Here is a 461373-nt window from a genome sequence, read left to right as displayed (position 1 = left end):
CGTGCTCCTGAACGGAAAAGTCGGCCATGGTTTCCACTCGAGTCTGCTCGCCAATGGTGCGCATGAATTGCAGCAGCGGATGGGCATCCGGAGTGAGAAATAACAGGGAAAAACGGCGATCGGTGGCGCGGTTGCGACGTTCGATCAGACCGCGCTCCTGCATTTTGTCCAGCAAGCGCACCAGCGTGACCGACTCGATTTCAAGCAAGTCGGCCAGACCCTTCTGGTGAATGCCTTCATGCGTGGACAGTTTGGCCAGAACTTGCCATTGAGAGCGCGTGAGACCGGCTGCGCGGGCCCATTGTTCGAAGCGTTTACGCATCAAACGGGCAACGTCATGGAGGACAAAGCCGAGGATGGATTGGGTCATCGTCAACGCACCTGAAGTGAATGAGCATGCTCATGGTGATCAGGCTTATAGGTTTTCTGCTGATCCTTTTCAAGGAAAAATGGGCATTAAAGTTAAGAATGTTCATATTCAGCGATTTATTTGGCTGATAATCCGTTTTGTTGAGCAGTGTTCGGAGTATTTCTGGGTTCTAGATAGGTTTTTATGAGTATGAACATAAATCATTAAAATGTTTACTTATGGTTGCCATCACAGCATTGTACCGCTACCGTTAGCGTTGATTGCATTGCAAACAAAAGCCCAAAAACACAACAACAATGAGGCAAACCGATGACGACCCCTGGCTGGTGGGCCATGGCGCTTTCCGAGGCTGTGAATGATCAAAAGCCATTGGCCGTGGCCTTTGGTGGCGAGGAACTGGTCCTGTTCCGCAACGCAGCCGGGCAGGCTTTTGCTCTGGAAGACCGTTGTCCACATCGGCGGGTGCCGTTGGCTCTGGGACGAGTTGTCGAGTCTGGTTTGCAATGTGGTTACCACGGCTGGACCTTCGATGGTGCCAGTGGCGGTTGTACAAAAATTCCCAACCTTAATGATGATGAGCGCGTACCGCCACGCTATGCCGTGCGGGCCTTTCAGGTGAGCGAAGCCAATGGCTTCGTCCATGTGTGGTTGGGTGAGGGCGCATCGCAAGGGGAGCTCCCCAGCAGCGATTACCGGCCAAGCGGTCGCGAATTTACCGGTTCCACCGTCGTCAACATGAGTCACGACCAGTATCTGGCGGCGATGCTCGACGGCCCGGAATGCTTGCTCGGCTTTACCCATGTGCGCCTCACCGATTTCTTCCTTGGCGATCTACGCAGAGAGCAGGGCCGCGTGGTTCTGGAGCGCGGTGCGGTATGGTCCACACAATTTCTGCCATCGCAGTTTGTGGTGGACTACCCCTTGATTGTGCGCACCGCAGTACCCCTGAGCGGCGGCAGTATTCGGGTGGATTTGCTCAACGAAGAAGAAATGCCGCTCGTTACCCTGATGATCGCAACCGGGGCCAACCGCCGTGGCACCACCAGCCTGTGCTGGCGAGGATTCGTGACTGAGCACGTGCCGGCCAAGGCACCGTTGCGTTGGCGTATTGCCCGTGCATTCAGCAGGTCGCCGTTCCGGGTGAACCACTTGATTGACGGCGTAGCCGTCGCGGCCCTGCTGCAAGCCCCATCCCGCGACCTGCGTGCCTTTCGCCGACCGCATCTGATTCCCGCAAGCGCGATCGTCTGAGCACAGGAGAACTCACCATGCATTCCGTGCCTTCCTCTACCGATACTCCGTCGCGCAAAGTGCGGGGTGACTGGACACCGATCAACTATGACCTGCGTGACACCTGGTTTCCGGTCTCCCATAGTCGCGACCTCAGTGCCCAGCCAATTCGTCGAATCATTCATGCCCAACCCTATTACCTGTGGCGGGAAAACGGGCAGCCGAGAGCAGCTGAATTCCATCCCTATCGTCTGCGTGAAAATACGTGCGTGCTGACGGCATTCACTGGCGGCAGCGGGTTTTATCCGCTGGTCGAGCGTTACGGCTACATTTGGGTCTGGTACGGCAACCCGGATGCCGCCGATACATTGCTGCTGCCGCATATCCCGTTCCTGCCGCAAGACGGCAGTCTTCCTGGCTACACCCAGCGCACCGTGCGATTCGATGCGACCTCTGCGCTCTCTGTAGAAAACCTGATTGACCTGACCCACGCCGATTTCCTGCATGCCAATACCATCGGCGACGGCATCAGCGAGTCGGACGAGGTCGAGGTGCAATGGACCTCTGAAACGGTGACCCGCACCCGTACAGTCGCACAAAAATCAGTGGCGCCGATCATGCGTTGGGTCGGCGGGGTGCGCGCCAAGTACCAGGATTTTCGCGCGGTGCTGCACATCCATTTGCGCAGTAATGTGTGCATCTCCTACCCGCGATTTCGTCCCGGTTATGACGTTCCTAACTTGCAACCGTTCTTGCCGGTGGGCAAGCATCGCTCGCGCTGTGACGTCACGTTCAATACCACCGCTGCACCGTCACCGTTTCGCTACGTGATGCCGCGCATCAACTACATCATCCAGCCCCAGGACAACTCGGTGGTGCGTCCGCAAAATCAGCGCTATTTCGAGACCGATGAGCGACGTGACCTGCATTCGCGTTTCGATACCCCAGGTACTCGTTATCGCTACCAGATGGAACAACTGGTCGAACGCCAGCGCGCCGGTCAGTTCGCCTACGGCAGCGATGCTGAACCCGGACGCGATATCAGCACGTTGTTGGGCATGAAAGACTGACCCCATCACGCAAGGAGTACGGCTATGGATCTGGGCATTGGCGGGCGCATGGCGGTGGTATGCGCGTCTTCACGAGGGCTTGGCAAAGCCTGTGCGCTGGCATTGGCGCAGGAGGGTTGCGAGATACTGATCAACGGCCGCAATGCCGAGACCCTGGCGCAAACCGCGCAGGACATTTTTCTCGGCACTGGCCGGCTGCCCCGCACGGTGGTGGCGGATCTGTCCACCTCTGCCGGGCGTGCGACATTGTTGGCCGCGTGCCCGGTAGTCGACATTCTGGTGACCAACAACGGCGGCCCAGAGCCGGGTCGTCTGGAGGATTGGGATCACGCGGCCTGGATGGCGGCCATTGAGGCCAACATGCTCTCAGGCATTCTGCTTATCCAGGCTGTGATCGGCGGTATGCGGGCGCGAGGTTTCGGCCGCATCGTCAATATCACCTCGGCGATGGTCAAGTCACCGCGTTTGCCGTTGGGTTTGTCCACCGCTGCACGTGCCGGGCTGACCGCTTTTTGCAAAGCTCTGTCGGTCGAAGTGGCACGGGACAATGTAACGATCAACAATCTGCTGCCGGAGCGCATTGAGACGGACCGTCTGCGCTTTATGACCGAGCAGCTGGCGGGGCTTCGCCAGCTCAGTTTTGAGCAAGCACGGGTGGAAATGCTCAAGCCGATAGCGGCGCGACGATTTGGCCAGCCGAGCGAATTGGCAGCCGCCTGCGCATTTCTCTGTTCGGCGCAAGCCGGCTATATCACCGGGCAAAATTTGCAGATCGACGGCGGCAGTTATGCTGGATTGATTTAGCTTCCCCGGCGTTCCTTCCAGTCGGCGGGCAGCACTTCGCTGGCGTCGAAATCCAACTCCACTTCAACCCCATTGGGGTCCTGCATGAACAGCTGCCACGTGCGATCGGCGCCGGGAGCACGGATCACCTTGAATCGCACGCCGTGCTCATCCAGGTGCGTCCACATTTTCTGCAAGCCCTGGGCATGAAACGCCATATGGTCGAGCACGCCACGTCGCGGCTCCGGCATTTGTGATACGCCCACCACATGCAGTACGGGCTGTTGCCGGGCGTACAGCCAGAAGCCGGGAACCGGGAAGGGCGGGCGTGGCCCGTCGACCAGACCCAGTACCTCCACGTAGAAATCCCGTGTCGCCTCCAGTTGGTTGGTGACGATGGTGAAGTGGTCCATGCGCAGGATCATCGCAACGCCCCTGATCGGCTTTTAGTGATATTTAGACGAATTGTTATTTGCTGTTCATATTCCTGCTTATGATTCTATATTCGGAATAATAATCTATCTATGGAATTTATCATTGATCGCTTAGGGTAACGCCATGGATTCGTTCTGCAGCTCTGCTGCAAAACGCTAAGCGCAGAAGAAGACAGGTGCTGAATGAGCCAGGCAATCCTCGAAGGAATTCGCGTCATCAGTCTGTGTTCCGGCATTGCCGGCTCTGCCGCTGGCATGCATCTTTGCGAAGCGGGTGCCGAAGTGGTGATGATCGAGCCACCCGCCAACCCCGCCAGAGAGAAACAGGCGCTGTTTGCTGTGCTTAACCGTGGCAAGCGCAGTGTCATCCTCAGTCTGGAAAATCCCCAAGATCGTCAGCAACTAAACTCTCTGCTCGCGAGCGCCGATGTGCTGCTACACGACTTCACACCTTCGGTAGCGCAGGCCCATGGTCTGGCCGACGCGCAACTCGCTGCAGACTTTCCTCGCTTGATTATCTCGGCAATTAGCGGCTGGCCCCAACGGCATGCACTGGCGAATGCCATCCCCTGGGAAACTTTGATCCTGGCGCGCCTTGGCCTGTTGGACGAGCAACCGGCGCATCGCCCCGGCCCGGTATTCGTGCGCATGCCCTTTGCCAATTGGCTGGCCAGCTGGTTGTGCGTGGTTGGGGTGATGGCGCGGTTGCTTGCACGCGAACGTGACGGCTGCGGCGGTATCGCTCATACGAGTTTGGCTCAGGCAGCCTTGGTGCCAATGACCATGCATTGGAACCGCGCGCAAACGCCGACGCAGGCCTTTGCCAAAGGCCTGGATAAACACATTCCTATTCCGTTGCACCAATGCGCTGATGGCCGCTGGTTGCATGTGCATTATTCGCCGGACAAATCCCCGTGGATGGCCGCGGCACTCAGTGAGCTCGGCGAAACCGAAGTGGCTCGCTTGAACGCGCTGTGGCCATCGAGCCATGTGGCGCCAAACTTCGGCGCCAACAAGGCGATCATTGCCACACGGCCGGCACAGGACTGGGTCGAGCATTTCTGGCAGCACGACGTGGCCGCGCAAATTGCCGCTCCCTTTGGCGATATCTACTTCGACGAGCAAGCACGCCTGAATGGTTATGTGGTTGAAGTCGACGATGTGCAATTGGGCAAGACCCTGCAACCAGGCCCTGCCTGGCAGGTGCAGCCACCCGCACGAGTTGGCGGTAGCGCACCTCTGGCAGGTGAGGGGAACGCCGGACTGTCAGGCGCCGATGCTGTGATCCCTTCGCAAGTGCCCAGGTCGAGCCCGGCGCCCTTGCCTCCGCTGCACGGTCTGAAAGTACTGGATCTGGGCGCCTACCTGGCCGGGCCGTTTGCTTGCATGCTTCTGGCGGACCTCGGCGCCGAAGTCATTAAAGTCGAAGCGCCCAAAGGCGATGCCATGCGCCGCCTGGAGCGGATTTTCAGCGGCACCCAGCGTGGCAAGTTGGGGGTAGCGCTGCAGTTGGGCGATCAGCAAACCGAGCCCGCCGTAGAAACGTTGGCCCGTTGGGCCGATGTTGTTCACCACAACATGCGGCTGCCGGCCGCACGCAAACTCAAGGTCGACTACGAGAGCCTCAAAGTGCTCAACCCGCAGCTGGTGTATTGCCATGTCAGTGCCTACGGACCGACCGGACCGCGCGCGGATTGGCCGGGTTTTGACCAATTGATGCAGGCTTCCTGCGGCTGGGAGAGGGAGCAGGGCGGGGAGGGGCAGGCGCCGATGTGGCTGCGTTTTGGCGTGGGCGATTTCTTTGCCGGTTTATCCTCGCTCTATGCCTTGCTGCTGGGATTGTACGAGCGCAACCGCAGTGGCGTCGGGCAAATGGTCAGCTCGTCATTGTTGGGCGCTACGTTGCTATCGATGAGCGAAGCGGTGGTGCTTGAAGACGGCAGCCTGACCCCAATCGAACATATGGATGCGCAACAGACTGGTGTGAGTGACGCACACCGTTTGTATCTATGTAGCGATGCCTGGCTGGTGGTGGCAGCGCTGCAACCGGATGAGGTGCAGCGTTTCAAGGCGCTCATGGGTGATCAGCCCGAAACCTGGTTTGCAGGTCTTACCCGGCAAGCGGCGCTCGCAGCATTGGCTGAAGTGCAAGTTCCTGCGCAGGCCGTCCTGGAGGCGCAGATGGATGCCTTTCTCGACAGCCCCGAACACGCCGCCGCGGGTCTGCACGCGCATTACTCACATGCTGTTTACGGCGACTTGCAACAGATCGGCGCGTTCTGGGATTTCGGCAACTTGCCGTTATCGCTGCAGCGCCCACCGCCCGCCCTCGGCCAACATACCCGGCAAGTTCTGGAAGGCCTCGGCTTTACCGGCAGCGAGCTCGAACGATTGGCCTCGGCTGGCCTGGTGGCGCTGTAACGGTGGGCCTATTGGCCGGCAGCATTTTTCGACAAGCACAAGGAATACCCATGTACGAGTTGGATTTCAGCGGTAAAACCGTGCTGGTAGTCGGCGGGTCCAGTGGCATCGGCAATGGCATTGCGCAGAACTTTCGCCAGCGCGGTGCCGAAGTGCATGTCTGGGGTACGCGTGCCTCGGCGGCGGCCTATCACGACTCACCCGACTCTAACCTTGAAGGCTTGCATTACGCGCAGGTCGACGTCGCGGATGCAGCGTTGATCGAAGCGGTCTGTGTGCCATTCACCCGTCTGGATGTGTTGGTGCAAGCGCAAGGCACGGTGCTCTACGACCGTCAGGAATTCCTCGCTGAGGGCTTCAAGCGCGTGCTCGACATCAACCTCACCAGCCTGATGGTCTGCGCGCAGAAATTTCACCCGCTGCTGATGGAAGCCAAGGGTTCGATGATCACGGTCAGTTCGGCAGCAGCGTTCCATTCTACCCGTGGCAACCCTGCCTACAACGCCTCGAAAACCGGCGCTTTCGGGCTGACTCGCACCTTGGCCGAAGCCTGGGCTCGTGATGGTATCCGGGTGAATGGCATTGCCCCGGGGCTGGTGGAAACCAAGCTGACACGGGTGACCACCAGCAACCCGAAACGCCTGGAAGGTGCGCTGCGCGCCATTCCTCAAGGGCGCCTCGGCACGCCTCAGGACATGGCTAATGTGGCTCTGTTTCTCGCCTCGCCGCTGGCCAGCTATGTGCTCGGCCAAACCCTATTGGTCGACGGCGGCATGCTGCTGGCCTGATCGCTATTTGCTAGGAGAAACACCATGGCCTGGGACTTTCAGACCGACCCCGAGATTCAAGTGGAACTGGATTGGATCGAGCAGTTCGTGCGTGAGGAAGTCGAGCCTCTCGACCACGTGTTGGGCAGCCCGTGGAATATCCACGACCCGCTGTTCAAGCAACTGGTCAAACCGTTGCAAGCGCAGGTGAAGGCGCGCAACTTGTGGGCTTGTCACCTGGGCCCGGAACTGGGCGGGGCAGGGTATGGCCAGGTGCGCCTTGCGTTGATCAATGAAATTCTCGGCCGCTCGCTGTTCGGACCGATTGTGTTTGGTTGTCAGGCACCGGACTCCGGTAACGGTGAAATCCTCGCCCATTACGGCACGCCGGCGCAGAAGCAGCGCTACCTGCAACCCTTGCTCGACGGCGATATCGTGTCCTGCTTCGCCATGACCGAACCCCAAGGCGGCGCGGACCCTGCGGTGTTCACCACCGAAGCGGTGCGTGAGGGTGATGACTGGCTGCTGAGCGGCGAAAAATGGTTTGCCTCCAATGCCCGCTACGCCGCGTTCTATATCGTGATGGCGGTCACCGATAAAAACGTGTCGGTGTATGAAGGCATGTCGATGTTTATTGTTGCCGCCGATGCTCCGGGGGTGAGCATTATCCGCAACGTCGGTATCGCCGATGACCCGGCCGCAACCCATGCCTACCTGTCGTTCGACAAGGTGCGAGTGCCTGCTGGCGACATGCTCGGCGCGCCCGGTCAGGCGTTTGTCGTGGCCCAGGTACGACTGGGTGGCGGCCGCGTGCACCATGCGATGCGGGTGATTGGCCAAGCGCAGAAAGCCCTGGATGCACTCTGTGAACGATCCCTGTCGCGTAGTACCCAGGGCAGCCGCCTGGCGGACAAGCAGATGGTCCAGGAAAAAATTGCCGACTCGTGGATCGAGCTCGAACAATTTCGTTTGCTGGTCATGCGCACGGCATGGCGCATCGACCAGTATCAGGACTACAAACGGGTACGCAAAGACATCGCTGCGGTGAAAGCCGCCATGCCCAAGGTGCTGCATGACATCGCCGCGCGCGCCCTGCATGTACATGGCTCGTTAGGGGTAAGCGAAGAAATGCCGTTTACCGGGTACATCGTCCGCTCCTTCCAGATGGGGCTGGCCGACGGGCCCACCGAAGTGCACAAAATCACGGTCGCCAAACAACTGCTACGCGATTATCAACCCTGCGACGAACTGTTCCCCGATTACCACCGGCCCACCGCGGCGGCCCGAGCCCGGGAAAAATACGCCGATGCATTGGCCAGTCTGGGCGAGTACGACGCATGAACGACTGGCAGGATCTGGTCGAACTCGAGCGCCTGGCTCTATGGATGGACTCAAAGGGTCTGGAAAGTGGCTCCATCGAGGCCCCACTGCGATTAACCGGAGGCACTCAGAATCTGTTGCTGCGCTTTCGGCGTGGCACGCGCGAATTCGTATTGCGTCGGCCTTCCAGGGAGTTGCGCGAAGTCGGCAGTAAAACCATTGCCCGTGAAGCACGGTTGCTCAAAGCGTTGGCCGGATCGCCGGTGCCCCATGCCGGCCTGATAGCCGACTGCGCCGACCAAGACGTTCTGGGCGCCAGTTTCTATTTGATGGAACCAGTACAGGGCTTCAATCCCAACTGCGCGGCAGGTTTGCCGACGCCGCACGCGCAGCAGCCAGCAATGCGCCGACGTATGGGGCTGGCCATGGTGGACGCGTTATTGCGTCTGGGAGAAATCGACTATCAGGCGGTGGGCCTGGGGGATTTTGGGCGGCCCGAAGGTTTTCATCAACGCCAGGTCTCACGTTGGCTGGCGCAACTGGACAGCGTCAAAGACTACCCCGGTTGGCCGGGCGCGAGCGGTCTGCCGGGACTTGCCCGGTTGGCCAACTGGTTGAGCGAGCATTACCCGACGCAGTTCCAGACCGGTATCCAGCATGGTGACTTTCACTTGTCCAACGTCATGTTTCGCCACGACAGCGCGGAACTGGCCGCAGTTGTCGATTGGGAGCTGGCGACCATCGGCGATCCGTTGCTCGACCTTGCCTGGCTGGTAGTCACCTGGCCCGGTGCTGATGGTCGTGGTGCCGGCACCATTGAAGTTCGCCCCTGGGAAGGCTTTTGCAGCAGCGACGAACTGGTCGCCCATTACCGCGCCGGCAGCTCGCGCTCGTTGGCGGACTTCACCTGGTACCTGGTGTTGGCCGGCTTCAAGCTCGGCATCTTTCTCGAAGTCAGTTACGCCCGTGCGTGTGCGGGCAAAGCCTCGATGGTCTCGGGTGAAAAACACCACGCCTCAGCGTTGCGTCTGTTCGCTACGGCGTTGCAGCGCATCGATCAAACAGTCTGATATCAGAGGAACAGCCCATGCAGCTGGCCGGTAAACGCATCATCGTCACGGGGGGCGCCAGGGGTATTGGCGCGGCAGTGGTCAAAGCATTTGTGGAGGAGGGAGCCTATGTCGTCAGCCTCGACCTGGGCGAAGCCGCCTCGATGACGGGGGACGGTGGCGGGTGGGCGCATACACGAGTCTGCGATATCGCTGACAGCCAATCCGTGGACGCCGCTTTCGCCTGGGCCAACGAACGGCTCAATGGTCTGGATGTGCTGGTACATGCTGCGGGTATCGCGCCGAATGCCAGTGCCGACAGCATCACGCTGGACGAGTGGGAAAAAGTCTTTGCGGTGAATACCCGTGGCACATTCCTGACCAACCGCGCGGCCTATGAGCTGCTGAAGGGCAGCGGTGGGCGGATCATCAACTTCGCCTCTGGGGCAGGCGTCATCGGACAGCCCGGCAAAGCCCATTACGCGGCCAGCAAGGGGGCCGTGCTGGCGTGGACGCGCACGGTGGCGCGGGAGTGGGGCCCATTGGGCATTACCGTCAACGCTATCGCCCCGGCGATGTGGACGCCGATGTACGAGGCGACTCGCGCGAGCATGAGCGCCGAACAACTGCAGCAGCACGATGCGTACATGGCAGGGCAAGTGCCCATCGGCGGACAACTGGGTGAACCGGCCCGGGATCTGGCGCCAGTGCTGGTATTTCTTGCCGGAGAAGGTTCTCGATTTGTCACCGGGCAGACGCTGATGATTGACGGCGGGATGCTGATGCTCAGTTGAGTTGAAGGTGGGGCGCCTGGCGCCTCGCCTAGCGGCTGCGGATCAGCTGCAAAAATTCCTGACGGGTGTTGTACGACTCGCGGAAGGCGCCAAGCATCACTGAAGTACTCATCACCGAGTTCTGCTTCTCCACACCTCGCATCATCATGCACATGTGTTTCGCCTCGATCACCACGGCCACCCCGGCGGCATTGGTGACCTGGGCGATTGCATCGGCAATCTGCCGGGTGAGGTTTTCCTGGATCTGCAGGCGGCGGGCAAACATGTCGATAATTCGCGCGACCTTCGACAATCCGAGCACTTTGCCTGTCGGTATGTAGGCAACATGAGCCTTGCCAATAAATGGCAAGAGATGATGTTCACACAGCGAATACAATTCGATTTCACGAACGATGACCATCTCATCGTTATCCGACTCGAACAGTGCTCCGTTGACGATCTCTTCCAGCGTTTGCCGGTAGCCATGGCAAAGATAACGCATGGCTTTCGCTGCACGTTCCGGAGTCTTGAGCAGGCCTTCACGCTGTGGGTCTTCACCGACGTGCTGGAGAATTTCCCGATAATTTTTCGTCATTTCTTCGTTCATCGATCGACCTTATTGTTAGTGATGTAAGGGGAGCAGCTAAGCCAGCGGCCTGCTCAAACCGGTCAGCACCATGCTGGTAAACAGACTCGTCAGACTTTCCAGAGGAGGCCGCGCATCCTGCGGGTAACCGGCTACCACGCCATCGAGCAATGCTTGCATGCCCAGCGCCATCGGTGCGCGCTGGCCGGCCGGCAATCCACAACGGCTGAGGATGTTTTCCAGGTCCCGGGTGCGGGTGTCGCGCAGTTGCTCGACGCGTTCGCGCTGCTCCAGGCTGAGGCTGCGAAATTCCATGCGCGTCAGCGTGTGGCGCTGATCGTGCAAGCTGTTGAACTGCAGGTGCACACGTACAAAACGTTGCAGTTGCAGCCGACCCTCAGCATGACGCGCGACCTTGGTTTGCAGTAACGCCAGAAGATCGCTTTCATGCGTCTCGATCAGTTCGAACAGCAGCGCCTGCTTGCTTTCAATGTGGTTGTACAGCGATCCCGGCTGCAAATGCATTGCGGCTGCCAATTGGCGCAGGCTGACACTTTCGAATCCATGCTCGGCAAATAATCTGAGCGCCGTGTGGTACAGCAATTCGTGGGTTCCGACATCGCCATCCGGCTGCCCATGCCAGCGCGGCTGAGGGCCGGCGGCCGTTGCGGGGCGGGCGCCAATCATGGACGTTCCAGCAACAGGGCGACGCCCTGGCCGCCGCCAATGCATAAGGTCGCCAGGCCTTTTTTCGCGTCGCGCTTGAACATTTCGTGCAGCAGCGTGACCAGCACACGACAACCCGAAGCGCCAATCGGGTGACCGAGGGCAATGGCGCCGCCGTTGACGTTCACTTTGTCAAAATCCCAACCCAGCTCTTTACCCACCGCCAACGACTGGGCAGCGAACGCTTCGTTGGCCTCGATGAGATCGAGTTCAGCCAGGCTCCAACCGGCTTTTGCCAGACACTTGCGACTTGCCGACACCGGCCCGATGCCCATGATCGCCGGGTCTACGCCAGTACACGCACCCGCCTTGATCTTTGCCAGAACGGGCAAGCCCAACTCCCTGGCCTTGTCTTCGCTCATCAACAGCACTGCAGCGGCGCCGTCATTGATTGTCGAGGCGTTGCCGGCGGTGACGCTGCCGTCTTTTCTGAAGGCTGGTTTGAGCCCGGCCAGGCTGACAGCAGTGGTTTGCGCGCGAGGTTGCTCATCCACGGCAAACAGCAGCGGCTCGCCTTTGCGCTGCGCAATCGGCACCGGGGTGATCTCCGCGACAAAACGGCCGGCCTCAATGGCTGCGCTGGCAAGTTGCTGCGAACGCAGGGCATAAGCGTCCTGCTGCTTACGGGTCAGGCTGTGAGCGTCGACCAGATTTTCCGCAGTGATGCCCATGTGGTAGTCGTGGAAGGCGTCGATCAGGCCGTCCTGCAGCAGCGAGTCGGCCAGTTGCGCGTTACCCATGCGCAAGCCGGTGCGCGCTTTGGCCAGCGTGTAGGGAGCCAAGCTCATGTTTTCCATGCCGCCGGCAATCACCACCTCGGCATCGCCACAGCGAATCGCCTGAGCCGCCAGCATCACGGATTTCAACCCGGAGCCGCAGAGCTTGTTCAGGGTCATGGCCGATACGCTATGGGGCAGGCCTGCTTTCAGCGCCACTTGGCGTGCCGGGTTTTGCCCACACCCGGCCGTGAGCACCTGGCCGAAAATCAACTCATCGACCAGGTCGACGTCAATCCCGGTTTTTTTCAGCAACGCCTGGACCACCACGCTGCCCAATTCCACGGCACTGGTGGTGGCCAATGCGCCTTGGAAGGTACCGATGGCGGTGCGGGTGGCGGCGACTATCACGACTTCATGCATGCTGTGCTCCAGTTTTCGGTGGATACGGCGTGGTGCCTTTTCAGGCAACCGACGCCTGCCACACTCGGGCTTACAGTTGGGTAACGGCTATTTTGCTGCCGGCCTGACTGGCATCGTGGAACTGCGCGTTCGAGCCATCGCGCCACCGTTCAAGCAATTGCGCCTGACGCTGTTGGGCGTGAACGAGGTAGCGCTCCTTGACCGGGCCATAACCGCGCACGCTGTCTGGCAGCTGTGCCAGGTCCTGGGCCAGGGTCAGGTTGTCGGCGGTCAAATCCATCAAGACTTCGTCGAGGACACGTTCATAATTGGCCAGCCAGTCACGTTCCACCTTGCGTTCGTGAGTGTGGCCAAACGGATCGGCCCAGGTGTTGCGCAGGAACCGGAACCTAGCCAGCAGCTTGAAGCCTTGCAGCATCCACGGGCCGAAGCTGCGCTTTTTCGGCTCACGGCCGCTGCCGTTATCATTCAGCAGCGGTGGCGCCAGGTGGAAACGCAGGCGGTAGTCGCCCTCGAAGCCAGCCTGGATTTTTTCCAGGAACTGGCCATCGGTAAACAGGCGTGCCACTTCGTATTCATCCTTGATGGCCAGCACTTTGAAGTAATAACGGGCGACGCTTGCCGACAGTTTGCCCGGTTGCCCGAGCAGCGCCGTTTCCGCTTTCATGAATTGCTCGACTCGTTGCCGGTAACGTTGGGCATAAGCCTTATTCTGGTACGCCGTGAGAAATGCCATGCGTCGTGCCAGTGTTTCTTCCAGGCTTTGCGACAGCAAGCGATCTGTGTTCTGCACTTTACCTGCTTCCAGTTTGCGCAAGACCCGTGGCAAGTCTTCGGCACTGCGCCGGCCCCAGGCAAAGGCGGCGAGGTTGAAGGGCACCGCAGTGCCATTCAGTTCGATAGCCTGCAGCAGCGCGGCTTCGCCCACCGGTAACCAGCCTTTCTGGTAGGCGTAGCCGAGCATGAAGGTGTTGGTGGCAATCGAATCGCCCGTCAATGCCGTGGCGATTTTGCTCGCGTCGACAAAGTCCGCCTGGGCATGGCCAACCGCTTCGGCGATTTGTGCCGACATGTTGTGGGTGTGGAATTTCGGGTCCGGGTGCTTCAGCAAATCTCCGCTTTCCGCCTGTTGGGCGAAGGTCCGCACGAATGCGCTGGTGATGGTTTCTTCACTGTTGATCAGCGCATGGGTAACGCCTTGACGCAGCTTGGACAAGGTTTCGGTATTGGCACTGACCACCAGATCGCAGCCTAACAGCAAGGCTGCTTCACCTTCGGCAATACGGGGTGCGAACAATTGATCCTGGTGCGCGGCAATGCGGATGTGCGACCACACCGCGCCGCCTTTTTGCGCCATGCCGGCCATGTCCAGATTGAGCGTGCCTTTGCCTTCGATAAACGCTGCCATTCCTAGCAAGGCGCCGATGGTCACCACGCCGGTGCCACCCACGCCGGTCACCAGAATGCTGTAGGGCTCATCCAGCGTAACGGTTGATGGCGTGGGCAATGCCCATAATTCATCCGCTTTGGCTGCCAGCGCTTTGGGTTTGCGCAACGAGCCCCCTTCGACCGTGACGAAACTCGGGCAAAAGCCGTTAAGGCAGGTGAAATCTTTGTTGCACGAGGACTGGTCGATTTCCCGTTTGCGGCCGAACTCGGTTTCCACCGCCACCACCGACATGCAGTTGGATTTGCTGCTGCAATCGCCACAGCCTTCACACACCGCTTCGTTGATCACAACCCGGCGTGCCGGGTCCGGGAACTTGCCGCGCTTGCGACGCCGACGTTTTTCCGCAGCGCAGGTCTGGTCATAGATGATTGCGGATACGCCTTGGAACTGGCGCAGCTGTTCCTGCACTTCGTCCATCTGGTCGCGACGCAGCACCGGCACGCCGTCTGCCAGTTCATGGATGTGCTGATATTTCTCGACATCTTCGCTGACCACCACCACACGCTGCACGCCTTCGGCAACGAGTTGCCGGCTGATTTGCGCCACGCTGAGGCTGCCGTCCACCGGTTGGCCGCCGGTCATGGCCACGGCGTCGTTGTAGAGAATCTTGTAGGTGATCTGCACCTTGGCCGCGATGGCAGCCCGAATCGCGAGAATGCCGGAGTGGAAATAGGTTCCGTCACCGAGGTTGGCGAACACATGTTGAGTAGTGGTGAACGGTGCCTGGCCGATCCACGTCACGCCTTCGCCGCCCATCTGACTGAAAGTCTGGGTTTGCGGGTAGATCCAGGCGGCCATGTAATGGCAGCCAATGCCCGCCAGTGCGCGACTGCCCTGCGGGACTTTGGTCGATGTATTATGCGGGCAACCGGAACAGTAGTGGGGCACGCGTTCCATCAGGTTACTGAATTGGTCTTTGCTAGCCAGTTGCGCATCCAGCACGGCCAGGCGCACTTGCAGCGGGCCACTTTGGTGCAGACGCAGAATACGCTTGGCCAGCGCACGGGCGATCATCGCCGGGGTCAGGTCGTTGATGGCTGGTAGCAACCAACCCGTGTGCGGCAGGCTCCACTCACCCTTGTCGTCAAACTTGCCGACGATGCGCGGGCGTACGTCCTCGCGCCAGTTGTAGAGTTCTTCTTTCAACTGGTATTCGATCATGTGGCGTTTTTCTTCCACCACCACGATTTCTTCCAGGCCCTCGGCAAACTGCCGGACGCCTTCAGCCTCCAGCGGCCAAACCATGCCGACCTTGTAGACCCGCAGGCCAATCTGCTGGGCGAGTGATTCGTCGATGCCGAGGATTTTCAGTGCCTGGCAAACGTCGAGGTACGATTTGCCTGACGTGATGATGCCGATGCGCGCTTTCGCTGAGTCCATCACGACACGGTCGAGGCGGTTGGCCCGGGCATAGGCGAGGGCAGCATATAGCTTGTGTTCCAGCAGGCGCTGTTCCTGTGCCAGGGGCGGGTCTGGCCAACGGATATTCAAGCCACCTTCGGGCAGCGGGATATCGGGAATGATCGGTTGTACGCGATGAATGTCGATGTCGACGACGGCCGCGCTCTCTACGGTGTCGGCCACCGCTTTGAGGGCGACCCAGCAGCCGGAATAGCGCGACATGGCCCAGCCATGCATGCCGTAGTCGAGGTATTCCTGCACCCCCGATGGCGCCAGCACCGGCATCATCACCGCTTTGAAAATGTGCTCGGTCTGGTGCGGTAGTGAGGAGGAGCGCGCGCCATGGTCATCTCCGGCAATGGCCAGCACACCGCCAAATTGCGAGGTGCCGGCGGCGTTGGCGTGGCGGAACACATCGCCGCAGCGGTCGACGCCCGGCCCCTTGCCGTACCACATGCCAAACACGCCATCGTAGGTGGCGCCTTCGAAGAGATTGACCTGTTGCGTACCCCAGATTGAGGTAGCAGCGAGGTCTTCGTTCATGCCTGGATGGAACACCGTGTGGTGTTCCTTGAGGTAGTCGCGCGCCTTCCACAATGCCTGGTCAAAACCACCCAGCGGCGAGCCACGGTATCCGGAAATAAACCCGGCGGTGTTCAGACCATTGGCCAGATCGCGTTGGCGCTGCATCAGTGGCAGACGCACCAGCGCCTGAATGCCGGTGAGCAAGATTTTTCCAGTGTGCTGGACGTATTTGTCATCCAGAGATGGGGGCACACTCATGTTCATCCTCCAGGCTTTATTGTCATGGCGGCGCCAGGAGAGCGGCGTTGCCTAGTTATTGGCTGGAGTCTAGGGAGCGGTTTTGCCATCGTAAAATCACAAAAACAATGGGGCGGTATCGGTTATTCAAATACCGGTATGCACACTGTTCTTCACGCTGTTGTAGATAAAGCCGGTTACCGGTCTGGTGTCATTTTCACCTTGTTTCTGGCTTGATATCCCCACAGAAAATATCCACGTTGCCATCGGCCGGTGTGGTCCTTACCACTAAGTAATATCCACCAGAAAGCAGCTCTGACAGCGCCACTGGCGCACTTCGTGAATAGGTCCAGCCGCGCGTTGCAGAAATGCGATTGGTATTGATCCGGTCATTCATTGCATAGGCGACAGACCCGGGCCGCTCGCAGCTGCCTTTGTTGATAAACGTGTAGAGATTCAAGGGCCGAAGAGTGCCGCTTGGAACTCCACTGACGACAAAGGAAAACGCTGTCTCATTGCCCTGAACGGCCAGCGTTGTATTGGCGATCTGACCGCCGTTGCGTGGTGTAGCGTTCAAGGGAACAGTCACTGTCTGGCTTGATGAATTCGTACAGCCGACGATTATCGCAGCGGCTAGGAGTGCCGCTGTCTGGGTTCCCGATTTCATGGTCACCTCCTGTACTCAAAAAAGCACAATCCAGGGCCTTTGAGTATAGGTCGGGAGTATTTGACCAATACCAAAATGCATTTCAGCAATACTCCCAATCGTTGTCTCAAACCTCCCCGTCCCGTCTACTTCAGTCCATACCGAAAGCCCACGGATCAGCGCTCATTGGCGCGGTCCAGACGGCCCAACGCTTCGGCTGCCAACAACAATAAAAAAGTAATGGGAGTGTTGATGATCGACGCAAAGCTAAAGCCGTTAAGCCTGGCTGTCTGGTTCAGCGTGACCGGGTGTGCCTTGACTGTTGGCGCTGTGCAGGCCGCCGAGTTTGATACCGGCAATCCGGACTGGACCGCGCGCTGGGACAACACCGTGCGTTACAACCTGGGCATACGGGCCGAGGGGCGCGACTCCGCGTTGGCCAATAACGCCAGCTACGACGAGTCCGACGCCAAGTTTGATCGGGGCGATGTGGTGACCAATCGGGTCGATGTGATGAGCGAAATGGAGGTCGCGTACAAGCAGTACAACGGTTTTCGCATCAGCGGCGCGGGCTGGTACGACCAGGCTTACGAAAACACCGACGTCGAAACCAGCCCCGGCAATGTCTACTACCCCGGTGCGTTTCCCGGTACGAGCACGCCGAGCTACAACAACGGTAAATACTCCAGCTTCACCAAGCGCTATCACCGTGGCCCTAGCGGCGAGTTACTGGACGCCTTTGCGTTTACCCGCTTCGATCTCGGCGAGATTCCGGTCAGCGTGCGTGCCGGCCGGCATACCGTGTACTGGGGCAACGGCCTGCTGATTGCCGGGCATGCGGTGTCCTACTCGCAAGCACCGTTGGATGGGCGCAAAGCGGTAAGCAACCCAGGAACCGAGACCCGTGAAATCTTCCTGCCGTTGACGCAGATTTCAACCCAGGCTCAGGTCACCGACAAGTTGTCGCTGGCAGCGCAATACTTCTTCGAATGGGACACCACGCGCGCACCTGAAGGCGGTACCTATCTGGCTTCCGCCGACGTCGCCCTGGAAGGGCCGGACCGTTTGCCGTTGTTCAGCGGTGTTTCGCGGCCGTTGATTGACCCGGTCAAACCCAAGGACAGGGGCAACTGGGGCGTGATGGGCACCTATAGCTTCGACTTCCTGCATTCGGAGGTCAGCGCGTTCTATCGCGAATTCGATGACTACAACCCGTGGGGCCTGCAAGTGGCACCGACTTTCGCCCGTTACGTGTACGCCGAGAACGTCAAGCTCTATGGCCTGGGTTACTCCGCAGGTCCGGTGCTGGGTGGCGGCTCCCTTGGCGTAGACCTGTCGTATCGCCAGAACACCTCGTTGGTCTCCAGCAACATCAGCACTGCCGACAACCAGGGCGCTCGCGGTGACACCTGGCACATGGTGGTCAACGGCCTGTGGTTGCTGCCGCGCACTGATTACTTCGACACCGGCAGCCTGATCACCGAAATGGCGTTCAGTCATGTGCAACGGGTGACCAAGCACGAGGAACTGTTCAAAGGCGAGGGCTATGGCGGCTGCCCGGAGGGGCAGGACAAGCACTACGGCTGCGCCACCAAAAATTATGTCGGCCTGGCCGTGAGCTTTGCACCGCAATGGCTGGGGGTGTTCCCCGGCTGGAACATTTCCACCCCGATGAGCGTGGATTACGGCGTCAGCGGCAATGCCGCAACGGGCGGGGGCAACGAAGGCAAATACACCTGGAAAGCCGGGGTCAAGGGCACCTACGACGAGCGTACTGACGTGACCCTGTCGTACATCGGGTACGGCAGCGAACGCAAATATGGCGATATTGCCGGTGTCGGCAAAACAGTCGTCGGGGGAACCGGCGACGTTGGCCTGACCGACCGCAATTGGGTCTCGCTGACGGTCAGTACCGCGTTCTGAACCGCCCTGAACTGCACTGCAGTGATCACCGGACTCGGCGATCACCCATCTGAATGGAGAACGTAATGACGGTCAATTCTTATGCGATAGGCCTGGTGGCCATTGCTCTGACGGGGGCGACAGTCGCTGATGACACCTCTACCGCAGCCGATCTGGGCGGCAGACTCACGCCGTTCGGGGCGATTGTCGCGGGCAATGCCGCTGGCACCATTCCGGCCTACGACGGTGGTTTAAAAGTCCCGGCCGGGCTGGTCCCAGGCGACGGCAACTGGCCCAACCCGTTTGCCGATGAAAAGCCACGCTTGCGCATTACCGCAGCCAACGCCGATCAGTACGCCGACCAACTGGCAGCCGGACAACTGCAATTGCTCAAGCAGAACCCCGACACCTATTACCTTGAGGTGTACCCCACCCACCGGACAGCAACCTTTCCGGCGAATTTTCTTGCTGCCACCCAGCGCAATGCTGGCCGCAAGGACTGCAAGACCGAGAACGACGGTCTGTCGATCAGCGAAGGCTGCCGGGGCGGTCTGCCGTTCCCACTGCCGCGAGATGGCCGGGAACTGATGTGGAACTACATCCTGAACTACCAGGGTGTGAATGGCTGGGACTGGAACCACAGTGCCTATGTCGTCAATGAGGGTCATGCGACGTTGACCAATACCAACCGGTCCACCGGCGAAAAACCCTTCTACCAGATGGACGTTCCCGGGCGTGATCCGAAAATCGCCCAACGTATATGGTCGCGCATCGTTGCGCCGGCCCGTACGGCCGGGCAGGCATCCGGGTATTGGGATTACCTCGACCCGGTCGCTGACTCTCGATATGCCTGGAGCTACAGCACCGGCCAGCGCCGCGTGCGCAAGGCTCCGGAATTCAACTACGACACCCCCAACTCGGCGTTCGGCGGGGTCGCGTTCTACGACGAAATCTTCCTGTTCTCCGGAAAGATGGACCGTTTCGACTGGAAGCTGGTGGGCAAGAAGGAAATGTTCATTCCCTACAGCAACTACACGCTGAAGTGGGGTTGCGACATGGACAAGAAACTCATGCCCAAACACATCAACCCCGCCTGTGAACGCTGGGAGCTGCACCGTGTCTGGGTGGTGGAAGCGACCCGCAAGGACGGCGTCCGCCACGCGCAGAAAAAACGTCGCTACTACATCGACGAGGACACCTTTGGTGCTGCGGTCTACGACGCCTGGGACGACAGCGGCGCACTGTTCCGTACCGGCTCGCAATACAACATCGAGGCCTATGGCATTCCCAATAACCCGCAACAGGATTCCTACTCGTTGTACGACTTCACCCGTGACCAGTACGGCATGTTCGGCAACGGCCCGACGCGCTACCGCCAGGAACCGGTCGCCGAGCGTGAAGCCAATCCGCAGACCATCGCCGGTGGCCAGACCCGCTGACCTCATGCTCCTTTTCGGCGCTCGTCACGGGCGCCGATTTTTTTATCCGTCCCGAGACCCTTTTATGAGCGAGATTGTGCAACGTTTAGACGGCAAGGTCTGCGTGATCACCGGCGCCGGCAGTGGCATCGGCCGCGCCTCGGCACTGCGTTTTGCCCGGGAGGGCGCCACGGTAGTGGTCACCGACCTTTTCGCCGAATCGGCGCAGGCCGTGGCAGCTGAAATAGGCGCCAAGGCAATGGCCATGCAAGTGGATGTTGGTGAGGAAGACGCCTTGCGGCAGATGGTCGAGCAGACCGTCGAGACCTTCGGTCGTATCGACGTATTGTTCAATAACGCCGTGTACAGAAACCCGGCCACAACCCGCGATATCGACTTCATCAACTTCAACACCGAGCTGTTCCACAACTGCATGCGGGTCAACGTGTTGGGCGGCGTGCTGGCGTGCAAATACGCCTTGCCGCACATGCTCGCCCAGGGCAGCGGTTCGATTCTGTTCACCTCGTCCACCAGCTCGATTGCCGGCGAAATTTCTCAGTTCAGCTACGGCGCCTCCAAGGCCGCGCTCAACTGGTACGTGCAAAGCATTGCCGCCACCTTTGGCAAACGCGGCATTCGTTGCAACGGCATCCTGCCGGGAGTGATTCGCACGCCAGCCATGGAAAGTTGGGCCAACGAGGCGATGAAGTCGGCCTTTCTCGACCTGCAAAACGTACCGCAACTGGGCGAGCCGGAAGACATCGCCGCCATGGCCGCTTTCCTCGCCAGCGACGACGCCGCCTACGTCAACGGCACGCTGATGCGCGTGGACGGCGGCATGAGTTGCGGCACGCCGATGGTGCCGGTGGTGCGCAATTTCCTGTTGCCCCAGGCCTCGGTCTGATCCCGATCCATTCACTGCACTGGAGCCCGTTTTATGGCACTCGAACAGGAACGCTTCATCCTCGACATGCTGGCCGCCTGGGGCGATGGCCGCGACGGCAGCCGCCCCGATATCGAACGCATTATGGCCACCTTCGCCGACGACGCCATCTGGCAACTGTGGGTGCCCGGTGGTCCTGTGATCCGGGGGCGCGACGCGTTACGCCGGGAGATAGAGCGACAGATGAGTTATGTCACGCATAACCGTTGCACCACGCGCCACATCGTCTCTTCGGAGCGCGTGGTGATGACCGAACGCGACGATTACTGCGTCAACAACGGCGTCCCCATGCCGCACTCGATGGTGGCGGTGTATGAGCTGGACGAACACGGACTGATCTGTGCCTGGCGCGAGTACCTGGACACCGCCGACCTAGCGAAGAAAAAGGGCGTGCCGCTGGAGCAGGTAGGCGGGCCGAACGCTGGTAGCACCAGCACCCATTGAGAGCGGCGCTGGACATCAGCGCCTGAGGAAGACCCCGTATGCCAACAACAATAAATGCGACTGTTGATCCAGTCGAAGAAAAGCTGCGCACCTTTGTCGAAGGGCTGCTGGGCGGGAACATCACGGCCATGCAACGCCTGCTGCGCTGGCGCCCGGCGTGGAACCTTGAACTGCAACGCGATGGCGAAACCCTTCAACTGCATATCCGTGGCGAGCGCGGCGGTGATGTCAGTCCATTCCCGGAGCTGCGCCGGGAGGCGGATATTCTCACCTTGCTTGGTCAGCAAGGCGTGCCGGTGCCGCGTATCTACGGCTTCTGCGAAGACCCGCAAGCGATCGTCATGGAGTTGGTGCCGGGTAGTCGTGACGTCAGCACGGCGAACAGCAATGCCGAACGCCATGCCGTCGCACGCCAATGGGTCGACGCCATGGCGCGCATGCACCAACTGCCGTTGCAACCCTTCATTGCGCAGGGCATTCATCTGCCGATCAGTGCCGAGGACATTACCCTCGCAGGTTTGGAAGCCTATTACCCGCTGTATGCGCGCAATAAAACCAGGCCTCAGCCTCTGGCCGAATTCGCCCTCGGCTGGTTGCGCCGCAATGTGCCACAGCACCGTACCCAGCCTGCTTTCGTTCAGTACGACTCGGGGCAGTACCTGTTCGAGAACGGACAGGTGCAGGGTCTCTACGATTTTGAATTCGCCATGATTGGTGATCCGTTGGCTGACCTGGCTTCGGCGCGGATGCGCGACAATTACGAGCCGCTCGGAGACAGTTTCGCGGACCTGTATCGCTACTATCAGCAAGTGACCGGCGAGCCGGCGGACCCTGATGTCGTACGTTACCACACCGCACTGTTCGCCACCGTCAGCACGATGCAATTCTCGGCATCGGTGGCCACGCCACAACCAGGCGACCCGCACGACATCTACACCGAGTTTGATATCGCGTTGCGCCGGGTAGTGGTGCATGCGCTGGCCGAAGCCATGGGTGTGCCGCTGCAAACGCCAACACTGGAGATTGTCAGCAGCGGCCCGAATGCGCAGTTGCTGACCATGCTCGGCGATGCCCTGGCGCAGGTGGAAGTCGGCAGTGACTTCCAGAAAACCAACCTGCGCGCAGTGAGCAAATTGGTTGAGTACCTGGGCCGTGGCGATGCCATGGAATTGCGTTTGCGCGAGCTGGAACAACAGGAGGCGCAAGTCCTGCTCGACCGCACTTTCAGTGACTACAGCGAGATTGATGCAGCGCTGGAAGCCTTGGTCAAAAGCGCCGGGCCCGAATACGACGAACCCTTGCTGCGCCTGTTCATGGCGCAAATCGAACGACGTGTTCTGGTCTACGGCAGCACCGCCATTGGCGCCTCCGCCAGCCACATCGACCTGCCACCCGTCGCCTGACAGGGTGAAACCTTTCTCGCCCGGTGGCTGGTCGCCGGGCCTTCGTTTTCGGAGTGCTTATGTCTGTTTCTGATGATGCCTTCCTGCATCGCTATGGTCCGTGGGCGGTGATTGCCGGTGGCTCCCATGGAGTGGGCGCGGCGTTTGCCCGTACCCTCGCCGAGCGTGGCCTCAACTGCGTGCTGGTGGCGCGCCGTGGCGGCACCCTGGCGCAATTGAAAGGCGAATTGGAGCAACGTTACGCCATCGAAGTGCTGGTGGTGATCCAGGACCTTTCTCAACCCGATGCCTGTGAGCGTTTGCTCGCAGCTGTCGGTGATCGGCAAGTTGGTCTTTTTATCTACAACGCGGGTGGCGATCCTTACATCACACGCTTTCTCGATACCTCGGCCGAGGACTGGGGCGCCTTGCTGCGCCTCAATTGCTTGACCGTGATGCAATGCAGCCACGCCTTTGGCGCTGCGATGCTGGAGCGCGGGCAGGGCGGCTTGCTGTTGGTCGGTTCCCAGGCAGCCTTGGGGGGAATTCGCAAACTGGCGATGTACACCGCAACCAAGGGCTTTGCCCTGAACCTCGGCGAATCGTTATGGGCGGAGTGGAAAGACCTTGGCGTCGATGTGCTCAACCTGCTCATCGGCACCGTCGACACACCCACCATGCGCGATGCCATGGTCAAACTGAACATTGCCGACGCCCTGACCATGACCTTGCCCAAGGCTGAAGACCTGGCGCTTCTGGCGCTTGAGCAACTGAGTAATGGCCCAACGCTGATTCACCCCGAAGACACCCTTGCCCAAGTCGCGAATGCACCTGGCCCGGCACGCCGTGCTCATGTGCTGAGCAAGAGCGCGGAAGCGGCTGTGTTTATCGGCAACGACTGAGGTCACACACCATGAAAGGCTTTGATAACGCAGAATTCAAGCTCGGTTGGCGAGTATTGATTCTGGCGCTGGTCGGCGTCGCCACCAGTTCCAGCTCGTTGCTGCTGTACAGCTTCAGCTCCATGGTGATTCCGCTGGAACAGGCCATGGGATGGGGCAGGGCGGAGTTGCAGGCGGCAATCACCGCATTGTCGCTGGGCACCATCGTCGCGTCGCAATTGGCCGGCTGGCTCAACTTGCGCTACGGCTTGCGCCGGGTCACGTTGCTGTCGCTGCTGGCGTTGTCCCTGAGTGTCTTCACCCTGACCTGTATCAATGGCTCGATCTGGACCCTCTACCTTGGCTTTTTCCTGGTGCCGCTAGCCGGGCTGGGTACGTTGCAGGTGACCTGGTCGCACCTGGTGAACTTGTGGTTCGAGGACAACCGTGGTCTGGCGCTGGCGATCATCCTCAGTGGCTCCGGACTGGCGGCCATCATGCTGCCGTTGATCACCGCCTGGACGATCAGCCGGTGGAATTGGCAGGCGGGATTCCTCGCGCTGGGCGTGTTGCCGGTACTGCTGGCGTTGCCGTTGGCCTTACGCTGGTTGTTGCCGACTGCCGATGTCAGCGCCCACTCGGCGCAACGCCCCGCCGCCAGTGAACAAACCGGTGGGCTGCTACTGCGCGAGGCGCTGCGCTCATGGCGGTTCTGGGTGTGCAACCTGTCGATGACGTTGGTGGTGTCGTGTGTGGTGGGCATGGTCACCAACATCGTGCCGTTGCTGCAGGACCGTGGACTGAGCGCCCTTCAGGCCAGCCAGATTTTCGCCAGCTTCGGCGTGTCGCTGATTCTTGGCAGGCTGCTGGTGGGTTACCTGATTGACCGGTTGTGGGCGCCCGGTGTTGCCTCTGTGGCGCTGCTGATGCCGGCATTTGCCTGCGGCATTTTTGCCTATGGGGATTCCAGTATTGCGATGTACACCCTCGCCACGTTGTTGGTAGGCGTGGGTGCCGGCGCCGAGTTCGATATCGCTGCCTTCCTCATTGCCCGTTACTTCGGCATGCGCGACTACGGCCGTTTGTTCGGCGCGCACCTGGGCTTGATTACCGCAGGTGCGGCGATCTCGCCGTTACTGTTCGCCGGGCTGTTCAAGCTCACCGGTGGCTACTCGGCCATGCTGCTGTTCAGTTTTATCTGCTTTGTGGTCGGCCCCTTGCTACTCCTGACGTTGGGTGGGTATCCGCGATATCAGTCCGAGCCGTTGGCGGCCAATTGAGTAGGCTGCCGAAGTAAATATGGACAAATAATAGATTAATGTTCAATTATTACTTCAAGTGCAGCCTGACAATAAAACAAACAAGGAGAATGCCATGCGTGCAGCAATCATTTCCGAGCGCAATGCGCCGCCGGTAGTGGGCGAGTTTCGTGATCCGCAGCCGCAAGACGGCTCGGTGCTGATCGATGTCGATACCGCTGGCCTTGGGGGCTGGGATGTACTCGGCGCCTACCGTCTGGGTGTTGAATATCCCTGTGTCATTCGCGGCGAAGGCGTTGGCCGTGCGCCGGATGGCCGCCGGGTGTATTTCGGCGAGCGCTCGGTGTTGCCGTTTGGTGCGTGGGCAGAGCGTACCCTGGTGCCGCAAGCCGAAGTATGGAATGTGCCAGACGACGTGGACGATAAAACCGCGATCAGCATGGGCATCGCCGCGACCGGCGCCATCGTGCCCCTGGAAAAAGCCGCGATTCAGAAGGGTGAGAAGGTGCTGATCCTGGGCGCCACCGGCACTCTGGGTCAGATCGCCCTGCAACTGGCGCGCGGTCTGGGTGCGGGCAAGGTGGTCGGTGCTGCGCGGTCCGGTGAAGCGCTGGGCCGGTTGAAATCGCGAGGTCTTGCCGATGAAGTGGTGACCTTGGGTGGCAGCGATGATGTCGCTGCGCTCAAAGACGCGGCCGATGGTGGATTTGATGTGGTGCTCGATCTCGTGTGCGGTCAACCGATGTTGACGTCCCTGAAAGCGACCAATTGGGGTGCCCGGATCATGACCATTGGCACGGGGGCCGGTCGTCAGCTCAATCTGGATATTGCCGATCTGTTGTTTCGCAACTTGTCGTGCATCGGCACTGGCCAGCGTCCGCCCGCAGACCGTGAACAGATCTGGCTGCGTCTGCTGAAGATCGCCAAAGAGCAGCAGATTCAGGTGGATTACCTGGATTTCACACTCGATCAGGCGGCGCAAGCCTGGGCCGCGCAGGTCAATGGGCCGCACGCCAAAATTACCGCCACGATTCGTCGTTAAGGCCTGTATCGCTGATCGACCTGTGGCGAGGGAGCAAGCTCCCTCGCCACAGGTTCAGTGTCAGCGCTGGCGCTGGTGGCGAAATTCCTCGGGTGTGACACCGAGCTCTTTACGGAATGCGGCACTGAAAGCGGCGGCGTTGTTGAAGCCAGCCTGATAGGCCACCTGTTTGATCAGCAATCGTGGGTCAGCCAATAACGCCACGGCTTTTTGCAAGCGAGTTTGCGCCGCGTACTGGCGCAAGGTCATGCCGGTGGTGTTTTTGCAGCGACTGGACAGGGTCCGCAACGGCAGCTCGCAGGCCCGCGCCAGATGACCCAGAGAGCGGCCTTCGTCACTGGCGCTGTCGAGCAGTTCACGCAGGATGTTGAGTTGCCGGGGGCTGAGTTTTTCAGCGTTGAATGAATCACTGCTCGCTTCGTCGGGCGCGTCGATAAATTCGCGGCGCAGGTCCAGGGCAATGCTGGTGAGCAGGCACTCGGTGTGCAGTTCGCTGGCGAAGCCGGGGTTGGCCACTTCTTCGGCCAGCCGTTGCAACGAGGCGTGCAAGTAGCCGCTTTGCAGATTGAGCATGGCTGCGCTGACGTTGTCCTGCCAGTTCCAGCGATAGCTGCCCAGGACGCCGAGTGAGGAGGGGTCGAATAGACACACAAGGGCCTTTTGCTCTCCGGCATCGTGACGCAGGTGGAACTCGGTGCCGTGGGGAATGAACAATAGCTTGCCCAGGGGTTGGAATTGGGGCGCACCGTGGCTGGAAAAACCGCCGCAGTTAGGCTTGATCTGCGAGCTGGCAGGTAGCATCAAGCGCAACAGGCAACTGTCGCCGGTTTCTATCAAGGCAGTGCCAGTGTTGGACCATTGCGCGTGTTCAACCCGGATGTCGAAGCCTTGCCTGGCCAATGAAGCTTCTGTCAGGAAATTACCTGACGCTTCACAGTCGTACTCGCTGTAGTGGATCGCGTTCATTTTTCAACCTTCAGCCATTTTTATTATTGGCGCTGAAATTCGAAGGATAACGATACGTCAGGGCAGCTACCCGGTCTCGAGTGTAACCAGCCCGTAGACCGAGCTGTTTCATATATTCAGGCGGCAGGTATCAGAAAATCAGATGACGAAAGGCAAAGATATTTCCATGCGTCAACTTCGCTATTTCGTTGCCGCCGCCGACGCCGGCCAGTTTTCCCAGGCGGCGCTGAAGGCGCATGTATCGCAGTCGGCGATTACTGCGGCGGTGTTGCATCTGGAACAGTCCATGGGCGTCAGCTTGTTCGACCGCTTGCCCCATGGCGTGGCGCTGACCGCTGAAGGCAACAAGTTTTCCCAGCATGCGCGGCACATTCTCGACACGCTGCAGGACGCTCTCAGTGAACCGCTGTTTCTCGGCCACGCCATGCAAGGAACCGTGCGTGTGGGTGCCTCCTACACGGTGCTCGGCTACTTTCTGCCAGCGCTGCTGGCACGCTTCAAACGTAGCTACCCTCAGGTAGAGATCGACCTGATCGACATGGACCGCCAGAGCATTGAAGCAGCCCTGAGCAATGGCGACCTCGACTTGGGCCTGGCGATTGTCTCCAACACGCCTAACTTGCACGGTTTTGCTCACCATGTGCTGATTCGTTCGCGCCGCCAACTCTGGCTGGCAAGTCAGCACCCATTGATGTCTGCCACATCGATCAATCTCGAAGACGTCGCCGAGCATGCCTACATCCTGGCCACGGTCGATGAGGGGGAGACCTCCACCATGCGCTATTGGGAATCCCGCGGACTGGCACCCAAGGTGGCTTTTCGCACCTCTTCCATGGAGGCGTTGCGCGGGCTGGTGGGGCATGGTTTCGGTGTGACCATTCTCTCGGACATGCTCTACCGGGCCTGGTCCCTGGAAGGCAAAAAGATTGAAATCCGCCCGTTGGTGGACGTGATTCCACCTATGGAACTGGGGCTGATCTGGCTGCCAGATAACTGTTTGTCGGCGCCGGCCCAGGCATTCCGGCAGTTTCTGATCATGGCCTGCGCCTCTTGATCCCGCTACTGGCGCACGCTGTTGTCAGGCGGCCAGGTGCCGTTGTTCATCAAGCTGTCGAAGGTTTCGGTCATTTCCCGCGCCGGGTTCGGATAGTCGTGGCGCACCCACCACAACCACAGCCCCACCAAGGCACCGACGAAACAGCGCACGGCGGCCTCGCCACGCAGTTGATCGATTTGGTACAGACCCTGTTTCCGGTAGTGTTCCCGGACCTGGATGATCAAGATGTTTTCCAGGTGCGCGAGAATCACGTTCTGTCCCGGGCCGCTGAAGAACGCCGTCGTCAGTGCCGCATGACGTTCGGTGGCGCTGAACAGCCAGGCCGAAACATCCAGCAGGACACGGCGGTCGCCATCGACTTCGGTGACCTTGGTCTAGGGAACGCCAATGGCTTCGTACCCGGCGACGATCAGGTCCTCCTTGTCGCGAAAGTGCGCGTAGAAGGTGGAGCGCGCGACCCCTGTACTGTCCAGTATTTGCTGGACCGTAATTCCCTCGTAGCCCTTCTCCAGCGCCAGGCGATACATGTGGTCCAGCAACAATTCCCGGGTGCGTTGGGAACGCAAGGCGTGGCGTTGACTGGCGTGATTTTTATCGGCTGTTTGCACGGAAGCAAGGTGAGACATTCTGAACCTCGGCAGCGCTTTTTATTGGTTTCATGACGGCGGGTACAAGAGCTTCTCGGCGGTGATCAGCACACAATGACAGAGGATGTTTTGCACCAGTAGGGTTGGTTTTAGAACATTTTAAGTGAAAGTGTTAATTAATTCCGTTTGTGCCGTACAGATTTGCGCTTCTGTTCGTTGTGGCTTTGTTCCTGCGGCCTTACCGTTTCTCCAGTCCGATAGAGACCTGGAGAACAATAATGAATAACGCTCCTGAAACGCCTGCACCTGTTCCTGCGCACATTCCCAAGCACCTTGTCCGCGATTTCGATCTATGGGCAGAGCTCACCGCCCAGGGTGAAAATGCTTACACCTGGGCCGCCGAACTGCACCAGACGACCCCACCGATTTTCTGGATTCCACGTCTGGGCTTTTTACCCGGCACTTGGGTACCTCGGCGTGCCGAGGACCTGCGGCGCATTTTGCAAGACCCTCAGACCTTCAGCAGTGTCGGCTTGACACCCTACGCGATGTTGCTCGGGGAAAGCTGGCGCCTGGCGCCACTGGAAATCGTTCCACCTGAACACGCCAAATATCGCGCATTGCTCAACCCGCTGTTCACACCGAAAAAGGTTGACGCGCTGGAGCAGAACATTCGCCAGTTGGCCAACCAGCTGATTGACGAGGTGCAAGCCGACGGTCGTTGCGATTTCAACGAAGCGTTCGCCAAACCGTTTCCCACGTTGATCTTCTTGACCCTGATGGGCTGGCCGCTGGAAGACCGGCCATTGTTCCAGCACTGGACGCAGACGCTGATCAAAAGCGTCGACCTGCAAACGGTGACCGACAACGCGGGGGCGATCACCGCCTGGATCCGCAACCACATCGCCGAGCGTCGTGCCGATCCCGGTGATGACTTCTACCAGCTATCTGCTGAACAGTCAGATCGACGGTCGGCCGCTGACGGACGATGAAATGCTCGGCATCAACTCCGACTGCGTAGGTCATGCCCGCTGCAACAACGTCGCGCCCGCGCTCTATCCACTCGATGACAACGGCTACATCGCCAGCAGCGGCTTCAGTGTGCCGATTGGGCAAGAGGGGCTGGCAAAACGCGGTGCCCGTGCCTGCCCGGAACGGGTCATCGAGGTTCGCGATACATCCGACGAACACCGGTGAGTACCGCCCTGGAGATGGAAGGCTTACAGCAACCAGCGAAAGAAGAACCACAATGAGCAAAACCTACGACTACATCATTATCGGTGCGGGGTCATCCGGCTGCATCCTGGCCAATCGCTTGTCTGCCGACTCGACCGTTTCGGTGCTGCTGATCGAGAGCGGACCGGATCACACCAGCCCGTTGATTGCCATGCCCCGTGGCATTGGCAAACTGCTCTGCCCTGGCAATCCGCATGTGTGGAGCTACAAGGCCGCACGCGGCGAGGGTATGACCGACGAGCAATGGCTCAAGGGCAAAACAATCGGCGGCTCCAGTTCGGTCAACGGAATGGTCTATGTGCGCGGAGCGCCAGCCGACTATGACCATTGGGAAGCGCAAGGCTGCGCGGGCTGGGGCTGGAAAGACATGGGCCGGCAGTTTGTCGTCCTCGAAGACCACCAGTTGGGCAAGAGCCAATGGCGCGGAGTCGGTGGCCCGCTCAAAGTCACCGTGCACCCGTCGGGCCACGCCCTGTGCGATGCCGTCATCAACGCGGCCGGTGAGCTGGGTGTGGCGCGTACTGAAGACACTAATCATATCGACTCGGTCACCCAGGGTGGCTTTGGCTATCAGCCGCAAACCACTTGGAAAGGCCAGCGATTCAGCGCAGCTAAAGCCTTTCTCGACCCGGTGCGTACACGCCCGAACTTGACTGTTATGACCAGCACGGATGTGCAACGCATCGAGTTCAGCAATCACCGTGCCTGTGCCGTGCTGGTCAACAACAATGCCGGCAAGGGACGCTTCGACGTGCGGCGCGAGGTGTTGTTGTGCGCCGGTGCCATTGAATCGCCGAAGCTCTTGCAACTGTCTGGCATCGGCCCGGCCGCATTGTTGAACTCGCTGGGTATCAGTGTGCTGCACGACGCCCCCGAGGTCGGGCGCAACCTGCGTGAGCACGTGTACATGGCCATGTAGTACCGGGTCACCCGTGGCAGCTTCAATCACTGCTTCCATGGGATTGGGTTACTCGGTGCAGTGGCCCAATACTTTTTGCGCAAGAAGGGACCGATGACCCATGCCGCCCACGAGGCCGGTGGTTTCTTCAAGACGCGCCCGGAGCTGGATCTTCCGGACGCGCAAATCGGCGTCAGCCTCTATTCCATGGACGGCGACGGCAACAAAGTCGAAATCGACAAGCAGCCCGGCCTGACCATCGGTGGCTATTTCCTGCGTCCGCAGAGCCAGGGTGAGGTGCGCATTCAATCGGCGGACGCCACGGTTCCACCCCGGATCAACGCCAATTACTTGAGCGCCGAGATCGATCGTACCTCCGCGATTGCCTTGTTTCGCTGGTTCCGCCGTCTGGCTGCACAGCCGGTGCTCAAGCCATTCATTGTCGGCGAGCTGACACCGGGGCCGAAGGTAGAAAGCGACGCGCAAATTCTTGCCGCGTTCCGCCGCTTCGGCCAGACCGCCTATCACGTTTCGGGGACCTGTCGCATGGGTGCCGACAGCGCGTCGGTGCTCGACCCCGAACTGCGAGTGCGTGGCGTCGAGGGGCTGCGTGTGGTCGACACCTCGGTGATGCCGTGCCTGGTTTCTGGCAACACCAATGCCTCAGCCATGGCCATGGCCATGGCCATTGCCATTGCCATGCGCGCTGCAGAAATTATCACCGGCAAAGTCTCAGGAGATCCAACACCATGAGAGTTCCCTTTACCCAGCTGGACAAGCTGTACATCGATGGTGCGTGGGTGGGTGTCAACGGTCCGCGCGAAGCGGTGCTCAACCCGGCCACCGAAGCGGTCATCGGTCATGCACCGAGCGGTGATCTGCACAGCGCCGACGCGGCCATTGCCGCTGCTCGCAACGCCTTTGATAACGGCCCTTGGCCGTGGTTGAGCATGGCCGAACGAGTCGGGTACATGCGGCGGATGCACGCCGCTTTGGTGGCCAAAAGGGAGCAGCTTGCCGCGCTGATCATTGCTGAAGTCGGTTGCTCGCAAGGCGTGACTTACGCCATGCAGGTGGACATGCCGCTGGGCCATGTGCTGACCGCGATCGAGCAGTCTCTGGACAGTGACAGCCTGCAGATTCCGGTGCAGGCCAATCCCAATCCCTTCAACCCGACCGGGCCGATGATCCTCGGCAGCGGCACGGTGGAGCGTGAGGCGATTGGGGTGGTGGCCGGTATCACCGGCTACAACTTTTCGTTTCTGCTCAATCTGGCCAAGGTGTTTCCAGCCTTGCTGGCCGGCAACACCCTGGTGCTCAAGCCTTCGCCATTTACCCCGTACTCGGCGCTGTTGTTCGGTCAGATCGCTGAAGAAATCGGCCTGCCCAAGGGCGTACTCAACATTGTCACCGGCGGTATTGAAGTGGGCAGCCTGCTGAGCAGCGACCCGCGGGTGGACATGGTCTCGTTCACCGGTTCGGAAACGGTGGGCATGAGCATCATGAGTCAAGCGGCGCCGACCCTGAAGCGCGTGCATCTGGAACTGGGTGGCAAATCGGCATTGATCGTGCGCGCCGATGCCGACATTCAGGCCACCGTCTTGGGGGCCGTCGCCGGGCTGGCGGTCAACGCGGGGCAGGGCTGTGCGTTGCTTACGCGCTTCGTGGTGCATCACTCGGTACGTGAGCAATTCGTGCAATGCGCCAAAGCCATTTCCGGGCAGTGGAAGGTCGGTGATCCGGCGGACCCCAGCGTGATGATGGGCCCGCTGATCCGCGAGTCCCAGCGCGCCAAGGTCGAGCATTTCATCGCCAGCGGCCGCGACGCCGGGGCCACGCTGGTGTGTGGTGGGGGGCGGCCTGCGTACCTGAGCCAGGGCTTTTTCAGCGACATCACCCTGTTCGATGACGTGCGCAACGACATGCTGATTGCCCAAGAGGAAATCTTCGGGCCGGTGGGGGGGGTGATCGGTTTCGACAGCGATGACGGAGCCGTGGCCATCGCCAATGATTCGCGCTTTGGCCTCAACGCTGCCGTGGCCTCGGCCGATGCCGCCACCGCCTACGCCCTGGCCAGACGCGTTCGTGCGGGCAGCGTGTACATCAATGGCGGCAGCGGCAGCCTGCCTTATGCGCCGATTGGCGGCTTCAAACGTTCAGGCCTGGGTCGCGAATTCGGGCCGAACTGGCTTAAAGAGTTCACCCAGGAAAAATCCATCATTTACCCCATCGGGCGCTAGCCATGACGCCCTGCGGCCGGGGTGCAGCCAAAACGACTGACAATAAAAACAAAAGGTGGTTTGCATGAAAAAGATGAGTAAACAGGGGCGCATGCGAGCCCAGCGGGCGATGGTACTGCTGGCGGTCGGGGAAATGGCGTTGGGTTACGGTGGCGCGGTGCTGGCGGCGCCGATCGAACTGTCCAACCCGGACTTTCACCTGCGTTGGGACAACACCCTGCGCTACAACCTGGGGATGCGCATGGAGGACCAGGACCGGCGCATCATGAACAACCCCAACTACGATGAATCCGACGGCAAGTTCGACAAGGGCGACATCGTCACCAACCGCATCGACTTGCTCACCGAACTCGATTTTGCCTACCGCAAGGACTGGGGAGCGCGGCTCAGCGCTGCCGGCTGGTATGACCAGGCGTACCACGATAACGATGTGCGCAGTCATGTTGCCGGCTTCCAGACCAGCTACGACAACGATCACTACAGCTCTGAAGTGAAGCGCTACGTCGAAGGGCCGTCGGGGGAAATTCTCGATGCCTTTGTCTGGAAGAACCTGCGCCTGGGCGATGCTTCGGTGAACGTCAAGATCGGCCGCCATACCAATTACTGGGGCGAGGGATTGCTATTCGGCGCCCATGCGATTTCCTATTCGCAAGCACCACTTGATGGGGCCAAGGCGGTGACCAGTCCCGGTATCGAAACCAAGGAAGTGTTCTTGCCCATCGGGCAGATTTCCGTCAAGGCCCAGGCCACCGACAACCTGACCCTGGCCGCGCAGTATTTCTACGAATGGGATTACACCCGTATCCCGTACGGCGGCACCTACTTCGGCGCGGCGGACCCGTTTTTCGAAGGCCCGGACCGCTTGCCGGTAGCCCCGGGTTTTTCCTTTAACCGGGAGAAATCGAAATACGGTCGCGACTCCGCCAACTGGGGTCTGATGGCCAAGTACGACGTTGAAGCAATTCAATCGACGTTGGGCGCGTATTACCGCCAGTTCGATGACTACCAACCCTGGCTGGCGCCAGAAGTCTCGGCCGCTACCGGCAGCTACCGTCTGGTGTACCCACGCAGCGTCAAACTGGTCGGCTTGAGTTTGTCGACTGTGCTCGACACGGTGTCGATCGGAAGCGAGATTTCGTATCGCAAGGGCGGTGCGTTGAATGCGGTCGGCGTCGATCCTTCTGACAACGAAGGGCCGCGTGGCGATACGTTCCACTTCGTCGCCAACGCCGTGTATGGCGTGCCGCGTAACTTTATCGCCAACAACGCCACGCTGATCGGCGAGTTCGCCTACAGCCACCTGCGCAAAGTAACCGAGCACGAAGAACTTTACCTGGGTGAGAACAGCAGCAACTGTGTCGATCCACGAGTCGGCACGCCCGGTTCAGGGGACAAACGCGACGGCTGTTCGACCCGAGATTACGCGGCCATCGCGGTCAATTACACACCGCAATACCTGTCGGTATTTCCATCTTGGGACATGACCGTGCCGCTGACCGTCAATTATGGCCTGTCGGGCAACGCCGCCAGCGCCGGCGGTGGTAACGAAGGCGCGTTGACCTGGTCTGCCGGCGTGCAGCTGACGTATGCCCAGCGTTACGAATTTGGCTTGCGTTACTCCGACACCGACGCCCAATCGAAGCACATTCCCGGGGACACCGTCGGGGGTAACGGCGCCGTAGGCGGAACCGACCGTGGCTGGCTGGCCTTTACCTTCAAAACCTCCATCTAAAAAAGCCAAGAAGCGGAGTACCTGTTTATGAAAGGACAATTTCCATGGGCGGTGGCGCTGTTGAGCATTGCCACCGCCAGCCTGGCTGCGGCACCGGCCGACCAGGTTGCACAAATCGGTAAAACCCTGACGCCATTCGGTGCGATTATCGCGGGCAATGCCGATGGCAGCATTCCTCCGTACACGGGTGGCCTGACGCAGAGTCCGCCTGGCTTCAAGCCCGACAGCGGCTTCTGGGCCGACCCCTTCAAGGATGAAAAACCGCTGCTGCGGATCAACTCGAAAAACATGGAGCAGTACGCCGACCGCTTGAGCGGCGGGCAAAAAATGCTGCTGAGTAAATTTCCCGGCTACTACCTGGATATTTACCCGACCCACCGCACCGCGGCGTACCCGCAAGCGTTGCTCGATGCCTCGCAGCGCAACGCCAGCAACTGCCGCACGACCAAGGACAACCTCGCGGTCGATCCGGCGTGCCGAGGAGGGCTGCCGTTCCCGCTGCCGCAAAACGGCAATGAAGTCATCTGGAATCAGCAACTGCGCTACAAGGGCACGGGTTACACCACCACGGCATCGTCCAACAGTTGGGTAGTAGATTCCCAGGGTTCGGTGACCAAGACCGCCGAGTCCGCGACCATGGAAGAGGCGCCGTACTACCAGACTCAACAGGCCGATCGCGATCCGCAGTTGTACTACCGCGCCTGGGCACTGGACAGTTACCCCGCTCGCAGCGCCGGGCAACTGATCATCCTCGCCGACTACCTCGACCCGCAAAGCCAGCCACGGCGTGCCTGGAGCTACACCCCAGGGATGCGCCGCATCAAGTTGGCGCCGGAGTTCGCCTACGACACGCCGGTGCCCAACCAGGGCGGTGTGAACCTGTTCGACGAATTGCAGATGTTCTCCGGTAGCCAGGACCGTTTCGACTACAAACTGGTGGGCCGCAAGGAGATGTACATTCCGTACAACGCCTACAAGTTCTACTTCAGTTGCGGCCAGGAAGAACAGTTCAAGCCGCATCATGCCAACCCGGCTTGCGAGCGCTGGGAACTGCACCGGGTGTGGGTGGTGGAAGCGACTCTGAAACCGGGCAAACGCCACGTCTACAGCAAGCGCACCTACTACCTCGACGAAGACACCTTTGGTGCCGGCCTTTATGACGCCTGGGACCAGGGCGGGGTGCTGTATCGCGCGCTGTTCCAGAGCGGCGTGCAGCTGTACGACAAAAACCTGCCGTACACGGTGAAAAACGTCAGTTATGACTTCAACAAAGGCATGTGGTCATTGCTCAACGATGGCCTCAAGGGCGGGTATCGGGTGCACGATGCGCCGCTATCGGAGCGCGACATGAAACCTGAGTCGATTGTTTCCCAGGAGACCCAACGCTGATTTCATCGAGTGGACACGCATTTGCGGCCTGAGAGGGCCACTTTTTTTTGTGCGGATTTTATAAAAAGGTAGCCCTGCGACTCATATTTAAATGAACACATATTAGAAATGTGTTTATATTATTGGAGGCGCAGTTATCCCTTAAATTGATCCGAATGCCCTGCGAGCGGGTCGTTCGGTCTGCTGGCTAATTACAACAAGGAGAACGCCATGCTGATTGATGTCCACGCCCACTTGCTGACTGAGGGCATGCTGAACCGCCACGAGTTCTGGGGGCCATTCATGAAAGTGCAGGGGCTGACCGTGGGGCATTTTTCCCTCGGCACCAAGCAACCGGCCAAAGCCGCGACGGATGCCGAAGCGCAGGCCAATATCCTCGCGCGTATGAGCCACGCCAGCCGTCGCAAGCTAATGGCCGAGCGGGGTGTCGACAAACTGGTGATGTCCACGCCGTCTCACTGTTTTATGTATTGGGCGGGTGATTTCGCCAATGAATACGCGCGCATTTGCAACGACGAGTTGTCGGCATTTTGCCGGGCTGATCCCGACCACTTCGATTTCTGGTGCCACGCCAACCTTGCGGACCCGCAAAACGCTGCGAAGGAAATTGAACGCGCGGTGACTCAGTTGGGCGCCAAGGGTGTGTGCGTCGGCGGGGCCAACTTCAATGGTCTGGAGGCTCACGACGAACGCCTGTTCCCCGTCTGGGAAAAACTCACCCAGCTGGATGTACCGATCATGGTGCATGGCTTCAACCAGTCGATTTACTGGGGCGAAAAACACACCGACGACAAGTTCGAAACCACCTCCATCGTCGGTGACTGCGTCGATGAAACGCTGTTCTTCTGGTACCTGATCTGCGGCGGCGCACTGGATGTTTTCCCGACGTTGAAAACCTACATCACCCACGCCGGTGGCATGGCGGTATTCCAGTTGGGACGCCTGAGCGAACTGAACCGGGCCATGGCACCGGACTCGCGCAACCAGCGACCGTTGATGGATTACCTGCAGAACTTTTACTTCGACCTTGACGTTCATGCGCCCGGCTTGCGCCGCGGTGTCGCCGAGGTGGTCGGCGCGGAGCGTCTGTTGTACGGCACCAACTTTGGTGGTGCGTATGACCATGGCGATCTGACCGAAGGCATCGGCTTGTCCGCTGAAGACCGCGAGCGGATTCGCAGCGGTAACGCGATCGAACTGCTCAAGCTGAAGGTGCCGGCCAACGCTGGTCGGGTGCTGACGCCGTGACGGCTAGCCCGCTGGGGCGGCCATACCCGCAGTGTAGCGGGCGCCTGCCTCGGCAACTGGGCGAGGTCAATGCGACGTGGCTCACGCAGTTATTACAGCCGCGCTACCCAGGCATCGAGGTCTTGGCGTTGACCGTGGTCGAGGTCCGTAACGGCCACACCACCAAACTCCGCGCCAGACTCGAGTTGAACGAGGTCGGCCAGCGTGCGGGCATTCCGCCGCATGTGTGCCTGAAGTCGAACTGATCCGAGGGTTTCGAGAGCGGCGATATCTGTGAGCTGGAAGCGCGCTTTTATGGCCCGACGCGGCGCTGCCAGCCCTCTATTTCACCGACTGGGACGCCAATGGCGGTGCTCGTGGTGTGGTGGTGATGGAAGACCTCGGCCTGGCCGTCGGGCATTTCGGTCACAGCACCGATCGCCTCGGTATGGACGGGGTCGCCCGGGGGCTGGAGTCACTTGTGACGCTGCACGCGGCAACCTGGAACAGTCGGCAATTGCAGAGGCAAAGCTGGCTGCCACAGTCGATGGACAACCCGGTGGACAGCGACGGCCTGCTGCGCATGTACAACTACATCAAGGTCAATCTGCGCAAACCGGAATACCAGCAACTGTTGCCGACATGGATGTACGAGAAACCGGAGTTGTTCAGCCATGCCTTTGACGAACTGGCTGCCTTCGAACTGGAGCAGACGTCACCCGGCTGTATGATCCATGGGACTCCCATCAGGGCAACAGCTTTTTACGCAGCGACGGCCAGTGGGTCTGGATGGATTGGCAACTCGCCCGATACGGCCGGCCATGGCGCGACGTTACGTACTTCATGCTGGGTGCGCTGACCGTGGCGGAGCGTCGCGCCGATGCATGGCGCCTGTTAGAGGTGTACCGGGATAAACTGACCAGCCTCGGTGCCGAAGGCGTGCTGGGCCAGGACGCCGCCTGGGAGCAGTTGCGGCGTTGGCCGGTCTGGGGCATGCAGACCTGGATGTCGAACATGGATGACTGGGGACAGACCGGGTTACCGATGGTGGAGCGGTTTTTTGCCGCCGCCAAAGATTTCGATACCGTGCGTTTGCTCACCCACGGGCGCAAGCAGCGCCGCACGTCGACCCTGGGGCAGGGCGCCCGGCCGTTGACGCCAGCCTATCAGCACCTGTTGGAGGATGAGCAAGGCCAGCGCGTGTCGCTCAGGTCGTGATCCGAGCCAGCACCCGCGCGGGTTTCCACTGTGCCAATCCAATCCCCAGCAAAATCAATCCGCCACCCACGGCGTGGTACAGGTGCAAGGTTTCCCCAAGCAGCACAATCGCCAATACCGCGGTAAACAACGGCACTAGGTTCATCAAAACCGCGGTTTTCTCTCCGCCAAGGGTCTGCAGGCCGCGCATCCACAAACCGGGGGCCAACGCCGAGGCGAACAGGCCGGCGAACAGCACCAGCGGAATGTTCCTGGCGGTCAGGGCAATCGACGGTGCCAGTAAAAAGGGCGGCACCAGCAGCAAGGTGCCGCAGGCTATCTGTACATAAAGGCTTTCCCAGGTCGGCAGGGGAATCTGCCAGCGCTTCACCAGCACGCAGTACAGCGCGTACGACAGCGACGCCAGCAACATCAGCAGTTCGCCTTGGCCAACGCCATGCTGCCACAGCGAAGACAAGTCGCCGGCGGTCAGCAACCAGATCAGTCCGGCAAATGAAATCAGCGCGCCGACCAGCAGTGTCGCGGTCGGTCGCGTATTGAGCACCGGAAAGGCCAGGAGCACGGTCAGCAGCGGCATGGTCGCCAGAATCAGGCCCATGGAGGTGGCACTGATCGTGTGCGCTGCGAAGTAGGCTAACGATTGGTACAGCGACATGCCGAGCAGCCCCAGCACCCCGAGCTTTGGCAGGTGCGGCCGAATCTGCCGACGCAAGCGCCAGACCCTGGGCAACAACACCGGCGATAACACCAGCAACGCGATCAGCCAGCGATAGAAGGAAATGGCTGCCGGGTCGATCACCCCGACCGACAGGCGATTGACCACCGTACTGGCAGCCCAGATCAGTGTGGCGAGGACAGGTATCAGCAGATTCATCGAGGACGCGCCAACGTTGAGGGCGCGCAGAGCGCACCAGGACTGCTGCCGCGTTCACGGCAGTCAGTGAATGCTCGCGTTATTCGCTGGCAGCGTTTCGTGCCGCGATGGCCACGGCGAAATCCCGCTTGAGGGTCGGGAAGTAAGCAATCTGGCCGCCCATACCGCCGGCAATGTCGATCGAGGCCGCGCTGATAAAACTGGCATATTCGCTGGCTAGGAAAAGTGCCATGCCCGCCACGTCTTCTGGCTTGCCGTAGCGCCCGAGCGGCACGACTTTCATCACCATGGCATCGAACTCCTCACGACTGACACCCGGCCCCATTTCCTTGTAGTGACGGTCCCATTGGCCGGTGTCGATCCAGCCCATGTTCAGGCTGTTGACCAGGATGTTGTCCTTGGGCAGCGACATGCCCAAAGAGCGGGAGAGGGCGATGCACGATGCGCGGTTGATCACCGAAGGAATGCCGTCGGGCGTAGGAATCGCGCCGGCGAGGGCATTGATTTCGATGATTCGCCCCCAGCGCTGTTCGCGCATGAACGGCACCACGGCCTGGACGAAACGGAAGTGGCCCATCTGCAGAATGTTGGCGTGTTCGAGGATGACCTCGGGTGTCAGGGTATCGAGATTGCCGCCACGACCTTGACCGGCGTTGTTCACCAGCACATCGACACCGCCCCAGGCGTGTGCAACTTCCGCCACGAAAGCTTTGACACCATCACTGTCGGTGACGTCGACCGCACGGGCTATGACCGCCTGGGCATGCTGCGAGAGCTCCTCTCCGGCTTCGCGGACGGCTGACTCGCTGCGGGCGCAAATCGCTACGCGCGCCCCTTCCGCCGCGAACGCCCGGGCGATGGCCAGGCCGATGCCCCGGGACGCGCCCGTAATGATTACGCGCTTGCCACTCAAATCAATGTTCATGCTGGCTCCTGTTGTTTTTTTTCTGCCGGTTCAACTGCCGTTTTTCATGCCGGACACGCCGAATTCAAGGGGTGTGTCGGAGCTATTGAAAGCCCAAAGGTGAAAAGCGTCAAAGATTATTTGAACGTTTATGTATTTTGTGTGCAGTATTTAGCCTGGCATCGCCCCTGGCCGAAACTTCCCTCCAGGGAAACGGGTTAGAAATTCTGTATATAGAATTGAAATCTTTATGTGGAATTGTTGGCTCTGATCCGTTACGGTGGCTTTCAGCTGAGGAGGAAAGTGGTCCTGGAGCGTGCCAGGCCTCTTGAGCGGACTGTCCAGGCGAGACTTGCAACGATCCTGTAGGGTTTGCAGATCGTTGCAATGACTGCTTGAACGCACATAACGACTGAACAATAAAAATAAAAGGTAGTGTGTATGAAACAGAAGACCAAGCAGGGTCGGCGGGTGCTGACTCAAGGTGCGCTGACACTGTTGATGGTTGGCAGTGCACAGGGTTTGATGGCGGCCTCGTTCGACATGTCGAACCCAGACTACCGCGTGCGTTGGGACAATACGGTCCGTTACAACCTGGGTATGCGGACCGACAGTCAAGACCACCGCATCATGAATACGCCGAACTACGACGAGTCGGACGGGAAGTTCGATAAAGGCGATATTGTTACAAATCGTCTCGATCTGTTCAGTGAATTCGACTTTTCCTACCTGAACGACTGGGGTGCACGACTCAGTGCTGCCGCCTGGTTTGACCAGGCGTACCACGACGATACGGTGAGCAGTAACATCCCGGGTTACGCCACCAGCTATCACAACAACAAGTACAGCAGTGAAGTCGATCGCTACATGAACGGGCCTTCGGGCGAGATTCTCGATGCGTTCGTCTGGCGCAACTTCAACATCGGCGACACGCCGGTCAACGTGAAAGTCGGTCGCCATACCAACTACTGGGGTGAAGGCCTGCTCTTTGGCGCGCACGCCGTGTCTTACTCTCAAGCTCCGAGCGATGGCGTTAAAGCCTCCACCAGCCCGGGTATCGAAACCAAGGAAGTGTTCCTGCCTGTCGGGCAAGTGTCGGCCAAGGCGCAAGTTACCGACCGACTCTCGGTAGCTGCTCAATACTTCTATGAGTGGGAGCCAACCCGTATCCCTTTTGGTGGCACCTATTTCGGCGGCGCCGACCCACTGTTCGAAGGTCCGGACCAGCTGCCGCTGGCCGCCAACGGCGCCACCCTGCAGCGTCAGGATTCGCGCTTCGGTCGTGACGGCAAGAACTGGGGTGTGATGGGCAAACTCAACGTCGAAGAAATCGAATCGACCTTCGGCGCCTACTACCGTCAGTTCGACGACTACCAGCCTTGGCTGGCTCCGCAGGTCAAAGCGGCATTGGGTTCCTATCGCGTGGTTTACCCACGTGGCGTGAAGCTCGCGGGCCTCAGCTTCGCCCGGGTCTTCAATACCGTGGCGGTGGGTTCCGAGCTGTCCTACCGCATGGGCGGCGCGTTGAACGCCACCGGTGTCAGCGCTCTGGATGATGAAGGTCCTCGCGGTGACACGATCCACTTTATTGCCAACGCCGTTTACGGCGTGCCACGTAACTTCATTTCGGATAACGCCACGCTGGTCGGTGAATTCGCCTACAGCCATTTGCAACGCGTGACGGAACATGAAGAACTGTACAAGGGCGTCGGTACGGCGGCCTGCACCAATGGCAGAACCCCGGGCATTCCAGATTCGGGCAGCGAGTCCGATGGCTGTTCGTCGAAGAACTACTACGCCGTTGCCGTGAACTACACGCCACAGTACATTTCGATCTTTCCGTCCTGGGACCTGGATGTTCCGTTGACCGTTAACTACGGTCTGCATGGCAACGCGCCCACGGCGGGTGGCGGGAACGAAGGCGCGCTGTCTTACTCGATCGGGCTGAAAGCTACCTACGCTCAACTCTATGAGTTCGGGCTGCGTTACGCCGACACCAAGGCACAACCCAAGAATCTGGCGAACGGCACCGTGGCCGGTAACGGCCCAGTGGGTGGTACCGACCGCGGGTGGCTGGCGTTTACCTTCAAGACCTCCTTCTGACAAATACAACAAGAATCGGAGAATGTGTTCATGAAACGACAACTTGCCCTATCCATTGCCCTGATGAGCATGGCCACCTACACCCTGGCAGCCGGTGACGCTTCGGAGCTGGGTAAAACGCTTACCCCGTTCGGGGCGATCAAGGCGGGGAACGCCGAGGGCACCATTCCGGCCTATGACGGCGGACTGACCAAGGCACCGGCCGGCTTCGTACCGGACAGCGGGTTCTGGGTCGACCCGTTCAAGGATGAAAAACCACTGTTTCGCATTGATGCGAAAAACGTCGACCAGTACGCGGACAAACTCAGTGAAGGGCAAAAGACCCTGATCAAGAAGTACCCGACCTATTACATCGACATTTACCCGAGCCACCGTACGACGGCCTATCCCCAGGCCGTACTCGATGCCACCGTGCGTAATGGCAGCAGCTGCCAGATCCAGAAAGACGGCCTGGCGGTCGATCCGTCCTGCCGTGGCGGCTTGCCGTTCCCGATCCCGAAGACCGGCAACGAAGTGATGTGGAACCAACAGGTGCGCTACAAGATAGGCACCGGCTACTCGACCACGTCTTCGTCCAATAGCTGGGTAGTCGACGCCAACGGCTCGATCACCAAGACCGCCGAACAGGCGACGTTCGAAGAAACTCCGTACTACCAGGTGACTCAAACGGATCGCGATCCGCTGATGTATGCACGGGTGTTCTCACGCAATGACTATCCGGCCCGGCGCTCCGGTGAAGTGGTGGTGCTCACTGACTTCCTCGATCCGTTGGCAAAGGCCCGTCGTTCGTTCAGTTATTCCCCAGGCCAGCGCCGGGTAAAACTGGCACCGGAATTTGCATTCGATACACCCGTGGCCAGCCAGGGCGGTGTGACGTTGTTCGACGAACTGCAAATGTTCTCCGGCAGCCAGGACCGCTTTGACTACAAGCTGGTTGGTCGCAAGGAAATGTACATCCCCTACAACGCTTACAAATTCTACTTTGGCGTCGGTAAGCAGGAAGATCAGTTCATGCCGCACCACGCCAACCCGGCGAACGAGCGTTGGGAGCTGCACCGGGTGTGGGTCGTGGAAGCGACGTTGAAGCCGGGCATGCGCCACGTCTACAGCAAACGCACTTACTACCTGGATGAAGATACTTTCGGCATCGGCCTGTATGACGCCTGGGACAAGAGCGGCGCGCTGTATCGCTCGATCTTCCTCAGCGGCGTCCAGCTCTACGACAAAAACATTCCCTACAACGTGAAAAACGTCGTGTATGACTTCAACAAAGGCATGTACGCGCTGCTCAACGATGGTTTGAAAGGCGGCTACAAGTTCATCGACAAACCACTCTCCGAGCGTGACATGAATCCTGAAGCCATTGTGGCTCGGGTCACCCAGCGCTGATGTGATTTCACCTGTCCTGCCTGCCGGTTTGCGCATCAAGCCGGGCAGGCAGAACAGGTGGGTTTGCCACGCGGGATGGTTAAGGAATAAAAATAATGACTAGCCCTTGCCCTGCTTCTTTTCTTCTTTCTACTTCGCGCCTGCTCCTGGCTGTCGCGTTGACGGTCGGCGCGAGCTCATTGCTGACGACGCCTGCCTACAGCGCCGTCGCGTTGTCGGCCGATTCGCTCGACGTGCCGGCGCAGCGGGTCGATGAACACCTGCCCGCACCTTTGCTGTCGGTCGCCACGGCAGGCAACACGATGATCGGCGTCGGCCTGCACGGGTTGATCCAGCGCTCCACCGATGAAGGCCGCACCTGGCAACAGGTCGCTAGCCCGGTGTCTAGCGATCTGGTGCAAGTACGGTTTCGCGGCGAGCGTGATGGCTGGATCGTCGGTCACGATGCGGTGGTCATGCACACCACCGATGGCGGTGACAGCTGGCAAGTGCAACTCGACGGGCGCCGCCTGTTGACCTTGCTTAACGCTTACTACGGCCCTCGCGCTGAACAAGGCGATGAAGTCGCCGCCCAGATGCTCAAGGAAGTAGCGATGGCCGCCAGTACCTCGGCGACGCCGGACGTATTGGCCGCACCCTTTCTCGATGTGATGTTCGATGAGCACGGCAACGGATTTGCAGTGGGTGCCTTCGGCATGTTGTTGCACAGCACGGATGACGGCCAGAACTGGCAGCCGTGGACCGAGCGCAGTGACAACGATCGGCGCATGCACCTGTATGGCCTGGCGGAACATGCGGGCATTTTTTACATCGGCGGTGAGCAGGGTCTGCTGCTGCGGCTGGATGGTCAGCAACAACGTTTCGTGAAAATCGATACGCCCTACACCGGCACTTACTTTGGCGTCCGCGCCTTCGACGGTCTGCTGCTGGCGTACGGACTGCGCGGCAACCTGTTTGCCAGCCGTGATGACGGCCAGCAATGGCAGCCTGTGGCAACCAATCTCAATAGCAGCCTGGTCAGCATTGTCGAGCAGGGTGATGCCTTGATCGTCGTGAGCCAGGGTGGGCAACTGGTCAGTGTTGACCGGCAGAGTTTGCAGGTCACCCCGCTGGCAGATGCGCGGGTAGGCGAGGTGTATGCAGCCAGTGCCACCAAACAGGCTGGGAGCCTGCTTGTCACGCGCTTCAGCGGCGCCAAGGTCATCGATATCGCCCAGGCCAACTAAAGCCCTCGGCACGATTCCCCTACGAGAAAGAAAAAATGGTCGAGCAAAAATTCAACAGCGGGATGCCAGTGATTGCCAACCTGGAGGACTTTGACAAAAACTCCGGTGGCTGGTTTGAACGGGTCATATTCCGTCATCGCATGGTGGTTGTCGTTGCCTGCTTGCTCGCCACCGTGGTGTTGGGCTTCTTTGCTACAAGGCTTCAGGTGAATGCCAGCTTCGAGAAAATGATTCCCAGCTCCAGCCCGTACATCAAGAATTACCTGGCCTATAAAAACCAGTTGCCAGGCCTGGGTAACAGCATTCGCGTCGTGGTGGAAAACAAATCCGGTGATATCTACGACGCCGACTATCTGCTGGCGCTGCAAAAGGTCAACGACACCCTGTACCTGATTCCGGGAATCGACCGTTCCTGGATGAAATCGCTGTGGATGCCCATCGTTCGCTGGAAAGAAGTGACGGAGGAGGGCATTGATGGCGGTGCGGTCATGCCATCGGATTACGACGGCAGCGACAAGTCGATCAAGGCCTTGCGCCGCAACATCATGCGCTCCGGGATCATTGGCAACCTGGTGGCTAACGACGGCCAGTCGAGCATGATCGTCGCGCCGCTGCTCGATACCAATCCGCAGACCGGACAACCCCTGGATTACGGTGATTTTTCCAAGCAACTGGAAGCGCAGATTCGCTCGCTGGAAAGTGACAAGGTTGGCATCCACATTGTCGGTTTCAGCAAGCTGGTGGGCGACCTGATCGACGGCCTGTATTCGGTCATGCTGTTCTTTGGCGCATCGGTGCTGATCGCCGGATTGTTCGTCTATTTCTATACCCGCTGCCTGCGCAGCACGTTGCTGCTGGTGAGCGTGGCGGTGGCGGGGGTGGTGTGGCTGCTGGGTTTGATGCAAATCCTCGGCTACGAGCTGGACCCTTACTCGATCCTGGTGCCGTTCCTGATTTTTGCCATCGGGATTTCCCATGGCACGCAAAAAATGAACGGCATTCTTCAGGACATTGGCCGTGGCACCCATAAATACATCGCTGCACGCTATACCTTCCGCCGTTTGTTTCTCACAGGCCTGACTGCGCTCCTGACCAATATCGTTGGTTTTGCCGTGCTGGTGATCATTGATATTCCGGTGATTCGCGACCTGGCCCTGACCACCAGCATCGGTGTCGCCGTGCTGATTTTCACCAAACTGCTGCTGATTCCGGTGGCGCTGTCGTACCTGGGCGTCAGTAAGAAAGCCGCGCGTATCGCCATCGCCAAAGATCAGGCCGGCGCAGAAAACCGGGGTTTTCTCGGGCGTCTGTGGAGCGGCCTGGATCGCTTCACGGAACGGCCGATGGCCACGGCGGTGATTGCCGTATCGCTGGTGGTGACGCTGATTGGCAGCGTGGTGATGATGCATCTCAAGGTGGGCGACCTCGATCCCGGTGCGCCGGAGTTGCGTGCGGATTCGCGCTATAACCGCGATAACGCCTACATCACTAGTCACTACGGACTTTCCAGTGACCAGTTCGTGGTCATCATGAAGACCAATGAAGACAGTTGCCGTCTATACCAGTCGTTGCAAAGCATGGACAAACTGGCCTGGCGGCTGCGCCAGACGCCCGGTGTACAGACGACCCAGTCGCTGGCCGAAACCGTGCGGATGATCAGCTCCGGCATGGCGGAAGGCAGCCCGAAATGGCTGAGCATAAGCCGTGACCAGGCGATCACCAACTCGGCGGTGGACGCGGCGATGATTTCTGCTCCGGGGATCACCAACCAGCAGTGCTCGGTCACTCCATTGATCGCCTATCTGGCCGATCACAAAGCCGACACCCTGAGCCGGGTATTGAAGGTCTCTGAAGAATTCGCCAAGGAAAACAACACGGTCGCTGGCGCTGAACAGCCTGTGGAGTTCCTCCTGGCTGCGGGTAACGCCGGGATCGAAGCTGCCACTAACATTGAGGTAGAGAAGGGCATCATCACCATGTACCTGGCCGTGTATGGCGCTACGGCCTTGCTCTGCCTGCTGACCTTCCGCAGTTGGCGCGCAACCCTGGTGGCGCTGATTCCTTTGCTGATGACCACGATCATCTGCAAGGCGCTGATGGTCTGGTTGGGGATCGGCCTGAAAGTAGCCACCTTGCCAGTGATCGCCGTGGGTGTCGGTGTCGGCGTGGACTACGCGCTGTATCTACTCAGTGTGCAACTGGCGGTGCAGGAACGTGGCGGTAGCCTGGCGGTTGCGTATCGCCGCTCGCTGGACTTCACCGGTCGTGTCGTTGCCCTCGTTGGCCTGACCATGGCCGCCGGGGTGATTACCTGGGCCTGGTCGCCGATCAAGTTCCAGGCGGACATGGGCATTCTGCTGACCTTCATGTTCCTGTGGAACATGCTCGGTGCGCTGGTGCTGATCCCGGCACTCTCGCATTACCTGCTCAACCCGAAAGGCAACTCCAAGGCCGGCGTGACCCTCGATCTGGAGGACGCGCGCGCGCAACAGGAACCGCGCAAACCCGCGGCCAGCGCACCTACACCCCTATTGACCGAGCTCGCCTTACCCCGGCGTGTCCGCTGACTAATAGCCGGGCACAGACCTGGCTGGCAACTGCAAGGAGAGAACAATGTTCGAGTTATTGATGAGTGCCGACATGATGGTTCCGGACCCGGACGGCATGACGGAAATGTTGGTCGACAAGCTCGGCATCTACAAACACGAACGCTGGCGCCAGGCGTTCGATAATCACCCGTACATTGCGCATTTCCTGCGGGTACACAAATCCCTCGCGGTGTCGCCTACGCGCATCGAACCGCAGTGGCACCTGGATCGGCCGAACCCCGGTGATCCGTTGTTCCATGACTTTCTGGAAAGCCTGAAAGATTTCCAGGGGCATCATCGGCCGATGATCACGCACTCCATCGTGCTGGCCCTGCACGGGGACAAGTTCGACGCGCTGGTAGACAAACTGATGCGTCGTCGCTTGCCGTTCCGCATGGCGCAGCGCACCCCGGAAATGCCGTTCGACCGTTTGTGGCTGGGTGCTACTCCCGAGCAACCGTATTACCAACCCACTGTGGATGGCGGTTTGTGCATTGAGATCATGCCCACCGAGCCTTTGCAGATGCCGCCGGAAACCTATCAGTTGCCACCGATGCAGCCGCGTGATCTCAAGCCCGGCGACATGGTCCGCGTCACCGCCCGTGGCTTCCTGGTACGCGACCTCGATGAAACCCTGCGTAAGGTCTCGACCAACCTCGACTGGGAACCGAGCGGGCCGGTCGAGAGCATCGGCAGCGAAGGTTACCGCCGTGCGCGTATGGGTTTCACCGTGCCGAACAGTGCCACCCTCGATGTGCTCGAGGCGACCTACTGGAACACCGACGCCGGCCACTACGTCAATAACTGGGGGCCGGGTCCGTACTACATCCGCATCGGTGTCAACGATCTGGCTGCCAAGGCCGAGGATCTGCGGTCACGCGGCACGCGGTTCCAGTGGATCGAATCCTCAGAGGCCGTCGGCGGCCGTGCGTTGATCAAGATCGACCCACAAGAACTCAATGGCCAGGTCTTCGAGTTCGAGGAGTGCCCTGTATGAGCACAGCGCAAAAACCGCAGTCTCCCGTGCTGATCAACGATGCGGTGCGCCTTGAGCGTGATGCCATGGTGGGTTGGGTGGTACTGACCCGGCCCCGGCAGATCAACGCCATCAACGACGATATTCGTCAGGGCGTGCCGCAAGCACTGGCGCTGTTGCAGCAAGACCCGGACATTCGCGTGATCGTGATTCGCGGGGAAGGTGAGCGAGGCTTTTGTGCGGGTGCTGATATCAAGGAGCGCCGTGGCCCGGAATCGAGCCTGCAAGTGCGGCAGCGCATGGAACAGGTGCGCTGGATCGAAGCGCTGGATGGCATCAGCAAACCGGTGATCGCTGCCATTCATGGTTATTGCATGGGCGGTGGGTTGGAACTGGTGCTGGCGTGTGACATCCGCTTCGCCGCGCCCGATGCCGTGTTCGCCCTGCCGGAAACCGGCCTGGGGCTGATTCCCGGCGGCGGTGGTACGCAACGGCTTTCCCGAGTGGTTGCACCGGGCCAGGCGTTGGACATGTTGCTCACTGGAGACCGGGTGGGCGCCGAACAAGCGCAGCGCATTGGCCTGGTCAGTCGCTTGGCCAGTGACAATGCCAGCCTGGTGGACGAAGTGCGAGCCTTTGCTCAGCGCATCGCCAGCAAACCACCCACCGCGTCGGCTTTTGTCAAACAAGCGGCTCGGGCGGCACTGGACATGGACCTCAAGCGTGGCCTGGATCTGGAGCTTGATCTGTTCGCCTTGCTGGCCCCGACCAAGGATGCCCGAGAGGCAGCCCAGGCGTTCAGCGAGCGGCGCGAACCGCGGTTTACCGGCGAGTAAAGCGCCACCCAAAACAATAAGGAATAGAACATGAGCACAGGAAAACTGGCAGGGCGAGTGGCCATTATTACCGGCTCCGGTGGCGGCCTGGGCGCTGAGTGCGCACGGGTGCTGGCGTCGCATGGTGCAAGTATTGCGGTGGTCGATATCAATTTCGAGGGGGCCACAGCCGTGGCCCAATCACTCCTCGCCGAGGGTCATCAAGCCTTGGCAATCGCCACTGACGTGTCCTCGGAAGACGCCGTGCGGGCGATGGTTGCTCAGGTTAAACAGCATTTTGGCCGTATCGACATTCTGCACAACAACGCGGCGATCCTGAACGCCGAGCAACGTCAGCTGGACCGCGATTTTGTCAACCTCGACATGCAGGCCTGGGACCGGGCCATCGCCGTCAACCTGCGCGGCGCAGTGCTGTGCACCAAACATGTGATTCCGGTCATGCTGGAGAGCGGCAAGGGCTCGATTATCTTCGCCACTTCGGGTCTGGGCATGCAGGGCGATATGTCCCTGACCGGCTACGCCACCTCCAAGGCGGGGCTGATGATGCTGCCGCGCATGGTCGCCTCGCAATACGGCAAACAAGGCATTCGCGGCAACGCCGTGCAGATCGGCCTGGCGCCTTCGGAACACGCCATGCCTGAACCCTTGCTCGACATCCTGCGCGACAACCACTGCACTGCCGAGCTGGGCACGCCTCGGCAGATTGCCGATGTGGTGGCGTTCCTGGCCAGTGACGAATCCTCCTTCGTCACCGGCACCACGCTGGTCGCCGACGGCGGTTTCAGCAGCCACACCCCCTCCCTGGTGGCGATGCGCGCGCTGTTTGCGCAGATGGGTCGCACCGGCATGTAACCCTTGCCCGGCGCACCCTGTGCGGTGCGCCGCGGTTGATCTTTGCCGCCATAGCCGCCGCGTGCCGCTGTGGTTGAACTTCGACTTGGAATTAATTGATGAACCAGAACCAAAATGCGAGCACTACGGATTTTGATGTGATCATCGTCGGCGGTGGCACCAATGGCCTTTCGGCTGGCTGCTACCTGGGCCTGGAAGGCAAGAAGGTGCTGGTTCTGGAGGCATTGGACAAGGTCGGCGGGATGGCCTCCTCGGGTTACCTGATACCCGAAGCGCCGCAGCATCTGGTTCATCCCTGTGCCCTGGACATGATGTCGATGCGCGTGCATTCCCATGTACCAGCGGAACTGGGACTTGATCGACACGGTTTCAAATCGATAGAGCTTGCGCCGGGGTATGTGTACTTGCACCCGGATGGGCAATCGCTGATCTTCTGGCGCGATCGCGAGAAAACCGCCGCCGAGATCCGCCGGTTCAGCAGCAAGGATGCCGAGGCGTTTCTGCAGTTCATGAAAGTCATCGACATGTTCCTCGATATCGCGCTGCCGATGATGCGTGTCGACCCGGCCAAAACGAACCTCGGCGTGAAGCTGAAAATGCTTGGCACCGCGATCAAACACAAAGCCTTGAAACCCGAATTGATGGCGCTGATGACGGGCTCTGCATTGCAGGCGGCGCGTGAGCGCTTCGAACACCCGCTGACCATTTCCGCAATGTGCGCACTCACTGGCCTGGCGGGGGACATCAGCGCCGATGGCGGTGGCATCTATTACGCCTTGCTTGGTTTCCTCCATCGTTTTGGCGTGGGCCGGGTATTGGGTGGCATGCAGCAGTTGAGCAATGCCATGCAGGCTCGACTGGAAGAGCTGGGCGGGCAAGTGCTGGTGTCGGCCAGCGTCAGTGAAATCGTTGCCAGGGACGGTCTGATCAAAGGCGTGAAACTGGCGGATGGTCGTCAGTTCACCGCACGGGCAGTCATTGCTGGCTGCCACCCCAAGCCGGCGCTGGATATGGTTACCCCCGGCGAGATTCCCAAACACCTGTTGACCCGCATCGCCATGGCGCCGGCCAACGGCAAAGGCTCGGGGCCACTAAAGATAGATGTTGCCTTGCGTGGGCAGATTTCTGTGCCACGTTTCGCTGCCATTCGCGGCGATGGCGTGGATTTGCGTAAAACCGTCATGCTGATCGGCACCGAAGAAGCCGTGCTGGAAAACTTCGCCGCCTGCGCCCGTGGCGAAGTACCGAAATTGCCCTATATCACCGTCGCCGCTCCGAGTTCGGCTGACCCTTCACAAGCGCCAGCCGGGCAGGATGTGTTGTACATCTATCCGCCGGTGATGCCGGTAAATCCCAATGAAGGTTGGGACGCGCTGCGTGAGCGGGTGGCTGATCAGGTACAGGAACAGCTGTATGACTACATCGATGGGATCGAGGGGCAGGTGATTGGCCGACACATCGAGGCGGCTCCGGATTTTACTGCGCGCTTGAACACGGTGAATGGCTGCGTGGTGCATATCGACACCACCTCGATGCGCTCGAGCACCATGCGCCCGGCGTACGGTTTGGGCGGCGATACCTTGCCTGTGGCGGGGTTGTATCTGGGCAGTGCCGGTATTCATCCGGGCGGCGGGGTCAATGGCATGGCCGGGCGCTTGGCGGCCAAGCGGGTGAGCAAGTATTTGCGTAAAAAGGCTGACTGAAGCGGGTCGCTGATTCCAAGCCCAACAGAGAACCCACTGTGGGAGCGAGCAGGCTCGCTCCCACAGGGAAAGCTTATTGGGCGAGAGTGTGTGAACGGTGCTTAAACGCCGTCGACGTTTTTTTCTGCCCCCAGCGAAATACTCGCCAGCACAAAATCCGCCGAGTACTGCCGCCACGTGGCCATGCCTTGCTCCGAGTCCGTATCCAGCCCGGCAAGCGCCGACATCGAATAGCGGTTGGTAAACCAGCCAGTAGTCACCAGCGAAGCGCTGGCCAACAACAGGCGCGGGTTGATGTCTGCGCGAAAATCACCACTGGCCGCCCCCCGCAACAGAATCGCATCGAGCTTGGCAATCAGCTTCGGTGCCATTTCCAGAAAGTGGTTACGCGGCGTTTCGTGGGTGTCATGGTAGCGAATGCCTTCCAGCGCCAGGCTGCCGAGGAAGGGGTCCAGACGGTACTGGTCGAAAAAATGGTTGAGCACGGCGCGCATCGCCACTGGCGGTGAAAGCTCTTCGACATTGAGATTGACCAGCTCGGACATGATGTTGTCCGAGGATTCATCCAGTACCGCTACAAACAGGCCTTCCTTGGAGTTGTAGTAGTGGTAGACCAGCTGCTTGGTGACGCCGGCTTCCCGGGCAATTTCTTCCACTCGCGCACCAGCCAGGCCTTTTCTGGCGAACTCCACGCGCGCTGCCGCGAGCAGGCGATTCATCGTATTGCGTTTGCCCTGTTCGCCACCTTCTCCTGCCTTTACCGCCACCTCGTCCTCCTCATGCCAGTTTTGGCCAGGTTATTCACACCTTGAAGCATTTCCCCGGGGGCCTTCGTTTGACCCCGAGTCAAACGAAGCGGACTACCGGGGCAGACACAACCACATACCATGGGTTGGCAGCCGGGTAATCTTGGTGTGCAAGAAGAATAAAAACAAGACAGGAGCTCCTGATGAGCAACGAAAGCGCAGCACTGGACCTGGCAACCGCATACTCCGCTGTGTCGGAAATGTATCGCGGCACCGACCTGGATATTCACGCGGTGTGCCGCGAGCAACGGTTGAAATCGCCCATCTATGAAGGCGACTTCATCACCCAGTTTGGCGTGCCGACCAATGCCGGCACCCAGCAGGGCACTCGCCCGACCTTCGCCTTGTTCAAATACCAGGATGTAATGACTGTTCTGCGCGACGGTGCGACCTATACCAGCGGTTTTATTGCCGAAGGTCTTGGAGCGTTTTTCGATGGTTTGATCATTCTTGCCATGGACGGTGACGAGCACCGCAAGGTGCGCGCCTTGCTGCAACCGGCCTTTATGCCGGAGACCGTGAACAAGTGGCGCCCCCAGATCGATCAAGTGATTCGCGAGGAGTACATCCAGCCGATGTTGCCGGCGAAGAAGGCCGACTTGATGAAGTTTGGCCTCGAGCTGCCGATTCGCGTCATGTACGCTTTGATGGGCTTCCCCTCGGATGAGCCCTCCAAGTACAAGCAATACGCTGCGTGGGCCTTGGCCATTGTCGGCGGCAACCAGATTGACCCGAGCAAAATGGTTGAAGCGCGACGTCAGGCCGGCATCGCCGTCAAAGGTCTGTACGACGCGCTTGCCGAGGTGGTGGTGCAACGTCGTGCAGAGGGCAGCCAAGGCGATGATGTAGTCGGGCGTTTGCTGCGCGCGGAGTACGAAGGGCGCACGCTGGATGACCACGAGGTGATCACCTTCACTCGCTCGCTGTTGCCAGCCGCGGGCGAAACCACCACGCGCATGTTCGGCTCGGTGATGACCTTGCTGCTCACCACGCCCGGGTTACTGGACCGAGTCAAGGCCGACCGCTCGCTGATCGGCAAGCTGATGGACGAAACCACGCGCTTTGAACCAGTGGCCACCTTCAAGGTGCGCGAAACCGCCAGGGAAGTGGAATTTCACGGCGTGAAAATCCCCAAGGGTTCGTTCGTCCAATGCATGGTGGTGTCCGCCAACCGCGACGAAGACTCCTTTGAAAACCCCGATGTATTCGACATTGATCGCAAGCCAAAACCCTCCTTTGGTTTCGGCTTCGGCCCGCACATGTGCATCGGTCAGTTCGTTGCCAAGGTGGAGATCAGCTGCGCGGTCAACGCGATCCTCGATCTGTTCCCAAACTTGCGCCTCGACCCGAGCGAGCCTGTGCCGCTGATAGGCGGTGCGCAACTGCGCGGCGTGTCCAAGCTCCCGGTGATCTGGGACTGAACCAGGCTGAAAATCCGTTTCCAGGCCTCAACAAAAACAACAGAGGGCATTATGAGAACGTTTAAAACCATTCCAGAACGCGGTGATTTCGGCTTCCAACAATTGGTTGGGCCGCACCAGGTCACAGGCGCGTCGATGTCATCGGAACGCGGCTTCTTCGGCCTGCACCTGAGCAAGAGTTCGCCGTTCGGATCTGTGCGCGATGAGCAAGGCAATATCTATTCCTTCGTCCGCTCGCTGATGGCGCCCAACGGCACACCGAACCCGACCAAGTTCTTTTACCTGAACAATCACGTCGATAACGTCAACCTGCGCATGGACCACGAAAAAATGGCCCGCCAGGCGCTGACACCGCTGCCGGTGCACAGCCTGGAAGGCGATGTCGCGCGCTGGGCCAGCCAACCGGGTGAAGCCGGCAACGGCTGGGAAATCACTGCTAGCAGCGAACGGCTGACCTGGAAAGAAGAAGGCCTGTTTCACCTCGAAGGGCGTCTGCTCGGTCCGGGACTGCAGTGGTATTTACCCGGCGTGGAATGGGGCACCTTCTACGTTTCGCAGTTGTGGGACATCGCCGGTGTCTGTGAGGGGCGTCCGGTCAAGGGCGCCATGGCACTGGACCAGTTCTACATGGCCGAAGGCGGCGCCATTCACTTCAAGAAAGACCTGGTGGTGAACAACAACAAGCATGTGATCTGGTGGTCCTTTGTCACCGTTTATAAAGACGGCACCTGGGATACCGGCTCTTTCATGGTCGGTCACGACCATTTGGGCTACGCCATTTTCAACAATGAGAAAGGCGAGGTTCGGGTCACCACCGATATCGAAGGACAAACCGAACACAAGGACGGCAGCTACTTCCTGAAGTCCGCGAAAATCGTGCTGGAAGGCAAGGAAGAGTGGGAGTTTTTGCCTGATGAGAAGGGCGAGATGATCGACTTCGTCGGCGGCTTCCCGATCACGGCGCAGCAGGAAGGGCGCTGGCGTCGGGTTGGCGATACCCGCGAGCCTTCGCACTGGCTGGGCTGGGGCGAATCGGACCGGCGTAACGGCTCGGCCCGCAACGTTCCAGGCAAGGACCTGTAATCAGCCGGGTGCGCCGGGTTGCGATCATTATCCGGCGCATACGCTGCATCAGTAGCCTCTCTAATAACAACAATGAGGAATCACGATGAAATTCCGTGACAAAGTCGTGCTGGTCACTGGTGCCGGCCGAGGCATGGGCCGCGCCATTGCCCTGGCCTATGCCCGAGAAGGCGCCAAGGTGGTGGTGTCGGCACGCACCGCTCGATACGGTGAAGAAACGATCGCACAGATCAAGGCCCTGGGTGCGCAAGCCTGCCTGGTCGGTGGCGACATCGCCGACCGCGAGGCGATCAAGTCAATGGTGCAAGGTGGTGTAGAGCACTTTGGTGGCCTGGACATCGTGGTGCATTGCGCCGCCGATACTAGTCACGGGCTGATCGCCGAAATGGCCGATGACACTTTTGATCACATCGTTCGCAGCAATATTCAATCGTTGTTCTGGTTGGCCAAGGACTGCGCACCTTATCTGTCGAAAGCCGCCGACAAAGGCCGGCTGATTTTCATCTCGTCCGGCGAAGCCAACCGCAAATACACCCCTCGACTGATTGCCTATGGTTCCAGCAAAGCCTTCATGAATGCCTTCGCCCGTGGCCTGGCGGTGGAATTCGGCGCCATGAATATTCTGGTCAACGTCGTCGAGCCCGGACTGATCGGCACTGACCACATGCTCGAAACCCTTGGCAATGAACTGCCGCATAAACTCGCTGCACATTTCCCGGTAGGGCGTCTGGGCGAGTCCGCCGACATTGCCAACGCCGTACTGTTTCTGACCTCCAACGAGGCTTCCTATATCACTGGCACCTCGTTGCTGGTGGATGGCGGCGCCACCATGATCGCGTTGCCCAAGGTCGAAGAAATCCTCAAGGGCCATTAATCAAGTCGCACGTCCGCGATGGGAGTCAGGTCATGACATCGGATACACGCAGTAGCAACACCACGGCCCACGCTGGCAATGATTTTACCGAGTTCAAGCGCGGCTGGCGCGTGGTTGTGTTAGGCCTGTTTGGCATCTGCACCAGCATTACCGCTGCGTTGCTGTACGCCTTCGGCACCCTGGTGATTCCGCTGGAACAGGCGTTCGGCTGGAGCCGGGGCGACTTGCAAGCCTCCATCACCTTTCTCTTCGCCGGGGTGGCGATTTCCACGCAACTGGTCGGCTGGCTGTACCGTCGCTTCGGCCTGCGCCGGGTGGCGATTGTTTCGATCGTGCTGCAGATCGTCGGTTACTTTGCGATCACGCGGATTCAGGGTTCGATCGGCTGGTTGTACCTGGCGTTTTTCAGCATGCCGATCATCTGTGCCGGCACCATTGCGATCACCTGGACGCAATTGGTCAACCTTTGGTTCGAGCGTAACCGTGGACTGGCGCTGGCCGTGATTTTGTGTGGCACCGGGCTGATGGCAATGATTCTGCCACCCCTGTTGTCGCGGCTGATTGCCGCCTACGGTTGGCAAGCCGGGTTTATTGCATTGGGCGCAATGCCTTTGCTGTTTACGCTGCCCTTGTCATTGATGTGGCTGCGCATGCCGGCGCTGCTCGCCAGTCCTGACGCGACAACGCAGAAGGAACTTCCGGAGCTGTCCGGCATGTCCTTCAAACAAGCATTGCGCTCAGGCATGTACTGGGGCTTTAACGTCGCGTTGATATTGTCGGTGTCGTTGACCGTCGGCATGGTCACCAACATGGTGCCGATGCTGCAAAGCAAGGGCCTGAGTGCGCAGCAAGCCAGCCAGATCTTCAGCACCTTTGGTATTTCCATCATCGGCGGGCGTTTGTTGGTGGGTTATCTGCTGGACCGCTATTCACCTTCGGTGGTGGCCGCCGTGAGCCTGGCGCTACCCGCATTGGGCTGCGCGATCTTTCTCTTTGGCGGGGCGCAGAACACACCGTTGCTGGTGCTGGCGACCCTGTGCATCGGCGCCAGTGCCGGAGCTGAGTTCGATCTGGCGGCATTCCTGATGGCGCGCTATTTCGGCTTGAAGGACTACGCGCGGATATTTGGTCTGCACCTGTGCCTGATCACCATTGTTTCCGGTCTGGTGCCCATGCTGTTCGGCCATCTTTATGACCTGTACGGCAGCTATTCCGCCGTGCTGGTGTGCTGTTTCTGCTGCGCCATTATCGGCCCGACCATTCTGCTGTGGTTGAGGATGGAGCTAAGTTTCCTCGCCCGTCAGCAAAACCTCCAGCTACGACCACATGCCTGAACCCACTTGAGGATGAACGTGAAATGAGCATGGACAAACACACCATCGAGCACTTTCTGCACGGGCAGATCGACTGCTGGAACCGAGGCGATAAAGAGGGCTTTTTCGCTCACTATCGCAGCGTCTCGCCCAACGGCTTGAGTATCGAATACGTCGGCAAGCCGCAGGCTGATGCATGGCAGGTGCTGGAAGGCATGTGGGCGCAGCAGCAAACCAGGGTTCGCGTCGAGGTGCGCCAGTGCATCGTCAATGGCAATGAAGCGGCGTGCCATCACCTGAACGCCTTTCGTGAGCAGGAAGGTGGCATCGAAACGATCGAGTTGTATCGGTTCGAAGATGGAAAGTTGTCCGTACGTTACTTCATCAACCAGTAATCGTTGCGCACAGCCTCGTCAGAAAGGCTGTGCGCGTCGGCGCCTAGACGCCATCGGTGGAATGGGACAACTGCTGCCATTGCTCGATTTCCGCGAGCATCCTGTTGAGCTTGTCGCTGACCTGCTGATAAGCGTCGGAGCCCGCCAGATAACGCAACGGTGGATGTTCGCTGTTGGCCAGGTGCACCAGCGCATCGCCCAGTTTCGCCGGGTTGCCGGTTTGCTGATGGTTGTAGGCGGCCGAAGCGCTTTTGACCTTGGCGGTGAATGCAGCGTAATCCTCCAGCCCGCGGGTACCGAAGACCGCGGAGCTGGGGTCGAGAAAGTCCGTACGGAAAACCCCGGGCTCCACCAGCGTGACCTTGATGCCGAACTGCGTCACTTCCTGGGCCAGGGATTCGGAAAAACCTTCCACGGCAAACTTGGATGCGCAGTACAACGCCGCACCGCCCATCCCGACCATGCCCCCCATTGAAGACACGTTGAACACCCGGCCGCTGCGTTGCTGACGCATGACAGGCAGCACGGCGCGGCAGACGTTGAACACACCAAACACATTGGTCGCGAATTGCTGGGCGGCGTCGCTGGCGAAATTGTCTTCAAACGGCGCCAGTTGGCCATAACCGGCGTTGTTGACCAGCACATCGATTCGTCCAAAACGCGCGACGGCAGTCTCTACGGCGGCAAGCGCCTGGGCTTCGTCGGTCACATCCAGGGCCACTGCCATAACGCGCTCACCGTACTCGGCGAAGACGTTTTCAAGCGGTTCGATACGCCGGCCGCTGACCACCACACGGTCACCGTCGGCCAACGCGGCTTTGGCGATCGCAGCACCCAAGCCTCGGGCCGCACCGGTAATAAACCAGACTTTGTTCATTGCATCGCTCCAGTCGTTGTGCAAAAAAAATGCCGCGTCAGCTTTGAGGCGGGCGCGGCAGCGGGCGTGAAAGATCAGTGCGACGCTCAGTCGCGGTTGGCCGCTTCCCAAGCTTTCAGATCGAACCCGTCAGTGGCGGCTTCGACTGCCGTCAGCTTGGGCGCGCGAGCGAGAATCTTGCGCGCCGCCATGTGATCGCCCATGCGATTACAGGACTCCACGGCCACCAGACGGTCATTGCGGAAGCACAGCACGGACGCTTGATGTTCTTCGACTGAACCGAGCACGACGGTACTGTCATAGCCATGGGAGAGTCCGGCGATCTGCAGTTTCAAGTTGCCTTGGTCGGTCCAGAACCAGGGGAGGGCGCTATAAGGCGCTGGTTTGCCCATCAAGCGTGCAGCCACTGCGCGGCCCTGGTCGATGGCGTTCTGCACCGACTCGAGGCGGGTGTGTAACTCATTGTTTTGCAGGCATGGGAAGCTGGCGACATCCCCCACTGCGGAAATTTGCGGGTCAGAGGTCAGCAGACTGGCGTCCACCTTGATGCCGTTCTCGATGTCCAGACCGGCTTCAGTCGCCAGTTGTGCATTGGGGATCACACCGATACCAAACACCACCAGGTCAGCTGGGAGCGCACGTCCATCACCGGTTTGCACCGCGCACACATTGCCGTTGTCGCCGTCGATGCGGCTCAAGCCTTGGCGAAAGTCAAAATGCACACCCCAGGCTTCATGTGCCTGGCCAAACAGCTCGGACATCTCCCGCGAAACGGCGCGGGCCATGGGACGCTCGCCCAGCTCCAGTACGTGCACGTTAGCCCCTAGGGCAGCGGCCACTGCCGCGAACTCGAGGCCGATAAACCCGGCACCAATCACCACCACGTTGCGCGCTTCTTTAGCCAGCGGCGCCAGCGAGTCGGCATCGGCTTTGGTTTTGATACCGAACACTTGCGGCAGCTCTGCGCCAGGAACCGGCAGGGGGCGGTTGTGCGCGCCGGTCGCCAGCACCAAATGGTCGTAACTGACGGCAGCACCCGAGGCCAATATCACGCGTCGGTTCAGGCGGTCGATCGCGGTTGCCTGGTCATGCAGCAGTTCAATGCGCTGGGTGGTGTAGAAATCCGCAGGACGAAACAGCAGATTGGTCGCCTGAATCTTGCCGAGCAGATAGGCCTTGGACAATGGCGGGCGCTGGTAGGGCAGGCCTGGCTCATCGCCGATCAGGGTGATGCGCCCGTCAAAGCCTTCCTGACGCAGGGAGGCAGCGACCTGAAATCCGGCCTGGCCAGCACCGACGATAACGACTGAGGCGAGGGTCATGGGAGCTCCTTCAAGCGCATTCAGAATTGCGACGACGGCAGGTGCAGAACCATGCCGTCCATGTCTTCGCTGATGATCATTTGACAGCTCAAGCGGCTGCTGTCACGGCGCTCGAAAGCGTACTCGAGCATGTCGTTCTCCATGCCTTCCGCCGCTTGCACTTTGCCCAGCCAGGCATCGTCAATGTAGGTGTGGCAGGTGGCACAACTGCATGCACCACCGCAGTCCGCAGAAATACCCGGCACCGAGGCGAAGGTCGCGGCTTGCATCACTGATTGGCCGATGTCGCCTTTGACCTGATGGGCGGTGCCGTTGTGTTCAATAAACGTCAATGTGGGCATGTTCTGCTCCGATCTTGTTGGGTGGGGCTCAGGATTGTCTGGGAATGGTTTGCGCATTGAAGCGCGGCACACGCCCCAGGGTCAGTAGCAACAGCGGACCGATCAGGCAGCAAGCGGCGCTGTACACCAGCATCGCGCTATACGAACCGGTGCGCGCCAGCATGTACGCGAAGAGCAGCGGGGCCAGCGCCGAGGCCACGGTATTCAGGCCCTGATGCACGCCGAACAGGCGGCCGTATTCGCGCAGGCCGAAGTAGCGGGCAATCAGGAATGCGGCAATATCGAACTCCGCCCCGGCGCCGAAACCAACCAGCACCGCCGCCAGCATGAGCGGGGCAAATTCGGTGGTTGGGCTCAGGTAGATGAAACAACCGACGGCGGGTAGCACCAGGCTTAGTGCAGACACGGCTGGCGGCCACAGGCGATCGAGCAAATAACCAATCAGCATTCGGCCGAAGATCAGCGAAATACCGAAACAGCTGAAGATGGTGGCCGCGTCCCCAGCGGACAGACCTCGGGATTGCAGCATGGGCACGGTGCTGGTGACCATGCCGACAATCGAAGAAATCACCAGGCTGAGCGCCAGGTTGCAGGTCCAGAATTTCAGCGAGCCCATACCTTCACGAAAAGACATGCCGGGCAATTGCTCCAGCACATGGCCGTCGTCACGGTGACCTGCAACAGTGGGTAGCTTGAACCACAGCAGAATCAGCGGCAGCAGAACCAAAAGGTTGAGCAGCGCGAGAATCACGAAGGCCGCACGCCAGTCCCATTGCTCTATGCCCCAAGCCATCAGGCGGGGGATGGTGGCGGCGGTGACGCCGGTCCCGGACAGACCAATGGCTAGCGCCAGGCCGCGATTGCTGTCGAACCAAAGGCTGATCAGTTGGGTCCAGGTCACCGCCAGCGCGCCCATGCCGACGATGGGCAGTAGCGCAAAGGCGATGTACATCGACCATATCGATTGGGTCAGTTGCGTGGTCGCCAGGTAGCCGAGTGATAACAGCAGCAGGGAAATAACCGTAACGCGCTTCATGCCGTAGCGCAGGTTGAACCAACCCACCAACTGCAATGACACCACCGCGCCGCCAAACAGAAAGGTGATGCAGGCTTGCAGTTCACTTTTGCTCCAGCCAAAGGCATCGCCGAGCGGCACGACCAGTGTGCCGAAGCCATAGAGCAGGGCGGCGTTGATGCTGATGGCCACTCCGGCGACCGACAAAATCAGGATTTTCCAGCTTTGGCGGAACTCGCGCAGATCGATTGCCGCTTCGTTTCTAGACGGGTGCATGAAGTTGGCTTCCTTATAGGTTTTGTTGAGCCAAGCACTGCTACAAGTGGTGATGTGGACCACCGCCAGCAGATTCTTTGAACAGAATCTGGTTTTTTAATCAGAATAAAATCAGAAATTCGGATTTGTCCAGCGCAGCTATCTGACTAACGGACAAACGAATTTCATGCGTTGCACCCACTGTTGAATCACTCTGAAGCCAGCCGTGTTCAACATCCTGCTGCGATTCACCCGTTTTGATGCCAAGGCAGTGATTAGCGACAGCGGATGAGTCTCAGCATATCCCCGTTAAAAATTAATTGCACATAAAATAAATAAGTGTTCATAATTTGCAGAGGCTGAACCTGATAAAGGAGAAAAAAATGAGTTCAGAAAAAGCGCAATTCAAAGCGGTGGCCGACCGAAGCCGCTGCTGTGGTTATGGTTTGTGTGCTGCGATTTGTCCCAGCCTGTACAAGCTTGATGCCGATGGCATGGTGTACCTCGACGATGCCCGTGTGCCGCCGGAGTTGGAGGAGGAGGCTCGTGAGGGTGCAGCCGCCTGCCCTGCGGAGGCCATCTGGCTTGAGCCCATCACCCCGGATGACGAAGCTGTTTGATGGCGTGAGCGTCAGCCGCAACGTGATAACCACTGAGGTGAGGATGTGCTTATGGGACGATTACCAAACAAGGTCGCGCTGATTACCGGTACTGGCGGCGGCCAGGGCAGGGCGGCGGCGCTGCGTTTTGCCCGCGAAGGGGCGATTGTGGTCGGTTGCGATTTCAATGCCGAAGGCCACGAGGAGACGGCAGCCTTGATGCGAGCCGAGGGGTTTACCCTGTATGGCTCGGCACCCGTGGACCTGGGCGATCACAAACAGGCCAAGGCCTGGATCGATGCCTCCGTGGCTGAACACGGGCGCATCGACATTCTCTACAACAACGCTTCCGCCGCACGATTCGGGCTGGTCAGCGAGCTGTCGATCGAAGATTGGCAGTACACCATGCGCAACGAAATCGACCTGCTGTTCTATACCACCAAATATGCCTGGCACCACTTGGCCGAACAGCGCGGAGTGATCATCAACGTATCGTCCACCGCCGCGTGGGGTGGCTCGAAAGTCGCCGGCATTTCCGCGCATTCCGCTGCCAAGGGCGCTGTGGTGTCCTTCACTCGCCAGTTGGCGGTAGAAGGCGCGCCGTTCGGTATCCGTGCGGTCAGTTTGAGCCCGGGATTTGTCGCGACGCCGGGCACCCGGCCGTTTCTGGAAGACCCAAAAATGCGCGCGATGCTGCTGGATGGGGTATTGATGGATCGCCCCGGCGAACCCGAGGAAGTGGTGGCGATGGCGGTCTTTGTCGCCTCGGATGAAGCTTCATTCATTACCGGTTCGGACTTCGTCATCGACGGCGGGTTACTCGCGATCTAGCACGCGCGGCGCCCTGGCAAGGGCTACCGGCACCCTTTCATCTCGAACAATAACAAGGTGAATAACGTGGACATCATCGGTATCGGTTACATGGGCTTTGAGTCCCCCAATCTCGACGCGTGGCGCGAGTACGGCCCGCAGGTGATGGGTTTTGGCATCGGCAAGAACCCCGAGAGTGACCCCGATTCGCTGTACTTCAAAATCGATGATCGCCGCCATCGCTTCGCTTTCCATCCAGGCAAGGTTGACCGAATTGTCTACATCGGTTGGGAAGCGGTGGGGCGCATGGCGTTCGAGGACGGTATCAAGAAGCTGGCGGCCGCCAATATCGACTTCACCCGCGGTGACGCTGAACTGTGCGAAAAGCGTGGCGTGCGTGAATTAGTGCGTTTTCGTGACCCGGTGGGGTATCAGCACGAATTGTTTTACGGGCAAAAATGGATGCCGCGCTCGTTCCAGCCGGGCCGTCCGCACAGTGGTTTCCTTGCCGACGAACGAGGTGCGGGTCATGTGGTGCTGATCACTCCGGACTACACGCCAGAACTGGAGGACTTCCTGCTTAACGTCATGGGTTTCAGTTGGTATGGCGCCGGTGCGGGCAAAGGACGAACCGGATTCTTCCGCTCCAAACTCAACCATCACACCAGTCATGACATCGCGTATGGCCACGGGCCGGGTCGCATGGGCGTGCAGCATGTCGGGTTGTTTGTACGCAACGTGCGTGATGTCGGTGAGACCTACGACATCGTGCGTCAGCGTGAACTGCCGATGATGATGACCCTCGGCCAACATGCTCAGGACCCCCATCTGTCGTTTTACCATTTCAATCCGTCCGGGTTTGCCTTCGAGACCATTGCTGAAATCGAGCCATGGCAAGGCGATCCCTACGAGCTGAATCCGGAAAAACTCAGCCTGTGGGGCCACGAAATGGTCGGGCCAATTCTCGGCGCCAGCGTCAAGACACCGGAAGAAGTGCTCGACGCCGAGTACCTGCCGACGTACCTGGCCAAGCGCTGACATGCGTCTGGCGCGGGTCGAAGTTGCAGGGCAAGCGTTCTGGGCGTTGCTGGATGCGCAAACTGACCGCCTGCGGCGTATTGATGCGCCGTTCACCCACTGGGCCGGGCTAGGGGCGGATCTTGCGTCAGACGCCCTGGACCTGAGTGGCGATTGGTTGCCGTTGTCGGCTGCGCGCCTGCTTGCGCCGCTGGAACCGGGCAGTCGGGTGTTTGGTGTGGGTCTCAATTACCTCAGCCACCTCAAGCGCCTCGGCAGTGATGCGCCGGCACACCCTCTGGCCTACATGAAACCTGAGTCAGCGCTGGTCGGCGCCAATGACGAGATCGAATATTCGCCGCTGACAACCCAGCTTGACTATGAGGTCGAATTGGTCGCAGTGGTGGGCCGACCGTTGCTGGATGAACCCCATGCCAGCGACTGCCTGCTGGGGTACACGGTGGGCAATGACATCAGTGCTCGAGATGCCGGTAAACAGATCGGCCGCCTGGACTTGTTGACCCAGAAAGCCATGGACCGCACTACTCCGGTAGGTCCCTGGATTGTGACGGCAGACGAATTGGGCGTAATGGGGCAACCGGCGCTGGATATACGCCTCAGCGTCAACTACGAACTGCGCCAGCAGGACAATACGCGGCAGATGATTTTTCCTCTGGATGAGTTGCTCAATTATCTGGATGCACGCATCAGTCTGCGTCCTGGCGACCTGGTGTTTACCGGTTCTACCCACGGTGTGGGCCTGGAAAGCGGGCGCTTTTTGCGGCCGGGTGATCGGGTCGAGGCTGAAATCCAAGGCGTCGGCCGACTGCGCAATACCGTCGCTCTGCCACGCCAGCTCTGCCCCGCACGTGCGGCTGGGCGACTGGGTCAGCCGCTGGGTAACTAACCCGCTGATTTTGACAGGAATAGACGCTGAGGAGTGATGATGAGCGAGGGTTCGGCGTGGGCGCCGTTTCGCAACAAAGCGTTCCGCGGCTTATGGCTGGCAGCCGCAGTGGTCAACATGGCTATCTGGATGCAGACGGTCGCCGCGGCGTGGATCATGACCACATTGACGACGTCGGCAGCCATGGTCTCTCTGGTGCAAACCGCCGTGACCCTGCCGGTATTCCTGTTTGCCTTTCCCGGTGGGGTGATTGCCGATCGGGTGGACCGTCGCAGTTGGCTGATCATTACCCAGTGCATGATGCTGTTCGCCGCACTGGTGTTGTGTGTGCTGGCGTACAGCGCGCACCTGGAAACCTGGGGCTTGTTGGCGTTTACCTTTGTGCTCGGTACTGGCAGTGCGCTGGGCATGTCGGCGTGGATGGTGACCATGGTAGGTGTACTGCCCCGCGACCAGGTGCCGGCCGCAGTGTCCTTGAACGGAATTTCCATCAACGCCACCCGCGCTTTGGGCCCCGCGTTGGCGGGTGCACTGATTGCATACTGGAACACGACCTCGGTATTTCTGGTGATCGCGCTGTGTATGTTCGCGGTGCTGCTATTCCTCTTTCGTATCGCTCCCAACCCGCCTGCCGTGGGCTTGCCACCGGAAACCCTGACCGGTGGCATGCGCAGTGGCCTGCGCTATATCCGGCATTCAGCGGTCCTGTTCAGCGCCATGAAGCAGGTTCTGGTGTTCACCACGAGTGCCAGCGCTTTGTGGGCCTTGATGCCGCTGGTGGCCAAGCAGGAATTGGGTATGGACGCCGGTGGTTATGGCTTGCTCATGGCGTTTCTTGGCGCCGGTGCAGTGTTGGCTGCGCTCAGCTTGCCGCGGCTGTATCGCGTATTGGGCATGCGTCATCTGCTGGTTTGCGGCGCCATCTCCTTTGCCCTCGCCACCCTCACTGCCGCGCTATCCAACAACCGCTATGCGGTCTGCGCGATGATGCTGCTGGCGGGGTTCGGCTGGATGGCGGTCAACGCGACCATTTCCACGGTGGTGCAAACCTATGCCGCCAATTGGGTGCGCGCACGGGTCGCATCGGTCTATGTGTTGATCCTGATGGGCGCGATGGCGGCCGGCGGTGCGATATGGGGGGCATTGGCCGAGTATCTGGGGTTGAGCCAGAGCTTGTTGCTCTCGACACTGTTGTTGCTGGTCGGCATCGCGCTGACCCGAAATGGCCATGTGGAACTGGGCCAGGAAGCAGACTTTGCCGAGGTGCAGTTGACCGACACACTCCAGCTGGCCAGTCCGGTGTCCCATTCCGATGGACCGGTATCGGTGGAGATTTTGTACCGGGTGGCTGCGCCGGACCGCGATGACTTTCTGGCCGCTGTGTACACGGTAGGCAAGGCGCGACGGCGCAACGGCGCGCAAAACTGGCGTTTGTACCGCGACATGGCGGACCCGCAACTCTACAGCGAGCGCTTTATTGTCGAGTCCTGGCTGGAATACTTGCGCCAACAGGTTCGGGTGACCCAGGCCGACCATGCCCAAGAGCGTCTCATCGAGCGTTTTCGTCGCGAAGATCTGCAAACCCGTCGTTTGATCTATCAGCCGCCAGTGAAACTAACCGATTGAAGTGATCGAATAATTCCCAGATAAAACTTTTACAACGCCAATCATTCTCAGGTTAGAATGGCGCCACTCTAAAGTTACTGGATCGGGCATGGAACTCACTGACGTCAACGACAGCAGCAAATCGGCCGGCGCAACCCTCGTCAAACCCGTTTCCAACGCCATACGCATCTTGCGTTACCTCAGTCAGGTGGGTACGCCGGAACGTTCAGTGGACATCGCCCGGCAACTGAAAATCAATCCAAGCACCTGCTTCAACATCCTGCGTACCCTGGTGCAAGAGGAGGTGGTCGATTTCAGTGCTCTTTCCAAGCGTTACACCGTGGGCCTGGGCCTGGCGCGTCTGGTCGAACAATTGGTTACCCAGGGTCATCGCGTTCAGATGGCCAAACCGCTGTTGCAGAACCTGGCTGCACGCCAGCGGGTGACCATCACCCTGTGGCGAAAAATGAGCCCTGACCGCATCGTCATTGTCAGTTCCGCTGCAAGCCCGACCGATGTGCGTATCGACATGGCCGAAGGTCAGCGTCTGCCGATTCTGATGGGCGCCAGCGGCCGGTTGTTCGCTACGCAGATCGACCTCGACGATCCGGAAGTACAGAGCAGTTTCGAGACGATTCGTTGGGCTCAACCTCTTTCGCTGGAGGTTTACCGTGAGGAAGTGAGACAGGCTGCCGAGCGTGGTTGGGCAATGGACGACGGGCATTTCTCGGGGGGGATTCTTGCGATTGCGGCGCCGGTCTTTTCACCGACCAACAGCATCGATTTCACCGTGTCAGCAGTGATGTTCCGTGGCCAACGGGACGAAGAGGGCCTTGCCGAACTGGGCAAGGCGTTGATCGAGTTCTGTAGCGAAGTGGCCGGCGTACTCTACTGAGGCGCGCCGTTACTCGCGAACCAGTAGCAGGCTGCCCCCCAGCGGGCCGCCTCCGGCTGCCACCGTACTGACGCGGTGTTCGCGGGTTTGCCGGCCTTCGGCACGGCCCCACAGTTGCAGGCAGGCTTCATGCACGTAACCCAGGCCGTGGGTGCGTCCGCCAGACAGCTGCCCGCCATTGGTATTGATGGGCAAGCTGCCCTCCAGTGCGATGCGCGTGCCACCCTCGACGAACGCACCACTTTCCCCGGTGGGGCACAGGCCCAGGGCTTCAAGCCAGATCAGGGTCAAGATCGAAAATCCGTCATACAACTGCGCAGATTCAACATCCTGCGGGGTGTAGTCGGTGCGTGCCCACATCATCTCTCCGACATCGAAGGCGGCCATTTTGGTCAGGGAGATCTGATCCCACGACCATGGCTGGTTCAACGCTGCGCCCATGGCCTCGATGCGGATCGGTTTGTTCGGCTGGTCCTGGGCGATATCGCGACGGGACAGGATGATGGCGGTGGACGCATCGCAATGCACGTCGCAGTCGAACATGCGCAGAGGCGTTGAAATCATCCGCGATGCCATGTAGTCGTCCATGCTCATCGGCGTGCGATACAGCGCCTTAGGGTTGCGCATGGCGTTCTGGCGACACGTCAGGGCTATCTGCGCCAGCTGCTCCGGTCGGGTGCCGTATTCATGGAAGTGACGCTGGGCATACAACGCCATCAGGTTGATGCCCGATTGCACATTGAACGGGGTAAACCACTGCCAGGCGTAGCTGCTGTCGCGACCCTGGGTTTTATTGGTCAGTGCGCCGGCCTGTTTGTTGACCATGCGCGCCGACGCTTCGGTGATGGTGCGAAACACCAGTACGTGCTTGCACAGGCCCGCCGCAATCGCCATGGCGCCGTTGATCACCCCGGTGAGCGGGCCGGGCCCTTCATAACCGCCACCGAACCAGTTGACGTTGAGCCCGAGGGCACTCTTCAGCGCACTGGGACCGACCGGTGAAAACGGGTCGCCATTGTTGTTGTCGCCCGGCCAGCAGGCCACGCCGTCGATGTCGCTGCGTTGCAGGCCGGCGTCCGCAATGGCTTCCAGGCAGGCATCCAGGGTCAGGCGCATCGCTGACTTGCTCGACGGTCGCCCGATCTCTGATTGACCGATACCGGTAATGGCTACGTCTTTTTCATAACGATGATCGAACATCACTGATCCTTCTCGAACAGAGGTAACCATACATCCTCGACATTGAGGAAGCTGACCCGTACCGGCATGTCGATCTGCACATCCGTGACCGGCATGCCCACCACGTTGCTCACGAACTGCAAGCCGGGTTGCTCAACCAACTCGATGATCGCCACCACATAGGGCACCTCCAGGTCGGGGGTCCAGGGCTGATAGTTGATGGTGAAGCTGAGCACTTTGCCCTTGCCGGACACCGCTTGCGGCGCCACGTCAAAGCTTGCGCAATGCGGGCAGAGCGGGGCGGGCGGGTGGAAATACCGGCTACAGGCCGCGCAGCGATGAACGAGCAGTTCGCCCTGTTGACCGCCTTGCCAGAAGGCGCGGTTGTCGGCGTTGAGTGCAGGCAGTTTTCTAGGCATCAGCGGTCCGCAGGTGAGTGTTTGACTTGAAGTCATACAGTATCATTTGTACATATTTTCTAAAAGTGTCATATATTTATCTGGACAAAGGCGCGAATCGACCGTTCGCGCCGTAAAACAACAACAAGAGGATTTCGCGATGTTCCAATCATTATTGGACAAGAGGGTAGTCGTCACCGGCGGGTTTGGTGCCCTCGGCAGCGCACTTGGCACATTTCTGCTGGCGCGAGGCGCGCGGGTTGCGTTGCTGGATCGCAACGAGGCCCCAGCTGCCTTGCTGGATACGGAAAACCTGCTGTGCCTGGGCGGTGTCGACCTGACCTCGAGCGAGTCGGCCAGCGCTGCGTTCGAGCAGGTCGCGGCGCATTTGGGTGGCATCGACGGTTTGGTCAATGTCGCGGGCGGTTTTGCCTGGGAGACCGTCGAAGGCGGCAGCCTGCTGACCTGGGATCGGCTTTACCAGATGAACGTGCGTACCGCCGTGGTCAGTTCCCAGTCTGCGTTGGCGCACCTGCTGGATTCCAAGGCCGGGCGCATCGTCAACATTGGCGCGCTGGCCTCGGTCAAAGCCGCAACCGGTATGGGGGCTTATGCCGCCTCCAAGGCCGGTGTAGCCCGGTTGACCGAGGCGTTGGCCGAGGAGCTGAAGGATCGTGGTGTAACGGTCAACGCTGTGCTGCCGAGCATCATTGACACCCCCGCCAACCGCGCCGACATGCCTGATGCCGACAGCGGCCGCTGGGTCACTCCGCAGGCGTTGGCGGCGGTAGTGGCGTTTCTGTTATCCGACGAAGCCGCAGCGGTAACCGGTGCACTGCTGCCTGTGAGTGGCCGCGTATGAGGCTGGTGACGTATACCGATGCCGAAGGTTTTGATCGCGCGGGGGCATTGCTCAATCGGGACCAGCAGGTGCTCGATCTGCAAAATGCTTACCGCCTGCGAGAAGGTCGTGACAGTGTGGCATTGAGCAGCATTCTGGCCTTGGTGGAGGCCGGTGAGCCGGCGTTGAACCTGGCCCGTGCGCTGGTCACCAAGGCACCCTCGGCGGCGGTGCTGGAGCGTGCCAGCGTGAAGCTGCGCGCACCGATCCAGCCACCTCCACAAATGCGCGACTGTTCCTGCTTCGAATTGCATCTGCGCCAGAGCTTCGCGGCGGCCCGTCGCGCGCGTGCGCTACGTACCGAAGACCCGGAAGCCACGCTGAAAGCGATGAACACTCGTGCTGACGATCGGGTCATCGAGACTTTCAACAAGCAGCCCATCTACTACAAGGGCAACCGTTTCGCGGTGATTGGCATCGACGATGAATTTCAATGGCCGAGCTACAGCCGGGCGATGGATTTCGAACTCGAGTTCGGTTGCTACATCGGTAAGCGCGGCAAGGACATCAGCCGTGAGGCCGCCCGGGCGCATATCGTCGGCTACACCATCTTCAACGACATGAGTGCCCGCGACGCCCAGGCCCTGGAAATGCCCGGCATGCTCGGCCCGGCCAAGAGCAAGGATTTTGATACGGCCAACATTATGGGGCCCTGCCTGGTGACAGCCGATGAACTGGGTGATCCCTATGACCTGAATATGGTTGCCCGGGTCAATGGCGAGGAGTGGGGGCGCGGTAATACCCGTGATATGCGCTGGAGTTTCGAAGACGTGATTGCCCACGTGTCCCGCTCGGAAACCCTGTACCCCGGTGAGTTTCTGGGCTCCGGCACGGTCGGCAACGGCTGCGGCCTGGAGCAATTACGTTATTTGAAGCCTGGCGATGTGGTTGAACTGGAGATCGACGGCATTGGTGTGCTGCGTACTCAAGCGGGCAAGCCATCGAGCAAGGATTGACGCATACGTGAATGACGGAAGAATTCACTTACAAGTAGAAAGTGAATTCTATGTACATAAATAGAGAAAGTGTCTTATATTTCGTTGCGACCACTGTCGTGACGCTCTGATCAGGAGGCAATCATGCTAACAAAAACAAGCCCAGTATTGTCTGATGGAACCAAGGTCTCGGACCTTATCTATCCATCCAGCCGTGAAGTACAAATGCGCGTGTTGTCTGACCGCGAAATCTACGAGCTGGAGATGGAAAAAATCTTCGGCAAGATCTGGGTACTCCTGGGTCACGAGTCGGAGATCCCCAATTCCGGGGACTTCATGGTCCGCGACCTGGGCTCCGACTCGGTCATTGTTGCCCGTGGCAAAGAGGGCGAGGTGTTTGTAAACCTCAATGTGTGCCCGCACCGCGGCATGCGCATCAGTACCGCTGATTGCGGCAATACACAAATTCATAAATGCATCTACCACGGCTGGGCCTTCCGCCCGAATGGCGACTTTGTCGGCTCACCCGTCGAGCGTGAATGCATGCACGGCAAAATGCTGCCCAAAGAAGAACTGGGCCTGAAAAAGGCTCGGGTCACGCTGTATGGCGGTCTGGTCTTTGCGACCTGGAATATCGATGGACCATCGTTCGACGAATTCCTGGGCGATGCCAAGTGGTATTACGACATGCTCTTCTGCCGCTCCGACAAAGGCATGGAAGTACTCGGTCCACCGCAGCGCTTTATCGTTAACGCCAACTGGAAGACGGCTGGCGAGCAATCGGCGGCCGACGGTTTCCACACACTGACCTTGCACCGCTGGTTAGGCGAAGTGGGTAACTACGCCAAGAAAGGCGAGGGCGAAACAGCCGACCTCAGCCCGGAAATGATCGGCGTCGAAATCAGCTCGCCGCACGGCCATGCGCTGCGTTGCATCGACCTGGCGCGCAAGATCAAGCGCCTCACCGGACTCGATCCGGCAGAGTTGAGTGTGCAGCAAAAGCTCGAAGCATTGCCGCCTGCCGGCATGACCGCCGACATGGTCGAACAGCTGGCACGCAACTTGACCGAAGATCAGTTGAAAGTGCTCACCAGCATGCCGCCGCAAGTCGGTGGGATGTTCCCGAATATTCTTTTCGGTTTTGTCTACATTCCGCAGCCGGATGGCACTGTCGTCGGCTCGATGACCCTGCACGCCTACGTGCCGCAAGGTCCGGACAAGCTCGAGTTCGTCAACTGGGTGTTTGCCGAGAAAGACGCTTCCCCGGAACTGCGCGACAAGATGCTCAAGCAAACCATCCAGCTGTTCGGCACGTCCGGCATGGTCGAGCAGGATGACTCCGATACCTGGCCGCACATGACGCTGGCTGCCAAGGGGGCGATGGGCCGCAAGAGCACGATGAAATACCAGGCAGTCTTTGAAACCGGAGCACCGGAAGGGTGGCCTGGCCCCGGCATCGTCAACGAAGGTTTCACCAAGGACGATACCCAGTGGCACTGGTGGTTGTACTGGCATGAGCTGATGACCGCATCGGACGAGAAATAAGCGTTCGCCAGTCCTGGTTCGACAGCGGTCCTAGCGGGCCGCAGTCGCCGGTAACAGCATTCACGAGTACAAGAATAAAAGTTAAGGAGTTACTCATGGCTCAGGTTCAACAACGCGGTGTGGAGGATATCCAGCCGGGTTCCCCAGTCGGTACCAAGCGAGTACCGGTGGGTTCGCCGATTTACAACGATGTGGTGACCTTTCTCTACGAGGAAGCCACGCTGCTCGACCAGATTCGCCTGCAGGAGTGGGCCGAACGCCTGGACACCGACCTGGTGTACACCGTGCCGCTGCGCCAGACGCGCTTGGCCGCCGAGTTGAAAACCACCATCGTGCGCAGCGTTCAGCATTACCACGATGACTACCGCTCGATCATGGGCCGAATCCTGCGCCTGTCCGGCAAAAGTGCCTGGGCGGAAGATCCTCCTTCGCGTACCCGACGTCTGGTGACTAACGTGTTTGTCGAAGAAACCGACAAGAGCGATGAGTTTGTGGTGACCAGTTACCTGCTGCTGACCCGTAGCCGTTTCAAAGATCACCATGTCGACATCATCAGTGGCGAACGGCGTGATGTGCTGCGTCTGAGTGAGGCGGGATTCAAGCTGGCGCGGCGCGAAGTCATCATCGACCAAGCGGTGCTTGGAACGCCAAATCTGGCCGTCTTCCTCTAGGCATTATCGGCGGTCTGGTTCGAATCCGGATCGCCGGGCCTTGCGGATGATGGTCGCGCGGCTTTTGATATGGGAGCCGTGTGACTATTGGTGCTGCCTAAGCCACTCCTGGTCCTGGGCGCACAATTTGAACTGTTCATTGCTGAAGTCCAGCGTCGAACCCTTCATGCGCAGTGCCTGTTCCGCGCGTTCGGGTTGTTGGCTGTAGCAGCGGCCGGTGTTCAGGGCATGAATCTGCTCGTCGAGGTTGTACGCGCGCCCCATCGAAATCAGGGTGCAGCGGCGAAGTAAAAGAGCCGCTTCGGCGGCTTCTTCATTGAGGGCATTCAGTGCCCAGCGTGCCATGCCTTCGCGAAGATTGATGCCGCAATAGGGTGAGGGTCCTTCGATCATGGTGCCGTCTACTTCCCAGGTCAGGTCTTCATTGCCATCGCGTACCAACGTAGAGCGGGTGCGGTTGTCGATGCGCTGGCCCACGCTAATGTCATAGCGGCGCTGGCGGGAGCCACGTGCGGCAGCAGCAATGGCGAGCCCCGCGAGATCGAGCAAGTGGGTGCATTGATGACTGGCGTCGGTCTGCCGGGTGACTGAATGGGCTATCCGGTCCAGCTTCATCCCCCGCAATTGCTGTAATTGATTGCAAGCCTGCGGGCACAGGGAATAGGGATAGCGCAGCGCTTCACCGCCAATGGCGATGACTTCACCTGCGCGGTAGCTGACCCACACCCGGAAGTGGTGGAAGTCGTCTTCCAGAGCGGCGCGAACTTCGCCCGTGCCATTGGCATGCTGAGCAATGATGTCTACGCGGCGACGAAATGCAGTCATCCTCAATATCCTTGTTTCAATGCTGTTCAGGCTGACGAAATAAGCTATATTTGAACACTATAACCAAAAATGTTCACTAAAAAACAAGAAGTGGAGTGACTATGGCACTGCTAAATGAACAGGTTGCGCTGATTACTGGCGCAGGTGGCGGAATCGGCCGCGGCATTGCGCTGAACTTTGCCAAAGAGGGCGCTGCCGTGGTGGTCGCCGAGCTGGATGTCACCAGTGGCGAGGCCGTAGTCGCCGAACTCAAAGCGCTGGGTGCCCAAGCGGTGTTCATCAAGACTGACGTGTGCAGCAAGGCCGATATCGAAGCCGCCGTGCAATTAGCCGTTGATCAATTTGGTGGCCTGGACATCCTGGTTAACAATGCCTTTGCACCCACCCCTAATGTCCTTCTGGAAGAAAAAACCGACGCGATGCTGGAGCAAACCCTCGGCTCTACAGTGTGGGCGGCCTGGTGGGCGATGAAAGCCGCACTGCCGCATATGAAAGCGCGGGGCGGTGGCAAGATCATCAACTTCTATTCAATCGATATCGAGATCGGCGCCTGGCTGCACGGCGATTACAACACGGCCAAGGCAGCGATCGTCGGGCTGACTCGCAGCGCCGCCTCTGAATGGGGGCGGTTCAACATTCGAACCAATGCCATCGCACCTACCGCGATGGGCGCCACCTTCCACAAACTTGCCGCAGAAAACCCGGGCTTTGCCGAAATGTCCGCTTCAATGCGTCCGCTGGGCCGCTGTGGCGAGCCTGAAGCCGACATTGGCCCGGTGGTGGTATTCCTCGCGTCGGAGATGTCGCGCTTTATCACCGGCGAGACCATTCACGTCGACGGTGGCCTGCACCTACCCGGTTACAACTCCCGCCCCAAAGGCATTCCCGTGCGCGAGTATTGATTTCACACGATTAATGCAGGAGCGAGCTTGCTCGCGATGGACGTTAACGATAACGCGCACGTTCTTGTAAAACGCGTTGTCCTTGAGTTCATCGCAAGCAAGCTCACTCATACAAAGGCGACACCAGGCCCAAGAGAAGCGAAAGCTCGCTTCAAAGCGGGCTTTCGGCGTTGGATGGCCGACACATGCCAGGTAGTACTGTTACTTTTTGGACACCACGATCGATGTGGTTTCCAGATCCCAGGTGGCGTCGGTTTTACCTTCATCGCGCAGCAGATACTTCAACACCCGGCCCTGCGGGTTTTTCGGCAAGCTGCTGCGAAACTCGATGTAGCGCGGCAAGGCATAGTAGGGCACCGAGTCGGTGGCCCAATGGAACAGTTGCTCCGGCTCAAGCGTCACGCCTTCATGCAGCACGGCAGTCACCTTCACATCATCCTCGCCTTTATCTGAAGGCACGGCATGCACCGCCACTTCGGCCAGTGCCGGGTGAGAAGCAAAGGCTGCTTCCATTTCAAAGCTGGAAATGTTCTCCCCCCTGCGACGCATGTAGTCCTTCTTGCGGTCGACAAAGTAGAAGAAGCCAACATCATCGAATTTGCCAACGTCGCCGGTGTGGAACCACATATTGCGCATCAGCTTCTGGGTATCCTCCGGACGACGCCAGTAGCCCTGGAACATGATGTCGGGACGGAGCGGGCGCACCACGATTTCGCCAGGGGAGTTGGGCGGCACTTCCTGATCGAGGTCGTCGACGATCCTTACGTCAAAATCTGCAATACGTTTACCCGACGAGCCGGGCGCGGCGTATTCCCCGGCAGCCAGCGAAGTGATAACGCAGGCTTCGGTCAGGCCATAGCCGTTGCCGCCTACCAGCTTGGTGCCGAAGCGCTCGCGCCAGATCTTTTTGGTTTCTTCGGTATAAGGGTTGCCACGGGCGGTATGGATCTGCCCGACGCAGCGCAGCATCGCTTCGTTGTCTGGCGCCTGGGCGAGGAGGCCGCCCATGCCACCCAGGATCGAGGCAATGGTCGCGCCCGAGCGCTCCACTTCCGGCCAGAAATTCGAGACCGAGAATCGCGCAAGAATGGCGGCGCGCGCGCCCACCAGAATGCTGGCAATGATCGATACACACAGCGCATTCATGTGAAACAGCGGCAGCGGCGTGATGGTGACGTCGTCGGCACTGGCCGGACCGGCACGTAGTTGCAGGCGCGCCAGATTGCACATGAAGTTGTAGCTGATCATGCAGCCCTTGGAAGGGCCCGTGGTGCCCGAGGTGTAAATCAGGCAGGCAAGGTCTGAAGGTCGCGGTTTATTGGCGAGTGGGGTGGCGTCATGGCCACGCCATTCATCCAGTGGCGCAATACGAATCGGGCAATCAGGAACTGCCTCGAGGGTGCCACGGTGAAGAATGTGGTGTACGTCCTGCAGTTGTTCGGCGAGTGGTGTGATGCGCAGCAGGTAGGCCGCTTCGCAGATCACCACCGAGGTGCCGGTATCGGCGATCTGATGGCGGAGGAACTCGCCCTTGAGCGCGGTGTTGATCGGCACACTCACGGCGCAGAGCTTGTTGATGGCCAGCCAGGTGGTTACGGCATCGATGTTGTTATCCAGCATCGTCAGCACGGTTTCACCGGCCTTGACGCCCAGGGTGGCAAGTGCGTTGGCCATCTTGGTGGAAAGTGAGTCAACCTGAGCATATGTGTATAACTCACCGCTGAAATCCAGCAATATTTTGTCTGGATGCCTTGCTACCGCACGATCTAACGCATCAATGACAGTGTCTCGTTCTCCCACTGTCCAGGTGTCTGGATTTCCACTGCTACCCATCAGTTTTCTCCTTTTAGGCACCCATAACCGGTCGGGCTGCCTGATTTTATTTTGAAGAGAGAATCCAATTCTAAATACAAACTCATCAAATGTCTTTAGCAATAAGTTGAACATATAGTGTTATTTATGCACAGATCCTGTGGTAACGTTGCACAATCTTTACTCTTCATGAGCCCGTCACGCCATGCCAAAAGTCGCATCCAAGAAAGCAGAGGCGCCTGCGCCGGCTCCCAAATCCAAAAAAAATGCGCCATCTGAAGCAGGGGCAAGCCCGGCTAAACCCGTAGAGCGACGTGCTGCTGCCAACTCAGTGGCAGGCACCAAGGTCAAGCCGAATCGCCGTTCGGAAGAAACCATTGCCAACATCCTTAAAGCCACTGAAGAAGTCGTGCTGATGTCTGGCGCGGATCGTATTTCGATTCTGGATGTGTGCCAGGTAGCGGGCGTTTCCCGTGGCACCTTTTATCGCTATTTCGCCTCGCAGGAGGACTTGTTGGACACCTTTTCGCGCCACAAGCGCGAAAGCTTTCACAGCTTGCTGTCCCAGGAACTCGGTCACATCAGTGATCCGGAAGCGCGCTTGAATGCGCTATTTGCCTATCTTGATAACTATCTAGAGCAAAGTCGGGCTCGTCGTCTTCTTGTGGTTGCGCCCGACTACGCGCTGGGCTTCTTCCGACGGATTTTCCACGATTCGATCGTGCGCTTTCAGGATGGCCTGGGCATCGTTTTCGACGACTGGGACGAACGCCTCGGGGTGCGTCTTGACCGTGAGCTGATCTGCGAAATGATCATTCGTTACGTGTTGAGCGAAATCCTCGTGCCAGAAGCCGCAGGGCGTCGATTGTTCCCGGTCCGGGTGAAAAAACTCCTGGGCGCGCTGATCATGGGTTCTACCTCGCGCACCCGCCGCTGACCTTAAAGAACTACCCATCGCGCTAACCAAAGCCCCCGTTTATCGGGGGCTTTGCGTTTTCGTACGCGAATTTTCTGCCACCTGCATTCCATTCTTTTTCAAGGCTGACTCGTAGTTTTTAACCTCGCAAAGCATTTTTCGACTCGGGTCGAGGGCTCTGGGTCAGGCCTCTCCGCGCGCCAATAAAATAAATTGAACAGTATTTTGATTTATGATCAATTTAATCTTAAGCTCTGGTCTTAGCAGTGAGCCGTCGGCTTCCCCTTTTCGCGGCAATTTGATCCAGGCCGCGTGAAGGCACCGCGCAAATAACCAACAAAAAGTGCCAACTTCGAGGTACCTAAACATGCTTATCGATCTTCACGCCCACGCACCGCACCCTGGCTATTACAACCAGCACCCTCACTGGGGGCCGTTCTTCGAGCAGCACGCCGATGGCGATATCAAGCTGCGTGTAGGTGACTGGATTCTCGGTCTTGGGTCGCCAGAGCGTAAGGCTGCCGTGCGCTCCGGCAAGGGTCCCAAGCTTGAAGAGTATTTTGCGCGCTGGGCTGATCCGAAAGTACGCTTGGCTGGCATGGACGCAGCGGGACAGAATTTGCAGGTCGTTTCCGTCCCATCCCACTGCTACATGTACTGGACCGAAGCCGAATTCGCCGTACCTTTCGCCCGCACCGTCAACGAGACACTCGCGGAATACTGCTCCGCGGCCCCTGATCGCTTGATGTTCTGGGCTCACGTGCCTTTGAATGCGCCAGAAGCGGCGGCGGCTGAATTGCGTTACGCCTGCACCGTACTGGGCGCTAAAGGTCTGGTTGCTGGCGGCGCCAACTTCGGCGGCCTGGAGTTCGATTCGCCGGAACTCGACGTGGTGTGGAAAACCCTCTGTGACCTGGATCTGCCGATGTTTATTCACGGCTACAACCAGTCGGTCACCTGGGGCAAGAACGCCAACGACGACCGCTACGAAACTACCGCGATCGTGGGTATGCAGTACGACGAAAGCCGTTGTTTCTGGAACCTGATTTGCGGCGGCGTGCTGGATCGCTTCCCCGACCTTAAGGTGTACATCACCCATGGCGGCGGCTATGTCCCGTACCAACTCGGTCGTCTGGCCAAGACCAACGAGAACCTCGACGTCAAATACAACAAAAAGCCGCTGCTCGAGTACATGAAAAACTTCTACTTCGACGTTGAGCTGCATGAAGTACCGATGCGCCAAGCCTTGGTCGATATCATCGGTGCAGACCATGTGCTGTACGGCAGCAACTTCGGCGGTAGCGATGCCGTGCGTCACGACCTGACCCATGGCCTGAAGTTGTCCGACGCCGACTTGCGCAAGATTCGCTATGAAAACGCATGCCGCTTGCTGCACATCGATCCTGCCAAGTTGGGCAAGGTAGGTGCCTGATGAAACTGGCGCGATGTGAGTATTTTGAAACGGGCGTTTTTTGGGCGGTGGTCGATGTCGCCCAAGATCAGGTGACACCGATTTCCGGCAATTTCAAGGATTGGGCGCCCGGCGTGGCTGCCGGACGCGGCATCAGTTCGTTGCGTTTCGCCGGGCCTGCGCTGCCACTCTCCAAAGTGCGCCTGCTGCCACCGATAGAACCCGTCAACCGGGTGGTCGTGGCAGGCGCCAATTACGCCAAGCATTTGGTGGAGTTTGGATTGAGTGCGCCGTCCCAGCCAGTCGCCTTTCTCAAGGCTTATGGCGCGCTGATTGGCGCCAATGACCCGATCCGCTTTCCACCGTTGACTGAGGAGCTCGATCACGAAGTTGAATTGGTGGCGGTCATCGGTACTGACGAGATTGACCTGGAAAACCCGCTCGCTTGCGTGCTCGGTTACACCGTTGGCAATGACGTCAGCGCGCGAGACCTGCAGCGTAGCGGGCCGGCGGGTATTGGCATGGATCTGTTCGCGGCCAAAAGCCAGGATCAGACCACCGGGCTGGGTCCCTGGATCGTCACGAAGGATGAATTTCCGCAAGGGTCACCAACGCTGCGCCTGACCTTGAAAGTAAATGGTGAAACGCGCCAGGACGGCTCCACCGGCGAAATGACCTGGGGTGTTGATCATCTGATCCGCTTTGTCCAGCAGCGCTCGAGTTTTGCCTGTGGCGATGTGTTGTTCACGGGTTCGCCGGCGGGAGTGGGGATGGGCACCGGTCTGTTCCTCAAGGAAGGCGATGTGGTCGAAGCCAGCGTCGAAGGCATTGGCACGTTGCGCAATGTGGTCAGTAAAAAGAACCGCGCCTAATCGAGAGCCAAACATGAACGCCAATAAAGAAAAAGTAGTCGTCGTCGGTGCGGGTCTGATGGGCACCGGTATTGCGCATGCGTTCGCCAGCTCTGGTTTCAGTACGCTGTTGGTCGATACCAATGCCACCTCCCTGACAAACGCCAGGACGAGCATCGAAAAAATCCTTGCCGATGGCGTGCGCCTGGGCAAAGTCAGCGAAGAAAAAGCCCAGCAATCGTTGGCCAATCTACTGACCTGCAGCGACTTGACTGAAGCAGCGAGTGGCGCCAATTGGCTGGTTGAGACGGTCTCCGAGCAGTTGGCAGTGAAGAAAGCGGTGCTCACGCAAGCGGCGCCACTGCTGGCACCGGACGCGATTATCGCGACCAATACGTCGGCCCTCAGCGTGACCGAAATTGCGGCGTCAGTGGAGTGTGCAGATCGCGTGATCGGCATGCACTTCTTCAACCCTGTGCACAAAATGAAACTGGTGGAGCTCGTGCGGGGGTTGGCTACCAGTGATGAAGTGGTGAATCGCACTCGCAACCTGTGCGATCAGATCGGCAAAACCTCCATCATCGTCAATGAATCGCCCGGACTGACCACCAGCCGCATGTCCGCACTATTGGGCAACGAGGCGATGTGGATGCTGCAGGAAGGCACCGCGACCGCCGAAGACATCGACACGGCACTACGTCTGGGTTTCAACCATCCGATGGGCCCGTTGGAACTGGGTGACCTGACCGGTTGGGATACGCGGCTGTCTGTTCTGCGTTATCTGCACCAGACCTTGGGCGAAAAATTTCGGCCCTGCCCACTGATCATCAAAATGGTCGCTGCCGGACGATTTGGGCGCAAGTCGGGGCAGGGGGTTTACCGCTACGAAGACGGTAAACAAGTACCGGGTTCAGGGCTCAAGGCGAGTGCGTTATGAAAGACATCGTCATAGTTGATGCGGTACGCACGCCAATCGGCAAGTTCCGTGGCAGCCTGGCCGGCGTGCGCGCCGATCACCTCGGGTCGCTGGTGCTCAGTCACTTGCTGGAACGGGTCGATGTGTCGCCGACGTTGGTCGACGATGTGATATTTGGCAATGTCACGCAAATTGGCGAACAGTCCGCCAACATTGCCCGCACGGCCTTGCTCGGCGCCGGTTGGCCGGTCAGCGTGCCGGGGCTGACCATCGACCGTAAATGTGGTTCGGGCGAAGTGGCCGTGCATTTGGCCGTTGGTGCTATCGCGGCGGGTTCCGCTGATATCGTGGTGGCGGGTGGCGCGGAAAACATGAGCCGCGTGCCCATGGGCAGTAACCGTGAAATCCACGGCGAGGCGTTTGGCTGGATGGCAGCGCAACGCTATGAACTGACCAGTCAGGGCGAGGCTGCTGAGCGTATCGCCGACAAGTGGGCGCTCAGTCGCGATGCGCTAGATGATTTCGCTTTTGCCAGCCATCAGCGCGCTGCCGCGGCGTCCGATGCCGGTTATTTCGATAATGAAATAGTGCCGGTTGCGGTCGAGGAGCTACGTGAGCAGGTGCTGACGGAGCCAGCTGTTGTGTTGCGCCACGATGAAACCATTCGTCGTGATACTTCGCGGGAAAAGCTGTCGACGCTTAAAACCAGTTTTCGTCCGGATACCGGCCGCATCACTGCTGGTAACTCGTCACAGATCTCCGACGGAGCAGCGGCATTGCTGTTGATGAGTGCCGAAACCGCGAAAAAACTCGGGCTCAGGGCTCGAGCGCGGATTGTGGCGTTCACAACCGTCGGTTCCGATCCGACATTAATGCTCACCGGCCCGATTGCTGCCACTCAAAAGGTGTTGAGCCAGGCTGGGCTGAACATCAACGACATCGACTTGTTCGAGGTCAATGAAGCGTTTGCCTCGGTGCCGCTAGCCTGGATGCAGGAGACAGGTGTGCCGCACGACAAGTTGAACGTCAATGGTGGCGCCATTGCCCTCGGTCATCCATTGGGCGCCAGTGGTGCACGATTGATGACCACGTTGTTGAACGAGCTTGAACGCCGAGGCGGGCGTTTTGGCTTGCAAGCCATTTGCTGCGCCGGCGGTATGGGCACGGCGACCATCATCGAACGGCTCGATTGAGATGGCACGCCTACCGCTGATCCCGCTGGATGCCATGCCGTCTGCGTTGCAAGACGCGGTAGAGCGGGGCCAGCGCAGTCGCATGCTCAGTTCAACGACGCCGGTGCAGGTCTGGGCTCACCGACCCAAGGTAGCCCTGGCCTGGCTGGGTTTGATGGAGAGCCTGCACAGCGACAGCCTGCTTGATGAGCGTTTGCGCGAGTTGGTGCGGCTGAAAATCGCCAGCATCACCACTTGCCAGGCCTGCCAACTGGCGCGCAAGTCCGACGCAGTGACGGAAGAGGATATTGCGTGCATGGCCACAGACAGTGAGTCCTTCACGCCAGTCGAACGTGCCGCGTTGCGTTATGCCGAATTGTTTGCCAGCGATTACCTGGAGATCGACGACACGCATTTCTTGCGACTCGGGGAGTTTTTCTCTGACGCCCAGGTGGCAGAGCTGGGGCTGTACTGCGCCCTGATGTTGGCGGGTGGCCGCATGACACTGGTGCAGCAGGCCTACTGACACGTCTCGCAGCACAAATAGTTGATCGAAATATTAATAAGTGTCCAATACATATCTAGTCAGGCCTATTATCAGTCGGAAGGTATGGCCTTCAGCAGCTGCCTGACAAAAAATAATGACAAAAATAGCGGAGACGATCATGTCCACACCGGCACAGAACGACCTGACGAAGGCTTTCACCGATGTAGCCAGTAATTATCGCGGTACCAGCGATATCGACCTGCACGCGACCTACCGCGATATGCGCGCCAATTCGCCTGTGCTGCAAGGCAACTTCATGGCGAGTCTGGGCGTGCCGTCGATTGCCGGCCTGGATGCCAGCCGGCCGACCTTCACACTGTTCAAATACGACGATGTCATGGCGGTCATGCGTGACGCCGGCACCTTTACCAGCGGTTTTATCGCCGAGGGGCTGGGGGCGTTTTTCGATGGTTTGATCCTTACCGCAATGGACGGGGATGCTCACAAGAACATCCGTAACCTGCTGCAACCGGTATTCATGCCCGAGACGGTGAATCGCTGGAAGGAAACCAAGATCGATCGGGTGATTCGCGAGGAGTATCTCAAGCCGATGGTGCCGGCCAAGGGCGCCGACCTGATGGACTTTGCCCTGTATTTTCCGATCCGGGTGATTTACTCGTTGATCGGCTTTCCCGAGGATCGTCCCGAGCAGATCGAGCAGTACGCGGCCTGGGCGCTGGCCATCCTGGCGGGCCCGCAAGTCGATCCGGAAAAAGCCGCCGCGGCCCGCGGCGCCGCCATGCAGGCCGCTCAGGCTCTATACGATGTGGTGAAAGTGGTGGTGTCCGAGCGTCGCGCTGAGGGCGCATCGGGCGATGACCTGATCAGCCGGCTGATCAACGCGGAGTATCAAGGACGGTCGCTGGACGATCATGAAATCGCCACTTTTGTACGCTCACTGCTCCCGGCTGCCAGCGAAACCACGACTCGCACCTTCGGTACCTTGATGTCGTTGCTGCTGCAAAATCCGGATGTGCTGGAGCGGGTGCGTAATGACCGAAGCCTTGTAAACAAGGCCATCGACGAAGCGGTGCGCTTCGAGCCTGTGGCCACTTTCAAGGTGCGTCAGGCCGCCAAGGACCTGGAGATTCGCGGTGTAGCCATCCCCAAAGGGGCAATGGTGCAATGCATCGTGACCTCAGCCAATCGCGACGAAGATGCATTCGAAAACGCCGATAAATTCGACATCGACCGCAAGCCCAAACCTTCGTTTGGTTTTGGCTTTGGCCCACACATGTGTATCGGTCAATTCGTGGCCAAAACCGAGATCAACTGCGCACTGAATGCGATCCTCGATCTGATGCCCAACATCCGTCTCGACCCTGACAAACCCGGGCCGCAGATCGTCGGCGCACAGCTGCGCGGTCCGCACTATCTGCACGTGCTGTGGGAGTGATGGGGGGATGCATTTGATTTAATATGAACACATTCAAAAAATGTGTTTAATTAAGTCGAGATGTGCACTATGATTCAGGCACAACAACAAGCCCGAATGCGAAGGGGAAAACAATGAAAGTTGAAGATCTGATTCTTGTCAGTGTCGATGACCACGCGATCGAGCCGCCGAATGCTTTTGCTCGCCACATGCCTGCCCGCTTCAAGGGTCGTGAGCCGCATGTGGTCAAAAAGGGTGATCGTGATGTGTGGGTCTTCGAGGAACAGGCCACTGGCTACATGGGCCTCAATTCCGTGGTCGGTCGACCAAAAGAGGAATACGGCATGGAGCCGCTGGGCTACGAGCAAATGCGCCGTGGCACCTGGAACATCAAGGACCGCGTCGACGACATGAACGCCAACGGCGTGCTCGGTTCATTGTGCTTCCCCACCTTCCCGGGCTTTGCCGGGCAACGTTTCCAGGTACACGCTGATCGCGACGTGTCGATGGCGGCCATCCAGGCCTACAACGACTGGCATTTGCACGACTGGTGCAACGCTGCGCCAGGCCGCTTCATTCCGCTGATGATCGTGCCGTGGTGGGACATGAAAGCCGCTGCTGCCGAAGTCGAGCGTCTGGCCAAACAGGGCGTGCACGCGCTTTCGCTGTCGGACAACCCGGCCATTCATGGCTACCCGTCGATCCACAGTGATTACTGGGACCCGCTGTGGAAAGCCTGCAGCGATAACAAGGTGGTGATCTGCTGTCATATCGGTACCGGCGTGAAAGCTCAACACGCTTCGGATTTGTCGCCTATCGACGCCTGGATCACCTCCATGCCGATTTCCATCGCCAACTCCGCCGCTGACTGGATCTGGGCGCCGATGTGGAAGAAATTCCCGGATCTGCGCATGGCGCTTTCCGAAGGCGGCATCGGCTGGATTCCTTATTTGCTGGAGCGTGCTGACTTCACCCACCGTCACCATAACGCGTGGACCAATTCCAACTTCGACGGGAAGATGCCTAGCGACATCTTCAACAAGCACTTCATCACCTGCTTCATCGAAGATAATTTTGGCCTGAAGAACCTCGATTACTTGAACGCCGAGATGGTCACGTGGGAAAGCGATTACCCGCACTCCGACTGCACCTGGCCGAACTCGCCGGAGACCGCTTGGGAAGGGTTGCAGCACCTGCCCAAGGAGATGATCGACAAGGTCACTCACCTGAACGCCATGCGTGAGTTTTCCTTTGATCCGTTCTCCATCCATGGTCGGGAAAACTGCACGGTCGGCGCGCTACGGGCTCAGGCCACGCACGTCAGCATCGAGCCAGCCCTGGGCTTGGGTGGTGCCGATCACGGTCGCCACGACAACAAGCCGGTGACCTCCGGCGACATCAATGCGATGTTCGCCGAGGCTGACGCGCAAACCGCGTTGTAAGTTGCCGCTGTTCCTACAGTCGCCGGCCAACGGCGACTGTGGAGCGGTTGCCGTTCTGTGGTCGCTTCGTTCGAAGCGATTGCGCCTGTGTTCAGCGTTAGAGAGCGCATATGGCCATCAGTCAATTTTCCTACAGCAATATTCCTCCCGAGGCGGAAGCGCTTCGCACCGAAGTGCGGGCGTTCATTCTCGACACACTGGCCGATTACCCACCTACCTTGAGTGCGCAGTCCTGGATGGGCTTCGACGCGGAATTCAGCAAGAAACTCGGCGCGCGAGGCTGGGTCGGCATGGCCTTGCCCACAGCCTACGGCGGTGGCGAGGCGGGTCCTTTTGCACGCTACGTGATCATTGAAGAATTGCTGGCCTCCGGTGCGCCGGTATCGGCCCACTGGATCGCCGACCGGCAAAGCGGGCCGCTGATCAATCGCTTCGGTACCGAGCAACAAAAACAGCACTACCTGCCAGCCATTTGCCGGGGTGAAAGTTACTTCTGCATCGGCATGAGCGAGCCCAATTCCGGCTCGGACCTGGCTTCGATCAAAAGCACTGCTGTGCGTGATGGCGATAGCTGGCTAGTCAATGGCCAGAAGGTCTGGACCACCAACGCGCACCATTCGCAGTACATGATTGCCCTGGTGCGTACCAGTGAGAAACAAGCGGCCCGGCATGAGGGCATGTCGCAATTCATCGTCGACCTTAGCCTGCCCGGCATCACCATCCGCCCGATTCGCGACCTGGCCGGTGGCGAGCACTTCAACGAAGTGTTTTTCGACAATGTGCGGCTGCCCGCCGATGCCTTGATTGGCACTGAGGGCAAGGGTTGGGATCAGGTGACCGCTGAACTGGCCTTCGAACGCAGCGGCCCTGAACGTTTCCTCAGTTGCATGGCGTTGTTGAAAACACTGATCGACGCAGTGGGCAAGACCCCTGACGCACTACAAGCGCGGGAGATCGGACGGCTGTCGGCCAAGCTGCTGACGCTGCGCAATATGTCGTTGTCGGTCACGGCACAGTTGGCGGCGGGTGAACATCCAGCCTGGGCGGCCTCCTGTGTGAAAGACCTTGGCAATGCTTTTGAGCAGGAAATCCCCGAGGTAGCCCAGCTGTTGCTGGAAACCGAGCCACGGCAGGACGGCGGCAGCGAGCATGCACGCGTGCTGGCCTACCTGACACAGATGGCGCCCTCATTCTCACTGCGCGGGGGCACTCGCGAAATTCTGCGCGGCATCATTGCCCGCGGCCTGGGGTTGCGATAATGCGCGAGATATTCGAAGCGACGATTGAACGCCTGTTTGCCGATCTGGCGACGCCGGCTTACGTGATGGGCTGTGAAGGCGGCGAATGGCCGGCCGAGTTGTGGGCCGCGCTGGACGAGTCGGGCTTCACCCTGGCGGGTGTATCCGAAGCGCTGGGCGGCGCTGAAGCCAGTTGGGCCGATATGTATGTGTTGGTCCGTGCCGCCGGGCGCTTTTCAGTGCCCGCGCCACTGGGTGAGGCCTTGCTCGGCAACTGGCTGCTGAGCAAGGCCGGCCTGGAGGGAAGGGCGGGTGCAATCAGCGTGGCCGCCAATTCCGATCTGGTGCTTGATGGCGAGCGCGTTTATGGCACCGCCTGCTCGGTCCCTTGGGGGCGCAACGTTGAAGCGGTCGTCGCCATCGCCAATAGCCCAGCCGGTGTTGCGCATGTGGTGCTGCTGCCGCGTAGCGCTGCAAGCGAACTGACGTTGAGTCTGAATGTGGCGGGCGAACCGCGCGATGATTTGGGTTTCACTAGTGCCAAGGTATTGGCGCAAGCACCGTTGCCCAGCGGGCTCGACGCCAATGTCCTGGAATTGGGCGGCGCGATGCTGCGCGCGGCGCAGTCCGCCGGGGCGTTGCACGCGCTACTGGACATGACCGCCAACTATGCCAGTGAACGCAAGCAGTTCGGCAAGGCAATCGGTTCTTTTCAAGCCATTCAACAACAGCTCGCAGTATTCGCTGAGCAGGCTGCCGCCGCCGGCATCGCGGCCGAGGCGGCCTTCACGGAATCCAGTGCGGGGCTCGCCGCGCTGACCATTGCCGCGGCAAAAATCAGCACCGCAGAAGCCGCAAGCGTCGGCGCCAGCATCGCCCATTCAGTGCATGGTGCCATTGGCTTTACCGAGGAATATCCGCTGCATCTGCTCACCCGTCGGTTGTGGGCGTGGCGCAGTGAATTCGGCTCGGCCTCCCTTTGGAGTCAGCGTCTAGGCACTCAGATATGCCTGGGCGGCAGTGATGGATACTGGCCGTTGCTCACCAGCCATGGCCAACAACCCTTAACCCGTCTCGCGAGTAATCCGGTATGAGCCCGTTTCTTCAGATTGAGCGTGAGGGCGGCATCGTCACCGTGCGCATGAACCATCCCGATACCCGCAATGCCCTGACGACGCGTGAGCAGATTCAGGAGTTTGTCGATCTCTGCGCCGAGCTGCGCCGTGATATGTCGGTGCGGGTCATGGTGCTCACTGGCAATGGCAGCGCTTTTTGTGCCGGTGGCAACGTCAAGGACATGCACGAGCGCGGCGGCATTTTCGCCGGCTCGCCGTATGAACTGCGCAATACCTACCGTGATGGTATTCAGCGTATTCCCCTGGCGATTTATGAGCTTGATATCCCAGTGATCGCCGCAGTTAACGGCCCGGCAATGGGTGCCGGCCTCGATCTTGCCTGTATGTGCGATATCCGGCTGGCGGCGCCCAAGGCGATCTTCGCCGAGAGTTTCGTGCGCCTGGGCATTGTTCCTGGTGACGGCGGCGCCTGGCTGTTGCCGCGCATCATTGGTATCCCGAAAGCCAGTTTGATGGCGTTTACCGGTGACGCTATCGATGCAGCCAAGGCGCTGGAATGGGGCCTGGTCGAGCAAGTCTGCACCCACGAAACGCTGCAATCGGAAGCGCAGGCGCTCGCGCGGCGAATCGCCAGTAATCCCGGTCATGCGTTGCGCCTGTGCAAGCGTCTGCTGCGCGAAGGCCAACATATGCGCCTCGATTCGCTGCTGGAATTGTCGGCGGCGTATCAGGCGCTGGCACATCACACCGAAGACCATCAGGAAGCGGTAGCGGCTTTTGTCGACAAGCGTGATCCCAATTACCAGGACCGCTGATTACCCATCGCCCAATACAAGAATCGATCTGGAGTAAGCAAAATGCGTGGCGTATTTCGAGAAGACCACAACATGTTCCGTGATCAGGCCCGCCGTTTCGTCGACCGCGAAATTGTGCCCTACCTGCATGAGTGGGAAAAGAACGGCATCGTTCCCAAGGAAGTCTGGCTCAAGGCCGGTGAGAACGGCTTGTTATGCTCCACGGTGCCCGAAGAATACGGTGGCCCCGGAGGCGACTTCGGTCACTCGGCGGTGATGATCGAAGAGCTGGCGCGAGCCAACGCCACCGCCGTAGGTTTCACCACTCACTCGGAAATCGTCACCCCTTACATCGTTGCCTATGGCAGCGAAGAGCAAAAGCAGCAATGGCTGCCGCGCATGGTCAGCGGTGAATTGATTGGCGTGATTGCCATGAGCGAACCAGGCATTGGTAGCGACCTGCGAGCCATGCGTACTTCGGCGCGGCGTGATGGTGACGACTACATCGTCAACGGTCAGAAGACTTTCATCACTAACGGCGGTAATGCTGGCCTTGTGGTCACTGCCACCAAGATTGACCCTTCGGCCAAAGAACTGACCCTGATCTGCGTTGAGGAAGACCGAGCCGGCTTCGCCAAGGGGCGTCTGCTGGAAAAGATTGGCCTGAAAGGGCAAGACACCGCCGAATTGTTTTTTGATGAAGTCCGGGTGCCCGTCGGCAATCGATTGGGTGAGGAGGGCATGGGATTCAAATACCTGACTCATCAATTGGCTTGGGAACGCCTGATCATCGCGATTCGTGCCGCGCAATCCATCGACACGCTGCTGGAAGAAACCATCGGCTACACCCGGGAGCGCAAGGTCTTCGGAAAACCGGTACTCGACTTCCAGAACACCCGCTTCAAACTCGCTGAAGCCAAGGCCCAGGCCACCATGTTGCGGGTGTTCGTCGACGACTGCCTGGCCAAAGTGATGCGCGGTGAACTGACGCCGGAAATCGCGGCAATGGCCAAACTGCTGGGATCGGAAATGCAGGGCAAGCTGCTTGACGAATTCCTGCAATTACATGGCGGCTACGGCTTCATGAGTGAATACAAGATCAGCCGCGCCTGGGTCGACGCCCGGGTCGCGCGCATCTATGGCGGCACCTCGGAAATCATGAAAGAAATCATCGGCCGTACTCTTTGAAGCACACCTGCATGAGGCAAACTGATGAGTAACTCCCTTTACGACATTTCGCTGAAGCAGATCGATGGAAGCGTCCGCACCCTTGGCGACTATCGGGGCAAAGTTCTGCTGGTGGTCAACGTCGCTTCAAAATGCGGGCTTACCCCGCAATACGAGGGTTTGGAAAAACTGTACCAAGACAAAAAATCCCAAGGCCTGGAAATACTGGGTTTCCCCGCCAACAACTTCAAGGAACAAGAACCGGGTAGCGATGTGGAAATCGTTGAGTTCTGTTCAGTGAACTATGACATTCACTTTCCGTTGTTCTCGAAAATATCGGTTGTCGGCGCGGACCAGCATCCTCTCTACGCCGAGCTGACTGCCGCACAACTCGAAACGACGGGTGAGGGCCCTTTTCGGGAGCGTCTGCAGGGTTATGGAATCGAGTCAGACAACACAACGGACGTACTCTGGAACTTCGAAAAGTTTCTGATTGATCGGCAGGGCACGGTCGTTGCTCGTTTTGCTCCGGACATTGCGGCTGATGATCCTCGTTTGCTTGAAGCAATCGAAGCTCAATTAGTCCAAGAGGCGTGAAGTGGTGCTGACAGTCGATACGGTTAGCGCGCTTCGTGCGCTCGTGGCGCGTGCACGAGGTGAAAACAAGAAAGTCGCGCTGGTGCCGACAATGGGCAACTTGCATGACGGTCATATCGCCCTGATTCATTGCGCAAAGCAGCGAGCCGACTTTGTGGTCGCCAGCATCTTCGTCAATCCACTCCAGTTCGGGGCGAATGAGGATCTCGCCAACTATCCTCGGACCCCCGACGCCGATCGCGAAAGACTGGTCAACGCCGGGTGTGATGCGCTGTTTGCCCCTGCTGTCGAACAGATCTATCCAGATGGAATGCTCAATCAGGCCATCGTCAGTGTGCCGAACGTGTCTGATGGTCTTTGCGGTGCAGCACGCCCTGGTCACTTTGACGGGATGGCCACTGTCGTTGCCAAGTTGCTGAACATCGTTCAGCCAGACGTGGCGGTTTTCGGGGAAAAGGACTATCAGCAGCTGGCAGTCATCCGCTCGATGGTCAGGGATCTCAATATGGTGACTGACGTTGTCGGTGCACCGACGATCCGGGCCGCGGACGGCTTGGCATTATCGTCGCGCAACGGCTATCTGAGTGACCATGAGCGTTCGGTAGCCCCCGTCCTTTACGCTTGTTTGAAGCAAATGGCGGCGAGTATCCAGATTGAGAGGCGGGTGGATGAGCGCCAGTTGATTGAATGTCATCAACGTATAAGCGACGCCGGTTTTCAGCTGGAATACTTTGAAGTCAGGAATGCCCAGGATTTAAAACCTCTGACAAGCACCGATACTCACTTTGTGATTCTGGTGGCGGCGCGCATCGGCAAAACGCGGCTCATTGACAATCTGACAGTGGAATTTCGGACATCAAAAAGATCACCAGAGGAACAACACCAATGAGCCTTTATCGAGCGTTCACTGTTCTTGGCCTGTGCCTTGTCTCTCTTGTCGGCATGGCTCAACAAGCGCCAGTGGATGCCTATGGTGCCGACACCCAGCGTGCCAACGCCTTGCTGGTAAAAGCTGTCGCCGAATACAAAGCCAAGGGCGACACCGCTATGGCCGAGTTCAGCCGGCAGGGAGCCTATGTCGATGGTGAGCTGTACATCTACGTGGTCGATACCTCCGGTGTGATGCTTGCCAGCGGTGGGCCTTCGGTTTCACTGGTCGGAAAACCGGTGGTCAGTGTGCTGGACGACGACCTCAAGGCTGCATTACAACAAGCCATTTCGCAGCCAGAAGACGGCATCGTGCGTAGCGCCGAATACCGCTGGTGGAACTGGCAACACGGCAAGGTCGAGCGTAAGCGCGTGTTCTATCAACGAGTGAAAGATCGGGTGATCTCCGTGGGTTACTACATGCCACGGTCCAGCCCCGAGCAGGCACAACAGCTGCTGCGCCAGATTTCCGAGCAAGTTGCCAGCAACGCGAAAACCACCGTCGAGCTCATTAATCAGCACGATAAGCAGCTTACCCAGGATGATCTTTACGCCTTTGTGGTGGACCTGAAAACCAAGCGGTTCGTCGCTCACGGCTTTTCGCCCCGGCTGATCGGCACCGACTTCAAGTCATTGCGCTCAACCGACGGCAAGCCGATTGGCGAGGACATACTCAAGCAGATGAACGCGCATGAAGCAGGCGAGATCACCTATCAATGGCGCAACCCTATGACCGGGCAGAACGAATACAAGAGGACTTTTCTGCAGCGGGTTAATGGATACGTCGTGGCCGTGGGCTGCTATGCAATCAAATGATCAAGGCAGGAACAACAGGAACCCACTGTCAGGAGCGTACGCATGACTGATTTGGTATTGCTGCATGGCGGAAACCATGGGTCCTGGTGTTGGGAACACTTTGTGGAAGCGTTAAACCAGCAACCCGGATGCTTCGACCGCGTGATCACTCTGGATATGCCAGGGTGCGGCAAGAAGCGCGGTCGGGATGTTGCGTCCCTGCGGCTAGACGACGTGGTCAACGAACTTAATGAAGACCTGCATGCACTCGGCGTGAACCAGGCCGTGTTGCTTGGGCATTCCATCGCGGGGGGCGTGCTGCCAATGATGGTGGTGGCCGCTCCGCAACTATATTCGCAGCTGGTTTACCTGGCCTGCGCATTGCCCAGTGAAGGCCAGTCGATTCTGGAGTTGCTTGGCACTACGCTGCATGGCGAAAGCCCGGAACATGTCGGTTGGCCGCTGGACCCAGTGCAAACAACTCCTCAAGCGCTGGCCGTGGCCATGTTCGGTCAGGACTTGAGTGAGCAAACCCTGAGTTGGTTGTTAAGCGAAGTGAGTCAGGACACGACGCCACTCTGTGTGGCGACAGACTCCATCAGTCGTGAGGGGTATCAAGGATCGATCCCGGCGACTTACATCATCACCCTGCGCGACAACATTTTGCCCATCGACTGGCAGCGCCGTTTTGCGCAACGTGCCGGTGCTGGCGTGGTGATCGAAATCGATACGGCGCACGAGCCGTTCGTATCACACCCCCAGCTGCTGGCGGATGTCGTACGGGGTATAGAGCGGCATGAGTGATGGGCAATATCGGTGTTTTAAGCCGGAGCGACGGCACGGCAAATCAACGCAACGGGTTGATCCTGTCCATCATCGTATTCAACTTTGTCTCGTACGTGTGCAGTGGCTTGCCGCTCGCGGTGTTGCCGGGCTACGTCCTCAATGACCTGGGCCTGACCTCGGTTTTCGCGGGTGTGGTGATCAGCTCGCAGTACCTGGCGACGCTCCTGGCCCGCCCCTTGGCCGGTGGCGTGGCTGATCGCCTGGGTGCCAAATACGCGGTTGTGTGCGGGTTCAGTGGCTTGATGTTGAGCGGCGCCCTGACGGCGCTCGCCATTATCCTGCCCACCCAACCCTGGTTGACCCTGACGCTATTACTGCTGGGGAGGCTGGTGTTGGGGGCGTCCACGGCCATGATCTCCACGCCCTGCTGCACCTGGGCCATCGGGTTATGTGGTGCCCCTCGGGCGGCACAGGTCATGTCGTGGAACGGAATAGCGGCTTACGGCGGCACGGCTGTTGGCGCGCCACTGGGTGTGCTGCTGCGCAATTCGATGGGTATCGCCAGTGTGGGACTGTGCACCGTGTTGCTTGGCTTGGCGTTCCTGCTTTTGGCTCTGGGCAAGCGCCCAGCGCCATTGGTTGCAGGCGCCCGGCTGGCTTTTTATCGAGTCCTGTTCGCGGTCATGCCCAACGGCCTGGTCCTGGTTTGCAGCTCGGTAGGATTTGGCGGGCTTACGGCCTTCGTCGCACTGTATTTCGATAGTCTCGGCTGGGACCACGCCGCTTATTGCTTAAGTGGTTTCGGCGCAGGCTTCATCGTTGCCCGATTGTCGTCGCCGGGAATACTGCAGCGATTCAGAGGGTACAAAGTGGTGGGCGGCTGCCTGCTTGTGCAGACGTTGGGCATGCTGCTGATATGGCTCGCGCCTTCGCCTGCGCTGGCAATTGCCGGCGGCGCGCTGACCGGCATAGGGGTGTCATGGGTCTACCCGGGGCTTGGGGTGGAGACATTGGCCAGCACTCCGGCCGTGAACCGTAACTCGGCGCTCAGTGCCCTTTCATTATTCTTCGATATTGCAGTGGGGATGGCCGGTCCGGTGATGGGCCTGGTTGCGTCAGGTTTTGGTTTTGCTGCGATATTTCTCTGTGCAGCACTGATGTCGATGGGCGGGTTTCTGGTAGTGCTCTGCCTATGGCGGAAGGGCCGTATACGCGATTAGTGTTAGTTGTTTAATAGCATACCTCTGTTTCACATAACTGACGTGCAAGTAAGCTCTCCGACGATCTGTCAGCGGGAAAATAACAGAACCAGCTATACCGCTATTGGCCGATTGCTGCGTGTCATGTCGGGTCGGAATCGACCCGAACCGAGCTCTCAGCGATATATACATAACTACAAGGAGTTCAGCGTTATAAGAATTCGACTTATGAGGACGGCAGAGTCTCTGCGGCTGCGTAGTCTGGAAAGGACATCATCGACTCGATCGCTGGGTGCTCGTAGGTTGAGGACAATACGGCGCTGAGTCGATCGCCCAACAGATTCCAGGCGCGTTTCTTCTCTTCGGCATAGTCGTGATGCAGGTAGTGGCGTCTCACCCGAGAGCCGGCCAGCACATGGTTTTGACAGCGATCGATGACGTCCAGGCTGACACTCAAGGCCTGCATCATGGTCGCTCCCGTTCGGCGCAGGTCATGCGGTGTCCAGTCACCGTTCTGGCCGTTGGCAAGGACCAGCGTATCGTCATGACGCCGCCTGGAGAGGGCCTTGCGGTTTTTGAACCGCGCCTGGCGATCGCCGACCTGTTTACTCACCACTTTTACGTCCACATGCCCATCATCCAGCTTGTTCGGGAAGCACCATTGGGAATGTCCCGTTAGGGTCTTCAGTTCCTGAAAGAAATGCAGGGCGAAGGGGGAGAGGAATACATGGTGGTCCTGTTTCTTGCCGCGAGTGCCTTTGACGTTTTCACTGGGGAGGAACCACGTCTGCTGGTCCAGATCGACATTTTTCCATTCGGCCTGGAGCAACTCGCCAATCCGGCACAGGGTGCCCAGGCTGATCCAAAGCGCGAGTTGGGTTTCCTTCTTCAGTGGTCGAATGCCTTCATATTTTTGCCCGGCGGGGAGGCCGTTGTAATCGGTGGTCATTTGCTGGAAGCGGTTGTGCAGTTCCAACAGCTCAGCCGGCGAAAGGATCCGGCTTCGTTCGGCCTCGTAATCGGCAGGGATCAGGGGGGTGATGTCGACCAGCTCCGTTGGATCGCCCTCGACCAGCAACGCCCGCCAAGGTTGGCGCTTTCTGGCCCAGCTGAACATCTGGCTGAGGTCGGCGAAGAAGCTGATCGCTTGCCGGTGAGCGCCGCGGTTGACCACGGTGCGGATCAGCGCCCGAATATCGTGTTCGGAAACATTGTTCACCGCGGTCTTGCCGAGTGCCGGGAATAGGTCCTTGTTAAAGCGCCGTTGCAACTCGGCATTGCCGTCTTTACGCGCGACGCCATCCAACAGCCAGGCCTTGGCCAGATCCTGGACGGTCAGTGTCTGCACCTTCGTCGACTTTTCTTGTGCGGCTTTTGCGTTCGTCGCGGCATGAGCCTGTGCCTTGGCGGTTTTCTTTTGCTCGTTGGGATTGATCTGCTCATCGATGAGCGCTCGGGCCTGGTTGCGGGCCTTGCGGATGTCCGTCAGGGATTTGCGCGGCCAGGACCCGCAGGAGTACTCTTTGTTCTGGTCGCCCCAGCGATAACGATAGAAAAAGCTGACTGACACACCGTCTTTACGGACTGAGATTCGACCGGCGAGATTGCCATCCTCCCGGAGGATGCGGCCGGCATCATCGGCGGTCAGCGACTCGAGTTCTTTGATGGTGATTTTGGCCATAAAATGAGTTCCCCCTACTTTTCCCCCCACAAAAACGTCGGCTCTTGATGGACGTTACTGGACTCTCGTAGAGCAGAACACCGCTGGAGCTCAAGTAAATACTAGCTTAGAAAAATCCAGAGTAAAATTTTGGAAGCTTTCAAGAAGTATGAAAAAGGAGATGGGGTGCTAGGGGTCGAGTGTTCGAATCACTCCGTCCCGACCATATAATTCAAGGGGTTGCGAGATTTTATCTCGCGACCCCTTTTTATTTCCTGGCGTTTTTACCCCCACGAAACGACCGGCTCTGAGTGGAATTCTCACTGCTTTCCGAGTGAGCTGAAATCACATCGAAATGGCCGAACACCATGACCATTCACCGGAGCCCGATTCACTTGAGCTCGCGTCGGATGACGTTGGCCGAGAAATTTTGCCGCGACTCGAGGAAAGCGAAGTCAGTTAAACGACGGCAATCTGATACTGTTTTTTATGTTGGATCTGAGCCTTTTATAAGTTAACCGGTGCTCTATAGAGTGCGCGTCCGACGCACTAGTGGACAGTGATCGGCCGCCCACTATTTCGGGCTCTCTGAAGACCGGACGACCTCGAGAGTCTTCAGGAATCACCATGAATACTCGTCCGAGCTTTCACAGCAAGACCTTCCCCGAGTCGCAACGTGACATTCTCGGTATGATCGCGACCGATCATCATCTAGGCGACATACTCTGCGCCATCTGCCAGATGCTTGATGATCAGGCCCCCGAAACTTTCTGCTCGATACTGCTCACTGATGCCGAGGGCAAACGCTTGCTGAGCGGCGCGGCTCCCGGCCTGCCGGTCGAATACAGTGACGCGATTCATGGAATGGCCATTGGTCCGCACGAAGGAACCTGTGGCACCGCAGCGTTCCGGCGCGAGTTGGTGGTCACCGAAGACATGGCCCGGGATCCAAATTGGGAACGTTTCCGCAGCCTGGCGCTGGGGCATAACAGTTGCTGGCAATACGCGCGGGCAGGTCCGGATTGGCATTGAGCGGACGGTCAAAATAAATCAGATCGTTCCGACCCGATACATCGCCTGAGCAAAAGCATGGGGACCATCCAACAAGCGTAGGCGGCATTGCGGGGAACCGCCATGTTCGTCGTCCGTCTCGGTACCTGTCGCAGATGATTACACCGCAGTCTGGGCCTTGGGCGTCGTGATCGGCGCGCCGCGGGTTGCTATTGAGGACAGTCGTCAGGTCAGCCCGCTGAGCCTTTAGATACTCGACCGACAATTGTGTCCGGCCCCAGTCCTGAAATTCAGACGATAAGATAAAATTTCAGACCCCAACGCAGAACTCCATTTCCCCAGGCAAGGCACTCCCTGCGCCTTTCTCACACAATCGGCTCTAACGCTATCGCGTTGCATAACAGAAACAGGTGCGATGAGCGACTTTGGAACTTGCATTAACGATATTAGCTTGATGCAGGAGGGGCTAGGCATCGTCGATTTCTCGTCTTTAGCAGGATATTAAGAATAATAAAAACGCGCACCTGGAAAGTTTTGCGTTGCTTCTATTACTTAAAAATAACAAATGGAGCGCTATATAAATGAGTGGAAAAACAATAACTGCAAGTTCGGTGTTTCTTAGTATCACCCTGAGTGTCCAGGCGCATGCTGACTTCCTGAGTGATAGCAAAGCCACCTTGGGAATGAGAAACTTCTACTTCAATAACGACAACCGCGATGGCGTTGCCGCCCCTTCTAAAACCGAAGAATGGGCGCAGGGTTTCATGCTGGACTTCAAATCGGGCTATACCGACGGCATGGTTGGCTTTGGTGTCGATGGCCTGGGGTTGCTGGGGGTTAACCTGGACAGCGGCAAAGGACGGCATGTCGGCAGCAGCATGATGCCTTCTGACAGTGACAACCGTGCCGTCGACGAGTGGAGCAGGCTGGGGCTGACCGGAAAAGTCAAAATGTCGAAAACTGAACTTCGCTACGGCACCTTGATTCCGAAACTCCCCATTCTGGTCGCCAACGATGGGCGCGTGCTTCCGCAAACCTTCGAGGGCGTTCAAATCACCTCGAGCGAGCTCAATCGCCTGACCTTGACTGGAGGTCGGATTGAACATGCAACAGGACGTGGTTCGAGCGATCAGACGGGGCTGGCCGTTACTGGTGGTACGCGTGAAAGCAATCAGTTTGACTTCGCCGGGGGCGATTGGAAAGTCACCAAGGATCTGACAGCTCAGTACTACTACGCCGGCCTCGATAACTACTATACGCAGCATTTTTTGGGATTGATTCACACCCTTGCCATCTCGGACAATCAGTCCCTCAAAACCGACCTGCGCTACTTCAAAACTGACTCGTCAGGTGCAAATAGCTCCGGTACGTCAGGCTACAGAATGAGTGGCTACACCAAAAACGGTGATGGAGAAATCGATAACCGTACCTGGAGTGCCGCGTTGATTTACACACTGGGTGGCCACGCAATTACTGCGGGGTACCAAAGTGTGTCGGATGGCAGCAACTTCACTCAACTCAGTCAAGGTAGCCTGCCAAACAAGGGCGCCGGTGGAGCAAGCCTGTATCTGTATACAGACCGCTTTATCCAAACTTTCACCCGCGCAGGCGAGCGCACAGCTTTCGGTCAGTATGCTTACGACTTCGCCGCTCTGGGCGTCCCTGGCCTAAAAGGCTCGGTCATGTACCTCTCTGGCGATAACATTAAAACGACGTCAGGCGCCAACCAAAAGGAATGGGAAAGAGACATTAGCCTGGACTACGTCCTTCAGTCGGGAGCGCTAAAAGGCGTCGGGTTCGGCTGGCGTAACGGCAAGTCCAACAGCGAAGCATCTCGTAACGTAGATCAGAATCGTATTTTTGTGACCTATAGCATTCCGCTTCTCTAACTATTGTCAGAGCGGTTAATTCCCAGCTTTGTTTTTGTTTACAGAGCTAATGATGGATTCAGTCGTCTTGTTCCACTTGAAGAGCTTGGCAAGCGCTGCGGGCGCTGAGACCTGGAACTGATGGCTGACCTCTTTGGGCGTTAATCCCTCCGCCAATAACAGCAGAATTTTGGCCCGCAGCCCAAGACGTTGCCCCAGCCAGCCCATCCGCGATCAGCCTTGTAGTGTGGCATGGTCAAATCGCATTAAAACGAATGGGGCGGCGGGTTTGTCTACACCCTCTTAGAAGCCTTCCAGCACGACCTTACCCTTCGCCTTGCCGCTTTCCAGCAGAGCATGGGCGCGACGAAGATTTTCTGCGCTGATGCGCCCGTAGTTGTCGCCAACGGTGGTGCGCAAGTCACCCGCATCAATGCGCCGCGAAACTTCGTTGAGGATGTTGTGCTGCTCCTGCATGTCCTCTGTCTCGTAAAGCGAGCGGGTGTACATCAGCTCCCAGTGCAACGACAGGCTCTTGCGCTTGAGCGGTACGGCGTCCAGCGTGGCCGGGTCATCGATCAGGCCCAGCCTGCCCTGAGGTTTCAGTGACTCGATGATTTGCTCGAAGTGCCGATCGGTCTGGGTCAGGCTTGCGACATAGCTGACTTGTGCGATACCGATGCGCTTGAGCTCCTCGCTGAGTGGCTTGGTATGGTCGATGACATGATGCGCACCAAGCTCGGTGACCCAGGCCTGGGTTTCAGGGCGCGAAGCCGTACCAATGATCGTCAACCCGGTTAACTGACGCGCCAGCTGAGTCAGGATTGAACCCACCCCCCCTGCAGCGCCGATGATCAGCAGCGTTTCGCCCCGGTCGGTGGTATCGCGTGCAACACCGAGGCGAGCAAAAAGTAATTCCCATGCGGTCAAGGAAGTCAGTGGCAATGCCGCAGCCTGGCTGAATTCCAGTGACTGGGGCATTGAACCGACGATACGCTCATCCACCAGTTGCAGCTCACTGTTGCTGCCCGGGCGGATCAGCGATCCGGCGTACCAGACCCTGTCACCGGGCTTGAATAGCGTCACGTCGCTGCCCACCGACTTGACCACGCCGGCAGCATCCCAACCGAGGATACGCGGCTGGCTCTCGTCCTCGTGCGGTACATAGCCCTGCCGCACCTTGGTATCGACAGGATTGACCGATACGGCTTTTACCTCTACGAGCAAGTCGCGCGGCCCCGGCACTGGCTCGGGAATATCGATCTCCACCAAGGCGTCGGGATGTTCAATAGGCAGGCATTTGAAATGTGCAATGGCTTTCATTCGATGCTCCTCAGGAGATGCGATACATCTTCGTGATGGTGAGCTTTTCAGCAGCACGTTCGATGAAAGGGAGCGCTGACTGAAAATGCGGTGTCGCTTCGTGAGCAGTCTGCGCCGCTTCGTCCCGCCACTGCTCGATCATGTGGAAAGTGCGAGCTTGCTCGGCATCACGATGGAGGTCGTACTGGATACAGTCCGCTTCCCCTCGGCTTGGGCCTTGCAGGTTCTGCAACGTTTGCTCGAGCTCTGTTTCGAAGCCGGCCTTGGCGACCAAAGTGGCAATCAGTGTTAGAGCGGTAGTCATCAAACCTCCTGTCTGCGTGCGATATAAAGGGGAAACGCATTGGCTGGCACGGGTGTATCGAAGATGTCCATGCCGGCCATGCGGCCAAAAACCTGAATCCGGGTGAGAGCGCGACAACAATCTTGCCCGCTTGGGCATTCGACCAAGTTGATAGCCCTAAGGCCATGCGAGCGCCCTCGCTCCGGCGGGATCACCTGTAGCGTTCAAGCCAATGGGCATAGGGAGCGGGCAGGGTCCAGGCAGCACGCTCTACACCCAGCGCCTGGGCGGCTGAATAGGACCAGTTGGGATTGCCCAGGTGCGCCCGGCCAATCATCGCCAGGTCCAGTTGACCACTCTTCACCGCTTCTTCGGCGACGCTCGGCGTGCCGAAGCCCCATGCCGAGGCCACCGCAATCCCCGCCTCGCGCCGAACCCGCTGGGTAACTTCGCCCATGAAGCCGGGGGCCCAAGGAACGTTGGATTCAGGGATGGTGAACCCGATACTGACGCTGAGCAAGTCCAATCCACCGTCCTTGAAGCGACGCGTCAGTTCGATAGCCTCTGACAAGGTCTGTTCATCCCGGCCGTCGTATTCGATGACACCCAGACGAGCGGTCAGCGGCAAGTGCTCTGGCCATACTTCGCGAACCGCCGCCAGTGTTTCCAGCAGAAAGCGGCTACGGTTATCGAAGTTTCCGCCGTAGACGTCGTCACGAAGATTGGAGTGATCAGAGAGGAATGACTGGGCCAGATAGCCATGGGCGAAATGCAGCTCCAACCACTCGAAGCCAGCCTCACGTGCACGGCGAGCGGCTGAGACAAAATCCTCGCGCACCCGGGCGATATCCTCCAGCGTCATGGCTTTCGGCTGCTTGGCAAGATGAGCGCCAAAGGCAACAGCCGACGGGGCGATGGTCTGCCAGCCACGAGCATCATCCTCGCCGATATGATCGTCACCTTCCCAAGGACGGTTCGCACTGGCCTTGCGCCCCGCGTGGGCAATCTGGATACCTGGCACTGCGCCGGCAGCCTTGATCGATTGCACCACCGGCACGAAGGCACGGGCGAGCTCATCATTCCAGATACCAGCGCAGCCAGGCGTGATCCGTCCTTCGGGTGACACGGCGGTCGCCTCGACAACCACCAGTCCCGCCCCGCCACGCGCGAGGGTGGCATAGTGCACAGTGTGCCAATCGTTGATCAGCCCATCATTAGCCGAGTACATGCACATGGGGGGAATCGCGATCCGGTTGCGAAGGGAGACATCCTTGAGCGTGAAAGGTTGGAACAGTGCAGACATCAGGTTTTTTCTCCGAGGGATACTATTACTGTTGTTCGATAATATTCGAACTATTGGCCTAGAGCAAACCCGTGTATGATTCGCCCATGCGCCCCTTCAAACACCTTCCTCTCAGCGAATTCGTTCTTGAGCGTCTGTTTTACGCCTTGAGCGACCCTGTACGCCTAGAAATTGTCCGGCGCCTCGCCGAGCTGGGAGAGGCCAGCTGTGGCGAGCTGGACGGTGGCCGCGCGAAGTCCACCATGTCCCATCATTTTCGGGTGCTGCGAGATGCCGGCCTGGTTCAAACCCAGACCATCGGCACGACCCACATGAACTCGTTGCGTAGGGAAGACTTGAGTCACCGTTTTCCGGGCCTGCTAGAAACGATCCTGTCCCAGCACGACTAAGCCTGTCGCTCAATGACGACTTTGCCAATGGCACGGCCTGACTCAAGGCGATCATGTGCCGCGCTGACACCCGCAGCAGTGAAGTCATGGCGCTCATCGATCAGTGGTTTAACCAGGCCGCGATCAACCAGGGCGGCCAGTCTTTGCAGGATATCGCCATGGTGCTTGCGGTCTTCGTCATGAATGATCGAAATAGCCATGAATACCAGGTCTAGTCTCAATGCTTTAAAGTGCATTTCGGTCAGATCGTAGGTGTCGTAACCGATGATCGAGACTACATGGCCCTTAAGCTTCGCGGCTTTCAGTGAGTTCTGTAAGACCTCGCCGCCCAAGGTATCGAAGACCGTATCGAATCCTTTTCCTTCGGTGATTCGCTGGTTGTATTCCTGTGGCGTCTCGCTGTTATAGAAAATAATCTCATCGGCGCCCAGCCGACGGGCAATTTCCGCTTTTTCCGGCGTTGAAACCGTCGTCGAAACCTTGGCCCCCAGGACCTTGGCCAATTGAATGCCTATGTGCCCAACACCACCGGTGCCACCATGCACCAAGACGTTGTCATTGGGTTTGATCGAGGCTCGGTCGATCAGCGCCTCCCAGGCCGTAATTGCCACGAGCGGCAAGCTGGCTGCTTCGCCAAAAGAGAGCGACTTGGGTTTTAGAGCAAGCATCTCGGCATCGGCCTCCATCTGATCTGCCAGCGCACCGGGAATCCCCACGATGCCGCCGAAACAGCCATAGACTTCATCGCCTACGTTAAAGCGGGTCACACCAGCACCAACGGAGCTGACCACCCCTGAAACATCGATGTGAAGAATTGCCGGAAAAGTCAGACCGGCCGTACCTTCGCTGCCCCGACGAATTTTCGTGTCCACTGGATTCACGCTTGTCGCCCGCACGTCGATAATCACATGACCTGGGCGGGCAACGGGGTTTTCCGTATTAATTTCTACAAAAAGGTCTGAGTTACCATGCTGATTTATCACAATGGCTTTCAAGGCTTAAACTCCGAGGAACAATAGGCCAACAAATTTATCATCAGTAATATGGGATAAATACGCTAGAATTATTGAATCTTTCGGTCCTTTTGGTTGGTAATAAATGCTGGATTCCATTGATGAATTGCGGTTGTTTATTGCTGTTTTCGAGGAGGGTTCCATCCGCGCAGCGTCCGAACGAATGGGGATAACTGCCGCAGGCGCAAGCAAGCGTCTTCTGGCCCTTGAAGACAGCGTTGGTCGGAGACTTTTTAACCGCACCACCCGCAAGCTAAGTCCCACTTCGGACGGTGAGAAGCTATATCAACACGCACTAAGCATCCTGGAAAGCGTCGAAAAAGCGGAGCGAGGATTTTTCCAGAAGACCGAAATTACCGGTCATCTACGCATAACCGCTTCCGCGACATTTGCCCAAGGTTATTTATCGAGCGTCGTGAGCAGTTATCTCAAACGCTACCCTGGCGTTATCGTTGATTTACACCCGACAGATCAACTGGTTGATTTGGCCGCCCATGGTACCGACCTTGCGATTCGGCACGGAGTAATGGCCGATTCATCCCTGATCGCGCAGAGGATTTCTGCGTCCCGACGTCTGATTTGCGCCGCCCCCCAATATTGGGAAAAACAGGGTATGCCTACCTCTCCAAAAGACTTAACCACGCTGGACGGCCTCATCGTCGGAAAAGATTCCAGTTGGACCATGTCCCGAGGAGGCGTTAAAAAAACATGCAAAATACGCAACCGTTTTTCATCCAGTTTGGGGGAAGTGGTTCGCCAGATGGCAATAGATGGGCATGGAGTAGCGCTGCTGATGGACTGGCATATACGAGATGATCTTGATTCAGGAAAGCTGGTGGAGGCATTTTCCGATTGGGCCATTGAGCCGCCGGTGGGAATCTATGCGGTATACCCTTCGAGAGAAAACATCGCTCCGACTGTTCTCAGTTTTGTTGCTCATCTCAAAGAGTGGGTCGCGGCCCACCCCGTTTAAACTGAGCGCTGATGGGCGACAATCCACCTTTTGAAGCGCTTTCGTTAAGGGAAAGCTTTGGGCGCCGCCGGTAAACGGTCCTCAGGTAGCCTGGACCTAGATCTTTTCTTGCAGCGCTTTGAAAAAGGCATCGATATTTTCGTCGTGACGTTTGTAATAGGTCCAAGGGCCTATCCGCTGCGAGGTTACCAGGTGCGCGCGCTGCAGGGTTGTGAGGTAAAGCGATGTAGTGGACTGCGAAAGGCCCGTGCGCTCCTGGATGATGCTGACGCACACGCCTACTGTTTCCGGGTCGACTTCCTGCTCGGGAAAGTTCGTCCTGGGATCCTTGAGCCAATTGAGGATGTCAAGGCGCGTCGGGTTCGCCAAGGCTTTCAGGGCTTCGTTGATGTCAATGTTCATAAAATTGGCGATACCTGTTTTTCGCGATATTGCGATATCTTCGTCGTTCGCACGGAGAATTGGAAGGCACCCAAAGTGGCCTCTGCGTCCGTTTGTTGCCAGGCAAGATGTTCCCCTTCCTCGGTCAGCAAGCGTAAGCCGCGCCCTGGAGTCCGGGACGCGGCGCGGATTGCTCAGGGGCGATAGCTCGGATAGTCGGTGTAGCCCTTGTCAGTACCGCCATACATGCTTGTCGGGTCGACCGGATTGAGCGGCCAGTCGTTGGCGATACGGGCGGGCAGGTCGGGGTTGGCGATGAAAGGACGACCAAACGCGATCAGATCCCCCCAACCCGCCTGGATGACACGATTTCCGCGTTCAGCGGTGTACCTGCCGGCATAGAGAATCTTACCGCTGAAGATACTGCGAATATCTTCCCGGAACGCTTCAGGTAGATCGGGTGCGTTCTCCCAGTCGGCCTCGGCGAGCGACAGGTAGGCGATACCCACTTCCTCGAGAATCTTCACCGCTTCGACATAGGTTTGATGGGGATCTTTCTCGACCAGGCCGAGGTAGACGCGATCTTCATCGGTGGTCGCGAAGAGCGGGGCGAAGCGAACGCCCATACGCTCCTTGCCAACGACGCCAGCAACTGCCTGGGTGATTTCGCGCAGGAAGCGCAGTCGATTTTGCAACGAGCCACCATATTCATCATCACGCTGGTTTGTGTGGGCGGAAATGAACTGGTTCACCAGGTAGCCGTTCGCGCAGTGCAGTTCCACCCCATCGAACCCAGCGTCCAGGGCATTGCGGGCCGCCTGGGCATAGAGCTGGACCAGTTCTTTCACCTCTGCGGTGGAAAGAGCGCGCGGGGTCGATGGATCGGCCAGTGCACCCGTGCCAGGGCCGGTCTCGATGAATACCTTGACGTTGTCCGCCTTTATGGTTGACGGCGCGACCGGCGCTTCACCGCCGGGCTGCAAGGACATGTGCGACACGCGGCCGACATGCCAAAGTTGAGCGAAGATCACACCCCCTTCGGCGTGAACGGCGTCGGTGATTTTGCGCCAGCCTTCAATCTGCTCGGCGCTGTGAATGCCGGGAGTCCAGGCATAACCCTGTCCACGAGGCTCGATCTGGGTGCCTTCGGTCACCATGAATCCCGCGCCAGTACGCTGGCGGTAATACGTGGCCATGAGATCGTTCGGAATGTTGCCAGGCTGGGAGCTACGCGAACGGGTAAGTGGTGGCAAAACGATTCGATTCTTGAGGGTGTAGGGCCCCAGCTGTGCGGTTTTGAAGAGCGCGGACTGTGTCATTTCATTTACCTGCATATATAGAAATGTCGATGTATTACGCTAAATGGATGCGGATCCACGGGATCAGAGCAAACCGTAAGGCGCTTCGTTGAGGTGTTCACCCACATCTTCTGCATTTGGCGCTTCCTGAGATACGGGGGGTGGCTTCGAACTCAGACTATTTGTGATATCGAGATATGTCAATATCTAGTTTTTTCTTTCTCAATTTGGTCAGCTATCGCAGGTTGCTCAGATAGAGATACTGATCAATGCTGCGCAAAAGATGATGTGTTGGGATGCGATCTTCCATCCGGATATCCACCGTATTTGCGCTGCTGGTTCAGAACTTCGATGTAGTAGTCGCCCTAGGCGCGGGCCTGGAGTCCGACGCGCCAGTACTGGTCAAGCTGCACGTCGGTGCCGAGGTAGGTATGTCCTTTTCTACCGGTCGGGGACCATGCACCTCGGGGTGCATTTGAAAGTGTCCCTTGGAAGGCATACGATCGAGGATGAGGCAGTTTACAGGCAAGCTACAGCGCCGCCACGGTGACACCACGCCGAATGCGGTCAGCAGACCGGGAGGCGTTACTTGAAGTGCACAACTGATATGCCCGCTAGCGTCATCACAAAACTCACCTACCTGGTCAAGCACGATGCGAAGCCCTATGTGCATACCGAGGCTCTGACCGGTAACAGTGAACCGCACTACTTTGCTGAGCAGGAGGAGCGCGAGGTCACGATACACAACGGTCGTCCGTTGGCAGACAGCCTTTCTCTGGACAAGCAGGGGTTTGAACTCCATCGGCGGGATACGGTGGTCGACGATCTCTACGACGATACCTCAGTGGAAAGCGTCTACTATGACGAGGTCAGGGCCTTGATCAAGGAGTTGACGGGCGCGAGCCGGGTCGTCATCTTCGACCACACCAGGCGCAGCGACGCCGAGCGGCGGGATATTCGCGGGCCAGCCAGCCGTGTGCATAATGACTACACAGACCGCTCGGGACCTGAGCGTATTCGCGACGTGCTGGGCCAGGATCAGGCCGCCGCACTGGTGTCGGTGGCCCAGATTAACCTCTGGCGCCCGATGAGCGGGCCCGTCAAGCGCTCACCGCTGGCGGTGCTGGATGCCTCGACGCTCGACCCCAATGACCTGCTGGCCACCGATTTGGTCTATCCGGATCGTATCGGTGAGATCTACCACCTGGCCTACAATCCGCAACAGCGCTGGTACTATTTTCCGGACATGCGCCGTGACGAAGTCTTGCTGATCAAGGGGTATGACTCACGTCACGACGGCCGTGCCCGCTTCACGCCCCATACCGCCTTCAAGGACCCCAATACGCCGCCGGGATCCCCGCCGCGTGAGAGTATCGAAGTTCGCACCCTGGCCTTCTTTGATTAGGTTTTTGCCGCTTGGCGCGGGCCTCCCGCCGCGCGGTGTTTGCCCCCGTGCTTTCCTGGCGACCACCTGCTTTGGTTGGTAGGGATGTATTGATGTGCGCGGATAGCTGATCCACCCGTGATATGGCCCAACGTTAAAGATTCAACGATACCTGAAGTTTAGTAAAACATAACAGATCATGGTTGCTGTCAGGCCGACCAATATGTACTCGACGCGGGGTAGGAATATAACCAAACCACCTAGAGAAAACACGATCAAGGTGTTTTGTAGTATGTATTTCCTTATTTTAGGTACCGCTATGAAGTAGCCATATTGCTTGCCTAAGAAAAATAAGGCCATGCCGATGATTGACGTAATCTGGAAATCGCGCATCGCAATGTCATTCAGGATCGCATGCCTGATCAAATTTGCCAGGAGTGCTAGCCCCAGAAATAGAAAAAGGTGCGAGTAAATCAGGGAGTGTCCAGTCATACTACTTTCATTTTTGCTCAGCAGGTAAAAACTATCAAAATAGATCCACCAGATACTGCAAATCATGATAAAACCGGTGATTGCCGCCGTCACATTATAACGATCCCATTGAATGTCAGATAATCCTCCAGAAAGGCTAATCACTGACTCACCCAATAAGATGAGGGTGAGTAAGCCTACGCGTTCAACCAAGTGTTCTGTATGTGCTGGCAATGGCTTTAGTTTAATCCAGAAAAATACAGGGAGCAGAATGTCAAGAGTAACCCCAATGTAAGCGACAAGGTAACGCACGGGCGGGTCAAATAGAATGGATGAAAGACTAACAACTGCGCTAACTAACAGTGCGAAGCCAAGCCTAAAGGAGAGTTCGCTACGGGAGTCGACTTTACTTATGGACGAAATGTACATAATACTGATAATGGCACGTATACCAAAATAGCAGGCAATAACAAGCGGGTAGTTTTCTTCCAAGTCTTCCCCGATCCGTGCAGATAGCACAATGAGCAGCAACATTATAAATAATGTTGCCAAGCGGTGAGGGTTACTGTCTGTATCAAACCTATTGGAGTAAATCGTGTGGCTAGACCAGACCCACCACAATGGAATAAAAAGCAGTAGGAATCTCCATAATTGATTATTTTCAAAGTGGCCTTGATGAACATGTCCGAGAGTATGCGTAACCTGGCCAATTGTAACAACAAAGGTCAGGTCAAAAAACAACTCTAACCATGTGGCGTGTCGATTTTTTTCATAATACTTCAAAGATTTCATTCGCTGCTGGCTCCGTGTGTACCTCTTTAATGTAGAAGGAAACTAACGGATAAGCGAACGGGTGGACGGGTATAGGCGTCAACCTTGGGGGGCGGTCGCAAAAACTGAGTGCAACACCTGACCTAGTCCACCACCACGTCTGTTAGTACGGTCAATACGGAATCCAGCGTGCCATCGGGCCGATAGCAACATTGCGCACGGGCGGACCTTAGCGGGCAACTGGGCTGCTGTTCCGCCAACCATTCATTCAGCGCCTCGACCAGGACACGGGCCTCGACTATGGAATCTTCCGAGCTGTCAAAAATTAACATCGCCATTTTTTATGTCCTCGGTTCGCTGGGCTGATATTTTCGTGCCGCTGCTTTATGAGCGATGCTTATCGCTGGCAGCACCGTGGAATCTTCAATCTCTCGTATTGAAATATTATCGAATGCACACCTGGTGCGCTGCGCAATGGGGCACGTTCGCCCTTGGCTACGGTGTGGGTGATGCCAAGCGATTTCACTATCTAGCGATTTCGTCAACTCACTAACGAAAGCTCAATCATCTGACTCATTTCGGTAAACTCTGGAGCCCCGTCATAGCGAAGCCCGTCAATGTAAAACGCCGGGGTGCCATTCACGCCGCTCCGCACGCCGCCATTAAAATCGGATTTTATTTTGGATATGTAAGTGCCGTCTTGCATAGCAAGATAGAGTTCTTCGCTGGAGAGGCCGTGTTTTAGAGCGATGGCCCTAAACAGCGGTAGGCCCAATCGATCTTGGTTTTCATACAATTCGTCGTGAGCCTCCCAGAAGAACCCTCGACTCCCGGCATACTCAGCGGTGACAGCCGCAGCCATCGCATGCGGGTGAGCGGTGGTCAGTGGAAAGTTACGGAACACGAATTGCAGATCATCACGAAAATGCTGCTGTAGCTTTTTGACGACCCAATATGCTAAACCGCAATAGGGACATTCATAGTCGCCAAATTCCACCAAGGTGACCTTGGCATGCGCACTTCCCTGGCGATGGTCGTTGGCACTTACCGGCACTTTGAGAGTGGCCATGTGATCACCTGTTAATTTTTGGTTAGCGTGCTTTGTGGCGAATTCGCCAGAGCATCCAGCGCGTCCAGAATGCCGTCCGCCCCAGGGTTGATTGCCATTGGTGAGATGTAGCTCCAGGCGATCACTCCCTCCTTGTCAATCACGAACAGTGCCCGCTTACAAACTCCCAAGGGGGAGTCGTACGCTCCATACTGTCGCGCCACAGCACCTTTGGGCTCGAAATCGGCCAGCAGGCTGAAGTGAAAATTCCGGTCTTTGGCGAAGGCCTGATGACACCAGGCGCTGTCAACCGAAATACCCAGTAGCGTCGCACCGTATTCTCTGAATGTGGGTAGCAACTGGTTGTACAAGGTCAGCTGGTCACCACAAACCGCACTCCAGTCAGCGGGATAAAACGCCAGTATCACGGGATTTCCCTTTAGCTCGCGCAGCGATAGCTGCTGATCAGGGGTCGCGTACAGGGTGAAGTCGGGCGCGACAGTGCCGGCTGACAGCGGCCCCTGAGCCAGGTCGTCATTCGTTTTTTTTGCATCATCCAATTCTGAGGTGTTCATTGCTTGAGCCCTGATAGAAAGGTGGTTGGGGTCTACTCAGGGGGATACGACTTGGCCGGCGGGATAACTCCATCCACCATCAAGGGATTTATAACGGCAACGATGCCTCGATCTCAGCCTGAGCCTGAGTGTTTTCGGCAGTGAGACGATCACGTTCCGCTTCAAGAAGCACGACGACGTCCGCCGTGCTTTCGCGGTATTTGATTGAGGGCCAGGAGGGTAGAGCGGCGACAGGATTCGCTCTGGCTCACCAATGACTATAGTCGCTGTTGTCGCTTGCCGTAGTCGCTGAACGCGTTTTCGGTTTCCTCAGCAAGGCCTCAGACGTCGTTCGTCGGTATCCTGAGTCGCCCATAGCGTGTTTTGATGAGATCCGACTATCTTGATTGGATGGCATCGTCTGTCGTGACTACCATTCCCCGCAACATCATCGTCTTCCTGATCAAGCTCAGCGTAATGCGGATCTCATGTCCCAGCTTCTTGAGCATCGTTTACAGGGAAGTAGATCCATCTGAATGAGTTCGTGTTATCCACCTTTTGGAGACAACTCATCATGGCAACTCTCTGTGAAATATGTAACGCAAGACCAGCGGTCGCGCGGGTGACCGTATCGCAAAATGGCCAAGCCAGAACAATGTCCGTTTGCGACCACGATTACCGCCAACTCTTACGCCATCAAAGCATGTTGAATCCATTCGACTCTCTGTTGGGCGGGGGAGTCTCTCGCTTTTTCGACAGTATGGGTGGAGCAATGGAGCAGGGGGCGGATGACTTCAGGCTCTCTGCGCAAGTGCCTCGAGAATCTGTCGATGCAACCGATGCATTCAGTTCCCAGACGCTCGAAATCCTGCAGCGCGCAGGAGAGAAAGCCCATGAGCTGAACCGCAGCGATCTCGATACTGAGCATCTGTTGTACGTGCTGGCGGATACCGATGTTGGTGCGGCTTTGCTCAAGGAGCTGAAGCTTTCTCCGGATGATATCAAAGGCTACATCGATCAACATGCGCAGAGGGGCACTGCTCAGGTTTCGGTCGATCAGATGACCATTTCTCCGCGCTTGAAGAAAGCGTTCAATTTTTCATTCCAGGCATCTCGTGATTTAGGACATTCGTACGTTGGCCCCGAACATTTGTTGATCGGGCTTGCCTCTGTACCAGAAAGTATTGCCGGGACATTGCTTAAAAAATACGGCGTAACGCCTGAAGCCTTGCGGCAGAAGGTGGTCAAGGTGGTGGGTAAGGGGGCTGAGGATGGGCGAGTCGACACCCCGACGGGAACACCGACACTCGACAAGTTCGGTCGCGACCTGACGTCATTGGCTCGTGAGGGCAAACTGGATCCCGTACTGGGGCGTGCGCAGGAAATCGAAAATACCATTGAGGTGCTGGCGCGGCGTAGAAAGAACAATCCGGTTCTTATCGGCGAACCCGGCGTTGGTAAAACAGCCATCGTTGAAGGGCTTGCACAACGAATAGTAAAGGGCGATGTCCCTGAGATTTTGCGCGATAGACGACTCGTTGAAGTCAATCTGAACTCAATGGTTGCGGGCTCTAAATATCGTGGTGAATTTGAGGAGCGAGCCAAGCAACTGCTTGATGAAGTCGCCGCAAAAAGCTCGGAGCTTATTCTGTTCATCGATGAGTTACACACGATCGTTGGCGCGGGGCAGGGTGGTGAGGAGGGCGGCCTGGATATTGCCAACGTACTGAAACCCGCATTAGCACGCGGGGAGCTTAGTTTGATCGGTGCGACGACACTCAATGAGTATCAAAAGCACATCGAAAAAGACGCAGCGCTTGAACGACGTTTTCAGCCTGTGCTGATAGCCGAGCCCACCGTCGAACAGACCATCATTATCTTGCGTGGGCTGCGCGATAAGCTTGAGGCTCACCATCAGGTCACATTCGCCGATGAAGCATTTGTGGCGGCAGCTGAGCTGTCGGATCGTTACATCACCTCGCGTTTTTTGCCGGATAAAGCCATTGACCTGATCGATCAGGCGGCGGCCCGTGTTCGAATCAGTTCCTCCTCAAGGCCTGCCAGCATCCAGGAGCTGGAAGCCGAAATCACGCAACTTAAACGTGAACAGGACTATGCCTCTTCCCGTAAACGTTTTGATGAATCCAAAGGCTTCGAAGAACACATCGGTCAAAAACAAGCGCAACTGGAAGAGGAAACAGAAGCCTGGCAGCGCAAGACAGGTTCCGAAACCCTTGAGGTGACCCTGGAGTCAATTGCCCAGGTGCTGTCCCGTCTCACCGGTATTCCTGTGACCGAGCTTACGCAGGAAGAGCGTCAAAAGCTGTTGAATATGGAAGACACTTTGCGTGATCGGCTGGTCGGGCAGGAAGATGCTGTTCTCGCGGTCAGCGATGCCGTTCGTTTGTCTCGAGCCGGCCTTGGCCAAGCGAACAGACCTATTGCCACGTTTCTCTTTCTTGGCCCTACGGGCGTTGGCAAAACCGAACTTGCCAAAGCGTTGGCGGAAACGGTGTTTGGTGACGAGCAATCGATCATTCGTATTGATATGTCGGAGTACATGGAGCGGCATGCGGTTGCTCGTTTGATCGGCGCGCCACCCGGCTATGTGGGATATGACGAAGGCGGTCAGTTGACAGAGCGTGTCCGCCGCAAGCCCTACAGTGTGATTCTGCTCGACGAGATCGAGAAAGCGCATCCCGATGTGAGCAACGTATTGCTGCAGGTATTCGACGATGGGCGTCTAACGGACGGTAAGGGACGTGTCGTGGACTTCAGCAATACGATCATCATTGCCACCAGCAACTTGGGCTCTCCCATTATCATGGAGAATCTTGAGCGCCCCGAAGATGAACGCCTTACGGATAAAGCGTTACGCGATGAATTAATGGGCGTCCTGAAAGGGCATTTTCGTCCCGAATTCCTTAACCGTATTGATGACATCATCGTGTTCCATGCCCTTACCCGTGACAACATCCGATCGATTGTGAGCATTCAGCTTGATCGGGTCATTCGAACCGCAGCTGCACAGAACATCACAGTGAAAATTGATGGCTCACTCATCGATCATCTGGCGGATGTTGGTTATCAGCCTGAGTTTGGCGCGCGCGAGTTGAAACGTCAGATTCGCCAGACCGTCGAAACGAGGCTTGCGAAGGAAATGCTCGCTGACAAGCTGAAAGCCGGCGACAGTGTTGAGTTGAGTTACGACAAAGGGCGTAGCGAAGTGATCTTCAATAAGATGGCGGTGGATGTGCCCAAGGCCTCCGAAGAGAGTAGTCCACCCGAACCACCCGATGATCTGGCACCTATTGCGGCGACCGGGACTTAGCCTCAATACACTCACGATGCCTGGCAACAGGTCTGCTGATCATGACGTGCAATGATGTATTGGACGTCACGTTCACTGGCCTGATCCGCTTCTCATCTGAGTAGAGTTAAACCATTGATGGTTGTTCAAGCGGTTGGTCGCCAGTTTTCTGATGGGTAAACGAATTCAGGGCGGGATAGCAGCAAAGGCGTAGCAGATGACGTAGATAAACATCAGCGTGATACGCCCCGAAAGCTTTCCCATTTCTCTCACCATGAACTGGTTGCGATGCTCGGTGAAGCTCATCACGTGCGCTATGACGAAACCATGGCGTCGCGCCTATTGGCTTTGGCTCACAAGCTCAACAACGAATACGCTGGGAGCGTGGGCAACATCGTGGAAGTGAGTACCGGCCGCCGTGAGTTTGAGAAACCCCTTTTTGCATTCGAAGGGATGCCCCCAGGACCGTCGAAATCCTGCCCTGCTATGGCTGATCCAAGCCTGCGCTGAAGTGGCCGCCGCCGACATAAGCGTAAAAAATATTTTTCAGGCCGCGTTCGGAATCAACTTAAACCCTGAGAGCATCTCGATGCGGTGACTTATGAAGGTGGCGACGTCTCTGTCGCCGCGTACGCTGGAAAAGACAACATCGACTCGTTTGGCGTGTGCTCGTAGGTCGAGGACAACACAGCACTGAGTCGATCGCCCAACAGGTTCCAGGCGCGTTTCTTCTCTTCGGCATAGTCGTGGTGCAGGTAGTGGCGTCTCACCCGCGAGCCAGCCAGCACATGGTTTTGGCAACGGTCGATGACATCCAGGCTGACCCCCAAAGCCTGCATCATGGTCGCACCGGTACGGCGCAGGTCATGGGGCGTCCAGTCACCGTTCTGGCCGTCGGCAAGGACCAGCGTATCGTCATGACGCCGCCTGGAAAGGGCCTTGCGGTTTTTGAACCGGGCCTGGCGATCGCCGACCTGTTTACTCACCACTTTCACGTCCACATGCCCATCATCTTGTTTGCTGGGAAAACACCACTGTGAATCTCCCGTCAGGGTCTTGAGTTCCTGAAAGAAATGCAGGGCAAAGGGGGAGAGGAAGACATGATGGTCCTGTTTCTTGCCGCGGGTGCCTTTGACGTTTTCACTGGGGAGGAACCATGTCTGTCGCTCCAGATCGACATTTTTCCATTCGGCCTGGAGCAATTCACCAATCCGGCACAGCGTGCCCAGGCTGATCCAAAGCGCGAGCTGCGTTTCCTTCTTTAATGGACGAATACCGCCGTACTTTTGGCCGGCGGGGAGGGCGTTGTAATCGGCGGTCATTTGCTGGAAGCGGTTGTGCAGTTCCAACAGCTCCGGTGGGGAAAGGATGCGGCTTCTTTCGGCTTCGTAGTCGGCAGGGATCAAGGGGGAGATGTCGACCAGCTCAGTTGGATCACCCTCGATCAATAAAGCCCGCCAGGGCTGACGCTTTCTGGCCCAGCTGAACATCTGAGTGAGGTCGGCGAAGAAACTTATGGCTTGCCGGTGAGCACCGCGGCTGACCACGGTGCGGATCAGCGCCCGAACATCGTGTTCGGAGACGCTGCTCACTGCGGTCTTGCCAAGTGCTGGCAAAAGGTCCTTGTTAAAGCGTCGTTGCAACTCGGCATTGCCGTCTTTACGCGCGACGCCATCCAAGAGCCAGGCCTTGGCCAGATCTTGGACGGTCAGCGTTTGTACCTTCGTCGTTTTTACTTGTTCGGCCTCTACGTATGCCTGTGCTTTGGCGGTTTTCTTTTGCTCGTTGGGATTGATCTGCTCATCAATGAGCGCCCTGGCCTGGTTACGCGCCTTGCGGATGTCGGTCAGGGATTTGCGCGGCCAGGTTCCGCAGGCGTACTCTTTGTTCTGGTCGCCCCAGCGATAACGATAGAAAAAACTGACCGACACACCGTCCTTGCGGACTGAGATTCGACCGGCCAGATTGCCATCCTCTCGGAGGATTCGGCCGGCATCGTTGGGAGTCAGCGACTCGAGTTCTTTGATGGTGATTTTGGCCATGAAACGGGCTCCCCCTACTTTTACCCCCACAAAAACGTCGGCTCTTGATGGACGTTCCTGGACTCTCGTAGAGCAGAACACCGCTGGAGCTCAAGTAAATACTAGCTTAGAAAAATCCACAGTAAAATTTTGGAAGCTTTCAAGAAGTATGAAAAAGGAGATGGGGTGCTAGGGGTCGAGTGTTCGAATCACTCCGTCCCGACCATTTTTCCTGAGTAAAATCAGACATTTAAGCCGATCAGCTAGATCGGCTTTTTTGTGTCTGCGCAAAACCCGCGCAAAACTATCCGGTGATTTCGCTGATGTTCAGGTCCGGAATCACCTCTGACCAGATGATTTCTTCGTGGTCGCGCTGGCCGTCCTTTCCGGCTTTCTTGTACAGGTGCAGCGACAGCGCTCGCACTTCGTGGAAGCCAGGCATCTCTTCTTCCTTCCATCCCGCGTAGCAGTTCGCTGCCTCCCTGGCCTCCTTGAATGCTCGCGTCAAATACCGTTCCTCAGCCTTCGTCCAGTGGTCCTTGGTCTGCTCCTGTTTCTGTTTCTTTCGCTCTGGCTTGCGGTGGACCAGGTACGGCGATGCGATATTGTTGCGGCATCGGCTTATGACCGCCTGTAACTCTGGTGTCACGCGAAAGCGAATCCACGCCGCGGCACTGGCCTTTGCGGTTTTCTTCTGCACCAGATAGAGAAACCCATCACGTACGCCGTCAAATCGCATGTCGAGGATGTCGGTGCGGCGCTGAGCAGTGATCAGGGCCAGGTCGATTGCGTTCTGAAGCCAGACTGGCGCCTTCTCCCTGATGGCCTTCAGGCCTTCCACCGTGTGACGTTTGCGCTGCTTCTTCTCAATGCGGTTGATGGTGCTGGCTGCCGGGTTATCCGGGCATAGCCCCTTTGCTGCGGCGTGGTTGAAAATGTCGATCAGCAGGGCTCGGCACCGGTTCGCCGTGCGCGGGGTGAGGGCGTCCAGCATCTCCGCGATCATTCGAATCGTGATCTGGTCTACGGCCTTGCCCTCGAACTGCTTGCGAACCGCCTAAAGTGCACCGCGTACGGGCCCAGGGGTTCCCTTGGCCAGCTCTCGAGGTGGCAGGACATCGCGCTCGTAGGTGTCGAGGAAACCGGCAAATGTTTCTGAGGTGCAACACTGCGCCGACCAGATCGGCGCCGTGCATAAACTCAAGATTCAATTGCTTTGCTGCGTCGATCGCCTTGATGCGGTCGGTGCCAAACTGGAACCACTTCCCGTCGGTAGGCCGCCGGTAGCGATAGGTCGAGCGGCCCGCGTCATAGTACAGATTCTGCGCAAGAGTCCCTTGTTCGCAGGGCTGCGCGGCCGTGGCACCATCATGCAGCTCATTTCAATACCATAGCGACGAGGTCGTTGCCCTGCGAGCGGCTGAATGCTGCCCAGTCAACGTGCCAGAGTCTTCCGATCTGCTCCCCAGGCACATCGCCATTGCGGATGTGGTTGCGGATGGCCTGTGGGCATTGCGGTGTACCGTTTTCGCCCCAGCGCCGGCGCTGAAACTCGCTAATCTTTATCAGTTCTCGCTTCATTGAATACCTCTGGCCGGTTCGGGCGGCGTTGCTCCATGCCGCGTGGCGGCAGAAGGTGGGGAGGGGGGGAGGCTGTTGCCTCAAACAATTCGATTTGCGGCACCGTGGTATCGCGGAGAGCTACTGCGCCGGCGATTCGCAATTGAGCGGTACCGAAGATTTCGGCGTCCTGCTCAATACCGATGAACTGGCGCCCTAGCTGCACGCAGGCCACGCCAGTAGTGCCGCTGCCCATTGTGCTATCCAGCACCACTTGCCCGGGGTTGCTGTAGGTGCTGATCAGGAAAGCCATCCACGCAACCGGCTTCTGTGTCGGATGGAAGCTCCCAGACTGCTTGTCGCTCGAGAAGAACTGCACCGATCGTGGGTACCGCTCTGTCGAGTCGTATTCGGTGAGCGCCAATGCTTTGCCATAGCACTCCGAGTTGACCGTCTTGCGCTTGCTCGTCTTCCGCTCATGTCCGGCCGACATCTGCGGGTTGTACACGGGCTGCTGGCGGTAGAAGACCTGGGCGCTTTCGTGTTCCCGAAGGGGTTGCTTCTTGGCGTTCAGGAAGCCGGTGGCGTTGCCTTTCTCCCAGATCCATTCGTAACGATAGTGCTTCGGGTTACTTGCGACCACCATCGAGGCGAACGGCTGGGCCGCACATAGCACGATGGCGGCCTCCGGCTTGGCGATTCGCAAGAACTCACGCCAGAGCGGCTCGAAGGGGATAATCACGTCCCAGACTCATTGGGTTGTGCCGTAGGGCAGATCGGCCAGCACCATATCGACACTGGCATCTGGCAGCTGCCTCATTACCTCAAGACAGTCGCCTAGGTGCAGGCTGATTTCAGGCATAGGAATTCCTCGCCCACCGTTCACCGGCAGACTTGTAGATGGATTGTGAAATCGGATGAAGGGTGAAAGGGAGGCTGAGCAGGCGAACTAAGGTCTATTGGTTCGCCTCGCCAGTCGCGTAACTCGCAGCTCCCCTTCTGAAGTGGTTGGTGGGGCGAACCCTAACGCCCGGGTCCCCTTGTAAAGGAGCCATAGCAAGTAGAGCGAGGCAGCTACCGGCAGGAGAACCATCAGCGATCCCCCTGCCTAAGCCCTAAATGTATTCGTTTGGGGGTGATCAGCTTTTCGGCGACGGGCGCGCTCCAGGGTAGGCCCGGCATGGCCAAGCTGACGCGAGTCGCGCAGGGAGGTACTGTCAGTGCGGAGCGCTGATCTACTCTTGTTGTCATTCGGAAGGTTTGAGTCCGGCAATTGCCTTGGCTAACCATGGTTTTTATGGGGATGCCGGCACCTCATTCCGAAAGTAATGGCGAAGTAATTCAAGTCGAAAGGGGAGAAATTATGACTGTGGATGCGATGATGCTTGGCGTATACAGAATCCCTGAAATTAAGGTTGACTCCGGCACTGACTGGCTAGGCTTGGCTGGCATTATTTTGACCGCGTTTATCGTCGTTTTAGGTACATGGACTACAGTAAAAAACTTCAAAATTACTACCGATTCGCAAGAGAAAATTTCAAAAGATAGTGCGGATAAACAGTTGGAGCGCAGTAAGGCAGAAAATGTAGCCAAGAATAGGCAGGAATGGATAAATGGTTTGCGGTTAACGATTTCAAACTTTATTGCATCCTGCTTTGAGGTTCGATCACTACACGTGCTTAATCAGCGTCGCACAAAATTGAATCCTGAGACGTTTGATGATCTTATGGCAGTAGAGCATCGTGATCGAGAGTTAAGGGCAAAGATAGTATCGGCAAATGGCGAGGCAAGAAGGTATCTTTCCTTAATTGAGCTGTATATAAACCCGGAAGAATCTGACTCTCAATATTTAGTCCGCATATCTCAAGAAATTTGTAATCGTGCCGCCGATGAAGGTTTTATGCTTTCCGGAAAATGTGATGATCTTGTAAAAATATCTCAGGGCATATTAAAAAGTGAATGGGAACGAGTGAAAAAAATGGTTTAGCGCTAATTGCTAAAGAAACCGGCTATGGCCCGGTCGAGATTGGCATATTCTCGGACGAACTCGAGCACGGCGGGTGTTTTTTGCCGGTTTTGGCGACGGTGACAACCAGATCGCAGAGGTCATCGTCGTTATCCAGTACCTGGTGCAGCATGTAGGCGCTGGTCCGCCCGCCGGAGAAGATCACGACGGTCGTCCCTGAGGTTCTATATGGCGACATGGGACCCTCGCCGGCTGGCGTGATTTGAGTTTGTGGGCTTTGCTTTAGTTTCTGGCAGTGACTGCCAACACTTACATTTGGGAGGCTGCTATGGGCGGCACAGGTGACGGAGGTGGTTCGCACGTTTGGCCATGGAGTAATACAAGGCCGGTTCCTTTCCCTCTTTCAGGCGTTCCTACGACAATCAAAGATCTGATTGGTAGGAAGTGTCGGGTTGTGCGAGCTGGTGATGCGGTAACCGAGAAGATAGAACCGGGAAGAATCACCATTTTCCTCAATGAAAGTGGGTGCATTATTGATTTGTACCTTGATCCAGACAATTCCGTTATCTCGACAGTAGCGAATGGCGGCGGGGGAGTTGACTCTGGTGGTTGATGATTCGTAATCAATCCGGGTTTAAGAGGGTAAAGCGATGGCTATAGATAGGCCGCCAGGATTCTTTCTCTCACATGCCAGCGGAAAGCAGGCACTTGTGCGCTTTAAGTGGGGCGTGGATAGCGATCCTGTGCCCGTCGGCGTTCGGGTTGTGGCGCAACTAGATCCAAGTGGTGAAAGCCTGATAGGAGAATCAGACGGCCCACTCCAGAGCATTGACGATGCCAGAATGTGCGGGATTGAGCTGGCCACCAATTGGTATGACCGAGGTAATGGCTAAGTCTCTGTTCAATAGGTGAGGCCGGGTCAAGCGAAGATGTAGAGATGCGCCGCCTGGCGCGCACTTTCGCCGTGCGGCAGGCACGCCAGCTCCTGCCGCGCCGCTTCAATCTCTCCTGTGTGGCGTCCGCGCTCGCTGTCGATGCACACTTCCGATCCGCTGGGCGGCGAATCGTCCGTGCTCCGCGCGAACCTCGCTCAACCAAGACGCCGCCATAGCCCGTTGGGGCTTTCGAATTGTGGGGTCAAGGTTATCTCCGGGTAGGCGTCGCCCTCCGTGACCGGATGCGACTTATTGGTAATTTTGGGGAATGGTCTTTTATTGTGCAGACGGTTTGCTCAATAAGATGGGAGCGCAACGTGATGAACGGTAATGCCAGTCCGACTTATGATTATCTATTGGACAAAATTGTTAAGTTAGTAGGGATATTTGGACTGTTAATTGGTTTTGCATACCTCGTGGGGCTTTCTCAAAACTATTTTTTTTACTCCGGTCTACAGGCGTCATGGGTCGTTAGCGCAATTGAGCCTCAAGGCTTAGTTAAGGATGGCTTGCCCTGGACGGGAGGTATGACATTGACAAGCATTTTTTTGTCTTTTTTAATGACTGATAATAAAATGGTTCCCGATGCAAGGAAGTGGGTTACTTATTTTTTAATTGTGGGGACGATATTGGTACTTGGTGCCGGAGTGTTGTTAAAAAAGAAGTAATGGATTCAATTTTGTTCGAGTTTTCACTAAGGGCTCTCGGAACAGTTTTTCCTAGTACGTTTTTATCGCTAGCATTGGTTCAATATTTTGAAGGCGGTGGCGAAAGGCTGGTGGGTGCTTCGACATTGTTATTCATATTATGGTCGCTTATATTTCTTCCTTATGATGAGTCGGGTTCAAGTTTGCAAAAGTTAAGGCTGTGTTCGGAAAGAACGCCATTGGTGGTTGATAGTGCAGGGGTCGTTAAAGGGGTGCTAATAGGTACTATTTCTGATAGGTATGTAGTTCTAGAGAGCTTTGAAACTAATCGAATTGTAATGACTGATATGAAGTCTGGCGTTAAAATTAGGCCTTCCATCGGGAAGTGTGAAATTATCTCAGGCTGATGCTTATAACGCCCAACGGCCGCCCCCCCGTGGCCTGATGCAATTGGCAATTTGAGTTGTGTTGGGGTATTACGAATGCCCGGCAAGGGGCCGGCACAAGGAGGTCGATATGGCTATTGATTACAGCGATGGGGCATACATTCTTTACGGGAAGGAGCCGGAAAAGCCGCGAGTAGGCTGGGCACAAAATGGCTTTGCTTACTCAGACAATGGAACGTGGAAGTTTCTCCTGGATGTCGAAGAGGTCTACGGTCCTGGCGGGGACATTGTGGGCTGGGTGGAGGCTGGCGTTGCAACTACGAACGACGGCCAGTTCCTCTTCATTATCGAGTCCGATGCGTGATCGCTATACGGGCTCGACGATTTCGTCTTCTGGCTCGCCCGGGTCGCCTGCAGGTGTTTGAGGCTGGCCGCTCTTAGAATGCGCGACACCTTTTCGCTCACTACATAAGGTGTCGTGACACTCCGCAGCATCCAGGCCTGGGCTTCGAAGTCGGCAGCGATCAGGTTGATCAGCAGCCGCTGGTGAATGTCCTGCTGGTTGTTTATGCCGTGCGCCTTCATTACTCGCTTCAGGTCAGGCTTGAACACACCGGCAACTTCGATATGAAACCTCTCGACGCCCAGTGCGGCATTTTTGGCCGCTTCCTTCTCGCGTTTCTTGCGCTGCTTTATGGCTTCCGCCGTCGGCTCCTGCTGCTGTACCTCGGCCATGCCCCACCTCTTCTATCCCGCTGGCCGGCAATGCCAGCCAGGTTTGTCGTTTACGTTGTTGAACTCGAGCTATGCGGCGCATGAGGTTCTGCCTTGGCGTGCTTTCGGGTAGTCGATGCCGTGGGCCGCAATGATTCGCTCGAAGGCTTTATTGCTGATGGCCAGCTTTCCGCAGCACTGGCGCCGGGAGATTCCAAGCTCCATGAAGGCCCTGATCCGCTCGGCATACTTCGCGTCTCTGGCATCTGCTTGCTCCTTGCGCAGCGCGTCATTCGCACCGCCCCGGGTTGGACGCTGGAATGTGATGTCATGCTCTTTGGCGATGTTGTAGGTAGCCTTCCTGCTGATGCCGACGGCTGCCGCAACTTCCACTTGGGTATGCGTGCTGCTCAACCCGCGAACTTGATCGACCAACTTTTCGCGCGCCTGGTGGCGGGCATCGAATGCAGTGGGTGGTGGGGGAGGCGCTTCAACCCGGCGCCGAACAAATGGCTTCGGAGCCGGCGGCATCTGGTTGCTGTAGCTGATCGGCTTGGGCTTGTAGTTGTAGGGCTCGGCTTGTTCGATCTTGCCGCCAGCGGCCAGGTACTGCTCGACCTGGGCCGCTAGTTCGTTCGACTTAGGCCGAAGCTGCTCGACCAGACTGAGGTGGTTGCTGATCATGCGGCCTTACTCCGCAGCTTCGCCTCATAGCCGTCAACCAGGAGCTTGAACTGACAAAGGTCTTCTTCGAGCTTTTCGATGTAGTCGTCATCGCGCTGGAACTCTTTCCACCAGAGCTGGCGACCAACCACCTTCAGGTCCGGGCAGTACATCCCGATGTGCCACCATTTGCGCCCGGTGATCCACATGCAGCCTTGGACTTGGTCCATGATTTCGCTCGCATCATTGTCGATGTGGAACGAGCGGAGCTTTTCCGGTGCGAGGAAGCACTTGTATTCTGCGCCGCCATCTTCGCCGATGAAGACGTCGGCACTGGCTCCGAACACACCATCATCAGTCTTGACCAGCCCCACCTGAGTAACCATCAGGCCAGTCTGGATTTCGTGCTCCATCCTCGCCTCAGGTTCCAGTTCGTGCTCCCGGCGCATTTGCCAGGTTTCAAAGCCGTTATCCAGCGGCTTGCCACCGATCCGCTCAACGGCAAGGCGGAATGCGTAATCCAAAGCCTTCTGTAGGCTCGCCCTTGTTTGGGCCTGACTTCAGGCGAGCTCGGGTGTCGCCGAACATACTGGCGGTGATCACCCCGGCCCGCTCCTGGTGCCAAGCCTCTGAGCCCTGGGCGCAATTTACGATAATCATGCTGACACCTCCTCAAATTCGACCTCTTCGTCTGTGCCTGTATCGCCGGCTGTTTCGGCGTCAGCCACTGGCTCAGGTTTCGTTTCGGCGGACTTCAGTGCTACACCGCGAGCTCCAACAGTCGCAAGGAAGCGGACGCCAACCTGTACCGGGCATTGCGCGCGGAAAGCGTAGCTCGATGGCGGGCCTGGCTGTTCTGGGCCGGCGTCCGAATAGGCGGGGCCAAGCACTTCACCAATACCCCGACCCGTTCGGGGTTTTCTTCGTCTGGGGATTGAAAAGACGAAGCCCCGAGGTTGGCCCTTCGGGGCTTCTATTTTCTCCCGCATCCCTTAATACATGGAGAACGTGGGCGGGATGATATCAACGCCGCCTCAATGCAACACCACAGGTATGGACTACAGATTTACGCTATCAGGTTTGTGTTGAGCACCCTTTCCTTGGCAACAAGCACTGCTCTTTGGTGCTCTCCGGTACAGCGCCCAGGGCTTCCAGTGGCTGGCACCATAGTGTCAAAATGACACCTCAATAACAAACCGCATGGATGGCGCTATGACCGAAGTAGAATCTCAAAAACTCGCAACTGTGATGTACGTCGCTGCTTTCGGCCGGGCGCCGGATAAGGATGGACTTGCCTACTGGTCGGGCCAGCTAACAAATGGTCTCTCATTTGATGACTTGGTAACCAGCTTTCTCACCAGCAAAGAGGGTAAGTCGCTCTACGGAGACGAGGTATCGGATACTGACTTTTTCACCAATTTTTACAGCACGGTCCTTAACCGCAGCCCCGATGCTGCAGGCACCACATATTGGCAGGATCGATTTGCAGATTTGGGCAATCGAAAAGACCTGATCAAGGAAATGATCTTTTCAATCCAGGATGGAAAGGGCGACGATCATCAGTTGCTGCAAAATAAGGTCGACGCGGGATTTAATTTTGCGAAGTCTTTGTCTGGTAATGATTTGACATACGCAAAGTCGTTGCTGGCATTTGTCACCAGCGATACCAGTTCGGTGGCTACTGCCAGCTTGATCAACAATTATTGGGATCATCCTTCATCACCAGTTACACCAACTACTCCGAAAGTTTTAGATTTTATGGGGAAAAATCTAGAGGTTAGTTTTAATTATTTGAAGGCGTCCTTTGATCATCAGGCCTTCACGGTTGGAGATGATGTTGAACTAACAGATTTTACCAAAATGGATATTGATGTTAGTGCTGGAAATTTTGTATTAACGTTTCCTGACTCTGACTTCTCTTACGCAGGTGGCGTGACGTTGACATTTTCTGATGTGAACAAGGAGTTGGCGTCGTTTAAAGATGTTGTGCTAAATTCCTCCACTTTTACCAATACGGATCCGTCCAAGTCATTTGGTAAAAGTAATATTGTAGTAAGTGATGATGTTGTTACGATTGATATGTCTGGTGTTCAAGTCATCGCCGGACAGTCAATTGATTTCAGTATTTTGGGATAGTTTTAATCTTATAAGAAAGCCCGCCAAGTGCGGGCTTTTTTTCGCCTGGAGAAAAGTATGCCAATCACCGCGCAGCAGTTGCTGCAGATCCTCCCGAACGCCGGCGCCAAAGCCGGCGTTTTTGTTCCTGTCCTCAACACGGCCATGGGCCGATTCCAGATTGTCGGCTCCAAACGAGTGGCCGCGTTCATTGCCCAGATCGGGCATGAGTCCGGCCAGCTGGTTTACGTCCGGGAGATGTGGGGGCCGACTCCGGCCCAGGCCAAGTACGAAGGCCGCAAGGATCTGGGCAACTCCGTCCCGGGCGACGGCTTCAAGTATCGCGGCCGGGGCCTGATCCAAATCACGGGCCGGGCGAACTATGCGGAGTGCGGCGAGGTCCTGGCCCTCGACCTGATCAATCAGCCAGAGCTGTTGGAGCAGCCGAAGAACGCCTGCTTGTCGGCCGCATGGTTCTGGGCAACCAGTGGACTGAACACCTTGGCTGATGCTGGCGACTTCGAAAAAATCACTCGGCGGATCAATGGCGGGCTCAATGGCCAGGCGGATCGGCTGAAGCTGTGGACGAAGGCGACAGAGGTGCTGGTATGAAACTTCTACTCCGAATCCTTCCTTATATCTCGGCGGTGCTGCTAGTGGCCGCTGCGCTGTTCGGTACATATCGCCACGGAGTGACCGTAATGGATGACAAGTGGGAGGCGAAGTGGGTAGCGCGAGATGAGGCTGATGCTGCAGCTTCGCTCAGAGCGGGATCTTTTTGAAAGTGGCTCTGTACTGTGGGGGAACCGCTTGAGTGCTGGCCTCAAGCGGCGCGCGGTCTGGTTTTTGTTTTTACATAATCATATTGTGAGTGCTAATAGTTCCTATGTTACCGGTCAATTGTATGAAAAAGTCGGTACTGTCAAATTGTGCCGTATTTGATCCGGTATTTTGGAATAGGTAGGTGCCGGCTGCACTGCCTGTCTGTACCGTAATCAAATAAGCTTGGGCGGTATTGTTTAAAACGACGGACAGCCCTGCGGCCATGGTGGACAAATAGTTTCCAGTGTCGGCATTTCCAATGATATAAGAGCCTACGGAGGCTGCATTGACTCCGGTTTTGAAGTAATCCGTTCCGCTGGCATTGAAGTTGCTCACCACGTCAATTTGCGTATTGTTTGACATGTTTGGGCCAGTGGCGATCAAGGTTTCCGAGCCAGAATCGGTAGAGCTCAGTACTATATGGTCAACTGCTGCGCCGCCCGTAATGAAGGCGGACGAAGAGGAGTTACCTAGCAAATTCAATGTTTGACCGCCGCTGCCCAGGTTGATCATGGTGTCACCTGTACTCTTAGTGTAGTTCAGGGTAACGCCCGCACCATTCACATTCGTAAACGTTGCGGTACCTGTACTCCCCGCCACATTGATCGTTTCGATATTACTTATTTTGGTGCTCAGGTCTATGGTTTGTGTTGTGGTGGCACCGATATTAAGCACATCATTATCGAGCCCGCCATCTAGCGAGGTTAGAGAGGTTACAATCTGGTTAGCAGTAAAGTTAAACGTATCACTCCCGGTTCCGCCCACCACTGTTTTTGTGGAATTTGTGGCGGTGAAGTTGTTACTGCCATTTGCCAGGTTGTATTTTTCTATATTGTTCAGACCGGTAAACGTGCCTGCGGTGGACAGGTTGAAGGTCTCGGTACCGGCCGCGTTGATGTTGCCAGTGAATTGCGAAAGCTGTTCAGCTTTCAGGGTGACCGAGGCATTATTGACAATGGTCAAGTTTTCAAAGCCTGTGATCGTTGCCAAACTTACATCCGGTGTTGCAGAAAAGAAGGCCAGACTATCGGTACCGGTGCTGCCACCTGTATAAGTGCCCTTAATGCTGACGCCATTGATGGCCAAGGAATTGTTGCCATCGCCGAGCGCCACAGAAGAGGTCACGGTGCCGTTTACGGTGACGTTGTCATTACCCGCACCGCCGCTGTAGTCGGCGCCCGCCGTTGCAGAGTTCATATTTACGGTATTGGTACCGGTGGCACTGCCTTTGACGGTCGCCCTGCCGGCTAGTGCCGAGGAGCTCCAAGTAAAGCCGCCGAGGGTAATGTTACTGGCATCCACCAAGGTCAGTGCGGTGCTCGAAGCGCTCAGGGTAAGGCCTGCGTTCCCGCTGATGTTAATGGTTTGGATCGAGTTGCCCAGCCAGGTAAGCGTGTCGTTGAAAGCGCCGGTGGGTGTCACTTGATTGTCATTGACACTGATATTGACCGTTTCAACTCCGGAAGCTGCAATACCCACAGAGGCAAAGGCCACACCGACGGTGCTGGCGTCGTTCAGCGAGAGATTGACAGTATCATTCACGCCACCTGCAAAATCTGCATTGGAGAGGGTCATCGCCGTGCCAGAGCTGGTCAGCGTCACATGGCCATTATTGGTAAGATTGAGCAGTGTCAGGCCATTCGGCCCGTTGCCCACAGTCACATTGCTGTAATTGCCCAAGGCTTGGAGATCGATGGTCTGATTGGTCACGCTGGTGAGGCGCAATTGTTCGATGTTCGTCACATTGCTGGCAAAGGTATTGCTGCCTGAAACGGAAGCCGCATAACTTGCCGACAGGACAATGGTGTCTGTACCGCTGCCACCATTGATCGTAATCGGCAACAAGGCGGTGTTGGGAATAAAGGTATCGTCGCCCGTACCGCCGTTGATGTTGGCAAATCCAGCCGAAGTGTTATAGGTGATGGTGTTGGTGCCGTCGGCCAGGTTCAATACCTTGATATTGCTAAGGGTGCCACCTGTAGTGCCATTATTGATGGTGACCGTGCCAGCAGTGGTCAAGGTTAGGATATCTGCGTCTGCCGCATTGCCGGTGAGGGTAGATCCATCGAGGTTGGCGATGCTGGATTTGAACAGATCATTGACCCCTGGAATACCATTATATGTACCGCCTGCAGATACCTGAATGGTGCTGACAACCGGCCCGCTGCTCGGAGTCGAACCACCGACGATGTCGACTATGACAGGTCCCAGCCCTGATAGTGCCGTTGTGAGGCCGTCCGGGGTCAGCGCCCCGCTAAGCCAGTTGCTGGCTAAGGCGAACGCTCTATCGGTGGTATAGGCTGCGATCTGTTCGGCGGTAGTCAGGTGCGCTGTGAACTGAGTTGCCGCCAGCGTCTTGTTGGTTACTGCCACACTGTCGCCATTCTGCGCGCCGTTAAAGATGGCAATGACGATGTTGCCGAGGTTGAAAGTACCGTTGTCCAGGCGCGAGCTCCAGTATTGCAGCCCATCAGCCTCGGCGGCACGACCGAATAGATTTTGGTAGATCTGATTAACGATGGCTGTGCTGTTTTCTTCAGCGAAGGTCTTTTTGTACTCGGGCGAAGCGCTGAATGCGTTGGCGATGGCTGCTGTGTTCTCGCCGTTTTGATTGCCTTGGTTGATCCAATAAGCCAATCCGCCTGGGTCTGCCGGGCGATTGAAGTAGCTGATGTAGAGTTTTTGAATCTCGTCGGAAAACGCCATCGCAAGGTCCTATCAGGGATGATTGTGGGAGTGCTAGATTCAGGTATTCGTTAGCTATAAGCAATAAAGATACCTTAACTCGACTGTATCGACCCCCGTTGCTCATTCTCGAGACAATCTGTACGTACGATTGTGGTTATCCTGCTAACGCGCTCCCTCTCCATCCCATTGTCGGCACTGATTAGCTTGCTTATTTATAGATGCCGTCATCACCACCAGCGTCATCTTGATGAATTCCTCGTTCCGATTAATTACTTCCGGGGCTCCGCGTACATCGTCTGCGACCAAGGACTGATCGCGTTGGCTGCGTGTCAGGCGTACGTGCGGGGCGTGTCCCGCTGAAGTTGAAGGGCTACAATCGACCCAAAGCTGCCGGTGGTGAAGTGCAGAAATCGGCCACAAACTGATGGTCGTGATAGGCCACTTACGGATAGTTCAAATCATGTAGACAGCCCAAATGGTCAAACATGAGTCACTGTTCCGTGTTCCGTGTTCCGTGTTCCGTGTTCCGTGTTCCGTCAGTTCGGGAGGTGTTTAAGGTGGGTTTCGTCACTTCACCCGAAGTAAGTGACGTGGCGGCCAGCAATCCAGGCTGACCTATACCGACCGGTCGTAGCCAGCAGATATTCCCAGCGAACAGCTAAGATGGATATGTCTCATTGCTTCGTCCCGCAGCCGATTCAGTCCGACAGTGAAGCCGCATCAAGCTCTGCGAACAAGAATGCCGATAAAGACGGTTCTGGTAAATTCCAGGTTCCAGGATATTGAAAAATTGAGCGCAGAACGCGAGCGCTCAGGTGTAATCTGCTTCTATCGATTAAGCTTGGCTACTTCTTATTTGGTGAGCACGGAGACGTGAGCCACGTCAATTTTTTATTCCCCCTTATAAGCACAGTGCACGCTCGTCTTGCTACAGTCAGTCAATTATACGTATACCTCGCAGGATCTGAACACCATTCAGAAAATTGCCGAACAGGGCGAGATCTCTGCCAAATTCAATCTGGGCATCACCCCATTCTTTAAATGGTTGTTCAAAAAATGTTAGGCTTGGTCATCGAGCTAAATATGTCACCTTGCAGAGGGTTTGCCGTGGGCACCATACAAGATCAGTCAACTAACAATACCGCCGCCAGCATAATAGTGTTCGAGGCCTCAGTGGTTTCACAAGACTGTGTTGATGCATTGCAAACCCTTGGCTTTTTAGTGACGTATCTACCTTTTACGGAAACGAACGTCATGAACCTCATGACTGCTCGACCAGATTATGTGCTTACTGTTAATTTTAATAGATATATTTCAGAGGCCTGTGAGTTACTGAAGATTCCTTATTTGGCGTGGGTTATCGATACACCTTGTTATCCAATTTATGATAAAGCTATTAATCATTCGTACAGTTTTACCTTTATTTATGATGCCGCAGTCGCGCAAAGGTTGAGAAGTAACGGCGTTTCACAGGTATATCACCTTCCAGTCGCTGCAAACTTGGAGCGAATTAACAAACTTCCATCACGAAATGAAGAGACTTCTCTCTCCAGTGATATCAGCTTTGTTGCCAATCTGACCAAGACAGAATATAGGATCTGGATAAAACCAAGTTTGTCAGAAAAAACTATGGATCGATGCGCTGGCTTGATTAAATCTCTTGAGCAACCCAGTGCGAATTTTATACTGGCCGAGCAGATTGATGATGATCTGATTAACGCGATCAAACAAGAATCAGGCTACAAATTGTCTGGTGATTACTACCTTAGCACGGCTGAAAAGTTGGCTTATCTACTAGGTCGAGAGCATTCTTGGCAGGAACGGATTAGTTTGATTGGTCGGATTGAAGAGCGTTTCTCAGCTTGCGTTTATGGTAACGCTGAGTGGCAAGATCATATAAATTGTTACGCTGGATATGCTGACCATTTCAGCCTGATGCCGAAGATATTTCGACAATCCAAGATTAATATTAATCTTAGTCGTTCGTTTGTAGAGTACGGGCTTCCCATGCGCGTATTTGATGTGCTGAGCTGTGGTGGATTCCTTGTTACCAATCATAAAAATGATATTAATAAGCTGTTTGTCGATGGAAAGGACTTGGTTGTTTTTCGGGATGCTCAAGATTTGATAGAGGTCTGTGAGTATTACCTTCAGCATGAAGGTGAGCGCAGGGCTATTGCGGAGCAAGGCTACTCGACTCTGGCAGAAAATCATACGTTCCAACAAAGAATGATAGATATGTTTACTACTGTGCAAAGTGAACTTCGTGGAGAGCCTGTCCCTTTAAGTCGTTGGTATCCTTAATTTGTCACTAAGGTGTAGCTCCGAGCATGGGCTCTCATGCGCTTAAGCCATCCAATGGTAGTATGAAACTTGCCTGTGAACAAAATCTTCACGACTACAAGGAGCATAATATGAGCCGCTATCTTGCATATTGTAGTCGTAAAGAGCTGAGCAATATGATCAGTCCGTGCGCTGAGCTGTTTCAAGGACTAATTATGTGTGCGCGTCGATCGCCTTGATGCGGTCGGTGCCGAACTGGAACCACTTCCCGTCGGTAGGCCGCCGGTAGCGATAGGTCGAGCGGCCCGCGTCATAGTACAGATTCTGCGCAAGAGTCCCTTGTTCGCAGGGCTGCGCGGCCGTGGCACCATCATGCAGCTCATTTCAATACCATAGCGACGAGGTCGTTGCCCTGCGAGCGGCTGAATGCTGCCCAGTCAACGTACCAGAGTTTTCCGATCTGCTTCCCAGGCACATCGCCATTGCGGATGGCCTGTGTGCATTGCGGTGTACCGTTTTCGCCCCAGCGCCGGCGCTGAAATTCGCTGATCTTTATAAGTTTTCGCTTCATTGAATACCTCTGCCCGGTTCGGGCGGTGTTGCTCCATGCCGCGTGGCGGCAGAAGGTCGATAGATTGATACCGTTCGTCGGAACTCGTGCACGATCGGACAGTTAGAAAGTCGACTTAGTAGCCCAACAAATAGGTTTCTATGCGCCCTCTAATTCTCGATATGCCAAATGGCCGGGAACTCGTCGATGAGCTTGATCTTGCGACCTCGCAGATGATGTCCATCCCGGTTGATCTCATCGGTAGCGCTCAGTGGCTTGAAGCCTCAAGCAGGCAGTACCAAGCCTTTAGAAAATGGCGGGAGTATCTTCATTGCATGGCTGATGGGCGAGGGCGTATCGAGACACTTAAGATCGCCTGACCGCCCTGTCCCGTGTAGTTGAGCCAGGCCTGTCGGCGAACCAGGCGAGGGTGATCATGGGGTCACCTTGCATAGCGCGAGCACCGCGTCGACACGCTCGTCCAGGTCGCTACCGTTGATCACGATATTGTCCGGCGTGAGGCCGGCGATCAGGCCTCCGTTGTGGATGGTATCGACGTCAGCTTGGCGCAGGACGAGGTAGCGCTCGGCGCTCTTGCGCAGGCCCTCGTTTTCAGCGATCAGGAACTGCTTCGGGTGAACATGCCTTGAGGAACTCCTCAACGCAGTGCAACAGGTCGGCATCTTCGATCATCCCCGCCCAGCCGTATGATCGAATAACATCGTCGCGGCAGCCTTCGGCTTTGAATGGTCGATCATGGCGTCACCCGTGCTGCTGCGATTTCATCAATGAGTGCCTGAGGCGGCTGCGCGGCATACTTCCTCTCCGACCACGACAGCGGCTCAGACTGGCGGATCATCTCGTTCAGCAGGTCGAACGCCGACCCAGCCGGTGACGGTTTGAATGCTGGCTGCTTCGGGGGAATCGTACATCACGGCATTTTCTTCAGGCATGACTTCGTCCTTGCCGCTATAGCGGCTGAAAGTTGTACAGGTAATTTGAGTTCGTACAGCTGTTGAGACCAACTGTCCGATATCGGTTCTGCTTTGTTGAACTTCTCTCGCGTGGGTCTGGTTTTGGGCTCTACTGTCCATCACAGAGAGCAAACGGGAGGGCTCTATGAGACTTCGAGGCGATGTTTTTTGGGAATGGGCAGACCCTGAACTCCACACCAGAACACACGATGAAACTCTCAATGATGGGACTTTTATTGACGTGCAGGTCAGGCTATCGCGTGCCGGAAAGACTGAAATGTTCATTGGGATTTATGCTCCCGATGGCGTGGCGTTGCATGAAGAGGCTGACGACTCACATTCACAAGAATCAATGACAAGAGTTTTGGCTTGGGGTGTCGGTCGCGCTCGTCAGTTGGCCGCTAGCGGAGGTGCCAACACTTGCCAATCAGCGACCTCGAAATAGCGGCTGACTTTGAAGGGGGAGGGGTTACTGCGGGGTGATGCGGTTAGCGCGCTTGCGGAGCTCGAACACCATGCTGCGCAGATCTACCAAGGCTTCCTGCAGGTCTTGACGTGCGGAGTCGATCGCTTCGAATGACTCGCCTTCTCCTTCTATCGCCACCTTCATCAGCTGCGATCAGAGCCAACCCGTCAGCCTGGAATTCGGCTAACACATGATCGGCGGACTTCGCCATGTACTCCGCGTGTTCAATGGCGTAGTCCTTTGGCGAGCGATCAGCACGGGTTCCGGCCAGCTCATCAATCCCCTGATCCGCTGTGCTCAGGCGCTGCTGCAGGGCCTCCTCGCGAGTCCTGATATCCTCGAAGTGCTGAGCCAGGGTGCACTCTAAGTCGCCGGCCCCGTTCGATCGTTTCGGCGCTCGGCTCTCAGGACAATTCGAACTCCTCGCGGGAGTAGGGCGTGAACCCGAGGCGCTCGGTAAATCCCGATCGCGTGACTGGATCCTGCAGGACGCGAAACAGGTTCACGATATCGCCGTCTAGATCGTTGTACACCTCGGCATACGATCGAGGCTTCTGCATCAGTACTCCGGCCGCTCCGCCGAATGACTCGACGTAGCAGGTGTGTGGCGGGAAGTGTTGAAGCACCCAAGGCGCGAGCCGGAACTTGGCGCCGTGGTAGCGGATGACTGGTGCTGTGATGGTCATAAGTAATTTCCAGGCATACGCCTGCCTCGCCGGCTGGCGTGATTCGCTGATGTGGGGTATTTGTGTTCGGCCCGGCATGGAGCCGGAAGGAGAGACAGCAGTGAGCGATGAGTTCTACAAGAGGCTATTGGGCATATCAAAGCAGAATCAACTTGTCTCGGGTGACTCGATTTACGGTATTACGACAGGGGAAGACATTCTGAATTTCTCTGAAAGGGATGCAGCAGGCAGCACTGTTGCCCACTACCGCGTGGTCGAGCAGCGAATTGGTTACTTAGGGGAAGGCGGCTCAATTACTTGGCACAGAACAGAAGTCAAATCCAAACAGGATTAAATCCAACAGGTGAAGGTGGGTCAGGCGAAGCTGTCGAGCTGCGCCGCCTGGCGCGCGCTTTCGCCGTGCAGTAGGCGCGCCAGCTCTTGCCGCGCCGCTTCGAATGACAGCCAAGAACCCGGCCACTGAGCCGGGTTTTTATTGCCTGAATTTTGCGTGGGAGAGCTGTGGCCAAGTTATCGAACGCCTAATCCGAAGCTTGACTATATAAAATGCCCGGCACATGTCCGGGCCTTTTTTGGGACGAGCAGTATCGACGGGTCTGCAATTGCAAACTTGTGCGTATCAAGAATCAGCATTCAATCCATTTGAATTCGTGCCTAATGTTCTCCTTGATTTTTACACTTGAGCCGTATTCGTTGTAGTCAGCTTTTGAATTGTGAATCAAGCCAGTGGTCTAGCTCAGACACTGAATGGCGTTCGCGCATAGGCACGTGACTGAGGCTGTCTGCGATCTTGAGTCTATTTTGGTGCGTCGTCTCATAACCTCTTGTTATTAAAAACGTTTCAATATACTCAGATACACTTATGATCTTATTGTCAGAGGTGAACACTGCACTGAAACCTGGTTTGTCTCGCGAATCGTTTTGATCTTTATATTCCAATTGGCTCACCTTTTTAAAAAGGGAATTTGGTTTCCCTTTTTAAAATATGATCCTGTTTTGCTTAGTTGACTCAAAAGTCAGCTATTTTATTTTTTAATGGGTGTCAGGCAGCGTGTCAAAAATGTAACGTTCTTTATATGACTCTTTCGAATAACGAAAAGCCAAGAGGGTCCTGCTGGAAGGCCTTTGGCTTCGTTGCGGTATTGGCGGCTGTCGTGGTCATGGCGATGATGCTGCCCAATGGGACCTGGCTGAGCTTCGCCGGAACCTGAATGGGGCGAATCAGTAATCCGCGACAGGTCGTAAGAATGCGGGCAACGTGGTTTATCCGTTGCCGGTGTCGCGGTGAGTCAGCGGGGGAAAAGGCATGATGGTTACCCTCCGACAAGAGAAAAGCGAGTTTTCTCCTGTCGGACCCTGTCGGGCATTGGAGCTGTCAGCGCTCTTCAAAGCTGTACGCTAATGAGCGCGCCCTCTGCTTTACGATATTGGCGGGATTACTTCTCGACCAGGATTTTCGGGTTGGCACTGCCCCAGACGGTGTAGAGGTCGGCCAGTAGCGCACCGTTGATCTCTTCGACTTCAGCCTGGCTGACTTCGCTTGCGCCTTGTTTGCCAAATAACACCACTTCATCACCCGCCTTGACGTCGGGCGCATCCGTGACATCAACCATCACTGTGTTCATCGAAACCTTGCCCACCACTGGCACACGATGACCATTGATCAACACCACGCCTTTATTGGTGAACACACGGCGATATCCATCGGAGTAACCGACCGTGATGTTGGCCAGCTTCGAATCACGTGTCAGGGTGAACGTGCGGTCGTAACCCACTGTGTTCCCGGCAGGGTAGCTATTGACCGAGGCCACGTGCGACTTGAACTGCATCACGCGTTGATACTCAGTACGCGAGAGGACGGTATCGCCAAACAACGCGCCGCCCGTGCGCACCATGTCCAGGCGCGACTCGGGTACTTCCAGGGTGGCGAAGGAGTTAGCTGCGTGCAGGGTTATCTTGCTGCGGTCGAGTTGCGCGACATCCATCAGCCAGGCGGCTTGCTCATTGAAGGTAGCCAGCCCTTTACGCACATCGTCCTTATCCTCCACGGCGAAGTGGGTCATGATCGCTACCACTTCGATATTTGGCAGCTTGGTGATCGCTAGCGCGTCTTGCTTACCCAGCTTGGTGGCCATTTCAACGCCGTTACGGCTCATGCCGCTTGAGTTGAGGCCGATGTGCACCTGCAATTTGCGACCATGTTTATGTGCAAGATCGGCCGCTTGGCGGGCGAAATCGAGATTACCAACCAGTTCTTCGACGTTGTACTGCAGAGCATTTTCGAGCTCCCCCAGGGAGGCGGTGCGAACACGGATCAACTGACCTTTAAATCCGCTTTCTCGAACCACTCGCGCCTCTTCATTACTGGCGACCGCCACACACGGTACACCCAGCGCAATCACCGAAGGCATCACCAACCCTATGCCATGACCATAAGCGTCGGCCTTCAGTACCGCGCAGAGTTTCGACTTGCCAGCCAGTTCGGCTTGCAGGGTTTGGATGTTGTGCTCGAGCGCGGCCTTGTTGATTTCAATCCAGGCATTACTGATTTGAGCCGTCAGCTCGGTATTGCCGTTTGTGAGTGACAGTGGTGGCGCCGCTTGGACCTGGCTTTGCAAAAAGATCAGGCCGAGAGACAACGCTAGAGCAGTACGGGTAAAGGGCATTTGAAACTCTCCATGTAATCGGTCTTTTTTTATTATTCCGGTACCGATTATTGGAAGGCTGTGTAAGTTACCGTTGTACGCTGGGTTCAAAGATGTAAAAAAATGTAAGGAATTTGTTTGCGCTCACCTAGGCCCTATGCGATGGCATCAGGCGATTTGCCGCCAAGACCATAAAGGCGCATGAAGAAATCACTCGACGCACGACCATCGCGCTGTTCAATGCAGTCATTCAGGGTACGCCCGTGGATGAAGGTCGACTGCGCGGAGACTGGCAAACCACGGTCGGCGAGCCTCGCAGCCCCCAGCCCCCTTTCCTGGCGACTGATACGACCCTCCGACGGTGGAGGTGTGGCAGAGAAGGGAATTCGCCCGCTTTTTCGCCCCGTCGAGCTAGCCACACCCCCATTTGAGTGTAGATCAGATGTCTGAAACCAAAATCAACGGCGCATTGATGGCTGACCAAGCACAAACTTCGGGAGCTGGATATTCCGGCCATGCCCGAGGGCATGGGCTATCTGGCCGGCTTGTACTGGGAGCTCAAACGCACCAGCGATCCGCTGACCTGGCAGGAAATGGACGCCTGGACGCGGATGATGCATCGGCAGATCGAGCCGGAAGAGGCCCGGGTGTTGATGAAGATGGACGGTATTCACTGCCAAGTGATGAATGAGCCCTAATAGTTATTGCGATATCGAGCCTGCGGCTTTTAGGTAATGTTTCAACATCACGTGGATCTGTTCTTCATAACCCGGCTCAGGTTCAGTGCTTAAATCAGGGCCAATCTCTTGCATAACCTGCGCGAACAGCGAAGCGTCGAGCGCATTGGAGCGTCGAAGCGTTTCAATGAGAGCTAAAATCGCATAGGTGGCAGCAACTCCATTGGCCTTGGCGTACAGGGGATTGTCTGCATACTCGAGGGGCATTTTTGACTATCTCTCAGCAAGGGGAGCCACCAAGCTACTACGGGGTAGTAGCGCGCTGCCACTGAGCATTCAGACAGGCTGGATGGGCGACCAGCCAAATGCTAAGGTCAGTATTCAATCGAGCGAAGGAGACGCATCGTGGCAGCAGTAAAGACCTACGTGTTTAAGCTGAAAGCAAAAAATGGCAGCGGCATGAGTAACGTGCTTCAGAACGGAACCGATGCCCGGGATGCGGAGAGAAAAATTCTGCAGAAGCATCCTGGTGCGACAGTCCTGGAAGTGAGAGAGCAGTGACAGGAAGCCCAGCCCCGCGCTGGGCTTTTTGCATCTGGCGGTATCCTGTCCGCGTGCAATACAGATGCTTGCCGTGCGGCGGCGATCATGAGCCTGATCCAGTCGGCGCGCATGAATGGGCATGATCCGTACGCTTATCTAAAAGATGTGCTAACGAGACGACCGACGCAACGCGCAACCTACGTACATCAACTACTACCACATTTGTGGTCAGAATCCCGTCTGATACAGGAAGCCGTGCCTTCAGGTATGGATGGGCAGCGCCAACCCGAAAAGTACAAAAAATCCACCACAGACTTTATTGAATCGGCGCCCGGTTCGGGCTAACCAAGGCCTGACCCGATGTGCAGCGCTGGCCACTAAATACTCAACGGCGAACTCCACGACGGCGTAAGTCAGCGCGATGGCGGCCGTCTGCGCGACGATGCTTCTGTGGGGATCCAGGAATGGTGGGATAAACGCCGTGAATAGCAGCAGTGCCTTGGGGTTTGAAATGGCTGATACCAGCCCTTGGCGGAACAGTGACCAACGTCGCATGATGGTAGTGCCGGTCGTATCAAGGCTGACGGGTGCAGCCCGCCACAGCCCGAAGCCCAACCAGATCAGATAGAGCCCCCCGACAACCTTCAAGGCTATGAACCAGGTGGCCGACGCCTGGATCAGTGCGCCCAATCCCAATGCGCAAAGCGAAAGCACGACTGCAAAGCCGAGCACGCCACCGGTGATAGTGAACAGCGTTTTCCGACTCCCGTGAATAGCTCCATGGGTCAGCACCAATAATGCATTGGGCCCCGGTACTACCGCGATGCCGCAGCAGGTAAACAGATAGAGCAACCAGGTCTCAAATGGCATGATCAGATCCAGTATGTGTTGATTCAGGCCAGCATCTTGCGGATGAGCTGTCATCATGAAAAGCGCATAATTCACGTCGTAGCCATTCGATTAACGAATAGAGGTAACAGCGATGCCTGCCAGTGATTTGCAGATCGATTGGCTCAAGTGCTTCGTGGCAGTGGTGGATGCAGGTTCGCTATCTGGCGCAGCCCACGAGGTAAACAGATCGCAATCCGCCGTCAGCATGCAGATGAAGAAACTGGAGGCCGCGCTTGGGCGGCAGTTGTTGAGTCGTGGCCCGAGGCACCTACAACTGACCGCTGACGGCCAGATACTGCTGAGCTACGCTCGTCGCATGCTCGCACTGCACGCTGAGACCCAAGCCGCTTTTCACGGTGAAGAGTTAACCGGACGAATCCGCCTTGGCGTCGCGGAGGACTACGCGGCAAAGTATCTCACGCCGGTTCTGAAGCGCTTTTCGCCGCGCTACGCAGGCGTGGAAATAGAACTGACCTGTGAGCAGTCGACCACGCTTATCCCGCGTGTGCGAAGCGGCGATCTTGATCTTGCGCTGGTGTCTAGGGACTCGCCTCAGAGCGGCACATTTCTCTTCAAAGAACCCATGGTTTGGGTGGGCTCACTCCAGTTCGAACTGTGGAGGCGAGACCCGGTGCCTATCGCCGTCTACGAAAGTGAAAGCCTGGCCCGGCGTTATGCAGTGAACTCACTGACCCAACAGGGACGCGAATTCAAGGTGGTATACAACAGCTCCAGCCTGGCTGGTCAGGTGGCCGCAGTTGAGGGTGGGCTCGCTATTGCCGCGATCACTCAGTGCAGCGTGCAGGCATCGCTTCACGTCTTAAGTAGCGAGCACGGCTTAGGAAACATTGAACCTATGGAAGTCTCGATTTTACGTAGCCGAGCCTCTCGCGGGTCTAAAGCGGTCAATAGCCTTCATGCTTTCATCATCAGCGCGCTAAGACCTCAGGCGTAGTCAAATGCTATCCCTGTGATTCGCGAGCTTCGTATCTCGAACGAGACGAGTGATCGTTTCGTCAGTGCGGGCAGTCAATTTGTCCGCAGGGTTGATCAGCTCACTCGGCGCGTTGCGCTACTGTGCAATCCAATACAACCACATCACGAGACGCCAGCAACGGACCCATACATTCCTTGAAGTGCTGGTGTACAGGTTCGTAGTAATGCGCATCTCTGACAATCGGTTGGACAACGTAGTCGTTACGGTCGTCCTGAGAGCGGAAGGTCACCACAATGCCTTGTGTCAGTACGCCTGGGTGAATGCGTCGGGGACGTACGATCAGCCGATCTCCGTTTTTACATCATCATATTGATATACCGAAGCACTCCAATATCGGCTGCCGTTACGTCGTTGGCGAGTCCACCCGTTTGCCAGCAGTCGTTGGGAAATCATTCGATTCATAACGCCATGACCGACTAGCAGAACCGGCCCTTCACAGGCAAGGGACTGCAGCCGTTGAGTTGCCGCGCTGGCGCGCCGCCTCGCGGCGCCGAAGGATTCGACGCCGCTCGAATAACCGCACAGCCATAAGACTCGAAAGATAAATGCCCAAGAAAACGGCGATAGTCGGGGAAATCTCCAACGACCATTAGGCAGTTGTGCTTCGCAGAAAAGCGCGTCGACGACAGCAGGCTTCAGCCCGAGCACCTCGACAGAGGTCAGCGCACGAGGCGCGCTGCTTGAAACAATCATGGTGGCGGCTGCGGCGAGTCGCAGGCTGGCGTCCGGAGCGGGATGGCGGATGATTTCGGATCGGTTGTATTGCTCGATCCAGTCTTTCATCTCGAGCATTGAGATTTTTTCGGTCGTAGCCATATTTGGCTGGCCGTGACGCATCAGGATTATTGTCTTGCTCACAGTTTGTTTTTGTCCTCGTTATTCTTAAACCAGCCATGTAGCCGATACCACGCCACAGTGTCAAAAATGGTCTGCTCCAGCACTCGAAAACTCAGGCCAAGATCTTGTTCACTCTTACGGTGGTTAAAACAGGTACGGTGCTCCTCTCGTATCAATAGGCGCAATGTCGCCATGCTCAGCAAAACAGGCTTGCCGGTAAGGCGCGCGTAGACCTCCTGCACCGCCGCCAATAGGTATAGCGCGGGCAGTGGCAGTTGCCTGATAGGGGTTTTGACGCCCGCTATACGGCCCAGGACCGGTACCAACTGGCGCATGGTTAAGTTCCGACCTGCCGCGAGATAGCGTTCTCCTCGTCGTCCATGTTTGGCCGCGGCAATCTGGGCCCATGCCACATCACGGGCGTCGACCACCGAGAAGGTGCCGGGGATCAGCCCGGGCAACTTGCCGTTGACGACATCCTTGACCAATTGTCCCGAAGAGGTCGGGCCCATATCGCCAGGTCCCCACATCCAGCCGGGCAGAACCATGCAGGCATGCATTTGAGGATGGGTTTCAAGAAACGTCAAGACGACACGGTCAGCGAGGATCTTGCTGCGGTAGTAGTCATCCGCATCGGCTTCGGACCGCAGACATGTCTCATCGATAGAGGTGCCAGGTTCCCCGTCGAGCACGGCGATCGAAGAGGTATGGATAAACCGGCGTATCCCCGCGCGGTAGGCCTGGTGAAGCAACTCTCGCGTACCGGCGACATTGATCTTTTCGAGTGCTTCCCAGTGGCGGCCACCCTTGTAGTTTTCGCGAAAGAACGCCGCCGTATGAAACACGGTATCGCAGTCTTGCAGCGCCGATGCGAACGCGTCGATATCGGCCATGTCACCCACGACCAGTTCCACACTCGGGAGGTCGTTGAACTGCTGCTCGCCTTTGTCTCTTGAACGGACGAGAGCTTTGACGGCGTAGCCACGTGCGACCAGTTCCCGCACCAGGTTGTTTCCCAGCAAGCCGGTTGCGCCAGTGACGAATGCGTTGCGCATGGGACCCGTAGTCATACATTCCATTCCAGTCGTTTCGAAGGCCTGTAGATATACCGTTGAGGCCGGTCCTGAAAAACAGCGACTACTGCATAATGGCTTTGCATATATGCAGACCCTGGAGGATGGGAGGTATGGCGTTGCAGGCAAATTGGGATGATCTTCGTCTGCTGTTGGCGGTCTCGCGGCGTGGCAGTTTTCTTCAAGCTGGCCAACTGCTAGGTATCGCGGCGTCTACCGTGTCCCGTCGCCTGACCCAACTGGAAGCTGCCCTGGGTGAGCCGCTCGTTGAGCGAGGCGTTGAAGGCTGCTGGTTGACCTCGCGGGGCCAATCCCTGGTGGAAGTCGCTCTGGCTGCGGAAGCGGGCTTGAGGCGTCAAACGGCGGCGGACCTGTCCGGGGAGCGCGCAGAGCTATATGGCAGTGTCCTGGTCAGTGCCGGTGAGGGGTTTTCTTCTTGTGTGTTGGAGGCCGCAAGTCGTTTTACTTCCCTGCATCCGCGCTGCTCCGTGGAGTTACTGGTCACCGCCGACTTTCACAAGATCGTTCGCGGTGTGGCGGATATCGCTATACGCACAGCGCATCTGGGCGAGCCATCGCTGATTTATCGACCCATAGGCAAGCTCGCCTACGGCGTCTTCGCTGATGCAGGGTACCTGAAGCGATCTCCAGAGGTGAGCCCGGCAACAGCGCTCAACATCGCCTTGCTTCCTCCGCTGGATATGTTGCCTCAAATGCGTGCCGCAAAGGCTGCGGGTCTGGACCGTGCACACATCAGCGTGAACTCGTTCGCCGTACAACTGGAGTCGGTGAGGCAAGGTATGGGCGTGGCTGTACTGCCGCGTATTCTGGCGAAGGACCTGACTGAGTTGTTCCCTGAGCTTGAACTCCCAGAGATGGAGGTCTATCTGGTAACCCGGCCTCAGGCGTTGAAACAGGCGCACATCAGATGCTTCTTTGAGATCCTGGAGCAGGTATTGCTCGAAGGCCTCTGCGTTGAAAACGTCGAAAATTAAAGGTGGCGCGCGCTCACTTGAACGCTCAACGCCCAAAACAACCAAGAGCGTATGGCTCATCCGGCGATGTACAGCCCCCGTTTACGTGCAACGGGTGCTGCCCATGTTGGCGCATCAAAGGTTTTGATTGTCGAGGCGTCGTTTAAAAGCGCCGAGCGCAGTACCAATCAGTGGGCCCGTCACCGGGTCGGTGGCAATGCTCTCGGCGCTTGATCGACTGGACAGGAGGTTAACAGTGATTGACGCTTCCTCGATGATGCGAGCCGACATCGTATCCAGGACCAGCCGCAATGCAGCTTGGGCGTGACTGGCTCTGGGTGATGAGTTGAAAAGCGCGACAGGCTTGCCCGGGAACTCTTCACTGCTCACGAGCCAATCGAGCATGTTTTTGAATGCGCCAGGAATACCTCGAGCGTACTCGGGGCAAGAAAACAACAGCCCATCCGCCTGCCCGATAATTGCACGTAACTCTGTGACTGCCTCGGGGGGATCCTCGAGCAGATCCGGGTTGAAGTGAGGCAGTTGAGCCAGGCCTTCGTAATGCACGACCAATACCCCTTCGGGGCATAGTCGCTCAGCTGCTCGTAACAAAATTGAGTTGGAGGAGGCCTGACGCAAACTTCCAGAAACAGCCAGCAGACGCACCATTTCAACACCGTTCGTGATTCGTAAGTCGGTGAAGTTTCGCACGAGCCGGACCTCATGCACCATTGCTGCGTAGCAATGCAGAAATGGCAATCTGATCCTTTGTTTTATGTTGGATCTGAGCCTTTTTTTGGCTGGTCGGTGCTCTATACAGTGCGCGACCGACACGCTAGTGGACAGTAATCGGCCGCCCACTATTCCAGGCTCTCTGAAGACCGGACGACCTTGAGAGTCTTCAGGAACTACCATGAATACTCGTCGCACGAGCTTTCACAGCAAGACACTGCGCGAATCGCAACGTGACATTCTCGGTATGATCGCGACCGATCATCTTCTAGGCGACATACTCTGCGCCATCTGCCAGATGCTTGACGATCAGGCGCCCGAAACCTTCTGCTCGATACTGCTCACGGATGCCGAGGGCAAACGCTTGCTGAGCGGTGCGGCGCCCAGCCTGCCGGTCGAATACAGTGACGCGATTCATGGAATGGCCATTGGTCCACACGAAGGAACCTGTGGCACCGCAGCGTTCCGGCGCGAGCTGGTGGTCACCGAAGACATCGCCCGTGACCCAAGCTGGGAGCGTTTTCGCGGGATAGCGCTGGGGCATAACCTGCGTTCCTGCTGGTCGGTGCCTTTGCTCTCCCATCAAGGAAGCGTGTTGGGTACATTTGCCCTGTACCAGAGTCGCGCCCATGTGCCGGACGAGGCGCAGATTCAACGACTGGCCTGCGCGGCCCAACTGGCAGTCATTGCGATCCGCCGTGAGCGTGACGGCCAGCGTCTGGAGGAAAGCGAACAACGTTTTCGTTCATTGTTCACCTACAACCCCAACCCGGTGTTCGCCCTCGATCTGGCCGGCAACATTCAGAGTGTGAATCCAGCAGGCCTGAAGCTCAAGCCGCACACCGCAACCGACTTCATCGGTCACCACTTTGCCAATCTGGTGCTCGAAGAAGACCTGCAACGGGTCAGTCGGCATTTCTCTGCAGCCAGGACCGGAGAGCCCCAGCGCTTTGAGGCACGGGTTCGCGACGAGAACGACAAGCTGTTGACCATGGACATTTCCAACCTGCCGATCATGATCAATGGCGAGATCGTAGGGGTATTTGGAGTGGCCAGGGACATCAGCGAGCAAAAGCATTACGAGCGCCAGTTGAGCTTCAACGCCTGCCACGATCGTCTGACTGGTTTGCTTAACCGTGTATCTCTTGAAGACCGCCTTGTTCTGGATTGTCACATCAGTCGTCGGCGCAAGCGTCGTCTGGCGGTGATGTGCATTGATCTCGATGGATTCAAATCCATCAACGATTCGATCGGACACTACTTTGGCGATCAGGTGCTGATTGAGGTGGCGCAGCGTATGACCCAGCAGGTTCGTCCCGGAGATACCATCGTGCGCATGGGCGGTGACGAATTTATCGTTCTGCTGCCGGACCTGCTTCGTGATGAGGACGTTGTACCGGTGGCCGAGCGATTGATGGCCAGCATTGCCAGACCCTACTGCATCCAGGGCATTGACCTGCACGTGAGTGCAAGTATCGGCATCACCCTGAGCGATGGTCACATCGAGCAGCCGATGCAGCTGATCCAGCAGGCTGACATGGCCATGTACAAAGCCAAACAGCAAGGGCGCAACAACTTTCAGTGGTACACCCGCGATCTTAATCAGCGCGTTTGCGAGCACGCGAGCCTGCGCAATGACCTGCAGAAGGCGATCGAAACTCAATCGTTAACGCTGCATTATCAACCGCAGATAGAGGCACGCACGGGGCGGGTGGTCGGGATCGAAGCGTTGCTGCGCTGGGAGCATCCGGAAAAAGGATTTATCTCTCCAGCGGTGTTTGTGCCGGTGGCAGAGGACAGTGGTCAGATCATTCCACTGAGCCTTTGGGTGCTCGATACGGCCTGCGCGCAGCTGCGCCAGCTAGGCGAGCAGGGCATCACGGGCATCTCGATGGCCGTGAATATTTCGCCGATGCATTTTCAGCGTGGCCATTTCGTCCAGTGTGTCCAAGCCACACTGGAGAAGCATGGTCTCAGTGGCGAGCAGCTGGAGCTGGAGATCACCGAGTCGCTTCTGTTGCATAACGCTGAACAGGCGATCGATACGTTGCACCGGCTCAAGGCGTTGGGGGTACGCATTGCGCTCGATGATTTCGGCACCGGTTTTTCCAGCCTCAGCTACCTCAAGCGTTTGCCGATCGACAAGATCAAGATCGACCGCTCGTTCATCCAGGAAATCGCCACCGATCATCACGATGCAGCGATCACCCAAGGCATTATTTCCATGGCCCATCACCTCAGCCTGACGGTGGTCGCCGAAGGCGTGGAAACGACGTCTCAGGTGGATTTTCTGAAGGGCAGTCGCTGCGATATTTTTCAGGGGTATCACTTTGCCAAACCGATGCCCTATACAGAAATCGAAGCTTTTCTGAGCCATCCCGCGTCCCATCCCTGACCGGCAATTCGGTCTGGTCCCAGTCCTGGAAATCAGACGCTAAGGCAAATTTTCAGACCCCAACGCAGAACTCCCTCTCCCCAGGCAAGGCGCTCCCGGCGCCTTTCTCACACACTCGGCTCTAACGCTATCGCGCTGCATAACAACAAGAGCCGCGAAAAAAATGACGAGTTTCCAACCTGCTACCGAAAGCCAGACCGGCCACATCGGCGCCCGCCAGACCCGTGTCGAGGACGCCGCATTGTTGCGTGGCCTGGGCTGCTATGCCGATGACGCTGCGATCCCTCCGGGTACGCTACATGCGGCGATCACTCGTTCACCCCACGCTCATGCACGGATCACCTCGGTGGATTTTTCCGATGCATTGCTGATGAAAGGCGTGCACGGCGTGCTGGTCGGCGAAGATGTCAAACGCTGGGCGCTGCCGTTCCCGGTGGGTGTGCGTCAGCCGATGGAGCACTGGTGCGTCGCCGTGGACAAGGTGCGCTACGTTGGAGAGCCGGTGGCCGTGGTGATCGCCGAGAGCCGCTATCTGGCCGAGGACGCCATCGAAGGGGTGCGCGTTGAATACGAGCCGCTGCCCCCGATCATCGATCCCGAACTGGCCACCGCCGAACAGGCGCCGATCCTGCACGAAGCGGTCGGCAGCAACGTGGTCAACGAACGGCGCTTTCGTTATGGCGAGCCAGAGCAAGCCTTCGAGCAGGCGCCGCACAAGGTCTCGCTCAAAGTGAAGTTTCCGCGCAGCTCCTGCACACCCATTGAATGCTATGTGGTGCTGGCTCAGTACGAGCGCGCTACCGGCATTTATGACGTGCTGGCCAATTTCCAGGGCCCCTATGCGCTGCATACGGTCATGGCCCGTGCACTGAACGTGCCCGGTAACCGCTTGCGTTTGCGCACCCCCAAAGATTCCGGCGGCAGCTTTGGCATCAAGCAAGGGGTTTTCCCTTATGTGGTGATGATGGGTCTGGCGTCACGCAAGGTTGGCGCACCGGTGAAGTGGGTCGAGGACCGTCTGGAACACTTGCAGGGGGCTTCTTCGGCGACCAATCGGGTGACCGAAATCGAAGCGGCGGTAGAAGCAGATGGCCGCATCACCGCTTTGCGTTATGACCAGATCGACGATTGTGGCGCCTACCTGAGAGCGCCCGAACCGGCAACTTTTTACCGCATGCACGGCAACCTGACGGGGGCCTACGCAATCCGCAATTTGCAAGTGCGCAACCGGGTGGTGCTGACCAACAAAACCCCTTCCGGCCTGAACCGTGGTTTCGGTGGTCCGCAGGTGTATTTCGCCCTTGAGCGGCTGCTGCAACACATCGCCGTGCAGTTGAAGCTTGATCCGTTGGACGTGATCCGCCGCAACCTGGTGCCGGCCGATGCCTTCCCTTATCGCGCGGCCGCCGGTGCGCTGCTCGACTCCGGCAATTACCAGGCAGGCATTGCCTTGGCGGTGGCTGATGGCGGTCTCGACGAGTTGCTCAAACGTCGTGATCAGGCGCGTGCCGAAGGCCGAATCTATGGCATTGGGTATGCCGCCGTCATCGAACCCTCGATTTCCAACATGGGTTACATCACCACCGCGATGACACCCGAAGAGCGGCGCAAGGCCGGCCCGAAAAACGGCGCTGTCGCAACCGCAACCATCAACGTCGGCCCATTGGGTGACGTCAGCGTGCACGTATCCTCGGCACCGCAAGGGCAGGGTCATCAAACCACCGTCGCTCAGGTCGTCGCCGAAGTGCTTGGGGTTGCGCTGGAATCCATCGTGGTCAACGTCGAACTGGACACTCAGAAAGACGCCTGGTCGATTGCCTCGGGCAACTATTCCAGTCGCTTCGCCGGCGCTGTGGCCGGTGCCGTCTACAAGGCCGCGCTGAAGATCCGTGATCGCCTCGCCGCAATTGCCGCCGAGCAATTGCAGGCCAGTCCCGAAGATATTCGTTTCGCGGGCGGCAAGATTTTTGTCGTCAATGGCGGGGCGGTGGCGCCATTCCATCGGATTGCCGGTGCGACCCACTGGTCGCCGGGGCTGCTGCCGGAAGGTGAAAGCGGTGGTTTGCGCGAAACCGCCTTTTGGAGCCCGCCGCAATTGGTGGCACCGGACGATCAGGATCAGGTGAATAGTTCGCTGTGCTACGGCTTTGTCTTCGACATCTGTGGTCTGGAAATCGACCGCATGACCGGCGAGATCCACATCGATCGCTACGTCACCTGCCATGACGCCGGCCGCCTGCTCAACCCCGCGCTGGTCGATGGCCAGATTCGTGGTGGCTTCACCCAAGGCCTCGGCGCGGCGTTGATGGAAGAGTTTGCCTATGGCGAGGACGGCAGCTTTCTCTCCGGGACCTTCGCCGATTATCTGGTGCCAACCGCGCCGGAAGTGATCGAACCGGTGATCCTGCACATGGAAACGCCATCACCGTTCACCCCACTGGGCGCCAAGGGGGTGGGCGAGGGCAACAATATGAGCACGCCGGTGTGCATCGCCAACGCGGTGGCCGACGCCCTTGGTCGCTCGGACATTCGTCTGCCACTGACACCCTCGAAAGTACGCACGCTCATCGGCATCGACGAGCCACCACGGCCCGCCGGTATGGAGCCCGATGACAACCTGGACGCAGCACCTGCCGGTGGACCGGCACTGCGGGCCAACGACTCGGTGGTGATTCCTGCTTCGCCGCAACAGGTCTTCGATACCTTGCTCGACCCGCAGACGCTGGCGGCGATTATTCCCGGTTGTCACGACCTCGTGCTTGAAGGCGAAAACCGTTACCGCGCAGACGTCACCGTGGGCGTCGGCATGATCCGTGCGCGCTTCGAGGCCAAGGTTGCCCTGAGTGATCTGGACCCGCCGCATTCATTGCGTCTGTCCGGTTCCGGCAGCAGCTCGATGGGTTCGGCTCAAGGCCAGGCCAAGGTGCGTTTCGTCGAACTGGAAAACGGCCACACACGTCTGGAATACCAATACCAGGTGGCGGTCAGCGGCAAAGTCGCCGCGGTCGGCGGCCGAATGTTGCAAGGGGCCTCGAAAGTGATCATCGGACAAATCTTTACTCGCCTGTCGCAACGGATCAGTGGCCAAGCCATCTCCACCGGCTGGTGGGCGCGATTGCGTGCCTCGCTTGGCGCGCTGTTTGGCAAGGGAGGTGCGCAATGAAACCGGCTGCTTTCGATTACGTTCGGGCGGACTCCCGTCGTCAGGTGGTTGAGTTGCTCGCCGAGTACGGCCAGGAAGCTCGCATCATCGCCGGTGGTCAATCGCTGATGGCGGTGCTCAACATGCGTCTGGCTCAACCCAAGTTGCTGATCGATATCAATCATGTGGCTGACCTGGCCTATATCGAACGGCGCAAGGATTGCCTGGCCGTAGGTGCCGGGGTACGACAGGCGCAGTTGCTGGCACGTTCGACCCTGATGGACGAAGTGCCTTTATTGGCCCTGGCGATGCCCTGGATCGGTCACTTCCAGACGCGTAATCGCGGCACCGTCTGCGGTTCGGTGGCTCACGCCGACCCCAGCGCCGAGTTGCCGCTGTGCCTGGTGACGCTGGGCGGCGAGATCGTTCTCGAGTCGAAAAAAGGCCAGCGCATCGTCAAGGCTGCCGACTTCTTCCAGGGCATTCTCACCACCGACAAGCGTGCGGATGAACTGGTCGTCGAGGTGCGTTTTCCGCTCAAGCGCGAAGGCATCACCTATCGCTTCCGCGAAATCGCCATGCGCCACGGCGACTTTGCAATTGTCTCCCTGGCTGCGGCCATCGGCACAGACCAGGTCGAACTCGGCATCGGCGGGGTCGCCGACCGTCCGCAACGTCGCAGCCTGCCACGGGGTGCGGCGCTGCCGGACGCGCTCAATCAAACCGCCTGGTCGCTCGATGCACAAGACGACGTGCAGGCCAGCGCTGCCTATCGCCGCCAACTGATTCGCGAGCTGGGTCATCAGCTGATCGAAGGAGTCTGAACATGCGTGTAACTGCCGACCAAACCTTTCCGATTCGCCTGGAACTCAATGGCCGCTCCCGCGAAGCGTTGGCTGAACCGAGGACCCAACTCTGCGACTTCCTGCGACACGACCTCGGTGCCACCGGTGTCCATGTCGGATGCGAACACGGTGTCTGCGGTGCCTGCACAGTGCTGGTGGACGGAGTCGCCATGCGTTCCTGCCTGATGCTTGCGGTACAGGGGCACGAGCGGCGTATCGAGACCGTCGAGTCGCTGGCCGATGACGACACGCTGAGCGACCTGCAACAAGCCTTTCGCCGTCATCACGCCTTGCAGTGCGGCTTTTGCACTGCGGGCATTCTCATGTCCTGCGTGGATTTCCTCGAACGGGTACCCAACCCGGACGAGACCCAGGTACGCGACATGCTTTCGGGGCATCTATGTCGCTGCACGGGCTACACCGGCATCGTCCAGGCCGTGCTCGAAGTCGCTGCCCAGCGCCAAACGAACAAAGGGGTATAACAATAATGTTCGATCTCGGACGCAGCTTCCTCGCTGCCGTTGAACGCAGACCGCATGCGGTGGCGGTCAGTGACGGTGCGTTGAAGAAAACCTATGAAGACTGGTTCGTCGATATCCAGAGCGCAGCTCGGGGCTTGCAACGTCTCGGGCTGCAACGCGGTGACCGACTGCTGGTAGCGATGCAGAACCGCTGGCAGATGGCGACTCTGCATTGGGCCTGTCAGTTTGCGGGCGTCGTCATGACCCCGTTGAACTGGCGTTCGACTGCCGATGAGCTGGGCTACTGCATCGAAGATGCGCAAATCCGCGCACTGGCTTACGACGACGCGACCGTGGCCGCTGTGGCCGGTTGCAGCGCCGCCACAAGGCTGCCACGGATCGCCGCCGGTATCCGCGCCGCCGACACCGACCTGAGTTTCGAGGAACTGTGTTCACAGACCCCGTCCGGAATCATTTTGCAGGCCGACGCCGAAGACTTTTCACTGCTGCTGTACACCTCCGGCACCACCAGCAAGCCCAAGGGCGTGCCCCGTCGGCACCGTTGCGAACGCGCCGCGGCGGTTGCCCACGTAGCGCAAAACCTCTACCGCCAGAGCGAGTGCACGCTGGGTGTCATGCCGCTTTACCACACCATGGGCGTGCGTTCGTTGCTGTCCATGGCGCTGATCGACGGGCATTTCGTCTGTGTGCCGAAGTTCGATGTGGAAGCCACGCTGCAGGCCATCGAGCGGGAAAAGGTCACCAACCTGTACCTGGTGCCGACGCTCTACCACATGCTCATCGAACACTCGGCCTTTGCCCGCGAGCGAGTAGCCAGTGTGGAGAAAATTGGCTTTGCCGGCGCACCGATGAGCGATGGCTTGATGCGTCGCGTCGAGCAGGCATTCCAGCCGCAATTGTTCGTCAATCATTACGGCAGCTCGGAGATCTACACCTTCACCATCGACCAGCAAGCCAACCGTAAACCCGGTTCGTCAGGGCGCAGTGCAATGAACCAGCGAGTGCGCGTGGTGCCGATCGATGCAGAAACGGTAGACGTGCAGGCCAAGCCGTTGGAGGAGGGCCAGATCATCGCCGACCTGGCGAGTGACGAGGCGTTCGAAGGCTACCTGAACCGCCCCGAAGCAACCGCCAAGGCGTTGCGAGACGGATGGTATTTCACCGGTGACATCGGCTACTTCGATCTGGAGGGCGATCTGTTCGTCACGGGTCGTGTCGATGACTTGATCATCACCGGCGGCGAAAACGTCAGCCCGGCGGAAATCGAGAACATGCTCTCTCTGCACCCGGCAGTAGAAGAAGTGGTGGTGGTCGGTCTGCCGGACGAGCAGTGGGGCAAGATCATTGCTGCGTTTATCAAGCTGCGCGCCGAAGTCTCGGAAGGCGACCTCGATGCCCATTGCATCGCCTCGGGCCTGGCCAAATTCAAGCGGCCACGCCGTTATCAGTTCATCGATCAGATTCCCAAATCTCCAGTCGGCAAGGTGCTGCGACGCGTGCTGCTGGCCCAATTCCAGGAACAGGCCTTGAAGGCCATCAGCTAATCATCCAGAGGACACTCACATGCAACAACAAGCGATCCAGCAATTTCTCGACACTCAGTTCGATGGCTTCCAGGTTGAAGTCGATGTGTCCCGCGAGCGCGCCGACATCATCCTCAACCGGGCACCGTTGAACGTCATATCCATGGGGCAGCGCGATCAGCTGCGCCTGGTCTTCGAAGCCCTCGATGCACACCAAGGCGTGCGCGTCATCGTGCTGCGCTCGGTGGGTGAGCACTTCTCCAGCGGCGGCGACATCAAGGGCTTCCTCGAAGCGTCGCCGGAGCACGTTTCGAAGCTGGCCTGGAACGTCGCGGCACCGGCACGTTGCGAAAAACCGGTGATCGTTGCCAACCGTGGCTACACCTTCGGTGTCGGTTTCGAACTGTCCCTGGCCTGCGATTTCCGCATTGCTTCGCAAACCACTCGCTACGCTTTGCCTGAGCAGAACCTGGGTCAGATCCCGGGTTCGGGTGGCTCCGCACGCTTGCAGAAGATCATCGGCATCACCCGCACCAAGCACATGGTGATGCGCGCCAAACGCATTACGGGCGACCAGGCCTATGCCTGGGGTATCGCTACCGAGGTCGTGCCGGATACCGAACTGGAAAGCACCGTCGATGCGTTGGTCGATGAACTGCGGCGCTTCTCGCCGCTGGCTCAACGCACGGCGAAAAAACTGATCAACGACAACGAAGATGCGCCGCTGACCGTCGCGATCGAAATGGAAGGTCACTGCTACAGCCGACTGCGCAGCTCCAAGGACTTCAAGGAAGGCGTCGAAGCGTTTCACAGCAAGCGTCCGGCAGCGTTCACCGGCGAGTAAATGCGTACCGGCGAGCAGGCCCGGGAGCATGTCGGAAACGGCGTGCGCCCCTACGGAGCAGGGCCTGCCGCCCCTTCACTGAAACTGATAGGGCGCATCAATATTCGTTAATAGAAAACCTGTTGCGGGGCTCTTAGGGTGAGATCGGCTGCACCGAAATCCGTCCAATAAATATAAAAATCGGAGTTCCACTTATGGCTTCTAGCTGGCTGGTATTAACCATCGTGGCCGCCTACATGGTGGTCTTGGCGTTGATCAGTTTTTGGGTTCGACGCTCTACACAAAGCGCGAAAAACTTCACCACCGGAGGCAAGGACTTCCCGGCGGTGCTGATCGGTTTTCTGATGATGTCCGAGTTCATTGGCACTACCGCGAGCATTGGTACGGCTCAGGCGGGTTACACCTATGGCATTTCCGCTGCCTGGAACATCGCCGCCCTGGGCGTCGGTTTCGTGATCTTCTCCATGCTGTTGGCGAAGAAGTACAAGGACCTCGGCGAGAACACCATTTCCGGGGCGCTGGCCCGCACTTACGGCGAGCCGGTACGCTTCGCCACGTCAGTGATCATGATCTGCGCGCTGTCGATCGTTGCGGTCTCAATCTATGCCAGCGGCGGGGCAGTGCTCGCGACCTTGCTGGGCATCGAGCGGACGTCCGCGATCATCATCGTTGGTATTGTTTCGGTGCTTTACGTCGGCATCGGTGGCATGCGCTCGGTGATCTATACCAACGTCTTGCACGCGCTAATGATGTACGCCGGGATCATCCTCGCCTTGGGTTTTGCCTTGAGCAAGGTTGGCGGCATGGGCGAGTTGGTGGCGCGACTGCCAGCGCCGATGTTCGAAGTCGGCAACGTCGGTTGGCCGAAGATTTTCGCCTGGCTGGTGACCGGTATCGGCGCGACGTTCGCCACCCAGTATGTGGTGCAGGCGGTGAATACCGTCAGCGACGGGCGCAAGGCCCAACACGCGAGTTTCTACTGCGCGTTGATGTTGATTCCCTACGGCTTGATCGCTGCGATGGTGGGGATGTGCAGCGCGGTGCTGTTTCCGCAGATTCCTTCGTTGCAGGCCTTTCCGCAAATCCTCGGGCACATGCACGAATGGATGGCCGGGATCGTCGTCGCAGGACTGGCCGGGGCGCTGTTAGGCACCATGGCCGCGCTAACCATGGGCATCGCCACGTTGTTGCTCAAGGACTTCTATCAGCCGTTCTTCAACCCACAACGTGATGATCGCAAGAACCTCAATTTTGCCCGGACCGCGACCATTATCGCCGGCCTGCTGCCCATCACGCTGGCGCTGTACGCCTCCGACGTGCTGGTGGTGACCTTCCTCGCCAAAGCCTTGCGCGCCTCACTCGCGGTGCTGGTGCTGATGGTGTTTTACGCGCCGACATTCGGCACGCGGCAGGGTGCGTTCATCAGCATCATCGCGTCACTGATCATCACCATCGGCTGGTTCCTGATGGGCAATCCCTACGGCATCGACAACGCCTACATCGCGCTGGCCACGCCACTCGTGATCATGACCCTGAGCCATTTACTGCGCGGTGGCAAACCTGAACACACCGACAGCGCCAAACCCATCAGTGCGAGCGCTACCGGACGCTGAACCCCAACGATTTAAACGGGCATGCCGCCGGGTGACCGGGCATGCCACCAAAACAATAATGACGAGGTAAGGCCATGCAGCCTGTGACCCTTTCCACCCCCGAAGCCGACATGGCGGGGGACTTGCCAGCAGGCGCCAGCCTGCGTGGCTGGCTCGACCACATGCAGCGCCAGCAGCGTTTGGCAATGATCCGTCCCGGCGTGGACCTGCGTTTCGGCGTTGCAGCGATTGCTAATCGTCTGGACGGCAAGAGCGCTTCACTGTTTCCCCAGCCTGGCGGCCACTCGATTGCGGTGGTTTCCGGCCTGCTGTCCGACCGGCAGTGGATGGCCGAGGCCATGGGCGTGGAGTCCGCTGAAGTGTTGGCGCGTTTCGAAACGGCCAGCCTCAATCCGCTGCCGTGGCGCGAAGTCAGCGATGCAGCTTGTCAGCAAGTGGTGCATCGCGAGATCGACCTGAACAAACTGCTGCCAATTCCCACCCACAACGAGCACGATAGCGGCCCTTACATCACCGCTGGCCTGCTGATTACCCGCAACCCACGCACCGGGGTGCAGAACGTTTCGATTCACCGCTTGCAGGTGAGCAGCCCTAATCGCCTGGGCGCACTGCTGCTACCACGCCATGCGCTGGCCTTCTTTCAGGAAGTCGAGGCGCTGGGTGAGGATCTGGACGTGGCGGTGGTAATTGGCGCTGATCCGCTGACCTTGCTGGCGTCCCAGGCCATCGTGCCGATCGATCACGACGAACTGGAAATCGCCGGCGCGCTGCATGGCCGTCCGCTGGCGGTAACGCGCTGCGTGACCCATCAGATTCGCGTGCCTGCCGACGCCGAGATCGTCATCGAGGGCCGGTTGCTGGCCAAGGCACGGGAGATGGAAGGGCCGTTCGGCGAGTTTCCGCAGTACTACGGCGAGCGCGCCGAACGCCATGTGATCGAAGTCGACGCCGTAACCCATCGTCACAACCCGATTTTTCACACCATCGTCGGCGGCGGCCTGGAGCACTTGCTGCTCGGCGGCATCCCGCGCGAAGCGACCATGCTCGCGCACTTACGCCGCAGCTTTCCGTGCGTGCGTGACGTGCACCTGAGCAAGGGTGGAGTGTGTCGTTATCACCTTTATGTGCAGATCGACAAACGCTCCGAAGGCGAGGGCAAGAACGTCATCCTCGGCGCGCTGGGCGGTCACTACGACATCAAGCATGTCACCGTGGTGGATCTGGATGTGGACATTCATGACCCTACCGAAGTCGAGTGGGCGATTGCCACCCGTTTCCAGGCCGACCGCGACCTGGTGCTGATCCACGAATCCCAGGGCTCGAAACTCGACCCGTCCACCCGTGACGGTGTCGGCTCGAAGATGGGCTACGACGCCACGGTTCCGTTGTCGGCACCGACCATGCGCTTCAAACGAATCCAGGTGCCGGGCCAACAGGAAGTCGAGCTCGACAAGGTGGCGCACGCGTCGCCGCAGGACTGGCAACGCGAGCTCCAGACGCGCGATTGAACCCGGCGGCCGCTGGTGTTCAGCGGCCTGTTCCCGATAGCTCCAACCAGCTCAAGACACGTCTTGTGTGAGGCAACCATGACCACAACAACAACTGCACCGCCAACCAGCTTCGCTACCGACACACCGCAGATTCCACCGGGCAAGGCCTTGCTGGCGGCATTTGCCTCGACATTCGGCTGGGCGCTGGATTTGTTTGACCTGTTCATTCTGCTCTACGTGGCGCCGATCATCGGCCGCATGTTCTTCCCCTCGGACACCCCGACACTGTCGCTGGCCGCGGTGTATGCCTCGTTCGCCGTGGCTTTGCTGGTGCGTCCGCTGGGCTCGGCGATCTTTGGCGCGTATGCCGACAAACACGGCCGCAAGCGTGCGTTGATGGTGTCGATGGTCGGCGTCGGTATTTCCACAGCACTGTTTGGCGCGTTGCCGACCATTCACCAGGTTGGGGTGTTGGCCCCGATACTGTTTTTGGTATTGCGGGTGATTCAGGGCGTTTTCGTTGGCGGCATCGTCGCCTCCACTCACACCATCGGCACCGAATCCATCTCGCCGCGCTATCGCGGCTTGATGTCCGGGTTGATCGGTGGCGCCGGTGCCGGCATGGGCGCGCTGTTGGCGTCAGTCACTTATCTGGTGTTGTCGGAGATCTTTCCCGGGGAGGAATTTGACGTCTGGGGCTGGCGCTTCATGTTCTTCTGCGGCCTGCTCAGTACGTTTTTCGGTCTGGTGATGTTCCGTTACCTGGAAGAAACCCCGGTCTGGCAGCAACTGCAACAAGCCCGCAAAACCAAGGGGCCGGCGGTAGTGGTCGTGTCGCCACTCAAGCGTCTGTTCGGCCGCGAGTACCGCGGCGTGATGCTGGTCAATCTGCTGATTACGTTCGGCGGCGGTGCCACGTATTACCTGGCCTGCGGTTATCTGCCGACATTGCTCAACGTGGTGGCCAACGTGCCCCATACGCAGACTTCGCAGATGCTCATGTACGGGTCGGTGGCGACAATTGTCGGAGCGTTGGCCTTCGGCTATTTGAGTGACCTGATCGGTCGCAAGAAGACCTTCATGCTGCTGGGTGTGATCAACCTGGTGGGTCTGCCGATGTTGTTCCTCGGTGTCGCCGAACCGGGTTCGCTGACCCGCACCGCGCTGTATTGCGTGGGCATCGCCTTCATGGGCGGGGCGATCATCGCGCCGATCCTGATCTTCCTCAACGAGCGCTTTGCCACCGAGCTGCGCGCCAGCGGCACCGGGTTGTCCTGGAACATCGGTTTCGCCCTTGGCGGAACCATGCCGACCTTTGTGTCCCTGTTCAGCAGCAGCCCAGCGCAGATCCCCATGGTACTGGCGATGTTCGCCGCCGGTCTGTCGGTGATCTACCTGATCGGCAGCGTGGTGATTCCGGAAACCCAAGGCAACTTCAAGTAAAGGAACACGCAATGAGCAGATTGAATGGAAAAGTCGCGATCATTACCGGTGCCGCGCAAGGCATCGGTGCCACTTATGCCCAGGCCCTGGCGGCCGAAGGCGCGAAGGTGGTGCTCTGCGATTTGAAGACGCCTGACAAAACCGCTGCCGCGATCCGCAACAAGGGCGGTACGGCCCTGGCAATCGCCTGCGACGTGACCGACGGTGCCGCGGTGCAAGCTATGGTCGAGGAAGCCGTGGCGCAGTTCAGCGGTGTGCACGTGCTGATCAACAACGCCGCGTTGTTCGCCACCCTGGAACTCAAACCGTTCGAGCAGACCAGCTCGGCGGAATGGGACCGGATCATGGCGGTCAACGTGCGCGGTTCCTTCGAGTGCGCGAAGGCGGTAATGCCGGTGATGCGCCGTCAGGGCTACGGTAAGATCGTCAACATTGCCTCCGCAACGGCTTTCAAAGGCGCGCCGATGATGGCGGCTTATGTCGCGTCGAAGGGCGCGGTGATTGCCCTGACACGTTCGATCGCGCGCGAAGTAGGCGACGCCGGCATCCGCTGCAACTGCCTGGCGCCGGGCCTGACCATGAGCGCCAACGTTCAGGCCAATGCCGCGTGGGCCGGGGATATCGTGCGCAACAACATTGCCAGCCGTTGCATCAAGCGCGAAGCGGTGCCGCAGGATCTGATTGGCGCGCTGCTGTTTCTGTCCAGCACCGACAGTGATTTCATGAGCGGCCAGACCCTTGTGGTCGACGGCGGTTCGGTGACCCATTGATTCAAGGAGGATTCATGCAAAGCCAACACTTCATCGATGGACAATGGACCGCTGTGGATCGTTGGACCGACAGTCTCGACCCGGCAAACGGAGAGCTGATCGGGTGCTTTGCCGACGGCGGCGAGGCCGAAGCTGAAGCAGCGGTGGCAGCGGCCGCCCGAGCCTTCGACGACCCGCAATGGGCGCAGAATCCACGCCTGCGTCAGCAGCTATTACTGGAGTGGGCTGCCGGCCTGAAGGCGCGTCAGGAACAACTCGCGCAGTTGCTGACCCGCGAGAACGGCAAGGCATTGGCGCAGTCCCGAGGGGAGATCGGCGGGGCGATTTCCGAGATTCTTTATTACGCCGGCCTGGCCCGGCACAACCCGGGGCACATGCTCGAAGTGGCGCCCGGTGAGTTCTCCAGCATGCTGCGCGAACCCGCCGGGGTGGCCGGGCTGATCATTCCGTGGAATGCCCCTGCGGTGCTGCTGGTGCGTGCTCTGGCGCCGGCGATCGCGGCGGGTTGCACGGTGGTGATCAAACCTGCGCCGCAAGCCGCACTGTTCAATGCGGCGATGCTCGAACCGCTGTTCGCGTTGCCAGGCCTACCGGCTGGGGCGGTCAATCTGTTCGCCGAGAGCGGGCATGCCGGCGCAGCGCATTTGGTGGCTTCGCCGCGGGTGGATGTGCTGAGCTTCACCGGCTCGACCGCTACCGGCCAGCGCATCATGCGCGACTCAGCAGCGACCATGAAAAAGCTCTCTCTGGAACTGGGCGGGAAATCTTGCTGCCTGGTCTTTGAAGATGCCGATATTGCCGCCATCGCGCCGAAACTGGCAGCGGCGGCCACCATTATCTCTGGCCAGCAATGCACTGCCGCCCGGCGCGTACTGGTGCATGCCAGCCGTTTCGCCGAAATGAAAACCGCGCTGAGCGCCGCACTTGGGCAGATCCGCCTGGGTAATGGCCTCGATCCAGCGACGAACATGGGACCGCTGATCGACTGGCAATCCCGGGACAACGTCGAGCGACGCATTGGCGAGGCACTGGACAGCTGTGACGAAGTGCTGCTGGCCGGTGGTCGCCCGAAGGGTGAACTGAGCAAAGGCGCATTTCTCGCGCCATCGCTGATCGCCCATCGCGACAGCAGTGCGTTCTTTTGTCAGGAAGAAATTTTCGGTCCGTTGCTGGTTCTGGAGTCCTTCGAAGATGAAGCCGAGGCTGTAGCGCGCGCCAACCATACCGAGTTCGGTCTGTCCGCGAGTGTCTGGACCGAGCAGGGCGCTCGCGCCTGGCGTGTCGCTCGGGCACTGCGCAACGGTACGGTGTGGCTCAACGACCACAACAAATTGTTCGCCGAGGCGGAAACCGGTGGCTACCGCAAGAGCGGCCTGGGGCGCTTGCATGGCGTCGATGCGCTGCTGGATTTCAGCGAGCTCAAACACATTTATCAGAACGTTGGTACGCTCAGTTGAGCGCGAACGCGAGGATGACTATGGAGCTGCGTCATCTGAAGTATTTCACCTGCCTCTACGAAGAGGGCTCCGTCACCCGGGCTGCGCAGCGCTTGAATATCGTGCAACCGGCGTTGTCGATGCAGATCGCCAGGCTTGAGGAAGAACTCGGGCAGACGTTGTTCGAGCGCAGCTCCAAGGGCATGGCGCCGACCGAGGCAGGAGATCAGGCTTATCGCTTGTTCATGCCGATCCTTGGCCAGCTGCTGGCGGCGCGTCAGACCCTGATCGACCGTAGCGGCCAGATTGGCGGACGCATCAGCGCCGGGTTGATCGCGTCTGCCGCCAACAACGCATTGGCCAGCACCCTGGCGCATTTCGTCGAGCATCACCCACAGGTTGAACTGCGCATCACCTCGGGCTACAGCCAGGAACTGATCGCGAAGGTCCTGACCGGCGTGCTGGATTTTGCGGTCATCAACCAAAGTTTTCAGCATGAGCACCTCATCGGCCACGACATCTTCGATGAGGAGTTACTGGTCGCCACCGGTGCAGCCAATCGCCTCAATGGAGCGTTGCCATTGCCGTTGGCCAGTTTGGCGGGGTTCAAACTGGTACTGCCCTCGCGTCGTCACGGGTTGCGCAGGGTGATCGACCAACACCTTGCCGCCCAGGGCATTGAAGTCACCCCGCAGTTGGAGGTGGACGATCTGGCGGTCATTGAGGACTTCTTGCGTCGCAGCGACTGGGTCAGCGTGCTGCCGGCAACCGTCCTGCATCGCGGATTGCACGAAGGCGCGTTGCGCGCCTATCCGCTGGCCGCGCCAGGGATCAGCCGGCGCATGGTCTGTGTGCACGACGCCCGTCGACCACTGACCCCGGCGGCAATGCTGTTCATCGAGATGATCGGCAAAACCATGACCACCGCGCTCGACACCATCCATTTCTACAAAGAAGGTCCGATAGAGGAGGGCGACCATGGGCGCTCCCAGTAATAGCCGGCCGCAGCGGCTGATCGTAGGAATTTCCGGTGCCTCCGGCGCCGTTTATGGCGTGCGTCTGCTGGAGCTGTTGCGCGACACGCCGATTGAAACCCATCTGGTGGTCAGCAAGTCGGCGCTGATTACTTTGGCCCATGAAACCGAGATGTCCTGGTCTCAGATCAAGACCCTTGCGGACATCAGCTACATCAATCAGGACATCGGCGCGGCAATTGCCAGCGGCTCGTTCAAAACCATGGGCATGATCATCGCGCCATGTTCGATACGCAGCTTGTCAGAGATTGCCAGCGGCGTGACCTCAACACTGCTGACCCGCGCCGCCGACGTGGTGCTCAAGGAGCGCCGGCGCCTGGTGCTGATGGTTCGCGAGACGCCACTGCACCGTAATCACCTGCGCAGCATGACTGAGTTAGCTGAACTCGGTGCAGTGATCGCGCCGCCAGTGCCAGCGTTCTATGCCAAGCCGACCAGCCTGGAAGACATGATCGATCACACTGTAGGAAGGGTGCTGGATATGTTCGATATCGAACTGGGTGTCGTCCGTCGCTGGCGCGAACGGCCGGAGCGCGTAGCAACGCTGGATGAGGTGGTCGATGGTTGAGTCACGTTCGGTGCATTCAGGCGGGGAAGAGCTCCAGGAATTCGCAGATCAGTTGCAAGGTCCGCTCGGTCGCTTCGGTCTGGGGAAAGTGCCGGCAGTTATCCAGCAACACACAGCGGCACGGCCCAGGCACCTGTCGCTGGATGACCACCAGTTGCTCGGGCGTGGCGTAGTGGTCTTCGCGACCCTGAATGACCAGCAGCGGCCTTTCGATATAAACCAACTGCGCTTCGAGATCGTCCAAGGAAAAGTCCGGGTGCAACCAGCTGTCGCTCCAACCGTGAAAAGCGCCGTCGACATTGGCCCCATGGTGGCGTGCCAGGCGTTCGCGCAATTGGCCCTGATGCCAAACTTCAGTGGTATGGCGAATGCCATCGAGGCTCTCGGTCTCGACAATCACGTGAGGCGCCAGGGCAATGCTGCCCAACACGCGTGGATCGTTGGCAGCGGCATAGGCAAGGACGATGGATGCGCCGTCACTGTGACCGAGCAAGACCACTTGCGGCAGTTGCAAGGCATCGAGCAATTGCCGCAGTTCACGAGGGCCGTCGCTGGTCAGGTAGTTCAGTGGACGCGGCAGGGTTACCGGGCTCGATTGCCCGTAACCTTGCCGGCTGTAAGTGACCACACCGCAACCGCTGGCCTGGGCCAGGCGCAGGGGGAAGTCTTTCCATTGGCCGGCGCTGCCGAGGCCTTCGTGCAACAGCACAAGCGTCGGTCGCGATGGGTCAGCCGCAGGCAGTTGGCGATATTCCAGGCGCAGCGGCCCAAGTTGCAAAAATTGCTGTGGCGACATGTCGAATCAACGATTGAACAAGATTGCTCGCAGGTTACCGTAAACGTAACCCTGCATGCAGCACCACGCTTCGCTTGAGGTACAGAAAACATGCGTCATCTCGATATTCAGGTGATCGACCAGGCACTGCAATGGGCTCGCACCGGGCAGACCCAGTGGCTGTGCACGGTGCTCTCCACTTATGGCTCGGCGCCGCGTGCGCCGGGTGCGATGCTGGTGGCCAATGGCACGGGCGAACACGTCGGCTCGCTGTCGGGTGGCTGCGTCGAGGAGGCGTTTCTTGAAAGCCTGACACGCGGTGAATTGCGCGAACCGGCACAGATCGTCAGTTATGGCGACAGCGTCGAGCAACGCCACCGCCTGCGATTACCCTGTGGCGGTGTGCTGATCGTACTGGTCGAGCACCGCGCCGCCAGTCTCGAATGGATCGCGCATCTGGAGAGTCTGCAAGCGGCGTTACTCGGCCAGCGACGTCTGCAGCGACATGTCGAACTGAGCAACGGTGCGTTGCGCCTGGACCCGGACACCGGACACGGCACCGAGCGGGTGCAAGTGGATGGCGAGAGGGTGCGCATCAGCATTGGCCCGGCGTTACGCCTGATTCTGGCAGGGCTCTCGCCGGTCGCGGAAGTCTGCGCCAGTTTCGCCCGCGCCATCGGCTGCGAAGTCATCGCCTGCGACCCTCGGGAAGAGATGCTGCATGTACAGCTCGAAGGCGTGGAGATGCAACGTGTGCTGCCCTCGATGTTTATCGCCGCTGGAGGTTGCCACGCAGCGACCGCGGTGGTGGCGCTGACTCACGATCCGCGAATCGATGATCTGGCGCTGATGGAAGCGGTGCACACCCCGGCGTTTTACATCGGCGCCATGGGGTCTGAGGCAACCTCGGCCAAGCGCGCCGAGCGGCTCAAACGCATTGGTGGCCTGACGGATGAACAGATTGCCCGTTTGCACATGCCCATTGGCCTCGATCTGGGCAGCAAGGCCCCGGCGGAAATCGCTCTGGCGGTGGTGGCCGATATCCTGCGCGTTTATCACGGGAAAGAACGCCATGCCTTGTAAGGCGGTTTTTCCGACGAGCATGGGGGCTGCGAAAGTCGGGATAGACGCTCGTTCACCCACGCGCGATAGTGGCCAGCCAAGTGTTGCTGAACCATTGAGCGATCGCCGGGGTCGAGAACTAGATAGACGCCGCGATGATCCTTCATTGTGGCCGATAACAATATTGCTTCAAGCGAGCAGAGGAATCTGATGTCGATTGCCCAACGGGTTTTCCACGGCAGGTTTGGCCGGGTCGCCTTGCTGAATATGGATCGTTCGCTGGTCACCCACACCCATTCCGAATGCCATGTGCTGGTCAAAGTGTCCGGCGAAGACACTTACTTCAACGTCAACGGTCGGCGGGTTCCGCTTAGCGATCGCACGGCGGTGCTAGTCAACGCCTGGGAGCCGCATTTTTACGATCCGCAGCCGGGTGCCGGTGCCACCGTAATCCTGGCGCTTTACATCGAGCCTGCCTGGTTGGCCACTGCACAGCAGTCGCTGGCGCTGAGTGGTCGGCCGGATTTTTTTGTCCAGTCGTGTATCGAGCTGTCGAGTCGCAATCGCACCTTGGCCGACATCCTGGTCGCCGAAGCGCATGGCTGCGGGATCGTGCCGAAAGAGCGTATGGAATTCATGCTGTTCGACTTCTTGATCGAACTGATCGAGGACTTTTCCAGCTGGCGGCATTTGTCGTTACTGGGGGCGCCGAACTCAGCTGAGTTCCGGGACGCGCGGGTGCGTCGTGGCACCGCCTGGTTGCTTGAGCACCTCGATGATCCGAACCCGATCGACAATGCCGCGCGGGCTTGTGGTCTGTCTCGGGCGCACTTCTTTGCGCTGTTCAAGAAAGATACCGGCATGACGCCGACCCTGTTGCTTAACGACGCGCGCATGCGCCGGGCTTTTGCCTGGCTGGAGCGTGAGCGCAGTGGAACGTTGGGCCTGTTATCGGAGAATCTCGGGTTCTCCGAACAAGGTCATTTCACACGGTTTTTCCGCCAGCACATCGGAGCTTCTCCCAGCCAGTACCGGCGTGTAGTGGATTGTTATGCGGCGGTTTGAACCGACAGGAGGGCGGGAGGATTGGGCAAGCCTCCCGCCGATGAAGTTAATCTTTCATATTGAGAGAAGGCGGCGTGTATAGGCGACGAAAGTTATAAGGTGTACTAATCGTCCAGAAAGTCATAAATCTCTTTCATGCGCTCTTCACGCATCAACTCAAGCTCTTCCTTGGTTTCGGCTACCCACTGCAGAATAAAGTCCCAGCAATCGCATTCGTGAGCGTCTGCTTCTGCTTCAAATGCTTCTTGCAGACATTTCAGTCGATATTCTTCTGGCGAAAGTCCGCAGTTCTCAGCGAGGCTGTAGTTCAGCTCGCTGAGTTCAAGCTGGATCCATAAGTTGGCGTCCAGGAATTTTTTCAGGGCGAGTTCGGCCCTAAGTTCTTTTGCGATCATGAAGGCTCTCTTGTGGCATGCAATAAGTAGCGGGTGTTCGAAGTCGGCCCAGCACTAAATCGGGCTGTGTCAATTTCCAGCCATCATCCATCCTCTAACGCCATGTCGTTCGCTCAACTCTTTCACGACTCGAGCCGCGTCCTGCTTTTGTTTATACGGGCCGATGACGACAAAGTTGTTTTCTTTACGCGCTACCGGCAACTCCAGCTGCTGAATGGCTTTTACTGCTCGATGGCGGCTGGGTGTGTTCAAAGCAATTTCGACCACCCATAGGCCGGATGAAGGCGTGGTAGATGGTTCTTTCCTGGCCTGGAAAATGTAGCCGCCGCACGTCAAGCACGGGCGTTCCAGCGTGATCAGCGAACCTGGTACGGTGCGAAAGACATGCCATTGCGGATCAAAGGTTTTTTTGCGGGCGAATACGGCCAGGAGCAGGCCGATAACAGTGATCAGACCGCTGAGAATAATCGTCCATTTATATGACTGTGCGGGCAATGAAGGCAGCGTAACTGGAGTTTCGTCTGGTTTTTCGACCAAGAACTGTGCGGCGTCAGCCTTCGTTGAATTGGGTATGTGGGATCCGTTTTTTGCAAGGGGCGTGAGTCCGTCGAAATGTTTTGTATTGAACTCCGTCGCAACTTTATTGACCGTGTCATCGAGTAGTTGTTCGAGTTTTGTCACTTTTTGCTGGATGTATGAATTGTTGACGTTATTTTGACAGTTGGGTCCCGTAGACATGTAGGTCCATAGGAGTGCAGACAGTTGCCCCAAAACGCCAGTTATCAGGAAGCCCAAGCCCAGCTTTCGCACAGAGGCCATCTCCAAAACAAGTGAATAGTGATTTATCCCATTCTTTCTAATAAACGGGGTTCTATTGTTGATCCTGGGATGGTCTAAATTCTTGAGCGCGTCAGTGTGCCCAAGAGCCAAAATTAGTTGGCTGCTTTTTTGTTGTTTTAAAGAGCATCGGGCGTGCACTTTATAGACTGTTGGTTGACGAAAAAGGCTCAGGCGATCGAAAAAAAACCATATCAGATGGGTTGCAGGGTGATACATTAAAACACTTGTATTTAAGATGAATGTCGTGGCCAAAGTGCCTGACTGTTGCAAAGCCGCGACGATTCACCGATATCAATCTGGTGCGCGCAGGCAACGTTTTTGTCGACGTCAAAATTAACGAATTGCCGAGCAACGTTCTTGCCGGATGTTCTTGATGCTTAAAAGCGAAACGTGGCCGCCGTCCAATTGGCGTTGGCCTGATACAGGGTGCCCAAGCGTTTTCCACTGCTGGTGGTTGTTCCGGGGGGCTGTGGTCATGCCTGACCGTAGAAGGCGCTCTTGGGAAACAATGGATCAAAGGTACCGGCCCTCTGATTGCCATCCTCATCACCGCTCGGGGCATCGACACGCAAACCCATACGCGCGTTCCAGGGACCCGCAAAGGTATAACCTCTGTCGCTGGAAACCGCCCAGGCATCGATGTCGGCGCTGGCTACAGGAATTACGCGATCAATGCCTGCCGGTGCGCCAGCAGAACGCCGCATGCCAATGATGGACACTGGGCTAAAAAAGGTTGAATCGAGCGATGACGCTCTGTTGATTCTTCGGACCCTTGGCTTCAACTGATCTTCGCCGGCTGGCGTGATTCGTTGAAGTGGGGTATTTGTGTTCGGCCGGCTCAAGGTGATCCGGGTATAGGAGGCAGAGTGACTATTTCCAGCGATACGCTATCCAGGCTTTCCAGTGCAGTAGAGGTGTTGGCAACTGCGGAGGGCAGCAGAGAGCATCGCGCTAAAGTGGCATTGAGTTTTTTGTCAGAGATCGACCGGGCGGAGTTTGTCGGTGATCCCGCCGAGGTTCACTGGAACTACATTGAGTCAGTCGCTGAAGCTATCGCTAACGGAACTGCCGAAAAGGGCCTGGTTGGAAGGTATATCAGTGCGATTTGGCTGGCGTTCAGTGCGCATTGTCCTATCCAGGCTCGATAGATGAGTGTGGGCCAGTCAACGCTCAACGGCGTGGCCTCGGCGGTGCGTGCCTTTGTGCAGGCCAGCTTTGATCGGGAGGCTGTGCTTCTCTCGGCGCAGTGGCCGACGGTTCGATCACCGCCGAGAAGCCGGAACAGGGGTGGCCCGTAGAGACGCTTTGTCACCACGACCAGGCACCAGCGCGCCACCGAATACCAAGACCCCGACCCGTTCGGGGTTTTATTCGTCTGGAGATGGAAAAAACGAAGCCCCGGCGATTCGTGGTCGCCAGGGCTTCTCATTCCTTCAAGCATCTCAACATGGCGGAATGTGAAAACAAGATAGCAGGCTAACTAATAAGAGTCACGATCTGTCCATTGATTTCAGTATTTTTGGATAGCTTTGATTTTTGAAGAAAGCCCGCCAAGTGCGGTTTTTTTCGCCTGAAGAAAAGAATGCGTGCGTCACCCAAGGCCAGTGGGACGCCCTGATGAGCTTCACCTGCAACCCGGGCGCGGCAAACCTTGGGTCGGCGACGCTGAAACGATTTGGCCAATCTGTTGCATCGACCGGTTGAGTCGACAGCTTAGCGTTTCACATTGAGCGGATGTCACTGCCACCTGATGCAAATGGCACGCTATGACAGTGCATCCGTTTTTGGACGAGACGTTAAATGATGAAGTCCCAGTTCGCCGCCAGAACGTTGTGCTGGTTCATCTCCGCCGCTTGCACGAAGTTGCTGGCGACCTGTTCCAGGGTCATGCCTTTTTGCATGGCGTCAACCCAGTAAGCCAGGCCTGCGCTATCGCTTTGACGGCCATAGATGCCCTGATACACCAACTCCAGGTCATGCGGGGCGTTACCGTTCAGGGTGACGGCCTGCTTATCGTGCGCTTCGTTCGAAGTGATCAGCGACAGGGCGATGCTGCCCATGCTCATGCCATTCTTGGCCTGGACCGCCCAGTAATCGAAGCCCAGATAGTCAGCCTGGCGGCCCAGAACCGATTGGTAAAGGCCTGCCAACTGGGTTTGAGGCTCGCTGGTTTGAACGCTAATGGTCGTGTCGGAGAAAGTCAGGTTTTCGGCATTCACCAGCAGCGTGTGTTGTCCTGGCTGCACTTTGGAAGTGACCAGGACATAGCCCTCGTGATTTTCCACCAGGTAGTCCGAACTGGCGCCGTTGAGCACCACGGCATCGTTGCCTTGGCCGCCGTGCAGAAGAGTCGTGCTGTTGGATAGCTCCGTGCTGCTGCCTGCGAAGTTGATGTTCAACGTGTCGTTGCCACCACCGGCGAACACCGAACTGCCACCACCGGACGATATGCTGAACTGTTGGCTGGCGGAGTCGCCGGTGAGTATCTGGCCGTTGGTGTTACCGATGATGTTGGCGGTGCCGATGATTGCTGCGAAGTCGACGGCGTTTAACACCAGCGTGCTGCCGCTGGCCACGTGTGTAGCGTCGATGACCAGCGCGGTGTGTTGGCTGTCGCTGCTGGTACCGGTTAAGGTAAGCGGGCTGGTCGGTGCGGTCTCGCCAGTGGTCGGTGTAATCGTCTCGACCAGCAGCGGTACGCTGGCAGCCAGTTTGTTGAGGAAGGAGACGCCGTTACCGGTCAGGTGACCTTGGTCGCTGGCGGCATGATTCGGCGTTGCCGCCAGGATATCCTGGATCAGATGTTCAATCGAACTACCCGCCGGCCGGCTGACACCGCCAACAGCCGTCAGGCCAAAGCCGGGTGTCAGCTGTGCCAGCAGGAGGTTGTTCGCGCCGCTGGTGGCCAGTGGAATGTCGGCCACAGCAGCGCTGCCGCTGGAGTCGGTGCGGCCGGTGCTGACAATCGGAACAATGATCTGAGTGCCACTGCCGCCGCCCGGCAGGCTGACCTGCTGCTGGGTGACGGCAACGCCGTCGATAGGGGTAATTGTGGCTGGTGACGAGGGTGGTGTCGGTACCGCCTCTACGGTCAGTGCCAGTGAGGCGCTAGCTGCTGACAGGTTTCCTGCCGGGTCGATTTGCTTGGCGGTCAGCGTATGGCTACCCAGCGACAATGTGCTGCTGGTGATGTTCCAAATGCCGGTACCGTTAGCAACCGCGGTGCCCAGTACTGTGCTGCCGTCGGTGTCGTAGAGTTTGACGGTTGCGTTGGCGGCTGCGGTCCCGGTAATCACGGGCTTGGCAACACTGGTAATGCCGTCACCCTGAATACCGCTGTCGCTGGCAGCGCTAAGTGCCGGCAGGGAGGGCGCCGACGGCGACAGATTGTTGACCGTCAGCGCAAGACCGGCGCTGACGGACGAGATGTTGCCTGCAGTGTCGGTCTGCCTGGCGGTCAGCGTATGGCTACCATTGCTCAAGGTCGTCGAAACGATACTCCAGTCGCCGTTTCCGTTGGCAACAGAGGTGCCCAGCACGGTGGTCCCATCGGTGTCGTAAAGCGTGATGCTGGCGTTGGCTTCGGCGGTGCCGGTGATGGTCGGCATTAAGATATTGGTCAGGTTGTCGCCAGGGACACCGCTGTCGCTGCTACTGGCCAATATGGGCGCAGGCGGGGCCGTCACGCTGTTGTCAATTGACACTGACACGCCACTGCTGGCTGCAGAGACATTACCCGCGGCGTCGGTCTGTTTGGCCGTCAGTGTGTGGCTGCCGGTCGCCAACGTCGCGCTCATGATACTCCAATTGCCGGCGCCGTCGGCGACGGTGGAGCCTAGCAAAGTGGCACCATCGGTGTCATACAGCTTGATCGTGGCATTGGCTTCAGCCGAGCCGACAAACACGGGTGTCTGGTTGCTGGTGATCGCATCGTTGTTTGACTTGCCGGTATCGGTGCCGGCTGTCATGACCGGCGCCGAAGGTGATGCGGGGGCGGTATGGTCTACCGTGTACGTTTGACCGGCTGTATAGCCGCTGGTGATGGCGACAGATGAACCGTTCTGAATCCCGGTGCCACTGCCGTTGAGATCCAGGCGCAGGGTACCATCGCCGCTGATTCCGCTGACTGTCAGGGTGTACGTGTCACCACTACCGGTGACTGAGGCGATGGTCGCGCTGGCGTTTCCGGTTGTAGCCAAGGTGAAATCCGAGGCGTCCACGCCAGTCACGGACTGGCTGAATTTCACCGTGTAATCCACTGAGGGGCTAGTGGCTGGCACCGTGCTGCTGGCGCCCATGGCCCGCTCGATAGCGGCGACGGTTGGCGCGTCCACCACATTGACGCTGAAAATCTGGAACGCATCGTTACCGGCGGCGTCGGTGGCTTTCAGATAGAGGTGGTAGGCTCCGGCGGCGAGATTCTGCGCGGCCACCAGCTGGTTGCCGGATAAGCTGAACTTGCCGTTGTCCGCATCGATTGTACCGTTGCCGATGGCAAAGCCGTAGCTGACGGCAGTGGCATCGGTGGCGGACAGCGTTGCCACGGTGGCGCCATTGCCAGCGTTGCTCATGGCAACCTGGGTGTTACTCAGGGCCATGGCGATTGGCCCGATAGTGTCGAGTGTATAGGCGTAGCCGCTGGAGGCGCTGGAAACGTTGCCAGCCACGTCGGTCTGTTTGGCGGTAAAGGTATGTGAGCCGTTGGCCAGTGTGCTGCTGGCGATGCTCCAGTTACCAGAGCCATCGGCCGTCGTCGAGCCAAGCAAGGTGCTGCCGTCGGTGTCGAACAGCTTGACGGCGGCGTTTGCTTCGGCGTGGCCGGTGACGGTCGGTGTACTGTCGTTGGTGATGCCGTCGCCCAAGTTGCCGCTGTCGCTTCCGTTGCTCAATGCCAAAGTGGTGGGTGCAGCCGCTATGGTGTCGATAGTTACAGATAAGCCTGTACTGAGCGGCGAAGTATCATTGCCGGAGTCTGTCTGCGTTACCTTCAGCGTGTGATTGCCATCTATCAACGTGCTGCTGGTGATGGACCAGTTGCCAGAACCATCCGCACTCGTGGTCCCCAGTAGCGTGGTTCCATCGGTATCGTACAGTTTGACAGTTGCGTTGGCCCCGGAAGTGCCGGTGAGTGTAGGGGTAGTATCGGAAGTGATGCCGTCGCCCAAGGTGCCGCTGTCGCTGCCGCTGGATAGCGCGGGCATCGGCGGGGCTGATGGCCCGGGTCTGCCACCGACCACGATAGTGGAGGCACTGAAGGTACTCGAATCGGTTCCATCCAGCCCCTGGAGCGCACTGACATCATTCCCCCCAGTGGGGTCGGAATACGAAAATTCGATGATGTCCCCGGCAGTCAGCGCGGGCGCTGAAAGAGTGAGCGTCACGGTCTTGCCGGTACCATCGACAGTCACTCCGGTAACTGAAGTGCCAGTTCCGTTGATCTGAACGTCAAAGGCGTTGGTCGGTGGTGGATTGGCGGCATCCAGGGCAACGTCAAACTGCATCGTAAAAAACTGCTCACCAATATAGCCGTATGAGCCTGAATAGGTAGGTTGCGCCATGACCATAAAATGCTTTCCCTGATTTGCAGGAAGCATAATTGCCAACTGCCTGTCGACCTTGTGACTTAGGCGATACTAGCGATAGAAGCAAATGGCCACAAGCGAGGTTCGTCACTTCGATTTAAGTGCCGATTAGAAGGGTTTCAGGGTCGCTCCATGCCGCGACTCCCAATAACTGCCCTGAAAGGTCGCAAGCGGGGCAATGGGTATGGTGGTTACAGAATAGCTTTTTAGCGCCCCTGCAAGCATGGAGTGCCAGGGGGGAGTGTTCGAATCACGCCGTCCCGACCCTATAATTCAAAGGGTTGCGAGATTTTATCTCGCGACCCTTTTTTTATTGGTCGTTTTTACCCCTGTAAAACCACCGGCTCCGGGAGGAATCCTCACCGCTTTCGTGTGAGCTGACGCCCACTTTTGCAGCGTCTAAGTGTTCTGCGGTTCACCCCGTTTCTGCCAAGCGTCAGACGGTCGTCCCATCCATTGCCAGCCCGGAAAACTCCTGCATTGCATCCAGCAACGCCTCTCGGAAATACGCCTTTGACGCCCGATCGCAGAGGAGGTGCAAGCTTGCCTGCTGCGCCGTACTTGAGTTGATCACGATCACGTTGATCCGTGCCGCAGAGGTTTGCGCCACTGTACCCGGGCCGAACGCCTGCGGACTCAAGTCGACGCCGCAGAGTTTGGCCATCACCTCGCTCAGGTGTTCGCCCGTTAGTTGAAAGCAGGCGTGGCTGTCCTGACGCGGCAGCAGATAGTTGGCCTGGTGGTCCAGTTCCCACCGGGCTTCTTCGTCGGCGATGCGTTGGCCCTGATCCTCGGGGCTGCCCAGCAGTAGGTACTCGGCCTGGGACAGGCGCGCTACCTGACTGCCATCGGCTTGAATCAGCGCACGGTTGGGCGCATCTGGCAGGACAAAGCGGCGGCTGCGCAGGTACTCGGCGCTGTGGGCGCCACGGAAACCGACCCGGGGCAGGTCGGTCAAGTCAGCCAGGCGGCACCCCGGCAACGGCGTCAGGGCTTGCCGGGTGATGCTGTGTTGTTCTCTCAGACTGGTCATGACTCAAAGCTCCTGGCGTTGGTTGTCGGGATCGAAGAAGGGTAACTGCACCACCTCGGCCTGGACCACGATGCCACCCTCGACGCGGATTGGAATGCGCTGCCCCGGCGTGCTTTGGTCGATGCCGGCGTAAGCCAGGCCGATGATCTTGCCCAGGCTTGCGGAATATTCGCAGGAGGTGACGTTGCCGCTGATCTCCAGGCCGTTAAGCACCAGATGGCCTTCCAGCGGTTGCAGGCTGCCTTTGGGCAGGCTGAAACCCACCAGTTTGCGTTTTTGTGGTTGGGCTTCGAGGATATCCACCGAGCGCCGGCCGACGAAAAATGGCTTGTTGCGACTGACCGCCCAGCCCATGTCGATTTCTGCCGGATGGGTCATGCCATCGGTGTCCTGGCTGATGATCACATGGCCTTTTTCCAGGCGCAGCAGACGTTGGGTTTCGACGCCGAAGGGACGTATGTCCTGTGCTTTTCCAGCCTCGATCAGCGCGTCCCACAGTTTCAGCCCGTGACGCGCGGGTACATGGATTTCATAACCCAGTTCGCCGACGAACCCGACTCGCAATAACCTGGCCTTGATGCCGGCAACCGTACCCAGGCGGACGCCCAGATAAGGGAACGCTTCGGCGCTCAGATCCAGATCGGTACAGACTTTCTCCAGCACCCGGCGTGAATCCGGACCGGCAACATTGACCGCGCAAATGGCCGCGGTGACGTTGGCGACGTCCACGTCCAGGCGCCATTGTGCGTTCCACTTGAGCATTTGCTGATAGATGCGGTCGACGCCGCTGGTGGTGGCGGTGACGTAGAAATGGTTCTCGGCGAAACGAGCGCATACACCGTCATCGATCACGACCCCATGTTCATTGGTCATCAGCGCATAGCGCGAGCGGCCGACCGGCTGCTTGAGGAAGGCAAAGGTGTACATGCGGTTGAGCAGTTCGGCGGCGTCCGGGCCTCGCACGTCGAGACCGCCCAGCGTCGACACATCGATAATCCCGACCTTGTTGCGCACATGCAGTGCTTCGGCCTGCATACAGGCGTCGCGATCCCTGGCAGTGCCATAGTAGGCCGGCCGCTGCCAGATCCCGGCGGGCATCATCTTCGCCCCGGCTTGTACATGTCGGGCGTGCATCGGTGTTTGCCGGTACGGATCGAACGCTCGACCGGCCACGTGCGCCAGCTTTTCCGCTACAAACGGTGGGCGTGCCGTGGTGACTCCGGTTTCGCTGATGTTGCGCTGGGTTGCCCAGGCGACCAACCGCGCGGTTGGCAGCGCCGAGTGACGTCCCTGGGAGGGGCCCATGCCCACGGTGGAGTAACGCTTGACCAGTTGCACATCGCGATAGCCAATCCGCGTGGCATTGACGATGTCCGCCACTTGCAGGTCCTCGTCGAAGTCGACGAAGTCCTTGCCCTTGGGGTGAGGGAAGATCGGCCAGTTGAAGTTGACCCGAACCTCGCTGCTCAAGGGTGCACGTTGTGCGCTGACCGTCAGCCCTAGCGCGAGCGCGGCATCAGCCCCGGCATTCATGCCATCAGCGATCACGTTGTCCAGGCGGTGACGACCATTGACCGAGCCTGCGACCGCGAGATTTTGCGGCAGGCCACTGAGGGTGAATTCGGCGCGCTGATCATCGTAGGCGAGTTTACCGCCCGCCTGACAGAGCAATTGATAGACCGGCATGTAACCGGCGGACATGCACAGCAAGTCGCAACCCAGGCGTTGTCCGCTTTCTGCGACCTGACCCTGGGCGGTGATCTTGCGCACCACGACGCCGTTGATATGACGCATGCCTTTCTCGTGCAGCGCTTCATACACGGTGCTGTTGCGCTGGCAAGGGATCTTGCGCTGAGCCAGTGCCTGCAGCATGGACTCATCGCCGGGACCATGACGCAAGTCCACCACGGCGGCGACTTCCACGCCCTGATCGTATAGGTCCAAAGCGGCGAGGTAACCGTCATCATTGCCCGTCAGCACCACCGCGCGTTTGCCCGGCTTGACCGCATACAACTTCATCAAGCGTTGCGCAGCGCTGGTCAGCATCACACCCGGCAAATCGTTGTTGCGAAACACCACCGGCTGGTCGAACGCGCCACTGCACACCAGGCATTGGCGGGCACGCACCTTGTACATGCGCTTGCCCTGGATGACCGGCAGGTAGTTGTCGGTGAACCAGGCATTGCAGGTCGCGTCGGTCAGGATCCGGATATTGGCGTGTTGCTCCACCGCAGACAGTAGCTCGCGGCGCAGGTCCGTGGCTCTTTTGCCTTCGATATCGAAACGGGCATAGGTCAACGACCCTCCGAGAATCGATTGTTGTTCGATGAGCAACACCTTCGCCCCGGCATTAGCCGCTGTCAGCGCCGCCTGCAGCCCGGCTGGCCCGGCACCGATCACGGCAATGTCGGTGAACAGATAAGCCTTGTCGTAATACTCGGGCTGGAACTTCAGGTCGAGAACACCGAGTCCGGCCTTTTTGCGAATGATCGGCTCCCAGACTTTCCACATGCCCTTGGGCTTGTAGAAGGAGCGGTAGTAAAAGCCCACCGGCATGAATTTGGAGAACTTGCCCAGGTAGGCGTCACGGTCGTTGTCCAGCGAGCCGTTGACGTTCTGCGCCGTGACCTGCAAACCGGCCGACAGCGCGTATGCATCGGCCAGCACATTAGGCTCCTGGGGCAGTTGCACCAGGCTGTTGGCGTCTTGTCCGGCCATGGTCAGCGGGCCGCGCGGGCGGTGGTATTTGAACGAGCGCGAGATCAGGAAGCGACCATTGGCCAACAGGGCGCTGGCGATGCTGTCACCTTGCAGGCCTTGATAGCGATGACCGTCGAAACTGAAATCCAGCGGCTGATCACGGTCGATCAGCAGGCCCATCGGGGCGGGTAGGCGGTTCATCCTGCGATCTCCTTGGCGGCGCTGAAGTCGACGCGGGCGGTGAAAAGTTCTTTGGGGTCGAAGGTACGAAGAATTTCATCGCTGACGGTGTGACGCTCCGCCAGAAACCAGTAGCTCGACGGCGTATGCATCCACCATTCGCGTACCACTCCGGCGAGGTTGTCGGTGTTGAACACGTAGTCCGCCCATTCGGCATCGGTGCAGCGGACGGGATCGGGCATGGGCTTGAACTCGCCGCCATAAGTGAATTCGCTGATGTTGCGTGGCCCGTTGAGCGGGCAATTGATGATTTTCATGGTCCGCTCTCCGTCAGTGGCTGGCCGCCGTAGCGCCCATTTCGTTGACTTGCTGGAAGGTCGAAAAGCGCTCGAGGCCGAAAGGCTTGATCAGATCCGGCACCTTGCCGCCGCTGGCCACCAGTTCTGCCATGGTCTTGCCGCAGATCGGTGTAGCCTTGAAACCCCAGGTGCCCCAACCGGCGTCGAGGTAGTAATTTTTCACCGGCGAAAGCCCCATGATCGGGCTGTAATCCGGTGTCATGTCGGTGATCCCGGCCCATTGGCGCATCAGCTTGGCGTTGGCCAGAAACGGGAACATTTCGATGGCGTGCGCCAGCAGGCTCTCCTTCAGATCGAGCGTGGAGCGGGTGTTGAACAGCGGATAGGGATCGGAGCCGCCGCCGAACACCACCTCGCCACGGCTGGTCTGCTGTACGTAGCAATGCAGCGCCGAAGAGCTCACCAGCGGATCAAGGAACGGTTTGAATGGCTGAGTAACCATCGCTTGCAGCGGAAAGGTCTGGATCGGCGAACGAATCCCGGCCTTGGCCATCAGCAGCGAACTGTGCCCGGCGATTGCCTGCACGGCGCAGCCGCACTTGATGGTGCCTCGATTGGTCTTGACCGCGGTGATCGCACCGTTCTCGATGATCAGGTCCTGAACTTCGGTGAGTTGATGGATCTCCACGCCGCGTTTGGCCGCCTGCTTGGCGTAACCCCAGGCGACAGCGTCGTGGCGCGCGGTGGCGCCGTCGATGTGCCAGAGGCCCGCGATGACCGGCAGGTGACCGGGGTCGAGGTTGAGGCTGGGCACCAGTTCGCGAATCTGCTGGCGGTCGATCATTTCGGTGCGGCCACCGAAGTGCTTGTTGACCTCGGCCCGCTGACGGAACGAACGCACGGTGGCATCGGTGTGGGCCAGGGTCAGTTGGCCACGCTCGGAGTACATGATGTTGAAATCGAATTCGTTGGACAGGGACTGGAACATCCGCACCGACTCGGCATAGAAACGCACGCCCTCACTGGTCAGGTAGTTGGAGCGGATCACCGCCGTGTTACGTGCGGTATTGCCACCACCCAGATAGGACTTCTCCAATACCGCGATATTGGTAATACCGTGGTACTTGGCCAAGTAATAGGCGGTGGCCAGGCCGTGGCCGCCGGCACCGATGATCACCACGTCATAGCTCGGTTTGAGTTCCCGGGGCGGCGGTAGATCGACTTCCACCGGGTACTCCGAACTCAGCCCGTACTTCAATAGATTGAACGGCATAGGGCCTCCGATTGGCTGCGTTGCGCCTGATGTTGCATCTGGGCTGCGGTTACGGTGTTTTTCATCAAAAAGGCAATAGTCATCGGGCCGACGCCACCGGGAACCGGGGTGATCGCCGCGACGTGGGGCAGGGCGCTGTCGAAATCCACGTCGCCCACCAGACGGCTGCGGCCCTGGTCGTCGATGCGGTTGATGCCGACATCAATGACCACGGCGCCGGGTTTCAGCCAGCTGGCGTCGATCAGTTTCGGCCGCCCTGCGGCGGCGATGACGATGTCGGCCTGACGGCACAAGGCCTGCGGGTCCGGGCTGCGCGAATGCAGCACGGTCACTGAGCAATCAGCCTTGAGCAGCAGGGCGGCCATGGGTTTGCCGACAATATTCGAGCGGCCGATCACCACGGCGTGTTTACCGCGCAGATCGCCGCAGGTTTGCTCCAGCAGGTACAGGCAGCCGCTGGGTGTGCAGGGGGCGAGCACCGTGCGGCCCTGGCTGAGGCCACCGACGTTTTCACTGTGAAAACCATCGACGTCCTTGGCCGGGGCGATGGCCTCCAGGGCGCGCAATTCGTCGATGTGAGCCGGCAACGGCAATTGCAGCAAAATGCCGTTGATCGAACGGTCGGCATTCAACGTGGCAATCAGGTTCAGCAGTTGTTCGGTGCTGGTGTCGCTGGACAGTCGATGCTCCACGGAGCGAATGCCCACCTCTTCGGCGCGCAGAATCTTGTTGCGCACGTAAACCTGGCTGGCCGGGTCGCTGCCCACCAGAATCACCGCCAGGGCCGGTTGAATGTCTCGCTCGAGCAGGCCGTCCACGTCCTGGCGGACCTGAAGCAGAACGCGGGCGGCGGCGGCTTTGCCGTCAATCAATCTGGGCGTGTTCATCGAAAGATCACCGTTCTGTCCTGGTTGAGGAAAACCCGGTGTTCCAGGTGGTACTTGACCGCCTTGGACAGGGCCACGGTTTCGGTGTCACGACCGGTGGCGACCAGGTCGTCCGGCAGATACACGTGATCGACGCGCTGCACTTCCTGTTCAATGATTGGCCCTTCGTCGAGGTCGCTGGTGACGTAGTGCGCCGTAGCGCCGATCAGTTTCACCCCGCGTTGGTAGGCCTGGTGATAAGGCTTGGCACCTTTGAACCCTGGCAGGAACGAGTGATGGATGTTGATCGCCCGGCCCGAGAGTTGCTTGCACAGGTCATCGGAAAGGATCTGCATGTAGCGCGCCAACACCACCAGTTCGGTGCCAGTGTCGTCGACAACTTTCATCAGCTCGGCCTCCTGCCGGGCCTTGGTGTCTTTGGTCACCGGCAGGTAGATGAAGCGGATGCCCTCGCGCTCGGCCATGGGCCGCAGGTCCAGGTGGTTGGAGACGATGGCGGTGATGGTCATGTCCATCTCGCCCTTGTGGTAGCGGTAGAGCAGATCGGTCAGGCAATGGTCGAACTTGCTGACCATCAGCAGTACACGCATCGGTTCGCGGGTGTCGTGCAGTTCCCAGGTCATGTCGAATGCCTTGGCGACGTCGCTGAAGCCTTCCTTGATCTGCTGGATATCACCCAAGTGGCCGTCGTTGAAACGGAACACGGCGCGCATGAAAAAACGGCCGCTGAAGTCGTCGTCGAATTGCGCCATCTCCCCGATGTAGCAACCGTTGTCTGCCAGGTAGGTGGTGACGGCCGCGACGATACCGGACACTGCGGGACAGGTGATCTTGATGATGAAATGGTTTTTTTCGTGTTGCATGACACGTCCTCGGGAAGATGGCGGCAGCTCATCGCATAGCGAAAAAAACAGGGGTAAACAGCAATCTCGTCCGTGAGGGGGTTTTCTTATGGGGAATAAAATATTCCTGAAGTTGGCTTTATAGGGGAATGCCCGCGCCGCGTCCAGAATTTTTGTGAAAGTTTTTTAACTGGCAGGAAAACGCCTGAGGCCGACACAGGTCGGCCTCAGGGTTGGAATCAAGCAGGGATTGGGGCGGGGATTATTCTTTGTCGTTGCCGTAATTCATGATCGACAGCAGGCGGATCGGTACTTGCACCAGTTGTTCCGGGCCATGGGGGATTTCCCCTTCGAAAGTCAGGCTGTCACCGGCTTCCATGCGGTACAGCTGATTGCCATGGCGATAGATCAGTTCGCCTTCGAGCAGGTGGAGAAACTCGGTGCCCGGATGGGAGAAGGTCGGAAACTCCTCGCTGGCGTCATCCATGCTCACCATGTAGGCCTCGAAACTCTTCTTCGGCCCGCGCGTGTGATTGAGCAGATGGTAGGTATGGCCTTTCTCGGTTCCGCGGCGAACCACCTCCATGCCTTGATCGGCCTTGACCAGCTGCGCGCTGCCGTCTTGCTGGTCGTATTCACTGAACAGCTTCGACAGCGGCAGGCCGAGCACATCGCACAGGCGGCTCAGGGTATCGAGGCTGGTGGAGACCTGGGCGTTTTCAATTTTGCTCAACATGCCCTGGCTGATGTCGGCAATTTTCGCCACATCGGACAATTTCAGATCCTGCGCCTGGCGCTGGCGTTTGATTTGCAAACCCAGGTATTGCTCAAGCTTGAGGCGCGGGGCAGTTTCGGTCGGCATAGTCTTTAGATCCTGCACACTTTCTGTTCAGTAATATTAGTTTCGCACTGAGAAAGTGCAAATCACGGCGTTCCTTTCCATCCCGGTGGGCAATATTCCCTCCGGGAAAAGAATATTCCCATATATACAGCACAAAAGCGCTGGTTACGGCACTTCGGCTTTTCATTCGCGATTCTGGCAAGGGCCTTGCATTCCTGTTGGGAAACTTACTTTCTTTTCAGGAATATCAAAGGAAAGTGACGCCCATCCCCAATGATTTGCCCTTTTTCGCCAGGAGTGACGAGCAATGTTGCCAGCAGAAACCCAGCGCATCATCGACAAGCACGGGATCAAGTATGTGCTTGCGCAGTTTGTCGATATCCATGGTTCGGCCAAAACCAAATCGGTGCCGATCTGTGGACTCAAGGCCGTGGCCGAGGACGGCGCAGGTTTTGCCGGTTTCGCCATCAGTGGCATGGGCATGGAACCCCACGGTCCGGACTTCATGGCCCGTGGCGATTTGTCCACGCTGATGCCTGTGCCCTGGCAACCGGGTTATGGCCGGATCGTGTGCATCGGTCATGTCGACGGCAAGCCGCATCCTTATGACAGCCGTTACGTGCTGCAGCAGCAGGTTCGTCGCCTGGAAGACAAGGGCTGGACGCTCAACACCGGCCTGGAGCCCGAGTTCAACCTGATGCGCCGTGACGAGCAGGGCAAACTGCAGCTGGTCGATGCCAGCGACAACCTGGACAAGCCTTGCTACGACTACAAAGGCCTCTCGCGCTCCCGGGTGTTTCTCGAACGCCTGACCGAGGCGTTGCAAGCAGTGGATTTCGAGGTTTATCAAATCGACCACGAAGACGCCAATGGCCAGTTCGAGATCAATTACACCTACAGCGACGCCATGACCTCGGCGGATCGATTCACGTTCTTTCGCATGGCCGCCGGCGAGATCGCCAATGACTTGGGCATGATCTGCTCGTTCATGCCCAAGCCTGACCCGAAACGCGCCGGCAACGGCATGCACTTTCACCTGTCGATCAGCAGCGCCGAGAACAAGAACCTGTTCTTTGATGCCAGCGATCCGAGCGGCATGGGGCTGTCGAAAATGGCCTATCACTTCGCCGCTGGCCTGCTTGCCCATGGCCCGGCGCTCTGCGCTTTCGCCGCACCGACGGTCAACTCCTACAAGCGTCTGGTGGTGGGCCACTCGTTGTCCGGCGCGACCTGGGCGCCAGCCTTTATAGCCTTCGGCGCCAACAACCGTTCGGCGATGGTGCGGGTGCCCTACGGTCGCCTGGAATTTCGCCTGCCGGACGCCGGTTGCAACCCTTATCTGGTCAGCGCGGCGATTATCGCCGCGGGCCTCGACGGCATCGACCGCCAGCTGGAAATCGACCACGTCTGCAATGAAAACCTCTACAGCCTGAGCCTTGAGCAGATCGCTGCAAAGGGCATCAAAACCCTGCCGCAATCGCTCAAGGAAGCCTGCGACGCGCTGGAGGCCGACCCGCTGTTTGCCGAAGTGATGGGGCCGCAGATCGTTGGCGAATTCATCAAGCTCAAGCGCATGGAGTGGGTGGAGTACAGCCGCCATGTGAGTGATTGGGAAATCGCACGCTACACCGAGTTTTTCTGAGTCTGTTGGGCGGCAGCTACAAGCTGCAAGCGTCAAGCCGCAAGTCAAAGCGAGTGGGCGGCGTTTCGAAAACTTTCATGTCCATGCGGTCAGCTTGCAGCTTGCAGCTTGCCGCTCCCGAACGAAGTGAGGACTGTTTTTATGTGTGGAATCGTAGGCCTTTACCTGAAAAACCCGCAGCTGGAATCCCGGCTCGGCCAGCTCTTCGAACCGATGCTGCAGGCCATGACCGATCGTGGCCCGGACAGCGCAGGCTTCGCCATTTATGGCGATGAAGTGGCCGATGGCTGGGTCAAGCTGACCTTGCAGGCGACCACCGAAGCCTTCGACTGGAAAACCCTGATGGGCGAGCTCGAAGGCCGTCTGGGCTGTTCGCTGGACTGGTTTCAGAACGCCAGCGCCGCCGTATTGAAGATCCATTCGGAAGAAGCGCCAGTCCGTCTGGCCCTTGCCGAACTGGCCCCGAGCGTTCGCATCATGAGCGCCGGGCAGAGCATCGAAATCCTCAAGGGCATGGGCTTGCCCCAGGAAATTTCCCAACGCTTCGGCCTGGCCAGCATGAAGGGCAGCCACATCATCGGCCATACCCGCATGGCCACCGAAAGCGCGGTGACCATGGAAGGCAGCCATCCGTTTTCCACCGGCGCCGACCTGTGCCTGGTGCACAACGGTTCGCTGTCCAATCACTTTCGCCTGCGCCAGGAACTCAAGCGCGAAGGCATCCATTTCGAAACCGACAACGACACGGAAGTGGCCGCCGGCTACCTGACCTGGCGCCTGCAACAAGGCGACTCGCTCAAAGAAGCGCTGGATCATTCGCTGGAGGACCTGGACGGTTTCTTCACGTTCGCCATTGGCACTCGCAATGGCTTTGCGGTGATCCGCGACCCGATTGCCTGCAAACCGGCGATTCTCGCCGAGACCGACGATTACGTCGCCATGGCCTCCGAATATCAGGCGCTGTCGAGCCTGCCGGGTATCGAACACGCCAGGATCTGGGAGCCGGCACCGGCCACCCTGTACATCTGGGAACGCGAGTCAGCTTAAGGAGCGCACACATGAAAACCATCGATCTTTCCACTGCCACCGTGCGTGACCTCAATCAGGCGCTGCATGACCAGGCCAATAACGTCGAAGACCGCGAGTGGGTGGTGACTCATTCCAACGGCAAGCACAACCTCGCGGTTGGGGTGAACCAGGCCGTGTCCATCGATATCCAGGGGCACGCCGGCTACTACTGCGCGGGCATGAACCAGAAAGCGTGTATCACCGTGCATGGCAATGCCGGTGTCGGCGTCGCGGAAAACATGATGTCGGGCATGGTGCGGATCAAGGGCAGTGCGTCCCAGGCCGCAGGCGCCACCGCCCATGGCGGGTTATTGGTGATCGAAGGCGATGCCGGTGCCCGGTGTGGCATTTCCATGAAAGGCATCGACATTGTGGTCGGCGGCAGCATCGGCCACATGAGCTGCTTCATGGGTCAGGCCGGACGCCTGGTGGTGTGTGGCGATGCGGGTGATGCCCTGGGCGATTCGCTGTACGAAACCCACATCTATGTGCGGGGTACCGTCGCTTCCCTGGGCTCGGACTGCATCGAAAAAGAGATGCGCGCCGAACACCTGGAAGAACTGCAAGTCCTGCTCAACCGCGCCGGTTTCGAGCACAAGCCGGCTGAATTCAAGCGCTATGGCTCGGCCCGTCAGTTGTACAACTTCAAAGTCGATAACGCGTCCGCGTACTGATCCACGCGAGGAGAACAGATATGAGCGACAAGACCACTCCGGTGCTGCGCGAGTCAGCCACTTTCGACCGCCTGACCATCCAGGAAATCCAGCGCGCCGCGGAAACCGGCATCTACGACATTCGCGGCGGCGGCACCAAGCGTAAATTGCCGCACTTCGACGACTTGCTGCTGCTCGGCGCCAGCGTCTCGCGCTACCCGCTCGAAGGCTATCGCGAGAAGTGTGGCACCGATGTGATCCTCGGCAACCGGTTCGCCAAGAAGCCGATTCACCTGAAGATTCCGGTGACCATCGCCGGCATGAGCTTCGGTGCTTTGTCGGCCAATGCCAAGGAAGCCTTGGGCCGTGGCGCGACCATCGCGGGCACCAGCACCACCACGGGTGACGGCGGCATGACCCCGGAAGAACGCGGCCAGTCACAGCATTTGGTTTATCAGTATTTGCCATCGCGCTATGGCATGAACCCGGACGATCTGCGCAAGGCCGACGCCATTGAAATCGTCCTGGGGCAGGGCGCCAAACCCGGTGGCGGCGGAATGTTGCTGGGCATGAAAGTCACCGAACGCGTGGCCGGAATGCGCACTTTGCCGATTGGTGTCGACCAGCGCAGCGCCTGCCGTCACCCGGACTGGACCGGGCCGGATGACCTGGCGATCAAGATTGCCGAGATCCGGGAAATCACCGATTGGGAAAAACCGATCTACGTGAAAATCGGCGCGAGCCGACCGTACTACGACGTCAAGTTGGCGGTAAAAGCCGGGGCTGACGTGATTGTGCTCGACGGCATGCAAGGCGGCACTGCAGCCACTCAGGAAGTGTTCATCGAACACGTCGGGATTCCGATTTTGTCGGCCATTCCGCAAGCGGTACAGGCTTTGCAAGAGATGGGCATGCATCGCAAGGTTCAGCTGATCGTTTCCGGGGGAATTCGCAACGGTGCCGACGTCGCCAAGGCGATGGCGCTCGGTGCGGATGCGGTGGCCATCGGGACGGCGGCGCTGATTGCCTTGGGCGATAACCATCCACGCCTGGACGAGGAACTGAAGAAAATCGGCTCGGCCGCCGGTTTCTACGATGACTGGCAGAACGGCCGCGACCCGGCCGGTATTACCACGCAGGACCCGGAACTGTCCAAGCGCCTGGACCCGGTGGAAGGTGGTCGCCGTCTGGCCAACTACCTGCGCGTCATGGTGCTGGAGGCACAGACCATGGCACGGGCCTGCGGCAAGTCGCACCTGCACAACCTCGATCCCGAGGATCTGGTGGCGTTGACGGTAGAGTCGGCGGCCATGGCGCGGGTGCCGCTGGCGGGGACCAACTGGGTTCCGGGCTCTGGGTACTGAGACGAAACCTGTGGGAGCGAGCCTGCTCGCGATAGCGGTGTATCAGTCAGCTAAAAGGCTGCTGAACCAACCCCATCGCGAGCAGGCTCGCTCCCACAAGTCCTGTTCATGACATTTATATTCGAGAGGCCGAAAAGGCCCGTGTCTCATTCTTTATTGCTCGCTGCCAGACACTTTCCATTCTTTTGCAGGAGCTTTGAACATGATCAATCGTCTTCTCGGCAAAACCCTTCTCGGTGTACTGGCGGCCGGCGCACTCGCGCCGCTCGCCCAGGCGGCCGACGCACCCACCTTGAACACCGGCAGCACCGCCTGGATGGTGACTGCCACGGTGCTGGTGCTGTTCATGTGTCTGCCGGGCCTCGCATTGTTTTACGGCGGTCTGGTGCGGGCGAAAAACATGCTCTCGCTGTTTACCCAGTGCTTCGGCATCGCCGGCCTGGTCGGCGTGCTGTGGGTGATCTATGGCTACAGCATGGTGGTCGACAGTACCGGCATGGTTGAGGGGCAGGTGACGTTCAACAGTTTCGTCGGTGGCTTGAGCCGGGCCTTTCTGGCCGGCATGACCCCGGATAGCCTGGTTGGTGACATCCCGGAAGGCGTGTTTGTCACCTTCCAGATGACCTTCGCGATCATTACCCCGGCGCTGATTGCCGGTGCATTCGCCGAGCGCATGAAATTCTCGGCGGCGCTGTGGTTCATGGCGCTGTGGTTCACCCTGGTTTATGCGCCCGTGGCCCACATGGTCTGGGGTGGTTCGGGCGCTTTGATGCATAACTGGGGCGTTCTCGATTTTGCCGGCGGCACGGCGGTGCATATCAATGCCGGCGTTGCGGCTTTGGCGGCGTGCCTGATTCTCGGCAAGCGCAAGGGCTATCAGAATGCGCCGATGCCGGCCCACAACCTGAGCCTGACCATGACCGGTGCGGCGATGCTCTGGGTGGGCTGGTTCGGCTTCAATATCGGTTCCGGCGGCGGTCTCAATGGCACTTCGGGCATTGTCATGCTCAACACCCAACTGGGTGCTTGCGCGGGGATTCTCGGCTGGATGTTCACGGAGTGGTTCAAGGTCGGCAAGCCGAGTGCCTTGGGCCTGGCCAGCGGTGCCTTGGCCGGTTTGGTCGGCATTACCCCGGCGTGTGCGTATGTGGGCGTAGGCGGCGCATTGGCCATCGGTCTGCTGTGCGGGGTGTTCTGCTACCTGAGCGTTACCGTGCTGAAACGCCGCTTCGGTTATGACGACAGCCTCGACGTGTTTGGCTTGCACGGCATCGGCGGCATGATTGGCGCGGTATTGACCGGCGTGTTCTGCGTGCCGTCCCTGGGCGGTTTGGTGGAAGGCGTGAGCATGGGCGCTCAGGTCGTGGCGCAGATCAAGGGCGTGTTGCTGACGACGGTGTACTGCTTCGCTATCAGCTGGATCATTCTCAAGGTGATCAACGCCGTCATCGGCTTGCGTGCCGATGAATCGGTGGAAGACATGGGGCTGGATCTGGCTGAACACAACGAGAGTGCCTACAACCACTGATCGTTGCGATTGAACGACACGGCCCACCTTCGAGTGGGCCGTTTTCGTGGTGTTCAGATCAACGCTGCATCGCTGATCGACTTTCGCTAGCGCGCTTGGGCGGCACGCTGCAATTGACTGGCGATCAGGGTGTTCTTCAGCAGATACGCAATGGTCATCGGCCCCACACCTCCCGGAACCGGCGTGATCGCACGGGCAACAGTGCGCGCGCTGGCGTAGTCGACATCGCCCACCAAATGATTGCCGCCTTCATCGGTGATGCGATTGATGCCGACATCGATCACCACCGCTCCGGGTTTGAGCCAGCTCGCATCGATCAGCTTTGGCCGACCCACCGCTGCAACGACGATGTCCGCCAGTCGACACAGCGCCGGGGCATCGACGCTGCGCGAGTGGACCACGCTGACCGAGCAGTTGGCCTGCAACAGCAAGGTCGCCATGGGTTTGCCGACAATGTTCGAGCGGCCGATGACCACCGCGTGCAAGCCGCTCAAGTCACCGCAGGTTTCGTGCAGCAGGCGCATGCAGCCGCTGGGTGTGCAGGGGGTCAGTACTTCGATGCCTTGCACCAGGCCGCCGACGTTTTCCCGATGGAAGCCGTCCACGTCCTTGATCGGATCAATGGCATGAATCACCGCTCCTTCGTCGATATGGACCGGCAATGGCAGCTGCACCAGGATGCCGTTCACCGTGGCATCGGCATTCAGTTGCGCAATCAGTTCCAGTACTTGCGCCTGGCTGGCGGTTTCCGGCAGACGGTATTCAAGAGAGCGGATGCCTACGTCCTTGGCCCGCAGCAGTTTGTTGCGCACGTAGACCTCGCTGGCCGGGTCTTCACCGACCAGCAGCACGGCCAGGGCGGGGTAAATCTGCTGTCCGGCCAGGATCAGAACCTCTTCTCGAACTTCGTCGAGAACCTGGGCAGAGATGGCTTTGCCGTCGATAACGCGGGCAAGAGCGGGGGTGGTGCTGAGCAAAATAGTCACCGTCGTCTTGATTGATAGGGGGGGCGAAATGATCATCGAGGCGTCGTTGCGCCCCGATGATCCATCAGAGACCTGCAGGCAAGGGCGTTCAGGCTACCAGTTGATGGCAACCGTACACCACCAGTACACCCGCGATCAGCGTGGCATAAGGCAACCAGCCGGCGCGTTTTTGACCGGCATCGGCCTGAATGTACAGGTCGCTGAGCATCGCTTCCGGGAAGCGCCCTTTGTCCTGCACGTAGTGGCGGTAGCAGAACACCGGAAGAATCAACAGCGCCAGCAACAGGCCGGTCACCAGGGTGCCGGCGCCCCAGATATCGGCTCCCAGCCCCATGCACGCCAGGTTGACGAAGCTCAGTACGCCACCAGCGGCCAGGAGCACGGTCGGGGCCTTGTACGGGCGTACCCAGTCGGGACGGTCCAGGCGATGGATCCAGCCGGCATTGAGGTTGAGGAAGTTGAAGATGATGTAGCTGACGTTGGACGCGGCCAGCACGAACACATAATCGGACATCAGCAACAGCAGCAGGTTGAACGACAAGTCGGTCCACATCGCTGCGGTAGGCGCGCCGTGTTCGTTGGTGCGGCCCAGGTATTTCGGCAGCCAGCCATCGACTGACGCCTGATACAGGGTGCGCGAGGAGCCGGACATCGAGGTCATGATTGCCAGCAGCGTGGCCAGGACCAACATGATCAGCACGATGTTGGCCACCAGCTTGCCGCCGCCGATGCTGTCCGCCATGACCTGCCCGACGCCCATGCCGCTGTAGATCGCGGGTGACAGCAGACCGCTGTAGACCGCCGGTGTGACCACCGCGCCGCTGGCATCGAGCACCGCCGGGGTCACCAGTTGCCCGAGACCGAGGCTGCCCTGGAATGCCAGGGGCACCAGGGTGAACACCAGAATGCACAGCAGGCCGGCGTAGAAGATCGCCTTGAAGGTGTCACGCTTGGGGTCCTTGAATTCCCGGGTGTAGCACACGGCGGTTTCGAAGCCGTAAGTGGACCATGCGGCCATGAACAGGCCGCCGGCCATTAACGACCAACCGGAAATGTCCCAAGGCCCGTCGATCACTTGCCCGGCCGCGTCATGGGCCAGCGGGTACAGGGGCAGGAAGTTGGCCTGGGCCGCGTCCCCGGTGAACAGCGGCACCACACCCACCAACAACAGAGGAATCAGCGAGGTCACCCCAAGCACCAGCGTCAGGCGTGCCGAGCGCAAGATGCCGCCATGCTGCACGGCGAACACCGTCAGTAAAATCAACAGGCCGATGGCGAACGTCGCGTTGACCCTTAGCGACAGACCGCTCTTGACCCAACCCAGATCGAGCAGGGTCAGTTGCCAGGTATTGATCAGCGCATCAGCGGGGAACAATGCGGTGAGGATGTAACCGGCTGCCAGCCCCGAGCCAATGGACAGTACCGGGGACCAGGCCAGCCAGTTGCACCACACCGAGACCGGTGCGATCAGTTTGCTGTAACGCACCCAGGCCACCGCGCCGTAGACGGAGGCACCGCCGGACTTGTGCGGGAACAGTCCGGCAATTTCGGCATAGGTAAAGGCCTGGATAAACCCGAACAGGATCGACACGATCCAGACAATCCAGGCCGGTTTGCCGACCGTGGCGGCGATCGCGCCGATAGAAAACAGCACCAGGGCGGGCACGCCACTGGCAACCCAGAACGCCCCGCGCCAATCGATCTTGCGCTGCAGGCTGCCCACTGAACCGGCGGCCTGCGGTACGGCCTCGAACGTAGTCGCTTCCATCTTCGTATTCCCATGTCTGAAAAAAAGCAGGACCCCGTAGTAGCGAGCCTGCTCGCGATGGACAACCAGGCACCGCGAACAGTCAGGCAACCCGCGTTATCGTTGACGTTCATCGCGAGCTGGCTCGCTCCTACAGGTGTGTATGGGCAGTCAAAAGGTTAATCAGCTGCGTACCCGGCTCTTGTCCGGGTCGTAGAAAATCGCGGCGGTGACCGTGGCGCTGATGCGCTTCTGCAGGCCATCGACTTTGCCGATCTCCAACGCTGTGCCGATATCGGCGCAGGCCACGTCGACCCGGCACAGCGCGATATTGCTGCCCAGCAGCGGTGAGCGGCAGGCACTGGTGACTACGCCGACCTGGGCCCGGCCGCGGTACACCGGGTCGCCGTGGTGGGCGCCTTCGTTACCGCTCAGCTGCAGGCCCACCAGTTTGTGAGCGGGATGGGTACTGCGCCGTAACAGGGCGTCGCGACCGATGAAGTCATCGGTTTTGCTTTTTAGCGGCACACTAAAACCGATGCCCGCTTCAAAGGGGTCGGTCTGGTCGCTGAACTCGTAGCCGGCAAAGATCAGCCCGGCTTCGATGCGCAGCATGTCCAGGGCCTCCAGGCCCAGTGGCACCAGGCCCAAGGGCTGGCCCAGAGCCCAGATCCGGTCCCAGACCCGTTCGGCATCCTCGGGCTGGCACCAGACTTCGTAGCCCAGTTCGCCGGTGTAGCCGGTGCGCGAGATCATCAGCGGGCAACCGTCGTAACCGTCCAGGCGGCCAACAAGAAAACGGAACCAGCCCAGTGTCTCCAGACTCGGCTGGTTGGGCGCGGTCCAGACCATCTGTTTGAGCAACTCTCGGCTCATCGGGCCTTGCACCGCCAGGTTATGGATCTGCTCGCTGGCGGATTTGATCCAGACCTTCATGCCGAGTTTTTGCGCCTGCTCGCGCAGCCACACCCCGGCGTAGTCTTCGCCGCAGATCCAGCGGAAATTGTCCGGGCCCAGGCGTAGCAGGGTACCGTCGTCGAGCATGCCGCCGTGTTCGTGGCACATCGCCGAGTACACCACTTGACCCACCGCCAGGCGCCGCACGTCGCGGGTCAGGCAGTACTGCAACAAGGCTTCGGCGTCCGGGCCGATGATTTCGAATTTGCGCAGGGCGGTCAGGTCCATCACCGCCACTCGTTCGCGGCAACCGAGGTATTCCTCGATCGCGCCATAGCCGTCATAGCGCAGCGGCAGCCACCAGTTGCGGTAGTCGACGAAGCTGCCGGTCAAGGCGCTGGTGCGTGAGTGGAACGCGGACTCACGGGTAAGAATCGGGTCGGCATCAGCCGTGGGTCGAGTGCTCATGGCGATGGAAAAACGCTCCTTTTCGCTATAGATGCGGACATGGATATCGGTTGGGTTCCAGCCATTGGCCGGGTCAATGTCATCCGGGCACGAAGTACTGCCGCACACCAAGTCGGTCATGGCGCGCAGCAGCACGTAGTCGCCGGGACGCGACCAGGGTTCGTCAAGGGTCATCTGCTGGTGTGCGTCGATCCCGGTATTGAAGAAAAAATTGATCGCCGGCCAGCCATTGCGGGCCTTGACCCCATGGGACGCGAGCACGCGGCTGAGGTTGTCACTGCAGTTGTCGTGCCCGAAGTAGCCATGGCTCTCGTAATAGCGCGCGGCGCAGGCCAGGGCGAAGGCGTCGTGGCGGCCGACGGTGTCGCGCACCACCTCCAGCATCGGTTGCATCTGCCGGTCGAAAAACTTTGAGAACAGTCCCGGTGCCGGGTAGGCGCTGCCGTTCAGGGTGCGGGTCACGGTCTGGTCCAGGTCCAGTTCCAGACCGCGATCCAGTGCCCGTCGATCCAGAGCGACGAAGTCCGAGCACTGGCGACCGGCGACATCCAGCACCTGCACATACTGACCTTTGCCAACGGTGTAACTGTGGGCGGTGCCGGCGCCGAGGGTGAACTCGTCGAGCAACTCGCCCAAGGGTTCGGGCAACACGGGGAGCAGCAGCGGCGAGGGATTGGCCCGAGTCACCAGCAGCCGCAGCTCGCTGGGCCGGTATTGCCGGTCAACGGCGGTCGGTCCGTCGGGGGCCGCGACGATCACCAGTAGCTCATCGCTGGCGACGAAGCTCCGGCTGAAGTCGGCAGGGCTGTCCTCGTCCCAGAGTGAGGCGGCGCTGGGCAGATGTTGGGGATCAATCGCGCGCTGGATCAGCGCCTGGCCAATGCGACGCGACTGCAAGGTCGGTTCAGCGAGCCGCGCACCGATAAACCCGCAGGCCGTCGAACCGCTCAGTGCCCAGGCCGCCAGGGCGCTACGACCGAGCCTATCCACGACCAGCAATTGGCAAGGTTGCCGGCCTTCGAGGTCGATCACTTGCAGGCTGTCGCCAGGCTGCAACGCGACAAGGGTCAGGCCACCGGCAGCCACCCGATAGCGCTCCAGGGCCGGGGCCCGGGCAAAGAGTCCGGGTTCCCGCGGGCGGGAAACACGAGGTGCGTTCATGGTGAGGCTCCCGGTCAACCGATCGACTTGACGGACATCGGCGGTTCAGCGAGGTACGCCGCCATGGAGTCGTCAAGGGCATGCAGCCAGGGCGTGTGGTGGGGGGGCGATTGGGTGCCGGTCATCAGCGATCGGTAGGACTTGTCACGGTAACCCATGATGTCGTGGGCCTTGTCGTGCTTCCAGTGCATGAAGGTGTCGTTGACCGCGGCGATATCGAAGTTCGGGTAGTCGGTGGCGTCCACCAGGTGCTGGATATAGGCCCCCTGGTATTCGAACATCTGCTGGTTGGTTTCAAGCTGCTGTTCACGGGCATGCCATTGCTGGCTATCGGCGGCTCTTTGTGCCTGGTCGGGCAGGGCGATGCGTTGCAGGATCACGTCGCGGGCGTACCAGGCCTGGGCGTCGAACATGTTGAACGAGTACCACTGGTCCTGCATGCCGAGGTAGATCAGTTGCGGGTTGGGTTCCCAGAAAATGCCTTTGTAGAGGTTCATCGGCCATAACCGATTGTCGGTCTTGAGGCGCAGTTCGTCGGGCAGGAAGGGGAAGTGATGTTGGTAGCCGGTGCAGAGGATCACCGCATCGATGTGTTTGTGGGTGCCGTCGATAAAGTACGCGCGGTTTTTTTCCAGGCGCTGCAACAGCGGTTTTTCTTCCCAGTTGGCGGGCCAGTCATAGCCCATGGGCGCGGTGCGGTAGCAGCTTGTGATGCTGCGGGCGCCGTACTTGTAGCACTGTGAACCGATGTCTTCGGCGGAATAGCTGCTGCCGATGATCAACAGATCCTTGCCCTTGAACTCCAGCGCCTCGCGGAAATCATGGGCGTGCAGGATGCGCCCGCCGAACTGCTCGAATCCGGGGAAATACGGCGTCTTCGGCGTCGAAAAGTGCCCGCAGGCGTTGATCACGTAATCGAATTGTTCCGAGGTCTGGGTATCGCTGTCGTGGTCGTGGGCGACCACCGTGAAGCGGCGAGTCTCTTCGTCAAAGGTGACCTGGCGCACCACATGGTTGAAACGGATGTAGTCGCGAACCCCGGCTTTTTCGACACGGCCCTTGATGTAGTCCCACAGCACTTCCCGTGGAGGGTAGGAGCCGATGGGGCGGCCAAAATGTTCTTCGAAGGTGTAGTCGGCGAACTCCAGGCATTCCTTCGGGCCGTTCGACCACAGGTAGCGGTACATGCTGCCATGCACCGGTTCGCCGTTCTCGTCCAGGCCGGTGCGCCAGGTGTAATTCCACATGCCACCCCAGTCTTGCTGTTTTTCATAACAGACCAGTTCCGGGATGGGCGTTCCCTGGTCCCTGGCCGATTGAAATGCCCGCAGTTGAGCCATGCCGCAAGGGCCGGCGCCGATGATTGCAACGCGTGTGGTCATGGTCGTATCTCCTGGATGTTGATCGGGAAAAGGGCTCGCTCAGCGAAAAATCACCGTCTTGTCCTGGTTGATGAACACCCGGTGTTCCAGGTGGTATTTCAGGGCTTTGGAAAGCGCTACGGTTTCGGTGTCGCGGCCGATGGCGACCAGCGCATCGGGCAGGTAGGTGTGATCGACTCGCTGGATTTCCTGCTCGATGATTGGCCCCTCGTCGAGGTCGCTGGTGACGTAGTGGGCGGTGGCGCCGATCAGCTTCACGCCACGGTCGTAGGCCTGGTGATAGGGCTTGGCACCCTTGAAACCGGGCAGGAACGAGTGATGGATGTTGATAGCCCGGCCGGACAGCTGCTGGCACAGGCTGTCGGACAGAATCTGCATGTAGCGGGCGAGCACCACCAGGTCGGTCTGAGTGTCCTCGACGATGCGCATCAACTCGGCTTCCTGGCTGGCCTTGCTGTCCTTGGTGATTGGCAGGTAGATGAAGCGAATGCCTTCGCGTTCGGCCATGGCTCGCAGGTCCAGGTGGTTGGAGACCACTGCGGTGATGTGCATGTCCATCTCGCCTTTGCGGTGGCGGTACAGCAGGTCAGTCAGGCAGTGGTCGAACTTGCTGACCATCAGCAGCACCCGGGTCGGCTGACTGCTGCAGAACAGCTGCCACCGCATGTCGAAGCCGCAGGCCAGGTCGCCCAGATGCTCGCGCAGGGCACCGATATCGCCCTTCACGCCGGTGTTGAAGCGGAACACCGCGCGCATGAAAAATTGCCCGGTGAACTCGTCGTCGAATTGCGCCAGCTCGCTGATGTAGCACTGCTGTCCGGCCAGGCAGGTGGTGATCGCGGCAACGATGCCGGACGCTGCCGGGCAATTGATCTTGAGAATGTAATGTTCGTTGGTAGTGTCCATCGAGAGTCCCCTGGAGACAGTGGTTGGAGGCTCAGCCCTTGGCTGTGCGCTTGGTTTTTTCCGGGTCGTCGAAGGGCAGGGCGTGGGTCACGGCGGCGCTTTCCTGGCTGCCGCGCACCTGCAGGGCAATGCCTGGATTCGAGCAGGCGACGCTCATGCGGGCGATGGCCATGGAGCGTTTGCTCAGGCGCGAATACATGCCGCAGGTGATCACCCCGACTTGCTGGTTGCCTTGCCACAGGGTGTCGCCGGCTTCAGCGGGGCGCACGCCTTCGAGTAACACGCCGGTGATCTTGAAACGCTCCTGACCGCGCAACCGGAAGTGCTCGTCGGCACCACGGAATTCGCGTTTGTCCGGGGAGACGGTGAAATCCAGGCCCATTTCCCACAGCGTGTCGCCAGCCTTCTGATCGGCGAAGGGGTACATCTGCGAGTTGTCGTAGGGGAAAAACATCAGCGAGCTTTCCACCCGCAACCAGTCCAGGGCGGTAAAGGCACAAGGGATGATGCCCAGGCCCGCGCCCTGTTCGAGGATCGTGTCCCACAGCGCCGGGGCATCGGCGGCCTTGCAGAAAATCTCGTAACCGCGTTCGCCGGTATAGCCGGTGCGGGAGATCATCACCGGGCGATCGAACAGGCGGGTTTGCAGGTGATGGAAGTAAGGCAGCTGACGGATCCCGGGGACGTGCTCGGCGAGAAAGTCCACCGCCAGCGGCCCTTGCAGCGACAGATCGTGCAGGTCGTCATCGAACAGCACCGCCACTTGCCGGCCCTGGGAAGAGCGCACCAGCATTTCGTGGCCGCTGCCGGCACCGTGCACCACCATGAACGCGTTGGGTCCGGTGCGGTAGACGATGCAGTCATCGACGAACTTGCCGTCCTCGTCGAGCATCGAGGCGTACACCGACTTGCCGGGGTAGAGTTTGGCGATGTCGCGGGTGGTGGCCCATTGCAGCAGGCTCTCGGCGTGAGGGCCGACGTAATGGACTTTTTTCAGCCCGGACACATCCATCAGTCCGGCCCGGGTGCGGATCGCCTGATGGTGATCGGCCAGGTCGCTGTCGTAGGTCCAGGCAGTGCCCATGCCGTTCCAGTCTTCGAGGTTCGAGCCGAGTGCGCGGTGCCGTTCGGCCAGTGCAGAAATACGCCATGAATGCGTCATGTGAAGATCCTTGTCGGTGAATGTGGGTCAGGGTTCAGGCCTGGTCGAAGCGGCTCAGCCACTCGACCAGGGTCTGTCGGTAGCGGCTCATGCCCTTGTACTCGGCGATCGGCTCGGGCAGGTCGCGCAGCACTCGGTGCAGGCGGCAGCCCCAGCCGGGCTGGGTGACCAGCTCCTGCAGGCTGATCAGGTAGGTGCGGATGCTGAACATCACCGCGTTGCTGCGTGGCAGACGGGCCATCACTTGCAGCTCGACACGCAGATGAACCTGTTGCCCGACGTTCTCGGCGGTGATGCGACCGCGGTCGGCGCCCCATTCATGGAACGTCTCGGGAGAGGAATCCAGGCGCGGGTTGATGGTCAGCGTCCAGTTCAGACGCCGCACCGGCTGCCCGGTTTGCAGGTTGAGCAGGTATTTCAGCGCGCGGTCGAAGATGCCCATCTGGTGGGCCATGGGCACCGGCGAATGCCACTGCTTGAAACTCATGCCGGCGTCGAAGGCCAGGGACCAGTCGGCCGGGCTGGTGACCAGGCCGGCGTCCATGTACAGATCGCCGTCGCGTTGATCGAGCAAGGCGAAGTCCCCCTGCACCTGTCGGCCGATGAACTCCAGCGGCTCGCAGGGCAGGCTGGTGGCATCACCGAACACAAAGTGCTGATCGATGTTCAGCAGCGTGTTGCGCCAATGCCAGTGATCACCTTCACGCTCCAGCGAGAACCACTGCGGATAATCCGTAGCCAGGTGCTCCATGAGCATCTGCAGCGCATCCCAGGCCGCCACTTGCATGTGCGGCAGCACCAGGTAGCGGCGCGGATCCTTGTCCAGCACCAGGGCGCGTTCGGCCATTTCCGAGCGGTAGTGTTCGTCGATGTCGAACCCGTGTTGGTAAACCGAGCCGGGATCCCGGGAGGTCGCCGGTTCGATGTTCACCGAATACAGGTAGCTGTCCTCGGTGAAGGGGAAAGGAAAACGCCGGATGGCGGCGGGGCTGTTGCGAAAGCTGAAATCGTCTCGATAGCTCTGCACGGGGCTTGATTGAATGGTCATGGTCGACTCCTAAAGATCCAGCGAAACGCAAGGGCCACGGCCGCGGGAGACACAGGGCATGAGAAAGTCAGCCTGCTCGGCGGGGCTCAGGAAACTGTCGCGGTGTTCGATGTCGCCGCCCACGTGGCGGGTCATGCATTGGCCGCAGACCCCGCCGCGGCACAGGTTGGGGATCTGCAGCCCGGCCGATTCCAGGGCTTCGAGCAGGCTTTGTTCGGCGCCGACCCGCAGGCGCCGGCCGCTGCGCAGCAGTTCCAGGTCGAAGGGTTGGCCCGGTTGTGCGGCATTGAAGGCTTCCCAGTGCACCCGGCCGGGCGGCCAGCCGAGTGCTTTGGCCTGTTGCCGAACCGCGTCGAGCAATGGTTGCGGGCCGCAGGTGTAAAGGTGGCTGCCCAGCGGTCGATCACGCAGGATCCGGCGCAGGTCCGGGCGGCTGGCGTAGGTGTGCAGGCGCGATCCCAGCCGCTGTTGCAACGCCTCGACATAGGCATCGCTCAGGCCCGGACGACAGAGGTAGTGCAATTCGAAGTCGGCCTTGCGTTGTTCCAGGGCCGCGATGTAGGCCATGAACGGCGTGATGCCGATGCCGCCGGCGATCAGGATGTGCAGGCTGGCGGTCGAGTGCAGGGCGAACAGATTGGCTGGTGGCGAAATCTGCAGCGTGTCCCCGACCTGGACCTGCCGATGCAGGTACTGCGAGCCGCCGCGGGAGGTCTCCTGCAGGCGTACGGCGATGCGGTAATGCTGGTTGTCCGCCGGGTCGCTGGTGAGTGAATAGGCATTGCGCAGCTTGCCCTCGGCCAGTGGCAGGTGAACCTGTACATGACTGCCGGGGGAGAACGCCGGCAGGGGGCCGGTGCACGCCTGCAGGGTGAATTCGCGCACCACTGGGGTCAGCATTCTCGCCGCGCTGACCCGCACTTCGATGACGGCGCTCATGACCGGACTCCGGCATAAGGCTGGTCGGGGTTGGTGCAAACGCCGAGGTACGCCCCCAGGCGGCGGGAAAAGTGCTCCCGGACTTCCAGCCCGACATCGCAACCGATGCAGATCAGCAGCGACTCCGGCCCGGCGGCCTGAGTCAGGCCGCAGTGCACGCAATACACCAGGCGCGCACCGGCAATCGTGTGGGTCATGTCGATCTCGTCATTTTCCAGTCCGGCGCTGCGGGCCTCGCCGTGGATGCGCCAGATAAAGGCCTCGTCGCCCATGATGTAGAGATGGCTGCCGACCGTGGCGCTGACCAGCGCCCGCTGCAGGCGCCGGGAAAAGTCGGCGTTCTCGCCATTCAGCACCAAGGGCTGTTCCAGTTCCCCGACAACGGGCGAGCAGGCGGCTGCCGATTGCATGACCACAATGTGCCGGGTGACGCTGTTACGAGGCAGCGGCTGGCGATAGCGCGGGAGGCTGTGAAGTCGGTCCGGGGCGGCGCTGTGTCTATCCGTCATGTGGGCTTTCCTGGCTGTTCCGCGCCTGTCGAAGGGCGAGAAAGGTGGCGTTGGACCGGGAATTTGTTTCCTGGTGGGGAAGATACTTTCCTATGGGGAAAATCTTCTCAATCCGGAAAAAGGGCTATGCCTTTGGAGATAAGCCTTGCGCAACGCCCGTTCGGGGCATGGAAGTTGCTGGTCTTCGCTCAGGGCTGAGTAACCGGACGGGGAGTTATCAATGGTGCGAACACGACCGCAGTGGTGGCCGCTCTGGCTGGGGCGTATTCGCCCCGAACAGGCACGCAGCGTGCGCAAACTGCTGGCCGGATTGCCCTTGTGCCAGGTGCACGGTGACGGTGCCTTGTCGGGTTTTCTGGATCGTTTCGAAGCATTGTTGCCGACCTGCAAACTGAATCTGATCCTGGGCGGCGAAGACCTGGGGCCGGCACGGCGCGGATTGCTCGAGGGCTGTCAGGACGTTGCGCGTTGCCCTTGGCGTGACTCGGCACTGCCTGATGTGGCTCAGGCCTGTGGCCCTTGCCGGCAACGGGGCGTACATCGCCTGCTGTGTGCCTTGCCGCACAGCGACGATTCGAGCAAAGGGGTGTTGTTGCTCGATACCCCACAACCGGTCCACGCAAGCTGGCGCCAATTGCTGGAAGAGGCGGCGCAGGCGGTCGGCGTCACCGTGCGCTTGCGCTGCTACACCCGTGAGCAACAGCGCAAACAGGCTACGTCCCGGCACGGCGCCCTGGCCCGTGAGCTGCACGACTCGGTGGCCCAGCAGTTGGGTTACCTGTCGTATCAGGCGCGTTGGTTGCAGTCGCAGTTGGGCGAGCCTGCGCAGGCCTTCGCCGCGTTGCAGGAACTGTGCGGCGGCTTGAGTCAGCTGCAGCGCCAGGTGCGCGAGCTGATCACCAGCGCTCGTCTGACCATGGACGGGCGATCGCTGCGCCAGGCATTGGCCGACTCTGTCGCCGAGTTCTCGCGGCGCTGCATCATCGTTTTCGAACTGGACAATCGCCTGACGGATGACGCTTTGAGCCCGGAAACCGAATTGCAGATTCTGCAGATCATTCGCGAGGCACTGGCCAACGCGGTGCGCCATTCCCATGCGCGGCATGTGCGCATCGAGTTGCGGCAAAACCAGGACGGCGATGTCTCGGTGACGGTGGAGGACGACGGCATCGGCCTGAGCCCGGCATCGGGGGAGGACAACCATTTCGGCCTGGCGATTATCCGCGAACGCGCCGCGAGCATTGGCGCCCGGCTGAGCATTGAAGCGATCCGCCCGCACGGGGTTCGCGTACACCTCGGCCTTTGCCATCACCAAGACCTGCCACAGGGGAGTTTCGATGGACTGCACGACCTTATTACTGATCGATGATCACCCGCTGTTTCGCAAGGGCCTGGCGCAGCTGTTCGGCGCCAGTGACGACTTCGAGGTGGTGGGGCAGGCCGCCAGCGGCCGCGAAGGCATCAACCTGGCGGTGAGCCTGGCACCGCAGCAGGTCTTGCTGGATCTGCACATGCCTGGCTTGAGCGGTTTGCAGGTGCTCGATGAACTGCGTCAGTTGCGCCTCGATTGCCAGGTGGTGGTGCTCACTGCGTCGATGGATCGCGCCGAGTTGTTGACGGCCCTGCGCCTGGGGGCCAGCGGTTATGTGCTCAAGGAAACCGAGCCCGATGCCTTGCTGGCCTACATGCGCAATTGTCACAAGGGCGCGATCGTCCTGGATTCGACCCTGATTGCCCTGTTGGCCGATCAGGACGAATCGTTGCACCGCCCCGCGCAGGATGCTGATCCTCTGGACACCGGCAACCTTACCGAACGCGAGGGCCAGACCCTGGCCCTGATTGTCGCCGGCATGAGCAACAAACAGATCGGTCGGGAACTGGGGATCAGCGATGGCACGGTCAAGATCTATGTGCGCAATCTGTTGCAGAAGCTCGGCCAGCACTCGCGTCTGGAGCTGGCGGCGTGGGTACACAACGGCGCGTCGGTGAGACACGAGGAGCGGCATTAGATGATGGAACGGCCAGAGGCATTTGTGCAGGCACCGTCCTTGCACCTGATGGATCGCTTTCCGGCGGCGTTGCTTGAACTGCGCGACAACGGGCAGATCGCCCACTTCAACCTGGCGTGGGTCGAGCTGATGGACAGGCCGGGTCCGGAGCGCAACCTCATCGACTATGTGCACCATGAGGACCGTTCGTTGTGGCGTCAGGCCTTGCATGAACTGCGTCGGCGTCCCGAGACTTCCTTCAGCCAGCGGTTGCGCTTTGTTCACCCCTCGGGGGAGCTGCGTTGGTTTGACGTCAGCCTCAAGCGCGAGACTCAGGGTTTTTATCTTGTGGCGGGGGACATTACCGCGCACAAACGCCGCGAAGTTGCCTTGCAGGCCAGTCAGCGCAGCAGCATGAGTTTGCTGGACAGCATGCCGGGGCTGATCTATCGCGGCCGCAACAATCGCGATTGGACCATGGAATTCGTCAGTGCCGGTTGCTTGCAACTGACCGGGTATCCACCGGAGCGGTTGGTGGACAACCATGAGTTCACCTACAACAGCCTGATCCTGGCGCAGGATGCCGATTACGTCTGGCGTGAGGTGCAATATGCCCTGTCGCGGCAAGAACCATTCGAACTCAACTACCGGATTCGTTGCGCCGATCAGTCGATCAAGCACGTCTGGGAAAAGGGCGTGGGGATCTATGCCGACACGCGTGAAGTGCTGGGTATCGAGGGGGCGATTTTCGAGCGTAATACCGGCCAGGACCTGGGGCGTTGAACGCAGGTTTGCGGTGTGGTCCTCGGCGTTTACGCGACGCAGTTTCGGGGTAACATGTGGCCCAACGCAAATTGCCAGAGGGAACGGGATGTCTTCGATCATCAAGCCGATGGGTGCTGCTGACACCAGTCAGGCAGCTGCAGCGTTGTGTGAGTTGTGGCCGAAATACTCACCGGCGGAGATTACCTCCAGGATCGACGAGATGCTTCGCCCCAATGGCTACCATCTGATCGGCTTGTGGGAAGAGGGCCTGGCGTCGGCAGTTTGCGTATTGGGCTACAGGATTCAATATTCACTGTGGCTGGGGAAGTCGCTCTACATCGTGGACATTGCGACCCTGCCTCAAAGTCGCGGCAAGGGTTACGCCTCGCGATTGGTGGCTTGGGCTGAAGAGGAAGCTGCGCGTCAGGGTTGCGCGGCAGTGCATCTTGACTCCGGAGTCGGTACGGACAGAGCGGCTGCTCATCGTCTCTACATGCAACGCCACTACCAGATTGCCTGCCATCACTTCCTGAAGCGCCTGGATTGATGCGCAGGATCGTCTGGCAGAGGCATGGCTTTGCTCCACAGCGAGTGAGACCACAGTCCAGGAGGCGGGTGCTTGAGCGGATCGCAGGCAAAGAAAAGCCCGGCACGAGGTCGGGCTTTTCTGTTTGGGGTCAAATCCTTTTGTATGCTCAATCTGCGCTCAATTCTGTGAGCGTTTCGTGAAAAGCACGTTGCCGAAATGAAAAAAGCCCGACACTTGGTCGGGCTCTTTGTAGATGGGCCAAATCCCTTTGGCTGCCTGCATTGTGCGGGGTCGATGTGACGAAAGCGTGACGGGGCGGATGTGAACAGCCCGCCGCCGGTACGGGCTTTTTGATGACGGGGTCGGGTGGGTTATCGATTGAAGCGCTCGACCAATGAGTGCTGGGTGGACGCAGTTCTGGTGAGTTCTTTGCTCAAGTCCGCGGACTGGTGCGCTTGTTCCGAGGTTTGATCGGCCAGGTGGGCGATGGTTGTGATATTGCGGCTGATTTCCTCGGCAACGGCGGTTTGCTCTTCAGTGGCGCCGGCAATCTGCGTGGTCATCTCGGTGATGTGAGCAACCGCTTCACTGATACCCACCAAGGCCTTGTCTGCCTCAAGCACCCACGTCACGCCTTCTTCGGCCTGACGCTGACCACGCTCCATGGATTGCACAGCGTTATTGGACGACGTCTGGAGCTTGGTAATCAGGTCATGGATCTGGGTGGTGGATTGCGAGGTGCGCTGTGCCAGCTGACGAACTTCATCGGCCACTACGGCGAATCCCCGGCCCATGTCGCCGGCACGTGCCGCCTCGATGGCGGCATTGAGTGCCAACAGGTTGGTCTGATCGGCGATACCTTTGATCACGTCAACGACGGTCCCGATTTCATTGCTGTCCTTGGCCAATTGCGCAACCGTCAGCCCGGTTTCACCGACGACAGTGGAGAGGCGTTCGATGGCCTCGCGGGTGTCTCGGGCCACATCGCGGCCGCGACCCGTGAGCAAATTGGCTTGTTGGGTGGCATCCGCCGTGCGCTGGACGTGGCTGGCGACTTCCTGGGTGGTCGCTGCCATCTGGTTGACGGCCGCAGACACCTGCTCGGTTTCGACGCGCTGGCGATCAAGGCCGTTTGAGCTGTCAGTGGCCAGCAGGTCAGATTGTCCAGCCAGCGCACTGAGTTGCTCGGCGGTGTCTTGCAGGCGCGTCAGGCAAGTCTTCAGTCGCGCGGCCTGACTGACGAAGGCTGTCTCCAGACGGGCTTGTGGTCCCCGCGCATTGCTGTACATCTGAGCGATCAGTGAGTCGGAGGTCGAGGGCTCAGCCATCTGTAACAGGCGCAGAGTGCCCCGAGACTGCCAGCGCGAAGCGAGCAAACCGATCGGCACGGCAATGCCTGTGGCCACGGCTATTGCCACGGGAGCGCTGAAGAACAAACCGCTCAAGGATCCCACCAAACCCATGGCGACATAGGGCAAAGAGCCCGATAGAGCGGGCAGCCAGCTGTCCTGCCGAGGGATGGCCGGCTTCCCCTGACTGATGCGCTTATAGAGGGATTCAGCACGGCGGACCTGATCAGCCGTCGGCTTGACCCGGACCGATTCAAAGCCGACTACCTGGCTGCCTTCAAATATTGGAGTGACATATGCGTTGACCCAGTAGTGATCGCCATTTCTGGAGCGATTTTTGACGATACCCATCCACGGGCGGCCTTGCTTGAGCGCACCCCACATGTGGGCAAATACGGCAGGGGGGACGTCAGGATGACGGACGATATTTTGCGGGGCACCAATCAGATCGGCTTTATCAAAACCACTGACCTCTACGAAAGCGTCATTGCAGTACGTAATGACACCTCGAACATCTGTCGTCGAAATAAGCTTCTGCTGAGGTGCGAGTGAAATCTCACGCTGTGTTACAGGCTGATTATTTCTCATTCCGACTGCTCCTTGGTTCCTTTGAGAGGCCATCGACTAGTACGAGAACAAGGTTAGTGTCTTTTTCTAAAATATTTTTTATAAAAATGAGTTGTATTCGTGATGCCGAGCTGTGTTGGGTCTGTATTGCTCGTTTGGATAGGCTATTGATTTTGATAGGGAAAAGTCACTCCCTCAGCCTCTCTTCAGCCTGGTGTTTTCGCAGGAGTGGTCTGCACATTAATGGCTTTGATTTCGTTGAAAATTTGGTGAGTTGCGGCCAGAAAGTGCAAATAGATAGTCATGCGTGAAAGAAGCCCGGCCACTGCGTCGGGTTTTTTTATGGGGGCTCCATTCCCTGACTATTCTCATTTGACCTGAAATGGCAGAGTGAATTTACATATCAAGCGCAATTGGAATTACATCAAGGCACTTCTTGAGCAAATCGAACAGGCCAATAGAAAGGGGGTTCTTCAAGAGCATGCTCTGAACGTAGCGCTTGCTCACGACATTCATGACCCGGCCAAAAAGGAGCAGGCAACCCATGTACTCCAGCTCATCGTCAAGGAAGCATTCGTGGCGAGTACCGTGGACGCCTCAGGCGTCGAGACTTTGATCTCGATCACATGGCGAGGCCATGACCTGCTGGATGATAGGAGAGCGAACGTCGCCAGGTACGAATTCAAGCACTTTCATTAAGTGTCTTCTTGCCAAGCCCCGCCATCACGCGGGTTTTTTTGTGCCTGCGATTTCCCAAATCCCTCTAAGCCTCTGGTTGACCCACTCATCAATGGCGCGCGCGCATTGCGGGTGTAGGGCCCTCAATTGGAGGCGGTTATCCAGCCACGCATTCAATTCGTAAAGGGCCACACGCACCGCGCGAGGGTAGTCCTCCAGAGCGGCAAGCAAGCGCTGCCGGGCGCCTTCAGTTGGCTCAATATCTCTGGTCTGAATGTATTGATTGATGAAGCGCTCGATGCAGCAGAACTCTGATGATGACAGATGGATCATGCTGAGATTTGTTGAGCGTGTGCCGTTAGCTGGAGCGAACATCCATGATTCCTTGCTTGTGCATGCGGAGACTTAAAGCTCGTTATTCGGGGTGTTTGTAGTGGGTTGGAAGAAAAGGCGGGGCGGATGATACTTATTTCCATGCGTCGTGTACGTATATCAACACGCCATCATCGACGAACGGCGTAATACTTTAGTCTTATTATTGAAGGTGATTTGCCGCCGTTAACGAACGGGTATTGGCTGAGGTTTTCCATCGGCTTCTGCCCAACCGGGAAGGCCTGGCACCGCGCAATGACGCGGATGAAGATCACCGGTTCTCCCTACCCAAAGTCGGACGGCTGGCGTTTTCTGGCCCAGCCGAATATCGGGGTGAGCACCGCGATCGACCACGGTGCGGATCGGTGCCCGAACATTATGTTCGGGCACACCACTGACTGACGTCTTGTCGAGTGCCGGGTAAAGGACCTTGATAAAAGGGCGTTGTAGTTCGGCATTGCCCTCCCGACAGCCAAACCTTGGCCAGAGGACGGTGGCAGGCGGTGTCAGTGTCCAATGGCCTGTTCAATAACGGGCTGTTCCCACAGGTCAGGTCGCTGCCGGTAACGTGCTTACTTCAAACTCTTGAGATAAGCGATGAGGTGCTGGCGACTCTGCGCATCGGGCTGCCCCGGGAACATCATCATGTTGCCCGGCAGCAAGCTGGCGGGGCTTGTCAGCCACTTGTCCAGGTTGGCGTCATTCCACTGCAGCTTGGCGCCTTGCAGGGCGGCGGAATAGTTGAAAGCCGGCGCCTGGGCGCTGGCGCGATTGAACACGCCGTGCAGGCTCGGCCCCATCAGGTTCTTACCCGCTTCGGGGCTGTGACAGAAACCGCATTGAGTGCTGAAAAGGGCTTGGCCCTGAGCGACGTCGCCCTGGGCTTGCGTCAGAGGGGCTGCCAGCAACAGGGCGCTGGCAACGAGCAGTTGTGTGTGGGTCATTTCGTTTCCTACAAATAGCAAAGCCCCGCCAAGACAGGCCTGGCGGGGCCTCAAGAGCAATCAGAATGAATTGGCGAGGTCGATGCCCGACTTGCCTGGTGCCAGAATGTTGTTCGGGTCCAGCGCACGTTTGATGGCATGTTCAAGTTTGCGTTTCACAGGGCCGTAGCTCTGCGCAACTCGATCCTGGAATGCTGTGTTGACGCGGTAGACGGCGTAGCCTTCCTTCTCGAATACATCGAGCAGTTCGGCAAAGCAGGCGTTAGCGCGTTTGGTCTCTTCCGGGTTGGAGCGGTCATACAACACGTCGATGACGTGGTGCATGTCGCGCCAGCCGACGATGAACTCGCCGACATAGTCCAGACCGTGCTTGTTGAGGGTCTTCTTGGCCAGCGCCTGCTGTTTGTCGCACTCGCTGCCTCGGGCCTGGCTCACCGGTGCGAACCACATCGAGCCGCCGCCGCCACGCCAGTTGTACAGGCCAAATTCCTGCAGGTTAGGCACCCCGGACATCAACTGGGCTCGGTACTTGAACGGCTGGGTGTCGCCGGCCTCTTCCTGGGTGACGATGCGCCCCTTGCCCAGTTGCTTCAGGGCTCCAGTGACGATATTCCAGTTGACGTCGACCTGCTCCTGGGTGCCGTACAGCGCGGCATAGACGTTCCAGGCGCCGAGATTCTTGTCTTTCTGAATTTGCTTGAGGATCGCGTCAGAGGTCGCACCCGGCTCGGTGGTGTAGTCGGAGCGGCGGGTGTTGCAGGTGGATGCCTCCCAGAGTACGCCTGCAATGACGACCGAGTTCGGAATGACTTGGGCGATGCGCAGCGGGCGGATGAATTCGACGATTTCGGCGATGTCCGATTCGTTCTCGAACTTGATCTCGAACGGTTTGAATACGGGCGGTTTCGGCATCAGCCAGAAACCCATTTTCGTGCAGATACCATAGTTGGCTTGGGTGAACATGCCGTCCAGCGTCGGGCCATAGCCCCACTTGAATACCTGCCAGGCATTGTCACCTTTCACTCCGCCCATGCCTGTTCGGTACACATCGCCGTTAGCCAGCACCACTTCCATGCCGCACTGCATCAGAAAGTGTTCGCCATAGGGTGTGTAACCCACGCCACGATCCATGGTGTTGCCCAGTGGTCCGGCGATCGCCGACGGTGCAGAGAACGACAGCATCAACGGCAGTTGGTGTTCCTGGATGTAGTCGTAAAGCTGCTGATAGGTCACCCCCGGCTCTACCAGGGCGGTACACAGTTCCGGGTCGACGTGGAGGATTTTGTTCATTTTCTTCAGGTCAAGTATGACTTGACCTCGCTGGCCTGGCGCGGCCGAGCCGTAACCGAAGTTACGACCCGTGGAGATGGTCCACACCGGGATTTTGTGTTCGTTGCAGATCTTCACCACCCCTTGCACCTGTTCGACGGTGGTGGCGGTGACGGCGGCAGACGGCGTGTGCTCGGCATTGTCCACGGCGATCATGATCTTGCTGTACGGGATCAGTTGATCATCTTTGGTCAGGACGTTTTCATCGCCCAGCAATTTGCGAAACTTGGCGATTGCTTGCTCGAAGTTTGCGCTGTTGACGCCGCGCGGGAGCAGGGGCTGGTTGTTTTTCTCAGTCATTTGGTTAGCTCCTTCAAGCCTCGATCGAAAACGAAACGAAATTACCGGTCAGCGGCGATGGGCGGCTGGCGATCAGTGGCGCTTGGCCTGTGTTGGCAGTGCCCAGGGCGGCGAGGGTGTAGCCCAGCGTGGCTGCCCATTGTTCAGAACCGGCAGTGCTGCGTGCGGCCGCGGCCACTTGCAGCGGCGCCTGTTGGCCATGCAGGCGGTATTCGCTGAGGCTGAAGCCCGTGCCGCAGGCGTTCAAATTCAGGCCCAGCTGCGGGGCGCAGCCACTGGCGGCCTCGGCGCTGAGCAGGTGGTGCTGCGAGGCATGGGTCGTGGCGCGGTGCTGGCCGATCCATTGCACGCGAGCGCCAGCGCTGCGCGCCAGGTCAATGATCAGTGCGGCACTGGCATCGTCGACCAGGCCGATGATGCGTTGTGGTTGACCACTGCGCAGGCGTTTATCCAGGCCGAGAATGAAGCTCAGACCGAGGTCGGTACGCTGTACCTTGACTTGCCCGCCTGCCGGGCTGGCGTTAATCCCCTGAAGGAAGGCCGACCCGGCGACTTCGCCGCTGACCAGGGCCAGGGTCGGCAGAACCGGATGGGCCTGACTGCCCATTACACGATTGGCCATGGTCAGGCCCGAGCTGCTCATGGCCACGCCGGCCAGGCCGCCCAAGGCCATGCCCTTGAGCAGTACACGACGTTCTATGTTCATGCCTGACTCCTCAAGGTTTGGCCGCGGGGGCGGAGGTTTTGGAAATGTATTCGGCCACTTGTTGCAGCGAGTTGTCGTCGATGAACGAGGCGGGGAAGGCCGGCATGGCACGGAAGCCGTGGCGTACGATCGCAGTGATGTACTGCGGTGGCAGTTGGCGGCCGGTGATTTGTGGGCCGACCTTGTTCTCGTGGCAGTGGCCACACACCTTGGCATAGACGTTTTCGCCGCCTTTCCAGACGCCGTCGCCATCGGCAGCTGCATGACCCGCCAGCACGATAAACGGCAGGGTAAAGCAGGCAACAAGGGTCCGTTTCACAGCAGGGCTGTTGAGGAGTGAGTGCATTTCGTACTCCATATTCTTATTGGTAGGTTGGTTCATGGAAGGCCGGATTCGGGTCAGAACGGATACGGCCTTGGGGCGTGTTGCAGGGTGATCCAGTGGTCGGTGGTGAACTCGTCAATGGCCCAGTCGCCGTTGAAGCGGCCAAGACCGGAGTTCTTCTCACCGCCGAAAGGTGCGTTGGGTTCGTCGTTGACCGGGATGTCGTTGACGTGGGTCATGCCGGCGTGAATGCGTTGGGCGAATTGCACGCCGCGCTCCAGGCTGGACGTGAACACAGCGCTCGACAGTCCATATTCGCTGCGATTGGCCAGTTCCAGGGCATGCTCGGAATCGCGGGCGGATTGAATCCCGACCAGAGGGCCAAAGATTTCTTCACGGGCGATCTCCATGTCGGCAGTGACCTGGCCGAACACGTGAGGCGGCAAGACGTTACCCTGGGCTTCCCCGCCAACCAGCAACGTGGCGCCTTCGGCCTTGGCGGTGGCGATCTTCTCTTGGAGGCCAGCCAGTTGCTTACTGTTGATCACGGGGCCGATCACGGTCTCGGCTTTGCTCGGGTCGCCGTAAGGCAGGGCTTTGACGCGTTCGACAAAGCGCTGGGTGAAGGTTTCCAGCAGCGGCTGCTCAACGATGATGCGGTTGATCGCCATGCAGATCTGGCCCTGGTGAAGGAACTTGCCGACCACGGCGGCGTTAACGGCTTGTTCGATGTCGGCATCGGCCAGGACCACGAACGGGCTGTTGCCACCCAACTCGAGGGCGACATGCTTGAGGTACTCGCCGCCGCTGGCGATTCGGCCGATGTTGCGTCCGACCTGGGTCGAGCCGGTGAAGGAAATGAACGCCGGTACCGGGTGCTCGACGAAGGCGTCGCCGATTTCCGCGCCGGAACCGACCACCACGCTGAGTACGCCTGCTGGCAGGCCGGCTTCCTCGAAGATGCGCGCGAGCAACAGGCCCCCGGTGACGGGGGTGTCACTGGCCGGTTTGACCACCACGGCATTACCCAACGCCAGGGCGGGTGCCAGGGAGCGGGCGGTCAGGTGCAGGGGGAAGTTCCACGGGCTGATCACACCGATCACGCCCAGCGGCGTACGGTAAACGCGGCTTTCCTTGCCCGGGATGTTGGACGCAATAATGCGGCCATGCACGCGGCTTGGCAGGCTGGCCGACTCCAGGGTGATGGCGCGGGCGGCGCCCCATTCGATTTGCGCCTTGATCCGCGTACTGCCGGACTCGCGGATGATCCAGTCGATGATTTCTTCACGACGCTCGTCGAAGATCTTCACCGCGTTGAGCAGCACCTGGCCACGCTCGGCCGGCCCCTTGGCAGCCCAATGGGCCTGGGTATCGCGTGCCTTGCGGTAGGCCTCGTCGAGGTCATCGCGATTGGCCAGTGTGATCTGCAGCAAGCTTTTCTGGGTGAAGGGGTCGAATACGTCCAGCGGACGACCGGCGCTGCCGGCGCGCCATTGTCCGGCGAGGGGCTGCAGTTCAAGGTTTTGATAGGCAAGACGAGTAACGGTCATGGAGTTTTCTCTCTTATTGGTGCGAAAGGGCATCGATCAGGGGCGCCGCCGATGATCGAAGACTTTTGCGGTTTATCGTGGCAGGAACCCGGGGATGCTCCGGCTCAGCCATGGGGCTGGAGCGAGCAGGCGGCCTGGCTCATCACCTGCGGATAACAACTATCGTGCCAAGCCTCGGCGCGATGAAAAATACTCAATAAAATCAAGTAGTTAGTCGTATTTGTGATGACCATGGCACGTTCATGGGTCGACGTTATAGTCGCCAGCGCGGAATTTTATGAAGAGGATGCTGCAGGCCGCTGAAAGCTCAACGCCCGGTTTTTTTCCGGTTTTATCTGTGCGGTTATCGGACAAATGTGGGGGCGCATGGCAGGTGGTCAGTCACTGACGGATTGACCGTGCGGGTTGTCCGGGCATACTTGAAACTTTACTTCCCTGCCGCCTGTTGACCCTATGACTCCTAATAACAATAGCCGTCCTGCCGATGAGGAATTCCTCAAGCAGATGCTCGGCAGACAAAAGCGCTATATCGTTGACCGGGCCAGCCAGTTTGGCGCCAGCGGTCTGCCTTCGGCCGAGCAATTGGCTGAAACGGTGGCTTTCGCCCCCCAGGACGGAAGCATCTGGTTATGTGGCCAGCGGGTGATGCTGCTGCAGGGCTCTGCCTTCGGCGCCATTCGCCGCGAACTGATCGATGCGCTGGGGTTCGACAAGGCGCGCGGCCAGTTGACCCGCATTGGTTGGCAGGCTGGAGCACGCGACGCCGCCCAGGTCAGCGAACAATGGCCGGAAGGTGATCACGCCAGTCTGTACAGCGCCGGCCCACGACTGCACATGCTCGAAGGCATGGTCAATGTCGAGGTGGTGCGCTTCGAGATCGACTCGGGTATCGGGCACTTCTATTCTGAATTTCTCTGGCACAACTCGCTCGAAGACGACGAACACATTGCCGCCTACGGCCTGGGGGGCGAACCGGCGTGCTGGATGGAGATCGGTTATGCGAGTGGTTATGCGTCGTCACTGCTCGGTCGCCTGGTGGTGTTTCGCGAGCTGGAATGCCGTTCGATGGGGCATAAAGCCTGTCGCATCGTCGGCAAGCCGGCCGAACAGTGGGACGATATCGACGTTGACCTGGCGTATCTGGATCCGAGTGACTTTCTCAGTCGCAGCACTTACACCTCGGGCGTTGAGACCACCGTTGCCAAACTGGAAGAGCCTGTAGACGGCAAACCGTTGGTGGGCATTTCGGCTGCGTTTGTCGCGGCAAGCCAATTGCTGCAACGTGTCGCACCGACGCAGGCGACGGTGTTGTTGATCGGTGAGTCAGGCGTCGGAAAAGAGCTATTCGCCCGAACGCTGTACCAATCGAGTTCGCGGCAGCATATGCCGCTTGTGGCGCTCAACTGCGCGGCCCTGCCGGAGAATCTGGTGGAGGCCGAATTGTTCGGTGTCGAGCGGGGGGGCTTCACTGGCGCCGAGCGTTCGCGGCCCGGGCGTTTCGAGCGAGCCCATGGTGGGACGTTGTTCCTCGACGAAATTGCGACCTTGAGCCTCAGTGCGCAGAGCAAGATTTTGCGAGCCTTGCAGGAAGGTGAGATCGAGCGGGTCGGTGGTACGGCGCCGATCCGCGTGGACGTACGGATTATCGCGGCGACTAACCTGGATCTGCGTCGCGAGGTTGAGGCCGGGCGTTTTCGTGAAGACCTGTTCTACCGACTGAATGTTTTTCCCATTCATCTGCCACCGTTGCGGGAACGTCGCGAAGATATCCCGTTGCTGATGAGTTATTTTCTGCGCCATTTCAGCTTGCGCCATGGGCGTCAGCTGGCGGGTTTCAGCACGCGGCTGGTCAACGCGCTGCTCACTTATCCGTTTCCCGGCAATATTCGTGAGCTGCAGAACCTGATCGAACGCGGTGTGATTGCCGCCAGTGACGGTGAGGTGATCGACATGGTGCATCTGGCCGAGGCTGGAGCGCCGTTGATGGCGACGGCCATCGGCCTGACCCCTCAAGGGCGCTTGTCTGCCGTGCAGCAACGCGATGAGGCGGGTAATGAAGTGCCGGCACCCGCGCAATCCATCGAAGGAGAGGGCGGGGCAGAAGCGCTTCGCGAGCCCGTTCTGGAGAGTTTGCAGGCCTTCGTCTCCGGACGCCAACGGGTGTTGAATATGTCCCTGGAAGAAATCGAGCTGCGCCTGGTGCGCCTGGCGCTCGAGCGCTCGGGGGGGAACATCACCGCGGCGGCGCAAATGCTCGGCATGAGTCGCGCGCAGGTCAGCTATCGCCTCAAGGGAAGCTAGGGCCGAAACCGGCAAGCGGGCCATGCAACGCCCCCTGATCTGATGGTCATGGGGCGTTGTCATGGCTGGCGTCGGGTCAGGCTCAGAGCGGGATCGTGAACTTCAGCCAGTAGGTCTGGCCATCGGCACGGTTGCGTACGCCGGATTCATCTTGCCATTTGGCGCTGAGAAACCAGCCATCCTTGCTCGCGTATTGAACGGCCGGGCCGACGGAGAAGGAGCTGCCGCGGTTGCCGTCAGCGGCCTCGACAGCGGCTGCGGCGGCGCAATGAGCGGCGCTGCACTGGTCATCGCTCACTTGTTTGTAGGCGTGGCCACCGATGCCCAGTACCCAGCCATTGCCCAGGCCCCAACCAAGGGTGTAGTCGGCATGAAGCTCGCGGCCGGACTGGTAGTGGGTGTCCTGGTTTTCGAAGTTGTAATCGTACATCAGGCGCATATCAGCGTTGAAACCCGCCGGGTCCATGTAGGTCATCGCATATACCGCTTGTACGGTGTAGTAGTTAGTGCCGAGGTTGACCAAGTCGTTCTTGTCATACTCGCCGCCGGTAGGCACCACGAAGTCGACACCCATGGCGGTGTGGAACTTGTCGCTGTGGTGGAACCCGATCACCGGACCCAGGTGAGCGTCGCCCAGGCCGCGCTTGCGTTCGTGCGGGCCGTCCTTGATGTTCAGCCGTATGTCATTGAGCGGTAGCAGTGCGTGGAAGCCGAGGTTGCCACCGAATACTTGCTGCTCGGTGACCCAGACAAACCGTGGCACGAGCGTCGTGACGCGCAGGTCGATGTCGGCCACTTTGTCGCCCGCGTTATCGCGCAAGGTGTCAGCCATATAGTTGCCGACGAACAGCTGCCCGTAGGTACCCGGTGGCGGCAGAACCCCCATGCCGTAGATTTCGATACCCATTGGCCAAGAGGAGACACCGCCTTCGGTAGCCTGAACCAGTGATGTGCTGCCGGCCAGGAGCAGGCCAGCGCCGAAGGCAAGGGAAGTGCAGTGAGTGAGTGTTTGACGCATGAGAAGTCCAGCCTTTTTATTGTTGTGAACGATGCGGGATATGAATTCCCGCAAGGTCGCTTCTCAACTATCGTGCCAACTCAAATGATTAATTATTTCGTTTAAAATCAATGACTTGATAATTAATCGGGGCGATTGAAATCTCTTCTTCCGACGCTGTCGGCGGTTTTTGTTAAGAGAATTCGGCTGGCCGCGGAAAGTTCGAATGTTCAGGTCTCGCTGTCGCCATGCCTGGCAGCATGGCGGAAGGCATTCGGAGTCTGGCCACTGAGGCGGCGAAAAAAGCGCGAGAAGTAGGTGGGGTCGCTGAAGCCGAGATGATCGGACAGATGGCTGATACTCATGTTTGTATAAATCAAGCTTCGTTTGGCTTCCAGCATCACACGCTGGTGAATCATTTGCAGCGCCGTTTGCCCTGTCAGTTCCCGGCACAAGGTATTGAGATGCACATTGGAGAGCCCGATGCGATGAGCAAAGGTATCGACGCAAAGGTGCTCGCGGTAATGCTGCTCTATCAACTTGATGAAGTGGCCAAGCATGTGCTGATTGCGTTCGCCAAGGTTGCGTGGTGAGGTCTTCATTTGTCGTTGTCGACTGATCCAGACCATCAGTACGCTGACCAACGAGTGCAGTTGCAGGTCACGGGACGGCGCGCTGTTCAGGTATTCGTGGTGGAGTGCGGTGAACAGGGGCGTCAGATAGCGGCGCTCGCGTCCGACCGGGTAACAACCCGTTGAGGCTAAAACAGTCAGGGGGGCGCCCATTTGCGCCTCCAGCCGGGCGACCAGGGGAGCACTCAGGGTCAGGACGTAGCCTTCGATGTTTTCTGAGAAATGGAAGCCATGCACCGTCATGGGCGGGACGACCTGAATGGCCGCTTCCAGCACATCACTGCGCTTGCCCTCGATCTCGACCACGGCCTGACCGCGCTGGACATATAGCAGCTGAAACAGGTCGGCATGGCGGTGTGGCTTGATCTCCCAATGATGCAGGCTGCTACGTTTGGGAATGGACTCACAGTGCAGCAAGTCGGACGTTGGCCACGTCTGGCTTTCTCCGTACAACTTAAATACAGGGATGTTAGTGAGACCTGTTTTCATTGTTCAACCGACCTGCCGGGAGTTAATACGAGGAAGTAGTGCGTTAATCGATAATCGAACCGAATTACTAAAAGTGCAATTTCTCGTGGGTTTTATCCCCTGTTTTTCGAAAATTTGTCAGTAAAAATGCAAGGGAAGAATAAATCTAAAACATCCGGCCGCTGTTCCGCATCGGCTGGAGTGCTTACGAGAAGCCAAAATAATGAAAACTCAGATCGCTATCATCGGTGCTGGTCCTTCCGGTCTTCTGTTGGGCCAATTGCTGCACAAGGCCGGTATCGACAATGTCATTATCGAACGTCAAACGCCTGAATACATCCTCAACCGTATTCGTGCCGGGGTGCTGGAGCAAGGCACTGTCGACATGCTGCGCGAAGCCGGTGTCCACGAACGCATGGATGCCGAAGGCCTGGTCCACGACGGCGTTGAGTTGCTGGTTTCCGGCAAGCGCGTGCGTGTTGACCTGAAGGGGCTGACTGCCGGCAAGACGGTAATGGTCTATGGCCAGACCGAGGTGACCCGGGATTTGATGGACGCTCGCACCGCCAGTGGCGCTCCAGTCATCTACTCAGCCGCGAATGTGCAACCGCACGAAATGAAGGGCGAAAGTCCCTACGTCACCTACGAAAAGGATGGCCAGACTCATCGGATCGATTGCGACTACATTGCCGGTTGCGACGGATTCCACGGGGTTGCCCGACAGAGCATTCCCGCAGAGGTGCTCACCCACTACGAGCGCGTGTATCCATTCGGTTGGCTGGGACTGCTATCCGACACCCCGCCGGTCAACCACGAGTTGATCTATGCCCACCACGACCGTGGCTTTGTGTTGTGCAGTCAGCGCTCGCTGACCCGCAGCCGTTACTACCTGCAAGTACCGCTGACCGACAAGGTCGAGGAGTGGTCCGACGAACGCTTCTGGGATGAGCTCAAGGCACGTCTGCCACAGGACGTGGCGCAAAAGCTGGTGACCGGTCCTTCGCTGGAAAAGAGCATCGCGCCGTTGCGCAGCTACGTCGTCGAGCCGATGCAGTACGGCAAGTTGTTCCTGCTCGGCGACGCCGCCCATATCGTGCCGCCAACCGGTGCCAAGGGCTTGAACCTGGCCGCCTCGGACGTGTGCTACCTGTATCGCATCCTGGTCAAGGTCTACAAGGAAGGGCGTACGGACTTGTTGGAGAAATACTCCGAATTGGCACTGCGCCGTGTCTGGAAGGGGGAGCGTTTCAGCTGGTTCATGACCAACCTGCTGCACGACTTCGGCGATCACAAGGACGCGTGGGACCAGAAGATGCAGCAAGCCGACCGTGAATATTATTTCAACTCACACGCCGGTCTGGTCAACATCGCAGAGAACTACGTGGGCCTGCCCTACGAAGACATCGAGTAATCCACTTCTACCGCGCCCACCGTCAAGTGGTGGGCGTTAAATCATAAATAAGGAGGTGGAGATGGGCCTGTTCGACTGGAAACACTGGCTGGTGCTCTTGCTCGTAGTGGCGGTGCTGTTCGGTGGTAAACGCCTGAAGAGCCTGGGATCCGACTTGGGCGAGACGATCAAGGGTTTTCGCCGCTCGATGAGCAGCGACGACGAGGCGCAGCCTCAGGTTGCAACGTCGGCGCGGGTGCAGAGCGATACCGCACAAACTCCGCTGACACAAAGTGGACAGGCACCATTGGGCCATTAATCGCTTCTCGATTTACACCCTTCGTTTACCGAGGACCGCGTTCATGTTGTTCAAGCGTTCGATACGCACACAGGTGCTGACGTCGATAGGGGCCAGCCTGTTGTTGGTCATGCTATCGGTGCCGCTCTGTGTCTACTTTTTCACTAACGTCCTGTCTGAACCGACATGGTTCACGGGAGCCCTGGCACTTCTGGCCGTTGGTGGGCTGGCGTGGTTACTGGCTATGTGGTTGTTCAACCGTGTGTTATTCGCGCCACTGGGTCATTTGCTCGAATGCATTGAGCGGTTGGATAGAAGCCATGGCGCTGAACGGGCAAACAATGCCCGGATAGACCTGGCGGGTAGCCTGCAATGGGCCGCGGATACTTTGCGTGATGTGCGCCTGGAAACTTCCATGCGCCTGGAGCAAAGTACCCGCCAGCTGGATGCGGCCAGTGGCGAGCTGAATTCGATCGCAATCGAATTGGGTCAAGGCATACAAGACCAGAGTCTGCGCCTGGATCAGGTCGCTACTGCGATGGAAGAAATGGCCAGCACCGCGCAAGAAGTTGCAAGCCATGCCACGCGAGCTGCACGCGCCGCCGACGATGCCGAAAACGCTACCCAGCAAGGCGAAAAAGCCATGGTAGGCATGGTCAACGGCATCAACGACATCCGCGATGAAATCACCAACACGGCTAAAGTCATCCATCGCCTGGCAGATGACAGTGGGCGAATCGGTGAGGTGCTTGCGGTCATCCACAGCATTGCAGAACAGACCAACCTGCTGGCGCTGAACGCCGCCATTGAAGCTGCCAGGGCCGGCGAGCAGGGGCGAGGCTTTGCCGTCGTGGCCGATGAAGTACGCAACCTGGCACAACGTACTGCCCAGTCCACGGCTGAAATCAACACCATCATCGCCACCGTGCAAAAGGGCGCAGAAAGTGCGGTACAAGCCATCGAGAGTGGGAAGCGCAGCATCGAGAGCGGCATTGATCAGGTCCAGCTTGCCGGCAAGATTCTGGGCGGCGTAACCGACGCGGTGCAGACCATCTGTGATATGAACCAGCAGATCGCCGTTGCGGCCGAAGAACAGACGCTGGTCACCGAAGATATTTCACGCAACCTCAGCGAATTGGTGGTGATTTCTGCGAGCAATCAGGAAAACGTGCGACGCACTGAAAGTGCGGGTAAAAGCCTGCACCTGGTGGTCGGGGTACTCACCGAGCTGGAAAAATGAATATCTATGCTGCGCAGCCAGTCATCACGCTTAGACGTTGAATATCCCCAAGGCCAGTCACCTGCGGCAGCCGTGTTGATTGATCGTTCCCGATGTTGATGGCTTTGGTTTGGCCACTTTCGGCTGCTCAACATTGTTCGTGTCGATCGGATCTGTACCCACCTGCCGTGTTCGGCAGGTGGGTACATTGGGCGCACTCGCGCAGGCATCATTAGCCGATGCGAACAGGCGTGAGACTGTTTCTGTGTGAGCGACTGACTCATTACAGCTTTCTAATATTCAATTTCCCCCATATATCCAAAGCATTTCGCCAGGGGCTAGCCTGCCGATCGCCTTAAAATCAGGGCTTTGAGCTGACTGTGATCCTCAGGAACAGGCGCCTTGAGGAAATATTTCGTTTCTTTGCATTTACCTTATATACGTAAAAACATATATTCGTTAAATCGTATATGAGTTGAGATTTCGCAGTGACCCGCAAGCGCCGGCACCCTTCACGACATTCATGAGCGCATCAAGATATTCATCCTGGTGAAACCAAACGCTGAGCATCGATATGGCCGACCACCTGACACCGACCACTGTTTTCAAATGCCTGGCTGACGACACCCGTGTCCGCACCATGCTGCTCATTACCCGTGAAGGAGAGCTTTGTGTGTGCGAGCTGACCTGCGCGTTGAACGAAAGCCAGCCAAAAATCTCCAGGCACCTGGCGCAATTGCGTACGTGTGGCTTGTTGTCGGACCGTCGCCAAGGTCAATGGGTGTATTACCGCCTGCACCCGAACCTCCCTGACTGGGTTCATCAAGTGCTGACCACCGTGCTGGAAAGCAACAAGCATTGGCTGAGCCCTGATGCCAAACGCCTTGATGAAATGGGTGATCGTCCTGAACGTGCAGCCGTGTGCTGTGCAAGCAAAATCGCCTGATTGCGCCTTCGAATACGAGATCGCTCGATGAAAATCCTGTTCCTCTGCGTTTGCCACGGTGATTGGCCCATTGGTGGAAGTGCCGGTACTGATATCCCTGGTCGGTGTGGCCCTTTGGCTGAAACGCCGCTGGTTCGATGAATCCAAGAGCGCCATTGCGCAGGACAAAGACTATGTTTGATGACCAAATCCCCCAACTCGATACCGAACTGGTTGATTTCCCATCGACTGACAAGCTGGGTATCGAGAAGACCTCCACCCATAAGCCGCGCATTTTGCTGCTCTACGGATCGACCCGTGAGCGCTCCTTCAGTCGCTTGTTGGTCGAGGAGGCCGCTCGACTGCTGGAGCACTTCGGCGCCGAGGCGCGGATTTTCAATCCGTCCGGTTTGCCGCTGCCCGATGACGCACCGGATGATCACCCACGTGTGAAGGAGCTGCGCGAGCTGATGCTGTGGTCCGAGGGGCAGGTTTGGTGCTCTCCAGAACGCCACGGTTCCATGAGCGCGGTTTTCAAGGCGCAGATCGACTGGGTGCCACTGGCGATGGGCGCGGTACGCCCGACCCAGGGCAAAACCCTCGCCGTCATGCAGGTGTGCGGTGGCTCGCAGTCGTTCAACGTGGTCAATCAGCTGCGAGTGCTGGGACGTTGGATGCGCATGTTCACCATCCCTAACCAATCCTCCGTGCCGAAGGCCTATATGGAATTCGACGATAACGGCCGGATGAAACCTTCTCCGTTCTACGACCGTGTCGTTGATGTGATGGAAGAGTTGGTGAAATTCACGCTGCTGCTTCGCGACCGTCAGGACTATCTGGTTGATCGTTATTCCGAGCGCAAGGAGTCGGCGGAAGAACTCATGAAACGTGTTAATCAGCGCTCCATCTGAGGCTTTTTCGCCGTGCCACAACACCCATATTCCGTACTGCCCCGTGCCCAGGGAAGACGGGCGCCCTTACCGGTTTGGTCGTTGCGTCCACAAGCGATTCAGCATCCTGCCCCTATTGAAAACATCGCCCGGTTCGACACCCGGTCGAACGCCCACTGACAACAGACACAGAGCACCACAACATGACGATCAAAGTTGGCATCAATGGTTTCGGTCGGATCGGTCGTCTCGCGCTGCGAGCCGCCTGGAGCTGGCCAGAGTTTGAATTCGTGCAGATCAACGACCCAGCGGGTGACGCGGCGACTCATGCGCACCTGCTTAATTTCGACTCGGTACATGGTCGTTGGCATTACCAGGCTGATTCCGAGGGCGACAGCATCGTCATCGACGGCAAACGAATCAAGGTATCGGCCAATAAGGCGATTGCCGACACCGATTGGTCGGGCTGTGATCTGGTGATCGAAGCCAGCGGCAAAATGAAGACGGTTGCGGTGCTCCAGGCTTACCTGGACCAAGGCGTGAAGCGAGTGGTGGTCAGTGCGCCAGTGAAAGAGAAGGGCGCGTTGAACATTGTCATGGGCGTCAACCATCAGCTATTCAAACCGGCGGAACATCGCATCGTCACCGCCGCTTCATGCACGACCAACTGCCTGGCGCCGGTGGTGAAAGTCATCCACGAGAAACTGGGCATTCGCCACGGTTCGATCACCACCATCCACGACCTGACCAACACCCAGAGCATTCTCGATCAGCCGCACAAGGACCTGCGCCGAGCGCGTGCCTCGGGGATGAGTTTGATTCCGACCAGCACCGGCTCGGCCACCGCCATTGCCGAAATTTTCCCGGAGCTGCGTGGGCGCCTGAATGGCCATGCCGTACGCGTGCCATTGGCCAACGCTTCGCTGACGGACTGTGTCTTTGAAGTCGAGAGAGCCACCACGGTCGAAGAGGTGAACCAACTGCTCAAGGACGCTTCCGAGAACGAGCTCAAAGACATCCTCGGCTTCGAGGAGCGTCCACTGGTGTCCATCGACTACCGTACCGACCCGCGCTCATCGATCATCGATGCGCTGTCGACCATGGTCATCAATGGCACCCAGGTCAAACTCTATGCCTGGTACGACAATGAATGGGGCTATGCCAATCGCACCGTCGAACTGGCCAGAATGGTTGGTCTGGCAGTCTGAGGAGCGGTCATGAAAGCGTTGTCAGCCCTCGCTCCGCCGGTGCGGCAGTACTTGCTGGTCACGGGCAATTACTGGGCCTTCACCCTCACCGACGGCGCCTTGCGCATGTTGGTGGTGCTGCACTTCCACGCGTTGGGCTACAGCCCCCTTCAAATCGCGGCGCTGTTTTTGTTCTACGAGCTGTTTGGCGTGATCACCAACCTAGTGGGGGGCTACCTCGGCGCCCGGTTGGGACTGAACCGGACCATGAACATCGGGCTGGGCCTTCAGGTCGCGGCGCTGCTGATGCTGACGGTGCCTGGCGCCTGGCTGACCATCCCGTGGGTGATGGGGGCTCAGGCGCTGTCGGGGATTGCCAAAGACCTGAACAAGATGAGCGCCAAAAGCTCCATCAAGCTTCTGGTTCCGGAGGGGCAGCAGGGCAAGCTCTACCAGTGGGTGGCGATCCTCACCGGCTCGAAGAACGCACTCAAGGGCGTCGGCTTCTTTCTGGGCGGGGCCTTGCTGGCATCGATCGGCTTCAAAGGTGCCTTGCTGGCGATGGCGGGTGTCCTGGCGCTGATCTGGATCAGCAGTCTGATCCTGTTGAGGAAGGACCTGGGCAAGGCCAAAGCCAAGCCCAGGTTTCGCGACATCCTGTCCAAGAGCCGGGCAATCAACATCCTCTCGGCGGCGCGGATGTTCCTGTTCGGCGCCCGCGATGTCTGGTTCGTGGTGGCCTTGCCGGTGTACCTGAGCAGCGTGTTCGGCTGGGACTTCTGGGCGGTCGGGGGCTTCCTGGCGGCCTGGGTGATTGGCTACGGCATCGTCCAGTCCTTTGCACCCGCCATCACCGGCAAGACACGTGGGCACGTACCCGATGGCCGTGCGGCGTTTCTGTGGGCGCTGGCGCTGGCGGGCCTGCCTGCGGCCATTGCTCTGGGGCTCAATACCGGGCTGTCGCAACAGGGGGTGTTGCTCGGTGGATTGATGGTCTTTGGTGCGCTGTTCGCGGTGAACTCTTCGCTGCACAGCTACCTGATCGTGTCATACGCCAAGGAAGACGGCGTGTCGCTGGATGTGGGGTTTTACTACATGTCCAACGCCATGGGACGGTTGGCAGGCACGGTGCTCTCCGGCTGGGTTTATCAGGTGTATGGGATGGGTGCGTGCTTGTGGATATCGAGCGCATTCGTGTTGCTCGCAGCACTGATCTCCATAGGGTTACCGAGGCATGCCGAGGCGATGTAAAGGTCAGCTCCGTGACGCTATGACGAATGATGTCGCCGGCGTCGGGACCGCCGGAACCTGTACCGATTACAAATAAATCAAAGTCGTAAGTTATTTCGTTTCCCTGCAAGGACCGCACAGCGCGTGTGCGTTAAAAGTGGCAATGGCTTCTGTGTTCAGTCCAGGCCGTGCCCCTGGGGTTGTCGTCATCTGCTGTCGACTGACCGATAGCGTCCAGGAGCGAATACAATGCAGCGCATAAGCAGAGCCTATCGAAGGGGAACCCACATGCTGCTACGACATTTGCGCTATTTACTGGCCGTCGCGGATAACGGTGGCTTTACCCGCGCCGCCGAGGCGTTGCATGTTTCCCAACCGACCTTGTCCCAACAGATCCGGCAACTGGAAGAGTCGCTCGGCGTTGTGCTGTTCGACCGAACATCACGGTCCGTGAAACCGACCGACGCGGGGCAGGCCTACATCGAATGCGCGCGTCGCGTGCTGGTGGAGTTGGCAGCTGGCAAGCGCGCACTGCACGATGTGAAGGACTTGTCCCGGGGCACCTTGCGCCTGGCCATGACACCGACGTTCATGGCGTATCTCGTCGGGCCACTGGTACGCGACTACAAAAACCGCTATCCCAACATCCATCTGGAAATCTTTGAATTGTCGATGGACGATATCGAAACCGGGTTGGCGGAGGATTCGCTGGATATCGCGATCGCATTTGACCAAGTGAGAAACGCGGACATCGAATCGATTCCGGCTTTTATTGAAACCCTGGGGCTGATGGTCGGGCGCGATCACCCGCTGTACGACTGCAAGACGCCATTGACGGCCCAGCAGGTTGCTCAACTGGAGTTTGCCCTGTTGACGCCGGACTTCGTCACTCGCGTCTGTATCGATGAGTACTTTGCAAGCGCGCGGATCACGCCGAAGGTGGCGATCGAGGTCAACTCGGTCAACACACTGCTGGAAGTCATCCGGCACACGGCGATCGCCACCATTCTTCCCGAGCCGATCGCTACCCAGGACCGCGCCCTGCGCAAGCTCGCGTTGATGGACAACGGACCTCGACGCGGAGCGGCGTTACTGCGGCGCAAAAACAACTACCACAGCGCAGCATCCGTCGCCTTCATGGAATTGGTGTCAGGAGCCACGGTGGGCGATTAGAGCCGTGCACAGCGATCATTACGATGGGTGAACTCGGCCTGCCAACGCACGGTTGATCACCGTATCTGGCGCCGGTTATGACGCCGAAGACGCCATCAAACGCTCCCATGGCTTGCTTGAAGTCATGGAGGACGAGCTGGGCCAACGTCCATTCCTGGCCGGTGACAAGCCGACGGTCGCCGACATTGCCGCCTACACCCACGTGGTTTTTCCCTGGATTGCGTCCTGTCAAACCGGCCAGCCCGACGGCGCGTGCGAAAATCGATGCAGCCGACAATACTGGCAGATCGAGTCTGCACGCATCGGCAGCCAGATACCGCGCTGTACTTTCATTGGAGAGAGAGTCGTCTATGGATCGCTTTCAAGAAATGCAGATTTTCATGGCGGTCGCCGAGGAGGAAGGATTTGCCGCCGCCGCCCGGCGCCTGAATATCTCTCCTCCCAGCGTCACCCGTGCCATCGCCGCGATGGAAGAGCGAATCGGCACACTCCTTCTCTCTCGAACGACCCGCAGCCTGCACCTCACCGAAGCGGGGCAACGCTATCTGGAAGATTGCCGGCGAATCCTGAGTGAGGTCGAGGAAGCGGAGGAGGCCGCCGCCGGCAGTTATTCGATACCCTGCGGGAATTTGACAGTCACGGCGTCGGTGCTGTTTGGCGAGTTATACATCGCGCCACTGCTGGCCCGTTATCTGGACCAGTTTCCCTCGGTGCATCTCAACGCCTTGCTGGTTGACCGTGTCGTGAACATGGTCGATGAAGGCATCGACGTAGCCATTCGCATTGGCCATTTGCACGAGAACAATCAGCACGCCATCAAGGTCGGTGAGGTGCGGCAGGTCATATGCGCGGCGCCGGCGTACTTTGAACGATACGGCAGGCCGCTTCACCCCGCAGAGTTGAGATCGGCCAATATTGTGATGTCTTCGGCCAGCCATCTGCTCAGTGATTGGCAATTTGAGAGCGACGGCAACCCCTTGAGCTTTCGCTTTGACCCGCGGCTTGTGGTCACTGCGAATCAGGCGGCGATCAATGTGGCTTGCCTGGGGTGGGGAATCACCCGGGTATTGTCCTATCAAGTGGCCAGCCAGGTTGCCGCAGGTGAACTGGAGGTGGTGCTTGAGGCGTTTGAACCGCCTGCGTTGCCGATCCAGGTGGTGTACCTGAAAAACAATCGCGTGCCCGCAAAGGTTCGTACCTTCGTGGATTTCCTGGCCGAACGACTGGGGAACGACCCGGCGCTCAGACCTGTCGGCAAGCGTGCGTAATGATGGACCGTTACCATGAAATGATCGTGTTCGAGGCGCTCTCGGAGCATCCCAGCCTTGCCGCGGCGGCACGTCGTCTCAGCGTTTCCGGCCCGACGGTCGTGCGCGCCATCGCCCGGTTGGAGGCGCGCCTGGGTGTGCCGCTGTTAGTGCGCAGTACCCGAGGGGTGACATTGACTGAAGCGGGTACGGCATTCATGGCCGATTGTTCCCGCATCCTCAAGGCGGTTGATGAGGCCGAGGCCTCGGCCAAAGGTTCGCACGTTCAAGCGCAGGGCAACCTGACGGTGCTGCTGCCGCTGCTGTTCGGCCGTTATGTCATGACCCCCTTGCTGACGGGTTACATGGAGGCGTATCCCGAAGTCAAAGTGTTCGCCCATTACCATGATCGCTTTCCGAACATGAATGAAGAGGGGCTGGACGTCGCGGTGTTGGTCGGGCATTTGCCGAGTTCGTCATTGATCGCTCGGCAGGTTGGCCATGTGCGCTCCATCGTTTGCGGCAGTCCTGCCTACCTTGCCACTCACGGTGAACCCGATGTACCGCAAGACCTCAAGCGTCATCGACTGATCGCCACGAAGGCCTACAGGGACAAGGTCCAATGGGACTTTCAGGCGCAGGGCGAGCCCAACAACATCAAGGCCCGGTCGCGGGTCAGTTGTGCCACGGTACAGGCGGCCATCGATGCGGCGGCCCATGGTGCCGGTCTGACGCGTTGTTTGAGCTATCCGTTGTTCGACTATTTGAACAGCGGACGATTGAAACGGGTCTTGCAACCTTTTGAACTGCCGGCCTTGCCGGTGCATGTGGTGTATCGCGAAAGGCGCAGGGCCTCGATGCGGGTGCGCAGTTTTGTCGATTACATCGTCGACGGGCTCCGTGAGCATCCAGCCCTGCGGCCGGATGCTCTTTGAGCGATTTCAGCGTGACCTGGCGGTCGATCCCGCCATTTCAGCAGGCGAAACAGTGGATTGCTTTTTTTGGTCGTTCTCTCCATGGCGGTTATGGCAGAGCATGAGCACTCACTGTTAAACCCCTCCATGCAGCAGAGGCTCGGATCCGATGAAACGCGTGCTCATGTTACTGGCCAACGGCGTAGAGCCACTGGAAATGGCGGCTTTCACCGATGTGCTTGGCTGGGCCAATCTGCTCGGGGACCAACCCGTTGAATTGGTCAACGCCGGCCTTCGCGCAAAAATCGTGACCACCTTTGGTCTGACGCTCATCCCCGGTTTTTTATTGAGCGACCTGGACGTGAGTGGCTTCGATGCCCTGGCATTGCCGGGTGGTTTCGAACCGGCAGGCTTTTATGAGGAAGCGTTGAGCGAACCCTTCCTGTCGACCATCCGTCACTTCGTCGAAACCGGAAAACCCGTGGCCAGTGTGTGCGTGTCATCGATATGCCTGGGTGTGGCTGGCGTATTGCGTGACAGGAGTGCGACGACCTACCACCAGGAGGGCGGCAAACGGAAAAACCAACTGGTGGAAACCGGGGCCCGCTTCGTCGATCGGCCTGTCGTGGTCGATGACCACATCATCACCTCAAGCGGGCCGGGCACTGCCACCGAAGTGGCGTTCGTGCTGCTGGAGCAAATAACCAGCGTCGAAAATGCCGCGTTCATCCGTCAAAAAATGCGCTTTGCCACACCCGGCCGTGATTGGTACGAGGCGCCGCAAGTGCCGTAGAACCCATGCAGACCATCGCTCGTTTTTTGCGCGCGAGATGCACCTGTTTACGAATGGAAAAACGTAGAGGTGATCATGAGTCAGACAGACGGGCCGGGGGCATCGCCCTGGCATGCAGGCGAGTTGCACTTACAGGAAAGCGTTGGCGTCGCCCAGGTGATGGAGGCAAACGGACGCAGGGTCATACGCGATTACATGCCCGACCAGCACCGCTTGTTTTATAGCCAGTTACCTTATCTGGTACTGGGCGCCGTCGATGAGCAAGGCATACCTTGGGCCACCCTGATCGAAGGCCCTCCAGGCTTTGCCCATTCCCCGGATCCACGGGTGCTGCAACTCGATCGCCTGCCGGCGGACAGTGATCCAGTCAAACCGGCACTGCGAACGGGCGCCGCCGTAGGGTTACTCGGCATCGACCTGAAGACACGAAGGCGCAATCGCATGAACGGCAACATCAGCACCGCCTCTTCTGGCGGTTGTTGCGTTTCTGTGGTGCACAGTTTCGGCAATTGCCCGCAATACATCCAGTTGCGCCAGGTCGATCCGGTGAGCCTTGGACACTGCTCGTCGAGCGCCCGGGCAGAGTGTTTCAATGAGCTCGATGAAGCTGCCCGGAAAACGATCGGCAAGGCGGATACGTTCTTTGTGGCCAGCTACGTGGACCTGGACGGCGATGTCACCCAACGCTCGGTGGATGTCTCGCACCGGGGAGGCAATCCGGGTTTCGTCAGGATTGAAGGCAATGTGCTGACCATTCCTGATTTCGCCGGCAATCTGCACTTCAACACCTTGGGCAATTTTTTGCTCAACCCGCGAGCCGGGCTGCTGTTCGTCGATTTTGAAACAGGCGATATGCTGCAAGTTGCCGGGCGTACCGAAGTCATTCTTGAGGCCCCGGAAATCGCCGCGTTCCAGGGGGCCGAGCGGCTATGGACGCTGACCGTGGAGCATGTCGTGCGGCGAGCCGCTGTGTTGGCTGTGCGTTGGCGCTTCGAAGGGTTTTCGCCCAATAGCCTGATGACCGGCAGTTGGGAGCAAGCCGCAGGCCGTTTGCAGGCCGACGCCTTGCGCGATCAATGGCGACAATTGCGGGTGACCCGCATCGTTGATGAAAGCAGCACGATTCGTTCGTTTTACTTTGAACCTGACGACGGCGCCGGCTTGCCGCGCTTCGAGGCGGGTCAACATCTGCCCGTGCGCATTGGCGTGGCCGAGGGTGAAGCGCCGCTGGTCAGGACCTACAGCCTGTCGAGCGCACCTTCCGATAGTTTTTTCCGCATCAGCGTCAAGCGTGACGGACGGGTTTCGTCGCACTTGCATGAGCGGATTCAGGTCGGGGACCTGATCGAAGCCCGTGCTCCTCAGGGCCGCTTCACGGTGCAGGCGGACGAGCATCGTCCGCTGGTGCTGTTGGCCGCAGGCGTGGGCGTGACCCCCATGCTGTCGATGCTGCGCGAGGTGATCTATCAAGGGGAACGCATACGTCGCACTCGCCCGACCTGGTTCATTCAAAGTGCGCGGAGCCTGGCCGACTTGGGCTTTCGCGACGAGTTGTATGAACTGGCCACCCGCGCCAAAGATAAAATTCATGCGTTGCGTCTGCTCAGTCAGCCGGAGACCCATGCCCGCGTCGGTGAGGACTTTGAAGTGGCGGGGCGTGTCGATGTCGAACTGCTCAAAGCGTTGCTGCCCCTGGATGATTACGACTTTTACCTGTGTGGTCCCGGGGCGTTTACCCAGGCGTTGTATGACGGCCTGCGCGCGTTGCGCATTGGTGATGATCGTATTCACGCCGAGACTTTCGGACCTTCGACCTTGATTCGCCAGCGGGATCAACTGACCCCGGCGGTCGAGCAAATACCGGCGGCGAGCCATCCGGTCAAAGTGCTGTTTACCGCTTCAGCCAAGGAAGCGCGTTGGGAGCCAGGCGGCGGGAGTTTGCTGGAGCTGGCGGAAAGCCGTGGCCTGAACCCGGACTTCAGTTGCCGGGGTGGCTCCTGCGGTACCTGCCGCACCAGACTGATCAGCGGGCACGTACATTATCTGAACCTGCCGGCTGAAATGCCGGCCGAAGGGGACGTGCTGATTTGCTGCGCAGTGCCGGCGCAAACCAGGGAAGGCGATGCCCCCCTGGTGCTGGATTTGTGAGGCTTGTGCCATCGGCCGTTCATCCTTCAAGCCTGTTGCGTGCGGCTGGAGTCAGTGCCTGATCAGGCAACGGCTTTTTCGGGACGGGCCTGCACGGCGCAGGTCGTCGGGTGCTTGACCAGGGACTTGAACGTCTTGTTGTCGGCGTCCAGGGCGTCGATCGAACCGGTCCCGATGTCGTAGACCCAGCCATGCAGATTCAGCCGGCCTTTTTCCTGGGCCAGGCGCACGCTCGGGTGGGTCTGGATGTTGGCCAGTTGAGCGATGACATTTTCACGCACCATCGAACTCACTTTGGCGGCTTCATCTGCGTGAGGGCGCGACTCATTGATGACTTTGGCCGATTCGGAATGTTGCAACCAGCCGGCCACGGCTGGCAGGTGATCCATGCATGTGCACTTGGCGACGGCGGTCATGGCACCGCAATCGGAATGGCCGCAGATCACGATATCGGTCACGCCCAGCACGGCCACGGCGTATTCGACAGTGGCCGACACGCCACCCGGGTGCGGGCTGTAGGACGGCACAATGTTGCCGGCATTACGAATGACGAACAGCTCACCGGGTTCTTGCTGGGTCAGCAGCTCCGGTACCACGCGGCTGTCGGAACATGTGATGAACAACGTGCCTGGGTGTTGCGTGGTGGCCAGGTGTTTGAACAGGTCCGTCCGTTGTGGAAACGCTTCCTTTTGGAACTTCAAAAAACCTTCGATGAGCGCTTTCATGATGCGTACCTTTCATTGATTGCGTGATGATTGAGTGACGATCAGTTGGTACAGCCGGCACCGATCACGTTGTATTCCAGCGTTCGGGTATCGCCGTGGGAATCCTTGTAAGTCATCTGCACGGGCGTCGGACCGCAGACATCCGCGGCCGGGGTGATGTTGATCACTTTGGCGATATCCAGATGCATGCCGTAGGCATAGGGAACGGCTTCTGGTGCGACCACCGGTCCCTGTGCGTAGGCTGACAGCGAGGCCGTCAGGGACAGGGCGAGAAACAGAATTTTTTGCATGACGAGTCCTCCATTCCAATGGGCTGATTGATAGAAGCGGGTTCGGTCGGTTTTGAAGCGGGCCCACAAAGGCTGCGGGCCGAATGACAGGTCCGGTTAGATCCTTAGAAAGGACGCAGTGGCAGGAACTTGCCGTCGAGGGTGATCACCGCACGGTGGCCGCCTTCCGGGTCTTCGACTTTCTTCATGTCCAGTTTGAAGTTGATGGCGCTGATGATGCCGTCGCCGAACTGTTCGTGAACCAGGGCTTTCAAGGTGGTGCCGTAGATCTGGATCATCTCGTAGAAGCGGTAGATGGTCGGGTCGGTCGGCACACCCGACAGGCTGCCGCGCAGCGGGATGATTTGCAGGCGGGCTACCGAATCGGCGTCCAGGTCCAGTTTCTTGCCGATCACGTTCGCCGCGTTTTCTGGCAGCGGGTGCTGACCGAGCAGAGCGGCGGTGACGTAAGCCAGGCCAAGGCCGGTGCCTTCAACCAGGTCCTCGAAGGACAGGTTTTTGCGAGCCTTGGCGTCCAGAATTTTGGCGGTCAGTTCGAGGCTGGTGTCGTTGTAAGCGTGAGACTGTTGCATGGTGAATCTCCTGTCGGGGTTGCTGGTTGGGTGTTGCTTGGGTGTGAAACAATCTTCTGTCGTTTGTTCGATAGGGTCCAAGACCGATATGCAATCCTTTGCATAGGTCTTGCCTATAGTTGCCGGTCGGAGTGCGCGCTGCTGTTGGCCCCGCACCGAGGCGAATGCGTGAAGGTGTGGATCGCGGGGAAAAAGCCGGAAAACGCACGCGCCCAGTGGGTTTGTATTGCTGTGTATCTCCAGTGTCGCCAGCGACCTCGGCATACAAAAACCGGTCAGTCGGACATGTGGGAGATACACCGTTGACTCGAAATGGACTCACTGCATGAGCGAAACCCGCCTCGGCGTTTACCGTGCACTGACCGGAGAAATTCAATGCCTCGTTTCAATACCCATAAGACGCTCGGCAGGTTTGCTGCCGCCCTGGCCGCCGCCGTGTCCCTTTGTGCATTCGCGGGGATGTCACAGGCTGAAGCGGCTCACGAGACGTCTGCGGCGAAAAGCTGGCAGACAGGCCTGCATCGCACGGATCTGGTGAAACGTGATCTGGGCGTTTCCGACCGCGAAGTGATCCAGGTCCGCGTTGACTTCGAGCCGGGGGTCGCAGCACCCAGGCATTCGCACCCCGGTGTGGAAGTGGCTTACGTCATCAGTGGCACCTTTCAGTATCAGCTCGAGGGGCAGCCACCGGTGACGCTCAACGCCGGTGACTCGCTGTACATTCCGGAAGGAACCGCCCACACCGCGACGAACATCGGCACGACCGCCGGTTCGGAACTGGCGACCTACATCGTCAAGAAGGACACTCCGCTGGTTGTTTTGCAAAAATAAGCGGCCTGCGCCAATTGCCTGGCGGGCACGACCTCCAGGCAACCGCCACGGGCCAATTTGAGCGCTGGCGAAGGGAGCGTCAGGAAGAAAAAGCCGGCCTTCAAGGCAGCCGAAAATTACCCAGTCGAGAGAAACAATGGTTCAATCCCGGCCAACCCATAAGTACAAAAAAATCAGGAGTCATTGATGCAACCGATCCGTCTCGGTCTGGTGGGCTACGGCAAGATTGCCCAGGATCAACATGTTCCAGCCATCAACGCCAATCCCGCGTTCCAGTTAGTGTCGGTCGCCACGCAAGGGCGGTCCTGCGCCGGGGTAGAGAACTTTCAGTCCCTGAGCGAGTTGCTCGAACGCGGCCCGCATGTCGATGCGATAGCGTTTTGCACGCCACCCCAAGGGCGATTCGCTCTGGTCCGACAGGCGCTGGCCGCAGGCAAACACGTTCTGGTGGAAAAACCGCCATGCGCCACGTTGGGCGAAGCGATGGCATTGGTGGATCAGGCCGAGGAGCAAGGGGTCAGCGGACTGTTCGCCTGGCATTCACGCTATGCGCCCGGCATCGAAGCCGCCCGTGACTGGCTGGCCACCCGAACCCTGCAAAGCGTGCAGATCGACTGGAAGGAAGACGTTCGCAAATGGCACCCCGGCCAGGCATGGATCTGGCAACCTGGTGGCCTGGGCGTCTTCGATCCGGGCATCAACGCCTTGTCGATTGCCACCCATCTGCTGGCGCTGCCGCTGTTCGTTGAGTCAGCCGAACTGCGAGTCCCCGCAAACTGCCAGTCGCCCATCGCCGCTTCCATCAAAATGTCTGACGCGCGCCACCTCGATGTTCGCGCGGAGTTCGATTTCGACCACGGACATGACGAGCTCTGGAGCATCGAGATTCGTTGCACCGAAGGTATCCTGCGACTGGACAACGGGGGGGCGCGCTTGAGTATTGATGGCGTGCGCCAGGCCGTGTCGGAGGAGGGCGAGTACGCGGCGGTGTATCGACATTTTCAGCAGTTGATTGCCGACAAAGCCAGTGACCTGGACCTCCAGCCGCTGCGACTGGTGGCCGACAGCTTCTTTGTCGGCAGCCGGACGGAGGTTGAGCCGTTCTTTGACTAGCGGCCGCCAGCCGTTACCGTGATAAAGCTTCCACGCCGGACGGTTTGCGACTGGCGTTTGCCTCGTGCAAGACAGGTATGTCCGTTGCTGGGCGATGGGCTGATTTCCTCGCCCTGAATGTCTGGCATCGTCGCATGCCCCGGTGTGAACACTGTCGGGCATGCGCAACGTTCACCGCAGTCAGAGTGAGTAGCTGATCGCCTGTCCAAGGTTATTGTCCTGCGTGCCAGCGATCAGGTGCAGTGGCACATGCTGCTGCGCATCCACGGACTGGATTTCGATACTGCCCACCACATGGAGCTGTCGCTCACTCAGTCCGGTCGACTCTTCTTCCTTTGCCTTGGCCATTCTCGCGTGGTTCGCTGCGATTTCATTGAGAGTTGACACGTTACATCTCCGGTGACTGACCAAGCGTATCGCTGGCGTCCTTAAGCGTTGAATTGAGGCGCAGCCGCGTCAGAATTATGTCGTTCTGGGGTGCTACGTCGGGCCTTTGCAAACCCTAAGCCAGACAGGGGGCCCAGGTGTCGTTCCGTTTTCATTTACGACGAAAGGTTGCCTTGGCCACTCGGCGCAGGACCACACTATCGGTACTTGATGACGATCCCTTTAAGCTTGCGCCCCTCAATGGTCTGTACATCGCGAGCCCATAGTGGCCCGTTGACATAAGCGCCCACCGGTTGAATATGGTCATAGACCACCACCACCGCATCGCCCCCGAGCTTGGCCGCCTCATCCCGCAGTTTTTCTTCTACCTGGGTGATGGGGGGCGCGGGATCGACGCTGGCGTCAATCAATATTTCACCCAATCGAACATGCGGGCGCAGCGGCTCGGTACGCAGTACGACCACTTCACTGGGCAGTGTTGGCGCGGGATGCTCGACGCCGACATAAGCGGTCGTTTGGGCGTCGACGGTTGCGCACCCGCCGAGAGCCAGCAGGGTGGCGATGAGCCCGCCAGCCAGAAGCGACAGTTTCAACCGTGTGGACCATGACAGGTCATGGACTGGCATAGGGGATCCTCCGAAAGGTCGCTGCTATGCGGGTGACTATTTGACGGTAGCAGACGGCCCGAGAGTTGCCAGCAAGCCCAACCTTTGCCGGTCGGGCTTTTTCATGCCTTGAGCATCGCGATCAGCAGGGCGTGCTCACTGATCCTTTTCGCAGTTGACCATCCATGACACGCCAAAACGGTCCACCAGCATGCCAAAACGGGCCGCCCAAAACGTGGCATCCAGGGGCATTTGCATACTGCCGCCCTCCGACAGTGCGGCGAAGACCCGCTCGGCCTCGGCGATGCTGTCGACGTTGAGGGAAATCGAGCAACCGCTCATGTCGTCCACCGGGCGATCGGGCGTGGTGTCCGAGCCCATGAGCACTTGATCGCCCACCAGCAGGCGGGTGTGAATGATCAGGTTGTGCAGGTCTTTGGGCATGTGTTCGCCGGCAGGGGTTTCACCGAAAGTCATCATGGCTTCGATCTGGCCTTGCAGGCTTTGGGCGTAGAAGGTGAACGCGGCTTTACAGTCGCCATTGAAGATGAGGTAGGGATTGATTTTCATGGTTCGGCTCCCGGTCATTGAAGGTGCGCATCGGATTGGACGTTGCGTTCGACGGCAAAATTCCGATGGCATTGACCCGGCAAGCAAAGCGCTAAATCGTGGCGGGAGCCTGGATTTTTTTAGATGTTTTCTCGATAGACGAGGCCAGGCTTATTGCCTCGCTCGCGCGGCGTGGCGCCAGCAGGCGTTCGATGGCGCCGCTCACCATGCTTTCCAGAAGCTCGTCGTGCTCGCGCTCATCGAGTGTGTGCGAGGTCAACCAGGTGGGCGCACTGTTAAGCAGCGCGGCAATGGCGTGCCCGGCCGCCAACTGGCCCGCCTCACTGAACCGCGAGCGCGCGCCGAGCATCAGCAGCAACTTGCGCTCGTATTGCTCGCGCAAATGCTGAACCCGTACCTGTTGCTCTTCATTCAGGCAGCCGCCGTCGCGCTCTGCCAGACGAAAATGCCATGGCATGTCGCGATGCAGGTTCAAGTGCGCGCGGATCAGATTGTTGAGTCGATCACGCCTGGCCGGGGCTTTTTTCTCGATACGGCCGAGGGTGGCCAACAGCTCTTCGTAGAACTCCTCGATCAGATCGAGCAGCAAGTGCTGTTTGCTCGGGTAATGGTGATACAACGAGCCTGGGGAAAGCCCCAGGCACGTGGCGAGCTCACGCATGCCGACCTGACCGAAACCTTTGCTGGCAAAGAGCTCCAGCACCTTGTCCCGGTATTCGGCGAAACGCGAGCAACGCTCAGGCATAGGCATGGAAGCCGCGCCCCGTTTTGCGTCCCAGGTAACCGGCGGCGACCATTTCCTTGAGCAGCGGCGCCGGACGGTATTTGCTGTCGTTGAAGCCTTCGTAGAAGGCTTCCATGATCGCCAGCAGGGTGTCCAGGCCGATCAGGTCCGCCAGAGCCAGCGGGCCGATCGGCTGGTTGCAGCCCAGGCGCATGCCGGCGTCGATGTCCTCGGCGCTGGCCAGGCCTTCCTGCAACACCAGGATGGCTTCGTTGATCATCGGCACCAGAATCCGGTTCACCACAAAACCCGGACGGTTGCCGGCGGTGATCGCGGTTTTGCCAAGTTTGGTCGCCATTTCCAGTGCCAGGGCATGGGTGGTGTCGCTGGTCTGCAGGCCGCGGATGACTTCGATCAGGCCCATCACGGGCACCGGATTGAAGAAGTGCAGGCCGATGAAACGCTCAGGCTGGCTGACGCTGGCGGCGAGTTGGGTGATCGACAGTGACGAGGTGTTGGAGGCGATCGCGCAGTCGGCGCTGACCTGGGCTGCGATCTGTTGCAGCACTCGCAGTTTCAGATCGAGGTTTTCGGTCGCCGCTTCGATCACCAGTTGCGCGCCTTTCAGGCTGGCGTATTCGGTGCTGGTGCGGATCTTGTCGAGGGCGGCGAGTTTTTGCTCCGGCGTCAGGGTTTCCTTGGCGACCTGCCGATCGAGATTTTTGCCGACAGTGGCGAGGGCTTTTTGCAGCGCGCTCTCGGAGATATCGATCAAGGTCACGCTGAAACCGGCCAGGGCGCAGACTTGCGCAATACCGTTACCCATGGTGCCGGCGCCGATCACGCCAATGTTTTGCAGATTCATCTTGCCGTCCTTCCAGTCAAACCTTGCGATACCTTGGCCGCCGTGATTGCCGAAGGCGTACTATTGGCCCGGAGTCTAGAGCTGGCAGGGCGGTTGTCCTATGCCGAAACTGTTCAACGGCACTGATGTTTTTTGCCATTTCGGGTGATGGGGAGAGAAGCGTTCACATGCGGGAAAAGGACTCAGTGGCCGCCTACTTCGTACAGGCAATGCTCCACGGGATAGGGGACGACCCGCAGCGGGTGCGGGCCGTGCTTGAGCAGGCCGGCATCGATCCGGCGGTGATCCGGCAGCCCATGGCGCGGGTGCCGGCCAATGCGTTTGCGGCTTTGTGGCTGATCCAGATCCGCGAGTTGAACGACGAGTTTTTCGGACTCGACTCCCATGGCATGCCACCGGGCGCTTTCGCCCTGATTTGTCGGGCATTGATTCAGGAACCCGACCTGCACAAGGCCATGCGCCAGTGCCTGGTCAATTTCGGTCTGTTCCTGCGCGACTTTCGCGGCACCCTGACCGTGCGCGGCAAACGCGCCGTCATCAGCCTTGACAGCCATTCGGCCAACGAAGACGCCAGCCGCTTCGGCGAAGAAACGTACCTGGTGCTGATGATCAGTCTGCTGTGCTGGCTCGGTGGCCGGCGCATCCCGATCGACCGTGCCGACTTTCGCCACAAGCGTCTGCCGCTGAGCGATGACCGACTGCTCTGGGGGCCGAATCTGACCTTTGGCGTCGAGCGCACCGAAATAGAATTCGCCAGTCACTATCTGCGTCTGCCAGTGGTTCAGGACCTGGCTTCGCTCAAAGTGTTCCTGCGCACCGCGCCGCAATGGCTGGTGATCCGCTTCCGCAACCAGCATGGCCTGGCGTCCCAGGTGCATCAGCGTTTGCGCAGCAGCCATTACAGTGATTGGCCGACCCTGCAGGCCTTCGCCCTCGAACAGCATTTGAGCCCCAGCACCTTCCGCCGAAAACTCGAGCGTGAAGGGTGTTCCTATCAAGAGATCAAAGACGAAGTACGGCGTGCCGTGGCGTTCGAGCAATTGCGTGAAAGTCGGGCAAGCATCAGCGACATCGCCGAACAGCTGGGTTTTCAGGAACCGAGTGCGTTCCACCGCGCGTTCAAGAAGTGGACGGGGGAGAGCCCGGGGCGCTATCGGGCCCGGTATCAGGGGGAGCGGGCCGGCACTTCAGTGGAGTCCGATGCGTGAGCGCCTTGCTGATTCGCTTCACCTCACTGCTCGACCAGGCCCGACGTGCCCTGCTGCTGGTCTGGGGTACCTCGCGCGGGTTGTTTCTCGGCCTGGTGCTGGCGACGCTGATTGCCGGCGTTCTTCCAGCGCTCGCGGCCTGGTTGGGGCAGCGCATCGTCGACGCCGTGGTGTTCGCCATGCAGTTGCATGCGCAACAGGGCAGTGCGCCGTTGTGGCCGGTGGTGCGTTATGTGCTGATGGAGGCGGGTGTGTTGGCATTATTGTCCGCCACCCAGCGCGCGCTGTCGGTCCAGCAGTCGCTGCTGCGCGTGCAGTTGGGGCAGAAGGTCAACACGATGATTCTGGAAAAGGCCCAGACATTGTCGCTGGTGCAGTTCGAGAATTCTGAGTTCTACGACAAGCTGGTGCGGGTTCGCCGCGAAGCCTCGACCCGACCGTTGGCCCTGGTGATGAAGTCGTTGGGGCTGATCCAGAACCTGATCGTGTTGATCAGTTTTGGCGTGCTGCTGGTGCATTTTTCGCCGTGGGCGCTGGTGCTGTTGGTGGTCGGGGCGCTGCCGGTGTTCTTTGCCGAGGCGCATTTTTCCGGAGACGCCTTTCGCCTGTTTACCCGCCGTGCGCCAGAGAGTCGGCAACAGACCTACATCGAGACGCTGCTCTCCCACGAGGGCTACATCAAGGAGGTCAAACTGTTCGGTTTCGCGCCGCTGTTGTTGCAGCGCTATCGCGATACGTTTGCCCGTCTCTACGCCGAAGACCGGCGCCTGACCCTGCGCCGCGATGGCTGGGGATTCGTTCTCGGCTTGCTGGGCACCGGGGCGTTTTATCTGGCGTATGCCTGGGTGGTGGTCGATGCCGTGCACGGCAGCATCAGCCTCGGACAGATGACCATGTACCTGGTGTTGTTCAAACAGGGTCAGACGGCGGTGAGCAGCAGCCTGAGCGCCATCAGCGGTCTGTACGAAGATGGCCTCTACCTCTCGAGCCTCTACGAATACCTGGCCGAACCCGTGGTGGTCGACACGGGCCACCTCACCGTCGGTGCGGTGCCCGGCGATGGCTTGCGTTTCGAGAATGTCGGTTTTCGTTACCCGGGCGCCAGTCGTGCGGCGCTGGAAGGCATCGATCTGCACCTTGTCCCCGGCCACAGCCTGGCGCTGGTGGGGGAGAACGGTTCGGGCAAGACCACACTGATTAAACTGTTGACCCGCTTATACCGGCCCGATCAGGGGCGCATCCTGCTTGATGGCAGCGACCTGCAGGCCTGGGAGGAGGACGCATTGCGTCGGCGTATCGGCGTGATTTTCCAGGATTACATTCGCTACCAGTTCTCCGTCGGCGAGAACATCGGCGTGGGCGATACCCTGGCGTTCGACGATCAACAGCGCTGGCAGGAGGCCGCTGCCGAGGGCATGGCCGCGCCCTTTATCGAGCGTCTGGATCGCGGCTATGCCACGCAACTGGGGCGCTGGTTTGCCGGTGGCCAGGAGCTGTCCGGCGGGCAGTGGCAGAAAATCGCGTTGTCCCGCGCGTACATGCGTCGCGATGCCGATATCCTGATTCTGGACGAGCCGACCTCGGCGCTCGATCCGGCGGCGGAAGCCGCGGTGTTCGAGCATTTCAGCCAGCACACCCAGGACCGCATGACCTTGCTGATTTCTCACCGTTTTTCCAGCGTGCGCAACGCCGATCACATCATCGTCCTCGATCAGGGGAAGGTGCTCGAGCGCGGCGATCATGAGCATCTGCTGGCCCAGGGCGGGCGCTATGCGCAGTTGTTCGATCTGCAGGCAAGGGGTTATCGGTAACCCTCAGGAATCCTGCGCGCCTCGCGAAGTTGCCGGCCCGGCGATTTGTGGTTTTGCTTTCATCAAACTGTCGAGTGCCTGGCGATACTGCCTGCCGCCCAGGCTCATGCTGTTGTTGTGCGTACCGCCGGGGATCAGCAACAAGCGCTTGGGTTCGTTGGCCGCATTAAACAACTGCTGGCTGAATCGCGACGGCATGAACGGGTCGGCCAGGCCATGGACCACCAACAACGGCATGTCGATGTCGACGATCTTGTCGATGGAGTCGAACTTCTGCGACAGCAGCCAGCGCACCGGCAGCCAGTTGACCGGCAGGTTGTTGTCGGCGACTTCCGCCACCGCATCGCCCAGCGAGGTGAAGGTGGATTCGATCACCAGGCCGCGCACCGGCACCGCAACATGATCCTTTTTCGCCTGCGCGGCCAGGTCGGCGGCGAGGTCGATGGCCACCGCGCCGCCCAGTGAGTGACCGTAGATCAGACGCTTGCCGGCATCTGGCTGCATGGCCGTGAAACGCTCCCACGCGGCCCGGGCGTCTTCGTAAACGCTGGCTTCCGATGGCAGGTCACCGTGGCTCTGGCCGAACCCTCGGTAATCGATGGCCAGCACCGAATACCCCATGGCGCGCAATTGCTCGATGCGAAACGCCTGGCCGGTCAGGTTCCAGCGCACGCCATGCAGGTAGAGGATTGCCGGCGCATCGCGGCGCGCCGCTGGCCACCACCAGGCATGCAGGTTCTGCCCGGCCTTGAAGCTGGCGGACTTGATATCGAACTCCTGAACGTCCCCCGGCAAGCCGCGATACCAGCCGGCCGTGCCCGGTTCGATGCGAAACAGCAGCTCGCGCTCTTTGTACTTGAGTGCGCCACAACTCACCGGCAGGCCGACAAGCAGCGCGGCCATGCACAGCAGCGGCAGCCAGCGTGGGCGCAAACGGGTGAGAAAAGCAGAGGGCATCGGGTGGTCTACCGGCACAGACATTAAGTGCGCGTTTTAGCAGATGTGTGCCGGCAACAGGAATAATTTCGACTTGTGGGGGCGAGCTTGCTCGCGATGAGGCCGTGACATTCCACATTCATGTCAATTGCCAGGCCGCTTTCGGGAGCAGGCGTGCGCCCACAGGGATTTGCGCGGGTATCAATCCACACGCAGCACGATCTTGCCAATGTGATCGCCACCTTCCATGCGCGTATGGGCTTGGGCCGCATCGTTGAGTGCATAGACCTGATCGATCATTGGCCGGCATCGCCCGGCGGCGAGCACGGGCCAGACGTACTCATGCAGTTGTTCGGCGATCGAGGCTTTTTCTTCCCGAGTGCGTGCGCGCAACAGCGAGCCGGTGATCACCGCGCGCTTGCCCATGATCGCCAGCAGATCGACGTCCCTGGCATGAGCGCCACCGAGAAAACCGAGCATCACCACTCGGCCGTCCATGCCCAATGCCGCGATGTTCTGGTTCAGGTACGAACCGCCCATGATGTCGAGGACGACATTAACCCCCTGGCCGGCGGTTTTTTCCTGAATGACCTGGACGAAGTCCTCATCGCGGTAGTTGATCGCTTCGGCCCCCAATTGACGGATCGCCGCACACTTTTCTTCGCTGCCCGCGGTGGCGAATGCCTTGACGCCGAACTCGCGGCACAGCATCAGCGCAGTGGTGCCGATGCCGCTGGTGCCACCATGAATCAGCGCTCGCTGGCCTTTGCTGGCGCCGCCCATGTCGAACAGATTGGCCCATACCGTGAAATAGGTTTCCGGGATCGCTGCCGCTTGCACCCAGTCCATGCCCTCGGGAATCGGTAGCGTCTGGCTGGCCGGGACCGCGCAATACTGGGCATACCCGCCACCGTTGGTCAGTGCGCAGACTTTGTCGCCGACCATGAAGTCACTGACTCCTGAACCGATGGCGACCACTTCACCGGCCACCTCCAGCCCCGGAATCGGGTTCATGCCGGGTTTCATCGGGTACTTGCCGGCGCGTTGAAGCACGTCAGGACGATTGACCCCGGCGGCGTGCACGCGGATCAGCACTTCGCCGGGGCCCGCCACAGGCAAGGGTACCTGGCGCGGTTGCAGGACTTCGGGTGCACCGGGCTGGGTGATTTCAATCTGGGTCATGGTTTGGGGGAGGGTCATGTTTGTTACCTCTCAGGAATTGAAACATTTGAATAACTGTAGGCGCGAGCTTGCTCGCGATGGCGGTTTGGCAGGTGCGATCAATGTTGAAGGTGTCGACCTCATCGCGGGCAAGCGCGGTCCCGCATGGGGGCTGTCTGGTTCACGCAACGGTCGGTTTGATGCAGGCAGCCTCTTTCGGTTGGCCCGATAAACGCACCGCCAGTTCCAACAGCAATGCAACGACGATAGCCCCGGCCGCGATCACGAACATCAGTGCGTGATGGCCGCCACTGGCGTTGAACAGCGCCGAGTAGGCAAAACCGGCGATGGCCTGGAAGGTGGCAAAGGACACGGTGGCGCGACTCCAGGCGATCTGCTGCTGGTGATGTCCGGGAATCAGTTCGTGAACCCGCGCCAGAGCCAGTGGCACGATGCCGGGCGGGAACGAACCGAGGATCACCGCCAGCAAGGCCAGTGCCCAAAAAGCGCTGGAGATCGACAGCAGGCCAACGGCAATCGCTTGCACTGCCAGCACCAGTCGAATGCTCAATTTCGCCCCCAGTTGATCGGCCAGAAAGCCGTAGCTCACCGGTCCGACAATCGCCCCGAGGCCGTACATCACCCAAATCAGCGCGCCGACATGTTGCCCGGCCCCCAGCCCGCGGGCCACGTAGTCCACCAGGAATACCATGGCCGGCACCAGCCCGGCCGCCATGAACGCGTACTGGGCAAACAACAGGTAGACACTCGGGTTTGTCGCCGTTGACGCGCTATCGGTCGGCGTGGTCGCCAGCGCATGGGGCGTGGCCGATGGCCAGCCGAACCAGCTGACCGCAGTCAGGACCAGCGCCAGCACGCCCAGGCCGAGCCAGGTTTGTTGCAGGCCCAGGCTCAGCAGTGGCGGAACGATCGTCCCCGACCCGGCGATGCCCAGGCCGATCCCGAGAAAGATCGCGCCACTGGCCAGGCCTTTGCGCGAAGCCGGCACATGCGGCAACACCGTTGCCGCCACCAGCACCATGATCGCGCCACCGGCAATGCCGGACAGCAAGCGCCAGGCGAAAAACCAGCTCACCGACAACGGAAAGGCACAGGCGAAAAACGCCAGGGTCACCGCCAGCATCATCAGGCGCAGCGCAGTGTTGTTGGAGGTGCGCCGAGCCAGCGGGTGACCGATCAGCGCGCCGATCAGGTAGCCCACCAGATTGGCGGCGCCGAGAAATACCACGTCACTGGCGCTGAACCAGTGGGCCTGGATCAGCGAAGGAATCAACGGTGTGTAGGCAAAACGCGCCAGACCGATGCTGACCAGGCTGGCGCAGAGGCCGGCGAAGATCGGCATCCAGATTGCGCTGCGCGGGGCAGGGGTGGGAGATGAGGCGTTGAGCATGAGCTTTGTCCTGTCGGGTTACTCTGGAGGCCAGCATATCGGGGTTTTATGATGCAATAATGCTGCGATTTCACGTTGCAGCGATGCGAATATGCATCATCTGGGGAGGGACCTTATGAACTGGGATGACGCACGGGTATTCCTCGCGGTCTGCCGCGAATCCACGCTGCGCGGAGCCGCGCGGGTGCTGGGAGTGGATCAGGCCACCGTAGGGCGGCGAATCACGGCGCTGGAGAAGTCCTTGAGCGCAACGTTGTTCTTGCGTACCTCCGAAGGCTATGCCCTGACGGCGGTAGGCGAAGCAGCGATGCGCGCGGTGGAGAAAATGGAGCTTTCGGCGCTGGAACTGGAGCGCCGAATCCAGGGCCTCGATGATCGGCTCACCGGCACCGTGCGCGTCACCACCACCGATTCCCTGGCCATCGACTTCCTGATTCCGGCGGTCGCCCGCCTGCATCAATTGCATCCTGATGTGCGGGTGCAACTGGACGCCTCGACACAAATCCTCAGCCTGGCCAAACGCGAAGCCGACATCGCCGTGCGCAATACCCGGCCGGATAACCCCGACCTGATCGCCCGGCGAATCGCCCGCTGGCCCGTGGGCCTGTTCGCCTCACAGGATTATGTGGACGCCCACGGCGTGCCGGAGCCGGGAGCGGCCTTCGAGGGGCATGATCTGGTGGTGTATCAGCCTTATTTGCAGGCCGGCAAAGACATGAGCCTGGTCAACGAGCCCTTGGGGCGTGGGCGGATCGTCGCCAGCCTGAGTTCCAGTCTGTTGGTGCGCCGCTCCATCGCGGCAGGCGTCGGGCTGGGGGAGGTGCCGGTGTACTTGGGGGAGAGGGACGGGCTGGTCAGGTTATGGCCCGAGCGGACGCGGCCGCTGCCCTATGACGTCTGGCTGGTGACCCACGCGGACTTGCGGCATACCGCCCGGGTGCGGGCGGTGATCGATGAGATTGTCGCGGGGTTTGCAGGGACAGGGGAATAAACGGTGGCCAGGGAGCAAGCTCCCTGGCCTTACAGTTGGTGTTCAAGGCATTTCTGGCAACTCTTGCGGACGCAGATCGAACACCAGGACTTCGGCATCCACGCCGTTGCTCAAGGTCAACAGCTGTTCCTCGCGAACCCGTACGCCATCGCCTTCCTGCAACGACAAACCGTTAAGTTCGACACTGCCACGAGCCACGTGCACGTAGGCATAGCGGTTGGCGGCCAGTTCCAGGGTCGCACTTTCCTTGCCATCGATCAGTCCTGCGTACACCCGCGCATCCTGACGCACCTTCAACGAACCCTGGGCGCCGTCGGGGGAGATGATCAGCTGCAGGCGACCGCGTTTTTTCTGCGTGCTGAAGTGCTCCTGTTGGTAGCGTGGCTTGGCGCCGCTGACGTCCGGCACGATCCAGATCTGCAGAAAGTGCACCGGCCGGCTGTCCGAGTGATTGAATTCACTGTGCGCCACGCCGCTGCCGGCACTCATCAGCTGCACGTCGCCGGGGCGGATCACCGAACCGGTGCCCAGGGTGTCCTTGTGTTCCAGCGCGCCTTCGAGCACATAGGAGAAAATCTCCATGTCGCGGTGCGGGTGCTGGCCGAAGCCTTTGCCGGCCGCCACGCGGTCGTCGTTGATCACCAGCAGGTCGGAGAAACCTTGCTCCCGCGGGTTGCGGTAGTTGGCGAAGGAAAAGGTATGGAACGACTTCAACCAACCGTGATTGGCGGCGCCGCGTTCCGAGGCTTTGCGAAGGGTCAGCATGATGAAATCTCCTGTGGGGACGTTGATTCGTCCGAGTGAGGAGAAGGTTAATATTTACTCGTTGATGCAATAAGTAGATGAAAATTGAAATACTGTCCCTCTCAGGTTGACAGTTTTGCGAAATGAATCACCGACGTTCGCCGGGAATTTGGCCATAATGCTCAGCACACATTTTTAATGCCGGGCGCGAACCCTGTGGACTTGCTCCTGCGGGTTCGATGCGCTGGCCTTCCTTGATTTCAATGATGATTCAAACCCATGAAAACCGTGGCAATGGTGCTGTTCCCCGACTTTCTCCTGCTCGATATGGCCGGGCCGATGGAGGTATTTTCCATTGCCAACCGCTATCTCAAACCCGCTGACCACTATGTGCTGACGACCATTGGCACTGAACCCGGCGCACTGCGGGCGTCCAATGGCGTGAAGGTGCAGGCCGACCAGCCTATCGACCAGGCCTGTGACGGCTTTGATTTGCTGCTGGTGCCCGGCGGCCCCGGTGCCTACAACGAAAAACATCCGCCCTTGCTCGAGTGGCTCAAGCACAACGTCAGTCGATCCCGAACCTATGGCTCGATCTGCACCGGGGCGTTTGTGCTGGGCCATGCCGGTCTGCTCGACGGCTTTCGCGTGACCACCCACTGGCACTACACCGAGCGCCTGATCAAGGGCTTCCCCAGGGCCACCGTTGAGACTGACCAGATTTACGTCCAGGACCGCAACCTCATCACCTCTGGAGGCGTGACCGCGGGCATCGACCTGGCGCTGGCGGTGGTCGCTGAAGACCATGGCAAGAAAGTCGCCCAGGACGTGGCCAAGGTGCTGCTGGTGGTGATGAAACGCCAGGGCGGTCAGGCACAGTTCAGTCCGTTGATGGCGGCGGTGGCCCCCCATGAAACGGCCATCACCCGGGTGCAGAACCATGTGCTCGAACACCTCGACGAAGCCTTCAGCATCGAGCGCATGGCCAGTCTGGCCAGCATGAGCCCACGGCATTTCGCCAGGGTGTTTGCCCGGGAAGTCGACATGACACCCATGGAGTTTCTACAAAGTGCCCGCATCGACCGTGCCCGCAACCTCCTGGAAACCGGCGATTTACCGCTCAAGACCGTGGCGTTCAAGAGCGGCTTTGGCAGCGTGCGACACATGCGTTTTCTGTTCAGTGAAAAGCTTGGCCTGACCCCGACCCAGTACCGAGAGCAGTTCAGCTAGCCCGTGTCCGTCGCGCGCACCGTAATGGCCGTGACGCTCCCCCTGTGGCAGTTGTACCGTCACCCAAGCCTGCCAAGATACCCCTGAACTCATTGCAAGGAAGGTACGGAGCCTGGATGGACTCGCGTGCCGGGCAGGTTCCAGCAGGTGACGATGCATGAATAGCCTCAGAGATATCAACGGCGACACGGTGCTGCACTTCGGCCCCTTCGCGTTCCATCTGAATCAACGCCTGGTCGTGGAAGGCGATCAGCCGCTGCGCCTGGGCGGACGGGCCCTGGATATTTTGCAGGTGCTGGTCGAGCACGCCGGCTCGGTGGTCAGCAAAGACGAACTGATCGCTCAGGTCTGGCCAAGGTCGGTGGTTGAGGAAATCAACCTGCGCGTGCACATCGCCGCACTGCGCCGGGCCTTTCGTGACGGGCAGAACGGTCACTGTTACATCGTCAACATTCCCCAGCGTGGTTACAGCTTCGTCGCACCGGTGCGCCAGGTCGCGACGGCCGCGTCCGTCGCCTTCGACAACCTGCAAAAACCTCAGCACAATCTGCCCGCGCGCCTGACACCGGTCACCGGTCGCGATGCGGTGGTCGGCAGCCTGGTGCGGCAACTGCCGGTACGGCGCTTCATGACCCTGATCGGGCCGTGCGGCATCGGCAAGACCACCGTGGCCGTGCGAGTCGCCGAGCTGCTGCTGCAGCATTACCGTGACGGGGTGTGGCGGGTGGATCTGGCGATGATCGATGACCCGACGCAAGTGGTCGATCATCTGACCCGCACCCTGGATCTGGAGGTGGGCGCCGACCTCGATGCGATGGGGCAATGGCATGCGTTGCTGGTTCTCGACAATTGCGAGCACCTGCTCGAACGTTGCCGGACACTGGTCGAGGCGCTGCTGATCGCGGCACCCCGGCTGTCGATTCTCGCCACCAGCCGCGAACCGTTGTTGGCCAAGGGCGAATCGGTCCAGTTGCTGCCACCGCTTCTGGTCCCGAAAGCGTCGGCCCTGGGCAGTGTCGCCGAGGTCATGGGCTATTCGGCGGTGCAGCTGTTTGTCAGCTGTGCCCGAGCCCGCCAACAAAGCTTTGCCTTGCGCGAACAGGACCTCAAGGCCATACGCGAAATCTGTCAGCACCTCGACGGCTTGCCCCTGGCGATAGAGCTGGCGGCGGCGCAGATCGATGCGTTGGCGTTGGTGGGGCTGCAAGCCCAGCTGGGTAACTGTTTTCAACTGCTGACCCAGGGGCGACGCACCGCCGTGCCGCGCCACCAGACGCTCAAGGCCGCCCTGGACTGGAGCTATGAGCGGCTGAGCCCGGTGGAGCAAATCGTGCTGCAGCGTCTGGCGGTGTTCAAGTCGGCGTTTACCCTGGACGCCGCGATGGGTGTGATCAGTTGCGCCACCTTGTTGCCCGCCACTCTGCGCCACGTGATGGAGGGCCTGGCGCTCAAATCGCTGCTGTCGCGCGAACAGGTCGATGGGCTGACGCGCTACCGTTTTCTCAACACCACCCGCCGCTATGCCCTGGAAAAACTCGAACACAGTGGCGCCTTATGCACCTTCGAAATGCGTTACGCCGCTCACATCGCTCGGGCACCCAAGCCATCAGGCCGGCAAGTGCTCCTGCAACTCGCCGAGTAGACGTCGCACGGCAATCAGGTCCGGGGTGGCATAGCCTTCGGTAAAGCGCTGGTAGATCGGCGCCAGCAGCTCATGGGCTTGCCGATAGCGTCCCTGACGCTGCCACAGCCGCGCCAGCGAAGTGGCGCTGCGCAACTCCCAGGCCAGGGCCCCCTGGTGCTGCGCTACATTGAGCGCCCTGATCAGCACGCTCTCGGCAGCGTCGTAGTTCACCGGGCTGCCGGCTGCCAGCAGTGCGTCGGCCCGGGCCCGCAGAATCTCTGCCGTGCACCAGCCCGCCGCGCCGGTGTCGGCGCGTTGCAGCAAATCGTCATCGATGAGTGTGCTGTCCAGCGTGACCATGATTTCCTTGATCAAACCCGCGCCCGGGCCTGGCAATGCCGGCGCGTCGGCACGGTGGATGACCCGCGCATAGTGCTGAGCCCAGGAATAGAACAGCTGTACCGAGTGTTTTTGCGCCTGTTCCTGCAGCAGGTACAAGAGCTCGCGGGCGGTGCGGGTGTCGCCGTTGTAGTGGGCGATCAGGCAACCCGACAGTGCCAGGGTGTAGCAGATGGACGTGCCGTGATTGATCTGCAGCGCAATGTCCAGCGCCTGTCGGGCCGTGCGCCAGGCCTGTTCCGGTTGGCCCTGGATCCAGAGGATGCGCGCGAGGATGGTCAGGGCGGCAACGCTCTGGTCATATTGCACACCAAAACCATGGGTGAAACGGTTGAGATGGCCGCTGTGGGCCATGCGCTGGATGACTTCCTCGGCATTCATCCGTGCCCGATGCTGATCCCCGGCGAAGTGCAGGGCCAGTACCCGCAGGCGGTGGGTACTGAGGTCCAGTACCGCATCGCCGTTGAGCCCCAGGCGGTCGAATTGCTGGCTCTGTTCCAGGGCCATTTGATAGTTGCCGCAGCTGAGGTTGACCGCCAGATGCCCGGACACCGCACGCAATTGCCCGGCCACATCGTCACAGCGCCTGGCCAGGGCGCGGGCGCAGACGAAGGCGTCGATGGTTTCCGCCGTGCCGCCCTGAGCGTGATAACAGGCGCTGCCCAAGGCCAGTTTCAGGGACATTTTCAAGCGCGGGCAGGGCTCGGGCGCCGCTTCGAGCAAGGCCAGCGCCTTGCGCACATACCCGCCGTGCTCCTTGAGCAGCGACAGTTCCTGCCACAGGGGCGTCGAGGTCGCCGTCAGACGGATCGCCAGGGTGTGCGGCCCCGTTACGGACAAGCCCCAATCGAGCGCCGAACGGACGTCTTCCAGGCTACGGGCATAGCGCTCGATCCACAGGCCGGTCGGAATGTGCTCCCAGTCGTTTTGCGCCTGATGCATCAAGGCCAGGCAGCGTTCGGCATGGCGTTCGCGGGTGGAGGGCAACTCGCCGGCCTGTTCGAGTTTTTCCAGGGCATAGCTGCGCGTGGTGTCGAGCAGACGGTAGAACACCTCTTCGTCACCGACGTCCACGTTCAGCAGGGATTTGGCCACCAGTTGCGTGATCGAGCCAAACACCTCGCGCGTTTCCACCTGTTCGCCGACGATCACCGCCGCTGCCGACGTCAGGGTAAAGCCGCCACGGAACAACCCGAGTCGGCGCAGGCACGTTTGTTCGCAGACACTGAGCAGATCGAAGCTCCAGTCCAGGGTGGCGCGCAGGGTCTGATGCCGACCCAGGGCTGACTGGTTGTGCGGGGTGAGCTGGCGAAAGCTGCCTTGCAGTTGCCTGAGCAAACCTTCGAGGCCAAGGCTGGCGACTTGCCCGGCCGCCAGTTCCAGCGCCAGCGGGATGCCATCGAGGCGACGGCAGATATCGATGACCCGCGGCAGATCGGCATCAGTCAATTCGAAGCTGTCGTGGCTGGCCATGGCCCGTTCGACGAAGAGTTGCAGCGCGGAAAAATTCAGGGCCTGGGCGCGGTCCAGCACGGCGATGGGCGGGGGGCAGTCCAGGGACTCCAGGCGTTGAACGAATTCGCCTTCAGCCCGCAGGTACTCGCGGCTGGTGGCCAGGATGTGCAGATGCGGCGCGCCACGCAGCAGGCTTTCACACAGCAGCGCCACGCTGTCGATCAGGTGCTCGCAATTGTCGATGACCAGCAGCATCTGGCGTTCACGCAGGAACATGGCGAGGTTGTTCAAGGGTTCTGCATCATGCAGGGACAGCTCGAGCAGCGTCGCCAGATGACCGGTGATCATCGACGGATCGTTGATCGGCGCCAGGTCCAGCAAGCGAATTCCGTCCCGATAGCGACCGATCAGCTGTTCGGCGACCCGCAGCGCCACGGTGGTCTTGCCGATCCCGCCGGGGCCGACCAGGGTGATGAAACGCTGGCGCGGCAGGTGCGTCATCAGGCTGTCGACCAGCGCTTGCCGGCCGATCATGCGGGTGCGGCGCAGGGGCAGGTTATGGCTGCTCGATTCGACCGGCTCGCTTGGCCGGTCGAGCTCGATGTGCTCCAGCGAGTACGGCGCGACAAAGCTGTAGCCACGCTGAGCCACGGTGACGATGTAGCGCTGACCGGCCTGACCGTCGCCCAGCGCCTTGCGCAGGGCAGCCATGTGCACCCGCAGGTTGATTTCTTCCACCACGCTGTTGGGCCAGATTTCGGCCATCAGGTGTTGCTTGCTGACCACATTCCCGGCGTGTTCCAGCAGGATCAACAGGATATCCATGGCCCGCCGGCCCAGGCGCAGGGGCCGCTCGGCCTCCATCACCAGGCGTTGTCCGGGGTAGATCCTGTAGGGTCCGAAATGGACAGCCTGCTCGGGGGAAAAGGTCAACGGTTCACTCCTGATCACATACGTCTAGTTCGCGGCTTTCAAACATGTTTATCAGGTTATTTCCCGAACGCAATGCATGGCTCGGATGACTGCATGATGCCAGTATCGACCGCTGTGTTTGCCAGCCTATTGCCCGGTCCCGTGTTGATTGGGGCCGAAGCTGACAAAGGTGCGGTCGAGGCTTTTGGCGCGCCAGGAAAAATTAACAACGTTTAACTCGTCCTGCGTCCGCTCTACACCCAAAACTCCAATCCTGTAAGCGTTGTCGTCGCCTGCGAATCGTTGATTTTAGCTTCTAAAATCAAGCGCAGCCTGCGGCGGCACCTACATGGATTTTGCCTGTCTGGAGGACACCGCAATGAGCAAGGTGGTCGTGGTCTATCACAGCGGCTACGGCCACACCCGGGTCATGGCCGAAGCCGTGGCGCAAGGGGTGGAGCGGCACCTGGGCAGCACCTGCCGGCTGATCGCGGTAGAAGAGGTGGACGAGCACTGGGAGCACTTGCACCATGCCGACGCGATCATTTTCGGCGCCCCGACCTACATGGGCAGCGCCTCCGCCGCCTTCAAGGGCTTCATGGAAGCCACGGCCGCGTTTTACCTGGCGCAGCCGTGGCGCGACAAGCTGGCAGCCGGCTTCACCAATTCCGGCTGCCTGTGCGGCGACAAACTCAATACCTTGCTGCAAATGGCCGTGTTCGCCGCCCAGCATTCGATGATCTGGGTCGGCCTCGACCTGTTGCCCGCGCGCTCTGGCGCCGGCGTGTTCGACGGGCAATTGAACCGGCTGGGCAGTTCGCTGGGCGCCATGGCCCAGTCGAATGTCGAACAGTCTCCCGACCTGGCGCCGCCCCCTGAAGACCGCTGCACCGCCGCCCATTTGGGTGAACGGGTGGCGCGACTGGCCGAGCGCATGGGGCCCGTATCCCATTGCATCACCCCAACCCTCACGTAAAGGAGCACGCCTCATGAGCACGTTCACCACCCGCGATGGCACCGAGATCTACTACAAGGACTGGGGCACCGGTCAGCCGATTGTCTTCAGCCACGGTTGGCCGTTGAATGCCGACAGCTGGGAGTCGCAAATGATCTTCCTGGCATCCGAGGGCTACCGCGTCATCGCCCACGACCGGCGTGGGCACGGCCGTTCCAGCCAGCCGTGGTTTGGCAACGACATGGACACCTACGCCGATGACCTGGCGCAACTGATCGAACACCTGGATTTGCGCGACGCCGTGCTGTTCGGTTTCTCCACCGGAGGCGGCGAAGTGGCCCGCTACATCGGTCGTCATGGCACTGGTCGGGTGGCCAAGGCCGGGCTGATTTCCTCGGTGCCACCGCTGATGCTCAAGACGGCGGCCAACCCCGGCGGGCTGCCGATCGAGGTGTTCGACGGCATTCGTCAGGCCTCACTGGCGAACCGTTCGCAACTCTATAAAGACCTCGCCAGCGGCCCGTTCTTCGGCTTCAACAAACCTGACGCCAAGCCGTCCCAAGGCATGATCGACTGGTTCTGGATGCAGGGCATGACCTCCGGCCACAAGAACGCCTACGACTGCATCAAGGCGTTTTCGGAAACCGACTTCACTGAGGACTTGAAGAAGTTCGACGTGCCGACCCTGGTGGTACACGGCGACGCCGATCAGGTGGTGCCGATCGAGGCGGCGGGCATCGCTTCGGCGGGGCTGGTCAAGGGTTCTACGTTGAAGGTCTACCCTGGCGCGCCCCATGGCTTGACGGACACCCACAAGGATCAACTCAACAGCGATTTGCTGGCGTTTCTGAAGGGTTAAGTCCTGGAGAACCACCGCAGGGTTGCATCGCGATAACGCAACCCTGCAGCAGCACGGCTTGCCGACGAAGGTGATCGTGAAATCGCCAGCGCCGGCAAACCGTGGGCTTACAGGGACAATGGAAGGACGGAGCGTACCACCCGGCAGCGCCAGGCAAACGGATTGATGCCTTCGCTGCGGGTAAACATGTGACAGAAGTGCGCCTGATCGCAAAAGCCGCATTCGAGGCTGATTTGCGTGAGGCTCAGGTCAGTGTGTTGAATCAACAGCTTGGCCCGGGCGATGCGCTGCTGGCGAATCCATTCCTGGGGCGAATAGCCGGTGCTGCATTTGAACGCACGGGAGAAATGACTGCGCGAGAGGGCGCAGGCCCGGGCCAGTTCGGTGACTTCCAGGCTTTCGCCGAGGCGATCGAGGATCAGTTGTTTCACCAGCCGTTCGCGCTGCGGACTGAGCCCGCCACTGCCGGTGTTGCACGGTTCGCGGACCGGGGCGCGGGCGGCGGTTTGCTGTGAATAAACCATGTCCAATGTCCGTGTCGGTGGGAACGCAACGGCGTACGGCCTGTTGGCCAGTGCCTTCCCTCTGGAAGAAAAACAGCTCTGCGCAGAGGTTTTCATTCTTGGGCGCGGCCCTGTGCCTGACGAGTTAAACGTTGTTAATTCCTCCCGGGTGAAGCGGGCAGTTTTGAGTAAAGTCAGAGACAATCAACGCCTTCGCGCCTGGTCAATCACACAAGGGAACCGTGCCCATGAACCGTAACGATCTGCGCCGTGTAGACATGAATCTGCTAGTGATTTTCGAAGCCTTGATGTTCGAAAAAAACCTGACCCGCGTGGCGGAAAAGCTGTTCATGGGCCAACCGGCGGTCAGTGCTGCCTTGGGGCGGTTGCGCGACCTGTTCGATGACCCGCTGCTGTTGCGCAATGGCCGTGGCATGGAGCCGACCGCGCGGGCGCTGGCGATTCTCAAGGAGCTGCAACCGGCGATGGACACCATCTCCGGGGCGGTCAGCCGGGCCAAGGAGTTTGACCCGGCGACCAGTTGCGAAGTGTTTCGTATCGGCCTGTCGGACGATGCCGAGTTCGGCTTGTTTCCGCCGCTGTTGCGTCAGCTGCAAGAAGAGGCGCCAGGCATTGTCGTGGTCGTGCGCCGGGCCAATTACCTGTTGATGCCGGCGTTGCTGGCATCGGGGGAAATCTCCGTGGGCGTGAGCTACACCACGGACCTGCCGGCCAATGCCAAGCGCAAGAAACTGCGTGACATTCCCTGCAAAGTGCTGCGTGGCGACAAGCGGCCGGGGACCCTGACCCTGGACGAATATTGTGAACGACCCCATGCCATGGTGTCGTTTTCCGGGGACCTGAGCGGCAACATTGATCTGGACCTGGCCAAGCTCGGTCGCACCCGCCGGGTGGTGTTGGGTGTGCCGCAGTTCAGTGGCTTGCGCGCCTTGCTCGCCGGCACCGAAATGATCGCCACGGTGCCGGACTATGCGGCCTGTGCGTTGGTGGAAGGGTGTGGCTTGCGTGCCGAAGACCCGCCGTTCCCCATCGACGCGGCGCAACTGTCGATGGCCTGGAGCGGGGTGCATGACAATGATCCGGCGGAGCGTTGGTTGCGTTCGCGGATCAGTCAGTTCATGTCGGTGCCGTTGCCGATTCCGGCTTGATCGTGGTCGCCTTCGATCTACTGCAGGAGTTGGCTTGTCGGGGCGCCGCATCGCAGCGAAGGCGGCCTGACAGCCAACCAATTACCCGCCGGTGTACCAGATCTACTGTGGGAGCTGGCCTGTCGGGGCGCCGCATCGCAGCGATGGCGGCCTGACAGCAGACCAATCATCTGCTGGTGCACCTTATCCAATGTAGGAGCGAGCCCGCTCGCGATGAACGTCCGGGCAACGCGGGCATTCAGACAGCCCGCGTCATCGTTGACGACCATCGTCGGAACACCGCCCGGAGCAGGCTCGCTCCTACAGGCGCCTACGTCGCCCCGTGGCCACGAGCCCCGCGCAAAAAGAGCACGTACATCCAATTTTTCCCGTCCTGGCCCCGTCACTATCGCATCAAGTTCCGGTGCCTCCATGCCGGTTGTTTTTCATTTGTGCGGGGCGGTCATGATTGTGTCGCGTTGGGATGAACGGGCCAGGGATGTCGGGCTGCTTTTCTTGCGGGTCAGTGCGGCGTTGTTCCTGTTGTGGGTGCATGGTTTGCCGAAGCTGCTCAACTACGCTGTCGAGTTGCAGCGCATTGAAGACCCGTTCCACCTGGGGGCGAATCTCACGCTGATGCTGGCGATTTTTGCCGAGGTGCTGTGCCCGTTGCTGATCGTCGCCGGGGTGCTGGTGCGCCTGGCCTGCTTGCCTGTTCTGTTTGTGCTGCTGGTGGCGTTGCTGATCGTGCATCCGCAATGGAGCTTGGCCGAAGGCCAGTTCGGCTGGCTGCTGTTGATTCTGTTCACCAGCATCCTCATCGCCGGGCCGGGGCCGCTGGCGTTCAATCACCGATTTTCCGGAGCCTTTCGTTATGCCTGAATCCAATTTGCTCGACACACCTGTGCGCGGTTTCGAAGAGGTCGTGACACTGATCATCAAGCACCGGGTCAAGGCCGGGTTTGAAGCGCCTTACGAAGCCTGGCTGCGCAACATTGTCCGAGTGGCCGGGCAGTGGGACGGGCACTTGGGGGTGGACGTGGTTCGTGGCAAGCACGCCGGCCTCGACACCTACACCTGCGTCTTGCGGTTTTGCTCCACCGAGGCGATGCAACGCTGGCTCGACTCGGAGCAGCGTCAGGCGCTGATCAGCGAAGCCACACCCATGCTGGCCGACGGCGACCAGACCGAAGTCAACCCGGTGAACGAGTTCTGGTTCGCTCCAGCGTCCGAGGCGGGCTCGCCGCCGCCACGCTGGAAGCAGGCCGTGGTGACGCTGTTGGTGATTCTGCCGCACACCTTGCTGGTGCCGCTGCTCTGGGGACCGCTGTTGAAGCTCAATGCCTGGCTCTCCAACTACGTGGTCGCGACCTTCCTGATCACCCTGACCATCGTGCTGTCGGTGGTGTACCTGTTCATGCCAATGGCAACGCGTTTGTTCGCGCCTTGGCTATCCTCATCCACCCAGACCAAGGAAACGCGATGAACGCCGATCTGATTCTGTTCAATGGCCAATTTCATACCGTTGACCGTGAGAAGCCCCTCGCCAGCGCCGTGGCCATCAGCGACGGCCGCTTCGTCGCCGTGGGCAGCGATGCCGAAGCGATGGCCCTGCGCGGTTCGGCCACGCAAGTGATCGACCTCAAGGGTCGCTGCGTCATTCCGGGCCTCAACGACTCGCACTTGCACCTGATCCGTGGCGGCCTGAACTACAACCTCGAACTGCGCTGGGAAGGCGTGCCGTCCCTGGCCGATGCCTTGCGCATGCTCAAGGACCAGGCCGATCGTACGCCGACGCCGCAGTGGGTGCGGGTGGTGGGGGGCTGGAACGAATTCCAGTTCGCCGAAAAACGCATGCCGACCCTTGAGGAACTGAACCAGGCCGCGCCCGATACCCCGGTGTTCGTCCTGCATTTGTATGACCGCGCCTTGCTCAACCGCGCGGCGCTGCGCGTGGCCGGTTATACCCGCAACACCCCGAACCCGCCGGGCGGCGAGATTGTCCGGGATGCCAATGGCGAGCCGACCGGCATGCTGGTGGCACGACCCAACGCGATGATTCTGTACTCGACGCTGGCCAAGGGGCCGAAGTTGCCACTGGAGTATCAGGTCAACTCGACACGCCAGTTCATGCGTGAACTCAACCGCCTGGGCCTGACCAGTGCCATCGATGCCGGTGGTGGTTTCCAGAACTACCCGGACGACTACCAGGTCATCGAGCAGTTGGCCAAGGACCAGCAACTGACCGTGCGCATCGCCTACAACCTGTTCACCCAGAAGCCCAAGGAAGAACTGACCGACTTCAAAAACTGGACCAGCAACGTGACCCTGCACCAGGGCGACGATTACCTGCGGCACAACGGCGCCGGGGAAATGCTGGTGTTCTCGGCGGCGGATTTCGAGGACTTCCTCGAGCCGCGTCCGGACCTGCCGCAAACCATGGAAGACGAACTGGAACCGGTGGTGCGTCATTTGGTCGAGCAGCGCTGGCCGTTCCGTTTGCACGCCACCTACAACGAATCCATCAGCCGCATGCTCGACGTGTTCGAGAAGGTCAACCGCGACATCCCGTTCAACGGTTTGCCCTGGTTTTTCGATCACGCCGAAACCATCACCCCGCAAAACATCGAGCGGGTGAGGGCGCTGGGGGGCGGCATCGCGATTCAGGATCGCATGGCGTTCCAGGGCGAATATTTCGTCGAGCGTTACGGCGCCAAAGCCGCTGAAGCCACGCCGCCGATCAAACGCATGCTGGCCGAAGGCGTGCCGGTGGGTGCCGGCACCGATGCGACGCGGGTGTCGAGCTACAACCCGTGGACTTCGCTGTACTGGATGGTCAGCGGCCGCACCGTCGGCGGCATGGAATTGCATGCCGAAGGCCTGTCGCGCCAGACCGCCCTGGAACTGTTCACCCACGGCAGCGCCTGGTTCTCGTCCGAGCAGGGCAAGAAGGGCCAGATCAAGGTCGGGCAATTGGCGGACGTCGCGGCGTTGAGCGCGGACTTTTTCAGTGTCGATGAAGAAGCGATCAAGTGGATCGAGTCGGTGCTGACCGTGGTCGGCGGCAAGGTGGTGTACGCCGCCGGTGATTTCGAAAAACTCGGGCCGGCCAGTGTGCCGGTACTGCCGGACTGGTCGCCGGTGGTCAAAGTGCCGGGGCACTGGCGGCCGAACTCGCCGCTGCAGGCGCAGGTTCACCAGTGCAGCGGGCCTTGCAAGGTGCACTCCCACAGCCATGAGCGGGCGCGACTGTCGAATGCGCCGGTCAGTGATTTCGCCGGTTTCTGGGGCGCTTTCGGCTGCTCGTGCTTTGCTTTCTGACGAATACAAAAAAGCGCCGGCCCGATGGCCCGGCGCTACCTGCAATATCCATCCACCAAGGAGTTTCTTATGAGCAATGTTCCGTACAAACGCCTGAACAAAGACGATGCCGTTGTACTGCTGGTTGACCACCAGACCGGCCTGATCTCGCTGGTGCAGGATTTTTCGCCCAACGAGTTCAAGAACAACGTGCTGGCCCTGGGTGACATCGCCAAGTTCTTCAACCTGCCGACCATCCTCACCACCAGTTTCGACAGCGGCCCCAACGGCCCGATCGTGCCTGAACTGAAAGAGCAATTCCCGGATGCGCCCTTCATTGCCCGTCCTGGCCAGATCAACGCCTGGGACAACGAGGATTTTGTCAAAGCGGTGAAGGCCACCGGTCGCAAGCAACTGATCATTGCCGGTGTGGTGACGGATGTTTGCGTGGCGTTCCCGACCCTGTCGGCCATCGCCGAAGGCTATGAAGTGTTCGTCGTCACCGACTCGTCCGGTACCTTCAACACCACCGTGCAACAAGCCGCCTGGGCGCGCATGTCGGCTGCCGGTGCGCACCTGCTGAACTGGTTCGCCGTGGCGTGCGAGCTGCAGGGTGACTGGCGCAACGACATGGAAGGCCTGGCGAATCTGCTGTCGAACCGCCTGCCGAACTACCGCAACCTGATCAACAGCTATACCAAGTTCACTGCCAAATAAGCCGTCTCACTGGCACCGCGAAATGCCCGCGCGTTGGAGCAAAGTTGTTCGTCATAACAGAACAGCATTCACCAACCCGCGGGCATTTTTGCCTCAGCGTTTTTGCAACCAGCCGAGAAAACCGCCTTTCTTGATCGGTACCGGTTTGCTCATCAGCGCCAGCCGGCTGTTCTGCTCCCGAACGGCTTGCAGCTTGTTCAAGGCCTGGCCGACTTCGCTGCGCTGCTCCATGCAGTGGCGGGTGAGGGATTTGTCGAGGCGGTAAATGATGCACGAAGTCAGGGTGGTGAACGTGGCTTGCGAGGGGGTGTCGGCGAGGATGCTTTGTTCGCCCATGACCTCGCTCGGCCCCATCCGGCCGGCTTCGGTTTGTCCGGCGCCATCAGGCACCGAAGCACTGACGACGCCAGTGGCAATCACGAACAGGCTGTCGGGCACCTCGCCCAGTCCCAATACCACCTGGCCCGCTGCGTACTGTTGCGCGGTCATGGACTGCGCCAATTGATCGCGTTCGTCTTCGCTCAGCGAACGGAAAATCTTCACCTCGTCGAGCAAGGCTCGCGCCCGCGTCGAAGGCTCGATCACCCCATCGAGCTGCCGGGAAATGCCGGCCGCTTCCAGGTGTCGATGGGCCAGGTCGAACAACTGATTGCGCACTTCGCTTTTTTTGCCGAGCTCGGCGATGAAACCGCTGGCCACATACTCGGACAGGGTTTCGCCGGCCTCTTTCAAAACCGCTTTGGGCGCCGGGTTCAAAAGCAGGCTGCTGCTGCCTTGGAGCGTGCGGTCCAACGCGTCGAGGACTCGACGCGGACGAATGTGGTTAGGCACTTGAATGCTGATCGACACCCCGTGCATGTTGCTGGGGCGACTGAGATTGACGATCTTCGCCTTGGCCGCCACCGAGTTCGGCACCACGGCGGTACTGCCGGCGCTGGTGAGCAGGTGGGTGGCGCGCCAGTCGATGTCCAGCACCTTGCCTTCGACGCCGTCGATCGAGATCCAGTCATCCACCTGATACGGCTTGGTGGTGTTGAGCACGATGCCGGAAAACACATCGCTCAGGGTGCTCTGCAACGCCAGGCCGACCACAATGGCCACCACCCCGGAGGTCGCCAGCAGCCCTTTTACCGGCAACTCCAGCACATAGCCCGCCGCCGCGACGATCGCGGCCAGAAACACCAGCGCGCCGATGACATCCTGCAACAGTCGGCCGCTGTGACCGATGCGACGCATCAGCACCAGGCCAATGACTTCGGTGAGCACCCGCGCCGCGTACAGCCACCAGAGAATCCCCAGGGCCGTGGCCCCCAGTTGCGCCACGCGATCATCGGCGAACAACGGTGCCTGCAACGGGCTGACGCCTGCATTGATGATGAGCGTGCTGAAGGCCAGGAAGAGACCGGTGCGCCAGCCGATCTGGGTGACGCGGTGCTTGAACGGTGCGAGATGCCAGAGCAGTGCATCGATCACCAGCAACAGGGCACTCCAGGACAGCAGGTGAGCCAGGAGAAAGGACATGGGCAAACTCCATTTAAAAAAGGCGGACCGAAAAAAGCCTGCCCGAAGGCCGATGTTGTAGGAGCGAGCCTGCTCGCGATGGTCGTTAACGATAACGCGCGTTTACTGATTAAACGCGGCGTTCTTAAGTCCATCGTCGGAACGCCGCCCGGAGCAGGCTCGCTCCTACAACATTGGTTCGAAGGCAGACTATTTACAGGACTCAGTTCAAGTGTGTCTTGAGCTCCAGTGCTGCCTGGCGCACCGCTGCCTGGACTTCCGGAATCTGGCTCAGCGGGTTCAACAGGCCGAAGTCGTGGATCATGCCGTTGTAGCGCACCGCCGTGACCGGCACGCCCGCCGCGTCGAGGTGACGGGCATAGGCTTCGCCTTCATCGCGCAAGACGTCGAATTCGGCTGTCTGCACCAGGGCGGCCGGCAAGCCTTTGAGCTGTTCGGCGCCGGCCTTGAGGGGCGAGGCGTGGATCTGTGCACGTTCGGCCTTGTCGGTGGTGTAGTTGTCCCAGAACCACTGCATCATGCCCTTGGTCAGGAAGTGGCCCTCGGCAAATTGCTGGTAGGAGCCTGTGTCGAACTGTGCGTTGGTCACCGGCCACATCAACAGCTGGAAGCGCAGTGCCGGGGTTTTCTGTTCCTTGGCCATCAAGGCTACGACCGCGGCCATGTTGCCGCCGACGCTGTTGCCGGCCACGCCCAGGCGCTGGCCATCGACGCCGATTTCCTTGCCGTGCTCGGCCACCCAGCGGGTCGCGGCGTAAGCCTGGTTGATCGCGGTCGGGTAATGCGCCTCAGGCGAGGGTGTGTAATCGACATACACCGCGACGGCACCGGAACCCACCACCAGATCACGAATCAGCCGCTGGTGCGTCGGGAAGTCGCCCAGTACCCAGCCGCCACCGTGGAAGAACATGAACACAGGCAATTCACCGTTGACCTTGGCCGGGCGCACGACCTTGAGGTTGAGGGTCTGGCCATCGACCTTGATCGCGCGGTCGCTCACCTCGACACCGGACAGGTCTACTTTCACCGAGGCCTGGGCGCCGGTCAGCACCGCGCGGGCCTCTTTCGGGCTCAGTTGCTCCAGCGGTTTGCCACCCCCGGCAGCGAGGGCTTCGAGGAAGGCCTGGGTGTTGTGTTCGACGCCGGGGCTGCCTGCGGCGAATGCGTTGCCGATGGACAGGGCGAGGAGGGAAGCGGTCAGGGTTTTCTTGACGATGTTCATGGCAAATCCTTTTTGAATTCTTGGACGTTAAGTACCTGGGTTTCAGGCTGCTGGTGGCTGTGTGATTCAGGCCTCAGCAACACCGTGAGCACAGATTAATAGGGTGCCTAAACGGGAAAAAGCCGCTATAAAGTGTTTGACTGTCAACCGGGATGTGACAATGAACCCCTTCGAAGATATGCGTATTTTTTGCCAGGTGATGGACTCCGGCAGCTTCACGGCCGCTGCCGATCAACTGGGGCTGTCCAAGCAATTTGTCAGTCGGCGCTTGATGCAACTCGAAGAGCGCCTCGGCGTGCGATTGCTCAATCGTTCGACCCGGCGACTGGACGTCACGCCCCTGGGGCAGAGTTATTACGAGTCGGCCCTGCGCTTGCTGAGCGAGGTCGAGCAAGTGGAGCAGGGTATCGCCGGCCAGACCACCGAACCGCGCGGCACCCTTCGCGTCAGTGCGCCGCTGTCCTTCGCCCTGGCCCATCTGGGGTGCTTGCTGCCAGCGTTTTTGCAGCGCTACCGCGAGGTCACGGTGGAAGTGGACTTGAGTGACCGGCCGGTGGACCTGCTGGGCGAGGGCTACGACCTGGCGCTGCGCATTGGCATTCTCGAAGACTCGACGCTGATCGCCCGTCGCATCGCCTCCATCCAGCGAGTGTATTGCGCCAGCCCGGCTTACCTGAGCGAGCGCGGCACGCCGCTCAAGCCTGAAGACTTGCACAACCATGACTGCCTGCCTTATGGCCACGGCCGTCAGGTGCAATGGCGTTTCGCAGGGCAGGGCAAGCCGCTGGCCGTCAACGTCACCGGGCGCATGCGGGTCAACAACGGCGAGTTGCTCAAGGACGCAGCGATTGCGGGGATGGGCATCACGTACCTGCCGACCTTCATTGTCGGTTCGGCATTGGAGGATGGGCGGCTGGTGTCGGTGCTGGATGAGTTTCGACCCGAGCCGTTGACCCTGTCGGCGGTGTACCCGCAACACCGCCAGTCATCGCGACCGGTGCAGGCGTTGATCGAGTTTTTGCGCGAGCGGCTGGATCAGAGTGATGGGGGCGGGCCATTCAACAGGGATGGGGCCTGATAGACCGTCTTCGCTGGCAAGCCAGCTCCAGGGGATTTGTGTCGGGCGCGGATGTTGTGGGTGCCTTGGATATCTGTGGGAGCGAGCTCCCACAGATCGTGTGTTGATGAGTGAATGTCAGGTCCGTTTGTCATCGCCTGCTTCGCCACCCACATGCACGCCGCGATCGTCCCCGACTTCGCCAGCACGATGGGCTCCGCGGTCGTCGCCTACCTCACCGGTATGATGAGCGCCGTGGTCGTCGCCTGCCTGTTGTCCGGCATGGTGCACGCCGTGGTCGTCGCCCACCTCGCCGGCACGATGAACCCCATGGTCATCACCCGGTTCTGCGTGGCTGCTGTTGCGTCCCGAGCCGGAGGAGGCTGTGCTGCCGCTGTGCCCCGAAGCATGGTCGCTGCCGCTGTTGCCGCTGCTGCCACTCCCACCGTGACCACTGCCGCTTCCACCACCATTACCGCCGCCGCCACTACCGCCGCCACCACCACCGTGGCCGCCACCGTTACCACCGCCGCCGCCACTGCCGCCACCACCGTGGCCGCCACCGCCACCGCCACTGCCGCCGCCGCCACCACCGTGGCCGCCACCGCCACCGCCACTACCGCCACCGCCGCCACCACCTCCGTGGCCGCCGCCACCTCCACCACTACCCCCTTCTCTTGCGTGAGCGCTCGAAACCCCGGACAGGTTGTCCGGAATCAGTACGGTAGATGCCGACAGAACTGCGCCAATTGCAACAGCCAGCATAAGCTTGTTCATGTGCATATCGATCTCCGTCTTCTTCAGGTGGAACGTTGATAAACAATGCAATGCATTGCTTTATTCAGCAGGAACTGTCGATAAACACCTCAACGTCCCGCTTTATTCATTTGCGACGTCGATAAATCGTCCGTCGCGGTGCCAGGCCCCGTTCCAGAGCGGTCAGTGAATGCTCGAGGCCAGTTCGAAAATGGGGATGTACATCAGGATCACGATCACCCCGATCAACAGGCCAATGAAGGTCATCAGCAAGGGTTCGAACAAGCGCACGAACCATTCGATCCAGCGGCTGATTTCTTCGTCGTAGAAGTCGGCGCTGCGCTCCATCATTTGCCCGAGGTTGCCGGACTGTTCACCGGCACGCAGCAGGCGCAGGGACACCGGGGTCACCAGATGATTGAGCTCCAGCGCCGTCGACAGCGATTGCCCTTCGCGTACCCGCTCGCACGCCTGGTCCAGGCGTGTGCGCGAGGCCACCGTGAGCAGGCCACGGACCATGCCCATGGCGGTGACCAGAGGAATGCCGCCTTGCAAGAGGATCCCCAGGGAGCGATAAAAACGCGCCAGTTCGTACATGAAAATGCGCTGGTGTACCGCCGGGAGTTTTTCGATCAGGTGGTCCACGCCCCGGCGAAAGGCCGGTTGGCGCTTGAGCAGCACTAGGACGACGATGACGGCCAGCAAGGCGCCGAAGAACTCGCCCTGGTGGGCGTGCAGGAACATGCCGCTGCTCATCAGGATCTGCGACAGCCACGGCAGGTTTGACCCCAGTCCTTCGAACACCAGACTGAAGCGCGGCACCACATAGCCCATCAGGAACAGCACCACGCCACCCCCGACCACCAACAACAGCATGGGGTAGATCGAGGCGCTGATGATCTTCTGGCGGACCTCGTCCATGCGCTGGCGATAGCTGACATAGCGGCCCAGTGCTTCGCCGACGGCGCCGGTCTTCTCGCTGGATTGCACCAGAGCCACGTACAACGGCGGGAACACCGCCGACAACTGGGCCAACGCCTGGGAAAACGACTTGCCTTCATAAAGCAGGCGCACCAGTTCGCCCAAGGTCTTGCGGGCCTGGGGCGCGGTTTCTTTTTCCGCCAGGCTTTCGAGGGCATCGATCAACGGCAGGCCGGCATTGAGCAACGTGGTCAATTCCTGGCTGAACAACACCAGGTTGAACGTCTCGCGCTGCTTCAGGCGCAACGCCCGCCAATGACGTTCGGCGTGCAGGCTGACCACCCGCAGGCCCTGGTCTTCGGCGATGCGCCGCGCCTCGCTGTGACCCGGTGCCTCGACGGTCATGGAAACCACGCCGGCCTTGCCGACGGCTTTGAGATGAAATCGCATGGTGGCCATGTCCGTCACTGCCAACTGGTGACTTCAGCGTTCTCGCCTTCGCCGCCGGGTTGCCCGTCCTTGCCCATGGACAGCAGGTCGTACTCGCCGTTTTCGCCAGGGTAGCGGTAGGTGTAGTTACGGCCCCAAGGGTCCTGAGGCAGCTTTTTCTGCAAGTACGGACCGGTCCAGTGGGGTTCGTCACTGGGCGCGGTGACCAGCGCCTGCAAACCCTGTTCGGTCGACGGGTAATGGCCGACCTCCAGGCGGTAAAGGTCCAGGGCCTTGCCCAGTCCTTCAATTTGCGCCTTGGCCACCTTCACTTCGGAACGGCCCAACTGAGCGAAATATTTCGGCGCGACGATGCCGGCCAACAACCCCAGCACCACCAGCACCACCAGCAGTTCGAGCAGAGTGAAGCCGCGTTGGGCACGCGGGGCGAAACACAGTCGCTGATTCATGATGACCTCACACAGTCGGCAGAAGGGTCGCATCAGGGCCTTATGCAATTGCCATGCAAAGGGTTGGTCAAGGCTTGGGCGTCTCCCTGTAACCCGCGTGCCACGGGCTTCTGCGCTTTCGGCACAGTGCTTGCGTATGGCTGATTCACGACTGGCCATTGGGGCATAACCCCCAATTTTCGGGGCCGGGCAGGGGAGGCATAACAATGAAAACACTCACCACGGGAATGCTCGGCTGTCTGCTGCTGGCGGGCGTCGCTCAAGCCGATGTGTTCGTGTCCACGGATGCCAACGGCAACTTCGTCCTGTCCAACGTCCACCGCCCCGGCCGGCACTATGAACGGGTCATTCACGAGCCCGCGGCGGCGGTGGTCAGCCTCGATCAACAGCCGCAGATGATTGCCGCGCAACCCTACGCCGAGCTGGTGTCGGCGGCGGCCACGGCCAACCAGTTGCCGGCCGCGCTGTTACACGCGGTGATCAAGACCGAGTCGGCCTACAACCCCAGTGCGGTGTCCGCCAAGGGGGCCGGTGGCTTGATGCAGTTGATGCCCGACACGGCCCGCGAGATGGGCGTGACCGACGTCTACGACCCCAAGGCCAACATCCAGGGCGGCGCCCGTTATCTCAAGCGGCTGATGACCCTGTTCGACAACGACATCGCCCTCGCCGTGGCCGCCTACAACGCCGGGCCGCAAGCGGTGCTTAGCCGTGGCGGCGTGATCCCGCCGTTCGCCGAAACCCAGCGTTATGTGCCCAGCGTGCTGCGCCAGTACCGGCGTTTGCAGGGCTTGTCGGCCGACGCCCCGCTGTGAACGTAAGCCGTGGGGTGGTTTTCCCCAACATTGGGGCATGGTGGCCCCGGCGAAAAAGTGGGGAATAAGTGGGGAATTATCCCCCGATGTATCAAGTGCCAATCGTAACCGTATGAAAAGTAAACGTAATTTTTATGGCATGCAGATTGCTCAACGGAGTTGTCGAGAATTATTCCCTGTGAGCACCCACAGCGAGGCCCTTGATCATGACCGGCATTTTCCACGTTCCATCCGTCTTTCATTTGTTGCTGCTGGCGGCCTCGATGTTCGGCGTCGAGTTGGCCGAAGCGGCTGCGCGCTGTGAGCGCAATCTGGTGGCCAACGTCGTGGCGCTGGATCAGCCGCTGATGTTCAACCGCCTCGGTGCGCAAAACGTTAACGGCATGATGTTCGCCCTGCGTCGCGATGTGGTCGATGATCATGAGATATCCCTGGCTCAGGGCGGCGCCGCGGTGCCGGGCAAGGTGTCGCTGCGCCCCGACAAGCGTCCGCGTCCGCTGGTATTGCGGGTCGCTGCCGGCGACTGCCTGACCATCAACCTGCAGAACCTCCTGGCCTATCAGGCCAACCCCGGTTCGCACGAAAATGGCGGAGTGGAGGGCGAAGTCGAAGTCGGCAACGAGAATGCCTTCAAGGTCGATGAACAGGTCACTGACCGCCATGTCGGTTTCCAGGTCAACGGCATGCAAGCGGTCAACAGCATCGATGACATCGCTTCGTTTACCGGACGCAACGCCAATACCTTGATTCCGCCCGGTGCCACGCGCAGCTACACCTTGTATGCCGAGCGTGAAGGTGCATTCGCCGCCAGCAGCCGTGGCGCGACCTTCGGTGGCGAAGGGGCGGCCGGCAACGTGGCCAACGGGCTGTTCGGCGAAGTGGTGGTGGTGCCCAAGGGCGGTCGCACCTACCGCAACACCGTGACCGAAGAAGAGATGCGCCTGGCCACCACCGGGCGCACCCCGGCCGGCCAGCCGATCGTCGATTACCAGGCGCGCTACCCGCAGCGCCAGCCCTGGATAGGTGAAGGCAAGGCCGGCACGCCGATCATCAACATGGTCGACGGCAACGAAATCATCTCCAGCGAAAGCGACGCCATTGTCATGGGCAGCAACGCCGACGGCAGCTTCCCGCCCTCGACCTATCCGCTGGAATCCATGGGCAAACGCAACCCGGCGCTGCCCAATCGTCTGGAGCCTTTCCGCGACTTCGCTTCGCAGTTCCAGGATGAAACCGCCGCGACCCAGGCGTTTCCAGGCTACTGGGCCGACCCGGTCATGGCCCACGTGCTGGAGCCGACCCGCGATGGCTTCATGATCAACTACGGTTCCGGCGGCATGGGCGCCGAGGTCGTGGCCAACCGACTGGGCGTGGGGCCGATGCACGATTGCCTGTCGTGTGCCTATGAAGAATTCTTCCTCAGCTCCCATACCGTCGGCGACGTGGCGATGCTGGTGGACGTACCGGCCAACGCCGGGCTGGAAAACATTCGTCCCGGTGAAGTGCCCAGGGCCGATCAGGTCGGGGTCAAGGCGACCATGGCGCTGTATCCGTCCGAGCCGTCCAACGTCAACCACAGCTACATCGGCGACTTCGTCAAATTCCGCAACACCCACAACGGCCATGAGCAGCACATCTTCCACCTGCACGGGCATCAGTGGCTGTTCAACCCCAACGACGACAACTCCGACTACGTGGACGCCCAGGGCATCGGGCCGGGCGCCGGTTACACCTATGAAATCGCCAACGGCGGTTCGGGCAACCGTAACCGGGTAGCGGGCGATGCGATTTATCACTGCCACTTCTACCCGCACTTCGCCCAAGGCATGTGGAGCATGTGGCGGGTCCATGACGTCTTTGAAGAAGGCACCAAACTCGAAGTCTCGCAACAGGGCGCCGACGGTTACCACAGCGAACCCTATGCCCTGCGCAGCGGTAAACCGGCGGCGGGTGCACGGGCCCTGCCGGACGGTGAGATTGTGGCCGGCACGCCGATTCCGGCGGTGGTACCGCTGCCTGGCAAAGCCATGGCGCCGATGCCGGGCAAAGTCGCGGTCGTACCGAAAATCAGCGAGTCCCTGGTGGCCGCCAATGACGATGACGACGATGAAGAGGGCGACGATGACAGCGGGCATCATGGCGGCAACGGGGTGGGCCAGGCGATTGGTTCGCTGGCGCTGGTGGATCGCAGCGAAGCCAACCGCAATGCCGACGGCAGCCTGAAAAACCCCGGCTATCCCTTCTGGATCGGCGGTATGGAAAGTTCGGTCGGCCAACGCCCGCCGACCCCACCGCTGGACATGCTCGACGCCGCCAAGGCCCAGGCCTTGAAATCGAGTGGCAATGCCTTGTGGGCCAACCTCGATCCGGCGCAGTCCGGTGGCTGGGATGGTGGCCTGGGGCGTCACTCGCTGGACGGTTTCGCCTCTGGCGGCGAGGCGCACACGGTGACCACATCCCTGGATTTCTCCAAGGAAGTGACCCGCGCCAAGCCGCTGTACCTGCCCGAAGAAGGCACCGAAGTCGAACAGGCAGCCATGGCGTTCCACGCCAAAAAAGAACACCCCAGTTTCGCCGTGCTGCCGGGCAACCAGGTGGTGGCGCGCAACTTCCGCACCAACGGCGCGCTGCCGATGGCGGGCGCACCGTACTACGAACCCTGCATGGATGATCGGGCCAAGCGCCTGACCAGCAGTGCCGGCAGCGGTGAGTTCAACAGCGGCGAACGGATCGACGGCATGTCGTTCAGCGGTGCCTCGACCTTCACCGCCGACCGTCCGCGCATCTACAAGGCGGCGAACATTCAGTTCGACGCGGTGTACAACAAAGTCGGCTACCACTTCCCGCAGGCGCGCATTCTCGCGCTGTGGGAAGACGCCTGGCCGGTGATCACCAAGCAGCGTCCGCCAGAGCCACTGGTGATGCGCATGAACACCTTCGATTGCGTGCAGTACCAGCAAACCAACCTGGTACCGGCCATCTATGAGATGGACGACTATCAGGTGCGCACACCGACCGACGTGATCGGCCAGCACATCCACCTGCCGAAATGGGACCTGACGGCGGCCGACGGTTCGGCCAACGGCTGGAACTACGAAGACGGCGTCCTTTCACCGGGTGCCGTGCAAGAACGCATCCACGCCATTCGCCAGTTCAACCAATGCGAAGGCACCGATCCGCGCGACGGCACGGCCGCGTGCCCGAAAGCCAAGGCACATCCGTTCTTCGGTCAGTATGGTCGGGCCGACTGGGTCGGCGCGCGCACGGCGATGCAACGCTGGTTCGTCGATCCGGTGGTGAACACCAAGGGTGTCGACCGTGGCCTGGGCACCATCTTCACCCATGACCACCTCGGCCCATCGACGCACCAACAGATTGGCCTGTACGCCACCGTGCTGGCCGAACCGGCCGGTTCCACCTGGTTCCACGCCGAAACCGGCGAGCCGTTGTACAGCGGCGCGCGGCAGGACGGCGGGCCGACGTCGTGGCAAGCGGTGATCTCCACCGGCGACCTGGACGGTGACGGCAAGAACGACAGCTTCCGTGAGTTCTTCCTCGAATACAGCGACTTCCAGCACGCCTATGAAGCGGGGGTGTACGTGGGCGCAGGTCCCAATGGCATTCCTGACGCGCAACGCTTCCCGGCCACCGCCGACAGCTTCCGCTACGCGATCAATCCGCCGGTGCGCAAGGAAGCCGAGACCCTGCTTGAGCAAGTGGTCGAAGCCCGCGGCGGCCTGATGCCGGGCTGCCCGAGCCGGCCTTGCCCGCAAGCGATTTCGGTCGATGACCCCGGCATGTTCGTGGTCAATTACCGCAACGAACCGCTGGCGCTGCGGGTGTACGACCCGAACAAGGTCGGCCCGGACGGCAAGCGCGGCATGCAGGCCGATGGCCTGGGCGGCGACCTGGCATACGCCATGCAAAGCCGTACCGACCGTGCGATCCCGGCGATGAACCTGGCGCCGAACCTGATCAGCGCGGCCACCGGTCCCACCGGCGGCACCACCCTGTTCCCGCCGCACATCAACAAGGGCGGCGCGGAACCGGGCGATCCGTTCACCCCGATGCTGCGCACCTACACCGGCGACAACGTGCGGCTGCGGGTGCATGCCGGCGGTCACGAAGAGGAGCACAACGTCACCCTGCACGGCGTGAAGTGGCTGCAAAGCGGTTCCGGTTTCGGCAACAGCTCCAACTCCGGCTGGCGCGCGTCGCAAATGATCGGGATCTCCGAGCAGATGGGCTTCATTGCGCCGGTCTCGATGCTCTCCAGTTCGGCGGCCACCACCGGTGACTACCTGTATTCGATGGACGCCTCGCTGGAAGGTTACTGGAGCGGCATCTGGGGTGTGATGCGCAACTACACGGCCCAGCGCAACGACCTGTTCGCGCTGCCAAACAACCCGAAACCGGCCGGCATGCGCAACACCGTGGCCTTCGATGGCACCTGTCCACGGATCGGCGCCAACCCCAACGGCATCGGCACCCGGCCGACCCCGCAACGCAACTATGAAGTGGTCGCGGCCCTGGCCAACGACATCCTCGGCAACCCCCTGGGGCTGGCCATCGGCGACTCGGCGGGACTTGGGCAACACGTCGGCGGGCCGTTGAATCCGGCCGGTGGCACCCTGGTCTTCAACTCGCGGGCGGTGAGCATTCCACAAGTCACCGTGACCGACCCTGAAGACGGTCTGACCTTCACCATCGGCGGGCAAAGCGGGCCGTTGCATGACCCGACCGCGATCCTCTATGTGCGCAAGGCCGACCTCGATCCGGTCACCGGCAAACTCAAACCTGGCGTGCCGGTGGAACCGCTTGTACTGCGTGCGGCGGCCGGTGACTGCATCAACATCACCCTGGAAAACCGTCTGCCCAGCGTGATGCCGGACCTGCCCCAGATGGCCACCGTGATGGGCATGGTCAAGCGTGACCGCAACGCCGGCGAGGGCTCGACCACCTTCAGCAATAACCTGCTGCGGCCATCGAGCACCGTGGGCCTGCATGCGCAATTGCTGGCTTACGACATCACCAAATCCGACGGCACCAACGTCGGCACCAACCCGATCCAGACCGTGCCGCCACGGGTGGGCAACACCGGACCGTACCCGACCCGTACCTATCAGTACTACGCCGGGCACCTGGAGCGTGAAGGCAAGCCGATCACCCAACTGGGCCGCAGTGTCGACAACATCAACGCCACGGCGGTGGAGTTCGGCGGGCTGAATATCACGCCGGCAGACGTGATCAAGCAGCCGCAAAAAGGCCTGGGCGCAGCGATGAGCATCCTGCCGGTGGGCGCCACCTGGACGGAAGACACCCGCAAGGTCAATGCGACCGTCACCGCGCCGGGGCAAACCCCCTATCGCGACTTTGCCATGGTCTGGCAGAAGGCCTTGAACATGCGCTGGGCCACTGGTCGTCCGGTGGAAGGCATTGCCTCGGAGGCGGGCGTGCCGACCGACCCGCAGGACAACTCCAGCATGGCCATCAACTTCAAGACAGAGCCGATGTGGTACCGCTTCGGTCTCGCCCCGGATGCGCCGTTCGGCCACGCCGACGGTCATGGCTATGGCGATGTGCAGAACGCGCACATGGCTTTCAGCAACGCGTTGGTGGGCGGCGATCCGCAGACGCCGGTGCTGTACGTCAAACCGGGGCAACCGTTCCGCACGCACATCCTGATGCCGACCGGCGGCAGTCGCGGCACCACCTTCCAGCTCGATGGTCACGTCTGGTCGGTCAACCCGTTCCAGCCCGAGAAGAGCGACACCGGTGGCTACCCGATGGGCACGCCTGGCGTGGGTTCGGTGCGGTTTGGCTACAACCCGATGTCGATGTACGTCGGCGCCCACGAAAGCATCCTGCCGGCGGCGCATTTCAGCTTCATGCACCCGAGTGCCGGGGGCAGCAACGCGATACCGGGTGATTACCTGTTCCGCGATTACGGCGCCTATGGCAACACCGCCGGGTTGTGGGGATTGCTGCGGGTGACCAACGAACCGGAGCCGGCACCGGCGCCGTAAGCCCGGGAAACAACGCAACACCTGTGGGAGCGAGCCTGCTCGCGATGGCGGAGTGTCAGACACATGAATGTTGGATGTGCTGGCCTCTTCGCGAGCAGGCTCGCTCCCACAGGGGGTGATGAGGCAGACACAGATCTGAAGGGGAGTGTGGGTATGAACAGGACCATCAAAATCGCCAGCGGCGCGTTGATTGTCGGCGTGGCGCTGATCTGCCTCGGAGTATGGCGTATGTCACCTGCGGCCTTGCTCAGCGACGTTGCGTTGCCCGATCCCCGCAGCGGACAGTCGCTGGAGCGTGACGGCGTGTCGGTGGCGCTCGACGTCAAGCCGCTGGCCGCGGACGGCGTATTGCGCGAAGGGCAGTTCGCCGACGTGCAGTTCCGCATTACCGATAAGGCTTCCGGCCAACCCTTGGCGGGCGTTGCGCCGGGCGCCTGGCTGGACCCGCAAACCCTTGCCGCCGACCAGGCCCAGGGCCGCGAACAGAGTTGCAAGGCGCGGGTCGGGGTGTTCCTCAAGTCGAGCATCGGCGCGCGGCCCTTGCTCGATCTCAACAGCTACTTCCTCATGGTGATGAACCGCGATGCCAGCGTCTCGGTGGTCGATCCGTCGGTGTCGGTGGGTGGCATTACCAGCACCCTGGCGCGGATCGACATCAAGCAACCGCCGATGGACTGGGTCACCCCCAGGGACAACAAGCGGGTGTTCGTGTCGATGCCGACGGCGGGTGAAGTCGCGGTGATCGACAGCGAGCAATTCAAATTGGTGGATTCGGTGGCGGCCGGCACAAACCCGGTACGTGTCGCGCTGCAACCGGACGAACGCCTGCTGTGGGTCGGCAACAACGCACAGACAGCGCAGCGGTCCGGGGTCACGGTGATCGACACCCACAGCCTGAAAACCCTCAAGCACCTGGCGACCGGGGGCGGCCATCACGAAATTGCCTTCAGCAAGGACAGCCGTTTCGCCTTCGTCACCAATCGCGACGACGGCACCCTGAGCATCATCGATATCGCCAGCCTGACCATCATCAAACAACTCAAGACCGGCTCGCACCCGTTGTCGGTGGTGTACTCGCCACTGTCCGGCGCGGCCTATGTGGCCGACGGCAAGGACGGCACGGTTACGGTGGTGGACGCGGCGAGCCAGTCGGTGCGGCGGGTGATCAAGGCCAGGCAGGGCCTCGGCCCGATGGGGTTCAGCGCCGACGGGCGTTTCGGCATCGTGCTCAATACCCTGGAGAACCAGGCGGCGGTCATCGACGCCGCCACCGACTCGTTGATCCATGAACTGGACGTGTCCGCCGAGCCCTATCAGGTGGTGTTCACCAAGGCCTACGCCTATATCCGCGGACTGGCGTCGCCCAAGGTGACGATGATCAACCTGGCGTCACTCGGCGAAGGCCGCACCCCCATCAGCCAAGGCTTCGAAGCCGGGCCCCAGGCGCCGCGACTGGCCGGGGACCTGCCATTGGCCGCGAGCCTGGCGGTGTCGCGGGACGACAACGCGGTGTTCGTGGTCAACCCGGTGGACAACACCACCTACTTCTACGCCGAAGGCATGAACGCCCCGATGTCCGGTTACCCCAATCGAGGGCAAGTGGCGCGGGCGGCGCTGGTGATCGACCGCAGCCTGCGCGAAGTCGAGCCGGGGTTGTACAGCGCGCGGATCAAGCTGCCGCCGGCCGGGCGCTTCGACGTGGCGTTCCTGCTCAATCAGCCGAATATCATTCATTGCTTCACCACCGTGGTCGAGGCCGACAAGGACCTCGAGCCTCATGCTGGCGTGCCGAGCGTGGAGTTCATGCTCGACACTTCCACCGCCACGTTGGGCAACCCCTATGTCGTGCGTTTTCGCATCGTCCAGGGCAAGCAGAAAACCGAGCGCAGTGGGCTGAAGGATGTTCAGGTGCGTTACTTCCTGGCCCCGACTTCACGGCCTCGGGAGGTCGCGGCCCTGGAAGTCGGCAACGGGGTGTATGAAGCCCCGGTCAACCTCAATCGACAAGGCGCCTGGTACCTGCACGTGCGGGCGGCGTCACTGGGGGCGAATTTCGGCGACCAGACCTTTGCCAGTGTTCGGGTGACCCCCGGCGAAACTCATTGAAGAGGACATCGACATGAACCGATTTGCACACCGTGGCCTGCTGACCTTCTGCCTGTTGGCTGTCGGCATCGGCCAGGCGCTGGCCCACTCGGCGGATGAACATGCCGGTCACGACATGCAGGCCAAGAGCGCCACCCCCGAGAGCACCCAAGTCAAATTCGCCGACGTGGCGCTGGTGGACCAGAACGGCAAAACCGTCCGCCTGGAAAAAGACCTGGTCAGCAACAAGATCGTGGTCATGAGCTTCATCTACACCAGCTGCACCACGGTCTGCCCGGTGGTGTCTTCGATCATGGGCAAGGTGCAGAAACAGCTCGGCGCACGGGTCGGTACCGAGGTGCAACTGGTGTCGATCAGCATCGACCCGCAGCGCGATGACGCCAAGCGCCTGAACGACTATGCCCGGACTTTCCAGAACGGCCCGGGCTGGAGCTGGCTGACCGGCACCACGCAGTCGGTCAACGAAACCCTCAAGGGCCTGGGCACCTTCAGCGGCGACTTCAAGAACCATGCGCCGCTGATTCTGGTCGGCGATGGCAACAGCCGTCACTGGACGCGTTATTACGGTTTCACCGACCCGGCGGTGCTGAGTCGTGAAGTCGAGAAACTCAGCGGCCAGCGCAATGCCCACGCCAAGCACACGGCCGTTGCCATGGAGAATCAGCCATGAGAACCCTCGAGCGCATAGCCCTGAGTGCCTGCCTTTGCCTGTTCAGTGCGCTGGCCTTCGCCCACGAAGGCCATCAAGAACCGGCACCGGCATCTGCTGCAACCACGGCACACCCGGCGGGCGGCACCCGCGACGCAAAAACCTGGTTCACCGACACCCCGTTGCAGGACCAGAACGGCAACACCCTGCGCTTCTACAGCGACGCGCTGCAGAACCGGGTGGTGCTGCTCAACGTGATTTTCACCAGCTGCACCGACGCCTGCCCGCTGATCACCCAGAAGCTCAAGGAAGTACGCGAAGTGCTGGGCGACAAGGCGGACGGCATCACCTTTATTTCCCTTACCAGTGATCCGCTGCGGGACACCCCGGCGGTACTCAAGGCTTACACCTTGAAGCAGGGCGTCGATGGCCCCCACTGGCTTTTCCTTACCGGCGACAAGGCGCAGATGGACCTTGTCCTGGGGCGCATCGGCCAGATCGTGCCGACCCCCGAGCAGCACTCCACGCAGTTGATCGTCGGCGACGTGGCCAATAAGCGCTGGAGCAAAATCCGGCCCGATGCACCCGCCGCCGCCATTGCCCAGCGCTTGCAGTTGCTGACAATGCCTGTGGTCGGTCGCTGAGTCCGGGCCATGAAAAAAGCCCTCTTCCTCGGCCTGCTCATGGTGTCTGGCATCAGCCTGAGCGCCCAGGCGATGACGCTGACCCCCAGCGAAAGCGCCGGTAAACGGCTGTACCGGGAGGGCGTTTCGGCCCGTGGCGAGCCGATCATGGCCCGGGTCGGAGCGGCTGGCATGTTGCTGCCGGCCACCAGCCTGCCGTGTGTCAATTGCCATGGCCGCGATGGCATCGGCCGTCCCGAAGGCGGCGTGCGGCCGCCGGATCTGACCTGGACGCGGCTCTCCAGCACCTATGGCCAGCAGCAAATCAACGGGCGCAGTTACCCGGCCTACACCGAGGGCACGCTGGCCAGGGCGATTCAGGAGGGGCGCGATCCCGGCAACAATCGACTCGACCCGGCGATGCCCAGGTTCGTGTTGTCGATGAAGGATCAGCACAACCTCACGGCGTACCTCAAGCGCCTGGCCGATGACCGTGATCCGGGCCTCGACGCTGACAGTCTGCACCTGGGCACCTTGTTACCGGGCACGGGCGCGCTGAGCGAGGAGGGCGCCACGGTGGCGGCGGTGCTCAACGGTTGCGTGGCGCGCATCAATGAGGCGGGCGGGATTCATGGTCGGCAGTTGCGCCTGACCATCCTCGATCCCGGCCCCGACCGCGCCAGCGCCGTGCGCGCGCTGGACCAGTTGATCGACAAGGAGCAGGTGTTCGCGCTGATCGCACCGCTGGCGCCAGCGCTGGAAGCGGACATGGCAGCACGCCTGGAGCAGGCCGGTGTGCCCCTGATCGGGCCGCTGTCGTTGCAAGGCACGACCCAGGCCAGTCGAGAGATCTTCGAGCCGCTGCCGGGGCTGCGCGAACAAATGATTGCACTGGCCAATTACGCCACCGCCACCTTGCGGGTGCTGCAGGGGCCGACGTTGATCGCCTACCCGGACGAGCCCGGTCAACGGCTGGCCGCAGAGAAACTCGCCCAGTACCTGCAAGACAACGCCTGGGAGAAAGTGCGCCTGCAAGCCTATGGAGCGACGCAGGATGAGTTGCCGTTGGGTTCGCGTTCGGTGTTTTACATGGGCAGCAGCGGCGGTTTCAGTCTCCTCGCCGAGCGCTTGCAGACGGCGGGCCAGGTGCCTTACCTGTTCGCCGCTTCGAATCAGGTGGCGGGTGATTTGCTGCAAGTGCCCAGCGGCTTTTCCCGTCGGGTATTCCTGGCCTATCCGTTCGTGCCCAGCGACTGGACGCGGGCCGGGCGCCTGGCGCTGACCCAGGTGCGCGAGCGACAGAAACTGGGCGGCGAGCATGCGGTTCTGCAAGTCGGTGCGTTCAGCTCGATGATGCTCTTGAGCGAAGGCATGAAGCAGGCCGGGCGTGACGCCAGCCGCGAAAAACTGATCGAGGCCCTGGAAGGCCTGCATGACTTCGATACCGGGCTGACCCCGCTGATCAGTTTCGGGCCGGGTCGGCGCCAGGGCCTCAGTGGCGCGCACATCGTCACCGTGGACTTGCCTGACCAGCGTTTTTTCCTGGTTGCCCCTTACAAACCGATTGCCGCGATGCCTTGACCGGAGGCCCTAGATGAAACTCAACACTTTGCTGGTTCTGTGGGCGCTGTGGGTGCCAGCGGCATACTGCAGCAACGGTCCGGCCGTGGCGCGGGTCAATGGCGAGGAAATTTCCCAACTGCGACTGGAGCGTTATTTCGCCGAGTACCTGGAGGATCAGGGGCGCTCGGTGGGCAATATTCGCAATCCCAAGGCTTACAAGCAGCTGCGCAAGGCGGCGCTGGATGCCTTGATTGACAAGGAACTGCTCTGGCAGGAGGCGCTCAAGCGCGGGGTGGTGATCAGCGATGCCACGGTGCAAAGCCAGGTCGAGAAGACCCGCCAGGCCTTCGGTGGTGCCGAGGTGTTCGCCCGGCGCCTGGAAGACGCCGGTTTCGATGAGGCCAGCTATGCCGAATACACCCGCCGTGAACTGGCGGCTCAGCAAGTGTTCGCCGACCTGACCCAAGTCGGCGAGCCGGATGAAAAACAGGTACGGGCATTTTTCGAGGAGCACCGCGCCGAGATGAACCGGCCCGAGGAAGTTCAGGTCAGGCATATCCTGATCAAGGTGCCTCAGGGAGCGGATGCTTCCACTGTTGAAGCCGCAAGACTACGCTTGGAAGGTATGCGTACCCGAATCACGCAAGGTGCCGATTTTTCCAGTGTCGCCAGGGAGGGGTCTGAAGACGCCTCGGCCAGCGAGGGCGGCGAACTGGGCTACTTTCCCCGGGGGCGAATGCTGCCGGAGTTCGAAGCGACAGCCTTTGCCCTGGCGCCGGGAGCCGTCAGCGACCCGGTGCGCACGGCAGTGGGTTGGCATTTGATCTATCTGGAGAACCGAGTGGAGGCCGCCGATGTCACAGAGGAGCAAGGACTTGACATGGTCCGGGCGTACCTTGCCCGGCAGAAACAGGTTCAGGCTCGTCTACAGGCACTGGCGCAGCTGCGATCCAGTCATCGGATCGAACGGGTTGACGATGATTGAGCTTTTCCCCAAAAGTGGGGAAACGATTCAATGCAAATCCGTTCGGGTTCCCCCGTTTTTGGGGGGAACGGTAAGTGGACGAAAAGGCATTGTTTTTAAATTCAAGGACATGAAGCGATAAAACGACCGGCGCCCGGCCTGGCATGAAGTGTGCGTTAGACCTGTTGAAGGCGCGCACTCCACCAGGTTCGGTAATCGGCCCTGCGGTTTCAAGGAGTCCACCTTGTTAAACAAAGTACTGGTTGTTGAAGACGAACAGCTGCTTGCGGAAAACCTCCAGGGCTACCTGCAGGCACAAGCGCTGGAAGTCCGGATAGCACACAACGGTGAAGCGGCGATTGGCGAAGCCGAACGCTTTTCACCCGATGTGATGGTGTTCGATTACCGCTTGCCCGATATGGAAGGTTTTGAGGTGCTCGATGCCGTCCGCCAGAACAGGAAGTGTCATTTTGTGCTGATCACAGGCCACCCCACCGCAGAAGTTTGCGAGCGGGCCCGGCAACTGGGCGTCAGCCACATCCTGTTCAAACCCTTTCCTTTGGCGGAATTGGCCCGTGCAGTCTGTGATCTTCTGGGGATGAAGCGCGAACCCAAAGCAGGTGTGAAGGATTCCGAAGGATTCGTCGAACGACGCCAGAGCAGGACCGAAAGTTTCCCGCTGCAGTTGTACGACGGTAGCTGGGTGCTTGCCGATCGCCGACGAAGTTCATCGGCCTCCATGGCGCCAGACGACGAACAATTGCTCACCGGGGAGTAGTGGCGCGACAAGACGTTCCGGCCCCCGCCGAACCAGCTCGCCGCGCCGACAGGGCTCAAAGCCCCGGGCGTTGGAGAGCAAGCCATGGACCGTCTATCCCTTGTTGTCGAGCCGTCGCCGTCGGAGTGTTTACCCAGCCGTTTTTCCAGTGAGCAATTAGCCCAGGCACGAGCGCTGGCCGCCAGTTCCGGTGAACGGATGCTGGATGCCCTCGGGGAGCTTTGCGAACTGGCCCCCATGCCCTTCATCCAGTGCCTCGGCGCGACCCTGCATTACCCGGTGCTCGATACCGACAGCCTGTTTCAAGCCACCCCGGTATTCGACCGGGTCACCCTGGCCCAATGCCTCAAGCGTGAATTCACCCTGCTGCGTCACGACGATGCGGTCATCGGTGTGTTTGCGGACCCCTTCGACACCGCCCGTCTGGCCTGGATCGACGATTGCCTGCACGGCGCGCCGCTGTACCTTGTGCACGCCGACGACCTGAAAGCCTACTTGGCACGCCACGAAGAGAGCTTCCACGCCGTGGAGTCACTCAACGCCCAGAGCGACGCCGGCAGCGAGATCGATAACCTGCAAAGCCTGTCCCTGACCAGCATCAGCGAAGATTCGAGTGTCGTCGTCAAACTGGTCAACTCGACCCTGTACGACGCGCTGAAAATGCACGCCAGCGACATCCACCTGGGCACCACCGGCAGCGGCCTGGTGATCAAGTACCGGATCGATGGCGTGCTGAACAACATCAGCAAGATCCAGGGCAACGAGTTCGCCGAACAGGTGATTTCCCGGGTCAAGGTCATGGCCGAACTGGACATCGGCGAAAAGCGCGTGCCTCAGGACGGTCGCTTCAAGATCGGCATCAGCGGCCGGCAGATCGACTTCCGGGTGTCGATCATGCCGAGCATTTTCGGCGAGGACGCGGTGCTGCGGGTGCTCGACAAACAGGACCTGGCGGACAAGGTCTGCGGTGTGCAGTTGCAAGCCCTGGGCTTTGAAGACGAAACCCTGCGCCAACTGCGCCGGCTGGCGGCCGAACCCTACGGCATGGTGCTGGTCACCGGCCCCACCGGTAGCGGCAAGACCACCACGCTGTACGCGATGATCACCGAGATCAACCACGGCGTGGACAAGATCATCACCATTGAAGACCCGGTGGAATATCAACTGCCGGGCGTGCTGCAAATCCCGGTCAACGAGAAAAAAGGCCTGACCTTCGCCCGGGGCCTGCGCTCGATCCTGCGCCACGATCCGGACAAGATCATGGTCGGGGAAATCCGCGACCCTGATACCGCGCAGATCGCCGTGCAATCGGCACTCACCGGGCACCTGGTGTTCACCACCATTCACGCCAACAACGTGTTCGACGTGATCGGTCGCTTCACTCAGATGGAAATCGACCCCTACAGCCTGGTCAGCGCCCTCAACGCAGTACTGGCCCAGCGACTGATTCGCCTGGTCTGCAGCAGCTGCAGCACGACGTACACCCCGACTGAAGAGGAACTGCAAACCTCGGGGCTCGATCCGCACCAGGTCGCTCACTACCACTTCGTGCATGGCAAGGGCTGCGGCCATTGCCGTGGCACCGGCTACCGCGGCCGCAGCGCGATTGCCGAGCTGCTGCACCTGGACGACGAACTGCGGCAAATGATCGTCGAGCGCCAACCCATTTCGAAAATCAAGGCCCACGCCTGCAAACGTGGCTTGCGCCTGCTGCGCGAGTCGGCGCTGGAACTGGTGCAACACGGCCGGACCACTCTCGAGGAGATCAATCGTGTCACTTTTATCTCGTGAGCGTTATGTCGCCGTCCTCGGCGCCAGTGGTGTCGGCCTGGGTCGGCGTCAGGGCAGCGAAACCCTGTGGCTGGGCAGCGTCGGCTTCATCGATGAAGGTTTCCATGCCTGGGCCGTGGCCCTGGAAACCCTCGACCGGCTGCTGGGCGAGCATGCCCGCGCCGGTGCGGAGTTGACGGTGGTGGTCTCCGGGCATTTCAGCCGTTTCTGCCTGGTGCCCTGGAGCGATCAGATCAGCAGCCCCGAAGAACTGCGCGGGTTTGCCCAACTGTGCTTCGAAGACCTCTACGGCGTACCGAGCCAACCCTGGAGCCTGGTGCTCTCGGCCGAACCGGCCGGCTACGACCGCGTCGCCAGTGCGCTGCCGCAGGACTTGCTCGAACGCCTGCGCACGCTGGTAAGCGGTCGCGGCCTGAAACTGCGTTCAGTGCAGCCGTACCTGATGGCTGCGTTCAATCATTTCGACAAGAGCTTCGACGGCGCAGACTTCCTGTTCGTGGTCGCCGAACCAGTGCGCAGTGTGTTGCTGCTGGCGCGCGAAGGGCGCTGGGCGGCGGTGCGTTCGGTGGGCAGCAGTGACAGCGATGCTGCGTTGACCGCCCTGATCGGTCGCGAAAGCCAGTTGCAGGCCTCCACCAGTGAACGGCCGCTGAGCGTGTACCTGCATGCGCCGGCCCGCATCGACTCGCACCCCGACGTTCCCGGTGTGCACCTGCGCACCCTCGAAGAAGACCGGACATCCGTACACGATTGCCTGTACGTCATGTCCCGGGCGGTGGCCTGACATGCGCGCCCTGATGCTCGACTTTCAACCGCGTCGCCGCGCCAGCCCCCTGGGCTGGAGCCTGCTGGCCGGTGGTGTGGTGCTGGTGCTGACCTGCGTCGTGGTCCAGCAACACCTCAGCGCGGAGGCCGAACAACAGCAAGGTCACCTGCAAACCGCCCAGCGCGTGCTCACCGGCGACACGGGCAGCAAGGCCAGCCTGACCCCGGCGGAAACCCGGGAACAGGCACAGAACCTGGCCGAAATGCGCAAGGTGTCCCAGCAATTGCGCCGCCCCTGGGAGCAGTTGTTCGCCACGCTCGAAGCCATGCCCCGCGACAACATTGCCTTGCTGACCCTGACCCCGGATGCCCGCAAAGGCCAGCTGCGGATCAGCGCCGAGGCGCGGGATCTGGACGCCATGCTCGACTTCCACCGCCGCCTCGAAGCCAGCGACGAGCTGTCCGATGTGTCGCTGCTCAGCCACGAAATCGTCGCCAGCGTGCCGGAGCACCCGGTGCAATTCAACTTGTCGGCTACCTGGGAGATTGGCGATGCAAATCCCTAGATTGATCGTCCACGAGTACCTGCAAAGCCTGGGCGTGCCCGGTCTGGCGGGGCTGGCGATGCTGGTGCTGGCGCTCACCTATGGCCTGGCCGGTTTGCTGCCCGACTGGCAGTCCGTGCAACAGCTCAGTCAGCAGACCCGCGAAGCCCGCGAATACCTGGCCAAAGTCGAAGAAGGCACCGTGGCCGCGCCGGTGGTGCCGCAACGGCAACTGGATGATTTCCGCAGCAAGTTGCCGACCCAGCCCCAGGCCACCGTGGCCATCGACAAGATCTATGCGCTGGCCGCCCAGGAACGCATCACCCTGGCTCGTGGTGAGTATTCCCTGGGCATCGATCCGAAAACCCACCTGGCGCGCTACCAGATCCTGCTGCCGGTGCGGGGCAGCTACCCGCAACTGCGGCGCTTCCTGCACGCCTTGCTCGGCCAGTTGCCGGCGGTGGTGCTGGAGGACGTGGAGTTGCAGCGCAAGAAGATCGCCGACACCGACCTGACCGGGCGGATCCGCATGACCCTTTACCTGTCGAGGTCATGATGAACAGCAAACGCGCAATGGGCTGGGTAGCGTTCTTCGGTGTGGCGGCGGCGCTGGCCTGGTTGCCCGACTACTTGAAACAGGCCGGCGACGGCGAGGCCGATGTCGCGGCAGTGGCCACGCCCGCCAAAGGCAAAACCCGTGGCGAGCTGGCGGCCGCGTCAGCCTCGGGCGCGCCGGCGGCGATCAAGGACCTGAGCCCGGCCGGCGACCTGTTCGCCCCCCGCAGCTGGAAGGTTGCGCCGACCCTGGCCAGCGTCACCGAACAAGCCGTCAACGTCGCACCGGTGGTGCAGGTCCCCACTGCACCGCCGATGCCTTTCCAGTTCATTGGCCGCATGGATGACCGTACCGATCTGCAGGTGTTTTTGCAGAGCGGCGAGAAAATCTACGTCGTGCGCAAAGGGGATGTGATCGACGCAACAGGGAAGATCGAGGGGATTTCCGACATGGAACTGAGCCTGGTCTATCTGCCTCTGCATTTGTCCCAGACTCTGTCTGTGGGGAGCGCGCAATGAACACATTCCGATTGCTGATGAGCTTGGGTTTCTGTGCGGGGCTGGCCGCGTGCAGCTCGGCGCAACTGGCCAGGGACGAGGGGAGCGACCTGATGGCGTCGGGTCAGTACGAAGCCGGCCTGGCGCGGATCCAGGAAGGCCTGCGCGAAAATCCCCGCGATACCGAATTGCACCTGGCGCTGACCAGCGGGCGGGCCCGTGCGGTGACAGCGCTGCTGAGCCAGGCCGACATGAGCCGCACCCAGCGCGACTTCGCCTCGGCCCGCCTGACCTACGGCCGGGTGTTGTCCATCGAGCCGAACAACCGCCGGGCCCAGGACGCCATACGCCAGCTCGATCACCTGCGCAGCCTCGATGAAAAACTCGAGCTGGCCCGTGGGGATCTGCGTCGCGGCGACATCTACGCCGCCGACCGTCAGGTCAAACAGATCCTCGAACTGGACCCGAACAATGAGGGCGCCCTGGAACTGCAAAGCAATGTGCGCCTGGTGCAGAGCCGCAATGTGATTCCCTATCCGCAACTGCGCACGCGCCTGGACAAGCCCGTCACCCTGGAGTTTCGCGACGCCAACCTCAAGACCATCTTCGAGGTGCTGTCCCAGGTCGCCGGTCTGAATTTCATTTTCGACAAAGACCTGCGCCCGGACATGAAAGCCACCATCTTCGTGCGTGACGTGCGCATCGAAGACGCGGTGGAACTGCTGCTGCAACAGAACCAGTTGCATCAGAAAGTGGTGAACGAAAACACCCTGCTGATCTACCCGGATTCGCCGCAGAAGCTCAAGGATTATCAGGAGCTGGTGATGCGCACCTTTTACCTGACCAGTATCGATGCCAACACGGCCTTGAACATGGTCAAGACCATGCTCAAGACCCGCGACGTGTTCGTCGATGAACGGCTCAACACCCTGACCATGCGCGACACCGGCGATGCCATCCGCATGACGGAAAAACTCCTGCAATCCCAAGACCAGTCCAACCCTGAAGTGGTGCTGGAAGTGGAAGTCATGGAAGTCGCCACCCAGCGCATTCTCGACCTCGGCCTGCAATGGCCGAACACCTTCGGCGTGGTCAATAGCGACGGTTCGGCGGTCACGCTGCTCGATCAGCTCAAGGGCATCGATTCCAGCCGGATCAGCATCTCGCCGTCGCCGCAGGCCAAGATCAACGCCCAGGACAACGACATCAATACCCTGGCGAGCCCGGTGATCCGCGTCAGCAACCGTGAACAGGCGCGCATCCACATCGGTCAGCGCGTACCGATCATCAGCGCCACTTCGGTGCCGTCGACCCAGGGCCCGGTGATCACCGAAAGCGTGACGTACCTGGATGTCGGTCTGAAACTGGAAGTGCAGCCTACCGTGCACCTGAACAACGAAGTGGCGATCAAAATCGCCCTGGAAGTCAGTAACGCCACGCCGCTGGAGCCGACCCGCCAGGGCACGATTCCGGTGCAGGTCGATACCCGCAACGCCCAGACCACCCTGCGCCTGCATGATGGTGAAACCCAGATCCTCGCCGGCCTGATGCGCAACGACCATGGCGCCACCGGCAACAAAATCCCGGGGCTTGGCGATATCCCGGGTCTGGGTCGCCTGTTCGGCAGTAACAAGGACACCGTCGGCAAATCCGAACTGGTGCTGTCGATCACCCCACGGGTGGTGCGCAACCTGCCGTACCAGAGCCCGTCGGACATGGAATTCACCACCGGCACCGAAACCAGCATGCACATCCAGGCGCCGAATCGTGAGCTGGAATCGTCAGTCCAGCCTCAGCGCCTCGATCGGCCGGTGGCCTCCACCAACGTTGAAGTCAGCGTCGGGAAGCCTTGATCATGAACGCCTCGCAACGCGGTTTTACCCTGATCGAAGTCGTGGTGACGCTCGCCCTGGTCGGCCTCCTGGCCGGCCTGGCTGCGCCGCTGACCGAGACCGTGGTGCGCCGGGGCAAGGAGCAGGAACTGCGCACCGCGCTGTACCAGATCCGCGATGCGATCGACGCCTACAAACGGGCTTTCGACGCCGGTTACATCGAAAAATCCCTCGACAGCAGCGGCTACCCGCCGAACTTGAAAGTGCTGGTGGAGGGTGTGCGGGATGTGCGCAGCGCCAAGGGGGCCAAGTTCTATTTCCTGCGGCGCGTGCCCCACGATCCGTTGGCTCCGGCCAAGCGTGACGACGACGGTGGCTGGGGGTTGCGCGCCTATGACAGCACGGCTCAAAACCCACGGGAGGGCGCGGACGTCTTTGACGTTTACTCCAGGGCCCGGGGCAAGGGTCTCAATGGCATCGCCTACCGGGAGTGGTGAATCTATGCGCCGGGAAAAGGGTTTCACCCTGCTCGAATTGATGGTGGTCATGGCAATCATCGCGACCCTGATGACCATCGCCTTGCCGCGTTATTTCAACAGCCTCGAAGCCTCGAAAGAGACCACCTTGCGCCAAAGCCTGTCGGCCATGCGTGAAGCCCTCGATCACTACTATGGCGATACCGGGCGTTATCCCGATTCCATCGAGCAAATGGTCGAGCAGCGCTACTTGCGCAACCAGCCAATGGACCCGATCGCCGAACGCAAGGACGCTTGGGTCCTGGTGGCGCCGCCGGATGGCGTTCAGGGCGGGGTGGCTGATATCAAGAGCGGAGCCACCGGGAGGGCGCGTGATGGCAGCCTCTATTCCGAGTGGTAAGCCTGCTGCGCAGGGCGGTTTCACCTACCTGGGTGTGCTGCTGCTGATCATGGTGATGGGCATGGGCCTGGCCAGCGCCGGCGAGTTGTGGGCCACCGCCTCGCGCCGCGATCGCGAACGCCAGTTGCTGTGGGTCGGCACCCAGTACGCCCAGGCACTGCGCAGCTATTACCGCAGTTCGCCAGGCCTGGCCCAGTACCCGAAAGAACTCGCCGACCTGCTGCAGGACGAGCGGTTTCCCAACGCCAAACATCATCTGCGCCAGCTTTATCCGGACCCGATTGGCGGTGGCGACTGGTTCCTGATGCGCGGCTTCGACGGCCGTATCACCGGTATCGCCAGTTCTTCCACGGACAAACCGCTCAAACAGGCGGACTTTCCCAGCCAGTGGTCGGACTTCAACGGCATGGCCAGCTACAAGGACTGGCAGTTCGTGGCCGAGAAGGCCTTTCTCGATGGTGCGTCCGGCCCGGCCAAGGGCCAGAGCAAAACCCCTCAGGCGTTGCAGCCATGAAGCGTTTCTGCCTGGCCTTGATCCTGGTGCTGAGCAGCTGTGTCGCCTCGGCCGGCGAAGAGGACGAAATGCTCGGCTTCATCATCGACGACACGATCTCGCACATCGGCCACGAGTTTTACTACGCGTTCAGTGAACGCCTGCGCGCCACCAGCCCGATGGATTTCAACCTGGTGGTACGCGAACGGCCATCGGCTCGCTGGGGCAGCCTGGTGACCGTGGAATATCAACAGCGTCTGGTTTATCGGCGCTTCCTGCCGCCGAACACCGTGGAGCTCAAGGACGAGGCCTATGACGCCGCCGACTGGGTACGCGGGCAGGTTGTCCAGCGCAAGCTGGAAGCCTTGTTGCAGGACACCACGGACCTTGAGAGGGACGAACTATGAAAACGAAAACGGTCTCGCGGCACCTGGGGCTCTGGTTGCTCGGGCTGGGAAGTTGTGGGCTGGTTCAGGCCACCGAACTGGTCTACACGCCGATCAACCCGTCGTTTGGCGGCAACCCGTTGAATGGCACCTGGCTGCTCAACAACGCGCAGGCGCAAAACGACTACGACGACCCGGACTTGAAGGATCGCACCACCGTGGCCGGGACATCGGCCCTGGAGCGGTTCAGCAGTCAATTGCAATCGAGGTTGCTGGGGCAACTGCTGGACAACATCTCTGCCGGCAATACGGGAAGCCTGTCCACCGATGCCTTCATCGTCAATGTCGTCGACGACTCAGGGCAGCTGACGATTGAAGTGACGGACCGCGCGACGGGCGAACTGTCGGAAATCAAGGTCAATGGCCTGGCCCCTTGATGGGGATTTGGGACGACGGGGAGTAACGGACATGAAAAAAATAATTGTGCTGGGGATGCTGTTGGCGGCGCTTCAAGGCTGCGGTCTGCGCGAGCCGATCGGCGCCGAGCAGGACACCGAAACCCCGACCCTGACCCCCAGGGCCTCGACCTACTACGATCTGTTGAACATGCCACGGCCCAAGGGCCGCTTGATGGCGGTCGTCTATGGTTTCCGCGATCAGACCGGGCAGTACAAACCGACGCCCGCCAGTTCCTTCTCCACCAGCGTGACCCAGGGCGCGGCGAGCATGCTGATGGACGCCCTGCAGGCCAGCGGCTGGTTCGTGGTGCTGGAGCGTGAAGGGCTGCAGAACCTGCTGACCGAGCGCAAGATCATCCGGGCCTCGCAAAAGAAACCCAATACCCCGGTGAACATCCAGGGTGAACTGCCGCCGCTGCAAGCGGCGAACATGATGCTCGAGGGCGGCATCATCGCCTATGACACCAACGTGAAGAGTGGCGGGGAAGGGGCGCGCTACCTGGGCATCGACATTTCCCGGGAGTATCGCGTGGATCAGGTCACGGTCAACCTGCGGGCGGTGGACGTGCGCAGCGGTCAGGTGCTGGCCAACGTGATGACCAGCAAGACCATCTACTCCGTGGGCCGCAGTGCCGGGGTGTTCAAGTTCATCGAATTCAAGAAATTGCTTGAGGCTGAAGTCGGTTACACCACCAACGAACCGGCGCAGTTGTGTGTGTTGTCGGCGATCGAGGCGGCGGTGGGGCATTTGTTGGCCCAGGGCATCGAGCGGCGTTTGTGGCAGGTGGCCGGGGATAATTCGCCGGACAATAATGCGACGCTGGATCGTTACTTGACTCAGAACAAGGTGGATCCTGAGGGGCAGGGGGAGTGAGGGTGGGTGGTCTTTGGGCCGCTCATGTTTCTTGTTCCCCTGTAGGTGCTGGCTTGTCGGGGCGCCGCATCGCAGCGAAGGCGGCCTGACAGCCGACCTGTGTGTTGTTGACCGCGTACATATCCGTTGCTGCGGTAACGGCGGCTTAGGGTTTCGCCCTTACGGCGAGTCCCTTTTGTCAAACGCCACAAAAGGAACCAAAAGGTCTCGCCCCGAGCGTCCGGCCCCTCGCTAGGGCTCGGCGTTCCTTCGCTGCGGTATCCATCCGGGGACACTGCCCTCCGGTTGGCTTCGCTTCAACCTACATGCAGCGTGTTCGACTGCGTCGAACGGCGCTGCGCGCCACTCCCCGGATGAACACCTCCACTCAGCCTCCCGAAGGGGCGGGTGGATCAAGATCAAAAGCTGCAGGCGAGCTAACGCTCGGCCTGATGAGTGGTGAGGAGCAGGAGGGTGTACGCGGTCGTGTTTTTCTGTGGGAGCTGGCTTGTCGGGGCGCCGCATCGCAGCGATGGCGGCCTTATAGCCGACCAATCACCCGCAGTTGTACCCAATCCTCTGTGGGAGCTGGCTTGCCAGCGATGGCGGCCTTATAGCCGACCAATCACCCGCAGGTGTAGCCCGATCCACTGTGGGAGCTGGCTTGCCAGCGATGGCGGCCTGACAGCCGACCAATCACCCGCAGGTGCAACCTATCCAATGTAGGAGCGAGCCTGCTCGCGATGAACGTCCGGTCAACGCGGGCATTCAGGCAGCCCGCGTCATCGTGGACGATATCGGCCTGACAGCCGGCCCGTCACCCGCAGGTGCACCGATCCACAGTGGCGAGCTCGCTCGCCATAGATGTTTTGCGCGGCATAAAAAAACCGCGCCCCCACAAAGGGCCGCGGTTTTTCACACCACACAACTACTTCTGCAAAACAGTCGCCGAGTTGGCCGTACCGAACTGCTGCACGTTGGCGGTCTGCGCCACGCCGCTCTGATTGACGCTGGCAATGTTGGCGGTGCCGCCCTGGGTGACGTAGGCGACGTTCATGGTGTCAGCCTGCTTGATGGTGATGACGTTGTCGTCGCCATACAGCTGCGTGGTGAACGCCTGGTTGCCGGTGCCTTCCTGGTTGAACTCGGTGCTGTTGCCGCTGCCGTTGCTGCTGCCCTGGGCCAGGTTGGTGGTGCCGCGCTGGTCGGCGATGAGGATGTTGTCGCTGCCGTTCTGGTCGAAGTACAGCTCGTTGTAGGAATCGGCCTGGGTCACGGTGGTTTTGTTGCCGGAGCCGGTCTGGTAGGTGGTCATGATGTGGCCGGCGCCTTTCTGGGTGAAGTTTGCGACGTTGTTGGTGCCGTTCTGATTGACGGTCGCGCGCTGGTTGCTACCGAACTGACCACCTTTTTCCGGGCCTTTCCAGTTGCTGGCGTAGACCTTGTTGCCGGTACCCACCGACGTGGCGTTGAGCGTATGGTTATCGCCGCTCTGGTAGGTGAAATGCACGTTGCTCGAGCCGGTTTGATAGAGCGCCAGGGTCGAGCCCATGGACTCGAACTGGTCGGCGTAGATCGCGTTGAGGTCGCCGACTTGCACCACCTGGGCCACGTTGTTTTCGCCGAAGCTCTGGTCGATCACGGTTTCGTTGGTCTGCCCGTATTGGGAGACGGTGGCCTTGGCGCCGATCTGGGTGTCTTGCCAGATTTCGGTGCCGTTGGCGTCGCCGGACTGGTTGATGCTCAGGTTGCCGCCGGTGCCGTTGCGCTGGTCGCCATAGGCATAGTTGGTGCTGCCGGCCTGGTTGATGTCGATCTGGCCACCCATGTGGCCGATCTGTTCGGCCGTCGCGTAGTTGGTGGTGCCGTACTGGATGATCACGGCGTTGTTGCCCGTGCCCAGTTGAATCTGTTCGATGTTGGCTTCGTTGCCATCGCCGTACTGGTAGGTCTTGGCGGTCGTGCCTTCCTGGCTGTCCTGGTAGATGAACGAGAAGTTGCCGGTGCCTTCCTGTTGCTGCAGGGCTTCGCCGCCGCCGACACCGATTGACTGGCTGGCATGGCTGATGTTGGAGCTGCCGGCCTGGTTCTGGGTGATGGTGCTGTTGTCCTCGAACAATTGCTCGGCGTAGCCGGCGTTGTAGTCGCCGCTTTGGGTTTGGCTGATGGTCCCGGTGGCCGTGTCTTGCACGGCGGCGGCATCGTTGCCCTGGCCCGTTTGCTGCTGGGTGGCGGTGCTGAGCGGAGCCGCGGTCTGCTTCACATCGGCGATGTTGGCGGTACCGTACTGGGTTTGCGTGGACAGGCTGTCGTCGGCCAAGGCCTGGGCACTGACAATGACCAGGATGGCGGCGGTGAGGGGCGTCAGTTTGAACATGGTGAAACCTCCAAGTGGTGCAGTGCTTTAGCGATATTGTTTGACCGATACGCTCATGCCGTTGCCGGCCTGGGTGACGGCGCTTTGCTGTCCCGAGCCGGCCTGTTCGATGCTGGCGTCGTTGTTGTTGCCGTTCTGGGCGATCTGCGCGCGGTTGTGGCTGCCGCTCTGGATGATCGAAGCGGCGTTGCCAGAACCTTGCTGGGTGATCAAGGCCATCAGGTCGCTGCCTTGTTGCAGGATCCAGGCTTCCTGATTGCTGCCCGACTGCACGATCTGGCCGAGCAGCGACTGACCGTTCTGCTGCAACAGCGCGATGTTGGCCTGGCCGTTCTGGTCGATCAGTGCGTGCTGGCCAGTTAGCGGTGGCAGCTCGCCGAGATCGGCGGCAGGGGCGAGGTCCTCGTTCTCCATCAAGTCGTCGGCGCGCAGGCCTGCGCTGCTGCAAAGCAGAAGCAGGCAGAGCAGGGTGGCGGTCGACGCATTCATGGCGTTGTCCTGTGGGATGAGGCCAGCCCCATCGACTCGGGAGTCGATGGGGCGAGGGCTCAGTTCGAGATCACCGAAACGGTGCGCACGGTGCCTTGGGACGAGGTGATGGTGGCTGTCGGGTTCGCCGACGGAATCACCGTGGTGGTGTTGTTCACCGTCAGCCTCCAGCGACCGGTCACCGGCACAGTGGTAGTGCCCAGGGTTTGCAGCCCGGTCGGGGTGCTGACCTGAATGGTGATGGTGTTGCCGGTGGTCACCGATGAGGTACCCGCGAAGTCCCAGGTGAAGCGGTTATTGGAACGGGCGGACACCGTGGCCGTGGTCACCGTGAAGGTTTCCGCGGCAGGCCGTGGCGAGACTTGCACCGTGACCGTGGCCGGTGTCGTCGACACAGCACCGAAGCTGTCCCGGGCGAAGTAGCTGAAGGTCGTGGTGAAGGCCGTGGTGACTGTGGCCGGTGGGGTGTAGGTCAGGACCGTGCCATTACTGGTGACGGTGCCGCGACCTGTCGGTGGTTGGGTGAAACTGGCGATGGCGAGCGGCACGTTGCCTTCCGGATCGGTGTCGTTGGCCAGCACGCTGATCGGGATCGCCACACCCAGGGTTGCGACGCTGTCGGCGACGGCTACCGGAGGCTGGTTGGGCGCCACGGTAATGGTCACTGTCGCAGGATTGGTCGAGGCCAGGCCTTTGACGTCTTGCGCCTTGTAGGTGAAGGTCGTGGTCAGTGGTGCATTGACCACGGCTGGCGGGGTGTAGGTGACGGCAGTCGATCCGCTCTGCGCCACCGTGCCCTGGCCGGCGGCCGGTTGAGTGAGCGCAGTGATGCTCAGTGGTACGTTGCCATCCGGGTCGTTGTCGTTGGCCAGCAGGTTGAGGGTGATCGGCACGCCGAAGCTGGTGCTCGCGCTGTCGGCCACGGCGATCGGCGCCTGGTTCTCGCCACTGTCCGGTGCGGTGCCGACCACCACAACAGGTTCGGTGTCGCTGCCGCCGGCGGCGGATTTGACGGTGACCCTGGCGGGTGGTTGCGGCAGATCCGCCACCGTCAGGCGTTGCAGGGTGCCGGACTTCGACAGGCGGCCATAGCCTTGAGCGACCATGTCCGGCACCGCCACTTCGTCAGAGGATGTCGCCTCGATCAGCAGGCTGTGATTGCTCCAGTTGTAGCGAGCGGTCTGGATTTTCACCAGGTCATTGAGCTTGCTCGATACGGCGGTCGGGCGAGTGGTGCCGGTTGGATCGGTGGCGGTCAGCACCACCACCGCAGGCACGGGGCCGTTGAACAGACGATGGCCGAAGAACAGACCCGTACCGTCGCCGGTCAGGTTGGTCAGGCAGGGGGTTGGCGGTGGGCCAGGTACCAGGGCGACGGTTTCGCGAAAGCACAGCGTGGAGCTGTTGTCGGCCTTGCCGAAGACTTCGACCCGGGTGCTGGTGCCGGTGCCCGACGAGGTTCGGCGGTAAGTGGCGCGGTTGAGTTCCACCGCTGTTTGCGCCCGGTTATCGAGGACCTTGCCGGACACGGTGAAGAGGTTGGTCTCGATGGTCCCGGCGGGGCCCTGGATGCGCACGAAGTTGGTGTTGTTGGGGCTGCCGGTGACTTGTTCGGTGAGGTTAGGGTCGCCGACGAAGGTCTCGACGGTCCCGGTGTCCGGGTTCACTTCGGTGTAAGGGCCGTTGACGCTGCGCAGGAAGGGTCCGATCGCGCCGTTCAATGCCCCGTTGAAAACCCCCGGTGCCCCGACGCCGATGTCCCGGGTAATGTTGATGGCGCGCCGACCGGGCGTGGTGACATTGACCGTTTCGACACCATAGGGATGGGTGATGGTGTAGGTGCCGGCCACAGGCACGTTAATCCGCATGCGGATCCGCGCAAAGCTGATTTGATCGCCATCGAGCGGGCTGCCCCCGGCGAATGCCGCTTCTATGCCCGCCACATACGCATCCATCCCATAGCCTGCGGCGTTGTTGGGAATGGTGGCGTCGGCGATGAACCAGAACGCTTCGTCTGGCCAGTTGTCCGGGAACACCATCGGCAGGGTGTCGTCGAAAATACCGGGTGTCGGCAGCAGGGTGCACATGTAGGCCGGTGGTGTGGCGGCCGCCACCCGCGAGCTCACGGCCCGGGACTGGCACAGTTCCATCGACAGCAGGTTGTTGTCCTGATACCAGATCGGGAATTTCCCCGTGGCAAAGGTATAAGGGCCGGGGTCAACGGCGGCGAGTTGCGCGAAAGCGCTGCCGGACAGCGATAGAGTCAGTCCCAGGGCATTGAGCGCCAGGCGTGGCAATTTGTTCATGATGCCTCCTGATGAGGATCTGGCCATGTGAGCGTTCATTGCACGATGACCACTTCTTCGGTATCGCTGCCGCCATTGGATGACGTCACCTGAACCTTGGCCGGCGGAATCGGTGAGATCCCGGTGGACAGGGTTTTCACTGCACCTTCGCCACTCAAGGCCCCGATGGTTGCACCGCCTGCGGATGTGGCGGTGAGTACGGGCGGCGATGTTTCATCGCTGGTGGAGGCGACCACGGTGATTTGCCCGGTGCTCAGGCTGTACTCGGCGCGTGAAATCACCACCAGGTCAGTCAGGGGGACGGGCAATGTGGTCGGTGTACTGCTGGGGATGGCCAGGTGATTGTCGGCGGTCACCTGCAGGGTGCTGGGCAACGTCGGGTTGGTTGCGGACTGGGCGTACCAACTGCCGGTGGTGTCGGCCTCGGTCAGGTTGAGCACCGGGTTGTTGCTGTCCAGGGTCACCTTGGCGGGCGGCGGCGGGGCCAGCACGAAAACGTCCTGCTGGGCCACGGGCGCACTGGCGCCGGCCGTGCGCGAGTAGGTGCTGCGCTGGGCGATCATCGGGGTCGGCCGGACCACCGTCGACAACTTGCCGGAGATGGCCATCACTGTCGTGCGCAGATCCAGCCCGTTGGGGCCTTCAATGCGGATGTAGTTGGTATTGAACGGGCTGCCGGTGAAGGCTTCCACCAGGTTCGGGTCGCCGACGAATTGCTCGGCGGAACCGGTGACCGGGTTGGTTTCGGTGTAGGGACCATTGACGCTGCGCAGGAACGGCCCGACGTCACCTTTGAGCGCGCCGTCGTAAGTCTTCGGCGCGCCGATCCCGATGTCCCGGGTCATGTTGATCGCCCGGCGGCCGGGGGTGTCGACGTTGAAGACTTCGACGCCATAGGGGTGGGTGATGACGTAGGTGCCCGCGGTGGGCACGTCGACGCGAATGCGGATGCGGGCAAAGCTGATCTGGTCCCCTTCGACCGGGTCGCCACCACTGAAGGCAGCTTCGACGGCACTGACGTACGTCAGGTTGACGCCGCGAGCGGCATCGACGATTGAGCCGTCACCGGTGAACCAGAACGCTTCATCGGGGAAGTTGCTCGGGAAGACCACCGGTTGCGCATCGTCGAAGATCCCGGGAGCCGGCAGCAGACTGCACATGTAGGTGGGAGCTCCGGGCGCACTCGGTACTCGCGAACTGACAGCCTTGGACAGGCACAAATCGAGCGTCCGGCCATGGGTGTCCTGGTACCAGGAGGCGAAGGAGCCGATGGCCGGTAAGTAGGGCCCGGGGTCTACGGCAAACAGCGCTGCCTGGGCGATGCCCTGGGCCAGGGCGGTCACAACCAGGGCGGTCGCGGTTTTGGACAGTAAAGGGTGCATGTGTATTCCCTCTATCAGAGTACCTGCCCCTTGGGGATGGGTCAGTTGACAGGGCTTCGGCAACTTCCATACCAACCGCTGGAAATGCCCCTCAGAAGCCCGAGCCAAAGGCTTGCGCGGTGCAAGCGAGGGCGTTGACCCGATCTCGGGAACGGGCCTCTTTCCCCAGCATTGGGGGTAGGTGGGGATAGCGGCATGGGTGGGGAAGGGCGGGGGGGAATCAAGCCCAATGTCGGGCAAACTGCCATTAGTGGGCTATAAATCCTGTAGGGGTTTTGTCGGAAAAACGTCCATGACCACGCAGGCAAAAACACTGGCGTCCGAGAAGGGCGACATCCGCTTGAGCAGGCGCAAGCAGCCGTTCAATCTGCTGCGCTGGTTTTCGTTCATCAGCCTGGTGGTGATCGGCACGGTGGCAGTGGCGTTGGGGTCGGTATCGACCAGGTTCGTGATTACCGAAAGCGTGCAGCGCGATGCGTTATTGACCTCGCAGTTCCTGACCGCGATTGCCTCGGCCGAGGTGCGCCATGTGTCGATCCCCAACGTGCGGACCATGGGCGAATTGCTCGACCCGCGCAAAGACCGCGACTTTCCCGACGTCGACCCGATGGCCCGGGCCAATGCCCGCGGTGAATTCCTCGACCACATTTCGCACTTGCCCGACGTGATCCTGGCCAACGTCTATGCCCCCGACCGCATGGTGATCTGGTCGACCAACCCGGCGTTGATGGGCACCACCATTCATGCCGATGAAGACCTGGATCGGGCCTTCGACTCAATGATTCCGGTATCGGCCAGCTATCACGATGTGGACAATACCCGCATGGAACAGAAGTTCGTGACGCCACCGGAATACATCTTCATCGAGAACTACATTCCGCTGTTCGATGCCGATGGCGACAAGGTCACCGCGATGGTCGAGATCTATAAAGAGCCTCAGGACCTGATCAATCGCATGGAGCGCGGCCTGGTATTGATCTGGCTGGCCACGGCCCTGGGCGGCGGCATTATTTACCTGGGGTTGTACTGGATTGTGCGGCGCGCGGCGATTCTGCTGGCGCAGCAGCAAAAGCAGTTGATCACCAACGAAACCTTTGTCGCCCTGGGCGAGATGTCGTCGGCGGTCGCCCACAGTTTGCGCAACCCGCTGGCGACCATTCGCTCAAGCGCCGAGTTGGCCCTGGAGTTCGACAGTGGGCCTGCGCACAAGAACATCAATGACATCATCGGTCAGGTCGACCGGATGTCGAAGTGGGTGCGCGAGTTGCTGCAATCCTTGCGACCGCTGAGTGACGAGGCCGAGCCGGTGAACCTGGTGGCCACGCTGCATGACACGCTCGGCGCTTATGAACAGCAGATCGCCAAGGCCCGGGTCAATGTCGTGTTCGAGCCCAAGGACACGCCGATGGTGTTGAGCCAACCGATACAGCTGACGCAGATCCTCAACAGTTTGCTGGCCAATGCCCTGGAAGCCATGGACGAGGGCGGTACGCTGACCATCACCCTGGAGCCGATCGACTCCCGTAGCGTTTGTGTGGTGATCAGCGATACCGGTAAAGGCATGAACGAAGAACAGCGCGCCATGGCCTTCCGACCGTTCTTCACCACCAAGCGCGGCGGGCTTGGCGTCGGGCTGGTGTTGGTCAAGCGCATCATGGAGCGTTTTGGCGGGGCTGTGGCGCTGGACAGTCGCGAAGGCGAGGGTACGCGTGTCCGTCTGTCGTTCAAGTTGATTCCCTGAAAATGGGGGCGAACTTTCCCCGCTAGCGGGTGTCATTCCCCAGTCGTTTTTCAAGTCATGGCGAAATGATGTTGGTAAGCCATTGTTTCATTGAGTATTAATCCTTTTGTATAACGCTGTTACAAATTTGGCGAGTTATTTGCAAAACCCCCATCACCCCCTTCACGCATACGAGGCGGCTGGTGATGGACAGAAAAGCGCGGTATCCCTTCAAGTGGTTTGGCCTGGCGCCCTTGAGCGTCCTCCTCTCAATGACACTCAGCACAGGGACGCTGCGCGCTAGCCCCATAGACGACGAGCGACAGCCCGAACCGACTGACCCTTCTGCTTATTACGATGAACCGGCGGACGAGCCGGCCGCGTTGAACGCCATCCTCACCATGCCGGAGGCCAACAAGGATTCCTTCGATTTGCCCGACGGGGTCAAAGGCACGCGTGACTCCACGCGGGTAGAAAACATTCTGCCGCCCACGGTGCAGACCAGTTTCAACTACCCCACCAATGGCAAGCCGAGCCCGTTGTTTGGTGCCCAACCGTTCACGCAGCAACTGGTGCTGTTCGAGGAATTCGGTCCGGAAAAACTCGACCCCACCACGCCTGCGGCGCCCTTGCCGTTTCCACCGGCGGCCATTGGCCCGTTGCCGCAACAAGACCCCACCAATGCGGCCCGCAGTGCGCCACCCAGCGCGGCGCTCGATGCCTTCATGCGCCAACCGGGGTTGACGCCGTTTCCCAGTCAGTACGCCAACGTGGTGGACCGCAACCCATGGCAGGCGCAGATCGAGTATTTCCTCAACCGTCGCATCGGTTCGTCGGCTGAAGGTCGGCCGCCAGGAAAGGGCTGGTCGCATCAGCGCTGGAACGAGTTCTACCCGCAGATGGCCTACAAGACCGTGCAGACCGGTGCGCGGGTCAACAGCGGCTGGCGTGACAGTCGTCAGATGCACGGCTATGCCGTCGGTGAGTTCGGCCCCGGTGGCCTCTATCACAACGTCGCCGGTGTGCCGGCAACGGATGGCACCGCCAAGGGCGTCGATGCGCGCTTTCACCCGGCCATGCCCGTGCAGAACCACAACTCGGTGTGGACCTTCGACGGCACCCTGCCGCCCAAATTGTTGATGGTGCGTTACGGCCAACCGGTGCTGATGCGCCACTACAACGGCTTGCCCATCGACCCGTCGGCGAACATGGGGTTTGGCTTGCACACCATCAGCACCCACGAACACAACGGTCACGCGCCGGCGGAAAGCGACGGCTATGCCAACGCGTTTTTCTTCCCGGGTCAGTATTACGACTATCGCTGGCCGATCCAGCTGGCAGGCTATGACAGCATCAACACCGACGCCCATGACCCACGCGCGGCATTCCCCTGCGCACCGGGTGAAACCCTGTGGACCAACGACGTCAATCCCAGCCGCAAGACTTGCGAAAACGGCACGATCAAGATCCGTGGCGACTGGCGCGAAACCATGAGCACCCACTGGTTCCACGACCACATGCTCGATTTCACCGCGCAGAACGTCTACAAGGGCAACGCGGCGATGATGAACTACTACAGCGCCCTGGATCGCGGCAACGAATCGGTGAACGATGGCGTCAACCTGCGATTCCCCAGCGGCAGCGCCTTGCCGTGGGGTAACCGCGACTACGACGTCAACCTGGTGTTCGCCGACAAGGCCTGGGATCAGAACGGTCAGCTGTGGTTCAACCCGTTCAACACCGACGGCTTTATCGGTGACCAGGTGCTGGTCAACTGGCAATGGAAACCGAGCCTGGATGTGCGTGCCCGCAGCTACCGCTTCCGCATGCTCAACGGCTCGGTATCGCGTTACTACAAGTTTGCGCTGGTGCGTGAAATCAAGGGCACCAGCGGCGAGTTCCAGGGGCCCAAGGGGTCGGGTGTGTCCTATGCCCGCGTGCCGTTCCACATGATTGCCAACGACGGCAACATCATGGAGCACAGCGTGCCTTTCGACGGCACCATGGACCTCGACGCCGACGGCGATAAACAGAACCACAACGCAATCCTGCCCACCCAGGGCATTGCCGAGCGCTTCGACATCATCGTCAACTTCGCGAAAAACGGCATCAAGCCAGGGGACAAGATTTTCTTCGTCAACCTGCTGGTGCACGACGATGGCAAAGGCCCGAAAGAACCGGTCTCCCTGGCCGACGTGCTGTCCGAGAAATACCTGGCGGTGATCAAGCAAACCAGCAAGGGACCGCAATGGGACAAGGGCGATCCGGCGGTGGGCAAGGTGTTGCAACTCAACGTCAAACCCTACACCGGTCAGGACCTGGCCATGGACCCGGCGCTGTACGAGCCGGCCAAACCGGGCAAGGCTGAAGGCCTGGTGATGATCCCGCTGAAGATCCACCGCGACAACGCTGCCGACAAGGCGTTGCTGGCCAAGGCCCGTCACCGCACCTTTGTCTTCGGTCGGTCCGACGGCACTGATGAAGCACCGTGGACGGTCAAGACCGATGGCGGCTTCGGCTTCCACATGGACCCTCGTCGCTTGAACGCATCGACCCAGTTGGCCAGCGGCCCCACCGATGCCGGGGCAGCCGGTTTCGGCACCCTGGAAGTGTGGAACATCAAGGCCGGCGGTACAGGCTGGAGTCACCCGGTGCATGTGCATTTCGAGGAAGGGATCATCCTCAGTCGCGGCGGCAAGGCGCCACCGGAATGGGAGAAATGGGCACGCAAGGACGTGTACCGCATCGGCTCGGAAAAGGATGGCCTGGACAACGTGGAAATGGCGATCAACTTCCGCGAATTCGCCGGGACCTACATGGAGCACTGTCACAACACCCAGCATGAGGACAACTCGATGCTGCTGCGTTGGGACATTGAGAAGCCCGGGCAATTCCAGCTGATGCCGACACCGCTGCCCAGCTGGGACGGCGTGCGCTACGTGAACTCCGCCGCGTTGCCAACCTTCCGCACGGGCGATGGTTTGGGCCCACAAGTGACCGTTAAACCATGAACCGGGAGGGTGTCGACATGAAGTGGCAAACACCACGCTCACGAGACTGGGGCATGCACCTGGTGCTGGTATTGGCGACCTGCGTGCTGGCCAGCCAGTTGCTGGTCGCCGGCCAGTCGCCGTCGACACCCGCCCCCCTGCCGACAGCGGCTGACACGGCGGTCGCCGACTCCGCCACTCCCTGGGGTGGCGACTATTTCCCCAACACCCTGCTGACCAACCAGGACGGTCGGCAGGTGCGTTTTTTCGATGACCTGATCAAGGGCAAAGTGGTGGTGATCAACTTCATCTTCACCTCCTGCAGCGACTCGTGTCCGCTGGAAACCGCGCGTTTGCGCCAGGTGCAGAAATTGCTCGGCGACCGGGTCGGCAAGGACGTTTTTTTCTATTCCATCAGCATTGATCCCCTGAGCGATACACCCGCCGTGCTCAAGGCTTATGCGCGACGCTTTCAGGTCGGGCCAGGGTGGCAGTTCCTCACCGGGGAATTCGCCGATGTCACCGAGTTGCGGCAAAAACTGGGCTTGTTCATCGAAGGTGTCGATAACGGGCGCAGCAAGGATCACAACCTGAGCCTGATTGTCGGCAACCAGCAAACCGGGCGCTGGATGAAAGCGTCGCCGTTCGAAAACCCGTGGATTCTGGCCGATCAACTGGCCAACACCTTGCAGAACTGGAAGCAACCGAGCATTGAGCAGAGCTACGCCGACGCCCCGCCCATCCGGCCGCCGAGCAATGGCGAAGAACTGTTTCGCACCCGCTGCGCGTCGTGTCACAGCCTTGGCCCGCTGGACGGGCAGGGCATCGGCATGCGCAGCATTGGCCCCGATCTGGTCGGCGTGACCCGACAACGTGATCCGGCCTGGCTCAACCGCTGGATTCGCGAGCCGGACCGCATGCTCGCGGAAAAAGACCCCATCGCCCTGGAGCTGTTCGAACGCTTCGACAAGATACCGATGCCCAACCTGCGCATGGACGAGCATTCGGCGCAGTCCATCATCGACTTCCTCCAGGAAGAAACCGACCGTCAGCATCCGGTCGCGGCGTCGTTGGCTACCCGCGCAGAAGAGCCGGAACATCGTCATGCCATCGCGCTGCCCGGCAAGGCACCCGATAAGACCCTGGCGCAATAGTGGCGAAATACTTTCATTGGGCAGCCTATCTCGATCAATGCCACCTACACTGATTCGGAACATGGCTAAGAAGACTTGTTTCAAGTATCCAGGACAGTTCCATGCAGATACTAGAACAACAAAAAACACCTGCGCCTGATACACCGGCCGCACCCGGCAAGGGCTGGCGTCCGGCCTTCAATCTGGTGCGCTGGTTTTCCCTGGCCAGCTTTTTCATCATTGCTGCGGTGGCCCTGGGGCTGGGTTATGTCTCCACGCGCTTCGTGGTCGAAGAGAGCATCGAGCGCGATTCGATGCTCACCGCCCAATTCATTCAGGCCATTGGTGACGCAGAAATTCGCCATGCCGGGATCACCACGACCAGGACCATGGGCGAAATGCTCGACCCGCGGCTGGACAACGCCTACCCCGACGTCAGTCCCGGTTCTCGGGCCGCTGCCCGCATAGAGTTTCTCGACCATGTCGAGCACCTGCCGGACTGTCTGTTGGCGGTGGTGTATGCACTGGATCGCACCGTGGTCTGGTCGACCAACCCGGAAATGATCGGCATGCGCGTCGAAGGCGACGAGGAGCTGGACGAGTCCTTCGAAATGAAGGAGACGGTGTCCACCAGCTACCACGAAATCGATGAGGAGCGTCCCGAGCAAAAACTGCTGCGCGAACCCGAGTATTTGTTCGTCGAGAACTACATCCCGATGTTCAACGCCGACAAAAGCAAAGTGATTGCCATGGTGGAAATCTACAAGGAGCCAGTCGATCTGGTGGCGCGCATTCAGCGTGGATTCAAGGCGATCTGGCTGGCGACCCTGCTCGGTGGCGCGGCCATTTACCTGGGGCTGTTCTGGATCGTGCGGCGGGCGGCCATGCTGCTGCAGAGTCAGCAGAAACAACTGATCGCCAACGAGACGTTTGTCGCCCTGGGGGAAATGTCCTCGGCGGTCGCCCACAGTTTGCGTAACCCGCTGGCGAACATCCGCTCCAGCGCGGAACTGGCCCAGGAAATCGCCAGCCAGACCGCGCAGAAAAACATCGGCGACATCATCAGCCAGGTCGATCGCATGTCACGCTGGGTCCGCGAGTTGCTGGTGTCGTTGCGCCCGGTGAATGACGACGATGAAAACGTCGATCTGGTGTTGGCCGTCGACGACGCCCTGAGCGCCTTCGACCCCTTGATCAAACGCTCGAATGTCGAAGTGCGCTTCACGCCCAAGAGTGTTCCACCGGTCGTCAGCCAACAGGTGCTGCTGACGCAAATTCTCAATAGCCTGTTCGCCAATGCGCTGGAAGCCATGCCCAAGGGCGGCGTGTTGAGCATCGATGTCGAATCGACGTCGCCCGGGCAGGTGAGTCTGATGATCAATGACACCGGCAAGGGCATGACCCGGCAACAACAACAATTGGTCTTCAAGCCGTTCTTCACGACCAAACAAGGGGGACTTGGCGTTGGCCTTGCCCTGGTCAAAAGAATCATGGAGCGCTTTGAAGGCTCGGTCGAACTGACCAGCCAGGAGCAGGAAGGAACCCGCGTCCGTCTCAATTTTAAAGTGGCAACGGGAGGGGAATATGGAGCACAGCATATTGCTGGTCGAGGATGATGAACTCCTCGCCGAGAATATTCAGACCTACCTGGAGCGCAAGGACTTCGAGGTGACTGTCTGCCACTCGGCGGAAGACGCGCTGGAGCAACTGGGAACCTTCGTTCCCGACGTCGTGCTGACCGACAACTCCTTGCCGGGCATGAGCGGTCACGACCTGATCCAGAGATTGCGCATCAGCGCGCCGGATCTGAAAGTGATCATGATGACGGGCTACGGTAATGTCGAAGACGCCGTGGTGGCGATGAAAGAAGGCGCATTCCATTACGTGACCAAACCGGTGGCCTTGCCAGAGCTCAAGCTGCTGCTGGACAAGGCCCTGGCCACCGATCGGATGGAGCGCACGCTGTCGTTCTACCAGGAACGCGAAGCGCAGAAATCAGGGGTGCAGGCACTGATCGGTGAATCGGCACCGATGGCTTACCTCAAGGGCACCATCAGCCAGTTGCTCGACGCCGAACGCCGCATGACCAACTCCGATCTGCCACCGGTACTGGTGGAAGGCGAAACCGGCACCGGCAAGGAGCTGGTGGCCCGGGCCCTGCATTTCGACGGTCCGCGGGCCAAAGGTCCGTTCATCGAATTCAACTGCGCCTCGATTCCGTCCAACCTGGTGGAGTCGGAGTTGTTCGGTCACGAGAAGGGTGCGTTCACCGACGCCAAGGACCGTCGCCTCGGCCTGGTCGAAGCGGCCGATGGCGGCACGCTGTTTCTCGATGAGATCGGTGAAATGGACCTGCTGCTGCAGGCCAAGCTGCTGAAGCTGCTGGAGGACCGGACGATTCGCCGGGTCGGTTCGGTCAAGGAGCGCAAAGTCGATCTGCGGGTGATCAGCGCCACCAACTGCAACCTTGAACAAATGGTCCAGCAGGGCAAGTTCCGCCGCGACCTGTTTTTCCGTCTGCGTATCATCTCGATCAAGGTGCCGCGCCTGTATGCCAGGGGGGAAGACATTCTGTTGCTGGCCCGCCACTTTCTGGCGACTCATGGCAAACGCTATGGCAAGCCACACCTGCATTTCAGTGATCAGGCCGAAGAATTGATGCTCAATTACAGCTGGCCCGGCAACGTGCGCGAGTTGCGCAACATGCTCGAGCAAACTGTGTTGCTGGCCCAGAGCGACACCATCGCCGCCCATCAGCTGAATGTCTGCCTGAGCCTGATGGACGAGCCGCCGATGTTTCAGCACGAGCCGCCCCCCAGCGAGCCACGTCCGTCCTATAACGGCACCGAGTCGATGAACCTGCCGGAAGTGGAGCGCGACATGGTGCGCAAAATGCTCGACAAGACCGACTGGAACGTCACCAAGTCCGCGCGCCTGTTGGGCCTGAGCCGCGACATGCTGCGTTACCGGATCGAAAAACTCGGCCTCGCTCGCCCGGACAAGCGTCAGTGGTAGTAGGGGGGGGGGGCAGCTTCAAGGGGGCAGCTTCAAGCTTCAAGCTCCAAGCTTGAGGCTTGAAGCTTGAAGCTTGAAGCTTGAAGCTGCCCATTACAGGGCCGGGTCCGGTGCGCTGCGACAGGCCATCATGCACGAGGGGTCGAGGACTTCCTGGTTCACGTAGACACCGCGTTCCGGATCGTAGGAGCGGATGAACACGCGAACGGTAGTATCCGCCACCGTCGGCAGGCGCGAATCGGAAAACACATGCTCGCTGGAAACCGGGATGAAGTCACCGGGCGCTGTCGGGATGTATGACCCTGGCGGCACGGTGTTTATGGACGGTGGCGAGGGGTGGGCGAAGGGCTGGTCTGCCCCGTAATAATGGAATTCGGTATTGGCCTGGTCGGTTTGCATCAGGCTGTCATCCGCGAGCACCGTCGTGGCGGCAGTCAGGCAGAGGGCAAGTAACAGCGTCTGTTCGGTCTTGTTCATGGCAGCACCTGCGAAATCGGCTTTCGCGCATTTCCCTAAGGCCTTTAACTATAGCGCTCCCGTGGCCAGGCGTCGGTGCGGCTTGGTTTACAAGATCACAACAAAGCCCGGATGGGGCGAATGCCAGGCATGAACTAGAATCGGCGCGGTCAATCAAGACCCGATTCTGGAGTGTGCAATGGAAATGCCGACAAAAGATAAAGCCATCGCCAGCAACCGCGATGCCTGGAATGACTCCGCCCGACACCACAAGGACAGCGCCGAATGGCAGGCGCTGCTGAGCGCGGTGACTAATGCCGATTTCTCTTGCCTGGATGACACCCTGACCGGGTTGCTGACGCAGATCGGGGTCGACGGCAAGGCGGTGGTGCAACTGGGTTGCAACAACGGTCGCGAAAGCCTGTCGCTGTATGCCCTGGGTGCCAGGCATGTGGTGGGTGTCGATCAGTCGGCGGCGTTTCTCGATCAGGCGCGGGAACTGGCGTCGCGCTCACCCCGTGATCCCGAATTCATCGAGGCGGACATTCACCACTTGCCGCTTCAGTTGCAGGGTCGCTTCGACCTGGCGCTGATCACCATCGGCGTATTGAACTGGATGCCGGACATCGGCGAGTTCTTCCGCCACGTGGCACAGACCCTGAAGCCGGGCGGCGCGCTGGTGGTGTACGAAACCCACCCGTTCCTGGAAATGTTCGATCCCGAGTCCGCCGACCCTTTCGGCCTGGACAGCTCGTACTTTCGTGCCGAGCCCTTTGTCCAGAACCAACCGATCGTCTACGAAGGCAAAGTCGAGCAACCGTCGGCTGCGTCCTACTGGTTCGTCCACACCCTGGGTGCCATCTTCACCGGCGCCATCGCGGCCGGATTGCAGATCAGCCACTTCAAGGAGTACCCGCACTCCAACCGCGAGGAACTCTATGATCGCTACCAGCAACAAGCGGCGCAGTTGCCGTTGTGTTTTACCTTGGTGGCGGTGAAGTAAGTGGCCAGGCGAAGGGCATCCAATCAGGCATTTCAGTGATTGATGACATGGCCTGGTTGTGCGCAAAGATCAATGCCGAGGGCATGAATGACTTTCAATACCGTGTCGAATCGCGGTTTCGCTCCCGGGGCGAAGGCCTTGTACAGGCTTTCGCGACCCATGCCTGAATTCTTGGCTATCTGGGTCATCCCACGGGCTTTTATCACGTAGCCAACAGCTCGAAGGAACTCCTCATTATCACCCTCGATCAGTACTTGGGAGAGGTACTCACTGATAGCTTCGTCACTGTCGAGCAGTGTTGCCATGTCGAAAGTCGTCAAAGTCTGGCTCAAGGTTAAACCTCCTTTGCCAATTTTTTTGCACGTTTGATATCAGTGCTTTGTGAGGATTTATCGCCACCGGCCAGCAGGACGATGACGACACCGTTTCGCATCGTGAAATAAACTCGATAGCCCGCGCCAGTGTCCACGCGCATTTCGGAAACGCCGTCACCGACTGGCTTGACATCGCCAAGGTTACCCGCAGAAGCGCGCTCAATGCGGCGAGCTATGGCAATCCTGGCTCGCACATCGCGAACTGAAGCGTGCCATTGCACGAAAATGCTGGTTTGCTGAACAAGATAATTCATTACTCAACTGTATCCAAGTGGATACGATTGGGCAGTCAGACATTTCCTTGCGTACTCGTGTTTTTTCCCAAGGGTGTGTAGGGCGATGTGGCTCCGACATCCTGTTGCAAAAGTTGCGAAGGTTTACTCTACCGACTCCGCAGGGTTGTCCAGAGTAAAGCCAGCCACGCCATAGGCCACCCTCGGCACTCCCGGCAGTCGCTGTTCCAGCAGTTCGCTCAGCGACTCGCCCTGATCCAGACAAGCATCGCCAAAGTCGGCACCCAGTTGACTGGGGTGGGCGACGATCTCCAGCAGGCCGTCGTCCGGTGGGGTGGCGTTGCGCAAATCCTGGGGAGTGCCCACGTAGTCGGCGGTGGCGCCGGCCAGGCTGTTCAAGCGGTGATTGAGCAGTTGCTTGAACATGCGTTTGGGCAGGCTCTGCGTGGGCCCCAGATTACGCGCCAGGCGCACGGGAACCCCTTGGTGGGCGGCGAAACGCGCGACGATTTCGCCGATCGGCCAGATGGTGTGCACGTTTTGGTGGGAGTCCAGATGGCTGGGCCTGACACCGTTGTCCAGGCAGCGTTGCCATTGCGCCTCGAGTTCTTCGTGTACGGCGCGGCGATCCTGATGGCCGAGCCAGAGGCGGGCGCGGGACAGGTTGAGGTCGAACAGGCCGGCGCTGTCGCAGAAGGTCCGGCGCGTCAGAATGCGCCGGCTCAACGGGCGGCCAGCGGTGAGGTTGAAGTGCAGGCCGACGCGTCCTTCCAGCAACGGATGCCGGGCCATTGAACACGCCGCTTCAAAGGCCGGCATATTGGCCATGGCGGTGGTGGAGCTGATGACTCCAGCCTGGAAGGCTCCCAGGATCACCGCGTTGTCGCAGGCACTGAGGCCGAAATCGTCAGCGTTGACTATCACTCGGTGCGGCATGTTCGTCCTCCATGGAAGGTCGGTGGATTCCAACACTCGGAAATCAATCCAAGGGGTATAGACCAGCCTCCAACATCCATCACCGCCAACGGTCAGATGGGTATTTTCCGGTTTCGCGGCCAATTACGATCAAGCGCTTGCCCCTGCTGGATTTGCTTCACACAGGAAGGGCTGCAAAAGGCGCCGTGCAAATCGATAAACGGTCGTCAGCCTTTTAATTCGCCGCAGACCGAGCGCGGACGCCATCGTCGACGGACAAAAAGCATTCAGTCCCGCTATCCTTGGCCCACGCTTATCCAACAGGTTCTTCCATGCTTGAAGTCCGCGGTGTCTTCAAAAGCTACGCCACTCCCCAAGGGCCATTGCCGGTGTTGCAAGGGGTCGATCTGACCCTGAAACCCGGTAGCAGCCTGGCACTGATGGGCGAGTCGGGCAGTGGCAAGAGCACCTTGCTGCACTTGATCGCCGGTCTGGACAAGGTGGATCGCGGCAGTATCCGCAGTGGCGACCATCGCCTGGAACAGATGAACGAAAGCCAACTGGCGCACTGGCGGCGCACCGAGATCGGTTTGGTGTTCCAGCAGTTCAACCTGATCGGCAGCCTGCGGGTGGAGGACAATCTGGCGTTTCAGGCGCGACTGGCGGGGCGGCATGATCCGCGTTGGCAGGCGCATCTGGTGCAGCGCCTGGGGTTGAGCGAGTTGCTGCGGCGATATCCGGAGCAGTTGTCCGGAGGGCAGCAGCAACGGGTGGCGTTGGGGCGTGCCCTGGCGTCGCGGCCACCGTTGCTGTTGGCCGACGAGCCCACCGGCAGCCTCGATGAAGCCACCAGCGATGACGTGCTCAAGCTGTTGCTGGAACTGCTCGATGACAGCCCGACGACCCTGCTGATGGTCACCCACAGCCCCCACGTCGCGGCGCGGCTGGCCGATAAAGTGGTGCTGCACGGCGGGCGTCTGGCCGGCGCAGGCGCGCGCTGAGATGCGTATCTTCGGCCAGACCTTGCGCGCGTTGCTCAGCCATTGGCGGCTGCATCCGGTACAGTTTTTCAGTGTGTTGACCGGGTTGTGGCTGGCCACCAGTCTGCTGACCGGCGTGCAAGCGTTGAACAGCCAGGCGCGGGACAGCTATGCCCGCGCCAGTCAGTTGATCGGTGGTGAACCCCAGGCCAGTCTCAGTGCGCCGGGGGGCGGGACGTTTTCCCAGCAGTTGTTCGTCGACCTGCGCCGCACGGGCTGGCCGGTGTCGCCGGTGTTGCAGGGCCGGCTGATACTTCAGGGCCATGAGGAGCAGCGTTTGCAACTGATGGGCATCGAGCCGGTGTCATTGCCGGCCGGTGCGGCGGTGGCCGGGCAGGCCCTGGCCATCGAACAGGTTGTCGGCTTTTTCACGGCGCCGGGCAGCACCTGGATTTCGCCGCAGACGCTAAAGGCGCTGGGGCTGAGCGAAGGGGCGCGGCCGCTTGCGGAAAATGGTCAGGTGCTACCGCCCTTGCACGCGCAAGGCGACATGGCCCCCGGGGTGTTGCTGGTCGACATCGGTTTCGCCCAGCCGATTCTCGGATTGCCGGATCAGTTGTCGCGTCTGCTGCTGCCCAAGGGCTTCACCGCGACGCTACCGGAGGCGCTCAAGGGGCAACTTCAGCTCAAGACCGCCGGTGAAGAAAACAATCTGGCGCGCCTGACCGAAAGCTTTCACCTGAACCTCGATGCCCTCGGTTTCTTGTCGTTCGTGGTCGGCCTGTTCATCGTTCACGCCGCCATCGGACTGGCGCTGGAGCAGCGTCGAGGTTTGCTCAGAACCCTGCGTGCCTGCGGGGTGAGTGCGCGGATGCTGATCACCTGTCTGGCCGTCGAGCTGGGTGTGCTGGTGCTGATGGGCGGAATGGCCGGCGTGGTTAGCGGCTATTTACTGGCCAGCGTATTGCTCCCGGATGTCGCCGCCAGCCTGCGCGGGTTGTATGGCGCCGAAGTGGCGGGGCAGTTGAGCCTCAGTCCGCTGTGGTGGCTCAGCGGGATCGGCCTCAGCCTGCTCGGTGCCTTGCTGGCCGGTGCCAACAGTTTGTGGCGGGCGGCGCGTTTGCCGTTGCTGGCGCTGGCCAATCCGCAGGCCTGGCATCAGGCCCATGCGAGCTGGCTGCGGCGCCAGGGCTGGGTGGCGGCGATGGCCTTGATTGTCGCATGGCTGGCGTTGCTGCGCGGTGACAGCCTGGCCAGCGGTTTCGTGCTGATGGCGACGCTGCTGCTGGGGGCCGCGCTGGCCTTGCCGGTGCTGCTCAATGCGTTGCTCAATGGCTTGCTCAGAGGCAGTCGATCCGTGCTCGGCCAATGGTTTCTGGCCGATTGCCGTCAGCAATTGCCCGCCCTGAGTCTGGCACTGATGGCCTTGCTCCTGGCGCTGGCGGCGAACATCGGGGCCGGCAGCATGACCGCCGGTTTTCGCCAGACCTTCAGCAACTGGCTCGAGCAACGGCTCACCGCCGAGTTGTACCTCAATCCGCAAAACCCGGCCCAGTCCCGTGAACTGCACACTTGGCTCAAACAACAGCCGCAGCTCACGGCGGTGCTGCCGAACTGGCAAGTGGCGATCCAGTTGCAAGGCTGGCCGGTGGATGTCTTCGGCGTGATCGATCACCCGACTTACCGCGAGCATTGGCCACTGCTGGAAGCCTTGGGCGACAACCCCTGGGATCGTCTGGCCAAGGACGACGCGTTGATGCTCAGCGAGCAACTGGCCCGGCGTTTGAAAGTGCGACTGGGCGATCACCTGACGATTCCCACGCCCACGGGGCCGTGGTCACCGCGCATCGTCGGGATCTACGCCGACTACGGCAATCCGAAGGGCCACGTGCTGGTTAACGTCAACCACCTGCTGCGCGGCTGGCCGCAATTGACGCCTAGCCGTTTCAACCTGCGCATCGAACCGGCGTCGATTGCGCCGTTCGTGATCGCCCTGCAAGCACGTTTCGCGCTGGATGACAGCCGCATCGTCGATCAGTCCCGGCTCAAGGGCTGGTCCTCGCAAGTGTTCGAACGCACCTTTGCCGCCACCGCCGCGCTCAATAGCCTGACGCTGTGCGTAGCAGGTGTGGCGCTGTTCATCAGCTTGTTGACCCAAAGCCAAAGCCGCCTCGGACAACTGGCGCCACTGTGGGCGCTGGGCGTGACGCGCCGGCAACTGATGCTGCTCAACCTCGGGCAAACCTGGTTGCTGGCCCTGCTGACGCTGGTGCTGGCGTTGCCGCTGGGCATTGCCCTGGCCTGGTGCCTGGACGCGGTGATCAACGTCCAGGCTTTCGGTTGGCGCCTGCCGTTGCGGGTGTTCCCGCTGCAATTGCTGCAGCTGATGGGGCTGGCGTTGCTGGCAACGTTGTTGGCCTCGGCATGGCCGCTGTATTCGCTGTACCGCACGCAACCGGCTGACCTGCTGAGGACTTTTGCCCATGAGGATTAGGCTGGGCGTATGGCTGATCGCCGCCTTGCTCGCCGGTTGCGATCAGTCGGCGCCGGTAGACAAAGGCTTTGCCGGCCTCGGCAATCAAGCGGCCGCATTCACCCCGGTGGTGCCGGGTCGCGTGTTTGGTTTTCCGGCGGATCATGGCCCCCACGATGGCTTTCGCATTGAGTGGTGGTACGTCACCGCCAACCTCAAGGACGAGCAGGGCCGTGAATTCGGCGTGCAATGGACGCTGTTTCGCAGTGCCCTGACAGCCACGCCCGAGCAGGCAGGTTGGGGCAATCAGACGCTGTGGCTCGGCCACGCGGCCGTGACTTCGGCCTCGGTGCATCACGCCGCCGAACGCTACGCCCGTGGTGGCGTTGGCCAGGCCGGAGTGAGCCTGACGCCGTTCAATGCGTGGATCGACGACTGGCATTTGAGCAGTCAGGCAACGGGTGCCGATCCACTGACAGAGTTGCAACTCAGCGCCCGCGACAAGGGGTTCGGCTATCAACTGCGGCTGACATCGACAAAGCCATGGGTGCTGCAAGGGGACAAGGGGTTCAGCCAGAAATCCGAACAGGGTCAGGCGTCGTATTACTACAGCCAGCCGTTTTTCCAGGCCAGCGGCAGCCTGGAAATCGATGGCCAGCGCTATCAAGTCAGCGGTCCCGCGTGGCTCGACCGTGAATGGAGCAGCCAGCCCCTGACCGCCAACCAGACGGGATGGGACTGGTTTTCCCTGCACCTGGACAGCGGCGAACAGGTGATGCTCTATCGCATGCGGCAAAAGGACGGCGCTCCTTACCTGACCGGTACGTGGATCGACGCCCAGGGGCAGACGCAGCTGTTGAAGGCCGGCGACATCCGCCTCACGGTGAAGGACAGCGCCAGGGTGGCCGGGCGTTCGATGCCGGTCAGTTGGTCGATTCAGATTCCCGGCAAGCACCTGGACATCGTCATCAGTGCCCTCAACCCCAACGCCTGGATGAATTTGCGCATTCCGTACTGGGAAGGGCCGGTACGCTTGAGTGGCAGTCATGGCGGACAGGGCTATCTGGAAATGACCGGGTATTGAGCCGGAACACCGAACGCCCCCGACGAGGCGCGACCATCCGGCGAATCCACAGTGCAAGAAACCGCGAGCACTCCCTGATCAGCGTCTATGCTCATCGGCACGGTTGGCGCTTGATCAAGGTGGAGCGCCTTTCGCTGCCATTCTTCACAGGGAAAGTAACGCTATGAAACGTCACACACGCAAGCTCTCCACATTGACCCAGGCGATCAGCCTGGCTGCTGTGCTGTCCACTGCCAGCCTCAGCGCTTTCGCTGCGGACATCCCGCTGGCGGAGTCCGTGATTTCCGATCATGTCACCACCAAAGTCGTGTCGGTCGATGTCCCTAACCGTCAGGTGGTGCTGGAAGGCCCTGAAGGCAATCAGGTGTCGTTGCAACTCACGGACAAGGCCAAGAACCTGGACAAGCTGAAACCCGGTGATCAGGTCAAGGTCGATGTTCTGCACTCGGTCGCGGTCTCCCTCGACACCAGCGTCGACAAAGGCCTGCCTGGCACTACCGAATACACAGGCGAAGTCCGCAATGCACCAGGCTCGACCAAGCCCGGTGGAGAAGCCTACCGTCAGGTGAAGGTGGAGTTGCAGATCACGGATATCGATCTCAAGCACCATCGTGTGACGTTTAAAAACCCTGCTGGCCAGTCGAAAACGATCGACGTCCAACGACCTGAAGTTCAGGCCAAACTCAAGGACCTGAAAAAAGGCCAGAGTGTGGTGGTGACTTATACCGATGTATTAAAAGTAACAACTTTGAAATAAATGGATATTGGGTTTGCAGGGTGATTGTTCTTGTATAAGCGTTGTGCAAGAACAATCTGCTATTCAGAAATGAGCGGGTGAGTTTGAGTTTCTTTGTTTGAATAAATTGTCCGTTGATATTTCAGCAATAGATGTAACTGCAAATTTCATGTTGTAAACGCGGACTTTCCCGACGACTTCAATTAAAATGCTTCTCGTTCGCCCAGCGCAGGGGCTCTTTACCAGTGCAAGGATTGCCGAGGCCAATGCACTGGGCGAACACTTTGATCAGCCTTCAGTCCTGTCCGTTTTCTTTATGCCCCCCAAGAAATAAATCGATCGCCCGCGCAGTTCGGTATTGATTGCGCTTGTGCCGACTTTCCCGATTGGCCATGAACGCCACTCATCGAACGCTGAAGTTCCGGATATTTCACCAGGCCACGTTGCGGTCGCTGAATGGCAGCGCTTCAAGCTGTTTGAGGCGCGGGTGCTTACGCCTGTGTAGCGATCAGAGCAGGACATGTTTGAGTTCAATGTGGCTATCGACAGGCGATTTCGCTTACCACGCAGTATGCTGGGCATCCGGCAAGCCGAACGATCAGCACCTTACGAAGGTCATACGGCAGGATCGATGTGCAGCATTGTGCGCATCACGGCTAATGCCCCCACTGCAGTCCCGAGACGGAGTGAAGACGACATGAAAATCCTGATGGTTTTAACGTCCCACGATCAATTGGGTAACACCGGCAAGAAAACCGGGTTCTGGCTGGAAGAATTCGCCGCCCCGTATTTCGCCTTCAAGGACGCCGGGGTTCAGTTGACCCTGGCCTCGCCCAAGGGAGGCCAGCCACCGCTGGACCCGAAAAGCGATGAGCCGGACGCGCAAACCGAAGCCACCGAGCGCTTTCGCAAGGACGCCGCAGCACAGTCGGCGTTGGCGTCGACGGTCGTACTCAGCTCGGTGAAGGCCGACGATTACGACGCAATCTTCTACCCTGGCGGCCATGGGCCGTTGTGGGACCTGGCTGAAGACAAACATTCGATCGCCCTGATCGAAGCGTTTTACAAGGCAGGCAAGCCGGTCGCGGCGGTGTGCCATGCGCCGGGCGTGTTGCGTCATGCCAAGGGCGCCGATGGTCAGCCACTGGTCAAGGGCAAGAAGGTGACGGGATTTACCAACAGCGAAGAAGAAGCGGTGCAGTTGACCCACGTCGTGCCGTTCCTGGTGGAGGACGAACTCAAGGCCAAGGGCGGAATTTATTCCAAGGGGCCTGACTGGGCGAGCTATGTGCTGACCGATGGTCTGTTGCTGACCGGTCAGAATCCGGCGTCGTCGCAAGCGGCTGCAGAAGCCTTGTTGGCAAAACTGAAGTAGATACTGCGTTTGTCGGAGCACGGCTTGCCAGTGATGGCGCGGGCGAAATCGCTATCGCTGGCAAGCCAGGCTCCCACAGTTCCGCGTGTTAGAGAGTGCTCAACACGGCGAAACACTGCTCGATCGAACGTCGCTGTGTCTCGGCATACAAACCCAGTTCATCAATCGTCGGACGGCCCAGGGCCTGCTCGAACGCTTGCTGGTTGGAATGCACTCCGTAGTGGGTTTGTGCCGCATCCCCCAGGTTTGACTGGAATATCCCCGCCGCACTGACCGGCAGAAAATCTTCGTACACCAAGGGTTCAACCCGCAGATAGCCACCGCTGACCAGGTCTTCCAGCGTCAAGGTGTTCAGCGCCTTTGCGGCCAGGCCTTTTTCCGTCACGAAATAGCGAAAGTACGCCAGGTCTTGTTGGCGCATGCCTTCATAGGTGTCGGGAAACTCGCTGAAATGTTGCACCATCAGCGCGTTATAGCGTGCGGCGTTGGCTTCGTTGGGGAAATCCTTGAGCTCATCGCGCGCCGCATTGAGCAAGCGGTCGTACAGCGCCCGTCCTTTAGGGGTGAGGGCCGCGCCGCGTTGTTCGATTTCACCGAAGCGGGCGCTGTGGCTGCCCCGGGCCTCGGCCTGATCGGTGAATGCGATCGGCTCGTCGAGTGCCTTGAAACTGGTCTGGCGCAACAGGATCGGGCATTGGCGGCGGGGCGGGCCTTCGATCACGGCTTTTGGAGTGATGCCGCGCGCCGGCATTTGCGCCTGGACGATATCAATGTCCAGGGTGCGCGGCGTCAGGTGATTGATGTGCGGCCCCTTGAAGGCCACCACATCGGCAATCAGGCGATGCTGGGCGCTGAGCTGGCGATACTGCTCGGCGGTGACGGTAGCGCTGTGATGCCAGCGGAAGGTTTCCAGCGCGTGCTCGACGAAATCCCGGGCTTGCGCTTCGGTGAGGCCGCCCTGGGTTTCGGCGCATTCGATCAGGGTCAGCGCGGTGGGGGTGAAGATCGAGCGCTTGTCGAGCGTCGATTGGGCGAATGCCCGCAGCTCCGGATCTTCGATCAGTTCCAGGCGCAACAGCGAGGTGAATACCCGGAACGGGCTGACTTGCAGCGCCTCTTCATGCACGGCGCGAAACGCGGTGGAGTGCACAGGCACCCCGGCCGGCGTCAGGTCGTAATAACCCACCGGTTGCATGCCCATGACCGCGAACAGACGGGCGAGGGTGGCCAGTTCTGCCGCCGTGCCGACACGGATCGCGCCATGGCGCTCCAGGTCCAGGCGCTCGATTTCGCCAGTGCTGTTCAACTGCCGGGCCACTTGCGGATCGCTGTCCAGCACATGACGGTTGGTCTGCTCCACCAGTTCCATCAGCGCGCCGTACAGGGGCACCTCTTCGCGGTACATGTCGGACATCGCTTTGGAGAAGCGTTGGCGGATCAGGTCGGGGCTGACGAAGTTCGGATGATTCATGAACACAATTCCTGGCGCGGTGACGTTGAGCAAAAGATCGCAGCCTTCCGCGTCGCCGACAAACGAAGTTTCTGACGAACTTCATTCTGCAAAGGACTGCATCCTCAATGCAGGCGTTGATCCTGAGGGCTTTCCGAGCGCAGGGATGCCAAAAACTCCCGATACAGGCGCGCCGAACCGGCTGGCGCTTCGACCATGGGCATGTGCCCGATGCCCTCCCAGACTTCCACGCGCAGGTTGGCCAGGCCTTTGCTCCAGATGGCCACGCTGCTGACGTCGATCAAGCGATCCTTGCGTCCCCACAGCAACAGCGCCGGCGCCTGTATGCCTGGAAGCTTCGGCTCCATCGGTGGGCTGGCGCGAAAGTCGCGGAAGATTTCCTCCAGTTCGTCGCGTGCCTGTTCATAGCGATGGGCCATGGCGTCCAGCACCACGCGCGGCACCCAGGGAGGGGCGGCCATGGTCATGCCATAGAAGTATTTGAATTCTTCCCGGGAGTTGATCAGGAACGGGTTGTGGCCCTTGGCCAAGTGCCGTTCCAGGTCACTGGGTTCGGGCGCGGTGACACCCGCCGGGTCGAACAGGGCGACCGAGGCAATGCGGTCCGGATAGGTGGCCGCCAACCATGCAGCGATGTAGCCGCCCATCGAGTTGCCGATCACATGGACCTTGTCGACCCCACAGACATCGAGCAGCTGGATCATGCGCTTGGCCTGCAGCGGGATGTCATAGCCGCCACCTTCCTTGAAGCCGGTTTCGCCATGGCCGGCGATGTCGGGGATGATCACCCGGTAGCTGCCGACAAAGTGCCGGGCAAAACGCAGCCAGAGATTTTTGTCGGCACTGAAGCCGTGCAGCATCAAGACGTTGCTGGACGCCTCATAAGGGCCGCCTTGCCAGGTCGAGACGGTCATTTCTGAAATGGGCACGACGATCTTGTGCAACTTGTACAGCTTGGCCTCGGTGGCCACGCTCAAGTCATAAAGCCAGTAGCCGACGGCCGGGTAACTCAACCAGCTCCAGGCGGCAAAGACCGCGATAGCGACAACCAGTAAAAGCATCAGGCGTCTTCCTTCTAACGGTTCAGGACAAGATGTGATCGGCGGGTTTCAGGGCTCGGGTCAAGCGATTGAAGCTGAAACTGAACCCCGGAAACATGGCAATCACATGACCGCTCTTGCTTTGATACCAACTGTGGCAGCCTCCTGACTTCCACACGGTGCGTTCCATTTCTCTATGGATCATTTCAGTGTAGGTACGTTCTGCCTCGGGGCGAACTTCGATGCTGCGTAAACCTCGTGATTCAAGGGTGCGGATGCAGTCGAGGATGTAATTCATCTGCGATTCGATGATAAACAGCGCCGACGTGTGGCCGATGCCGGTGTTCGGACCGGTGACGATAAACAGGTTGGGAAAGTCCGGCAGGCTGGTGCCGAGGTAGGCACGGGGGAACTGGGCCCAGACATCTTTCAGGCGAGTGCCATGCTTGCCGGTGACCGGGTAAGAGATCACCCCGTCGGTGGCGTCGTAACCGGTAGACCAGACGATCAGGTCCACATCGATGTGTTGCCCGTCCTGCATGATGATGCCGGTTTCATCGAGGGCGGCAATGCCTTGTTCACGGCTGTGCAGCGTCACGTTGCTGCGACCCAGTGCCGGGTACAGGGTGCTCGACAGAATCACCCGTTTGCAGCCGATGGTGTAGTCCGGCGTGAGTTTTCGCCGAAGTTCGGCGTCCGGTACCTGGCGTTTGATGAAGCGCAAGGCCTGGTGCTGGACCATGCGTATTGCCGGTTTCGAGTATTTGAAGGCAATCACCCGGGTTTCGAATTGCCAGTAAATCAGCCAGCGCAGCAACGTGTAGGCTGGTTTGAGCCCGAGCAACCAGCGCTGGAAACGGCCAAACGTGCGGTCAGCCCGAGGCAACACCCAATGGGGTGTACGCTGGAATACGTGCAGGTGCGCGACATCCGGGGCAATCGCCGGAATCACCTGGGCCGCACTGGCGCCACTGCCGACGATGGCCACGCGTTTTTGTCGGTAGTCGTAGGTGTGATCCCAGTTGTTGGTGTGAAACGTCTTGCCCCGAAAGCGTTCCTGGCCCTCGAAGCGTGGCACCACAGGCTGGCTCAGGGGCCCGGTGGCATTGATCAGGAACTGCGCGTAGAAGGTGCCCTTGCCGGCCGTGTGGACCGCCCAGCGTTTGCTTTCGTCGTCCCATTCGACGCGTTCGACATTGGCCTGCAGTTCCACCCGGTCGCGCAGTCCGAAGTGCTCCACGATATAGCGGGTGTAGCGATGCAGTTCGGCCTGTTCGGCGAACATCTGCGTCCAGCGGTAGGGCGCGAAGGACAGCGAGTAAAGGGGCGAGGGCACGTCGACCGCCGCGCCTGGATAGGTGTTCTGGCACCAGGTGCCACCGAAGAAGTCACGCCGCTCGAGCAGGCGGAAGTCGGTGATGCCAGCCTTGAGCAAGTTGACCGCCGCACACTGACCACCAAAGCCGCTACCTATGATCAACACCTGAAAGGTCTGCATGGGCCTCCTCTTTCTCGTTTTCGCGTCAAGCCTGTCTTCATGTATAGCCAAACATTGAGCGTACGCTTGACGGCTATGCCACGGTATTCATCCCGCCTACCGGTGATGGCTATTTGACGTTACCCTGTTAGACTCCGAGAAATACGCGCAACCCTGGAATCATCAGGTACCGCTCTGTGGAGAGGTCCCAATGGGAAAGACGGGAGTGAAAGGACTTTCACTGGCCAGGAGGCTCTACACGTCGCGCATGCTCGGCCTGGTGCTGGGGCTGTTGTGCGTGAGTGTGGCGATGTACCCCCTGAACCCGGCTCCCTGGGTCTGGGCATTGATGTTGTTCAACGGCCTGATCTGGCCGCACCTGGCCTATCAATGGGCACGTCGAGCCAAGGCTCCCTATCATGCTGAACACCGTAACCTGCTGGTTGACGCCTTTCTGGGTGGCTTCTGGGTGGCGGCCATGCAGTTCAATCCGCTGCCCAGCGCGACCACCATTTCCATGATGGCCATGAACAATGTGGCGATCGGCGGCTTGCGTTTTCTGTTGGCGGGCAGCGTCACGCAGATCCTGGGTATCGGCATCGGATGGCTGATTTTCAAACCGCTGTTCATTCCAGAAACCAGTCAGTTACAACTCTACGCCTGCTTGCCCTTGATGTGTTTTTATCCGCTGGCGCTGGGCTGGCTCTGCTTTCGCCAGGCCCATACCCTCGGCCGGCAAAAAAGTGAATTACTGGCCCTGAGCCGAACCGACAGCCTGACCGGTCTGCTCAACCACGGCGCCTGGAAGGATCAACTGGAAGTCGAGTTTCAGCGCTGCCAGCGCCAGCACCAGGGCGGGGCGATTGCGCTGATCGACATCGATCATTTCAAAAACATCAATGACACTTACGGTCACGTTGCTGGCGACATCGTGTTGCGGCAGCTGAGCAAGATGCTCAAGCAGAACCTGCGGGCCACCGACGTCGCCGGGCGGTATGGCGGTGATGAGTTTTGCGTGATTCTTCCGGATTTGCCCTTGAACAACGCGGCGGCGGTCATGGAGGCGCTGCGTGATCGCTTTGCCACGTTGGGCTACGAGCAAAACCCGGCGCTGAAAGTCAGCCTGAGCATCGGTTTGGCTGCGTTCAATCCCGGTCACAGTGATGCGACCTTGTGGCTCAGTGATGCCGACCGGGCGTTGTATGAGGCCAAGACGACGGGGCGTAACCGGGTCATTTGCTGCGGTGATGGTCGCTCTCAGTATGAGCTGCTCGATTCGGTTTGATGTTTATTGAGGCGGCCTGACAGCCGACCAGTCACCTGCAGGTGTACCGGGTTCACTGTAGGAGCGAGCCTGCTCGCGATGAACGTCCAGGCAACGCGGGCATTCAGACAGCCCGTGTCATCGTTGACGTCCATCGCGAGCAGGCTCGCTCCTACAGGGGCTCTGGCGAATGAAGTGGACCTTGTCGGTCTGGTCCTTGCCACAGCCCGGCCTGCCGCACTTGGATATCGCACTTCGGCGGCCTGACAGCCGACCAGTCACCTGCAGGTGTACCGGGTCCACTGTAGGAGCGAGCCTGCTCGCGATAAACGTCCGGGCAACGCGGGCATTCAGACAGCCCGCGTCATCGTTGACGTCCATCGCGAGCAGGGGATGGGGTTTCACGCAATTAACGTTTGCTCGCCGTCACTCTTTAACGTGCATGAACTCTTCGGCCCAACGAATGTATTCCGCCGGCTGCGTATAGGTATGTGTCAATTCCGTCGCGCTCAGGTCGGCGGCCTGGGTGAATATCTGGCGTTGCTCGCGCAGGCTGTCGTAGGTGGCCTTGATCGCGGCGAAGTAGGCGCCGTGGCCGTCGATGACGATGCGCACGCCCAGTTCGGCCAGGCGTTTGTCATCACGCAACAACGGATTTCCGTAGGTCACGAGCATCAGCGGCACACTCAGGTGCTCGGCGATTTGTTCCAGATGGTCGAAATCCTTCACGCCAACCATGCAGATGCCATCCGCCCCGGCGGCCTGGTATTGCTTGGTGCGGCTGATGATTTCCTGCACCGGAAGAATCCCTGCGTGGGTGCGGGCGATGATTGCCAATTCCGAGTCACACCGGGCTTCCAGGGCCGCGCGGATCTTGCCGACGCCTTCGGCAACGGTGATCAGGTCCGTGGATTTGCGGCCGAATTGCGCCGGCAGCAAGGTGTCTTCGATGGTCAGGGCGGCCACGCCGGCACGTTCGAGCTCGACGATGGTGCGCATGACATTGAGGGCGTTGCCGTAACCGTGGTCGGCGTCGGCGATCACCGGCAGTTGGGCGACGCGGCCGATGCGGGTGGCCTGCTCGGCGAACTCGCTGAGGGTGATCAAGGCGAAGTCTGGGGCACCCAGTACCTGCAGCGACGCGACCGACCCGCCGAGAATACCCACTTCAAACCCCAGGTCCGCCGCAATGCGCGCCGACATCGGGTCGAAGACCGACGCCGTGTGGTAGCAGGTGTTGGATGCGAGTAATTGACGAAAACTGCGGCGCAAATCTTGATGAGAAAGCCTGGACATATGAGTTCCACCAATGGGAATGGAAGGGCTTGAGCAAAAGTGTCAACGCCGAAGACGTAAAAGGCTATCACGGGGGGCGGTCGAGAATGATGACGAATTTGCAGATGATGCCCAACAGTGGGCGACTCGGGAGCGATTACGCCGCCACCGCCTGCGGCTGTTGTGGGCGCAGCGGTACGGCGCGGACCGAGTCGCCGGGTTGCAGTTGCAGGCGTTTGACGGTGAGACGGTCGATGATCAGGCGGTCGCCCACTTGGCGCGCCGGGGTGGCGGTGATGCGGCAGTTTTCCAGGCGACGGTTGTGGATCAGCCACATGGGAGCCTGATCGTCCGGGGGGGCGATGGTCAGCTCCAGTAGCTGGCTGTCGCGCACGCTGCGGATGCTCGAAACGGGGGACTCGATCACCGGGCCGGCGTCGAAGATGTCGATGTAACCCTTGTGGGCAAAACCTTCGGCGGTGAGGATCTTCAGGGCCGGCTCGGCCTTTGCGTGAGGCTTGCCGATCACCGCCTGGGCCTGTTCGGTCAGCAGGCAGGCGTACAGCGGTTGGCGCGGCATCAGTTCCGCGATGAACGCTTTGTTGCCCAGCCACGACAAGTGATTGGCGTGCTTGAAGTCCATTTTGAAGAAGTGGCGACCGACGCTGTCCCAGAAGGGAGAGCAGCCTTTTTCGTCGGCGCTGCCGCGCAGTTCGGCGATTATCTTGTCCCCGAACAGGTGCGCAAACTCGGCCACGACCAACAAACGCCCCAGGGACAGCAACCGGCCGTGATGGCTCTGACGTCGATCGGGCCGCAAGAACAGCGAGCGCAGATCCGATTGACCGGTCATTTCATTGTTCATGAACAAGGTCGGGATGTGCCGCTCGATGCCAAGGTCCGGTGATGAGCTGACCGTCTGCCCGACCCGGTAGCTGTACCAGGGTTCGCGCAGGCCCACGGCCCCGGTCAGGGCGCTGACGCCCACCACTTGCTGGTCGTCGTCTTCGAGGACGAACAGGTAGTCGGCGTCGGCGCGCTCGACTTGTTCGGCGAAGGTTCTTTGCGCCCAGCGCAATCGGTGAAACAGGCGCTCTTCGTTGGCCGGCAGCGACGTCAATCCGCAACCAGCCTGCCGGACCAGTGCGAGCAAGGCGGGCAGATCGGTCACCTGGACCGGACGAACTATCATGCTGCAACTCCTTGCGCGAGCCTGCACGGGGACGGTCGTTGTGCGCCGTGAGGGAAGCGGATCACAAGGCAATCAGCCGGATCGGGCTGCCTTCGCTCACCTTCAGGGCCGCGCACATCTCGGTGTCCAGGGTCAGGGGCTGTCCGGCGCGGTAGTCTAGGTCGGCGACGATGGCGCGGTAATTCTCCAGCGAGTCATTGCAAAGCAGATAGCGGCCGCGGGCGTCGATGGATGAGCCGGGTTTCACCGTGGCGGTCGCGCTTTGCGCGATGGAACGAATGCCACCGGTGCGTGCATACAGCGTTGGGCCGCCGTCAAAGAGATCGACATAACTATTGGTTTGGAAACCCTCGCGCTCGAGGATATCGAAGGCCTCCTGGCCATCGGGGTGAACCCGGCCGATGCAGTCTTGCGCGGCCTGGGGCAGCATTGGCACGTAGATCGGGTATTGCGGCATCAGTTCGGCAAGAAACGCTCGACTCTCAAGTCCGCAGAGCCGCTCGGCCTCGACATAGGGCAGGTCGATGAAGTGCTTGCCCAGCGCGTCCCAGAATGGCGAATGCCCGTCATCGCTGCTGAAACCAACGATTTCGCTGATGACCCCGTCGGCAAAGCGCGGCGCGTGGGCGGCGATGAACAGCAGTCGCGCCCGTGACAACAGTTCGGAATACGCCGTGCGCACCAGCGTCGGATCGATATGAAAACCGCGCAGCAAGGTATGGCCGCCGAGGTCGTGGCACAGCGACAGAGCCGGCACGCCATGCTCGATGTTCAGCTCCCGCGAGGCACTGTTGAAGTGACGGTTGCGCAGGCTGTAGAAGGGTTCGCTGAAACCCGCCGTGGCGAGAATTTCCGAGCAGCCCGCCAGTCGCCGCGTCGCCGAATCTTCCAGCACGAAGAAGTAACTTTCCGGGCCCGGGCTCTGGACGGATTGCTCGAACGAGGTGCATGAGTCGAGAATTTTATCGTGCAAGCATTCGCGGTCGTCTGGCAGCGACGTGACGCCCACCAGGCTTTCGCGGGCCAGCCGCTGCAATTGGGGCAGGTCGGTTAACACCACTGGACGCAACACCAGCATGGATGCACTCCTGTATCAAAGCGTTCGGTGGCTGGCACCGAACCTGACGATCACTGTCGGTTTCCACGGATTGATCGGCGGTTGTCTTGTCTGACGCCGCTCTTTTTCAGGGGCTATTGCGGATTGACCGCGCGCGGTATCAGACCTGCCTCGTTGCAGAGGCCGGGACTGATCAGGTGGCGCGTGGCTGTGGACGGTGAACTGTCCAGACGGGTGTCAATGATCGGGTCGTTAAATGAGGGCATCCGGGCTCCTGCAGGATGGGGGCGATAATCCGTTGAAATCAGTATTTAATTAAGGCGCACGGCCTGTCTAGTTAATTTTGCTGCGGTTTTTCAACGCCGAAAATTGAGCGAAATGCCTGTACGCCGATGGCGACGGGGATGACGGTCAACCGTGTAGGGCATTGCCTATAAAGAGATCGGAGACGGCTTTTGTTGTCAGACGAAATGCCCCTTCGACAACCTTTCTTGCGGCACAATTGCGCGACCACCGGCAAGTCGCCGTACCTTACTTTCTCTCGACAGAGTAATCCTTCGTGCAGGCGACCCGTTTGACCCTGATATGCCACGCTCGAACCGTCGCACAAAAATTGGCGAGGTTTCCTACGGATGAACCTCTGGAGATGGATTGGCAATCGGCACGGGGTTCCCGTCGTGCTCAATTCAAAAAAGCTCCACGGCTGTTGTGCGGCCCGGAACTGCGTACCCGGCAGACCGCCGAACTGTTCGGCAGCCACGCTGAGGTAGTCGAGGCATTGCGCGATTGCGATGTCGGGCGCTGGAGCGGTCAGCGCATCAATGACCTGCAAAAATCCGAAGCGCAATGGCTGCAGTCCTGGCTCGCCGACCCGACTTCGGCGTCCCACGGTGGCGAGTCGGTGATCCAGGTGACTGAACGGGTAGTCGGCTGGCTGACGACATTGCAGGCGACACCGGGGCATGTGGTGGCGGTGACGCATCCGTTTGTCATCCGCGCCGCGCTGACGTACGTGCTGCACGGTTCGGCATTCAATCTGATTGATGTCGAGCCGCTGTCGAGCGTCGAACTCCGGTTCCAGGGTTGCTGGCGATTGCGCTTGGCGGGCGCTGAGCCCGAGGAAAGATGCGGATGAAAAAATTACTGGTCATCGGCATCGGCGCCGGCAACCCCGACTACATCACGATTCAGGCGGTGAAGGCGCTGAACAAGGTCGACGTGTTTTTCCTGATGGACAAGGGCCAGAGCAAGGACACGCTGATCGACCTGCGCCGTGACATCTGCAAACGCTACATCACCGATCGCCATTATCGCTTCGTCGAAGCCCGCAGCCCTGAGCGCGAGCGCGGTGATGTGGACTACAAGGCCAGTGTCGATGACCTGAACCTGGCCAAGCAGCGAACCTTCGAGAGGCTGATCAATGAGGAAATGTCCGACGACCAGTGCGGTGGTTTCCTGGTTTGGGGTGACCCGGCGTTGTATGACAGCACCCTTCGCATCTTGCAGGCGATTCTGGCGTCAGGCGCCTGTGCCTTCGAATTCGAGGTCATCCCGGGCATCACCAGCGTTCAGGCGTTGGCGGCGCAGCACAAGGTAGCGCTCAATCAAATTGGCGGTTCGATTGAAATCACCACCGGCCGGCGCCTCGCCGCCGGTCAGGTGAGCGATACCGACAGCCTGGTGGTGATGCTCGATGCCCAGGATGCCTATCATCAGGTAGCGGATCGGGAGACCGACATTTACTGGGGGGCCTACCTGGGGACGCCGGATGAAATCCTGATCAGCGGCAAGCTCAAGGATGTGGCGGATGAGATCGAGCGGGTGCGCAAGGCGGCCCGCCTGGCCCATGGCTGGATCATGGACACCTATCTGTTGCGTAAGCCTTGAGGCCTTTCTTGGCTGTTCGGGCGGCGTTCTGACGATGGAGCCCACTAAGCTACCTCAAGAAAGGGCCTTGACCCCACGCCCAAACCGCTCCCGATACACCGACGGCGGTACACCGACCACGCTGCGAAACGCCACCCGAAAGCTCTCCACCGAACGATAACCACAGCGCTGGGCAATCTGCTCGGTGTTTTGATCGGTGCTTTCCAGCAGTTCGCGGGCGCGGCCCAGGCGTTCATGTTGCAGCCAGGCCTTGGGTGACTGGCCGCTGGCTTCGCTGAAGCGGCGCAGGAAGGTCCGCTCGCTCATGGCCGCTTCGCTGGCCAGGTCACGTACTTCCAGCGGCTCATGCAAACGCTCCCGTGCCCACTGCATGACGCGGGAAAGATCACTGCGCGGCGCGGGACTGACCGGCGTCGGAATGAATTGCGCCTGGCCACCGGTGCGTTGCGGCGACATCACCAGCCGCCGTGCCACCGAATTGGCCACTTGTGTGCCGAAATCCCGAGCCACCAGATGCAGGCACGCGTCGATGCCGGCAGCGCTGCCGGCCGAGGTAATCAACTGGCCTGAATCGACATACAACACATCGGGGTCCACCCGAATGTTCGGAAAGCGTTGCGCCAGCTCCGTGGTGTAACGCCAGTGTGTGGTCGCACGGTGACCATCGAGCAAACCGGTGGCGGCCAGCACGAATACCCCGGAACAGATCGACAGCAACCGTGCGCCCCGGGCATGGGCCTGGCGCAGGGCGGCGAGCAGTGCCTCGGGCACCGCTGCCTGGCGGTCGCGCCAGCCGGGAATGATGATGGTCCGAGCCTGTTCGAGCAGTTCCAGGCCGCCATCGGCCAGCACCTGGATGCCACCCATGGCGCGCATCGGTCCTTGATCGACAGCGGCGACGCAGTGCTCGTACCAAGGGAAATCGAACTCCGGTCGCGCCAGGCCGAAGATCTCGACGGCGATGCCGAACTCGAACGTACAGAGGCCGTCGTAGGCCAGAATGGCGACCGATCCTGAGGTTGGCTGCATTTGGCGGAAAATTCCCGGTGAGTGTCTTGTGCGCCACTTTAGCCGCAATGGGCAGGCGGATAAAGTGTGTTCACACCCAACGACACTTAGGAGTACTGCCCATGACCAGCCTGGTTCGCGAAATTCCCGCCGCCCCCTCGGCCATTGCCCTGATGCACTTCAGCAATCGCCTGACGTTCGAAACCGATTGCTCCGACGTCCATGGCAGTCAGGCCGCTGGCGAAGTTGATTTCATTCTGTTGGACGTGCGCGGCCCGCTGGCATTCGAACGTGGGCATGTACCGGGGGCGATCAATGTTCCGCGGCGATTGCTCAGCGCTGAAGGCCTGGCGGCTTACCCGAAAAACACCCTGTTCGTGGTCTATTGCGCCGGCCCTCACTGCAATGGCGCGAACAAGGCAGCGGTGAAACTGGCGGCGCTGGGTTATCCGGTCAAAGAGATGATCGGTGGCGTGACAGGGTGGCTGGATGAAGGATTTAAATTGAGCGTCGCGGTGCAACCTCCAGCCACGGCGCCCATTGGATGTGAATGCTGAACAACGGTGGCGAGGGAGCTTGTTCCCGCTGGGCCGCGAAACGGCCCCACATCAGTCGACTCAATGCTCTTGACGATCGCGTACCCAGGTTCACAGGTTCAGCGTGTGCCTGACGACGCGTCCCACCACCCATCCAGCGTCGCCTGCAACCACTCGAACACGGTTGCATGGGCGGCGCTGTCCTGCTGACCCCGCGGCAATGGCGATTCATCCGCAAAATGCTCATTCAGAACAGCCACCGATTTGGCGTTCCACTCCGGATGAAACTGCAGGCCCAGCCGAGTCGGCCCGGCGCGGTACATCTGCTGTTCGCACTGCATGCTGCTGGCCAGCAGTTGCGCATTCGGTGGCAGGTCGATGGCGTCTTCGTGCCACTCCAGCACCTGCAGCGACTGGCCATCGACAAAAGTCACGGGCGTCCATCCGGTTTCCATTCTGTCCATCCGCCGCACATTCCCGCCCAGACTCAGTGCCAGTAACTGCGCCCCCAGACAAATCGCAAACACCGCTGCGCCTTGATCCAGGCTGGCCGCCAGCCACTGGCGTTCGGTTTCCAGCCATTCTGGCCCGGCGTTGGCCTCATGAGGCCCACCCAACAGAATCACGGGGGCTCCACTCACGGGCGGCAACTGGCCGAGGTCGGCGCGAAATACGTTCAGGGTCAAACCACGGGATTCGGCCCACAGGGCAATAGCGCCGGGACCTTCAGCAGGATGGTGCTGGATCAGATTCAAGGACGGCATCACGCATCTCTTCAGGGGCAGTTAGTCGGCCAATGTGCCGCAAAAAGTGCCTGGTCGCCAGCGCGATTCTTCGGTCGGAAAATAGCTGAATTCTTGTAAGTTTTTTTTCGATTTGGCGGATTGTCTGACAGCCTTTGCACCGCGATGGCGCACACCACATGGGCCTTTATTCCTGCGGCCACTTTTATGTAAGTATTTGTCGCTTAAACACAATTTGCCCTCCTGAAGCCACTCTAGACTGCCGACCACTTCGGTCTTTACCAGCCACAAGCTACCGACCGAAAGCTGCCAATAAAAGCCTCCGCACACAGGAGTTATAAATGAAGAAGCTAGTGATGTTCGGTGCCCTGGCACTGTCGATGCTGTCCCTGACCGCCGTGGCCGAAGACGCCAAGCCGATCCGTATCGGTATCGAAGCCGGTTACCCACCGTTCTCGATGAAAACCCCTGACGGCAAACTGACCGGTTTTGACGTGGACATCGGCGACGCCCTGTGCGAGCAGATGAAAGTGAAGTGCACTTGGGTCGAGCAAGAGTTCGACGGCCTGATCCCGGCACTGAAGGTCAAGAAAATCGACGCCATCCTGTCGTCCATGACCATCACCGACGACCGCAAGAAGAACGTCGATTTCACCATCAAGTACTACCACACCCCGGCGCGCTTCGTGATGAAGGAAGGCTCCGATGTGAAGGACCCGCTGACCGAACTCAAAGGCAAGAAAGTCGGTGTGCTGCGCGCCAGTACCCATGACCGCTTCGCCACTGAAGTGCTGCAACCGGCCGGCATTGTCCTGGTGCGTTACGGCTCCCAGCAGGAAGCCAATCTGGACATGGTCTCGGGACGCGTTGACGCGCTGCTGGCCGACTCGGTCAACCTGGACGACGGCTTCCTGAAAACCGACGCCGGTAAAGGTTTCGCGTTCGTAGGCCCTGAGTACAACGATCCGAAATATTTCGGTGGCGGCGCTGGCATTGCCGTGCGCAAAGGCGATAAGGAACTGGCGGACAAGTTCAACACTGCTATCACCGAAATCCGCGCCAACGGCAAGTACAAGCAAGTGCAGGACAAGTACTTCAAGTTTGACGTTTACGGCGAGTAATCGAACCGTGCAAAAGGTGGCAACCGTTGACGCGGTTGCCATTTTTTTATGATTTGCAATCAGGCCGCGATCCCTTGTGGGAGCGAGCTTGCTCGCTCCCACAAGGGATCCTGGTGCCGCTGACATCGGAGCGCCCCATGCAACGCATCAATCACTCTCTGCCCTGGAGCCATCTGGGAACCGAACGCACCCTCAGCGTGTTCCGTTATGGCGCGGGTACTCGCAAGGTCTACATCCAGGCCAGCCTGCACGCCGACGAGTTGCCCGGCATGCGTACCGCCTGGGAACTGAAAAAGCGCCTGGCCGAGCTGGAAAACCAGGGCCAGTTGCAGGGTGTGATCGAACTGGTACCGGTGGCCAACCCCATCGGGCTGGATCAGCATCTGCAAGGCAGCCACATGGGCCGCTTCGAACTGGGCAGCGGCAAGAACTTCAACCGCTCGTTCGTCGAACTCAGCGCACCGGTGGCGCAGTTGATCGGTGATCGCCTGGGCAGCGATGCCGAGGCCAATATCGCGCTGATTCGCCAAACCATGGGCCAGGTACTCGACGGTCTGCCGAGCCCGGCTTCGCAGCTGGAAGCCATGCATCGCCTGTTGCTGCGCCACGCTTGCGACGCGGATATCACCCTCGACCTGCATTGCGACTTCGAGGCGGCAATCCACATTTACGCCCTGCCGCAACACTGGCCGCAGTGGCGATCCCTGGCTGCGCGCCTGAAGGCCGGTGTCGCGTTGCTGTGCGAAGACTCTGGCGGTAGCTCGTTCGACGAGTCTTGTTCCTCGCCATGGTTGCGTCTGGCCAGGGCGTTCCCCGAGGCTGCCATCCCACCGGCCAACCTGGCGACCACCCTGGAGCTGGGCAGCATGGGCGACACCCGCGTTGATCAGGCCCAGGCCAATTGCGAAGCCATTCTCGGCTTCCTCGCCGAACAGGGCTTCATCAAGGGCACCTGGCCAGCCGCCCCGGCGCAATGCTGTGAAGGCATGCCGTTCGAAGGCACCGAATACCTGTTCGCACCGCATCACGGCGTGGTCAGTTTCCTGCGCGATGCCGGTGAGTGGGTGGAGAAGGGCGATGCGCTGTTTGAAGTGGTCGACCCGTTGAACGACAAGGTCACCACGGTTTGTGCCGGCACCAGCGGCGTGTTGTTCGCCATCGACCGCGGCCGTTACACGCAGCCGGGCACCTGGCAGGCGAAGGTCGCCGGACGAGATCCGATCCGGGTCGGCAAGCTGATCAACGACTGAGCCGATTCGCCTGCAGGCGCTGGCTTGCCAGCGATGGGGTTGCTGAGATCGCCATCGCTGGCAAGCCAACGCCTTCACAGGGGAGTGCGTAGCCGGGAAGAGATGTTAGGCTCTGTCCCGAATCCTGCGCACTGTGAAGGAAGGTCCATGTTGAAATTTCTTGCTCTGCTCACGCTGCTGGCGTCCGCCGCTGTCCACGCTCAAGCCCCGTTGCAAACCGATCTGCCGCTCAAGTACCTGGAGCAGGCCAACGTCGTTTCTCGCGATCAATTCCTGGTGATCTTCCTTCACGGTTACGGCAGTAACGAGCAGGATCTGTTCAGCATCAAGGATGACTTGCCCGCGCAATACACCTACCTGTCGGTCCGTGCGCCGATGGTGATGGAAGAGGGCAGTTACGAGTGGTTTCGCAAGAAGGGTGAAGGTGCCTACAACGGCGAGACAGATGATCTGAAGACCAGCGCCCAATTGCTGCTGGATTTCGTCGCCCAGGCGGCGAAGAAATATCACACCGAGCCGGACAAGGTGGTTCTGGTGGGATTCAGCCAGGGCGCGATCATGTCGTACGAGGTCGCCCTGCGCCACCCCGAAGCGGTGGGCGGGATCGCGGCATTGAGCGGACGGATTCTGCCGGTGCTCAAATCGGAGCTGCAACCGGATGAAAAACGCCAGTCGCTGGCGATTTTCATCGGGCATGGCACGGCGGATAAACGCCTGCCGTTCAGTGACGGCACCGACGCCAACAGCCTGCTCAAGAGCGCGTCACTCGAACCCGAGTTTCACGCCTACGAAGGGGTTGGCCACAACATCAGCGCCGACGAGGTGAAGGATTTGAGTGCCTGGCTGCAGCGCCTCAATCCTTGATGTTCATTTGCCGCTGACGATCTGCTTGATCAGGGTTTCGTGGGCAGCCATGTCGCCGGGACGGGAAATCACCCGGACCACGGTCATGTGACTGCCGGACGCCGCCATCAACGTCGTATTGAGGGTCTGACCACCTCCCTGAGTGGCGGTGCTGTCGACCTGGCGCAGGCCCAGTCCGGTGCTTTTCAGGGTCAGGCTTTTTTCGCTGAGTTTGTTGTAATCCGGCAGGGCCTTGCGTTGCGCGGCATCGAAGTCGGCTGCGGTGCCGTCGAGAAACTCGCCGTCGTTGTCCTTGACCTTGACCCCTTCCGGCAGGCTGTTTTCAGCGGCGATCACCACGGTCTTGGTGGTCTCGTTGCTGTACATGGTGCCGCTCGCACCGGTGGGGCTGGTCGGCAGCGGGCTGGCGACGAAGCCTTTGGGCAGGGTGAAGGTGAACTTGCCGCCGAGCAGGGAGACTTTTTGCGCCGGTGCGGTGTCCTTGGCCGTTGCCTTGGCGGCGTACGCATTCAAGGCCCCAAGACTGGTCGCCGCTGCCAGCAACAGAACAACGGCTTTTTTACTCAACAGTGACATTCGAAATCTCCAGGGATGGACGCGCGATGGGGCGGCGATCATCCCATGGAGGTTATGGTGGGTTCCAGTACGGACTAACGGACGGTGACTGATGCACCTGTGGCGAGGGAACTTGCTTGCGTTGGTGTGGAAAGTGGTCCCTGTATTTTTCCAGCTGCAGCGCACTGGCAAGTTTTTCGACGGCTGTGCCGCCAAACGGGGGAAAAGCCCCCTCGCCACAAAGTCTGGCTTGGTCAAGCCTCCCGACGCACCGGATAGCTTTTGATCACCTCCAGAAACTCGATCCGACGCTCCCGGGCCAACAACTCCGGCAGCCGTTTTTCATACGCCTGACGGTAGGGCTTGTTCAGGTGGCGAGTGATGAAGTCTTCCTTGCTGCAGTTCCAGGTTTCGTAGAGCACCAGGGTGTTCGGGTCGTCCTGGAGTTGGTGCACCCAGGTGTTGACGAAGTCCGGTTCGGCCGACATCTGGTACACGACGTCCAGCAGCCGTTCTCGGGTTTCGTCGAAACGTTCCGGTTTGGCGGGCAGGTAAACGATAAACGCGACTTGATCACTCATTTCATCACCTTCGATCGTCGGAAACGGTTATTGAGCCTGGTTCTGCGGGAACAGGTTACGGCGGGTTTCTTCGTCGAATTCGGCTTTCAGCACCAGTTGCCCTTTCAGGCCGTGAGCGCGCTGGGCCGCGGGGCGGGCGCTGATTTCATCAAACAGGCGCTTGACGTTCGGGTAGGCCTCGAGGCCGTTTTCGCCAAGGATGTACGGCGCGTAATTGGCCCAGCCCCAGAGAGCCATGTCGGCGATGCTGTAGGTGTCGCCGGCCAGGTACGGGTGATCGGCCAGACGCTGGTCGAGCACTCGGTAGTGACGCTCGACTTCCTTGAGGTAGCGGTTTTTCGCGTAAGGCAGGTCCTCCGGTGCGTGGTGCAGGAAGTGCACGGCCTGGCCCGAGAACGGCGAGAGGCCGGTAGCGATGAACATCAGCCACGACAGCAGCTCGGCATTGCCGGCAGCGGTGGTCGGCAGGAAGCGCTGATGTTTCTGTGCCAGGTGCAGCAGGATCGCTTGAGAGTCGAAAACCGTGGCGTCGCCATCGATCAGGGCCGGCACCTTGGCGTTCGGGTTGATCGCCAGGAAAGCCGGCAGGTGTTGTTCGCCCTTGAAGGTATCGACGCCGATCAATTCATAAGGCGTTTGCAGTTCTTCGAGCAGCAGGGCGACTTTCATCGGATTAGGCGAAGGGTGGAAAAAGAATTTCATGGTGTAGGCCTCAGTCAGTCGTGGGTTGTGAACTGAGGTTGATGTTGGGCGAAACCCGTTCGATTGACGTACGGGGTTTTTGCTCTATTCGTGCGAAACCATCGAATGTGTCCGCCTGATGACCTGAAGCAACTAGCGCTTGATGGCGGTACGTCCAGCGTCCGCCGCCACCGGATCGACGGGCCGCGCCAGCAAGCGTTTGGTGACCCCCAGCATCGCCACGGACACCGCCACTCCAAGGGCGAATGCGTTCATCCCGAGTGCTGGCAATGCCAGCGTCAGGACCAGGCAAAAGGCCGAGAACGAATACATCCCGGTCGCCGTCGCGCGCAGCAGGGCCGCGGTAAACGCCGGACCACGGGTTTGCTGGGAAAACACCGCCATCACGCTGCCCAGCACCGGGAACACGGCGAGCAGCCCGCTCCAGCGATCACCCACGGTGCTGGCAAGCAAGGTGACCGCGAGGGTCAGCAGGGCGCCGGCGATCATGCGCAGCAGCAGTTTGTCGGACTTGGGTGCCGGGCCTGACAGGATCGGCTGCACCGACGGGAACAGGTGAGGTGCGGCCAACAGTGCCGTTGCGGCGGCGATCACCGACAGTGGCAGCGACGGCGGGATCAACGACAGCAACACCGCCACCGTGGCCCACACCAGTAGTGAAATCGTTAGCGCCAGCGGCCATCCCGTGCGTTGGGCGACCTGCGCGTAGGTCACACAGAAGGCGATCATCGCGAACATCGCCGACAGGGCCGCCATGGCCGATTGCGCGGCGAAGGCTTCACCTTGTTCGATGGCGAGGAAAAACAGAATCGGCCCGACCACCACCGGTAATCCCGACAACCAACCGGCCAAGCTCGGCCCCCAGCGTTTACCGGCCAGGGAAATGAGCAGCAGGAATCCTGGAATCACCAGCAGTTTGAGTATCAGCACACGCGAGTCTCCAATCTGTTTCAGGCGGCAACGTTAGCATTGCGAACGGCGGATTGCTCTATAGATGTTGTTTTTTTGTATACAACATTCCCATCCAGACACCGTGCAACCCTGTAGAAGCTGGCTTGCCGGCGAGAGCGTCAGCCCCGCCAACACCCTGATCGGATGCAAACATCTCATCGCCGACAGCCCGGCTCCCCCAGGGTTTTGCGTATACGCTGAAACGTCTAAGCTGGGCGTCTCCCACCTGTTGATGGACCTTCGCGTGAAATTCAGCTTGCCCAAAATCGGCACCGCGCCGTTTTGCCCCCCGGAAGTGGCGGGCAGCGTTGCCGTCGATCCCGACGCTTCCTTTTTCAAACGCGTGCTGCGCTTCGCCGGGCCCGGTTTGCTGGTGTCCATCGGTTACATGGACCCGGGCAACTGGGCGACCGCCATCGAGGCCGGCTCGCGGTTTGGCTACAGCTTGCTGTTCGTGGTGCTGCTGGCGAGTCTGGCGGGGATGGTGGTGCAGTGTTTGTGTTCGCGCCTGGGTATTGCCACCGGGCGTGATCTGGCGCAGTTGTCCCGGGAGCGCTACAGCACGCGGACTGCGCGCACGCAGTGGCTGCTGGCGGAAATCTCGATTGTCGCCACCGACCTGGCCGAAGTGCTCGGTTGTGCGTTGGCGTTCCATTTGCTGCTGGGGTGTTCGCTGACCTTCGGTATTGCGCTGACGGCGTTCGATACCTTGCTGGTGCTGGCCCTGCAAAACCGGGGCTTTCGCCGTCTGGAAGCGATCATGCTGGTGCTGGTGGCCACCATCGGCGCGTGTTTCTTCGTCGAGCTGCTGTTGATCAAGCCTTACTGGCCCGACGTTGCCCGAGGTTTCACGCCTTCACTCTCCGCCATCGGCGAGGCCGCGCCGCTGTATTTGGCCATCGGCATTCTCGGGGCCACGGTGATGCCGCATAACCTCTACCTGCACACTTCGATCGTACAGACCCGGCTGATCGGCAAGGACCTGGCGAGCAAGCAGGACGCCGTGCAACTGGCGCGCATCGACACCATCGGCTCCCTGGCCCTGGCGCTGTTGGTCAACGCGGCCATCCTGATTCTCGCTGCCGCGGCGTTTCACAAGACCGGGCATACCGATGTCGTGGATATCCAGGACGCCTATCACCTGCTCGACCCGCTAGTGGGCGGGGCGTTGGCCAGCGTGCTGTTCGGCGTTGCACTGCTGGCTTCGGGACAGAGTTCGACCTTTACCGGCACTATTGCCGGCCAAGTGATCATGGAAGGTTTCCTCGACCTGCGGATTCCTTGCTGGCAGCGGCGCTTGATCACCCGCGGGCTGGCATTGATCCCGGCGTTCATTGGCGTGTGGCTGATGGGCGACGATGCCATCGGCAAGTTACTGGTGCTCAGTCAGGTGGTGCTGAGTCTGCAGTTGCCGTTTGCCTTGTACCCGCTGATCCGGATGACCAACGATCACAGGCTCATGGGGCCATTCGTGAACCGGTTACCGACGCGGGTGCTGGCGTGGGGGTTGTTCGTGCTGATCAGCGGGGCGAACAGCTGGTTGATCCTGCAGTTTCTGGGTTGAGTGACAGCAAACTGCTACCGCCAGTGAGCAATGGTTGTCTGGTACTGGCGATGAACCCTCATGCGCTGTCGCGGTGAAACGCCTCGACCATGAAGTCAATGAACACCCGGGTCTTGGCCGGCATCAGCGTCCGGCTCGGGTAATACAGCGAAATCGCCCCCCCATCGGCATGCCAGTCCGGCAGCACACGCACCAGCTCGCCGCGCTGGATATGCGCCTGGACATCAGGCAGTACCAGCAGGGTGACGCCCAAGCCAAGAAGCGCCGCCTCTCGCATGGCCGCCGGGTCATTGAGCACAATGTTCTCGTTCAGGCTGGCCGTGGCTTCATGGCCGGCGTCATCTTGCATCAGCCATTGACGAATGCGTCCGGTGCGGCTGCCGCGCATCACGATGCCATTGAGTCGAGACAACTCTGTCGGGTGGGCGGGCAGGACCTGTCCCGCCAGGTACGCAGGGGACGCCACGGCGACAATATCGGCCGCCGCGAGTTTTCTTGAAATCACCCCCGGCGTCAGCTCGAACACCCCTCCGATGGCCGCGTCATAGCCTTCGGCAATCAAGTCCACCTGGCGATTTTCGAAGTGCCATTCGGGGCGGATCAACGGGTAACGCGCGAGAAAGGCCGGCAGCAATGGCAACACATGGCTGATGCCAAACGTCGGTGGCAGGCTCACCTTGAGCACGCCGGCGGGTTCGCCACGGTCGGTGCTCACGGCGCTGATCGCCGTTTGCAATGCCTCCAGATTGCCGCCGATGCTGGCCAGAAAGCTTTCGCCGGCTTCCGTCAGGGACAATTTGCGCGTCGAGCGCTGGAACAGGCGGACGCCGATGTTGCGTTCGAGCATCGCCACATTGCGACTGACCGCAGCAGGCGTCAGTGCGAGCAACCGCGCGGCCGCGGAAAAACTCCCCGTTTCGGCGCTGCGCACAAAGGATTCAAGGTTGGCGAGGGTTTCCATGGATCGACACCTGATAGCAATGCTTGAATATCATTCAAGTTATTACCGGCTAATAAAGCGCTAATGGCAAGCGCAGTATTCACTCCAACCACAACCCCCTCGGAGTGAAAAACCATGAGCACCATCGGAATCATCGGCGCCGGCGCAATCGGCGCAGCGTTTGCCAGGGCACTGTCGCGTCAAGGCATCGAACTGGTCATCGCCAACAGTCGCGGTCCTGAAAGCCTGGCGTCACTGGTGGCAGACCTCGGGCCGACCGCTCGCGCCGGCACCCGTGAAGAGGCGGCCGCCCAGCCTATCGTGCTGGTGGCGGTGAACTGGTCGAAGTTGCCGATCGCTCTGGCGGGTTTGCCGGCGTTTGACGGGCGGATCGTGATCGATGCCAACAACTCGATTGAGGCGCCATCGTTCAAGGCGGTGGATCTGCAAGGCCTTATGTCCAGCGAAGTGTTCGCCGAGTGGGTGCCCGGTGCGCGGGTGGTCAAGGCCTTCAATCACCTGGCGGCGGGATTGCTGGAGCGTGATCCGGCAGCAGAGGGCGGACGGCGCGTGCTGTTTGTCTCGGGTGACGATGCCGACGCCAAAGCGCAGGTGGTGGACTTGATCGAGCGAGTGGGGTTCTTCGGGATCGATCTGGGGACGCTGAGTGTCGGGGCAAGGCTGGCACAGTTTCCGGGCGGACCTTTGCCGATTTTGAACCTGGTCAGATTTGCCTGAAACCCAGGCAAAAAGAACCCGGTGCGACGTGCGTCACACCGGGTGTTTTACCATGCTACGGCGGTTCTTCGTGGGTCCCCGTGCAGCCTGTTGAACGCGTTAGGCCCGCTCGAGCGCCAGTGCCACGCCCTGACCACCACCGATGCACAGGGTGGCGAGGCCTTTCTTGGCGTCACGCTTGATCATTTCATGCAACAGCGTCACCAGTACCCGGCAACCCGACGCACCGATCGGGTGGCCCAGGGCGATGGCACCGCCGTTGACGTTGACCTTGTTCAAGTCCCATTCCAGGTCCTTGGCCACAGCCAGGGATTGTGCGGCGAAGGCTTCGTTGGCTTCGATCAGGTCCAGTTGATCGATGGACCAACCGGCCTTGTCCAGGCAACGACGCGTGGCCGACACCGGGCCAATGCCCATGATCGCCGGGTCCACGCCTGCGTTGGCATAGGCTGCGATTTTCGCCAGTACCGGCAGACCCAGGGCCTTGGCTTTCTCGGCGCTCATCAGGATCACCGCGGCGGCGCCGTCGTTGAGCGACGAAGCGTTACCGGCAGTCACCGAGCCGTCCTTTTTGAAGGCTGGCTTGAGTTTGCCCAGGGATTCGGCGGTGGTGCCGGCCCGTGGTTGCTCATCGGTGGCGAAGGACAGCGGATCGCCCTTGCGCTGGGGAATCAGGATCGGCGTGATCTCATCGACAAAACGCCCGCCTTCGATGGCGGCGGTGGCTTTTTGCTGCGAGGCGGCGGCGAATGCATCCTGCTGCTCGCGGGTCAGGCTGTACTTCTCGGCCAGGTTTTCGGCGGTGATGCCCATGTGGTAATCGTTGAACGCGTCCCACAGGCCGTCGCTGATCATGGTGTCGACGAGTGGCGCGTTACCCATGCGCAGGCCGGTGCGGGCGCCGGGCATGACGTAGTTGGACAGGCTCATGTTTTCCTGGCCGCCAGCGATGATCACGTCGGCGTCGCCGCAACGGATGGCCTGGGCGCCCAAGTGCAGGGCCTTGAGGCCGGATCCGCAGACTTTGTTCAGGGTCATGGCAGGCACGGCGAAGGGCAGGCCGGCCTTGATCGACGCCTGGCGCGCAGGGTTTTGCCCGGCACCGGCGGTCAGCACCTGGCCCATGATCACTTCATCGACTTGGGCAGGGTCCAGGCCGGTTTGCGCGAGCAACTGACGGATGACCGCCGCGCCCAGGTCAACGGCGGATACGTTCGCCAGGGAGCCCTGGAAACTGCCGATGGCGGTGCGTGTGGCGGCAACAATGACGACTTCTTGCATGGAATGATTCCTCACTGGTCAGCGAATTGCATTTCCGGAACGTGGTCCGGCACGATCAGTTTGCCGGCGGTTTTGGCAACGATTTCTTCAACGCTGACGCCGGGTGCGCGTTCCTTGAGATGGAAGGCGCCGTCCTGGATTTCCAGGTAGGCCAGGTCGGTCAGCACGCGCTTGATGCAACCGGCGCCGGTCAGCGGCAGGCTGCATTGGGACAACAGCTTGGACTCACCGTCCTTGGACGCGTGAGTCATGATAACGATGATGTTTTCCGCGCCCGCCACCAGGTCCATGGCGCCGCCCATGCCCTTGACCAGCTTGCCGGGAATCATCCAGGAGGCGATGTTGCCTTGTACGTCGACTTCGAAGGCGCCCAGCACGGTCAGGTCGACATGGCCACCACGGATCATCGCGAAGGACTCGGCCGAGGAAAAGATCGAAGCGCCGATACGGGCGGTCACGGTTTGTTTGCCGGCATTGATCATGTCGGCGTCGATGGTTTCTTCAGTAGGAAAAGGACCCATGCCGAGCAGGCCGTTTTCCGACTGCAGCATGACTTCCATGCCTTCGGGGATGTAGTTGGCGACCAGGGTCGGAATGCCGATGCCCAGGTTCACGTAGAAGCCGTCCTGCATTTCGCGGGCGACGCGTTGAGCCATTTGTTCGCGGGAAAGTGCCATTGTTGTTATTCCTTCATTCGGTCCGGGGGCAGGGGATCACTTACGCACGGTGCGCTGTTCGATGCGCTTCTCGAACGTGCCGCAAATGATCCGGTCGACGTAGATGCCAGGGGTGTGGATCTGCGACGGCTCCAGTTCGCCGGGTTCGACGATTTCCTCGACTTCGACCACGGTGATCTTGCCGGCGGTGGCGGCCAGCGGGTTGAAGTTCTGGGCGGTGTGGCGGTAGATCACGTTACCGAAATGGTCGGCTTTCCAGCCTTTGACGATGGCGAAGTCGCCGGTGATGGATTCTTCCATCAGGTACTTGCGGCCATGGAATTCGCGCACTTCCTTGCCTTCGGCAACCGGGGTGCCGACGCCGGTCGCGGTGAAGAACGCCGGGATGCCGGCACCGCCTGCGCGCATTTTTTCGGCGAGGGTGCCTTGGGGGGTCAGGATGACTTCGATTTCGCCTTTGAGCAGTTGCTCTTCGAACAGCTTGTTTTCGCCGACGTAGGAGGCCACGACTTTGCTGATCTGGCGGTCGGTCAACAATACGCCGAGCCCGAAGCCGTCGACGCCGCAGTTGTTGGAGACCACGGTGAGGTCGCGTGTGCCCTTGCGTTTGATCTCGGCGATCAGGTTTTCCGGGATCCCGCACAGGCCGAATCCGCCGGCGATCACCGTCATGCCGTCTTCAAGACCTGCCAGAGCTTCCTCGTAGGAACTCACGCGCTTGTCGAAACCTGCCATATGCACCTCTTTTATTCTTTATGGGCGGCTGGCTAGCCGAATGGGGTTGAGTGTCTCGCCGCAAGATTGATTTGTTAAGTTGTTTTTTTGGCTGTATTAATTGATAAAACTCATCAAATTGCTGCTTTCGATCTTGCAGCTTAGAGCTCGTAGCTTACAACTGGAGCAACGCACATTGACCATCAAGCAGATCCGCGCCTTCCTGGCAGTGGCCCAGAGTTTGAGTTTCGCCGTGGCCTGCGAGCGCTTGCACCTGTCTCAGTCGGCCCTGAGCCTGACCATCAAGGCGCTGGAGGAGAGCCTGGGCGGGCGATTGTTCACCCGCAATACGCGCAATGTCGCATTGACCGCCGAGGGTGAATCGCTGGTGCCGCTGGCGCGCCGCCTGATTGCCGATTGGGACAATGCCGAAGATGAATTGCGCCAGCGCTTCACCCTCCAGCGCGGGCGCGTGACCCTCGCGGCCATGCCGTCGTTCGCCGGCAACCTGCTGCCACCGATCCTCAAGACCTTTCGCGCGCGCTACCCGAAAGTCAACGTCACGGTGAACGACGTGATCAACGAGCAAGTGCTGGAAATGGTCCGTGACCGCCAGGTGGAGCTGGGGGTGGCGTTCGAACCGACCCAGAATTCGTCGTTGCATTTTACGCCGTTGTACGTTGACCGCTTTGTGGCGGTCGTGCCCCTTGACTCGCCGCTGGCCACGCGGGATGACATCGACTGGCAGACCTTGCTCAAGGAACCGTTCATTACCTTGCAGCGCCCATCGACGGTGCGGGTAATGCTGGAGGAACACTTGCAGGCGCGGGGCATGAAATTGCCAGTGGAGTTTGAAAGCCATCAGTTGTCCACGGTCGGTCGGATGGTCGCCAGCGGACTGGGTGTGAGCGCGGTGCCGGCCTTGTGCGCCGGGCAGATGCGCGAACTGGGCGCGCGGTGCATCACCTTGCGCGACCCGGTGGTTGAGCGGGCGCTAGGGGTGTTGACGTTGCCGGGGGGAGAGCTGTCGGCGGCGGCGCAGGCGTTGTTTGATGTGCTTAAAGAAGAAAGTCTGAGTCGGCAGGCAGTAGGACATTGATCTTCCATCTTGTAGGAGCGAGCCGGCTCGCGATTGCCGTCAACGATGACGCGGGCTATCTGAATGCCCGCGGTGTCCTGGCGTCCATCGCGAGCAGGCTCGCTCCTACGGGGATTGGGTCGCGTCAGAGGTGGGAGAGGCGCTGTGCCAATAAGGGCAACAACTGCTCGCAGGACATCTCTATCTTCAAGTCCAGCAGGTCGTCGGCCCGCGTCTTGCCCAGGTTGATCGCCAGCAATGGCTTGCCCTGATCCACCACCGCGCGGCACAGGCGAAATGCCGAATAGGCCATCAACGACGAGCCGACGACCAATAGCCCGGCCGCCTTTTCCACCGCAGCCATCGCTTTGGCGGCGGTTTCCTGCGCGACGTTTTCGCCAAAGAACACCACGTCCGGTTTCATCCGTTCACCGGCGCAATAGGGGCAACGGGGTACTTGAAAGCGGGCTTCGAAGGCAGCGTCCAGCAGGGTGTCGCCGTCCGGCGCCTGCACTGCATCAACGCCGGCCAGATAGGGGTTCTGTGCTTCCATCTGTTGCTGGATCGTATCCCGTTCACTGCGTTTGGCGCAGTCCAGACACAGCACCCGGTGCAGGCTGCCGTGCAGTTCGATCACGTCATGGCTGCCGGCCTGGTCGTGCAGGGTATCGACATTCTGGGTGATCAGGCCGCTGATCTGCCGGGTACTCTGCAATCGGGCCAGGGTGTCGTGAGCCACGTTCGGCCGGGCCTGGCGCACCCGTGGCCAACCGAGCATCGCCCGCGCCCAGTAACGTCGGCGGGACTCGGGCGCGGAGAGAAATTCCTGATACATCATCGGCTGCCGGCCACGCCGGACGCCCTGATTGTCGCGATAGTCCGGAATGCCCGACGGGGTGCTGATCCCGGCACCGGTCAGAACCACGTACGGTTGATCGTCCATGAGTTGCTGGAGCCGGTCGAGTTGTTCGAGGGTCAGGCTGTCGAGCATGTCGGGAAACCTGTAGGAGCGAGCTTGCTCGCGATGGTGTGTCAGTCGACATCAATGTACCTGACCCATCTTCGCTGGCAAGCCAGCGCCTACAAAAGGCAACCGAACTTACTTGCGTGCTTCAAGAATCAGGTTGAACGGCGTTTCCGTCGCCCGGCGGAAACTGGAGAATCCGGCTTCGGTGAACACCTTGCGCAACCGTGCTTCGCCCGCCTGGGCGCCGAGGCCGAGACCAACCTCCTGGGACAGCGAGTTGGGCGTGCAGATGAAGGTCGAGGCGGCATAGAACAAACGACCGACCGGATTGATGTTTTCATCGAGCGAGTCGTTGGCGAAGGGTTCCACCAGCAGCACCGTGCCGTCCGGTTTCAGTGACTCGTAGGCATGTCTGGCCGCGCCGACCGGGTCGCCCATGTCGTGCAGGCAGTCGAAGTAGCAGACCAGGTCATAGTCGTTGCCGGGGTAGCTCTTTGCCGTGCCCTGGAAGAATCGCGCCCGACCGCCCACGCCACCTTCTTCGGCGCGTTGGGTGGCGACTGTGACGGAGGGCGCGTGGTAGTCGAAGCCGACAAATCGCGACTCGGGAAAGGCCTGGGCCATGATCACGGTGGAGGCGCCATGCCCGCAGCCAATGTCTGCCACTTTCGCCCCGGCTTCCAGCTTGGCCACCACGCCATCGAGGGCCGGTAGCCATTCGGCGATCAGGTGGGCCTTGTAGCCAGGGCGGAAGAACCGCTCGGTGCCGCTGAACATGCACGGATGGTGATCGCCCCAGGGCAGGGCGCCGTCGCCGCGCATGGCGTTGACCAGTTTGTCCTTGTCATGGAAAAACGAAGCGACCACCCCGACGCCGCCGGCGATGTAGACCGGCGAGTCCTCGATGGCCAACGCCAGGGCTTGCTCTTCGGGCAAGCGGAACTGTCCGTCGGAGTGTTCCATGTAGCCTGAAGCGGCGTGGGCGCTGAGCCATTCGCGCACCAGGCGTGGGTTGCAGCCGGTCTTGCCGGCGAGTGTTTCAGGGGTGACGGGCTGGCTGTCGGCCATGGCCCGGTACAGCCCGAGTTCTTCGCCGAGGATGACGTTGGCGAGCATCGCCGCGCCGCCCATGTCATTCACCAGTTTGCCCATGAAGTCATTGAGTCTGGCCTCGTCCATCACGTGTGCTCCTTCAAGAGGATCACAGTCCAGAGGCATTGTTTGCCTGGGCAAGCCGCCGCTGGGCGGTGGTCGTGGGGGATGTTCAGGACGATTTGCATGTCCTGGGTGCATTAAGTTTAGTTCGCTAGTCGAATGGCGCTTTGCCTGGCGACCAAGGACCCCTGCGGGCTTGCCCGCGATAGCGCAGTGTCAATCAACAAATAGGCCAGATCTGCCAGCCTCATCGCGGGCAAGTCGAATCGTTGGACCGCCGTTCCCACGGGGATTTGGCCAGCAGTGCCTGCGTATGTATCCCACTGTATCTAACCGCCTTCCCGATACTGTTCCCCTCAATTCAAGGCCACCGCTGAACACAGAACAGATACATCACTTCGATTAACTGTGATTGCGTACTGACAACCCCAGGGATCGACACCATGCAAACCCCCATCATTTCAGCGAAGGCCAGCGCCGGGCTCGGCTTGCGTCGCGGTTTAATCAAAGACCTCCAGGCCGCCCCGGCCGGCCATTTCGATTTCCTCGAAGTCGCGCCGGAAAACTGGATCGGCATCGGCGGTGCTCAGGGGGCGGCACTGCGAGCACTGGCCGAACGCTATCCGCTGTCCTGCCATGGGTTGTCACTGTCCCTGGGCGGGCCGTCACCGCTGGATGTCGGGTTCCTGCAGCAGGTGCGGGTGTTTCTCGATCACTACAACGTGCCGCTGTACAGCGAGCACCTGAGTTATTGCAGCGATGACGGTCACCTCTACGACCTGTTGCCGTTGCCGTTTACCGAAGAAGCGGTGCACCACGTCGCCGCGCGCATTCGTCAGGCCCAGGACATTCTTGGCCGGCGCCTGGCGGTGGAAAATGTTTCCTATTACGCCGCGCCACAGCAGGACATGGACGAGGTGACATTCACCAACGCGGTATTGCGCGAAGCCGACTGCGATCTGCTGCTGGACGTCAACAACGTTTACGTCAACTCGATCAACCACGGTTTCGATCCACACGAATTCCTCGCCAGCATCGATTCGAACCGGGTGGTGGCCATGCACATCGCCGGGCATTTCGATGAGTCCGACACCTTGAAAATCGACACCCACGGGGCGTCGGTCAAGCCGGCGGTGTGGTCATTGCTGGCCGAGGCCTATGCCCGGTTCGGCGCCCGCCCGACGTTGCTGGAGCGCGATTTCAACTTTCCGGTGTTTTCCGAACTGGTCGCCGAGTTGCAGACCATTCGCCGCTTGCAGGCCGGGGAGGTAAGCCGTGGCCAAGCGCTCGTTGCATGAACAACAACACAGCATGGGCCTGTACCTGCGCGACCCTGAACACTGTGCGCCACCCGTCGAGATGGACCCGGCGCGGGCTGAGGTTTATCGCGACCTGGTGTTCGCCAACCTGTCGTCGTTGATCAGCGGCACCTTCCCGGTGCTGGTGAACATCCTGGGTGATGACCAGTGGCGTGCGCTGGTGCGGGCTTTTCTGCACGATTACCGCGCCCACACGCCGAAGTTCGGCGAGATCGCCGAGGAATTCGTCGAGTTCCTGGCGTCCGAGCCGCAAGCGTTGGCCGAGGGTTCCTGGCCGCCATTCATGGTGGAGCTGGCGCATTACGAATGGGTCGAAATGGCGCTGCAACAATCCGAAGCCGAGCCTTTGCCGGCCGGCGATGCAGAAGGGTTGCTGAGCCGCCCGTTGCACATCTCGCCACTGGCCTGGCCGTTGGCCTATAGCTGGCCGGTGCAGAGGGTCGGACCGGGCTATCAGCCCGATACCGCACCCGATCAGCCGACCTTGTTGCTGGTGCGACGGGCTGAAGACTGGAGCGTAAAGTTTTCCGAACTGAGCCCGCTGGCGTGGCGCCTGTTGCAGCGCCTGGATGAGTTTCCCGGGCTGGACGGCCGTTCGCAGTTGCAGGGGTTGGCGGAGGAGGCGGGGATGACCGGCTCGCAGACGTTCTTCGAAAACGGTTTGGCATTGATCCAACAGCTGCATGGGGAAGGGGTGGTGGGCGTCATCAACTGATTTTTTGCGGATGGACCCGATCCTGTGGGAGCTGGCTTGCCAGCGATGGATTCACAACCACTTCTGTTATCCATCGAGTCCGCGCCATCGTTAAGGACCATCGCTGGCAGGCCAGCTCCTACAGGGCTCGTATACATCTGGATGTTGCACATTTGTTCCATGTGTTTCACCGTTGAAACACTCGTAACCCTTTGAAATTTATTTGCGCGATCCCCGCAATAAACCTCAAGCCTGGCCGATACAACTAACAGGCGCACACAAACCCATTACAACAAGGGCGCCCATCTGAAACGGGCGCGCCGACGCCTGCCGTTCAGTGATCACGCATGGATGCTCGTAGCCACCAACACCCGAGAATCATCCTATGTCACTGCGTAATCTGAGTATCGCGCCTCGAGCTTTCCTGGGGTTTGCCTTCATTGCCCTGCTGGTCATTGTGCTGGGGGTGTTTGCGGTGAATCGCATGAGTATCATCCGCCAGGCCTCCCTGGACATGGAAACGAACCAACTGCCCAGCGTCGGTTTTCTTGGCAACATGACCGAAAACGTGTTGCGCATGCGCATTCTGTCGTTCCGGATATTGGTCAACCGTGATCCGGCAGCTCTGCAGGATGCCCAGACGCGCATCGGTGTGTTGGTCGACAAGCTGCGCAGCGCCCAGGCCAGTTATGCCGCGTTGCCATCCCAGCCGGAAGAAGCGCAGCTGTACAAGACATTCACCGCTACCCTGGACAGCTACATGCAAGCCCAGGAGCAGATGCTGGAGTTGTCGCGCCAGAACAGGCTCGACGAAATGCGCACGCTGATCAACACGCGGATCAAGGACGGCACCGATCAGATGGGTGAGCAGCTCAACAAGTTGGTGGCACTCAATACCGGTTATGCCAAAACCGCCTCGGCCGAAGCGGGCGACAACTACAGCAGCGCCATTCTCGGCATTGTTGTCGTCGCCGTGATGGCCGCGTTGATGACCATCCTGCTGGCCTGGCTGCTGACCCGCAGCATCGTCACGCCGCTGAACCGCGCCTTGCTGGCGGCGCAGACCATCGCTGATGGCAATCTGAGCAAAACCATCGAGGCCGATGGCCAGGATGAGCCGGGTCGGCTGCTCGGTGCCTTGTCGACCATGCAGGCCAATCTGCGCAAAACCATCGAACAGATTGCCGGTTCCGCCACGCAACTGGGGGCCGCTGCCGAAGAGCTCAGCGCGGTGACTCAAGACGCTTCCCGCGGGCTGCAGCAACAGAACAACGAAATCGAACAGGCGGCGACGGCCGTCAATGAAATGACCGCCGCCGTGGAAGAAGTGGCGCGCAATGCGGTATCGACCTCCGAAGCGTCGAACCAGTCGACCCAGGCCGCCCGGGAAGGCCGCGACCGTGTGGTGGAGACCGTCGACGCGATCCAGACCATGACCCAAGACGTGCACACCACCTCGCTGATGATCGAAGGCCTGGCCGCCCAGGGACGCGACATCGGCAAGGTGCTGGACGTGATTCGTGCCATCGCCGAGCAAACCAACCTGCTGGCGTTGAACGCTGCGATCGAAGCCGCCCGTGCCGGTGAGGCCGGGCGCGGTTTTGCCGTGGTCGCGGACGAGGTGCGGGCGCTGGCCCATCGCACAGCGCAATCGACCCAGGAAATCGAAAAAATGGTCGCCGGCATCCAGAACGGTACCGGTGAAGCCGTGGCGTCGATGCAGCAAAGCAATCAACGCACCCAAAGTACCCTGGAAATGGCGCGTGCCGCCGGTGTCGCGCTGGAGCAGATCACTCAGTCGATCCATTTGATCAACGAGCGCAACCTGGTCATCGCCAGTGCGTCCGAAGAGCAGGCCCAGGTGTCTCGCGAAGTCGACCGCAACCTGGTGAATATTCGCGATCTCGCCACGCAGTCCGCCACAGGCGCCAACCAGACCAGCGCCGCCTCCCATGAACTGTCACGCCTGGCGGTGAATTTGAACGCGCTGGTGTCGAGGTTTGTCATCTAACGCGGTGCCCATGGCCGGGGTTGCGGATTGACCCGAAACCCCGGTCTTTCAAGCCGAGCGCGCCGGCAACTTGAGCTGCGCGCACAAGCCACCGCCCTCACGATTACTCAATGTCAGCGATCCCCCGATCGCCAACGCCAGTTGCTGTGCAATCGCCAGGCCCAGGCCGGTACCGCCGGTGCTGCGGTTGCGGGAGTTTTCCACGCGATAGAACGGCTGCATGACCTGGGCCAGTTCCTCTTCGGCGATGCCCGGACCACGGTCCATGACTTTCACCGACACGCTGCCGTCGGCCTGTTTCTCCACCAATAATTCGGCAGAGCCCGCGAACTTGAGGGCGTTGTCAGTGAGGTTGACCAGCACCCGGCGCAAGGCATGGGGGCGGGTGTCGATGACGGTGGCGCTCTTGCCGTTCAACTGGACCTCTTTGCCCATGTCCTGGTAGTCGAAGACCAGACTGTCGAGAAACGAGTCCAGATCCGTGCGGCGGCTTTCTTCGGTGGAGCCATGGATGCTGCGCGCGTAGGCCACGCCTTCGCGCACCAGGTGTTCCATTTCGCCGAGGTCGTTCCAGAGTTTGTCTTTTTCGGCGGAGTCGTCCATGAATTCGGCGCGCAGTTTCATCCGGGTGATCGGCGTTTGCAGGTCATGGGAGATCGCCGCCAACAGTTGCATGCGCTCCTTCAGGTAGGCGGCGATGCGCGCCTGCATGGCGTTGAATGCCTTGGCCGCGTGCGCGACTTCAGTCGGGCCTTTTTCGTCGAGCAGCACCGGGTGGGTGTTGGGGTCGAGGGTGTCCACGGCTTCGGCGAGACGGCTCAGGGGTCGGATGGCGATGCGCACGGCCAGCCAGGTGCAGGCGAGCATCAGCGCCAGTTGTCCGAGCAGGACGATGGGCAGCCAGGGTGACAACGGCACCATCGAAGGTCGTACGTCGATGGTCAGCGGGCTGCCGTCCGAGAGTGTCAGGTGCACCTGAAAGTGTTTTTTCGGCCCGGGAATGTCGGTGAAGGTCATCGGGTAATCCTGGCCGATGGCGTCCTTGATCGAGGCCATCGCCATCGGCGCCTCGGCCATGTCCATGTCCATCGGCGTGCCTTTTTCGCCGTCACTGAGCAGATAACCGTAATTGGCCCGTTGCAGTTGCTGCAGCCAGCCGGCGCGCTCGTTGGCCGGCAAGCGGTCGAGGATGGCGATGGAGGTCGAGACGTCGGTTTCCAGGTTGCCGAGCATGGTGTTTTTCGAGCTTTCGTAACGCTCGTAGTACTGCGCACCGAAAGACAGGGCCTGGGCGAGGATCAGGCCGATCAGGAAAATCAGCGACAGCCGCGACGCCAGGGTGCGAGGCCAATGCATCGATAGACTCACGAGGGGGCACCGACGATTTCCACGGGTAGGGAAAACACGTAGCCCTCGCTGCGCACGGTCTTGATGTAGGCCGGTTCGCGGGCATCGTCCAGCAGGCGCTGGCGCAAGCGGCTCACCAACAGGTCGATGGAGCGGTCGAACAGGTCGGCGTCGCGACCCTGGGTCAGGTTGAGCAATTGGTCGCGGTTGAGCACCCGCTGCGGATGGTCGAGGAACACCCGCAGCAAGCGATATTCCGCACCGCTGAGCGCGACCATGGTGCCGTCCTCATCGAGCAGGTGGCGGGCCGAGGTGTCCAGGCGCCAGCGCCCGAAAGCCAGCAGGCGGCTGGTTTCGGTGACCACCAGGTTCGGTGGCAACATGCGTGTGCGGCGCAGCACGGCGTTGATTCGCGCCAGCAGTTCACGGGCGACGAACGGCTTGACCAGGTAATCGTCGGCACCCATTTCCAGGCCGATGATGCGATCGGTTTCATCGTTGCGGGCGGTGAGCATCAAGACCGGGGTGGCCTTGTGTTTGCCGGCGCGCAGCTCGCGGCAGAGCATCAGGCCATCGTCGCCCGGCATCATGATGTCCAGCACGATCAGGTCTACCGGCGTGGATTCGAGGAAGCTGCGCATCTGCCGACCATCCGCCACGACCGTGGTGCGCAGGCCGTTCTTCTTGAGGTAGTTGCCCACCAGTTCGCGGATCTCGCGGTCATCGTCAACGATGAGAATGTGATCGACGTGTTCCATGGGTGCCTGCCTCTGTCAGTGGGGGATGTCGCACAGTTTATCGAGCCTTGGCCCGGTCGCCCGTAGCCCTTTGTATTGCAGTGTATCTGGCCAGTCGGTGGATACACACAGACGCAAAAACGCGAATTTTCAGGGGGTTTGTATCCCTGTGTATCCCGGCCCGGCTTTGATACTTGCCGATTTACCCGCGCCTGTTCCCGACACATACGGGATACCTCAGGGGCTTCTAATAGGTTCCATCGAGGCACACCCAACCGCCTCTAGCCAACAAACGACCTATCCGTTGAAACCTTGAGGAAAACGCCATGAACACCAAAGCCGTCTATGCCGCTTGCCTGTTTGCCGCGCTGAATATCTGCACCTTGTCGGCCCGCGCCGAAGCGGATACGCGCCCTAAAACCTACACCTACGGCACGCAACTGGACATCAAGAAAGTGGTGTCGTTGAAACAGGACGCCACGCCTTCCTGCGGGGTTGTGGATGCGCAATTGACCTACCTGGACTCCCAGAACAAAACCCGGGTCCTGGACTATCGCAAGATTTCTGACAGCTGCAACTCGGACAACTGAGTCCAGCGATCAGCCATTAGCCAATCCCTTTTGAATCCAGGAAGAACACCATGAACCACATCAGCCGCTACTTGACCGCCATTGCCTTTTCCGTCGCCGGTGTCGCTGCCCACGCCAACGCCGCTGTAGAACAAAGCGCCTGTGGCAGCAGCACCTGCTTTCAACTGACGCCCGTGGCGCAGAAGGGCGGCGACGCCTTTCTCGCCGAGGACGGCTACAACCGCACGCCACAGGGACAAGTCGTTGCCGAAAACGGTTATAGCCGCACGCCGCAGGGTAAGCAGCTGGATAGCCAGACAGCCTGACAACACCACCGTTCCCCTGTGAATTGCCACCCTCATTTCCAAGGTGATCCCATGTTCCTCATCGCTTTCCTGGGCGGCATATTGACCGTGCTCAGCCCCTGCATCCTGCCGGTTGTGCCGTTCCTGTTCGCCGGCGCCCATCGCACGCGCTCATCGATCATCCTGACCCTGGGCGGCATGGTGTTGACCTTCGCCCTGATTTCCAGCCTGGCGGTGGTCAGCAGTGAATGGGTGATCAAGGCCAGCAGCACCGGGCGCCAAGTGGCCCTGATCGTGATGGTGCTGTTCGCCCTGTCGCTGATTTCCGCCCGGGTTGGCGATTGGCTGGCACGGCCTTTCGTTCTGCTGGGCAACCGCATCGACCCCGACAGCCGCAAAATGTCCGGCCCGTTGAGTTCGATCATGATCGGTGTCGCCACCGGCCTGCTATGGGCGCCGTGCGCCGGGCCGATCCTCGGGGTGATTCTCACCAGTGCCATGCTGCAAGGCGCGAATGCCGGGACCAGCCTGTTGCTGGTGGCCTATGGCACTGGCAGTGCGTTGTCCCTCGGCACCTTGATCTTCGCCGGTCGCGGCCTGGTCAATCGCCTGAAACCTTCGATTCCCGTAACCGGCTGGCTGCGTCGTGGCGCCGGGGTGGCGGTGCTGGCCGGTGCCGTGATGATTTCCACTGGCGCTGATGACGTTCTTTTGGCCAATACATCGTCGGAAGGCGTCAGTAGCGTCGAGAAAGGCTTGCTGGAAACCGTGCCGAAAGTCGTCGACTACCTGGTCAGCAAGGCCAAGGCCGATTCGTCCATGGACAACGCCAAAGGCGCCATGCCGTCGCTGTCCGGTGCCGTGGAATGGATCAACTCACCCGCACTGAGCAACGAGTCGCTCAAGGGCAAAGTGGTGCTGGTGGACTTCTGGACCTTCGACTGCATCAACTGCAAGCACACCCTGCCGTACGTGAAGGACTGGGCGAAGAAATACGGGAAGGACGGCCTGGTGGTGATTGGCGTGCATACCCCTGAGTACGGGTTCGAACGCATCATCGACAACGTCAGGGACAAGGTGAAGGAGTACGGCATCACCTACCCGGTGGCGATCGACAACAACTACGCGATCTGGCGCAACTTCGACAACCAGTACTGGCCGGCGCACTACCTGATCGATGCCAAGGGGCAGGTGCGGTACACGCACTTTGGTGAAGGCAGTTATGAGACCCAGGAGAAGATGATCCAGCAGTTGCTGGAGGAGGCGAAGGCCGGCGCTCCAGCGGCGTAAAAAAGATCAATGAGCCGTCCGGTTTTCCTGACTGCGCCGCCATGCCGCTGGCGGCGACCCGAACTCTCGCCTGAATGCCCGACTGAACGCCGTATCCGTCTGGTACCCCACTTCTTCGGCAATCCGCAGCAGAGAACTGTTACTGCTGCGCAACAGGTTGGCGGCCAGCAACATCCGCCATTGCGTCAGGTATTGCATCGGCGAAACCCCGACCAGTTGCTGGAAGCGTTGGGCGAGTACCGATCTTGATGTGCCGGCGGTTCGAGCCAGCTCTTCCAGGGTCCAGCAGTGACAGGGTTTGTCGTGCAGCGCGTTGAGGGCGGCGCCGACGATCCGGTCGCTCACGCCGGCCAGCCAACCGGTTCGGCCCTTGCCCTGTTCGTGCATGTACAGACGCAGTACCTCGATGAATAACACCTCGGCCAGTTTCGCCAGCACACCTTCGCCGCCCGGCCTGGGGGAGCGGGCTTCGGCCAGGGCGTAATGCACCGAAGACTCCAGCCAGATACCGGCCGCCGAGCCGCGTACATTGACTCGCACCACGGGCGGCAACCCCGTCAGCAACATCCTCGCCAACCGCGTGTCGCACGCCAGATAGCCGCACACCAGGCGCGTGGTCGCGCCGCCACCGCCATAGCTCAACTGCCGGGGCCGGCGCGACAGGACCGCATCCAGACGCGCGCCGCTGGCCGGAATCAGGCCTGGTGCGGAGCACATGCGATGGGCGTCGCCTTGCGGGAACACGACGACATCGCCCGCCGTCAGCCGTAGCGGCGGGTCGTTGCCCAGTTCGACGTAACACTCGCCTTCGGTGATCAAGTGAAAGATCACCACTCGTTCGGCGTTTGGCTCCAGGAACGGCGCGGCGCTGTCGGCGCTCGGTGACTGGTAGCACCAGGGCGCGGTGAACCGGGCGTTGATGAAAATCGCGCCGACCAGGCGCACGACACGCAGGGTCTGTGACAGGGCATCCATGAGGGTTTTCCCATGCCGATCGTGGGTCAGAAGCTGATTGTGAGCCTGTCGCGGCCCAGCATGAAACCTCCGGACGATCGGACAGTCTTGGCCGACGATCGGGCAGGACGCCGCCTTTGCCCGGCGCGATAGTGGTCACGCAGGGCCCGCCGGCCTTGTCATCCATAACAAGAATGAGAGGTTGCCATGCCTAAGTTCGTCATAGAACGCGAGATTCAAGGCGCTGGGACACTGTCACAAAGGGATTTGAAAGCCGCTTCGCAAAAGTCCTGCCGGGCGTTGCGCGAGTTGCCGCAGGTGCAGTGGCTCCAGAGCTATGTCACCGGTGACAAGCTCTATTGCGTGTACATCGCGCCGAGCGAAGAGCAGATCATGGAGCACGCCAGGCTGAGTGGTTTCCCGGCCAATCGCATCTCTGAAGTCACCCACATCATCGATCCCACCACGGCGGAATAAGCCGGGTTGCGTTCCAAACCGCAACGGAGCGTAATTCATGAGTACACCCATTGATCTTGTTGCCCTGAAAAACCGTCAAATGGCTGCCTGGGCCAGTGGCGACTACGCCGTGATCGGCACCACCCTGCAAATCGTCGGCGAACAACTGGCCGAAGCCTGTGACCTGCTGTGCGATGAGCAAGTGCTCGACGTGGCCGCCGGCAACGGTAATGCCACGCTGGCGGCGGCGCGTCGCGGCTGCAGGGTCCGCTCGACGGACTATGTCGCCGCATTGCTTGAACGCGGTGAAGACCGGGTCAGGGCGGAGCGCCTGAATGACAATGTCGTCTTTCAAGTGGCCGACGCTGAAGCGTTGCCCTTCGAGGACGCCAGTTTTGACGCGGTGCTTTCGACCTTTGGCGTGATGTTTGCGCCGGACCAGCCCAAGGCTGCCGCGGAACTGGCGCGGGTCTGTCGGCCGGGAGGCCGGATCGGCCTCGCCAACTGGACACCGGAAGGCTTCGTCGGCCAAATGTTCAAAACGCTGGGTAAACACCTGCCTCCACCGCCCGGCGCGTTGCCGCCGTCGCAGTGGGGCACCGAAGCCTGGCTGCGCGCGCACTTCGACGAGCGCGACTTCCTTGTCCAGGTCACGCGCCGGATCTTCAATTTCCGCTATCGCTCGGCGGCGCATTTCATCGACACCTTCCGGGCGTGGTATGGGCCGATGCACAAGGCCTTTGCCGCGCTGCCACCCGACGGCGCCCAGGCCCTGGAACAAGACCTGATCGAGCTGATCAACCGGTCGAACCGGGCAGGGGAAAAGTCGCTGGTGGTGCCGGGTGAGTATCTGGAGGTGGTGATGACAAGGCGTTAAGTCGACAAGGCATCACCCCCTGTGGGAGCAAGCTCGCTCCCACAGGCAATTTGTGCTGATGTCGGGCGGGTTAAACCACTTCGGCCCCCCTTGCCACCAGCAACTCGCGCAGCACTGAGCGATGACAATGGGCTTCGTCCTCGCAGTAACAGCCGACGGCCAGCGAGGTGTGATGGGAGAGGGCGGCCAGCAGATCGAGCAACTGGCTGGGCACCGGATGGTTCATCTCGGCCTTGAACTTGCGTTTGAAGGCGTGCCAGGCCTTCTCGTCTTCGGCGGACTTGGCTTCGTGCACCAGTTCTTGGCTCGGAGACAGCAACGGCTGCCAGACATCATAGAAATCCCGACTGGCGAACTCGGCCTTGGGTACGCCGCGGGGTGGGCGGCGCACGGTGCCCAGGCGCAGGCCTTCTTCGGGTTGGCGCGGGGCGCCGAGCCGCACGATGTGGATGGGCATGGCGCTACTTGAGCCGTGAGCCGTCGAACCACTCCAGCGCCGTGCGCCACAAGCAGATCCCCAGAAAATACGCCGACATCAGCAGCCAAAGCCCCATGACCATCGGATTGATCAACGGATGGTTGATCACCAGCGACAAACTGCATAGCAACCAGATAGCCGTCACGGCGATATTGACCGGCATGAAGCGGCGCACGCGGAACGGATGCAGGAACTTCATGCGGGTCAGGGTCAGCAGCGCCAGGCCGATCACGGTGAGGAAGGTCACCCACGGCGACGGCGCGATGATGTACAGGCACAGGGCAACCACGTTCCAGGCGGCAGGGAAGCCCTGGAAGTAGTTGTCCTTGCTTTTCATGTTGACGTTGCAGAAGCAGAACAGCGATGACACCAGGATCAGCGACACGGTCAGCAGCAAGGTGTAGTCCGGCAGTGGAATGTAGCGGTAGATGAACAGCGCCGGGATGAAGACATAGGTCAGGTAGTCGATCACCAGGTCGAGGATCGAGCCGTCGAAACTGGGCAGCACTGACTGCACATTGACCTTGCGTGCCAGCGCTCCGTCGAGGCCGTCGACGATCAGGGCCACGCCCAGCCACAGCAGGCAACTGGTCGGCTGGTTATCGAGCAGGGCGAGGGTCGCGAGGAAGGCAGTGACGACGCCAGTGGCGGTAAAACCATGGGCACCCCATGCTTTGAGCCTGGCGATGTGTAGTGTCGATATCACGGGGGCGTTCTCCAGAAAGTGAAGCAAGCCAGTCATCACCCTTATCTGGCGGGCGGCGGCAAACCGGGTCGGGTTGCAGGTATCGACCGGGTATCCGGGAATAAGGTTCACCACTCATGAATCTTAGCTGCGCCGTAAAAAATACTGCAGATAAATCTACGGCCGCGAGTGGGGGACGTGTCAGCCAAACGGTGGTGGCGCAATCGGGTGCGAGGGCTATTGTTGCCTGACTGGATCACTCTCATCGATGAGGACGCCGTCATGAACACCAGCGATCTGCTCGAACAATTATTGCGGGCCGGCCAGGGCTCTATGTCGCAACGGGGCGCGGGTGGGGCGTCGGCCCAAGGTGGGCTCGGTGACCTCGGCGGGTTGCTCGGCGGCCTGCTGGGGGGCGGTGGCGGTGCTGCCGGTGCTGGCGGTGGCCCGGGCGGCTTGGGTGGTTTGCTCGGTGGCTTGCTCGGTGGTGGGTCGCCAAGGGGTGGCACGGCCCCCTCGCGCTCCGGTGGCGGCACCAACTACGCCGCCCTCGCTTCCCTGGGAATGATGGCATTTCAGGCCTATCAAGCCTGGCAACGCAGCCAGGCCGCCGCGCCGCAACAGGCACCCCGCACCGTGGACCTGTTGGCCGGCCCGGAAGTCGAGGCGCACAGTCACGCCATTCTTCGAGCATTAATCGCGGCAGCCAAGGCTGACGGGCGGATCGACGATGCTGAAAAACAGATGATCAGCACCGAAGTCGGCCGTCACACCGACGACCCGCAACTGCAGCAGTGGCTTGATGCCGAAGTCGCCAAACCGCTCGACGCCAGCGAAGTGGCCCAGTGGGCCACCGACCCCGGCATGGCGGCGGAAATGTACCTGGCCAGCGTCATGCTGGTGGACGATCAACAGGACGCCGAGCGCAATTATCTGGATGAGTTGGCGGCCGCCCTGAACATCGCCCCCGAATTGCAGGTGCATCTGGAACAGCAGGCCAAGGGCGGGGCGGCCTGAAGATCAGGTTGTTTGCCTGCACGCCATCGTCGGAATGCCGCCCGGAGCCCACTCGCTCCCACAGTTTGATCTGCGGTGAACAGACGATCCGTAGCCGTTGCGAAATCCCTGTGGGAGCGGGCTTGTCCGCGAAGAACGATAACGCGGTCAGCCCGCTGAAGTGGCACCCGGCTTCGGCAGCAGAAAGGTAACGCCAAAGCGCTCGGCCACTTCAAAGATCCGTGGCAGGTCCTCGGGCACCTTGAAGCGGTCCATTGCGGCAAAGAACTGCCCGCCGCGCGGGTCGGACACTACGCCGATGATCTTTGCGGTGGGGCTGATGTTCTTGTACGCATGGACCGAGCCGCCGGGGATATGCACATAGCCACCGGGCGAGATAGTCGTGGCCTTGCCCTCCACCGTCACTTCAACCTGGCCATCGATGACCAGGAATGCTTCATCCCACGGATGAAAGTGCGGGGGCGGGCCGCCACCTTTCACACCCTCCTGGATATGCACTTCAAAGGGTTTACTCAGGTCCCCGCCAGCGAGAATGGTGATCGTCTCGCCAACGACATTGACCGGCGCTGGAACATTCCCGGCGTCGATGACGTGAACCGTGCGCATGATTGCTCTCCCAGAGTGAGTCAACACCGGTTGAGTATAAGCACTGGATCGCGGCGACCGCCCTGGCTGTGCGGGCCGTCTGTCCGGGCGTTTTCAATGCCGATGGAATTTTCGTTCGCATGGCTCGCTCTGCTGAGGGAGGGACGAGCAATCGCGTCCTGTAGCGAGCAGCAGGTGAGCCATGAACAAGGACCTGGATGACTACAACCGCAGTCGCGATATGTCGGCAACGCCGGAGCCGGTCGCGGTCAACCGTTCGGGCGGAAAAAACGCCAAGGCCAAAGCGATCAAGAAACCGGCCACCCCGGCACGCAAGGAAAAGCCCGGGCCACTGACCGGCGCACGCAAAGCCAGGTTACCGGAGCTGATCAAGCCGGAACTGGCGACGCTGGTAGAAAAGGCCCCGGATGGCCAGTGGCGTTATGAGGTCAAGTTCGACGGTTACCGGATCATGGCCCGCATCGACCACGACGAGGTCAAACTCTTCACGCGCAACGGCCACGACTGGACCCACAAGCTGCCCGGACAGGCCGAGGCATTGGCCGCCCTGCACCTGGAATCGGCATGGCTCGACGGCGAGATGGTGGTCGTGGACGAGGAGGGCGTACCGGACTTCCAGGCCCTGCAAAATGCCTTCGAGGCCGGTCGCAGCGGCCACATCGTCTACTACCTGTTCGACCTGCCGTACCTCAACGGCGTGGACCTGCGCGAAGTGCCAGTGGAAGAACGCCGGGCTGCGCTGGCGACAGTGCTCAAGGCCAGTGATCACCCCTTGCTGCGTTTCTCCGACGGCTTTGAAGAAGAACCGCAGGCGTTGCTCAACAGCGCCTGTCAGATGCGCATGGAGGGTTTGATCGGCAAGCGGCTGGGGTCGCCTTACGTGTCCCGGCGCAGCAGCGACTGGGTCAAGCTCAAGTGCAAGCAGCGGCAGGAATTCGTCATCGTCGGCTTTACTGATCCCAAGGGTTCGCGCAGTGCATTTGGCGCATTGCTGTTGGGCTTGCATGACCGTGACAGCGGTGAGCTGCGCTACGCTGGCAAGGTCGGCACCGGATTTAACGAGGCGACACTCGCCAGCCTCCACGACCAGCTCAAACCCTTGCAGACGAAAAAACCGGCGGTGGTCAATCCGCCCGACGGTGTCGAGTTCAAGACGGTGCACTGGCTCAAGCCCCGGCTACTCGCGGAAGTGGCCTTTGCCGAAATCACCCGGGACGGCTCGGTACGCCATGCCGTGTTCCATGGCCTGCGTGACGACAAGCCTGCCAAAGGCATCACCGAGGAGCGAGCGATGACCGTGAAAACTGCCCCTGGAAAAAAAAGCAGCACTGCCAAACCCACCGCCGCGCCAAAGAACGCCGACCCCGCGCCCTCACACATCGGCCTGGACAAGGGCAAGGTCCGTATCACCCACCCGGACCGGATCATCGATGCCAGCAGTGGCAGCACCAAGATGCAACTGGCGCAATATTACGCCACCGTTGCCGAGTGGATTTTGCCCGAGCTCAAGGACCGCCCGGTGGCGCTGGTGCGGGCCCCGGACGGGATTGCCGGCGAATTGTTCTTCCAGAAAAACGCCGAGCACCTGGCCATTCCCGGCATCACTACCCTGGACCAGAAACTCACCGGCCAGCCGATGATGGTCATCAACAGCGCCGAAGCGCTGATTGGCGCGGTGCAGATGAGTACGGTGGAACTGCACACCTGGAACGCCACATCAGACAATCTCGACAAACCCGACCGCTTCGTCCTCGACCTCGACCCGGATCCGGCATTGCCGTGGAAGCGCATGATCGAGGCGACCCAGTTGACCCTTTCGGTGCTCGATGAACTGGGGCTCAAGGCGTTTCTCAAGACCAGCGGAGGCAAGGGCATTCACCTGGTGGTGCCGCTGACCCGCAAGCTGGGCTGGGATGAGGTCAAGGACTTCAGCCACGCGATTGTCAGCCACATGGCCAAACTGCTGCCGGAGCGTTTTTCCGCCGTGTCGGGGCCGAAGAATCGGGTCGGGCGGATTTTCATCGATTACATGCGCAATGGTCTGGGCGCGACCACCATCTGCGCCTATGCCGCGCGTACCCGCGAAGGCTTGCCGGTGTCGGTGCCGATCTTTCGTGAAGAGGTCGAGTCGCTCAAGGGCGGCAACCAGTGGAACATTCATAACGTGCATGAACGCCTGGCGGAGGTCGGCAATGAGCCTTGGGCGGATCTGAAGAAAACCAGGCAGTCGATCACCGCCGACATGCGTCGGCGGGTCGGCATGAAGCAGTAATCAGTACGCTTGAGGTTTGTTGATGAAGGCCTGGAAGTCGGCACCCAGCTTGTCGATGGCCGCTTTGAAATCCTTGGCGGTGATCTTCTGGCTATCATTCTCCAGGGTGCTGCCAAACACTTTGCGCACAACCCGGCCCACGGTCTGGTTGCTTTTCGCGTCGATGAACTCGGCCTCAATAAACAGGGTGGTGTCCTGGTCCCGATGGCCGGTCGCGGCGCTGACACCACCGACGACGGCGGCAACCGGAACGATTTCATACCACTTCATGCCTTCGTTTTCAGCGTTCACCCCGGTGATCGCCGCGCGCATGATCAACAGTTTCGAGCCCTTGGGTGCGGAGGCCGGCGTGGTGACCACGCGGTATTTCTGCCCCAGCGTGCTCTTGGCCGTGTTGGTCATGTAGTTCTGGATATCGTTGAGCGTCTGCTGGTTCACCCGCTCGTTGGGCTTGGGCGTCGGATAAAGCTCCAGCTTGTTGAACGCTACCGTGTCGTAGGCATTGGGGTTCCACGACGGGCTCACCCAACGCATCGCCGTACCACCGCTGGGCGTTTGTACTTCTTGCAGGTTGTCGTAACTGGACAGGTAACCGGAGTACTGCGTTTTCTCGGTGACTTTCGAGGTGCAACCGCTGAGCAGCAGGCCGGTCAGCGCGACGCCGATAAGCAAGTTTCGGGACAGGTTCATAATGCTGTGTGCTCCTTGGATAAAGTCGTTTTTTTTCGTCAGCAGAAATCAGAAACGCCAGGTCATGTTTCCGGTCACCGCTTGAATCCAGGCATTGTCGAATTGACCGGAAATTCGATCGCCTGACACGGTTTTGCTCTGGTCCACCGGCATGTCACCCAGCCAGACCATCGCCCAACTCACGTTAACGTCGGTGTCCTTGTTAAGAGCATAGGTGGCTCCTGTCGCAAGACGCCAGGATTCGGCCATCGGCACGGTTACCGTGCGATTGCTGTCCGAAACGGCACTGCTGTCGTACGCCACGCCGACGTTCCACAACAGCTGTCGGGTGGCCTGGTACTGCGCGCCGAGGGAGAGGTGCCAGGTGTCCTTGTAGTTGGCGTCGATCGTGGTTGATTGCGCGTTGTTCGCCGTAGTGTCGACCTGTACCCCGACCTGGCCGAACTCCGACCAGTCCTGCCAGTTGACCGAGGCCAGCAAGGCCCACTGCCGGTCGAGTTGCTGGAACAGGCTCAGGGTGACGGTTTGTGGCACCGTCATGTCGAGTTGGGTATTGGCGTTGTCCAGCCGTCGCAGTAACGGACCGTCGCCCTTGACGTCCAGCTTGTCTTCGAAATTCAGATCAACCTTGCTGGTGTAGGTCAGGCCGAGGCGGGTGCCGGGTTGCGGGGCGTAGATCACCCCGACGTTGGCGCCAAAGCCCCAATCGTTGTCTCTGTACTTGAATTGGCCGTCGCTGCGGTCGGTCAGGCCGAAAGGCGAGCGGTCGATGGCGGTGTCGGCTTTGAGCATGCCGTACATGGCTTTCACGCCGATGCCGACTGACCATTGGTCGTTGAAGCGGTAGGCCACGCTCGGCACCATCGACACACCGAGCACGCTGGCGTTTTGCGCGAAGTAGCGCCCGGACCAGTTGTTGTCGTAATTTTCCGCCAGCCCGAAGTCGCCGTACTGACCGAAGCCGACGCTCCAGTGATCGTCGAGTTGATGGGTGACGAAAAAGCTGCCGCCGGGGATTGGGTCGAGGGCATTGCCGCTGCCGCTGCCCGGGACATTGGTGTTGGAATCGCGATCGAAGCTCAGGTCGCCATAGAGCACCTGCAGGCCGGCGGTGATTTGCGTGCCAGGCAGGTAGCTCATGCCCGCCGGGTTGCTGGCAATCGTCGAAGGGCCCTGGGCCCTGGCGGCGGCACCGGCATTGGCCAGGCCGGTGTTATCGGTGCCGATTTCGTAGAGCATGAGGCCGCCGGCTTCGGCTTGCTGGCAGCACAACGCAAGTAAGGCAAAGGCGGGCAGGGCGGAGGTCTTTATCTGCATACGAATTCCTTATTGCGTCGATAAACATCCGTCAGAGACGCGGGTGGCCAGCCTCGGCCACCCGTGAATTCACTCGTTACTTGGCCATCTCCGCCCGAGCGGCTGCGATCTTGGCCTTGACCGAATCGAGGTTGAAGCTCGCGCCTTTTTGCATCGGCGGGAACTCGATCGCGGTTTCAGCCAGTTTGGCCACCTGTTGTTGCACGAACACGAAACGCCAGAACTGGAACTTGAACCAGTCGAAGTACTGTTGCGAGCCCTGTGCCGACTGGTTTTCCGGCCAACCCATGCGCTCGAACGGGTCGAGTCGCAGATTGGTCAGGAACGGTACGTCGACTGGAACTTTAGCGCCCATCCAGCCACCTGGCTGGTCGATGAAGCGATATTTGTAGTCATCAATGCGCACCGCGCCCAGCGCACTTTCGCCGAAATAGAAGATTTCGTGACGGTTCGACGGACCCTTGCCGGTGATCATCGAGGTCTGGTCGTAGCCGTCCAGGTGCACTTTGTAGGTGGTATCGCCCAGTTGTTTGCCCTTGAGCAGTTCAGCCGTGATGTTCGGGTTGCCTGCCGCCGCGACCAGGGTCGGGAACCAGTCCAGGCCGGACATGATGCCATTGGCTATCTGATTGGCCGGCACCTTGCCAGGCCAGCGAATGATGGCCGGCACCCGGAACCCGCCTTCCATGACGGTGCCCTTGCCCATGGCAAACGGGGTCGTGCCGCCGTCTGGCCAGGTAAAGTTTTCCGCGCCGTTGTCCGTGGTGAACACCACGATGGTGTTGTCATCCATGCCGTCTTTTTTCAGCTTGGCCATGACGTCGCCGACGATGTCGTCGAGCTGGGCCATGCCAGCCTCCTGTTCCGACCAGCCGTTTTGCGCGTTACGCATGGCTTCGTATTTGTCGGACAGGTGCGTGACGATGTGCATGCGGGTCGGGTTGAGCCAGACGAAGAACGGTTTGTTGTCCTGTTTTGCCTTGTCGATGAAGGAAAAGGCCTTGTCGCGAATCTCCTCGTCGATGGTTTTCATGCGTTCCGGATAGAGCGTGCCGGCGTCTTCGATTTTCTGTTTGCCGACCTTGCCCCAGCGCGGCATGACGGTCGTATCGTCGGTGGTGGTGGCCCAGCTGTGGACCATGTTGCGTGGGCCCACTGTGGCGAGCAGTTCCTGCGGATAGTTGGGGTGCGCCGGGTCTTCCATGGCGTCGAGGTGGTAGAGGTAGCCGAAGAACTCGTCAAAACCGTGCACGGTGGGCAGGAACTCGTTCAAGTCGCCCAGGTGGTTCTTGCCAAACTGGCCGGTGGAATAACCCATGGCCTTGAGCGTGGTGGCGATGGTCACGGCTTCAGCGGGAATGCCGATGGGCGATCCGGCCTGGCCCACGGTGGTCATGCCGGTGCGGATCGGCAGTTCGCCGGTGATGAAGTTGGCGCGCCCGGCCGTACAACTGGCTTCGGCGTAGTAGTCGGTAAAACGCATGCCCTCATTGGCGAGTTGGTCGAGGTTAGGCGTGCGCCCGGCCATCATGCCCTGGTTATAGACACCGATATTGGACCAGCCAATATCGTCACCCATGATGACCACAATGTTGGGCGCCGATTTATCGGCGGCTTGTGCCATGACGGGTAGAGCCATAGCCGTCAGCAGTATCGGCAGAGCAAACAACGAGGAAAATGGTGTCCGGTTCATGTCGAGATCCTGTGTACTGGTGTGAGTACCTTTGAGCGGTCCCCCGATCACTCTGAAATGGGATCCCCCGCGGATGAGCGTAGGTATGAATTGCGAAATATCCAGTAATAAAAAGTGGTTGTTTCAGGAGGCTTACACCGTATTGAAATCGAGTACGTCAGGTTTCCGGGCAGTGCAAACGAGGATTTTTTTCATTTGAGTTCTCAGTCTCGCGCACAGGCGTGGCGGCGAGCAGGGCCCGCCGCCCGGATGGCGCTTCTATTTGCCGACAGTGGCGGCCAGCAGCGGCGCCATCTGTTCATCGGTCAATGCCGCGTGGACTTCCATGCTCATGAGGTCGTTCCAGTCCAGCACCCATTGCTGAATTGGCACCACGTCACTGGCATCGGCAATGCCAAAACCGGCCGAACCGCCCACCGCATGCCAGCGTCCCTTCATGGTGACGCCCGCGGGTGGAGCGCCGCCGGTCTTGAGAAAGCGCTCGATGACGGCATTGCGGTTGTCGGGGCTGATCGACCAACTGACTATGAATAACATCGGCCACCTCCTGTTGCGCATTGGCACCGGTTTGCCGGAGTGGACCTGGTTGGCGCCGGGACCGGGTCGCACTGATGGTTTGCAGTTCCGTCCTGGCTGGTGTGCAGCAAGATCTCCCATGTGAAGGCATAGCAGCGGGCAGCGTTGCGCGTACGACCGCTGATCCTGTTCCGGGGATTATTCAAGGGCAGGGCTGAACGCCTGTATCACCAGCGAAACATGGGCAGCGGACGCAGCGGGGAACGGAGGAATTGGCGGGCAGAGCGCTTGATCAGCATCCCGTGAAAACCGTGATCGGGAAAGGTCGATTGCACGGTCTTGATGAACGCTCGTGGCAGGCCGAAACGGACCCGGCCGAGGGATACATCGATCAGGTCGGCCTGGCGGAAAGGCTCGACTGTTGTCGCATGCGTTGCCCGATAGGGGCGTACCTTGTGGTGCTCGAGAATCAATGCACTCACTTGCTCTTTCAGGTCTGATCGTTGCCGGGTGTCCAGGTAGTGGTTGGCGAGACCTATCGAAGGCGGCAGGTAATCGAGGGTGTTATCGGTCCAGAGGCCCAGGTCGTGAAACGCCGCCGCGATCTGCACCGCGTCGCACGGCAGGCCTTGAATGCCGCTGACCGCGCAATAGAAATTCAACACCCGATAGACGTGATTGCGATAGCCCTTCAAGTCGGTGCCGATCACCAGCGCGAAGTCGGTGAGTATTTCGTCGGTGATGGGAAATTCGAGAACGGGGTTCATCATGCGTCCCGCAAAAGGTCGTTGGCGTTGAGCAGCTCGTAGGCGATTTCCGGGCGTTTTTCCATGGCACGACGAATCGCCGCCGGGATCGAGGCGCGGGTCTTGCGACACAGTCCCGGCAGTTCGCCCACCTGGATGCCGATACCGCGCATGGTCCGCACTTCGTTGAAACCCGGGGCGATGTCCACGCGAATACCCAGTTGCTCGAACATTCGCCTTTTCATGTGCTCCAGGTCGGTCAGGCTCTGCAAGTTTTCCAGGCGGTCGATCAGGCGTTTTTCTTCGGCTCGGGTCAGAAACAGGATGCGCACGTCCGCTCCCGGTGTTTCCAGCAACGGGTCGCGCCCGCAGTCACAGACACCGGGTGGGCAGGGTTGGCGGATTGGTGCAGAGGTCGTCATGGGGCTCAATCATAGAGCGACGGGGTCGGATTTGCCCATAGGGTTGTAGGGGGGGGCTCTCGCGTGGGTGAAAGACGCGTCAACTGATCCATCTCGCCGACGTTGTCCGGCCCGTCTGGGTGCCCGCGCGGTGCATTGCAAAAAAGGCATTATGCTGGCCCCCAAGTGCTTCGCCTGTCGCCAGAATCGCTGGATTTTCAGGTGGTTAGGTGGAGTGTAAATGCGCAATATTCGGATCGCGCTGATTTCGTTCGGCATTGCAGGTCTTGCAATGTCTGCCCAGGCCAGGGAGCTGATGCCCAATGATCGCTACATGTGCAGTTGGGGGGCGGGGACGGCGGCAAGAGCCCAGGAGCTCAAGTTGGCGGGGGTTTCACTGTATGCGGCGCGGCAGAAAATCCACTCGTACAAGTTTTCCAAGTCGTGGATGCGCATGATGGCCATGGGCATTACCGAGCAAACCTACGACAGTCCTACCCGGTTCAAACCCGAGGCGGTGCGCCAGAGTTTTTACAACGACTGCGTGAAGTACAAGCTGGCGCGTAAATGACGGGGGAGGTGGCTTCTGTCGGATCGGGCGTCGGGTTTTCCAGTGCGGTCTATATTGAAGGACCGGCTTCGTAGCAGGTCTGTATCGACCCCAGAATAGCGATAAACCCGTGGCGAGGAAGCAAGCTCCCTCGCCACAGGTCGGTATGAATGACGGGTATCAGGCCGCAAGGCCGTTTTTCTGATTCACCTGACGGTGCATAAACCACATTTCAATCAGGAGATCATCATGACCCAGCTCGACAAAGTACTGTACACCGCCAAGACCCACACCACGGGTGGTCGCGACGGCGCCTCCCGCAGCTCCGACGGCATTCTGGATATCAAGCTGTCGTCTCCGGGCGCGGCGGGCGGTGGCACCAACCCCGAGCAATTGTTTGCCGCCGGCTGGTCAGCCTGTTTCATTGGCGCGATGGGCGTGGCGGCCAAGGAGCTGAAGGTTGCACTGCCCAAGGACGTGGCCGTCGATACCGAAGTCGACCTGGGCACCAATGAAGGTGGCTACCTGCTTCAGGCGCGGCTGAATGTCAGCCTGCCGGGGCTGGATCGCGAGACCGCGCAGAAACTCGTGGACACCGGGCACAAGTACTGCCCGTATTCAAAAGCCACGCGCAACAACATCAACGTTACGGTCAAGCTTGTCTGAGGTGAATAAGAGCCCCACAAACAACGGCGCCCCCTTTGGCTGAGGGGGCGCCGTTGTTTGATGCGCGTATGGCGCGCTAGACCACCGCGCCGAACAAACGCCCCACCAGGGCGGTCACCCCCATGGCCAGAGCGCCCCAAAAGGTCACTCGCCAGGCGCCGATCAGGACCCTGGCACCGCCAGCCCTGGCGGCAATGGCCCCCAAGGCGGCGAGAAACACCAGCGACATGAGCGCTATCCATAAGCCCACGCTGTGCTCCGGCGCGACAAAGGTCACGGCCAGCGGCAAGGCGGCACCCGATACGAAGCTGGCGGCCGAGGCCAGGGCTGCCTGCACGGGTTTGGCGGTCAGGGTCTCGCTGATGCCCAGTTCGTCTCGGGCGTGGGAGCCCAACGCGTCATGGGCCATCAATTGGTCGGCGACTTGATGGGCCAGTGCCGGTGAGACACCCCGATGCATGTAAATGTTGGCGAGTTCGATGTGCTCGGCTTTCGGGTCGCTGGCCAGTTCTGCCCGTTCGCGCGACAGGTCTGCCTGTTCGGTATCGGCCTGGGAGTGCACGGAGATGTATTCACCCGCAGCCATGGACATGGCACCGGCCATCAATCCCGCCATCCCGGTCACCAGCAGGGTGGAATGGCTGGCGCTGGCGGCCGCGACGCCGATCAGCAGGCTGGCGGTGGAGACAATCCCGTCGTTGGCCCCCAGCACGGCGGCACGAAGCCAGCCAATTCGATCACTTCGGTGAGACTCGGTATGCCTGTGCATGAATTTCATCGTAGGGTGGACTCACTGTCAGGAGATGGATCAATGCAGGCGGCAGGAGCTTCGACCCGCCGCTTCAGCGCGTTTCAATCTGCGCCTGCCGTTTGCCGCCGACAATCGATATTTCCTTGAACTGCTCACCGTCGCGCAACACGAACAAGGCATCCATCCCGCGTTCTTGAGCGAGTCGCGGACCTTCGATTTCACCCAGCACCATCAGCGCCGTGGCCCAGGCATCGGCAAGCATGCAGTTGGCGGCGATCACGGTGACGGCGGCAAGCGGGTTGCACAGCGGGGCTCCGGTTGCCGGATTCATGGTATGCGCATAAGACTGACCTGCCACATCGACCCAGTGCCGATAGTCGCCCGAGGTGGCGATGGCCGCGTCGCCAAGCTCCATCACCCCCATCACTTCGCGCACGCCCCGGTTGGGTTTTTCAAGCGCCACGACCCATGACTGGCCCCCGGGTTTGACACCCCGGGCGCGCATCTCGCCATCGATGCCCACCAGATAGTGGGTGATACCCCAGCCCTCCAGGCAACGGGCCAGTTCATCGACGCCGAAGCCTTTGGCGATGCCGTTCAAATCCAGGGTCAGCGGTGCGCGTTTGCGCACTTGATTGCGTTGCGGGTCAACCACCAGCGCCGCACTGGCCGAGGTGCGCACAGACGGCACCGGCGTATCGAGGCGCTGTTGCTTGACGTTCGGCTCGCCGGGGCCGAATCCCCAGGCTTGCACCAGATCACCGACGGCGATATCGAAGGCGCCCCCCGATTGCTCTGCAATTCGCAGTGCCGTGGACAGCACCGTGGCCAGCTCCTTGGGCACGGATACCCATTGCTGTTCGGGTGCGGCATTGAGGCGATTGAGGTCGGAGTCCGGCTTCCAGGTGGACATTTGCTGGTCCACCCGGCTGACGGCGCGTGCAAGGCTGTGATGGATGGCCTCGGTCGACAAATCCGGCTCTGCATAGAACAGGGCGGTGTAACGGCTGCCCATGGTCTCGCCGTTGAGGCTGTAGCGTTGCAATTCAGTAGACGTCTTCAAGGTAGCGTCCTTGTGCCTTGAGCGTCAGCACGCTCAGGTTGAGGGGGGCCAATACTTCATCCAGGGCGTGCATCACGCCTTTGGCCATCTCGCGACTGCCACACACCAGGACCTGGGCGCCTGTTTCAATCAGGCGACGCAAGGCCAGCGCATCGCTGATCAGCCGGTCTTGCACGTAGCTGCGATCCTGAACCTGAGAGAACGCCGCCCGCAGTCGGGTGAGGCGACGGTCCGCCAGGTAGCTGTTGAGCTCCGGCTCGTAGAGAAAGTCCGACGCCGGATGGCGCCCGCCCCAGTACAGATGCATCGGATGGCGGGCCTTGTTGTTGCGGATAAAACCGGCCAATGGCCCGATACCGGTGCCGGCACCGATCAGGATCACCGGTTGTTTGCCCGAGGCTGGCCGGAAATGCGGATTGGGCTGGATGAAGGCTTGGATCGGTGCGCCTTCGGGCAGCTCATGGAGGAAGCCGGAGCAGACACCGCTCGGGTGTTTGCGTACACAGATTTCCAGCATGCCGTCGTCCGAGTTGCTGGCCAGGGAATAGAACCGTGGCTCGGCACTGCCTGGCGGTACGATGCCCACCAGGTCGCCGGCCTCGAAGCACGGCAGGTCGCCCACGGCCTTGAAGCGCAGAACGTGGGTCGGTGCGTTGACCTGTTGCCCGTAGGCGATGCGTTCCACCAGTTCCAATTGATGGGTGCGCGGCCGGTCGGGGATGTGGTTGAGCGACAGCTCCTGGCCCATGGCAGCCCCCAGTTTCTGGCCCCAACGGCTGAACTCCTGGGAGGACTGACGGTTGATGGTCTCCAGCGCCAGCAACGGTGTGCCGCCGGCCTGCAGCATCGCCGCTTCAACCTGATGAGCGAACTGACAGAACCGGGCAAATTGGCGATCACCGAAACCCAGTACCGCAAACGGCTGGCCAGGCTTGAGGCCGTTCTTGGCCAGGCGCGCCAGAAACTGCGAGGCCGAAGACGGCGCGTCGCCATCGCCGTGGGTCGCGGTCAGGATGAACACTTGTCGGGCATGTCCCAGGTTGTTCGCATAACTGTTCATCGGCGCGCTGTGCACGGTGTGTCCGGCGGCGTGCAAGGTGTCGTGCAGGGTCTTGGCAAAGCCCCAGGTACTGTTGCTTTCGCTGCCGACCAGAATCACGCTGTCGGCCGAATGGGCGGGGCTGTTGTGGCGGATGTTCGGGCCGGCCTTGCGGCGGCGCCACCACAATAGAATCCCGGTAACGCTCATTAAAGGCACGCTCAGGGCGCAAATCCCGAGTAACAGGCCCAGCCACCAGAGGCCCTGCCCGGTGTGCAATTGGTAAATCAATTCGTAGAGCGCACGCGTCGAGTCATGGGCTTGATAGGACAGCAGAGCGCCGTTGCCTTGATCGACATAACCGTCGCCCTTGGCCGTGCGCAGGGAATACACATCCCGCGGGTTGCCAGGGCTGGGGTAGACCAGTTCGCGCAGGTCATTGAAGTCGACGTTGCGCAAGGCCGGCAGGTTGGCCACCGGCATGGCCGGCCCGGCGCTGACATGGGCGGGGAACGCCGGTTCAATCGCGCTGCCATCCGGAATCAATTCGAAGGTGGTGGCGCACAGAAACGTCCCGCTCAGCGCCGAGAGCATCAGGCCCACGAGCACCAGACGCCCGACTTCGGCATGCCAGCGCTGACTGAAGTTGCCACGAATGGGCCGCAACAGGTTACGCCAGCCGCCCAGGCGTCGGGCCAGCAACAGCGCCCCGGACACCGACAGCATCAACATGAACAATGCGCCCGCACCGGCCACGCCGTGCCCCGGCGTACCGAGGAATAGCGAGCGGTGCAGGTCTTTCATCCAGCGTGAAAAGGCGGAAGGCTGGTAGGGCGCAAGGCCCTGGCCGGTCAGGGGATCGACCGTTTCGGCACCGGCCTGACCGTTCTGGTTGTAGTAGACGATCACGGTCCCGGACGCGCTGCGTTGAATCTGCTCCACGCCGGAGAAGTGGCTGGCAACGCGTCCGGCCAGTTGGCCGACGTTGAGTTGACCGATGGCGACCGGCGCCTGATGCAGACGTTCCAGGGCCGGGTCGACCGACAGCATGGCGCCGCTCAAGGCCAGAATCATGACCAACAGGGCGGCGATCAGGCCGGGTAGCGAATGGAGCTGGCGAAGCATGTTCAGCCTCCGGATCGGGCAGGTGCTACAGATCGTAGGTAAAGGACTCGACGTAGGTGCTGCCGGCTGCCGGCTTGCCGGCGCCTTTGGAGGTCAGCGGGACACTGACATCGGCGCGAACGTCACGTTTGTCTTCGACGGCGCTGTCAATTCGGATCTGGTAACCGGCATCGATCAACGTATCCGCCAGTTCAACGCTGACTTTGAGCGTGCGTCCGCTGCCGACGCTGGCACCGCTGACGCCGTCAAACTCGCTCGGGTTCATCCCGCTACCGCGGGCCCAATCGCCCAAGTGCTTGTAGTACTTGGCCTTTTTGCCGGCGACCCAGAGGGTTTTCTGGTATTGGCCATTGCCATCGGTGACGTAAATCGCCAGGTAGGCGCCATTACCGCTGTAGTCCTTGAGTTGAGTGGTCAGGGTGACTTCCCGGGCCTGGGCGAGGCCCGGCAGGGCAATGGCGCCGGCGAGGCATGTAGCTGCAATGATCTTTTTCATGGGAATGTCCTTTTGATCGTCAGGTCGAGAGCCTGAACCTGCTTGCTGACAGCAACCTGAAACCCGGGAATAAATGCTCGGCAGGTCGTCATTCGGTAACGGGGTGAGCGAGGTAATCCCCGGCATCGCCGTCGTCCTTGAAGCGGATCTCCAGCTTGCGCAGATGCAGGGATGCCGGTGAGTAACTGGCTTCGATCGCGTTGCCCTTGCGATCCAGGCCGCGGATTTCGTAACAGCCGTCGTCGACCTTGATGCGCTGCACGCTCCAGCCAAATTGCTGCTGAACCTGCTGGCGCAACGTTTCGCGCGGCTGCCAGTCGGAGACCGGGTCGCTGCAGTCTTCGTCGGCCACCGCATAACCACTGAGCGAAAGACTCAGCAGCACGGCACTGGCAATAAAACCTGATTTCATGATCTGTCTCCTGCCGTTGGCGGCGTCTGTGGCATACCCTAAAGCACAATCCTGACAACCAGCTGAATCTTCAGATTCGCGTCAGGTGCGGCGATTAAGGTGCTATACGTCAACCATCACAGGAGGTGCCAGATGCGGGTTTTATTGGTCGAGGATGCACCGGGGCTGGGGGATGCGGTGCGCGAGCAGATCGCCGACGATGGCCATGCCGTGGATTGGGTGCAGCGCCTTGAGCACGCGCGCAACAGTGTGCGCACCACGCCTTATGACTTGATCCTGCTGGACCTGATGCTGCCCGACGGCCGTGGGCTGGATTTTTTGCGCCAGCAGCGCGCGGCCGGGGATGTGACCCCCGTGATCATCCTGACCGCCCAGGATCAGATCTCCGACCGCATCGCCGGTCTCAATGCCGGGGCCGATGACTATCTGGTCAAGCCGTTCGACCTGTTCGAGCTGTCCGCCCGCGTGGCGGCGGTGGCCCGGCGCTACAGCGGCAACCCCAACCCGCAAATCAAACTGGGCGAGCTGCAGGTCGACATCAGTGCGCGCACGGTGCAGCGAGCAGGCGTGACCGTGGACCTGACGGCGCGTGAATGGGCATTGTTCGAGGCCTTCGTCCAGCGGCCCAGCGCGTTGTTGTCCAAGTCGCAACTCGAAGAGCGGCTCTACGCCTTTGGCGCTGAAATCGAGAGCAATACCATCGAGGTCTACATCAGCCGGCTGCGCAAGAAACTTGGGCGTGACCTGATTGAAACCGTGCGCGGCATGGGTTATCGGCTGATGTCCGCATGAAGTCTTCAAGCCTGCAGAAGCGCCTGGGCATCGGACTGACATTGGGCATGACCCTGCTCTGGCTGGGGGCGACGGTTGGCACCTGGCTGGTGGTGCAGCATGAGTTGAACGAGGCGTTCGACAGCGCGCTGGAAGAAACCGCGCAACGCATCCTGCCGTTGGCCGTGCTGGAAATCAGCAACCGTGAAGAGCCCCGCGATGCACAGCATGTCGCCCCGCTGAAAACCCACAAGGAATACCTGACGTACCTGGTCCGTGATGGCAAGGGGCAGATCCTGATGCAGTCCCACGACGCCAACCCGGACATCTTCAGCAAGCAACCGGCGGAAGGTTTCACGACGACGGAAAAATACCGTTTGTACGGGGCCAGTGCGTTGCGCGAGACGGTGTATATCGAGATCGCCGAACCCTTGGGCCATCGTCGTGAAGCGGCACGGGAAGCCTTGTTTGCCCTGTTGCTGCCGTTATTGGCACTGATCCCCATCAGCCTCTTGGGCATCTGGTTGTTTGTGCGCATCAGCCTGCGCAGTGTGATGGCCTATCGGCGGGCCGTGGAGGCTCGGGGTGTCGGCGATCTGTCGCCGATCAAGGTGGCGCGCCTGCCGGCGGAAATCGATCCGCTGGCCGAAGCGGTCAATCATTTGCTGGAGCGTTTTCGCAAGGCCCTGGAGGCCGAGCGCAGCTTTACCGCCAACAGTGCCCATGAACTGCGCACGCCACTGGCGGCGACGCTCGCGCAGATTCAGCGCTTGCGCCACGAAGCGCCAGAAGGCCCCCTGCGGGCGCGGGCGGCGAAGATCGAAAACTCGTTGCGCGAATTGGCGCGGCTGTCGGAAAAACTCATGCAGCTGGCCAAGGCCGAGGGCGGCGGGCTGTTGTCTGAAACGCCGCAGGATCTGATTCCGCTGCTGGCCCATGTGGTCGATGAGTGGAACCACAGCAGCGGAGGCAGGGTCGAGTTACGGCTTCCAGCAGAGGCCAGCGTGTATGCGGCCATCGACCCGGATGCCTTCGGCGTCCTGTTGCGCAATTTGATCGAGAACGCACTGAAGTACGGCGCGGCCGATCAGCCGGTCGAAGTGAGTTTGTCCGAGTCGGCGCTGCTGCGGGTGATCAATGGTGGCCCGGCCGTGCCGGAACCGGTATTGCAGCGCTTGACCGAGCGATTTGTGCGGGGCAACAGCGAGGCCAGCGGTTCAGGGTTGGGGCTGGCGATTGCCAGGACCATTGTCGAAGGGGTCAACGCAAGAATGGTGCTGGTCTCGCCTGCGACGGGCCGGTTGGATGGTTTTGAAGTGTGCGTCTGGTTACCCGTGGTGGCGCCGCTCGAAGGTTGAGCGGAATGCGGGTGTTTGAGTGCCGGACTCTACCTCTGTGCGGCGGCGCATTATGCGCAATCTGACAACAGTGTATGTCCGCAAGGCAGCTATTTAGGGGAGTGGTAAACACTTAGCATCGTCTCTACCCGCTGAACCAAGGGCGTAGATGGCCCTTGGTTCGCGAGGTCCAAACAAACATACCTTGAACGAGACGGTGAACATCATGAACTTGGCAAAAGTTGCGATTTTTATGGCCCTTGGCAGCCTCGGCGCGCCGGCCTTTGCGGGTCAAACCCCGGCAACGGCCACACCTGTTGAACCCTACACCTACTCGACGCCACTCGACATTCACAAGGTCATTGCCGTGACCGATATCCCGAATGACTGTGGCCCGGTACCGGCGCAAATGACCTACGAAGACTCCAGCGGTCAACGCCACGTGCTGCAGTATCAAGTGATGGGCGCTGGATGCTCGAACGGTTGAGTGCGGTGCAGACGATGGAGGGTCGACACTCCATTGCGGCGGCACTAGCCAAACCGATGTTCTGATTGGCTGACGATTTTTTCATCGGCTGCCAACAAGTTTGGGATGTGGTGTTTAAGAAACTCCACCCAGGTCTTTATTTTCGCGTCCACGTATTTTCGTGACGGGTAGATGGCAAACAAACTCAACGCTTCAAAGTGATAGTCCGACAGTACGCGCACCAGCGTGCCGGCCCTGAGTCCGGCGACGGCGGAGGCTATAGGCTGAACACCGATCCCCATTCCGGTGGTGAGGGCGACAGTCATGGCATCGGCGGTGTTGACGTGAAAGGACGACTCGGGCGTATTGATCGTCTCCATGCCTTCAGGCCCCTCGAATACCCAGTTTTCAACCGGCATGACCGTGTTGACGATTCTCAGACAATCATGAGCATGAAGCGCACCCGGCGAGTCGGGCGTTCCGCGTTTGTTCAGGTAGGCCGGCGACGCGCAGAGAATGCTGTAAGTCGTGCCAAGCCGCTGAGCCACAAACCCCGAATCGGGCAGCTCCCGCGCCAGCACAATCGACATGTCATAGCCTTCTTCGATCATGTCCGGCAGTCGATTGGTCAGTGTCAGATCGAACAATACCGAAGGATGAATTTCCCTGTAGCGGGCGATCGCGTCGATTACGTAATGATTGCCGATGGCTGACATCGCGTGAATTTTCAGCCTGCCCTTGGGATCGAATTGCGCGATGCCGGCTTCCTCTTCGGCTTCACGGATCTCTTCGAGGATTTTCTCGCAGCGCTGCAAATAGCGTATCCCGGCTTCGGTCAACGCCAGGCGGCGGGTCGTGCGGTTGATCAGGCGCGTGTGCAGCCTGGCCTCCAGGCTGGAAACCGCTTTGGAAACGTTAGTCGTGGTGGTGTCCAACAGCAGCGCCGCCGCCGTAAAGCTGCCGCTCTGGGCGACGGCCGTAAAGAAGCGCATGGTCTGGAGAACATCCATCGTTTTCACCTCACAGAAACGTAGAAAAGGGCGGCCCGGCACCGGGCCGCCCCTCGTCGCGTGTTACTTCTTGCGCGGGATGAATCCCGGTACGCCGGTTTCCACCACCGAATTGAAGCGTATCCGCGTCGTAATATCCTGACGGATTTCATGCATGGCCCGATGGGGCAGGGTCGCAATATCAAAGTTCTCGCGAATATGGCTCAGTGTTGCAGAAGTGGTCAGAAAAGCGACGCCGCGCTGTACCGACCAGGCCAGTGCGACTTGCGCCGGGCTCTTTTGCAGACGCCGGGCAATGCCGGTAATGACCTCGTCTTCCAGCACGTTCGGCTCCATGCCATGGCCCAGTGGCGCAAACGCCAGAACGATGATTCCGTGGGCCTGACAGAATTCGAGCAGTTCCCATTCGGGCAGATAAGGGTGGGACTCGACCTGCACCACGGCGGGTTTGATCCGCGCCTGGGCGACGATCTCTTTTAAGGCTTGCAGGGTGATATCGGACAAACCAATGGACTTGCACCGGCCTTCATCCACCAGGCGCTCCATTGCCCGCCAGGTCTCTATCAGGGTCACGCCGCCGTCGTAGATGACATGCCCGAATGCGTCTCGTGGGTCCTGGTCGTCGCCGGGCTGGAAGGCAAAGGGCGTATGGATGAGGTAGCAGTCGATGTAGTCGACTTGCAGGCGCCGGCAGCTGGCCTCGAACGCGGGCAACACCCGCTCGGGACGATGGTTGGTGTTCCACAGTTTGGTGGTGATGAACAGGTCTTCGCGCCGGGCCTTGCCTGTCTCCAGGAACGCTTTGAAGGCCACGCCGACCCTGTCTTCATTTCGATAACGTTCAGCGCAATCGAAATGGCGAAAGCCTGTTTCCAGTGCGTGTGTGATCGCCTGGGTGGTCACGCTCAGATCCTTGAACAACGTACCGAAGCCAACGGCCGGTATGTCGCCGGAGCCGTTGATCAGGGGAAACCGGGTTTCGCGAAGTGCATCGAAAATGGGTTCGTAAGACATGTCTCTACTCCAGTGCCTGGGGCCACGGCCGCATGGGCAAGTGACCATTCGTTTAAGTGTTCATGAATGCGCGGCGGCGCTACTGGTATGAAGGTTTTCGTTCGTCGCGAGAGGCCAGTCGTTGCTCGAACACGCCGACGGAGTTACCGCCGAGCGCGACAAACAAACGCACGGTGTCGAGGTATTGCGCGGTCTTCACCCGGATCTGCCCCAGCAGCGCCTGTTCATAGGCACGCTCCGCTTCCAGTACCTGGAGGATGCTGTTCTCGCCTTGTGCGTAGGCTTGCTGGTTCAGGCGCAAACTGGTCTCGGCGGCCCGCAATGCATCTTCCTGGGCGAGGTTTTCCTCGGCGTCGTGGTTGATGGCCTGCAAGGTGTCCGCGACCTGGCCGAACGACGTGATGACGGTCTGTTGGTAGCCGGCGAGCGTTGCCTGATAGCCATCAATCGCAGCCTGACGCTCAGCCTTGAGCGTGCCGCCATCGAAGATCGGACCGGCGATGCCCGCGGCGAAGCCCCAGAGCGCTGCGCCGCCGTTGCCCGAGGCGGCCTGCGCCAGTGACGCGGACAGCGTGACATGGGGATAGAGGTTGGCCGTGGCCACGCCAACGGCCGCGTTGGCGATATGCAGTTCAGCCTCCGCCTGCAAGATGTCCGGCCGGTCGTGGGCCATTTCCGAGGGCAAACTGACGGGCACGTTGGACGGCAAGGCGAACTCGGCCAGATCGAAGTCCGGCGCGATCCAGTCAGCGGGGCCTTTGCCGGTCAGGACCGACAGCGCATGGCGAGCCGAATCGCGTTGCTGGGCGAGGGGGGGCAACAGCGTGCGGTCTTGAGCGAGCCGGGTTTCGGCCAGCGACACATCGATCTGTGTGGTGCTGCCATTGGCGTGGGCCATGCGCACCAGTTCGAGGTTCTTGGTGTCGTTGGCCAGCAGCTTCTCGACGGCACGCATCTGCGCGTTGGCCGAGGCCACCAGCAATGCCTGGCTGGCGACATCGCCGGTCAGGGTCAGGTACGCCGCTTCGTAGCGATGCTTCTGCAGATCGGTGAAGGCTTGCTGTTCTTCGACCTGGCGCTTGTTACCGCCGAACACGTCAAGGTCGAAACCCACCCGCGGGCCAATCGCATAGAAGTTGGAGATCGAAGGGTCCTTGGCATTGTGCGTCCGTGCGCGGCCCGCCTGGGCACCGAAATCGACTTGCGGATACAGGGCGCCCTCCGCCGCGGCGACAGAGGAGGCGGCCTGGCGGATCGTGGCGTCGGCGGCTACCAGTTCAAGATTGCCGTCGATGGCACGGCGCACCACCTGATCGAGTTTTGGCGAGCGAAAGGCTGACCACCACTCACCGCCGACCTTTTTACCCAGTTCGATGCGTTGTTCACCGGGCTTGTTGCGGCCCTGGCCAAGACGCTGCTCGGCCTGTTGGTCATAGTGCTGCGAGGTGCTGGGGTCAGGGGACTTGAAGTCAGGGCCAACGGTGCAGGCGGACAGGAAGATCAGGGTCGACAGCGCACTGATTTTCGTCGGGAACAGATGACGGGATTTCATTTGGCACACTCCACGAAAACTAGTTGGTCGAAACGGGTTTACGAAGAAAGACAACCAGCGGACTCACCACCAGCATCACCACCATCAAAATCTTGAACTGGTCGAGCACGGCGATGAACGCGGCCTGGCCGGTGATCATTTCGTTGAGCCCCGCCAGCGCCGGCAAGGGGGCCGACACCAGCGAATGCGCAGCGGCGCGATAAGGCGTCAGGTTGCTGGCCAGCGCCATGTGCATCGCCTGGGTATTGTTGAAGAAGTACAACTGCACGACCGCAACGCCCAGGGTGCTGCCATAAGCGCGCATCAGATTGAAGAAACCGGTGCCTTCCGGACGTAACTTGGGATCGAGGGTGTTGAACGCCACTTTGCTGATCGACGGCATCAGGATGCCCAGGCCGATCCCCTGGATGGCCCCGGCAATCGCCACCGGCGACCAGTCCATCAACGGCGAATAACCGAGCATCATCCAGTTGGCATACGCCACCAGTGCAATGCCCGCCGCCACGAACAGGCGTTGGTCGTATCGATCGGAGTAACGGCTCATCAGGATGAACGACCCGACAAGCCCCGCACCGCGTGGCAGCGTCATCAAGCCTGTGGTGACGGGCGGATAGCCGAGAATTTCGTCCAGCATTGGCGAGGTCAGGGCCATGGTCGACAACAGCACGAAGCCAAGGGCGAAAAAGATCACCGTCGACAGCACGAAGTTGCGATCCCTGAGCAGGCTCTTGTTGATGAAATGCACCTTGGTCGTCAGGACGTGCACGACAAACAGGTACATCCCCAGCACAAAAGCGATCGCTTCGATCCAGATCTCGGTCGAGGCAAACCAGTCCAGGCGCTCACCCCGGTCGAGGAGCATTTGCAGGCCGATCATGCTCAGGGTGAAGGTGCCGAAGCCGAAGAAGTCATACGGCGGTTTTGTCTCGGCCTTTTTCTCCGCCAGCAGCAGTGCCACCACCAGAAAGATGAACACTGACAGCGGAATGCTGGCGTAGAACATCGAGCGCCAGCCGTGGTATTCGCTGAGCCAACCGCCGACCGTCGGGCCGGTGGCAATGCCCAGGAGCACAACGGCCGTGAACACCGCGCCAAATTTCGGCCGCCGTGCCGGTGGCAGCGTCTCCAGGGAAATCCCCATGGAGAGCGGCCCCAACACGCCGCTGGCAATGCCCTGAACGATCCGCGCGCCGACGAATTCCAGTGGCGTCGTTGCAGCCGTGGCGAGCCACAAGCCCACGATGAGCAGAACGATCGCGGCCTGGTACACGAGCTTCACGCCAAATCGCCCGGCAAGCCACTGTGCAAGCGGCAGGGTGATGGCGCTGGCACCGAGGTACGCGGTGAATATCCACCCGGCCTGGTCGTCGGTCATCGACAGGCTGCCCTGGATAAACCGCAGTGCCGAGTTCGGCAAGGGCAGGTTCGCCGACTGCATGTAGGTCGCTAGCAGCGCGGCGAACCTGAGCGAGCGCGCACCACCGTCCTGCGGGGTTGCAATCGCGTTGGCGTTCATCAGGAGTTACCTGCGGTCAACAGTGCTTTAAGCGGCTGCCACCATGGCGTGCTGTGGCCCGTGTCGACCTTGACCGTGGCGCTGGTGCCGGAATACAGCGGCAGGTCGGGGTTCACTTCGTCCAGTTCGAGACGAACCGGCACCCGCTGGACAACCTTGACCCAGTTGCCGGTGGCATTTTCCGGTGGCAGCAGGGCGAAGTCCGATCCGGCGCCAGGGCTCATGCTGGTGACATGGGCCTTGAACAGGTGATCAGGGTAGGTGTCGATGCGAATGGTCGCTTCCTGGCCGGGGCGCATATGGGTGACTTCCGTTTCGCGGAAGTTGGCTTCCACCCAGATCTCGTGATCGGATATCAGTGCAAACGCTGGCGTACCGTTGTTCACATAGTTGCCGACCTGCAGGTCGTCGACCTTGGCCACGATGCCGTCATCCGGCGCATACACCGTGGCGTAGGAGAGATACAACTGCGCTTCGTCGAGCTGCGCCTTGGCTTCGCGAACGCTGGGATGACTGTCGACTTCGATATTCGGGTTGCCGTTCAAGGCGACCACGGTGCTGGCGATCTGCTGTTCGATCGAGGCAATGCGTTGCCGCGAGACTTTGACGTCGGTATCGGCGCGCTCATAAATGGCCCGTGAAACGAACTCGGACGCGACCAGCGCTTTTTTCCGGGCAAATTCGCGCTGATCGAATTCGGCCGACTCTTTGGCCGATTGCAATTCAGCTTGCTGCTGCCGGTAGCTGGCCTTGAGCCCGTCGATGCGCAGCCGTGCCACACTCAACTGGGCTTCAGCACGGTTGACCGCGATCTGGAAAGGCTTGGGATCTATCTGAAACAGAACCTGGCCTTTATGAACCTGCTGATTGTCCTCGACCGCGATAGTGATCACTTGCCCGGAAACCCGTGCGTTGATCGAAGCTTTTGCCACCCGGGCGTAGGCGTTGTCGGTCGAAACGAAAGGCTGGCCGGCCATGTAATGGGTGTAACCCACCACCGCGAAGAGGGCGGGTACGCCGAGCATCAGCCATGGGCGCAGTTTTTCCTTGAGCGGCTTTTTGGCCGGTCCTGGGTGTTCAATGGCTTGGGAAGCCGGGATGTCGAACTGTTTAGTCATGATCGAATGCACCTTTAACCGGGAAGTCGGGCTAACAGCTGCAAAAATCGCCTGCGGCCCTGACGTTAATAATTGCCGTGAGAAAGCCAACCGGTGGGCAGTGGGGAGGGTGGCTCCGCTGCCGCTGTTTCGTCGCTGCAATACCCGGTTCGAGCCTCGCTTGAACAAACCTGACGCCGAGGAACTTTTGGTTCCTTAATTTTGTGCGATGGTGTAAGAATATCCCTGCACTCACCTTCATTCAAGGATTTTGTACGACATGGCACAAAATAAAGTTCCAGAGAGCAAAGGCCGGGGCCGGCCTCGCGCCTATGACCCGCAGACAGCGCTGCAGCAAGCGCTTGGTGTGTTCTGGAGCACCGGTTATTCCGGCGCTTCGCTCGACAGCATCGCCACTGCGGCAGGCATGAATCGCCCAAGCCTCTATGCGGCGTTCGGCGACAAACACTCGCTGTACATCAAGGCGCTTGAGCAGTATTGGGAGTTCGCCGTGGCGTCCATGCACGAAGCGTTGACGGACCCCGCACTGACCTTGCGCGAGGCGCTGACGCGGTTTTATGAGGGGCAGTTGTCGATTTACTTTTCGGGCGAGGGTCAGCCCCGTGGCTGTTTCGCAATCGGCACGGCGACAACCGAAGCGGTGGAGGACCCGGAAATACGCGACGTTCTCTCCGATCGTCTCAGCAGGCTCGATGCCGATCTGGAAGCGCGTCTGCGCGTGGCCATTGATCGCGGCGAATTGAGAAGCGATGTCGACACCGGAGCGCTTGCCGTTCTCGCGGCGTCTCTTTTGCACAGCATTTCGATTCGTGCCCGGGCGGGCAAATCCCGCGAGGAGTTGACGGAGCTGGCACGCAATGCGGTCAGCGTGATCTGCGGTGGGTGAAGGACTTGAAGATATTCTGGCCGAACACCTTGCCGTGATTTTCTGCGGGATCAATCCAGGCATGACGGCCGCGGCCCAAGGGCATCATTTTGCGGGTCGCGGCAATCGCTTCTGGCGCACACTCCATCTTGCCGGTTTCACGCCGCAGGAGGTGCGTGCGGAAAACGACCGGACGATCCTGCAGTACCGATGTGGTTTGACGGCGGTGGTGGAACGGCCAACGGCGCGTGCCGATCAGTTGTCCTTCCATGAGTTCACTGCGGCCGCTGCGGCCTTCGAGCAGAAAATCACGCGCTATGCGCCACGATTCGTGGCGTTTCTCGGTAAGGCGGCGTATTGCGCATTATCGGGCCAGCGAGACGTTGCCTGGGGGCTCCAACCCAAGACCTTCGGCCATGCCGCGGTCTGGGTTCTGCCCAATCCCAGTGGCCGAAATCTCGCGTTCACCCTCGATCAGCTGGTGGAGGCGTACCGCCAGCTCAAATTGGCATCAGGTCTATGATCCAGGCAAGAAGGTCCGCGTCGGTTTTCCGCCGTCCACTCAGCCGACGAACGTAACAGGCTTTGACAGGCGGGATACGGCATCGAACAGTGGAGTTGCTACAGGCCGGAGTGAGGGGAAACGGCAACTTTTTATGGCGACTTGAGCGTTATCGCTTCTCATGTAACCTACGGAAATCTTGATGTTTATTTTCGAAACCATCGCTAACTTTCGAGAAGATAACAATAAAGTTATTTGAGAGCGCTTCTTGTTGCTGATGAATGCTCCAGGCGGGGCGATCGCCGGGCAAACAGTTCATTTGTCTGGCGACGGAGCCGTTTATTCTGTCGATTATTTGACGCCATTCTCCGTCGGTTTTTATTTATATTTATTATCGTGACGAGCTATTGACGTACTGGCTATGTGCTTATACGCTCAATTTAAGCCGAAGAAAAACACCTCCATCCAAAAAAAGAATCACCTCTGTGCAGGGAGGCTCTCCTATGCGTCCGACACTTGTCATTAAATCCGTTTTGGCTCTGATGCTCGTTAATGGTGCGGCGGTTTTTAATGCGCAGGCGACCACTTTTGTCAATGAATATAATCGCATGAGTAACGCTTGCGATTCATTAAGGTCGCAAGTCGGTGCGGGTCCCGAAGAGGCTTCCGGTAGCGAACTACTTACTTTTGGAAACGGCCTTGGCGTGCCTTCATTGGTGACCGATGTCTATTTCGATGGCACTCAATCGGCTAAATTCAGCAGTGTCACTCATCATTCCGGCTCGACGGAAAGTGTCAACGTTTCATCTTGCGACGGTTTAATGACGGCGAGTGCTAACGACCGGGTCGCGGTAAACTTGACTAGCCAGGACACGGGTTTGACCGGTGTTTCTGATCAGCCGAAGGCGGTACCGCTATCGGCGGTCGCCTGGTTATTTTCTTCCGCGCTATTTGGTTTCATCATGGTTGCGAATCGACGGAAAGTATAAGTTCGGTCGGCCAGGATGCAGAGGTTTGATGGGGATTTAGTTAAAGTTGATCTAGTGAATCTAAATGGCGTTTGATTAGTTGAACGTGATGCGGGTTAGTTGTGCAGAATAAAGTGCAGGGGGGACGACGGTGTGGGTGGTTTGCCATTTTTGCCAAGTTAAAATGGCTGCCGACTATAACGCAATAAAATTGACGAAGTTGGTGCGGGTTGATTTGTTTTGTTGTAAGTCGTTGTTTAATAAAAAAAATTTCGCTGTCTGAGGTAGTGTCAGATGAAATTATCCGCCGATAAGCTCGATCCGATTGCTCTCTTGTGTTTTTTTGGACATGAGAGGGAAGAGCGTGATTTGACTCCGCTTTTGTGTGAAACTCCTGGCAAGGCTACTTAGGCGGAGGGATCCCGATGTTGCGTTTACTGTTACCTGCGCTCTGTGCGCTGTCTGTCTGGTCAGGCATTACCACTGCCAGCGAAAATAACGCGGCTTACCTTCTCAATCCAGGGGACGTCGTTTTTGTTTCCGTTTGGCGAGAAGACACGCTCAAGGAAGAGGTGCACGTACTTCCCGATGGCAGCATCAACTTCCCGCTGGTGGGGCGAGTCGCAGTAGCCGGGCTTGATACATCGGCCGTCGAAAAACTGATTGCGAAAAAGCTTGAAGAGTTCATACCCGACCCGAACGTAAGCGTGGTCGTGCGTGATCCCAAAGGCAATCTCGTCTACGCCCAGGGTAAGGTGATGAAACCCGGGTCGGTGCAGTTGGCGGGGCCGACGGCGGTACTGCAAGTTCTGAGCATGGCGGGCGGGCTCGACAAATTTGCCGACAAAGATGGCATCAAGGTCGTGCGGAACAAGCAGGTGCTCCCTGTTCATTACAGCGATCTGATATCCGGGCGTGACATGTCCACCAACTATGAACTCCAGGCCGGCGATACGTTGGTCGTGCCTTGACCTTGCGCGACGTATTGGGGTTAAGCTTTCTTATGCTACGAACGACCGGGGCTGCCACAGCCATTCTCATGTTGCCGTATTCGGGGGTGGCCTATGCCGCCACTTGGCAATCTTCAATCGCATTGCCTTCGACCGTCGAGTACGACAGCAATCCGGTACTTCTCGGAGACGATGCCAAAAAGGCCGTGACCCGCACGATCATCGCCCCCGATTTCAGCCTCGTCGGAACGTCTGATCTTGATGAGTTGCGCATCGGTCTTGGATTGAACGTCGTTCGCTCCTCTGACACATCCATCGTTCGTGATCGTGAAGACCCGAAACTGTTGCTGGGCTGGCAGCGAGATACCGAAAAGGGAGCCTACGGGCTGACGGCGAGTTATGTCGAGAGCTCGACCCTCTCCAGCGAGGTTCAGGAAACCGGCGTGATTGCGACCGATGGCACGCAGAAACAATCGACGCTGGGCGGCAATTGGCGTACTGCGGTCACGGAGAGAAGCTCGCTGATCGACGAGGTTGAATACACGAACGTCGATTACGATATTGGTTCGCTGACCCCTTACGATGAACTTTCGAACCAATTGAGCTGGAATTACACCTGGAGTGAACGCGTCGAGCTCTTCACGCGTTTTTCCGCGCGGCGCTATGAGCCCAAATCGGGTTCCGGGGTGGCCTCCTCAAACAGCTATACGCCAACGACCGGTTTTAACTACAAGATCTCCGAGCAGCTCGAGGTCTCGGCGTATGTGGGTGCCAACCAGGTTTCGGGCAGTAACAGCGGCCCCACCGGTCAGGGCGGGTTCAACCTGCACTATGCCGGTGAGCGTTTTGACACGACCCTCGACGCCAGTCGCAGCACGATCGCCAACGGCAATGGTGGTTTCGTCGAGTCGAATAATCTGCGGGGTACGTGGAGCTACTCCATCGACGAACTCAGCCGGGCCGGCATTGATACCTCGTGGCAAAAAACCAAAGGGCAATCGCCGAGCACCCTGCGCAACTTTAATGTCTGGGCCAGTCGAGAGCTCTCGCCTTTTTGGGTTGCGCGCCTATCCTACACCTACAAACAACGCCTGCAAGATGGCTTGCCGGATGCCACCGCCAACGTCGTCGGGTTGACTTTGACCTATAGTTATCCCGAACTCTGAAACCCAGCTGTGTGAGTATTTATGGCCTCTGAATACGAAATGTCGGTCAACGACTACATAGCAATACTCAAGCACCGAGCGGTGCTGGTGGTCGTGAGTATCGCGGTGATTTTTGCCGTGAGCGTGTTGGTTGCGATGTACATCCCGCCTGTCTATCAGTCATCCGGCACGATTCTGGTCGAGTCTCAGCAGATTTCGCCCGATCTGGTCGCGGCGAATAACAATACCTTTGCCGACGAGCGCATCGAAGTCATTCGCCAGCGCGTGATGACCCGCGAGCACCTGGAAGGGATCATCGATAAATACAATCTTTTTTCCTCGGAAAGCCGGCGGTTGAGCGTTACCGAAAAGATCGAAGAGATGCGCAATGCAATTAGCGTTTCCTTGGTCAGTGCCGCCGTGAAGGGGCGCGGGGAGGTGACCATCGCTTTCCGCCTGGGCTTTGAGCACAAGCAGCCAGAAATCGCGAACAAGGTTGCCAAGGAACTGGTTACGCTGTTTCTGGATGAAAACATCAAGCAGCGCACCGAGCGCGCCAGTGAAACGACGGAGTTCCTGACACAGGAAGCGGACAAGCTCAGGGTTGAACTGGAAACCCTGGAGAACCGTCTGGCGGACTTCAAGCAGGCGCACAGTAACGCGCTGCCCGAGCATCAGGAATTGCGCATGAATATGCTGTCGCGCGCCGAAACCGAGCTCAAGGAAATCGACCGTGACTATAAGGCTGCCCGCGAGGAGTTGCGCTTCAACGAATTGGAAGTTTCCGCGGCCAGCGCCGGTGTCGTGAGCAAGCCGGGCGCAACGGGTGCGGAAGCTGACAAGCCGCAGGATCTGGGCAGTCTCAAGGCTGAGTACACAAGATTGCTGTCGCTCTATACCGAAGCGCACCCCGATGTGCGCGCCGTCAAGCGCAAGATAGCCGCACTCGAGGCCGCTCAGGGGCCGGGGGCGAATGCAGTGAGCTCCGTCAGCCTGGAGGTGGCCAAGGCTCAGGCCCGGGTCGCCGCTTCGGAAGCGCGCATCAAGTCGCTGGCCGACCAGAAGCGTGAACTCCTTTCCAAGATAGACGCCTACGAGGCGCAGATTCTGGAGACGCCGCAAGTCGAGCGCGGCCTGGTCACGTTGATGCGCGACCATGACAACGCTCGCAAGAAGTACGAGGAAATTCGCACCAAGGAAATGGGGGCGAAGATCTCCGAAAGCCTGGAGCAGGAAAACAAGGCCGAGCGTTTTGTGCTTCTTGAGGCGCCGTTGATGCCTGAGAAACCCGTCAGGCCCAATCGCAAGAAAGTCGTTGCCATGGGCTTTGTGCTCGCCCCGGTAGGCGCTGGTGCGCTGGTGATGCTGCTGGAGATGTTGAATCAGCGTGTACGCGGCGTTGAAGCCCTGACCAGTGTGCTGGGTCGACGCGTTCTGGGCACTATTCCCTACATTCACACCAAGGCAGAACTTGAGCGCAGCAAGCGATTGCGAACACTGCTCATCCTCTGTGGAATTGTGTTGATCGCATGCCTTCTGGTCCTTTTGCATTTTTTCTACATGCCTCTGGACCTGCTGGTGTTTAAGGCTCTGGCGCGATTTGAATAAGGAATATAGCCATGGAAATAATCAAGCCCGCGGGCGATAAAGCCGAGCAACCGGCTTCATCGAGTCTCGTGACCACATCGACTGGGCAGTCTGCAACGCTCAATGCCCTCAGCTACGTGCAAACCAAGGTTGTCCCCTTGAGGGCAGACCACCTCGAGCGCAATCGCATCGTGGCCTACAACAAGAATTCGAGCATGGGCGGGGCTTTCGATTTGCTGCGCACGCAGGTGTTGAAAGCCATGGAAGAAAACGGCTGGCGCACGCTTGCCATCACTTCCCCGACCCCGGATTCAGGCAAAACGGTGTTGGCGATCAACCTGGCGATGAGCATCGCCCACCACACCACCAAGACAGCGTTGCTGGTGGACTTCGATTTGCGGCGTCCGAAGGTGGGTGCCTGCCTCGGCCTTCCGATGGAAAAATCGCTCAATGAGTTGCTCGCCGATGAAGCCGAACTGCAGGACGTGCTGGTCAACCCGACCTTGCCGCGTTTTGTGGTCCTGCCGACACGAGAGCCGATTCCGCTGTCCACTGAGGTGCTGTCATCGCCCGCCGTGAGCCATTTGATCAGCGATCTTCGCGATCGCTACAACTCACGTATCGTGATTTTCGACTTGCCGCCGGTGTTGAGTTCGGACGACGTGATTACGGTCTTGCCGAAATTCGATTGCGTTTTGCTCGTAGTCGCCAACGGGATGAACAGCAAGAAAGAGATCGAGGAAAGCCTGCATCATCTGGCAAACGCCAACCTCATTGGCACGGTGCTGAACAAAGCCGAACCCCAAAACCGCTCTTACTACTAGCGCTCACCTTCAGGCGCTCGGCGTTTTTCGTCAGCGCCTGCTTTCAATGCCAGGGATGCTTGCGCTCCCAGTTCCAGGCGTGCGTCACAATCTGCTCAAGCGTGGCAAATCTCGGTGTCCAGCCCAGCAGGGTATTGGCCCGTCCCGGATCGGCCACAAGACGTGGTGGATCGCCGGCACGGCGTGGTGCATCGTTGACGCAGATATCCTGGCCGGTCACCCGGCGCGCAGTGTCGATCACTTGTTGCACCGAGAAACCCAGACCGTTGCCGAGGTTGAACGCGGTGCTGGCGCCCCCCTCCAGTAGGTAATCCACGGCCAGTGCGTGAGCGGCGACGAGATCGGTAACGTGGACATAGTCGCGAATGCACGTGCCGTCAGGGGTGTCGTAATCACGGCCATAGACGGTGATCGATGTGCGCCGGCCCGAGGCGGCTTGCAGGATCAGTGGCAGCAGATGGGTTTCCGGTTCATGGCGTTCACCCAACTGTCCTTCAGGATCTGCCCCGGCGGCGTTGAAGTAGCGCAGGCAGACCGACTTGAGGCCGTATGCACGGTCGAAATCTTCAAGCGTCTGCTCCACCATCCACTTGCTGCGCCCGTACGGGTTGATCGCGGCCTTGGGGTGTTCTTCGTCAATGGGTACGTATACCGGGTTGCCATATACGGCGGCGGTCGAGGAGAAAATGAAATGTTTGACCCCGGCACGGACCATGGCTTGCAGCAGTGTCAGCGTGGCGGCGAAGTTATTCTGATAATACTTGGCAGGTTCAGTGACGGATTCGCCCACCTGTATAAAGGAAGCGAAGTGGAACACGGCATCGAAACGGTGCTTCGCAAACAGAGCGTCCAGCGCCTGCACATCAGCGATGTCCAGTTCAACCAGTTCCCCGCCCGTCAATGCGCTGCGGTGGCCCGTTGAGAAGTTGTCGGCCACCACCAGATCGTGGCCCGCGGCCAGAAGTTGCTTGACCATGTGTGAGCCGATATAGCCCGCGCCACCCACCACCAAAAATTTCATCCTGATCTCCGAACTCCTGGAAACTATTTCAATGCAAGCACAGATTGGAACGTCAGCGCGTTTCAATTGAGCATTATGTTAGGTAATTTAGCCGTTGAGTTGCATTGACAGGGTTTGGCCGTGCTTTGCCCTGTGACGCCTTGCTCAAAAACAACCGGTCCAATGCCTGGTTGTATGAGCGACGGCGAATGGAAATGGCTAAAGGCGACTATAGTACGTTTTGTGTCATTGAGTACGCACCTGTTGTTGAGTTGTTGATTGATTTCTTGCAATCGTTCAGCCTGGCCAGGCGAGCGATTGCTTCGGGGCATGGGCCCCGAGGGCGTTGATTACATCTCCCTTGGGGCGGCAAGTGAGTATTCCACGAGAATAATTATAAAATGAAAAGAACCCCAAAAATTGCCGAATGCTCATTAAAGGTGTTAAAGGCCGAATGGCCGAATCTGGTGCTCTGGGCCTTTTTGCTGTCACCGCTGATCATTAAATTAATCACGAGTTATCGATATTCGAAAATTGATTTGCTGGTTTTCTACACGATTGCCATGTCGGTGTTATGGCTTTTGGCTATTCGGTTTGTTTCGTCCAATCAATTCAGGGTCCATGTCATTCTGCTGCCGTTTTATTTGGTCGCGACTGTTGATCTTTTTCTGGTTTTGAATTTCAACTCGAGATTGACAGCGGCTTACGTGTTTGTTGGGTTGACCAATTACAAGGAGGCGAGCGACTTTCTACCGACCTATTGGCGGTCCATCAGTATCGCTCTGCTGATATTCATCGTGTGTTATGGGGTGGGATTGACAGGGCTGTACAAGCGCAAGTTATACAGGAATAACGGTGTTTTTCTTTTGGTCTTTAGCGCCTTGCTGCTGGGGTATGGGGCGTATTTTTATAAAACCGTGAAAATGAATTCTTTCGGGAAATCTGCGGTCATGGATCTCCTGGCAAAAGATCAAAGCATACCCATAGGTTATTTGTCGCAAATGGGACTGACTGCAGATTTGTATTCGAACTCGGAGAGATTTATCCAGCGACGTCGAGAACATGAAGTGAACATCACCAGCCAGTCGGATCAGTCGAATATTGACACCGTGGTGTTCGTGATTGGTGAGTCGTCACGGCCGCACAGCTGGTCGCTCTATGGCTATGACAAGCAAACGACCCCCCATCTCGACAAACAGGCGGGGATTTTCAAATTCAAAAATATGTGTACGACAGCCCCCTATACGTCGTACGCGGTTCCTTCAATGCTGAGCCTTGACCCCATATCGGATTGGGACACTATTGCGTCGACCAAATCATTGGTGGGTATCTATCGTGCAGCCGGGTACATGACGTATTGGTTGTCAGCACAGGAAGTGGATAGTTTTGGCGGAATCATTCCGAACATCGCTGCAGAGGCTCAATACCGTCAATATTTTGAGAGGAGTTACGACGGTGCATTGATTTCGGAGTATGAAAAAATACTGCAGAAAAAAGACACGGAAAAGAAAGCCATATTTATTCATATCAAGGGGAGCCATTTCGAGTATTCACGTCGATACCCAGCCAGCTTCGCTCAGTTCAAGCCTGCAACAAACAGCATGAAGGATAAAATGACTGCCGAGTATGACAATACTATCCTGTATACGGACTGGCTGTTGAATGCGTTTATTGGTGCGTTGGAATCAAGCGGAAAAGCGGCTGTCCTGTTTTATACGTCGGATCATGGTGAGAACATGATGGATGACAGCCGAGGGTTGGTGGGGCATGGGATTGGTAATAAACATGATCTCTCGGTGTCGGCATTTATCTGGGCATCGCCCAACATTACAAGTGATCAATCCCTGAAGCTTTCAAAGCTGAAGGACAGGGAGAGTCAGAAGGTCAGCATATCTTCCTTTCCACATACTCTTTTAAATATCACGGGGGTTTTCACGGATAAGTATAAAGGCTCGGAAGATTTGTTAAGTGATGAGTTCATACCGTCTCAATGTCCACATCTGCTCGGCGCAGGCTATGTTCCATCGTTTGACTTTGACAGCCTTTGAATAGTCCCGATTGAACAACGCCGCAAGGCGTTGTTCAACCCAGGTCGACTGGCCGATTATTGGCGGGTGGAGGAGGGTGATGAGGCTGTATCGACAGGGTTTGACTTCGCGTCGCCCTTTCTCAAAAACAACCAGTTCGACGCCTGCAAGCCGTCGAACTTGATCTTGTAGTGACCATCGGCATAGGTCGCGGGCAGCTTCTTCATTTGCCCCATGATGCCTTGAGTGAACAGTGTCAAACCCTGCGGCGCCTGGAGTGTCAGCGTGCCCTCGAGGGGCTCAACGTAAAAAGGTGTTTTGTCGTTGTCTTGGGGGATGGCCCGAGCGCCCAGGGATATCATCAAGTTCTGCGACTGGCCCAAAGGTGCTTCATCCAGACTTTGCACCACCACGCTGGCGTTGAGGGTCTTCACTTGAACTTGAATGTTGCCCAGGCTGATCGACTCGCCGCCGATCCAGCCGGTCGCGGCCTGGGTGCGCGGCGTATTGATGGTGTAGACGCCTTGTTTCCAGTTGCGCTTGAGTTCACCCGTGTCGGTCGTCGATTCGTTGGCATTGGCGTCCAGCAGCGATTGCCCGGGGTCATGAAACACCTGCGCATTGCTCGGGATAACGCTCTGTTGCAACCAGGGCAATTCCGGCGTCTGCGGCATCGCGATTTCCAGCTTGCCTTTCTCCATGGCGGTGCGCAGCAGAGCAGAGTTGGCCGGTGTGATCATCTGGTTGAACAGGGTGCCTGGCGTCGGCGCAAAGACATAGGTCGTTGTTGCTTCGCGAACGTCTGCGCGGCGATACAGCAAGGCGGCGGCGGGCAGGGTGGCCAGCATTGCGGGGTCGTTATAGGCGTGCCAGTTGCTGGCGCTCATCCCTTCGCCCCCCAGTGGCTCCTGGCTGTAGGCATATTGCATCAGTGCATCCCAGCCTTGGTGGCTGGCGGTGCCGGCGATATAGAGTGGCAGCGAGTGACGGTCTGGGGTCGGGAAGGGCTCGTTGTTCCACTCGGTGACGGTCAAGGGTTTGCCCGCGACCTGGCCGGCGGCGATCCAGTTCACGATGCCGTCGCTGTACAGTGGGTTTTTTTCTATCTGCCCAGCGCCTCCGTAGCTGTGGACGTCGATGACGTCGCCGACGGTAAGGGCGGGCAGGGAATTCAGGCTGTTACCGCCCCAGGTGCTGGTCGTGGCGATGGGGACTTTCACGCCCAAGCCACGCAGGTGCTCGATCATGTCGACGTTGAAACGTCGTTCCAGGTCGTTCAGGAACAGCTTGGAGGGACCAGGCTCCCAGGAGCGCCAGGTCTGGTCTGCGGATAGATTGTGCTGGTTGGCAAAGGCTTTGGCCTCTGCCATGTAGATGCTGTTGTGCTTCGGCACGTTCTTGTCTGGTAACAGGGCGTTGCCAAAGTGGTGGGTGAGGTCGTTTTCGTTGGTGATCAGTACGGCGGCGACCGCCGGGTCGTCTTTGTAGGCCAGACCGGTGTAGGGGTTCACATGGGTCAGGTAGTCTTCGGTAAAGCGCTTCATGGCTTTCTGAATGGTGAGATTCACATAGGCATAGCCCTTGAGATAGGCAAAGTTCTGCTCTTCTTTCGGCAATTCATCGAAGCCATAAATGTTGTCTTTTTCCAAAAGAGCTCGCTGGACGTGCATATCGAGCCACACATAAATGCCTTCGTCTTTCAGGCACTTGATCCACCAGTCGATTTTTTTCAGTGACTGCGGGCTCAGTTCCTGGGTGCTGCGCGTGACCCGGCTGTCGCCAAAGATATTCGGGAGCACCCACGGCGAGTCATGGTGATGCAATCGCACGAGATTGAAACCCAGTGCGGACAGCCGTTTGGCCTGCTGCTTGATGGCATCGTCTGGCGTGCCGAACAGCGTATAGGCCGACAGGTTGGTACCCCAGAAGCGCGCCGGGGTGTTGTCCGCGAATAGCAATTGCTCGCCGGAGGCTTTGACGAATCCGCGCTTGCCGGCAGGTTTTTCCTCGGCATTGAGAAAGGACAGATCGACCGGCGAGGTTTTCCAGTCGAGCTTGTCAGTGGGCCAGCTCTTGGGGTCCGTCAGTCCGAAGCGCTCGCTACTGGTGGGGCCGATCGCCACATCGCCGGAAACGCTCAAGGTGGCGGTGAACTCCTGGCGGCCAGGTTTGATCGTGTTCTTGTAGAAAAAGGCACGCACCTCCGATTTATCGCCCGGTTCAAAGTACACGCCTGCCAGCGCGGGCTCGAAGCGCATTTCGATGCGTCGCCCTTGCGCATTGCCCCAGGACCAGCCACGGTTGTCGGGCAGCAAAGTGGGCGGGCCCATTTCTCCCGCGAACAGTGAGGGGTCGAAGTTGAAGACGATGCCGCCACCGGACAAGTCCGACTTCATGCTGCGAGCATCCAGGGCAAACTTCCAGATCAACGATTGCGGGTCTTGCTTCTGAATCTGTGCATTCAAGTCGAAATCCAGCGCGGTGTTTTTACCCGCGAGGGTGTACCGATAAGGTCCGTTGGTCTTGAATTCGGTTTGCAGATACGTCCAGTCCCAGCTCCTCCCGAAGAACGAAAATGTCGTGGTAACCGCCGGGCTGCCACCGCGCATCAGCGTGGGCAGGCCGTTGCGCTCGTCCACACTCGCGACCCATCCCGACGCCCAGGTACGAAGCGGCCAGATAGCGAAAAACAGCAGGAGCGCGAGCAGTATTCGGGGACGTCGGAGCAATGGGATCATGGGGCTACCTGAGTTGGAGATGGGCACTCGCCGTGACCGCCGTCGAGGTCTGCCTGAGCCTGCGGGCCATCTGCGCGTAGGCCACGCCCAGTCCGGCTATCGACCAATACACCACGGGGATGACGGTGATACTGCTGACGGTCACGATGGTGATCAGGATCCCGGCCAGTGTCGCCAGGAGTGCACGCCCCAGTCGGCGTGCCTCATCATCTTTGTTGGAGAACGAGCGCATTCCTTTGCGGATGCCAAGCAGAACCGCGGCGAAAAAACACACGAACAGCGTCAATCCAATCAATCCCACCGACAGGGCTATGCCGATATAGGTGTTCACGATATCGATGATCCCCTGGCCCTGGGTCAAGGACTGCATTTCCGGTGTGCTGCGGTAATCGAATGAGCCCAGCCAGGGGTTGCGCTGGATAACGATCATGGCGTTATCGATCAACTGTTGCCGATACGTGATGTTCTCGGCCTCTACCGTGCCGATGAAAGGAAGCAGATCGAGCACTTTTTGTCCGCCCGGTACGACGGCCAGCAACGGAAGGGCGAGAACTCCGGCGAGCGCCAGCAGCATCAGGCGTTTGACGGCCTTGCGGCCGGTGCCGATGAACACGACGATCATGACGGCGGTACCGACCCAGGGACCCCGCGACAGCGGCGCGTACAGACCGCCGGCGAGCAACAGCGCGCCCAGGCCTCTTTGCAGCCGACTGCGTACATCTTCCTGCAAGTACAGGTACAGCCCGCTGGCCACACTGATGACGAAGCCCAGTGCAATGGCCTGTCCGGTGGTGACGCTGGCGCGTAATGAGCCGCCGCGAGTCAGGTAAGTGGACATATCCCATTGCATGCCCAAGGCATTGTTCAGCGCGCTGTAGAGCAGCCAGTTACGGGAATATTCGAAGAGGCCAATAAGCGACATCACCATGGCGGCGACTACAAATGCAAACAGAGCGTCCTTGAAGTCGCTGAGGTTCCTCAGCGCCCGGCTGGCAACGTAGTAGGGCAGAAACACTTCGATGAACAGATAGAGCGTCTGGCGCAACGCGTCGGTGACGGTCGTTTCGCGCAAATAGAGCAGGCTTGTCAGCACGATGTTGGCGGCCAACAGTTTGTCGGGCCAGGTGCGTCCGAAAGGGATTGTGTCCGGTCGCCTGCGCAGCGCCAGGAAAGCCGGCAGCAGCACAAAAAACGCCAGCAGGCGAACATGGTTAAGGACAAAGAAATAGTTGACCACGCCGAAGCCGGGGATCTCCGCTCCCGATGGCGGCATGAGAAACAGCAGCATGAAAAACAGCGCGACAGGGTTGCGTTCGCGTTTCTGCGCGACGGTCAAAATGATCGCGGCGATGCCGGCGTACAGCCAGAAACTGTGCGCAAAAAAGGCCAGTAGCGTCAATGCGAACCACAGATTGCGCCGACGCGTGAAGTGTCGGGCGGGGATCAGGTCTTCTGCCGGCCGACGTGCCATGAAAAAAACAACGCCGGCAAGGACCAGAATGACGATTAACGCTCGTAAGTGCTCAGGCATGGGCGATTGGACTTATTGATTGATGAGCGAAGGCTAGTGGAATGGCCAAATGCGACTATAGTACCTTTCGTGCCATTGAGTCCGGAGTTGATGTTATGTCGCTAGCTGATTTCTCGCCATCATCCCGCCTTCGTGGGCGAGCAATCTCTGCTGGGGTCTGGAATCTGGGGGCTCTGGTTACGTCACAAGCCTTCCGCTTGGGCGGCAACCTGATCATGGCCCGTCTGCTGATGCCGGAGATGTTCGGCATCATGTTGATCGCCATCACCGTTTCGCTGGTGCTGCATTTATTGTCCGATGTCGGCTTGCGCCAGAACATCATTCAGAGCCCGCGTGGCGACGATCCGGTGTTTCTCAATACCATCTGGACCGTGCAAATCCTGCGTGGCTTTATCCTCTTCGCCTCGACGCTTGCGCTCGCAGCCCTCGCCTGGTTTGCGCAGAGCCTCAATCTTTGGGCGGTCGATTCCACCTACGCCGCACCCGAGTTGCCGCTGGTCTTGGCCGTGACCGGTTTCTCGGCAATCATCGTTGGTTTTCAGTCGACGAAAGTCGACCTGGCTGTGCGCGCCTTCCAGCAAAAGAAAGTGGTACTCACCGAGTTTGCCTCCCAGGTCGTCGGGTTGTTGGTCATGCTGGTGGTCGGTTACCTCACCCGGTCCATCTGGTCGCTGGTGGTTGCCGGTCTGGTGCAATCGCTGGTCAACACGTTGCTGGGGCATATCTGGTTCGAGGGCCCGTCCAACCGTCTACGGTGGGAACGTGCTGCGCTCGATGAATTGGTCGGCTTTGGTCGCTGGATCTTGTTGTCATCGGCGGTGGGCGTGCTGGCCATGTACGGCGACCGTGTCTGGTTCGGTGGCAGCATGACGGCCAGCGAATTGGGCGTTTACTCTATCGCCGTACTGATTTTGGGAGCCGTTCAGCTTGGGTTGCAAAGGATAGTCGGAGCGGTGGCCCTGCCAGCCTTCAGTGAGGCTTCAAGAAACCATGACACCGCACGGCTCCACGCGTTGTACTTCCGCTTGAAAATGATGTTCGATCTCGCCTGCCTGTTTTTCTGCGGACTGTTCCTGACGGGCAGCCCACTGCTCATCAGGGTTTTGTACGATGAGCGTTACGCCCAGGCCGGCGACATGCTGGCGATCCTCTCACTCTCCTTTTTCACCATGCGCTACATGGTGGCGAATCAGATCTGGATTGCCTTGGGGCACACCAAATACCAGGCCATGGACAACATTATTCGCGTGGTCTCGTTGTGGGTGCTGGTGCCTTTGCTGCTGGCCATTGGCGGGGTCAAGTACGCGATCTGGGGGGTCGCCCTGCATACGTTCCCTACGCTTATCCTGGTGTTTTACGTGAACTATCGTCTGGGGTTGTTCAGCCTCAAGCGCGAGCTTGTGGTGTTGCCAATGCTTGCAGTGGGGGCTTTGTGCGGGGAGCTATTGACGGGCCTTGCCAAGTGGCTTTGATTTGATCTATCTCTCTTGTTGAATCCATTGCTGTGGCACGACGTCGCCATTGAGGTATTGATGGTTGGCGCCAATAAATTGTGGCGTTGGTGTGTAGTTGAAATTCCAACGCAATCTCGATGTCGTGGAGCTTTGAATCATGAGAGAAACTGATTTGAATACCTCTGTGATGGGGCGCAGGGGCTTCCTTCAGGCGTGTGCCCTATTGAGTCTCGGGGGGCTCGCTATTGGATTTTCCGAAACGGTTGCCCGGCCTGCCGCCGCCAAATCCGAGTTTGTTGTGATCAACGGATGGGTGTTGCCTGCCCAGCATTTTCGGCCAGCAAAATCATGATCAAAGATTACCAATCGCAGAAAGAACTCCGCGATCACTATGACATCTGCATTATCGGCGCAGGGCCGGCCGGCATTACGCTGGCCTTGCGTTTAGCCGGTAATGGGCGGCATGTCGTGCTTATCGAAGGCGGTGGGCACGAGTATTCACCGGTTTCGCAGAACCTCTACCAGTGCCCGTCGACAGGCCTTGAAGTCTACGCACAGGAAACACGCCTGCGCTTTCTTGGCGGTACCTCCAATCACTGGGCGGGACGATGCCGTCCATTCGAGCGCTCGGACTTTGCCGTGGGTCCTCCCGTGCACCTGCCCGGCTGGCCCATCGCGTTTTCCGAGATCGAACGCAATCTGGCGGCGGCCATGGATATTGTCGATCTCCCGCCGAACTCCGGATTCAAGGCAATCAATGCCAATCTGGATGGCCAAGACTTCGAAGCCGATCGTTTCCTGCTCAGCCCACCGACGCGATTTGCACAGAAATACGCCAAGGAGCTCAATGAGACAGAAGGGCTTGATGTCTTCATCAACTGCAACTGCGTCGATCTGGAGTTCGATAGCAAGACCGGCCGCATCGAGACGATCCTCGTCTCGGACTACCAGTTGCATCAGGAGCGAGTCAGGGCCAGGCACTTCATTCTGGCAACGGGCGCGATCGAAAATGCCAGGCAGTTGCTCAACAGTGAGTCCCTGACTGCTGGCGGTATCGTAAAGAAGGACGGATTGGTCGGCAGATGCTTCATGGAGCATCTGAACGTAGAAATGGGCACGTTTATTCTGAAGGACGGGCAGGGTACCGAAGCCCGGCAGTACTTCACGACGGATGCCTTCGTGAAGGAACACGAATCGGGAAAGGGGAATGTGACGGCCTCGCTGGTATCCGAGGTGAAAGCCTATGGGCGAACGGCGGCGATCAAGGACTTTTTCGAGAATCTCATCTGTGACATCGGGGCGGCGCACAAGATCGAGTTCATTACCAAATTCGATTGCCCGGGGGACGGGGTACTCGGCACGCTGATCGAGCAATTCCCCAACCCCAATAGCCGCATCGCGTTACTCGAAGAGCGCGATGCGTTGGGCATGAAAAAAGTGAACATTCACTGGGAACTGACCCCGGTGGACAGAAATACCGTCAAGTCCATAGGGCTCGAAGTGGCCAAGTGTTTTGCCGACACGGGGCTGGGCTTCGTCAAGCTGGATGCGTGCGTTTATGACGTTGATTTGCCGCTGAAGGTCAATCCCCATGCCCACCATATGGGGACCACGCGGATGGCGGCCTCGCCTGAATTTGGCGTTGTCGACGAAAACTGCAAGGTGTTCGGGGTCGAGAATCTTCATGTTGCGGGCAGCAGCGTCTTCGCTACCGGCGGTGCCTGCAACCCGACGATGCCCCTGCTGCAACTGGCGCTGAGGCTGGCCGATCATCTCAATCAGGAAATGGGCCCCGCGGTGGGAAGGTATTCCGGAACAGGAGAGTTTATCGATTTTCCGAGTTGATTTTTTAGGAGGGGGCTACGCTTAGAGTAGTGGTAATAAAGAATCAGGGTGTATGAACCCTGGCACAGATGTATATCGCTGAATTTGAGGCTGACAGGATGATTGGTCTACTAAAACGCGCTATTGCTCATTACGCCAGAACAACAGGGCGTGGCACCTCACTCTATAAAAAGTTTTGTAAACCTGACGGGTATGAATGGGCCCAACACATGGGGCGTTGGGGAGGACTGCACTCCGTCGGCAAAGGCGCCTGGATCAACCTGGGGTGCAACATCACCGACCCGGCGATGCTTCGACTCGGTGACAACGTAGGTTTATCCGACTGCACAATATTCGGCCACGATGGCATCGTCCATGTCATCAACGCGCGTGACGGAACGAAGCTCGACTCTGTCGGCGGCGTCGATATCCGTGCCAATTCCTTTGTCGGCCACGGTGCCATCGTCATGCCGCGCGTAACGATTGGTCCTGATTCGGTGGTGGCCGCCGGCGCTGTTGTATTGAGAGACGTTCCGCCCGGGATGGTGGTCGGGGGTAATCCAGCCAGGGTTATCTGTACGATGGAAACGCTGGTGAAAAATATCAAAGAGCGTTGCGCCGAGTACCCATGGATTGACCTGATCGAGAATCGCGACGGTTTGTTTGATCCGGAATTGGAACCGAAGCTGCAAGCGATGCGCGCAGAGTATTTTTTTGGCGAACAACCCAATGGTTAGTGCCGACCTCGATGTATTGGTCGTTAACTACAACACAGCCTCTTTGTTGCAGCCGATGTTTAATGCGTTACGTCAGTCAAACGACACGCAACGCACGCGGTATCTGGTGGTGGACAATGCCTCTGCGGATAATTCGCTGGAGCGTCTGGCCAGTGTTTGTCCAGAGGCATTGCAACTGGCCAATCATACAAATGTCGGTTTTGGTCGTGCCAACAATCAACTCGTTGAACACCTGCAAGGCAAGTATGCGTTATTGCTCAACACCGACGCCTTCGTTGCCGCCGATACCCTGAGCAAGACCCTCGAATACATGGAGGCTCATCCGGATTGCGGGGTCCTGGGCGTTCGATTGGTCGGGCGTGAGGGCGATTTGCAACCCTCCTGCCGCTATTTCCCGACGCCGTTGAATGTCTTCCTGGCACGCACCGGGCTGGAGCGTTTTTTTCCTGGTGTGAAGAAGGTCGACGACATGACCTGGGACCATGACTCGGTACGTGAATGCGACTGGGTGCCGGGGTGTTACTACCTGATCCGACGCGAAGTCATCGACAAGGTCGGCCTGTTCGATCCGCGCTACTTTCTCTATTACGAAGAGGTCGACCACTGCAAGCGGGTCAAACAGGCGGGCTGGAAAGTGGTGTATTACCCGCATACCACCGTGGTGCATATCGGTGGTGAAAGCGCCAAGTCTGTTGACGAGCTCAACACCGCCAGTCGACAAATTCCCAAGCTGCAAATCGAAAGCGAGCTGTTGTATTTCCGCAAACATCACGGTCTGTCCGGGCTGGCCGGGCACATGCTGCTGGTCAGCCTGGGCGATCTGATTCTGGCGCTCAAGGCACTGTTGAAGGGCCGCGGCCGTGCCGCCATCGGGGCATGTTGGCAGCATGCTCGTGTGACCTGGGCGCTGCTGGGTGAAACAAAACTCGCAACCCAACCAACACGGTAGATAAACCATGTTCGAAAACATACGTGCGGACTTGCGTGCATATGCGGGTGATTGGGCCGCCCAGGGTTTCTGGGTGATGTTGGTTTATCGCTTCGGACGCTGGCGCTATGGCGTACGTCCCGCGCCATTGCGCAAAGTGTTTTCCTTTATCTACAAAGTGCTCTTCAAATTCGTGCAGATCATCACGGGCATCGAATTGCCGTGCGAGGTGGTGGTCGGGCGCAACTTCGTCATCGACCATTTCGGCGGCATCGTGATCAGTGGTTATGCGCAATTCGGCGATGACTGCCGTATACGCAACGGCGTGGTCGTGGGGCTCAAGAATGTCAACGAACCGATTGCCCCGGTGTTCGGCAACAATGTCGACATAGGCACCGGTGCCAAGGTGCTGGGCAATATACGCATTGGCAACAATGTGGTGATCGGGGCCAATGCCGTGGTGCTGATCGATGTCCCGGATAACTCGATTGCAGTGGGGGTGCCTGCGACGATCAAGACCCGGCAGGGCGCACCCGCCAGGGAATGCTCTTGAACGCCATGGCCACCGGCATCGGCGTCGTTGTGATCGGTCGCAATGAGGGGCCGCGATTGCAGCGGTGCCTGGCTTCGGTGCTCGGTATGGCGCAGCAGATTGTGTATGTCGATTCCGGCTCGACCGATGGCTCCGTACAGATGGCACGCGGGCTCGGCGTCGAGGTGGTCGAGCTGGACATGGCGATTCCCTTCACCGCTGCGCGTGCGCGCAACGAAGGATTCGCCTGTGTGCAACGTTTATTGCCGCAAGTGCGTTATGTGCAGTTCGTCGATGGTGATTGCGAGGTCGTCGCTGGCTGGCTGCCCCGGGCGCAGGCCTTTCTGGATGCGCAACCGCAGGTGGCGGTGGTCTGTGGACGGCGCCGTGAACGTTATCCGCAACATTCGATATACAACTTCATGTGTGATCTGGAATGGGACACGCCGATAGGCGAGGCCAGGGCGTGTGGTGGCGATGCGCTGATGCGGGCCGACGCCTTCACCTCGGTGTCTGGATTTCGTCCGGACCTGATTGCCGGTGAAGAGCCGGAATTATGTGTGCGACTGCGCGCCAAGGGCTGGAAAGTCTGGCGTCTGGCCGAAGAAATGACCTTGCACGATGCGGCCATGACTCGCTTCGGCCAATGGTGGCGGCGCACCCTGCGCGGTGGTTATGCCTTTGCCGAGGGCGCTTTTTTACATGGCGCCACACCGGAGCAGCATTGGCGGCGTGAGTCGTGCCGTGCCTGGTTCTGGGGGTTGGGAATCCCGCTGGCGACGGTGCTTGTCAGCCTGATGGCGGGATGGTTCGGGCTGTTGGTGTTGTTGGTTTATCCGCTGCAAGTCGTGCGCCTGGCCCGTCGAGGTCAAGCATCGACGGACAAAAACTGGCGGCTGGCTTTCTTTCTCGTACTCGGGAAATTTCCCGAGATGTTCGGGCAAATAAAGTTTCTATTGAACAGATTCGGCGCCGGCAAGTCGGCGTTGATCGAATACAAGTGAGACTTCTATGAGTGATTGGCTGGCACTGAAAAGCATGTATTCGTTACATGCCGGGTATTCCCCCAGCGCATTGAAAAACAAGCTCAAGATGCTGGTGCTGGTGGCGAAGAACCGGGCCGAACTGAAGTTGTTTTTGTCGCGCATGTCGAGTGCTCTGGGCGAGGCGGGTTTCAAGCGACTCGGCGCAGATTGCCTGGGTGTGGTTCATTGGCCCTACATCAGTAAAAGCTGGAGTGCCGGGGACCGACTCGGGGTGTTGGCCTCGCATTACGAAGTGGTCACAAAAAGCTGTCCGCAGTTATTGCTCTATGGACGGGACGACAGGCTGGTACTGAGCGATTTGTCGGCGTTCTCTGCCCATTGTTCCCTGGTTCTGGATCGCCCGATCTGGTTCATGCGCGAAGGGGAATTGGTGCTGAACCTGTTTCAGGAGGATTTGCGCATCGCCTCGATCGCTTTCACCTTGTGTCGTGTGGAAGGTGAGCTTTGTCTGTTCATCGGCGCGGTGCAGGGGATACACAAAGGTGTCGAGAGTGAAAAATCCCTGGGCATCTACAGGGACCTGACCAAGGCGTTCGAAGGCCTGCGACCGAGAAGCTTCTTGATTGAAGTCATCAAGTACATCGCGGCCCATATCGGCGTCCAGAAAATGTATGCCGTCGGCGATGGATACCGTCACCATCGTCATCCGTATTTTGGCGCCAGCAAAGCTCAGGAGCTGTTGGCTGATTATGATTCGATATGGTTGGAGCATGGTGCCACCCCGTCGGAGCGCGAAGACTTTTTCGAGATACCCATGGCCCCGTCCCGAAAGCCGCTTGACGCGATAGCCTCAAAAAAACGGGCCATGTACCGCAGGCGATATGAACTTCTGGACAGCACCTTTGCGCAATTGGATCAGGCACTGAAAGGTTGCCCTGCAGCGAATCGCCCTCAAGGTTCCTGCACCACGGCGCAAGTACCTGCCGTCACCACCCTCCGTACTGACCACTAAGCCGGGGTCCCATGCGCATCGCTTACTTCATCAATCAATACCCCAAGGTCAGCCATAGCTTCATCCGTCGCGAGATCCTGGCCCTGGAGCGCCAGGGTTTCGAGGTACAGCGCGTGGCCCTGCGAGGTTGGGATGCCGAATTGGTGGATGCCGAAGACGTGTCTGAACGCGATAAAACCCGCTACGTGCTGCAGGACGGCGTCAAAGGTCTGTTGGCGCCTGCGCTACAGGTACTGCGCGCCCAGCCGCGACGCTTCTTTTCGGCGCTGGGGTTAGCGCTGCGCATGGGGCGGCGGGCCGATCGCTCCTGGCCTTACCATCTGGTCTACCTGCTTGAGGCGTGCCGCCTGCTCACCTGGTTGCAGGCGTTTGGCGCCAGGCATGTGCACGCGCATTTCGGCACCAACTCCACCGAGGTGGTGATGCTGGCCAGTGCGCTTGGCGGGCCGGCATACAGTTTTACCGTGCACGGTCCGGAAGAATTCGACAAACCGCAGTTCATCCATTTGGGCGAGAAAGTACGGCGTGCAGCGTTTGTGGCGGCCATCAGCGCTTATGGACGCAGCCAGCTGTTTCGCTGGGTGGATCATGCACATTGGTCAAAGGTCAAAGTGGTGCACTGTGGACTGGAACAGGCGTTTCACAATGTGCCGGCGGTGGCCGTGCCGTCCGCGCCCCGGCTGGTCTGCGTAGGGCGTTTGTGTGAGCAGAAGGGCCAATTGTTGTTGCTTGAGGCCGCTCGCCTCCTGGCGGCACGGGGCGTGGCGTTCGAGATCGTGCTGGCCGGCGATGGTGAGATGCGCGAGCAGATCGAAGCGCTGATCGCACAGTACCAATTGCAGGCCCAGGTGCGAATCACCGGCTGGATCAGCAGCGATCAGGTGCGCGCGGAAATCCTCGCGGCGCGGGCCATGGTCTTGCCGAGCTTCGCCGAGGGTTTGCCGGTGGTCATCATGGAAGCCATGGCCTTGCGTCGGCCCGTTCTGACGACCTACGTAGCGGGCATTCCCGAGCTGGTGCGCCAGGGCGAGAACGGCTGGTTGTTTCCCGCTGGCGACGTCGACGAGCTGGCGGCGGCGCTGGCCGATTGCCTGGCGCAACCTGCCGACGTCCTGCAACGGATGGGCGAGGCGGCGTATCAACGGGTGCTGGAACGACACGATATCGATACCGAAGCCACCAAGTTGGCTCACCTGTTCAGGGCGCAAGCATGATCACCTTGTTTAATTGGCTGTTCAGCGGACTGTTGATCCTCATCGTCCTCCCGGTGGGGGTGCTGTTCGTCCAGGTGTTGCTGGCCTGGCTGCCGGCGCGGTCGCTGCCGTCGGCGAAATCCTCGCGGCCACGGGTCGCGGTGTTGGTGCCGGCGCACAATGAATCCTCGGTCATCGTCGCGACCTTGAATACCATTGGGCCGCAACTGTTGGAAGGCGATCGCCTGCTGGTGGTGGCGGACAACTGCTCCGACGACACCGCCTCGCTGGCACGGGCGGCGGGCGCCGAAGTGGTGGAGCGCAGCAATGACCGGCAACGGGGCAAGGGGTATGCGCTGGACTTCGGGGTCCGTCACCTGGCGAGCGCCGCGCCGGACGTCATCATCATTGTCGATGCCGACTGCCAGATCAGCGAAGGCTTTGTCGAGCGTTTGGCCACCTGCTGCATGGACTCGGGCCGACCCACACAATCGTTGAATCTCATGCGCGCTCCCGCAGGTTCCGGGTTGAAAGTGCAAATTGCCGAGTTTGCCTGGTGCGTGAAGAATCGGGTGCGCCCGCGAGGTTGGGCCCGGCTCGGTTTGCCCTGCCAACTAATGGGCACGGGAATGGCTTTCGCCTGGCGGGATCTGCCGCTGATCGATCTGGCCAGCGACCACATCGTCGAAGATCTGAAGATGGGCCTGGATTTCTGCCGAAGCGGCAAACCGCCGCTGTTTTGCCCCGATGCGCTGGTGACCAGTTATTTTCCACGCAGCGAAGAGGGCCTGACGACTCAGCGTACGCGTTGGGAACATGGTCACTTGGGGGTCATCCTGGGTGATACGCCCAAGTTGTTGGTGGAGTCGATGGCCAAGGGAAACGGTAATCTGCTGGCCATGACCCTGGACTTGCTGGTACCGCCGCTGGCCCTGTTGACGTTGGCCCTGGTGGCGGCATTGGGTCTTTCATGGTTGGTCTTTCTACTGGCCGGAATCCTGGCGCCAGCCTTGATCGCCACGACCGGGGTGCTGCTGTTGGCAGCGACCATCCTGCTGGCCTGGAGCCAATTCGGTCGCGAGATCATTTCGTTCTCCGCCTTGATGTATGCGCCGTTCTACGCGGTGAAAAAAATCCCCTTGTACATAGGCTTCTTGCTCAAGCGCCAGGTTGAGTGGGTGCGTTCCAAACGGGATGACAACTGATGCGCGCCCTGGCCTGGTTGCACAAATGGCAGACGATTATCCGCACGCTGCGCGTGGTCGATGATGATCAGGATGAACAAGGACTGATCGATGCCCTGTCCCGTCCCGAGCGGTCGACAGTGCTGGGGTTCGTCAACGCCCACGCCATGAACCTGGTGGCGGCCAACGCCGACTATTACGCTTCGCTGTCCGCTGCCGACGTGTTGTTGCGCGATGGCTCCGGCATGGCCATTCTCTTGCGCAGACTCGGCCTGGCACCGGGCCTGAACATGAACGGTACGGATTTCATTCCGAAAATACTGGCGGCCTATAAAGGTCGGCGCGTGGCGTTCTGGGGCACCGAACAAACGTATCTGAACAGCGCTGTTCAGCGTAGCGAGGCGCTGTACGCCGTAAACGTTGTTTCGGCCCACCACGGATTTTCCGAAGTGGAGGCCTATGTCCAGCTTGCCCGGGAGTTTCAGCCAGAACTGATTGTTCTGGGCATGGGCATGCCCAAGCAAGAATCCGTTGCGGCGAGACTGGCGGCCAGCGGAGTGCCTTGCCTGATCGTGTGCGGCGGGGCGATTCTGGATTTTCTCGGCGGTAAGGTCAGCAGGGCCCCCCAGTGGATGCGCCGCCTCGGTTGTGAGTGGGTGTTCAGGTTGATCAGCGAACCCAGGCGGCTGTTCACGCGTTACGTGGTGGGTAACCCGATGTTCCTGCTGCGAACCCTGGTATTCCGAGAGAAGGCGGCCAGCTGATTGGCCAGGTGCGGGATCAATCCGGGGCGCAGACCGGCGTAAAAACACGCGGCGCAAAAACACGGCGGCGAGGCCTTCACTGCCTTGCAAAACCCGGGTGTAGCATCTTTACTCCTGTGGGTATTCTCGACTTGTCGGACTATTTGGGTTTTGTGTCTTCATTAACGCTGTGCCAGAAAAATCTCCTCGAATATCTTGATTTCCTGAAAGGGGGCTGGCGGTCGAACGCTCGTTTCGAGTCTTCATCTAGCTACTTGCAAACTAATTTGACCTTCCCTCGACCTGCGCCAGTGAGCAAATGAAAGAATATATAGCGTCAAAAATACGCAAGCTCATATCTCCTTCTTTACGCTTCGAGCTAAGGAGAACCGTGTCGTGGCTGCGGGACATACTAAGTCGGGCATGTTTTTGGCGCTGGGAAATTGTCAAATTCAAACTACGGCAAGAGAGTTCCTTCAACGTCCTCTATATCGGCAGGAAAACCCAGCGTGAATTCGCCAAAGTGCTCTTGGGGACGGACGCGCCAAGCGCGGATAGCCAATTAAAACCCGACCCGTCAAACCCGACGGTTTTGGTCAGTGAAATACCCACTCCCGGCGCATTGCGCGTGCCCCAGTACCTGAGTGCCATTGTGCCGCTGAGCAGGTCACTCGACGAAATCACCGCGCGGTACAACACCGAACTGCGTCGCAACCTGCGCAAGAATCGCCTGCGCTATCGCATGAAACAGGCGCTGAACGACGATGAGATTGAATGTGCGGATCAGCAAATGCTTCAGCCCTATGCCAAGGCCAGGCATGGTTCGGCCGCGGCGCAGATAGACACGCACGAGGTTCGCAGGGTGGCAAAAAATGCCGGCCGGCTTGATCTGGTGCTGCTGGAGAACGACGTTGTCGCTTGCCATCTGGGGTGTGTCATCACCAAGGGCGGCAAGCGTTACTGGAGCACGATCCGGTTTGGTTACCCGGAAACGGTGTATTCCGACGCCAAAAAACTACGTGAAGTCAATTCAATTACCACCTTCATGGCGCTCGAATGGGCGATTGAAAACGGTTTTGACTATTACGATATCGGCATTTGCCTGGCGCGTCCGGACGATGGACTGCTTGAATGGAAAAGAAGGCGCGGCGGGGATGTCAATACGCTGGGTAACAACGGTTATATGTTTGTTCGACTACCTAAAGTGGGCACGCCGACATTTCTTTGGGAAACCCCGCTATTTGCAGTTGAAGGCAAAGAGTTGACGCTTCATCTGGGACTGCCTGACGGGCCGAGTGATGAAGAAATTGCAAACCGCTATCGTGAAATGGGTTTTGGTGGGCTGTCCAAAATATATCTCCATTGTGCCAGGCCGCCACAAGCGTCGCTTCTTGACACCTTGCGCGGTCGTTACAGTCATTTGAAGTCGCCGCCCCGAATGGAATGCGTTATATCCGCCTGAATGGATTCGAAGTAAGTGCAGTTTTATGTGTTGGATATAAGCGCTATTTCGGAATAAGTACATGAGAGTTGAATTCATATGTCGGATATAGATGCAGTCGCAAAGGGTGGTCCGGCGAAGTGGAGTCTTGCTGCGTATAAACACATGTTGAAGACGCGCCTGACACGAAAACCGTCGCTCATGCTGCAAAGTGTCGCCGTGAAGACATGGGAAATTGCCCCCCGTGAGATGGCGATCGCTCCGCCTGCGTTTTTCCTTCCTAACCAGCTCGAGCGTGTGACGGGATGGGCAGGGGATCTTTTTTATCCCTTCGAACATCCCCGCCGCACCATGGAAGGGATCGGCGAGGTTGAACATGGCCCGACGCGTGGCTACCTGCTCAAAGATGCCTGGTTGATCGACGGTGCGCTCTATAAGGGCAATGCCAAATCCTGGCTGTCGCCTCGTTCCGGATGGTTGCCCAGGATTCGCGTGGAAAATGAAATCGATCGCGGCGCGCTGTATTGCACGGCGGGCGGCAATAAATGGTTTGGCTCATGGTTGATGGACGACTGCATCACCTATCCGATGGCCTGCGAAGAAGGCGTGCCGGTGACCACGGCGACGTCTGACAAGCTCGTTTCCACTTCCAGGCACGGCATACTTCACGCCCCCGGCTATGAAGACTGGCTGGGGATGACGCCGGTTCGATTACGCAATGCGTTTTTCCGTGAACTGGTGATCTTTGACGACCTCAGCCAGAACCGCCACAAGCACCGGCGCTTTCGCGCGATGGGCGACCAGTTGCTGTCCCACGTAAACGCCAGCGCTCACCCCGGGGTGTTCATTCTGCGCGGTGACAAGGGAGAGCTGCGCTTGTTGCGCAATGAGCTGGAACTGGCTGAACGCCTGCGCGACCGCAGGGGTTTTCGCATCATCGATCCGGCGAAATCCGATGTACCAACCATTGTGGCGGCCTGCGCCGGGGCAAGAGTCGTCGTGGGCATCGAGGGCAGTCATCTGATCCATGGCGTCAACGTACTGCAGCCGGGTGGTTCACTGCTGGTGCTGCAGCCACCTAATCGTTTCCTCTGTTTTTTCAAATACCTGACGGACCGCGACCAGCAAAACTTTGGATTTGTGGTGGGCACCGAAGAGGGCAATGGTTTCAGTATCGACGCCGATGAGGTAGAGCGAACCCTGGACCTGTTCCCGGCAAGCGCTTAATGAGGCAGGCCAGCGACGCTGGCCACGCCCATCAATAACACCCCCCGAAACGCGAGATCGCCCCCCAGTCCTCAATTCCGGCTAATAGGCATGCTTGCCGGAGAAGGCCAGCACAGTGCGCGCGAGAATGGTGAAGTCGAGCCAAAGCGACCAGTTGTTGATGTATTCGATGTCCGAATCCACACGCCGGATCATTTGCTCGATATCTTTCGTCTCACCCCGAAAGCCACGCACCTGAGCCAGACCGGTAATGCCCGGCTTGATGTTGTGGCGCGCAAAGTAGTCCGAGATGTCGGGCGAGTATTGCGCATCGTGTGCAATAGCGTGCGGTCGCGGTCCCACCAGCGACATCTCGCCCATCAACACGTTAAACAACTGTGGTAGTTCATCCAGGCTGGTTTTTCGAATAAAGGCGCCCACTCTGGTTTTGCGTGGATCGTTCTTTTCGGCTTGCTTGACGACGCCTTCATCCGGCTGATGGACAACCATGCTCCTGAACTTCCAGATACGAAAGGAATCGCCGCTCCAGCCCATGCGCTCCTGGCGAAAGAACACCGGTCCCGGACTGTCGAGCTTGATGGCAATGGCAACTAACAACAGCACCGGCGCTGCAAATAACAGGATAAGGAACGCCAGGACTTTATCTTCGAGATTCTTCAGAAACAGCCGCAGCCCCATCAGCGGTGTTTCAGACAACGTCAGCACGGGAATCCCGGCAATTTCACGCACACTGTGATTGATCAAGCGCAGCGAAAAGATATCCGGCACCCAGTTCACGGAAATGTGTTTATCGAACAGTTTTAAGTAAACGTCCTTGATGACGTGCGAACCATCCAGGGGCGTCACGAAATACACGGTGCGAATGGCGTGTTGCACGACCAGCTCATCAAGGTCGGAAATATGACCCAGTATCGTCAAGCGTTGCGCACTCTTTGATCCATCCTTTCCCTGATCATCGCTTCCCCCGATCAGGACCGAGCCGACCACCCGTTCACCCAGCCACGGGTTGTTACTGATTTTCTGGTGAAGGAAGTTGGCCAGCTCGCCCGTGCCGATGATGAGCGCGTTGTCCCGTTGCGCGGGGTGGGCCAGGAACTTCTTCTGTAACTCGCGGGTGGCAAGGTGCAAAAGCAGCTGAGCGAAGTAGCCAATCACAAACAACTCGGCCACCAACAGGCGCGAATATTGTTCGCCGGTTTTAGTTAGAAAGGCCATGGCAACCAGAAAACAAAAAACGGCAGTCCATGCCTTGAGCAACTTGAAGGCTTTGACGGCGAATCCGACATTGCTTCGGTAAATCGCATAATGGTCGTAGACGACGGCCAACGCCCCAAGCAGTAACAGGACCATGATGACATAGGCCTGCGAGACGAAGCCGATGTGATAGTTGATCAAATACCACGCGACGCCGGTCACTGCGAGACCATCGAGACCGGCCTGAATAACGATACTGGTGCTGCTTCTTCGCTGAAGTACGGAACGGCTAGTGTTAGGCTCAAATATCATATTTAGACCTCATTGCTGCCCCCCATCGCGCTCACTGATAACGCGACTCAGATCAAAACTGCCCTCGTTCGAGAGCGTTTGCGTGCGCGTCACCAAAAGCTTCCCCCGCTCGTGGTATACCACCTTCTGTCCCGATTGCTGACCTGGGGCCGAATGTGACAACGCGTGGTATCACTTTAGCAGTACGCTGGAATCCTTCACGGAATCGTCGCAGTTTTATAGCACTCATTTGTGAAGGAATCCGCTGGCCGACGGACCGCGCTTGCTCAATGGCCATGCACGGCATGTGCCGCCGGTTCGGGTGGCTTCGTAACGGGAGGGGAGGCGCAGACAGGCGGCGCTTCGGTACCCGGGGGCGCGGGTCGAATGCCGAGCGGAGGCGAAGGGGGCGTGGCCCCCGATTTGGCAGCTGAGGTGACTTCACATCCGCCGTCAATCGTTCATGCCGTCTTCAATGGCGATGCCTTGCGCACGCATTTGCTTGATCAATTCAGCACGGGTGCCAGGGAGGTTGAGCATGGTTTTGGCGCGCAGTGCCGCCACTTCTTCGGCGCTGTAGGGCTGGTAATCCTGCGGTGTGCTTTTGCCGGCCAGGCCGTCTTTGCGCATCAACCAGTTGAGCAAGTCCGCCAGTTGCGCATTGTTCAACGCCGACTGCGACATGCCCGGCACGCGCACCAGAAACTCGCGGCCACCGGGGACTTTCAGAAAGTTGCCGACAAACCCCGTCATCCGGGGCGTGTCGTTGGCCGCCGATCCCATGCCGTTACCCAGGTGGCAGCCGGCGCATTGCAACTGGTAATTGACGCCAACGCTGTAACCGGCCTCGGCGATGGGCTTTTGCTGTTCTTCGTTGCCCGGCGCGTGACGTTGCGCCGGGTTGGGAATGGCGCGGGCATGAGCGAGTGGGGCGCTCAGGGTGCAGACGAGACCGAGGAGTAGCAACTTGCGCATTGAGGGGCCTCTCTTGTTTTTTTGGCCTGGAACACGATCGTGAAAAAAACCGCCGATTGCCCAGGCAACCGGCGGTAACGCGCGTGTTAAACCGCCATGCCGCGGATGATCGAAACGGTGCAGTGGTAGATGTGCGATTTGGCGGCCAGGCACCAGTTCACATCGTTGTTGTTGAACGGGCGGTAGGCCGGTTCTTCACTGTCGTTACGGGTACAGGCGCACTGGGCACAGCTTTGCTTACCGCAGCAGTCGTTGTACGAAATGATGTAGTCCTTGCCGTCGGCCGGGTTGCGGCAGGTGCCGATCCAGGTCACTTGCGAGGCTTCGGTGCCCGGTGGGCAGGAGGTCACCGAACCACCGCAGCAGCTGCACAGAAAGCCGTCGATGGAGCAGTAGCGCCAGTAGTCGCAGCTGTTCGGATCACCGGGGTCGCCGGCTTTCGGATCGGTGGCGGCCAGTGCCTTGCTGGTGCGATCCAGTGGCAGCAGCAGGGGCAGGGCGGCACCGGCCACCATCAGCGAGCCCATGCGCGACAGCAATTTGCGGCGCGAGGTGGTGTCGGCGACACGGCGCGTCGAGCGCTCGAACAACAGATCCAGCAGTTTCATAAACGTCTCCCTGCCTTATCAGTGGCTATGGCCGTGGCTGTGGTCGTGATCGTGGGAATGCGGTTGGGCATTGAGGTACTGCTGCAGCGTGGCGTGCTTCAAGTGTTCCACTTCGAACAGGCTGTCCAGGTGCTCGCGGGAATTGACCAGACCCTTGGCGCGCAGGGTGCCGGCCTTGTCGATCAGCGCGGCGTACGGCAGCTTGCCGATCTGGTAAGTCATGCCGACTTGCGGGCCGACCACGTAGGTGGCGTCTTCGAGTTTGTGTTCGCGGATCAGCGCTTGCTGGGCGTCCATGTCGCCATCGCTGATGAACACCACGTCGAGGCGATCAGCCTGTTCCCTGGCAATGGATTTGATCGCCGGCAGCAGTGACTTGCAGATCGGGCAGGTCGGCGAGAGGAAGAACAGCAGTTGCGATTTTTCACCGGCGTAGCCGAAGTTCACCGGGCGACCTTTACGGTCGGTGGCGGTCACTTGCGGCGCGGCTTCGTTGACGGCCACGCCTTTGTCGACCATCAGTGCGCCAGCCGGGGCCAGGCGGCCGTGCAGCACGCCAATCTGACGGACCAGGCCCATGACGACGAACGCCACGGCCACCAGCAGAACCCAGAGCAGAACGTTGGAAACAATCAAGCCTTCCATTGGATCACCTACCAATCAATTTGAGCAGAAGAGGGGAGTTCGCCAGCAAGCCATCGGCTGCGGCGTAGATGAGCAACGCGACCGCTGCCGCGGCAACCGTTACAAAGCCATCGAATACCGTCATGTCGCGGGCAATCGGCGCGACGCTGGCCAGCAGCGCCAGCACCACCAGCACGCTGTTGCGCAGCAGCAGGACCGGGCGCAGCGGCTGCGCCTGGTCCGGGCCGGCACAGCCACAGTCGATGTCGCGACGTCCGCGCCACAGGTTGATGCCAATGGCAGCGGCATACAGTGCCAACAGACTGGCAGCGCTCAACGCGGCCCAGCTACGGCTGACCGGCACCAGCAGCGCGAAGGCGATGGCCAGTTCCAGCAGCGGGACCAACCGGGCGACCGGGCGCACCAGCGAGTCGGGCAGCAGTTGGTAGTCGGCCAACTGCCTGGCGAAGCGCGCGGGTGCTCGTACCTTGTGGGTCGCGGCACTGGCCAGCAACACCGCGATGGCGATGGCGCTGGCAATGATGAAGATCGGATCTGAGTGCATGGCCGAACCTCTTAGTAGCTCATGACCTGAGTCGCGGTTTTTGCGACTTTTGCCATGCTGCCGGTGTGCTGGTTGGTCTTGAGATCGAAAATCTGCAAGCCGCCTTCAACGTCGGTGCCCAGCAGCAACGGCTTGTCGTCGCCGGTGGCCTGCATGCTCCACACCGGTGCCGGTGCTTCCAGGGTCGCGATTTTCTTCTGGGTCTTGAGGTCGTAGGCCCAGATGAAGGTGCTCGGGTCTTCCCACTTCATCGGTTCGTGCGCGTCATGCATCAGCACGTACAAACGGTTCAGCGTCGGCGCGACCGCCATCAGCTGCCAGCCGCCCGGCGCCCAACCGGCCTTCTTTTCGGCCTCGGTGACCAGCGACCAGCTCGGCAGGATCTTTGGTGTATCGCCGGAGAAATCCACTGCGCGCACGGTGCCGGTCGTGGTGGTGAAGTAGTAGGTGTCGCCGACGTTGACCGCACGCTCCACCAGTTTTTCCGCGTTGGGGTCGAAGAACGGCGTGCGGTTGCGCGCGGTTTCCTGGCCCTGGTCGTTGAGGGTCACCACCTGCAGGCTGCCGTCGCCGCACAGCGAGGCGAAACGGCGTTTGCCAACCGGGTAGTTGAGCACGCAACCCGGAATCGCGATTTCCGTGGCAACGGCCTTGGTCTGGGTGTCGACCACTGTCACCGAGGTCGACGGGGTGAAGTTGTAGACGTAGACAAAACGGTCATCGCCGCTGGTCTTCAGGCCGTAGCGCTGGGTCAGCGACTCGGCCCGCTTGTTCGGAATCAGCACCTCCCAGGCGGGCGACAGGGTCGAGCTGTCCCACGCGGTCAGCACATCGGTGCGGGTGCCCCGGGTGCCACGGGAGTACCAGATGTCGGCGCTGTAGATCACCTTGCCGTCATGGCTCAGGGCCGAAGGCGCGGCGAAACCGGTCGGCACCATGCCCAGTATGCGCTTCTGGTCCGGGTCGACCACGGTGACACGGCCGGCGACGAAGCTGTCGAACTCGACATCGACGACGAACGCCCGGTGTGCTTCAGCGGGGAACGGCAACACGGTCTGGCCGATCGTGTCGGCGGGCAGGTCCGCACGGGCACTGTTCAAACCGAGCACAAGCAGGCTCAGGCCTAGCGCTGACTGTACGGAGATCCTGTTTGTTCGCATAAGGGGAACTTCCTGAATTGTTGGTAACGCGGATCGCGGGTGAGTGGGCAGATTCTGACGATTGAATAGTGCCTCGCCCGGCAACCCCGGGAATTGCCCTGCCTGCCAAGTGTTTGTGTATCTGTGCCAGTGTCACTGACACGCCACAAAACCGGGGTATGCGATCCCCTGTGGCGAGGGGGCTTGTCCCGCTGGGCTGCGAAGCGGCCCCCAAGGTCGTGTTGGCATTGAGAGGTGCCCGGAATAATCAGGCCAGTTCAGGCTCGCTCCTACAGGGAAAGGCAAACGTGCATCCGAGCGGTTTGGCAGAACCGCCAACACGACTGGCACGCAGGGCAAAACCCGCGAATCCACGACCACCGACAATCCTGATCAACCTGCCGGGGCACCGTTGCCCCGGCACTTTCAGAGTTGGCGTTCGCCTGCTGGCGAATGCGCGGATTTTCAAGGTCGTTTCCTATGTTCACCTCCCTGCGTTTGCCCCTCATCGGTTTGCTGTCTCTCACTTTGGCCCAGGCGGCGCTGGCGGCCGATTGCGCCCCCGATCAACGCCACGGCGCCGAGGTGTTTGCCAATGAATGCGGGGTTTGCCATTCGGTGACCAAAGGCGCGACCGGCATGATGGGGCCGAACCTGGCGGGTGTGGTCGGGCGCAAGTCCGGCTCCCTGGAGGGCTTCAGCTACTCGCAAGCCATGCGCAACAAAAACATCGATTGGCAAGCCGAGAATATCGCGCAACTGATTACCCAGCCTCAGGCCTATGTGCCTGGCACCTACATGCCTTACATGGGCCTGGCTTCGGCGGACGATCGCCAGGCGGTCGTGTGCTTCCTCAAAGAACAACACTAAGCGGCCGGTTTCCTGGCTGATCCAACCTTCACACCGAACGGTTTTATTGAAAGGTGAATTATGAGCAACGTTGAAATCCTGCCGCAGGTGGCTGCATTTATCGAACGCCGCCACGGCTGCTTCATTGACGGTCAGTGGGTGTTTGCCGAGGGCGACAGCATTGCCGTGGTCAACCCGGCCACCGGGCAGACCCTCTGCGAAACCCTCGATGCACCGCCTGAAATCGTCGAGCGTGCCGTGCAGTCGTCGCACAAGGCATTCAAGTCCGGGGTCTGGTCGGCACTGCGTCCGGCGGATCGCGAGCGCATCCTGCTCAACTTCACCCGCCTGGTGGAAGAGCACGCCGAAGAGCTGGCGCAACTGGAAACCCTGAGCCAGGGCAAGTCGATCAACATGGCCCGCGCCCTGGACCTGAACGCCACTGTGGAATTCATGCGCTACATGTCCGGCTGGGCGACCAAGATCGAAGGGCAAACCTTCGACGTGTCGATCCCGTTGCCACCGGGTGCCAAGTTCACCGCCTTCACCAAGCGTGAGCCGGTGGGTGTGGTGGTCGGCATCGTGCCGTGGAACTTCCCGCTGCTGATCGCCGCCTGGAAACTGATGCCGGCGCTGGCTACCGGTTGCACGGTGATCATCAAGCCGGCCATGGAAACCCCGCTGACCGCCATGCGTCTGGCGGAGCTCGCGCTCGAGGCCGGCATTCCGGCAGGCGTGTTCAACGTCGTGACCGGTGGCGGCGCCTCGGTCGGTGGCGTGCTGACCCAGCATCCGCTGGTGAGCAAGGTCTCGTTCACCGGTTCTACCGCCGTTGGCAAAAGCGTCGGGGTGGCGTGCATGGCCAACATGACGCGTTTCTCCCTGGAACTGGGCGGCAAGAATCCGATGATCGTGCTCGCCGATGCCGACGTCGAAAAAGCCGTGCAAGGGGCGATCCTCGGTGGCCTGCTGAACAACGGCCAGGTGTGTGCCGCGGCTTCGCGTTTCTACGTGCACCGCTCGATCCACGACCGATTCGTCGAAGCCCTGGCGGCGGCGGTTTCGGCCATGCCGATTGGCGCGGGCATGAACAGCGACGCAGCGATCAACCCGCTGGTGTCGCGCAAGCAACAACAGAGCGTGCTCAAGCACATTGAACTGGCCCGTCAGGAGGGCGCACGTGTGGTCTCGGGTGGCGAGTTGGTGGAAGGCGACGGCTTCTACGTCCAGCCGACGATCCTCGCCGACATCGACCACAGCATGGCCGTGGCCCGGGAAGAAGTATTCGGCCCGGTGCTGGGCGTGATGCCGTTCGACGATGAAGAGGCCGTGATCGAACTGGCCAACGACAACCGCTATGGCCTGGCCGCCAGCCTGTGGACCAACGACCTGAGCAAAGCCATGAACCTGGTGCCGCGCATCGAAGCCGGTACGGTCTGGGTCAACGCCCACGTGCTGCTCGACCCGGCGATGCCGTTCGGCGGGGTCAAGCAATCGGGCATGGGCCGTGAGTTTGGTCGTGCGGTGATCGAGGCTTTTACCGAGCTTAAATCCGTGTGTATTGCGCATTGATGCAATGCTTGCCGGCGGCGTGATCGGGGATCACGCCGCCGGTGGCGGTTTCGCCAGTTCGATCCCGGCGGCACCCAGTCGCTTGAGTATCTCAAACAGCAGTTCGCTCTTGATCGAGCCGACCGCGCGTGGGCTGGCGACGTAACCGGTGATCGTCAGCGTAATGCCTTCGGGTTTCAGTTGGCTGAAGCGCACGAACGGCGCCGGTTTTTCCAGAATGGATTCGTGCTCGCAGAAGGTGTCGTACAGCAGGTTGCGTACCTGCTCCGGGTCGATGTCCAGCGGGAAGGTCAGTTCAAGTGTCGCCACGCCTTGGGCGCTGCCGCCGAGGGTGACGTTGCGCAGGTTCTGCGAAATCAGCTGCGAGTTCGGCACGATGACAATCGAGCGGTCAGCCAGTTGTATCTCGGTGGCCCGCACATTGATCCGCCGGATATCGCCTTCAACCCCGCTGATGCTGATCAGGTCGCCGACCTTGACCGGGCGTTCGGTGAGCAGAATCAGGCCGGAGACGAAGTTCTTGACGATCTCTTGAAGACCGAAGCCGATCCCCACCGACAAGGCACTGACGATCCACGCCAGGTTGGTCCACTTGACCCCCAGCGACGACAGCATGAGCAGGATCACCAAGGCATAGCCGATGTTGGAAAACAGTGTGCTGAGCGAGGCGCACATGCCCGGGTCCATTTCCGTTTTCGGCAGCAACTCGTTGTCCAGCCAGCGGCTCAGGGTCCGCACCAGATAGATGCCGATCAGCAGCGCCAGCAGGCCGTGCAGCAGATTGGCCGGGACAATGTTCAGTTTGCGCAGGCCGTCACCGCCAAGCATCGCCAGGGTGTTGTTTGCCAGTTGGCCGAGGGTCGAGCCCACGCCACCCACCAGCAGCGAGATGAACGCGATCAGCAACAGGGCGGCACGACCGACGCCAGACAAAATGACCGAGATCTGCTCCAGGCGCGTATCGCCAATACCGAGCAACTGCTTGAGCGTTTTGCCGGTGGGTTGCCGAGGTGAAAACAGGTACTCACAGCTGTCCTTGAGCAGCTGTATCAGCAAATAGAAACCGGCAAAAATGATGAACAACCAGACCAGTTCGTAAGTGATGAAGCGCGACAGCGACACATAGCCAATGAGCAGGGAGAACAGCGAGGCCACGGTCGCGATGCTGGCGAAGGCATACACGACGCCAGCCAGCGTACGGCCCGCCTCAGGCGCATCGCCGGCCACCACCATGGCCCGCCGGGTTCTGTTGACCCGCAACAGAATCGAACCGATCAAGGTTGAGATGATAAGTGCGACCAACCCACGGACCGTGATCACGACCTCGGAGCTCATGCCGGTGGCATTGGTCAACTGGGCCACTGACACCGCCACCAGCAAGACGGCAGCCAATCGCCGGGGATAGGGTTTGATTGCCAGTGCCACCTCGTCGGCAATGGCCGGCAGTCGCCATGACGGATGTTGGGTGGACAACAGCGCACGGCTCAAACCGGTGATCATCACGCAGGTGTAGACGATTTTTTCGAATTCCTCGGAAAACCCTGCCAGTTGCGGTGTCAACGGCAGTTCCCGGGTGAGGGCAAAAAACAGGACACGCAGGGCGATACCGGCGGTCAGCACCGTGGCGACGACCGACGCGAGCGCGAGGGCGCTGCGGCGCAGGCGTCCTTCGGGCATCCGGTGAATGCACAACCAGGTCAGTCCGCGTTCGGCGAGCCGACGGCCCAGGCCCCACAGGACCACGGCGAATATCACGAGCACGCTGGTCAAGAGGCGCTTGCCCGGTTGCCAGACCGAATGCAGCGTGTCGCCCGCCTGCTGCATGAACTCGACCAGCCGTTGCCGGTCGTCGGCAGGTGGATCGAATAGCGGGACCCAAAACCAGGGATTGAGGATGCTCCGGGTGCGTTGGGTCACTTCGGTTTCCAGCAGGCTGCGTCGGATGGCAGCAATCTGGGTGAGCAATTCGGCGGCACTGGCTTTGATCGCCGCCAGGGTTTTCAGTTTGGAATCGACCTTGTTCTTTTGTTCGGTGAACGCAGCCCTTTGGCTGGCGATATCGGACTCCTCCAGCGTGGCCTCAGCCAGCGGAGCAGGGCTCAGCACCCCCAGTTGGGACTGTAATTGCGCTTGTTCGGGCAACAACAGTGCCGACAGGCGATCAGCCTCCTTGATCAGCGACTGAACCAAATCCTGCGGGGGCTCCAGTTGGTTGTAATTGCTGACCTGAGAGACCTGTTGTTTGAGGCTGTTGAGTTGGCCTTGCAGCGCCTCCAGATCGCTGTCGGACACCTTGGCGACAGCGCTGCTCGCGCCGGCGCCCGGGACATCGAGCATGGGCGCCGCCGACAGCATCGCGCCGCTCGACGCCAATAGCACGAAAACGATGAATATCACGGACTTCAAGGCATTGCGCATAGGCGTGCTCGATGGGTGGCGAGTCATTTAGCCTATGAGGTTAGGTCATGACGCGCACGTTAGAGCGTTGTTTGGTCGGATGTGCCGGGCGATGCCGGTATCGCGCTTGTGTGGTGAGGGAGCTTGCGCCCGGTGGACTGTATCGCAGTCCCCATTTTGGGGGCCGCTGCGCAGCCCAACGGGACGGTGCGGCGTTCCGGCAAGCTCCCTCGCCACAGATTGGTGTTGGGCCTGGACCGTTCAGGCTCAAGCCAGCATCGACATCAAGCCGCCCTGGCGATCCAGTTTGGCCAAGTCGTCGAAGCCACCGATATGCGTGTCGCCGATGAAAATCTGCGGCACGCTGCGCCGGCCACTGCGGCTGAGCATTTCTTCGAGTTTGCCCGGCTGGGTCTGAATGTTGATTTCCTGCATGTTGATGCCTTTGCTGGCCAGCAGTGACTTGGCACTGCGGCAGTAAGGGCAGGTGTCGGTGGTGTATAGCGTCACAGTGTTCATGCTCGGTTCTCCGCTATTGGCGTGGCTCAGGCATCGATGGCCGGGAAGTCGATATCGGTCAGCGCGACGTTGTTCAGGTAGTTAGTCAGCGTCTGCGATGCCACATGGGCAATCACTTCGATAATCTTGCCGTCGTCGAGACCGGCGGCGCGTGCCGCTGCTATCTGCTCGCTGCTCAGGTGTCCACGACTTTCAGTGATTTGCTGTGCCAGCAGGGCATAGGCGTCGAGCTTGCCGTCACGGGCGCTCAGGATGTCCTGGCTGGACAGACCGGCCTTGCCGGCAAACAGCGTGTGGGCCGCCAGGCAGTAGTCGCAACCGTTGACCTGTGACGTGGCAAGGAAGATGGCTTCCTTTTGCGTTGCGCTCAGGGACGTCTTGCCCAATGCCGCCGAGTTCTGCACGTAGGAGGTGAGCACGGCAGGGGCGTGGGCCAGGACTTTGAACACATTGGGCAGGAAGCCGATTTTCTTTTGCACGCCTTCCAGCAGAGGGCGGGTGGTGTCGGTGGCGTGTTCCAGGCTGACAGGGGAAATGCGGGTCATGATGATTCTCCGAGGATTCAAGCGCGACAGGCGCTGGGTACGGAGTTCATGCTAAAGGCCTGGGCTGGTCTATTGGGTGCAAATCGTCGACGATATGCAACAGATCGTCCAGAACTGCCTTCGGGAGCCCCCCTCATGGATCGCTTGTCCACGTTGCTCACGCATTTCGGCGTCAATGCCGGCACCTTTCACAGCGGCACGTTTTGCGGCACCTCGGCTTTCGATGGCAGCCAGACGTGCGGTCATCTGCATTTGCTGCAGGCCGGGGAGGTCGTGCTGAAACTGGCCGATGAGCGAGCGCTGAAGATCACCGAGCCGACGCTGATCTTTTTCCCCCGGCCGTACCGTCACCGCTTGTCCGCCACGCAAGCATCGGCCACGCAGTTGGTCTGTGCCTCGCTGAACTTCGATGGCGGCTCGGGCAATGCCCTCGCCGGCGCGTTGCCCGATTACATGGTGCTGAAACTCGATGAAATCCCGACCCTGGCCAGCACCCTGGAATGGCTGTTCAACGAGGCTTTTGACGGCACCTGCGGGCGTGAAGCAGTCATGGACCGCTTGTTCGAGCTGCTGGTGATTCTGTTGCTGCGGCACATTCTGAGCAGCCGCAATCAACCGCCGGGCATGATGGCCGGTCTCGCCGATTCGCGTCTGGCACGCCCCCTGAACCTTATGCACGAGGCTCCCGGCAAGGCCTGGAGCGTGGCGGAACTGTCGGTGGCGGCCAACATGTCGCGGGCCAGCTTCGCCGAGCATTTCCGGCGGGTGGTCGGGCAGACGCCGGTGGATTATCTGGTGAGTTGGCGCATCAGCCTGGCGCAGAAACGCTTGCGCGAGGGCAAGCCCATTGCCCTGATCGCCGAAGAGGTTGGTTACGAAAGCCCCTCGGCTTTGGCTCGGGCGTTTCGGCGCAAGACCGGGGTGAGCCCGCGGGAATGGAGGGGGTAAACGCTGATGATCCAGTGCAAGCCTGTCGACGAGCCTGTCGCTGCCGAAGATGGACGACGTGTCCTGGTCGATCGGCTATGGCCTTGCAATTGGCCCAAGGCCACGGCTTCGTTGCACGCCTGGCTGCCCGACCTTGCCCCCGCGATTGATCTGCCCCCCACGCCGGACAGCCATTAAAAAAAGCAGCCCTTAGGCACCGATAACATCGTTTCTCGGGGGCGCGGCTTTTCAATATATTGGCCGCCAGATCCGGTGAGTGACTCAACATTCGCCGCCCTCAGTGCGAGTAGTCTTTATGAATAAAAAACCAGGCAGCGCGGCGTTGGTAAATGCGGGTTCGGGGACCCGCGCAGTGTGGGGCGGCGAGCAAGTCAGGCATCCTTACAATGCCACGCAAACCCCGATCGTCGTCAGTGCTGCATATGGTTACGACGACATCGACGTCTGGTACGACGTCGCTTTGGGCAAGGCACCGGGCTTCATTTACAGCCGCATGGGCAACCCGACGGTCGAGACCCTCGAGGCAAAAATTCGCGAGTTGGAAATGGCCGAGTCTGCCGTGGCGTTCAGTAGCGGAATGGCGGCGATCAGCAGTGTGCTCTACACCTTCCTGGCCCATGGCGATCGGGTCGTGTCGACCAAGGACAGCTATGGCGGCACCAACAAGATTTTCGAAGAGTTCCTGCCGCGTACCGGTGTGGAGGTGACGTTGTGCGAGACGTTCGATCACGAAGAAATCGAACGCGAAATCGCCAAGGGTTGCCAACTGGTGTATCTGGAAACACCCACCAATCCGACCCTCAAAATAGTGGATATCCAGCGTCTGGTGGCCGCTGCCAAGCGTGTCGGTGCCATTGTGGTGGCGGATAACACGTTCGCCACGCCGTTGAACCAGAACCCGCTGGCGCTGGGTGTGGACGTGGTCATTCACAGTGCGACCAAGTTTCTCAGCGGGCACGGCGACGTGCTCGGTGGCCTGGTGTGCGGCAGCGAAGGGCTGATGGCCAAGGTGCGTCACTACCGGGAAATCAACGGTGCAACGCTCGACCCGTTCTCCGCCTACATGATCATTCGCGGCATGAAAACCCTGGTGCTGCGCATGCGTCAGCAGCAACGCAGTGCCCGGGCCCTGGCGGAGTACCTGTGCACCGAACCGTTGGTGGAGTCGGTCAATTATCCCGGCTTGCCCGGCCACCCGAATCACGCGGTGGCGTGCGCGCAAATGTCCGGCTTTGGTGCAATCGTCAGCTTTGTCGTGATGGGCGGCATGGACACGGTCAAGGTGCTCTTGCCACGCCTGCGTTTCGCTCACTGCGCAGGCAATCTCGGTGCGGTGGAAACCATCTATGGCCCGGCCCGTACCACCAGTCATGTCGAGAACACGCTGGAGGAGCGACTGGCCCTGGGTATCTCCGAAGGATTGGTGCGGATCTCCGTCGGCATCGAAGACACCGACGACCTGCTCGACGACCTGAAACAGGCTTTTGCCTTTGTCAGAAGTTCGGGCCACTCAGCGGTACAGGAAAACACACAACTTTCAATCAATGAAACATGTGCAGGGATAGCCGGTTGAAGATTTAACGTTAATGCCTCACTGCAAGGATTTAAGTGGGGAGTTCATGAAGTGGAATAATAATAAAACCTAGTGGCAACTTTTTTACTCTGCCCTGTTAGTCGTAGCAGACGTTAATTCGTGCCCTAATAACTTTCATGAGAACAACCATGTCCATAAAAGAACAACAACTTGATACGCGCTCGGGTTTTAAACAGGAAATGCAGACCCGCCATATTGTCATGCTGGCATTAGGCGGCGTCATTGGGACCGGGCTGTTTCTCACGTCCGGGTATACGGTCAACCAGGCCGGTCCCCTGGGCGCGGTGATCGCTTACATCATCGGTGCACTCATGGTTTACATGGTGATGATGTGCCTGGGCGAGTTGGCGGTGCAGATGCCGGAAACCGGTTCATTCAGTACGTACGCCACCCGGTTTCTCGGGCCGGGTACCGGGTATACGGTGGCCTGGTTGTATTGGCTGACCTGGACGGTGGCCATCGGTTCCGAGTTCACCGCCGCCGGTATTTTAATGGTGCGCTGGTTCCCGGAAACGCCTGTATGGATCTGGAGCGCGTTATTTGCAGTTATGGTGTTTCTGACCAATGTGATTTCGGTACGCCTGTTTGCCGAGACCGAGTTCTGGTTGTCGCTGGTTAAAGTGGTGACCGTGATCGTGTTCTTGATGATTGGCGGCGGTGCGATTCTCGGTCTGCTGAACATCGAGCAAAGCCACAGTATCGGCTTGAGTAACTTCACCCGTGAAGGACTTTTCCCTACCGGGTTCATGCCGATTGCAATGACGTTACTGGCCGTCTCCTTTGCTTTCTCCGGCACTGAATTGATCGGTATTGCCGCTGGGGAAACCAAAGATCCACAGCGCAACGTGCCGCGTGCCATTCGCACGACCGTGCTGCGCCTGGCGATCTTTTTCGTGGGGACCATTTTCGTTCTGGCGACCCTGTTGCCCCGTGAACAGGCCGGTCTGGTAGAGAGTCCCTTCGTGACGGTGTTCACCTACATCGGGATTCCGTACTCGGCCGACATCATGAACTTCGTGATCATCAGTGCCTTGCTGTCGGCCGCCAACTCCGGGTTGTACGCCGCGTCGCGGATGCTCTGGACGCTGAGTGACCAGGGGCACCTGCCCAAGCAGTTCTCGGCCCTGACCCGCATGGGCACGCCGCTCAACGCGATTATCGTCAGCATGGCCGGTGGCGCTGCTTCGTTGCTCAGTAGCGTGTTTGCGGCCGATACCATCTATCTGGCGCTGGTGTCGATCTCCGGGTTGGCGGTCGTGGTGGTGTGGATGAGTATCGCGGCGAGCCAGATTGCTTTCCGCCGTCACTATGTGGCCAATGGCGGTGATATCCGCGACCTGAAATTCCGCGTCCGGGGTTATCCATGGGTGCCGCTGGGCGCGCTGGTCTGCTGCAGCCTGGCGTGTGTCGGGATTGCTTTCGATCCTGAGCAACGGGTGGCGTTGTACTTCGGTTTGCCCTTCATCGCCTGGTGCTACTTCGTGTATTACATTACCCGCAAAAGCCGCGAGCGACGCTTGTCGGTTGCCCCCTTGGCACAACCGTCCGATGCGTTCTAGCCAGCGCCGGCGGGATGGGCAAGCGTGCTCGGTGGAGGGGGCGTCCAAGAGGTTCAAGCCATGAAGCAAAAGACGCTACCCCCACTGAACTGGCTGCGGGCATTCGAGGTGTCTGCCCGCTGTTTGAACTTTACCCACGCCGCCGAAGAACTGTTTTTGACCCAGGGCGCCGTCAGTCAGCAGATCCGTCAACTGGAAAGCCACCTTGGGGTTGCACTCTTCAAGCGCCTGCCCCGTGGCCTGGGACTGTCGGAGGAAGGCCAGGCTTATCTGCCGGTGGTGCAGGACGCGATCACGCGACTGGCCGTGGGGACCAACGAAATTTTTGGTCAACACAAACGTCGGCCGATCAAGGTGCGCGGCAGCCTGGCGTTTTTCGTGCACTGGCTGGCGCCCAAGCTGCAGGCGTTCAGCCAGGCTCATCCCCATGTGGATATCCGCTACATCAGCAATATCTGGGTCAAGGAGCTGGATGGCGAGGACGACATGGAGATTCGCTGGGGCCACGGTCAATGGCCCGGGCTGGTGTCGCAGCGACTGACCTGGGACACGCTGTTCCCGGTGTGTTCGCCGGGCCTGATGGCGAAGTCACCGCTGACCGTCCCTGCGGACGTATCGAACCATCCACTGTTGCATGTGCTGGGTTACGAAGAGGGGTGGGGGTACTGGTTGAACATGGTCGGCGCGCACAGCGTCGACTTCTCGACCGGCATGCAATTCGACACGTTGATTTCCACCTTGCGCATGGCCGAGCTAGGGCAGGGGATTGCCCTGGCGCGGTCCTCGATGGTCGATGACATGCTTCGGGATGGGCGATTGGTCGAGCCCTTTACCCAGCGTATCGACGCCAGCGAGTCTTTTTACCTCGTACGCGATTCCGGGGCCGAGCAGCACCCCGACGCGGCGATATTTTCCACCTGGCTGGTCGAGCAGGCCCATCGTTTCAAATAAATCGCCGGAGCCAACCATGCGTTATGTGAGTACCCGGAATTCGGCCGTGCAGGTCGATTTCGAAAAGGTCGTGTTGTCTGGAGTCGCCGAGGATGGAGGGCTGTTCGTACCGCTCGAATTGCCGCTGTTTGAATCACAGGACATAGCCAATTGGTCGACCTTGTCCTACGACGAGCTGGCCTACAGAGTGATCAGCCCGTTTGTGGGTGAGGCGATCGCCGAGGCAGACCTCAAGCGCCTGTTGAAAGAGGCCGGCAGCCAGTTCAGTCATCGCTCCCTGGCACCTTTGCATCAGGTCGATCGAAACGAGTGGGTGTTGGAGTTGTTCCACGGGCCGACGCGCTCTTCGAAGGATTTCGCTGCTCAGTTGCAGGCTCGCCTGGTGCAGCACTTTCTGCGTAAACGCGGGCGTAGCGGGGTGGTGATCGGTGCCACCAACGGCGATACCGGGCTGGCGGCCATCGAAGCGTTCAAGCACTGCGAAGAAACCGCCGTGATGGTGTTTTACCCGGAGGCGGGCGTGCCCCAGGACCAACTCCGGCATCTGCAGGCAGCGGGACACCCGAGGGTTCATCAGTTTGCCGTCAATGGCAGCTTCGACGAGTGCCAGAGCATTGTCACCCGGCTGTTGCGACAGTGGCCCTGTGCGCAGCACGAGGTGATCAGTTTCAACTCCAGCAATTGGGTCAGTGTGCTGGCGCAACTGGTGTTTTATTTTCACGCGGTGTTGCAACTGGGAGGCGGTCAACGACCGATCGGTTTCAGCGTGCCGGCCGCGAGTTTTGCCGAGGTGTATGCCGGCTACATCGCGCAGAAAATGGGCCTGCCGATCACCCAGGTGATTGTGGCGACCAACCAGAATGACGCGTTGCATCAGCTGTTTCAAAAGAACCACTACAGCCGATCGCGCGCCAACAAGACGTTGTCGCCGGCCATGGACCTGTCGGTTTTTGCCAATCTGGAACGTTTTGTGTGGGAGCTCTACGGGCATGACGATCAGGCGGTGAGTGCCCTGATGGCGGGTTTCGAGTCCAGCGGCGAGATGGTCATCGCCAACGAGTTCTGGTTGCAGGCGCGGATGATCATCGACTCCTACGCGGTCAGTGATGAGCAGACGCTGAAGGAAATCACCTCGCTGTATCGCGACACCGGTTACGTCATCGACCCGCATACCGCCACCGGCGTCCTGGCGGCCAGGTTGTATCGTCGAAGCCTGGTCGCGCCGATGGTGACCCTGGGGGAAATTTCACCGGCCAAGTCAGCGGCGCTGTTGGGTGAACTGGGCATCAGCGTGGCGGTTCCGCAACGCGAGGTCGCGGCACAAGGCCACGCGCAGCTTTACCGGATTGAGCCGGACGACCTCGATACCATCCATGCGTTGCTGAACACGCTGTGAAGACGCGGCAACAGGAGGCCAAGTGAAGCGAATTCTGGACCCTCTCGATGAGCACATCATCGCGCAGCTACGGCTCAATGCCAGGGCTGCACACGCCGAGTTGGCGGCCAAGGTCAACCTGTCGCGCAACGCCGTGCGTCAGCGTATCGAGCGACTTGAACGTGACGGTGTCATACAGGGCTATACGGTGAAAACCGGCGAGGGGCGACAAGCCGCCTCGGACATCAACGCGGTGATTTTCGTGTACCGCTACGACCGGATGCGCGGCGCAGAAGTGCTGCAAGCGCTGCGGGAAATTCCGGAAGTCCTCCAGTGCGATGTAATGAGCGGCGAGTTCGACTTGATGCTGCGGGTCGGCGCGGCGAGCCCGCAACGGGTGCACAAGGTCTGGACTGAAATTGCCGCATTGCCTGGCGTGGAAAACACCGTGACCTCCTTCGTATTGTCGTCGGTCGTATAGCCCTTTTCTCGTGCTGCCAAAAGCCAACCTGTGTTGGCTTTTTTTATGCCTGAAACTTTGCTCCGGCGCTGGTCAAAACGCCCACAAAATAGAGCAAATTGGCCTATTTCACTGCCCTGGCCTGACCCCTAACCTAGGCCCCAACAACCCATCACCCGGATCAGGGGGCATAACAAAATGACTGAATACAAACTGGCGCTGGTTGGCTTTGGCGGTGTGAACCGGGCGTTGGCTCAGCTGATTGCCGAACGTAACGAACAGTGGAAAACCGAGCTGGGTTTCACCCTGAAAATTGTGGGCGTGACCGACTTGTTTCTCGGTTCGGTCGTTGGCCGTGAAGGATTGGACGCCGGCGTGCTGGCCCGATTGCCAGCCGCCAAAGGTGCCTTGGCGCAGCTGCCGGGTGGTGAAGTCACCGCCCTCAATGAAGCCGTGATCAAGGATTCGGGAGCGGACATTATTGTTGAAGCCACTTTTACCAACCCGGTGGACGGTGAACCGGCGACTTCGTTCTGCCGTTGGGCGCTCGAGGGTGGCAAACATGTCGTGACCACCAACAAGGGGCCCATTGCCTTGCACGGTAGCGAGCTCAAGGCATTGGCCCGACGCAACAACGTCGCCTTCGAATACGAAGGTTCGGTGATGAGTGGCACGCCAGTCATTCGCCTGGCCAGGCAGGCGCTGGCGGGCAGTTCCATTGTCGGTTTCGAAGGCATTCTCAACGGCACATCCAACTTCGTTCTCACCTCCATGGAAGGTGGTCTCGGGTTCGCCGAGGCCGTCGCCAAGGCGCAGGAACTGGGTTACGCCGAAGCCGACCCGACAGCCGATGTCGAGGGGCATGACGTGCGCCTCAAGGTGGTGATCCTGGCCAACGAACTGCTGGACGCCAGGCTCACGGTCAACGACGTCACTTGCAGCGGTATTTCGTCCCTCAGCCTTGGCGACATCGAAAAGGCCCGGCAGGACGGTGCTCGCTGGAAGCTGATCGGGGCGGCCCAACGTCATGCCGACGGCTCCGTCAGCGCCAGTGTCGAGCCACGTCTGTTGAGCAACGATCATCCGTTGGCCAGTGTCTGCGGCGCGACCAATGCCGTGTCTTTTACCACCGGGCTGCTTGGCGCCGTGACGGTTTCGGGGCCGGGGGCCGGGCGCACGGAAACAGCGTTCGCGTTGCTGTCGGACATCATCAGCATCCATCAAACCCGTGCACACAACCAGGAGTAAGCCTGTGAAACTATCGCGCCTGGCCCTGGATATCGTGGAGCCGCCCATTGAAGTCTTGAACCCCTTTGACGGCACCGTCATCGGCAGCGTAACCAATGTCTGCGCATCGCAGGTTCCGCAATTGCTGGAGAGCGGGCGCCAGGGCGCCCGGGCTTGCGCCGCACTGCCGCGTCATCGGCGGGCGCGCATTCTCGAGCAAGCGGCTATCAACATCGAGCGAGATGCCGGGGCGTTTGCCCGTCTGATTGTCGCCGAGGCCGGAAAGACGCTTAAGCAGGCGGAAAAAGAGGTAAAGCGCTGCATCAACACCTTGAAGTTGTCGGCCGAGGAAGCCAAGCGCAATGCCGGCGAGGTGGTGCCTTTCGACGCGTATGAAGGCTCTGAATCGCGTCAGGGCTGGTTTTCCCGCGAGCCCTTGGGCCTGATCGTCGCGATCACGCCGTACAACGATCCGTTGAATCTGGTGGCGCACAAACTCGGTCCGGCCATCGCCGGTGGTAATGCGGTGATTCTCAAGCCGTCGGAGCTTGCGCCGTTGTCGGCCATCAAACTGGTGTCCTGTCTGGTCGCGGCGGGCTTGCCTGAAACAGTGGTGACGGTCGCCACCGGTGGCGCGGAGCTGGGCAAGGCTTTGGTCGCCTCCCGTGACGTGCGGATGATTTCCTTCACCGGCGGCTTCGTCACCGGTGAGCAGATCGCCCGCACGGCCGGACTGAAGAAACTGGCCATGGACCTGGGCGGCAATGCGCCGGTGATTGTCATGGGTGACTGCGACCTTGAGGCTGCCGTCGAGAGTTGCCTGTCCGGTGCCTTCTGGGCGGCGGGGCAGAACTGCGTAGGCACGCAGCGCTTGCTGATTCAGGCGTCGATTTATGACGCCTTCCGGGAGCGTTTCGTCAGTCAGGCCCGAGCGCTTGTAGCCGGCGACCCGATGCTGGCCGATACCGATATCGGGCCGATGATTACGGCGCAAGCGGCACAAAATGCCGAGCAAGTCGTGAACGAGGCGTTGCAAGCGGGCGCGACTTTACTGTGCGGTCATCGACGCCAGGGATCGTGCTACGCGGCGACTGTACTGGAAAACGTCGACCACTCCAGTCGTCTCTGGCGCAATGAAGTCTTCGCTCCGGTGGTGGTCTTGCAGTGCTTTGAATCGTTCGACGAAGCCATCGATCTGGCCAATGAACCGGAATACAGCTTGCATGCGGGGATATTCACCAATGACCTGGCGACGGCGATGAGCGCCGCACGGAGGATCGAAGCCGGAGGGGTAATGATCAACGACTCTTCCGACTACCGTTTCGATGCAATGCCGTTTGGCGGTTCGAAGTACGGCAGCCTGGGCCGGGAAGGGGTGCGCTTTGCCTATGAGGAAATGACTCAACCCAAGGTGGTGTGTTTGAACACCTTGGGTTAGGCGATTCACGAAGGTCTGGTCAGGTCGTTTGCGTTGGGCAGGTTTGGTCACCTGCCCGACGCGCTTGGCTCAACGGGAAATGGTGCAGGCGGTGGCACCGCGCTCGAGTGTGGCCCACGACACCTATGGTTTGCCTGCATTGATCTTTGAGCTGTGTCCCTAATTCTTGAAGATAAACACATCTCTTGCACAGTAGACAGCAGCCAGCTGCGATCCTCTTGCCGGCCTGGAGAAAATATTCATTAGATGTGAGCCTTGCGCACTGTCTGGAGAATCCGATTGCTCGGTGGTCCTGGTGAGCCAGAGCGGGGCTGACGCTTCCTCAGGGTGTGAAGCGGACCCTCAGGAACCGTTGCAACAGGCTAATTCGTTCCGATGGTTACTAAGGCGCCTGTCGCAGGTCAATCGCGGATCATCTCGTGCGAGTTGATCCGCGTGCTGTTCCCTAGTCTTTGGTGCCGACCTTGTTTTGAACGGCTTCCTTGCCCGCGACATTCAACTGCGTTGGTTCGAGCTTGACGGTGAGTTTGTGCAGTGAACCGGTGAATGCAAACGGTACCTGATAATCCTTGTCATCGACGGGGGTGCCGGTGTCGGAACCCACATCGAAACTTTCATCCACACCGAAGACGAATGGAACGCTGTGGGGGATCGTCTGACTGGCCAGTTGCTTGCCATCCACCGATAGCACGCCGGTGCCGCCTTTACCGAATCCAGGCCCGGCATATTTGAAATCAAAGCTGATGCTGTGCTTTCCGGGGGTGAGCGCCTCGGTCCCTTCCCAGCGGAATCGCGCAACGCCTTCAAGGTTGTAGTTGAAGATCGGCTTGCCTTTCAGGAGGTACAGCGCGTAACCCCCAAAGCGGCCGCCGTCGGTCACCAGAACACCGTCGCCGCCGTTTTCCGGAACAGTGATGTCAGCCGTAATGAGGTAGGACTTGTTCAGCACGTTGGGCTCGTTGCCTGGAAGAACGCCCGTCACCGGCGAAAGGTATTCGAACTCGGTGCGTCCGGCCACGATGCTCGGCCTTTGTGCAATGACGCGCGTAAATGCGGAAGCGTCGAGCGGCAGCACCTGATATTTGTTCGCTTCCACCCAGAACAGATCCTGCAGTTCCTTGAGTTTTGCAGGGTTGGCGGCGGCGATGTCGTCATTCTGCGTCCAGTCCTTGGTGATGTCGTACAGCTCCCATTTGACGCCATTGACGATGTCCTTGGGTGGCTGAGAAGTAATGTCCCAAGGTGCGCGGTAGGGCGTCGTCGATGCCATCCAGCCTTCGTGATAAAGCGCGCGCATTCCAAACATCTCGAAATACTGGGTGGTGCGTGTGGAAGGCTTTTCGGCATTCTGCTTGTCAAAGAGGTAAGCCATGCTCGTGCCTTCGATGGGCTTTTGCGCAATGCCGTCTACCTGGAGCGGTGCATCAATGCCGGTGGCTTCAAGAATCGTCGGCTCAATGTCAATGACGTGGTGGAACTGGTTACGGATACCGCCGGCCTCCTTGATCCGGTTCGGCCAGGAGATGGCCATGCCCTGGCGGGTGCCGCCAAAATGCGACGCAATTTGCTTGGTCCACTTGAAGGGGGTGTCCATGGCCCAGGTCCAACCCACGGCCATGTGTGGATAGGTCTGGTCCGACCCCCAGGCATCCAGGTACTTCATTTGTTCGGCAACCGGCACGTCGATTCCGTTGAACGTGGTCATCTCGTTCGGTGTGCCGTTAGGGGTGCCTTCTGCGCTACCGCCGTTGTCACCACTGATGTAGATGATCAGCGTGTTGTCGAGCTTGCCCATGTCATCGATCGCCTGGATCACCCGACCGATTTCATGATCGGTGTACGCGAGATAGGCCGCATAGACTTCCATCTGGTGGGCATACAGTTTTTTCTCGTCCGCCGAAAGTTCGTCCCATTTTTTCAGTGAATCCGGCCATGGTGTGAGCTTGGCAGTCGGCGGGATAACGCCAAGCCGCTTCTGATTGGCGAAGATCTGTTCGCGCGCAGCATTCCACCCCATGTCGAACTTGCCCTTGAACTTGTCGACCCATTCGGGCGTCGGGTGATGCGGCGCGTGGGTACCGCCGGGCGCGTAGTAAAGAAAGAATGGTTTCTTCGGATCGAGCGCATTCAATTCATTGACATAGCCAACGGCGTCATCCGCCATCGCGGTGATCAGGTTCCACCCCGGTTTGCCGACGTAAGGATGGATGGGTGTGGTGTTGCGCATCAAATTGCCCGGTTGCCACTGGCTGGTTTCGCCGCCCATGAACCCGAAGAAATAATCAAAGCCCATACCAATGGGCCACTGATCAAACGGGCCGGCCTGACTGATCTGGAATGACGGCGTGTTGTGGTTTTTTCCAAACCACGACGTTGCATAGCCGTTGTCCTTGAGAATTTTGCCAATGGTCACCTTGTCCTTGGTGATGACACTGTTGTAACCGGGATACCCCGTCGAAATTTCCGAGATGACGCCGAAACCGACGGAGTGGTGATTGCGTCCGGTAATCAAGGCTGCACGTGTGGGTGAGCACAGTGCCGTCGAATTGAATTGCGTGAAGCGCAATCCGGCTGCCGCGACGCGATCCATACTCGGCGTCGGGATGAGACCGCCAAACGTACTGGGTGCACCGAAGCCGACGTCGTCAGTGATGATCAACAAGACGTTCGGCGCATTTTTGGGAGGCACGACGGTCGGGGACCAGTAGGGCGTGGAGGTCGTGGCGTCGAGGTTGATGACGCCGCCAAACGCAGGGGGAGGGTTGGGCAGGTATCTGCCGTCGATGGTCGTGGTTGCACTGGGTGAACCGGGCGTGCCGATGACTTCCTGTGGCGCTGCATTGGCACAAGTCAGCATGGCAAAGGCCAGCCCTGCACCAAGCCCGTTGTGCAGCCAATTTGATTGAGTCCAGTTTGCAATGGCCATGGCCAGCTCCTGTAACCCCCCGAAACCCCAAGTTCCGAGTGTAGAACCGTTTTCGTCGCTTGCCAGTCCAACTCATGGATCGCTCGGGGGCCGTTGACTTTGGAGGCGTGGTGTCTATACCTGATCTTGATACTCATCAGGTTCAGCAAAATCCGCAGACTGATATGAGGAGGAGCGCAAATGCTCGTCAGGAAACGGCGTTTCGGTATCACCATCGTCTGCGCCGGGATCGTGTTGGCTTGCGTGGCGTTTGCGGGTTACCGGCACATTCGCGGCCCCGAGCCGTTGACGCTGGGTGATGGAAAGAATGGCCCCTTGGAAATGGTCTGGCTTCCTGGTGGCGAGTTTTTGATGGGGAGCGATCATAAACAGGCTCGCCCCAATGAGGGGCCGGCGCACAAGGTACGACTCGACGGGTATTGGATCGACCGCTACGACGTCACCAATGCCGATTTCGCCCGGTTCATTGCTCAAACGCATTACGTCACCACCGCCGAGCGCAAACCCCGATGGGAAGATCTGAAAGTCCAACTGCCGCCGGGTACGCCTGAGCCAGATGACAGCGACCTGGTGCCTGGCGCATTGGTTTTTGTCGGCACAGACAGGCCAATCCCACTTAATGATTTCAGCCAGTGGTGGGCATTTGTCCCGGGGGCCGACTGGCGTCACCCGCTGGGGCCAGACAGTACAATCGAGGGCAAGGAAACCCATCCTGTTGTTCAGGTTTCACGTGAAGATGTGCAGGCGTACGCCGCATGGGCGCACAAGCGCCTGCTTACAGAGGCTGAATGGGAGTACGCCGCAAGAGGCGGGCTGGAACAAGCGAATTATGCATGGGGGAATGACTTCTCACCTGGGGGAGAAAAGATGGCGAATACCTGGGATGAAATACAGCCGTTTCCCGTGACCGGACCCAGTAACACATTCAAAATTGGCACCAAGCCGGTTGGCAGTTATCGACCTAACGCCTATGGACTCTACGACATGTCCGGGAATGTTTGGCAATGGGTCGCCGACTGGTATCGTGCCGACGCGTTTAGCGTTGGGCTCAAGCGTCAACCGGCGGGCGAAGCAGCGGTAAACCCGGTGGGGCCTTCCGACAGCTATGACCCCGAACTTGGGGTGACGGCCCATGCACCGCAGCGTGTCATCCGAGGCGGATCTTTTCTGTGTAGCGACAGTTACTGCACGAGTTTTCGAACCAGTGCCAGGCAGGGCGCAGACCCTATGAATTCCATGTCGCATCTCGGCTTTCGCTTGGCGATGAGTCATGACCAATGGGAAAAGAACCGTTGAATACAAAACACTCGCGTGCCATGCGTGAAAACACGTTTAGTCGACATGACCCCGTTGCGAAAACTTCAGGTCCGTCTGAATGAGCGAGCACGCTAACAGTCTCATTCTGTTGGGTGAAACCCTGCAATGTTCAGTAATCCGCCTGTTAGCCGATAACTGGAGAACCACTTAGTTATTGGCAAGCCCAAATGGATCAGATTCTTTCCCTTCTCTCCGATACCATTCCCAAAGCCCAAACCCTTGAGCAGCTGACGCGTCCCTTGCTGGCCCTGCTCAGCCAGGTAACCGGTATGGAGTCGACCTACCTGACGACCATTGATACCGACGAGGGTGTCCAGCGTATCGAGTTCGCACGCAACGTCGGTGAGATGGTGATTCCCGAAGGGCTGGTGGTGCCTTGGACAGATACCCTGTGCAAGCGGGCGCTGGACGAGAATCGCATGTACTCGGATAACGTTGCCGACTGTTGGAGTGATTCGCAGGCTGCCGCGGCCCTGGGTATCAGAACTTACGTGAGCGCGCCCATCAGATCCCAGGATGGCCAGGTGCTGGGGACGGTATGTGCCGCCAGCTCGGATCAAGTGACTTGCTCTGCTGAAGTGGAACCCTTGCTGATGCTGCTCTCAGGGTTGCTGGGGTATTCCCTTGAACGAGGGCTGCTTGTTGAGCGGCTCCAGGCCGCCAACGCCGAATTGACCAAACTGGCCCTGACAGATCCGCTAACCGGCCTGTCCAACCGGCGTGCCATTTTGAACGATGCCGCGCGCCTGTTCGCCCTGGCCCAGCGGGAGAACAAGTACATCCTGATGGGGGTCATCGATCTGGATGGCTTCAAGTCCATCAACGATACCCACGGCCACCTGGCTGGAGACCAGCTACTGCGCGGTGTGGCCGCCCAACTGCAGCATGGCCTCAGAGCCAGCGACATCATCGGGCGTACGGGAGGAGATGAGTTCATCGTGATCGCCTTGGGCACACCGTGCGAGCACTCGGCCCCGGCAAACGACAGGCAACATGCCGCCGAGCTACTTCAGGATCGCCTGTCCCGGGCGACGATAGGGCGATATGCGCTGGGTGACGGTGTTGGTGACATTCAATATACCGGCGCGAGTGTCGGGGTCGTGGCAGTGATACCGGGCAGTGTGACGGTGGACGAGGCCACCAAGCTGGCAGATCGCCAGATGTATAAGGTGAAGCAGCAGCGAAACCGTCAACGGTTGTAGGAAGGCCGAAGGTCGGTCGGGGCGTTTTTTGCCAGTCATGACTACGCAGCGTCATCCTCAGATTCGATGCGAATGACTGGCCGGATGCAAAGTCATTTGCAATGCCCCACCAGAAGACCGGACTGTTTTAACCCTCTCAGCGGCGGGGGCGTTGATGACGTTTTTGCTGGCGAATACGTCGCCATCGGGACAACCGTTTCCACAGGGTGTTTTGTGAGTGACGTGAAGCTGCCATTCAGGGCGGCAGTTATTTGAAAAGATGTTTGCCGCGGTTCAGACAAGAGGACTGCTTTTTCAATAGAATCGAGTCCTCACGGCCCGTGATCTGTGCCTGCAGAAATCAAGGGCAATACGCTGCCTGTCCATCACCACTCACTCCTCCCAGATCGACACCCATGCCCGAAGAGTTCGAAGTTCCAAGCCCACACGAGCAACATATTGAGCACACCACCCATCATGCGCATGCACGAGGCGACAGCTTTGCCAGCAGGATTGCGGTGATGACGGCGATCATGGCGACCGTCGGCGCCATGATGAGCTATCAGGCCGGCTCAACGGAGAGTGAGGCGGCCATGGACAAAAACAACGCCGCCATCCAGAAGACCGAAGCCGCCAACGAGTGGAATTACTACCAGGCCAAGTCCAGCCGGCAGAACCTGTCGGAGCTGGCGAGCCATCTCCCAGGGCTGGATTCCGCCCACTATGCCGCTGAGGCGCGGCGCTACGGGGAGCAGAAAGAGGAGGCGCGCAAGAAGGCCGAAGTCCTCGAGCAAGGGGCACGCGAGTGGGACGAAAAGTCAGAACTGGTGCTGCATCAGCATCATCGCTGGGCCCAGGCAATGACGGCGATCCAGATAGCCATTTCGCTGGCGGCCATTACCTTGCTGACGCGTAAGGAATGGCTCAAGCGGGTCTCGTTCGGGGCCGCCGGTGTTGGCGTCATGTTGGGTTCACTGGCCTGGCTGCACCTCTAAGCGAGGCCTGAATGTTCCACGGTCATTCAGGCAATCCGGCCAACCGCAGTCCATCGACGAAGCGCGCGGAATCTTCGGGTCGCTGGATCGGCAGCCAGTCTTTCAGGTTGCCGAGGCGCAAAGCGGGATCCAGCTCCCGGAGACGCTGCATCGCCAGCCTCGCTTTATCCATTCGTCCGCTGAGGGCATGACTGGCCGCGATCACTGCCACCGGGGGCAGGAAACCGGGCAGATTGCCCAGCGCCTTTTCCGCCCATTGCGTCGCGAGATCGAAGCGTCCGGCGAAAAAATGCGCGAGCGCCATTCCGATCTGCATCCTGAACATTTCCGGATCCAGCGGACTCAAGCGAACGGCATGGGCCAGATGCTCGATGGCGGCGTCCGTTTCACCGCGCAGTGCACGCAGGATGCCGCCCAGGAACCAAGCGGGGGCGAGGTTGGGATTGAGCAGGCGCGCCCTGTCGAGCAAGGCAATGCCGCCGTCCACATCACCGGTGAGATGGCCCAATGCATGTCCACCTCGGGTCAACGCGACCGCATCATCCCGGCCAAGCGTCACCGCCATACGCCCAAGTCGTATGCCCTCGGCGATCTCTTGCGTCCGATCAGTCATCCAGCCATTGATTTTGCGCCAGAAGTGGCACCAGGCTGCCATGCCATAGGCCGATGCAAATTCCGGATCGAGCTCGATGGCCTTGTAGAACAGCGGCAACGCCTCATCGAGAGCTTCCCGGGTGCCGTTGTGCAGTTTTGCCATTGCGCGCAGATAGTAGTCGTAGGCGTCCAGGCTTTCCGTCGGTTTGCGCTTGGCGCGTTCGATTTCTGCCCGTTCCAGTTGCGGCGCGATGGCGCCGACGACGCTTTCGGTGATTTGGTCCTGTAGCTCGAAGAGGTCGTTGAGCGTGCCTTCGAAGCGTTCCGCCCAGATATGCGTCCCGCTCGTCGCGTCGATGAGTTGCCCGGTGATGCGCACTTTTTCCCCGCACTTGCGCACGCTGCCCTCCAGCAGGTAGCGAACGCCCAATTCCTGGCTGACGCCCTTGGCGTCCACCGTCCGCCCCTTGTAGGTGAAGCTTGAATTGCGCGCGATGACGAACAGCCAACGGATACGCGACAGGGCCGCGATCAGATCTTCCACGATGCCGTCGGCGAAATACTCCTGCTCCGGATCGCCGCTCAAATTCTGGAAGGGCAAGACGGTAATCGAGGGTTTGTCAGGGAGGAGCAAGGAGGGGGGCATTGCTTTCGCTGCTGGGGCCGAGTGCTCATCGATGACCGTCCGTTGCGGCTGCTGCGTTTCGCCGTTCCCGCTGACCTTGATCTGGCCGACGAAGCGGTATCCCTTGCGGGCGACCGTGCGCACCAGGCGCTGTTCCTCACCGGTATCGCCAATGGCTTTGCGCACTGCATTGATGTGGCTGGTGATCGTCGATTCCGAGACGATCCGGCCGTTCCACACCGCCTGGAGCAGATCGTCCTTGCTCATGACGCGATCAGGGTTGTTGACGAACAGCAGCAACAGATCGAAAACCTGCGGCCCGACGGCCACGACTTGCCCGCGCAAGGTCAGTTCCCGGCGCTCCTCATCGAGCAGGTAGTCTTCAAACACGAATGGCAAGGTGAGGATCCTCTGGCAAAGCGCCCTCAACTCCGTGTCCCAGGCGACTGACGATTGGTATTGGGGATTGATGATACGGCAGCCCCAAAGCCGCCGCACCGTCGGCGGCAGAGACGACGTCCGGCATCGATGTCCTTGGACGTAAAACCAAGCTTTCGTGGAGGGAAAACCACGGCAGGTACAAGGACTTCGTAGGCGCACGCAGGCAATCTCCCCTTAAACCGACGCAATGCTTGCCGTCGACACGTGGAGAACGCCCATGAAAATCGTCGTCATCGGAGGCTCTGGCCTCATCGGATCAAAACTTGTGAAGAACCTGCGCGAGCGTGGCCATGACGTGCTCGCAGCCAGCCCCAGCACGGGCGTCAATAGTATCACCCGCGAGGGCCTGGCCCAGGCGATGGATGGTGCCGACATCGTCGTCGACGTGGCGAACGCGCCGTCGTGGGAGGACCAGGCCGTCCTCGAGTTTTTCGAAACTTCCAGCCGTAACCTGCTGGCCGCTGAAGCGGCCGCCGGTGTTGGGCATCACGTTGCGCTGTCGATTGTCGGGACCGAACGGCTGCCCGAGAACGGCTATTTCCGGGCCAAGGTTGCGCAGGAAAGCCTTATCAAGGCTTCCGGCATTCCTTACTCCATTTTGCGTGCCACGCAGTTCTTCGAATTCGTCGGCGGCATTGCCGATTCGTTTGCCGTCGGCGAGGAACTTCATGTATCGCCAGCGCTGATCCAGCCGTTGGCGTCCGACGACGTGGTGGCGGCACTCACCGACGTCGTGCTGGCAGCGCCGCTCAATGGCACGGTCGAAGTCGCGGGGCCCGAGGCCATGCCGATTGACGAGCTGGTCAGGCGCTTTCTGCGGGCCACTCGGGATACTCGCCGGGTCGTGCCGGACGTGCACGCGCGCTACTACGGCGCCGTGCTCGACGATCAATCACTGACCCCCGGCCAGCATCCGCGCCTGGGCGCGATCCGTTTTGAAGACTGGCTCGCCCGGTCAATGGCCGAAGCCGGTCGCTGAAGCCACCAGCGACCCCTCAGGAAGGAGTCGCCCCGGTCATGGGGCGCGCCGTCATCACACTTACCCTCGAAGGAGTATTGCCATGGTTACCCGATATCTATTGGCTGCGGCTTTCGCAGCACTTTCAATCGGCACAGCGTCGGCCGCCGAGCCGCCCCCCGGCAAGGTGACCGTCGTGTTTGACCGGCCCATTCCCAACATTCCGGGCAAGAGCATGAAGGGCGTGGTCGTTGAGTATGGGCCGGGCGCCGCGTCGCCATCCCACACCCATCCGAAAACGGCCTTCATCTATGCAACGGTGCTGGAGGGCGCGTTTCGCATCAAAGTCAAAGGCCAGCCGGAAAAGATCTACCACGTCGGCGAAAACTTCGTAGAAGAGCCGGGTTCCGTACACGAAGTCAGCGCCAACGCCAGCGACACCGAACCGGCACGCCTGTTGGCCGTGTTCGTCCTCGACACTGACGAAAAAACGCTCGTCACCCCCATCAAAAAGTGAGCCGATCCGCCCGCTGATAAAGGCTCGACAGTCGGGCGGCAGGCCTCTGCTCTATCCATGTACTGAACCGGGGCTTTTGCGCCTTTAGACGCCCTCGCGCAGCGCATTGGAAACAAGCGAAAACGCCGGAGAGGGTTGCCGTCGGCTGGGGTAGTACAAATAGTATCCAGCGAACGGGGGGCACCAGTCTTCCAGTACTCGCATCAGCCTGCCTTCCTGAAGATGGGGTGAAAATTCCTCTTCGGGCAGGTAGGCAATGCCCAGTCCCGCCAGCGCCGCCTCCACGATGTGGACAGAGGTGTTGAACGTCAGTTGTCCGTTGACGCGCACGTTCAATTGCTTGTCGCGCCGCTCAAAGTCCCATACGTAAAGCCCGCCGGATGTCTGCATGCGCTGGTTGATACAGTTATGGTCCATCAAGTCCCGTGGGTTTTTCGGAATGGCACGGGTGGCAAAGTAGGCGGGTGTGGCAACCACAGCCATTCGTAACGGTGGTCCTATGGGCACGGCAATCATGTCCTTATCGATGGTGTCGCCCAACCGAACCCCGGCATCAAAGCGATCCGCCACGATGTCTCTGAATCCGTAATCGACGTCGAACTCGACCTTGATATCCGGGTATTGGTGCAGCAATGGGGTGAGTTTGGGCAGCAGGGTTTTGCGCAGGACGTGATCGCCGCAGGTGATGCGTACCAGGCCGGCTGGCTTGTCGCGCAGTTCTGTCAGTACATCCAGTTCCGCTTCGATTTCATCGAAGCGGTGGCCGATGGCCTGCAACAGCCGCTCGCCAGCGACCGTAGGCGAGACGCTGCGCGTGGTACGTGTCAGTAACCTGATCTGAAGGCGCGCTTCCAGGCCGCTGATCGCCTGGCTCAGCGCCGATTGGGTCACACCCAGCAGCGAGGCGGCGCGGGTGAAACTCCCTTCTCGCGCCACGGTGACAAAGGACAGTAAATCGTTGAGGTTCCTTCTGACCATATCGCCACTGCCCTTGATTCCATTGATTAGTTGTACTTATAGCCTTATTAAGTATTCATTAGCTAGTCGCTGGAAAGTCCTTGCCTCACCATGCCAGTCATGAATATGAATGAAAGCGAGGCCTCGATGGCCACTGTTATCCCAATACCTGAGGCCCATGAACAACCCGCGTACTGGAGCGGGGTGTTTGCAATGACGCTCTGCGTTTTCGCGTTGATCGCTTCGGAATTCATGCCTGTCAGCCTGCTGACGCCGATGGCCGATGATCTGCATGTCACCGAAGGGCTGGCCGGGCAGGGCATCACGATCTCCGGCGCGTTCGCGGTACTGACCAGCCTGTCGATCCCCTGGTTGGCTGGAGCCCTCAACCGCAAGACGCTGTTGTTGGCCCTGACCGGGATGATGGCTGTATCCGGTGTCGTGGTCGCAATGGCGCCTGACTATCAGACATACATGGTTGGCCGTGCGCTCATTGGTGTGGTCATCGGTGGTTTTTGGTCCCTGTCCGCTGCAACGGCCATGCGCCTGGTGCCCGCCAGCCAGGTGCCCAAGGCCTTGGCCATCTTCAACGGTGGTAACGCGTTGGCGACTGTGATCGCCGCGCCGCTGGGCAGCTACCTGGGGGCGGTCATCGGCTGGCGCGGTGCTTTCTTCTCTCTGGTACCTGTAGCGGCGATCGCCCTGGTTTGGCTGTGGACCAGTCTGCCGGTCATGGAGGCGGGTGAGCGCACGTCGGGCTCCGCCAATGTCTTCAGACTGTTAAGGCACCGTGCCGTGGCGTTGGGCATGGCCGCCTGTGCGGCTTTTTTCATGGGGCAGTTCGTGTTGTTTACCTATCTGCGGCCGTTTCTCGGAACAGTGACGATGGTTGATGTCTCTACGCTGTCGTTGATCTTGTTCGTGATGGGCGCAGCGGGCTTTATCGGCACCTTGATGGTCGGTTCGTTCCTGAGGCGCGGCCTGTTTCGGACACTCGCGACCATTCCCTTACTGATGGCTGTGATCGCCTTGGCGCTGATCCCCTTTGGCGCCTCGGTCATTGCCATTGTCATGCTGCTCGGATTCTGGGGGCTCGTGGCTACGGCGGCGCCTGTCGGCTGGTGGAGTTGGATAGCGCAAGTCCTGCCCAGGAATGCCGAGGCCGGAGGCGGCCTGATGGTGGCGGTGATTCAGTTGGCCATCGCTTTGGGCTCGACCGTTGGCGGCTTGCTGTTCGACCGTCATGGCTATCAAAGCACGTTCGTGGCGAGCGCAGCGGTGCTGTTGCTGGCGGCACTTCTGACTTATTTGACATCAGGTTCCAAGGCGCCCCGGGGCGCCTGAGCCTTCTACTCAACCTTCAGATCCTCGTACCCGTACAGGCGCCCCGGTCGTGTAGATGACCCAGGTGCCTGAGACAGGCCGAGGGTCTACGAATCGTGTTTACCCAAGGCCAGTTGCACACCACCTGTTTCCGACGTTATGCACTCGGTGCGCTCCACAGTGTCCTGGCTGAGTATCTTTAGCTGATATCATTCGGCAACTGTAAACCGAGTAGAAAACATGAATCGTCAAAAGAAACTAAAGCAGTTATTCAAGGCCAAGGCCAAAAAGGCGAGCGCCAAACTGGCACCGGTAAAAAAGAACAAATACATCAGTAAAGCCGACCGCTTGAAGCTGGCTGCCGAAGCCAGTGTCGACTCAAGCACGCCCTCTGAGAGCTGATCCCGATAGCTTGAGGCCTACCGGAATTTCCGGGTTTGATCGGGCCATGCATTCCACTGGAAAGTGCCGCGAGGACGCGGCCTGACCATTCATTCACGCCGAAAACGCTTTGCGGTTCCGACTCGCGTTTCTGCATCTGAGCAGGCATTAGCCGCAACGGCGCCTGCCGATCGGCCATTCAACTGATTGCGCCTTGCAGGTCTTCGACCCGCTCTTCCAGCCGCCCTCGCTTAGCCCGTTTCCGATCACTTTCTCCACACTTTGCGCCACCCATCACCGGCTGCATTGGCACCTTGCCGATAAATTTTGCCGTCTCGTGTTGACAGCCCGATTCGTTCGCTTCTAATCTGCATACAGCGCTGCACACATGACGGCGCACAGCGATGTAGATTTGTACCTTCCTGCCTACAAGAACGAAATATCGGAGAGGTCAAAATGGCTCGGTTCCTTCCTCGCACCATCCGCAACATGCTCGTTTGTGCATCCGCTATCGGCGCGCTGCTCACCCAGGTCCCGGCCCAGGCGGCTGACGTTTCACTGTGGAAAGACATACAGAAGGCCGGTGTTTTGCGCTGCGGGGCCGCGGTTGCCGCGCCCTACGTCATGCGCGATGCGCGTTCCGGCGAATACAGCGGCTACTTCGTGGACCTGTGCCGTGACTTTGGCGAGCGGGTGCTGAAGGTCAAAGTCGAGTTCGTCGACACCAACTGGGACAACCTTGTGGCGGGGTTGCAAGGGGGTAAATGGGACATGGCCATGGCGCTCAACCAGACGCCTGAACGCGCACTGGCGGTGAGTTTTTCAGTGCCGGCCACGGACTATCAGGTCTCGCTGCTGATCAACAAGGACAACCCGAAACTGGCCAGTGCCGGCAACACCATTGGCGACTTCGACAAACCTGATGTGACCTTCGCCGTCATGTCCGGTACCGCTCAGGACAAGGCCATTTCGGGCGTCATCAAGCAGGGCAAGATCATGCGCCTGCCGGGTATGGACGAAGTGCGCATGGCCGTGATGTCCAAGCGCGCCGATGTGCTGGTCGATGCCAGCGACACCAATCATCTGTTCGCCGTGGCCAACCCTGGCTGGACCAAGGAGGTGCTGCCAAAACCCGCGCTGGCCAAACAGGGTGTGGCGTTTGGGGTGCGCCGGGACGTGAGCGCCGCCGATTTGCAGACGCTGAATATCTACCTCGCCCAGCGCCGCGAAACCGGTGAAATCGACGCCTTGGTCGACAAAGCCTCGCAACTGGCCAACGCCGACAAAATCCCTCAGTAAATCCCGCCGATGGCGAGCGCGCAGCGGGCTGCGCGCTCCCGGAGAACGTCCGATGAAAGCTTCCAATCTGGCGGCGGTGCCGTCACGGCCTCTGCACGCCTGCGAAACGAAGAGCAGCGAGTTCATCCAGCTGCGCGATGTCTACAAGTCCTACGGCGAAAACCTAGTGGTCATGGATCACCTGGACCTGGATATGCGGGCCGACGATCGCCTGGTGATCATTGGCCCAAGCGGCAGCGGCAAAAGCTCTTTGCTGCGAGTGATGATGGGGCTTGAGAGCATTCAAGGCGGGACCATCCGCTTTCAGGGCAAGCCTTACATCGACGGCAATGCCCGGGGCAAAGGCAAGCCGATGGACTGCTCGCTGCAAACCCAGGTGGGCATGGTGTTCCAGCACTACACCTTGTTTCCGCACCTGTCGGTGCTGGGCAATCTGATTCTGGCACCGATGAAGGTGCACGGCCTGTCCCGGACGCAGGCCACCGAAAAGGCCCGGGCGTTGCTGGCGCGGCTCGGCCTGGAAAGCAAGCTCAACGTCTACCCCAGCCAATTGTCCGGCGGCCAGAAGCAGCGCGTGGCGATCGCCCGGGCGCTGATGCTGGAACCCAAGCTGATGCTGTTCGACGAAGTCACCTCGGCGCTCGACCCTGAAATGGTCATCGAGGTGCAGAACGTCATGCTGCAATTGGCCGAGCAGAAGATGGCGATGATCATCGTCACCCACGACATGCACTTCGCCCGCCATATCGCCACCCGCGTGGTGTTTTGCGCCAACGGCAAAGTGGTCGAGCAAGGCCATCCCGACCAGTTGTTCACTCAGCCCAGGGAACCGCGCACCCGCGAGTTCCTGGAAAAAGTGCTGCACCTGGACTGAGGAGCCTGATCATGAACTACCAATTCGATTTCAACTTTCTGCAGGGCAATTTCGGCCTGCTGTGGGACGGGCTGAAAGTCACCCTGCAACTGGCGCTGGTGTCGAACATCGTCGGCCTGGTGCTCGGTTTCGGTCTATGCCTGCTCACCTTGAGTCGCTGGTTTTTCCTGCGCTGGCCGGCGCAGATGTTCATCGAGTTCTTCCGTTGCACACCGGTGTTGTTGCAGATCGTCTGGTTTTTCTACTGCGTGCCGATGCTGTTCAACGTGTTCATCGACCCCATCACCATGGGCGTGCTCGCCCTGGGGCTGAACCTCACCGCATTCAATGCAGAAGCCTATCGGGCCGGCGTGCAGGCGGTGCCCCATGAACACCTCGATGCCAGCGTGGCCCTGGGCCTGCGCCCATGGCAACGCACGCTCTACGTGATTCTCCCGCAGGCGCTGCGCACGGCCATTCCGGTGTTGATGACCAATGGCATCTCGATTCTTCAGCAGAGTGCATTGGTGGCCATCGTCGCCGTGGGCGACCTGATGTACGTCGGCAAAAGCATCGCCACCGAAGCCTACCGACCGCTGGAAACCTATTCGCTGATCGCACTCATCTACTTCGCGCTGTCGTTGCCCATCGCTCAGTTCGTGCAATGGCTGGAACGCCGTCAGGACACCGCGCTCGCGCGCTGAGGAGGTCGTCATGAATCTTGATTTCACCGTGGTGTTTTCGTATTGGCAGGCCTTGCTGCAAGGGCTCGCATTGACCCTGGTGTTCACCGTGGGGTGCGCAATCATGGGCAGCCTGTGCGGGTTTCTGCTGAGCCTGTTGCGGGCCTCGCGCAGCCGCTGGTTGAGCGTCCCGGCCGGCCTGTATGTGGAGTTGTTCCGCGGTACGCCACTGCTGATCCAGCTGTTCTGGGTGTTTTTCTGTTTTCCGGTGGTGTTCGGTATCGACATCCCGCCCTACGTGTCGGTGTTGCTGGCACTGACCCTGTACATGACCGCGATCACCAGCGAGACCTTCCGGGGCGCGCTCAAGTCGATACCCGGCGAACAGCATGACGCCTGCGTCGCACTGGGCCTGGCCTCGTGGAATAAAACGGTGTTCGTGGTGTTCCCCCAGGCTTTGCTGCGAGGCATTCCGCCGCTGCTGTCCAACGTGGTTTCACTGTTCAAGGAAAGCGCGCTGATCTCCTCGGTGGGCATCGCCGACCTGATGTTCGTCGGCCAGAACATTTCCAACAGCACGGCCCGGCCGGTCGAGTTTCTCTCGGCGGTGGCGGTCATCTATTTCCTCGTGGCGTTCCCGCTGACCCGGCTGGTCGGCGTGGTCGAGACGCGGATGCTGCGTCGTTATGCGTACTAACCCCAACCCTCGTACTCAAATCCGTGGAGTGTCTGCAATGACTCAACTCAAAGGCATCCTGCCTGCTCTGGTCACACCGTTCGACAAGGCCGGCAACGTCAATTACGACATGCTGGGCAACATCATCGAGTTTCAACTCAAGGCGGGCGTCACGGGCTTCGTGCCGCTGGGTTCCACCGGTGAGTACTACGCGCTGACCAATCAGGAGCGACGGCAGATTCTGTCCACCGTGCGCGAAGTGGTGGGGGACCGTGGGGTGTTGATCGCCGGTGCCAACGGCTCCTGCACCCGCGAGGTGATCGAGCAGGTGAAGCAGACCCGCGACGCCGGCTACACCAACCTGCTGATCGCGCCGCCTTACTACGCACTGCCATCCCAGGACGAGCTGATCGGTCACTACCAGGCCATTCTCGACGCCGCGCCCGACATCAATGTGGTGCTGTACAACTACCCGGTGCGAACCAACGTCGAAGTCGGCTTTACCGTGCTGGACGCGTTCAAGGACAACAAGCGCGTGATCGCGATCAAGGAAAGCAGCGGCAACCTGTTGCGCGCCATCGAGATCGGCAACACCTACAAGGACAACTATCAACTGTCGTGCGGTTCCGACGATCAGGCGCTGGATTTCTTCCTGTGGGGCGCCAGCAGCTGGATCTGTGGCCCGGCCAACTGCCTGACGCAGCAGGTCTGTGATTTCTACAGCAAATACACCAGCGGCGACCTCAACGGTGCCCAGGCCATCGTCCGCTCGCTGTTCCCGGTGCTGGCGGACATGGAGTCGGGCAAGTTCATCCAGAAGGTCAAGTACGGCTGTGAGCTGGCAGGTTTCGATGCCGGCGCCGCGCGCATGCCGCTGCAACCGCTGACCAGCGACGAGAAGGCCAGCTTCCGCAAGGCTTTCGAAGTGGCGCTGGGTTAATGGCACTGGCCGCATCGGTCGCCACACCCGACCGATGCGGCACGACGGAGTGAATACGATGACCCGACACGTTTTCAACAGTATCGAAGGCCACACCGAAGGCATGCCCGTACGCATGGTGATCGCCGGAGCCCCAGCCCTCAAAGGCCGGACCATGAGCGAGCGGCGCGAACACTTCATGGCCGATTTCGACTGGATTCGCCGTAGCCTGATGCTTGAACCGCGCGGTCACTCGCACATGTCGGGCACGATTTTCTACCCGCCGTTGCGCGCCGACAGCGACTTCAGCCTGCTGTTCATCGAGACTTCCGGCTGTTTGCCCATGTGCGGGCATGCCACGCTGGGCTCGATTACCTTTGCCCTGGAGGCCGGTCTGATCGAGCCGAAAGTCCCGGGCACCGTGGTGGTGGATGTGCCGGCGGGGCAGATCCATGCGACTTATGTACGCGACGGCGACAAGGTCAGCGCGGTGCGTTTCACCAACGTTCCATCGTTCTTGCTGCACCGTGATCTGCTTCTCGACTTCCCGCCCTTGGGGTTGCTGAAGGTCGACATCGCCTATGGCGGCAACTTCTACCCGATTGTCGAGGTGCAAGCCAATTTCCCGGGCTGCGAACATTTCAGCCCGCAGCAACTGCTGGAATGGGGCCGGGAGATGCAGGATCTGGTCAACCGGACGGTTGACGTGGTTCACCCGGAAAACCCGGCCATCAGGGGCGTCAAGCACTGTATGTGGACCGGCGCGCCGTTGTCCGCACAATCCCAGGGCCGGGCCGTGGTGATTGCCGGGGCGAGCCTGATCGATCGTTCGCCGTGCGGCACCGGCAGTTCGGCCCGGGTCGCCCAGCGCTTTGCCCGTGGCTGGCTGGCTGAAGAGGGTGCCTATCGCCATGAAAGCCTGATCGGCAGTTTTTTCGTCGGCCGCGTGGCCCAGACCCTGCAATTGGAAGACGGCAGTGCCGCGATTCGCCCCAGTATTGAAGGAAGGGCATGGATCACCGGGCGTGCCGAGTTTATTGTCGACGACACCCAACCCTGGTGGGACGGCTTCAGTCTGGAAGATTATGCCGCTCCAGCCTCTGCTCAAGAGACTTCCCTATGACACCTGCACAGCCCGTTGCACAAGCACCCTTTCCCGCAGAGAAGGCTGTGGTGGTCGGCGGTGGCATCGTCGGCGTCTGTTGTGCCCTGTACCTGCAACGCGAAGGCTATGCCGTGACGCTGATCGACCCGGCCGCGGCGGGCGACAGCACCGCCAAATGGAGTTGCGGGCAAATGGCGGTCAGCGAAGTGATTCCGCTGTCCAAGCCCGGCATCCTGAAAAAAATCCCCGGCTGGCTGCTCGACCAGAAGGGACCGCTGGCGCTCAGGCCCGGCGCCTTGCCCGGCATCTTGCCGTGGTTCCTGCGGTTTCTGGCCTGTGCCCGGCATTCGAAGATTGTCGAGATCGCCGAAGACATGGCGACCCTGACCCACCAGGTCTACGAGGACTATGCGCCCTTGTTGGCGGCTTGCCCGGACAAGACCCTGATGGGGCAGCGGCCGATCATCGAGGTGTTCGATACCCCGGCAGGCCTGGAACACGAACGTGAGCATCTGGCGTTGCGCCAGGCACTGGGTTTCAAATCCGAAGTGCTGGACGCGGCGGCCATCTCGGACCTCGAACCGTCGTTGGCCGGCAAGTTCAGCCATGGCCTGCTGTTTCCAGACTGGCGCGCGGTCAGCGATACCAAAGGTTTTATTGCCGCATTGACGCAAAGTTTTCTCGATCAGGGCGGCGCGCGCGTGCGTGGCCAGGTCAAGCGCATCGATGAGGTAGACGACCGTGCCAGCGGCGTCACCCTCGCCGATGGCCAACGCTACGCGGCTGATCAGGTGGTGATCGCCGCCGGCACGGGCTCGCGACAGTTTTTCGGGCAGCTCGGTGCGCAGGTTCCACTGGCCGGCATCGCCGGTTATCAGGTGTTGCTGCCCACCCCCGGCGTGGAGATTCGCCATTCGGTGATTTATGCCGATGGCGGGTTCTGCTTCAGCCCGATGTCCCGTGGTTTGCAGATTGGCGGCACCATCGAATTCGCCGGCCCGAACGCCGAGCCGAATTTCAAGCGCGCCGACATCATTCTCGAGAAAGCCCGAAAAATTCTTCCCCGGTTGCAACTGGACAACCTCGAATACGGCGTCGGCTATCGCCCGTTTCTGCCCGACACCAAACCGGTGATCGATCGCAGCAGCCGGCTGTCGAACGTGTTCCTGGCGTTCGGCCACGGCCAGCTCGGCCTGACGCTGGGTGCAACCACCGGACGACTCATCACTGACCTGGTTGTCGGGCGCAAACCCGCCCAGGACCTGACCCCTTTCAGCGCCCAGCGCTTTGCCCTTGTTGGAGGCCATGCATGAAATCCTTTGACCAGCTCTACATCGACGGCCAGTGGGTTCGCCCCAAAAATGGCGGCACCTTTGACACGATCGACCCGAGCGATGAGTCGGTGATCACCCAGGTCTCAGCGGCCACCGCAGAAGACATCGACCTGGCCGTCAGTGCCGCGCGCCGGGCATTTGATGAGGGTCCCTGGCCACAAATGACCGGGGCCGAGCGCGCGACGATTCTGCGGGCCATCGCCAACGGCATTCGCCAGCGCCAGGACGACCTGGCCGGACTTGAGGTGCGCGACAACGGCAAGCCGTTGCCCGAAGCCCAGTGGGACATTGCCGATACCGCAGGCTGCTTTGACTTTTATGCTGATCTGGCCGAAGGCCTAGACGGTCATCGTGAGCAGAACATTGCCCTGGCCGATGAACGCTTCACCTCCATTGCACGCAAGGAGCCAGTGGGCGTTGCCGGGGCGATCATTCCCTGGAACTTCCCGATGCTGATGGCCGCCTGGAAAGTCGCACCGGCACTGGCCGCTGGCTGCTGCATGGTGCTCAAGCCGTCGGAACTGACACCGCTGACCGCCCTGGAACTGGCGGACATCGCCCATCAGGCCGGTTTGCCTGCCGGTGTACTCAACGTGGTCACCGGCCTCGGCCCGGAGGCCGGCGCACCCCTGAGCGAGCACCCCGGTATCGACAAACTGGCCTTTACCGGCAGCGTGCCAACCGGAACGCGGATCATGCAGGCCGCCGCCCGCGACATCAAAAACATCAGCCTGGAACTGGGGGGCAAGTCGCCCTTCATCATCTTCGACGACAGCGATATCGAAGCCGCGGTCGAATGGATCATGTTCGGCATTTTCTGGAACCAGGGCCAGGTGTGCTCGGCGACTTCAAGGGTGCTGGTCCAGCGCGATCTGTATGAGCCGCTGCTCAAGCGGCTGGTGGAGCAGACCGAGCGCGTCAGTATCGGCCACGGCATGGACGAAGGCGTGCTGCTTGGCCCGTTGGTCAGTCGTGGTCAGTACGACAAGGTACTGGCGGCCATCGCCCGTGGCCGGGAGGAGGGCGCGACGCTGCTCACCGGCGGTACGCGTCCGGCCCATTGCGAAAAAGGCTACTTCCTGACCCCGGCTATTTTTGCCAACGTGCCGCAGGACAGCTGGATCTGGAAAGAAGAAATCTTCGGCCCGGTGGTGTGCGTGCGCCCCTTCGATGACGAAGCCGATGCCGTGCGCAGCGCCAACGACTCGCGCTTCGGCCTTGCCGCCGCCGTGATGTCCCGGGACAGTGCCCGTGCCGAACGTGTCGCCCGCCGACTGCGAGCGGGCATCGTCTGGGTCAATTGCTCCCAACCGACCTTCACCGAGGCCCCTTGGGGCGGCTACAAGCAAAGCGGTATCGGGCGCGAACTGGGCGAGTGGGGCTTGAACAATTACCTGGAAACCAAGCAGATCACCCGCTACGACAGCGAGCAGCCCTGGGGCTGGTACATCAAGTAAAGGATCCGGACATGCGCTGGAAAAAGACGCTGCAAATGGCTGACGTGCATTGTGAAGGCGAGATCGGCAAGGTCATCACCGGCGGAGTCATCGATATCCCCGGCAAGACCATGCTCGACAAGATGAACTACATCAACGAAGTCGACGACAGCCTGCGGCGCCTGGTGATTCTGGAGCCGCGCGGTTGCCTGCAGATGTCGGTGAACCTGCTATTGCCGCCGACCCGGCCCGAAGCCCAGGCCGGTTTTATCGTGCTACAGGCGGACAAGGCGCACCCCATGTCCGGCAGCAACTGCATTTGTGTGGTCACCGCCTTGCTGGAACTGGGGATGCTGGAGATGGTCGAGCCCGTGACCACGGTGGTGCTCGACACTCCGGCGGGCCTGGTGACCGCCCGTGCCCGGTGCGCGGACGGGCGCTGTCAGAGCGTTTCGCTGGATATGGTGCCGTCCTTTGTCGAGCAACTGGATGTGCCGATCGAGACCGCGGACTTTGGTGTGATCAAGGCCGACATTGCCTTCGGAGGTGTCTACTACGCGCTGGTGGACGTTGACCAGATCGGCCTCAGCATTGCCCCCGAGAATGCCCGTGAACTGGCCACTCAAGGCGTGCGCCTCAAAGGCTTGATCAATCAGCAGGTGAAGGTGAGCCACCCGTTGTTCAAGGCGCTCGACGAGGTGGCGTATGTGATGTTCCGCCACCGTGTGGACCGGCTCACCTACCAGACCTGTACCACGCTGCCTCCGGGGCGGGTCGACCGCTCGCCCTGTGGCACGGGCAGTTCGGCGAACCTGGCGACCTTGAGCGCACGCAACCTGGTCGAAGTGGGGGATGCACTCACCTCGCGCTCGACCATTGGCGGCGAGTTTCAGGTCGAGCTGCTGGGGCTGACGACTGTGGGCGGTAAACCGGCGGTGTTGCCCAGGGTCACCGGGCGGGCCTGGATCTATGGGCTGCACCAGATCGGCCTCGATCCCGACGACCCGTTGGCGGCCGGTTTTATGCTGAGTGATACCTGGGGTGAGGGTTTCTAACTATCCCCGGGCGAATGTTAAAGTTGCGGGCTGGCCGGATGACTGGCCTGCATTGTCGAGAGCATGACCCTATGAGCAAAGAAACGACTGAAGCGACCAGTGGTGCCAAACGCCATGGTGGTCGCTACATTTACGAAGAATTGCGCAAGCAGATCCTGACGCTGAAGCTCAAGCCGGGCGTGCCGCTGGACGAGGTTTCCCTGGCCGCCCAGTTCGGGCTGTCCCGCTCGCCGGTGCGTGATGCGCTTGCCCGTCTGATCAGCGAAGGCCTGGTCACCATCCTGCCGAACCGCACGCTGTTGGTGACTCCCTTCGAAATCGAAGAATTCCCCAACTACATTTCGGCCCTGGACCTGATTCAGCGTGCGGTGACCCGCCTGGCGGCCCTGCACCGTACCGATGAAGACCTGGTGCGTATCCGCGCCGCCGACGCGGCCTACCTGGATGCCGTCAGTGCCGGGGACTTCCAGGCGATGTCCGAAACCAACAAGGCATTGCACATGGCGATTGCCGAGGCCGGGAAGAACCCGTATTTCATCAGTTACTACGAGAAGCTGTTGGGCGAAGGTCAGCGCCTGTTGCACCTGCACTTCGACTACATCGTCAGTACGGCTAGCGCCCCCATTGGCCGCGACCACGATGAAATCGTCGATGCCATACAGGCGCGTAATGCTGACGAAGCAGAAAAGGCCGCGCACGAGCATACGATGCTGTTCCAGCGACGCTTCCTGGCGTACCTGCAACAGAACCTGACCGCGAAGATGTCGGTGGGTTGAGATCTACTGGAAGGGCGCGTTATTTGATCTGCACAATGACCGGACCTTCCGTCACGATCGGCGGGTTCGCGCGGATATTCGAGGCGTTTTTCTGAATCCAGTCACGCGCGACTTTCAAGCTTGCATCGGTGCTGGCCTTGTCCGTGCAGACGGTCACCGCGGTACCGCCATCGCCGGTATTGAGCAGGGTGTAGCTGACGAGGCCAGGCACTGTCCGAAGGGTCGCTTCGACGTCGGCGCTACGCTCTTCCAAAAGCTCGAAAAGCTGCTTTGCTCCAGTCCCCAAGTAGGTTCTTATCACCGCGTACATAGTGGTCTCCCGGGGCTACTGCCTTGACGCCAATCCAGATCCGCTCGTAGCCGCTATCACTCAAGATTGAGTTCGTCCTGATGTATTCAGCTTAGCCAAACGCCGGCGACGAGCGAAATGCGACGACCATCGGCCAGTCTTGAGCCCTTGCGGACGGTCAGGGTGCCTTCGCACTAGCGCCGATAGTAACGGTGATCGTCCTCGTAACGGTGCTGCATGGCCCGATCCTCGTTACGCTCCCAATCACGACGGCGTTCAGCTTCCCGGCGGGCTTGCTCTCTGCGCCAATTTTCTCTGCGCCACTCGTCTCGGCGCCAATCGTCTCTACGATCGTGCCAACGGTCGTCATGCCAGTCTCGGTCGTCATGGGCAAGCAACGGCCCTGGCTGCTTGCCGGCCATACTGGCCAAGGTCGGCCAAGGGGTGTCGGCGGCCTGGACAGGCGCCTTAACGGCTGCGACTTCAGGTGCGAAAACAGGGGTAGAGGTCTTCATCTGTGTGGCGGATGCCGAGCCCATTGCCGCGAACGCGAACAGACCGAAGAGCACCTTCCGTGGGACATGGAATTTCATGAACGAAGACAACCTCTGATTGGCCATTGGACATATGGCCATCCGGCTGCGGTAAGCCAGCAGGGGGCGTGCTTACCGAGTGGATGTGCCTATCCACATAGACCGATAAACAGGGAAAAGTTCTAGGGAGCCGTTGCTGAAATAGCCAAAGGTCTCAGACGTGGGGTGGTAAGAATAGTAGCGGTTGCGATGGCCGTTGCAGCAGGAACTTCAGGGTATTGGCCAGGCCAATCGCAACCAGAGATTGATGCCACATCTACCGTTTGTCGTAGAAACGAAAAATAATCTTTGACATATCTGGGGTGTTGGTTGAGTATTAATCCATCGCATCCGATCTAATCGATAGCGATACGAAGCCCACGACTTGCCGTTTGGAGATTCAGCCATGATCACCGGAAGCAGCTACACAATGTCCTTCTCTACCGGTCGTGCTTTTCATGGCCACAACGGCAACAACTGGATCACAGCAGCGGGCAACTGATACACGTCGCCTATTTTTAGCTTCATAAATAACGCATGCGATATTATCGCGCGCAATTATTAAATACTGAGGAAACACCCATGAGCAAGATTGAAAAAGTACTGGCGACTGGCAAAACACACACCACCTTCAGCGGTGCCGACACGACCTTGCGCGGCCATAACGGCAACCTCGATATCGAACTGTCATCACCCGGTTCGGCCCAGCCAGCCCATGTATTCGCCGCCATCCAGCCGCACCCGAAAGCCGAGCAATTGTTCGCCGGAGCCTGGTCGGCCTGTTACACCGCAGCGGTCGGCCTAGTGGCCCAGGAACGCAACATCGTGTTGCCGGCGGATATGGCTGTCGACATCGAAGTGGACCTGGGCCAGACGGGTCCGGCCTACTTCCTCCAAGCTCGACTGACCCTGCGCGTGCCGGGTCTGGCACACGATGTCGCCACCGAACTGGCACACATCGCCGACTCTATCTGCCCGTACTCCAAAGCCACACGCGGCAATATCGACGTAACCCTGAACGTAATGACGGCGTGACGTCTGGATGTATGATTAAAATCGCATGCGATAAAAGCGTGTACGACTACTGAAGCTAGTAAATCTGAGGGAATCATCATGAGCAAGATTGAAAAAGTACTGGTCACCGGCAAAACCCATACTACCCACAACAGCGCGGGCTACACATCGCGCGGTCATAACGGTAGCCTCGACATCACGCTATCTTCGCCGGGAAGTGCCAGGCCGGAACACGAATTCACTGCTGTCCAGCCGCACCCGAAAGCCGAGCAATTGTTCGCCGGGGCCTGGTCGGCCTGCTACATCGCAGCGGTGGGGTTGGCTGCCCAGCAGATGAAGGTGACACTGCCGACCGACACGGCCGTCGACATCGAGGTTGATCTGGGCCAGACCGGGCCAGCCTACTTCCTCCAGGCCCGACTGACCCTGCGGGTGCCAGGTCTGGATCACGGTGTCGCGACTGACCTGGCCCATAACGCCGATCAAATCTGCCCGTACTCCAAGGCGACACGCGGCAATATTGATGTCGCTATCAACGTTCTCACCGCATAACGCAACGCACCTCCAGCTCGCCAGGGGCATCCCTGGCGAGTCGGTGTCGACGTTCCCGGATTCGAAGGACAGGTGTGACGATTGACAAAGGTGTGAGCACTTCCGATACCATCGCATGCGATGTATAGTTTGTCGTTGCGATCCATCCGTCTTTGGCCACAGAGAATGCTCATGAAATCCACTGAAAAGACATCTGCACTGGACCTGAAGCTTTCCGACTTCCTGTGCTTTGCGGTCTATTCTGCAAACCTGGCCTTCGGCAAGGCTTACAAGCCTATGCTCGAACGGCTCGGCCTGACCTATACGCAGTACATCACCCTCGTTGCGCTGTGGGAGGAAGACAACCAGACTGTTGGCAGCCTTGGCGAAAAGCTATTCCTTGAATCCAATACCCTCACTCCGATCCTGAAGAAGTTGGAAGCGATGGGCTATTTGTTGCGTCAGCGTGACCCGGAAGACGAGCGGCAAGTGAGGATCAGCCTGACAAAAGAGGGGCGAAAACTACGTGAAGGTCTGTCGGAAGAAAGTTTTCCGCAAACCGGTCTTGATCCAGACGACTTTGTGCAAATGCAGAAGGCAATCGTGAAATTGCGGGGCAATCTTATCCGTACGACGAAAGACAGGGACTAAGTCGTTTCGAGTAAAAAATCGAGAGTTGCCTCAGATTTTCGAGGCGCATCCCACAGGCTGCTTCTGACTGTGTGTTGACACTTATCTCAATCAACCAAGTGCACCCGCGCGGTTGATCAAGATCGAAACAATCATTCCCGCCAATCCCACCAGACAGCCGACGCCGACAGCGTAGGCAATCGTGCGCCACGGTTGCCAATGCGCCAGATACGTCAGGGTGTGCAGCACGCGCGCGGCGGTGAAGAGGCAAAACAGCCAGGCAGTGAGCCCGGCGGGTGTATCGAGCGCTAGCGAGAGTGCACCCAATGCGAAAAACAGGGGAATATTCTCGAGATCATTCAGCCATGCCTGTTGGCCTCTGATGACTTGGGGGAGTTCCTCTGCACTGGAGGTCCGGCCGACGAGCCTCGCATCTTCAGGGTTTTTGAACGTCAAACGACTGATTCGATAGAACCCTTGATAGCAGGAAATGGCGAGCATCTTGAAAAACAGGACAACCACACACAGCGCATAGGTCGATAAAACCGTGCTCATTTTCACTCCTTAAAAACGATCAAATCCTTCCATGGTTCCAGTCTTTCCAGGTTGTTGTGAAAACCTTGAGAAATCTGGATCGCGCACAAGCCGACTAAAAGTACAGGTACTTTGTTTCGCGCGATACTGAATTGAATGGCTCACATCGTTGGCTTCGAGAAGTCGCCATGGGCCAATCGCTTTACCCTGCGTCGGGGGAGGGGCTCTAGCTGCACAGATGGCCTCCCCAGAGGGGAGGCCGTTTCTACACGGTGCCTGCGTCGTCAGAAGTCGAAGAACACGGTTTCCGCTTCACCTTGAACGTGAATATCGAACCGGTAGGCCAGCTTCCCGTCAACCGTGCAGCGCCTGGCAATCAGCGATTCGCGCCGCTGGGGTTGTTCGATCAGATTCAGCACCGGGTCCACGGCATTCGCCTGGGGTTCGTCGTCGAAGTACAGCCGGGTCTGCAAGTGGATGTTGATACCCCGGGCAAACAGCGACACGTTGATGTGCGAGGCCATGGCAACGCCCGCGGCGTTTTTCACCACGCCGGGTTTCACGGTGTTGATCGTCCATTCACCGACATCGGTCGTGGCGGTACGGCCAAAACAGTTGAACGGTTTTTCCAGGTCGTAAGCACTGTCATAGACGCCATCGTGATTGGCCTGCCAGAACTCCAGGAACGCGTCACGAATCAGGTGGCCGTTACCGTCATAGACATGGCCCAGCAGTAAAATGTGCTCACCTGGCGCGCCAGGCTTGGCCATGTCGTTCCAGATTTCCTGTTCGCGCGGCGCATTGCCGGCAGCCTCCAGGGCCAGGCCGATGTGCACATAGGGGCCGGCCGTTTGCGACGGGGTTTCAGGCAGAAGTTGAACGGGCATACGCGGGCCTCCTCAGCGGTTTTCGAAGTGGGTCTTGCGCTGGCCGCGCAGGACGATATCAAAACGATAAGCCAGGCAATCCATTGGATTGGCCATGCTCATGTCCAGTCTGGCGATCAAGCTCTGCACCGCTTCATGATTCGAGATCGATTTGACGATCGGGCACATGGGGATCAGCGGATCACCTTCGAAATACAGCTGGGTAATCAACCGCGTCGCAATGGACGGGCCGCTGATGGAGACATGGATATGGGCTGGCCGCCAGTCGTTGGGGCCGTTGCGCCAAGGGTAGGGACCGGGCTTGACGGTACGGAAGCTGTAGTTGCCATCGCGGTCGGTCAGCGCACGGCCGACACCGCCGAAATTCGGGTCGAGCGGGGCCAGGTAGCTGTCCTTCTTGTGCCGGTAACGGCCACCGGCATTGGCTTGCCACATTTCCACCAGGGTATGGGGAATCGGCTTGCCGTGCTGATCACACACGCGACCGGCGACAATGATGCGTTCGCCAATGGGCAGGCCACCGTGATTGAAGTTCAACAGCAGATCGTTATCGTGCTGACCCATCTTCAAATGGGAAAAGTCCGGACCGCTGGTTTCCGACAGGGATTGGGGAATGCTCACCAATGCCTGGCGCGGGGAGCGCAGGATCGACGTCTTGTAGTCGGGGGTCAGGGCCTTTGGATGCCAGTTACGGTCACGAATGACGAAGCGGCTGTCGTGCGCATCAGACATGTCGTTTTTCCTGTTGTTATGGTTGGACGGAGGCGGGCACTGCGTGGGCAGTGACTCGTGACCGCAGTTTCCTCCTGTGCGACCTGATGCAAAATTGAAAAAAACGACTCTATCCATATCCAAATGGTTATGGATATTGTCCTTCGCGATATTCCTGGCCGATCTCGCGCAGGGCTTCCACGCACCACTGCGCCGCTGGTGTCACGGGTAACGCAGGATTGGTGCACAGCCCCACCGAACCGCCCGGTTCGCGCATCCCCAGATCCAGCTCCACCAACTCACCTTGCCTCAAGTCCTGCCTGACCGCGTCATGGGGCGCCACCCAGATCGCCTGACTGCATTGCACGTAGCGCCGACTCAGGGCGACCGACAGGGTTTCCAGGCGTTGGCGCGACGGCGTTATCCCGTGCTGCACAAACAGGCTGTCGGCGAATTTGCGGATTGTCGTCCCCGCCGACGGCAAGACCAGCGGGTAGTCTTCGAGATTTTTATGCCCCTGTGGAGCGGTGAGCGCCGGGTGACCGGCACGCACCACCAGGGTCATTGACTCGCTGTAGAGATGCTCGAACGTCAGTCCGGAAATCAACGGGCTATCGGTCATTCGACCCACCACCAGATCGAGTTCGCCGACCCGCAATTGCGAGAGCAAATAGGCGCTAGGCCCGGTCATGACGCTGACCACCAAGGCAGGGTGCCGGTCATGCAGACGGCAGACCACTTCAGGAACCAGCAAGCTTTCGACGGTGGACAGCACGCCGAGCTGCACGGTAATCGGCTCATGCACACCGGAACGCAGACTGTTGACCCCCTCGCGCAGCGATTGCACGCTCGGCCCGGCGTAGCGCAGAAAGGCCGCACCGGCCTCGGTCAGCGTCGAGCCCTTTTTGCCCCGCTCGAACAGGGTGGCCTCCAGCAGGGTTTCCAGTTCCTTGAGGGTTTTGGAAAGCGCCGGCTGACTGATCGCCAGCTTGTCGGCAGCACGTGCCAGGCTGCCCTGGCGCGCCACTTCGAGAAAACACACCAGATGACGGAATTTGATTCGGGTATCGATGTTCAATCAGGTGTTCTGCCTTGGTGGTGTGGCAAGCATTCTTGCGGGTGCCTGCTGCTGATAATGGGGCGGTTAGCGGGCGGCGTGGCCGACCTGGAAAGCGGCTCGAACCGCGATCAGACGAAGCTTATTGCAAAATGAATCGCTTGAACCAACGGTACGACAATCAAGCGTGAGTTACGGCCGACCGCGTCACACCTCTTCTCCCGGCGAAAACATCGGCAAGCGTTGCAGCATCCAGTTGAGCAACTCTTGGGCGGGGGCGGCGAGGGGGCGGCCGGATTTGACCAACAGTTTCGCCTCGACGCCGAGAAAAATCGGGTGGTCGATGGGGACGGCCGCCAGGCTGCCCTTGGCGATTTCCCGATAGGCCGCGAATTCTCCCAGCAACGAAGCGAAATCCCCGGCGGCGATCAGGCGTTTGAGGGCTGCAAGGGAGTTGCTGACCAGCGCCGGGCGGATCTCGATTTTCTCCGCGTACTCGAGCATTTTTATCGCATGACCGATGCCGAACGTGGTGGGCGTCAAGACCAGCTGGCAGGCGAGCAGGTCTTCGACGGTGGCCGCACGACCGTTCAAGGCCAGTGGATGATCCGGGCGTACCAGCAACATGACGGGCTGTGATGAGGTTGCACGAAAATCGATCTGCGCGTGCAGCGGCGGATTATAGGCAAGGCCGATGTGCGCGCGGTTTTCTGCCACTTCGTTCATCACGTCATCGACGGGAAGTATGTCCAGCGTGACATCCAGCTTCGGGTACTGCTTGCAGAAGGGCGCGAGCACGTTGTCGACCAGGGCATCGACATAACCCTCACTGATCACCACCCGCACATGGCCTTGTTGCAGGCCCTTGAGTGCTTGTAACTGGTCTTCAAGCTTTTCCTGGTGAGACCGGTATCCGCGCCAGAACTCCAGCAGATGCGCGGCGGCCTCGGTCGGCTGAACACCGCGCGCCTGCCGTTCGAAAAGCCTCGCCCCTAACTCCTCCTCCAGCAACTTGATCTGGCGGGTGATCACGGAGGGGGACGTATTGATGCTGTCTGCCGCACCTCGAATCGAACCGTGGACCAGCACCTCATGAAAATAGCGAAGCCGTTGTTGATTGATCTCGCGCATGTCGGGCATCCCTGAAAGCTGCGTTGCCTATAGAGCAACGGTACGCGAACTTAGTTGCTCTTGCTGGGTTTTTGTCGTCGGGGCACCATCCTTTGGCACCACCACCGGCCAACAAGAACAAATCGGAGACCCCTAATGTCAGCCTTTGCACCGGCAAGAAGGGGCGCCCTGAATGCCCTTTACCGCAAGCTCAATGGGCGGCTGCTGCCGCTGTTGTTCATTTGCTATGTGTTCGCCTATCTGGACCGCATCAATGTCGGCTTCGCCAAGCTGCAGATGCAAAGTGATCTCGGACTTTCCGACGCGGCTTATGGCGCAGGGGCAGGGATATTTTTCCTGGGGTATGTGTTGTTTGAACTGCCAAGCAACCTGATGCTTCCCCGGGTGGGTGCGCGCAAGACGTTCAGTCGCATTCTGGTGTTATGGGGCATCACCTCGGCCTGCATGCTCTTCGTCCGCGACGTGCCGACGTTCTACCTGATGCGTTTTCTGCTGGGTGTATTCGAAGCCGGTTTCGCGCCGGGGATGATCTATTACCTGTCTTGCTGGTACGGTCCGACACGCATGGCCCGGGCCATTGCCATCGTGTTCATTGCCGGGCCCATCGGCGGCATTGTCGGTGGTCCGCTTTCCGCCTGGCTGATGACCACGCTTTCCGGCATCGGCGGTATGGCCGGGTGGCAGTGGATGTTTCTGATAGAAGGCCTTCCGTGCGTGTTGCTCGGTATCCTGACCTTCTTTGTCCTGTCCAATCGGCCCTCGGACGCCCATTGGCTGAGTGCTGAAGAAAAGACACTGCTGGAGGCAGAGGTGGGTACATCAGCGGGACAAACCCATTCGTTCAGGGCCGTATTGCGCGACCCGAAAACTTACGTCCTGGCATCGGCTTACTTCTGCATCATCTTCTCGATCTACGCCATGAGTTTCTGGCTGCCGGCCATCCTCAGGGCCCAGGGTGTCGAGGACACCCTGCGGTTGGGTTGGTATTGCGCTATTCCTTATGTCGGGGCTGCAATCGGCATGTATCTGATAGGGCGCCGCTCGGATCGCATCGGCGAAAGGCGTTACCACTGTGCAGTGCCGGCGGGCATCGGGGCGGTTCTGCTCCTGGCGTTTCCGTTGGCAGAAGGGCACCTGATGGTATCGCTGGGGCTGCTGACCGGGGCCACCACCACGATTTTCATGGCTTATACCGTGTTTTGGGCCATGCCCTCCGAACACATCAAGGGCGAAGCCGCGGCGGGCGGCATCGCCTTCATCAACACCATCGGCCTGTGCGGTGGCTTCTGGGGGCCCGCGGTCATTGGTTGGGCCAAAACGGCCACCGGCAGTATGAACCTGGGCATCGTTGCCGTTGGCTGCGCGTCACTTTGCGCGGCAATGGTCATCACGCGCAGCCGGTCGCTATCGGGTGAACGCTCTGCACCTCAATACAGCGCTGTGTGATCAGATACCGGCAACTTCAACTGAATCGTCATGTTCCGCAAGGAACCTTGCAATGGAGACAACCTGAATGCTTTTACACCTGTCGACCTGGGCCGAAATCGGCGAATTCCTGCAACGCAGTCGTACCATCATTGTTCCGATCGGTTCGAATGAACAACACGGCCCCACCGGCCTTTTGGGTACCGACTGGATGTGTCCGGAAATCATTGCTCACGAAGCCCAGAAATCAGCGGACATACTGATTGCTCCTACCTTCAACATTGGCATGGCCCAACACCACCTGGGTTTCCCAGGCACCATTTCACTGCGTCCATCAACCTTCATCGCCGCCATTGGCGATTGGGTGCGGTCGCTGTCCGCGCACGGGTTCGAAAAAATCCTCTTCCTCAATGGCCACGGCGGCAATGTCGCCTCGATTGAAGCGGCATTTTCCGAACTCTACGCCGAGGCGAGCTTCGCACGACGTCCGGCAGGGTTTGCGCTGAAGCTGTGCAACTGGTGGGACCTCGAAGGCGTTGGCGAGCTGGCGCGGGAGCAGTTTCCAACGGGCCATGGCGTGCATGCCACCCCGTCGGAAATTGCCGTGACTCAATGGGCGTACCCGGACTCGATCAAATCGGCCGAGTATTCGCCGCAGATCGCCGCGTGGGGCCCCATCCGCGAAGCGCAAGACTTCCGCGCGCGCCATCCGGATGGTCGCATGGGCTCGGACCCGGCCCAGGCAACACCGGAAAAAGGTCGTGCGCTGGTGATGAGGGCAGCCAAGGGCCTGGTGCAGGAACTGGACGCCTTCAGCCGGGAGTCGACCCCCGGCGGCAATCGCTGAGGCCCGTCATCGAGGCCAGCTGATGGGGACTCATTGGCTGGTCAAACGAGTTTGTGGTTTCACTTGCTCAACGTCAGCAAGTCGACCAGCAACCCAGCAAGCATTTTCTGAGTGATTGAAAGTTGTTGCGGACCGAGGGTTCGATAGCACTCGCCCATCGGCACTTAAATTATTGTATGCAACCGGGAGATTGTTATTGGCCGGTTGTTGTCCGTCTCGAAGGGCAGTAATCGATCCAAAGTAGTCAACTAAATCGCGCCAGATCTTTGGCATTCTTTTGTCCTGGTTTGGGATAGATGCAATGCTCAGGAATAGAGGCAAAGTGCGTGACGGAGTTGGGCTGTCATGGGCCAGGATTGCGAATATGTAACATGTCTTTTTTTTCATGTTCAGCAGCCGCGTTGAGGCGCCGTCTACACTCAGACCTTATCGGACACATCTACCACAAATGGAAAAATTACCAGGATGGTTATCGGGTCCTGCCATCGCGCACACATTCCGAGAGCCTTTCAATGAAACTGAATTACGCTCTGCTCAGGGACAATAACAATGCGGATTTGCTGCGCCTCGTCGCTGCATGTGCGGTCATCTGGGGGCATGCTTACGCTCTTGTTCCAGGGGCCGTGACGACAGAGCCTATCGGGCGTTTGCTTGGATTTGACTATTCCGGATCGCTGGCCGTTGAATTCTTCTTTTTCTTAAGCGGTATTCTTGTAACGAATAGCTGGATAAACAATAGTTCACCGCTTGATTTTATACTGGCAAGGTTTTTTCGGGTGTTCCCAGCCATCCTGGTGAGTGCGGCCGCTTGCGTCTTACTGCTTGGACCGATGCTCACCACACTGCCGTTGAATAGTTATTTTGCTGACAGTGCCATTTTCTCAGAAATATTTCGGCACCCCTATATCCAATACTCATTGCCTGGTGTATTTGAAAATAGCAACTTCCCGCTGACCAACGGATCAATTTGGACGATCCGATATGAGCTTATTATGTACGCCATGTTGCTGGCAGCAGGGCTCTGTGGGGTATTCCGCCATAGGCTCTTCGCGACGGTGGTTCTCATCGCAATTCTTGTCACTTCAATGTTTTTCCCGGAAGACATTCAACTGATTGGTCTGATGAACATAGACATTGGTGGGCGCCTCCCGGCCTTTTTTGCTTTTGGTGCTCTCCTTGCGCTTTATAAGGACCAGGCAAGTATCAATATCCGTGTGGTTTCCGGCTTAATCCTCTTTGCTTGGATATTTCGGCATGGCTCGGCGTTCCAGTTTGTGTTTTATCCGGCATTTTTGATGACTGCGCTTTGGCTGATGACCACCGGCCCAATCAAGGCATTGCGGCTTCCAGGCGACTTTTCGTATGGTGTGTATGTCTTCGGATGGCCAATACAAAAGGTTATAGCCGCCGAATTCCCGAATTTCAGCATTCATGCAAATCAGGCTGTTACGATCGCCGTTTCTCTAGCGTTGGCCAGTATTTCCTGGTTCGTAATTGAAAAACCCTGTATCCGATTTGGACGCCAGTTAGGTCGGTATTTTGCAGCGTATAACAGCAGTCGCGAAGCCAATTCAGAGGCGACGCTAGCGACTGAACGTAGGCCCAGCGAATAACGACTGGCATGTGAGTTGTCACTGTGCCAAGGGAGGGATTATGTTTCCTTCAGGGAGCATTCTCTGGGCGGACTGCTCGGGTGGATGCCCGCTCCTGGCCGATATCAGCCTGTCGCCATGGACCGCGTTCGACCCACAGCACCCGCCCACGACTGTCCTTTATCGGCCAGAACCGGATGCTCACGAGTGTCTGCTTAATTAGATTTACATAGTGATGTTTTGAGAAGACACATCTAACGATGCGCCTCCTTAAAACTAAAAACCTACGGTATGACAACAGAGCCTGTTTGTTGCTGAAGGGGTTGTAGTAGTTGCACGATAGGTTGAGAGGTCACTCCAGATATTTCTGACTTTTCTACCATGACATCGGTGACACCATTAGCCTCCACCAATTTTTTTATGGCGTGAGAGAGCATTGCGTAGCCTTCTGGATCACAATAAAAAACCCCAAGGCGATCGGCCAAATGTTTCCACACATCCGCTTCATGCAACGTGCTGGCAACCACATGAACGAAACTAATATGCCAATGATATAGGAAGCTAATTTTAAAATTATTAAGATCCGGCATGGCTTCACCTTGAGGGGACTCGTGATAACTCCAAAGTTCTGCTAAGAGTTCCAGAACGTCTAGACCTTTTTTACTCTAAAACGACCTAACTCACGTTGCATCAACGATGCCCGGGCAGAAAGGTCTTTTGCGGCTACTGCACACTCTTGCGAGTTTGACTGGTTTTGCTGCGTCACTTCGTCGATCTGCTCGAGGCCCAAACTGGCCTGCTGCAAGCCCGAGGCTTGTTCGCTAGAGGCTTGGTAAATGAGAGAAACCAGGCTGGATACCGCACTGGTTCCGCTGACGATACTTTTGAGTGATTCTGCGGTTCGGCCCGCGATGATCATGCCGCGCTTTGTCTTGGTGGATGAGTCGGCGATCAGTGCCGCTGTCTGTTGAGCTGCCTCGGCGCTCCTTGCTGCCAGACTGCGGACTTCGTCAGCCACCACTGCAAAGCCACGCCCCAGTTCGCCAGCTCTAGCGGCCTCAATCGCTGCGTTGAGGGCTAATAGGTTGGTTTGTGCGGCGATGTTATCGATGGTGGTAATAATCGCTGTAATGTCTTTTCCCGAATTGTCGATTTCCGCCATGGCAGCAATAAGCTCGCTCATCAGCTTGTCGCTTTCTCCTGCGTCAGATCTTGAAGCTTGTGATTGCTCATCAGCTTTTTTTGCATTGGCAGCATTATCGGAAGTCTGCGCGGCCATCTGAGTCATGACGGCACTAATTTCAGTGATAGATGAGGCGGAGTTCGATGCTCCGTCCGATAGCGATTGACTCAAATCCGTTACCTGCTCCGAACTGCCAGTGATCTGGGTGGCGCTGACCTGCACCTCGGAAATCAGATTGTTAAGGTTGCTGACCATCTTCTCGAGTGACTTGCCGAGTGTGTCGTGGGGCGAAGACAGCCGTACCTCCAGGTCCAGATCACCTTCAGAAATGCGTTCGGCTACCCTTACTTGCCGTTGCAGGCTTTCTGACATGTCGTTTAGTGCATACGACAGCTGTCCGACTTCATCTTCTGATTGCTGTACTAACCGGCGGGAGAAGTCCCCTAAACTGATGTTTGCTGCCAGCGCTGCTGCCTCACGAATCGGCCCGACGATTTTTGCCGCTGCAAACCATAGGCCTACTAGTGCCAACAGTGAAATGACCAGCCCCACTGACACTTGCCATATACTGTTGCTGACGCTGCGCGCCTGCAATTCGTGCTCTAGAGTGATTGCTTGGCTCATGACTACCGCCTTGGGCAGTCGAATCAACACAGCCCAAGGTTTTCCGGTACGCCCAAGCTGAATCGGCATGAGCACTTCAATGTTTTGCGTTTGGGGATTGAGCAGGCTATTGCCGCGTCCACCCTGTATATCACTGAGTATTTTGTCCCAGGTTTCGGGTAGCAAGGCTTTGATGGGCTGACCGATCAGGTCGACGTGATCACTGTCAGCCACTACCAGTCCCTGGTTACTCATGATGGTTACCGAGCCCTTGCCACCATACAGATCCGCAGACATTTGCTCGCTGAGTTTCTGAATGAAGGAGATATCGAAATCAGCGCCTACCACTCCGTAAAATTTGCCATTAGCAACGATCGGAACTGACAAAGTCGTCAGCCAGACATTTTTTCCTTGCACAACATACGGGATAGGATCTAGTACGCTTTCTTTCAATGTTGAACGCGGACCGCTGTACCAGCCACCTTTAAGCACCCCGTTGGGGTGACGATCCGGAGAGTCATACTCCACGAGCGGCTGTACTGCGACATGGCCATCAGCGCTACGTGTCCAATAAGGCGTGAAACGTCCAGTTAAAGGGTTGCTACCATCGGGAGTGTTGCGGAACGCCATATCTTGTCCATCTAACGCCTCGGGCTCCCAGCATGAATAGGTGCCATTGAACTCGGGGTTGTCCTTTAGAACGCTGAGCAATACCGCATTAACCTGTTCCCGGCCTATTGCTAAGGGGCTTTGAGAAGTTTTGCTGGCTGCAAACGCAGTGGCCATTGTGCGAGCCGCATCAAGGGCATTCTGCAGTTTTGTTTGAATGGCGTTCGCTCGAGACTCAGCCAGGTTTTGAATCTCACGGATCGTTGATTTCTCAACAAGTGTCGTGACTTCCGTCGAGACATACTGCTCATTTGCTCGAGAGTTGAATACCCCGTAAACGACCAGGCTGGCCGAGGAAACAAATAAGCATATACCTGCAGTGAAACAAATACGCGTCTGCAAAGACTTAAACTTCATAATACCCCCTGCCCACTATTTTTATACCATCGTTAAGGATGGTCGCGTTTTATGTACTTGCACGACAAGGCGACTAAACGCTAAGTTATTTGCTACTTTCGCACCTTTACTCGTGCAAAACAGCTCGAGTAAAATCAGGGGAATGTAGCTATTTATTTATTGTTATGCTAGTAGCGGGCAAGCCTTGCCAAAGTGTAAGAGTAGAAGGTTTTAGCTTTTGGAGTTAACAAAGATCTGGAAGATTGCTCCACGACTACTCCAATATTTCCACTGCTTAGGCGAACAATAGAGCCTGCCGGATATATTCCGACTGACTTTACAAATGCCTGAAAGACCGAACTGTCGAAGTGTCGTTTCCATTTCGATATTCTTTGAATGGCGATTGCCGGACCCCGGGTTCATTGTATGGACGATCCGAGGTGACAGCCTCGTAGACGTCGCAAACAGCAGCCATATGAGAGAAAAGGCTAATTGGCTCACCGGCCAATTCATCCACACTTTTGAGATGAACCAAGCTGCTGTTGAAGAGCTCTTGGTAAACGTCACTGTTCTCACATGATTTCCGTAGGGTATCGACATCTCGGTATTTTCTGAGTCCTTACGCTCCCTAAAACCTCCTTGGTTTTAGTCTTGATCTTTTAAAAAATTACTGGAGGGTGGTGGCCCTAATGCGAGCGACGACTCGCCCGGCTAAATCGTCGGGCCGGAATTTAGCGAGAAAGTCATTAGCGCCTACTTTCTTGACCATAGACTGATTGAAGCTTCCGGACAGTGAAGTGTGCAGTACAATGTGAAAATCTGACATTCGTGGGTCGCTACGGATTTCCGCAGTCAACGTGTAGCCGTCCATCTCAGGCATTTCAATATCCGAGATCATCATTAAAAACTCTTCCTCCGGTTTGCGTCCTTCATCCAGCATTGACCGCAGGTAGTTCAGAGCCTGTCGACCATCATTCAATGCGACGACTTCAACTCCAACGGTTTCCAGGCAACGGGTCACTTGCTTGCGGGCCACCGCTGAGTCATCGACTGTCAGCACCCGAAACTTAGGTGCTAGATGAGTCATGTCAGCACCCACCACCCCCTGTGAAATCTCTTCTGAAGTTGGGGATATCTGAGCCAAAACTTTTTCGACATCAATGATTTCAACCAACTGATCGCCCAGCCGCGTGACAGCTGTTAAATAGTTGTCCTCACCACTTCCTTTAGGAGGCGGATGAATGTCCTCCCAGTTTAAATTGACAATATGTTCGACCGCATAGACCAAAAAACCCTGCGTTCGAGTGTTGTACTCAGTAATGATCACAAAGGCCGAGGCCTTATCTTCAACACCCGGCAATCCAGTGGCCATCGCCAGATCGAGTATGGGGATTGAAACGCCTCTTATATTTGCCACGCCACAAATATTGGGATTAGACCTTGGTAGTATAGATAAGGAAGGGCAGCGTATAACCTCCCTGACCTTGAAGACGTTAATCCCATACAATTGATTCGTGTTGAATCTAAAAAGTAGGAGCTCAAGTCGATTCTGACCTACTAGCTGCGTGCGACTGTTAATTGACGCCAAAACACCAGTCATATGCACCTTCTTATTTATCAGAACCCCAAAGCGCGGCTCGCTTGAAACAAGTTATATTGGGTGAGATGTAGAAAATACGCGAAATATATTCTTACAAGCAAGCTCCTTTTTGTGGAATCTAAACTTGACGCAGATCAAGTCAAACAAAAGTAGTAATTGCATAGCTAGCTAATTTCCCTGGTTGGAATTATTGGTCTAATACTTTGGTACTGCTTTATTGTTTTAAGCGGCGCTGCAAGTAGTTTGGTGATATTACTTAAAGGTTAAATTGTATAAGGCTGTTCGATGATCAGAAAAAAACGCCCATTTTTTAGCCGTTGCCAAGGCAACTCCGAACAAGTCCTCAGATGTGCTGAAATACACCTTCACCACCTGACCCGAGCCACGCATCAGCCAGATGAGCTTTTCCGAGTTTTGAATACGCTGGCAAGCGCAAGCAAACCCGCCGTGAGCGCTTCCTTGCCGAAATGGGTCAGGTGGTGCCTGGAGTGGTTTGTTGGGGTTGATCGAGCCGTATTGCCCGAAGGCTGGTGGTGGCCGTCAACCGTATCGGGTATGGGTGAGTTACGCGTGTAATGCGGGGAGCTGGGCTGAAAGCCTGACGAAGCAGTGCAGACGGGCCTTTCTGCGCGTCGCTACGTGAAATCTGCCCCCAAAGTCCTCTGCTCAATGTAAAGATTTTGATCTCAAGCTCGTACTTTTCTGTTGTGAAAGCTGTGGCCGACTTTTTCAACAGGATCGGCCGACTTCTGATTGTGGCGACCGGCTGAAAACGACGTATAGCCGTCATTGGCCGATCAACTCAGTGCTTCGTCGTTTTCCATCCGTATCGCTCGAATTGAACCCTGGGTACCGTCGATTATTTCGCCATCGTGAAACGAAACGCCTGTTCTTGCAGGCTCGTTTTGATCAATGCGGCCAATTGTTGGGTGGCCGGCGTGGGGCTATCGCCATCGCTGTGAAGCACATAGCCAAGGCGTGGCACAGGGGGTAAGCCAGAAACAACGGTGAGATGGCTCGGCAGCCCGATGCGGGTGCGCAGCGTCAGGCCCAATCCGGCGGCGACGGCCGCCCAGATACCACCAACGCTAGGGCTGGTGAGGGCGATCCGCCAGGGTATTTGCGCGGCATCCAGTGCCTGGGTGGCGGCGCTGCGCATTACGCAAGGCGCGTTGAACATGATCAATGGAAGGGGTGATTCTTCAAGGGCTCTCAGCAATGGCGTATCGCGAGCCCCGATCCAGTGCATCTGTGTTTCGCCCAGACGCGTGGCATAGGGCGACAGGTGCCCGGTGTCCCAGGTCAGGGCCAGGTCAAGATCAGCGCTTTGAACCAGCGCAAGCAATTCGGCGTTACGGGCGATCCGGACTTCAAGTTTCACTCTCGGGTAAGTCTGGACGAAGCGCCGCAGGATATCGCTCAGGAAATGTTCCCCAAAGTCCTCTTGAAGCCCGAGGCGTACGGTCCCGGCGGTTTGGCTCTCATGCAGGGTCTGGAAAATGCCGTCGTTCAGTTCCAGCAACCGGCGGGCATGGCTGAGCAGTGTTTCTCCCGTGGGGGTCAAGACCAGTCCGCGACCGGATTTAGTCATTACCGGCGTGCCGACCTGCTCCTCGAGTTTTTTCAATTGAGCGCTTACGGCAGACGTCGACCGACCGAGACGATCCGCCGCTTTGGCAAAACTGTTGAACTCCACGCCGGTGACGAAGGTGCGCAATACATCAAGATCGAAGGTTGGGCGGCGCATTCAATGGTCCACTAATTCGGGATGATGGGTGCTATTAAATCTGATATTCGGAATTGTCGCGACTTGATAGTTTTCACCCGTCATTGGGGACATCAGGGGAAAAACAGCATGAGCGCATCGATAGTCACGGGTCGGGAACAGCAGGGCAACTACCCGCAAAAGTTTGCCGAGCTGACCGACAACGTATTGTTTGGCGACATGTGGACGCGTACGCAATTGAAGCCTCGTGAACGCAGTCTGGCGACGGTGGCCGCGCTGGTGGCGATGTACCGTCTGGAGCAACTGCCATTTCATATGAAACGTGCATTGGATAACGGCTTGTGTGTTGACGAACTGGTCGAAGTCATCACCCATCTGGCGTTTTATTCCGGTTGGCCAACGGCTGCCTCGGCGCTGAATTTGCTCAGTGAGCTTCAGGCTTGCCTTCCAGAACACCAGGAGTAACCGTTGATGCCGTTTGCACGAATTTCACTGCACCGCGGGAAGTCGGTCGAGTATTTACAGGCGTTGTCTGAGGGGTTGCACGATGCCTTGGTCGAGAGCTTCGAAGTGCCGAAGACAGATCGCTTTCAGGCCATACACCAACATGAGGTCGGCGAGCTGATATTTGATCCGCGCTACTTGGGCGGGCCGCGCAGCCATGACTTTGTGCTCATCGCGATTACCGCAGGCCGTCCTCGAAGTGTCGAGACCAAGCAGCGTTTTTACCGGGATCTGGTTGAGAAATTGGGGCGGGCGACGGGCCTGAACGCGGAGGATGTCATGGTGGTGATTTCCACTACGGCCGGCGATGAGTGGTCGTTTGGAGGAGGGCGGGGCAACTAGTGGTTAACGATAGAGCCGGTGACGCATGCCGTCCAGACAGGCACAGCCTATTGGCGTACCTGCCAGTTTGGTTCAGTGCGTGTGCGGATGGTCGAATACAGCCCAGGATATTTGGCCGATCATTGGTGTTGGAGGGGGCACATCCTGTTGTGCCGGGAGGGTCAGTTGCATACAGAACTGGAAGATGGTCGTCAGTTCACGTTGCATTAAAAAAAGCGATCGCTGCGAAGTCACTAGAATCAACGGGGCGCAGTGACTTGGCACGCTGATGCACGGCCGGCATTTTTGCGGAGCACGATGACGCATCCCTTTTGAGGAACCTACAACGATGTCCAACAAGTGGCTGGACCCTGCGCTATTGCTGCTGACTGCCCTGACACTGCTGGCGGGCGGCATTGCGCAGGTTGCTCAGAAGCCTGACTGGGCGGCGATGTGCTGGCTCTCCGGGAGCCTGGTCATGGCCGTGGTGCTGCTGGTGGAGATTGTCAGGCGCCTGGCCCGGCGCGAGGCCGGCGTGGACTTGATTGCGCTGCTGTCGATCGGCGCGGCCCTGGTGTTTGAGCAGATGCTGGTGGCGGCGGTCATTGCCTTGATGCTGGCTTCCGGGCGCACCCTCGAATTTTTCACCGCGCAACGCGCCGACCGCGAGCTGCGTGCACTGGTCGATCGGGCGCCGCGCTTTGCCTGGCTGCAGGAGCTGAACGACTTGCGCCAGATACCGGTCGAGCAGATCCAGCCGGGTCAGACGCTGCTTGTACGCCTGGGGGAGGTGGTCCCTGTCGACGGCCGTCTGCTCAGCCCCACGGCAACGCTGGACGAGTCGGCGCTCAGCGGTGAGTCGTTGCCGGTCACCCGTCGGGAAGGCGAGGTGTTGCGCAGTGGCGTTGCCAATGCCGGCGCGCCGATCCAGCTATTGGCGACGCAGACGGCGGCGCAGAGTACTTACGCCGGTGTCGTGCGGCTGGCCGAGGCGGCGCGGCGATCGCGCGCGCCTTTCGTGCGCCTGGCCGACCGTTACGCCTTGCTCTTCATTCCGCTGACGCTGCTGATCGCCGGACTGGCCTGGCTATGGAGTGGAGATCCTTTGCGGGCGCTGGCGGTTCTGGTGGTGGCCACGCCCTGTCCTTTGATCCTGGCGGTGCCGATCGCCATCATGTCCGGTATCTCCAGGGCGGCGCGGCGCGGCATTCTCATCAAGGACGGCGCCACTCTGGAAGCGCTGGCGGGGGCCAAACAGCTGTTTCTCGACAAGACTGGCACCTTGACCAGTGGTCACGCCCGCCTGCAGTCGGTCGAGGTCAATGGCCAGGTCGATCCACAGCACCTGCTGGGCCTAGCCGCTTCGCTGGCACAGGCCTCGGTGCACCCCATCTCCCAGGCCATCGTCGACGCAGCGCGCCAGCTCCGATTGCCGCTCAGCGCCCCGCAAGAGGTTGAAGAAAGCCCGGGCTCCGGTCTTAGTGGGCTGATTGAGGGGAGGAGAGTGCGTCTCGGCACGCTGTCTTTTGCTCATACCGAGGCGCCTGTCAGCGATTGGGCCACCGCGATGCTGCGCCAGATGGATTATTCGGCCTGCGGTGGAAGCTTCGTTGAAGTGGATGGGAACCTTGCTGGCCTGCTGGTTTTCTCGGACAGCCTGCGTCGGGAAACCCCACAAACCCTTCGCCGGCTGCGCAACAGCGGTATCGAACGCATTGTCATGCTCACGGGTGATCGCCTGGAAACGGCCGAAATGATTGCGTTGTCTGCCGGCATCGACGAACTGCGTGCCGGGTTGACCCCGGAGGACAAGGTGCGTGCCGTACAAGAGGGCTGTACGCGCGCCAGCACGCTGATGGTCGGCGACGGCATCAACGACGCGCCCGCACTGGCGGCGGCCACCGTCGGCGTGGCCATGGGGGCCAGTGGTGCCACTGCCTCTGCGGAAGCGGCGGGTGTTGTGCTGTTGGTGGATCGCCTGGACCGTCTGGTCGAGGCACTGGAGATTGCCCGTCGTACCCGGCACATCGCTCTGCAAGGCGTGCTGGCCGGCATGGGACTGTCGCTGCTGGCCATGACGGTGGCCGCCCTCGGTTACCTGCCGCCACTCGCCGGCGCCGTGGTTCAGGAAGTCATCGACGTGTTCATCATCATTAATGCGTTGCGTGCGTTGGGGTCTTCGGCAGGACCGGGCCTGCGACGACTGGCCGGCGAGCACATTGATCGACTGCAGGACGAACACAGCCAACTCGCCACTGTGTTGAGTGATCTGCACCAACTGGCCGGCGATTTCGCCCGGCGCCCGCTTGAGCAGGCGCAGACCGATCTGCAGGAACTGGTCGACAAACTGCAAGCCTCCCTGGCCAGCCATGAACGGGACGATGAAAACATCCTGTATCCGCTGCTGACCCTGAGCATGCCGGGCGAGGACCCCTTGTCGGCACTGAGCTATGGACACCGCGAGATTTTTCGCCACATCCATCTGCTGGCGCGCATGAGCAGCGACTTCAGTGCCGACCCGACCACGGTTCCCGCCGAAGAGATTCAGCATCAGTTAATTCGCCTGGATACCCTGGTGCAGTTGCACTTTGACCAGGAGGAGGAACTGTT

At 59.4% G+C, this 461373-nt stretch carries 422 protein-coding genes and 14 pseudogenes (2 of these 436 cut by a window edge); 258 read left to right on the top strand and 178 right to left on the bottom strand.

The window, feature by feature from the left end; translation table 11 throughout:
- A protein-coding gene (locus GQ39_RS14890; protein ID WP_047531071.1) for a MarR family winged helix-turn-helix transcriptional regulator crosses the window boundary here: on the bottom strand, positions 1–370 show its 5' portion. Its footprint begins 110 nt before the window's first position; the window shows 370 of its 480 coding nt (coding positions 1–370); it begins with the start codon at positions 368–370; its stop codon lies off the left edge, out of view.
- Between the two features lie 309 nt (positions 371–679).
- Between GQ39_RS14890 and GQ39_RS14885 the strand changes: the two genes are divergently transcribed.
- From GQ39_RS14885 to GQ39_RS14875, 3 genes are read left to right on the top strand one after another with little or no spacing between them, the layout of a single operon-like run.
- Complete coding sequence (locus GQ39_RS14885; protein WP_020300847.1) at positions 680–1621, top strand: Rieske 2Fe-2S domain-containing protein; 942 nt, start codon at positions 680–682, stop codon at positions 1619–1621.
- A 17-nt stretch (positions 1622–1638) separates the two neighbouring features.
- Complete coding sequence (locus tag GQ39_RS14880; RefSeq protein ID WP_020300846.1) at positions 1639–2670, top strand: aromatic ring-hydroxylating dioxygenase subunit alpha; 1032 nt, start codon at positions 1639–1641, stop codon at positions 2668–2670.
- A 24-nt stretch (positions 2671–2694) separates the two neighbouring features.
- Complete coding sequence (locus tag GQ39_RS14875; protein ID WP_020300845.1) at positions 2695–3474, top strand: SDR family oxidoreductase; 780 nt, start codon at positions 2695–2697, stop codon at positions 3472–3474.
- On the opposite strand, the gene GQ39_RS14870 is transcribed toward GQ39_RS14875, so the two are convergent.
- The gene (locus GQ39_RS14870; RefSeq protein ID WP_020300844.1) at positions 3471–3878 is read right to left on the bottom strand and encodes a VOC family protein; all 408 of its coding nucleotides are present in this window, start codon (positions 3876–3878) and stop codon (positions 3471–3473) included. The genes GQ39_RS14875 and GQ39_RS14870 overlap by 4 nt on opposite strands.
- A gap of 192 nt (positions 3879–4070) precedes the next feature.
- Here GQ39_RS14870 and GQ39_RS14865 point away from each other — a divergent pair, with 192 nt between their 5' ends.
- The 5 genes from GQ39_RS14865 to GQ39_RS14845 are packed head-to-tail and all read left to right on the top strand — an operon-like array spanning position 4071 to position 10238.
- Complete coding sequence (locus GQ39_RS14865; protein WP_047531069.1) at positions 4071–6308, top strand: CoA transferase; 2238 nt, start codon at positions 4071–4073, stop codon at positions 6306–6308.
- Positions 6309–6358: 50 nt separating this feature from the next.
- Positions 6359–7096, top strand: a complete 738-nt coding sequence (locus tag GQ39_RS14860; RefSeq protein ID WP_020300842.1) for an SDR family NAD(P)-dependent oxidoreductase — start codon at positions 6359–6361, stop codon at positions 7094–7096.
- A gap of 24 nt (positions 7097–7120) precedes the next feature.
- Entirely contained in the window at positions 7121–8416 is a 1296-nt protein-coding gene (locus GQ39_RS14855) for an acyl-CoA dehydrogenase family protein (protein ID WP_020300841.1), read from the top strand.
- On the top strand, positions 8413–9465 hold the full coding sequence (locus GQ39_RS14850) for a phosphotransferase family protein (RefSeq protein WP_020300840.1): 1053 nt from the start codon (positions 8413–8415) through the stop codon (positions 9463–9465). Before GQ39_RS14855 ends, GQ39_RS14850 begins: the two co-directional genes overlap by 4 nt.
- A 17-nt stretch (positions 9466–9482) precedes the next feature.
- Positions 9483–10238: an SDR family NAD(P)-dependent oxidoreductase gene (locus tag GQ39_RS14845; RefSeq protein ID WP_020300839.1), complete on the top strand. Its 756-nt coding sequence runs from the start codon at positions 9483–9485 to the stop codon at positions 10236–10238.
- 28 nt (positions 10239–10266) lie between these two features.
- On the opposite strand, the gene folE is transcribed toward GQ39_RS14845, so the two are convergent.
- The 5 genes from folE to GQ39_RS31555 form a co-directional block, all read right to left on the bottom strand.
- Positions 10267–10824, bottom strand: a complete 558-nt coding sequence (gene folE, locus GQ39_RS14840; RefSeq protein ID WP_020300838.1) for a GTP cyclohydrolase I FolE — start codon at positions 10822–10824, stop codon at positions 10267–10269.
- A 36-nt stretch (positions 10825–10860) separates the two neighbouring features.
- Entirely contained in the window at positions 10861–11490 is a 630-nt protein-coding gene (locus GQ39_RS30985) for a TetR/AcrR family transcriptional regulator (protein WP_020300837.1), read from the bottom strand.
- Positions 11487–12668 carry an acetyl-CoA C-acetyltransferase gene (locus tag GQ39_RS14830; RefSeq protein WP_020300836.1) on the bottom strand — a complete coding sequence of 394 codons (1182 nt, stop codon included), beginning with the start codon at positions 12666–12668 and terminating at the stop codon, positions 11487–11489. Before GQ39_RS14830 ends, GQ39_RS30985 begins: the two co-directional genes overlap by 4 nt.
- A 70-nt stretch (positions 12669–12738) precedes the next feature.
- Complete coding sequence (locus GQ39_RS14825) at positions 12739–16302, bottom strand: indolepyruvate ferredoxin oxidoreductase family protein (RefSeq protein WP_047531066.1); 3564 nt, start codon at positions 16300–16302, stop codon at positions 12739–12741.
- A gap of 196 nt (positions 16303–16498) precedes the next feature.
- On the bottom strand, positions 16499–16948 hold the full coding sequence (locus GQ39_RS31555; RefSeq protein WP_076961360.1) for a hypothetical protein: 450 nt from the start codon (positions 16946–16948) through the stop codon (positions 16499–16501).
- Positions 16949–17179: 231 nt separating this feature from the next.
- Between GQ39_RS31555 and GQ39_RS14820 the strand changes: the two genes are divergently transcribed.
- The 8 genes from GQ39_RS14820 to GQ39_RS14785 all read left to right on the top strand — a co-directional run bounded on the left by GQ39_RS14820 (position 17180) and on the right by GQ39_RS14785 (position 26198).
- Complete coding sequence (locus GQ39_RS14820) at positions 17180–18850, top strand: DUF1302 domain-containing protein (protein ID WP_032904486.1); 1671 nt, start codon at positions 17180–17182, stop codon at positions 18848–18850.
- A 65-nt stretch (positions 18851–18915) separates the two neighbouring features.
- Positions 18916–20268, top strand: coding sequence for a DUF1329 domain-containing protein (locus GQ39_RS14815; RefSeq protein ID WP_020300833.1), 1353 nt, complete (start codon positions 18916–18918; stop codon positions 20266–20268).
- A gap of 64 nt (positions 20269–20332) precedes the next feature.
- Positions 20333–21151 carry an SDR family NAD(P)-dependent oxidoreductase gene (locus tag GQ39_RS14810; RefSeq protein WP_081089279.1) on the top strand — a complete coding sequence of 273 codons (819 nt, stop codon included), beginning with the start codon at positions 20333–20335 and terminating at the stop codon, positions 21149–21151.
- A 33-nt stretch (positions 21152–21184) separates the two neighbouring features.
- A complete protein-coding gene (locus tag GQ39_RS14805) occupies positions 21185–21634 on the top strand; it encodes a nuclear transport factor 2 family protein (RefSeq protein WP_047531064.1) in 450 nt (149 codons plus the stop codon).
- 38 nt (positions 21635–21672) lie between these two features.
- On the top strand, positions 21673–23037 hold the full coding sequence (locus GQ39_RS14800) for a phosphotransferase family protein (RefSeq protein WP_047531062.1): 1365 nt from the start codon (positions 21673–21675) through the stop codon (positions 23035–23037).
- Positions 23038–23096: 59 nt separating this feature from the next.
- Positions 23097–23918: an SDR family NAD(P)-dependent oxidoreductase gene (locus GQ39_RS14795; protein WP_047531060.1), complete on the top strand. Its 822-nt coding sequence runs from the start codon at positions 23097–23099 to the stop codon at positions 23916–23918.
- Positions 23919–23929: 11 nt separating this feature from the next.
- Positions 23930–25177: an MFS transporter gene (locus GQ39_RS14790; protein WP_047531059.1), complete on the top strand. Its 1248-nt coding sequence runs from the start codon at positions 23930–23932 to the stop codon at positions 25175–25177.
- Positions 25178–25271: 94 nt separating this feature from the next.
- Positions 25272–26198, top strand: coding sequence for a quinone oxidoreductase family protein (locus GQ39_RS14785; RefSeq protein ID WP_047531056.1), 927 nt, complete (start codon positions 25272–25274; stop codon positions 26196–26198).
- Between the two features lie 60 nt (positions 26199–26258).
- Here the strand turns inward: GQ39_RS14785 and GQ39_RS14780 are convergent, their stop codons facing one another.
- Positions 26259–27164 carry a helix-turn-helix domain-containing protein gene (locus tag GQ39_RS14780; protein WP_047531054.1) on the bottom strand — a complete coding sequence of 302 codons (906 nt, stop codon included), beginning with the start codon at positions 27162–27164 and terminating at the stop codon, positions 26259–26261.
- Between the two features lie 142 nt (positions 27165–27306).
- Here GQ39_RS14780 and GQ39_RS14775 point away from each other — a divergent pair, with 142 nt between their 5' ends.
- Positions 27307–28218 carry a LysR family transcriptional regulator gene (locus GQ39_RS14775; RefSeq protein WP_047531052.1) on the top strand — a complete coding sequence of 304 codons (912 nt, stop codon included), beginning with the start codon at positions 27307–27309 and terminating at the stop codon, positions 28216–28218.
- 5 nt (positions 28219–28223) lie between these two features.
- On the opposite strand, the gene GQ39_RS33385 is transcribed toward GQ39_RS14775, so the two are convergent.
- The gene (locus GQ39_RS33385) at positions 28224–28538 is read right to left on the bottom strand and encodes a TetR-like C-terminal domain-containing protein (protein ID WP_256556022.1); all 315 of its coding nucleotides are present in this window, start codon (positions 28536–28538) and stop codon (positions 28224–28226) included.
- Positions 28539–28595: 57 nt separating this feature from the next.
- On the bottom strand, positions 28596–28847 hold the full coding sequence (locus GQ39_RS33380; protein ID WP_224788047.1) for a TetR/AcrR family transcriptional regulator: 252 nt from the start codon (positions 28845–28847) through the stop codon (positions 28596–28598).
- A 239-nt stretch (positions 28848–29086) separates the two neighbouring features.
- On the opposite strand from GQ39_RS33380, the gene GQ39_RS14765 reads away from it, so the two are divergent.
- The 10 genes and pseudogenes from GQ39_RS14765 (at position 29087) to GQ39_RS33355 (ending at position 38748) form a co-directional block, all read left to right on the top strand.
- Positions 29087–29800: a cytochrome P450 gene (locus GQ39_RS14765; RefSeq protein ID WP_052193594.1), complete on the top strand. Its 714-nt coding sequence runs from the start codon at positions 29087–29089 to the stop codon at positions 29798–29800.
- Positions 29739–30005 (top strand): ferredoxin, encoded by a 267-nt coding sequence (locus GQ39_RS33030; RefSeq protein WP_224788048.1) that lies wholly within the window; start codon positions 29739–29741, stop codon positions 30003–30005. Before GQ39_RS14765 ends, GQ39_RS33030 begins: the two co-directional genes overlap by 62 nt.
- A gap of 52 nt (positions 30006–30057) precedes the next feature.
- Positions 30058–31695, top strand: a pseudogene (locus GQ39_RS33780) (GMC family oxidoreductase).
- Complete coding sequence (locus tag GQ39_RS14750; protein ID WP_047531050.1) at positions 31692–33182, top strand: aldehyde dehydrogenase family protein; 1491 nt, start codon at positions 31692–31694, stop codon at positions 33180–33182. Before GQ39_RS33780 ends, GQ39_RS14750 begins: the two are co-directional and overlap by 4 nt.
- A gap of 64 nt (positions 33183–33246) precedes the next feature.
- Positions 33247–34914, top strand: a complete 1668-nt coding sequence (locus tag GQ39_RS14745) for a DUF1302 domain-containing protein (RefSeq protein ID WP_047531047.1) — start codon at positions 33247–33249, stop codon at positions 34912–34914.
- Between the two features lie 27 nt (positions 34915–34941).
- Positions 34942–36303: a DUF1329 domain-containing protein gene (locus GQ39_RS14740; RefSeq protein ID WP_047531045.1), complete on the top strand. Its 1362-nt coding sequence runs from the start codon at positions 34942–34944 to the stop codon at positions 36301–36303.
- 210 nt (positions 36304–36513) lie between these two features.
- The gene (locus GQ39_RS14735; protein ID WP_047531042.1) at positions 36514–37551 is read left to right on the top strand and encodes an amidohydrolase family protein; all 1038 of its coding nucleotides are present in this window, start codon (positions 36514–36516) and stop codon (positions 37549–37551) included.
- Positions 37548–37796, top strand: a complete 249-nt coding sequence (locus GQ39_RS33365; RefSeq protein WP_224788051.1) for a hypothetical protein — start codon at positions 37548–37550, stop codon at positions 37794–37796. Before GQ39_RS14735 ends, GQ39_RS33365 begins: the two co-directional genes overlap by 4 nt.
- Positions 37797–37921: 125 nt before the next feature.
- Positions 37922–38389: a hypothetical protein gene (locus GQ39_RS33360; protein ID WP_224788052.1), complete on the top strand. Its 468-nt coding sequence runs from the start codon at positions 37922–37924 to the stop codon at positions 38387–38389.
- A complete protein-coding gene (locus tag GQ39_RS33355; protein WP_232243799.1) occupies positions 38374–38748 on the top strand; it encodes a hypothetical protein in 375 nt (124 codons plus the stop codon). The genes GQ39_RS33360 and GQ39_RS33355 overlap by 16 nt, the downstream gene beginning before the upstream one ends.
- Here the strand turns inward: GQ39_RS33355 and GQ39_RS14725 are convergent.
- Together GQ39_RS14725 and GQ39_RS14720 are read right to left on the bottom strand one after the other, a co-directional pair.
- Entirely contained in the window at positions 38738–39622 is an 885-nt protein-coding gene (locus tag GQ39_RS14725; RefSeq protein ID WP_047531040.1) for a DMT family transporter, read from the bottom strand. The genes GQ39_RS33355 and GQ39_RS14725 overlap by 11 nt on opposite strands.
- A gap of 79 nt (positions 39623–39701) precedes the next feature.
- Positions 39702–40547 carry an SDR family oxidoreductase gene (locus tag GQ39_RS14720; RefSeq protein ID WP_047531038.1) on the bottom strand — a complete coding sequence of 282 codons (846 nt, stop codon included), beginning with the start codon at positions 40545–40547 and terminating at the stop codon, positions 39702–39704.
- A gap of 420 nt (positions 40548–40967) precedes the next feature.
- Here GQ39_RS14720 and GQ39_RS14715 point away from each other — a divergent pair, with 420 nt between their 5' ends.
- The 8 genes from GQ39_RS14715 (at position 40968) to GQ39_RS14680 (ending at position 52199) form a co-directional block, all read left to right on the top strand.
- The gene (locus tag GQ39_RS14715) at positions 40968–42629 is read left to right on the top strand and encodes a DUF1302 domain-containing protein (RefSeq protein ID WP_047531036.1); all 1662 of its coding nucleotides are present in this window, start codon (positions 40968–40970) and stop codon (positions 42627–42629) included.
- A gap of 30 nt (positions 42630–42659) precedes the next feature.
- A complete protein-coding gene (locus GQ39_RS14710; RefSeq protein ID WP_047531033.1) occupies positions 42660–44018 on the top strand; it encodes a DUF1329 domain-containing protein in 1359 nt (452 codons plus the stop codon).
- A gap of 95 nt (positions 44019–44113) precedes the next feature.
- On the top strand, positions 44114–45244 hold the full coding sequence (locus GQ39_RS14705) for a YCF48-related protein (protein WP_047531031.1): 1131 nt from the start codon (positions 44114–44116) through the stop codon (positions 45242–45244).
- 35 nt (positions 45245–45279) lie between these two features.
- Positions 45280–47811, top strand: a complete 2532-nt coding sequence (locus tag GQ39_RS14700) for an efflux RND transporter permease subunit (RefSeq protein WP_047531029.1) — start codon at positions 45280–45282, stop codon at positions 47809–47811.
- 46 nt (positions 47812–47857) lie between these two features.
- A complete protein-coding gene (locus GQ39_RS14695) occupies positions 47858–48829 on the top strand; it encodes a hypothetical protein (protein ID WP_020300811.1) in 972 nt (323 codons plus the stop codon).
- A complete protein-coding gene (locus tag GQ39_RS14690) occupies positions 48826–49644 on the top strand; it encodes an enoyl-CoA hydratase/isomerase family protein (protein WP_047531027.1) in 819 nt (272 codons plus the stop codon). Before GQ39_RS14695 ends, GQ39_RS14690 begins: the two co-directional genes overlap by 4 nt.
- A 30-nt stretch (positions 49645–49674) precedes the next feature.
- Entirely contained in the window at positions 49675–50496 is an 822-nt protein-coding gene (locus tag GQ39_RS14685) for an SDR family NAD(P)-dependent oxidoreductase (RefSeq protein WP_047531025.1), read from the top strand.
- 98 nt (positions 50497–50594) lie between these two features.
- Positions 50595–52199: a phytoene desaturase family protein gene (locus tag GQ39_RS14680; RefSeq protein WP_047531023.1), complete on the top strand. Its 1605-nt coding sequence runs from the start codon at positions 50595–50597 to the stop codon at positions 52197–52199.
- 101 nt (positions 52200–52300) lie between these two features.
- On the opposite strand, the gene GQ39_RS14675 is transcribed toward GQ39_RS14680, so the two are convergent.
- A complete protein-coding gene (locus tag GQ39_RS14675) occupies positions 52301–52966 on the bottom strand; it encodes a TetR/AcrR family transcriptional regulator (RefSeq protein WP_020300807.1) in 666 nt (221 codons plus the stop codon).
- A 182-nt stretch (positions 52967–53148) separates the two neighbouring features.
- Here GQ39_RS14675 and GQ39_RS14670 point away from each other — a divergent pair, with 182 nt between their 5' ends.
- From GQ39_RS14670 to GQ39_RS14650, 5 genes are all read left to right on the top strand, one after another.
- Positions 53149–54426, top strand: coding sequence for a cytochrome P450 (locus tag GQ39_RS14670; protein WP_171902596.1), 1278 nt, complete (start codon positions 53149–53151; stop codon positions 54424–54426).
- A gap of 51 nt (positions 54427–54477) precedes the next feature.
- Positions 54478–55509: a hypothetical protein gene (locus GQ39_RS14665; protein WP_047531019.1), complete on the top strand. Its 1032-nt coding sequence runs from the start codon at positions 54478–54480 to the stop codon at positions 55507–55509.
- An 85-nt stretch (positions 55510–55594) separates the two neighbouring features.
- Positions 55595–56383, top strand: a complete 789-nt coding sequence (locus GQ39_RS14660; RefSeq protein WP_047531017.1) for an SDR family NAD(P)-dependent oxidoreductase — start codon at positions 55595–55597, stop codon at positions 56381–56383.
- A 32-nt stretch (positions 56384–56415) separates the two neighbouring features.
- Positions 56416–57717: an MFS transporter gene (locus GQ39_RS14655; protein ID WP_047531015.1), complete on the top strand. Its 1302-nt coding sequence runs from the start codon at positions 56416–56418 to the stop codon at positions 57715–57717.
- A 23-nt stretch (positions 57718–57740) separates the two neighbouring features.
- Positions 57741–58091 (top strand): nuclear transport factor 2 family protein, encoded by a 351-nt coding sequence (locus GQ39_RS14650; RefSeq protein ID WP_047531013.1) that lies wholly within the window; start codon positions 57741–57743, stop codon positions 58089–58091.
- Between the two features lie 43 nt (positions 58092–58134).
- On the opposite strand, the gene GQ39_RS14645 is transcribed toward GQ39_RS14650, so the two are convergent.
- From GQ39_RS14645 to GQ39_RS14630, 4 genes are all read right to left on the bottom strand, one after another.
- Positions 58135–58968, bottom strand: a complete 834-nt coding sequence (locus GQ39_RS14645) for an oxidoreductase (protein WP_047531012.1) — start codon at positions 58966–58968, stop codon at positions 58135–58137.
- 86 nt (positions 58969–59054) lie between these two features.
- The gene (locus GQ39_RS14640) at positions 59055–60290 is read right to left on the bottom strand and encodes an NAD(P)/FAD-dependent oxidoreductase (protein WP_047531010.1); all 1236 of its coding nucleotides are present in this window, start codon (positions 60288–60290) and stop codon (positions 59055–59057) included.
- Between the two features lie 20 nt (positions 60291–60310).
- Positions 60311–60631: a 2Fe-2S iron-sulfur cluster-binding protein gene (locus GQ39_RS14635; protein WP_047531008.1), complete on the bottom strand. Its 321-nt coding sequence runs from the start codon at positions 60629–60631 to the stop codon at positions 60311–60313.
- A 28-nt stretch (positions 60632–60659) separates the two neighbouring features.
- A complete protein-coding gene (locus GQ39_RS14630) occupies positions 60660–61922 on the bottom strand; it encodes an MFS transporter (RefSeq protein WP_047538900.1) in 1263 nt (420 codons plus the stop codon).
- Positions 61923–62284: 362 nt separating this feature from the next.
- Between GQ39_RS14630 and GQ39_RS14625 the strand changes: the two genes are divergently transcribed.
- From GQ39_RS14625 to GQ39_RS14600, 6 genes are all read left to right on the top strand, one after another.
- Entirely contained in the window at positions 62285–62521 is a 237-nt protein-coding gene (locus GQ39_RS14625) for a ferredoxin (RefSeq protein ID WP_020300797.1), read from the top strand.
- A gap of 51 nt (positions 62522–62572) precedes the next feature.
- A complete protein-coding gene (locus tag GQ39_RS14620) occupies positions 62573–63331 on the top strand; it encodes an SDR family NAD(P)-dependent oxidoreductase (protein WP_047531006.1) in 759 nt (252 codons plus the stop codon).
- 66 nt (positions 63332–63397) lie between these two features.
- On the top strand, positions 63398–64348 hold the full coding sequence (locus tag GQ39_RS14615; protein WP_047531004.1) for a VOC family protein: 951 nt from the start codon (positions 63398–63400) through the stop codon (positions 64346–64348).
- Position 64349: 1 nt separating this feature from the next.
- The gene (locus GQ39_RS14610) at positions 64350–65234 is read left to right on the top strand and encodes a fumarylacetoacetate hydrolase family protein (RefSeq protein ID WP_047531002.1); all 885 of its coding nucleotides are present in this window, start codon (positions 64350–64352) and stop codon (positions 65232–65234) included.
- Between the two features lie 39 nt (positions 65235–65273).
- A complete protein-coding gene (locus GQ39_RS14605; RefSeq protein ID WP_047531000.1) occupies positions 65274–66860 on the top strand; it encodes an MFS transporter in 1587 nt (528 codons plus the stop codon).
- 88 nt (positions 66861–66948) lie between these two features.
- On the top strand, positions 66949–67734 hold the full coding sequence (locus GQ39_RS14600; RefSeq protein WP_047530998.1) for an IclR family transcriptional regulator: 786 nt from the start codon (positions 66949–66951) through the stop codon (positions 67732–67734).
- Between the two features lie 9 nt (positions 67735–67743).
- Here the strand turns inward: GQ39_RS14600 and GQ39_RS14595 are convergent, their stop codons facing one another.
- Positions 67744–68934: a thiolase family protein gene (locus tag GQ39_RS14595; RefSeq protein WP_047530996.1), complete on the bottom strand. Its 1191-nt coding sequence runs from the start codon at positions 68932–68934 to the stop codon at positions 67744–67746.
- Positions 68934–69332, bottom strand: coding sequence for a Zn-ribbon domain-containing OB-fold protein (locus GQ39_RS14590; RefSeq protein ID WP_047538897.1), 399 nt, complete (start codon positions 69330–69332; stop codon positions 68934–68936). The genes GQ39_RS14595 and GQ39_RS14590 overlap by 1 nt, the downstream gene beginning before the upstream one ends.
- Before the next feature lie 139 nt (positions 69333–69471).
- Between GQ39_RS14590 and GQ39_RS14585 the strand changes: the two genes are divergently transcribed.
- The 4 genes from GQ39_RS14585 (at position 69472) to GQ39_RS14570 (ending at position 73363) form a co-directional block, all read left to right on the top strand.
- Entirely contained in the window at positions 69472–70173 is a 702-nt protein-coding gene (locus GQ39_RS14585) for an SDR family NAD(P)-dependent oxidoreductase (RefSeq protein WP_047530994.1), read from the top strand.
- Positions 70170–71168 carry a fumarylacetoacetate hydrolase family protein gene (locus GQ39_RS14580; protein WP_047530992.1) on the top strand — a complete coding sequence of 333 codons (999 nt, stop codon included), beginning with the start codon at positions 70170–70172 and terminating at the stop codon, positions 71166–71168. Before GQ39_RS14585 ends, GQ39_RS14580 begins: the two co-directional genes overlap by 4 nt.
- A 123-nt stretch (positions 71169–71291) precedes the next feature.
- Positions 71292–72692 carry an aromatic ring-hydroxylating dioxygenase subunit alpha gene (locus GQ39_RS14575; RefSeq protein WP_047530990.1) on the top strand — a complete coding sequence of 467 codons (1401 nt, stop codon included), beginning with the start codon at positions 71292–71294 and terminating at the stop codon, positions 72690–72692.
- 95 nt (positions 72693–72787) lie between these two features.
- A complete protein-coding gene (locus tag GQ39_RS14570) occupies positions 72788–73363 on the top strand; it encodes an aromatic-ring-hydroxylating dioxygenase subunit beta (protein WP_020300786.1) in 576 nt (191 codons plus the stop codon).
- Between the two features lie 84 nt (positions 73364–73447).
- On the opposite strand, the gene GQ39_RS14565 is transcribed toward GQ39_RS14570, so the two are convergent.
- Positions 73448–74188: a DUF2889 domain-containing protein gene (locus GQ39_RS14565; protein WP_047530986.1), complete on the bottom strand. Its 741-nt coding sequence runs from the start codon at positions 74186–74188 to the stop codon at positions 73448–73450.
- Between the two features lie 101 nt (positions 74189–74289).
- On the opposite strand from GQ39_RS14565, the gene GQ39_RS14560 reads away from it, so the two are divergent.
- Positions 74290–75090 (top strand): SDR family NAD(P)-dependent oxidoreductase, encoded by an 801-nt coding sequence (locus tag GQ39_RS14560; RefSeq protein WP_020300784.1) that lies wholly within the window; start codon positions 74290–74292, stop codon positions 75088–75090.
- 201 nt (positions 75091–75291) lie between these two features.
- Here GQ39_RS14560 and GQ39_RS14555 read toward each other — a convergent pair whose 3' ends face one another.
- Positions 75292–76923, bottom strand: coding sequence for an ATP-dependent acyl-CoA ligase (locus GQ39_RS14555; protein WP_032904478.1), 1632 nt, complete (start codon positions 76921–76923; stop codon positions 75292–75294).
- A 184-nt stretch (positions 76924–77107) separates the two neighbouring features.
- Between GQ39_RS14555 and GQ39_RS14550 the strand changes: the two genes are divergently transcribed.
- The 17 genes from GQ39_RS14550 (at position 77108) to GQ39_RS14470 (ending at position 94132) form a co-directional block, all read left to right on the top strand.
- Positions 77108–77839, top strand: coding sequence for a TetR/AcrR family transcriptional regulator (locus GQ39_RS14550; RefSeq protein ID WP_047530982.1), 732 nt, complete (start codon positions 77108–77110; stop codon positions 77837–77839).
- 346 nt (positions 77840–78185) lie between these two features.
- Positions 78186–79250, top strand: a complete 1065-nt coding sequence (locus GQ39_RS14545) for an amidohydrolase family protein (protein ID WP_020300781.1) — start codon at positions 78186–78188, stop codon at positions 79248–79250.
- Complete coding sequence (locus GQ39_RS14540) at positions 79250–80101, top strand: fumarylacetoacetate hydrolase family protein (protein WP_020300780.1); 852 nt, start codon at positions 79250–79252, stop codon at positions 80099–80101. Before GQ39_RS14545 ends, GQ39_RS14540 begins: the two co-directional genes overlap by 1 nt.
- A gap of 13 nt (positions 80102–80114) precedes the next feature.
- The gene (locus tag GQ39_RS14535; protein ID WP_020300779.1) at positions 80115–81017 is read left to right on the top strand and encodes a 3-hydroxyacyl-CoA dehydrogenase; all 903 of its coding nucleotides are present in this window, start codon (positions 80115–80117) and stop codon (positions 81015–81017) included.
- On the top strand, positions 81014–82189 hold the full coding sequence (locus GQ39_RS14530; RefSeq protein WP_020300778.1) for a thiolase family protein: 1176 nt from the start codon (positions 81014–81016) through the stop codon (positions 82187–82189). The genes GQ39_RS14535 and GQ39_RS14530 overlap by 4 nt, the downstream gene beginning before the upstream one ends.
- 1 nt (position 82190) lies before the next feature.
- Positions 82191–82694: a carboxymuconolactone decarboxylase family protein gene (locus tag GQ39_RS14525; RefSeq protein ID WP_020300777.1), complete on the top strand. Its 504-nt coding sequence runs from the start codon at positions 82191–82193 to the stop codon at positions 82692–82694.
- 139 nt (positions 82695–82833) lie between these two features.
- The gene (locus tag GQ39_RS14520) at positions 82834–84111 is read left to right on the top strand and encodes a cytochrome P450 (RefSeq protein WP_020300776.1); all 1278 of its coding nucleotides are present in this window, start codon (positions 82834–82836) and stop codon (positions 84109–84111) included.
- A 113-nt stretch (positions 84112–84224) separates the two neighbouring features.
- Positions 84225–85532, top strand: a complete 1308-nt coding sequence (locus GQ39_RS14515; protein ID WP_020300775.1) for an amidohydrolase family protein — start codon at positions 84225–84227, stop codon at positions 85530–85532.
- 110 nt (positions 85533–85642) lie between these two features.
- Positions 85643–86791 carry an acyl-CoA dehydrogenase family protein gene (locus GQ39_RS14510; RefSeq protein WP_020300774.1) on the top strand — a complete coding sequence of 383 codons (1149 nt, stop codon included), beginning with the start codon at positions 85643–85645 and terminating at the stop codon, positions 86789–86791.
- Positions 86791–87864, top strand: coding sequence for an acyl-CoA dehydrogenase family protein (locus tag GQ39_RS14505; protein WP_020300773.1), 1074 nt, complete (start codon positions 86791–86793; stop codon positions 87862–87864). Before GQ39_RS14510 ends, GQ39_RS14505 begins: the two co-directional genes overlap by 1 nt.
- Positions 87861–88661, top strand: coding sequence for a crotonase/enoyl-CoA hydratase family protein (locus tag GQ39_RS14500; RefSeq protein WP_020300772.1), 801 nt, complete (start codon positions 87861–87863; stop codon positions 88659–88661). Before GQ39_RS14505 ends, GQ39_RS14500 begins: the two co-directional genes overlap by 4 nt.
- 42 nt (positions 88662–88703) lie before the next feature.
- On the top strand, positions 88704–89828 hold the full coding sequence (locus tag GQ39_RS14495) for an acyl-CoA dehydrogenase family protein (protein WP_020300771.1): 1125 nt from the start codon (positions 88704–88706) through the stop codon (positions 89826–89828).
- A 24-nt stretch (positions 89829–89852) separates the two neighbouring features.
- Positions 89853–90404 carry a glutathione peroxidase gene (locus tag GQ39_RS14490; protein ID WP_020300770.1) on the top strand — a complete coding sequence of 184 codons (552 nt, stop codon included), beginning with the start codon at positions 89853–89855 and terminating at the stop codon, positions 90402–90404.
- A 4-nt stretch (positions 90405–90408) separates the two neighbouring features.
- A complete protein-coding gene (gene panC, locus GQ39_RS14485; RefSeq protein WP_032904506.1) occupies positions 90409–91293 on the top strand; it encodes a pantoate--beta-alanine ligase in 885 nt (294 codons plus the stop codon).
- Positions 91290–92147, top strand: coding sequence for a cache domain-containing protein (locus GQ39_RS14480; RefSeq protein WP_020300768.1), 858 nt, complete (start codon positions 91290–91292; stop codon positions 92145–92147). Before panC ends, GQ39_RS14480 begins: the two co-directional genes overlap by 4 nt.
- A 42-nt stretch (positions 92148–92189) precedes the next feature.
- The gene (locus GQ39_RS14475) at positions 92190–92930 is read left to right on the top strand and encodes an alpha/beta fold hydrolase (protein ID WP_047530979.1); all 741 of its coding nucleotides are present in this window, start codon (positions 92190–92192) and stop codon (positions 92928–92930) included.
- The gene (locus GQ39_RS14470; RefSeq protein WP_020300766.1) at positions 92930–94132 is read left to right on the top strand and encodes an MFS transporter; all 1203 of its coding nucleotides are present in this window, start codon (positions 92930–92932) and stop codon (positions 94130–94132) included. The genes GQ39_RS14475 and GQ39_RS14470 overlap by 1 nt, the downstream gene beginning before the upstream one ends.
- A 205-nt stretch (positions 94133–94337) precedes the next feature.
- Here GQ39_RS14470 and GQ39_RS14465 read toward each other — a convergent pair whose 3' ends face one another.
- The gene (locus GQ39_RS14465) at positions 94338–95792 is read right to left on the bottom strand and encodes a tyrosine-type recombinase/integrase (RefSeq protein ID WP_047530966.1); all 1455 of its coding nucleotides are present in this window, start codon (positions 95790–95792) and stop codon (positions 94338–94340) included.
- A 606-nt stretch (positions 95793–96398) separates the two neighbouring features.
- Between GQ39_RS14465 and GQ39_RS14460 the strand changes: the two are divergent.
- Positions 96399–96770 (top strand): annotated as a pseudogene (locus GQ39_RS14460) (GAF domain-containing protein); the annotation flags it as partial.
- Positions 96771–97363: 593 nt separating this feature from the next.
- Complete coding sequence (locus GQ39_RS14455; RefSeq protein ID WP_047530962.1) at positions 97364–98671, top strand: OprD family porin; 1308 nt, start codon at positions 97364–97366, stop codon at positions 98669–98671.
- A gap of 282 nt (positions 98672–98953) precedes the next feature.
- Here the strand turns inward: GQ39_RS14455 and GQ39_RS14445 are convergent, their stop codons facing one another.
- From GQ39_RS14445 to GQ39_RS14435, 3 genes are all read right to left on the bottom strand, one after another.
- A complete protein-coding gene (locus GQ39_RS14445; protein ID WP_047530958.1) occupies positions 98954–99973 on the bottom strand; it encodes a zinc-binding alcohol dehydrogenase family protein in 1020 nt (339 codons plus the stop codon).
- Positions 99974–99983: 10 nt separating this feature from the next.
- Positions 99984–100277: a putative quinol monooxygenase gene (locus GQ39_RS14440; protein ID WP_047530955.1), complete on the bottom strand. Its 294-nt coding sequence runs from the start codon at positions 100275–100277 to the stop codon at positions 99984–99986.
- A 190-nt stretch (positions 100278–100467) separates the two neighbouring features.
- Positions 100468–101559, bottom strand: a complete 1092-nt coding sequence (locus tag GQ39_RS14435; RefSeq protein WP_047530954.1) for an NADH:flavin oxidoreductase/NADH oxidase — start codon at positions 101557–101559, stop codon at positions 100468–100470.
- An 86-nt stretch (positions 101560–101645) separates the two neighbouring features.
- Between GQ39_RS14435 and GQ39_RS14430 the strand changes: the two genes are divergently transcribed.
- Positions 101646–101948, top strand: coding sequence for an ArsR/SmtB family transcription factor (locus GQ39_RS14430; RefSeq protein ID WP_047530952.1), 303 nt, complete (start codon positions 101646–101648; stop codon positions 101946–101948).
- On the opposite strand, the gene GQ39_RS14425 is transcribed toward GQ39_RS14430, so the two are convergent.
- Positions 101945–102943 carry a zinc-dependent alcohol dehydrogenase family protein gene (locus GQ39_RS14425; RefSeq protein ID WP_047530951.1) on the bottom strand — a complete coding sequence of 333 codons (999 nt, stop codon included), beginning with the start codon at positions 102941–102943 and terminating at the stop codon, positions 101945–101947. The genes GQ39_RS14430 and GQ39_RS14425 overlap by 4 nt on opposite strands.
- Before the next feature lie 103 nt (positions 102944–103046).
- Between GQ39_RS14425 and GQ39_RS14420 the strand changes: the two genes are divergently transcribed.
- Positions 103047–103934, top strand: coding sequence for a LysR family transcriptional regulator (locus GQ39_RS14420; protein ID WP_047530949.1), 888 nt, complete (start codon positions 103047–103049; stop codon positions 103932–103934).
- A 96-nt stretch (positions 103935–104030) separates the two neighbouring features.
- On the opposite strand, the gene GQ39_RS14415 is transcribed toward GQ39_RS14420, so the two are convergent.
- A complete protein-coding gene (locus tag GQ39_RS14415; RefSeq protein WP_047530947.1) occupies positions 104031–104336 on the bottom strand; it encodes an ArsR/SmtB family transcription factor in 306 nt (101 codons plus the stop codon).
- Positions 104337–104509: 173 nt separating this feature from the next.
- Complete coding sequence (locus tag GQ39_RS14410) at positions 104510–105634, bottom strand: alkene reductase (RefSeq protein ID WP_047530945.1); 1125 nt, start codon at positions 105632–105634, stop codon at positions 104510–104512.
- A 568-nt stretch (positions 105635–106202) separates the two neighbouring features.
- Here GQ39_RS14410 and GQ39_RS14405 point away from each other — a divergent pair.
- Complete coding sequence (locus GQ39_RS14405) at positions 106203–107018, top strand: CmcJ/NvfI family oxidoreductase (RefSeq protein ID WP_052193593.1); 816 nt, start codon at positions 106203–106205, stop codon at positions 107016–107018.
- A gap of 141 nt (positions 107019–107159) precedes the next feature.
- Here the strand turns inward: GQ39_RS14405 and GQ39_RS14400 are convergent, their stop codons facing one another.
- The 4 genes and pseudogenes from GQ39_RS14400 to GQ39_RS33350 all read right to left on the bottom strand — a co-directional run.
- Positions 107160–108260: a low temperature requirement protein A gene (locus tag GQ39_RS14400; RefSeq protein WP_047530941.1), complete on the bottom strand. Its 1101-nt coding sequence runs from the start codon at positions 108258–108260 to the stop codon at positions 107160–107162.
- A 520-nt stretch (positions 108261–108780) separates the two neighbouring features.
- Positions 108781–109308 (bottom strand): DsbA family protein, encoded by a 528-nt coding sequence (locus GQ39_RS14390; protein WP_047530937.1) that lies wholly within the window; start codon positions 109306–109308, stop codon positions 108781–108783.
- 11 nt (positions 109309–109319) lie between these two features.
- Positions 109320–109862: a redoxin domain-containing protein gene (locus tag GQ39_RS14385; protein ID WP_052193591.1), complete on the bottom strand. Its 543-nt coding sequence runs from the start codon at positions 109860–109862 to the stop codon at positions 109320–109322.
- Positions 109863–109898: 36 nt separating this feature from the next.
- Positions 109899–110173 (bottom strand): annotated as a pseudogene (locus tag GQ39_RS33350) (TolC family protein); the annotation flags it as partial.
- A 239-nt stretch (positions 110174–110412) separates the two neighbouring features.
- Here GQ39_RS33350 and GQ39_RS14380 point away from each other — a divergent pair.
- Together GQ39_RS14380 and GQ39_RS14375 are read left to right on the top strand one after the other, a co-directional pair.
- A complete protein-coding gene (locus tag GQ39_RS14380) occupies positions 110413–113172 on the top strand; it encodes an ATP-dependent Clp protease ATP-binding subunit (protein WP_442961748.1) in 2760 nt (919 codons plus the stop codon).
- Between the two features lie 121 nt (positions 113173–113293).
- Positions 113294–113661, top strand: a pseudogene (locus tag GQ39_RS14375) (DNA methylase).
- Positions 113662–113750: 89 nt separating this feature from the next.
- Here the strand turns inward: GQ39_RS14375 and GQ39_RS14370 are convergent.
- From GQ39_RS14370 to GQ39_RS14360, 4 genes and pseudogenes are all read right to left on the bottom strand, one after another.
- Entirely contained in the window at positions 113751–115193 is a 1443-nt protein-coding gene (locus GQ39_RS14370; protein WP_047530933.1) for a tyrosine-type recombinase/integrase, read from the bottom strand.
- A gap of 283 nt (positions 115194–115476) precedes the next feature.
- A pseudogene (locus GQ39_RS14365) lies at positions 115477–116541 on the bottom strand (phage integrase Arm DNA-binding domain-containing protein).
- An 8-nt stretch (positions 116542–116549) separates the two neighbouring features.
- On the bottom strand, positions 116550–116753 hold the full coding sequence (locus tag GQ39_RS31545; RefSeq protein ID WP_081997918.1) for a hypothetical protein: 204 nt from the start codon (positions 116751–116753) through the stop codon (positions 116550–116552).
- Positions 116728–117474, bottom strand: a complete 747-nt coding sequence (locus tag GQ39_RS14360; protein ID WP_236693107.1) for a DNA-methyltransferase — start codon at positions 117472–117474, stop codon at positions 116728–116730. The genes GQ39_RS31545 and GQ39_RS14360 overlap by 26 nt, the downstream gene beginning before the upstream one ends.
- 531 nt (positions 117475–118005) lie before the next feature.
- Between GQ39_RS14360 and GQ39_RS14355 the strand changes: the two genes are divergently transcribed.
- Entirely contained in the window at positions 118006–118719 is a 714-nt protein-coding gene (locus GQ39_RS14355) for a hypothetical protein (protein ID WP_152614001.1), read from the top strand.
- Positions 118720–118741: 22 nt separating this feature from the next.
- Here the strand turns inward: GQ39_RS14355 and GQ39_RS31540 are convergent, their stop codons facing one another.
- Positions 118742–118936, bottom strand: coding sequence for a hypothetical protein (locus tag GQ39_RS31540; RefSeq protein WP_081997917.1), 195 nt, complete (start codon positions 118934–118936; stop codon positions 118742–118744).
- A gap of 1017 nt (positions 118937–119953) precedes the next feature.
- Between GQ39_RS31540 and GQ39_RS14350 the strand changes: the two genes are divergently transcribed.
- Entirely contained in the window at positions 119954–120301 is a 348-nt protein-coding gene (locus GQ39_RS14350) for a hypothetical protein (RefSeq protein WP_047530929.1), read from the top strand.
- 632 nt (positions 120302–120933) lie between these two features.
- Here the strand turns inward: GQ39_RS14350 and GQ39_RS14340 are convergent.
- The 3 genes from GQ39_RS14340 to GQ39_RS14330 all read right to left on the bottom strand — a co-directional run bounded on the left by GQ39_RS14340 (position 120934) and on the right by GQ39_RS14330 (position 122567).
- Entirely contained in the window at positions 120934–121401 is a 468-nt protein-coding gene (locus GQ39_RS14340) for a hypothetical protein (protein WP_442961659.1), read from the bottom strand.
- Between the two features lie 69 nt (positions 121402–121470).
- A complete protein-coding gene (locus tag GQ39_RS33025) occupies positions 121471–122064 on the bottom strand; it encodes a hypothetical protein (protein ID WP_047530926.1) in 594 nt (197 codons plus the stop codon).
- Complete coding sequence (locus GQ39_RS14330) at positions 122061–122567, bottom strand: YqaJ viral recombinase family protein (RefSeq protein ID WP_236693106.1); 507 nt, start codon at positions 122565–122567, stop codon at positions 122061–122063. Before GQ39_RS14330 ends, GQ39_RS33025 begins: the two co-directional genes overlap by 4 nt.
- Positions 122568–123255: 688 nt before the next feature.
- On the opposite strand from GQ39_RS14330, the gene GQ39_RS14325 reads away from it, so the two are divergent.
- Both GQ39_RS14325 and GQ39_RS14320 read left to right on the top strand, forming a co-directional pair.
- Positions 123256–124179, top strand: a complete 924-nt coding sequence (locus tag GQ39_RS14325; RefSeq protein WP_047530925.1) for a DUF4214 domain-containing protein — start codon at positions 123256–123258, stop codon at positions 124177–124179.
- A gap of 57 nt (positions 124180–124236) precedes the next feature.
- A complete protein-coding gene (locus GQ39_RS14320; protein WP_047530923.1) occupies positions 124237–124770 on the top strand; it encodes a glycoside hydrolase family 19 protein in 534 nt (177 codons plus the stop codon).
- Positions 124771–125010: 240 nt separating this feature from the next.
- On the opposite strand, the gene GQ39_RS14315 is transcribed toward GQ39_RS14320, so the two are convergent.
- Positions 125011–127686 carry a DUF4214 domain-containing protein gene (locus tag GQ39_RS14315; protein ID WP_047530921.1) on the bottom strand — a complete coding sequence of 892 codons (2676 nt, stop codon included), beginning with the start codon at positions 127684–127686 and terminating at the stop codon, positions 125011–125013.
- Between the two features lie 1038 nt (positions 127687–128724).
- Between GQ39_RS14315 and GQ39_RS31530 the strand changes: the two genes are divergently transcribed.
- On the top strand, positions 128725–129972 hold the full coding sequence (locus tag GQ39_RS31530; RefSeq protein ID WP_236693105.1) for a CgeB family protein: 1248 nt from the start codon (positions 128725–128727) through the stop codon (positions 129970–129972).
- A 201-nt stretch (positions 129973–130173) separates the two neighbouring features.
- Here the strand turns inward: GQ39_RS31530 and GQ39_RS32475 are convergent.
- The 3 genes and pseudogenes from GQ39_RS32475 to GQ39_RS14295 all read right to left on the bottom strand — a co-directional run.
- Positions 130174–130322, bottom strand: a pseudogene (locus tag GQ39_RS32475) (phage integrase Arm DNA-binding domain-containing protein); the annotation flags it as partial.
- Between the two features lie 8 nt (positions 130323–130330).
- Complete coding sequence (locus tag GQ39_RS14305) at positions 130331–130522, bottom strand: hypothetical protein (RefSeq protein ID WP_047530916.1); 192 nt, start codon at positions 130520–130522, stop codon at positions 130331–130333.
- Between the two features lie 413 nt (positions 130523–130935).
- Entirely contained in the window at positions 130936–131184 is a 249-nt protein-coding gene (locus GQ39_RS14295) for a hypothetical protein (RefSeq protein ID WP_047530914.1), read from the bottom strand.
- A 436-nt stretch (positions 131185–131620) separates the two neighbouring features.
- Between GQ39_RS14295 and GQ39_RS33345 the strand changes: the two genes are divergently transcribed.
- Complete coding sequence (locus GQ39_RS33345) at positions 131621–131920, top strand: hypothetical protein (RefSeq protein ID WP_081997914.1); 300 nt, start codon at positions 131621–131623, stop codon at positions 131918–131920.
- A 24-nt stretch (positions 131921–131944) separates the two neighbouring features.
- Here GQ39_RS33345 and GQ39_RS32880 read toward each other — a convergent pair whose 3' ends face one another.
- Positions 131945–132085: a hypothetical protein gene (locus tag GQ39_RS32880; RefSeq protein WP_161793934.1), complete on the bottom strand. Its 141-nt coding sequence runs from the start codon at positions 132083–132085 to the stop codon at positions 131945–131947.
- Between the two features lie 260 nt (positions 132086–132345).
- A complete protein-coding gene (locus GQ39_RS14290) occupies positions 132346–132627 on the bottom strand; it encodes a DNA adenine methylase (RefSeq protein ID WP_236693104.1) in 282 nt (93 codons plus the stop codon).
- On the opposite strand from GQ39_RS14290, the gene GQ39_RS14285 reads away from it, so the two are divergent.
- Positions 132620–132961, top strand: a complete 342-nt coding sequence (locus GQ39_RS14285; RefSeq protein WP_047530912.1) for a hypothetical protein — start codon at positions 132620–132622, stop codon at positions 132959–132961. The genes GQ39_RS14290 and GQ39_RS14285 overlap by 8 nt on opposite strands.
- 1102 nt (positions 132962–134063) lie before the next feature.
- Here the strand turns inward: GQ39_RS14285 and alr are convergent.
- Complete coding sequence (gene alr, locus GQ39_RS14280; RefSeq protein ID WP_047530910.1) at positions 134064–135293, bottom strand: alanine racemase; 1230 nt, start codon at positions 135291–135293, stop codon at positions 134064–134066.
- 494 nt (positions 135294–135787) lie between these two features.
- Between alr and GQ39_RS14275 the strand changes: the two genes are divergently transcribed.
- Positions 135788–135970 carry a phage tail assembly chaperone gene (locus tag GQ39_RS14275; protein WP_047530908.1) on the top strand — a complete coding sequence of 61 codons (183 nt, stop codon included), beginning with the start codon at positions 135788–135790 and terminating at the stop codon, positions 135968–135970.
- 3 nt (positions 135971–135973) lie between these two features.
- On the opposite strand, the gene GQ39_RS14270 is transcribed toward GQ39_RS14275, so the two are convergent.
- Complete coding sequence (locus GQ39_RS14270; protein ID WP_047530906.1) at positions 135974–136216, bottom strand: hypothetical protein; 243 nt, start codon at positions 136214–136216, stop codon at positions 135974–135976.
- Between the two features lie 138 nt (positions 136217–136354).
- Between GQ39_RS14270 and GQ39_RS32875 the strand changes: the two genes are divergently transcribed.
- Both GQ39_RS32875 and GQ39_RS31520 read left to right on the top strand, forming a co-directional pair.
- Positions 136355–136510 (top strand): hypothetical protein, encoded by a 156-nt coding sequence (locus GQ39_RS32875; RefSeq protein WP_158249407.1) that lies wholly within the window; start codon positions 136355–136357, stop codon positions 136508–136510.
- A 72-nt stretch (positions 136511–136582) separates the two neighbouring features.
- A pseudogene (locus GQ39_RS31520) lies at positions 136583–136720 on the top strand (transposase domain-containing protein); the annotation flags it as partial.
- A 33-nt stretch (positions 136721–136753) separates the two neighbouring features.
- On the opposite strand, the gene GQ39_RS14265 reads toward GQ39_RS31520, so the two are convergent.
- On the bottom strand, positions 136754–137362 hold the full coding sequence (locus GQ39_RS14265) for a LysE family translocator (protein ID WP_047538887.1): 609 nt from the start codon (positions 137360–137362) through the stop codon (positions 136754–136756).
- Between the two features lie 112 nt (positions 137363–137474).
- Between GQ39_RS14265 and GQ39_RS14260 the strand changes: the two genes are divergently transcribed.
- The gene (locus GQ39_RS14260; RefSeq protein ID WP_047530904.1) at positions 137475–138338 is read left to right on the top strand and encodes a LysR family transcriptional regulator; all 864 of its coding nucleotides are present in this window, start codon (positions 137475–137477) and stop codon (positions 138336–138338) included.
- 321 nt (positions 138339–138659) lie between these two features.
- On the opposite strand, the gene GQ39_RS14255 is transcribed toward GQ39_RS14260, so the two are convergent.
- The gene (locus GQ39_RS14255) at positions 138660–139217 is read right to left on the bottom strand and encodes a histidine phosphatase family protein (protein ID WP_081998018.1); all 558 of its coding nucleotides are present in this window, start codon (positions 139215–139217) and stop codon (positions 138660–138662) included.
- Between the two features lie 17 nt (positions 139218–139234).
- Positions 139235–140272: an SDR family oxidoreductase gene (locus tag GQ39_RS14250; RefSeq protein ID WP_047538884.1), complete on the bottom strand. Its 1038-nt coding sequence runs from the start codon at positions 140270–140272 to the stop codon at positions 139235–139237.
- 131 nt (positions 140273–140403) lie between these two features.
- On the opposite strand from GQ39_RS14250, the gene GQ39_RS14245 reads away from it, so the two are divergent.
- Positions 140404–141285, top strand: coding sequence for a LysR family transcriptional regulator (locus tag GQ39_RS14245; protein WP_047530899.1), 882 nt, complete (start codon positions 140404–140406; stop codon positions 141283–141285).
- Positions 141286–141399: 114 nt separating this feature from the next.
- Here the strand turns inward: GQ39_RS14245 and GQ39_RS14240 are convergent, their stop codons facing one another.
- A complete protein-coding gene (locus GQ39_RS14240; RefSeq protein WP_047538882.1) occupies positions 141400–141933 on the bottom strand; it encodes an NADPH-dependent FMN reductase in 534 nt (177 codons plus the stop codon).
- 244 nt (positions 141934–142177) lie between these two features.
- On the opposite strand from GQ39_RS14240, the gene GQ39_RS14235 reads away from it, so the two are divergent.
- The 13 genes from GQ39_RS14235 to GQ39_RS14175 all read left to right on the top strand — a co-directional run bounded on the left by GQ39_RS14235 (position 142178) and on the right by GQ39_RS14175 (position 159581).
- Entirely contained in the window at positions 142178–144391 is a 2214-nt protein-coding gene (locus GQ39_RS14235) for a putative bifunctional diguanylate cyclase/phosphodiesterase (RefSeq protein WP_047530897.1), read from the top strand.
- A gap of 163 nt (positions 144392–144554) precedes the next feature.
- Positions 144555–147554 (top strand): xanthine dehydrogenase family protein molybdopterin-binding subunit, encoded by a 3000-nt coding sequence (locus GQ39_RS14230; RefSeq protein WP_047530895.1) that lies wholly within the window; start codon positions 144555–144557, stop codon positions 147552–147554.
- Positions 147551–148357: an FAD binding domain-containing protein gene (locus tag GQ39_RS14225; RefSeq protein ID WP_047530893.1), complete on the top strand. Its 807-nt coding sequence runs from the start codon at positions 147551–147553 to the stop codon at positions 148355–148357. Before GQ39_RS14230 ends, GQ39_RS14225 begins: the two co-directional genes overlap by 4 nt.
- Before the next feature lie 2 nt (positions 148358–148359).
- Positions 148360–148860 (top strand): (2Fe-2S)-binding protein, encoded by a 501-nt coding sequence (locus tag GQ39_RS14220; RefSeq protein WP_008060977.1) that lies wholly within the window; start codon positions 148360–148362, stop codon positions 148858–148860.
- 5 nt (positions 148861–148865) lie between these two features.
- The gene (locus GQ39_RS14215; protein WP_047530889.1) at positions 148866–150404 is read left to right on the top strand and encodes an AMP-binding protein; all 1539 of its coding nucleotides are present in this window, start codon (positions 148866–148868) and stop codon (positions 150402–150404) included.
- Between the two features lie 19 nt (positions 150405–150423).
- Positions 150424–151227, top strand: a complete 804-nt coding sequence (locus GQ39_RS14210; RefSeq protein WP_052193588.1) for an enoyl-CoA hydratase/isomerase family protein — start codon at positions 150424–150426, stop codon at positions 151225–151227.
- A 194-nt stretch (positions 151228–151421) separates the two neighbouring features.
- The gene (locus tag GQ39_RS14205) at positions 151422–152840 is read left to right on the top strand and encodes a sodium:solute symporter family protein (protein WP_047530888.1); all 1419 of its coding nucleotides are present in this window, start codon (positions 151422–151424) and stop codon (positions 152838–152840) included.
- A 74-nt stretch (positions 152841–152914) separates the two neighbouring features.
- A complete protein-coding gene (locus GQ39_RS14200) occupies positions 152915–154348 on the top strand; it encodes a UbiD family decarboxylase (protein WP_047530886.1) in 1434 nt (477 codons plus the stop codon).
- Positions 154349–154426: 78 nt separating this feature from the next.
- Positions 154427–155773 carry an MFS transporter gene (locus tag GQ39_RS14195; RefSeq protein ID WP_236693103.1) on the top strand — a complete coding sequence of 449 codons (1347 nt, stop codon included), beginning with the start codon at positions 154427–154429 and terminating at the stop codon, positions 155771–155773.
- Between the two features lie 11 nt (positions 155774–155784).
- Positions 155785–156543 (top strand): SDR family NAD(P)-dependent oxidoreductase, encoded by a 759-nt coding sequence (locus tag GQ39_RS14190; protein ID WP_047530884.1) that lies wholly within the window; start codon positions 155785–155787, stop codon positions 156541–156543.
- 14 nt (positions 156544–156557) lie between these two features.
- Positions 156558–158000, top strand: a complete 1443-nt coding sequence (locus tag GQ39_RS14185; RefSeq protein ID WP_047530882.1) for an aldehyde dehydrogenase family protein — start codon at positions 156558–156560, stop codon at positions 157998–158000.
- A 20-nt stretch (positions 158001–158020) separates the two neighbouring features.
- The gene (locus GQ39_RS14180) at positions 158021–158974 is read left to right on the top strand and encodes a LysR family transcriptional regulator (RefSeq protein WP_047530880.1); all 954 of its coding nucleotides are present in this window, start codon (positions 158021–158023) and stop codon (positions 158972–158974) included.
- Entirely contained in the window at positions 158958–159581 is a 624-nt protein-coding gene (locus tag GQ39_RS14175; protein ID WP_047530877.1) for a UbiX family flavin prenyltransferase, read from the top strand. The genes GQ39_RS14180 and GQ39_RS14175 overlap by 17 nt, the downstream gene beginning before the upstream one ends.
- A gap of 16 nt (positions 159582–159597) precedes the next feature.
- On the opposite strand, the gene GQ39_RS14170 is transcribed toward GQ39_RS14175, so the two are convergent.
- Positions 159598–160377, bottom strand: coding sequence for an alpha/beta fold hydrolase (locus GQ39_RS14170; protein WP_047530875.1), 780 nt, complete (start codon positions 160375–160377; stop codon positions 159598–159600).
- A gap of 90 nt (positions 160378–160467) precedes the next feature.
- Between GQ39_RS14170 and GQ39_RS14165 the strand changes: the two genes are divergently transcribed.
- Together GQ39_RS14165 and GQ39_RS14160 are read left to right on the top strand one after the other, a co-directional pair.
- Complete coding sequence (locus tag GQ39_RS14165) at positions 160468–161439, top strand: XdhC family protein (RefSeq protein WP_047530872.1); 972 nt, start codon at positions 160468–160470, stop codon at positions 161437–161439.
- Positions 161440–161628: 189 nt separating this feature from the next.
- Positions 161629–162483, top strand: a complete 855-nt coding sequence (locus GQ39_RS14160; RefSeq protein ID WP_047530871.1) for a helix-turn-helix transcriptional regulator — start codon at positions 161629–161631, stop codon at positions 162481–162483.
- Between the two features lie 104 nt (positions 162484–162587).
- Here the strand turns inward: GQ39_RS14160 and GQ39_RS14155 are convergent, their stop codons facing one another.
- From GQ39_RS14155 to GQ39_RS31510, 3 genes are all read right to left on the bottom strand, one after another.
- Positions 162588–162878, bottom strand: coding sequence for a DUF6388 family protein (locus GQ39_RS14155; RefSeq protein ID WP_047530869.1), 291 nt, complete (start codon positions 162876–162878; stop codon positions 162588–162590).
- A 69-nt stretch (positions 162879–162947) separates the two neighbouring features.
- Positions 162948–163934: an SPOR domain-containing protein gene (locus GQ39_RS14150; RefSeq protein WP_236693102.1), complete on the bottom strand. Its 987-nt coding sequence runs from the start codon at positions 163932–163934 to the stop codon at positions 162948–162950.
- Between the two features lie 257 nt (positions 163935–164191).
- The gene (locus GQ39_RS31510) at positions 164192–164422 is read right to left on the bottom strand and encodes an alginate export family protein (protein ID WP_236693149.1); all 231 of its coding nucleotides are present in this window, start codon (positions 164420–164422) and stop codon (positions 164192–164194) included.
- Between the two features lie 162 nt (positions 164423–164584).
- Between GQ39_RS31510 and GQ39_RS14145 the strand changes: the two genes are divergently transcribed.
- Positions 164585–164866, top strand: coding sequence for a hypothetical protein (locus tag GQ39_RS14145; RefSeq protein WP_047530867.1), 282 nt, complete (start codon positions 164585–164587; stop codon positions 164864–164866).
- 648 nt (positions 164867–165514) lie between these two features.
- Here the strand turns inward: GQ39_RS14145 and GQ39_RS14140 are convergent.
- The 8 genes from GQ39_RS14140 to GQ39_RS14105 all read right to left on the bottom strand — a co-directional run bounded on the left by GQ39_RS14140 (position 165515) and on the right by GQ39_RS14105 (position 177376).
- On the bottom strand, positions 165515–169282 hold the full coding sequence (locus GQ39_RS14140; protein WP_047530864.1) for an Ig-like domain-containing protein: 3768 nt from the start codon (positions 169280–169282) through the stop codon (positions 165515–165517).
- A 454-nt stretch (positions 169283–169736) separates the two neighbouring features.
- The gene (locus GQ39_RS14135; protein WP_047530863.1) at positions 169737–170333 is read right to left on the bottom strand and encodes a sarcosine oxidase subunit gamma; all 597 of its coding nucleotides are present in this window, start codon (positions 170331–170333) and stop codon (positions 169737–169739) included.
- 3 nt (positions 170334–170336) lie between these two features.
- Positions 170337–173234: a 2Fe-2S iron-sulfur cluster-binding protein gene (locus GQ39_RS14130; protein ID WP_047530861.1), complete on the bottom strand. Its 2898-nt coding sequence runs from the start codon at positions 173232–173234 to the stop codon at positions 170337–170339.
- Positions 173231–173530, bottom strand: a complete 300-nt coding sequence (locus GQ39_RS14125) for a sarcosine oxidase subunit delta (RefSeq protein WP_047530859.1) — start codon at positions 173528–173530, stop codon at positions 173231–173233. The genes GQ39_RS14130 and GQ39_RS14125 overlap by 4 nt, the downstream gene beginning before the upstream one ends.
- 13 nt (positions 173531–173543) lie before the next feature.
- Positions 173544–174785 (bottom strand): FAD-dependent oxidoreductase, encoded by a 1242-nt coding sequence (locus GQ39_RS14120; RefSeq protein ID WP_047530857.1) that lies wholly within the window; start codon positions 174783–174785, stop codon positions 173544–173546.
- Positions 174767–175672 carry a bifunctional methylenetetrahydrofolate dehydrogenase/methenyltetrahydrofolate cyclohydrolase FolD gene (gene folD / locus GQ39_RS14115; protein ID WP_047530855.1) on the bottom strand — a complete coding sequence of 302 codons (906 nt, stop codon included), beginning with the start codon at positions 175670–175672 and terminating at the stop codon, positions 174767–174769. Before folD ends, GQ39_RS14120 begins: the two co-directional genes overlap by 19 nt.
- Positions 175669–176535: a formyltetrahydrofolate deformylase gene (purU, locus tag GQ39_RS14110; protein ID WP_047530853.1), complete on the bottom strand. Its 867-nt coding sequence runs from the start codon at positions 176533–176535 to the stop codon at positions 175669–175671. The genes folD and purU (GQ39_RS14110) overlap by 4 nt, the downstream gene beginning before the upstream one ends.
- A 241-nt stretch (positions 176536–176776) precedes the next feature.
- Positions 176777–177376: a helix-turn-helix domain-containing protein gene (locus tag GQ39_RS14105; protein WP_008003699.1), complete on the bottom strand. Its 600-nt coding sequence runs from the start codon at positions 177374–177376 to the stop codon at positions 176777–176779.
- Positions 177377–177662: 286 nt separating this feature from the next.
- On the opposite strand from GQ39_RS14105, the gene glnT reads away from it, so the two are divergent.
- The 5 genes from glnT to GQ39_RS14080 all read left to right on the top strand — a co-directional run bounded on the left by glnT (position 177663) and on the right by GQ39_RS14080 (position 183610).
- Positions 177663–178997, top strand: coding sequence for a type III glutamate--ammonia ligase (glnT, locus tag GQ39_RS14100; protein WP_047530849.1), 1335 nt, complete (start codon positions 177663–177665; stop codon positions 178995–178997).
- Between the two features lie 141 nt (positions 178998–179138).
- A complete protein-coding gene (locus tag GQ39_RS14095; RefSeq protein WP_047530847.1) occupies positions 179139–180044 on the top strand; it encodes a class II glutamine amidotransferase in 906 nt (301 codons plus the stop codon).
- Positions 180045–180055: 11 nt separating this feature from the next.
- Positions 180056–180739 carry a protein glxC gene (locus GQ39_RS14090; RefSeq protein WP_047530845.1) on the top strand — a complete coding sequence of 228 codons (684 nt, stop codon included), beginning with the start codon at positions 180056–180058 and terminating at the stop codon, positions 180737–180739.
- Between the two features lie 20 nt (positions 180740–180759).
- Entirely contained in the window at positions 180760–182082 is a 1323-nt protein-coding gene (locus GQ39_RS14085) for an FMN-binding glutamate synthase family protein (RefSeq protein WP_047530843.1), read from the top strand.
- Positions 182083–182284: 202 nt separating this feature from the next.
- Positions 182285–183610: an ammonium transporter gene (locus GQ39_RS14080; protein WP_047530841.1), complete on the top strand. Its 1326-nt coding sequence runs from the start codon at positions 182285–182287 to the stop codon at positions 183608–183610.
- Positions 183611–183696: 86 nt separating this feature from the next.
- Here GQ39_RS14080 and GQ39_RS14075 read toward each other — a convergent pair whose 3' ends face one another.
- From GQ39_RS14075 to GQ39_RS14035, 9 genes are all read right to left on the bottom strand, one after another.
- Positions 183697–184587: a bifunctional 5,10-methylenetetrahydrofolate dehydrogenase/5,10-methenyltetrahydrofolate cyclohydrolase gene (locus GQ39_RS14075; RefSeq protein WP_177329353.1), complete on the bottom strand. Its 891-nt coding sequence runs from the start codon at positions 184585–184587 to the stop codon at positions 183697–183699.
- Positions 184588–184684: 97 nt separating this feature from the next.
- Positions 184685–186364 (bottom strand): APC family permease, encoded by a 1680-nt coding sequence (locus tag GQ39_RS14070; protein ID WP_047530839.1) that lies wholly within the window; start codon positions 186362–186364, stop codon positions 184685–184687.
- A gap of 162 nt (positions 186365–186526) precedes the next feature.
- Complete coding sequence (locus tag GQ39_RS14065; RefSeq protein ID WP_047530837.1) at positions 186527–188869, bottom strand: DUF1989 domain-containing protein; 2343 nt, start codon at positions 188867–188869, stop codon at positions 186527–186529.
- 14 nt (positions 188870–188883) lie between these two features.
- Positions 188884–190251 carry an NAD(P)-binding domain-containing protein gene (locus GQ39_RS14060; protein ID WP_047530835.1) on the bottom strand — a complete coding sequence of 456 codons (1368 nt, stop codon included), beginning with the start codon at positions 190249–190251 and terminating at the stop codon, positions 188884–188886.
- Between the two features lie 39 nt (positions 190252–190290).
- Positions 190291–191157: a formyltetrahydrofolate deformylase gene (purU, locus tag GQ39_RS14055; protein ID WP_047530833.1), complete on the bottom strand. Its 867-nt coding sequence runs from the start codon at positions 191155–191157 to the stop codon at positions 190291–190293.
- Between the two features lie 31 nt (positions 191158–191188).
- The gene (locus GQ39_RS14050; protein ID WP_047530831.1) at positions 191189–192319 is read right to left on the bottom strand and encodes an aminomethyltransferase family protein; all 1131 of its coding nucleotides are present in this window, start codon (positions 192317–192319) and stop codon (positions 191189–191191) included.
- Positions 192320–192353: 34 nt separating this feature from the next.
- Entirely contained in the window at positions 192354–193367 is a 1014-nt protein-coding gene (locus GQ39_RS14045) for a heme-dependent oxidative N-demethylase family protein (protein ID WP_047530829.1), read from the bottom strand.
- A gap of 9 nt (positions 193368–193376) precedes the next feature.
- Positions 193377–194306, bottom strand: a complete 930-nt coding sequence (locus GQ39_RS14040) for a PDR/VanB family oxidoreductase (RefSeq protein WP_047530827.1) — start codon at positions 194304–194306, stop codon at positions 193377–193379.
- Complete coding sequence (locus tag GQ39_RS14035) at positions 194303–194815, bottom strand: dimethylamine monooxygenase subunit DmmA family protein (RefSeq protein ID WP_047530825.1); 513 nt, start codon at positions 194813–194815, stop codon at positions 194303–194305. The genes GQ39_RS14040 and GQ39_RS14035 overlap by 4 nt, the downstream gene beginning before the upstream one ends.
- A 220-nt stretch (positions 194816–195035) precedes the next feature.
- On the opposite strand from GQ39_RS14035, the gene GQ39_RS14030 reads away from it, so the two are divergent.
- The 4 genes from GQ39_RS14030 (at position 195036) to GQ39_RS14015 (ending at position 198115) form a co-directional block, all read left to right on the top strand.
- A complete protein-coding gene (locus tag GQ39_RS14030) occupies positions 195036–196184 on the top strand; it encodes a sensor histidine kinase (RefSeq protein ID WP_236693101.1) in 1149 nt (382 codons plus the stop codon).
- Complete coding sequence (locus GQ39_RS14025; RefSeq protein ID WP_047530823.1) at positions 196153–196824, top strand: response regulator; 672 nt, start codon at positions 196153–196155, stop codon at positions 196822–196824. Before GQ39_RS14030 ends, GQ39_RS14025 begins: the two co-directional genes overlap by 32 nt.
- Entirely contained in the window at positions 196825–197586 is a 762-nt protein-coding gene (locus tag GQ39_RS14020; RefSeq protein ID WP_047530821.1) for a PAS domain-containing protein, read from the top strand.
- An 88-nt stretch (positions 197587–197674) separates the two neighbouring features.
- Complete coding sequence (locus GQ39_RS14015; RefSeq protein ID WP_047530819.1) at positions 197675–198115, top strand: GNAT family N-acetyltransferase; 441 nt, start codon at positions 197675–197677, stop codon at positions 198113–198115.
- Positions 198116–198468: 353 nt separating this feature from the next.
- On the opposite strand, the pseudogene GQ39_RS33775 reads toward GQ39_RS14015, so the two are convergent.
- Positions 198469–199485, bottom strand: a pseudogene (locus tag GQ39_RS33775) (methyl-accepting chemotaxis protein); the annotation flags it as partial.
- Between the two features lie 273 nt (positions 199486–199758).
- Positions 199759–200034 (bottom strand): annotated as a pseudogene (locus GQ39_RS33770) (PAS domain-containing protein); the annotation flags it as partial.
- A gap of 369 nt (positions 200035–200403) precedes the next feature.
- Between GQ39_RS33770 and GQ39_RS14005 the strand changes: the two are divergent.
- Positions 200404–200712 carry a DUF2513 domain-containing protein gene (locus GQ39_RS14005; protein WP_047530815.1) on the top strand — a complete coding sequence of 103 codons (309 nt, stop codon included), beginning with the start codon at positions 200404–200406 and terminating at the stop codon, positions 200710–200712.
- A 24-nt stretch (positions 200713–200736) separates the two neighbouring features.
- Here GQ39_RS14005 and GQ39_RS14000 read toward each other — a convergent pair whose 3' ends face one another.
- The 6 genes from GQ39_RS14000 to pchA all read right to left on the bottom strand — a co-directional run bounded on the left by GQ39_RS14000 (position 200737) and on the right by pchA (position 206217).
- Positions 200737–201066, bottom strand: a complete 330-nt coding sequence (locus tag GQ39_RS14000; RefSeq protein ID WP_052193584.1) for a hypothetical protein — start codon at positions 201064–201066, stop codon at positions 200737–200739.
- Between the two features lie 569 nt (positions 201067–201635).
- Positions 201636–202007, bottom strand: coding sequence for a c-type cytochrome (locus GQ39_RS13995; RefSeq protein ID WP_047530813.1), 372 nt, complete (start codon positions 202005–202007; stop codon positions 201636–201638).
- A gap of 60 nt (positions 202008–202067) precedes the next feature.
- The gene (locus GQ39_RS13990) at positions 202068–203636 is read right to left on the bottom strand and encodes an FAD-binding oxidoreductase (protein ID WP_047530812.1); all 1569 of its coding nucleotides are present in this window, start codon (positions 203634–203636) and stop codon (positions 202068–202070) included.
- 13 nt (positions 203637–203649) lie between these two features.
- Positions 203650–204342: a hypothetical protein gene (locus tag GQ39_RS13985; protein WP_047530810.1), complete on the bottom strand. Its 693-nt coding sequence runs from the start codon at positions 204340–204342 to the stop codon at positions 203650–203652.
- A gap of 10 nt (positions 204343–204352) precedes the next feature.
- On the bottom strand, positions 204353–204688 hold the full coding sequence (locus GQ39_RS13980) for a c-type cytochrome (protein WP_047530808.1): 336 nt from the start codon (positions 204686–204688) through the stop codon (positions 204353–204355).
- Between the two features lie 53 nt (positions 204689–204741).
- Entirely contained in the window at positions 204742–206217 is a 1476-nt protein-coding gene (gene pchA, locus GQ39_RS13975) for a 4-hydroxybenzaldehyde dehydrogenase (protein WP_047530806.1), read from the bottom strand.
- Positions 206218–206670: 453 nt separating this feature from the next.
- Between pchA and GQ39_RS13970 the strand changes: the two genes are divergently transcribed.
- Positions 206671–208518 (top strand): sigma-54-dependent Fis family transcriptional regulator, encoded by a 1848-nt coding sequence (locus GQ39_RS13970; RefSeq protein WP_047530804.1) that lies wholly within the window; start codon positions 206671–206673, stop codon positions 208516–208518.
- 82 nt (positions 208519–208600) lie between these two features.
- On the opposite strand, the gene GQ39_RS13965 is transcribed toward GQ39_RS13970, so the two are convergent.
- Entirely contained in the window at positions 208601–209536 is a 936-nt protein-coding gene (locus tag GQ39_RS13965) for a SphA family protein (RefSeq protein ID WP_047530802.1), read from the bottom strand.
- A 209-nt stretch (positions 209537–209745) separates the two neighbouring features.
- Positions 209746–210636, bottom strand: coding sequence for a helix-turn-helix domain-containing protein (locus tag GQ39_RS13960; protein ID WP_047530800.1), 891 nt, complete (start codon positions 210634–210636; stop codon positions 209746–209748).
- A gap of 202 nt (positions 210637–210838) precedes the next feature.
- Between GQ39_RS13960 and pobA the strand changes: the two genes are divergently transcribed.
- The 14 genes and pseudogenes from pobA (at position 210839) to GQ39_RS13900 (ending at position 224029) form a co-directional block, all read left to right on the top strand.
- Positions 210839–212026, top strand: coding sequence for a 4-hydroxybenzoate 3-monooxygenase (pobA, locus tag GQ39_RS13955; RefSeq protein ID WP_047530798.1), 1188 nt, complete (start codon positions 210839–210841; stop codon positions 212024–212026).
- A gap of 61 nt (positions 212027–212087) precedes the next feature.
- Positions 212088–212324: a twin-arginine translocase TatA/TatE family subunit gene (gene tatA, locus GQ39_RS13950; RefSeq protein WP_047530796.1), complete on the top strand. Its 237-nt coding sequence runs from the start codon at positions 212088–212090 to the stop codon at positions 212322–212324.
- A 43-nt stretch (positions 212325–212367) separates the two neighbouring features.
- A complete protein-coding gene (locus GQ39_RS13945) occupies positions 212368–213543 on the top strand; it encodes a methyl-accepting chemotaxis protein (protein ID WP_052193583.1) in 1176 nt (391 codons plus the stop codon).
- A gap of 553 nt (positions 213544–214096) precedes the next feature.
- Complete coding sequence (locus GQ39_RS13940) at positions 214097–214468, top strand: metalloregulator ArsR/SmtB family transcription factor (RefSeq protein WP_047530794.1); 372 nt, start codon at positions 214097–214099, stop codon at positions 214466–214468.
- Positions 214469–214514: 46 nt separating this feature from the next.
- Positions 214515–214649: pseudogene (locus tag GQ39_RS33340) on the top strand (arsenical-resistance protein); the annotation flags it as partial.
- Positions 214642–215358, top strand: a complete 717-nt coding sequence (gene arsH, locus GQ39_RS13935; protein ID WP_047530792.1) for an arsenical resistance protein ArsH — start codon at positions 214642–214644, stop codon at positions 215356–215358. The pseudogene GQ39_RS33340 and the gene arsH, both read left to right, overlap by 8 nt.
- Positions 215359–215540: 182 nt before the next feature.
- Positions 215541–216545 (top strand): ArsJ-associated glyceraldehyde-3-phosphate dehydrogenase, encoded by a 1005-nt coding sequence (locus GQ39_RS13930; RefSeq protein WP_047530790.1) that lies wholly within the window; start codon positions 215541–215543, stop codon positions 216543–216545.
- Between the two features lie 9 nt (positions 216546–216554).
- Entirely contained in the window at positions 216555–217775 is a 1221-nt protein-coding gene (gene arsJ / locus GQ39_RS13925; RefSeq protein ID WP_047530788.1) for an organoarsenical effux MFS transporter ArsJ, read from the top strand.
- A 267-nt stretch (positions 217776–218042) separates the two neighbouring features.
- Positions 218043–218927 carry a transcriptional regulator CynR gene (gene cynR, locus GQ39_RS13920; protein ID WP_047530787.1) on the top strand — a complete coding sequence of 295 codons (885 nt, stop codon included), beginning with the start codon at positions 218043–218045 and terminating at the stop codon, positions 218925–218927.
- A gap of 52 nt (positions 218928–218979) precedes the next feature.
- Positions 218980–219123 (top strand): annotated as a pseudogene (locus GQ39_RS31500) (glutathione S-transferase C-terminal domain-containing protein); the annotation flags it as partial.
- A 154-nt stretch (positions 219124–219277) separates the two neighbouring features.
- Entirely contained in the window at positions 219278–220195 is a 918-nt protein-coding gene (locus tag GQ39_RS13915; protein WP_047530785.1) for a LysR family transcriptional regulator, read from the top strand.
- A gap of 2 nt (positions 220196–220197) precedes the next feature.
- Complete coding sequence (locus GQ39_RS13910) at positions 220198–221109, top strand: LysR family transcriptional regulator (protein ID WP_047538866.1); 912 nt, start codon at positions 220198–220200, stop codon at positions 221107–221109.
- Between the two features lie 148 nt (positions 221110–221257).
- The gene (locus GQ39_RS13905) at positions 221258–221881 is read left to right on the top strand and encodes a DJ-1/PfpI family protein (RefSeq protein WP_047530783.1); all 624 of its coding nucleotides are present in this window, start codon (positions 221258–221260) and stop codon (positions 221879–221881) included.
- A 75-nt stretch (positions 221882–221956) separates the two neighbouring features.
- Entirely contained in the window at positions 221957–224029 is a 2073-nt protein-coding gene (locus tag GQ39_RS13900; protein WP_047530780.1) for a 2Fe-2S iron-sulfur cluster-binding protein, read from the top strand.
- A gap of 62 nt (positions 224030–224091) precedes the next feature.
- On the opposite strand, the gene GQ39_RS13895 is transcribed toward GQ39_RS13900, so the two are convergent.
- The 3 genes from GQ39_RS13895 to cynS form a co-directional block, all read right to left on the bottom strand.
- Positions 224092–224754: a carbonic anhydrase gene (locus GQ39_RS13895; protein WP_047530778.1), complete on the bottom strand. Its 663-nt coding sequence runs from the start codon at positions 224752–224754 to the stop codon at positions 224092–224094.
- 41 nt (positions 224755–224795) lie between these two features.
- Positions 224796–225044 carry a DUF2790 domain-containing protein gene (locus GQ39_RS13890; RefSeq protein ID WP_047530776.1) on the bottom strand — a complete coding sequence of 83 codons (249 nt, stop codon included), beginning with the start codon at positions 225042–225044 and terminating at the stop codon, positions 224796–224798.
- A gap of 104 nt (positions 225045–225148) precedes the next feature.
- Positions 225149–225616 (bottom strand): cyanase, encoded by a 468-nt coding sequence (gene cynS / locus GQ39_RS13885; protein WP_047530774.1) that lies wholly within the window; start codon positions 225614–225616, stop codon positions 225149–225151.
- A 375-nt stretch (positions 225617–225991) separates the two neighbouring features.
- Between cynS and GQ39_RS13880 the strand changes: the two genes are divergently transcribed.
- Together GQ39_RS13880 and GQ39_RS13875 are read left to right on the top strand one after the other, a co-directional pair.
- Positions 225992–226447, top strand: a complete 456-nt coding sequence (locus GQ39_RS13880; RefSeq protein WP_047530772.1) for a cupin domain-containing protein — start codon at positions 225992–225994, stop codon at positions 226445–226447.
- A gap of 186 nt (positions 226448–226633) precedes the next feature.
- A complete protein-coding gene (locus tag GQ39_RS13875) occupies positions 226634–227560 on the top strand; it encodes a Gfo/Idh/MocA family protein (protein WP_047530770.1) in 927 nt (308 codons plus the stop codon).
- Positions 227561–227740: 180 nt separating this feature from the next.
- Here GQ39_RS13875 and GQ39_RS13870 read toward each other — a convergent pair whose 3' ends face one another.
- From GQ39_RS13870 to GQ39_RS13850, 5 genes are all read right to left on the bottom strand, one after another.
- Positions 227741–227947, bottom strand: a complete 207-nt coding sequence (locus GQ39_RS13870; RefSeq protein WP_047530768.1) for a hypothetical protein — start codon at positions 227945–227947, stop codon at positions 227741–227743.
- A 197-nt stretch (positions 227948–228144) separates the two neighbouring features.
- A complete protein-coding gene (locus GQ39_RS13865) occupies positions 228145–228573 on the bottom strand; it encodes a hypothetical protein (protein ID WP_047530766.1) in 429 nt (142 codons plus the stop codon).
- A 135-nt stretch (positions 228574–228708) separates the two neighbouring features.
- The gene (locus tag GQ39_RS13860) at positions 228709–229122 is read right to left on the bottom strand and encodes a VOC family protein (protein WP_047530764.1); all 414 of its coding nucleotides are present in this window, start codon (positions 229120–229122) and stop codon (positions 228709–228711) included.
- Positions 229123–229213: 91 nt separating this feature from the next.
- Positions 229214–229873: a TetR/AcrR family transcriptional regulator gene (locus GQ39_RS13855; RefSeq protein WP_047530762.1), complete on the bottom strand. Its 660-nt coding sequence runs from the start codon at positions 229871–229873 to the stop codon at positions 229214–229216.
- Entirely contained in the window at positions 229860–230711 is an 852-nt protein-coding gene (locus tag GQ39_RS13850) for a 3-hydroxybutyryl-CoA dehydrogenase (protein WP_047530760.1), read from the bottom strand. The genes GQ39_RS13855 and GQ39_RS13850 overlap by 14 nt, the downstream gene beginning before the upstream one ends.
- Before the next feature lie 167 nt (positions 230712–230878).
- Between GQ39_RS13850 and GQ39_RS13845 the strand changes: the two genes are divergently transcribed.
- Together GQ39_RS13845 and GQ39_RS13840 are read left to right on the top strand one after the other, a co-directional pair.
- Entirely contained in the window at positions 230879–231919 is a 1041-nt protein-coding gene (locus GQ39_RS13845; RefSeq protein WP_047530758.1) for an AraC family transcriptional regulator, read from the top strand.
- Positions 231916–233730, top strand: coding sequence for an ABC transporter ATP-binding protein (locus GQ39_RS13840; RefSeq protein ID WP_047530756.1), 1815 nt, complete (start codon positions 231916–231918; stop codon positions 233728–233730). Before GQ39_RS13845 ends, GQ39_RS13840 begins: the two co-directional genes overlap by 4 nt.
- Positions 233731–233733: 3 nt before the next feature.
- Here GQ39_RS13840 and GQ39_RS13835 read toward each other — a convergent pair whose 3' ends face one another.
- The 3 genes from GQ39_RS13835 to GQ39_RS13825 form a co-directional block, all read right to left on the bottom strand.
- Positions 233734–234687 carry an alpha/beta hydrolase gene (locus GQ39_RS13835; protein WP_047530754.1) on the bottom strand — a complete coding sequence of 318 codons (954 nt, stop codon included), beginning with the start codon at positions 234685–234687 and terminating at the stop codon, positions 233734–233736.
- A gap of 180 nt (positions 234688–234867) precedes the next feature.
- Complete coding sequence (locus GQ39_RS13830; RefSeq protein WP_047530752.1) at positions 234868–235866, bottom strand: NAD(P)H-quinone oxidoreductase; 999 nt, start codon at positions 235864–235866, stop codon at positions 234868–234870.
- 142 nt (positions 235867–236008) lie between these two features.
- Positions 236009–237238 carry a YbfB/YjiJ family MFS transporter gene (locus tag GQ39_RS13825; RefSeq protein WP_047530751.1) on the bottom strand — a complete coding sequence of 410 codons (1230 nt, stop codon included), beginning with the start codon at positions 237236–237238 and terminating at the stop codon, positions 236009–236011.
- Between the two features lie 115 nt (positions 237239–237353).
- On the opposite strand from GQ39_RS13825, the gene GQ39_RS13820 reads away from it, so the two are divergent.
- On the top strand, positions 237354–238229 hold the full coding sequence (locus GQ39_RS13820; protein ID WP_047530749.1) for a LysR family transcriptional regulator: 876 nt from the start codon (positions 237354–237356) through the stop codon (positions 238227–238229).
- Between the two features lie 42 nt (positions 238230–238271).
- On the opposite strand, the gene GQ39_RS13815 is transcribed toward GQ39_RS13820, so the two are convergent.
- Positions 238272–238994, bottom strand: coding sequence for a pirin family protein (locus GQ39_RS13815; protein WP_047530747.1), 723 nt, complete (start codon positions 238992–238994; stop codon positions 238272–238274).
- Between the two features lie 258 nt (positions 238995–239252).
- On the opposite strand from GQ39_RS13815, the gene GQ39_RS13810 reads away from it, so the two are divergent.
- Together GQ39_RS13810 and GQ39_RS13805 are read left to right on the top strand one after the other, a co-directional pair.
- On the top strand, positions 239253–240203 hold the full coding sequence (locus GQ39_RS13810; RefSeq protein ID WP_047530745.1) for a GlxA family transcriptional regulator: 951 nt from the start codon (positions 239253–239255) through the stop codon (positions 240201–240203).
- A gap of 157 nt (positions 240204–240360) precedes the next feature.
- Positions 240361–241845, top strand: a complete 1485-nt coding sequence (locus GQ39_RS13805; protein WP_047530743.1) for an ATP-binding protein — start codon at positions 240361–240363, stop codon at positions 241843–241845.
- On the opposite strand, the gene GQ39_RS13800 is transcribed toward GQ39_RS13805, so the two are convergent.
- Positions 241810–244614 carry an ATP-binding protein gene (locus GQ39_RS13800; protein ID WP_047530740.1) on the bottom strand — a complete coding sequence of 935 codons (2805 nt, stop codon included), beginning with the start codon at positions 244612–244614 and terminating at the stop codon, positions 241810–241812. The two genes, GQ39_RS13805 and GQ39_RS13800, sit on opposite strands and share 36 nt — an antisense overlap.
- 358 nt (positions 244615–244972) lie before the next feature.
- Between GQ39_RS13800 and GQ39_RS13795 the strand changes: the two genes are divergently transcribed.
- On the top strand, positions 244973–245569 hold the full coding sequence (locus GQ39_RS13795; RefSeq protein WP_047530739.1) for a flavodoxin family protein: 597 nt from the start codon (positions 244973–244975) through the stop codon (positions 245567–245569).
- A gap of 13 nt (positions 245570–245582) precedes the next feature.
- Positions 245583–246407 (top strand): alpha/beta fold hydrolase, encoded by an 825-nt coding sequence (locus tag GQ39_RS13790; RefSeq protein WP_047530737.1) that lies wholly within the window; start codon positions 245583–245585, stop codon positions 246405–246407.
- A gap of 107 nt (positions 246408–246514) precedes the next feature.
- On the opposite strand, the gene GQ39_RS13785 is transcribed toward GQ39_RS13790, so the two are convergent.
- Positions 246515–246931, bottom strand: coding sequence for a helix-turn-helix domain-containing protein (locus GQ39_RS13785; RefSeq protein WP_047530735.1), 417 nt, complete (start codon positions 246929–246931; stop codon positions 246515–246517).
- 227 nt (positions 246932–247158) lie between these two features.
- Between GQ39_RS13785 and GQ39_RS13780 the strand changes: the two genes are divergently transcribed.
- The 5 genes from GQ39_RS13780 (at position 247159) to ycaC (ending at position 252075) form a co-directional block, all read left to right on the top strand.
- Positions 247159–248079 (top strand): LysR family transcriptional regulator, encoded by a 921-nt coding sequence (locus GQ39_RS13780; protein ID WP_047530733.1) that lies wholly within the window; start codon positions 247159–247161, stop codon positions 248077–248079.
- Positions 248080–248523: 444 nt separating this feature from the next.
- A complete protein-coding gene (locus tag GQ39_RS13775; RefSeq protein WP_047538863.1) occupies positions 248524–248940 on the top strand; it encodes a DoxX family protein in 417 nt (138 codons plus the stop codon).
- Entirely contained in the window at positions 248933–249544 is a 612-nt protein-coding gene (locus tag GQ39_RS13770; protein ID WP_047530731.1) for an antibiotic biosynthesis monooxygenase, read from the top strand. Before GQ39_RS13775 ends, GQ39_RS13770 begins: the two co-directional genes overlap by 8 nt.
- Positions 249541–251379 carry an amidohydrolase gene (locus GQ39_RS13765; RefSeq protein ID WP_047530728.1) on the top strand — a complete coding sequence of 613 codons (1839 nt, stop codon included), beginning with the start codon at positions 249541–249543 and terminating at the stop codon, positions 251377–251379. The genes GQ39_RS13770 and GQ39_RS13765 overlap by 4 nt, the downstream gene beginning before the upstream one ends.
- Positions 251380–251448: 69 nt before the next feature.
- Complete coding sequence (gene ycaC, locus GQ39_RS13760; protein WP_047530725.1) at positions 251449–252075, top strand: isochorismate family cysteine hydrolase YcaC; 627 nt, start codon at positions 251449–251451, stop codon at positions 252073–252075.
- Between the two features lie 93 nt (positions 252076–252168).
- Here ycaC and GQ39_RS13755 read toward each other — a convergent pair whose 3' ends face one another.
- Both GQ39_RS13755 and GQ39_RS13750 read right to left on the bottom strand, forming a co-directional pair.
- Positions 252169–253596: a mechanosensitive ion channel family protein gene (locus GQ39_RS13755; RefSeq protein ID WP_047530722.1), complete on the bottom strand. Its 1428-nt coding sequence runs from the start codon at positions 253594–253596 to the stop codon at positions 252169–252171.
- A gap of 202 nt (positions 253597–253798) precedes the next feature.
- Positions 253799–254818, bottom strand: coding sequence for an alpha/beta hydrolase (locus tag GQ39_RS13750; RefSeq protein ID WP_047530719.1), 1020 nt, complete (start codon positions 254816–254818; stop codon positions 253799–253801).
- A 160-nt stretch (positions 254819–254978) separates the two neighbouring features.
- On the opposite strand from GQ39_RS13750, the gene GQ39_RS13745 reads away from it, so the two are divergent.
- Positions 254979–255896, top strand: a complete 918-nt coding sequence (locus GQ39_RS13745) for a LysR family transcriptional regulator (protein WP_047530716.1) — start codon at positions 254979–254981, stop codon at positions 255894–255896.
- A 117-nt stretch (positions 255897–256013) separates the two neighbouring features.
- On the opposite strand, the gene GQ39_RS33510 is transcribed toward GQ39_RS13745, so the two are convergent.
- From GQ39_RS33510 to gspG, 3 genes are all read right to left on the bottom strand, one after another.
- Positions 256014–256658: a hypothetical protein gene (locus tag GQ39_RS33510; protein WP_047530714.1), complete on the bottom strand. Its 645-nt coding sequence runs from the start codon at positions 256656–256658 to the stop codon at positions 256014–256016.
- 156 nt (positions 256659–256814) lie between these two features.
- Positions 256815–258002, bottom strand: a complete 1188-nt coding sequence (locus GQ39_RS13735) for a type II secretion system F family protein (RefSeq protein ID WP_047538861.1) — start codon at positions 258000–258002, stop codon at positions 256815–256817.
- A 14-nt stretch (positions 258003–258016) separates the two neighbouring features.
- On the bottom strand, positions 258017–258451 hold the full coding sequence (gene gspG / locus GQ39_RS13730) for a type II secretion system major pseudopilin GspG (RefSeq protein ID WP_047530712.1): 435 nt from the start codon (positions 258449–258451) through the stop codon (positions 258017–258019).
- A gap of 206 nt (positions 258452–258657) precedes the next feature.
- On the opposite strand from gspG, the gene GQ39_RS13725 reads away from it, so the two are divergent.
- The 20 genes from GQ39_RS13725 (at position 258658) to GQ39_RS13630 (ending at position 281048) form a co-directional block, all read left to right on the top strand.
- Positions 258658–259266, top strand: a complete 609-nt coding sequence (locus GQ39_RS13725) for a transglycosylase SLT domain-containing protein (RefSeq protein WP_047530709.1) — start codon at positions 258658–258660, stop codon at positions 259264–259266.
- A gap of 206 nt (positions 259267–259472) precedes the next feature.
- Positions 259473–265292 (top strand): manganese-oxidizing multicopper oxidase MnxG, encoded by a 5820-nt coding sequence (mnxG, locus tag GQ39_RS13720; protein WP_047530706.1) that lies wholly within the window; start codon positions 259473–259475, stop codon positions 265290–265292.
- 153 nt (positions 265293–265445) lie between these two features.
- On the top strand, positions 265446–267398 hold the full coding sequence (locus GQ39_RS13715; RefSeq protein ID WP_047530704.1) for a YncE family protein: 1953 nt from the start codon (positions 265446–265448) through the stop codon (positions 267396–267398).
- Between the two features lie 13 nt (positions 267399–267411).
- The gene (locus GQ39_RS13710) at positions 267412–268068 is read left to right on the top strand and encodes an SCO family protein (protein WP_047530701.1); all 657 of its coding nucleotides are present in this window, start codon (positions 267412–267414) and stop codon (positions 268066–268068) included.
- Entirely contained in the window at positions 268065–268691 is a 627-nt protein-coding gene (locus GQ39_RS13705; RefSeq protein ID WP_047530698.1) for an SCO family protein, read from the top strand. The genes GQ39_RS13710 and GQ39_RS13705 overlap by 4 nt, the downstream gene beginning before the upstream one ends.
- Before the next feature lie 9 nt (positions 268692–268700).
- Complete coding sequence (locus GQ39_RS13700; protein ID WP_047530695.1) at positions 268701–270251, top strand: ABC transporter substrate-binding protein; 1551 nt, start codon at positions 268701–268703, stop codon at positions 270249–270251.
- Between the two features lie 13 nt (positions 270252–270264).
- Positions 270265–271218, top strand: coding sequence for a peptidylprolyl isomerase (locus GQ39_RS13695; protein WP_047530692.1), 954 nt, complete (start codon positions 270265–270267; stop codon positions 271216–271218).
- Positions 271219–271441: 223 nt separating this feature from the next.
- Positions 271442–271975 (top strand): response regulator, encoded by a 534-nt coding sequence (locus GQ39_RS13690; protein WP_047530689.1) that lies wholly within the window; start codon positions 271442–271444, stop codon positions 271973–271975.
- 84 nt (positions 271976–272059) lie between these two features.
- The gene (locus GQ39_RS13685) at positions 272060–273766 is read left to right on the top strand and encodes a GspE/PulE family protein (RefSeq protein ID WP_047530686.1); all 1707 of its coding nucleotides are present in this window, start codon (positions 272060–272062) and stop codon (positions 273764–273766) included.
- Complete coding sequence (locus GQ39_RS13680) at positions 273747–274550, top strand: hypothetical protein (RefSeq protein ID WP_047530683.1); 804 nt, start codon at positions 273747–273749, stop codon at positions 274548–274550. Before GQ39_RS13685 ends, GQ39_RS13680 begins: the two co-directional genes overlap by 20 nt.
- 1 nt (position 274551) lies before the next feature.
- A complete protein-coding gene (locus GQ39_RS13675) occupies positions 274552–275097 on the top strand; it encodes a PilN domain-containing protein (RefSeq protein ID WP_047530681.1) in 546 nt (181 codons plus the stop codon).
- Positions 275084–275632, top strand: a complete 549-nt coding sequence (locus GQ39_RS13670) for a GspMb/PilO family protein (RefSeq protein WP_047530679.1) — start codon at positions 275084–275086, stop codon at positions 275630–275632. The genes GQ39_RS13675 and GQ39_RS13670 overlap by 14 nt, the downstream gene beginning before the upstream one ends.
- Positions 275632–276150, top strand: a complete 519-nt coding sequence (locus GQ39_RS13665) for a hypothetical protein (protein ID WP_047530677.1) — start codon at positions 275632–275634, stop codon at positions 276148–276150. Before GQ39_RS13670 ends, GQ39_RS13665 begins: the two co-directional genes overlap by 1 nt.
- Entirely contained in the window at positions 276147–277982 is a 1836-nt protein-coding gene (locus tag GQ39_RS13660) for a secretin N-terminal domain-containing protein (protein WP_047530673.1), read from the top strand. Before GQ39_RS13665 ends, GQ39_RS13660 begins: the two co-directional genes overlap by 4 nt.
- Positions 277983–277984: 2 nt before the next feature.
- Positions 277985–278458, top strand: coding sequence for a type II secretion system protein (locus tag GQ39_RS13655; RefSeq protein ID WP_047530670.1), 474 nt, complete (start codon positions 277985–277987; stop codon positions 278456–278458).
- Between the two features lie 4 nt (positions 278459–278462).
- The gene (locus tag GQ39_RS13650; protein ID WP_047530667.1) at positions 278463–278837 is read left to right on the top strand and encodes a type II secretion system protein; all 375 of its coding nucleotides are present in this window, start codon (positions 278463–278465) and stop codon (positions 278835–278837) included.
- Complete coding sequence (locus GQ39_RS13645; protein ID WP_047530665.1) at positions 278812–279351, top strand: type II secretion system protein; 540 nt, start codon at positions 278812–278814, stop codon at positions 279349–279351. Before GQ39_RS13650 ends, GQ39_RS13645 begins: the two co-directional genes overlap by 26 nt.
- Positions 279348–279737, top strand: a complete 390-nt coding sequence (gene csgE / locus GQ39_RS13640) for a curli production assembly/transport protein CsgE (protein ID WP_047530662.1) — start codon at positions 279348–279350, stop codon at positions 279735–279737. Before GQ39_RS13645 ends, csgE begins: the two co-directional genes overlap by 4 nt.
- Complete coding sequence (locus GQ39_RS13635; protein ID WP_047530660.1) at positions 279734–280153, top strand: curli assembly protein CsgF; 420 nt, start codon at positions 279734–279736, stop codon at positions 280151–280153. The genes csgE and GQ39_RS13635 overlap by 4 nt, the downstream gene beginning before the upstream one ends.
- Positions 280154–280184: 31 nt before the next feature.
- Entirely contained in the window at positions 280185–281048 is an 864-nt protein-coding gene (locus tag GQ39_RS13630) for a CsgG/HfaB family protein (RefSeq protein ID WP_047530657.1), read from the top strand.
- A gap of 907 nt (positions 281049–281955) precedes the next feature.
- Here the strand turns inward: GQ39_RS13630 and GQ39_RS13625 are convergent.
- The 4 genes from GQ39_RS13625 to GQ39_RS13610 are packed head-to-tail and all read right to left on the bottom strand — an operon-like array spanning position 281956 to position 287581.
- Positions 281956–283404 (bottom strand): curlin, encoded by a 1449-nt coding sequence (locus GQ39_RS13625; protein WP_047530655.1) that lies wholly within the window; start codon positions 283402–283404, stop codon positions 281956–281958.
- A 27-nt stretch (positions 283405–283431) separates the two neighbouring features.
- Complete coding sequence (locus GQ39_RS13620; protein WP_047530652.1) at positions 283432–283893, bottom strand: curlin; 462 nt, start codon at positions 283891–283893, stop codon at positions 283432–283434.
- Between the two features lie 59 nt (positions 283894–283952).
- Positions 283953–286199, bottom strand: coding sequence for an Ig-like domain-containing protein (locus tag GQ39_RS13615; protein ID WP_047530650.1), 2247 nt, complete (start codon positions 286197–286199; stop codon positions 283953–283955).
- 35 nt (positions 286200–286234) lie between these two features.
- Entirely contained in the window at positions 286235–287581 is a 1347-nt protein-coding gene (locus tag GQ39_RS13610; protein WP_047530648.1) for a hypothetical protein, read from the bottom strand.
- 292 nt (positions 287582–287873) lie between these two features.
- Here GQ39_RS13610 and GQ39_RS13605 point away from each other — a divergent pair, with 292 nt between their 5' ends.
- From GQ39_RS13605 to GQ39_RS13585, 5 genes are all read left to right on the top strand, one after another.
- Entirely contained in the window at positions 287874–289322 is a 1449-nt protein-coding gene (locus GQ39_RS13605; protein ID WP_047530646.1) for an ATP-binding protein, read from the top strand.
- Positions 289323–289507: 185 nt separating this feature from the next.
- Entirely contained in the window at positions 289508–292312 is a 2805-nt protein-coding gene (locus tag GQ39_RS13600) for a multicopper oxidase domain-containing protein (RefSeq protein ID WP_047530644.1), read from the top strand.
- The gene (locus tag GQ39_RS13595) at positions 292309–293445 is read left to right on the top strand and encodes an SCO family protein (RefSeq protein ID WP_081997909.1); all 1137 of its coding nucleotides are present in this window, start codon (positions 292309–292311) and stop codon (positions 293443–293445) included. The genes GQ39_RS13600 and GQ39_RS13595 overlap by 4 nt, the downstream gene beginning before the upstream one ends.
- 101 nt (positions 293446–293546) lie before the next feature.
- The gene (locus GQ39_RS13590; protein WP_047530639.1) at positions 293547–295040 is read left to right on the top strand and encodes a sensor histidine kinase; all 1494 of its coding nucleotides are present in this window, start codon (positions 293547–293549) and stop codon (positions 295038–295040) included.
- A complete protein-coding gene (locus GQ39_RS13585) occupies positions 295009–296439 on the top strand; it encodes a sigma-54-dependent transcriptional regulator (RefSeq protein WP_047530637.1) in 1431 nt (476 codons plus the stop codon). Before GQ39_RS13590 ends, GQ39_RS13585 begins: the two co-directional genes overlap by 32 nt.
- A gap of 93 nt (positions 296440–296532) precedes the next feature.
- Here the strand turns inward: GQ39_RS13585 and GQ39_RS13580 are convergent, their stop codons facing one another.
- Complete coding sequence (locus GQ39_RS13580; RefSeq protein WP_047530635.1) at positions 296533–296916, bottom strand: hypothetical protein; 384 nt, start codon at positions 296914–296916, stop codon at positions 296533–296535.
- Between the two features lie 178 nt (positions 296917–297094).
- Here GQ39_RS13580 and GQ39_RS13575 point away from each other — a divergent pair, with 178 nt between their 5' ends.
- Entirely contained in the window at positions 297095–297898 is an 804-nt protein-coding gene (locus tag GQ39_RS13575; protein WP_047530633.1) for a class I SAM-dependent methyltransferase, read from the top strand.
- A gap of 32 nt (positions 297899–297930) precedes the next feature.
- On the opposite strand, the gene GQ39_RS13570 is transcribed toward GQ39_RS13575, so the two are convergent.
- The 3 genes from GQ39_RS13570 to GQ39_RS13560 all read right to left on the bottom strand — a co-directional run bounded on the left by GQ39_RS13570 (position 297931) and on the right by GQ39_RS13560 (position 299441).
- Positions 297931–298230: an addiction module antidote protein gene (locus GQ39_RS13570; RefSeq protein ID WP_047530631.1), complete on the bottom strand. Its 300-nt coding sequence runs from the start codon at positions 298228–298230 to the stop codon at positions 297931–297933.
- Positions 298231–298232: 2 nt separating this feature from the next.
- Positions 298233–298526 carry a type II toxin-antitoxin system RelE/ParE family toxin gene (locus tag GQ39_RS13565; RefSeq protein WP_047530628.1) on the bottom strand — a complete coding sequence of 98 codons (294 nt, stop codon included), beginning with the start codon at positions 298524–298526 and terminating at the stop codon, positions 298233–298235.
- Positions 298527–298649: 123 nt separating this feature from the next.
- Complete coding sequence (locus GQ39_RS13560; protein ID WP_047530625.1) at positions 298650–299441, bottom strand: ChbG/HpnK family deacetylase; 792 nt, start codon at positions 299439–299441, stop codon at positions 298650–298652.
- A 311-nt stretch (positions 299442–299752) separates the two neighbouring features.
- On the opposite strand from GQ39_RS13560, the gene GQ39_RS13555 reads away from it, so the two are divergent.
- The 5 genes from GQ39_RS13555 to GQ39_RS13535 all read left to right on the top strand — a co-directional run bounded on the left by GQ39_RS13555 (position 299753) and on the right by GQ39_RS13535 (position 306068).
- Entirely contained in the window at positions 299753–300421 is a 669-nt protein-coding gene (locus GQ39_RS13555; protein ID WP_047530623.1) for an ABC transporter ATP-binding protein, read from the top strand.
- A 1-nt stretch (position 300422) separates the two neighbouring features.
- On the top strand, positions 300423–302894 hold the full coding sequence (locus GQ39_RS13550) for an ABC transporter permease (RefSeq protein ID WP_047530621.1): 2472 nt from the start codon (positions 300423–300425) through the stop codon (positions 302892–302894).
- Positions 302884–303957: a lipocalin-like domain-containing protein gene (locus GQ39_RS13545; RefSeq protein WP_047530619.1), complete on the top strand. Its 1074-nt coding sequence runs from the start codon at positions 302884–302886 to the stop codon at positions 303955–303957. Before GQ39_RS13550 ends, GQ39_RS13545 begins: the two co-directional genes overlap by 11 nt.
- A gap of 163 nt (positions 303958–304120) precedes the next feature.
- Positions 304121–304714: a hypothetical protein gene (locus GQ39_RS13540; RefSeq protein ID WP_047530617.1), complete on the top strand. Its 594-nt coding sequence runs from the start codon at positions 304121–304123 to the stop codon at positions 304712–304714.
- Positions 304715–305390: 676 nt separating this feature from the next.
- Entirely contained in the window at positions 305391–306068 is a 678-nt protein-coding gene (locus tag GQ39_RS13535) for a type 1 glutamine amidotransferase domain-containing protein (RefSeq protein WP_047530614.1), read from the top strand.
- A gap of 88 nt (positions 306069–306156) precedes the next feature.
- On the opposite strand, the gene hglS is transcribed toward GQ39_RS13535, so the two are convergent.
- From hglS to GQ39_RS13520, 3 genes are all read right to left on the bottom strand, one after another.
- A complete protein-coding gene (hglS, locus tag GQ39_RS13530; protein WP_047530612.1) occupies positions 306157–307539 on the bottom strand; it encodes a 2-oxoadipate dioxygenase/decarboxylase HglS in 1383 nt (460 codons plus the stop codon).
- Positions 307540–307643: 104 nt separating this feature from the next.
- Positions 307644–308600 carry an alpha/beta fold hydrolase gene (locus tag GQ39_RS13525; RefSeq protein ID WP_047530608.1) on the bottom strand — a complete coding sequence of 319 codons (957 nt, stop codon included), beginning with the start codon at positions 308598–308600 and terminating at the stop codon, positions 307644–307646.
- Positions 308601–308622: 22 nt separating this feature from the next.
- Complete coding sequence (locus GQ39_RS13520; protein WP_047530605.1) at positions 308623–310077, bottom strand: flavin-containing monooxygenase; 1455 nt, start codon at positions 310075–310077, stop codon at positions 308623–308625.
- A gap of 190 nt (positions 310078–310267) precedes the next feature.
- Here GQ39_RS13520 and GQ39_RS13515 point away from each other — a divergent pair, with 190 nt between their 5' ends.
- A complete protein-coding gene (locus GQ39_RS13515) occupies positions 310268–311341 on the top strand; it encodes a diguanylate cyclase (RefSeq protein ID WP_047530603.1) in 1074 nt (357 codons plus the stop codon).
- Between the two features lie 405 nt (positions 311342–311746).
- Here GQ39_RS13515 and GQ39_RS13510 read toward each other — a convergent pair whose 3' ends face one another.
- The 4 genes from GQ39_RS13510 to GQ39_RS33505 all read right to left on the bottom strand — a co-directional run bounded on the left by GQ39_RS13510 (position 311747) and on the right by GQ39_RS33505 (position 315110).
- Complete coding sequence (locus GQ39_RS13510) at positions 311747–312616, bottom strand: isocitrate lyase/PEP mutase family protein (RefSeq protein ID WP_047530601.1); 870 nt, start codon at positions 312614–312616, stop codon at positions 311747–311749.
- A gap of 136 nt (positions 312617–312752) precedes the next feature.
- Positions 312753–313787 carry an arginine N-succinyltransferase gene (gene astA, locus GQ39_RS13505; RefSeq protein ID WP_047530597.1) on the bottom strand — a complete coding sequence of 345 codons (1035 nt, stop codon included), beginning with the start codon at positions 313785–313787 and terminating at the stop codon, positions 312753–312755.
- A gap of 61 nt (positions 313788–313848) precedes the next feature.
- Complete coding sequence (locus tag GQ39_RS13500; RefSeq protein ID WP_047530596.1) at positions 313849–314865, bottom strand: arginine N-succinyltransferase; 1017 nt, start codon at positions 314863–314865, stop codon at positions 313849–313851.
- Between the two features lie 113 nt (positions 314866–314978).
- On the bottom strand, positions 314979–315110 hold the full coding sequence (locus GQ39_RS33505) for a hypothetical protein (protein ID WP_269082049.1): 132 nt from the start codon (positions 315108–315110) through the stop codon (positions 314979–314981).
- Positions 315111–315403: 293 nt separating this feature from the next.
- Here GQ39_RS33505 and GQ39_RS13495 point away from each other — a divergent pair, with 293 nt between their 5' ends.
- Entirely contained in the window at positions 315404–315979 is a 576-nt protein-coding gene (locus GQ39_RS13495; protein WP_047530593.1) for a histidine phosphatase family protein, read from the top strand.
- The gene (gene cobF / locus GQ39_RS13490; protein ID WP_047530590.1) at positions 315976–316731 is read left to right on the top strand and encodes a precorrin-6A synthase (deacetylating); all 756 of its coding nucleotides are present in this window, start codon (positions 315976–315978) and stop codon (positions 316729–316731) included. Before GQ39_RS13495 ends, cobF begins: the two co-directional genes overlap by 4 nt.
- A 54-nt stretch (positions 316732–316785) precedes the next feature.
- On the opposite strand, the gene ftrA is transcribed toward cobF, so the two are convergent.
- Positions 316786–317760, bottom strand: a complete 975-nt coding sequence (gene ftrA / locus GQ39_RS13485; protein ID WP_047530588.1) for a transcriptional regulator FtrA — start codon at positions 317758–317760, stop codon at positions 316786–316788.
- A gap of 101 nt (positions 317761–317861) precedes the next feature.
- On the opposite strand from ftrA, the gene GQ39_RS13480 reads away from it, so the two are divergent.
- Entirely contained in the window at positions 317862–318296 is a 435-nt protein-coding gene (locus tag GQ39_RS13480) for a rhodanese-like domain-containing protein (protein ID WP_047530586.1), read from the top strand.
- 98 nt (positions 318297–318394) lie between these two features.
- On the opposite strand, the gene GQ39_RS13475 is transcribed toward GQ39_RS13480, so the two are convergent.
- Positions 318395–319039, bottom strand: a complete 645-nt coding sequence (locus tag GQ39_RS13475; protein WP_047530583.1) for a type 1 glutamine amidotransferase — start codon at positions 319037–319039, stop codon at positions 318395–318397.
- Positions 319040–319359: 320 nt separating this feature from the next.
- Here GQ39_RS13475 and GQ39_RS13470 point away from each other — a divergent pair, with 320 nt between their 5' ends.
- The 3 genes from GQ39_RS13470 to GQ39_RS13460 all read left to right on the top strand — a co-directional run bounded on the left by GQ39_RS13470 (position 319360) and on the right by GQ39_RS13460 (position 322253).
- A complete protein-coding gene (locus GQ39_RS13470) occupies positions 319360–320139 on the top strand; it encodes an ABC transporter substrate-binding protein (RefSeq protein ID WP_047530580.1) in 780 nt (259 codons plus the stop codon).
- 137 nt (positions 320140–320276) lie between these two features.
- A complete protein-coding gene (locus tag GQ39_RS13465) occupies positions 320277–321389 on the top strand; it encodes a succinylglutamate desuccinylase/aspartoacylase family protein (protein ID WP_047530577.1) in 1113 nt (370 codons plus the stop codon).
- 147 nt (positions 321390–321536) lie between these two features.
- Positions 321537–322253 carry an alpha/beta hydrolase gene (locus GQ39_RS13460; protein WP_047530575.1) on the top strand — a complete coding sequence of 239 codons (717 nt, stop codon included), beginning with the start codon at positions 321537–321539 and terminating at the stop codon, positions 322251–322253.
- A 3-nt stretch (positions 322254–322256) separates the two neighbouring features.
- Here GQ39_RS13460 and GQ39_RS13455 read toward each other — a convergent pair whose 3' ends face one another.
- From GQ39_RS13455 to GQ39_RS13440, 4 genes are all read right to left on the bottom strand, one after another.
- Complete coding sequence (locus tag GQ39_RS13455) at positions 322257–322829, bottom strand: hypothetical protein (protein ID WP_047530573.1); 573 nt, start codon at positions 322827–322829, stop codon at positions 322257–322259.
- A 233-nt stretch (positions 322830–323062) separates the two neighbouring features.
- On the bottom strand, positions 323063–323389 hold the full coding sequence (locus GQ39_RS13450) for a putative quinol monooxygenase (RefSeq protein WP_047530571.1): 327 nt from the start codon (positions 323387–323389) through the stop codon (positions 323063–323065).
- A 27-nt stretch (positions 323390–323416) separates the two neighbouring features.
- A complete protein-coding gene (locus GQ39_RS13445; protein ID WP_047530568.1) occupies positions 323417–324091 on the bottom strand; it encodes a glutathione S-transferase family protein in 675 nt (224 codons plus the stop codon).
- Between the two features lie 132 nt (positions 324092–324223).
- Positions 324224–325021 carry a hypothetical protein gene (locus GQ39_RS13440; protein ID WP_047530564.1) on the bottom strand — a complete coding sequence of 266 codons (798 nt, stop codon included), beginning with the start codon at positions 325019–325021 and terminating at the stop codon, positions 324224–324226.
- Positions 325022–325286: 265 nt separating this feature from the next.
- On the opposite strand from GQ39_RS13440, the gene GQ39_RS13435 reads away from it, so the two are divergent.
- Positions 325287–326606, top strand: coding sequence for an Nramp family divalent metal transporter (locus GQ39_RS13435; RefSeq protein WP_047530561.1), 1320 nt, complete (start codon positions 325287–325289; stop codon positions 326604–326606).
- A gap of 58 nt (positions 326607–326664) precedes the next feature.
- On the opposite strand, the gene GQ39_RS13430 is transcribed toward GQ39_RS13435, so the two are convergent.
- Positions 326665–327567, bottom strand: coding sequence for a LysR family transcriptional regulator (locus GQ39_RS13430; RefSeq protein ID WP_047530558.1), 903 nt, complete (start codon positions 327565–327567; stop codon positions 326665–326667).
- A gap of 114 nt (positions 327568–327681) precedes the next feature.
- Here GQ39_RS13430 and GQ39_RS13425 point away from each other — a divergent pair, with 114 nt between their 5' ends.
- Complete coding sequence (locus tag GQ39_RS13425; protein ID WP_047530556.1) at positions 327682–328284, top strand: NADPH-dependent F420 reductase; 603 nt, start codon at positions 327682–327684, stop codon at positions 328282–328284.
- 99 nt (positions 328285–328383) lie between these two features.
- On the opposite strand, the gene GQ39_RS13420 is transcribed toward GQ39_RS13425, so the two are convergent.
- Genes GQ39_RS13420 through GQ39_RS13410 form a run of 3 tightly spaced genes read right to left on the bottom strand, consistent with a single transcriptional unit; the run spans position 328384 to position 330977 of the window.
- Positions 328384–329565, bottom strand: coding sequence for an acetyl-CoA C-acetyltransferase (locus tag GQ39_RS13420; RefSeq protein ID WP_047530555.1), 1182 nt, complete (start codon positions 329563–329565; stop codon positions 328384–328386).
- An 11-nt stretch (positions 329566–329576) separates the two neighbouring features.
- A complete protein-coding gene (locus GQ39_RS13415) occupies positions 329577–330242 on the bottom strand; it encodes a CoA transferase subunit B (RefSeq protein ID WP_047530552.1) in 666 nt (221 codons plus the stop codon).
- Between the two features lie 36 nt (positions 330243–330278).
- On the bottom strand, positions 330279–330977 hold the full coding sequence (locus tag GQ39_RS13410) for a CoA transferase subunit A (RefSeq protein ID WP_047530551.1): 699 nt from the start codon (positions 330975–330977) through the stop codon (positions 330279–330281).
- 175 nt (positions 330978–331152) lie between these two features.
- On the opposite strand from GQ39_RS13410, the gene GQ39_RS13405 reads away from it, so the two are divergent.
- Positions 331153–332055 (top strand): LysR family transcriptional regulator, encoded by a 903-nt coding sequence (locus GQ39_RS13405; RefSeq protein WP_047530549.1) that lies wholly within the window; start codon positions 331153–331155, stop codon positions 332053–332055.
- 124 nt (positions 332056–332179) lie between these two features.
- Here GQ39_RS13405 and GQ39_RS13400 read toward each other — a convergent pair whose 3' ends face one another.
- Both GQ39_RS13400 and GQ39_RS13395 read right to left on the bottom strand, forming a co-directional pair.
- Positions 332180–333025: an NAD-dependent protein deacetylase gene (locus GQ39_RS13400; RefSeq protein ID WP_047530547.1), complete on the bottom strand. Its 846-nt coding sequence runs from the start codon at positions 333023–333025 to the stop codon at positions 332180–332182.
- 108 nt (positions 333026–333133) lie between these two features.
- A complete protein-coding gene (locus GQ39_RS13395; protein ID WP_047530545.1) occupies positions 333134–334180 on the bottom strand; it encodes a class I SAM-dependent methyltransferase in 1047 nt (348 codons plus the stop codon).
- Between the two features lie 419 nt (positions 334181–334599).
- Between GQ39_RS13395 and GQ39_RS13390 the strand changes: the two genes are divergently transcribed.
- From GQ39_RS13390 to GQ39_RS13380, 3 genes are all read left to right on the top strand, one after another.
- On the top strand, positions 334600–335454 hold the full coding sequence (locus GQ39_RS13390) for an HvfB family MNIO-type RiPP peptide maturase (protein WP_047530542.1): 855 nt from the start codon (positions 334600–334602) through the stop codon (positions 335452–335454).
- The gene (locus GQ39_RS13385; RefSeq protein WP_047530540.1) at positions 335432–336190 is read left to right on the top strand and encodes an HvfC family RiPP maturation protein; all 759 of its coding nucleotides are present in this window, start codon (positions 335432–335434) and stop codon (positions 336188–336190) included. The genes GQ39_RS13390 and GQ39_RS13385 overlap by 23 nt, the downstream gene beginning before the upstream one ends.
- Positions 336191–336554: 364 nt before the next feature.
- Entirely contained in the window at positions 336555–338180 is a 1626-nt protein-coding gene (locus tag GQ39_RS13380; protein ID WP_047530537.1) for a methyl-accepting chemotaxis protein, read from the top strand.
- Between the two features lie 48 nt (positions 338181–338228).
- Here the strand turns inward: GQ39_RS13380 and GQ39_RS13375 are convergent, their stop codons facing one another.
- Positions 338229–339548 carry an ATP-binding protein gene (locus GQ39_RS13375; RefSeq protein ID WP_047530535.1) on the bottom strand — a complete coding sequence of 440 codons (1320 nt, stop codon included), beginning with the start codon at positions 339546–339548 and terminating at the stop codon, positions 338229–338231.
- Positions 339545–340285 (bottom strand): response regulator, encoded by a 741-nt coding sequence (locus tag GQ39_RS13370; protein ID WP_047530534.1) that lies wholly within the window; start codon positions 340283–340285, stop codon positions 339545–339547. Before GQ39_RS13370 ends, GQ39_RS13375 begins: the two co-directional genes overlap by 4 nt.
- A gap of 305 nt (positions 340286–340590) precedes the next feature.
- On the opposite strand from GQ39_RS13370, the gene GQ39_RS13365 reads away from it, so the two are divergent.
- The 3 genes from GQ39_RS13365 to GQ39_RS13355 are packed head-to-tail and all read left to right on the top strand — an operon-like array spanning position 340591 to position 342428.
- Complete coding sequence (locus GQ39_RS13365; RefSeq protein WP_047530532.1) at positions 340591–340854, top strand: DUF2790 domain-containing protein; 264 nt, start codon at positions 340591–340593, stop codon at positions 340852–340854.
- A gap of 50 nt (positions 340855–340904) precedes the next feature.
- Positions 340905–341159 (top strand): hypothetical protein, encoded by a 255-nt coding sequence (locus tag GQ39_RS13360; protein WP_047530529.1) that lies wholly within the window; start codon positions 340905–340907, stop codon positions 341157–341159.
- 51 nt (positions 341160–341210) lie between these two features.
- Positions 341211–342428: a cytochrome c biogenesis protein DipZ gene (locus GQ39_RS13355; protein ID WP_047530527.1), complete on the top strand. Its 1218-nt coding sequence runs from the start codon at positions 341211–341213 to the stop codon at positions 342426–342428.
- Positions 342429–342434: 6 nt separating this feature from the next.
- Here the strand turns inward: GQ39_RS13355 and GQ39_RS13350 are convergent, their stop codons facing one another.
- Positions 342435–343403 carry an AraC family transcriptional regulator gene (locus GQ39_RS13350; protein WP_047530524.1) on the bottom strand — a complete coding sequence of 323 codons (969 nt, stop codon included), beginning with the start codon at positions 343401–343403 and terminating at the stop codon, positions 342435–342437.
- A 186-nt stretch (positions 343404–343589) separates the two neighbouring features.
- Here GQ39_RS13350 and GQ39_RS13345 point away from each other — a divergent pair, with 186 nt between their 5' ends.
- Together GQ39_RS13345 and GQ39_RS13340 are read left to right on the top strand one after the other, a co-directional pair.
- The gene (locus tag GQ39_RS13345; protein WP_047530521.1) at positions 343590–343859 is read left to right on the top strand and encodes a DUF4242 domain-containing protein; all 270 of its coding nucleotides are present in this window, start codon (positions 343590–343592) and stop codon (positions 343857–343859) included.
- 37 nt (positions 343860–343896) lie between these two features.
- Positions 343897–344715 (top strand): class I SAM-dependent methyltransferase, encoded by an 819-nt coding sequence (locus GQ39_RS13340; RefSeq protein WP_047530518.1) that lies wholly within the window; start codon positions 343897–343899, stop codon positions 344713–344715.
- Between the two features lie 70 nt (positions 344716–344785).
- Here the strand turns inward: GQ39_RS13340 and GQ39_RS13335 are convergent, their stop codons facing one another.
- On the bottom strand, positions 344786–345172 hold the full coding sequence (locus GQ39_RS13335; protein WP_047530517.1) for a DUF488 domain-containing protein: 387 nt from the start codon (positions 345170–345172) through the stop codon (positions 344786–344788).
- Between the two features lie 4 nt (positions 345173–345176).
- On the bottom strand, positions 345177–345899 hold the full coding sequence (gene pcsA, locus GQ39_RS13330; protein ID WP_047538859.1) for a phosphatidylcholine synthase: 723 nt from the start codon (positions 345897–345899) through the stop codon (positions 345177–345179).
- 261 nt (positions 345900–346160) lie between these two features.
- Between pcsA and GQ39_RS13325 the strand changes: the two genes are divergently transcribed.
- Positions 346161–346895 (top strand): tellurite resistance TerB family protein, encoded by a 735-nt coding sequence (locus GQ39_RS13325; protein ID WP_047530515.1) that lies wholly within the window; start codon positions 346161–346163, stop codon positions 346893–346895.
- Positions 346896–347042: 147 nt separating this feature from the next.
- Here the strand turns inward: GQ39_RS13325 and GQ39_RS13320 are convergent, their stop codons facing one another.
- The gene (locus GQ39_RS13320) at positions 347043–347501 is read right to left on the bottom strand and encodes a cupin domain-containing protein (protein ID WP_047530513.1); all 459 of its coding nucleotides are present in this window, start codon (positions 347499–347501) and stop codon (positions 347043–347045) included.
- Positions 347502–347682: 181 nt separating this feature from the next.
- Here GQ39_RS13320 and ligD point away from each other — a divergent pair, with 181 nt between their 5' ends.
- Complete coding sequence (gene ligD, locus GQ39_RS13315) at positions 347683–349773, top strand: DNA ligase D (RefSeq protein WP_081997908.1); 2091 nt, start codon at positions 347683–347685, stop codon at positions 349771–349773.
- Here the strand turns inward: ligD and GQ39_RS13310 are convergent, their stop codons facing one another.
- From GQ39_RS13310 to GQ39_RS13285, 6 genes are all read right to left on the bottom strand, one after another.
- A complete protein-coding gene (locus GQ39_RS13310; RefSeq protein WP_047530510.1) occupies positions 349774–350463 on the bottom strand; it encodes a DUF3313 domain-containing protein in 690 nt (229 codons plus the stop codon).
- 48 nt (positions 350464–350511) lie between these two features.
- Entirely contained in the window at positions 350512–351780 is a 1269-nt protein-coding gene (locus tag GQ39_RS13305; protein WP_047530508.1) for an OmpP1/FadL family transporter, read from the bottom strand.
- Between the two features lie 76 nt (positions 351781–351856).
- Entirely contained in the window at positions 351857–353473 is a 1617-nt protein-coding gene (locus GQ39_RS13300) for an arylsulfatase (RefSeq protein WP_047530507.1), read from the bottom strand.
- 258 nt (positions 353474–353731) lie between these two features.
- Positions 353732–354010: a DUF3303 domain-containing protein gene (locus GQ39_RS13295; RefSeq protein WP_047530505.1), complete on the bottom strand. Its 279-nt coding sequence runs from the start codon at positions 354008–354010 to the stop codon at positions 353732–353734.
- A 206-nt stretch (positions 354011–354216) separates the two neighbouring features.
- Positions 354217–354756: a hypothetical protein gene (locus GQ39_RS13290; RefSeq protein ID WP_047530503.1), complete on the bottom strand. Its 540-nt coding sequence runs from the start codon at positions 354754–354756 to the stop codon at positions 354217–354219.
- Positions 354756–355157 carry a hypothetical protein gene (locus GQ39_RS13285; RefSeq protein WP_047530500.1) on the bottom strand — a complete coding sequence of 134 codons (402 nt, stop codon included), beginning with the start codon at positions 355155–355157 and terminating at the stop codon, positions 354756–354758. Before GQ39_RS13285 ends, GQ39_RS13290 begins: the two co-directional genes overlap by 1 nt.
- Positions 355158–355377: 220 nt before the next feature.
- Between GQ39_RS13285 and GQ39_RS13280 the strand changes: the two genes are divergently transcribed.
- Positions 355378–355707: a hypothetical protein gene (locus GQ39_RS13280; protein ID WP_047530498.1), complete on the top strand. Its 330-nt coding sequence runs from the start codon at positions 355378–355380 to the stop codon at positions 355705–355707.
- A gap of 228 nt (positions 355708–355935) precedes the next feature.
- Complete coding sequence (locus GQ39_RS13275) at positions 355936–356352, top strand: organic hydroperoxide resistance protein (RefSeq protein ID WP_047530496.1); 417 nt, start codon at positions 355936–355938, stop codon at positions 356350–356352.
- 76 nt (positions 356353–356428) lie between these two features.
- Here GQ39_RS13275 and GQ39_RS13270 read toward each other — a convergent pair whose 3' ends face one another.
- The 5 genes from GQ39_RS13270 to GQ39_RS13250 all read right to left on the bottom strand — a co-directional run bounded on the left by GQ39_RS13270 (position 356429) and on the right by GQ39_RS13250 (position 361238).
- Positions 356429–357130 (bottom strand): VIT1/CCC1 transporter family protein, encoded by a 702-nt coding sequence (locus tag GQ39_RS13270; protein ID WP_047530493.1) that lies wholly within the window; start codon positions 357128–357130, stop codon positions 356429–356431.
- Positions 357131–357194: 64 nt separating this feature from the next.
- Positions 357195–358166, bottom strand: a complete 972-nt coding sequence (locus tag GQ39_RS13265; protein ID WP_047530491.1) for an FAD:protein FMN transferase — start codon at positions 358164–358166, stop codon at positions 357195–357197.
- Complete coding sequence (locus GQ39_RS13260) at positions 358150–360330, bottom strand: PepSY domain-containing protein (protein WP_047530488.1); 2181 nt, start codon at positions 360328–360330, stop codon at positions 358150–358152. Before GQ39_RS13260 ends, GQ39_RS13265 begins: the two co-directional genes overlap by 17 nt.
- A 25-nt stretch (positions 360331–360355) precedes the next feature.
- The gene (locus tag GQ39_RS13255) at positions 360356–360826 is read right to left on the bottom strand and encodes a DUF2271 domain-containing protein (RefSeq protein ID WP_047530486.1); all 471 of its coding nucleotides are present in this window, start codon (positions 360824–360826) and stop codon (positions 360356–360358) included.
- An 88-nt stretch (positions 360827–360914) separates the two neighbouring features.
- Entirely contained in the window at positions 360915–361238 is a 324-nt protein-coding gene (locus tag GQ39_RS13250) for a PepSY domain-containing protein (protein WP_047530483.1), read from the bottom strand.
- Between the two features lie 132 nt (positions 361239–361370).
- On the opposite strand from GQ39_RS13250, the gene GQ39_RS13245 reads away from it, so the two are divergent.
- From GQ39_RS13245 to GQ39_RS13235, 3 genes are all read left to right on the top strand, one after another.
- Positions 361371–362030, top strand: a complete 660-nt coding sequence (locus tag GQ39_RS13245; RefSeq protein ID WP_047530480.1) for a response regulator transcription factor — start codon at positions 361371–361373, stop codon at positions 362028–362030.
- Complete coding sequence (locus GQ39_RS13240) at positions 362027–363367, top strand: ATP-binding protein (RefSeq protein ID WP_047530477.1); 1341 nt, start codon at positions 362027–362029, stop codon at positions 363365–363367. The genes GQ39_RS13245 and GQ39_RS13240 overlap by 4 nt, the downstream gene beginning before the upstream one ends.
- Positions 363368–363572: 205 nt before the next feature.
- Positions 363573–363833: a DUF2790 domain-containing protein gene (locus GQ39_RS13235; protein WP_047538854.1), complete on the top strand. Its 261-nt coding sequence runs from the start codon at positions 363573–363575 to the stop codon at positions 363831–363833.
- A 44-nt stretch (positions 363834–363877) separates the two neighbouring features.
- On the opposite strand, the gene GQ39_RS13230 is transcribed toward GQ39_RS13235, so the two are convergent.
- From GQ39_RS13230 to GQ39_RS13210, 5 genes are all read right to left on the bottom strand, one after another.
- Positions 363878–364822: a LysR family transcriptional regulator gene (locus GQ39_RS13230; protein ID WP_047530474.1), complete on the bottom strand. Its 945-nt coding sequence runs from the start codon at positions 364820–364822 to the stop codon at positions 363878–363880.
- Between the two features lie 63 nt (positions 364823–364885).
- Positions 364886–365836: an aldo/keto reductase gene (locus GQ39_RS13225; RefSeq protein ID WP_047530471.1), complete on the bottom strand. Its 951-nt coding sequence runs from the start codon at positions 365834–365836 to the stop codon at positions 364886–364888.
- Positions 365837–365915: 79 nt separating this feature from the next.
- Entirely contained in the window at positions 365916–367388 is a 1473-nt protein-coding gene (locus GQ39_RS13220) for an efflux transporter outer membrane subunit (RefSeq protein ID WP_047530468.1), read from the bottom strand.
- A gap of 19 nt (positions 367389–367407) precedes the next feature.
- Positions 367408–368904 carry a DHA2 family efflux MFS transporter permease subunit gene (locus GQ39_RS13215; RefSeq protein ID WP_047530465.1) on the bottom strand — a complete coding sequence of 499 codons (1497 nt, stop codon included), beginning with the start codon at positions 368902–368904 and terminating at the stop codon, positions 367408–367410.
- Positions 368904–370022, bottom strand: a complete 1119-nt coding sequence (locus GQ39_RS13210; protein ID WP_047530462.1) for an HlyD family secretion protein — start codon at positions 370020–370022, stop codon at positions 368904–368906. Before GQ39_RS13210 ends, GQ39_RS13215 begins: the two co-directional genes overlap by 1 nt.
- 259 nt (positions 370023–370281) lie before the next feature.
- Between GQ39_RS13210 and GQ39_RS13205 the strand changes: the two genes are divergently transcribed.
- From GQ39_RS13205 to GQ39_RS13175, 7 genes are all read left to right on the top strand, one after another.
- Entirely contained in the window at positions 370282–370908 is a 627-nt protein-coding gene (locus GQ39_RS13205; protein WP_047530460.1) for a TetR/AcrR family transcriptional regulator, read from the top strand.
- Entirely contained in the window at positions 370901–371410 is a 510-nt protein-coding gene (gene mug / locus GQ39_RS13200) for a G/U mismatch-specific DNA glycosylase (protein WP_047530458.1), read from the top strand. The genes GQ39_RS13205 and mug overlap by 8 nt, the downstream gene beginning before the upstream one ends.
- Before the next feature lie 482 nt (positions 371411–371892).
- The gene (locus tag GQ39_RS13195) at positions 371893–372378 is read left to right on the top strand and encodes a hypothetical protein (protein ID WP_047530455.1); all 486 of its coding nucleotides are present in this window, start codon (positions 371893–371895) and stop codon (positions 372376–372378) included.
- 404 nt (positions 372379–372782) lie between these two features.
- The gene (locus GQ39_RS13190) at positions 372783–373328 is read left to right on the top strand and encodes a polysaccharide biosynthesis/export family protein (RefSeq protein ID WP_047530453.1); all 546 of its coding nucleotides are present in this window, start codon (positions 372783–372785) and stop codon (positions 373326–373328) included.
- Between the two features lie 32 nt (positions 373329–373360).
- On the top strand, positions 373361–374473 hold the full coding sequence (locus GQ39_RS13185) for a hypothetical protein (RefSeq protein ID WP_047530451.1): 1113 nt from the start codon (positions 373361–373363) through the stop codon (positions 374471–374473).
- 21 nt (positions 374474–374494) lie between these two features.
- Entirely contained in the window at positions 374495–376060 is a 1566-nt protein-coding gene (locus GQ39_RS13180) for a GumC family protein (protein ID WP_047530447.1), read from the top strand.
- Between the two features lie 11 nt (positions 376061–376071).
- On the top strand, positions 376072–376863 hold the full coding sequence (locus GQ39_RS13175; protein ID WP_047530445.1) for a CpsD/CapB family tyrosine-protein kinase: 792 nt from the start codon (positions 376072–376074) through the stop codon (positions 376861–376863).
- 43 nt (positions 376864–376906) lie between these two features.
- Here GQ39_RS13175 and galE read toward each other — a convergent pair whose 3' ends face one another.
- Entirely contained in the window at positions 376907–377884 is a 978-nt protein-coding gene (galE, locus tag GQ39_RS13170) for a UDP-glucose 4-epimerase GalE (RefSeq protein ID WP_047530443.1), read from the bottom strand.
- A 380-nt stretch (positions 377885–378264) separates the two neighbouring features.
- On the opposite strand from galE, the gene GQ39_RS13165 reads away from it, so the two are divergent.
- Positions 378265–379911, top strand: coding sequence for a phosphoethanolamine transferase (locus tag GQ39_RS13165; protein ID WP_047530441.1), 1647 nt, complete (start codon positions 378265–378267; stop codon positions 379909–379911).
- Positions 379912–379967: 56 nt separating this feature from the next.
- Here GQ39_RS13165 and GQ39_RS13160 read toward each other — a convergent pair whose 3' ends face one another.
- Together GQ39_RS13160 and GQ39_RS13155 are read right to left on the bottom strand one after the other, a co-directional pair.
- Positions 379968–382628, bottom strand: coding sequence for a cellulase family glycosylhydrolase (locus GQ39_RS13160; protein ID WP_047530438.1), 2661 nt, complete (start codon positions 382626–382628; stop codon positions 379968–379970).
- Between the two features lie 4 nt (positions 382629–382632).
- Entirely contained in the window at positions 382633–384159 is a 1527-nt protein-coding gene (locus GQ39_RS13155; RefSeq protein WP_047530436.1) for an O-antigen ligase family protein, read from the bottom strand.
- Between the two features lie 95 nt (positions 384160–384254).
- On the opposite strand from GQ39_RS13155, the gene GQ39_RS13150 reads away from it, so the two are divergent.
- From GQ39_RS13150 to GQ39_RS13095, 12 genes are all read left to right on the top strand, one after another.
- Complete coding sequence (locus GQ39_RS13150; RefSeq protein WP_047530433.1) at positions 384255–385631, top strand: oligosaccharide flippase family protein; 1377 nt, start codon at positions 384255–384257, stop codon at positions 385629–385631.
- A 330-nt stretch (positions 385632–385961) separates the two neighbouring features.
- Positions 385962–387458 carry an FAD-dependent oxidoreductase gene (locus GQ39_RS13145; RefSeq protein ID WP_047538851.1) on the top strand — a complete coding sequence of 499 codons (1497 nt, stop codon included), beginning with the start codon at positions 385962–385964 and terminating at the stop codon, positions 387456–387458.
- A gap of 98 nt (positions 387459–387556) precedes the next feature.
- The gene (locus GQ39_RS13140) at positions 387557–388174 is read left to right on the top strand and encodes an acyltransferase (protein ID WP_047538850.1); all 618 of its coding nucleotides are present in this window, start codon (positions 387557–387559) and stop codon (positions 388172–388174) included.
- A complete protein-coding gene (locus GQ39_RS13135) occupies positions 388167–389123 on the top strand; it encodes a glycosyltransferase family 2 protein (RefSeq protein WP_047530430.1) in 957 nt (318 codons plus the stop codon). Before GQ39_RS13140 ends, GQ39_RS13135 begins: the two co-directional genes overlap by 8 nt.
- 7 nt (positions 389124–389130) lie before the next feature.
- Positions 389131–389655: a serine O-acetyltransferase gene (locus GQ39_RS13130; RefSeq protein WP_047530427.1), complete on the top strand. Its 525-nt coding sequence runs from the start codon at positions 389131–389133 to the stop codon at positions 389653–389655.
- Positions 389656–389660: 5 nt separating this feature from the next.
- A complete protein-coding gene (locus GQ39_RS13125) occupies positions 389661–390638 on the top strand; it encodes a glycosyltransferase family 2 protein (protein WP_047538849.1) in 978 nt (325 codons plus the stop codon).
- A 7-nt stretch (positions 390639–390645) separates the two neighbouring features.
- The gene (locus GQ39_RS13120; protein WP_047530424.1) at positions 390646–391632 is read left to right on the top strand and encodes a VirK/YbjX family protein; all 987 of its coding nucleotides are present in this window, start codon (positions 390646–390648) and stop codon (positions 391630–391632) included.
- A gap of 11 nt (positions 391633–391643) precedes the next feature.
- Positions 391644–392846: a glycosyltransferase gene (locus GQ39_RS13115; protein WP_047530422.1), complete on the top strand. Its 1203-nt coding sequence runs from the start codon at positions 391644–391646 to the stop codon at positions 392844–392846.
- Positions 392843–394030, top strand: coding sequence for a glycosyltransferase family 2 protein (locus GQ39_RS13110; protein WP_047530419.1), 1188 nt, complete (start codon positions 392843–392845; stop codon positions 394028–394030). Before GQ39_RS13115 ends, GQ39_RS13110 begins: the two co-directional genes overlap by 4 nt.
- Entirely contained in the window at positions 394030–394773 is a 744-nt protein-coding gene (locus GQ39_RS13105) for a WecB/TagA/CpsF family glycosyltransferase (RefSeq protein ID WP_047530416.1), read from the top strand. The genes GQ39_RS13110 and GQ39_RS13105 overlap by 1 nt, the downstream gene beginning before the upstream one ends.
- Before the next feature lie 298 nt (positions 394774–395071).
- Positions 395072–396214, top strand: coding sequence for a hypothetical protein (locus GQ39_RS13100; protein ID WP_047530415.1), 1143 nt, complete (start codon positions 395072–395074; stop codon positions 396212–396214).
- Between the two features lie 78 nt (positions 396215–396292).
- Positions 396293–397420 (top strand): glycosyltransferase 61 family protein, encoded by a 1128-nt coding sequence (locus GQ39_RS13095; protein WP_047530414.1) that lies wholly within the window; start codon positions 396293–396295, stop codon positions 397418–397420.
- A gap of 81 nt (positions 397421–397501) precedes the next feature.
- Here the strand turns inward: GQ39_RS13095 and GQ39_RS13090 are convergent, their stop codons facing one another.
- The 6 genes from GQ39_RS13090 to GQ39_RS13065 form a co-directional block, all read right to left on the bottom strand.
- Positions 397502–398926: an undecaprenyl-phosphate glucose phosphotransferase gene (locus tag GQ39_RS13090; RefSeq protein ID WP_047530412.1), complete on the bottom strand. Its 1425-nt coding sequence runs from the start codon at positions 398924–398926 to the stop codon at positions 397502–397504.
- 432 nt (positions 398927–399358) lie between these two features.
- Positions 399359–399880, bottom strand: coding sequence for a hypothetical protein (locus GQ39_RS13085; RefSeq protein ID WP_047530410.1), 522 nt, complete (start codon positions 399878–399880; stop codon positions 399359–399361).
- A gap of 86 nt (positions 399881–399966) precedes the next feature.
- The gene (locus tag GQ39_RS13080; RefSeq protein ID WP_047530407.1) at positions 399967–400488 is read right to left on the bottom strand and encodes a methylamine dehydrogenase light chain; all 522 of its coding nucleotides are present in this window, start codon (positions 400486–400488) and stop codon (positions 399967–399969) included.
- An 18-nt stretch (positions 400489–400506) separates the two neighbouring features.
- The gene (gene mauD / locus GQ39_RS13075) at positions 400507–401133 is read right to left on the bottom strand and encodes a methylamine dehydrogenase accessory protein MauD (RefSeq protein ID WP_047530405.1); all 627 of its coding nucleotides are present in this window, start codon (positions 401131–401133) and stop codon (positions 400507–400509) included.
- A 4-nt stretch (positions 401134–401137) separates the two neighbouring features.
- Positions 401138–401677, bottom strand: coding sequence for a MauE/DoxX family redox-associated membrane protein (locus tag GQ39_RS13070; protein ID WP_047530403.1), 540 nt, complete (start codon positions 401675–401677; stop codon positions 401138–401140).
- An 11-nt stretch (positions 401678–401688) separates the two neighbouring features.
- Positions 401689–402837, bottom strand: coding sequence for an amine dehydrogenase large subunit (locus GQ39_RS13065; RefSeq protein WP_047530401.1), 1149 nt, complete (start codon positions 402835–402837; stop codon positions 401689–401691).
- A gap of 459 nt (positions 402838–403296) precedes the next feature.
- On the opposite strand from GQ39_RS13065, the gene GQ39_RS13060 reads away from it, so the two are divergent.
- Positions 403297–403686, top strand: a complete 390-nt coding sequence (locus GQ39_RS13060) for a c-type cytochrome (RefSeq protein ID WP_047530400.1) — start codon at positions 403297–403299, stop codon at positions 403684–403686.
- Positions 403687–403746: 60 nt separating this feature from the next.
- A complete protein-coding gene (locus tag GQ39_RS13055) occupies positions 403747–405237 on the top strand; it encodes an aldehyde dehydrogenase family protein (RefSeq protein WP_047530398.1) in 1491 nt (496 codons plus the stop codon).
- A 30-nt stretch (positions 405238–405267) separates the two neighbouring features.
- On the opposite strand, the gene GQ39_RS13050 is transcribed toward GQ39_RS13055, so the two are convergent.
- The 3 genes from GQ39_RS13050 to GQ39_RS13040 all read right to left on the bottom strand — a co-directional run bounded on the left by GQ39_RS13050 (position 405268) and on the right by GQ39_RS13040 (position 408698).
- Complete coding sequence (locus GQ39_RS13050; RefSeq protein WP_047530396.1) at positions 405268–407655, bottom strand: DUF3772 domain-containing protein; 2388 nt, start codon at positions 407653–407655, stop codon at positions 405268–405270.
- Between the two features lie 246 nt (positions 407656–407901).
- Positions 407902–408153, bottom strand: a complete 252-nt coding sequence (gene grxC / locus GQ39_RS13045) for a glutaredoxin 3 (protein ID WP_047530394.1) — start codon at positions 408151–408153, stop codon at positions 407902–407904.
- Positions 408154–408179: 26 nt separating this feature from the next.
- Positions 408180–408698 carry a carboxymuconolactone decarboxylase family protein gene (locus tag GQ39_RS13040; protein ID WP_047530391.1) on the bottom strand — a complete coding sequence of 173 codons (519 nt, stop codon included), beginning with the start codon at positions 408696–408698 and terminating at the stop codon, positions 408180–408182.
- A gap of 135 nt (positions 408699–408833) precedes the next feature.
- Between GQ39_RS13040 and GQ39_RS13035 the strand changes: the two genes are divergently transcribed.
- The 9 genes from GQ39_RS13035 (at position 408834) to GQ39_RS13000 (ending at position 418250) form a co-directional block, all read left to right on the top strand.
- Positions 408834–409646, top strand: a complete 813-nt coding sequence (locus tag GQ39_RS13035) for an AraC family transcriptional regulator (protein WP_047530389.1) — start codon at positions 408834–408836, stop codon at positions 409644–409646.
- Positions 409647–409652: 6 nt separating this feature from the next.
- Positions 409653–409823 carry a DUF488 family protein, N3 subclade gene (locus tag GQ39_RS32440; protein WP_139213598.1) on the top strand — a complete coding sequence of 57 codons (171 nt, stop codon included), beginning with the start codon at positions 409653–409655 and terminating at the stop codon, positions 409821–409823.
- Between the two features lie 118 nt (positions 409824–409941).
- Positions 409942–411219 carry a cystathionine gamma-synthase family protein gene (locus tag GQ39_RS13030; protein ID WP_047530388.1) on the top strand — a complete coding sequence of 426 codons (1278 nt, stop codon included), beginning with the start codon at positions 409942–409944 and terminating at the stop codon, positions 411217–411219.
- A gap of 149 nt (positions 411220–411368) precedes the next feature.
- Positions 411369–412799, top strand: a complete 1431-nt coding sequence (locus tag GQ39_RS13025; protein WP_047530385.1) for an amino acid permease — start codon at positions 411369–411371, stop codon at positions 412797–412799.
- A 60-nt stretch (positions 412800–412859) separates the two neighbouring features.
- Positions 412860–413750, top strand: a complete 891-nt coding sequence (locus GQ39_RS13020; RefSeq protein WP_047530382.1) for a LysR substrate-binding domain-containing protein — start codon at positions 412860–412862, stop codon at positions 413748–413750.
- Between the two features lie 16 nt (positions 413751–413766).
- On the top strand, positions 413767–415146 hold the full coding sequence (thrC, locus tag GQ39_RS13015; RefSeq protein ID WP_047530380.1) for a threonine synthase: 1380 nt from the start codon (positions 413767–413769) through the stop codon (positions 415144–415146).
- A 22-nt stretch (positions 415147–415168) separates the two neighbouring features.
- Entirely contained in the window at positions 415169–415606 is a 438-nt protein-coding gene (locus tag GQ39_RS13010; protein ID WP_047530378.1) for an Lrp/AsnC family transcriptional regulator, read from the top strand.
- A 177-nt stretch (positions 415607–415783) separates the two neighbouring features.
- On the top strand, positions 415784–416833 hold the full coding sequence (locus GQ39_RS13005; RefSeq protein ID WP_047530376.1) for a homoserine dehydrogenase: 1050 nt from the start codon (positions 415784–415786) through the stop codon (positions 416831–416833).
- Positions 416834–416837: 4 nt separating this feature from the next.
- The gene (locus GQ39_RS13000) at positions 416838–418250 is read left to right on the top strand and encodes an aldehyde dehydrogenase family protein (RefSeq protein WP_047530374.1); all 1413 of its coding nucleotides are present in this window, start codon (positions 416838–416840) and stop codon (positions 418248–418250) included.
- A gap of 445 nt (positions 418251–418695) precedes the next feature.
- Here the strand turns inward: GQ39_RS13000 and GQ39_RS12995 are convergent, their stop codons facing one another.
- Positions 418696–421176, bottom strand: coding sequence for an arylsulfatase (locus GQ39_RS12995; RefSeq protein WP_201774172.1), 2481 nt, complete (start codon positions 421174–421176; stop codon positions 418696–418698).
- A 180-nt stretch (positions 421177–421356) separates the two neighbouring features.
- Between GQ39_RS12995 and GQ39_RS12990 the strand changes: the two genes are divergently transcribed.
- From GQ39_RS12990 to GQ39_RS12980, 3 genes are all read left to right on the top strand, one after another.
- On the top strand, positions 421357–422472 hold the full coding sequence (locus GQ39_RS12990; RefSeq protein WP_047530371.1) for a formylglycine-generating enzyme family protein: 1116 nt from the start codon (positions 421357–421359) through the stop codon (positions 422470–422472).
- A 188-nt stretch (positions 422473–422660) separates the two neighbouring features.
- Complete coding sequence (locus GQ39_RS12985; protein WP_047530367.1) at positions 422661–423695, top strand: sensor domain-containing diguanylate cyclase; 1035 nt, start codon at positions 422661–422663, stop codon at positions 423693–423695.
- A gap of 395 nt (positions 423696–424090) precedes the next feature.
- On the top strand, positions 424091–424669 hold the full coding sequence (locus GQ39_RS12980; protein ID WP_047530364.1) for a DUF4337 domain-containing protein: 579 nt from the start codon (positions 424091–424093) through the stop codon (positions 424667–424669).
- Between the two features lie 22 nt (positions 424670–424691).
- On the opposite strand, the gene GQ39_RS12975 is transcribed toward GQ39_RS12980, so the two are convergent.
- Entirely contained in the window at positions 424692–426287 is a 1596-nt protein-coding gene (locus GQ39_RS12975) for a winged helix-turn-helix domain-containing tetratricopeptide repeat protein (protein ID WP_047530362.1), read from the bottom strand.
- Positions 426288–426546: 259 nt separating this feature from the next.
- Between GQ39_RS12975 and GQ39_RS12970 the strand changes: the two genes are divergently transcribed.
- Both GQ39_RS12970 and GQ39_RS12965 read left to right on the top strand, forming a co-directional pair.
- Positions 426547–427308, top strand: coding sequence for an SDR family oxidoreductase (locus GQ39_RS12970; protein ID WP_047530360.1), 762 nt, complete (start codon positions 426547–426549; stop codon positions 427306–427308).
- Positions 427309–427390: 82 nt separating this feature from the next.
- Complete coding sequence (locus tag GQ39_RS12965) at positions 427391–427804, top strand: cupin domain-containing protein (protein WP_047530358.1); 414 nt, start codon at positions 427391–427393, stop codon at positions 427802–427804.
- Positions 427805–427888: 84 nt separating this feature from the next.
- Here GQ39_RS12965 and GQ39_RS12960 read toward each other — a convergent pair whose 3' ends face one another.
- Positions 427889–428782 carry a LysR family transcriptional regulator gene (locus GQ39_RS12960; RefSeq protein ID WP_047530355.1) on the bottom strand — a complete coding sequence of 298 codons (894 nt, stop codon included), beginning with the start codon at positions 428780–428782 and terminating at the stop codon, positions 427889–427891.
- A gap of 126 nt (positions 428783–428908) precedes the next feature.
- On the opposite strand from GQ39_RS12960, the gene GQ39_RS12955 reads away from it, so the two are divergent.
- The 12 genes from GQ39_RS12955 (at position 428909) to GQ39_RS12905 (ending at position 440601) form a co-directional block, all read left to right on the top strand.
- Entirely contained in the window at positions 428909–430105 is a 1197-nt protein-coding gene (locus GQ39_RS12955; RefSeq protein WP_047538845.1) for an MFS transporter, read from the top strand.
- Positions 430106–430324: 219 nt separating this feature from the next.
- The gene (locus GQ39_RS31475) at positions 430325–430486 is read left to right on the top strand and encodes a DUF2986 domain-containing protein (RefSeq protein WP_081997906.1); all 162 of its coding nucleotides are present in this window, start codon (positions 430325–430327) and stop codon (positions 430484–430486) included.
- Between the two features lie 435 nt (positions 430487–430921).
- The gene (locus tag GQ39_RS12950; RefSeq protein WP_047530352.1) at positions 430922–431764 is read left to right on the top strand and encodes a transporter substrate-binding domain-containing protein; all 843 of its coding nucleotides are present in this window, start codon (positions 430922–430924) and stop codon (positions 431762–431764) included.
- Between the two features lie 52 nt (positions 431765–431816).
- Positions 431817–432638: an amino acid ABC transporter ATP-binding protein gene (locus GQ39_RS12945; protein ID WP_047530349.1), complete on the top strand. Its 822-nt coding sequence runs from the start codon at positions 431817–431819 to the stop codon at positions 432636–432638.
- 11 nt (positions 432639–432649) lie between these two features.
- On the top strand, positions 432650–433321 hold the full coding sequence (locus GQ39_RS12940) for an amino acid ABC transporter permease (RefSeq protein WP_047530348.1): 672 nt from the start codon (positions 432650–432652) through the stop codon (positions 433319–433321).
- Positions 433322–433331: 10 nt separating this feature from the next.
- Positions 433332–433997, top strand: coding sequence for an amino acid ABC transporter permease (locus GQ39_RS12935; protein WP_047530346.1), 666 nt, complete (start codon positions 433332–433334; stop codon positions 433995–433997).
- A 37-nt stretch (positions 433998–434034) separates the two neighbouring features.
- Complete coding sequence (locus tag GQ39_RS12930) at positions 434035–434916, top strand: dihydrodipicolinate synthase family protein (RefSeq protein WP_047530344.1); 882 nt, start codon at positions 434035–434037, stop codon at positions 434914–434916.
- Between the two features lie 58 nt (positions 434917–434974).
- Positions 434975–436018, top strand: coding sequence for a 4-hydroxyproline epimerase (locus GQ39_RS12925; protein WP_047530340.1), 1044 nt, complete (start codon positions 434975–434977; stop codon positions 436016–436018).
- On the top strand, positions 436015–437313 hold the full coding sequence (locus tag GQ39_RS12920) for an NAD(P)/FAD-dependent oxidoreductase (protein ID WP_052193581.1): 1299 nt from the start codon (positions 436015–436017) through the stop codon (positions 437311–437313). Before GQ39_RS12925 ends, GQ39_RS12920 begins: the two co-directional genes overlap by 4 nt.
- Positions 437310–438791: an aldehyde dehydrogenase family protein gene (locus GQ39_RS12915; protein WP_047530338.1), complete on the top strand. Its 1482-nt coding sequence runs from the start codon at positions 437310–437312 to the stop codon at positions 438789–438791. Before GQ39_RS12920 ends, GQ39_RS12915 begins: the two co-directional genes overlap by 4 nt.
- Before the next feature lie 11 nt (positions 438792–438802).
- A complete protein-coding gene (locus GQ39_RS12910; RefSeq protein WP_047530336.1) occupies positions 438803–439825 on the top strand; it encodes a proline racemase family protein in 1023 nt (340 codons plus the stop codon).
- A 71-nt stretch (positions 439826–439896) separates the two neighbouring features.
- Positions 439897–440601 carry a GntR family transcriptional regulator gene (locus GQ39_RS12905; RefSeq protein WP_052193580.1) on the top strand — a complete coding sequence of 235 codons (705 nt, stop codon included), beginning with the start codon at positions 439897–439899 and terminating at the stop codon, positions 440599–440601.
- A gap of 19 nt (positions 440602–440620) precedes the next feature.
- Here GQ39_RS12905 and GQ39_RS12900 read toward each other — a convergent pair whose 3' ends face one another.
- Positions 440621–440911 (bottom strand): hypothetical protein, encoded by a 291-nt coding sequence (locus GQ39_RS12900; protein WP_047530334.1) that lies wholly within the window; start codon positions 440909–440911, stop codon positions 440621–440623.
- A 173-nt stretch (positions 440912–441084) separates the two neighbouring features.
- The gene (locus GQ39_RS12895) at positions 441085–441483 is read right to left on the bottom strand and encodes a hypothetical protein (protein WP_047538836.1); all 399 of its coding nucleotides are present in this window, start codon (positions 441481–441483) and stop codon (positions 441085–441087) included.
- 561 nt (positions 441484–442044) lie between these two features.
- Here GQ39_RS12895 and GQ39_RS12890 point away from each other — a divergent pair.
- From GQ39_RS12890 to GQ39_RS12880, 3 genes are all read left to right on the top strand, one after another.
- Positions 442045–442497 (top strand): Ohr family peroxiredoxin, encoded by a 453-nt coding sequence (locus GQ39_RS12890; RefSeq protein WP_047530332.1) that lies wholly within the window; start codon positions 442045–442047, stop codon positions 442495–442497.
- Between the two features lie 78 nt (positions 442498–442575).
- Complete coding sequence (locus GQ39_RS12885) at positions 442576–443028, top strand: Ohr family peroxiredoxin (RefSeq protein WP_047530330.1); 453 nt, start codon at positions 442576–442578, stop codon at positions 443026–443028.
- A 171-nt stretch (positions 443029–443199) separates the two neighbouring features.
- Complete coding sequence (locus tag GQ39_RS12880; RefSeq protein WP_047530329.1) at positions 443200–443658, top strand: MarR family winged helix-turn-helix transcriptional regulator; 459 nt, start codon at positions 443200–443202, stop codon at positions 443656–443658.
- Positions 443659–443748: 90 nt separating this feature from the next.
- Here GQ39_RS12880 and GQ39_RS12875 read toward each other — a convergent pair whose 3' ends face one another.
- The 5 genes from GQ39_RS12875 to GQ39_RS12855 form a co-directional block, all read right to left on the bottom strand.
- The gene (locus tag GQ39_RS12875) at positions 443749–444192 is read right to left on the bottom strand and encodes an MAPEG family protein (RefSeq protein WP_047530327.1); all 444 of its coding nucleotides are present in this window, start codon (positions 444190–444192) and stop codon (positions 443749–443751) included.
- A gap of 263 nt (positions 444193–444455) precedes the next feature.
- On the bottom strand, positions 444456–445058 hold the full coding sequence (pcaG, locus tag GQ39_RS12870; RefSeq protein WP_047530326.1) for a protocatechuate 3,4-dioxygenase subunit alpha: 603 nt from the start codon (positions 445056–445058) through the stop codon (positions 444456–444458).
- 12 nt (positions 445059–445070) lie between these two features.
- Positions 445071–445790: a protocatechuate 3,4-dioxygenase subunit beta gene (gene pcaH, locus GQ39_RS12865; protein WP_047530324.1), complete on the bottom strand. Its 720-nt coding sequence runs from the start codon at positions 445788–445790 to the stop codon at positions 445071–445073.
- Positions 445791–445917: 127 nt separating this feature from the next.
- Complete coding sequence (pcaQ, locus tag GQ39_RS12860; protein WP_047530322.1) at positions 445918–446847, bottom strand: pca operon transcription factor PcaQ; 930 nt, start codon at positions 446845–446847, stop codon at positions 445918–445920.
- 186 nt (positions 446848–447033) lie between these two features.
- A complete protein-coding gene (locus GQ39_RS12855) occupies positions 447034–447957 on the bottom strand; it encodes a LysR family transcriptional regulator (RefSeq protein WP_047530320.1) in 924 nt (307 codons plus the stop codon).
- 135 nt (positions 447958–448092) lie between these two features.
- Between GQ39_RS12855 and GQ39_RS12850 the strand changes: the two genes are divergently transcribed.
- From GQ39_RS12850 to GQ39_RS12840, 3 genes are all read left to right on the top strand, one after another.
- Complete coding sequence (locus GQ39_RS12850; RefSeq protein ID WP_047530318.1) at positions 448093–449403, top strand: MFS transporter; 1311 nt, start codon at positions 448093–448095, stop codon at positions 449401–449403.
- A 67-nt stretch (positions 449404–449470) separates the two neighbouring features.
- The gene (locus GQ39_RS12845) at positions 449471–450229 is read left to right on the top strand and encodes a creatininase family protein (protein WP_047530316.1); all 759 of its coding nucleotides are present in this window, start codon (positions 449471–449473) and stop codon (positions 450227–450229) included.
- Positions 450230–450741: 512 nt separating this feature from the next.
- Entirely contained in the window at positions 450742–451842 is a 1101-nt protein-coding gene (locus GQ39_RS12840) for an acyltransferase family protein (protein WP_052193578.1), read from the top strand.
- A gap of 263 nt (positions 451843–452105) precedes the next feature.
- Here GQ39_RS12840 and GQ39_RS32435 read toward each other — a convergent pair whose 3' ends face one another.
- From GQ39_RS32435 to GQ39_RS12830, 4 genes and pseudogenes are all read right to left on the bottom strand, one after another.
- Complete coding sequence (locus GQ39_RS32435; protein ID WP_152613996.1) at positions 452106–452411, bottom strand: hypothetical protein; 306 nt, start codon at positions 452409–452411, stop codon at positions 452106–452108.
- A 59-nt stretch (positions 452412–452470) separates the two neighbouring features.
- Positions 452471–454633: a methyl-accepting chemotaxis protein gene (locus GQ39_RS12835; protein ID WP_047530315.1), complete on the bottom strand. Its 2163-nt coding sequence runs from the start codon at positions 454631–454633 to the stop codon at positions 452471–452473.
- Positions 454634–454830: 197 nt separating this feature from the next.
- Positions 454831–455120, bottom strand: a pseudogene (locus GQ39_RS33330) (HD-GYP domain-containing protein); the annotation flags it as partial.
- A 159-nt stretch (positions 455121–455279) separates the two neighbouring features.
- Positions 455280–456212 (bottom strand): chemotaxis protein CheV, encoded by a 933-nt coding sequence (locus GQ39_RS12830; protein ID WP_047530314.1) that lies wholly within the window; start codon positions 456210–456212, stop codon positions 455280–455282.
- Between the two features lie 404 nt (positions 456213–456616).
- Between GQ39_RS12830 and GQ39_RS32430 the strand changes: the two are divergent.
- Positions 456617–456762 (top strand): annotated as a pseudogene (locus tag GQ39_RS32430) (IS5/IS1182 family transposase); the annotation flags it as partial.
- A 309-nt stretch (positions 456763–457071) separates the two neighbouring features.
- On the opposite strand, the gene GQ39_RS12825 reads toward GQ39_RS32430, so the two are convergent.
- Positions 457072–457959 carry a LysR substrate-binding domain-containing protein gene (locus GQ39_RS12825; protein ID WP_047530313.1) on the bottom strand — a complete coding sequence of 296 codons (888 nt, stop codon included), beginning with the start codon at positions 457957–457959 and terminating at the stop codon, positions 457072–457074.
- 108 nt (positions 457960–458067) lie between these two features.
- On the opposite strand from GQ39_RS12825, the gene GQ39_RS12820 reads away from it, so the two are divergent.
- From GQ39_RS12820 to GQ39_RS12810, 4 genes and pseudogenes are all read left to right on the top strand, one after another.
- On the top strand, positions 458068–458403 hold the full coding sequence (locus GQ39_RS12820) for a carboxymuconolactone decarboxylase family protein (RefSeq protein ID WP_047530311.1): 336 nt from the start codon (positions 458068–458070) through the stop codon (positions 458401–458403).
- 6 nt (positions 458404–458409) lie between these two features.
- On the top strand, positions 458410–458784 hold the full coding sequence (locus GQ39_RS12815) for a tautomerase family protein (RefSeq protein WP_047530309.1): 375 nt from the start codon (positions 458410–458412) through the stop codon (positions 458782–458784).
- 9 nt (positions 458785–458793) lie between these two features.
- A pseudogene (locus tag GQ39_RS31465) lies at positions 458794–458988 on the top strand (DHCW motif cupin fold protein); the annotation flags it as partial.
- A gap of 124 nt (positions 458989–459112) precedes the next feature.
- Positions 459113–461373, top strand: partial view of a heavy metal translocating P-type ATPase gene (locus tag GQ39_RS12810; RefSeq protein WP_047530307.1) — the 5' portion only. It continues 22 nt past the right edge of the window; only the first 2261 of its 2283 coding nucleotides appear in the window; it begins with the start codon at positions 459113–459115; its stop codon lies beyond the right edge, outside the window.

Origin of the sequence: Pseudomonas sp. 11/12A, from assembly GCF_000800055.1 — a bacterium.
Classification (GTDB): Bacteria; Pseudomonadota; Gammaproteobacteria; order Pseudomonadales; family Pseudomonadaceae; genus Aquipseudomonas; species Aquipseudomonas mohnii.
This window is presented reverse-complemented; position numbering and strand designations above follow the sequence as displayed.

Excerpts from the sequence above, each read along its gene's own strand:
- GQ39_RS14855 (WP_020300841.1), top strand. The coding sequence starts at position 7,121 with ATGGCCTGGGACTTTCAGACCGACCCCGAGATTCAAGTGGAACTGGAT.
- GQ39_RS12910 (WP_047530336.1), top strand. The coding sequence starts at position 438,803 with ATGCGCTGGAAAAAGACGCTGCAAATGGCTGACGTGCATTGTGAAGGC.
- GQ39_RS14645 (WP_047531012.1), bottom strand. The coding sequence starts at position 58,968 with ATGAACAAAGTCTGGTTTATTACCGGTGCGGCCCGAGGCTTGGGTGCT.
- GQ39_RS12900 (WP_047530334.1), bottom strand. The coding sequence starts at position 440,911 with ATGTACGCGGTGATAAGAACCTACTTGGGGACTGGAGCAAAGCAGCTT.
- GQ39_RS13600 (WP_047530644.1), top strand. The coding sequence starts at position 289,508 with ATGGACAGAAAAGCGCGGTATCCCTTCAAGTGGTTTGGCCTGGCGCCC.
- GQ39_RS13705 (WP_047530698.1), top strand. The coding sequence starts at position 268,065 with ATGAGAACCCTCGAGCGCATAGCCCTGAGTGCCTGCCTTTGCCTGTTC.
- GQ39_RS13665 (WP_047530677.1), top strand. The coding sequence starts at position 275,632 with ATGAACAGCAAACGCGCAATGGGCTGGGTAGCGTTCTTCGGTGTGGCG.
- GQ39_RS13945 (WP_052193583.1), top strand. The coding sequence starts at position 212,368 with ATGTTGTTCAAGCGTTCGATACGCACACAGGTGCTGACGTCGATAGGG.
- cobF (WP_047530590.1), top strand. The coding sequence starts at position 315,976 with ATGAAAAAATTACTGGTCATCGGCATCGGCGCCGGCAACCCCGACTAC.
- GQ39_RS13820 (WP_047530749.1), top strand. The coding sequence starts at position 237,354 with ATGAACTGGGATGACGCACGGGTATTCCTCGCGGTCTGCCGCGAATCC.
- GQ39_RS13875 (WP_047530770.1), top strand. The coding sequence starts at position 226,634 with ATGCAACCGATCCGTCTCGGTCTGGTGGGCTACGGCAAGATTGCCCAG.
- GQ39_RS13790 (WP_047530737.1), top strand. The coding sequence starts at position 245,583 with ATGAGCACGTTCACCACCCGCGATGGCACCGAGATCTACTACAAGGAC.
- GQ39_RS14720 (WP_047531038.1), bottom strand. The coding sequence starts at position 40,547 with ATGAACATTGATTTGAGTGGCAAGCGCGTAATCATTACGGGCGCGTCC.
- GQ39_RS12985 (WP_047530367.1), top strand. The coding sequence starts at position 422,661 with ATGGATCAGATTCTTTCCCTTCTCTCCGATACCATTCCCAAAGCCCAA.
- galE (WP_047530443.1), bottom strand. The coding sequence starts at position 377,884 with ATGAAATTTTTGGTGGTGGGTGGCGCGGGCTATATCGGCTCACACATG.
- GQ39_RS13355 (WP_047530527.1), top strand. The coding sequence starts at position 341,211 with ATGTTCCTCATCGCTTTCCTGGGCGGCATATTGACCGTGCTCAGCCCC.
- GQ39_RS13685 (WP_047530686.1), top strand. The coding sequence starts at position 272,060 with ATGGACCGTCTATCCCTTGTTGTCGAGCCGTCGCCGTCGGAGTGTTTA.
- GQ39_RS13145 (WP_047538851.1), top strand. The coding sequence starts at position 385,962 with ATGATCAAAGATTACCAATCGCAGAAAGAACTCCGCGATCACTATGAC.
- GQ39_RS13120 (WP_047530424.1), top strand. The coding sequence starts at position 390,646 with ATGAGTGATTGGCTGGCACTGAAAAGCATGTATTCGTTACATGCCGGG.
- GQ39_RS13345 (WP_047530521.1), top strand. The coding sequence starts at position 343,590 with ATGCCTAAGTTCGTCATAGAACGCGAGATTCAAGGCGCTGGGACACTG.
- GQ39_RS14825 (WP_047531066.1), bottom strand. The coding sequence starts at position 16,302 with ATGAGTGTGCCCCCATCTCTGGATGACAAATACGTCCAGCACACTGGA.
- GQ39_RS13660 (WP_047530673.1), top strand. The coding sequence starts at position 276,147 with ATGAACACATTCCGATTGCTGATGAGCTTGGGTTTCTGTGCGGGGCTG.
- GQ39_RS13230 (WP_047530474.1), bottom strand. The coding sequence starts at position 364,822 with ATGGATGTTCTCCAGACCATGCGCTTCTTTACGGCCGTCGCCCAGAGC.
- GQ39_RS13320 (WP_047530513.1), bottom strand. The coding sequence starts at position 347,501 with ATGCGCACGGTTCACGTCATCGACGCCGGGAATGTTCCAGCGCCGGTC.
- GQ39_RS14170 (WP_047530875.1), bottom strand. The coding sequence starts at position 160,377 with ATGTCGCCACAGCAATTTTTGCAACTTGGGCCGCTGCGCCTGGAATAT.
- hglS (WP_047530612.1), bottom strand. The coding sequence starts at position 307,539 with ATGAATCATCCGAACTTCGTCAGCCCCGACCTGATCCGCCAACGCTTC.
- GQ39_RS12845 (WP_047530316.1), top strand. The coding sequence starts at position 449,471 with ATGCTTTTACACCTGTCGACCTGGGCCGAAATCGGCGAATTCCTGCAA.
- GQ39_RS13085 (WP_047530410.1), bottom strand. The coding sequence starts at position 399,880 with ATGCGCAAGTTGCTACTCCTCGGTCTCGTCTGCACCCTGAGCGCCCCA.
- GQ39_RS14455 (WP_047530962.1), top strand. The coding sequence starts at position 97,364 with ATGAGTGGAAAAACAATAACTGCAAGTTCGGTGTTTCTTAGTATCACC.
- GQ39_RS13615 (WP_047530650.1), bottom strand. The coding sequence starts at position 286,199 with ATGAACAAATTGCCACGCCTGGCGCTCAATGCCCTGGGACTGACTCTA.
- GQ39_RS14650 (WP_047531013.1), top strand. The coding sequence starts at position 57,741 with ATGAGCATGGACAAACACACCATCGAGCACTTTCTGCACGGGCAGATC.
- GQ39_RS13605 (WP_047530646.1), top strand. The coding sequence starts at position 287,874 with ATGACCACGCAGGCAAAAACACTGGCGTCCGAGAAGGGCGACATCCGC.
- GQ39_RS14545 (WP_020300781.1), top strand. The coding sequence starts at position 78,186 with ATGCTTATCGATCTTCACGCCCACGCACCGCACCCTGGCTATTACAAC.
- GQ39_RS13620 (WP_047530652.1), bottom strand. The coding sequence starts at position 283,893 with ATGAATGCGTCGACCGCCACCCTGCTCTGCCTGCTTCTGCTTTGCAGC.
- GQ39_RS14275 (WP_047530908.1), top strand. The coding sequence starts at position 135,788 with ATGCCCGAGGGCATGGGCTATCTGGCCGGCTTGTACTGGGAGCTCAAA.
- GQ39_RS13275 (WP_047530496.1), top strand. The coding sequence starts at position 355,936 with ATGACCCAGCTCGACAAAGTACTGTACACCGCCAAGACCCACACCACG.
- GQ39_RS13380 (WP_047530537.1), top strand. The coding sequence starts at position 336,555 with ATGTCACTGCGTAATCTGAGTATCGCGCCTCGAGCTTTCCTGGGGTTT.
- GQ39_RS13775 (WP_047538863.1), top strand. The coding sequence starts at position 248,524 with ATGATTGTGTCGCGTTGGGATGAACGGGCCAGGGATGTCGGGCTGCTT.
- GQ39_RS13765 (WP_047530728.1), top strand. The coding sequence starts at position 249,541 with ATGAACGCCGATCTGATTCTGTTCAATGGCCAATTTCATACCGTTGAC.
- GQ39_RS12915 (WP_047530338.1), top strand. The coding sequence starts at position 437,310 with ATGAAATCCTTTGACCAGCTCTACATCGACGGCCAGTGGGTTCGCCCC.
- cynS (WP_047530774.1), bottom strand. The coding sequence starts at position 225,616 with ATGCAACAGTCTCACGCTTACAACGACACCAGCCTCGAACTGACCGCC.
- GQ39_RS14295 (WP_047530914.1), bottom strand. The coding sequence starts at position 131,184 with ATGCCGACCTGTTGCACTGCGTTGAGGAGTTCCTCAAGGCATGTTCAC.
- GQ39_RS13635 (WP_047530660.1), top strand. The coding sequence starts at position 279,734 with ATGAAAACGAAAACGGTCTCGCGGCACCTGGGGCTCTGGTTGCTCGGG.
- GQ39_RS13195 (WP_047530455.1), top strand. The coding sequence starts at position 371,893 with ATGCGTCCGACACTTGTCATTAAATCCGTTTTGGCTCTGATGCTCGTT.
- GQ39_RS13480 (WP_047530586.1), top strand. The coding sequence starts at position 317,862 with ATGACCAGCCTGGTTCGCGAAATTCCCGCCGCCCCCTCGGCCATTGCC.
- GQ39_RS14035 (WP_047530825.1), bottom strand. The coding sequence starts at position 194,815 with ATGACGGATAGACACAGCGCCGCCCCGGACCGACTTCACAGCCTCCCG.
- GQ39_RS14725 (WP_047531040.1), bottom strand. The coding sequence starts at position 39,622 with ATGAATCTGCTGATACCTGTCCTCGCCACACTGATCTGGGCTGCCAGT.
- GQ39_RS13350 (WP_047530524.1), bottom strand. The coding sequence starts at position 343,403 with ATGGATGCCCTGTCACAGACCCTGCGTGTCGTGCGCCTGGTCGGCGCG.
- GQ39_RS13815 (WP_047530747.1), bottom strand. The coding sequence starts at position 238,994 with ATGCTGACCCTTCGCAAAGCCTCGGAACGCGGCGCCGCCAATCACGGT.
- GQ39_RS13500 (WP_047530596.1), bottom strand. The coding sequence starts at position 314,865 with ATGCTGGTGTTGCGTCCAGTGGTGTTAACCGACCTGCCCCAATTGCAG.
- GQ39_RS12890 (WP_047530332.1), top strand. The coding sequence starts at position 442,045 with ATGAGCAAGATTGAAAAAGTACTGGCGACTGGCAAAACACACACCACC.
- GQ39_RS13135 (WP_047530430.1), top strand. The coding sequence starts at position 388,167 with ATGGTTAGTGCCGACCTCGATGTATTGGTCGTTAACTACAACACAGCC.
- GQ39_RS13670 (WP_047530679.1), top strand. The coding sequence starts at position 275,084 with ATGCAAATCCCTAGATTGATCGTCCACGAGTACCTGCAAAGCCTGGGC.
- GQ39_RS14270 (WP_047530906.1), bottom strand. The coding sequence starts at position 136,216 with ATGCCCCTCGAGTATGCAGACAATCCCCTGTACGCCAAGGCCAATGGA.
- GQ39_RS13065 (WP_047530401.1), bottom strand. The coding sequence starts at position 402,837 with ATGCGAACAAACAGGATCTCCGTACAGTCAGCGCTAGGCCTGAGCCTG.
- GQ39_RS13520 (WP_047530605.1), bottom strand. The coding sequence starts at position 310,077 with ATGCAGACCTTTCAGGTGTTGATCATAGGTAGCGGCTTTGGTGGTCAG.
- GQ39_RS13550 (WP_047530621.1), top strand. The coding sequence starts at position 300,423 with ATGCGTATCTTCGGCCAGACCTTGCGCGCGTTGCTCAGCCATTGGCGG.
- GQ39_RS14520 (WP_020300776.1), top strand. The coding sequence starts at position 82,834 with ATGTCCACACCGGCACAGAACGACCTGACGAAGGCTTTCACCGATGTA.
- GQ39_RS14480 (WP_020300768.1), top strand. The coding sequence starts at position 91,290 with ATGAGCCTTTATCGAGCGTTCACTGTTCTTGGCCTGTGCCTTGTCTCT.
- GQ39_RS14340 (WP_442961659.1), bottom strand. The coding sequence starts at position 121,401 with ATGGCCGAGGTACAGCAGCAGGAGCCGACGGCGGAAGCCATAAAGCAG.
- GQ39_RS13915 (WP_047530785.1), top strand. The coding sequence starts at position 219,278 with ATGGATCGCTTTCAAGAAATGCAGATTTTCATGGCGGTCGCCGAGGAG.
- GQ39_RS13105 (WP_047530416.1), top strand. The coding sequence starts at position 394,030 with ATGCGCGCCCTGGCCTGGTTGCACAAATGGCAGACGATTATCCGCACG.
- GQ39_RS14875 (WP_020300845.1), top strand. The coding sequence starts at position 2,695 with ATGGATCTGGGCATTGGCGGGCGCATGGCGGTGGTATGCGCGTCTTCA.
- GQ39_RS13090 (WP_047530412.1), bottom strand. The coding sequence starts at position 398,926 with ATGATATTTGAGCCTAACACTAGCCGTTCCGTACTTCAGCGAAGAAGC.
- GQ39_RS13970 (WP_047530804.1), top strand. The coding sequence starts at position 206,671 with ATGACTCCTAATAACAATAGCCGTCCTGCCGATGAGGAATTCCTCAAG.
- pcaG (WP_047530326.1), bottom strand. The coding sequence starts at position 445,058 with ATGCCCGTTCAACTTCTGCCTGAAACCCCGTCGCAAACGGCCGGCCCC.
- GQ39_RS14090 (WP_047530845.1), top strand. The coding sequence starts at position 180,056 with ATGAAAACCATCGATCTTTCCACTGCCACCGTGCGTGACCTCAATCAG.
- GQ39_RS12925 (WP_047530340.1), top strand. The coding sequence starts at position 434,975 with ATGACCCGACACGTTTTCAACAGTATCGAAGGCCACACCGAAGGCATG.
- GQ39_RS14385 (WP_052193591.1), bottom strand. The coding sequence starts at position 109,862 with ATGAACACCTCAGAATTGGATGATGCAAAAAAAACGAATGACGACCTG.
- grxC (WP_047530394.1), bottom strand. The coding sequence starts at position 408,153 with ATGAACACTGTGACGCTATACACCACCGACACCTGCCCTTACTGCCGC.
- GQ39_RS14510 (WP_020300774.1), top strand. The coding sequence starts at position 85,643 with ATGGCCATCAGTCAATTTTCCTACAGCAATATTCCTCCCGAGGCGGAA.
- GQ39_RS33510 (WP_047530714.1), bottom strand. The coding sequence starts at position 256,658 with ATGCACATGAACAAGCTTATGCTGGCTGTTGCAATTGGCGCAGTTCTG.
- GQ39_RS13395 (WP_047530545.1), bottom strand. The coding sequence starts at position 334,180 with ATGGACGAGGCCAGACTCAATGACTTCATGGGCAAACTGGTGAATGAC.
- GQ39_RS14130 (WP_047530861.1), bottom strand. The coding sequence starts at position 173,234 with ATGAACCGCCTACCCGCCCCGATGGGCCTGCTGATCGACCGTGATCAG.
- GQ39_RS13115 (WP_047530422.1), top strand. The coding sequence starts at position 391,644 with ATGCGCATCGCTTACTTCATCAATCAATACCCCAAGGTCAGCCATAGC.
- GQ39_RS13630 (WP_047530657.1), top strand. The coding sequence starts at position 280,185 with ATGAAAAAAATAATTGTGCTGGGGATGCTGTTGGCGGCGCTTCAAGGC.
- GQ39_RS31545 (WP_081997918.1), bottom strand. The coding sequence starts at position 116,753 with ATGAAGCGAGAACTGATAAAGATTAGCGAGTTTCAGCGCCGGCGCTGG.
- GQ39_RS13215 (WP_047530465.1), bottom strand. The coding sequence starts at position 368,904 with ATGAACGCCAACGCGATTGCAACCCCGCAGGACGGTGGTGCGCGCTCG.
- GQ39_RS14325 (WP_047530925.1), top strand. The coding sequence starts at position 123,256 with ATGACCGAAGTAGAATCTCAAAAACTCGCAACTGTGATGTACGTCGCT.
- GQ39_RS14160 (WP_047530871.1), top strand. The coding sequence starts at position 161,629 with ATGTCGATTGCCCAACGGGTTTTCCACGGCAGGTTTGGCCGGGTCGCC.
- GQ39_RS13850 (WP_047530760.1), bottom strand. The coding sequence starts at position 230,711 with ATGAATCTGCAAAACATTGGCGTGATCGGCGCCGGCACCATGGGTAAC.
- GQ39_RS13700 (WP_047530695.1), top strand. The coding sequence starts at position 268,701 with ATGAAAAAAGCCCTCTTCCTCGGCCTGCTCATGGTGTCTGGCATCAGC.
- GQ39_RS13735 (WP_047538861.1), bottom strand. The coding sequence starts at position 258,002 with ATGCGATTTCATCTCAAAGCCGTCGGCAAGGCCGGCGTGGTTTCCATG.
- GQ39_RS14745 (WP_047531047.1), top strand. The coding sequence starts at position 33,247 with ATGAAAAAGATGAGTAAACAGGGGCGCATGCGAGCCCAGCGGGCGATG.
- GQ39_RS33025 (WP_047530926.1), bottom strand. The coding sequence starts at position 122,064 with ATGATCAGCAACCACCTCAGTCTGGTCGAGCAGCTTCGGCCTAAGTCG.
- GQ39_RS14065 (WP_047530837.1), bottom strand. The coding sequence starts at position 188,869 with ATGAACGCACCTCGTGTTTCCCGCCCGCGGGAACCCGGACTCTTTGCC.
- GQ39_RS14670 (WP_171902596.1), top strand. The coding sequence starts at position 53,149 with ATGAGCAACGAAAGCGCAGCACTGGACCTGGCAACCGCATACTCCGCT.
- GQ39_RS13585 (WP_047530637.1), top strand. The coding sequence starts at position 295,009 with ATGGAGCACAGCATATTGCTGGTCGAGGATGATGAACTCCTCGCCGAG.
- GQ39_RS33380 (WP_224788047.1), bottom strand. The coding sequence starts at position 28,847 with ATGTCTCACCTTGCTTCCGTGCAAACAGCCGATAAAAATCACGCCAGT.
- GQ39_RS33355 (WP_232243799.1), top strand. The coding sequence starts at position 38,374 with ATGCTGGGTGCGCTGACCGTGGCGGAGCGTCGCGCCGATGCATGGCGC.
- GQ39_RS14200 (WP_047530886.1), top strand. The coding sequence starts at position 152,915 with ATGCAGCCTGTGACCCTTTCCACCCCCGAAGCCGACATGGCGGGGGAC.
- GQ39_RS13225 (WP_047530471.1), bottom strand. The coding sequence starts at position 365,836 with ATGTCTTACGAACCCATTTTCGATGCACTTCGCGAAACCCGGTTTCCC.
- GQ39_RS14245 (WP_047530899.1), top strand. The coding sequence starts at position 140,404 with ATGGCGTTGCAGGCAAATTGGGATGATCTTCGTCTGCTGTTGGCGGTC.
- GQ39_RS13475 (WP_047530583.1), bottom strand. The coding sequence starts at position 319,039 with ATGCCGTCCTTGAATCTGATCCAGCACCATCCTGCTGAAGGTCCCGGC.
- GQ39_RS12820 (WP_047530311.1), top strand. The coding sequence starts at position 458,068 with ATGAGCGCATCGATAGTCACGGGTCGGGAACAGCAGGGCAACTACCCG.
- GQ39_RS14230 (WP_047530895.1), top strand. The coding sequence starts at position 144,555 with ATGACGAGTTTCCAACCTGCTACCGAAAGCCAGACCGGCCACATCGGC.
- GQ39_RS13415 (WP_047530552.1), bottom strand. The coding sequence starts at position 330,242 with ATGGCACTTTCCCGCGAACAAATGGCTCAACGCGTCGCCCGCGAAATG.
- GQ39_RS14515 (WP_020300775.1), top strand. The coding sequence starts at position 84,225 with ATGAAAGTTGAAGATCTGATTCTTGTCAGTGTCGATGACCACGCGATC.
- GQ39_RS14860 (WP_020300842.1), top strand. The coding sequence starts at position 6,359 with ATGTACGAGTTGGATTTCAGCGGTAAAACCGTGCTGGTAGTCGGCGGG.
- GQ39_RS14610 (WP_047531002.1), top strand. The coding sequence starts at position 64,350 with ATGCGTCTGGCGCGGGTCGAAGTTGCAGGGCAAGCGTTCTGGGCGTTG.
- GQ39_RS14850 (WP_020300840.1), top strand. The coding sequence starts at position 8,413 with ATGAACGACTGGCAGGATCTGGTCGAACTCGAGCGCCTGGCTCTATGG.
- GQ39_RS14185 (WP_047530882.1), top strand. The coding sequence starts at position 156,558 with ATGCAAAGCCAACACTTCATCGATGGACAATGGACCGCTGTGGATCGT.
- GQ39_RS13245 (WP_047530480.1), top strand. The coding sequence starts at position 361,371 with ATGCGGGTTTTATTGGTCGAGGATGCACCGGGGCTGGGGGATGCGGTG.
- GQ39_RS13305 (WP_047530508.1), bottom strand. The coding sequence starts at position 351,780 with ATGCAGATAAAGACCTCCGCCCTGCCCGCCTTTGCCTTACTTGCGTTG.
- GQ39_RS13980 (WP_047530808.1), bottom strand. The coding sequence starts at position 204,688 with ATGCACTCACTCCTCAACAGCCCTGCTGTGAAACGGACCCTTGTTGCC.
- GQ39_RS14665 (WP_047531019.1), top strand. The coding sequence starts at position 54,478 with ATGAGAACGTTTAAAACCATTCCAGAACGCGGTGATTTCGGCTTCCAA.
- astA (WP_047530597.1), bottom strand. The coding sequence starts at position 313,787 with ATGATAGTTCGTCCGGTCCAGGTGACCGATCTGCCCGCCTTGCTCGCA.
- GQ39_RS13845 (WP_047530758.1), top strand. The coding sequence starts at position 230,879 with ATGCGGGAAAAGGACTCAGTGGCCGCCTACTTCGTACAGGCAATGCTC.
- GQ39_RS14390 (WP_047530937.1), bottom strand. The coding sequence starts at position 109,308 with ATGGCCACTCTCAAAGTGCCGGTAAGTGCCAACGACCATCGCCAGGGA.
- mnxG (WP_047530706.1), top strand. The coding sequence starts at position 259,473 with ATGACCGGCATTTTCCACGTTCCATCCGTCTTTCATTTGTTGCTGCTG.
- GQ39_RS13250 (WP_047530483.1), bottom strand. The coding sequence starts at position 361,238 with ATGAAATCAGGTTTTATTGCCAGTGCCGTGCTGCTGAGTCTTTCGCTC.
- GQ39_RS14795 (WP_047531060.1), top strand. The coding sequence starts at position 23,097 with ATGTCTGTTTCTGATGATGCCTTCCTGCATCGCTATGGTCCGTGGGCG.
- GQ39_RS13360 (WP_047530529.1), top strand. The coding sequence starts at position 340,905 with ATGAACCACATCAGCCGCTACTTGACCGCCATTGCCTTTTCCGTCGCC.
- GQ39_RS14175 (WP_047530877.1), top strand. The coding sequence starts at position 158,958 with ATGGGCGCTCCCAGTAATAGCCGGCCGCAGCGGCTGATCGTAGGAATT.
- GQ39_RS13035 (WP_047530389.1), top strand. The coding sequence starts at position 408,834 with ATGGATCGCTTGTCCACGTTGCTCACGCATTTCGGCGTCAATGCCGGC.
- GQ39_RS12965 (WP_047530358.1), top strand. The coding sequence starts at position 427,391 with ATGGTTACCCGATATCTATTGGCTGCGGCTTTCGCAGCACTTTCAATC.
- GQ39_RS13555 (WP_047530623.1), top strand. The coding sequence starts at position 299,753 with ATGCTTGAAGTCCGCGGTGTCTTCAAAAGCTACGCCACTCCCCAAGGG.
- GQ39_RS14290 (WP_236693104.1), bottom strand. The coding sequence starts at position 132,627 with ATGACCATCACAGCACCAGTCATCCGCTACCACGGCGCCAAGTTCCGG.
- GQ39_RS14260 (WP_047530904.1), top strand. The coding sequence starts at position 137,475 with ATGCCTGCCAGTGATTTGCAGATCGATTGGCTCAAGTGCTTCGTGGCA.
- GQ39_RS13940 (WP_047530794.1), top strand. The coding sequence starts at position 214,097 with ATGGCCGACCACCTGACACCGACCACTGTTTTCAAATGCCTGGCTGAC.
- GQ39_RS14415 (WP_047530947.1), bottom strand. The coding sequence starts at position 104,336 with ATGAACATTGACATCAACGAAGCCCTGAAAGCCTTGGCGAACCCGACG.
- GQ39_RS13280 (WP_047530498.1), top strand. The coding sequence starts at position 355,378 with ATGCGCAATATTCGGATCGCGCTGATTTCGTTCGGCATTGCAGGTCTT.
- GQ39_RS14500 (WP_020300772.1), top strand. The coding sequence starts at position 87,861 with ATGAGCCCGTTTCTTCAGATTGAGCGTGAGGGCGGCATCGTCACCGTG.
- pcaH (WP_047530324.1), bottom strand. The coding sequence starts at position 445,790 with ATGTCTGATGCGCACGACAGCCGCTTCGTCATTCGTGACCGTAACTGG.
- GQ39_RS33360 (WP_224788052.1), top strand. The coding sequence starts at position 37,922 with ATGGAAGACCTCGGCCTGGCCGTCGGGCATTTCGGTCACAGCACCGAT.
- GQ39_RS13535 (WP_047530614.1), top strand. The coding sequence starts at position 305,391 with ATGAAAATCCTGATGGTTTTAACGTCCCACGATCAATTGGGTAACACC.
- cynR (WP_047530787.1), top strand. The coding sequence starts at position 218,043 with ATGCTGCTACGACATTTGCGCTATTTACTGGCCGTCGCGGATAACGGT.
- GQ39_RS13070 (WP_047530403.1), bottom strand. The coding sequence starts at position 401,677 with ATGCACTCAGATCCGATCTTCATCATTGCCAGCGCCATCGCCATCGCG.
- GQ39_RS13795 (WP_047530739.1), top strand. The coding sequence starts at position 244,973 with ATGAGCAAGGTGGTCGTGGTCTATCACAGCGGCTACGGCCACACCCGG.
- GQ39_RS14885 (WP_020300847.1), top strand. The coding sequence starts at position 680 with ATGACGACCCCTGGCTGGTGGGCCATGGCGCTTTCCGAGGCTGTGAAT.
- GQ39_RS14715 (WP_047531036.1), top strand. The coding sequence starts at position 40,968 with ATGAAACAGAAGACCAAGCAGGGTCGGCGGGTGCTGACTCAAGGTGCG.
- GQ39_RS13515 (WP_047530603.1), top strand. The coding sequence starts at position 310,268 with ATGGGAAAGACGGGAGTGAAAGGACTTTCACTGGCCAGGAGGCTCTAC.
- GQ39_RS14465 (WP_047530966.1), bottom strand. The coding sequence starts at position 95,792 with ATGGCCAAAATCACCATCAAAGAACTCGAGTCGCTGACCGCCGATGAT.
- GQ39_RS13755 (WP_047530722.1), bottom strand. The coding sequence starts at position 253,596 with ATGTCCTTTCTCCTGGCTCACCTGCTGTCCTGGAGTGCCCTGTTGCTG.
- GQ39_RS13190 (WP_047530453.1), top strand. The coding sequence starts at position 372,783 with ATGTTGCGTTTACTGTTACCTGCGCTCTGTGCGCTGTCTGTCTGGTCA.
- GQ39_RS14620 (WP_047531006.1), top strand. The coding sequence starts at position 62,573 with ATGGGACGATTACCAAACAAGGTCGCGCTGATTACCGGTACTGGCGGC.
- GQ39_RS14800 (WP_047531062.1), top strand. The coding sequence starts at position 21,673 with ATGCCAACAACAATAAATGCGACTGTTGATCCAGTCGAAGAAAAGCTG.
- GQ39_RS14635 (WP_047531008.1), bottom strand. The coding sequence starts at position 60,631 with ATGCCCACATTGACGTTTATTGAACACAACGGCACCGCCCATCAGGTC.
- GQ39_RS13715 (WP_047530704.1), top strand. The coding sequence starts at position 265,446 with ATGAACAGGACCATCAAAATCGCCAGCGGCGCGTTGATTGTCGGCGTG.
- GQ39_RS13540 (WP_047530617.1), top strand. The coding sequence starts at position 304,121 with ATGAAACGTCACACACGCAAGCTCTCCACATTGACCCAGGCGATCAGC.
- GQ39_RS13300 (WP_047530507.1), bottom strand. The coding sequence starts at position 353,473 with ATGAACCGGACACCATTTTCCTCGTTGTTTGCTCTGCCGATACTGCTG.
- GQ39_RS14240 (WP_047538882.1), bottom strand. The coding sequence starts at position 141,933 with ATGGTGCGTCTGCTGGCTGTTTCTGGAAGTTTGCGTCAGGCCTCCTCC.
- GQ39_RS14190 (WP_047530884.1), top strand. The coding sequence starts at position 155,785 with ATGAGCAGATTGAATGGAAAAGTCGCGATCATTACCGGTGCCGCGCAA.
- GQ39_RS14680 (WP_047531023.1), top strand. The coding sequence starts at position 50,595 with ATGAACCAGAACCAAAATGCGAGCACTACGGATTTTGATGTGATCATC.
- GQ39_RS13960 (WP_047530800.1), bottom strand. The coding sequence starts at position 210,636 with ATGAAAACAGGTCTCACTAACATCCCTGTATTTAAGTTGTACGGAGAA.
- GQ39_RS13880 (WP_047530772.1), top strand. The coding sequence starts at position 225,992 with ATGCCTCGTTTCAATACCCATAAGACGCTCGGCAGGTTTGCTGCCGCC.
- GQ39_RS14750 (WP_047531050.1), top strand. The coding sequence starts at position 31,692 with ATGAGAGTTCCCTTTACCCAGCTGGACAAGCTGTACATCGATGGTGCG.
- GQ39_RS13710 (WP_047530701.1), top strand. The coding sequence starts at position 267,412 with ATGAACCGATTTGCACACCGTGGCCTGCTGACCTTCTGCCTGTTGGCT.
- GQ39_RS13180 (WP_047530447.1), top strand. The coding sequence starts at position 374,495 with ATGGCCTCTGAATACGAAATGTCGGTCAACGACTACATAGCAATACTC.
- GQ39_RS14080 (WP_047530841.1), top strand. The coding sequence starts at position 182,285 with ATGATCAATCGTCTTCTCGGCAAAACCCTTCTCGGTGTACTGGCGGCC.
- GQ39_RS13780 (WP_047530733.1), top strand. The coding sequence starts at position 247,159 with ATGAACCGTAACGATCTGCGCCGTGTAGACATGAATCTGCTAGTGATT.
- GQ39_RS13110 (WP_047530419.1), top strand. The coding sequence starts at position 392,843 with ATGATCACCTTGTTTAATTGGCTGTTCAGCGGACTGTTGATCCTCATC.
- GQ39_RS13365 (WP_047530532.1), top strand. The coding sequence starts at position 340,591 with ATGAACACCAAAGCCGTCTATGCCGCTTGCCTGTTTGCCGCGCTGAAT.
- GQ39_RS31540 (WP_081997917.1), bottom strand. The coding sequence starts at position 118,936 with ATGTCGCCATATAGAACCTCAGGGACGACCGTCGTGATCTTCTCCGGC.
- GQ39_RS13325 (WP_047530515.1), top strand. The coding sequence starts at position 346,161 with ATGAACACCAGCGATCTGCTCGAACAATTATTGCGGGCCGGCCAGGGC.
- GQ39_RS13590 (WP_047530639.1), top strand. The coding sequence starts at position 293,547 with ATGCAGATACTAGAACAACAAAAAACACCTGCGCCTGATACACCGGCC.
- GQ39_RS13565 (WP_047530628.1), bottom strand. The coding sequence starts at position 298,526 with ATGAATTATCTTGTTCAGCAAACCAGCATTTTCGTGCAATGGCACGCT.
- GQ39_RS14525 (WP_020300777.1), top strand. The coding sequence starts at position 82,191 with ATGGCACGCCTACCGCTGATCCCGCTGGATGCCATGCCGTCTGCGTTG.
- GQ39_RS14595 (WP_047530996.1), bottom strand. The coding sequence starts at position 68,934 with ATGTTCGATCATCGTTATGAAAAAGACGTAGCCATTACCGGTATCGGT.
- GQ39_RS12940 (WP_047530348.1), top strand. The coding sequence starts at position 432,650 with ATGAACTACCAATTCGATTTCAACTTTCTGCAGGGCAATTTCGGCCTG.
- GQ39_RS14790 (WP_047531059.1), top strand. The coding sequence starts at position 23,930 with ATGAAAGGCTTTGATAACGCAGAATTCAAGCTCGGTTGGCGAGTATTG.
- GQ39_RS13855 (WP_047530762.1), bottom strand. The coding sequence starts at position 229,873 with ATGCCTATGCCTGAGCGTTGCTCGCGTTTCGCCGAATACCGGGACAAG.
- GQ39_RS13835 (WP_047530754.1), bottom strand. The coding sequence starts at position 234,687 with ATGCCCTCTGCTTTTCTCACCCGTTTGCGCCCACGCTGGCTGCCGCTG.
- GQ39_RS13335 (WP_047530517.1), bottom strand. The coding sequence starts at position 345,172 with ATGCCCATCCACATCGTGCGGCTCGGCGCCCCGCGCCAACCCGAAGAA.
- GQ39_RS13175 (WP_047530445.1), top strand. The coding sequence starts at position 376,072 with ATGGAAATAATCAAGCCCGCGGGCGATAAAGCCGAGCAACCGGCTTCA.
- GQ39_RS12840 (WP_052193578.1), top strand. The coding sequence starts at position 450,742 with ATGAAACTGAATTACGCTCTGCTCAGGGACAATAACAATGCGGATTTG.
- GQ39_RS13400 (WP_047530547.1), bottom strand. The coding sequence starts at position 333,025 with ATGCTCGACAGCCTGACCCTCGAACAACTCGACCGGCTCCAGCAACTC.
- GQ39_RS13890 (WP_047530776.1), bottom strand. The coding sequence starts at position 225,044 with ATGCAAAAAATTCTGTTTCTCGCCCTGTCCCTGACGGCCTCGCTGTCA.
- GQ39_RS14605 (WP_047531000.1), top strand. The coding sequence starts at position 65,274 with ATGAGCGAGGGTTCGGCGTGGGCGCCGTTTCGCAACAAAGCGTTCCGC.
- GQ39_RS14830 (WP_020300836.1), bottom strand. The coding sequence starts at position 12,668 with ATGCATGAAGTCGTGATAGTCGCCGCCACCCGCACCGCCATCGGTACC.
- GQ39_RS14735 (WP_047531042.1), top strand. The coding sequence starts at position 36,514 with ATGCTGATTGATGTCCACGCCCACTTGCTGACTGAGGGCATGCTGAAC.
- GQ39_RS13860 (WP_047530764.1), bottom strand. The coding sequence starts at position 229,122 with ATGAAAATCAATCCCTACCTCATCTTCAATGGCGACTGTAAAGCCGCG.
- GQ39_RS13745 (WP_047530716.1), top strand. The coding sequence starts at position 254,979 with ATGAACCCCTTCGAAGATATGCGTATTTTTTGCCAGGTGATGGACTCC.
- GQ39_RS13695 (WP_047530692.1), top strand. The coding sequence starts at position 270,265 with ATGAAACTCAACACTTTGCTGGTTCTGTGGGCGCTGTGGGTGCCAGCG.
- GQ39_RS13060 (WP_047530400.1), top strand. The coding sequence starts at position 403,297 with ATGTTCACCTCCCTGCGTTTGCCCCTCATCGGTTTGCTGTCTCTCACT.
- GQ39_RS12875 (WP_047530327.1), bottom strand. The coding sequence starts at position 444,192 with ATGAGCACGGTTTTATCGACCTATGCGCTGTGTGTGGTTGTCCTGTTT.
- GQ39_RS14600 (WP_047530998.1), top strand. The coding sequence starts at position 66,949 with ATGGAACTCACTGACGTCAACGACAGCAGCAAATCGGCCGGCGCAACC.
- GQ39_RS13140 (WP_047538850.1), top strand. The coding sequence starts at position 387,557 with ATGATTGGTCTACTAAAACGCGCTATTGCTCATTACGCCAGAACAACA.
- tatA (WP_047530796.1), top strand. The coding sequence starts at position 212,088 with ATGGGCCTGTTCGACTGGAAACACTGGCTGGTGCTCTTGCTCGTAGTG.
- GQ39_RS14030 (WP_236693101.1), top strand. The coding sequence starts at position 195,036 with ATGGTGCGAACACGACCGCAGTGGTGGCCGCTCTGGCTGGGGCGTATT.
- GQ39_RS14690 (WP_047531027.1), top strand. The coding sequence starts at position 48,826 with ATGAGCACAGCGCAAAAACCGCAGTCTCCCGTGCTGATCAACGATGCG.
- GQ39_RS14655 (WP_047531015.1), top strand. The coding sequence starts at position 56,416 with ATGACATCGGATACACGCAGTAGCAACACCACGGCCCACGCTGGCAAT.
- GQ39_RS13390 (WP_047530542.1), top strand. The coding sequence starts at position 334,600 with ATGCAAACCCCCATCATTTCAGCGAAGGCCAGCGCCGGGCTCGGCTTG.
- GQ39_RS14285 (WP_047530912.1), top strand. The coding sequence starts at position 132,620 with ATGGTCATAAGTAATTTCCAGGCATACGCCTGCCTCGCCGGCTGGCGT.
- GQ39_RS13425 (WP_047530556.1), top strand. The coding sequence starts at position 327,682 with ATGAGCACCATCGGAATCATCGGCGCCGGCGCAATCGGCGCAGCGTTT.
- GQ39_RS14865 (WP_047531069.1), top strand. The coding sequence starts at position 4,071 with ATGAGCCAGGCAATCCTCGAAGGAATTCGCGTCATCAGTCTGTGTTCC.
- GQ39_RS14445 (WP_047530958.1), bottom strand. The coding sequence starts at position 99,973 with ATGAAAGCCATTGCACATTTCAAATGCCTGCCTATTGAACATCCCGAC.
- GQ39_RS14590 (WP_047538897.1), bottom strand. The coding sequence starts at position 69,332 with ATGCCTAGAAAACTGCCTGCACTCAACGCCGACAACCGCGCCTTCTGG.
- GQ39_RS13260 (WP_047530488.1), bottom strand. The coding sequence starts at position 360,330 with ATGCTTCGCCAGCTCCATTCGCTACCCGGCCTGATCGCCGCCCTGTTG.
- GQ39_RS13050 (WP_047530396.1), bottom strand. The coding sequence starts at position 407,655 with ATGCGCAATGCCTTGAAGTCCGTGATATTCATCGTTTTCGTGCTATTG.
- GQ39_RS13040 (WP_047530391.1), bottom strand. The coding sequence starts at position 408,698 with ATGACCCGCATTTCCCCTGTCAGCCTGGAACACGCCACCGACACCACC.
- GQ39_RS14135 (WP_047530863.1), bottom strand. The coding sequence starts at position 170,333 with ATGACCAGTCTGAGAGAACAACACAGCATCACCCGGCAAGCCCTGACG.
- GQ39_RS14565 (WP_047530986.1), bottom strand. The coding sequence starts at position 74,188 with ATGACTGCATTTCGTCGCCGCGTAGACATCATTGCTCAGCATGCCAAT.
- GQ39_RS12825 (WP_047530313.1), bottom strand. The coding sequence starts at position 457,959 with ATGCGCCGCCCAACCTTCGATCTTGATGTATTGCGCACCTTCGTCACC.
- GQ39_RS31475 (WP_081997906.1), top strand. The coding sequence starts at position 430,325 with ATGAATCGTCAAAAGAAACTAAAGCAGTTATTCAAGGCCAAGGCCAAA.
- GQ39_RS14155 (WP_047530869.1), bottom strand. The coding sequence starts at position 162,878 with ATGATCGCAAAAGAACTTAGGGCCGAACTCGCCCTGAAAAAATTCCTG.
- GQ39_RS14015 (WP_047530819.1), top strand. The coding sequence starts at position 197,675 with ATGTCTTCGATCATCAAGCCGATGGGTGCTGCTGACACCAGTCAGGCA.
- GQ39_RS14845 (WP_020300839.1), top strand. The coding sequence starts at position 9,483 with ATGCAGCTGGCCGGTAAACGCATCATCGTCACGGGGGGCGCCAGGGGT.
- GQ39_RS14740 (WP_047531045.1), top strand. The coding sequence starts at position 34,942 with ATGAAAGGACAATTTCCATGGGCGGTGGCGCTGTTGAGCATTGCCACC.
- GQ39_RS30985 (WP_020300837.1), bottom strand. The coding sequence starts at position 11,490 with ATGATTGGCGCCCGCCCCGCAACGGCCGCCGGCCCTCAGCCGCGCTGG.
- GQ39_RS14695 (WP_020300811.1), top strand. The coding sequence starts at position 47,858 with ATGTTCGAGTTATTGATGAGTGCCGACATGATGGTTCCGGACCCGGAC.
- GQ39_RS14580 (WP_047530992.1), top strand. The coding sequence starts at position 70,170 with ATGAGGCTGGTGACGTATACCGATGCCGAAGGTTTTGATCGCGCGGGG.
- GQ39_RS14630 (WP_047538900.1), bottom strand. The coding sequence starts at position 61,922 with ATGCACCCGTCTAGAAACGAAGCGGCAATCGATCTGCGCGAGTTCCGC.
- GQ39_RS13165 (WP_047530441.1), top strand. The coding sequence starts at position 378,265 with ATGAAAAGAACCCCAAAAATTGCCGAATGCTCATTAAAGGTGTTAAAG.
- GQ39_RS14420 (WP_047530949.1), top strand. The coding sequence starts at position 103,047 with ATGCTGGATTCCATTGATGAATTGCGGTTGTTTATTGCTGTTTTCGAG.
- folE (WP_020300838.1), bottom strand. The coding sequence starts at position 10,824 with ATGAACGAAGAAATGACGAAAAATTATCGGGAAATTCTCCAGCACGTC.
- GQ39_RS12815 (WP_047530309.1), top strand. The coding sequence starts at position 458,410 with ATGCCGTTTGCACGAATTTCACTGCACCGCGGGAAGTCGGTCGAGTAT.
- GQ39_RS14780 (WP_047531054.1), bottom strand. The coding sequence starts at position 27,164 with ATGAACGCGATCCACTACAGCGAGTACGACTGTGAAGCGTCAGGTAAT.
- GQ39_RS14085 (WP_047530843.1), top strand. The coding sequence starts at position 180,760 with ATGAGCGACAAGACCACTCCGGTGCTGCGCGAGTCAGCCACTTTCGAC.
- GQ39_RS12935 (WP_047530346.1), top strand. The coding sequence starts at position 433,332 with ATGAATCTTGATTTCACCGTGGTGTTTTCGTATTGGCAGGCCTTGCTG.
- GQ39_RS13995 (WP_047530813.1), bottom strand. The coding sequence starts at position 202,007 with ATGACCCACACACAACTGCTCGTTGCCAGCGCCCTGTTGCTGGCAGCC.
- GQ39_RS13595 (WP_081997909.1), top strand. The coding sequence starts at position 292,309 with ATGAACCGGGAGGGTGTCGACATGAAGTGGCAAACACCACGCTCACGA.
- GQ39_RS12960 (WP_047530355.1), bottom strand. The coding sequence starts at position 428,782 with ATGGTCAGAAGGAACCTCAACGATTTACTGTCCTTTGTCACCGTGGCG.
- GQ39_RS14225 (WP_047530893.1), top strand. The coding sequence starts at position 147,551 with ATGAAACCGGCTGCTTTCGATTACGTTCGGGCGGACTCCCGTCGTCAG.
- GQ39_RS13580 (WP_047530635.1), bottom strand. The coding sequence starts at position 296,916 with ATGAACAAGACCGAACAGACGCTGTTACTTGCCCTCTGCCTGACTGCC.
- GQ39_RS13900 (WP_047530780.1), top strand. The coding sequence starts at position 221,957 with ATGAGTCAGACAGACGGGCCGGGGGCATCGCCCTGGCATGCAGGCGAG.
- GQ39_RS13525 (WP_047530608.1), bottom strand. The coding sequence starts at position 308,600 with ATGCTTTTACTGGTTGTCGCTATCGCGGTCTTTGCCGCCTGGAGCTGG.
- GQ39_RS33345 (WP_081997914.1), top strand. The coding sequence starts at position 131,621 with ATGAGACTTCGAGGCGATGTTTTTTGGGAATGGGCAGACCCTGAACTC.
- GQ39_RS14255 (WP_081998018.1), bottom strand. The coding sequence starts at position 139,217 with ATGCGTCACGGCCAGCCAAATATGGCTACGACCGAAAAAATCTCAATG.
- GQ39_RS14490 (WP_020300770.1), top strand. The coding sequence starts at position 89,853 with ATGAGTAACTCCCTTTACGACATTTCGCTGAAGCAGATCGATGGAAGC.
- GQ39_RS13895 (WP_047530778.1), bottom strand. The coding sequence starts at position 224,754 with ATGAAAGCGCTCATCGAAGGTTTTTTGAAGTTCCAAAAGGAAGCGTTT.
- GQ39_RS12955 (WP_047538845.1), top strand. The coding sequence starts at position 428,909 with ATGGCCACTGTTATCCCAATACCTGAGGCCCATGAACAACCCGCGTAC.
- GQ39_RS12885 (WP_047530330.1), top strand. The coding sequence starts at position 442,576 with ATGAGCAAGATTGAAAAAGTACTGGTCACCGGCAAAACCCATACTACC.
- GQ39_RS13150 (WP_047530433.1), top strand. The coding sequence starts at position 384,255 with ATGTCGCTAGCTGATTTCTCGCCATCATCCCGCCTTCGTGGGCGAGCA.
- ftrA (WP_047530588.1), bottom strand. The coding sequence starts at position 317,760 with ATGCAGCCAACCTCAGGATCGGTCGCCATTCTGGCCTACGACGGCCTC.
- GQ39_RS12980 (WP_047530364.1), top strand. The coding sequence starts at position 424,091 with ATGCCCGAAGAGTTCGAAGTTCCAAGCCCACACGAGCAACATATTGAG.
- GQ39_RS14570 (WP_020300786.1), top strand. The coding sequence starts at position 72,788 with ATGGCTCAGGTTCAACAACGCGGTGTGGAGGATATCCAGCCGGGTTCC.
- GQ39_RS14000 (WP_052193584.1), bottom strand. The coding sequence starts at position 201,066 with ATGTTCGCTCCAGCTAACGGCACACGCTCAACAAATCTCAGCATGATC.
- GQ39_RS14060 (WP_047530835.1), bottom strand. The coding sequence starts at position 190,251 with ATGACCACACGCGTTGCAATCATCGGCGCCGGCCCTTGCGGCATGGCT.
- GQ39_RS13675 (WP_047530681.1), top strand. The coding sequence starts at position 274,552 with ATGCGCGCCCTGATGCTCGACTTTCAACCGCGTCGCCGCGCCAGCCCC.
- folD (WP_047530855.1), bottom strand. The coding sequence starts at position 175,672 with ATGAACACGCCCAGATTGATTGACGGCAAAGCCGCCGCCGCCCGCGTT.
- GQ39_RS14370 (WP_047530933.1), bottom strand. The coding sequence starts at position 115,193 with ATGGCCAAAATCACCATCAAAGAACTCGAGTCGCTGACTCCCAACGAT.
- GQ39_RS13025 (WP_047530385.1), top strand. The coding sequence starts at position 411,369 with ATGTCCATAAAAGAACAACAACTTGATACGCGCTCGGGTTTTAAACAG.
- GQ39_RS13985 (WP_047530810.1), bottom strand. The coding sequence starts at position 204,342 with ATGAACATAGAACGTCGTGTACTGCTCAAGGGCATGGCCTTGGGCGGC.
- GQ39_RS13770 (WP_047530731.1), top strand. The coding sequence starts at position 248,933 with ATGCCTGAATCCAATTTGCTCGACACACCTGTGCGCGGTTTCGAAGAG.
- GQ39_RS13285 (WP_047530500.1), bottom strand. The coding sequence starts at position 355,157 with ATGACGACCTCTGCACCAATCCGCCAACCCTGCCCACCCGGTGTCTGT.
- GQ39_RS13560 (WP_047530625.1), bottom strand. The coding sequence starts at position 299,441 with ATGCCGCACCGAGTGATAGTCAACGCTGACGATTTCGGCCTCAGTGCC.
- GQ39_RS33030 (WP_224788048.1), top strand. The coding sequence starts at position 29,739 with ATGACTTCTACCAGCTATCTGCTGAACAGTCAGATCGACGGTCGGCCG.
- GQ39_RS12990 (WP_047530371.1), top strand. The coding sequence starts at position 421,357 with ATGCTCGTCAGGAAACGGCGTTTCGGTATCACCATCGTCTGCGCCGGG.
- GQ39_RS13810 (WP_047530745.1), top strand. The coding sequence starts at position 239,253 with ATGAAAACCGTGGCAATGGTGCTGTTCCCCGACTTTCTCCTGCTCGAT.
- GQ39_RS14685 (WP_047531025.1), top strand. The coding sequence starts at position 49,675 with ATGAGCACAGGAAAACTGGCAGGGCGAGTGGCCATTATTACCGGCTCC.
- GQ39_RS14555 (WP_032904478.1), bottom strand. The coding sequence starts at position 76,923 with ATGGGTAGCAGTGGAAATCCAGACACCTGGACAGTGGGAGAACGAGAC.
- GQ39_RS13410 (WP_047530551.1), bottom strand. The coding sequence starts at position 330,977 with ATGGCAGGTTTCGACAAGCGCGTGAGTTCCTACGAGGAAGCTCTGGCA.
- GQ39_RS13095 (WP_047530414.1), top strand. The coding sequence starts at position 396,293 with ATGTCGGATATAGATGCAGTCGCAAAGGGTGGTCCGGCGAAGTGGAGT.
- arsJ (WP_047530788.1), top strand. The coding sequence starts at position 216,555 with ATGAAAGCGTTGTCAGCCCTCGCTCCGCCGGTGCGGCAGTACTTGCTG.
- GQ39_RS14530 (WP_020300778.1), top strand. The coding sequence starts at position 81,014 with ATGAAAGACATCGTCATAGTTGATGCGGTACGCACGCCAATCGGCAAG.
- GQ39_RS14700 (WP_047531029.1), top strand. The coding sequence starts at position 45,280 with ATGGTCGAGCAAAAATTCAACAGCGGGATGCCAGTGATTGCCAACCTG.
- arsH (WP_047530792.1), top strand. The coding sequence starts at position 214,642 with ATGTTTGATGACCAAATCCCCCAACTCGATACCGAACTGGTTGATTTC.
- GQ39_RS14315 (WP_047530921.1), bottom strand. The coding sequence starts at position 127,686 with ATGGCGTTTTCCGACGAGATTCAAAAACTCTACATCAGCTACTTCAAT.
- GQ39_RS14320 (WP_047530923.1), top strand. The coding sequence starts at position 124,237 with ATGCCAATCACCGCGCAGCAGTTGCTGCAGATCCTCCCGAACGCCGGC.
- GQ39_RS13445 (WP_047530568.1), bottom strand. The coding sequence starts at position 324,091 with ATGAAATTCTTTTTCCACCCTTCGCCTAATCCGATGAAAGTCGCCCTG.
- GQ39_RS14435 (WP_047530954.1), bottom strand. The coding sequence starts at position 101,559 with ATGTCTGCACTGTTCCAACCTTTCACGCTCAAGGATGTCTCCCTTCGC.
- GQ39_RS13465 (WP_047530577.1), top strand. The coding sequence starts at position 320,277 with ATGCAACGCATCAATCACTCTCTGCCCTGGAGCCATCTGGGAACCGAA.
- GQ39_RS14810 (WP_081089279.1), top strand. The coding sequence starts at position 20,333 with ATGAGCGAGATTGTGCAACGTTTAGACGGCAAGGTCTGCGTGATCACC.
- GQ39_RS33505 (WP_269082049.1), bottom strand. The coding sequence starts at position 315,110 with ATGCCCTCATTTAACGACCCGATCATTGACACCCGTCTGGACAGTTCA.
- GQ39_RS13625 (WP_047530655.1), bottom strand. The coding sequence starts at position 283,404 with ATGTTCAAACTGACGCCCCTCACCGCCGCCATCCTGGTCATTGTCAGT.
- GQ39_RS13020 (WP_047530382.1), top strand. The coding sequence starts at position 412,860 with ATGAAGCAAAAGACGCTACCCCCACTGAACTGGCTGCGGGCATTCGAG.
- GQ39_RS13100 (WP_047530415.1), top strand. The coding sequence starts at position 395,072 with ATGAAAGAATATATAGCGTCAAAAATACGCAAGCTCATATCTCCTTCT.
- GQ39_RS13470 (WP_047530580.1), top strand. The coding sequence starts at position 319,360 with ATGAAGAAGCTAGTGATGTTCGGTGCCCTGGCACTGTCGATGCTGTCC.
- GQ39_RS13545 (WP_047530619.1), top strand. The coding sequence starts at position 302,884 with ATGAGGATTAGGCTGGGCGTATGGCTGATCGCCGCCTTGCTCGCCGGT.
- GQ39_RS12970 (WP_047530360.1), top strand. The coding sequence starts at position 426,547 with ATGAAAATCGTCGTCATCGGAGGCTCTGGCCTCATCGGATCAAAACTT.
- GQ39_RS13235 (WP_047538854.1), top strand. The coding sequence starts at position 363,573 with ATGAACTTGGCAAAAGTTGCGATTTTTATGGCCCTTGGCAGCCTCGGC.
- GQ39_RS12850 (WP_047530318.1), top strand. The coding sequence starts at position 448,093 with ATGTCAGCCTTTGCACCGGCAAGAAGGGGCGCCCTGAATGCCCTTTAC.
- pobA (WP_047530798.1), top strand. The coding sequence starts at position 210,839 with ATGAAAACTCAGATCGCTATCATCGGTGCTGGTCCTTCCGGTCTTCTG.
- GQ39_RS14820 (WP_032904486.1), top strand. The coding sequence starts at position 17,180 with ATGATCGACGCAAAGCTAAAGCCGTTAAGCCTGGCTGTCTGGTTCAGC.
- GQ39_RS12995 (WP_201774172.1), bottom strand. The coding sequence starts at position 421,176 with ATGGCCATTGCAAACTGGACTCAATCAAATTGGCTGCACAACGGGCTT.
- GQ39_RS14560 (WP_020300784.1), top strand. The coding sequence starts at position 74,290 with ATGGCACTGCTAAATGAACAGGTTGCGCTGATTACTGGCGCAGGTGGC.
- GQ39_RS14625 (WP_020300797.1), top strand. The coding sequence starts at position 62,285 with ATGAGTTCAGAAAAAGCGCAATTCAAAGCGGTGGCCGACCGAAGCCGC.
- GQ39_RS13205 (WP_047530460.1), top strand. The coding sequence starts at position 370,282 with ATGGCACAAAATAAAGTTCCAGAGAGCAAAGGCCGGGGCCGGCCTCGC.
- GQ39_RS14180 (WP_047530880.1), top strand. The coding sequence starts at position 158,021 with ATGGAGCTGCGTCATCTGAAGTATTTCACCTGCCTCTACGAAGAGGGC.
- GQ39_RS14235 (WP_047530897.1), top strand. The coding sequence starts at position 142,178 with ATGAATACTCGTCGCACGAGCTTTCACAGCAAGACACTGCGCGAATCG.
- GQ39_RS12950 (WP_047530352.1), top strand. The coding sequence starts at position 430,922 with ATGGCTCGGTTCCTTCCTCGCACCATCCGCAACATGCTCGTTTGTGCA.
- GQ39_RS13645 (WP_047530665.1), top strand. The coding sequence starts at position 278,812 with ATGGCAGCCTCTATTCCGAGTGGTAAGCCTGCTGCGCAGGGCGGTTTC.
- GQ39_RS13930 (WP_047530790.1), top strand. The coding sequence starts at position 215,541 with ATGACGATCAAAGTTGGCATCAATGGTTTCGGTCGGATCGGTCGTCTC.
- GQ39_RS14265 (WP_047538887.1), bottom strand. The coding sequence starts at position 137,362 with ATGCCATTTGAGACCTGGTTGCTCTATCTGTTTACCTGCTGCGGCATC.
- GQ39_RS14660 (WP_047531017.1), top strand. The coding sequence starts at position 55,595 with ATGAAATTCCGTGACAAAGTCGTGCTGGTCACTGGTGCCGGCCGAGGC.
- GQ39_RS14705 (WP_047531031.1), top strand. The coding sequence starts at position 44,114 with ATGACTAGCCCTTGCCCTGCTTCTTTTCTTCTTTCTACTTCGCGCCTG.
- ligD (WP_081997908.1), top strand. The coding sequence starts at position 347,683 with ATGAACAAGGACCTGGATGACTACAACCGCAGTCGCGATATGTCGGCA.
- GQ39_RS14785 (WP_047531056.1), top strand. The coding sequence starts at position 25,272 with ATGCGTGCAGCAATCATTTCCGAGCGCAATGCGCCGCCGGTAGTGGGC.
- GQ39_RS14205 (WP_047530888.1), top strand. The coding sequence starts at position 151,422 with ATGGCTTCTAGCTGGCTGGTATTAACCATCGTGGCCGCCTACATGGTG.
- GQ39_RS32440 (WP_139213598.1), top strand. The coding sequence starts at position 409,653 with ATGATCCAGTGCAAGCCTGTCGACGAGCCTGTCGCTGCCGAAGATGGA.
- GQ39_RS14430 (WP_047530952.1), top strand. The coding sequence starts at position 101,646 with ATGCGCCCCTTCAAACACCTTCCTCTCAGCGAATTCGTTCTTGAGCGT.
- GQ39_RS14040 (WP_047530827.1), bottom strand. The coding sequence starts at position 194,306 with ATGAGCGCCGTCATCGAAGTGCGGGTCAGCGCGGCGAGAATGCTGACC.
- GQ39_RS32435 (WP_152613996.1), bottom strand. The coding sequence starts at position 452,411 with ATGCCGGATCTTAATAATTTTAAAATTAGCTTCCTATATCATTGGCAT.
- GQ39_RS13270 (WP_047530493.1), bottom strand. The coding sequence starts at position 357,130 with ATGAAATTCATGCACAGGCATACCGAGTCTCACCGAAGTGATCGAATT.
- GQ39_RS12895 (WP_047538836.1), bottom strand. The coding sequence starts at position 441,483 with ATGAAATTCCATGTCCCACGGAAGGTGCTCTTCGGTCTGTTCGCGTTC.
- GQ39_RS12920 (WP_052193581.1), top strand. The coding sequence starts at position 436,015 with ATGACACCTGCACAGCCCGTTGCACAAGCACCCTTTCCCGCAGAGAAG.
- GQ39_RS13990 (WP_047530812.1), bottom strand. The coding sequence starts at position 203,636 with ATGACTGAGAAAAACAACCAGCCCCTGCTCCCGCGCGGCGTCAACAGC.
- GQ39_RS13825 (WP_047530751.1), bottom strand. The coding sequence starts at position 237,238 with ATGCTCAACGCCTCATCTCCCACCCCTGCCCCGCGCAGCGCAATCTGG.
- GQ39_RS13655 (WP_047530670.1), top strand. The coding sequence starts at position 277,985 with ATGAACGCCTCGCAACGCGGTTTTACCCTGATCGAAGTCGTGGTGACG.
- GQ39_RS14105 (WP_008003699.1), bottom strand. The coding sequence starts at position 177,376 with ATGCCGACCGAAACTGCCCCGCGCCTCAAGCTTGAGCAATACCTGGGT.
- GQ39_RS12830 (WP_047530314.1), bottom strand. The coding sequence starts at position 456,212 with ATGACTGGTGTTTTGGCGTCAATTAACAGTCGCACGCAGCTAGTAGGT.
- ycaC (WP_047530725.1), top strand. The coding sequence starts at position 251,449 with ATGAGCAATGTTCCGTACAAACGCCTGAACAAAGACGATGCCGTTGTA.
- GQ39_RS12905 (WP_052193580.1), top strand. The coding sequence starts at position 439,897 with ATGAGCAAAGAAACGACTGAAGCGACCAGTGGTGCCAAACGCCATGGT.
- GQ39_RS12880 (WP_047530329.1), top strand. The coding sequence starts at position 443,200 with ATGAAATCCACTGAAAAGACATCTGCACTGGACCTGAAGCTTTCCGAC.
- GQ39_RS14880 (WP_020300846.1), top strand. The coding sequence starts at position 1,639 with ATGCATTCCGTGCCTTCCTCTACCGATACTCCGTCGCGCAAAGTGCGG.
- GQ39_RS14210 (WP_052193588.1), top strand. The coding sequence starts at position 150,424 with ATGCAACAACAAGCGATCCAGCAATTTCTCGACACTCAGTTCGATGGC.
- GQ39_RS14305 (WP_047530916.1), bottom strand. The coding sequence starts at position 130,522 with ATGAAGCGAAAACTTATAAAGATCAGCGAATTTCAGCGCCGGCGCTGG.
- GQ39_RS13005 (WP_047530376.1), top strand. The coding sequence starts at position 415,784 with ATGACTGAATACAAACTGGCGCTGGTTGGCTTTGGCGGTGTGAACCGG.
- GQ39_RS14495 (WP_020300771.1), top strand. The coding sequence starts at position 88,704 with ATGCGTGGCGTATTTCGAGAAGACCACAACATGTTCCGTGATCAGGCC.
- GQ39_RS13185 (WP_047530451.1), top strand. The coding sequence starts at position 373,361 with ATGCTACGAACGACCGGGGCTGCCACAGCCATTCTCATGTTGCCGTAT.
- GQ39_RS14120 (WP_047530857.1), bottom strand. The coding sequence starts at position 174,785 with ATGCCGTTCAATCTATTGAAGTACGGGCTGAGTTCGGAGTACCCGGTG.
- GQ39_RS13295 (WP_047530505.1), bottom strand. The coding sequence starts at position 354,010 with ATGTTATTCATAGTCAGTTGGTCGATCAGCCCCGACAACCGCAATGCC.
- GQ39_RS14095 (WP_047530847.1), top strand. The coding sequence starts at position 179,139 with ATGTGTGGAATCGTAGGCCTTTACCTGAAAAACCCGCAGCTGGAATCC.
- GQ39_RS12835 (WP_047530315.1), bottom strand. The coding sequence starts at position 454,633 with ATGAAGTTTAAGTCTTTGCAGACGCGTATTTGTTTCACTGCAGGTATA.
- GQ39_RS12855 (WP_047530320.1), bottom strand. The coding sequence starts at position 447,957 with ATGCGCGAGATCAATCAACAACGGCTTCGCTATTTTCATGAGGTGCTG.
- GQ39_RS13510 (WP_047530601.1), bottom strand. The coding sequence starts at position 312,616 with ATGTCCAGGCTTTCTCATCAAGATTTGCGCCGCAGTTTTCGTCAATTA.
- mauD (WP_047530405.1), bottom strand. The coding sequence starts at position 401,133 with ATGGAAGGCTTGATTGTTTCCAACGTTCTGCTCTGGGTTCTGCTGGTG.
- GQ39_RS14475 (WP_047530979.1), top strand. The coding sequence starts at position 92,190 with ATGACTGATTTGGTATTGCTGCATGGCGGAAACCATGGGTCCTGGTGT.
- GQ39_RS14775 (WP_047531052.1), top strand. The coding sequence starts at position 27,307 with ATGACGAAAGGCAAAGATATTTCCATGCGTCAACTTCGCTATTTCGTT.
- GQ39_RS13080 (WP_047530407.1), bottom strand. The coding sequence starts at position 400,488 with ATGAAACTGCTGGATCTGTTGTTCGAGCGCTCGACGCGCCGTGTCGCC.
- GQ39_RS14585 (WP_047530994.1), top strand. The coding sequence starts at position 69,472 with ATGTTCCAATCATTATTGGACAAGAGGGTAGTCGTCACCGGCGGGTTT.
- GQ39_RS13220 (WP_047530468.1), bottom strand. The coding sequence starts at position 367,388 with ATGAAATCCCGTCATCTGTTCCCGACGAAAATCAGTGCGCTGTCGACC.
- GQ39_RS13910 (WP_047538866.1), top strand. The coding sequence starts at position 220,198 with ATGGACCGTTACCATGAAATGATCGTGTTCGAGGCGCTCTCGGAGCAT.
- purU (WP_047530833.1), bottom strand. The coding sequence starts at position 191,157 with ATGGACACTACCAACGAACATTACATTCTCAAGATCAATTGCCCGGCA.
- GQ39_RS14140 (WP_047530864.1), bottom strand. The coding sequence starts at position 169,282 with ATGGTCATGGCGCAACCTACCTATTCAGGCTCATACGGCTATATTGGT.
- GQ39_RS14215 (WP_047530889.1), top strand. The coding sequence starts at position 148,866 with ATGTTCGATCTCGGACGCAGCTTCCTCGCTGCCGTTGAACGCAGACCG.
- GQ39_RS14050 (WP_047530831.1), bottom strand. The coding sequence starts at position 192,319 with ATGACGCATTCATGGCGTATTTCTGCACTGGCCGAACGGCACCGCGCA.
- glnT (WP_047530849.1), top strand. The coding sequence starts at position 177,663 with ATGTTGCCAGCAGAAACCCAGCGCATCATCGACAAGCACGGGATCAAG.
- GQ39_RS14550 (WP_047530982.1), top strand. The coding sequence starts at position 77,108 with ATGCCAAAAGTCGCATCCAAGAAAGCAGAGGCGCCTGCGCCGGCTCCC.
- GQ39_RS13155 (WP_047530436.1), bottom strand. The coding sequence starts at position 384,159 with ATGCCTGAGCACTTACGAGCGTTAATCGTCATTCTGGTCCTTGCCGGC.
- GQ39_RS13255 (WP_047530486.1), bottom strand. The coding sequence starts at position 360,826 with ATGAAAAAGATCATTGCAGCTACATGCCTCGCCGGCGCCATTGCCCTG.
- GQ39_RS14805 (WP_047531064.1), top strand. The coding sequence starts at position 21,185 with ATGGCACTCGAACAGGAACGCTTCATCCTCGACATGCTGGCCGCCTGG.
- purU (WP_047530853.1), bottom strand. The coding sequence starts at position 176,535 with ATGCAACACGAAAAAAACCATTTCATCATCAAGATCACCTGTCCCGCA.
- GQ39_RS13430 (WP_047530558.1), bottom strand. The coding sequence starts at position 327,567 with ATGGAAACCCTCGCCAACCTTGAATCCTTTGTGCGCAGCGCCGAAACG.
- GQ39_RS14470 (WP_020300766.1), top strand. The coding sequence starts at position 92,930 with ATGGGCAATATCGGTGTTTTAAGCCGGAGCGACGGCACGGCAAATCAA.
- thrC (WP_047530380.1), top strand. The coding sequence starts at position 413,767 with ATGCGTTATGTGAGTACCCGGAATTCGGCCGTGCAGGTCGATTTCGAA.
- GQ39_RS31530 (WP_236693105.1), top strand. The coding sequence starts at position 128,725 with ATGTTAGGCTTGGTCATCGAGCTAAATATGTCACCTTGCAGAGGGTTT.
- GQ39_RS14020 (WP_047530821.1), top strand. The coding sequence starts at position 196,825 with ATGATGGAACGGCCAGAGGCATTTGTGCAGGCACCGTCCTTGCACCTG.
- GQ39_RS31555 (WP_076961360.1), bottom strand. The coding sequence starts at position 16,948 with ATGAAATCGGGAACCCAGACAGCGGCACTCCTAGCCGCTGCGATAATC.
- GQ39_RS14220 (WP_008060977.1), top strand. The coding sequence starts at position 148,360 with ATGCGTGTAACTGCCGACCAAACCTTTCCGATTCGCCTGGAACTCAAT.
- GQ39_RS14535 (WP_020300779.1), top strand. The coding sequence starts at position 80,115 with ATGAACGCCAATAAAGAAAAAGTAGTCGTCGTCGGTGCGGGTCTGATG.
- GQ39_RS13240 (WP_047530477.1), top strand. The coding sequence starts at position 362,027 with ATGAAGTCTTCAAGCCTGCAGAAGCGCCTGGGCATCGGACTGACATTG.
- GQ39_RS12945 (WP_047530349.1), top strand. The coding sequence starts at position 431,817 with ATGAAAGCTTCCAATCTGGCGGCGGTGCCGTCACGGCCTCTGCACGCC.
- GQ39_RS13310 (WP_047530510.1), bottom strand. The coding sequence starts at position 350,463 with ATGAACCTGTCCCGAAACTTGCTTATCGGCGTCGCGCTGACCGGCCTG.
- GQ39_RS14250 (WP_047538884.1), bottom strand. The coding sequence starts at position 140,272 with ATGCGCAACGCATTCGTCACTGGCGCAACCGGCTTGCTGGGAAACAAC.
- GQ39_RS13965 (WP_047530802.1), bottom strand. The coding sequence starts at position 209,536 with ATGCGTCAAACACTCACTCACTGCACTTCCCTTGCCTTCGGCGCTGGC.
- GQ39_RS13055 (WP_047530398.1), top strand. The coding sequence starts at position 403,747 with ATGAGCAACGTTGAAATCCTGCCGCAGGTGGCTGCATTTATCGAACGC.
- GQ39_RS14540 (WP_020300780.1), top strand. The coding sequence starts at position 79,250 with ATGAAACTGGCGCGATGTGAGTATTTTGAAACGGGCGTTTTTTGGGCG.
- GQ39_RS14505 (WP_020300773.1), top strand. The coding sequence starts at position 86,791 with ATGCGCGAGATATTCGAAGCGACGATTGAACGCCTGTTTGCCGATCTG.
- GQ39_RS12930 (WP_047530344.1), top strand. The coding sequence starts at position 434,035 with ATGACTCAACTCAAAGGCATCCTGCCTGCTCTGGTCACACCGTTCGAC.
- GQ39_RS13290 (WP_047530503.1), bottom strand. The coding sequence starts at position 354,756 with ATGAACCCCGTTCTCGAATTTCCCATCACCGACGAAATACTCACCGAC.
- GQ39_RS13130 (WP_047530427.1), top strand. The coding sequence starts at position 389,131 with ATGTTCGAAAACATACGTGCGGACTTGCGTGCATATGCGGGTGATTGG.
- GQ39_RS13650 (WP_047530667.1), top strand. The coding sequence starts at position 278,463 with ATGCGCCGGGAAAAGGGTTTCACCCTGCTCGAATTGATGGTGGTCATG.
- GQ39_RS13610 (WP_047530648.1), bottom strand. The coding sequence starts at position 287,581 with ATGCACCCTTTACTGTCCAAAACCGCGACCGCCCTGGTTGTGACCGCC.
- GQ39_RS14640 (WP_047531010.1), bottom strand. The coding sequence starts at position 60,290 with ATGACCCTCGCCTCAGTCGTTATCGTCGGTGCTGGCCAGGCCGGATTT.
- GQ39_RS13210 (WP_047530462.1), bottom strand. The coding sequence starts at position 370,022 with ATGACTAAACAGTTCGACATCCCGGCTTCCCAAGCCATTGAACACCCA.
- GQ39_RS13805 (WP_047530743.1), top strand. The coding sequence starts at position 240,361 with ATGAATAGCCTCAGAGATATCAACGGCGACACGGTGCTGCACTTCGGC.
- GQ39_RS14045 (WP_047530829.1), bottom strand. The coding sequence starts at position 193,367 with ATGACCATTCAATCAAGCCCCGTGCAGAGCTATCGAGACGATTTCAGC.
- GQ39_RS31510 (WP_236693149.1), bottom strand. The coding sequence starts at position 164,422 with ATGCGGCGTTCTGCTGGCGCACCGGCAGGCATTGATCGCGTAATTCCT.
- GQ39_RS13460 (WP_047530575.1), top strand. The coding sequence starts at position 321,537 with ATGTTGAAATTTCTTGCTCTGCTCACGCTGCTGGCGTCCGCCGCTGTC.
- GQ39_RS14070 (WP_047530839.1), bottom strand. The coding sequence starts at position 186,364 with ATGGAAGCGACTACGTTCGAGGCCGTACCGCAGGCCGCCGGTTCAGTG.
- GQ39_RS14765 (WP_052193594.1), top strand. The coding sequence starts at position 29,087 with ATGAATAACGCTCCTGAAACGCCTGCACCTGTTCCTGCGCACATTCCC.
- GQ39_RS13575 (WP_047530633.1), top strand. The coding sequence starts at position 297,095 with ATGGAAATGCCGACAAAAGATAAAGCCATCGCCAGCAACCGCGATGCC.
- pchA (WP_047530806.1), bottom strand. The coding sequence starts at position 206,217 with ATGACCGTTACTCGTCTTGCCTATCAAAACCTTGAACTGCAGCCCCTC.
- GQ39_RS13865 (WP_047530766.1), bottom strand. The coding sequence starts at position 228,573 with ATGCCAGTCCATGACCTGTCATGGTCCACACGGTTGAAACTGTCGCTT.
- GQ39_RS13420 (WP_047530555.1), bottom strand. The coding sequence starts at position 329,565 with ATGCAAGAAGTCGTCATTGTTGCCGCCACACGCACCGCCATCGGCAGT.
- GQ39_RS14165 (WP_047530872.1), top strand. The coding sequence starts at position 160,468 with ATGCGTCATCTCGATATTCAGGTGATCGACCAGGCACTGCAATGGGCT.
- GQ39_RS14815 (WP_020300833.1), top strand. The coding sequence starts at position 18,916 with ATGACGGTCAATTCTTATGCGATAGGCCTGGTGGCCATTGCTCTGACG.
- GQ39_RS14195 (WP_236693103.1), top strand. The coding sequence starts at position 154,427 with ATGACCACAACAACAACTGCACCGCCAACCAGCTTCGCTACCGACACA.
- GQ39_RS13370 (WP_047530534.1), bottom strand. The coding sequence starts at position 340,285 with ATGGAACACGTCGATCACATTCTCATCGTTGACGATGACCGCGAGATC.
- GQ39_RS13905 (WP_047530783.1), top strand. The coding sequence starts at position 221,258 with ATGAAACGCGTGCTCATGTTACTGGCCAACGGCGTAGAGCCACTGGAA.
- GQ39_RS13455 (WP_047530573.1), bottom strand. The coding sequence starts at position 322,829 with ATGTCACTGTTGAGTAAAAAAGCCGTTGTTCTGTTGCTGGCAGCGGCG.
- GQ39_RS14350 (WP_047530929.1), top strand. The coding sequence starts at position 119,954 with ATGAACGGTAATGCCAGTCCGACTTATGATTATCTATTGGACAAAATT.
- GQ39_RS13750 (WP_047530719.1), bottom strand. The coding sequence starts at position 254,818 with ATGAACATCGTCAAGAAAACCCTGACCGCTTCCCTCCTCGCCCTGTCC.
- GQ39_RS13450 (WP_047530571.1), bottom strand. The coding sequence starts at position 323,389 with ATGAGTGATCAAGTCGCGTTTATCGTTTACCTGCCCGCCAAACCGGAA.
- GQ39_RS13785 (WP_047530735.1), bottom strand. The coding sequence starts at position 246,931 with ATGGTTTATTCACAGCAAACCGCCGCCCGCGCCCCGGTCCGCGAACCG.
- GQ39_RS14870 (WP_020300844.1), bottom strand. The coding sequence starts at position 3,878 with ATGATCCTGCGCATGGACCACTTCACCATCGTCACCAACCAACTGGAG.
- GQ39_RS13340 (WP_047530518.1), top strand. The coding sequence starts at position 343,897 with ATGAGTACACCCATTGATCTTGTTGCCCTGAAAAACCGTCAAATGGCT.
- GQ39_RS14150 (WP_236693102.1), bottom strand. The coding sequence starts at position 163,934 with ATGTATCACCCTGCAACCCATCTGATATGGTTTTTTTTCGATCGCCTG.
- GQ39_RS13125 (WP_047538849.1), top strand. The coding sequence starts at position 389,661 with ATGGCCACCGGCATCGGCGTCGTTGTGATCGGTCGCAATGAGGGGCCG.
- GQ39_RS14710 (WP_047531033.1), top strand. The coding sequence starts at position 42,660 with ATGAAACGACAACTTGCCCTATCCATTGCCCTGATGAGCATGGCCACC.
- GQ39_RS14440 (WP_047530955.1), bottom strand. The coding sequence starts at position 100,277 with ATGACTACCGCTCTAACACTGATTGCCACTTTGGTCGCCAAGGCCGGC.
- GQ39_RS13160 (WP_047530438.1), bottom strand. The coding sequence starts at position 382,628 with ATGATCCCATTGCTCCGACGTCCCCGAATACTGCTCGCGCTCCTGCTG.
- GQ39_RS14400 (WP_047530941.1), bottom strand. The coding sequence starts at position 108,260 with ATGAAATCTTTGAAGTATTATGAAAAAAATCGACACGCCACATGGTTA.
- GQ39_RS13725 (WP_047530709.1), top strand. The coding sequence starts at position 258,658 with ATGAAAACACTCACCACGGGAATGCTCGGCTGTCTGCTGCTGGCGGGC.
- GQ39_RS14410 (WP_047530945.1), bottom strand. The coding sequence starts at position 105,634 with ATGACACAGTCCGCGCTCTTCAAAACCGCACAGCTGGGGCCCTACACC.
- gspG (WP_047530712.1), bottom strand. The coding sequence starts at position 258,451 with ATGAATCAGCGACTGTGTTTCGCCCCGCGTGCCCAACGCGGCTTCACT.
- csgE (WP_047530662.1), top strand. The coding sequence starts at position 279,348 with ATGAAGCGTTTCTGCCTGGCCTTGATCCTGGTGCTGAGCAGCTGTGTC.
- GQ39_RS14125 (WP_047530859.1), bottom strand. The coding sequence starts at position 173,530 with ATGAAAATCATCAATTGCCCGCTCAACGGGCCACGCAACATCAGCGAA.
- GQ39_RS13030 (WP_047530388.1), top strand. The coding sequence starts at position 409,942 with ATGAATAAAAAACCAGGCAGCGCGGCGTTGGTAAATGCGGGTTCGGGG.
- GQ39_RS32880 (WP_161793934.1), bottom strand. The coding sequence starts at position 132,085 with ATGAAGGTGGCGATAGAAGGAGAAGGCGAGTCATTCGAAGCGATCGAC.
- GQ39_RS14025 (WP_047530823.1), top strand. The coding sequence starts at position 196,153 with ATGGACTGCACGACCTTATTACTGATCGATGATCACCCGCTGTTTCGC.
- GQ39_RS14575 (WP_047530990.1), top strand. The coding sequence starts at position 71,292 with ATGCTAACAAAAACAAGCCCAGTATTGTCTGATGGAACCAAGGTCTCG.
- alr (WP_047530910.1), bottom strand. The coding sequence starts at position 135,293 with ATGCCCTTTACCCGTACTGCTCTAGCGTTGTCTCTCGGCCTGATCTTT.
- GQ39_RS13830 (WP_047530752.1), bottom strand. The coding sequence starts at position 235,866 with ATGACCCTCCCCCAAACCATGACCCAGATTGAAATCACCCAGCCCGGT.